Raw genomic sequence first — 336,384 nt, 5'->3', positions numbered from 1 at the left:
GGGGATATCGGGGTTACTTGGGATCGGGTTTCGCCAGCAGGGTGTAGATGCACGGCAATACAAACAGGGTGAACAGCGTGCCGATCGACATCCCCGTCGCGATCACCATGCCGATATCAAATCGGCTGACCGCGCCCGCACCGGTCGCCAGGATCAACGGCACCATGCCAAACACCATCGCCGCCGTGGTCATCAGCACCGGGCGCAATCGAATCGCCGCCGCTTCCTCCACCGCCTCGCGCGCGGTCAGGCCTTTGTCCTTGCGTAACTGGTTGGCGAATTCGACGATCAAGATCCCGTGTTTACTGATCAAACCGATCAACGTCACCAGCCCGACCTGGGTGTAGATGTTCATGCTCGACCAGCCAAGAAACAGCGGAATCAGCGCCCCGCAGATCGACAATGGCACCGTCACCAGAATCACCAGCGGATCACGGAAGCTCTCGAACTGCGCCGCGAGCACCAGAAAAATGATCGCCAGTGCCAAGGCAAACGTCACCCACAACGCGCTGCCTTCCTGCACGAACTGCCGCGAAGCGCCGCCATAGTCAAAGGCAAACCCGGCCGGCGCTTCTTCGCGGGCGATCTGCAGCACCGTGTCGATGGCTTCGCCCATGCTGACCAGCGGGAAACCGGAAATCTTCGCTGCGTTGAGTTGCTGGAACTGGTTGAGTTGTCGCGGTCGCGCGCGGTCGGTGACTTTGATCAGCGTCGACAGCGGCAGCAGCTCGCCCTGAGTGTTCTTCACGTAATAGTTGTTCAGCCAGTCCGGGTTATCGCGATACGGCCGTTCCACCTGAGCGATGACCTTGTAGCTGCGCCCCTCAATGGTGAAGCGATTGATTTCCGCCTCGCCCAGCAGCGTCGCCAGCGTGCTGCCCAAATCGAGCATCGACACGCCCATCTGCGCGGCTTTGGCGCGGTCGATGTCGACCACCACTTCCGGTTTGTCGAACGCCAGATCAAGGTCGACGAAGGCGAACTTGCCCGACTCCATCGCGCGTTTCTTGATCCGGTCAGCCACCTGCAGCAGTAACTCGTAATCGTTGGCCGTATTGATCACGAATTCAAACGGCAAGCCTTCGCCAGTGCCGGGCAAGGAGGGCAGGTTGAAGCCGAAAATCTGCAGGCCCGGAATGCCTTCGAGTTTGCCCTGCACTTCGGGAAGAATTTCCATCTGCGTGCGGCTGCGCTCGTTCCACGGCTTCAGCAGGAAACCGCCGATGCCCGCCTGCACGCCGTTGTAGCCGTTGATCTGGAACGAAGAGTAGTACTCCGGAAATTCCTTGAAGATCTTGATGAATTCGTCGGTGTAAGTGCTCAGGTAATCGAGGTTGGTCGGTTGCGGCGCGTTGGCCATCATGAAAATGATGCCTTGGTCTTCGTCCGGCGCCAGTTCCGATTTGGTGAACTTGAGGAACACCGGAATCAGGCACAGCACGATCACCGCAAACACCAGCACCACCGGCCGCGTGTTCAGCGTGCCGTGCAGCGTGCGCTGGTAGCGGCGCTTGAGGCCGTCGAAGATGCGGTCGAGACGATGGGCGAGGCCGCTGGGGTTTTGTTCGTGGCGCAGCAGATAGGCGCACATCATCGGCGACAGGGTCAGGGCGACGACCCCCGAAATCACCACCGCCCCGGCCAGCGTCAGCGCGAACTCCTTGAACAGCGCGCCAGTGAGGCCGGTGAGAAAACCGATCGGCGCATACACCGCCGCCAGGGTGATGGTCATCGACACCACCGGCATGGCGATCTCCCGGGCGCCTTCGAGGGCCGCGTCAAACGGCGTTTTGCCTTCCTCGATGTGCCGGTGGATGTTCTCCACCACGACAATCGCATCGTCGACCACCAAGCCAATCGCCAACACCATCGCCAACAGCGTCAGCAGATTGATCGAGTAACCCATCATCTGCATAAAGAACATCACGCCGATCATCGACAGCGGAATGGTCACCACCGGGATCACTACCGAGCGCAATGCGCCAAGGAACAGGAACACCACCACAATGACGATCAACACCGCTTCGAACAGGGTTTTCACCACCTCGTCGATGGAGGCCTGAATGAACAGCGTGGCGTCGTAGGCGATCTCGCTTTTCAGGTTCGGCGGCAGCTGCGCTTCCAGTTCCGGCATCAGCTTGCGCACTTCCTTGATCACGTCCAGCGGGTTGGCCCCCGGCGTGGCTTTGATGCCGATATACACCGACGGCGTGCCGCCGAACGAGCTGATCGAGTCGTAGTTTTCCGCGCCCATTTCCACCCGCGCGACATCGCTGAGCAGCACGCGGCTGTCGCCACTGACCTTGAGCGGAATGGCGGCGAACGCTTCGGCGGATTTCAGTTCGGTGTTGGCGTTGATGCTGGTGACGACGTACTCGCCTTTCACTTCGCCGGCGGCGGAGAGGAAGTTGTACTGGCGCACGGCGTTGGTCACGTCGGCGGCGCTGAGGCCGAACCCGGCGAGCTTCACCGGGTCGAGCCACAGGCGCATGGCGAACACCTGATTGCCGAGAATCTCCGCTTCGGCCATGCCCGGCAGCGTCGCCAGTTTCGGCTGGATCACCCGCGACAGGTAGTCGGTGATCTGCGGGTTGCTCAAGTCCTTGCTGAAGAAGCTGATGTACATCAGCGCCGAAGCGTCGGCAGATTCCTTGCTCAGCACCGGGTCTTCGGCGTCTTGCGGCAGCTTGTTTTTCACCTCGTTGGCCTTGGCCAGCAACTCGGTGAACAAGCGGTCGGTGTTCGAGCCGATACGCGCGTAGATCGAGATCACCGAGAAGTTCTGCCGACTGACCGAGGTCATGTAATCGATGCCCTCGGCGCTGGCCAGGCTCTGTTGCATCGGCTGGGTGATGTAGCCCTGAATGGTTTCGGCGTTGGCTCCGGGGTAGGCGGTGGTCACCGTGATCAGGGCGTTTTCCATTTGCGGGTATTGGCGCAGCGGCAACTTGCTCCAGGCCTGAAAGCCCAGCAACACAATCAACAGGCTGACCACGGTGGCGAGCACCGGGCGGCGGATGAACGGATCGGTAAAAGCCATGGGGATTCCTTGATCAGTCGGCGCGAGGCGGACTGTTCTGCTCGCCGAGGGTCTTGTCGTCGCTGATGGCGATGCGTGCACCGTTGTCCAGTTTGATCTGGCCAGCCGTCACTACTTCTTCGCCGCTCTGCACGCCCTTGTTGATCATCACCAGGCCATCACGGCGCTCACCGGTTTCGATGAAACGCCGCTCGGCGATCAGTACTGGTTGGCCCTTGTCATCCTTTTCGACGGTGCCGTCCTCGGCTTTCTTCTGCCCGACCACATAGATCGAGTTGCCGTAGAGGGTGTAGGTGATCGCGCTTTCCGGCACGACGATGTGTTTTTGCGGATCGGGTAGCAACACTTCAAGGCTGGTGAACATGCCCGGCAATAATTTGCCGTCCGGGTTGGCCAGGGTGGCGCGGATCAGAATGTTGCGCGTGGTGCTTTCAACAATCGGGTTGATCGCGCTGATCTTGCCGGCGAAGTTTTGCCCCGGATATGCCGAGACCGAGATTTGTACCGGTTGGCCGATGGCCAGTTTCGGCACCGATTGTTCGGGCAGGTAGAAGTCGGCGTAGAGGCTGCTCAAGTCCTGCAACGTGGCGATCTTGGTGCCGCTGGCGAGGTAGTCGCCGATGTCGACCTGACGGATGCCGATGGTGCCGCTGAACGGCGCGAGGATGCGTTTTTTCGCCAGCGAGGCGTTGAGCTGATTAACCGTGGCTTTGTTCTTTTGCAGCACGGCGGAGAGGCGGTCGTACTCGCCTTTGGAGATGGCGCGGCTGTCGACCAGTTGCGCGCCACGGCCGAAGTCCAGTTGCGCGAGGCCCAGATCAGCCTTGGCGGTTTCCAGCAGGGCGGTTTCGACGGCGCTGTCGAGTTGCAGCAACGGTTGCCCGGCTTTGACCTTTTGCCCGGATTCGAATTTGAGTTCAGTGACGGTGCCGGCGACTTCCAGGCTCAGCTCGACGCCTTGCAGTGCCTTGAGCGTGCCGACGGTGGGCAAGCGCATCTGCCACGGGCGCTCGGCGGCGGTGGCCACGGCAACGCTGATCGGCGGTTTCGGTTTGGAGAAGCCCTGGATCATTGTGTAGATCGAAAAGGCTTTGTAGCCGCCCAAGACCAGGACGATCAACAAGACAACACCCAACATGATCAGCATGCGGCGACGCAGCATATTTCCATTTCCTTGGATAAATCAGGTGAGACAGGCCCGAACATTACTCCGAGAGCGGCAGGGAATCCAACTGCCGACACAGCAAAAGATCGCAGCCTTCGGCAGCTCCTACAGGGGAATGCATTCCAAGGTAGGAGCTGCCGAAGGCTGCGATCTTTTGCGGTGGGTTCAGGCCATCAGGTGCAAATGGTTGTCCCAGAGCCCCGCCGGCAGTTCCAGCGGCTTGGCCAGCAGTTCATCCTGACGGCAATCGTAGTAGCGGCAGCGGCCCTGACCGGAGGTCACAACGAATCCATCCTGCACCGCACCGACACCCGCGCAATCCGGCAACGGCGCATCGAGGCGCACTTCGCCGCTGTCCAGATCCCAGATAAAGAAACGATTGCCACGCGGTGCCGTCAGTGCGACCAGACGCAAATCACTGTGCACGGCAACGCTGGCGGTGTAATGCCCCATCGACTGCAACTGATGCTCAGGCACCGGGAACGCCACAAATGGCTGCCCCGGACGCTTGATCGCCAGCAGCTCCGAGCGCTCATGCGACGCGCCCATGAATTGCTGACCGGCAACGATGGTGCCGTCGCTGGCGATACCCAAATGGCGCACGCTGTTCATCTGCTGGGCGAGGGTTTCCTTGCTCAGCAGCGTACCGTCGCGCTGCATCAGCACCAGGCTCGGCTCCATGGCGCTGAGGTTCATGTCGACGCGGCTTTCCGCCTCGGTACGAATCCCGCCGTTGGCCACCACCAGCGTCTCGCCATCGGGCATCCATGACACCTGATGCGGGCCGAGGCCGTGGGTGGAAATCTCGCCGCTGTGCACCAGCCGCTCGCCTTCGAACTTGTACACACCGAGCAAACCACGGCCAGGATCGGTCGTGTCGTTTTCGGTGGCGTACAGGTACTCGCCGTCTTTGTGCACCACGGCGTGGCCGTAGAAGTGCCGGTTCGGCTGCGAGGTCACTGTCTGCAGCAACGTGCCGTCGCGCAGGTCGATCAGGTAACTCTCGGTACCCGGACGCCGCGCGACGAACAGCGCAATCGGCTGCGTCGGATGATTAATGATGTCGTGGCAACGCTGGCCGACTTCAGTGGCGAACACCCGCGTGCCGTCCAGCCGATAGCCGACGGCGTAGTGCTTGCCGTCGGTGTCATCGCGCGCCGACAGCAGCAGCGGGCTCTGATCCTTGCGTTTGAACAGCGTCCAGCCGCCCAGTGTCACTGCTCCCAGCAGCGTACTAGCTAAAGTCAGAGCCTGGCGTCGCAGCATGGCACTTGCCCTCATCAGTCACCGTCGTTGGCGTTAAAGCCCAGTTGGATGCCCAGCGCCTTGGCCAGTTCGCCTTCGTGCAGGCGATGGACGACGTTGAGGCTGTCGTAGATGTCGTTGAGTTGCTGACGACCGGCGTCGTCTTCAAGCATTTCGCCGAGCGAGCGCTGAGTGCTGTCGAACAGTTTCAGCGAGGCAGCGTAAGCAGCGTCGATCTTGTCCGCCAATGGCTTTTGCTCAGCAGGCAACAGACCACGCAGGCCTTTGTTGTCGACGCCTTCCCACACGGTTTTCGCGGCGGTGAGGCTGGCTTCCAGCGCGGTCAACGAAGACTGGCTGCGCCATGCATCGGCCTGGAACGGCTGTGGCACGCCTTTGCTCTGGCGGCCCATTGGCGTGCCGAGTTTTTTCTTCAGGGTATCCAGCGCGGTGACTTGTACGCGCAGCAGATCGGCGATCGCTTCGTGGGAGTCGGCGTAGCGCTGGTTGGGGAACTTGGACATCTGCGCGAGCATGCCGTCGGTGTTGTTCCAGCTCTGCAAAATCTCTTCGGCCAGTTGCTTCTGACGCTCGCCGATGGCGATCAGCAGTGGGCAATATTTGGCTTTCTGCTCGTCGTTGGCCACATCAGGCTTGGCGTCGAACAGGATGTATTCGTAAGCCGACAGACCCTGAACAACCACACTTGATTTGGCCAAAGCGGCAGCATCGATTTGTGGCTGAGCGACGACCAGTTGCTCGACCTGACGACCGACCAGATTCTTCTTGTCCGGCCAGAACTGGACTTGCCAGGCGCGGTTGCCTTCAGCCAGCGGCCCGATCAGCAGCGGTTGCAACTCGGCCCAGGCTTTCTGCGCGTGCAGGAAGTCGGCGCGAGCGGTCTCCAGGGTTTCTTTGCCCTGGCAGTAGGCGAGGGCGCTGACCGCCAGTTGCTTGTCGGCTTCGACCCAGCGAGTGTAAGTCGGCAGGATCACCGATTTGGCGATGGCCGCCGAGGTGACCGCTTGCGGATCCTGCGGCGAGCAGGCGCCGAGGGCGAGCGCGGCAAGGCTGGTGAACAGTAGCTTGGGACGGAACATGTCGGGCTCCCGATTCTTTTTCAGTGTTTAAAGTGAGTTCAGAAACGCCAGCAGCGCAGCGCGCTGCTCGGCATTGAAAGATAAAACCTGTTGCTGCGCCGCCGTCGCTTCGCCGCCGTGCCAGAGCACCGCTTCGAGCAGATTGCGCGCGCGACCGTCATGCAAAAACTGTGTGTGACCGCTGACCGCTTGCGTCAGGCCAATCCCCCACAACGGCGGCGTGCGCCAGTCGCGGCCGGAGGCCTGGAATTCCGTACGGTTGTCGGCCAGACCGTCGCCCATGTCATGCAGCAGCAGATCGCTGTACGGGCGAATAATTTGATTGGCCAGTTCAGGTTCGGCGGCGTTGGCGGCGGTGGTGTATTTCGGCGTGTGGCACGAGTCGCAACCGGCCTGGAAAAACAGGTTCTTGCCGGCGATGACCTCTGCATCGTTAACGCCACGGCGTGCGGGTACTGCGAGGTTGCGGCTGTAGAACAGCACCAGACGCAGGATGTTGTCGCTGACTTCCGGTTCGCCGTCCGGGCCATTGCCGCTCGGCGCCTGCTTGCAGGCGGTTTGCGCGTCGGTGCAATCATCGAACGGTCTCAGGCTGGTCGTCAGGCCCATATCACCTGAAAACGCGTGAACATTCTGTTGATTGAGATTCGGCTGCCCGGCTTTCCAGCCAAATCGGCCCATGACGGTTTTTTGCAGTTCGTCATCCCAGACCTGGTTTGGCCGGCCATTGATGCCGTTTTTCGCTTTGGCCTGTGCGGCGGCGTTGGCGAGGATGGCTTCTTCGGGGATCGCTTCGAGCAGGCCGAGGCCGATCATCGGTGGGGCGACGCGTGCGGAAAAACGCGTGTCCGGGTGCATCGGGCCGTAGCCGAGTTGAGTGATCTGCAACAGCGGTTTGCGCAATTCGACTTCGGTGCCGTCCTTGAAACGTACCGGCACTGGCGTGTAATCGACGCGCACCTTGCCTTCCGGGGTGACGCCGGGGATCGCCATGTCCTGAAACTGCCCGCCATACACCGGCTCCGGCACGATGCCGACCTGCTCGATGAGTTTGGCGTAGGCCGGCGTGTCAGGAATCGACAGGCGCACCAGCATCGACACGGCATTCGACGCACCGGGCGTCGGCGGATGTCCGCGACCGTCCTTGATGTGGCAGTTGTGGCAGGCGTTGGTGTTGAACAGCGGGCCGAGGCCATCGCGGGCGGTGGTGGTCGCCGGGGCGATCACCCACGGATTGCGGAAAAAGCTGTTGCCGACGCTGAAATCGACCCGGCGCGACGGCGGCAGATTGGCCGACGGCAGGGAAAACGCGTTCTGATCAGTCTTGCGCACAGTCGCCGCCCCGCCGGATCGCGCTTCACCGGGCTCAGCCTTGGTGAAACGCGGGGCGTCATCGCAGGCACTCAGGCCCAGGGCCATGAACAGTGCGAACAAGCGAAGAGGCAGCGAGGGCATCAGACATCCTGCGGACGAGCGAAAATAAAGGCGCAAAGTCTAACAGGGCGAGGGGGTTTGAATAAGAGGAATTATCGTTTGCTTGATACAGCGCAAATGCAAAACCCCTGTAGGAGCTGCCGAAGGCTGCGATCTTTTGACCTTGCTTTTAAAAAGACAGATCAAAAGATCGCAGCCTTCGGCAGCTCCTACATGGGACTGTGAACATCAGGGATGAAAAAGGCGACCCGAAGGTCGCCTTTTTTTGATGCGGACGTTGTGATCAGAACTCGTGATCAGCGTTGTCCGGGTTCAGGTCGCTGATGCCCAGTTTGCCGGCAGCGGCTTCGATCGAACCGGTCTGCTTGACCAAGGAGGCGATGGCGTCGCGGACGATCTGGTTGCCAGCGGTGTTACCGGCCGCGATCAACTGGTCGTAGTGCTCACCCTTGTTGGCGTGATCAACGATGACCTGCATCTTCGCTTCGGTGGCAGCCAGGTCGGCTTTCAGCGCGGTGTCGGCAGCCGGGTCGGCTTTGACCACCAGCGACGACAGGCTGGCGCCGGTCATCTTGGTGCCGTCAACGCGGGTGTATTCGCCCAGGTAGACGTTACGAATGCCCTTGGCATCGTAGAACTGCGAGTTGTGCGTGTTATCGCTGAAGCAGTCGTGTTCGTCTTCCGGCGAGTTGGCTTCCAGGGAAACCTTCATGCGCTCGCCCGCCAGTTCACCCAGCGACAGGCTGCCCATGCCGAACAACATTTTGCGCAGGCCGCTTTCGCCTGGCTCGGCTTCCAGCGTGGCGCGGTAGTTGTCAGCCACGTTCGGCTTCCAGTTACCAACCATTTCTTCCAGATCGCTGACCAGCAGTTGGGTCACGGCTTTCAGGTAAGCGCGACGACGATCGTTGTGACCGCCAGTGGCGCCGGCGCCTTCGAGGTAATCGGAAGCCGGACGGTTACCAGCGCCAGGGCCGGTGCCGTTCAAGTCCTGGCCCCACAGCAGGAATTCGATGGCGTGGTAGCCGGTGGCAACGTTGGCTTCGGAACCGCCCAGCTCATTGAGGCTGGCGAGTTTTTCCGGGGTGATGTCTTTGACATCGACCTTGTCTTCGCCGACCTGGATTTCAGTGTTGGCGATGATGTTGGCGGTCGCGCCCGGGTTACCCAGTGCGTGCTCGTAGGATTTGTCGACGTAGTCGATCAGACCCTCGTCCAGTGGCCAGGCGTTAACCTGACCTTCCCAATCGTCAATGATGGTGTTGCCGAAGCGGAACACTTCGCTCTGCAGGTAAGGAACGCGAGCAGCGATCCAGGCTTCGCGAGCGGCTTTCAGCGTGTCGGCGTTCGGCTTGGCGAGGAAAGCGTCGACGGCGGTTTGCAGGGTTTTCGCGGTAGATTCGGCATCGCTGTAAACGGCGAAGACCATGTCGGCGTAGTGCGCGACCACAGCCTTGGCGGCGGCTTCGTCGACTTTACCGGCAGCGGCAGGAGCAGCCGCAGGTGCGGTGGTGCTGGCGGCTGGAGTCGGCGTGGCCGGTGCGGCGGCCTTGTCTTTACCTTCGCCGCAACCGGCGAGGGAAATAGCGATGGCCAGCAGACTGGCGGTAGCCAGAGGCATACGAATCATGGCGAACATCCTGCTTCGGTGGTTTATGGGACAGGCGCGGGGGTGCGCAAAACTGCGACATAATGCAAATCTTTCGCATTATGTGTAAAGGGTTGTGGCTGGAAATATTTCTTATTTACGCAGGGATTGGCTTAGATCAAAAGATCGCAGCCTGCGGCAGCGCCTACAGGGGAACGCATTGCAAATGTAGGAGCTGCCGCAGGCTGCGATCTTTTGCTTTATAAAATAGCTGCGTTACTGCGCTGCGCCTGTTTGAGATAAACGCTCAACTCACGCGCCGGCAGCGGCTTGCTGTAGAAGTAACCCTGACCTTCGTGGCAACCTTCGGAAATGATGTAGCTTTCCTGTTCGGCGGTTTCCACGCCCTCGGCAATCACCTGCATGCCAAGGCTTTTGCCCAATTGAATGATCGCGCGAACGATGGTCGCATCGTCGTCGTCATCGAGCAGATCCTGGACGAAGCTCTTGTCGATCTTGATCTTGTCCAGCGGCAGACTTTTCAGATAACTCAGCGATGAATAACCGGTACCGAAGTCGTCGATGGCGATCAGCGCACCGGAACGGCGCAGGCTCAGCAAGTGTTGCGCAGCAGTGCTGATGTCTTCCATCAGGCCGGTTTCGGTGACTTCCAGTTCCAGACTGCGCGGCGGCAAGCGGTACATCTGCAGCAGGTTGTTGACCACGCGCGGCAACTCGGCGTGGTGCAATTGCACGGTGGACAGGTTCACCGCCATGCGCAGGTCGGCGAAACCCTGATCGTGCCAGTCGCGCAATTGCTTGCAGGCTTGATCCAGTACCCACTCGCCAATCGCGATGATCGTGCCGTTCTGTTCCGCCAGTGGAATAAACAGATCCGGCGGCACCAGACCGTGTTCTGGATGCTGCCAGCGAATCAGCGCTTCGACGCCGACCACGCGGTGATCGCGGTAGCTGATCTGCGGCTGATAGACGAGGTAGAACTGATCGCGCAGCAAGGCATCGCGCAGATCTTTCTCCAGCTCGCGGCGACGGCGCATCTCGCTGTCGACGCTGGCGATGTAGAACTGATAACGGTTGCGCGAGCGGGTTTTGGCCAGGGTCATGGTCTGCTCGGCTTTCTGCAACAGCTTCTCGGTGCTGTCGCCATCCTCCGGGAACAGAGTGATGCCGATGGTCGCGCGCAGACGGATTTCCTGATGGTCGAGGGCGAACGCCGCTTCCAGATCATCCAGAATGCTTTGCGCCAGTTCCGCCGCTTCGTAAGGCTGCTCGATGTCGGCCTGCACCAGCGCAAACTGGTCGCCACCCAGACGGGCGAGGGCGCCGAGGCGGCCGCTGTGGGCGCGCAAGCGATCGGCCAGAGCCAGCAGCAGTTGGTCGCCGGTCTGGTAGCTGAATTGTTCGTTGATGCCTTTGAAATCGTCCAGTCCTACACACAGCACCGCAACGCGGCGTTGCAGCTTACCGGCGTCGACCAGGATTTTGTCCAGTTGCTGCTGCAATTGCTGACGGTTCGGCAAACCCGTGAGGAAGTCGTATTGGGCCATGCGCAGCAGGCTGTTTTCCGCTTCGTGGCGCAGGTGAGTATTACGTTCGATCGATTCAAGTAACTGGTTAGCGGTGTTGATCCAGAGGCCCAGCTCGTTTTTCTCGTGGCCCTTGAGTTGCGGAATCTTGTGTTCGCTGGGGCGATCGGGGTTGATCTCGGTGAGGTGCTCGATGATCCGCGACAGCGGTTTGGTCAGTAGCCAGTGATAAACCAGATACAGCACCAGACCCATGGCCAGTGCACGCAATACGCCGGAGATGAAAATGATCACCGAGCTGACGATAAAACCTTCGCCATAAGTGGCGGTATCGAGGGTGATGCTCAAGTCGCCGTAATACTCGCTATAGGGCCCGCGCCCCACCAGTTGCGTGGTGAAGGTACGTTCCTGACCGAGGATCAGGTCGGTCAGCCAACGGCTGTTGGAATGCTGCAAGTCGCGGGATTTCTGCGCGAGCATGGCTTCGTTGGGATGACCGATGGAGGCCTGGCGCACGGCGTCGTCCTGGAACAGGCCCTCGATCACCTGCATGCCCATCTCCCGATCGAGGCTGTAAACCGCCTGGGTCGAGGGGTCGCGGAACATGTCGAGGATGCGTTCGGCGTCGCCGGCAACCGCTTGACGTGTTTTATAGGCATCGAACACGATCTGCGCGCAGCTCAAGACCACGCCGACGATCAATGCCGACAGGAGCACGACCCGGAGCAACTTCACCGACAAGCTGTTCTTGAGTTCCAGCTTCAAAGGGTTATTCCTTAATCCGTGCGGGTAGCGTCAAGTTGCCATGAGTATTGGCAATCCCGTGTTGGCAGTCAAAGGGACAATCAGGCCCCGAATGAATTACCCGTGGCGTTGGCCGAAATGCTGCTCTGTGGCGTCTTCGCCCGATTAGTACTGTGTCGGTTGTATTGGCCCTCAACTTGAGTGCTGTCTGACAATTTTTCCTTTGATTGATGTTAGCCCTCTGCGCCACGGCAGCAAGCGGCGTGAGGCTGCATTTTCTGTGGGAGAAACGCCATTTTCACGTAGGAGCTGCCGAAGGCTGCGATCGATCGTTCCCACGCTCTGCGTGGGAATGCCTCTAGGGACGCTCCGCGTCCAGTGACGCGGAGCGTCCCGGGCTGCATTCCCACGCAGGAGCGTGGGAACGATGGCATAAAAAAACCCGGCCGAAGCCGGGTTTTTTGACTGGCGCGCAGCTTAAGCGGTGAAGGTTTTGCCTTCGAACTGCTCAGCAACGAACTTCCAGTTGACCAGGTTCCAGAACGCTTCGACGTACTTAGGACGAACGTTGCGGTAGTCGATGTAGTAAGCGTGTTCCCAGACGTCGCAGGTCAGCAGCGGGGTGTCGCCGCTGGTCAGCGGGTTGCCGGCGCCGATGGTGCTGGCCAGAGCCAGGGAACCGTCAGCCTTTTTCACCAGCCAGCCCCAGCCGGAACCGAAGGTGCCGATCGAGGTTTTGCTGAACTCTTCCTTGAACTTGTCGAACGAACCGAAGGCTGCGTTGATGGCTTCAGCCAGCGCGCCGGTTGGTTGACCGCCGGCGTTTGGCGCCAGGCAGTTCCAGTAGAAAGTGTGGTTCCAGACCTGAGCGGCGTTGTTGAAGATACCGCCCGAGGAAGTCTTGACGATTTCTTCCAGGGTCTTGCCTTCGAACTCGGTGCCTGGCACCAGGTTGTTCAGGTTCACGACGTAGGTGTTGTGGTGCTTGTCGTGGTGGTATTCCAGGGTTTCCTTGGAAATGTGCGGCTGCAGGGCATCGTGTGCGTAAGGCAGCGGCGGCAATTCGAAAGCCATGATGATTCTCCTAATCAGGTCTGTTGCGGTGAGCGCAAGGCCGATCACGGGCGGCCAGAAATGCACCGGCGAGTTTTTACTCTTTGCGGCGCAGGGGTTGGATCATAGCACCGGGGTTGCGCCATAACCACGCAACAACTGTGTGGGATAGAGGTTCCAGAGCCTTTTGGAATAAATCAGTTGGCGATAATTAATTGCCCGGCCACGGTGAACATCATCAACGCCACCACCAGATCGAGAATTCGCCACGTGCTCGGCCGTGCCAACCACGGTGCCAGCCACGCCGCGCCGAGTGCCAAGGTGAAAAACCACAACAGCGAAGCACTCGCAGCACCGACCACATAAGCGCCTGGCACCGATTGCTGCGCCCCCAGCGAACCGATCAGTAAAACCGTATCCAGATAAACGTGCGGGTTGAGCAACGTCACCGCCAACGCGCTGAGCATCACCGCGCGCAGCGAACGCACGGTCTGATTCTCGCCCTGATTCAGGCTCTGTTTCGAGCACGCCCGGCGCAGCGCCTGGCTGCCGTACCAGATCAGAAACGTCGCGCCGCCCCAGCGAGCGATCGCCAGCAGCGTCGGGTTCTGCGCCAGAATCGTCGCCAGCCCGAACACGCCGGCGGCGACCAGCAGCGCATCGCAAACCACGCACAATGCGGCCACTGGCAAGTGATGCTCGCGCCGCAGGCTCTGCGCCAATACAAACGCGTTTTGCGTGCCGATCGCCATGATCAGCCCGAACGCCACCAGCAGGCCGTTCACATAGCTTTGCCACATAACAATTACTCCGCGTTGGCTGCCAAGTCGCGCAGGACCTGCATCGCGCGTTCGGCGTCGGACTGACCGACAAACAAATGATCGTGGTAGTAGCCGGCGATCACGTTGCAACTGATCCCGGCCTTGCCCAATGCCGTGGCAAACGCGGCGGTGAGGCCGACGGCTTCCAGCGCTGAATGCACGTTGAGGGTGATCCACGCGGCGACGTAGTCGAAGCTGAAACCAGCCTGTTCAGCGTGGGAACGTTCGAGAATCACCGTCAGACCTTCCTGCTCGCGGAAGCTGCCGATGGTCTCCAGACCTTCCGGCAATTGGCTGTCGCGCAGGGTGCAGAACACGTATTCGCCGGCGTTGAGTTGCGGGCTCATGCTGCGCAACAAGGTTGTGAGAGAGGTTTCGCCAGCCATTGCAGTGTTCCTTGATAAAGAGTGCTTGCTGGCTATTCTCCGGGCGAAACCTGTATAAGAAAAACCAATAGTGCTGATCGCTCATTAGGAAAACTGATGTTCGACTACAAATTGCTGTCTGCTCTGGCCGCTGTGGTTGAGCAAGCCGGATTCGAGCGCGCCGCGCAGATTCTCGGGTTGTCGCAATCGGCGATCTCGCAACGAATCAAGCTGCTGGAGGCGCGGGTCGGCCAGCCGGTGCTGGTGCGCGGCACGCCGCCGTCGCCCACGGAAATCGGCCGGCGTTTGCTCAACCATGTGCAGCAGGTGCGCTTGCTTGAGCGCGACCTGCAAACCCTCGTCCCAGCCTTGGACGAAGAGGGCTTGCCGGAGCGCCTGCGCATTGCGCTGAACGCCGACAGCCTCGCGACGTGGTGGGCGCAGGCAGTCGGCGATTTCTGCGCCGAGCAACATTTATTGCTGGATCTGATCGTCGAAGACCAGACCGTCGGCCTCAAACGCATGCGTGCCGGTGAAGTGGCCGCGTGCTTGTGCGCCAGCGAACGACCGGTGGCGGGTGCGCGTAGCGTGTTGCTCGGCGCGATGCGTTATCGCGCGCTGGCCAGCCCGGCGTTTATCGAGCGGCATTTCCCCGATGGCGTGCGCGCCGAGCAACTGCCGCGCACCCCGGCGCTGGTGTTCGGCCCGGATGATTTTCTTCAGCATCGCTATTTGGCGTCGCTGGGTGTCGACGGCGGATTCGAGCACCATTTGTGTCCGTCTTCGGAAGGTTTTATCCGTCTGACCGAAGCCGGATTGGGTTGGGGACTGGTGCCGGAACTGCAAGTGCGCGAGCAACTGCAACGCGGCGAATTGCGCGAACTGTTGCCAGATAAACCGATCGACGTGCCGCTGTACTGGCATCATTGGCGCAATGGCGGTCAGTTGCTCGGCTTGCTGACCGAGCAATTGGTGCGCGCTTCAGCACAATGGCTAGTGCCTTGGAAACAGCTGTAAGCGTCAAGCTGCAAGCGGCAAGTTGTGGGCTTGCGCACCGTTTTTACTTGTAGCTCGAAGCTTGACGCTCGCAGCTGCTTTTCTGTTGGAGTTGTGCATGAAAATTCTGGTCACCGGCGCAAGCGGCTTCATTGGTGGACGCTTTGCGCGTTTCGCTCTGGAGCAGGGCCTGGACGTGCGGGTCAACGGGCGCCGGGCCGAAAGCGTCGAGCATCTGGTACGCCGTGGCGCCGAGTTTGTGCCCGGCGATCTGAGCGATGCCGAGCTGGCGCGCGAACTCTGCCGCGATGTCGAAGCCGTGGTGCACTGCGCCGGGGCCGTCGGGCTGTGGGGGCGCTATCAGGACTTTCATCAGGGCAACGTGCAGGTCACAGAAAACATCGTCGAAGCCTGCCTGAAGCAGCGCGTCCGGCGCCTGGTGCACCTGTCGTCGCCGTCGATCTATTTCGACGGCCGCGACCACCTCAACCTGACCGAAGAGCAAGTGCCCAAGCGCTTCAAACATCACTACGCGGCGACTAAATATCTGGCCGAACAAAAGGTTTTCGGCGCCCAAGAATTCGGTCTGGAAACCATCGCCCTGCGCCCGCGTTTCGTTACCGGCGCCGGCGACATGAGCATCTTCCCGCGCCTGCTGAATATGCAGCGCAAGGGCCGTCTGGCGATCATCGGCAACGGCCTGAATAAAGTCGATTTCACCAGTGTGCAGAACCTCAACGAAGCGATGCTCAGCAGTCTGCTCGCCGCCGGTTCGGCGCTGGGCAAGGCCTACAACATCAGCAACGGTGCGCCGGTGCCGTTGTGGGATGTGGTCAATTACGTGATGCGCAAGATGGAAGTCCCACAGGTCACCAAGTACCGTTCCTATGGCCTGGCTTACAGCGTCGCGGCGCTGAATGAAGGCGCGTGCAAACTCTGGCCCGGGCGTCCGGAGCCGACGCTGTCGCGGTTGGGCATGCAGGTGATGAAGAAAAATTTCACCCTCGACATCAGCCGCGCGCGGCATTATCTGGACTACGATCCGCAAGTCAGCCTGTGGACGGCGCTCGATGAGTTCTGCGGCTGGTGGAAAGCCCAGGACATTCGTTGAGCTCACTTGGTCGGGGAGCACTGAACCGCGCCCTCGGTTGAGGGTCAATGCCTGCGGCTGAGCGGGTTATACTTCGCAGCATTTAGCCATCACCGCGTTTTACAAAGGTTGCCTCAATGTCCATGCGTAATGATGCCCACGACGATTTCGATGATGTGCCGAGCCTGCGTGCCGACACCTTCGACGACGATGACATTCCGACCACCGCCCGCACCACCGTGCATTCGCGCACAGCGCCAGTGGTCAAGGTCAAAGCCGCCAGCACCGGGCCGCTCTGGGCTCTGGTCGGCGCGTTGTTTTTTGCTTTCATCGGCCTGGCCTGGTGGAGCTTTCAGCAGATTTCATTGATGGAGCAGCAACTGGTCGCGACTCAGGAAAGCTTCGCGCGGATCAGTGAAGAAGCGGCGGGGCGCTTGCAGGATATTTCCGGCAAAGTCGTCGCCAGCCAGAGCAACGTCACCAGCGACAGCGAAGCCTTGAAGTTGCAGATCAAGCAGTTGGAAGAAAAACTGCTCGATCAGAACAAACAGCAGCAAGGCGTCGCGGGGCAGGCCAGTGATCTGGACAAGCGTCTGGCGCAGATGACCGCGCAGACCACCGAGCAGCAGACCGCCAATACCCAGTTGCAGGCGCAGGTCAAAGCCTTGAGCGCAGAACTGGCGACGCTGAAAAGCACTCCAGCGGACACCAGCAAGGTCGATACGCAGTTGAAGGCTTTCGATGCGCAGTTCAAGAGCCTCGGCGCTGATATTGCGGCGTTGAAGAAGCAAGGCAATCCGAGCGCGGCCATCGAACGTCTGGAGCAGGACATCGTTGTGCTTAAAAGCGAGCAGGACAATCGCCCGACAGCGCCACAGGGCGGCGGCAACACCGCCGAGTTCGACGCATTCCGTGGGCAGATGACCCGCACCATCAACACCTTGCAGGCGCAGATCCAGAACTTGCAGCAGCAGATCAATTCCCGGCCATAAACACCGATCCGTTGCCGAGTGGGCTTTTGTGGTGAGGGGATTTATCCCCGATGGGTTGCGAAGCAGCCCCAAAGCCTGAGAACTCGGTGTCACTTTAGAAATGCAGGGGAGCGCTTCGCACTCCAACGGGGATAAATCCCCTCGCCACAGGGACGCGTTTAGCCACAGGGCTTTGCAATCCCCTGCATCATTCTGAATATCCATACATCCGCGCAACCCGTCTACGCTCTTGAAACACCAACAAGAACGAGGGATGCGTCATGGGGTTTGTGCAAAAATTCGCCTGGCTCTGTTTGCTGGTATTGGCCGGGTTCGGTCAGGCCAGCGCCGCGACCGCCGCAAAAGATGACAGCCAGGCGGCCATCGCCCTGCTGGAAAAAGCGCTGGCTTACTACCACGACAACGGCGACAAGGCCTTCGCGGCCTTCAGTCGTCAGGGCGAGTTTGTCGACAAGGATCGCTACGTGTTTGTGGTCGACACCAAAGGCGTGATGCTCGCCAGCGGTGGGCCGTCGTCAGCGCTGATTGGCCGCGATGTCAGCGAAGTGCTCGGGCCGGATTTGCAGAAAGCCTTCAAGCAGGCGTTGTTGGTGCCGGAAGGCAATGGCATTCAGCAAGCCGAATACCGCTGGCAGAATTGGTCTGACGGCAAGGTCGAGCGCAAGCACGTGTTCTATCAGCGCATCGGTCAGCGGATTCTCGCGGTCGGTTATTACCTGCCGCGCGCCTCCGCTGAACAAGCCAAAGCCCTGCTGGATAAAGCCGCGGCGGATCTGAGCAAAGACGAGAAGGGCACGCTGACGGCGATCAACTCGCTCAAGGGCGGGTATTTGCAGGATGACTTGTATGTGTTTGTGGTTGACCTGAATACCCAGCGCTACGTTGCCCACGGCACCAATCTGCGACTGATCAATACCGACTTTGGCAAGGTCAAGGATCCGGAGGGCAAACCGGTGGGCGAGCCGATTCTGGCGCTGATCGGCAAGCAGGATGAAGGCGAGTATGAGTATCGCTGGAAAAACCCGGTGACCGGCAAGATCGAAGACAAACATGCCTACCTGAAAAAGGTCGGGCATTTCCTCGTCGCGGTCGGTTACTACAGCCCCTAAGTGAACGCTGCTTCACCTGTGGGAGCGGGCTTGCTCGCGAAGGCGTCGTGTCAGACAACATCATCGTTGAATGACATACCGCTTTCGCGAGCAAGCTCGCTCCCACAAGGGGACAGTGTTACGGCGGTTATTTTGCGCCGTGCTCACGCCCGCGCAGCAGGTTGTTCGGCATGGCAATCGCCGCCGCCAATCCAAGCAGCGACACCGCCGCACTCACCCACAACAAATGCCGGAACGTCACCAGCAACTCCGCGCGCAAGGCATTCTGCGCATCCCCCGGTGCCGCGTTGAGGCCGTCCAGCAAGACATTCCCGGAATGCCCCTCACTCATCAGCGAACTGCTCGCCAAATGAGCGAAACTGGAATCCTGCAACAACGCCAACAGCAGCGCCGACATCAACGCCACTCCTACCGCGCCGCCCAGCGAGCGGAACAGGTTGGTGGTGCTGGTGGCCACGCCGATGTCGCGTTGTTCCACCGAGTTCTGCGTGCCGACCAGCGAGGTCGGGAACTGCATGCCGCTGGCGATCCCGCAGAGCAACATGAACAATCCACTGATCAACGTCGCCTCCGGTGGACTGAAGGCCATGCCCAACACGGCAATCGGCATCAGAATCGCGCCGGTCAAAATCTGCGGTTTGTAGCGCCCGGTCACTGACGTGCGGCGACCGGCGAAATACGCACCAATCGGCAGGCCCATCGCCAATGGCAACAAGTGCAACGCCGCACTGTCCGCGCCGGCGCCGGTGACGCTTTGAAAGCGCAACGGCATCAGCACGATCAAGGAAATCGCCTGGAAACTGGTGAAGAAAATCGTGCACCAGCACAGCAGCGCATTGCGATTGGCGAACAGATGCATCGGCAGCAACGGCTCCCGCGCCCGACGTTCGTGCCAGACGAAAATCGCCAGCACCACCACCGCGCAGGCAAACAACCCGAGCACTTCAGCGCTGCGCCACGCATGACCCTGACCCACCTGAGTGATGCCCAACAGCAGCGCGGTCAGGCCAATGATCATCAGCACGGTGCCGACATAATCGATGATCGGTTTGCGTTGCGGAATCGGCAGCCCGCGCAAGTTGCGGTGCGCGACCCAGTAAGCGCCAAGTCCCAGCGGCAGGTTGATCAGAAACACCCAACGCCACGACAGGTATTCGGTCATGTAGCCGCCAAGCACCGGCCCGGCAACGCTGGCCACCGCGTACATGCTGCTGAAATACCCCTGATAACGCCCGCGCTCACGCGGCGGCACGATGTCGCCGATGATCGCCTGACTCACCGAAATCATCCCGCCGGCGCCGATGCCCTGAAGGATCCGCGCCAGCACCAGTTGTTCCATGCTTTGCGCCATGCCGCAGAACAGCGAGGCCAGGGTGAACAGGCCCATACCGAACAGCATCAGTTTGCGTCGCCCGTACAGATCGCCGAGCTTGCCGTAGATCGGCACCGCCACGGTCATCGCCACCATGTACCCGGAAATCACCCAGGCCAGCAGGCTGACGTCTTTGAATTGGGCGGAGATGGCCGGCATCGACACGGCGACGATGGTCTGATCCAGCGCACCGAGAAAGATCGCCATCATCAGCGCCACCAGCACGCTGCGAATGGCCGGGTTGGGCGTTTCGGGGTGATTGAGATTGGTCACGGGCAAAACCTGCGGGCAGTGAGAGTCCCGCAGTTCGTCAGGCGAGCGGGGATGCTCGCCAGTGTAAGTCGGTAGCAGGCTATTCGATAGCCTCATAAGGAAGTCCGACGTAATTTTCTGCAATGGTTTTTCGGCCCGCTTCTGAACTGACAAAGTAGTCCAGTTCCGAGGCACTGATGCGCTGACTGAACGCATCGTGATCATCAAAACGGTGCAACATCGAAGTCATCCACCAGGAAAATCGCTCGGCTTTCCACACGCGGCGCAGGCAGATCTCCGAGTATTTCTCCAGCAAGTCGATACGCCCCTCGCGGTAAACCTTCAGCAGAATATTGAACAGCGTGCTGACATCGCTTGCCGCCAGATTCAGACCTTTGGCGCCGGTGGGCGGGACGATGTGCGCGGCGTCGCCGACCAGAAACATCCGCCCGTATTGCATTGGTTCAACGACAAAACTGCGCAGCGGCGCGATGCTTTTTTCGATCGAAGGGCCGGTGACCAGTTTTTCGGCCAGTGCAACTGGCAGGCGGTTTTTCAGTTCATCCCAGAAGCGCTGATCGCTCCAGTCCGCGACGTTTTCTTCTGCCGGCACCTGCAAGTAGTAACGCGTGCGCGTCGCCGAACGCATGCTGCACAAGGCAAAACCGCGTTCGTGGCGGGCGTAGACCAACTCGTCATGCACCGGCGGCGTGTCGGCCAGAATGCCCAGCCAGCCGAACGGATAAACCCGCTCGAACACTTTCAGGCAATCCTCAGGAATCGACTGCCGCGCCACGCCATGGAAGCCATCGCAGCCGGCGATGTAATCGCAATCGACGCGCCAGGTTTCACCGTCCTTTTCGAAGGTGACAAAAGCCTCGTCGCTTTTCATGCCGTGGGGAACGACATTGCTCGCGGAATAAATCGTCTGCGCGCCAGCGTCCCGACGAGCGGCCATCAGGTCGCGAGTGACTTCGGTCTGGCCGTAGATCATCACGGTCTTGCCGCCGGTCAACGCGTGCAGATCGATGTGCACCTGACGCCCGTCGAGCGCCAGTTCGAAGCCGCCGTGAATCAGTCCTTCAGCGTCCATGCGCTGACTCACCCCAGCCTGACGCAACAGCTCTACCATGCCTTGTTCAAGCACGCCGGCGCGGATGCGGCCGAGCACATAATCGGGTGTCTGGCGTTCGAGGATGAGGGTGTCGATGCCGGCGTTGTGCAACAACTGGCCGAGGAGCAAACCGGACGGGCCGGCGCCGATGATGGCAACTTGGGTTTTCAGCGTTTTCATTGTTTTTATGACTCGCAAGCTTCGCGCGACAATCGCCGCTGATTTATTTTTATGGATCGAGTGCTTGCATTTTTCCCTTGCGGGTCTGTCAATTGAAGGTGAAAACTGAGCCGATACCTGTACATTCTGCCAATCGGTGCGATTATCGCCCGCAAACCTCGAGGCCTGGATTGAAGTGATGAACAAGCCTGACCTGCCTTCGATTCCAGTGTTCAAGCTCTACGGTGAAAGCCTGGATTGGCCGACCCCTGACTTGCTGCACTGTGAAACCATTTCCTCCCGCAGTCGCGAACATCAATGGGAAATCAAACCCCACCGCCACGCCGATTTGTGCCAGTTGCTCTTCGTCTTCAAAGGTCAGGCAGAGCTTGAAATCGAAGGCCATCGCACGCAGTTGCAGACCCCTGCGATCCAGGTTCTGCCGCCGTTATCGGTGCATGGCTTTCGTTTTTCCGAGGACGTTGAAGGCTTTATCGTCACCCTCGCCACACCGCTGATCAACCATTTGCAGGCGCAACTGGGCGACTCGGTGCACGCATTGGCGCAGACCGAGAATTATCCGGCGGGCAAGGACGGCGATTACCTCAACAGTTTATTCACCGCGTTGCAGGCCGAGTACAACGGCCATCAACCGGCGCGGGAAATGCTCATGCATTCGCTGGTCAGCGTGATCATGGTCTGGGTCAGTCGCCAGGCAATCGTGCGGCATAACGCGAGTCAACGGCCGCAGCGTCAACGCGAATACCTGAACGGGTTTATTCAGTTGGTGGAAGAGACTTACCGTCAGCATGTGAAGGTCGAGGATCTGGCGCATCGGCTGGGGATCTCGGTGTCGCACCTTAATGGCACGTGCCGTGAACTGGCGGGGCAACCGGCGTTGCAGATCATGCACGAACGTCAGTTACTGGAAGCCAAGCGTTTGCTGACGTACACCAGCATGACCATTTACGAGATGTCGGAGTTATTGGGGTTCTCTGATCCGACCAACTTCACGCGCCTGTTCCGGCGCCGGGTGGGGATATCGCCAAAGGCCTTCCGCGATCGCTTGAAGACCGAACAGTAACCCGAAATCACCACAACCCCCTGTAGGAGTGAGCCTGCTCGCGATAGCGGTGTTTCAGTCAAAATTTATCTGAATGACACACCGCTATCGCGAGCAGGCTCACTCCTACAAAGTCAGCGCAGTGCGTTCAGCGACGCATTGTGCGGAATGCAGCGCTCGAAATTGCAGCTCGCGTATTCACGCGGCAGCTGTCGCAACTGCTCGACCCGCCAGGCCGCGGTGCCGTACAGCGCAAGCGTGGCAGCGCAGGTGATGAAAATCGCGGCGTACCTTCTTGTTTTGATGTTCATGGCGTTCACCTCTGAACGAAATACCCTGCGGTATTACTTTCAGCATAGAACAAGATCAAAAGATCGCAGCCTGCGGCAGCTCCTACATGGATCCGTGTAGGAGCTGCCGCAGGCTGCGATCTTTTGACTTTTAAAATCCCACGTCCCAAGCAGGGTTCTCGGGGAATCGCTGCACCAGAAAATCCAGCATGCTGCGCAGCGCCGCCGGCATGTGTTTGCGTGAGGCGTACACCGCGTAGATGTTCATCTGGCGTGGTTCGGCGTGGGGCAGCAGGCGTACCAGTTCGCCGCTGTGAACATGCATACCGGCCTGATACGTCGGCAGCATCGCCACCCCGGCGCCGGCCAGCGTTGCGCGCAATAATGTGCTGGCCTCGTTGGCGCTGATATTGCCCTGCACCGGCACCGACACCGGTTCGCCATCCTCTTCGAAATGCCACAGGCTCTTGCCGAAATACGAGTGCGTCAGGCAGTTGTGGCGGCTCAGGTCTTCCACCCGTAAAGGCATCGGCTGTTCTTGCAGATAAGCCGGCGCCGCGCACACCACCGAACGGCACACAGTCAGGCGTCGAGCGATCAGGTTGGGATCGAGATCGTTGCTGGTGCGAATCGCCAGGTCGATGCGTTCGTCCACCAGGTTCACCGTGCGATCAAGCATCTGCAAATCGATGCTCACCCCCGGATAGCGTTTGACGTACGCGGCCATCGCATCGGCCAGTTGCGCCTGACCGAACGAGGTGCTGACGCTGATCCGCAGCAATCCGCGCGGCGCGTCATGGGGTTCGCTGACGGCGGCCTGCATGTCGCTCGACAACTCAATCATCTGTCGACAACGCGGGAGGATTTCACTGCCGGCCGCGGTCAGACTCAACTTGCGCGTGGTGCGGTGCATCAGGCGCGCGCCGACCCAATCTTCGAGCTCCGCCAGGTAGCGTGAAACCACTGGCCGCGAAAGATCCAGATGATCAGCCGCCGCCGACTGGCTACCGAGATCCACCACCGTGACGAACACCCGCATTGCCTGGAGACGATCCATGATTTGCCCGCTTTCAGAAACAAACTATGTCCCAGCATCGCATTTTTTGTACTGAGTCTGGCAACTAAGCTCTGTTCCATCGCCAAGCAAGACATTCGAACACCGGAGCAACAGATGATCGGCTTCACCACCCTCAAACGCGTTCTACTCGCCACCGCCTCGCTGGGTTTCGCTGCGCATGCCGCGGCCGCCAACCTGACGCTGGATGTTTACAACCCCGGCGCCAATGCGATTTTCCCGGTGACCTCGGTGCTGGTCAGCGGCGAGAAAGATGCGATCCTCGTCGACGCACAGTTCGGCAAATCCCAGGCCGAACAAGTGGTAGAAAAGATTCGCGCCAGCGGCAAACAACTGACCACCATCTACATCAGCCACGGGGACCCGGATTACTACTTCGGCCTCGACACCCTGACCAAGGCGTTCCCGAATGCCAAGGTGCTGGCCTCGCAACCGACCGTCGACCACATCAACCAAACCGTCGCCGGCAAACTCGCGTTCTGGGGGCCGAAAATGGGCGCCGATGTGCCAGCGAAAACCATCGTGCCGAGCGTGCTAATGGGCGATAGCCTGATGCTTGAAGGGCAGAAATTGCAGGTGGTCGGGCTTGACGGCAAACAGCCGGATCGCAGTTTCGTGTGGATTCCGTCGCTCAAGGCAGTGGTCGGTGGCGTCGTGGTGGCCGAGAACATTCATGTGTGGATGGCTGATACGCAGACCGCGCAATCTCATGCGGATTGGCTGGAAACGCTGCATTCGATTGAAACGCTGAAGCCGACAACCGTGGTGCCGGGTCACTATCTGGGGGAAAGCAGCCGCTCGCTGGCCAGCGTGAAATTTACCGCCGACTACATTAAAGCTTTCGATGAAGAAACCGCGAAGGCCAAGGATTCTGCTGCGCTGATCGCCGCGATGAAAAAACGCTACCCGACGCTGGGCGAAGAGAGCTCGCTGGAGCTGAGCGCGAAAGTCGCGAAGGGCGAGATGAAGTGGTAACCCGCTCCATCTGAATACTGAGGTCTCAAGGATTTAGCACTGCTTTTTGTGGCGAGGGGATTTAGCGAAACGTCGCACCGCCCCGTTGGAGTGCGAAGCGCTCCCCAGCATTTTTTCAGTTACACCGAGTTCTGAGGATTTACGACTGCTGCGCAGCCGAGCGGGGATAAATCCCCTCGCCACAGAAGCCCTTCAGCCACGGGGGGAGTGGTGCCACAAGTATCTGAAGTCAGAATTTTCGATGCACATACACTCAAGCCAACTGGAGAACGTCATGAGCAAGATCGCAATCATTGGTGCCACCGGCCGTGCCGGTAGCCAACTGCTGGAAGAAGCCCTGCGTCGCGGTCATAGCGTCACCGCCATCGCCCGCGATACGTCGAAGATCGGCGCGCGCGCCGGTGTGGTCAGCAAGAATGTCGATGTGCTGGATTCGGCGGCGCTGCAAGACGCGGTGGCCGGCAACGATGTGGTGATCACCGCCGCACATTTCGCCACGGTGCCGGCATCGGCGATTGTCGGGCCGGTGAAGCAGGCGGGGGTGAAGCGGCTGTTGGTGGTCGGCGGTGCCGGTTCGCTGTTGCTGCCGGACGATACACGCGTGATCGACAGCGCGGGTTTCCCGGCCGAGTACAAAACCGAGGCCAGTGCGGGGGCGGCGTTTTTGGATGCGCTGCGTCAGGAGAAGGAACTGGACTGGACGTTTCTGTCGCCATCGGCGGAGTTTGTGGAAGGTGAGCGCAGTGGCAAATTTCGTGTTGGCCAGGATCACTTGCTGGTGAGCGCCGAGGGCCGTAGCTGGATCACCTTTACCGACTATGCGATTGCACTGATCGACGAAGTAGAAACACCGAAGCATTCACGTAAGCGCTTTACTGTTGGTTATTGATATACGGCTTTACCCTCACCCCAGCCCTCTCCCGGAGGGAGAGGGGGCCGACCGAGGTGTCTGGCGTTGTACATCGACCTGAAAAATCCAGTCGATTATGGATTCAAAGCCAATCGTTCAGATCGCTGAACCTCTTCAATATCCCCCGGTCAGTCCCCTCTCCCTCTGGGAGAGGGCTAGGGTGAGGGAAAACAGCCTCACCGCAAATGCGCCTGCTCAACTAACCAGATCATCAGTTCTTCGAGCGGCGGCGACGGTTCGGTTCCTGGCGGCAACACCACGTAATACGCCAACCCCGTTTTCACCTTCAACTCAAACGGCATCACCAGCCGTCCCGCGCGCAAGTCATCGCCGATCAACGACCAATCCCCGATCGCCACCCCCGTCCCGTGCGACGCCATCGACATCGCCTGATCCAGCGTTTCGAAATGCTGGCCGCTGCTGACGTTGTTCAAATTCAGCTGCGCGGCGTTCAACCAGACCGACCAATCCTGAATATCGTGCGTCGGGTGCAGCAGCAGATGCTGTTGCAAATCCGCCGGAGTATTCAGTGCCGGTGAACCCTTGAGCAGCAGCGGCGAACACACCGGCGTCAGTTGCTCATCGAACAGGTGCAGAGCGCCCGGCGAGTTATCCGGTGGCGGCCCGTAGATCACCGCCGCATCAAATTGCTCACGCTGAAAGTCCACACCGTGCTGCAACGATGCCGTGAGTTTCACCGGCACATCCGGGCGTTCTTTCTGCCATTGCAGCAAACGCGGCAGCAGCCAGCGCATCACGCAACTCGGCGCCTTGAGTTGCAGGGTTTCACGCTGCAGACCGATCTGCTCGGTGGCTTCGCTGATCAGGCCGAAGACTTTTTCCACGCGCGGTAGCCATTCGCGTCCCTCGGCGGTCAGCGCCAGGCCTCGGGCCAGACGGATGAACAGCGGATAACCGAGATGCTCTTCCAGCCCGGCGATCTGCCGGCTCACCGCGCCTTGGGTGATGTGCAACTGCTCGGCGGCGCGGGTGAAATTGCAGCACTGCGCGGTGATCAGAAACGTGTGCAGGGCGGGCAGGGGAGGCATGCGTTTCATGTGGATCCAAGGTATGACGTGAGGACATGGCTAGTATGACTTTTAATCGATTGTTGCGGCTACCTGCCGACCGTTCAATGAAGCCATTCCACGGATCATTGTGGGAGCGGGCTTGCTCGCGAAGGCGTCCTGTCAGCCGACATCAGCGTTGAATGACACACCTCTTTCGCGAGCAAGCCCGCTCCCACATGGGTTCGGTGTTTCAATCGAACAAGAAGGGCAATCGACATGGCGACGTGTGGCGAAGTACTGGTCAAGTTACTCGAAGGTTATGGGGTCGAGCAGGTGTTCGGCATTCCCGGGGTGCACACCGTGGAGCTGTATCGCGGGCTGGCGCGTTCGAGTATTCGTCACGTCACCCCTCGCCATGAGCAGGGCGCCGGTTTCATGGCTGACGGCTACGCGCGCACCGCTGGCAAACCCGGTGTGTGCTTTATCATCACCGGCCCGGGTATGACTAACATCACCACCGCCATGGGCCAGGCCTACGCCGATTCGATCCCGATGCTGGTGATTTCCAGCGTGCAATCGCGCAGCCAGTTAGGCGGCGGGCGCGGCAAGCTGCATGAGTTGCCGAACCAGAGCGCACTGGTTTCCGGTGTTGCGGCGTTCTCGCACACTTTGATGTCCGCCGCTGAATTGCCGGTGGTGCTGGCGCGTGCGTTTGCCTTGTTCCAGGCCGGTCGTCCACGTCCGGTACACATCGAAATTCCGTTGGACGTGCTGGTCGAAAACGCCGATGACTTGCTCGCCAGTGTGCCGGTCAATATCGACCGCGCCGGTGCTGCGCCAAGTGCGGTCAAGCGCATGAGCGAATTGCTCGCCGGTGCCAAACGTCCGCTGATTCTCGCCGGTGGTGGGGCCATCGACGCCGCGCCGGAACTGACCAAGCTTGCCGAGTTGCTCGACGCTCCAGTGGCGCTGACCATCAACGCCAAAGGCATGCTGCCGGGCAACCATCCGCTGCTGATCGGTTCGACCCAGACGCTGGTCGCCACCCGCGCGCTGGTCGCTGATGCCGACGTGGTTCTAGCCATCGGCACTGAATTGGCCGAGACCGATTACGACGTGACCTTCGCCGGCGGTTTCGAGATTCCCGGCAAACTGCTGCGCATCGATATCGACGCCGACCAGACCGTGCGCAACTACTCGCCGCACCTGGCGCTGGTGGCCGACGCACGCAACGCTGCACAAGCGTTGTTGAACAATCTGTCGCAAGAAAAACTCGCCGAGCGCAGCAGCGATTGGGGTCAGGCCCGCGCCGGCAAACTGCGCGCTGAACTGGCCGCGAGCTGGGACGCACCGACCCTCGCGCAAACCCGCTTCCTCGACACTGTGCTCGATGAGTTGCCGAACGCGGTGTTCGTCGGCGACTCGACGCAACCCGTGTACACCGGCAATCTCACGTTCAACCCGGATCACCCACGTCGCTGGTTCAACGCCTCGACCGGTTACGGCACTCTTGGCTACGCCTTGCCGGCCGCGATTGGTGCGTGGCTCGGCGGCCAACTCGACAAAGGTGCGCGCCCTCCGGTGGTGTGCCTGATCGGTGACGGCGGGCTGCAATTCACCCTGCCGGAACTAGCCAGCGCCGTCGAAGCGCGGGTGCCGGTGATCGTCCTGTTGTGGAATAACCAGGGCTACGAAGAGATCAAGAAATACATGGTCAACCGCGCCATCGAGCCGGTCGGCGTGGACATCTACACCCCGGATTTTGTCGCGGTGGCCAAGGGCCTCGGCTGCGCGGCTGAAGCCATCAGCAGCATCGAACAACTGCGTAGCGCGTTGCGCAGTGCAAGCGATCGTCAGGGCCCGACCCTGATTGAAATCGACCAGACCCAATGGATGCAGGCGGTGGCGCAATGATCAGTTTCCCAACCACACTCGATGGCCTCTACATCAACGGCCAATGGTCGGCGGGTGGCGAGCATCTGCGCGTGATCAACCCGGCCACCGAAGCGCTGCTGACCACGGTCAATGGCGGTGACGAGCACGCGGTCGATCAAGCCGTCGCCGCTGCCAGCGAAGCGTTCAAGAGCTGGTCGCAAACCACTGGCGTCGAGCGCGGTGCGATCCTGCGCAACATCGCCAACGGCGTGCGCAATGGTCGCGAGCATTTGATGAAGTTGCAATCGAGCAACAACGGCAAACCGCAATTCGAAGCGGCCATCGACGTCGATGACGTGATCGCCACCTTCGAGTATTACGCCGAACTCGCTGAAGGCCTCGACGCGAAACAGGACAGCAATGTGCCGCTGCCGAGCGATGATTTCAGTGCACGTCTGCGCCGCGAACCGTGCGGTGTGGTCGGGCTGATCGTGCCGTGGAATTTTCCGATGGTCACCACTGCATGGAAGCTTGCTCCGGCGTTGGCGGCGGGTTGCTGCGTGGTGCTGAAGCCGTCGGAAGTAACACCGCTGCCGGAGCTGGAACTGGCGGCGATCATTGCTGAATCGGGACTGCCGAACGGCGTGTTCAACCTGGTTTGCGGGACTGGATTGGCGGTCGGTGCGCCGTTGTCGGCAGATCCGCGTATCGCCAAGATTTCCTTTACCGGCAGCAACGCGGTCGGCGTGCAGGTCATGCAGCGCGCGGCGGAAACGGTGAAGGGCGTCAGCCTGGAATTGGGCGGCAAATCTTCGCTGCTGGTGTTGGCGGATGCTGATCTCGATCTGGCGGTTGAGCTGGCCTGTGGCGGCGCGTTTTTCAATGCCGGGCAAATGTGTTCGGCCACCAGTCGGGTGTTGGTGGCTGAGGAACTGGAAGAGGAATTTCTCGCTCGTTTGCAGAAGCGTGCGCAGGCGATTCGTGTGGCGGATCCTTTCGACCCTGAGGTGGAAATGGGCGCGCTGGTCAATCAGGCGCAGTACCAGCGCGTGCTCGGGCACATCGATCGTGGTCTGAGCGCGGGTGCGCGATTGGTCTGCGGCGGCAATCGCCCGGTGGATCTGCCGCGTGGCTATTTCTTGCAACCGACGGTGTTTACCGACGTGCCGCTGGACAGCGCATTGTGGTGTGAAGAGATTTTCGGGCCGGTGCTGTGTGTGCGCAGTTTCAGCAGCGAAGCCGAAGCGATTGCGCTGGCCAATGACACGCCGTTTGGCTTGGTGGCGAGTGTGGTGACGGCGGATGCTGTAGCGGCGGATCGTGTGGCCAATGCGTTGCAGGCGGGGATGGTGTGGATCAATGCACCGCAGGTAATTTTTCCGCAGGCGGCGTGGGGTGGGTACAAACAGAGCAGCATTGGCCGCGAGTTAGGGCCTTGGGGATTGGCGGCGTTTCAAGAGATCAAACATGTGATTCGGGCGGTTTAAAAGCCTACCCTCACCCCAGCCCTCTCCCGGAGGGAGAGGGGGCCGACCGCGGTGTCTGGCGATGTACGCCGACCTGAAAAATCGGGTCGATTATGGATTCGGTGAAGCATTTTCAGGTCGGTGTATTTCCTCAATATCCCCCAATCAGTCCCCTCTCCCTCTGGGAGAGGGCTAGGGTGAGGGGCTTCCAACGGTCACACCGAAAGCCGCAACCGCGCCAAATCCCGCAACGGCGGCGCCCCAAACAACCGACTGTACTCGCGGCTAAATTGCGACGGACTCTCATACCCCACCCGATACCCCGCCGCCGAAGCTTCCAGCCCCTCCGCCAGCATCAACCGCCGCGCCTCCTGCAAGCGTAACTGCTTCTGATACTGCAGCGGACTCATCGCCGTCATCGCCTTAAACCGGTGATGCAGCGTCGACACGCTCAGGTTCACTTCTTTGGCCAGATCATCAATGCGCAGCGGCTGTTCAAAATTACCGTTAAGCCATTTGATCGCCTGGCTGATGCGATGGCTCTGGCTGTTGGCAATCGCGATCTCATACAACCGATGGCCCTGCGGACTGCGCAGCAGGCGATACAAAATCTCCCGGCGAATCAGCGGCGCGAGCATGGCGATGTCTTTTGGTGCGTCGAGCAAACGCGCCAGACGCAGCACCGCGTCGAGCATCGAACTGTCGATTTTTTCCACGTACAAGCCACGTCCGGTCGGTCGAGTCGGTACGCCCATCGGCCCGGCGTCGGCGATCAGTGCGGTGATTTCCGCCGGGTCGATATCCAGGCGCACAGCGAGGATCGGTTCCTCCGGCGACACGTTAACCACGCGCCCACTCAGCGGCATCGAAACCGACACCACCAGATAATTCAACGGGTCGTAATTGAAGTACTCGTCGGCCAGCCGCACCTCTTTGCGACCCTGCGCCATGATGCACAGCGCCGGTTGCGCGAGCACCGGGGCAAAGTCGTGGGATTTGGTGTGGCGTGACATAAATAGCGAACCGATGGCGGTCTCGTAGCTGCCATCGTCCGTGGTGTTGCGGCGGATGATCGCCGCCAGTTCCGCACGCTGTTTTTCCATGTCAGCGCTGGGTTCGGCTTGAAAACGATCGAATGACGTCATGCACGGCATCCTCGGCAAGGGAGGTGGAATGGAGCAGAGCATATGTTTGTGCAAGCGCGAGCGGTAGACACATCCTGCGAAATGCTTGCCTGATTCTGCACTGCGTTATTCCTCAATCATGACGCGACGCCGGACTGTAGGAGCTGGCGAAGGCTGCGATCTTTTGATTGTTGTCTTTAAGGTCAAAAGATCGCAGCCTGCGGCAGCTCCTGCAGGGGAGCGGGTATCTGCGATGCTTTGGGCAAGTCTCGCAGGATTGTGCAACGCGGCGGCAGGAATCGACTAACGGCACTCAGCGTCTGGCCCTTAACCTTTGATCCTGTCGCAGCCCGTCCCCCGGCTGCCACGCGACTCCCTGGGAGGGTTGAACATGTCCAAGCAGATTCCCGTCAGTCATATGGCCTTCGTCCGGGCGCGCGCCGGGCGTTCGGCGGAACTCGGTGTACGCCTGAGCGCGTTGATCGAACCGTCCCGCGCCGCCCCCGGTTGCCTGAGCTTTGCCTTGCAGCATTCGCAGTGTGATCCCGAGTTGTGGCTGGTCTCCGGGTTCTGGAGTAATCAGCAAATGATGACCGCATATTTCAACAGCCCGTCGATGGGTATCTTCGCCGAGCTGGTGCAGGAACTGGTGGTCAACAGTCTGGATTTCCACACCTTCAAAGACGTCTCGGCGGCACAAGCGCTCGGCCAATCTCCGGCAGCGGTACACAAACTCGTCGGTTGAGGGTTTAATGTCCGGCTTAATTGACTGAGCCAGGACTTGCGACATGGCACGTAAAGAGTTCGAACACTTCGAAGCAGTATCCGCAGTCGTCCCCGTCGAACTGGGTGGCAACAAGGGCTATTACGCGGCAATCGCGGTCAAGGCCCTGGTCGATGGCGGTGCACCACGCTTTCACAAATTGCTGAATGACCAGGTCTTCCCCGGCGCCATCGCCGCCGATGAGGCTGCCATCAATGAGCTGGATAACCTCAAAGGCGTCACCGAAGAAGCCGAGTTGATCTGGTAACGCCTTACTTGTTTGCGCCCGGACGCCACATCTTGAACAGGGCCTCAGGCCCCAACTGGAAGTAATCCGCCGGCCCGCCGCCGCGCAGAATCGGTTCTGCCGCGGCGGTGTCGTAGATGCCGTCCTTCAACAGCCACTTGGCGATATGCACGGCGACCACTTCGCCGAGGATCAGCCAGCTCGGCACCGTTTCGCCATCAGCACGCTGCAACTGAATGATCTGCGTGACCTTGCACTCGAAGGACACTGGGCTTTCGGCTACGCGCGGCACCGAAATCACCTTCGACGCAACAGTCGTCAGTCCCGCCAATTCAAACTCGTTGACCTCAGGCGCGACCATCGCGCAGCTCTGGTTCATCTGCTCGGCCAATGGGCGGGTGGCAAGGTTCCAGACGAATTCGCCGGTCTGCTCGATGTTGTTCAGGCTGTCTTTGCGCCCGACGCTGGAGAAGCCAATGATCGGCGGAATGTAGTTGAACGCGTTGAAAAAACTATACGGCGCCAGATTGAGTTGGCCGTTGGCATCCTGCGAGGAAATCCAGCCAATCGGGCGCGGGCCGACGATGGCGTTGAATGGATCGTGCGGCAGGCCGTGGCCGTTGGCGGGTTCGTAGAAATGGATGTCATCGGGCATGGCGGGGGATCCTGAGGGGACTTTGTTGAGGGTTCAATAGTGCAAGCCTGACGCGGCAATTTCCAGTCGAACGATCATTTTCCAAACCCTGAAATCCCCTGTGGGAGCGGGCTTGCTCGCGAAGGCGGCGTGTCAGTCGATATCACTGTTGAATGACACGCCGCCTTCGCGAGCAAGCCCGCTCCCACAGGGGATTCCGGTGCATTCGGAATTTATGTTTTCCCACAAATAACTAAGCCCGGCCGAAGCCGGGCTGTGCGCTGTGCAGCAGCGGTTAGCTGATGGACGCGGATTGGGTGCGGTCATAACCGTCGGCGGCGAAAGTCGCGGAGCCGGTGCGGTCGTAGCCATCTTCAGCGAAAGTCGCGGAGCCGGTGCGGTCGTAGCCATCTTCAGCGAAAGTCGCGGAGCCGGTGCGGTCATAGCCATCTTCAGCAACAGTCGCCGAACCCGTGCGGTCATAACCATCAGCAGCCACAGCAGAACCGGTGCGGTCGTAACCGTCGGCGGCGAAGGTGTTGGCAGCCAGTACGGACAGGGCGAAAGCGAGGATCAGTTTGGTTTTCATGGTCGTGTACTCCGAATGCGTTGGGGGTGTGTGTCTTGCTTGGGTTTAATGCTACGCCGATCAATTCGATTAAAAAGCGCAAAATAATGCTAAAAACTATCGATTAACCTGATGTTAAGGGCGGCGCATTTAAATCGCTTACGTCGTCGAAGCGAACGTCGCGCAGGTCATCGATCAGGTAGGGGCAGGATGCCGCGCCAGTATTAATTAGCGATTAATGGCGGGTGGGGGCGGGTGACAGATTTTTCATGCAGGGCTTAAGAATGTGGCGACCCCTTCGCGAGCCTGCTCGCGAAGAAGCCATCACAGCCACCATTGCAGTGGCTGTGAAAACCCAATCAGTCAGTCACGATCCGCGAATGCTTTTGGGTGTCTTTCATGGTCACATACACCAGCAGCGACACGGCAATGCACGCCGTCACGTACCAGTAGTAACCGGTTTCCATACCAATGCTCTTGAACCACAGCGCGATGTATTCAGCGGTGCCGCCGAAGATCGACACGGTCAGTGCGTACGGCAGGCCAACGCCCAGCGCGCGGATTTCAGTCGGGAACAGTTCGGCCTTCACCACCGCGTTGATCGAGGTGTAGCCGCTGACGATGATCAGCGCCGCCATGATCAGGAAGAATGCGCCCCACCAGGTTTGAATGGTGTGCAGGGTCATCAGGATCGGCACGGTGAAGATCGTGCCCAGCACGCCGAAAGCGATCAGGATCGGACGACGACCGATCTTGTCCGAGAGGCCACCGATGATCGGTTGCAGGCACATGAACAGGAACAGCGTGGCTGCCGAAATAGTGGTCGAGTCGGAGATGCTCATGCCGACGGTGTTCACCAGGTATTTTTGCATGTAGGTGGTGTAGGTGTAGAACGCCAGCGTACCGCCCATGGTCAGGCCGACCACGGTCATCAATTCCTTTGGATGACGCATCAAGGTGCGCATCGCGCTTTCCTTGGACTTCTCTTTTTTGGTGAACGACTCGGTTTCTTCCATGCCGCGACGCAGGTACAGCGCAACGACTGCGCACAGCGCGCCGATGGCAAACGGGATACGCCAGCCCCACGCGTACAGCTGTTCAGTGGTCAGCACGTTTTGCAGCACGATCAGCACGCCCAACGCGATGAGCTGACCGGAGATCAGGGTCACGTACTGGAAGCTGGAGAAAAAGCCGCGACGTTGCTTGGTCGCCATCTCGGACAGGTAAGTCGCCGAGGTGCCGTACTCGCCACCCACCGACAGGCCTTGCAGCAGACGGGCGAAGATCAGCAGGATCGGCGCGCCGATGCCGATGGTTTCGTAGTTCGGGCTCAGCGCGATCAACAGCGAGCCGAAGCACATCAGATAGACCGAGGCCATCAGCGCTTTCTTGCGCCCGACCTTGTCAGCGTAGAGGCCCATCAGCCAGCCACCGATCGGACGCATGAGGAAGCCCACGGCGAAGATCGCAGCGGTGTTCATCAGTTGTGCGGTGGAGGAGCCGGCAGGGAAGAAGGATTTGGCGAAGTACAGCGAGAAGGCGGCATACACATACCAGTCGTACCACTCGACCATGTTGCCGACGGAACCGCTGAAGATCGATTTGATCCGGCTGGCGGTGGTTCTTTCTTTGGCGGGCACGGCAGCCGACCCAAGTGGCAGGGCGTTGGAGTTATCCATTGAAGGATCCTTCGTTTAATTGTTTTTGTGGAGCGCGTTAAAACGCAGCCTGCGTGGGCTATAGCAGGAGGTGTGCCAACGGGGGGAGGGGCGGTTTAGAGGGGTTGACGTGATCGGGTGAGCGAAAATCCGCTCATCGCAGAGGATCTATGAGCGGAATATCGCTCACTCCGATCATTCCCACGCTCTGCGTGGGAATGCCTCAACGGACGCTCTGCATTCGGCTCTGGTGGGGACGCAGAGCGTCCCGGGCTGCATTCCCACGCGGAGCGTGGGAACGATCAAGTACGCTACAGAAACATCTCCCGACTCAACCCATGCCGCTGCATCTTTTCATTAAACGTGCGCCGAGGCAGTTGCAGCTCTTCAAGCACCGCTTTCACATCACCCTTGTGCCGTGTCAGCGCCGCGCGCAAACACTGCGCTTCAAACGCTTCCTGCTGCGCCGCCAGCGATTGCCCCGGATCAATCCCCGGCGCCGGTTCATCCAGCCCCAGCACTTGTCGCTCGGCGACGTTCGCCAACTCACGCACATTGCCCGGCCAGTCGTGGCTGAGCAGATGACTCAACTGCGCGCCGCTCAATGGCGGAAAAGTCCGCCCCAAGCGTTCAGCCGCACTCTGCGCGAAGGTTTCAAACAGCAAAGGAATGTCTTCACGACGATCACGCAGCGGCGGCAAGCGCAACTCCGCAACGTTCAAGCGATAGGCCAGATCCTCACGAAAACGCCCGGCGCGAGCCTCGTCGAGCAGATCCGGTTTGGTCGCCGCAACAATGCGCAGATCTACGCGAATACTCTGATTCGAACCCAAGCGCTCGAGCTTCTGCTCCTGCAACACCCGCAGCAATTTCACTTGCTGGGCCAACGGCATGCTTTCGATTTCATCGAGAAACAGCGTGCCGCCCGATGCATATTCCAGCTTGCCGATACGCTTGCCCGAGGCACCGGTAAACGCGCCGCTCTCATGCCCAAACAACTCCGCTTCAAACAACTGCTCGGGGATTGCCGCACAGTTCAGCGCCACAAACGGTTTTTCCGCGCGCGGGCCGAAATCATGCAGGCAGCGCGCAACCAGTTCCTTGCCACTGCCGGTTTCACCGCGGATCAACACGTTGACCGGCAGCGCCGCCAGATCGAGCACTTGCCGACGCAGTGTCTGCAAACCACGCGACACCCCGAGCAACGTCGAATCGAGTTTGGCGCGGTTGTCGGCTTGCTCGTGCAGCGCGCGGTTTTCCAGTACCAGGCGGCGTTTATCCAGCGCCCGGCGCAGGCTGCCCAACAGCGTTTCCGGGCTGAACGGTTTCTCCAGAAAGTCGTACGCACCATCGCGCATCGCTTCCACCGCCATCGGCACATCGCCATGGCCGGTGAGCAAAATCACCGGCAGATCAGCATCGCGTTTTTGCACTTCCGCCAACAGCGCCAAGCCACCGATGCCGGGCATGCGCACGTCGCTGAGGATCACCCCGGGGAAATGCGCGGGCAGGGCGGCGAGGCATTCTTCGGCGCGGCTGAACAACTGCACCTCGAACCCCGACAGGCTCAGCCACTGCTCGACCGCGTTGCGAATACTGCTTTCGTCATCGACCACCATCACCGAATTGAGCATCAGATACGCGCCTCCAGATCGATCGGCAGCGTCAGGCTGAACACCGCGCCGCTCTCGCCATTGTCGGCGCTCAGGCGACCGCCGGATTCATGCACGATGGCGAAGGAAACCGCCAGCCCCAGACCCAAACCGTCGCCTACCGGTTTGGTGGTGAAGAACGGATCGAACACCTGACTCAGATGCTCTTCGGCAATGCCGCCGCCATTGTCGATGACGCTCAGGCGCCACAATTGTTCGTCGACTTCCAGACGAATCTCCAGACGCTTGCAGGTTTTGCCTTGCATCGCATCAAGGGCGTTGCGCAGCAGATTGATCAGCACTTGTTCGAGACGGATCGCATCGCCGCGCACCCACGCCGGACGCGTCAGGTGCAGCACCAGACTGACCTGTTCGTCACGCAGACGCGCGTCGAGCAATTGCAGCGCCTGATCGACCACCGTGGCCAGATCCAGCCGCTCGCGCAAACCACTCGGGCTCTTGCGTGCAAACGTCTTCAGATGGCCCGTTAGCGCCGCCATGCGCGTGAGCATCTCGTCCACCGGTTTCAACGCTTTGTACGCGTCGTCGACGCGGCCATGGTCGAGCAGCAGCCGCAGAGTCGCCAGTTGCATGCGCTGAGCGGTCAGCGGTTGATTGATTTCGTGGGCCAGCGCCGCCGACATCTGCCCCAGCGCCGCGAGTTTGGCCGATTGCACCAGACCGTCCTGCGCCGTGCGCAAATCGCGGGTGCGTTCTTCGACCAATTGTTCGAGTTCTTCGCGGCTGCGCTGACGCATTTTCGCCAGACGCCAGCGCTGATTGAGGAACAGCAGCAAAAACACCAGCGCCAGCCACACCCCGGCAGCGGCGAGCCCGGCGTTGCGCAAATCTTCGAAGGCCACTTGCGGGTGACGCAGCAGATGCAACGTCCAGCCTTCGGCGGCCAGCGGCAACGATTCCCACAGATAATCCGCCGTGCCTTGCGGGCCTTCAACCCGGCGTAGATCGCTGTTGTCGTCAAAACTGCGCAGCGCCAGATGCGTCAGCGGCACCAGCGCTTGCTTGTCGTATTGACGGGTGGCTTTGATCTCGGCCATGTCGCTGGAACTCAGCGGTCGCAGCGCGCGATAGCGCCAGCCCGGCTGATTGGCGATGAAGATGATCCCGCGCGCATCGCTGACCAGCAGCGTGTCGCTGCCCTGGCTCCATTCCCGTTCCAGCTCGGGGAATTCCAGCTTGACCACCATTGCCCCGAGAAACTCATCCTTGTCGCCCAGCACCGCGCTGGACAGGAAGTAACCGGGAATGCCGCTGGTCACGCCCACCGCATAAAAACGCCCGGTGCCCTGCGTGCGGGTCTGACTGAAATAGGGGCGGAAGCCGTAGTTGTGGCCGACGTAACTGCTCGGCAACCGCCAGTTGCTCGCGGCCACGGCGAGCCCCGTGCGATCGAGCAATTCAAGGGTCGAGGACTGCGCCGCACCGTTGATTTTTTCCAGCTTCAGATTCAGTGCTGCCTGCTCTTCGGCATCCACTGAACCTGCCAGCGCCGAGCGCAATTGCGGATCCAGCGCCAGCACGGCGGGCAAGGCGCGATAACGGTCGATCAGGGTGTGCAACGAGTTGGCGTACAACGCCAGTTGCTGATTGGCACGCGCCGCATCTTCCTCCAGCGCCTGACGTTCGGCGTGGCGGATGGCAAGGGTCGCGGCAACGGCCGCCCCGGCGACGATCAGCAGGGAATACAACGACAGACGCAAGGTACGGGAAGTCGGCAGCATGCTGGGCAGATGGGTGGCAGGTCGGGCGGGAAAGATAGCATGGGCAGGGGGGAATCGATGTTCTGGTTGAAGATTGAAATCACACCTGAGATTCGGCCAAAGCATGGGATCTGGCAGGGAATACCCAATTTATGATTCTGTTGGGAAGCCTTTGCGATTGTGCCTTTTCCACTACAGCGCTGATTGCATCGAACGGGGCAACACCTTCATTGACCAGTGATGCAACTGCTCGTTGTTGGTCGTCAGGTAGTTTGTCACGCTGTGCAAAGTAGGTCGCCCGATCTTCTGGCGTCAGGGAATCGAGGATGACAGTCGATACATGGAGTTGGGCGAGCGTTTCGAGCTGTCGTTCGCTACTGGCAATTTCGCTGCTTGACTGAACAGCATCATGAAATACCTCAAGCTCTGTCTCAGTTTCTTGATCGCGCAGCGCTTTTACTTTTTCCAGACCGGTTCTTAAATTGACATAGCGCGAAACCAGGGTGGTGGCAGCACCTAACAAACCACCACTCAAGACCGTACCCGCAAGGCCGATCGCGCTGCTGGCAGCCATCGCCGCTGCATCATAGTTTCCATTGGCGATTTCATAGATGACTCCCCCCACGCCTCCTGCCGGGACGGATGCGAGCATTGCTGCTCTGAACCCGTTGAATGCTGTCCTTAATCCATATTGGGAGCCGGCGAACTTCAAAAAACTGGTGTTGGTCACCAGCTCATCGACATCGATCCCATCGGGAATGTGTCCCTCGAATTTTTCCTTCAGTGCGCTCAGCAGAGTTGTCGCACTGGTAGCGCCGTCGAAGTCTATATTGCCAATCAATCCCCTGAATCCATTACCAAATACCGCTTTTGCATTACCCATTTTGTCGACATAAAGCAGCGGATTATTCGCCACCATCACATACAGATTCAGCCCATCCACATCCCCCGCCGGATCCGCGCTCACCCAGCGCTGCAACCAGGGTGCGTAATACCGCGCACCGTAGTAATACAGGCCGCTGACATCCATCTCCTTGCCTGAATAACGAATGGTTTTGTAATCCCCCGCGCTTTTGGAATGGGGTAGCCAAATCGCGGTGCCGCCGAACGGATAGTAGGTTTCCTGACTGAGCACTCGCGCCTGTTCATCAAGTTCGGTCGCGCTGGAACCCAAGTGATCGCCGAGGCTGTAACGCAGTTGATTGTTCGCGACGTCCGGCGGTGGCGCGCTACGCCAATGCAGGCAACGCACGTTGTCGGGCAGGATGATGACGTGCAGCTCTTCGCCGCTGTCGCGGGTGCGGATTTCCAGCCCCGGCAAGTAACGCACCTGTTGAAAATGTGATGCGCCGACGCTGTGGCTTTCATGGCGTTTGGAAACGCGTTCGCCCAGGCTGTAGAAGTACGTTTCCTGATCATCTGCTAAAGCATTATTGCGCTTGAGCAGGGTGATCTGGCGCAGTTGGTCCAGCGCGTTCCAGGCCAGTTGCGGGCCGTGGCGCAAGTTGAGCAGGTTGCCATGGGCATCGAAAGCAGTGGCGAAATCCGGTGGCGGATCGTCGGCTTGCCAAGGCAGCGCACGGTTGCTCGATGGCGCGACTTGCATCTGTCGCGTGTAGCCGCCCGTGGCGCGTTCGTGCACCTGTTTGATCAGGTTGCCGGCCACATCGTATTCAAAGCGCTGCGTGTAATTGCGCAGGTTGTTCGGATCACTGGGCGAGGGTCTGCCCGGAATCTCAGAGGCCGGGGCGGCGTCATGGCCGCTGGCCGTGAGCAACCGATCAAGCGAGTCATAGCTGAACGCTCGGTGGCCATCAATGTACTGGTTGGCGAAATACACCGGTGTAAATGTGGAGTCGTCGATACGCAGTACATTGCCGACGGCATCGTAGGCGTATGTAAAGTTTTGCAGCAGCGGTTGCCCGGCAACGCCGGCTTGAGCGCTTAGCAGCCAATCATTGGCAGGATCGTAAAGCCATTGGCTGATGACGTGATTGGCCGCCAGCCGCTTGATGATCTGGCCGTGAGCGTTGTATTGCGCACCTTGCAAGATACTTTGAGGTTCACTGCCCTGACGCTGTAAAGAAATCTGCGCGACCTGGCCGGCCACATCGTAAGAAAAAGTCTGTCGATGACCACCCGCGTCGGTTTGCGTCAGCAGCTGATTTAGCGAGCCGAACGATTGCCGGCTGGTGTGAGATTGCGAATCTGCAAAGGTACGGGTTTGTTCAAGCGGCTGACCGAGCAAGGCAAAGCTCTGGAAGGTCAGCGAGCCTGAGGTGTCTTTCAATGTGGTCATCTGGCCGCACAGATTGTGGCCACTGTCGGCGGAGGCATCGGCGTAGGTGCGCGTTTCCAGGTGGCCAGAGTCGGCGGTTGCCTCACTCAATACGCGCAGTTGCTCATCAAAGCAGGATTGCCAGTGGTTACCGCGCCCGTCCCAACGCTCCAGCGCTTGTCCGGCCATGCCCGGCAGGTTCAGTCGCCAACCGGCGTCAACGCTGTCGATCATCAGCGGGTGAGCGGACAGCGAGTAAACGGTCGCGACATTGGCAGGCGTGCTGGCGTCGAACAGGCGCGGATCTCGTTGTTCCACCCGATGACCGGCAGGATTATATTGCTGGCGAGTCACCAGCGGCTGCGCTTCAACCGACTCTGCGCTGCGCAAATAGCGCACCTCGCGCACCGTCAACTGACGGCTGTCCCGCACCTTCAGAGCAGGTGTCTGCCAATGGATCGAGCTACATTTTGTTCTCATGCGTCCACCAGTTGTACAGGCGCGAGTGAACCTTGTTTTGCGGGTGGGCTTGCGCTCTTAAATAGCGGTTGTCGGTAGTGTTCATTTGCCTGTAGGCAGCAATGCCCGCCAGGCCCTGGCTGATATTTGCCTGCACGGTTTGAGTTTGCTGGCGTAAGGACGCCAGGCTGATAGCGCTTTTGCCTATCCCCGAGGAGGCGATGACATCGGTGCCGAGCATCTTGAACGCGGCTTCGTAAGAGGCCGCGTGCTCACTGACGGCGGCTTGCCAATCGGTGTACATCGATTCGATCTTGCCGACCTTCACGGGATCCAGACCGTTCTTGATGTCTTCGACTTCAATGGCACGCGAGAACAGGCTGAGCGAAGTGGGAACAACCGACAGAAAAGAGCCGATGATCCGGTTCATCACAAATTCCGGGTTGAGCACCGCATCGAGTGCCGGGTTGACCACTTGATCCATAAAATCACTGGCGCTTGTGATGTCTTTGGTATCTTCCTTGATGCCCAGTTTGCTGTTGATTTTGGTCACTGACATGGTTGAGGTCTGCGGTATCAGTGGACCGTATACCAGTCCCGTTTTGCTCGCAGCCATGTTTGCCAGCGGGTTGACGATAGCGTCGACCGCATCCCCGACGAGATTGCCGGCGGTCAATCCACCGATTGTCAGAAAAGGGACTTCCTCCACCAGGCCAACCATCCCATCGACGAATGCTGCCGGAGCCTCGCCGAGCAGACTGCCCGCGATGCCTTTGCCTACGTCCACTGCTGAGTTGACCAGCAAGTTTCGGACAAGGTGCTTTTGGTTGATAACGTTATGCATCACGCGATTGGTGTGATCGGCAAACTCGCCTACAGCAGTGATGAAATCCGAAGAAAGCCTGATATCCGCTTCCGCTTTACTGCCCCCGCCTGCATCCACATAGCGCAACGGATTGTTGCCCACGAACGCATACAGATTCAGCCCGTCCACTGCGCCCAACGGGTCGGCGCTGACCCAACGCTGTACCCACGGCGCGTAGTAGCGCGCACCGTAGTAATACAGACCGCTGACATCCATTTCCTTGCCCGAGTAACGAATGAATTTGTAGGCGACTTCGATCAGTGAGCGTGCCGTCATCCAGGCCGTGGCACCGAACGGGTAATAGCCTTCGTGGCTGATGGTCTGGCCCAGTTGATCCAGCTCCAACAGGCACGAGCCCAAGTGATCTTCGAGGGTGTAGCGCAGTTGATTCTGAGGAATCCCGGAGGGCGGCGAAGCTGCCCAATGCAGGCACCGTGCGTTGCCGACGCTGATCACGTGCAACTCTTCGCCATTGTCTTTGCGGCGGATTTCCAGCCCTGGCAGGTAACGCACTTCGTGGAAGTGTTTATTCGAATCGAAGTCGTGACGCTTGTAGACGCGCCCCCCTTGGCTATAGCGATAGTGCTCTTGATCATCGGGATCGTTATCGCGCTTCACCAGCGTGACGTCGGTCAGTTGATCGCGTGCGCTCCATGTCATTGGGTGACCAGGTTGCAGCGTCAGCAGGTTGCCGTGGCGGTCGAACAGTGTGTCAAAGTCAGGCTGCGGATCGAGTTCATTGCTACGTACGGCGCGATTGCTGTTCGGGTCGATCAACATCCGTTGCGTCAGGTTGGCGTCAGCGCGCACATGGCGCAGTTCGATCAGGTTGCCGCCGCTGTCGTACGCATAGGTCTGCAAATAATTGCGCCGGTCAGCAGGGTTGCCCGGTTCGGGTCGGCCCGGATGGTCAGTGGGCGCGGCATCGTCGTAACCACTGGCACTGCTCAACCGGTACAGCGAGTCGTAACTGAACTCGCGGTGGCCATCAACCCGCTGGTTGGCGAAGTAACTGGGCGTAAAGACGTGGTCGAGGATTCGGGTGAGGTTGCCGACGCGATCGTATGCATACTCAAAGTCTTGCAGCGTTGCCGACTGCTGCGATGTCGCCGATTGCCGATGCAGGCGTCCGTTGGCCGGGTCGTAGTGCCAACGGCTGGTTACACCGTTGCCCGTTTGCTGCAGGATGATTTGCCCGGCAGCGTTGTATTGCGCTTCGAGCAGCACTGGCTGCCAATCGGTTGCAGCATCGATTTTTAACGCTACGTGGCTGAGCTGGCCGGCCAGATCGTAATGCGATTGTTGCCGGTGGCCACCGGCATCGGTTTGCTCCAGCACAGGCCCTAAAGGGCCGAACGTGCGAGCGCTGGAAAACGCCTGAGCATCGTGAAAGGTGCGCGTATCGTGCAGCGTCGAGCCCGCCAGTCCGTAGCTGTGCATCGCCAGACCGCCGGACTGATCCATGTGGCTGAGAAGACGGCCCCGCAAGTTCTGACCGGCATCGGCCAAGCCATCGGCATAACTAAAGGTTTCAACATTCGGCTGGGCGTTTTCTTCTACAGCGACAACGCGTAACTGCTCATCGTATGTCGTGCGCCAAAGACTGCCGCGTTCATCGCGGCGTTCAAGGATTTCCCCGGCCAGCCCCGGCAGGTTCAAGCGCCAGCCAGCGTCGACGCTATCGACTTTCAGTGGCGCACCGGCTAACCCGTAAACACTAGTGAGATTGGGGTGCGGCAGGCGCGCATCCCATTGCTCGATGATCCGTCCGGCAACGTCGTGTTGCTGACGGCTGACCAGGGCGACAGGCGTTTCCTCGGCAATCGTGCGCAGGTAGGCGATCTGCCGAACCGGCCAGCCACAGCCATTGTTCACCGTCAGTGACGGTGTGCGCAGGTGGACATCGCTGTTCATCAGTGCAGCGTCCGCGAAGGTTTTGCAGGCGCCGGTTCTGCGGTGTCATTGGCGTCTTCGCTGGTTTTATACCAAGGGTGATAAGTCTCGCGAGAGAAGTCACCGGTGGCATTGATCACTTTGATCAGCCGCCCAAGCTCGTCATAAAACAGTTGATCGTAAAAGCCGTATTCGCGCAGGGAGTGGTCGTTGACGTAACCGTGGACGTTGGCAAAAAACGCGCGGTATTGGCGGATCGGCAGCCCTTTGTTGGCGTAGTCGATGCGTTCGCTGATGCGCCAGCGCGGATCAGCCAACGCTTCAAGCAGTTGACCGTTTTCGATGACCAGCGAGCCGTCAGCCGCCACGACATACGCCAGACCGGGATCGACCCGTTGTTGAGTCTGCAAGAGCCGCCCGAAGCCGTCGACACAGGCTTTGACGATATGGATCTGCGCCGCCGTTGCATCATCGGGGTAACGGTCGGCGCTGAGCATCACGCTGTGCACCGGATCGCGCGCGGCCGCAGCAACGGCGGCACTCAGCAGTTGTTGTGCGGGTGTCAGAACCTGCGAGCGAGCAAGCTGCAGACGCGCACTGGCACGTATATGGCCGCTGGGCAAAACATGGCGCTGGCCAATCCATTCGAGCAGTTGTTCGGTGCTGACATCAGGCAAGACATTGCCCATCCAGCTGAACAGATTCTTGCGCAATGTACTGGCGGCTTTTTGCACCGCTTCGGCCGGGTGTTCGATGGCCGCTGCCGGGTCTGGATCCGTCGGCAGCTGATACTCGCTTAGCGGCTGGAATCCCGCCGGCACACTGTTTTCAGTGCCGTAGAAACTCACCGCCAGCGGTTGACCCGAGGGCAGGTAAATCACTTCTTCGATGTTGTCGTTGGCATCGGTAATCTGCTCAGGGAGCTGATGCAGATAATCGTATCGAGCGTGGGTCGTGCAGCCATCAGGCAACACCACCCGAGTGACCGCCAAACGGTAAGCGTCGTATTCGACCGTGGTCACGCCGTGGCTGGGCGTTTCGTTGAACGCCTGGACTTTGTAAAAACCTTCCGGCCCGGCATAACGGGCGAAGTTGTAGCGCGACGACCAGAGATTGCGAGCGCTGTCGTCCTCGGGCGTTTGCTTGAACAAAAACGGCATCGGGGTGTAACCGATGCGGGTCAGTTGCGCGCGAATATCGAAGTTCGCCAATTCGCTGTAAGCGTCCAGCGCGGTCCTGTCCATTTGCGCCAGTTCGAGAGGCCCCGGCAACGCTGCAAATTCGGCTTCACCGTCCGGCAGGGGAGACTGGTCGAGGGTCTTGAGATAACGCTGCACCGATTGTGTGGTCAGCACGCGTTCGGTCTGCCAATGCAGTGAGCCCTGATGTTCGATCAGGTGTTCGTACGACACTTGAGCGGGCGATAGGCCTTCGGGCAGAGAACCTTTAGGCAGTACCAAGGCATTGCCGCGCTGCTGAAAAGTCAGGCCCAGCCGCCATTGTTGTGGATTCTGATTCAGGTCGATAAACCGCGCCCGGCTCTCTTTCAGGTAGTAAGACTGTTGCGCGGGATCATGAGCGTCGCGCCACCATTGCTGATGATCCGGATCGGTAAAGGGCGGCGGCGAGGCTTCAGTCAGGCGCCGGGCGTAGCTGACTGTCACGTCATGGGTTGGCAATCCGTACGCATTCCGGCACAGCGTAATGTCGTGAGTGCACAGTGGGTCGTCGATAAACCGGTCGTAGGCGTAGTTGATCTGTTCCAGCGCCATCGGCAGCAATACCCGCGCCGCATCGTGTGCGCCTTTGGGGCGAACTTCGCGAATCAGATAGCGGGTTTCCTGCACCGCGAAGGGCGCAGCGACAGCGGGATCAGCGTCGGCAGCGTAGGTCTCGATGCGGGCAATGGAACCGGCCAGTGCTCTGGCTATTTCGTCGTGAGCATCTTCGGGTGGCGTCACCACGACATCGCATTCATCGCTGAGGTGATACTGGCTGAACACGGTGCGGCCCAGCGCAACGGCATCGGCGTCGCGCTTGAAATAGCCCTCGCGTGAGCGATCCATTGATTGTCCGGTATGAAACCAGCTGCACACCCGCACTGGCGCAGTGAAGCTGGCGTCATCAGCCGGACTGGCGCTTTCACTGTCGGTTTGTTGTACGAAGCCGAAGCCGCGAAACATGCGTTCCTTGCCATCGTAAAAACCTTCGGCGTACCGGAACAACTGGGTGGTGCAATTGCCGGTGATTTCATCCAGTTGGCTTTGCCGGCTGACCACCTGAATCGGGAACGGCAGGTAACAAGCCGGCGGCTGTGTCGGCTGCTCGGCAAGCCGTCGGGTTTTCTCATCAAGCCATTCCTGCGCGCTGCTGCGGTAACTTACGCTCGCGCTACAGCCCATATTGTTATTGCTGGCTGTCAGCAGATAAGGTTTGGCCGAAACAAAGTCATAGCGCCAGTGCTGCGGTTGGCTGTGCGCTACGGTGAGGATCAGGCTCTCGCAGCCCAGACCTTGCAGATCGGCGACGGTGACCTGGCACAAGGGGTCATAACGCACATCCTGCGGCCACGGCACGTGGATCGGCGTTTGCTCGAAACCGTTGCCGGCGCGGTTCAGGTAAATGTCGAAGCCTTCACTGTTCAGATAGAGCAGGGCGGGGGCGCCGGAACCGTCCAGATCGGCGATGCGCACCCGATCGCTATCGAACTGCCCGTAGGTGAAGGGCAGACTGGAGATGACGCGGCCATGGGCAAATGTGCCGTGCCCGAGATTGGGCCAGCACTTGATTTGATCGTGACTGATGCTGAACAACTCCGGCATGTCGGTGCCGCGCAAGTTGCCCAGCATCACCAGTTGGCTGCGCGAAGGACCGAACAACGGTAACCGGTCGGGCGTGTGATCCACTTCCTCGGCTTTGGCGAAACCTTCCTCGCGGCGATTGGCATACAGGCGCACCGAGTGCGGCCCGATCAAGGCAATCGAGCTGAGGCCATCGCCGGACAGATCACCGAGTTGTGCGAGGGTGTGCAAATACTCCGCCGGGAAGGTGCGGAACGCGGTGAACGCCGTCCAGCGCCGATCGGCATTCAACGTGTTGTAACCGCTGATGCCTTGTTCAACCGTGATCCAGTCGAGCCGGCCGTCTCCGGTCTGATCGGTGAGGATCTGCCGCGCGTTCGGCTGGCTGTTGGCGACGGGGATTTTTTCCAGCAGTGTCCACGGTGTGTAGCCAATCGCATCCGGGCCGCTGCTTTCTCGGACAGGCTCACGGTAGTACCAGGCATTGTTGTAGGAGCAGAGAAAGCCGACAGCGCCTTCACCGTACAAATCCACGCAGCGATACGTCCCGGTATCGATCCCCGGCATGGCCTCGGATTCAAACAGGCGCGAAGGGCTTTTGTTGATGACGAACGGTGAGTAGTCAAACTCCACCGGAGGTGTGTTTTCCACGTAAGCGCTGCTGTCATACGCTTGGTAGTGCGCGGCCGACAGCAGGCTGTAGCCGCCGGTTTGCGGGTTGTTGGAGTACTCCAGCAGCAGCCGCCGAACCAGCACCGGGTCGGGCCCCGTTTCCAGCGGAAAATGATGGAACATCAACACCTGCTGACACAGCCGCTGAGTGCCGACCTCAAAGCCTTGGCCGTAAGTGGAAAACGTGTCCTTGCGCAGCAGCCAGGGCTTGTCGCCGACGTAGGCAGGTTTTTCCGAGTACGCGGTGCTGCGCTCGCCATAGTCGAACAGCAGATGAAAGTGCCAATTCATGTCCGCAGGGTTGGCGTTGCTCCAGGCGTACAAGTCCGCGCTGGCTTCGGCATTGCCGTACCAGACACGTTGCAGGTATCGCTGGGCGCTGGGGTCATCGTCGCTGCCGGGGACCTTTTCATCGGCCTTATATTCGTAGCAGATGTGTTCGCCACGTGAATTCAGGCTTTCGCAGATTAGCCACGCGCTCACGCGCTGTGGATCATCCGGATCTGCAATGCGTGAAGACGGGGTCTTGCCGTACACCTGCAGCGAGCCATCGGCGCCATGAATCAGCCAGAAAGGCGTTTGGTCTGCTACAGGCTTCCAGTATTCGCGGAGAGTAAAATCGCTTTCGACCTCAGGCCAATAGCGCACCACCTCATGCAGGCCGATGTCCACACCGTTGTACTGACTTTCCTGGCGCGATTTGATCGATCCATCGCTCTCAAACTCAGGTCTGCACACCTCGCCGTCATGGCCGACGATTTCGTCGAGATCGGTGTAGCGCGGCACGCCTTTGTGGGTACGGCGACTGATCTGCGCCAGGCCCACTCCCCAGCCAATCCCGAATGAACCATTGCCGGTCTGGCTGCTGTAAGACAGTGACAGTTGCGGATCCCAGCCACGTCCGGCAGAAGAGGGGATCGGCAACACAAAAGAAGCTGCGCCCGTCGGGCCGACCACGCCCCAGTCCTTGCCAATGGTGGCAATCGACGCGCTTCTGGAGATTGACGGGGTGACGATGCTGAGGTCTTGATCGGCCATGGTTCCATCCACTGCGCGAATGCGGGGCAGGTGGAGTGACGCTATCAAGAAGTGCAGGCGGCGTAACCTGTCAGATCTGACAGGTGCGCAAGATCATTTTGTATGCTTGTCCGGGGTTTTTATCGCGATGGTCACGCCCACAAAAAAGGCCGGTTCATCCTCGCAGATGAATCGGCCTTTTTCAGTGCTGCAAAAACTTACTGCACTTCTACCGCCAGGCTTTCGCTGATCTTCTGTTGCCAGATCGCCGGGCCGGTGATGTGTACCGACTCACCTTTGCTGTCTACCGCAACGGTGACCGGCATGTCTTTGACTTCGAACTCGTAGATCGCTTCCATGCCCAGTTCGGCGAATGCCAGCACTTTCGACTTCTTGATCGCCTGAGCAACCAGATAAGCAGCGCCGCCAACGGCCATCAAGTACACCGCCTTGTTGTCCTTGATCGCTTCGATGGCGGTCGGGCCGCGCTCGGATTTGCCGATCATGCCCAACAGGCCGGTTTGCTCCAGGATCTGCCGGGTGAACTTGTCCATCCGCGTCGCGGTGGTCGGGCCAGCCGGGCCAACCACTTCGTCACCGACCGGATCAACCGGGCCAACGTAGTAGATGAAGCGACCTTTGAGGTCGACCGGCAGGGTTTCACCCTTGTTGAGCATCTCGACCATGCGCTTGTGCGCGGCGTCGCGACCGGTGAGCATTTTGCCGTTGAGCAGGACGGTTTCGCCCGGCTTCCAGCTCTGCACGTCTTCCGGGGTCAGGGTGTCGAGATTGACGCGACGGGCCGATGGGCCGGCTTCCCAGACGATTTCCGGGTAGGCGTCCAGCGGTGGCGCTTCCAGCGAGGCTGGACCGGAACCGTCGAGCACGAAGTGCGCGTGACGGGTGGCGGCGCAGTTCGGGATCATGCACACCGGCAGCGAGGCTGCGTGGGTCGGGTAGTCCATGATTTTCACGTCGAGCACGGTGGTCAGGCCACCGAGGCCCTGGGCGCCGATGCCCAACTGGTTGACCTTCTCGAACAGCTCCAGACGCATTTCTTCGATGCGGTTCTGTGGGCCACGGGCTTTCAGCTCGTGGATGTCGATGGACTCCATCAACACTTCCTTGGCCATCACCGCAGCTTTCTCGGCGGTGCCGCCGATGCCAATACCGAGCATGCCCGGTGGGCACCAGCCGGCGCCCATGGTCGGAACGGTCTTGAGCACCCAGTCAACGATCGAGTCGGACGGGTTGAGCATGGCCATTTTCGACTTGTTCTCGGAACCGCCGCCCTTGGCCGCCACGTCCACTTCCACCGTGTTGCCCGGGACGATGGAGTAGTGAATTACGGCCGGGGTGTTGTCCTTGGTGTTTTTACGAGCGCCCGCCGGGTCGGCGAGGATCGAGGCACGCAGGACGTTTTCCGGGAGGTTGTAGGCGCGACGTACGCCTTCGTTGATCATGTCGTCCAGGCCCATGGTGGCGCCATCCCAACGCACGTCCATGCCGACGCGCACGAACACGGTGACGATGCCGGTGTCCTGGCAGATCGGGCGGTGGCCGGTGGCGCACATGCGCGAGTTGATCAGGATCTGCGCCATCGAGTCACGGGCCGCTGGCGATTCTTCGCGCAGGTAGGCTTCGTGCATCGCCTGGATGAAATCCACGGGGTGGTAATAGGAAATGAATTGCAGGGCGTCGGCAACGCTCTGAATCAGGTCGTCTTGCTTGATCACGGTCATGAGTCGCGCTCCTCTAAAAGACGGGAACATTCTATGGGGCAGCTACAAGCTTCAAGCTATCAGCGGCAAGTTGGAGCAGTACGCGGACTGCTTGAGCTTGCGGCTTGAAGCTTGCAACTTGAAGCTGGCCCTTGGGGCCGGGCACGCCGGGGCTGCTGGCGCGACGCTAAAAAGGCGCGGCAGTATACCGCGCATCAAAGGGGCATACACGCGTCGGCAGTCATTCGTTGGTCGCATACCGCACACTGACTGCCACCACCATACCCCTGTGGCGAGGGGATTTATCCCCGCTCGACTGCGCAGCAGTCGCTAAACCTGAACACTTGATTTAACTGGAACACCGCAGGGGGCCGCTTCGCAGCCCAACGGGGATAAATCCCCTCGCCACAGGGGGGCTCGCCGTGACGTAGATGCGAGGCAGGCAGGTCAGCCATTTGACGTCAATTTTCGGGCCCGAAAATCGGTGGTCATTTATCGACTACGCCTCTAAAGTGGCAGCCGGTCTGTAGAGTAGGACACTCAGTCAGCCTCCTATCGCACGGTGAGTCAACGATTGACCCATAACGCCATACAACGTCTTTTGCTCAAACGTTTTGCCCTTGCTGCAGCCACCTATGGATTGGCTCTGCTGCTACTGTGGCTGGCGTTTTTTACCGGGCATTACCAACAATCCCTCAATACTGTGGCCGTCGGCAGCGCCCTCGTGGTGATCAGTCAGGCAACCCTGTTCGTCTTGTTCTGGACCGGGCGCAATCAGCGCTTCGACGATCCGAGCATGACCGAAGTGCAGGTGCTGCTCGGGCTCGGCTGGCAAACCTGGCTGATCGCCCATCTGGATGAGGCGCGTGGCGCCTTTCTGGTTTTTTACGTGCTGATCCTGCTGTTCGGGCTGTTCCATCTCAGTCGACGCGCGTTCATTCGAACGGCGCTGCTGGTGTTCTTCAGTTTCTGCGCCATCACCTTGTGGGACGGTTACAACTTCCGCTTGGCCGAGCCCGCACTGGCCGCGTTGCAAGTGTGCATTCTGGCGATGGTGCTGGCGTGGCTGGTGCTTTACGCACGCTTCGTTCAGGTTTCGCGACAACGCCAGCGTCAGCGCCGGTTTGCCTTGCAGGCGCATCAGGACACCCTGCGCGGGATGATGCGGCAGCTGGAAGATCTGGTCGCCACCGATGAGCTGACGGGGTTGTTCAACCGTCGTCATTTCCTGCGTCTGGCCTCGCGCGAACTGAATGAAATGGACGAAGACGTGGCGCACGGCCTGGCGCTGATCGACCTCGATCACTTCAAACGCATCAACGACATGCACGGCCATGCCGCCGGCGATCAAGTGTTGCAGGCGTTCGCCGGCGTTGCTCAAACGTGCTTGCGCGACGGTGATGTGCTGGCGCGCTACGGGGGTGAAGAGTTCGTGGTGTTGCTGCCCAACTGCGATGCCGAACAGTTGACCTCGTGCTGCGAACGTCTGCGCGTTGCGTTCGCCGATGTCGAACTGGTGGGCTTGAATGTGCGCAACCTGAGTCTTTCGGTCGGTATGACTTTGTTGGAAATGGGCGATGATCTGGACGACGCGTTACATCGCGCCGATCAGGCGCTCTATCGGGCCAAGCGCGACGGGCGTAATCGCTGTGCGGCGGCGTGGGAGAACGTCGATGCCTGAACTTCGCGTCGGTGAACGGCAGTGGTCGGTGGCGTCGGGCACCAATCTGCTCGACGCTCTCAACCAGAATGGCGTTGCCGTGCCTTACAGCTGCCGCGCCGGCAGCTGCCATGCGTGTCTGGTGCAATGCGTGCAAGGTTTGCCTGCCGACAGCCGCCCGGATGCCTTGAGTGCCGAACAACGGCAAGAAGGCTGGAGACTGGCCTGCCAATGTCAGGTGACTGAAGATTTGCAGGTGCACACCTTTGACCCGATTGCCGACGGTCGCCCGGCGGTGGTCGAAGCGCTGGACTGGCTCAGCGACAGCGTGCTGCGTCTGCGCCTGACTCCGCAACGTCCATTGCGCTACAGCGCCGGGCAGCATCTGGTGCTGTGGATCAATCACATCGCCCGGCCGTATTCGTTGGCAAGCCTGCCGGAGGAAGATCGTTTTCTCGAGTTCCACCTTGATTGCCGCCAGCCCGGCGAATTCAGCGACGCCGCCCGGCGTTTGCAGATTGGCGATGCGATCCGCCTCGGCGAACTGCGCGGCGGCGCTTTGCATTACGACGCCGACTGGCATGACCGGCCGCTTTGGCTGCTCGCGGCAGGCACTGGTTTAGGCCCGCTGTTCGGCGTGCTGCGTGAAGCGTTGCGCCAGGATCACCAAGGCGCAATCCGTGTCATTCACCTGGCCCATGACGATCGCGAACACTATCTGGCCAAACCCCTTGCGGCGCTTGCTGCCCAGCGTGAAAACCTCAGTGTCGAACTGTGGACGGCGGCCGAGTCAGCCGCCGCTTTGGCGCAACTGCGCCTTGTCTCCAGACAAACCCTGGCTTTAGTCTGCGGCTCGACGGCCAGTGTCGACGCCTTCGCCCGGCGCCTGTACCTGGCCGGACTGCCGCGCAATCAACTGCTGGCCGATGTGTTCCTGTCCCGCGGTTGAGCGCTAATGCTTATCGGGTTTCATAGGTTCTTTGTGGCCAAGTCTTTATGGTCAGAGGATTTTTTGTGACAAGGGGATTTTGTGGCGAGGGGATTTATCCCCGTTTGAGTGCGCAGCGCTCACAAGATTTTGGGGCCGCTGCGCAGCCCAGCGGGGATAAATCCCCTCGCCACAAAAATCCCCTCACCACAAAAGCCCCCTGGCCACAGAAAGTCCCCTAGCCACAGAAAGCACTATCCCCACTTGAACTTCGTGAGCCCGACTATCGCCGAGACCCTCCATGACCGAAGCCATCCTGCTGGAACGTGAACGCGGTTTGCTCACCCTGCGCCTCAACCGCCCGGACAAAAAAAACGCCCTCACTCGCGCCATGTACAGCCGCCTCGCCGAGGCCCTGAAGCGTGCCGACAGCGACCCCGAAATCAACGCCGTGCTGATCACCGGCAGCGCCGAGTGCTTCACCGCCGGCAACGACATCGCCGACTTCATCCAGCAACCGCCCTCCGACCTCGACAGCCCGGTGTTTCACTTCATGCTCAACCTGCTCGAATGCCACAAACCGGTCATCGCCGCAGTGGCCGGCGCGGCGGTGGGCATCGGCACCACGTTATTGCTGCATTGCGATCTGGTTTACGTGGCCCGCGATGCACGGTTGCGCATGCCGTTCGTTAACCTCGGTTTGTGCCCAGAATTCGGCTCCAGCCTGATCCTCCCGCGCTTGCTCGGCCAAGCCAAAGCGTCGGAGTTGCTGTTGCTGGGCGAAGGCTTTACCGGTGAACAAGCGGCGCAATGGGGCATTGCCACTGAAGCTTTGGACAATGGCGATGCTGCGTTGAGCAAGGCGCGGGAAATGGCGCTACGTTTCGATGATTTGCCGGCAGATGCGGTACGCATCAGCAAGCAACTGATGAAGGCGCCGGACCGTGAGTTGATCCGCAAAGTGATCGAAGAGGAGGGCGTGTTGTTCACCCAGCGCCTGAAGTCGCCAGAGGCATTGGCGGCGTTGACAGGGTTTATCAAACGGCATTGAAATTGTCGGTGACCTGGCTTGCCAGCGATGAGGACCGAATAGGCACCACATCTTCAGGAGCAGAAAACAAAAAGCTCCGCCATTCACATGGCGGAGCTTTCGCTTTTCAACAACCGATCAATCAGACCTGTGGGTCGCCCACGTGCAGGATCTTCATGCCGTTGGTGCCGCCGGTGGTGTGGTAGCTGTCGCCCTTGGTCAGGATGACCCAGTCGCCTTTTTCCACAACGCCGCGTTTAACCAGCTCGTCGATCGCCTTCTGGCTGACTTCGTGCGGTTCCAGCGAAGCCGGATCGAACGGTACGGTGTACACGCCACGGAACATGGCTGCACGCGCCTGAGTTTCACGGTGCGGCGAGAACGCGTAGATCGGCACCGAGGAACGGATGCGCGACATGATCAGCGGGGTGTAGCCACTTTCGGTCAGCGCGATGATCGCTTTAACGCCCGGGAAGTGGTTGGCGGTGTACATGGTCGCCAGTGCGATGCTTTCGTCGCAACGGGTGAATTCCTTGCCGATACGGTGGCTGGAAGTCTTGCCGGTCGGGTGCTTTTCAGCGCCGACGCAGATGCGCGCCATCGCTTGAACCGCTTCCAGCGGATACAGACCTGCAGCGGATTCAGCAGACAACATCACGGCGTCGGTGTAGTCGAGCACGGCGTTGGCCACGTCGGACACTTCGGCGCGAGTCGGCATCGGGTTCTGGATCATCGACTCCATCATCTGGGTCGCGACGATCACAGCCTTGTTGTGGCGGCGTGCGTGCAGAATGATTTTCTTCTGAATGCCCACCAGCTCGGCGTCGCCGATTTCCACACCGAGGTCACCGCGGGCAACCATCACCGCATCGGAAGCCTTGATCAGGCCGTCGAGGGTTTCGTCGTCTGCGACGGCTTCAGCACGTTCGATCTTCGCCACCAGCCAAGCGGTGCCGCCGGCTTCGTCGCGCAGTTGACGGGCGTATTCCATGTCGGCAGCGTCACGCGGGAAGGATACCGCGAGGTAGTCGACTTCCATTTCAGCGGCGAGCTTGATGTCGGCCTTGTCTTTTTCAGTCAGGGCCGGAGCGGTCAGGCCGCCACCGCGACGGTTGATGCCTTTGTGGTCGGACAGCGGGCCGCCGATGGTCACGGTGCAATGCAATGCGTCGTCAGTTTGGGTATCAACGCGCATGACCACACGACCGTCGTCGAGCAGCAGCTCGTCGCCTACGCCGCAGTCTTTAACCAGATCCGGGTAGTCGATGCCGACCACTTGCTGGTTGCCTTCGGTCAGAGGATGGCTGGTGGAGAAGGTGAACTTGTCACCGATCTTCAGCTCGATCTTCTTGTTGGCGAATTTGGCGATACGGATTTTCGGGCCTTGCAGGTCACCCAGCAGGGCGACGAAGCGGCCGTGCTTGGCGGCAATGTCACGCACCAGTTTCGCGCGAGCCTTGTGCTCGTCGGGGGTGCCGTGGGAGAAGTTCAGACGGGCAACGTCCAGGCCAGCCAGAATCAGCTGTTCGAGAACTTCCGGCGAGTTACTGGCCGGGCCAAGGGTAGCGACGATTTTGGTACGACGGACGGACATGCAAAGACTCCTGAGTTCAAGCGCAAGCGAAGGCTACTATGCTCTTGGGGTGTAGTCATTGTTCGAATGCACTACTTTTTGTGAAGGGCTTTGTTAATAGTTTCTTTATTGAACGCCATGAACGCGACAATCGGCACAAACCGTTCTGAAGATTTTCGACGCAAGGTCGATACAGAGCACAAGACAGGAGAACCCCCATGCGATTGTTGCCCATTGCCGCCCTTGCCCTCAGCGTCCTCGCCGTCACGGGCTGCACCCGTTGGTCGATGAACCACCATTTAAACAACGCCTACAGCGCCTACGATCGTGGCAATTGCGAGCAGGTCATGCTCGAACTGTCCAAGGTCGAACGCGCCAGCCGTGCCCGCCCGTACGTGTGGCCGGAAGTGTCGATGATGCGCGGTCAGTGCCTGGAACGGCAAAGTATGTTTGTCGATGCCGCGCAGACCTATCAGTTCATCATCGCCTCGTACCCCAACAGCGAATACGCCTACCGTGCCCGCGCCCGTTTGGAGACCCTACAAAGCCTGGGTCATTACCCAACGCGCAGCGCCGCAGCCGTGGTACGTCCAACGCGTTTCTGATGACAGTTGTCATACAAAATCTGGCCGTGCGCACAGGCTGAGCTATAGTCGAATGATCCGGATTTAGAGCGCTGTCTCTGATCCGGGGCAACACCTGCGACTGGCAAGTGGTCAAGTGACGGCGACGTAGCGACCGTCACACCGGAAGCGGGGAGAGCGGGCCTGCCGAACAGGTTCGTTCCGAAGCAAAGGTGCGGCTCTGTGACGGAGCCCTGCATGGCGAACTGCGCATGTTTACCGACCGCCGGATTGAACGGCACCAACTGCCGTACTTCTTGAGAGTGTTCAACAGCGTCACCGACAAACCGATTGGCTTTCTCGGCAACGTTTCAGAAGACGGGCTGATGCTTATCAGCCAGTTACCGATGATGATCGGAGTTGATTTCGCGCTACGTCTGAAAATCCCCATGGGTGATGGTTGCCACCAGGTCATCGACTTTTCGGCGTGCTGTTTGTGGTGTCACGAGGATGCAACCCCGCAACATTACGATGCTGGTTTCAGTTTGCACCGACCGCCTGCCGAGTATGGGCAACTGGTGCGAGCGTTGAAGCAGTACTTCAGTTTTCAGCCGTTGCCGGCGTCTGCCTGATAATGGGGAAATTCAGCCTGCGGTAGCTCAGGGCAGTGCGCATAAATGTGGCTGCCGCAGACTGCAAATTCTAAGTTTTATTAGCAATCGCTCGTTCACTATCCAATGTTTTTTCAGCTAGCAACAATCCCATCTCGCTCAATTGATATATTGCCATTGCCAAATGGCGGGGCTTATCTTCCAAGCTGTCCGCTAGATCCAGCAAAAGAATACTCACAGACGAAAACGTTTCATAGGTCTGGATAGCGATAGCTTCGGAATTGATTTCTGGAGAAACCATAAACATTTGCATACCTCGGTCTACGGAGTTACGGGAAGGTATATCAGGTTTTAAATAGTGGTCTAAAGCGCGTTCAGCTGCTTCGTGGAGTTTTCTTGAGTCTTGTGAAGCATACGGGGAAGTATCAGTAGGATCTATTTCAGGTGGATTTGGTGTAATTTTAAACATTGCCTTGTTTCCTTGTTTGATGACACCACACGCTTCGCGACTAAGGGAAGGGTGGCGGCTATGCGCAGGTTAGTCGACCGGTGGAAACAAGGCTTTTCCGGCGCGCCCTAGGGCGCCCTGCACATAGCCACCATCAAGTGCGGGTATGAAAACCCTACGAGATGATGTGATGCACCTTGTTAATCCACCGGGCGACTAAACCCGATCGCTGGTCGTCAGCGACATGCATCAATTTAATGGGCGGCACCTAGCGTGTAAGTCAGTCAGTTCTGATGGGAGTGTAGGGAACGGCGCCAAGCGTTGTAGTCCGAATCCCCCGGCAAGACATGCTCCGAATCATGGAGAGCTATGCTTTTTTAAATCAGTTCGGAAGTTTTAGGGAGGGTGCCAAGTAGCTGTGTAGCTACTTGGTATTAAATTATTAGTGGCAGGTCTTGTTTGGGTGTGACTTGAGTGATTTTAAAAACCTTTCATGCTTCTGTTGCAATAAGCGTTGTCATTTTTTTACTCTGAGTTTGGCGAAGCCCTGTTTAATGTAGCCGGCATTTTCACCAATTATACTCAGTGCACCTCGGATGTTTTCACCAACCTCATTTAAACCCTCCTTCTCTGCGTGCAGCGTCAATTCCATGATGGCGGCCTCTAGACCCAATTGATTCTGATACATCCTTTCCAATAAATCAGACAGCGAATATTCATCTGGCATTGGTTCGACTCCGTTCGAGAAAAGACAAGCATAGCAACGGTTTTCGGGTGCAGCGCTTTGAAAATTGTTTACGTCTTTCTATTGAACAGGCTGTAGATCGGATCAGTAGTCCGTTGAAAATGCTGCGTGGGAATAAACCACCTTCAAAACGTACCAGCCTTCTTCCAGCTCAAGTAACGCGTCACCAACTCAGTCCCTAACGACTGTGGCCGCACATCCAGCGTATGAACGCCATGTGCGGTCAACCTTTCATGGCATTCATTGCGCGCATTCAGATAGTCCACGGTGCCGCAATAGGTCAACGCTTCATCCAGTGTCTGAACGGTGCTCTGCGGCACTTGATCAAGTACGCCTTCACGCAGGCTCGCCACCAACACTCGATGCTGCTGGCTCAAGCGTTTGACGGCGGTGAGCAGTTCCTCGTCGTCGTCATCGCGCAGGTTGGTGACCAGTATCACCAGCGCCCGACGCTTTTGCCGCGACAGCAGTTGGCTGACGGCCGCTTGATAGTCCGCCGTGCGCTGAGTGCTTTGCAGGTCGTAGACACTGTTGAGAACGATATTGAGCTGACCCGCACCTTTAACCGGTGCGAGGTAATGCGGCTGGGCATTGGCCAGGGTACACAAACCCACCGCATCGCCCTGACGCAGGGCCACGTAGCTGAGCAGTAAACAAGCATTCAGCGCATGGTCGAAGTGCGAGAGTTCGTCGTCCTGGCTACGCATGCGGCGGCCACAATCGAGCATGAAGATGATCTGCTGATCGCGTTCGTCCTGATATTCACGGGCAATCGGTGTGCGCTGGCGGGCGGTGGCTTTCCAGTCGATCTGGCGCAGGCTGTCGCCTTCGCGAAATTCGCGCAGTTGATGAAATTCCAGACCCTGACCACGGCGCTGCTTTTGCCGCACGCCGAGCTGACTGAGCCAGTTGTCCACGGCCAGCAGTTCACCGCCGTAGAGGCGGGCGAAGTCCGGGTAGACGCGGGTGTGATCGGTGACGTCGAGCAGGCGTTTGCCTGTCCATAAACCCAGCGGGCTGGGCAGGTTGATTTCGCAGCGTTCAAAGCTGAAATGACCGCGCTGGAGGGGGCGCAGGCGGTAGCCGACTTGGCTGATTTTGCCGGGCTGCAGTTCGACGCTGAGCGGCAGGTTTTCGAAGCTCAAGCCTTCCGGGACATGATCGAAGATGTGCAGGTGCAGTGGCTCGCTGAAGGGGTGTTCAACGTCCAGGCGGATTTCGCTCCAGCGACCAAGTGCGAGGCTGCCGGGCATGTGCCGTTTGACGCGGATGGCGGGCAGGCGTTTGAGGCGCAGGGCATCGATGGCGGCCAGGGCCAGCAGGGCGAGGAGCAAGCCCCAGGTGATCGCCGGCAGGCTTGGCGGGAGGGCGATTTGCAGTGCCTGCAAGGTGCCCAGGGCGATGCCGATGGCCATGAGCAGTGTTAGCCAGATTAGTAAGAGTTTTGATGGTTTCATGGCTTGGCACCGGGCTGTCTGTTGAAAAGATCGCAGCCTTCGGCAGCTCCTGCATGAGTGATGTGTAGGAGCTGCCGGAGGCTGCGATCTTTTCTGCCCAAAACGGATTTCACAGGCGCGGCGCCGGGATCTGGTCGAGCAGTTGCTGCAATACCTGATCGACTTGCAGGCCTTCGATGTCCAGTTCCGGGGCGATGCGTACCCGGTGGCGCAGCACGGCCAGCGCGCAGCCTTTGATGTCGTCGGGGATGACGAATTCGCCGCCGCGCAACAGGGCGCGGGCGCGGGCGCAGCGCACCAGGGCAATCGAGGCGCGAGGCCCGGCGCCGAGGGTCAGCCCCGGCCAACTGCGCGTGCTGCGCGCCAGTCGTACGGCGTAATCGAGGACTTGATCGTCCAGCGGCAAATCACTGGCAATGCGTTGCAGCGCTTGCACGTCCTTGGCTTGCAGCACGGTGCGCAACGGTTGCACATCAAGCATGTCGGCGCGGGTCGAGCGACTGACCTGACGCACCATGTTCAACTCCTGATCGGCGTCGGGGTAATCCATGCGCACCTTGAGCATGAAGCGGTCGAGTTCGGCTTCGGGCAGCGGGTAAGTGCCTTCCTGTTCAATCGGGTTTTGCGTGGCCAGCACCATGAACGGCTGAGCGATGGGCAGGGCGCGGCCTTCGAGGGTGACTTGCCTTTCTTGCATCGCTTCGAGCAGCGCCGCCTGGGTTTTCGCCGGGGCGCGGTTGATCTCGTCGGCCAGCAGCAAATTGGTGAACAGCGGGCCTTTGCGCAATTTGAACTGCTCGGTTTGCAGGTCATAGACGGCATGACCGGTGACGTCGCTGGGCATCAGATCCGGGGTGAACTGGATACGCGCGAACTCGCCACCGAAGCAGCGCGCCAATGCGCGCACCAGCAAGGTTTTACCCAGCCCCGGCACACCTTCGAGCAGCACGTGACCACCGGCGATCAGCGCGGTCAGCACGTCGTCGATTACCTGATTCTGGCCAATCAAAGCTTTCTGCAATTCGCTGCGAACCGCTTGCGCCAGTTGGCTGGCGCGCTGGCGTTGCTGGGCGGCGTGGCTGGCGCTGCCGGGCTCGGTCTGTTCACTCATAGCGTGTTCCTCAAGGTTTGCAGGTGGGCGACCTGACGGCAGAACTCGGCGCTGGACAAACGCTGGTTCGGAACCGGGCTCAGGGCCTGGCTGATGGCGCGGGTGGGCTGGCGGGTCAGGCGTGACAGTGCCAGCCATTGTTCGGCAACGTTCAATCGATCAAAACCGGGATGGCGACGGCGCGCGCGGCGCAACACGTCTTGTTGCAATGCTTGCAGCAGCGCTTGCTGACCGTTGTGGCGCAGCAGGAAATCAGCGCTGGCACGCAGGTGTTCCTGCAACTGTCGACGGCCACTGGGCGCCGGCGCCTGAAGCGGGCCGTGGCGCACACCGATATGCCACAACCACAGGCCGATCAAGGCGAGCAGGGCGACGATGGCCTGCGGGAAGTAGCGCCAGAGCAAGGTCAGCAAACCGTCGTGTTCGCTGTTGTAAATCAGCGTGACGTCGGTGTCGGCGCTCAGGTACCAGAGCAGCCAGGCATTGTCGTATTGAGCGATGGTCTGGCTTTTCCACAGCTCGGCGTCAGTGACCACGGTGATCGAGCCGAGGCTGTAAGGCAGTTGCATCATGTGCGTGGCTTTGCCGCTGTTGGCCCAGGCTTGCGCGAGGTTTTTCGGGTCGTCGAGGTGGAAGTCCGTGTCGAACCCGGCATAGGCCGGCGCGTCTTCATCCTCCACATACAGCTTGGTCAATTTCGGGAAGGGGTCTTGCTCAAGGTCTTTGGGCGGATCCTTGAGATCCTTGCTCAGCGATTGATGCAGTTGCACGCGATCGAGCAGCAGGTCGTTGCTCTGTTTGGTCTGTTCGTCCCATAACGATTCAGCGACAAACACCAGTCGCCCGCCGGCCCGCGTCCAGTTCAACACTTGCTCGACCTGGCGTGGGGTCATGCGTGAGCGGTCGTTGAACAGCAGCAGCGTGTGTCGGCGTGGGTCAATATCCGGCAGCACGGAAAGGCTTTCGGCATGACTGACCTTGAGGCCGCGCTCACGCAAAAACATTTCCGCCGCCAGATACGGATTGGCTTGGGCAGCAGGGGACGGGCCGTGATCGACTTCTTCCTGATACGGCTTGGCCTTGAGAACCAGAAACACGCTCAATGCGATCAGCAGTGCGACGAGCACTGCGCCGACCCAGCACAGGGTACGGCGATTCAACGGGCAGCTCCGTGGCCAAACAAGGCGCGCCAGCCGTCGCACAATTCCTGTTGCAGATGCGCCGCCGGGATTCGATGCCCGTAGGCCATGTTCTGCCAGTGCACAGTGAGGTTGCGACTGAAGGCGAGCAACTCCGGTCGCTGCAATTGTTCTACGCGCGCCAGCACCTGATTTTCGGTGTCGGCAGGTTTCAGCGTCAGATCGAAGTCATGCAGCAGATGGCTGAGCAGACCGCGATAGAGCAAGCTCAACGCCGCTCGCGGTTGGCTGAGCCAGAGTTGTTCGGCGCTGGCGGCGATGTCGTCGGGCAAGGTGTCGCGGTTCAAATCCAGACCGAACGCTTGCTGCGGCACCGCTCGTTTTGGCAGTGCTGGCAGTTTCGGCCGGCGACTGACGAAGGCCCGCAGGAACTCGCGATAGCGCCAGATCAGCCAACCGATCAAGGCAATCAGCACACCCCACAACAGCACCTCGATCAGCTTGGCCAACACGTTGAAGTGTCGACCGTCTAGCCAGCCCAGCAGGGTTTTCAACCATTGCGGTGCGTCGCCGGGTTTTGCGTCTTTGGCCGGCGCTGCCGGGTCTTCGCCAAAACGGTAGCGGGTGACCGATTCCTTGTTCTTGAACGGCGGTTGTTCGAGCAAGGCCTTGATGCTGTCGTGGGAGGCCTGACTGGTCAGCGGCTGATTTAACAAGCGCGGTGCATCCGGACGGGGGGCGGGTTCAGCCGCCCAGACCGAGGGCACATTCGGCAGCACCAGACAGATCGCCAGCAGCAGACCAAGCACGCCGTTGTTCAGGCGCTGGCGCAAACGCCGGAACACCAGTTCGATGTCCCACGCTTCCAGTTGCGTGCGGCGGTTCAGATACAGGCTGAATCCGCAGGCGACGTAGATCGGTTCCCACACCACCAGCACCAGCGCATAAAAAGCGTTGGTCAGGTGTTCTAGCCAGCGCCATTCGTGATCGGCCGAGAGAATCAGCGACTGCCAGTCCCAATCGGTTTCCACTTGCTGCGGCAGCAACAGATAGAACAGCACCATCAAGCCGATCCACAGCGCAGTCTCCAGATGCACGCCAATGATGGTCAACCATTGCGCCGCGCCGGCGTTGCGCTGCAACAGCACTTGCAGGCGTTGTTGGCGAGCGGTGCCGTCGAGGCCTTCGAGTTGCACCACCGGCAGCAGAAAGCTGCGGCTGAAGCTCAAGCGGCGCCAAGTCAGGCTGGCCAGCAGTTGCGGTTTGAGCAGGCGCGGCCATCCGCGCAGCGCTTGTTTGAGGGTGGGCGTTTCGCCGAACAGCGCTTTGGACAGGATGTACAACGGCAGGCGTTCGTACGCCGGTTTCAGCCACCAGAATATAAACACGGCCAGCGTCGGCGAATCCCAAAACACCAGGCTGAGCAGGGCGAACAGCGGCAAGGTGACGATCGCCCAACTGGTCATCAGCAAGCGTCGATGTTGCTGACACATGAGCACGCCCAGATCCATGGCTTCCCAAGTCGTGCGCGGGCGGATCACCACGGTGGCGTCACTCAGGCGCATGGCGTGTCCTTCCGGCGAACAGCAGGTAGCACGCGACCAACGTCCAGAGTCCGGCGCCGACCAGGTATTTGGTCAGCGGCGCGACACTGGTTTTCGATGACCAATAGGCCTCGATAAACGCTGCGATCAGCAGGAACAACATCACCCCGCAGACCAGTAACACGCTTTTGCGCGCCGCGCGTTTCAGGGCCTCGGCGCGGGTCAGGCGCCCGGGCGCGATCAACGCCCAGCCGAGTTCCAGACCGGCCGCGCCGGCGAGAGCAATCGCCGTCAGTTCGAAAGCGCCATGGGCGATGACGAACGACCAGAAGGTCTGGCCGAAACCGATCTCGGTCAGATGCCCGGCCACCGCGCCGATGACCAGCCCGTTGTAGAACAGAAAGAATGCGCTGCCCACGCCCATCAACAATCCACTGGCGAAGGTCTGAAAGGCGATGCCGATGTTGTGCATCACGTAGTAGCCGAACATCACCCAGTCTTCACTGGCCGCGCGTTCGGCGGGGCGCCCTAGGTGGCCGGCGACCGGGTCGTACATGCCTTGCATCTCGCGCACTTGATCGGCGGGAATCAGGTTGTAAACGAGGTCGGGAAACACATACACCAACACCCCGACGCCGATCAGGCTGCCGAAAAACAGCAGCGCGGCGACCAGCACAAACGGCCATTCGGCGCGCACCAGTCGCGGGAAATCGGCAAGGATAAAACTGAGCAGGTTGGCGCCAAGGCGACTGCGATGGCGGTACAGCTGTTGATGGCCGCGCAGCACGTGTTGCTGCAACGAGTCGATGAGAAAACTGCTGTAGCCGCGTTCCTGCGCCAACGCCAGATGTTGGCAAAGTCGGCGATAGGTTCTCGGGAAACCGGCGATTTGCGAGGTGTCTTTGCCGCGTTCAAGGCGTTCGAGGGCCAGCGCAAAACGCTCCCATTCGGCCTTGTGGCGACTTTCGAAAAGGCTCTGCTTCATGTCGGGCCCAACAAACCGCGCGCGATGCCGTTGAGTTCGGCAACGGCTTTGGGCGCGGAGATATGCAGCGGCTGGGCGAGCAGGGCGGCCAGTTCATTGACCCGCGCCGGTGACAGTTCGCCTTGACGTTCGGCAAAACCGAGCACTGCACGTTGTTCGCTGAGCGTCAGCGGCACGGGCGAGCGCCGGGGTTCGGCGTCAGGCAATTGCGGACGCGTCAGCGGGCGTTCGCTGTAAACCACCAGCGTGCCGGCAGCGATGTCGCCGAGGCGTTTGAAGGTCGGGTGTTGCAGGCAACTGAGGCTGCCGAGGAAGTAGCCGAACGGCAGCAAATCAACGAAGCGCAGCAGATTGCGCAACAACGAGGCCGACCAGCCAACCGGCGTGCCGTCATCGTGTACCACGCGCAGGCCCATCCACTGTTTGCCCGGCGAGCGTCCCTGACGCAGCACCTCGAACAGCACCATGTACCACCAACTGATCGCAAACAGCAGCAGCGAACCGAGGCCCATGCCGAGCTTGCCGAGGAACGCCAACGCGATAAACAGCACGCCCATGATCACACCGCGAATGCCCAGATCGATGGCGAACGCCACGGCCCGCACCATCAACCCGGCAGGGCGCAGGGGCAGGTCGATGCCTTCCGGCGTTTCGACCTGATGCCGCGTATCCAGCGGCGGGGCCAGCGGTGCTTTCCTTGGCGGTGCTGTGGGCTCGAGCATGGGCTACCTGATGTCGCCTGTTCTGAGTGCAAGTGCGACCGATGCTAGCAGCCTCTCGGGGGGAAACGACATAACTATGTATGGCACAGCATGTGTCGCCAGGTGTTTGAATGTTTCAAGACTGGCCGCGACGGCGGTTGAGCGCCTAGACTTTGCCGATCTTCAGTTCAGGATCCGCCCGTGACTTCAATCTTCTGGTACGACTACGAAACCACTGGCATCAATCCGCGTAACGACCGCCCGCTGCAGGTCGCCGGGATTCGCACCGACCACGAGCTCAACGAAATCGACGAGCCGGTCAACCTTTACTGCCAGCCCAGCGAAGACATCCTGCCGCACCCGGCGGCGTGCGCAATCACCGGCATCACCCCCAGTCAGCTCGCCGAAAAAGGTTTGAGCGAAGCCGATTTCATGACCCGGGTTCACGCGCAATTGGCCGCGCCCGGTACGTGCGGCGCGGGTTACAACTCCTTGCGTTTCGACGACGAGATGACCCGTTACAGCCTGTATCGCAATTTCTTCGATCCCTACGCCCGCGAATGGCAGGGCGGCAACAGTCGCTGGGATTTGATCGATGTAGTGCGCGCTGCTTACGCCTTGCGCCCGGACGGGCTGGTGTGGCCGACCGATGACGAGGGTCGCGTGACCCTCAAACTCGAACGCCTGACCGCCGCCAATAACATCGATCACGGCCATGCCCACGAAGCGTTGTCGGACGTACGCGCGACCATTGCGCTGGCGAAACTGATCCGCGAGAAGCAGCCAAAACTCTATGACTGGCTGTTTCAGTTGCGCAGCAAACAGAAGGTGATGGATCAGATTCGCCTGTTGCAGCCGCTGGTGCACATCTCCGGACGCTTCTCGGCAGCGCGCAGTTATGTCGGTGTGGTCATGCCGCTGGCCTGGCACCCGAAAAACCGCAACGCGCTGATTGTTTGCGACCTGCACCTCGATCCACAGGGCTTGCTCGATCTCGACGCACAAACCCTGCGCCAGCGTCTGTACACGCGCCGTGACGATTTGCTTGAGGGCGAATTGCCGGTGCCGCTGAAGATTATTCACATCAATCGCTGCCCGGTCGTCGCGCCGTTATCGGTGTTACGCGCCGACGATCAGCAACGATTGGGTCTGGACATGGCGCTTTATCAGGAACGCGCGCTGCGGCTAACTGACGCACAACAAGTTTGGAAAGATAAAATCGCCGCTATTTATGCCAGCGAAGATTTCACCCCGAGTGAAGATCCGGAACAACAGTTGTACGACGGATTTATCGGTGATCGTGATCGGCGTCTGTGTGAGCAAGTGAGAAACGCTGACCCGGCACATTTGGCACAAGAGCAATGGCCGTTCGATGATGAACGTTTGCCTGAATTACTCTTTCGATATCGCGCACGTAACTTTGCCGATACGTTGAATTCTGAAGAACAGGCACGCTGGAAATTATTTTGTCAGCAACGTTTGTCGGCCCCGGAATTCGGCGCGCCGAATACCTTGAAATCTTTTAGCGAGGCGGCCGAGCAATGGTTGCTTAGTGCTACGCCAGAGCAGAGCGCAGTGCTCAATGAATGGCAGAGTTATGTCCAGGCATTGCGCAAACGTTTGGGTCTTTGAAATCGAACATGTTTTTTACTAAACGTCAGGCATAAAAAAACGCCAGCATTCGCTGGCGTTTTTTTTTTCGCGGATCGCTCTGCGAAGGCGTTGCGGCTTAGCCCAGCAGGGTAGCCCAGCCTTCAACCACGTCGCCGCCCCACTTGGCTTTCCACTCTTTCAGAGTTTTGTGGTTGCCACCTTTGGTTTCGATGACTTCGCCGTTGTGCGGGTTTTTGTATTGTTTAACTTTGCGAGCACGCTTGGTGCCGGTAGTTTTTACTGCGCCGCCGCGTGGTGCTTTGGTTTTCGACTCTGGGTCCAGCAGCGCGATGATGTCACGCAGCGACTTGGAGTATTCGCCCATCAGGGTGCGCAGTTTGCCTTCGAATTCCAGCTCGGTTTGCAGTTTGTCGTCTTGCGACAGGTTCTTCAAACGGGCTTGCAGCTCTTTGATAGCTTCTTCGGTGGCGCGATATTCGTTGATCAAGGACATGATTACTACCTTAGTAGAATGCTGAATGACAGGGGACAGTGGCGCAATAATAGTCAGGCTGTTTCATCAAGTAAACATTTAACCGGGGTTTTTATTTAAATTAGTTACGAGAAATAGCCGCAAATTGATTGTTCAGTTAAATAGTGTGAAGCCGTCAGCACAGATATTCACAAATGTCTGTTTAACAATGCCAGCAAAGCGCCATCCCTCTGGCGTTTGTTTCCGTCAAAAAAGTGTGGGTATCCGCCGCCGGCCACGCCAGCGCTCATCAATACTGCAGTTTTCCCGCGCAGTCGCTAGAATGGCGGCCTTTGCGAAGTTCTGGAGTCTTCCCCTCATGCGCACTTTTCGTCTGGTGATTTCTTGCCCGGACCGCGTTGGCATCGTTGCCAAAGTCAGTAATTTTCTGGCAGCCCACAATGGCTGGATCACCGAAGCGAGCCACCACTCGGATAATCAGGTGGGTTGGTTCTTCATGCGTCACGAAATTCGTGCCGATTCGCTGCCATTCGGTATTGAAGTATTGCGCGAGAAGTTTGCGCCGATCGCCGAAGAGTTCTCGATGGACTGGCGCATCACCGACACTGAGCAGAAGAAGCGCGTAGTGCTGATGGCCAGCCGCGAATCGCACTGCCTGGCGGACTTGTTGCACCGCTGGCACAGCGATGAGCTGGATTGCGAAATCTCCTGCGTGATTTCCAACCACGACGACCTGCGCAGCATGGTCGAGTGGCACGGCATCCCGTATTACCACGTCCCGGTCAATCCGCAGGACAAGCAACCGGCGTTCGACGAAGTGTCGCGTCTGGTCAAACAGCACGACGCTGAAGTAGTGGTGCTGGCGCGTTACATGCAAATCCTGCCGCCGGACATGTGCCGCGAATACGCGCACAAGGTGATCAACATTCACCACAGCTTCCTGCCGTCGTTCGTCGGTGCCAAGCCGTACCACCAGGCGTCGCTGCGCGGCGTGAAACTGATTGGCGCGACTTGCCACTACGTGACCGAAGAGCTGGACGCCGGCCCGATCATCGAGCAGGACGTGGTGCGTGTCAGCCACAGCGACAGCATCGAGGACATGGTGCGTTTCGGCCGTGACGTCGAGAAGATGGTGCTGGCTCGCGGCCTGCGTTATCACCTCGAAGATCGCGTGCTGGTGCACGGCAACAAGACTGTGGTGTTCTGATCGAACACACGCAGGCTTGAAAAACCAAGGGTCTGGGCGTTCAATCGCTCAGACCCTTTGTCGTTTAAGCCCCGAGGAAACTTACATGAGTGATCCACTGGACAAAGCCACGTCCAAAGCACCGGCGACGTTGGGCGAAGGTTGTTTGAGTCGCTACGACCCCGAGGACATGACCCCGGAGGATGGCACCGAGTTTCCCGGTGCGGCCGAGTTGTGGGAACAGTTGCAAGAGTCCGACGATAAACAAAACGATGCCTGAAACGCGATCCCTGTAGGAGCTGCCGCAGGCTCGGGCCGCGATCGGACGATCTTTTTACGTCTGCGGCACTTTCATCAATTTGCGCAACAACGGCCGCCCCAGCATCATCAAAAACACCGGCCCCCCCACCAGCAGATAAAAGTAATACGTCACCACCCGCCAAATCAGAATCGCCGCCGCTGCGGTGGATTTCCCCACCATCGGCGCCAACAGTGCCGCTGAAGTCAATTCCGCCGCCCCCGCGCCCCCCGGCAATAAACTGAATTGCCCGGCCCCCAGCGAAAGCATCTGCACCAGAAAGCTCCAGGCCCACTGCAAGTCCGCGCCCAACCCGCGCAACGCCAGATACAACACGCTGTAACGCAATAACCAATGCACACACGTCAGCGCGAACACCTTGATCAGGGTTTGCCAGGGCAACTTCAACGTATCGGTAAACGCCGCGAGAAAGTGCAGCAACTTGCGCGCCCAGCGACGGCGAGTGCCCGGTTTAACGTTCATCCTTACCAATAAGCGGCCACTCAAGCGAATCAACGCGCGGTGATAACGCGCAATCAACACGCAACTGAACAACCCGCCAAACAACGAAATCGCGCTGACTGTCAGCAACCACTCCAGGCGATCACTCAGATGTTGAAACAACGCATAAATCAGAATTCCACTGAGGGCGCAGAGAAAGAACAGCAAATCGCTGAGTTGATCCATGGCAAACACCGCGCTGCCACGGGCCGGACGCACACCGCAGCGGGCGAGCAACGCCATGATGGTCAACGGCCCACCGCTACCACCGGGCGTGGCGCAATAAGCGAACTCGGCGGCCATCACCACGCCGAGGCTTTTCAGCGGCGTGACGCGGTCGCGCTGATCGCCGAGCAACAAGCGCAGGCGCAGGGTATTGATGCCCCAGCAGAGCAGGATCATGCCGAACATGATCAACAGCCATAACAGCGGAAAACTTTGCAGGCGCGCCCAGGTTTCGCCGCCACCGAGCACCACCGGAATCAGCACCGCCGCGAGCAGGCCGATCAACAACAGAATGCCGCGACTCATGCAGCGGATCCCAATTGACCGCGCTGTTGGGCGAGCCAGTGGATTTTGGTCATCGGTACGCGTCCTTCATTCAGTAGTTGCTGCAAGGTGTGCAGCCAGTAATCGCGGGAAAAACCGTGGCGCATGTCCACTGGGTGCAAGCCTAGCCGAATCACCGGCGCCTGGCGCCAACGCTGTTGCCGCTGCTCACTGACAATTTTCGATAAACCGCGACGCCAGGCGCTGCGGGCACTCCAGACCAGACCCGGCGCGTCGATGGCGGTGAAATCCGGCAATCGATAAAGATGCTGTGGATCACTGGTGTAGCTCAGCGGTAATTCACGCAGGGCTTGGCGGGTGCCGTCGCTCATCAACCACGCCGGGGCGACGAACCCGTGCAACGGCCAGTCGTGGCGCTGGAAGACTTCGATGCCATCGCGCAGACGGGCGAGGGCGGTTTCGCGGGACAAACGATAAAACTCGCCTTCGTGGGTGTAAACGCGGCGCATGAACCAGTCGCGCGGACTGGTTGGGCCGGGTTCCTGATCGTCATGGAAAAAACCGTGCAAGGCCAACTCATCGCCGCGGGCAACACGCTCATCAAGCAGTCGGCAAAACGCCGGATGCTCGTCGAGGGCGTTGTGCCGATGGAAATCGGGGACGACCAGCCAGGTCATCGGCACGCTGCCCAGCGCGTCGACGGCTTCGACAAACGGTTGGTAATCCGCCCACGTCGACGGTGCCACGTCATGCAGCACCAACAACACGGCGGGGCGATTCAGCGCCTCAGCCATTGGCCACCTTGGGCAGCGCATGGCCGAGGACGGCGTGATAGTGGCCGAGCAAACTGTCGACCACCGTGTCCCACGCGTAATGCTGTTCAACGTGCTGTCGCGCTTGCTCGCCCAGTTTCACAGTGCCGCGACTGAACACTTCGCGCACGGCATTGGCCATCGCCTGTGGATTATTCGGTGTGCAGAGCAAACCGCAGGATTCGTTGACGATCTCTTCAAATGCCCCGGCCGCCACCGCCACCACCGGAATGCCGCAGGCCATGGCTTCGAGAATCACCAGGCCGAAGGTTTCCTGATCGCCGGCATGGATCAGCGCATCGGCGCTGGCCATCAATTGCGCGACGCGCGGTGCCGGACAGAATTCATCTATCACGCTGACATTGTCCGGCACCACGGCGGGCATCGACGAGCCGACCAGCAGCAAGTGATAGCGCGGGCCGAGGCGTTGCATGCATTTGAGCAGCACTGGCAGGTTTTTCTCTTTTGAACCGCGCCCGGCGTAGATCAGTAGGCGGGTGTCGTCGGCGATGCCCAGTTCTGCGCGCAGATTCGGGTCGCGGGCCTCGGGGTGAAAGGTTTGCAGATCGACGCCCAGCGGCTGCACGAAGACATTGCGCACCCCGAGGCCGGTGAGCTTGTCGGCCATCACCTGACTTGGCGCGAGCACTCGGTCGAAGTTGCCGTAAAGCTTGGTGACATACGCTTCGACATTCGGCGTAACCCAATGGCCCATGCGATTGCCGACCAGCAGCGGCAGATCCGAGTGATAAAAGCCGATCACCGGCACATCCAGTTGCCGTCGGGCATCCAGTGCGGCCCACGCGGTGAGGTAGGGATCGCCGACTTCGATCAGATCGGGCTGCAAATTCTGCAGGACGTTTCGCCACGGCGCGAGGCGCAGCGGGAAGCGATAGCCTTTGCCGAAGGGCAGGGCGGGGGCGGGAACCGTGTAAACGCCGTCGTGTTCGCCGAAGCGGGCGCCGGGGATCAGCAGGCTGTGGCGAATGCCGGGTTTGAAGCCCAAACGACGATGTTTGGCATCCAGATACGTGCGCACGCCACCGCTGGCCGGGGCGTAAAACATGGTGATGTCGGCGATGTGCACGGTGATCAACCCTCCGCTGCGTGGTACTCCCTTGGTTGACCTATGTGCGCAATGGATGGTTCGGTCGGAATCCGCGCTGAAGCGGCCCCTCACCCTAGCCCTCTCCCGAGGGAGAGGGGACTGACCGAGGTGGATGCTGGAGGTACGCCGACTTGAGAGACCTGAGGTGAACTCAGGTTTTGAAGAGCCCCCCACCCTCTCCCGCAGGGAGAGGGGACTGATTGGGGGGGATGTTGGAGGTACGCCGACTTGAGAGACCTGAGGTGAACTCAGGTTTTGAAAGGCTTGAAGATCTGCTCCCTTTCCCCCTCGCCCCCTTGGGGGAGAGGGCTGGGGTGAGGGGGTAAAGCTTTTGATCTTAAATCCTGAAACTACCCACCAACTGCTTCAACCGCGAAGCCTGCTGTTCCAGATCTGAACACGCCCGCAACGTCGCCTGCAGGTTTTCCACCCCTTCCTGGTTCAGCGTATTGATCTCGGTGATATCAACATTGATCGACTCCACCACCGCCGTCTGCTCTTCCGTCGCCGTCGCAACTGACTGGTTCATCCCGTCAATCTCGCCAATCCGCAAGGTCACGCTGTTCAAACGCTCGCCGGCAAGGTTGGCAATCTCGACGCTGTCCTGACTGTGACGCTGACTTTCACTCATGGTGCTGACCGACTCCCGGGCGCCGACTTGCAGCTCCTCGATCATCGTCTGCACCTGCTGCGCCGATTCCTGCGTGCGGTGCGCGAGGTTGCGCACTTCATCCGCCACCACCGCAAAGCCACGCCCGGCCTCACCGGCACGCGCCGCTTCGATCGCGGCGTTGAGCGCCAGCAGGTTGGTTTGCTGGGAGATGCTGGTGATCACTTCAAGAATCTGGCCGATGTTCACGGTTTTGCTGTTCAGCGACTCGATGTTGCTGCTCGACGCACTGAGCATGCTCGACAGCTGATTCATCGCCTTGATGCTGCGATCCACCACTTGCTGGCCGTCTTCGGCGAGGCCACGCGCATCGCTGGCCTGGTTCGAAGCCTGCGCGGCATTGCGGGCGATTTCCTGAGCGGCGGCGCCAAGTTGATTGATCGCTGCGGCGACGCTGCTGGTGCGCGAGGCTTGCTGATCGGAGTTGTACATCGACGAGTTCGACGCGGCGACCACGCGCAGCGCAACTTCGTTGACTTGCCCGGTGGCCGACGACACTTCGCGGATCGAGCCATGAATGCGCTCGACGAAACGGTTGAACGCGGTGCCCAACACACCAAATTCATCGTTATTGACGATGGTCAGGCGTTTGGTCAGGTCGCCTTCGCCGTCGGCGATGTCTTCCATGGCGCGGGTCATTACGTGCAGCGGCTGGATCAGAATGCGGATCAGCATGCCGAGCAGCGCGAGGATGATTGCCACCGCGATCACCGTCGCAATCACCGCCGAGGTGCGGAATTCGCTGAGCATGGCGAACGCCTGATCTTTATCTACGGACAGGCCGATGTACCAGTTCACCGACGGCAAGCCTTTGATCGGCGCGAAAGTGACGATGCGGGTTTTGCCATCGACGGTGACTTCGCTGAAGTCGCCGCTGATGCGCGGGGTGTCCTGCGGGAAGGCGTCTTTCAGTGATTTCATCACCAAGGCCTTGTCCGGGTGCACGAGGATCTTGCCGTCGGCGCTGACCAAAAACACATAACCCATGCCGTCAAAATCTCGGGCGGCGAGGGTGTCGATGAGCGATTGCAGGCTCAGATCGCCGCCGACCACGCCGACGCTTTGGCCGGCCTTTTTCGAGGCGGTGGCGATGGAGATGATCAACTGGCCTGTGGCCGCATCGATGTACGGTTCGGTCAGGGTCGAGGTGCTGCTGCCTTCGGCACCTTTATACCAAGGGCGCACCCGTGGATCGAAACCCTCTGGCATCTTCGTGTCCGGGCGGATGGTGAAGTGGCCGGTGGCGTCGCCGAGGTAGGTGGCCATGAACGTCGAGGTCAGGGTTTTCTGTTCCAGCAGGCTGGCGACGTTGGCGGGCTCGGGGTTGATCGAGATGTTCTGGGCGGCGTTTTCGATCAGCAGGATGCGACCGTTGAGCCAGGTTTGAATGTTTCCGGCAGTGACTTCGCCCATCTCGTTGAGATAGTTGTTCAGGTCATCGCGGATCGCGTTGCGCTGCAACCAGTCGTTGTACAGCGTAAACGAGGCGAAAGCGGCGATGACGATGAGGGCGGCGGCAAGCAAAATTTTATGGCTGAAGCGCAGATTTTTGTTCATGGCTTGGGGTTCCGCTAAGGTCTTAATGTCCTGGGCGTGCTTTTATAAAGGCGCGCACTATGGGCAAGGGTGAGTACACGTGAATATTTCCGTCTCTCCTTAGGGAAATGTCCTACCGACTTTTCAGCCAGGTTCACGTTTTATCTATCGGCCAAAGCGAATCAAAGATTAACCATGGGTGACAAAATGCCTGACTCATCGCAACTCGTAATCGGCGCCGATCTCACGGGGCAACCGATTGGCCAGGCCATGCGCCTGGCGAACCGTCACGGGCTGATCGCCGGCGCGACCGGTACCGGTAAAACCGTGACCTTGCAGCGTCTGGCTGAAGCGTTCAGTGATGCCGGCGTGGCGGTGTTCGCCGCTGACATCAAGGGCGATTTGTGCGGCCTCGGTGCCGCCGCCAACCCGCAGGGCAAGATCGCCGAGCGCATCGCCGGTATGCCGTGGCTCAATTACACGCCGCAGGCTTATCCGGTGACCTTGTGGGATATCCACGGTGAATCCGGTCATCCACTGCGCACCACGCTGAGTGAAATGGGCCCGCTGCTGATCGGCAGCCTGCTGGAACTCACCGACAGTCAGCAGTCGGCGCTGTACGCGGCGTTCAAGGTCGCTGACCGCGAAGGGTTGTTGTTGCTGGATCTGAAAGATCTGAAAGCGCTGCTCAATCACCTCAAGGAAAATCCGCAGCTGTTGGGCGAAGACGCCGCGCTGATGACCACCGGTTCCAGTCAGGCGCTGTTGCGCCGTTTGGCGACCCTCGAGCAGCAGGGCGCGGAAGCTTTGTTCGGCGAGCCGGCGCTGCAACTTGAAGACATCCTGCAACCGGCCGCTGATGGCCGTGGGCGTATTCATTTGCTCGACGCCAGTCGTCTGGTGCATGAAGCGCCGAAGGTTTACGCGACGTTCCTGCTGTGGCTGCTGGCCGAACTGTTCGAGCAGTTGCCAGAGCGCGGCGACGCCGACAAACCGCTGCTGGCGCTGTTTTTCGATGAGGCGCATTTGTTGTTTGGCGATACGCCGAAGGCTTTGCAGGAGCGGCTGGAGCAGGTGGTGCGCTTGATCCGTTCGAAAGGCGTTGGCGTGTATTTCGTCACGCAGTCGCCGGCGGATTTGCCCGATGACGTGTTGGCGCAGCTCGGTTTGCGCATCCAGCACGGTCTGCGCGCGTTCACCGCCAAGGAACAGAAATCCCTGCGCGCGGTGGCGGACGGCTTCCGGCCGAATCCGGCGTTCGATACGTTGTCGGTGCTGACGGAGCTGGGGATCGGCGAGGCGCTGGTCGGCACGCTGGCAGAGAAGGGCACGCCAGAGATGGTGCAGCGTGTGCTGGTGGCGCCGCCGCAATCGCGGATTGGGCCGTTGACTGAGACCGAACGCACCACGCTGATCGCCGGCTCGCCGTTCAAGGGACGGTATGACAAGCCAATTGATCGCGAGTCGGCGTATGAAATCCTCATGGGGCGCAAAGGCCTGGCGCCGGAGGCTGAGACACCTGCCGGTAAACCTGCGGCTGAAGAGCCAAGTCTCGCTGACAGAGCCGGAGAATTCCTCGGCACCGCCGCTGGGCAGGCACTGAAATCCGCGATGCGCCAAGCCGCGAACAACCTCGGCAAACAACTGGTGCGCGGCCTGATGGGCTCTTTACTAGGCGGCAGCAAACGCCGCTGATCCTGCTTTTGTAGGAGCAGAGCTTGCTCGCGAAGGCGTCATGTCAGACACAACATAGGTTGAATGACACACCGCTTTCGCGAGCAAGCTCAGCTCCTACAAAGGGCGGTGTCAGGACTTGTCTTTAGCGTGCGCCGCCAGCCGTTCCAGCGCCGCGCGCAACCCCGGATCACTGATCCCGTCCGCCGTCGCCTGAATCGTCGCCGCAGCATCCGTCGACAAATCCATCGTATTGCCCACCACCGCCCGCTGAATCGTCGGCGGCTGCACCTTGAACAGAATCCGCGTCAAACTGGCGAACTCATCGAACATCTGCAACTGGCGCTGCAAACGCTTTTGCTGGTAACGCAGACGCGTGGCCCAATGACCATCGGTGACAATCAGCAACAGACTGCCCTCACGCCACGAGGCCACATGGCAATGCTCGCGGGCGGCGGGTTGCAGTTGGCTTTCGAGCAGGCGTTGCAAATGCCCCAGTCGTTGGGCATGGCCGAGGATGGCCTTGAGCGGTTTGGCTTCGCGAAGCAGAACGGCGGGTGCTCTGGCCGTAAGAGGGCGAAATGCCATGATCGAACACCTGAAGTGACAGAAACGCCATGGTAGCAGAAAGCGGACTTTTCACTCGCCCATTGCAATTGCCCCTGCTTTACCCATTAAATCAACGACTAACTTCTTTTCCGTACGACTTGAAGTTGAGCAAAACGCCCCTATTTTAAGTGAGCCCCGTCAAAGCGCAGTGCCAGCATCGTGGAACATCGCCACTTTCCTCACCACCGTTTCCGGGTAGAATGCTCGTTCGCATGCGGCCATGAGGGCTGCTCGGGCGACTCACGGGGCCGCCCTCCATCCCTTTAGTGTGGAAGATCCTGCCGATATGTTTGCGCCTTTGTTAAAGAAACTTTTTGGAAGCAAGAACGAGCGTGAAGTCAAACGCATGCTCAAGACGGTGCAGCTCGTCAATGCCTTCGAAGAGCAAATGGTGGCCCTTTCGGACGATCAATTGCGCGCCAAGACCGACGAGTTCAAGGCCCGCATCGCCAAAGGGGAAACCCTCGACAAACTGCTACCAGAAGCCTTTGCGGTCGCCCGCGAAGCCGGTAAGCGTGTCATGGGTATGCGTCACTTCGACGTTCAGCTGATCGGCGGCATGACCTTGCATGAAGGTCAGATCGCGGAAATGCGTACCGGTGAAGGCAAGACCCTGGTGGCAACACTGGGCGTTTACCTCAACGCACTGTCCGGCAAGGGCGTGCACGTTGTGACGGTGAACGACTACCTGGCCCGCCGTGACGCCAACTGGATGCGTCCGCTGTATGAATTCCTCGGCCTGACCGTCGGCGTCGTGACGCCGTTCCAGCCGCCGGAAGAGAAGCGCATCGCCTACGCTGCCGACATCACCTACGGCACCAACAACGAATTCGGTTTCGACTACCTGCGCGACAACATGGCGTTCAGCATGGAAGAAAAATTCCAGCGCGAACTCAATTTTGCCGTGATCGACGAAGTCGACTCCATCCTCATCGACGAAGCGCGTACCCCGCTGATCATTTCCGGTCAGGCCGAGGATAGCTCCAAGCTGTACATGGAGATCAATAAACTGATCCCGCAGCTGGAACTGCACGTTGAAGAAGTTGAAGGCGAAGTCACCAAGGCTGGTCACTACACCGTTGACGAGAAGACCCGTCAGGTCGAACTCAACGAAGCCGGTCACCAGTACATCGAAGACATGCTCACCGGCGTCGGCCTGCTGGCTGAAGGCGAGAGCCTGTACTCGGCGCATAACCTGGGCCTGCTGACCCACGTCTATGCTGGTCTGCGTGCGCACAAACTGTTCAACCGCAACATCGAATACATCGTGCAGGACGGCCAGGTCGTACTGGTCGACGAACACACCGGTCGTACCATGCCGGGTCGCCGTCTGTCCGAAGGTCTGCACCAGGCCATCGAAGCCAAAGAAGGTCTGAACATTCAGGCCGAGAGCCAGACCCTGGCCTCGACCACGTTCCAGAACTACTTCCGTCTGTACACCAAGCTGTCCGGTATGACCGGTACTGCTGACACCGAAGCGTTCGAATTCCATCAGATCTACGGTCTGTCGGTCATGGTCATTCCGCCGAACAAGCCATTGGCGCGCAAGGACTACAACGACCTGGTGTTCCTGACTGCCGAAGAGAAGTACACGGCAATCGTTGCAGACATCAAAGAAAGCATGGCTGCCGGTCGTCCGGTGCTGGTGGGTACTGCCACAATCGAAACCTCCGAGCACATGTCTGCATTGCTCGAGAAGGAAGGCATCGAACACAAGGTTCTCAACGCCAAGTTCCACGAAAAAGAAGCTGAAATCATTGCGCAGGCCGGTCGTCCGGGCGCGCTGACCATCGCCACCAACATGGCCGGTCGTGGTACCGACATTCTGTTGGGCGGCAACTGGGAAGTGGAAGTCGCTTCGCTGGAAGACCCGACCCCTGAGCAAATTGCCCAGATCAAGGCCGACTGGCAGAAGCGTCACCAGCAAGTGCTGGAATCCGGTGGTCTGCAGGTGATTGCTTCCGAGCGTCACGAATCGCGCCGTATTGACAACCAGTTGCGTGGTCGTGCCGGTCGTCAGGGTGATGCCGGTTCCAGCCGCTTCTACCTGTCGCTGGAAGACAGCCTGATGCGTATCTTCGCCTCTGACCGGGTGAAGAACTTCATGAAAGCCCTGGGCATGCAGCCGGGCGAAGCGATCGAGCACCGTATGGTGACCAACGCGATCGAGAAGGCGCAGCGCAAGGTTGAAGGTCGTAACTTCGACATTCGTAAGCAACTGCTCGAGTTCGACGACGTCAACAACGAACAGCGTAAAGTGATTTATCACATGCGTAACACGTTGCTGGCCGCTGACAACATCGGTGAAACCATCGCCGACTTCCGTCAGGACGTGCTCAACGCCACCGTCAGCGCACACATTCCGCCGCAATCGCTGCCGGAACAGTGGGACGTTGCCGGTCTGGAAGCGTCGATTGCCAGCGATTTCGGCGTGACACTGCCGATTCAGCAGTGGCTCGACGAAGACGATCACCTGTACGAAGAAACCCTGCGCGAGAAGCTCATGACCGAGCTGATGGCGGCGTACAACGAGAAAGAAGATCAGGCCGGTGCCGATGCACTGCGCTCCTTCGAGAAGCAAATCGTTCTGCGCGTGCTGGATGACCTGTGGAAAGACCACCTGTCGACCATGGATCACCTTCGTCACGGTATCCACCTGCGTGGCTACGCCCAGAAGAACCCGAAGCAAGAGTACAAGCGCGAGTCGTTCACGCTGTTCTCCGAGCTGCTCGATTCGATCAAGCGCGACTCGATCCGTGTGCTCTCGCACGTTCAGGTTCGCCGCGAAGATCCGGAAGCCGAAGAGCAACGTCTGCGTCAGGAAGCCGAAGCACTGGCCGCCCGCATGCAGTTCGAACACGCTGAAGCGCCAGGTCTTGAGCAACCGGAACTGCTCGGTGAAGAGGTCGATGTGGCCCTCGCCGCCGCCCCGGTTCGCAACGAACAGAAGCTGGGCCGCAACGAACTGTGCTACTGCGGTTCGGGCAAGAAATTCAAGCATTGCCACGGGCAGATCCAGTAAAACCCGTTATCACTGCTGAAATACCCGCGCCGCGACCGGCTTATGCCGTCGCGGCGTTTTGCCATTTAAACCACCGTCGCTGCGCGTGGCGGTGCTGACATCATTGAGTAAGGAGCGCATTCATGGCTGTTGGTCTTGGTCCTTTGCCAACGTTGCACCCGGTTGCCGGTTTTGAACTCGGTATCGCCTCGGCCGGCATCAAGCGCCCTGGGCGCAAAGATGTCGTTGTGATGCGCTGCGCCGAAGGTTCGACCGTGGCCGGCGTGTTCACGTTGAACGCCTTTTGTGCCGCGCCGGTGATTCTGGCGAAGCAACGCGTACAGAACGCCGTGCGTTATCTGCTGACCAACACCGGCAACGCCAACGCGGGCACCGGCGAGCCGGGCCTGGCCGCTGCCGAGCGCACCACCGCCAGACTGGCTGAGCTGACCGGCGTCGATGCCAGCCAGATTCTGCCGTACTCCACCGGTGTGATCGGCGAGCCGCTGCCGGTCGAGAAAATCGAAGGCGCGCTGCAAGCTGCGCTGGACGATCTCTCGGAAAACAACTGGGAAGCCGCTGCCACCGGCATCATGACCACTGACACCTTGCCAAAAGGTGCCAGCCGCCAGTTCCAGCATGACGGCGTGACCATCACCGTCACCGGCATCAGCAAAGGCGCGGGCATGATCCGTCCGAACATGGCGACCATGCTCGGTTACATCGCCACTGACGCCAAAGTCTCCCGCGACGTGCTGCACAATTTGATGCTCGACGGCGCCAACAAGTCGTTCAACCGCATCACCATCGACGGCGACACCTCGACCAACGACTGCTGCATGCTGATCGCTACCGGCAAGGCTGCACTGCCGGAAATCACCCGCGCTGAGGGCGAACTGTTCGCCAAATTGAAGCAAGCGGTGTTCGAAGTGTGCATGGACGTGGCTCAGGCCATTGTGCGTGACGGCGAAGGCGCGACCAAGTTTGTCACCGTTGAAGTGAATGGCGGCGGCAACCATCAGGAGTGCCTGGACGTTGGCTACACTGTGGCGCACTCGCCGCTGATCAAGACCGCACTGTTCGCCTCCGACCCGAACTGGGGCCGTATTCTGGCGGCCGTCGGTCGTGCCGGCGTGCCCGATCTGGACGTGAGCAAAATCGACGTGTTCCTCGGCGACGTGTGCATCGCCAGCCGTGGCGCGCGCGCGGCGACCTACACTGAGGCGCAAGGCTCGGCAGTGATGCAACAGGAAGAAATCACCATCCGCATCGAACTGGGTCGCGGCGAATGCAGCGAAACCATCTGGACCACCGACCTGTCGCATGAGTATGTGAAGATCAACGCTGAATACCGCACTTGATCTAACCTGAGACCGAGTCGCCTGCATCGCCAGCAGGCTGGCTCCCACAGTAGTTTTGTGAACGCCACAGATCCCCTGTAGGAGTGAGCCTGTTCGCGATGGCGACCTGTCAGGCAACATCAATGTTGAATGGGCCGACCTCTTCGCGAGCAAGCCCGCTCCCACAGGTTTTGGGGTGTACACAACGTTTGTGAACGACCTCAATCACTGTGGGAGCGGGCTTGCCCGCGAAAGCGATGGTTCAGACACAGCAAGTTTTGAAGCTTTCCTCTGACGAAAAGGCGCCACACCATGTCCTTGCACCTGATCATCGGCGACAAACTGCTTTCCTCCTGGTCTCTGCGCGCTGCCTTGGCGCTTGAACTGACCGGCGCTCCTTACACCGAAGAACTGATCAAGCTCGGCAAGCCCGACACCCGCGAGCGGCTGCTCAAGCATTCGCCGACCGCCAAGGTGCCGCTGCTGCAAACCTCGCGCGGCACGGTTGCCGATTCGCTGGCGATTGCCGAATACCTGGCCGAACAGTTCCCGTCCGAGCAACTCTGGCCGAGCGACATTTTCGCCCGCGCTCAGGCCCGATCCGCTTGCGCACAAATGCACAGCGGCTTCTTCGCCATGCGCAATCATATGCCGTTCAACCTCAGTCATGACGCGCCGCTCAATCCGGTGCCGCCAGAAGTGAAGGTCGATATCGAACGCATGCTCGCGCTGTGGGCCGAATGCCGTGACGCCGCCACCGAGAGCGGGCCGTACCTGTTCGGTCGCGTCAGTCTGGCCGATGCTTTTTTCGCACCGATCGCCGTGCGCCTGCGTACCTATCAGGTGAAGCTGCCGGCCGCCGACGAAGCCTATGTTGAAACCGTCTACCAATGGCCCGCCTTCAAAGCGTGGCAACAGGCTGGACTGGAGGAGTTGAATCCGTGAAACGTGTACACGTCGCCGCCGCCGTCATCCGTGACGACAGCGGCAAAATCCTCATTGCCCGCCGCGCCGACTCCCAGCATCAGGGTGGTCTGTGGGAGTTTCCCGGCGGCAAGGTCGAGGCGGACGAAACCGTCGAAAGCGCACTGGCCCGTGAGCTGAAAGAAGAACTGGGCATCGTCGTTGGCGCCGCCCGACCGCTGATCAAAGTGCGTCACGATTACCCGGACAAGCAGGTGTTGCTGGATGTCTGGGAAGTCTCGGCGTTCACCGGCGAACCGCACGGTGCCGAAGGCCAGCCATTGGCCTGGGTGACCGCGAAAGATTTGCCGAACTACGAGTTCCCGGCCGCCAACCAGCCTATCGTCGCAGCCGCGCGTTTGCCGGGCGAATACCTGATCACCCCGGAAGATCTGGAAACCCCGGCTTTGCTGCGCGGGATTCAGAAGGCGGTTGCTGGCGGGATCAAGCTCATCCAGCTGCGCGCACCGAACGGTTACGACCCGAAGTACCGCGATCTGGCGGTGGACGCGGCCGGTCTCTGTGCGGGTAAGGCGCAACTGATGATCAAAGGGCCATTTGAATGGCTCGGTGATTTCCCGTCGGCGGGTTGGCACATCACTTCAGCGCAATTGCGTAAATACGCAGCGGCGGGGCGGCCGTTGCCGGCTGAGCGCTGGCTGGCGGCGTCGTGCCACAACGCTGAGGAATTGGCGTTGGCGGAGCAGATGGGCGTGGATTTTGTGACGCTGTCGCCGGTGCAGCCGACGCTGACGCATCCGGATGCGCAGCCGTTGGGTTGGGAGCAGGCTTCGGCGTTGATCGAAGGCTTCAGTAAACCGGTTTTTCTGTTGGGTGGGGTTGGCCCGGCGGAGCGCGAGAAGGCTTGGGGTGTTGGGGCGCAGGGTGTGGCGGGGATTCGCGCGTTCTGGCCTGACCCTTTGTAAAGGCTACTGGCCTCTTCGCGGGCAAGCCTTGCTCCTACAAGGAGCAAGGCTTGCCAGCGATGGCGTCGGCTGAGACGCTACACCTCTGCAGGTTTGGCGGCTGGCTGCCAAAGAATCTCCGCAATCCCCTGCCGCCGCGCAATCAGCCGCGCTGCCACAAACAACAAATCCGACAACCGATTGATATACGCCAGGCCAACCCCGGCCAAAGGCTCGATCGCATTCAGATGCTGACAGCGCCGCTCGGCACTCCGCGCCAGGCTGCGGCACACATGCGCCTGCGCAATCAGCATCGAACCACCCGGCAGAATGAAATTCTCCAGCGGCCCCAACTCCTCATTCCAGACGTCGATCGCCGCTTCCAGACGCTCGATTTCCGCCGCGTTCAGCGCCTGATATTGCGGCATCGCCAACTCGCCGCCCAAATCAAACAAGCGATGCTGACAAGGCGCCAACACCTCGATCAATTCATTCAGCCCCGGAGTGGCCTCGCGCTCGGCAAGCAACCCGGCCAGCAACACGCCGACCTGACTGTTCAGCGTATCGACCTCACCAATCGCTTCGATGCGCGGATGATCCTTCGGTACGCGGCGGCCGTCGCCCAGGCCGGTTTCGCCTTTGTCGCCGGTGCGCGTGTAAATCTTCGACAAGCGAAAGCCCATGGGTTACCTCGGAAGTTGATTAATTTCAGCCGCGATGGCCGGTGGTGGCGCCAGCGGCAGGCGCAGGGTGAAGCATGTGCCCTGACCGGGCGCCGACTGCACTTCCATCTGGCCTTTGTGATTGTTGGTGATGATGAAGTACGACACCGACAAGCCAAGCCCGGTGCCCTGACCGATTTCCTTGGTGGTGAAGAACGGCTCGAAGGTGCGTTTGCGCACACTCTCGCTCATGCCGATGCCGTTGTCCTCGACCTGAATCTCGGCCCACGGCGGATTGAGTTTGGTGCGCAGAATAATGCGCCCCGGCTCGCTGTCATCTTCACGCTGGTGAATCGCTTGTGCGGCGTTTTTCAGCAGGTTGAGCAGTACTTGTTCCAGCTCGTTGGCAGTGCCGGGCACCGGGCCGAGCGCCGGGTCGAACTGGCGCACAATGGCTTGACCCTTGAAGTCGAAACCGATCGCCAGATCGAAGTCGTTGCCGGCGATTTCCACCGCTTGATCGATCAGCGCCGGCAGGTCGCACGGTGCCATTTCCCGAGTGCTGCGACGGCTGAAGCTGAGCATGTGCGTGACGATTTTCGCCGCGCGCGCACCGGCCTGTTGAATGCCGTCGAGGAGTTTCGGCACTTCGCGGCCTTGCAGGTAACGGTTGACGGTATCGAGTTCGATGCCCAGTTGTTCGGCGGTTTCGATGTTCTTCGGCAGATCTGCTGAAAGGCGTCGACGGATGTTTTGCACGTTGTGCAGGATCGCGCCCAGCGGGTTATTGATCTCGTGGGCCATGCCCGCCGCGAGTCCACCGACCGAAAGCATCTTCTCCGACTGCACCATCATTTCTTCCAGCGACAAACGCTGGGTGATGTCATCGATGCGGATCACCACGCCACGTCCGGCGCCACCCATCAGCGGATAAAACGTCAGTGCGTAATGCTTCGGCTCGTCGTCCTTGAACCACGTCACCCGTTCGATTTTCGCCACCGTGTGTTGTTCGACGGTTTGCTTGAGCTGCGGCAGAAACGGTTTCAATGGTTCGAAGGCGAGGAAGATCGGCTGGTTCAGCGCTTCGTCCAGACGTGTGCCGGAAAGGGCGCTGGCCTCCTGATTCCATTGGGTGACGTAGAGCTGTTCGTCGAGGGCGATCAGTGCCGAGGGCATCGAGTCGATGATGCTGTTGAGGTAGTTCTGGAAACCGGTGAGCTTCTTCTCGATTTTGCTGCGTACCTGAACTTCCAGTTCCAGTTTGCGGTTGGTGTGGCGGGTTTCCTCGGCCAGACCTTGAGCCTGATCGTAGGCGGCTTGCGAGTCGTCGCGGGCGCGTTTGAGCTGCTGCTCGCGGGCTTCGATGCGCGAAAGCATGGTGTTGAACGCTTCGGCGAGGCTGCCGATTTCGTCGTGGTTGCCGCGTGAGGCACGCAGCGCGTAGTTCTCTTCGCGGGTGACCTGACGCGAGAGTTCTTCCAGTTGATGGATCGGCCGGGTGATCAGGCGTTTGATCTGGCGGGCAATCACCAGCCACAACAGCACGCTGAAAATCAGAATCCCAAGACTCGCGGTCAGGGTGCCGGTGTAGAACGCCATCGGCAGTTCGCTGCTCGCCACCAGCAACAGATGGCCGGGCGCGGTGCCGGGGCGGGGCAGGGTGATCAACTGGTTGCTGCGAAATTCGGTGAGTTGCCAGGCTTCGATGTGCCGGTAGCGTTCCGGCAATTTCAGTTTGTCGCCGCGCTGCACCTGCGCGAGGCGTTCGCCTTTGCCGTCATAGATGGCAGCGGCGCGTAATGGCGAATAGCTGTCGAGCTCCTTGAGCAGGCGCTCGGCGCTCTCCGGTGATTGCAAGGACTCGCTGACCAGACTCGGGTTGGCGATCAGTCGGCCGATGGTCTGCAACGCCTGCGGCGCCATGCTTTCCTGGGAAATGTAGTAGGCGGCGCTGATAAAGGTCAGGTTGGCGACCAGCAACACAGTGGTCAACAGTACCAGCAGAGCGGCCAGCAGTTTCTGGCCGACCGGCAGGTTTTCGAGGCGCTGGCGCAATGGCATCAGGTTTATCGCAGCAGAGGAACAAGTGGCCAGCGTAGCCGCTGCTCAGTCGCTGGGCAATCCAAGGCTGTGCAGATGCGCGACGAGGCGCTGCTGCAATTGGTTGAGGTGCGGCAGATTCAATTGATGGCGCGTGGCGACTTTGCAGGCGTGGCCCAATAGATAGCTGATTTCGGTGCGGCGCTGGTTGGCGACGTCCTGATACATCGACGAGTAATTGGCCGCCGTCGCCTGAATCACCCGTTCGACTTCTTGCTGCAGGTTCTCAGCGGCAGCGGGTTGGCCGCAGTGCTGCAACAACTCGGCGAGTTCGGCACACAGCGTGGCGACTTCGCAGTGATGATCCTGCAAACCACCGTTGCGGCAGTGGTGCAGCACGGTCAGTGGATTGATCGCGCAGTTGAGCGCCAGTTTGCGCCACAGCCGCGTGAGGATGTCGGTGCTCCATTCGTGGGGAATGTTCGCGGTTTGCAGATCGTCCAGCCAGATCGGCGCAACCGGTTGAGTGACATCGCCCAGCCAGGTGAAGCCGTGACCGGCGAACACCACGCGCCAGTCGCCGTCGCGAAACGCGCCTTCGGTGCTGGACGCGCTAATGCAGCGCGCTTGCGGAACGCGCGTGGCGACGGCGTCCTGACTGCCGAGGCCGTTCTGCAACAGGATCAGTTCGGCATCCGCTGTCAGGCGCGGAGCGAGGCGGGCGATGGCACTTTCGGCGTCGTAGGCTTTGCAGGCGACCAGCAGTCGGCGAATTGGCTCAGGGCTGTCGGCGGTTTCGCCCGGCACCGCATACGTGCTGGCCTGGCCGTGTTCGACGAGCGTTAGCCCGCCGGCCGCTTCATAACTGCGCAGGCGTTCGGCATCGCGCACGATCAATTTCACCGGCAAACCAGCCCGGGCCAGACGCGTGGCCCACAGTGCGCCGAGGCTGCCGGCGCCGAGGACGTGCCAGGCGGTCGACATCAGTTTTTTGCTCGATTGCGTACAGGCATGTGCGGCTCGCCGTGTTCGTAGGAAAAGACCCGTTATAATGAGCCCGATTTTAACCGCAAGCCAAGCGCGCTCCATCCTCATCGAGCGCGCCTTTTTATTGGAGAGATTACATGCCGTCGTTCGACGTGGTATCCGAACTGGACAAACACGAACTCACCAACGCGGTCGAGAACGCCGTGAAGGAACTCGATCGTCGTTATGACCTGAAAGGCAAAGGCAGCTTCGAGTTCAAGGAAAAAGACCTGACCGTGAGCCTGACCGCTGAAGCCGGGTTCCAGCTCGAAGCGATGATCGAAATCCTCAAGCTGGCGCTGGTCAAGCGCAAGATCGATGTGCAGTGCCTTGAGGTCAAGGACGCTTACGCATCGGGCAAGCTGATGAAGCAGGACGCCGTCCTCAAGGAAGGCATCGACAAAGAACTGGCGAAGAAAATCGTCGGCCACATCAAGGATGCCAAGCTGAAAGTGCAGGCCGCCATTCAGGGCGAGCAAGTGCGCGTGACCGGCAAGAAGCGTGATGACCTGCAAGAAGCCATCGCTGCACTGCGTGCCAAGGAATTCGGCATGCCGCTGCAGTTCAACAACTTCCGCGACTAAGCCCGGTCAGATGACCTGTGGGAGCGAGCTTGCTCGCGAAAGCTCTATGTCATTCAGCATTGAGTTGACTGACACACCGCCTTCGCGAGCAAGCTCGCTCCCACATTGATTTTGTATACCCCCGGCGGTTTCTGCCGCTTATCTTTCGCGTGCCGAATGGCCGGAAATCAGGAGATAGAAGATGGATTTGAATGCTGAGGTAGACCAGTTGGTCAAGGCATCCCAGGCGTGGATCCCGATGATCATGGAATACGGCAGCCGCGTGCTGCTGGCAGTGATTACCCTGGCCATCGGCTGGTGGCTGATCAACAAGGTCACGCAAAAACTCGGCGGTCTGCTGGCTCTGCGCAATGCTGACCTGGCATTGCAAGGTTTTATCAGCAGCCTGGCCAACATCATTCTCAAAGTGCTGCTGATCGTCAGCGTCGCGTCGATGATCGGCGTGGAAACCACCTCGTTCGTTGCGGCGATCGGTGCTGCCGGTCTGGCCATCGGTCTGGCGTTGCAGGGCAGCCTGGCGAACTTCGCCGGTGGCGTGCTGATTCTGCTGTTCCGTCCGTTCCGTATCGGTGACTGGATCGAAGCGCAGGGCGTGGCGGGTACTGTCGACAGCATCCAGATCTTCCACACCGTGCTGCGTACCGGCGACAACAAGACCATCATCATGCCTAACGGCAACCTGTCGAACGGCATCATCACCAACACCAATCGTCAGCCGACCCGTAAGGTTGTGTTCGATGTGGGCGTTGATTACGAAGCCGATCTGCAAAAGGCCCGTCAGGTGCTGCTGGATCTGGCCAACGACGAACGCATTCTGCAAGACCCGGCGCCGCAGGCGGTAATTTCGACGCTGGGTGACAGCGCGATCACCGTTTCCCTGCGTGTGTGGGTTAAAACTGCAGACTACTGGGACGTGATGTTCATGTTTAACGAGCAGTCGCGTGATCGTTTAAAAACCGCTGGTATTGATATTCCTTTTCCGCAGCGAACCATTCGCGTAGTTCAGGAAACAGCGGCGCAGTAACAACCTTGATACCTGGCTTTGCAGTCAGTTAATCAATAAAGACCCAAGAGCTGTTCGCACTCTTGGGTTTTTTATGGCCGCCATTAAAGTTCGCCAGCTAATAGATAGCTGACTAATCTTTGTCATTCGAATGCAGTTAAGCCAGGCATAAAAAAACCGCCCACCTGAATCAGGTGAGCGGTTCTTGTTTAGAGCAGAGCTCTACAGTACTTCAGCTGTGCATCCCTATTAGAGGATGTTCAGTGGGTACTCAACGATCAGACGCACGTCGTTGTTGTCAGACGAGTAGCCGCTGTAAGCACCGTTCGAACGGTACATGGCATAACGCAGACGGAACGACAGGTCTTTGGCTGGACCTTCTTGCAGAACGTACTTGGACTCGGCGTTCCACTCGTTCTCTTTACCTTCACCCAGACCGTTGGTCTCGATGTTGTCACCCATCACGTAACGGGTCATGAAGCTCAGGCCAGGAACGCCGTAGTCTTTCATGTTGATGTCGTAGCGAGCCTGCCAGGATTTCTCTTCGCGACCCACGAAGTCGGAGATCTGGATGGAGTTGGCTACGAAGATTGTGCTGTTACCGTCAACGCCATAGTAGTAAGCGTTGTCGCCGCTCGACTGCTGGTAGGCAACGGTGAACTTGTGCGCGCCCAGGCTGTAAGCAGCGGCCAGGGACCACAGGTTGTTGTCCACACCCAGAGTGCCGTCACCGATGGCGTCGACCAGGTCACCACGGCTGTCGCCCTTGGTTTTGTAACCGTTCAGGTCGAAGTTCAACGACTGAGTGTCGTCGATCGGCAAGGTGTAGTTCAGGTTGATGTAGTACTTCTTGAAGTAGTCATCAGCGTCGGAAGCAGCCAGTGCACCGGTGAAGTTGTCGGTGAAGGCGTAGCTGGCACCAAAGATATTGATGTTGGTCAGGCCTTTGCCGCCGTTACCGTTCTCATCAGGCAGACCGCCGATGCTGTCACGGCCCATACCGGTTTGCTTGCTCAGGGAAGTGAAGCGACCTGCGCTCAGTTCCAGACCTTTGATCTCTTTGGAAGTGATCAGGGTACCGGTCGCGACTTCTGGCAGCAGACGGCTGTCATCGGTAGCGAACACTGGGCTGGCAACAAATTGCTGGCCGTATTTCAGGGTGGTGTCGGAGAGACGGAATTTAACAGCGCCGCCGATTTTGCCCTGGGATTTTTCCGGGTTGCCGTCGCTGTCGCTGGCGAACAGGCCGTTACCGCGGTGGCCCGAGCCGCCGTCCAGTTTGACCGAACCCATTGCCATGGCGTCGAGACCGAAGCCGATGGTGCCTTGAGTGAAGCCCGACTCGTAAGTCAGCAGTTGGCTGACACCGGTGTCCTGGCGATAGCCAGCAGTACCGGAAGAGCCGTTGCCTGCACCGTTTTTAAAGTCACGGTTCATGTATTCCATACGAGTCTTCAGTTTCAGACTCTGGTCGCCGAAGAAACCTTTGGAATCATCCTGAGAAGACGCCACTGCGAACTGCGAGGTGCCTGCTGCAACAGCCAGTGCGATCATGCTCCACTTCATCACGCGCATCGTGATTTGCTCCTTTGGTTTTTAGAAGAGTACTGCCGTCCCACCTGTTTTATTATCTGGGCGGCTCTTTCTTTTTGTGTCGGCGCAAACTTATATCACGCCGACAATGTTGGCGATACTTGCGAATCTAACGTTTCACCTTCTTTACGACGCTGTCGCAGATGGCTTTGTAGAGGTCGCAAATTCACAGTACCGATGCAATCGGGTCTACAACTTTCTCGCTGTTTTTCTAGCCTTTTGCATCGCTAAAAAAGAGTCCCTGGCAAAACACTTGAATCTCCATCGGGCAACCCTGCCACTGTTTTTGTTGGGCTTGAGGCATCCACATCGTGTGGTGCGCTTATAGTCCATATGTGTACGAATGCAACAAGCGTGCACAAACCGCAATGTCGGTGCGGTTATTTTTCTGAACAGCGCGTGTTACCTGTAAAAACCTTATAAATACGGGGCGCCAAGCCCCTTTCTACAAGGGCTTGACGCCATTCCGGCTATCGTGTTGCCAAGGCATCGGCCGCGTGCGACAGCCAAAAACGTTACCGGTTCACCCCGCCAGTGAGTATTCGGCGGATGCTTCGACGCCTGAGCGTAGACGCACTGTGCGGTTTTGGTGCAAAAAAAATTACACCCTGTCCTGTAATCACACAGTCCGGCATGTGGGTAATCTAGAACGCCTCAATGGTTTTCAGTCATTTACGCGTATTCGTTATCCCTCTCGGTTCCGTGCTGGTGCAGGGCGCCAATAAATGTCACATGTCGGGGCGTTCGGCGAAAGCGCCGTAGGGCACAGCTGTCGTGAAGACTGGCGTATTCGCGGTATGCTTCCGGTCTGTCGCTTGGTGCGCTGCCCATCGGGCTGGCCGCTAAGCTGAATATGTCGATCAGCCGGGAGTGCGCGCAGTGTTTGCTTTAGATTCACGACTTCAACAGGACACGCTGACCATCGGTGACTTCCCGCTCTGCCGCCTGTTGCTGTCCAACGACAGCAACTATCCATGGTTCATCCTGGTGCCTCGTCGCGACGATATCAGCGAGTTGTTTCAATTGGATGTCGCCGATCAGCAGCAGTTGTGGCTGGAAACTACCGCACTGGCCGAGTTGCTCAAGGACTTGCTGGATGCGGACAAAATGAACGTGGCAACACTGGGTAATGTTGTCAGCCAGTTGCACATGCATGTGATTGTGCGCAAACGCGATGACGCCGCCTGGCCGGCGCCGGTCTGGGGCAAACACCCGGCCAAGCCATACAGTGCCGAGCAGGTTGCCGCGATTCGCGAGCGCTTGCGTCTGGTGTTGACCGAAGACTTCACGTTTCTGGAGGGCTGAAGCATGAGCCTGGAACAACGCGTTACCGATCTGGAAAGCCGTCTGGCGTTTCAGGACGACACCATTCAGGCGTTGAACGACGTGCTGGTCGCGCAGCAGCGCGTAGTCGATCGTCTGCAACTGCAGATGGCGGCGCTGCTCAAGCGTCAGGAAGAAATGGTCGGGCAGTTCGAGTCTTTTGAAGAAGAGGCGCCACCGCCGCACTATTAAGGCTTTTCTGAAGGCATAAAAAAACCGCGAACAGCCAGGCTGCTCGCGGTTTTTTATTGCCTTGGATCAGCGACGCGGCAGAGCAGCAATCACGTCCTCGGCTTGCAGGCCTTTGTCCCGGTTCATCACCGAGAACTCGACGCGCTGGCCTTCGACCAGAACGCGGTGGCCTTCGCCACGGATTGCACGGAAGTGCACGAAAATATCATCGCCGGAATCCCGGGAGATAAAGCCGAAGCCTTTGGAAGTGTTGAACCACTTGACGGTACCGGTATCACGATTGGTCATGTCATAGCTGGTTGGCGCGGCAGCAGGTGAAGAACGATAGAAGCTGACGGCCAGGTGCAGAACCACGGCAACCAGAGCGATCACCAGGGTGAACAGCACGGCTGGCTGGCCGGCGATGACAGGCATCGGCGCGATCAGGGTCAGGGTTTGCAGGACAACGGTCAGTACCAGAAGCGCGCTGACGAGGTTTTGCAGATGCTGACGCGGGCCTTTGTTCCAGTAAGGAATCACCGGGGCAATGATCAGGTTCAGCAGGCCGAAAAAGGCCAGGTAAAGTGCATCGGGTTGTTGCAGGTAGGGAACGGCTTCGGATTTCAAGCTAGGTATGAACGACAGCAGCAAAGCCGCTGCGCCCATTAGCAGGTGGACGATTTTCAACATTTTAATTGGCTCACGTTTATGACGGCTCACAAGGAAGAGCTGAAGGCGCACGGTTCGCTTCGGAACAAAAATAAGAGGCGTTGGACACGTACACGGCATCAGCCTATGCGCAACACCCCGAAAAATGGGGCATGGCGACACACTGCCTATTTAACAGCAAAGCCTGCGGCTACTCAAATCAGCCCGGCCAGCGGCACAGCGTCGGTCGATTTGTCGCAGCGTCTGTGGCCAATCAAGGCTGCGAGGTGTGGTCAGCCTTGCTAGAGTGGGTCTGCACCTGTTGGATGAATTCAATCGCCGTTAGGGGGTAAACATGGCAATCGATATCGGTATCAGTGAAGAAGACCGCAAATCCATCGTTGAAGGACTGTCGCGACTGCTGTCCGACACCTACGTGCTGTATCTCAAGACCCACAACTTCCACTGGAACGTCACCGGCCCGATGTTCCGTACGCTGCACCTGATGTTCGAAGAGCAATACAACGAACTGGCGCTGGCCGTGGATTCGATCGCCGAGCGCATTCGCGCGCTGGGCTTTCCGGCTCCGGGCGCCTACGCGACGTACGCGCGTCTTTCTTCTATTAAGGAAGAAGAGGGCGTGCCGAGCGCCGAAGACATGATCAAGCAACTCGTCGCTGGCCAGGAAGCGGTGACCCGCACCGCACGCGGCATCTTCCCGTTGCTCGATAAAGTCAGCGATGAGCCGACCGCCGACCTGCTGACTCAGCGCATGCAGGTGCACGAAAAAACCGCGTGGATGCTCCGCGCGCTGCTCGAAGGCTGATCGAAGCGCGCCTGTAATCGTTGGGTTGCAGGCGCGCTGTCCAGACTCTTACTTGTTGCGTTGGCTTATCCTACGTGGCGGGTCAACAAGTCGTCTGGCTATAACTTTGCGTCTGCGTTTTTATGGAGGTCACAGGAAGTGGCTTTGAAAATCCGCAGAGATGGCAAAGGAGTGTCAACGATATGGAAGATGCAGACAGGCGCAACGACAGGGTTGTCGTGCCGCCCCATGAACTGATCGTCGATCCGTTCGTCAATGAGTTCGACATGGCATTGATCCGGCCGCTGTCGCGATCCGTGCGTTTGAATGGTTACGCCACCTGCCTGCGACTGGAGCAGGTGTACTGGAACATCCTCGCCAATATGGCGGCCAATAATTGCTGTTCGATCAGTTCGCTGTTGTCCCACGTCGACCGCGAGGTGCAGTTGCGTCACGGCGGAGTGAAAAATTTCAGTGCGCTGGTGCGGGTGGTCTGTGTGATGAACAGCGGCCGGGAGGTGGCGCCGGCCATCGCGGTCTGAACAGTGACGGTTGCAAGCGAGGTCGCGGCCCGTGCAGTCTTACGGCTGCACAGGCCGCATTTAATGGATATAATCCCGCTCTTTCGCCGCAAAGCCCTGCGCGCGGTAGCAATCTGATCGCCGAGACACCTCCATGCCGATGTACGATTACCAATGTGCTTCCTGTGGTCATCAGTTGGAAGCCATTCAAAAGATCAGCGCTGCACCGCTGGTCGACTGCCCTGCCTGCCAGGCGCCAGAGCTCAAGAAACAAATGTCCATGCCAGGCTTTCGCCTCAGCGGCAGCGGCTGGTACGAAACCGATTTCAAGACCGGCGCCAAGAAGAACCTGGCCGGTGGCGACAAATCTGACTAGGGTTCAGGCCCAGGTCGAACGACACGCGTGAGTGTCCCGATGGCGCACACAGTTTGAGTGCGGCGGGATCTCCACCGAATTTCGAATTACGAGAAGCGAAACCACTACCATGATGCGCAGCCATTATTGCGGCCAACTGAACGAAAGCCTGGAAGGTCAGGAAATTACCCTTTGCGGATGGGTTCACCGTCGTCGCGACCACGGCGGGGTGATTTTCCTCGATATCCGTGATCGTGATGGTCTGGCCCAAGTGGTATTCGATCCGGATCGCGCCGAGAGCTTCGCCGCCGCCGATCGCGTGCGCAGCGAATACGTCGTGAAGATCACCGGTAAGGTGCGTCTGCGTCCGGCCGGTGCCACTAACGCCAACATGGCGTCGGGCATGATCGAAGTGCTGGGTTATGAGCTGGAAGTGCTGAACGAGTCGGAAACCCCGCCGTTCCCGCTGAACGAGTTCTCCGACGTCGGCGAAGAAACCCGTCTGCGCTATCGCTTCCTCGACCTGCGTCGTCCGGAAATGGCCGAGAAGCTGCGTCTGCGTTCGCGCATGACCACCAGCATCCGTCGCTTCCTCGACGAAAACGGCTTCCTTGACGTTGAAACACCGATCCTGACCCGTGCCACCCCTGAAGGTGCGCGTGACTATCTGGTGCCGAGCCGTACTCACGCCGGTTCGTTCTTCGCTCTGCCGCAATCGCCGCAACTGTTCAAACAACTGCTGATGGTTGCCGGTTTCGACCGTTACTACCAGATCGCCAAGTGCTTCCGCGACGAAGACCTGCGCGCTGACCGTCAGCCAGAATTCACCCAGATCGACATCGAAACCAGCTTCCTCGATGAAAAAGAGATCATGGGCCTGACCGAACAAATGATCCGCAACCTGTTCAAGGAAGTGCTGGATCTGGAATTCGGCGAATTCCCGCACATGACCTTCGAAGAAGCCATGCGCCGCTACGGTTCCGACAAGCCAGACCTGCGTATTCCGCTGGAACTGGTCGACGTCGCCGATCAACTGAAAGAAGTTGATTTCAAAGTGTTCAGCGGCCCGGCCAACGATCCGAAATGCCGTATCGCTGCGCTGCGCGTACCAGGCGGCGCAAGCATGCCACGCAAGCAGATCGACGATTACACCAAGTTCGTCGGCATCTACGGTGCCAAGGGCCTGGCGTACATCAAGGTCAACGAGCGCGCTGCCGGTGTTGAAGGTCTGCAATCGCCGATCGTGAAAAACATCCCGCTGGAAAACCTCAACGCCATCCTCGATCGCGTTGGCGCCGTTGACGGCGACATCGTGTTCTTCGGTGCCGACAAGGCCAAGATCGTCAGCGAAGCTTTGGGCGCACTGCGTATCAAGCTCGGTCACGACCTCAACCTGCTGACCTGCAAGTGGGCACCGATGTGGGTTGTCGACTTCCCGATGTTCGAAGAAAACGACGACGGCAGCTTCTCCGCGCTGCACCACCCGTTCACCGCGCCGAAGTGCTCCCCGGAAGAACTGGAAGCCAACCCGGCCGGCGCGCTGTCCCGCGCGTACGACATGGTGCTGAACGGTACTGAACTGGGTGGCGGTTCGATCCGTATTCACCGCAAGGAAATGCAGCAAGCGGTATTCCGCCTGTTGGGTATCAACGAAGCGGAACAGGAAGAGAAATTCGGCTTCCTGCTCGACGCCCTGAAATACGGTGCGCCGCCGCACGGTGGTCTGGCCTTCGGTCTCGACCGTCTGGTGATGCTGATGACCGGCGCCCAGTCGATCCGTGAAGTGATCGCCTTCCCGAAAACCCAGAGTGCTGCTGACGTGATGACGCAAGCGCCGGGTGTCGTGGATGCCAAGGCACTGCGCGAGCTGCACATTCGTTTGCGCGAAACGCCAAAGGCTGAGTAACACGGGCCTGAAGGCGCATCTTCGGATGCGCCTTTTTTCTATCTATAGAAAGCAGGTCGAGATTTTTTGTGTGCTGGCCGCTGCATGAGCAGGGCGGGCAACGTTTCAAAGAGAATTCGGAGCGAGTTATGGCTGGTCATTCCAAGTGGGCGAACATCAAGCACCGCAAAGAACGTCAGGATGCCAAAAGGGGCAAGATCTTCACCAAGTGGATCCGCGAACTGACCGTTGCGGCCCGTCAGGGCGGCGGTGATCCGGGCTCCAACCCGCGTCTGCGTCTGGCGCTGGATAAAGCGCTGAGCGCAAACATGAGCCGCGACATCATCGACCGTGCCGTTGCACGTGGCGCCGGTGCGACCGAAGCGGACAACGTTGAAGAGCTGACCTACGAAGGCTACGGCCCGGGCGGCGTAGCGGTGTTGGTCGAGTGCATGACCGACAACCGCAACCGTACCGCCGCAGCCGTGCGCCATGCGTTCAGCAAGTGCGGTGGCAACCTTGGCACCGACGGCTCGGTGGCCTATCTGTTCGAACGTAAAGGCCAGATCAGCTTTGCGCCGGGCGTCGATGAAGACGCACTGACCGAAGCGGCGCTGGAAGCCGATGCCGATGACGTGGTTGCACACGAAGACGGTTCGATCGACGTGTTCACCTCGTTCACCAGTTTCTACGCGGTGCGTAACGCGCTGGAAGCGGCCGGCTTCAAGGGTGATGACGCAGAAATCGTCATGCAGCCGACCACCAGCGCCGAGCTGGATCTGGAAGGCGCGGAGAAGGTGCTCAAGCTGATCGACATGCTTGAGGATCTGGACGACGTGCAGAACGTCTACTCCAACGCGGACATTCCGGAAGACGTGGCTGCTCAGCTCGGATAAGAGCGACTAGTCTTCAATGTGGGAGCGGGCTTGCTCGCGAAGGCGGCGTATCAGCAAACATCAATGCTGAATGACACACCGCTTTCGCGAGCAAGCCCGCTCCCACAGTTGTTTTTTGTTGTTATGTAAATCGTGTTTTTTCAAAACCGCAGGCGTTATGACTTTAATTCTTGGTATCGACCCCGGTTCGCGCATCACCGGTTACGGGATTGTTCGTGATACCGGGCGTGGCGGCTGTATCTATGTGGCTTCCGGCTGCATCCGCACCGGTGCGGGCGAGCTACACGAACGGCTGCAAATCGTTTATCGCGGCGTGCGTGAAATCATTCAGACCTACGGCCCGGTCACCATGGGCATCGAAAAAGTCTTCATGGCGAAAAACGCCGATTCTGCACTGAAACTCGGTCAGGCCCGTGGCGCGGCGATTGTCGCTGGCGCCGAAGAAAGCCTGGAGATCGCCGAGTACACTGCGACTCAGGTCAAGCAGGCCGTGGTGGGCACCGGCGCCGCCAATAAAGAACAAGTGCAGATGATGGTCATGCACATGCTCAAGCTGACCGCCAAACCGCAAATCGATGCATCCGACGCCCTGGCCATTGCCATTTGCCACGCGCACACCCGCTCCAGTCTGCTGCCGCACGGCTTGGGCACTGCACGCAGTCGTGGCGGGCGCCTGCGTCTCTGATAGCATCAGCATCAAATTTCCCGAAAGCGGATGCTTGCGCCTGTGTCGTCGGCCCGAAATCCGCGTTTCGACAGTCGCCAGCCCACGGTTGGCCAACGCTCAAGGATCTGAAACGTGATTGGACGCTTGCGCGGCACCCTGGCTGAGAAACAGCCGCCGCACCTGATTCTGGATGTAAACGGCCTCGGGTATGAGCTGGAAGTACCGATGACCACGCTTTATCGTCTGCCGTCGGTCGGTGAACCACTGACCTTGCACACCCATTTGGTCGTACGCGAAGACGCGCAACTGCTCTATGGTTTTTCCGGTAAACGTGAGCGAGACTTTTTTCGCGAGTTGATCCGTCTCAATGGTGTCGGGCCAAAACTGGCCCTGGCGTTGATGTCGAGTCTGGAAGTCGACGAGTTGATCCGCTGCGTGCAATCCCAGGACACCTCGGCGCTGACCAAGGTGCCGGGCGTTGGTAAGAAGACGGCCGAGCGCTTGCTGGTCGAGCTGAAAGATCGCTTCAAAGCGTGGGAAACTTCGCCGGCGATGTTTGCGCTGGTGCCGAATCAGCCGGATGGCCCGGCGCCGGTCAATACCGCCGAGAACGATGCCGTCAGCGCGTTGATTTCCCTCGGTTACAAACCGCAGGAAGCGAGCAAGGCGATTTCCGCGATCAAGGACAAGAATTTGAGCAGTGAAGACATGATCCGCCGCGCCCTGAAGGGAATGATTTAAGTGATTGAAGCTGATCGTCTGATCGCCGCCGCGCACAGCCCGCGTGAGCGCGAAGAAGTCCAGGATCGGGCCATTCGCCCGGTCAGCCTGGCCGACTATATTGGCCAGCCGACCGTGCGCGAGCAGATGGAATTGTTCATCCAGGCCGCGCGTGGCCGCAGTGAATCCCTCGACCACACGCTCATCTTCGGCCCGCCGGGCTTGGGCAAAACCACGCTGGCCAACATCATTGCCCAGGAAATGGGCGTGTCGATCAAGAGTACCTCGGGCCCGGTGCTTGAACGTCCGGGTGATCTCGCGGCATTGCTGACCAACCTTGAACCGCACGACGTGTTGTTCATCGATGAAATCCATCGCCTGTCGCCGATCGTGGAAGAAGTGCTGTACCCGGCGATGGAAGATTTCCAGCTCGACATCATGATCGGCGAAGGGCCTGCGGCGCGTTCGATCAAACTTGATCTGCCACCGTTTACCCTGGTTGGCGCCACGACGCGTGCCGGCATGCTGACCAATCCGCTGCGTGACCGCTTCGGTATCGTCCAGCGTCTTGAGTTCTACAGCACTGCCGATCTGTCGACGATTGTCAGTCGTTCGGCGGCTATTCTCGGTTTGCCACTGGATCCGGAAGGAGCCTTTGAAATTGCTCGCCGTGCCCGTGGTACGCCGCGTATCGCCAACCGTTTGTTGCGGCGCGTGCGTGATTTTGCTGAAGTCCGCGCCAAAGGGCACATCACCAAATCGGTTGCCGATCTGGCGTTGAACCTGCTGGACGTTGATGAACATGGCTTCGACCATCAGGATCGACGTCTACTGTTGACCATGATCGAGAAGTTCGACGGCGGGCCGGTCGGTATCGACAGTCTGGCGGCGGCGATCAGCGAGGAGCGGCACACCATTGAAGACGTGCTGGAGCCGTACCTGATTCAACAGGGCTACATCATGCGTACACCACGGGGCAGGGTGGTGACCCGGCATGCGTACCTGCATTTCGGTTTAAACATCCCGTCACGAATGGGCGAAATGCCCGTGGCAGACGAGTTTCTCGATGCCGTGGACGATTAATACACATTTGTTGTCGATTTATTCAGGGTTTGTACTGTCAGACGACGGTACTTTTGCGTTAAAGCTTTGAAACCATGAAAAACAGTTGCCTGGCCGGATTGGCAACCTGAGGAGTAAGCACTAGAGTATGCGCGCGCAAAACGGGCTTGGGCCGTTCGCACATCGTTGTCGCGTTTATTACGAGGACACCGATGCGGGCGGCATCGTGTATTACGTTAATTACCTCAAGTTTATGGAACGGGCTCGAACCGAGCGGCTGCGTGAACTGGGCTTTGCCCAATCGCAGTTGGCAGGGGAGGATCTGTTGTTTGTCGTGCATTCCAGCGAAGCGCGTTACCACGCGCCGGCGCGACTGGATGACGAACTGCTGGTAAGCGCTGAAGTAATCGAATTGAACCGTGCCAGCCTGCGCTTTAAACAGCAGGCCAGGCGGGCTACGGATAATGTGCTGCTCTGTGAAGGGCAGTTTTTGGTGGCCTGTGTGCGCACTAACAGTTTGAAACCCCGGGCCCTTCCCGAAGACTTGCGTGCGGCCTTTGCCGACGCGGTCGGCCCGGGTACACACTCAAAGCAGGAGATAAAGCGTGGAAGCTAACGTCGTCGACCATTCCTCCATGTGGAGCCTGGTCAGCAATGCCAGCATCGTGGTGCAGTTGGTAATGTTGACCCTGGTGGCCGCATCGGTGACCTCATGGATCATGATCTTTCAGCGCAGCAATCTGCTGCGTGCCGGTCGACGCGCCCTGGAGAGCTTCGAAGAGCGCTTCTGGTCGGGTATCGATCTGTCCAAACTGTACCGTCAGGCGGGCAGCAACCCGGATCCGGATTCGGGCGTCGAGCAAATCTTCCGCGCCGGTTTCAAAGAGTTCTCGCGTCTGCGTCAGCAGCCAGGTGTCGACCCTGAAGCGGTGATGGAAGGTGTGGCCCGTGCCATGCGCGTTGCCATCTCCCGTGAAGAAGAGAAACTCGAGCAGAGCCTGCCGTTCCTCGCCACCGTTGGTTCGGTCAGCCCGTACATCGGTCTGTTTGGTACTGTGTGGGGCATCATGAACTCCTTCCGCGGTCTGGCCAGCGCCCAGCAAGCAACCCTGGCCACTGTGGCCCCGGGTATCGCCGAAGCCCTGATCGCCACCGCGATCGGTCTGTTCGCCGCGATCCCTGCGGTTATCGCTTACAACCGTTTCGCCGCTCGCAGCGAAACCTTGCTGGGCCGCTACTACACCTTCGCCGATGAATTCCAGGCGATCCTGCACCGCAAAGTGCACACCAGCGAAGAATAAGCAGGTAATTTCCAATGGCTTTAATCGCTCGAGCTCGCAAAAAGCGCAAGCCGGTCGCCGAGATGAACGTGGTGCCTTACATCGACGTGATGTTGGTGCTGCTGGTCATCTTCATGGTGACCGCGCCGATGCTCAATCAGGGCGTGAAAGTTGATCTGCCCAAGGTTTCCAGCGAAGCCTTGCCGCAGGACAACAACACGCAAGTCCTGACCATTTCGATCAAGGCTGACAAGACCTACTACTGGAACCTTGGCAGCGAAGTCGATACCGAGAAGCAACAGGACAGGGCCATGACCCTGCCGCAAATGACCGACGCGGTGACCAAGATCATTCGTGCCGGCACCGAAGGCGGCAAGCGTACCCAGGTCTTCATCCGCGGTGACAAGACCGTCGATTATGGTTCCGTCATGGGCGCCATGGGCGGGTTGCAGAAAGCCGGGGTCGGTAATGTTGGTTTGATTACCGAGGCCCCCTGATGCAGCAACAGCGAGAGCCGTCCGCCTCGGAAAGCTACTTCTGGCCTAGTGTTCTGGCAATTGTCCTGCACGTGCTGGTGTTCGGCATGCTGTTCGTCAGTTTCGCCTTTACACCAGAGCTGCCGCCGGCCAAACCGATTGTCCAGGCGACCCTGTACCAGCTGAAATCGAAAAGTCAGGCAACCACCCAGACCAATCAGAAGATTGCGGGTGAGGCGAAGAAATCCGCCGCGCGTCAGACCGAAGTCGAGCAGATGGAGCAGAAAAAGGTCGAGCAGGAAGAGATCAAGGCTGCGGCGGAACAAAAGAAAGAAGAAGCGGCTCAAAAAGCCGAGGAAGCCAAGAAGGCCGACGAGTCGAAAAAAGCGGACGAAGCGAAAAAGGCTGATGAAGCCAAAAAAGCCGACGACGCGAAAAAGGCTGAGGCGAAAAAGGCAGAAGAGAAACAATTGGCTGATATAGCCAAGAAGAAAGCCGAAGACGAAGCCAAAAAGGCTGCTGAAGAAGAGGCCAAGAAAGCGGCCGCTGAAGAAGCCAAGAAGAAGATTGTCGAAGACGCGAAGAAGAAAGCCGCCGACGACGCCAAGAAGAAAGCTGAAGCTGACGAGGCGAAGAAGAAAGTCGCCGACGAAGCGAAGAAGAAAGCTGCTGCCGATGCTGCGAAGAAGAAAGCGCAGGATGCGGCACGTAAATCGACCGAAGACAAAAAGGCTCAGGCCTTGGCCGATTTGCTTTCCGACACGCCGCAGCGCCAGCAGGCTTTGGCGGATGAGCAGGGTGACGAAGTCGCGGGCAGTTTCGATGACCTGATTCGTGCGCGAGCAGCAGAAGGTTGGGCTCGACCACCTTCGGCACGTAAAGGCATGACGGTCGTGTTGCAAATCGGCATGTTGCCGGACGGTACGGTGACTTCGGTCAGCGTGTCCAAGTCCAGCGGCGACGGTCCGTTTGATGCTTCGGCAGTGGCGGCAGTGAAGAATATTGGACGTTTGACAGAAATGCAGGGAATGAAGCCGAGCGATTTCGCTCCGTATCGTTCATTCAAGATGACATTCACACCTGAGGATCTAGCCTTGTGAGAAACCTTCTTCGAGGAATGCTGGTCGTGATCTGCTGCATGGCAGGGATCGCGATGGCTGATGAAAAGAACATTCTGGTTACCAGCGGCAGTGATCGGGCTACTCCGATCGCGGTTGTACCGTTTGGTATGCAGGGCGGTGCCGTCCTGCCGGACGACATGGCTGAAATCATTGGTAACGATTTGCGTAACTCGGGCTACTACTCGCCGATTCCAAAGCAAAACATGATCAGCCAGCCAAGCCAGCCGAGCGAAATCATCTTCCGTGACTGGAAGGCGGTGGGAGCTCAATACATGATGGTCGGCAGCATTGCTCCAGCCGGCGGTCGCTTGCAGGTGCAATGGGCGCTGTTCAACGTTGCCACCGAGCAGAAAGTGGCTGACGGCAGCGTCTCCGGTACCACGGATCAAATCCGCGACATGGCGCACTTCATTGCTGACCAGTCGTTCGAAAAACTCACCGGTATCCCGGGTGCGTTCTCGACTCGCCTGCTGTACGTGACGGCCGAGCGTTTCTCCGAGAAGAACACTCGCTACACCCTGCAACGTTCGGACTACGACGGTGCTCGCGCCGTGACTCTGCTGCAATCGCGTGAGCCGATCCTGTCGCCGCGTTTCGCACCGGATGGCAAGCGCATCGCTTATGTTTCGTTTGAACAGCGCCGTCCGCGCATCTTCATGCAGAACATCGACACTGGTCGCCGTGAGCAGATTACCAACTTCGAAGGTTTGAACGGTGCACCGGCCTGGTCGCCGAATGGTGATCGTCTGGCGTTCGTCCTGTCGAAAGACGGTAACCCGGACATTTACGTGATGAACCTGGCTTCGCGTCAGATCACTCGCGTGACCGCAGGTCCAGGCATCAACACCGAACCGTACTGGGGCAAGGATGGTTCGACCATCTACTTCACCTCGGATCGCGGCGGCAAGCCACAGATCTACAAGACCAGCGCCAGTGGCGGCGGTGCGGAGCGAGTGACCTTCATCGGTAACTACAACGCCAACCCTAAATTGTCGGCGGATGAAAAGACCCTGGTGATGATCCATCGTCAGGACGGTTTCACTAATTTCAAGGTGGCAGCCCAGGATTTGCAGCGAGGTAGTGTAAAGATCCTCACTGATAGCACTCTGGACGAGTCGCCTACTGTTGCGCCCAACGGCACCATGGTAATCTACGCCACCCGCCAACAGGGCCGGGGAGTCTTGATGCTCGTGTCCATTAATGGACGCGTTAGGCTCCCGCTTCCTACCGCTCAAGGCGAAGTCAGAGAACCGTCCTGGTCCCCTTACCTGAAGTGAGCGGGCGCTACACGTTTTACTTAACACACTGGGGTTCATTAGGAGTTTCACGATGGAAATGCTGAAGTTTGGTAAATTTGCTGCGCTGGCTCTGGCCATGGCTGTAGCTGTAGGTTGCTCGTCCAAAGGCGGCGACAACGCCGGTGAAGGCGCTGTTGATCCAAACGCTGGTTACGGCGCAAACACTGGTGCCGTTGACGGTTCCCTGAGCGAAGAAGCTGCTCTGCGCGCAATCACCACCTTCTACTTCGAATACGACAGCTCGGACCTGAAGCCAGAAGCCATGCGCGCTCTGGACGTTCACGCCAAAGACCTGAAAGCAAACGGCGCTCGCGTTGTTCTGGAAGGCAACACCGACGAACGTGGTACTCGTGAGTACAACATGGCACTGGGCGAGCGTCGTGCGAAAGCCGTTCAACGCTACCTGGTACTGCAAGGTGTTTCCCCAGCTCAGCTGGAACTGGTTTCCTACGGCGAAGAGCGTCCAGTTGCTACCGGCAACGACGAGCAGTCCTGGGCTCAAAACCGTCGCGTCGAACTGCGTAAGTAATTCGATATGCGAACGTGCCGTCGTGCTGTAACTGTTCTGGCTCTCAGCCTCGCGCCGCTTGCGGCGTGGGCTGCGGTTCCTGTGGTCGATGACAACTCCGGTTATAACAATAGCGGGAGCAGTTATCCGCCTGCAGGTTACGGTACGAACGGCGCCTATGCCGGGGGAGCGGCTTCGGCCCCTGCCTCGGCACAAGGCATGCTGTTCAACCAATTGCAACAGATGCAGGATCAGATCTCGCGCCAGCAAGGCGTGATTGAAGAACTGCAAAATCAGGTTGCGCGCATGAAGCAGGAATCCCTGGAGCGATACCAGGATCTTGATCGGCGCATAGGATCCGGTGCTGCACCTGCCGCGACTCCCGAGAATTCTTCTGCCGGTGGCGACGCAAGCGCTGCTGCCGGTGCTGCCGCTGGTGCAGGGGCTGCTGCTGCAGCAACCCAGGCCCCGGCTGCGGGTAGCGAACCGGCTGATCCGGCCAAAGAAAAGCTGTATTACGATGCCGCTTTCGACCTGATCAAAGCCAAGGATTTCGACAAGGCCAGCCAGGCTTTTGCCGCTTTCCTGCGCAAATACCCGAACAGCCAATACGCGGGCAACGCCCAGTACTGGTTGGGCGAAGTGAACCTGGCCAAAGGCGATCTGCAAGGTGCGGGTCAGGCTTTCGCCAAGGTTTCGCAGCTGTATCCCAAGCACGCCAAAGTGCCGGATTCGCTGTACAAGCTGGCTGATGTAGAGCGCCGCCTTGGTCACACCGACAAGGTCAAAGGCATTCTGCAGCAGGTGGTGGCCCAATATCCGGGTACCTCCGCCGCTCAGTTGGCCCAACGCGATCTGCAACGCATGTAAGGCCGTTTGACCTTTCAAGAAGAAACCCGCGCTTGTCGCGGGTTTTTTCGTTAGAATTCACGCCCTTTTTCTGAAACACGCTTCTTGCGGTCTACGCGTTGGCGGGATTGCCTGAGGTGCCTGACGGAGGCGGACAGCCTGTTTAGCTGTTACGCCCGTGGCGACTATGCAAGACACATTGAGAATCACCGAAGTTTTCTACTCTTTGCAGGGGGAAACGCGGACTGCCGGGCTGCCCACTGTTTTTGTGCGCCTGACCGGTTGCCCTTTGCGTTGCCAATACTGCGACAGCGCCTATGCGTTCAGTGGCGGCACCGTGCGCAGCCTCGACGACATCCTCGAGCAAGTGGCCGGATTTCGTCCTCGCTACGTTTGTGTCACCGGCGGTGAGCCGCTGGCACAACCCAATGCCATTCCTCTGCTTAAACAGTTGTGTGATGCCGGTTACGAGGTCTCGCTGGAAACCAGCGGCGCCCTCGACGTCTCGGCGGTCGATCCGCGCGTCAGTCGCGTGGTTGACCTGAAAACGCCGGGTTCGAAAGAAGCCCATCGCAACCGTTACGAAAATATCGAATTGCTGACCCCCAACGATCAGGTGAAGTTTGTCATCTGCTCGCGGGAAGACTATGACTGGGCGGTATCGAAACTGATTCAGTACGGGCTTGATCGACGTGCGGGCGAAGTGCTGTTTTCGCCAAGTCATCATGACCTCAATGCCAGGGATCTGGCGGACTGGGTGGTGGCAGACAACCTGCCAGTGCGGTTGCAACTGCAGCTGCATAAATATCTATGGAATGATGAGCCGGGGCGCTGATATGACTGAACAACTGAACACTAACGAAAAACGTGCGGTAATCCTGCTGTCCGGTGGTCTCGACTCGGCAACGGTCGTGGCCATGGCCCGCGCTGAAGGTTACGCCTGCTACACCATGAGCTTCGACTACGGTCAGCGCTCCCACGCCGAATTGCACGCCGCTGCACGCGTCGCCCGCGATTTGGGGGTGGTCGAGCACAAAGTGATTGGCCTGAACCTGAACGGCATGGGCGGCTCGGCCCTGACCGACACCAGCATCGACATTCCGGAAGAACTCGGCGAAGGCATTCCGGTGACCTACGTGCCGGCACGTAACACCGTGTTCCTGTCGTTGGCATTGGGTTGGGCAGAAGTGCTCGGCGCGCGCGACATCTTTATCGGTGTGAACGCGGTGGACTATTCCGGTTACCCGGATTGCCGTCCCGAGTTCATCGAGTCGTTCGAGCGCATGGCCAACCTGGCAACCAAGGCTGGCGTGGAAGGCAATGGCTTCCGCATCCAGGCGCCGTTGCAGAACCTGAGCAAGGCGCAGATCGTCCAGGCCGGCGTGAAGCTGGGCGTTGATTATGGTCTCACCGTTTCCTGCTATCAGGCCGACGATGAAGGCCGCGCGTGCGCCAAATGCGACAGCTGCCGCCTGCGTGCAGAAGGCTTCGCGGCCGCTGGTGTGGACGACCCAACACCTTATTTTTGATTATTTTCAAAAAGGTGTTGAATAGTCCTTAAAAATCAGTATTATACGCGCCACCACACAGCGGGTCGTTAGCTCAGTTGGTAGAGCAGTTGGCTTTTAACCAATTGGTCGTAGGTTCGAATCCCACACGACCCACCATTTTTGGCGGTTTAGAAAATCCGGAAGGCCCACGCAAGTGAGGATTTCCGGGTTTTTTTTTGCCTGCAATTCGGCCCCGCGTCGCTTCAGTGGCAGCAGCGCTGACGCAGGTCAGAATGATCTTTTGTATCAACGGGATATTCTGTAGCCTTGCGCAGCTTCAATGCTGTCCGTGCCTGATAATACTCACTCTCCCGGCGGTACCCTCAAGCGGTCCGGAGCCGGGTGTATACTCGACTTTCGCGCGAACGCGCCTGCAGGTCTTGCGAACATGACGCAGATTTCCGAACGCCTTCTGGTTCAAGCCCACCTCGATGCCAAACAGCCCAAACCGCTGACGGCTGAGGAAGAGGCTTATTACCGTGCCGCCATCGCCGCCGAGCTCAAGGCTCAGGACGCGGTGCTGGTTGCCCACTTTTATTGCGACCCGGTGATTCAGGCTCTGGCCGAAGAAACCGGCGGTTGCGTGTCCGACTCCCTGGAAATGGCGCGCTTCGGCAACGCCCACCCGGCCAAGACCGTGGTGGTCGCCGGCGTGAAGTTCATGGGCGAGACCGCGAAGATTCTCAACCCGGAAAAACGCGTGCTGATGCCAACGCTTGAGGCAACCTGCTCGCTGGATCTGGGTTGCCCGGTCGATGAGTTCTCGGCGTTCTGCGATCAGCACCCGGAGCGTACGGTGGTGGTCTACGCCAACACCTCCGCTGCTGTTAAAGCGCGAGCCGACTGGGTGGTGACATCGAGTTGCGCGCTGGAGATCGTCGAAAGCCTGATGGACAACGGCGAGACGATTATCTGGGGCCCTGACAAGCACCTGGGGACTTACATCCAGCGCAAGACTGGCGCCGACATGCTGTTGTGGGACGGTGCCTGTATCGTCCACGAGGAGTTCAAGTCCAAGCAGCTCGAAGACATGAAAGCGCTGTACCCGGACGCCGCGATTCTGGTGCACCCGGAGTCACCGACCTCGGTGATCGAGCTGGCAGACGCCGTGGGCTCGACCAGTCAGCTGATTGCCGCTGCACAGTCGTTGCCAAACAAGACGCTGATCGTCGCGACCGACCGTGGCATCTTCTACAAGATGCAGCAGCTGTGCCCGGACAAGGTCTTCATCGAGGCGCCAACCGCCGGTAACGGCGCAGCGTGCCGCAGTTGCGCACATTGCCCGTGGATGGCCATGAACACCCTTGAGCGCACGCTGAAGAGCTTGAAGGAAGGCACAAACGAGATCTTTGTCGATCCGGCGCTGATTCCGCAGGCGATTCGTCCGTTGAAGCGCATGCTCGACTTCACCCAGGCTGCACGGATGAAGCTCGCCGGTAACGCCTAAAAGCCAAAGATCGCAGCCTTCGGCAGCTCCTACATCGATCCCTGTAGGAGCTGCCGAAGGCTGCGATCTTTTTTTGTGGGCGCTTACTTTTGTTTCTTCGGGATTCGCACCACGCGCGTATCCGAATAGATGTCATGCCAAGTGCGTTTCTGCTTGTCGTACAGCGACCAGAAGAAACCCAGCCCCACGCACAGCCACGACGCAATCGACACCATAAACCGCAACAGCGCCTGCCACAGGCTGATCGCACTGCCATCCGCGTTCTGCACGCGAATCCCCCACACCTGCATGCCCAGGGTCTGCCCGCCATGTGTCCAGAACTTGGCAAAGAATCCAAACAGCACCAACAACAGTACCGTCGAATACAGCGGATCGCCGTCCATTTTTCCGGCATCGGTCAGCACGCGCAGGCGTTCTTCGCCGATGATCGCGGCCTGGATCAGTTTGTAAATGAAACCGGTGACGATCAACAGTGCCGTGCACAGCAAAAAGTCATAGAACATCGCGGCCAGACGACGGCCCAGGCCAACGGCAGGAAAATCGCCCTGGGGAGTGAGCAGGTTTTTCGACATGGCAGCCTCTGGACGCGAAAGGAAGCGCCATTTTACGGGTTCGCGCGCACAAAAAAGCCCCTGATATCAATATCAGGGGCTTTTTCGTTACAGAAGATTAGGCTTCTGCTTGTACTTCGTCAGCCTGCATGCCTTTCTGGCCTTGCACAGCAACGAAAGTCACTTTCTGGCCTTCTTTCAGGCTCTTGAAGCCGTTGCCCTGAATGGCGCGGAAATGCACGAACAGATCCGGACCGCTTTCTGGAGTGATAAAACCAAAACCTTTCTCGTCGTTAAACCACTTGACGGTACCGCTCTGACGTGTGGACATTTCTTATTTCCTTTGACGCAAAAATTAATGACAGTCTCTTTCACATGAAAGAGTACTGGGGCTGGTTGCAGGAGAGTAAGAAGACGTCGAACGGGATGTAGCTAACTTGTAGGCTACTGCCCAGGTCACGATTCAAAGCTGACCCATGCAAACACAGTGAACAAACTCTACGCCAACTACGGGAGAAAAAACAAGCCCCCGTGAAGGCCCGGTTTGCCTACGCTTGATGGCAATTAGTCAGTTCACTAGTGCGGCTTAGGCGATTCGCTTGTTCAATTGTTTTCGATCGTTATAAGCAAAGTTCATATTCGAATAGAAGGGTGGGAGATGCACTGTTTTATGGCGGTTGCGTTACACATTAGTGCACGTTTAACGCAACCGCGTTACTTATAGAAACAGTCAATCAACCACGGTAGTAGCGTTGCGGAACAAATGGCATTTTGCTTACAAGCATTGGCACCTTTTTCCCACGCACGATGGCCCATACGACGGTATCGATCGCGTTATAAGCCTTGTCGAGGTAACCCATCGCCAAAGGCCCGCCAAGAGTCGGGCCGAAACCACCGCTGCACACGTTGCCGATGATCTCGCCGGCTTCGTTGACGATTTCTGCGCCTTCGCGCACCGGGGTACGTTCTTGCGGCAGCAGGCCGACGCGTTTGCGTGCGACGCCATTCTGTTGCTGTGCGAATACCTGCTCTGCACCCGGGAAACCACCGGCCCGCGCGCCGTCTGCACGACGGGGCTTGGAGATCGCCCACAACAGGCTGGCTTCGATCGGTGTGGTTTCGGTGTTCATGTCGTGGCCGTACAGGCACAGGCCGGCTTCGAGGCGCAGCGAATCGCGGGCGCCGAGGCCGATGGCCTGGACTTCCGGTTCGGCGAGCAGGGCACGGGCGAGTTTTGCTGCATCGGCGGCAGGAACGGAGATTTCGAAACCGTCTTCACCGGTGTAGCCCGACCGGCTGACGAAGCAATCCACGCCCAGCAACGACACGCGGTTGAATTGCATGAAGGTCATCTTCGCGACTTCAGGTGCAAGGCGCGCCAGCACCGTAACGGCTGCCGGGCCTTGCAGCGCCAGCAGGGCGCGCTCTTCGAACAGCTCTGTAATGGTGCACTGGTCGCCGATGTGTTTTTGCAGATGGGCGAGATCCTGATCCTTGCACGCGGCGTTGACCACCAGGAACAGTTCGTCGTTGCCGAGGTTGGCGACCATCAGGTCATCGAGGATGCCGCCGGTCTCGTTGGTGAACATGGCGTAACGCTGCATGCCCACCGGCAGGTCGATGATGTCCACCGGCACCAGGGTTTCCAGGGCTTTGGCGGCGTTGGCGCCGGTCAGGCGGATCTGGCCCATGTGCGAGACGTCGAACAGCCCGGCGTGTTCACGGGTGTGCTGGTGTTCTTTCATCACGCCGAGCGGGTATTGCACCGGCATGTCGTAGCCGGCGAACGGCACCATGCGGGCGCCGAGTTCGATGTGCAGCGCGTGAAGTGGAGTTTTCGACAGTTGTTCGGTGGACATGCGTGGCTCCTTGAAAATTTGGGGTTGGGGTAAGGGCAAGATCAAGAGCCCCTCACCCCAGCCCTCTCCCGGAGGGAGAGGGAGTTAGTTACGTTTCTCCCGGAGGGAGAGGGGGCTAAGTGCGATCGTCTCCCTGAGGGAGGCGACGTTAAATAAGGTTCAGCATTCAATGATGTTGACCGCCAGACCGCCGCGGGCGGTCTCTTTGTATTTGCTTTTCATGTCGGCGCCGGTCTGGCGCATGGTGCGGATGACTTTGTCGAGGGAGACGAAATGCTGGCCGTCGCCGCGCATGGCCATGCGCACTGCGTTGATGGCTTTCACCGAGCCCATCGCATTGCGCTCGATGCACGGCACCTGCACCAGTCCGCCAATCGGGTCGCAGGTGAGGCCGAGGTTGTGCTCCATGCCGATTTCTGCGGCGTTCTCGACTTGCTGAACAGTGCCACCGAGCACTTCACACAACGCGCCGGCCGCCATCGAACAGGCCACGCCGACTTCACCCTGACAACCGACTTCGGCGCCGGAGATCGACGCGTTTTCCTTGTAGAGAATGCCGATGGCCGCAGCGGTCAACAGAAAGCGCACCACGCCGTCGTCATTCGCGCCGGGGATAAAACGCATGTAGTAATGCAGCACCGCCGGAATAATCCCCGCCGCACCGTTGGTGGGTGCAGTGACCACACGCCCGCCGTTGGCGTTTTCTTCATTGACCGCCAAGGCGTAGAGGTTGACCCAGTCGAGCACCGACAACGGGTCGCGCAGCGCCGATTCCGGGTTCTTGCACAGTTGCCGGTGCAACGCTGCCGCTCGGCGTTTGACCTTCAACCCACCCGGCAAAATACCTTCGTTACGGCAACCGGCAGCGACGCAGTCCTGCATCACTTGCCAGATGTTCAGCAGGCCGGCGCGGGTTTCCGCTTCCGGGCGCCAGGCGCTTTCGTTGGTCAGCATCACCTGACTGATCGACAGACCGTAGGTGGTGCAATGACCGAGCAAGTCCTTGGCACTTTTGAACGGGAAAGTCAGCGGCGTGGCGTCTTCGACGATGCGGTCGGCACCGGCCGCGTCCTCATCGACGACAAAACCACCACCGACCGAGTAGTACTCGCGGCTGCGGATCTGCAGGCCCGCCGCATCGAAGGCGCGGAAGATCATGCCGTTGGGGTGATAGGCCAGCGGCTTGCGGATCATCGCCAGATGTTCTTTCTCGTTGAACGCGATGCTGTGTTCACCGAGCAGGTTCAAGCGAGCGTTGCCGCGAATTTCTTGCAGGCGCGCGGCGACGGTTTCGGTATCAACGGTGTCGGGGTGTTCGCCTTCGAGGCCGAGCAGCACGGCTTTGTCGCTGCCGTGACCTTTGCCGGTAGCGCCGAGGGAACCGTACAACTCGACACGAACGCTGGCGGTGGCCGTCAGCAGGTTTTCACGGCGTAAACCTTCGGCGAAGCGCGCAGCAGCACGCATCGGGCCAACGGTGTGGGAACTGGAGGGGCCGATGCCAATCTTGAACAGGTCGAACACGCTTAACGACATGAGTGGTTCTCCGGTTTCTTGTTATAGGAATTGGCGGATTTCACGGTTCGCCGCACTCCCTTGTAGGAGCTGAGCTTGCTCGCGAAAGCGGTGTGTCAGTCAACTTATTAGCTATCTGATACACCGCTTTCGCGAGCAAGCTCGGCTCCTACAGGGGTTTGCGGTGTGTGGGGGATCGATGGAACTGATCCCCCAACACGTTTAAGCGTAGCTTTCGATCGACGGGCAGGCGCAGACCAGGTTGCGGTCGCCGAAGACGTTGTCGACACGACCGACCGGTGGCCAGTATTTGCCTTCAACCAACGATGCAACCGGGTAAACGGCTTGCTCGCGGCTGTACGGGTGCGTCCACTCGCCAACCAGTTCCGCTGCGGTGTGCGGAGCGTTTTTCAGTGGGTTGTCGTCCTTGTCCAGTGTGCCGTTTTCCACCGCGCGGATTTCTTCGCGGATGCGGATCATGGCGTCGCAGAAGCGGTCCAGTTCTTCCTTGGATTCGCTTTCGGTCGGCTCGATCATCAGCGTGCCGGCGACCGGGAAGGACATGGTCGGCGCGTGGAAGCCGAAGTCGATCAGGCGCTTGGCGACGTCATCAACGCTGATGCCGCTGCTGTCTTTCAACGGACGCAGATCCAGAATGCACTCATGCGCCACCAGACCGTTGCTGCCGGTGTACAGCACTGGGTAGTGCTCTTCGAGGCGACGTGAAATGTAGTTGGCATTGAGGATCGCCAACTGCGAAGCGCGCTTCAAACCGGCGCCGCCCATCATGCGAATGTACATCCAAGTGATCGGCAAAATGCTTGCGCTGCCAAACGGTGCTGCGCAGACCGCGCCTTCTTTGCGTTCCATCTGGCCGTGGCCGGGCAGGAACGGCGTCAGGTGCGACTTGACGCCAATCGGGCCGACGCCCGGGCCGCCACCGCCGTGGGGGATGCAGAAGGTTTTGTGCAGGTTCAGGTGCGAGACGTCGCCGCCGAACTTGCCCGGTGCGCAGAGGCCGACCATCGCGTTCATGTTGGCGCCGTCGATGTACACCTGGCCGCCGTTGTCATGAATGATCCCGCAGATTTCGCGGATGCCTTCTTCGAACACGCCGTGGGTCGACGGGTACGTGATCATCAGCGCGGCGAGGTGTTCGCGGTGCTCGATGGCTTTGGCGCGCAGGTCTTCGATATCGACGTTGCCGCGCGCATCGCATGCAGTCACGACCACGCGCATGCCAGCCATGTTGGCGGTGGCCGGGTTGGTGCCGTGGGCGGACGACGGGATCAGGCAGATGTCGCGACGCTCATCGCCACGGCTCTGGTGATAAGCACGAATCGCCAACAGGCCAGCGTATTCACCTTGCGAACCGGCGTTCGGTTGCAGCGAGATCGCGTCGTAACCGGTGGCGGCGCAGAGCATCGCCTCCAGTTCGTCAGTCAATTGCTGGTAACCGGCACTTTGCGCGGCCGGGGCGAACGGGTGCAGGGCACCGAATTCAGCCCAGGTCACCGGGATCATTTCGCTGGCGGCGTTGAGTTTCATGGTGCACGAGCCCAGCGGGATCATGGTGCGATCCAGTGCCAGATCCTTGTCTGCCAGTTTGCGCAGGTAGCGCATCAGCTCGGTTTCCGAGTGATAACGGTTGAACACCGGGTGGCTGAGGATTGGCGACTGACGCACCAACGAAGCAGGAATGGTGCTCTGTACCGAAGCGGCCAGCGCAGCGAAGTCCGGCAGGGTCTTGCCGTCGGCAAACAGGCCCCACAGGGTTTCGATATCCGCCTGGGTGGTGGTTTCATCGACCGACAGGCCCAGACGCTGAGCGTCGACCACGCGCAGGTTGATCTGCGCAGCGTGCGCCTTGTCGTGCAGTGCGGCGGTTTGTGCGCCGGTGGCTACGGTCAGGGTGTCGAAGAAGCTGGCTTGTTCAACTGTCGCGCCCAGCGCGGTCAGGCCCTTGGCCAGAATCGCGGTCAGGTGATGCACGCGGTTGGCGATCTGCGTCAGGCCTTTCGGGCCGTGGTAGACGGCGTACATGCTGGCGATGTTGGCCAACAGAACCTGTGCGGTGCAAATGTTTGACGTGGCCTTCTCGCGACGGATGTGTTGCTCGCGGGTTTGCATCGCCAGACGCAGGGCCGGCTTGCCGAAACGGTCAACCGACACGCCGACCAGACGGCCCGGCATGTCGCGCTTGAACGCATCTTTGGTGGAGAAGTAAGCGGCGTGCGGGCCACCGAAGCCCAGCGGCACGCCGAAGCGTTGTGCCGAACCGATGGCGACGTCAGCGCCGAATTCACCCGGGGCGGTCAGCAGCGTCAGGGCCAGCAGGTCAGCGGCCACGGCCACCAACGCGTTGGCGGCGTGGAAGCGTTCGGTCAGTTCGCGGTAGTCGAACACGTCACCGTTGGCGGCCGGGTATTGCAGCAGCGCGCCGAAGAACGGCGTCACGTCAGTCAGTTCACGCTCATCGCCCACTACAACTTCAATACCCAGCGGCTCGGCACGGGTGCGCAGCACGTCGAGGGTTTGCGGGTGGCTGTGGATCGAGGCGAAGAATTGGTGGCTGCCCTTGTTCTTGCTCAGGCGTTTGCAGAAGGTCATGGCTTCGGCAGCGGCGGTGGCTTCGTCGAGCAGCGAGGCGTTGGCGATCGGCAGACCGGTGAGGTCGCTGATCATGGTCTGGAAGTTCAGCAACGCTTCGAGACGGCCTTGGGAAATTTCCGGCTGGTACGGGGTGTAAGCGGTGTACCAGGCCGGATTTTCCAGCAGGTTACGCAGGATCGGCGACGGCGTGTGGCAGTTGTAATAGCCTTGGCCGATGTAAGTCTTGAACAGCTGATTCTTGCCGGCGATGCCTTTGATCATCGCCAGAGCATCGGCTTCGCTGAGGCCGTCGTCCATGCCGAGCACGCTGGTGCCCTTGATGCTTTCCGGGATAACGCTGGCGCTCAACGCTTCGAGCGAATCGAAGCCGAGGCTGTTGAGCATGGCTTGCTCGTCACCGGCGCGCGGGCCGATGTGACGGGCGATGAATTCGTTGGCGGTGCCAAGGTTTACTTGAGTCATGTCGGTGTTCCTCAGGCTTCGGCTTGGGCTTTGATCAGACGGTCGTACGCGTCCTGATCGAGCAGTTTGCCGACAGCGGCGGCGTCGCTTGGCTTGAAGCGGAAGAACCAGCCTTCGCCCAGCGGATCTTCGTTGACCAGTTCCGGGCTGTCTTCCAGCGCCGGGTTGGTTGCCAGCACTTCGCCGTCGAGGGGCATGTACACGCCGCTGGCGGCTTTCACCGATTCCACGGTGGCGGCTTCGGCGCCTTTGTCGTACGCCTGCAATTCAGGCAGTTGCACGAACACCACGTCGCCCAAGGCGTTCTGCGCGAAAGCGGTGATGCCGACAGTAACGCTGCCGTCAGCTTCGGTGCGCAGCCATTCGTGATCTTCAGTAAAACGCAACTCGCTCATGGAAACTCCTCAGGGGCCAGACTCGTCTGGTGGACGCGGTGGAAGGCTTGGGCAGGGAAGCCCTTTATTTATGAAGGGTTGATTAGCAAGAACGCGGCCAAGGTTGATTTATGTTTATAAATCAATGACTTGAGTGATTTGGACGGATGTGACTCAGTGGTGTGTGTAGCGAAATCGCTACAGCACAGGGCGAGGAGAAAAGCTGAACCGGATCAAAGCCTTGCACAGCGGTGATCAGAGGAGGGTGTAACGACATCATTCCGCTGTAGCGCTTTCAGTACAGATAAAGGTCGCTTTTAAGCAGGAAATACAATTGTTGAATTGGAAACCCGAACTGTAGGAGCTGCCGAAGGCTGCGATCTTGTCCCGGCCAATACACATTCAAAGTCAACAGATCGCAGCCTCCGGCAACTCCTACAGAAAACAATCTGGAACACAGTTCAAAATGTAGGAGCAGAGCTTGCTCGCGAAAGCGGTCTGTCAGTCACCATTAATTGCAACTGAAAGGCCGCTTTCGCGAGCAAGCTCTGCTCCTACAAGGGCGCGGCGTCGGATTTGATAAGTGTGCAAAAGGAGTTACGGTTTGTTGGGGATGCCGTATTTGCGCAGGCGATGGGCGATAGCGGTATGCGAGGTCTGCAGGCGGCTCGCCAGTTGCCGGGTCGAGGGGTAGCTGACGTAGAGTTTTTCCAGCAGCGCTTTCTCGAACGACTCGACCGCTTGTTCGAGGCTGTCGACATCGCTGTCAGTCTGCCGCGCCACCGAGGTGCCGGCGATGTCGAGGTCGCCGATGTCCACCAGGCTGCTTTCGCAAATCGCCGCCGCGCGGAAGATCACGTTCTGCAATTGCCGCACATTGCCCGGCCAGCGATTGCCGAGCAGCGCCGGGTAAGTGCCCGGGGCGAGGCGGCAGACCGGGCGCTGAATCTGCGCGCAAGCCTGCTGCATGAAGTAGCGCGCCAGCAGCAGAATATCCTGACCGCGTTCACGCAGCGGCGGCACTTCCACGTTGAGCACGTTGAGGCGATAGAACAGATCCTCACGGAACGACCCTTCGCTGACCATTTTTTCCAGATCGCGGTGGGTCGCGCTAAGGATGCGCACGTTGACCTTCACCTCACGATCACCGCCCACGCGACGGAAGCTGCCGTCATTCAAGAAGCGCAGCAATTTCGCCTGCAAGTACGGCGACATCTCGCCGATCTCATCGAGAAACACCGTGCCCTGGTTGGCCAGCTCCATCAGCCCCGGTTTGCCGCCACGCGCCGCACCGGTGAAGGCGCCGGGGGCGTAGCCGAACAGCTCGCTCTCGGCGAGGTTCTCCGGCAGCGCTGCGCAGTTGAGGGCGAGAAACGGCGCGTTGTGCCGCGCACTGATCGCGTGACAGGCGCGGGCGACCAGTTCTTTGCCGGTACCGGTTTCGCCTTGAATCAACAGCGGCGCATCGAGGGCTGCCACACGTTGAGCGCGGGCCTTGAGGGTGCGGATCGCCGGGGATTCGCCGAGCAGCGCATCGAAACCTTCGGCGTGATCGTGGTGCAGCGCCGAGAGTTGCTCTCCGATGCGGTTGGGTTGATACAACGTGAGCAGGGCGCCGGCGTCGGTGATTGGCGTGGCGTCGAGCAGCAGAGTCTGACCATTGACGGTGATTTCGCGCAGCGGCAGGCGGAAGCCGTGTTCGAGCAGCGTGTCGAGCAGGCCGGGGTCGTTGAACAATTCGGAGACGCTTTCGCCGGCCGGTTCGCGACCGTAGAGGGCGATCAATGCCGGGTTGCCAAGCAAGACTTTGCCGGCGCTGTCGAGGGCTAGAACTGGATCGGTCATCGCCGCGAGCAAGGCATCGAGTTGCAAGTGCCGACGCTGGCCGGGGAGGATATCGACCACGGTCACCGCTTCCACGCCGAGCACGCGGAACAACGCATCTTTCAGCTCTTCGAGCACTGTCGGACTCAGGGTCGGCGCGTCGATGTAGACGTTCGGCGGGATCATCTCCACCGCATCCAGATTGAGGTTGCGCCCACCGAGGATAGCCAGGACTTCCTGGGTGATGCCGACGCGGTCGATGAAACTGACGTGGATACGCATGGGGCGGTTCAGTGATCTGCAGAGCGGAGGGTGGCAAGTATGCCTTGGGGCGGGCTAATGGTGAAATCTGTGTCTTGCGCTGATCGTTCCCATGCTCCGTGTGGGAATGCATCCCGTGACGCTCTGCGTCACAGCGGACGCGGAGCGTCCGTGGCGGCATTCCCACGCAGAGCGTGGGAACGATCAATCGATGTAGGAGCTGCCGAAGGCTGCGATCTTTTGATCTTGACGGTTACTCGAAATGCTCAGGATTAACCGGATCCCCGGACTGCATATTCAGCTGCTTGCGGATGTCCTCAAACATCAGATCGTAATGTTTGTGCACCGAGCCGATCTGGCTGTGCGTCTTGGGAATCCCGTATTTTTCGGCAATCCGGGTCACGTCGCGGGCGAAGTTGTAGGCCTCTTCCTTGGGCAGGAAAAACGTTTCCTTCATGTCCTTGCCCTGCATATTGCCGTGCAGGGTGAACTGTATCCCTTTGCCTTTTTGCGGATCGGTGAACACTTCATAGTCGAGGCAGACGTTGTAATTGACGTCATCGTCGGTCAACGCATGCCGCTCGATGTGCAAATGACCGGGTTCAAACTGGGCCATGAGGAACTCCTTTCAAGGCATGGAAAGAGGGCAGACCCTGGGCCTGCCCCCGCCGTTTCTAATTATCGGTAAGTGATGCCAGGCTTCGCTGTGGTCACGCGTGTACCGGCGGTGCCCTGAACGATGGCTTCGATGTCCGCCAGCGAACCGATCACCGCGACCTTGCCAGTATGGCGCGCAAATTCGCAGGCTGCCTGCACCTTCGGCCCCATCGAACCGGCGGCGAAACCGAGGCGCTCGAGTTCATCCGGATGCGCTTCGGCGATGCCTTTCTGCGTTGGTTTGCCGTAATCAATGAACGCCGCGTTGACGTCGGTGGCGATTACCAGCAGATCCGCTTCCAGTTGCTCGGCGAGCAGCGAAGAGCACAGATCTTTGTCGATCACCGCTTCGATACCCTTGAGGTTGCGGTTCTCGTCATACATGGTCGGAATCCCGCCACCACCGGCGCAAATCACGATGCTGCCCTTGTCCAGCAACCACTTGATCGGGCGGATTTCGAAAATGCGTTTTGGGCGTGGGCTGGCCACCACACGACGGTACTTATCGCCGTCCGGCGCAATCGCCCAGCCTTTTTCAGCAGCGAGTTTTTCCGCTTCGGCTTTGTCGTAAACCGGGCCGATCGGTTTGGTTGGATTCTTGAACGCCGGGTCGTTGGCGTCGACTTCAACCTGGGTCAGCAGCGTGGCGAACGGCACTTCGAAATCGAGCAGGTTGCCCAGTTCCTGTTCGATGATGTAGCCGATCATGCCTTCGGTTTCGGCACCGAGCACGTCCAGCGGGTAAGGAGTGACGGAGGTGTAGGCCGCCGCTTGCAGCGACAGCAGACCGACTTGCGGGCCATTGCCGTGGGCGATGACCAGTTGGTTGCCGGCATGGATTTTGGCGATTTGCTCGGTGGCGATGCGGATGTTGGCGCGCTGATTGTCAGCGGTCATCGGCTCACCACGGCGAAGCAGGGCGTTACCGCCCAGAGCTACGACGATACGCATGGTGCATGTCCTTTTCGTAGTGATCGTTCCCACGCTCTGCGTGGGAATGCCGCCACGGACGCTCCGCGTCCGCTGTGACGCAGAGCGTCACGGGATGCATTCCCACGCGGGAGCGTGGGAACGATCATGGATAAGCAGTGGTTACAGATCAGCGAGGGTCGAGACCAGAATCGCCTTGATTGTGTGCATGCGGTTTTCCGCTTGCTCGAAGGCGATGCAGGCTGGGGACTCGAACACGTCGTCGGTCACTTCGATGCCGTTTTTCAGGTGCGGATACTGTTCGGCGATTTGCTTGCCGACTTTGGTATCACTGTTGTGGAATGCCGGCAGGCAGTGCATGAACTTCGTGCGCGGGTTGCCGGAAGCTTTCATCAACTCGGCGTTGACCTGATACGGCAGCAGTTGCTGGATACGCTCGGCCCACGCTTCAACCGGCTCGCCCATCGACACCCAGACGTCGGTGTGGATGAAGTCGACGCCTTTGACCGCGGCTTTCGGGTCTTCGGTCAGGGTGATGCGCGCGCCACTTTCTTCGGCATATTTGTGGCAACGCTCAACCAGATCATCCAGTGGCCACAGGGCTTTTGGCGCGCAGATGCGCACGTCCATGCCGAGCTTGGCGCCGATCAGCAGCAGCGAGTTACCCATGTTGTTACGCGCATCGCCAAGGTAGGCGTAGCTGATTTCGTGAATCGGCTTGTCGGCGTGTTCACGCATGGTCAGCACGTCGGCGATCATTTGCGTTGGGTGATATTCATCGGTCAGGCCGTTGAACACCGGTACGCCAGCGAACTTGGCCAGCTCTTCGACGATTTCCTGTTTGAAGCCACGGTACTCGATGGCGTCGTACATGCGACCCAGCACGCGGGCTGTGTCTTTCATGCTTTCTTTGTGACCGATCTGCGAAGAGTTCGGGTCGATGTAGGTGACGTTGGCGCCTTGGTCATACGCCGCCACTTCGAACGCGCAACGGGTACGGGTCGAGGTTTTTTCGAAGATCAGGGCGATGTTGTTGCCCTTCAGGTGCTGCTGCTCGGTGCCGGTGTACTTGGCGCGTTTGAGGTCGCGGGACAGGTCGAGCAGGTAACGCAGCTCACGTGGAGTGTGGTGTTCCAGGCTGAGCAGGTTACGGTTGTGAATGTTAAAAGCCATGATGGATCTCCTTCGGTGTCGGTTATCCCCCTGGCCGCACGTTGTAAGTGACGGCCAAGGCTCAGAGGTTTAGTAGTCGATTGCGTCGCGCACGATTGGGCAGGTCATGCAGTGGCCACCGCCACGGCCTCGGCCCAGTTCACCGGCGCTGATGGTGATGACTTCCACGCCGGCCTTGCGCAGCAGGGTGTTGGTGTAAGTGTTGCGGTCGTAGCCGATGACCACGCCCGGTTCCACGGCCACCACGTTGTTGCCGTCGTCCCATTGCTCGCGTTCAGCGGCGAAGCTGTTGCCGCCGGTTTCCACCACGCGCAACGCTTTCAGATTGAGGGCCTTGGCCACGGTGTCGAGGAAAGTGCCTTCTTCGCGGCGGATGTCGATGCCGCCCTGTTTGCCTTCGTCAGGTCGTAGGGTGAAGGCGACGATCTGATTGACCACTTCCGGGAAAATCGTCACGAGGTCGCGGTCGCAGAAGCTGAACACGGTGTCGAGGTGCATCGCCGCGCGGGATTTCGGCAGGCCGGCAACGATGACTTTTTCCACGGCTTTGTTCTTGAACAGGTTCAGCGCCAGTTGGCCGATGGCCTGACGGGACGAGCGCTCGCCCATACCGATCAACACCACGCCGTTGCCGATTGGCATGACGTCGCCACCTTCAAGGGTGGAGCTGCCGTGATCCTTGTCCGGGTCGCCGTACCAGATTTCGAATTCGGCGTTGGTGAACTGTGGATGGAATTTGTAGATGGCGGTGGTCAGCAGGGTTTCCTGACGGCGCGCTGGCCAGTACATCGGGTTCAGCGTCACGCCTCCGTAGATCCAGCAGGTGGTGTCGCGGGTGAACTGGGTGTTCGGCAGCGGCGGCAGAATGAAGCTGGAGTGGCCGAGGAAATCGCGGAACATCTGGATGGTCTTGCCGCCGAAACTGTCCGGCAGATCATCAGCGGACACGCCGCCAATCAGGAACTCGGCGATGTGCCGTGGCTCGAGGCTTTTCAGCCAGGATTTGACTTCGTTGATCAGGCCCAGGCCCACCGAATCGGCGGTGACCTTGCGCTCGAGAATCCAGTCCAGCGCCTCAGGGATGGCGACGATGTCGGTCAGCAGGTTGTGCATTTCCAGCACATCGATGCCGCGCTCGCGCATCTTGGTGACGAAGTCGAAGTGGTCGCGCTTGGCCTGGGCAACCCAGAGCACGTCGTCGAACAGCAGCTCATCGCAGTTGTTCGGGGTCAGCCGCTGGTGGGCCAGACCTGGGGAGCAAACCATGACTTTGCGCAGTTTGCCGGCTTCGGAATGTACGCCGTACTTAACTTTTTCCGTGGTCATTTCAGTGATCCTCCAGATGACAAATTAGTCGGGTATTACAGCGTCAGGAAGCCGTCGTAGAGACCGTAGGCTGCCACCAGGGCACCCACGATCACCGCGGCGAAAAGCAGCTTCTCGACATTAGTGAAAATCGGTTGTTTCAGTTCCAGCTTGGCTTTGGCGAACAGGATCGCGCCAGGTGCGTAGAGCAGGGCCGAGAGCAGCAAGTACTTGACCCCGCCGGCATACAGCAGCCACACCGCATAGATCAGCGCGATGCCGCCGATAATCAGATCCTTGCGCCGTTCGGCGGCAAAGCCTTCGTAAGTTTCGCCGCGCACCGCCAGCAGCAGCGCATACGCCGCCGACCACAGATACGGCACCAGAATCATCGAAGTGGCGAGGTAGATCAGCGACAGGTAAGTACTCGCCGAGAACAGGGTGATGATCAGGAAAATCTGCACCATCGCGTTGGTCAGCCACAGGGCGTTGACCGGTACGTGGTTCTCGTTTTCCTTGCGCAGGAACTCCGGCATGGTGTGGTCTTTGGCGGCGGCGAACATGATCTCCGCACACAGCAGCACCCACGACAGCAGCGCACCCAGCAGCGAAATGATCAGACCGACGCTGATCAGCACCGCGCCCCAGTGACCGACCACATGCTCAAGCACGGCGGCCATCGACGGGTTCTGCAGTTTCGCCAGTTCCGGCTGAGTCATGATGCCCAGCGACAGCACGTTCACCAGCACCAGAAACAGCAGCACGGTGATGAAGCCGATCACGGTGGCTTTACCGACGTCCGAGCGTTTTTCCGCGCGGGCCGAGAAGATGCTCGCGCCCTCGATGCCGATGAACACCCACACGGTGACCAGCATCATGTTGCGCACCTGGTTCATCACGCTGCCCAGATCCGGGTTTTTAATGCCCCAGATGTCGGCGGTGAAGATGTCCAGTTTGAAGGCGAAAATCGCGATCAAGACGAACAGCACCAGCGGCACAACCTTGGCGACCGTGGTCACAAGGTTAATGAACGCCGCTTCCTTGATCCCGCGCAGGACGAGGAAGTGCACGGCCCACAACAGCACCGAGGCGCCGATCACGGCTGCGACAGTGTTGCCTTCACCGAAAATCGGGAAGAAGTAGCCGAGGGTACTGAACAGCAGAACGAAGTAACCGACGTTGCCCAGCCAGGCACTGATCCAGTAACCCCAGGCGGACGAGAAACCCATGTAGTCGCCGAAACCGGCCTTGGCGTAGGCGTAGACACCGCCGTCCAGGTCAGGCTTTCGATTGGCGAGGGTTTGAAAGACAAAAGCGAGGGTGAGCATGCCGACAGCGGTGATGGCCCAACCGATCAGCACGGCGCCAACGTCGGCGCTGGCGGCCATGTTTTGTGGCAAAGAGAATATCCCGCCACCGATCATTGAACCGACTACCAACGCAACCAGTGCACCGAGTCGTAGTTTTCCGGGAGCTTCAGACATTGCATGACTCCATTGCAGGAGAAGAGAGATCACAGCGTAGTTCTGTTGTCTGTTCAGTTAGCTGACTTAGATCAGTGCATGGTCACATTCCATTGTTAATGAATGACTTATGAATCGGCTGAAGGCATAAAGCTATCGTCTGCGAAGCCCGATTTAGACGCTTTGTGGCTACATGCTTGGGAATGGCTATTATTACTTTCGAATTATGACGCTAGTTCGTTTTGGCGGATTGGCAAATTTTCCGCGTCTGTTTTCAGTACAGAATTGATTTATTAGGATCAGCGCACAAAATTGTCTGAGCGTGCTAGGCGTTAGCGTGATCGGCTATATATAAATGGGCATTTGTTGGCGTTATCTAATAAACGTACTTACTCTTTACCCATTTAGTTAGTTAAGTCATAAACCTGTGGTGAGGGGTTCGGTGCATCTGGGGTTTGGGTGGATCCTGAGGTTTGGCTGGAAATTGAGAATTCGTTGATCAGGAAGGGAGATTTGAATGTCGCAACCGACGCAAAAGCTGCGCCTAGGCGCGTTGATCGCTCTGGTGGTGGGGTCGATGATTGGTGGGGGGATTTTCTCGCTGCCGCAGAACATGGCGGCGCGGGCCGATGCCGGGGCGATATTGATCGGTTGGGGCATCACCGCGATCGGCATGCTCACGCTGGCGTTCGTCTTTCAGACTCTGGCCAACCGCAAGCCTGAACTGGATTCCGGTGTCTACGCCTATGCCAAGGCCGGGTTCGGCGACTACATGGGATTTTCATCGGCGTGGGGTTACTGGATCAGCGCCTGGCTGGGTAACGTCGGTTATTTCGTCCTTTTATTCAGCACCCTCGGCTACTTCTTTCCGGTGTTCGGTCAGGGCAATACGCCGATCGCCATCGGCTGCGCTTCGGTGCTGTTGTGGTGCGTGCATTTTCTGGTGATGCGCGGGATCAAAGAGGCAGCGTTCATCAATCAGGTGACCACGGTGGCGAAGATCGTGCCACTGATCATGTTCATCGTCATCGCCGCCGTCGCCTTCAAGGCCGACATTTTTACCCGCGACATCTGGGGCACCAGCAACCCTAATTTCGGCAATGTCATGGATCAAGTGCGCAACATGATGTTGGTCACGGTGTTCGTGTTTATCGGCATCGAAGGCGCTAGTGTCTATTCAGCGCGCGCGGAGAAACGCAGCGACGTCGGCCGCGCCACCGTGATCGGTTTTATCGGTGTGCTGGCGCTGCTGGTGCTGGTCAACGTGCTGTCGCTGGGGATCATGAGCCAGCCGGAACTGGCCAACCTGCAAAACCCTTCGCTGGCCGCGGTGCTGGAACACATCGTCGGGCCGTGGGGCGCGCTGCTGATCAGCATCGGCCTGGCAATCTCGCTGCTCGGTGCGCTGCTGTCGTGGGCGCTGCTCTGCGCGGAAATCCTTTTCGCCACGGCCAAAGACAAAACCATGCCGGCGTTCCTTAAAAAGGAAAACAAAAACCACGTGCCGGTGAACGCGTTGTGGCTGACCAACGCGATGATCCAGATTTTCCTGCTGATCACCCTGTTTTCGGCGGGCACCTACACCAGCCTGATTTATCTGGCGTCGTCGATGATTCTGGTGCCGTATCTGTGGTCGGCGGCGTATGCCGTGCTGCTGAGCGGGCGTGGCGAAACCTACGAACACGCCTCGGCCGAACGCACCAAGGATTTGCTGATCGGCGGCATCGCCCTGGGTTATGCGGTGTGGTTGCTGTACGCCGGCGGGGTGAAATATTTGCTGCTGTCGGCGCTGCTGTATGCGCCGGGGGTGATCCTGTTTGCCAAGGCCAAACATGAGCAGGGCGAGCCGATTTTCACGTCTATTGAGAAGGGCATCTTTACCGTCGTCATTATCGGTGCGGGTCTGGCGGCGTATGGCTTGTACAGCGGCATGCTGTCGTTGTGAGGTTGGCGCTGGCCTATCAACCGCCGTATGACTGGGAGGCGATGCTGGGTTTTCTCACGGCGCGGGCGGTGGTCGGGATGGAGGCCGTGGTCGATGGCGTGTACTCGCGCAGCATCGGGTTGAACGGGGTGCATGGCACGGTTTCAGTGTGGCCCGGTGCTGGTGATTCGCTGGCGGTTGAAGTGGATTTTCCTGATTCGCAGGCGCTGCCGGAGATTGTTCGGCGGTTGCGGCGGATGTTCGATCTGGATGCGGATGTGGCAGTGATGCAAGGGCATCTTGCGCGGGATCCGCTGCTGGCGCGGTTGATGGCCAGGCGTCCCGGGTTACGCATTCCGGGGGCGTGGGATGGTTTGGAACTGGCGTTTCGTGCAGTGCTCGGGCAGCAGATTACCGTGGTGGCGGCAATTCGCTTGGCGGGGAAATTGGTGGCTCAGTATGGCGCGCCGTTGCAATCGACGGTGCCGGGTTTGAGTTATGTGTTTCCTGAGGCCTGTGTGTTGGCTGAGGCGGATTTGGCAGCGTTGGGGATGCCCAAGAGTCGAGGGCGGACACTGTCGGGCGTGGCGCAGGCGTTGCTTGATGATCCTGCATTATTTGAGCCTTATCGCGAAGGCGGGGTGGCGCGGTTGCTGGCGTTGCACGGGATTGGCGAGTGGACGGCGCAGTACATTGCGCTGCGGCAATTGCGCGATCTGGATGGGTTTCCCCATGGCGATGTCGGGTTGTTGCGGGCGTTGGAAGTGTTGGAAGGACAGCGGCCGACGGCGCGGGAATTGGCTGTGCGGGCGGAGGGTTGGCGGCCTTATCGCGGGTATGCGGCGCAGGTTTTGTGGGCGTCTTTGAGTCACCCTCACCCCAGCCCTCTCCCAGAGGGAGAGGGGGCCGACCGAGGTGTCTGGCGCTATACATCGACCTGAGTAACCGAGGCGATTATGGATTCAAGGCCAATTTTCCATGCTGATGTTGGATTCAACACCAATCTTTCAAGTCGGTGAATCTCGCCAATATCCCCCAATCAGTCCCCTCTCCCCCTGGGAGAGGGCTAGGGTGAGGGGCTCTTCAAACCCACTGCGGCCGGTGGGCGGCCAAATCCGTCGCCGGCAACGCCCACTGCAACGGTGTGCCGCTGATCTTCACCGGCGCCAGCAACCGATGTGCTGGCCCCCATTGGGTTTGTTCCAAGGGCAACCCTTGGTCTTGTTCATCCTCGGCACGCAACGCTTCGGCTATTCCAGCCCCGTGTTCGATCAACAACCCCGCCGTCCGCGCCAATGACAACCGTGCCGAACCACCATGCCCATTCCGCAACCGCTCAGTCAGTAATCTGATCGCACTCGCCGCCATCAAATAGCCGGTCGCATGATCCAACGCCTGCACCGGCAACGGCGTCGGTTTGTCCGCGTGCTTCCAGCGCTGCCCGGCCTCAGCGATGCCGCTGCTCATTTGCACCAGGCTGTCGAAACCCCGGCGGTTTTGCCACGGGCCGCTCCAGCCGTAAGCGTTGAGGCAGACGTCGATCAATCCCGGTGCCAATTGGCGACGACGTTCAACACCGAAACCAAGATTCTCCAACGCATCAGCGCGATAACCGTGCAGCAGAATGTCGGCGTCTTTCAGCAGACTCTCGAACACCGCGCGATCCGCCGGAACCTGCAAATCCAGCCGTGCGCAGCGTTTGCCCAAGGTCATCTCCGGGACGACGCCGGGCTCGTTCCAGGTCGGCGGATCGATGCGCAAAACCTCAGCACCGAGCCCCGCGAGGAAACGACTGGCGGTAGGGCCGGCGAGTACTCGCGTCAGATCCAACACCTTGATCCCGGCCAACGGTCGCTCAACCGAGCCTTGCCACGATTTCGCATGTTCATCCTGATCTGCGAAGAAGTGAACAAGCGGCTCGGCATTCACCGCCAACCCCTGCGGATGCTGTTGCCACTGCGCCCAACTGCGCATTTCGGCGGCGCAACCCTTGGCGTCGACCACCGCTTGCTCCAGTTCCGTGCTCGCCCATTGCGCGACTTTCGCCGCCATCGCCGCGCGGTCGGCGCAGGCACCGAGCACGCGTTCAGCGGCGGCGCGGTGATGCGGGGCGTTGGTGTGCAGGCGAATCCAGCCGTCGCGCGTTGCGTAGTCGCCGGCGACCGGATCCCACAGCGGTGGCACTTGCCAGCCGATCGGGCGCAGTGATGAGGAGAACCAGAACGAGGCCAGGCGACGATCGACTTCTACGGCGGGCAGGTGGCCGGTTTGTTGCTGCAAGAGTTCGCTGATGGCTTGCCCGGCAGCGGCGATGCTGGCGCAGGCAAGATCGGTGACGGCGAAGGCCGAGGGCAGGGCGCCACTGGCGGTGAACGCAATCGGCGTGTGCGGCAAGCCGAGTGCGGCTTGAATGGACGTGAGTAAATCAGTCATCGAAGGCCCTCCGGAGCGAGAGGGCGATGATAGTGCAAAAGAATCTTGAGGCAGATGAAATCCGGGAATGTGAACTCGCTTCCCTTGTGGGAGCGGGCTTGCTCGCGAAAGCGATGTTTCAGTCACTGCGATGTTGCAGGAACTTACGCCTTCGCGAGCAAGCCCGCTCCCACAGGGAATGTGTGATGAGGGTCTAGACGCGGAACTGATCCATCAATTTCATCTGCTGGCTCGCCAGTGCATTGAGCTGGCTGCTGATCGCGGCCGACTCGGTGGCTTGTCCGGTCAAGGTCTCGGTCACGGTGCGAATCGCCGAAACGTTGCGATTAACCTCTTCGGCCACCGCGCTCTGCTGTTCCGCCGCGCTGGCAATCTGCAGATTCATGTCGCTGATCACCGTCACCGCGTCGCTGATCTTGCCCAGCGCATCCACGGCCTGACGAATCTGCCCGGCGTTGTTGTGTGCCTGAGTCTGGCTCGAATGCATGGTCGCGACCACGCCGCGCGTGCCGGTCTGAATACGCTCGATCACCACGCGAATCTCTTCCACCGAATCCTGCGTGCGTTTGGCGAGGTTACGCACCTCGTCGGCGACCACGGCGAAACCACGCCCGCTTTCACCGGCACGGGCCGCTTCAATCGCCGCGTTGAGCGCGAGCAGGTTGGTTTGTTCGGCGATGCTGCGGATCACTTCCAGTACCGAACCGATCTGCTCGCTGTTGACCGCCAGCGCTTCAACTTCGGTCACCGCTTTGCTGACTTCATCGGCCAGTTGATTGATGTCGCGGGTGCTGCGTTCGATGATCGACATGCCGTCCTTCGCCGACTGATCGGCACCTTTCGCGGCGTTGGCTGCATTCGACGCGCTGTTGGCGACGTCGTGGGCGGTGGCGCTCATTTCGTTGGACGCGGTGGCGACCTGATCGATTTCGCGGAACTGCACCTGCATGCCTTCGCTGGTCTGACGGGCGATTTCCGAAGACTGGTCGGCGGTGCCGCGCGCTTCGGTGATGCTCTGTTTGATCTGCGCGATGGTCGGTTGCAGCTTGTCGAGGAAGCGGTTGAACCAGTTCACCAGTTCGCCCAGTTCATCTTTTTTGCTGTAGTTCAGACGCTGGGTCAGATCACCTTCGCCGCTGGCGATGTTCTTCAGCATCTCGGCGACGCTGTTGATCGGACGCGTCACGCCAGACGCGGTCAGCCAGATCAGCAGGAGACCAACCACGCCAGCCACCACAGCCACCAGCAGCGCGGTGAGCACGCCGGTTTTCTGGGCATCATCGAGCACCGCTTGCAGCTTGACCGAGTCGGCGAGCAGCACTTGTTTCGGCAGGTCGATGACCACGCCCCAAGCGCGCGAGTTGCCAATCGGGTCGACCGGGTACACCGCACGGATCAGGTCGCCCTGTTCGAGGATTTTCGGTGTGCCGGAGGCGAGCAGTTGCAGTACGTCCTGGCCATTGGCGCCGAGGGTGTCGTTGATCTTTTTGCCGACCTTGGCCGCGTCCGAACTGTCGGCGCCGAGCACGCCGCTGCCGGAGACGATGAGCATGTGCCCGGCGTTGTTGAAGAGGTTGCGTTGCGACTCGACGGCGGCTGCTTGCAGCGCGTCGAGGGCGATGTCGACACCGACCACGCCGATCGCTTTGCCGTCGACAATCAACGGCACGGAAATGGTCGTCATGAGCATTTCCTTATTGCCCACGGTGTCTGCGTACGGGTCGAGCAAACAGGTGCGTTTGTTGTCGCGAGGGCAGGTGTACCAGCTGTTGTACGGTGTGCCGCTGACGCTGAGGGTAGTTTTGGTCAGGTCTTCTTCGACCATGATCGTGTTCAGCGAGGCGCCGGCTGCACGACTCCAATAGGTCGCGAACCGTCCGGCTTCGTTGGACTGGCGCGCGGCGTCGTTGGCGAACTCGCTGTCCTTGCCGTCGAGGCCGTTGGGTTCGAAGGCGAGCCAGATGCCGAGCACTTTATCGTTGCGCTCGAAGGCGGTTTTCAGGCTCTGGTTCAACTCTTCGCGCAGGGCGCCGGCGTCCAGCGAACGCTTGGCGGCCATCACGCGCAGGTCTTTGATCTGATCCGCCAGCGCGGTAATCACCAACAAGCTTTCGCCAAAGGTTTTCTGCACCCGCACCGCTTGTTCGGCGGCTTTGGCTTGCAGCAGGTTTTGCACACTGGCGGTGAGCAGCTGGTTGCTGGAGTTGCTGACCAGTTCATCGTTCTGGTTGGTCTGGTAGATGTTCATGCCAACAATCAGCGCGACCACACCGAGCAGGCACAGACCGGAGAGCAGGACGATTTTCAGGCGGATGGACAGAGAGTCGAACATGGGGCGATCTCGCGAATGGATTAAACGGGTGGCTTGCGGGTATGGACTACCCGGTTCGCCAAATCCATTCAGCGCCATGAATGCTCATCGGCGCGAGGCGAAAAGGCATGAGGCGCGCGCCGACGAACGGACAGCGCTAAACGTTTGCGCAGGGGAAAGTGCTGGAAATCAGAGCAATTTCAGGGAAGTGTTTGCGTGAATTGGAGGGCACTTGTGGCGAGGGGATTTATCCCCGTTCGGCTGCGAAGCAGTCGTTAGACAAGATAATGCGGTCTGTCAGTGGAACGGGGGGGCCGGGTTTGGGGCTGCTTCGCAGCCCAGCGGGGATAAATCCCCTCGCCACAGGGTTTATGTATGCCGCAGATTTGGAGTGATCTTTGAAATATCAGGCGGGTTTAGTGATGGTTTCCGGGCGCGACCAGATCCACAGATTCCCCAACCCCATCCCGGCAATCGCCAGATAGATCGGCCAGCCGTGATCGAGCATCACCAGCATCAACGTCGCGCACAGCAACATGCTCACCGTCGCGCTGACTTTGGCTTTGCGCGCGATGATTTTGCCGTTGCGCCAGTTGCTCAGAATCGGCCCGAACAGGCGATGGTTTTCCAGCCAGGCACTCAGGCGCGGCGAACTGCGGGTGGCGGCCCAGGCGGCGAGGAGGATGAACTCGGTGGTTGGCAGGCCGGGCACGACAATGGCGATCAGGCCGATGCCGAGGCTGACGTAGGCCAGGAGGCCGAACAGCACGCGGGCGAGTTTGGAGGAGGCTGGTTGCGGCATGGGCTCGGCGGGATGCTTCTGAAGCGGGATCGGGATCTTACAGGTTGTTGCAGTTCCCATGTGGGAGCGGGCTTGCTCGCGAAGGCGGTATGTCAGCCAACATCTCTGTCGAATGTGAGGCCGCATTCGCGAGCAAGCCCGCTCCCACAATGGGTTTTGTGCTGTGTCGGGAATCAGGCCGGTTCGGCCTCGGTGGCGTAAGCCTGTTCCAGCAACACGGTGAAGCGGTTGAACGCATCGATCGCGCCTTGCTCCACTTCGGCTTCTTCCTCAGCGCTGAATTCCAGCGAATCCAGGGTGCGCACGAAGCTCTTCCAGCCTTCGGCACGGCCACCTTCTGGCTCACCGAGGTGACGGGCGCCGAAGGTTTCGCTCAGCTCCAGCGCCACGGCGCGTTTGATCAGGAACGCAGCGCCGAGCTTCGAACCTTCGGACACAAAGATCCAGCCCAGTGCCCGTGCCTTGCTCGGGTTTTTCACCGCGCCAGCGACCGGGGCCGGGACTTCGGTGTCGAGATCGGCGAGGTCAGCCTTGGCCGCTTCGGCGCGGCAGCGGGCCGGCAGGTCAGGGACGATGGCGGTCAGTTCGGCGCTGTTGTAGAGGTCGACCAGTTCCGACTGGAACAGGTACTGCGCGACCACGAAACGAGCGAAGTTGGCGCGGGTCTCGAACGGTGCGTGAGCCTTCACCAGTGCATCGAGCTTGGTGTGCGGTTCGTTGGTGATCTGGTTCAAGCGTTGCGAACGCAGGGCAGGGCGTTGTTCGGTGTCTTGAGCTGTCATGGGAAATCCTTGAGAAAGAGAGGCGCTTGCTAACGAGACGAACAAGAAGACGCCTGAGCGTAAAAAAACCTCACTGCGCGGTGATTGAACACGCGCAGTGAGGTCGGCCGGATCAGATGTCCCAAACCAGATTGATCGCGAAGTTGCGGCCCGGCTGGGTCAGGCGATCGAGGTTGGCCGGTTGCGTGACCGAGGCTTCACCGACGCTGTCGTAACCGCGCACGTCATCCCACTGCCAGTACTTCTTGTCGGTCAGGTTGTAGAGACCGGCGTTGACGGTCACGTCGTCGGTGACTTTGTAGAAGCCCGCCAGATCGAGCACGCCATAACCCGGGGTCTTGAACTGGGTGCTGGTGCCGTCCGGTGTTTTGAACATGGTGCTGTCGACACGATCCTTGCGCTTGACCAGCGTCCAGCTCAGCAGCGCGCCGTATTTGTCCTGGTCATAACCGAGGCCGAACACGCCGGTCAGCGGGTTGATGCTGTTCAGCGGCTCACCGCTGTCGTCGTTGCGGCCATACAGGTACGCCATCGAGCCTTGGGTGTAGAGGCCGGTCGGTGCGCCGAAGGTATCGAGGTTCAGGCGACCTTTAAGCTCCACGCCTTTGATGGTGGCGTGTTTGATGTTGTTGCTCTGGAACGTGGTCTCGGTGTAACCGGGAGTGATGGCGTTCTCGTCGATGAAATCACGGTACTTGTTGTAGAACACCGCAACGTCGAAGGTGCCTGCTTCAAACTGGCCACGCAGACCGGTTTCATAGCTTTTGCTTTTTTCCGGTTCAAGATCCGGGTTCGGCGCGACCTGGTAGCCGCCTGCGAGGTTTTCAAAGCGACCATACAAAGCCTTGGCGGTCGGTGTGCGGAAGCCTTCGGCGTACTGACCGTACCAGGTGTAGTTGTCGTTGAAGCTGTAAGTGGTGCCGAACTTCGGCGACAGACGATGCCAGGTTTTCTTCTCGTCGCTGACCTGACCGTTGCCGCTCTGGTCGGCAGTGGCGAGGAACTCATCGGTGATGTGCGGTTTGAGTTCGGTGTAGTCGTAACGTGCGCCCGGCAGGAACGTCCAGTTGCCCCAGCTGATCTGATCCTGGGCAAACAGGCTGTAGCTGTTGATGGTCGGATCCGGGAAGTCGCTGGCCGGTGTCAAGGTGTCGGCCGCGCTTGGCGCCCCGATCACGCGGCAGGCGCCGGCGACGGTCAGGCAAGTGCCGGAGCCGGTGCGCAGACCGGTGACCTTGTCCTGCTTGATGGTCGTGCCGTAGGTGATGGTGTGATCGGTGTCGGCGATGGCAAACGACTTGTCAGCCTGCGCATCGAATACCCACTGGCGATCTTTGTAATTGGTGTCACGGTTACGCAGCACAGTGCGCGACGGCGCGTAGATTTCCTGGGTGCTCTGATCGGTCTTGGCGATCTGATAGTTGAGCGACCACTTGATGTTGTCGGCCAGCACAGTGTCCAGCGCGAAGCGGTGTTCCAGACCAAAACGCTCGCGGGTAACGGTGTCGTTGCCGGTGCGCGCCTTGTAGAAACCGAAACCGCGTCCAGCGTTGAACGGGCCGCCGACGGCGCTCAACTGGTTGGTGTCGCGATCATCTTTATAGTGTTCGTAGGTCAGGCCGAAGCGCGCGTCGTCAGCGTAGTTCCAGCCGAGTTTGGCCAGCACGTTGGTGGTGCGCACGTCTTCCGGGTTGGCCTCGGTGCGGTTCAGGCCGGTGCCACCGGTTTCGCCGTAGGATTCGGTTTCGTGACCGTTGCGCTGGCTCAGGTGCAGCAAACCGTCGAAGTCGCCGGTGCGGCCAGCAACGGTGCCGGAGGTCAGCCAGCTGTCATCGGCCGAGCTGTAACCGGTTTTCAGCCGTGCGCCGACGTCCTGGCCAGGCTTGATGATGTCGTCCGGATCAAGGGTGTAGTAGCTGACGGCGCCGCCAATCGCATTGCTGCCGTACAGCACCGAGGCCGGGCCACGGAGAATTTCGACGCGTTTGACGATCTCCGGGTCGACGTAATTGCGGTTGGTCTGTGCGTACGGGCCGTTGAAGAAACTGTCCGGCACTTGCACGCCGTCGACCTGAGTCAGCACGCGGTCGCCATCGATACCACGGATGTTGTAGCCGGTGATGCCGGCACGTTGACCGGCACCGCCCACCGAAACGCCCGGCTCGTACCGCACCAGATCCTTGATCGAGTTGACGTTGTTGCGATCGAGATCTTGGCGGGTCTGCACGCTGACGGTGGCCGGCACGCTGTTGACCGACTGTTCCTGACGCGTGGCGCTGATGGTCACCTGATCAAGGTTAAGGGTGCCGCTGCTGTTGCGCTTTTCCAGCACCACATTGTTGTTGCTCAGCTTGCGGAAGCTCAGATTGGTCCCCACCAATAGCCGCTCAAGCGCTTTCTCCGGCGGCAGCGAACCGCGCACGCCCGGCGACGATACGCCCTGACCCAGTTCCGCCGGCAAGCCGACCTGCCAACCGGTCACAGAGGTGAAGGCATTGAGCGCCGACACCAGCGGTTGCTGGTTGATGGAGAACGCGTAATCACCCATGTTGCGCGCCGGTTGCTCGGTGGCAGCCATCAGCGGTGCGGTGCCGGCCATGAGAATGGCAGCGGTCAGCAGCGACAATACGCGGGAAGGGGAAGTCTGACGGGTAAGGCGTGAGGACATCGATAGCGCTCCGTGTCGCACGAATCTTTATAGGTGCTGATTGGCATCGTGATGCGAATCAATTGCATTGGCTATAACGAGACGAACGGGCTTCAGCTATCGAGTAAAAATAATTCTCATTTAGTTCAAGATCACCAGCGCCGGGAATTCCTGCAAGCGCGCGGAGGTGATGTGGGCGAGGGAACGCACCACGTCGAGTGGCTGATCGAGGCGATAATTGCCGGTCACGGCGACGTCGGCCAACTGCTCGTTGGTATTGATGATCCAGCCCGGATAGTAGCGGCGCAGCTCGGCCAGCACTTGGTTGAGCGGACAGTTCTCGAACACCAGTCGGCCCTGCACCCAGGCCAGATCGGTCGCAGCGTCGAGTTTGGACGGGCGGTCGAAACCATTCGGGCCGATACGGATACTTTCCCCGGCCGACAGGCGCACGCGGGCATCGTTGTGGGTCGCGCGCAAGTCGACATCGCCACGCTGGACGTTGACCTGCGCGACGCCATCGAGATAACGCACGGCGAATTCGGTGTCGCGCACACTGGCTTTGACCGGGCCGGCATCGATTTCCAAGGGCTGAGTGCGGCTGCCGGCGATCTCGAAATACGCCTCGCCTTGATACAACCGCGCCACGCGTTGCTGATCATTGATGGTGCTGGAGAACGCGGAATTGGTGTTGAGCAGGACTTTCGAACCGTCCTCCAGTTGCAGACGCTGACGCTCACCGACCACCGTCAAGTGATCGGCCTGAATGCGCATCGGCAGGTTACTGAAACTGAACAGACCAAGAATCAGCACCGCTGCAGTGGCCAGCGGTTTCCAGTGCGGGCGCAAACGCTTGAGAAAGGTGACCTTGGCAGGTTTTGCCGCGAGGCTTTGCGCGCACTGAATGACTTGCGGGCCATCCCAGATCGCCTGCGCCTTGGCGAACGCTTCGGCGTTCAACGGATCAGCCGCCAGCCAGGCATGGAACTGCCGGGTCTGCTCCTCGTCCGGGCTGCCGAGCACGATGAGCCAGTCCAGCGCCTGGTCCATTGCGTCTGCAGCGTCCCGCGCCGAGTCAGGCGAAGGCGAGCGGTGGGTGTCCGTCACGGTGTTTCCTCGGGCTTTTTCAAAGCAAGTTTCGAGTTTCAAGCGACAAGCTGCAAGCTAAAGCTCATTCGGTGTGAACTTTGAGTTTTCAGCTTGCCGCTTGAAGCTTATAACTCGCCGCTGCTGTTATGCCGTTCGGCGACGCCGATGCAAATGGACATGATCAGTTTCAATTCTTTCTGCACGGTACTCAGGGAGACGTTCAGTTCGTCTGCGATTTCCTGGTAGCTGTTGCCGTGCAAACGGCTGAGTATGAAAATCTGCTGCTGACGCGAGCTGAGTTCGCTGAGACTCACATTCAATCGCTCCAGCATTTGTTCGGCGTGGGCGGCGTCTTCGGCACTGCTGGCGGGGGCGGCGATGCTGTGCACGACGTCTTGCGGCACGTCATCGACCATCGTCCGTGAGTGCAGCTTGCGCGCACGCAAATGATCCAGCGCCAGATTGCGCGCGGTCTGGAAGACAAAGGGCTCGAGGTGATCGATGGCCCGCTCGCTCAACGCCCGCGTCACGCGCAGGTAGGTTTCCTGCAGCAGGTCTTCAGCGGTGCTGTGATTGTTGACCATCCGTTCCAGCGTCCGCAGCAGGGACATACGCTGGGTGAGGAAGACGTGGTTGAAGCGCGATTGACTCACGGGGGAACCTGATCCATTTCGAGCGAATGATAATGCTTATCATCTATGCGAATGGTCAAGTATTGTTTTGTGATCGACACGGATAAATGTAGGAGCTGCCGAAGGCTGCGATCTTTTGATGTTGATCTTAAAAAACAAGATCAAAAGATCGCAGCCTTCGGCAGCTCCTACGGGGAGAGCGAGGCACCCTTACTCGGCGTTACACAGCGCCAGGCAGTTATCCAGCATGCGGTTGGAGAAGCCCCACTCGTTGTCGTACCAGGCCAGCACTTTCAGCAGTTTGCCGCTGGATTTGGTGTGGTTGGCGTCGAAGATCGACGACAGCGGGTTGTGGTTGAAGTCGCTCGAAACCAGCGGCAACGTGTTGTAACCCAAAATCTTCGAATGCTGGCTCGCAGCCTTGAGCAGCGCATTGACCTCATCCGCCGAGGCTTCGCGCTTCAATTGCACGGTCAAATCCACCAGCGACACATTGATCACCGGCACCCGCACGGCCATGCCGGTCAGTTTGCCGGCCAGTTCCGGCAGCACCAGGCCGACCGCTTCAGCAGCGCCGGTCTTGCTCGGGATCATGTTCTGCGTAGCCGAACGCGCACGGTACGGGTCGGTGTGATAGACGTCGGTGAGGTTCTGATCGTTGGTGTAAGCATGAATGGTGGTCATCAGACCGCTTTCGATGCCCAGCTCACGGTGCAGCACTTGCGCTACTGGCGCCAGGCAGTTGGTGGTGCATGAAGCGTTGGAGATGATCTGGTGCGACTGGCGCAGAATGTCGTGGTTCACACCATAAACGACGGTGGCGTCGGCGCCTTTGGCCGGGGCCGAGATAATCACTTTGCGCGCGCCGGCAGTAATATGCGCGGCCGCTTTGGCGCGGTCGGTAAAGAGACCGGTGCATTCAAACACCACATCAATCTTTTCCGCGGCCCAGGGCAGGTCGGCCGGGTTGCGAATCGCGCTGACCGCAATGCGGTCGCCGTTGACGGTCAGACTCTCGTTGTCATGCTCGACTTGCGCGTCGAACGTGCCGTGAACGGTGTCGTATTTGAGCAGATGGGCGTTGATCGAGCTGTCGCCCAGATCGTTGATGGCGACGATCTGCAAATCCTGTCGATAGCCTTGGGTATACAGTGCGCGCAGGACATTACGGCCGATGCGGCCAAAACCATTGATTGCGATTCGTAGAGTCATGGAACAGCGCCGCCGTCGTTTTGTTGTTGGAATTACAAGATTATTCGCATAAAAATAGAAAACAAGCCTTTTTAATGGCAATATTTTGTTTTATCTACAACGAGTGACCTGAATCAACTGGTCCGAATGATCAAAAAAACCGTCTGAACGGCGTTTGATCAGCATAGACAATCAGGTCGCCACATCCGTTAGCCTGGAGTTCTACACATGCATCCCCGCGTTCTTGAGGTCACCGAACGGCTTATCGCCCGCAGCCGCGCCACGCGTCAGGCTTACCTTGCACTGATTCGCGGCGCCGCCACTGACGGGCCGATGCGCGGCAAGCTGCAATGCGCCAACTTCGCCCATGGCGTGGCCGGTTGCGGCAGCGAAGACAAGCACAGCCTGCGGATGATGAACTCGGCGAACATCGCCATTGTTTCGTCTTATAACGACATGCTCTCGGCGCACCAGCCGTACGAAGTGTTCCCGGAACAGATCAAAAACGCCCTGCGCGAAATCGGCTCGGTCGGCCAGTTCGCCGGTGGTACTCCGGCGATGTGCGACGGCGTGACCCAAGGCGAGCCGGGCATGGAACTGAGCCTGCCGAGCCGCGAAGTGATCGCCATGTCTACAGCGGTAGCGCTGTCGCACAACATGTTCGACGGCGCGCTGATGCTCGGCATCTGCGACAAGATCGTGCCGGGTCTGATGATGGGCTCGCTGCGTTTCGGCCACTTGCCGACGATTTTCGTGCCGGGCGGGCCGATGGTTTCGGGGATTTCCAACAAGGAAAAAGCCGACGTGCGCCAGAAGTACGCCGAAGGCAAAGCGACCCGCGAAGAGCTGCTGGAATCGGAGATGAAGTCCTACCACAGCCCGGGCACCTGCACCTTTTACGGCACCGCCAACACCAACCAGTTGCTGATGGAAGTCATGGGTCTGCACTTGCCGGGCGCCTCTTTCGTCAACCCGAACACGCCGCTGCGTGACGCGCTGACCCGCGAAGCCGCGCACCAGGTGACGCGCCTGACCAAACAAAACGGCAACTTCATGCCGATCGGCGAAATCGTCGACGAGAAGTCGCTGGTCAACTCGATTGTGGCGCTGCATGCCACCGGCGGTTCGACCAACCACACCCTGCACATGCCGGCCATCGCCATGGCGGCGGGCATTCAACTGACCTGGCAGGACATGGCCGACCTCTCCGAAGTCGTGCCGACCCTGAGCCACGTCTACCCGAACGGCAAAGCCGACATCAACCACTTCCAAGCGGCGGGCGGCATGTCGTTCCTGATCCGCGAACTGCTCGGCGCCGGTCTGTTGCACGAAGACGTCAACACGGTGCTCGGCCACGGCTTGAGCAAGTACACCAAAGAACCCTTCCTCGATAACGGTGAACTGGTCTGGCGTGAAGGCCCGGTCGACAGCCTCGACGAAAACATCCTGCGCCCGGTCGCTCGTGCGTTCTCGCAGGAAGGCGGTTTGCGTGTGATGGAAGGTAACCTCGGGCGCGGTGTGATGAAGGTGTCTGCGGTGGCGCTGGAAAACCAGATCGTCGAAGCACCGGCGATGGTGTTCCAGGATCAACAGGATCTGGCTGACGCGTTCAAGGCCGGTCTGCTGGAAAAAGATTTTGTCGCCGTGATGCGCTTCCAGGGCCCGCGCTCCAACGGCATGCCCGAGTTGCACAAGATGACGCCGTTCCTCGGTGTGCTGCAGGATCGCGGCTTCAAAGTCGCGCTGGTAACTGACGGGCGCATGTCCGGCGCCTCGGGGAAAATCCCGGCGGCGATTCACGTCAGCCCCGAAGCTTATGTCGGCGGCGCTTTGGCACGCGTGCAAGAGGGCGATATCATCCGCGTCGATGGCGTCAAAGGCACTTTAGAACTTAAAGTCGACGCCGCAGAATTTGCAGCGCGCGAACCCGCCAAAGGCCTGTTGGGCAACAACATCGGCAGCGGTCGCGAACTGTTCGGCTTTATGCGCATGGCCTTCAGCTCGGCAGAGCAGGGCGCCAGCGCCTTCACTTCTGCCCTGGAGACGCTTAATTGAAACTGGCTTTGGTCGGTGACATCGGAGGCACCAACGCACGGTTTGCGTTGTGGAAAGATCAGCAACTGGAATCGGTTCAGGTCTTGGCCACCGCCGACCACGCCAGCCCGGAAGAGGCGATCAGCCTCTACCTGAGCGGGCTCGGTCTGGCGCCGGGTTCGATCGGTTCGGTGTGCCTGTCGGTGGCCGGTCCGGTCAGTGGTGATGAATTTAAATTCACCAATAACCACTGGCGGCTGAGCCGCACGGCGTTCTGCAAAACCTTGCAGGTCGAGCAATTGTTGCTGGTCAACGATTTCTCGGCGATGGCGCTGGGCATGACCCGTTTGCAGCCCGGCGAATTCCGCGTGGTCTGCGAAGGCACGCCGGAGCCGTTGCGCCCGGCGGTGGTGATCGGCCCGGGCACTGGCCTTGGCGTCGGCACTTTGCTCGATTTGGGCGAAGGCCGTTTTGCCGCATTGCCGGGTGAGGGCGGTCACGTCGATCTGCCGCTGAGCAGCCCGCGTGAAACCCAATTGTGGCAGCACATCCATAACGAGATCGGCCATGTCAGCGCCGAGACGGCGTTGAGCGGCGGCGGTTTGCCGCGTGTTTACCGGGCTATTTGCGCGGTCGATGGGCATGAGCCGACACTCGATACGCCGGAAGCGATTACCGCGGCCGGTCTGGCGGGTGATCCGATTGCGCTGGAAGTGCTCGAGCAGTTCTGCTGCTGGCTCGGCCGTGTGGCCGGCAATAACGTGCTGACCACGGGTGGGCGTGGCGGGGTGTTTATCGTCGGTGGTGTGATTCCACGCTTTGCCGATTTCTTCCTCGAAAGCGGTTTTGCCCGCAGCTTCGCGGATAAGGGCTGCATGAGTGATTATTTCAAAGGCATACCGGTGTGGCTGGTGACAGCGCCGTATTCCGGCCTGATGGGCGCGGGTGTGGCTCTGGAACAGGCAGGCTGAAGCGTGAGATCGTTCCCATGCTCCGCGTGGGAATGCAGCCCGTGACGCTCCGCGTCACTGGACGCGGAGCGTCCCCAGAGGCATTCCCACGCAGAGCGTGGGAACGATCAGCGTGGGAACGATCGGTTCATCAGGCATAATCCGCCCCAATTCCAACAACAAGGATGCCTTCGAAGTGAGCTCAGTCAACAAGTCGATATTGTTGGTCGATGACGACCAGGAAATACGCGAGTTGCTGGAAACCTACCTGACCCGCGCCGGGTTTCAGGTACGTGCCACCGCCGATGGCGCCAGTTTCCGCCAGGCACTCAACGAGTCGCCGAGCGATCTGGTAATCCTCGATGTCATGCTCCCCGACGAGGACGGCTTCAGCCTGTGCCGCTGGGTGCGTCAGCATCCGCGTCAGGCGCAGGTGCCGATCATCATGCTCACCGCCAGCTCCGACGAAGCCGACCGCGTGATCGGTCTGGAACTCGGCGCCGACGACTACCTCGGCAAACCCTTCAGCCCCCGCGAACTGCAAGCGCGCATCAAGGCGTTGCTGCGCCGTGCGCAATTCGGTCAGGAACGCAGCGGCAGCGAAGTGCTGGCATTTGATGAATGGCGGCTGGACATGGTCAGTCATCGTCTCTTTCACACCGACGGCGAAGAAGTGATTCTCTCCGGCGCCGATTTCGCCCTGCTGAAACTGTTCCTCGATCATCCGCAGGAAATCCTCGACCGCGACACCATCGGCAACGCCACCCGTGGCCGCGACCTGATGCCGCTCGATCGCATCGTCGACATGGCCGTCAGCCGCTTGCGCCAACGCCTGCGCGATACGGAAAAACCGCCGCGACTGATCCGCACCGTGCGCGGCAGCGGTTACCAATTGGCAGCCAATGTGGTTGCCGGCAATGGTCACTGAGTCGCTGCGTAAAATCGCCGCCCAGGTGCCGGTACCGCGCTCGCTGCTCGGGCGGATGTTGCTGCTGACCTTGCTGGCGGTGCTGTTTGCGCAGACGTTGTCCAGTGTGATTTGGGTCTCGCAACTGCGCGCCACCCAGCTTGAAGGCCTGGTCACCAGCGCCCGCAGCCTCGCCCATTCGATGACCGCCAGCGTCAGTTATTTCCGCTCGTTGCCGGTGGCTTATCGACCACTGGTGCTCGACCAATTGCGCAGCATGGGCGGCACCCGATTTGTCGTGACGCTCAATGACAAACCGCTGGGCATGGACGTTTTGCCGGTAACACCGCGTAAAGCGGCGGTGATGAAAGCGGTCGATGAAGTGCTGCGCCAGACCCTCGGCCATGACACCGATATTTCGGTGACCTTCGTCAGTCCCGAGGATCTGCGGATCTTCAACGCCGGGCTGAAACTCGATGAATTGCCACGCTCGTGGGCGCATTACGCGTTGACCCTCGAGCCGGTCAATCCGCCGGTTCTGGTCACGCAAATCCAGATGGCGCCGGGCGAATGGCTGTACATCGCCTCGTTGCTGCCCGAGCCGTACACCAGTCTTGAAGAACAAGGCCTGCCGTCGCAGCAGGTGTGGTTCATCGTCCTCACCAGTGGCTTTCTGTTGTTGTTCATCGGCGTGCTGGTGCACTGGCAGAGCCGTCCGCTCAAGCGTCTGGCACGTGCGGCGCGGGACATGTCGCTGGGTGCCGACGTTGAGCCGGTGGCGGAGGGCGGCGGCAGTGAAGTGGTGGAAGTAGGGCGCGCGTTCAACAGCATGCGCGAACGCATCAGCCGCTACCTGACCGAACGCAGCCAGTTGTTCAGTGCTATTTCCCATGACCTGCGCACGCCGATCACCCGATTGCGATTGCGCGTGGAGTTGCTCGAAGACGAGCAACTGCAAGCCAAGTTCGGCCGCGATCTCGACGAGTTGGAGTTGCTGGTCAAAGGCGCGCTGCAATGCGTGAAAGACACCGACATCCACGAGAACATTGAACCGGTCGACCTTAACCACGTACTCGATTGTCTGGTCGAGCCGTATCTGGCGCCAAACGGCAATGGCCGCGTGACCCAACAGGGCCGGGCGCTGGCGGCGTATTCGGGCAAGCCGTTGGCGTTGAAACGCTGCATTGGCAACTTGATCGACAACGCGTTGAAGTACGGGCAGAACGCGCATTTGCACATCGATGACGATGACAGCGCGTTTGTCTTGCACGTTGATGATGAAGGCCCTGGCGTGCCGGAGCAGCGGCTGGAGCAGGTGTTTGAGCCGCACTTCCGATTGGCGGGGCAGCAGCAGGGATATGGCTTGGGATTGGGCATTGCGCGCAACATCGCCCACAGTCATGGCGGCGAAGTGACGTTGCAGAATTTGCGTGAGGGTGGGTTGCGGGTGACCCTGCAATTGCCGCGTTCCGCGGACTGAAAATCAAAAGATCGCAGCCTTCGGCAGCTCCTACACTGATCCCTGTAGGAGCTGCCGAAGGCTGCGATCTTTTGACTTTGCTCTTTCCAATGTCACTGGCTGGTGACAAAACCCGCCCCCTTCGTTACAAGCCCGCCCCGGCCCGTTGTTTAGACTCCCCGCAGTCATAACAACAAAAAAGGCCACCCATGGATCGCTTCCAACCCGGCTTCAGCAGTTGGCTGAACGCCCCTGCCCACCAGCAATGGCTTGCCGCTGAAGGCCTGCGTCTGCTGGATTTCGCCAAGGCTGCAAAACTCCCGCAAGGTTTCGGCAACCTCGACGAACGCGGCCGCCTGCCAGCGAACGCGCAAGCCGAAACCATGAACACCGCGCGCATGACCCACAGCTTCGCCATGGCCCATATTCAGGGCTTGCCGGGTTTCGCTGAACTGGTCGATCACGGCATCGCCGCACTGCGCGGGCCGTTGCGTGATGCGTTGCACGGTGGCTGGTTTGCGGTCGCCGAACACCGCGACGACAACACCGGCAAAAACGCCTATCTGCATGCTTTCGTCGCACTGGCCGCCAGCTCTGCTGTGGCCGCAAAACGCCCCGGCGCGCAAGCGTTGCTGGATGATGCGATCGACATCATCGACACGTATTTCTGGAGCGAAGAAGAGGGCGCCATGCGCGAATTCTTCAATCGCGACTGGAGCGAAGAAGAAGCCTATCGCGGCGCCAACAGCAACATGCACGCCACCGAGGCGTTCCTCGCACTGGCCGATGTCACCGAAGACCCGCGCTGGCTGGTGCGCGCGCAACGCATCGTTGAGCGGGTGATCCACGCTCACGCGGCCGGCAACGGTTACATGGTCATCGAACACTTCGATCGCGACTGGCAACCGCTGCGCGAATACAACCACGACAATCCTGCTGACGGTTTTCGCCCTTACGGCACCACGCCGGGCCACGGTTTCGAGTGGGCGCGGCTGTTGCTGCACCTCGAAGCGGCGCGGGTGCAGGCCGGCATGCTCACGCCCGGTTGGCTCGCCACCGATGCGCAGAAACTCTTCGAAAACAATTGCCGCAACGGCTGGAACGTCGATGGTTTGCCGGGCATCGTTTACACCCTCGACTGGAACAACAAAGCCGTCGTCCGTCATCGCTTGCACTGGACGCACGCCGAAGCCAGCGCCGCCGCCAGTGCCTTGCTCAAGCGCACCGGCGATGAGCAATACGAAACCTGGTATCGGCTGTTCTGGGAATTCTGCGAAACGCATTTCATCGATCGTTGTGACGGTAGTTGGCATCACGAACTCAACCCGCAAAACGTCCCAAGTGCCGATATCTGGGCGGGCAAACCCGATCTGTATCACGCCTGGCAAGCCGTGCTGATCCCTCGTCTACCCTTGTCACCGAGCATGGCGACTGCTTTGGCGCAGTTGTCTCAAGAGATTCCTGTGTAACCATGCGGTGACATTCGCACGTCCCTTCGTTACCTGCGAAGGGAAACGTCCTGTTTAAACTCCTGTGCAGCGCAAGCACCAGACTTGCATGCATAACAACAAGAAAGGTACATCTCAGATGAATGCGATTTCTCGCCTCGCTACTGTCATTTCTGTCGCCTCCCTGTTCCCGCTCGCAATTCTGCCTCTCAGTGTTTCTGCTGCCGAATCCAAAGGTTCGGTCGAAGTCGTGCACTGGTGGACGTCCGGTGGCGAAAAAGCCGCTGTTGATGTGCTCAAGGCTCAAGTCGAAAAAGACGGTTTCACCTGGAAAGACGGCGCTGTCGCCGGTGGTGGCGGTGCCACTGCCATGACCGTGCTGAAAAGCCGTGCAGTCGCCGGCAACCCGCCTGGCGTTGCTCAGATCAAAGGCCCGGACATCCAGGAATGGGCATCGACCGGCCTGCTCGACACCGACGTGTTGAAAGACGTCGCCAAGTCGGAAAAGTGGGACAGCCTGCTCGACAAGAAAGTCTCCGATACCGTGAAGTACGACGGTGATTACGTGGCCGTGCCGGTGAACATTCACCGTGTGAACTGGCTGTGGATCAACCCGGAAGTCTTCAAGAAAGCCGGCATCACCAAGAACCCGACCACCCTCGAAGAATTCTACGCTGCGGGCGATAAGCTGAAGGCTGCGGGCTTCATTCCGCTGGCTCACGGCGGTCAGCCTTGGCAGGACAGCACCGTGTTCGAAGCCGTGGTGCTGTCGGTCATGGGTGTCGATGGTTACAAGAAAGCCCTGGTTGATCTGGACAACGGCGCGCTGACCGGTCCGGAAATGGTCAAGGCACTGACCGAGCTGAAGAAAGTCGCGACCTACATGGACGTCGACGGCAAAGGTCAGGACTGGAACCTGGAAGCGGCCAAAGTCATCAACGGCAAGGCCGGCATGCAGATCATGGGTGACTGGGCCAAGTCCGAATGGACTGCCGCCAAGAAAATCGCCGGCAAGGATTACGAGTGCGTAGCCTTCCCGGGCACCGACAAAGCGTTCACCTACAACATCGACTCGCTGGCTGTGTTCAAGCAGAAAGACGCAGGCACTGCGGCCGGTCAGAAAGACATCGCCAAAGTCGTGTTGGGTGAAAACTTCCAGAAAGTCTTCAGCATCAACAAAGGCTCGATCCCGGTTCGCAACGACATGTTGAACAACATGGAAGCGCTGGGCTTCGATTCCTGCGCACAGACCGCTGCCAAAGACTTCCTGGCTGACGCCAAATCCGGCGGCCTGCAACCAAGCATGGCGCACAACATGGCGACCACGCTGGCCGTGCAAGGCGCGTTCTTTGATGTCGTGACCAACTACATCAACGACCCGAAAGCCGACCCGGCCGACACCGCCAAGAAACTCGGCGCAGCGATCAAGTCCGCCAAGTAATGCTTGGCCCCTGTAGGAGTGAGCCTGCTCGCGATAGCAGTTTGTCAGGTAACAGATTCATCAACTGACACACCGCAATCGCGAGCAGGCTCACTCCTACAAGGGGGCGAGTTGCCCATGTAGTCCTTTTCTCTCGTACTGGATTTCCCCATGAGTTCTGTTGCTGTGTTCAGCAAGGCCTCGCCGTTCGATGCATTGCAGCGCTGGCTACCAAAACTGGTGCTGGCGCCGAGCATGTTCATCGTTCTGGTGGGCTTCTATGGCTACATCCTGTGGACGTTCGTGCTGTCGTTCACCACCTCGACCTTCCTGCCCAACTACAAGTGGGCCGGTCTGGCGCAATACGCGCGGTTGTTCGATAACGATCGCTGGTGGGTCGCGAGCAAAAACCTCGCGGTGTTCGGCGGCATGTTTATCGGTATCACTCTGGTGATCGGCGTGTTGCTGGCGGTGTTCCTCGACCAGCGCATCCGTCGCGAAGGCTTTATCCGCACCATTTACCTGTACCCGATGGCGCTCTCGATGATCGTCACCGGTACCGCGTGGAAATGGCTGCTCAACCCGGGCATGGGCCTGGACAAATTGTTGCGTGACTGGGGCTGGGAAGGCTTCCGTCTCGACTGGCTGATCGACCCTGATCGCGTGGTGTATTGCCTGGTGATCGCTGCTGTCTGGCAAGCCTCGGGCTTCATCATGGCGATGTTCCTCGCCGGCCTGCGTGGCGTTGATCAATCGATCATCCGTGCCGCCCAGATCGATGGCGCAAGCATGCCGATGATCTACTGGAAAGTCGTACTGCCAAGTCTGCGTCCGGTGTTCTTCAGTGCCGTGATGATTCTGGCGCACATCGCGATCAAGAGCTTCGACCTGGTCGCGGCAATGACCGCTGGTGGTCCGGGTTACTCCTCCGACCTGCCCGCGATGTTCATGTATTCCTTCACCTTCAGTCGCGGCCAGATGGGCATGGGCTCGGCCAGTGCGATTCTGATGCTCGGTGCGATCCTCGCGATCATCGTGCCTTACCTGTATTCCGAGCTGAGGACCAAGCGCAATGACTAGTCTCGCTGCCAAACCTGCTATCAGCCTGAGTCGCATCGCGATCTACGCGGTGCTGATCCTCGCTGTCCTGCTTTATCTGGTGCCGCTGGTGGTCATGTTGCTGACCAGCTTCAAGACCCCGGAAGACATCAGCACCGGCAACCTGCTGAGCTGGCCGACCGTGGTCAGCGGCATCGGCTGGGTCAAGGCCTGGGCCACGGTTGACGGTTACTTCTGGAACTCGATCAAGATCACCGTTCCGGCCGTGATCATCTCCACCGCCATCGGTGCGTTGAACGGTTATGTGCTGTCGTTCTGGCGCTTCCGTGGTTCGCAGTTGTTCTTCGGTCTGCTGTTGTTCGGTTGCTTCCTGCCGTTCCAGACCGTGCTGCTGCCGGCCTCGTTCACCCTCGGCAAAATGGGCCTGGCGAGCACCACTACCGGCCTGGTGTTTATCCACGTGGTTTACGGTCTGGCGTTTACTACGCTGTTCTTCCGTAACTACTACGTGAGCATTCCGGATGCGCTGGTGAAAGCCGCACGTCTGGATGGCGCGGGTTTCTTCACGATTTTCCGCCGCATCATTCTGCCGATGTCGACGCCGATCATCATGGTCTGCCTGATCTGGCAATTCACCCAGATCTGGAACGACTTCCTGTTCGGTGTGGTGTTCTCCAGCGGTGATTCGCAACCGATCACGGTAGCGCTGAACAACCTGGTCAACACCAGCACCGGCGCCAAGGAATACAACGTTGATATGGCAGCGGCGATGATCGCCGGCCTGCCGACCCTGCTGGTCTATGTGGTCGCAGGCAAGTATTTCGTGCGCGGGCTGACGGCCGGCGCAGTCAAGGGGTAATCATGGCAACGCTCGAACTTCGCAACGTAAACAAGACCTACGGTGCCGGCCTGCCGGACACCCTGAAGAACATCGAACTGTCGATCAAGGAAGGCGAATTCCTGATCCTCGTCGGCCCGTCGGGCTGCGGTAAATCGACGTTGATGAACTGCATCGCCGGTCTGGAAACCATCACCGGCGGCGCGATCATGATCGGTGATCAAGACGTCAGCGGCATGAGCCCGAAGGATCGCGACATCGCCATGGTGTTCCAGTCCTACGCGCTGTACCCGACCATGAGCGTGCGCGAGAACATCGAATTCGGCCTGAAGATTCGCAAGATGCCGCAGGCTGCAATCGACGAAGAAGTCGCGCGCGTCGCCAAACTGCTGCAGATCGAACATTTGCTGAACCGTAAACCGGGTCAGCTCTCCGGTGGTCAGCAACAGCGTGTGGCGATGGGCCGCGCATTGGCGCGTCGGCCGAAGATTTATCTGTTCGACGAACCGTTGTCCAACCTCGACGCGAAACTGCGTGTCGAGATGCGCACCGAAATGAAACTGATGCACCAGCGCCTGAAAACCACCACGGTCTACGTGACCCACGACCAGATCGAAGCAATGACCCTGGGCGACAAAGTGGCGGTGATGATGGACGGCATCATTCAGCAGTTCGGTACGCCGAAAGAGATCTACAACGACCCGGCCAACCTGTTCGTGGCGAGCTTTATCGGTTCGCCGCCAATGAACTTCATTCCGCTGCGTCTGCAACGCAAGGACGGTCGTCTGCTGGCGCTGCTCGACAGCGGTCAGGCCCGTTGCGAATTGCCGATGAGCATGCAGGACGCCGGTCTTGAAGATCGCGAAGTGATCCTCGGCCTGCGCCCGGAGCAGATCGTTCTGTCGAACGGCGAGGGCAATGGCCTGCCCAGCATTCGTGCCGAAGTGCAGGTAACCGAGCCGACCGGTCCGGACACGTTGGTGTTCGTCAATTTGAATGAAACCAAAGTCTGCTGCCGTCTGGCGCCGGACGTGGCACCGCAGGTGGGCGAAAGCCTGACGCTGCAATTCGATCCGTCGAAAGTGTTGTTGTTCGATGCCAAGACCGGCGAGCGCCTCGGCACTGCCGGCCAACCACAGACCGATGCGCGGTCTGCAAACGTGGCCCAATTCAAAGGCCGCTGAAATTTGATGTAGGAGAGGGCTTTTGTGGCGAGGGGATTTATCCCCGTTGGGTCGCGCAGCGGCCCCATAAAAGCGGGGTCTGCTACGCAGCCCAACGGGGATAAATCCCCTCGCCACAGGGCTCACTCCTACAAGGAGCACGCGGCGGATTGCCTGTAATCCATCGCAATTTAAGTAAACCGCGTTAGATAAAAACAGTTAATAACAATAAAGACGAGGATGTAGGGATGAAAAAGAAACACGTCAATGCCCGGTTGATCTGCCAAGTATCAGCTGCGGCGGCATTGGTGCTGGCCGGTAACGCCATGGCGGCGGATGCCTTCAGCTCCGATTCGAAATGGATGACGGGCGACTGGGGTGGCGAGCGTACCAAGCTGATCGAGCAGGGTATCGACATCAAGGCCGATTACGTTGGGGAAGTCGGTGGCAACCTGAACGGTGGCTACAACGACGACAAGACTGCGCGTTACGCTGACCAGTTCGGTCTGGGCGTGGCACTCGATCTGCAAAAGCTGTGGGGCTGGGACAACACTCAGGCCAAGATCCAGCTGACCAACCGTAACGGTTACAACATCTCCAACGACCGCGTTGGCGATCCGCGTGCCGGCACCCTGAGCTCCTCGCAGGAAGTTTACGGTCGTGGCCACATGGTGCGTCTGACCCAGTTGTGGATTCAGCACCAGTTCTTCGACAACAAGCTCGACGTCAAGGCCGGTTACTTCGGTGAAGGCGAAGACTTCAATACCTTCCCGTGCGACTTCCAGAACCTGGCGTTCTGCGGTTCCCAAGTGGGTAACTGGGCCACCAACATCTGGTACAACTGGCCCGTCAGCCAGGCCGCGATCCGCGTGAAGTACAACATCAACGACGAGCTCTACGCGCAAATCGGTGCTTACAACCAGAACCCGTCGCAGCTGGAACACGGCAACGGCTTCAAACTCAGCGGCAGTGGTACCAAAGGGACTGTGTTGCCGGTTGAATTGGTCTGGTCGCCGAAGGTCAACAGCCTGCCGGGCGAATACCGCGTCGGTTACTACAAGAGCACGGCCGATGCCGACGACGTTCGTGAAGACGTCAACGGTTTCGACGCGGCTACCACGGGCGACGCTTACAAAACCCACAGCAGCAAAAGCGGCTACTGGTTTGTGGCGCAACAGCAACTCACCAGCCACAACGGTGATGCTTCTCGCGGTCTGAACATCGCGGCCAACGCCACGTTCCACGACAAAGACACCAACTTCATCGACAACTACCAGTCGGTGATGTTTGTCTACAAAGGCCCGTTCGACGCACGTCCGAAGGATGACGTCGGTATCGGCGCGGCACGTATCCACGTCAACGATGACGTGAAGAAAAACGCCGAGCTGCTGAACGTGTCCAACGGTGTGTCGGATTACGACAATCCGGTGTTCTCGCCGATTCGTGAAACCGAATACAACTACGAAATCAACTACGGCTTCCACGTAACAAACTGGCTGACCGTACGTCCTAACCTGCAGTACATCACTCACCCGGGCGGTGTGGATGATGTGGACAACGCATTGGTCGCTGGCCTGAAAATTCAGTCTACGTTCTAACGCGTCTGCGATAAGCTCCTCTCTATGTGCGCATATTTGCGGACAGCCAAGACTGTCCGCTTTTTTTTGTGACATAGGTCGATGCAATCATAGGTAATGCCTCTGTGGCGAGGGAGCTTGCTCCCGCTCGGCTGCGCAGCAGTCGTAAACGCTGCTGATGAGATTTGACTGACACACCGCAGTGAATGATTCAGGGGCCGCTTCGCAGCCCAGCGGGAGCAAGCTCCCTCGCCACAACAGCAATGTGGAATTTGAATACCCCCATGATTTTCAGGACCGTGGCCCATGCATGAGCATCCGCTACAACGCTTCTTCAAATCCCTGCGCGAACAGCCGATATTCGCCTGGGAGCGCTATCAGATGCGCGACGTGTTGGTGATCGATCACCCGCTGTGTCAGGCGGTGTTCAGTCGTCAGGGCGCGCAGTTGCTGCACTTTCAGCCGCGCGGGCAGAAACCGTGGTTGTGGTGTGCGGCAAAGTGGCCGCATGTCGGGGCGATCCGTGGCGGTGTGCCGGTTTGCTGGCCGTGGTATGGCCGTCATCCGAGTGAGAACGCATGGCCGTCCCATGGCTGGGCGCGTTTGCTCGACTGGAAATTGATCGACAGCAGCACCGCCGACGACGGCGTGCGTCTGCACTGGCAATTGCAACTGTGCGACTGGCAGGTTGACCTGCACGCGCACCTTGGCGAACGCATGGATCTGCGCCTGAGCACCGAGCATCAGGATGATATGCCGTGCCAGTTGAGCCAGGCTTTGCACGCTTACTGGCGTATTGGCGATGTCGGTGAGATAGCGCTGTCTGGACTCGAAGGCGCGCAGGGTTACGATCAGCTAAGCCGTCAGTCTTGCCAGCAGGAAGGCGAGTTGCGCGTGGATGGCGGTTGTCAGCGCGTGTTCCAGCATGACGGCGAATTGCAGCTGAAAGATCACGCCTGGCAGCGCGAGTTGTGCATTGATACCGGCGACAGTGCCGACACGGTGGTCTGGCATCCCGGGGCGCGGCCGTTGTTGGGCGTGACGTGGGATGAGATTTCGGAGTTTGTCTGTGTTGAAGCGGCGGCGGGCGGGACGGACAGCCTGCACCTGGCGCCGGGGGAGAAGGCGCATTTGAGTTTGCAGGCGTGGGCGGCGGCTTGATGATCGTGATGATCGTTCCCACGCTCTGCGTGGTAATTCCTCAAGGGACGCTCCGCGTCCAGTGACGCGGAGCGTCACGGGCTGCATTCCCACGCAGAGCGTGGGAACGATCAACCTCTGTAGGAGCTGCCGAAGGCTGCGATCTTTTACGCGAAGCGTCCTAATTGAACTCATCCCCAACCGGATACCGGCTGGCATTCAAGCTCTCTTTGATCTTGCGCAGATGCGGCTGGAAATCCACCCCGCGCCGCAAGGTCATCCCGGTCGCCAACACATCCAGCACGGTCAATTGAATGATCCGCGAAGTCATCGGCATATAGATGTCGGTGTCTTCCGGCAGCGGAATGTTCAGGCTCAAGGTACTCGCCTTGGCCAGCGGCGAATTCTCCGCCGTCAAACCCAACACCGAAGCCCCGTTCTCGCGAGCAATGCGCGCCACTTCCACCAGTTCACGGGTGCGCCCGGTGTAGGAAATGATCACGAACAGCTCACCGGTGTGCGCCACCGAAGCAATCATCCGCTGCATCAACACATCGGCGTGCGCGGTAACCGCCAGGTTGAAACGGAAAAACTTGTGCTGCGCATCCAGCGCCACCGGTGCTGAGGCGCCGAGACCAAAGAAGTGGATCTGCCGTGCCTGAATCAACAGGTCAACGGCGCGGCTGATCAGGTTCGGATCCAGCGCCTGACAAGCGCTGTCCAGCGAAGCGATGGCGCTGCCGAAAATCTTTTGCGTGTAGGCCTCGGGATTGTCATCCGCCTCGACCGCGCGGCTGACGTACGCCGCGCCACTGGCCAGGCTCTGCGCCAATTGCAGCTTGAGTTCCGGGTAGCCGCTGACGCCGAACGAACGGCAGAAACGGTTGACCGTCGGTTCGCTCACCGACGCGGCCTGGGCGAGGGCGGCGATGCTGAAGCGGGTGGCCTGCTGCGGGTTGAGCAGGATCACCTCGGCGACTTTGCGTTCGGCCTTGTTCAGGTCTTCAAGGCGACTCTGGATCTGTTCCAGTAAATTTCGCACGCGGTCCATATGGAATTCCTAATTCACCAGCGCAAAGGTGCGCTGATCTATGCAAATTGGGCCTTTGATGTGGCCCGTCACGGTGGCCTATCCTACTGATGGCTCCGACCGACCACCACTCGGAATCTGTATTTTGCGAAAATGTTGTGGTTATTACTACATTTTCCCTTGAGTGATGCCTTGAAAAAAGGTATTTGTAGCTTAACTTGATAAAAGAACAAACATCATGCCTTCGATTACGGTTGAACCGTGCACCTTTGCCTTGTTCGGCGCTCTCGGCGATCTGGCCCTGCGCAAGCTGTTTCCTGCCCTGTATCACCTCGATGGCGCCGATCTGTTGCACGAGGACACGCGCATCATCGCGTTGGCCCGTGAAGACGGCACCGAGCAGCAGCATCTGGCGTTCATCGCCGCCGAACTGCGCCGCTATGTCGGCAAAGAGCTGGACGAAGCCGTGGCCGAGCGCTTTCTTGCGCGCCTGAGCTACCTGCACGTCGACTTCCTCAAGGCTGAAGACTATGTCGCGCTGGCCGAACAGGCTGGCAGCACACAACGCATGATTGCCTACTTCGCCACACCGGCAGCGGTGTACGGCGCGATCTGCGAGAACCTGGCGAATGTCGGTCTGGCGGAAAACACCCGCGTGGTGCTGGAAAAACCAATCGGCTCCGACCTCGAATCGTCGCGCAAGGTTAACGATGCCGTGGCGCAGTTCTTCCCGGAGAACCGCACCTACCGCATCGACCACTATCTGGGCAAAGAAACCGTTCAGAACCTGATCGCCCTGCGTTTCGCCAACAGCCTGTTCGAAACCCAGTGGAACCAGAACTACATCTCCCACGTGGAAATCACCGTGGCCGAGAAGGTTGGCATCGAAGGCCGTTGGGGCTACTTCGACAAGGCCGGCCAGCTGCGCGACATGATCCAGAATCACCTGTTGCAGCTGCTCTGCCTGATCGCCATGGATCCACCGGCTGACCTGTCTGCCGACAGCATCCGTGACGAAAAAGTAAAAGTGCTCAAGGCGCTGGCGCCGATCAGTCCGGAAGGCCTGACCACGCAAGTGGTGCGCGGCCAGTACATCGCCGGCCACAGCGAAGGCAAATCCGTCCCGGGTTACCTCGAAGAACCAAATTCCAACACCCAGAGCGACACCGAAACCTTCGTCGCTTTGCGTGCCGACATCCGCAACTGGCGCTGGGCCGGCGTGCCGTTCTACCTGCGCACCGGCAAGCGTATGCCGCAGAAGTTGTCGCAGATCGTCATCCACTTCAAGGAACCGTCGCACTACATTTTCGCCCCCGAGCAGCGCTTGCAGATCAGCAACAAACTGATCATCCGCCTGCAACCGGACGAAGGCATTTCCTTGCGCGTGATGACCAAAGAGCAGGGCCTGGACAAAGGCATGCAACTGCGCAGCGGGCCGCTGCAATTGAATTTCTCCGACACCTGGCGTAGCGCGCGGATCCCCGATGCCTATGAGCGGTTGTTGCTGGAAGTGATGAACGGCAATCAGAACCTGTTTGTCCGTAAAGATGAAATCGAAGCCGCGTGGAAATGGTGTGACCAGTTGATCGCCGGGTGGAAAAAATCCGGTGACGCGCCCAAGCCGTACGCGGCCGGGTCGTGGGGGCCGATGAGCTCGATTGCATTGATCACGCGGGACGGGAGGTCGTGGTATGGCGATATCTAATGTGCAACTGCCTGCGGGCGTAAACGCTCACGAATTCAAGAGCCCGGTGCTGTTGGCCGAAGGTCTGGCGCTGAATGTCGCCAAGCAATTGAGCGAGGCCATTGCGGCACGCGGCAACGCGGTGCTGGTGGTGTCGGGCGGTCGCAGCCCGGTGGCGTTTTTCCAGCACTTGGCCAAGCAGGAGCTGGACTGGTCGAAGGTCGTCGTGACCCTCGCCGACGAGCGCTGGGTACCGGTTGAACATGCCGACAGCAATGCCGGTCTGCTCAAGCAGTACCTGCTCAAAGGCCCAGCGGCGAAAGCGCAGTTCCTCAGCCTTTATAGCGCTGCGGCGAACGTCGAGCAGGCTGCTGAACAGGCTGATCGCTTGCTCGCTGAGCTGCCGCCGATTGACGTGCTGGTGTTGGGCATGGGCGATGACGGTCACACCGCGTCGCTGTTCCCTAACAGTCCGAACCTGGCCGAAGCGCTGCAAGCCGATGGCACTCGCCGTTGCTGGCCGATGCTGGCGCCGAGCGTGCCGCGTCAGCGCCTGACCATGAGCCGTGCGCTGCTGGCGTCGGCGAAACACAAGATTCTGTCGATTTCCGGTCAGTCGAAACTGACCACCCTGAATGCCGCGCTGGCATCCGATGACGTCGCCGCCATGCCGGTGCGCGCGTTTCTGCAACCTACGTTAGAGATTTACTGGTGCCCATGAGCCAAGGAACAGCCGCTATGACAACCCCATCCCCGACCGTTTCCATGGCGGACAAAGTTGCCCTGATCGACAGCCTCTGCGCCAAGGCGCGGATCCTGCCGGTGATCACCATCGCCCGCGAACAGGACGTGCTGCCACTGGCCGACGCCCTTGCCGCCGGTGGTCTGACCGCGCTGGAAGTGACCCTGCGTTCGCAGTTCGGCCTCAAGGCCATTCAGATCCTGCGCGACCAGCGTCCGGAACTGATGACCGGTGCCGGCACCGTGCTCGATCGCAACATGCTCGCGGCGGCCGAAGCTGCCGGCTCGCAATTCATCGTCACCCCAGGCATTACCCGTGACCTGCTGGAAGCCAGCGTCGACAGCCCGATTCCGCTGTTGCCGGGCATCAGCAACGCCTCCGGCATCATGGAAGGCTACGGTCTGGGTTATCGCCGCTTCAAGCTGTTCCCGGCGGAAGTCAGCGGTGGCGTCGCGGCAATCAAAGCCCTCGGCGGCCCGTTCGGCGAAGTGAAATTCTGCCCGACTGGCGGCGTCGGCCCGGCCAACATCAAAAGCTACATGGCGCTGAAAAACGTCATGTGCGTGGGCGGTAGCTGGATGCTTGATCCGGAGTGGATCAAGAACGGCGACTGGGCCCGCATTCAGGAATGCACCGCTGAGGCTTTGGCGCTGCTGGACTGATTGTTACCAAACACTTCGTTGTGTGTTCTACGGCTTTACGGTGCGCTCGGTCGGCGCACCGTTTTTTTTTGCCCCCAGAAAAGCCAACATCAAAAGATCGCGGCCTTCGGCAGCTCCTACAGGGCGTTGATACGGGATGCGATGTAGGAGCTGTCGAGTGCAACGAGGCCGCGATCTTTTGATCTTGCTTTCAAATGGCTAGGCCAAAAGATCGCAGCCTGGAGTTACGACGCGATACATAGTTACCGCACACAGGCGATTGCGTGGCGCTAATCTGCGTTCTCTTATGGAAGAGAGAACGCATCATGGATCGAGACGCTGCAACACCCTCACCGAACCCGGTGTATCAACTGGCCCCCGAGCAAATCGCCGGGCCGTATTTTCGCAACCCGCAATTGCTGCGCCGCAACATCAGCGAAGGTGCGGAAGGCTTGCCGCTGCTGCTACGCCTGACCATCGTTGATGCGATGACCGGTGAACCGGTGAGCGGCGCGCTGGTGGACATCTGGCATTGCAACGCTCGCGGTGCGTATTCGGGCTGGAGCCGGATCAACCCGGATCTCGAAGTCGACGCCGAAGCCATCGGTTCGATCCCGCGCACCGACGATGACACCTACCTGCGCGGCAGTCAGTTCTGTGATCACAAGGGCAGGGCGCGCTTCACCACGATCTATCCGGGGTTCTACGCCGGTCGTGCGTTGCACATCCATGTGGCGGTGCGCATGGTCACAGGTACCGAGTACCTCGAAGAGCGCAACGTGGCGTGGGTCGGTCAGTTGTATTTCCCCGAAGTAGTGTCGCGCTCGGTGCTCAACGCCAAAGCCTATCGCGGCCGCGCCTCAACAGCTTTGAACAATACTCAGGACAGTTTCTTTGCCGACATGGGCGGCGAGGCTTCGACCCTGACCGTTTGGCCGATCGGCCGCGACTCCCACGAGGACGGTTTCTTCGGCCACCTGACCATCGGCATCGACACCTTTGCGGTGTCGTCGCAGATCAAACCCGAGGACTTCGACAAATACACCGTCTGAGCGATTCAGCGCAGCTCGTTCAGCGCGCGGGTGAGCAATTGCATCTCGGCGGCGGTGGTGGTCAGCCCCGGCGTGATGCGAATGCACGGCCCGCACGCGGCGCCAGTGCGCACCACGGTGAACAGGTTGTATTCGTTGAGCAGACGCTCGGCCATCGCCTGCTGATTGTCATGGCGAGTGAAACGCAGCGCCGTGATCCCGCAATACAAGCGTGGGTCGTCTGGCGTCATCACTTCGATGCCCGGCAACTGGCGCACGGCGCTGACCCACAGGTTGCGCAGGTAATTGATTCGCGCCCCTTTGGCCGCTGCGCCGCCGAGCGAGCGATGCTCTTCGAACACCAGCGGCAAGGTCATCAGCGCCGGAATGTTCGGTGTGCTGTACGAGGTGCGCGAGCGGATATCGTTGACCGGGTAGTGCATCTCGCCCATGTCCGGGTCGATATCGGCCAGCCGCTGTGGAGCGATATAAAGGAAACCGAGAGTCAGCGGTGCGCCGATCCATTTGTGCAGGTTGTACGCGGCGAAGGCGATGCCGAGGGCTTCGAAGTCGAACTCGATCTGGCCGAGGGCGTGGGCGCCATCAAGGATGATGTCGATCCCATGCTCTTTGGCCAGCGCGGCGATGGCCTGCACCGGCATCACCAGACCGCTGCGATGGGTGACGTGCGTCAGCGCCATCAGTTTCAGTTTCGGGTGACGAATAAAGGTTTCGCGGTAGGTGGCCAGCAGGCTCTCGAAAGTCGCCGGATGCGCGTGGTCAATCTCGATGACTTCGACCCCGCGATGCTTGCCTAGCCAGCGCATGGCGCCTTTGACCGTATCGTATTCGAGGTCGCAGATCAGCACCTGATCGCCGGGTTGCAGGCGGTTGTAGTTGCGGATCAGCGATTGCAGGCCTTCAGTGGCATTGCGGGTAAAAGCCACGCTCTGCGCGCGCACGCCGATCAGCTCGGCCAATTGTGCGCGGATGTCGAGGTTGTCGAATTGCTCGTAGCGCTGGCGCACATACACCGAATTGCTGGTGTTGATCAGCTCGATGTTGCGCTGGTACTCCTCGATCACCGTGCGCGACATGCGTCCGAAGTAACCGTTCTCCAGATTGATCGGGCCGGGTTGGACGTCATAGCGGCCGACAAACATTTGCCAGAAAGCTTCATCACGGGCGCGCAGGGTGTTATCGGGCATGGCGGCTGGCTCTATAGAGGAGGGCGCTTCAATGGCGCGGGGCGGGTTTGCCATGTTGGGCACGCAGCGGTTCGAGCAGATCGGACAAACCGTTATGGTCGATCTCCTGCATCAGTGCAAGCAATCCGCCGAGTTCGCCGTGCGGGAAACCTTCACGGGCGAACCAGTTCAAGTAAGGGCCTGGCAGGTCGGCGATGATCCGGCCCTTGTACTTGCCGAAGGGCATTTCTCGGGTGATCAGCAGTTCGAGTTTTTCGGGATTCATCAAAAGGATCGTCTGGCTTCAAATCAGATTGGAAAATACAGGCATTCTGCATGCAGGCCAAATGACAGATCATGCAAATAACCGCAATACAGATAGTTCATTTATCTTTAAGTTGTTGATTTATATGTGTTTTATTTCTGAGTAAAAACTGGCACGCACACTGCAATATCCCTTGCATCTTCCACCGATCGCAAGGAATTGAAAAATGACCGACATGAATAAAGAAGCCATCTCTGTACTCAATGACCTGATTGAAACCAGCAAGGACGGTCAGGAAGGGTTCAAGACTTGCGCTGAAGACATCAAGCACCCAGAACTGAAAACCTTGTTCGTGACCCGCTCTGCCGATTGCGCTACCGCTGCAGCTGAGCTGCAAGCTGAAGTTCGCAAACTGGGCGGCGATCCGGAAACTTCCACCAGCGTCAGCGGTGATCTGCACCGTCGCTGGGTCGACGTTAAGGCGATGTTCACCGGCAAAGACGAAGAGGCTGTGCTGAACGAAGCCGAACGTGGTGAAGACCATGCGCTGAAGGCTTACAAAGAAGCACTGGAAAAAATCAACAAGCACAACCTGGTGGGTATTCGTGACCTGGTTGAACGTCAGTACCACGGCGTACAACGCAACCACGACCAGGTGAAAGCCCTGCGTAACCAGGCTCGCGCACGCTCGTAAGCGTACGCCAGTAACAAAAAACGCCAGCTAGTCTGGCGTTTTTTTATGTTTGTTTTAAAAGCAAAAGATCGCAGCCTGCGGCAGCTCCTACAGGGACGCATTCCAATGTAGGAGCTGCCGAAGGCTGCGATCTTTTAAATCAGCCGATGCTGATGGCCGGCAATGTCGGCAACGTCACCGTCTGCTGTTTACGCGGTGCCAGAATCTCTGCCTCACCATCCACCACCAACTCATCACGCTGGTTAAACACACGAGTGGCAATGCGCACACGAAACTTCGGCAGTTTCTCAAGAATTTCCAGACGCACCGTCAGCGTGTCGCCGATCTTCACCGGCTTCTGAAAGCTCATCTGCTGACCGATATAAATAGTGCCCGGCCCAGGCATTTCGCACGCCACGGCAGCGCTGATCAACGCGCCACTGAACATGCCGTGAGCGATGCGCTCCTTGAACATGCTGGCGGCGGCGAACTCGGCGTCCAGGTGCACCGGGTTGTGGTCGCCGGACATCGCGGCGAACAGTTGAATGTCGCGCTCTTCGACGGTCTTGCTGTAGCTGGCGGTCTGGCCGACTTCGAGGGCTTCGTAAGGGATGTTGGTAACCTGGGTCATCGGTCTTGATTCCTGTGACGGATTAAATAAATCCACAAAAAATTATTCGCTGCGTTGCGGGCGCGGATGGCTGAGCACCTGATCAATCCAGGCCAGCACATCGGCAATCACCTCATCGCGATTGGTTTCGTTGAACAATTCGTGCCGCGCCTGCGGGTAGATCTGCAGTTGCAGGTTCTGGCTGCCGGCCGAGCGCAAAGCGTTGGCCAGATCAGTCAGACGCTTGCCTTCACTCACCGGATCACATTCGCCGCCAATCACCAGCAACGGCAGGCCCGGGTTGATCTGGGCGAGATTGGACGCTTTGCTGATTTGCTGCAAGCCGCCGAGCAAGTCGATCCATAGCTGATTGGTGCAGCGAAAGCCACACAATGGGTCGTTGGCGTATAGATCGACTTCGACCGGATCGCGGCTGAGCCAGTCGAACGGCGTGCGCACCGGTTTGAATTTTTTGTTGAATGAGCCGAACGACAACCACTCGATCAGCGCACTGCGCCCCTTGCCGCCCTGACGCAGTTTTTCCAGTCGGGCGATCTGCTGTGCCGCGCCATAAAGCGCCACCGGCTGGAAGTTCGAACCGCTGAGAATCGCCCCCTGCAAACTGGCGCTGTGGTGCAGCAGATAGGCCTGTGCGAGGTAGCTGCCCATGCTGTGGCCGAGCAGGATGATCGGCACGCCGGGGTGCTGCTGGCCGATGTGTTGATTGAGGCTCGCCAAATCACCCAGCACCTTGCACCAGCCATCGTCGTCGGCGAAATGTCCGAGCGTACCGTGTTCGGCAGTTTTGCCATGTCCGCGCAAATCCGGCGCGTAAACGCCATAACCTTTGTCGCAAAACGTGTCGGCCAAACGGGCATAGCGGCCGCTGTGTTCGGCCATGCCGTGGGCCAGCAGGATCACCGCTTTCAACGGCGCGGCGGGCAGCCATTGGTTGACGAACAGGCGGCTGCGGTCACTCGCGTCCAGCCATAGGGGGTGGTGGATCATGGCGATTCCTTTGCTCAGAGTCGGAACATTGTATAGCGCGTCTGATCAGCCCACGCCACGGCAGGAAGATTCACACGATCAATGACGGCTTTGCCCGTATTTGCCTCAATGGCCATAACTGCTAGTGTCCGTGAAGCTCCGCTTTTTCAGAAATGACAGAAAGCGGCCCGGATCGGCTCAGGTAAAGAGGACAAGAACAATGCAACCTGATTTCTGGAACGACAAACGCCCGGCCGGCGTACCGCTGGACATCGACATGGGTGAGTTCAAGTCGGTGATCGAGGTGTTTGAGCGCTCCTGCAAGAAGTTCGCGGATCGCCCGGCATTCAGCAACATGGGCGTGACCCTGACCTACGCCGAGCTCGAACGTCAGAGCGCCGCTTTCGCCGGTTACCTGCAAGCGCACACCGATCTGGTACCGGGCGATCGCATCGCCGTGCAGATGCCCAATGTCCTGCATTACCCGATTGCCGTGTTCGGTGCCTTGCGCGCCGGGCTGATCGTGGTCAACACCAACCCGCTGTACACCGCGCGGGAAATGCGTCACCAGTTCAAGGATTCCGGCGCACGTGCGTTGGTGTACCTGAACATGTTCGACCAGAAAGTCCAGGAAGTGCTGCCCGACACTGACATTCAATACCTGATCGAAGCGAAGATGGGCGACTTGATGCCTACCGCCAAAGGCTGGCTGATCAACACCGTGGTCAGCAAAGTGAAAAAAATGGTGCCGGCGTATTCGCTGCCGCAGGCGATCTCCTTCAAGAGTGCGCTGCGCATGGGTCGGGGCTTGGGCATCAAGCCGTTGAAGGTCAGCCTCGACGATATTGCCGTGCTGCAATACACCGGCGGCACCACCGGTCTGGCCAAGGGCGCGATGCTCACCCACGGCAATCTGGTGGCGAACATGCAGCAAGTGCGCGCGTGTCTGGCGCAGCTCGGGCCGGACGGTCAGCCACTGCTGCGCGAAGGTCAGGAGGTGATGATCGCGCCGCTGCCGCTGTACCACATCTATGCGTTCACCGCGAATTGCATGTGCATGATGGTCTCGGGCAACCACAACGTATTGATCAGCAATCCGCGCGACATTGCCGGGTTCATCAAAGAGCTGAAGAACTGGCGTTTCTCGGCGTTGCTGGGGCTGAACACACTGTTCGTTGCGCTGATGGATCACCCGGATTTCAAGACCCTGGATTTCTCCAGCCTGAAACTCACCAACTCCGGCGGCACCGCACTGGTCAAAGCCACCGCCGAGCGTTGGGAGCAGATGACCGGTTGCCGCATCACCGAAGGCTACGGCCTGACCGAAACCTCGCCGGTGGCCTGCACCAACCCGTACGGCGATCAATCGCGCCTGGGCACGGTCGGTTTGCCGGTGCCGGGCACGTTGTTGAAAGTGATCAACGATGATGGCGTCGAGCAGCCAATGGGCGAGCGCGGCGAACTGTGCATCAAAGGCCCGCAGATCATGAAAGGTTACTGGAACAAACCTGAGGCCACCGCCGAAGTGCTGGATGCTGAAGGCTGGTTCAAATCCGGCGACATCGCGGTAATCGATCCGGACGGTTTCGTGCGTATCGTCGATCGCAAGAAGGACATGATCATCGTCTCCGGTTTCAACGTGTACCCGAACGAGATCGAAGACGTGGTGATGGCCCACCCGAAAGTTGCCAACTGCGCGGTGATCGGTGTGCCGGACGAGCGTTCGGGCGAGGCGGTGAAGCTGTTTGTGGTGGCGCGGGAAACCGGCGTCAGCCTGGAAGAGCTGAAGGCGTACTGCAAAGAGAATTTCACCGCGTACAAAGTGCCGAAGCACATTGTGCTGCGCGAGTCGTTGCCGATGACGCCGGTCGGGAAAATTCTGCGCCGTGAGTTGCGCGATATCGCTTAACGCCTGAAAACAAAAAGATCGCAGCCTTCGGCAGCTCCTACTGGAAACGCATTCCATGTAGGAGCTGCCGAAGGCTGCGATCTTTTGCTTTGAATCCCCCGTTTTACGGGACTTTTAAGGTGTTCTAGGATTTTTGCTCTAAAATGACTGTTAGCAAGTCTTGAGTCATAAATATGACTGTATGGGCCGCTTTTGGCTCTAGTCGACCCTCGGCAAAGCTGCTACTCTCGGCGCGCTTTGTGACTTCTCGGCCTATCAAAAAGCCAGATTCACCAATACAAAACACACACCAATAATAATCGCATCAAATGCGGTGAAGAATTCGCGTTGCTGAGGAGTGGGCTTCCATGAACGAAGACTTTTGGAAGGATAAGTACCCCGCTGGAATTGCTGCCGACATCAATCCAGATGAGTACCCGAATATTCAGGCAGTGTTGAAGCAGTCCTGCCAACGCTTCGCCAACAAACCGGCTTTCAGCAACCTGGGCAAGACAATCACCTACGGTGAACTGTACGAATTGTCCGGTGCGTTTGCCGCGTATCTGCAACAGCATACCGACTTGCAGCCCGGTGATCGAATCGCCGTGCAACTGCCCAACGTTCTGCAGTACCCGGTGGCCGTCTTCGGTGCCATCCGTGCCGGGCTGATCGTGGTCAACACCAACCCGCTGTACACAGCGCGGGAAATGGAACACCAATTCAACGACTCCGGTGCCAAAGCCCTTGTTTGCCTGGCGAACATGGCGCACCTGGCCGAAACCGTGGTGCCGAAAACCGGCGTCAAACACGTTTTCGTTACCGAAGTCGCCGACCTGTTGCCGCCGGTCAAACGCCTGCTGATCAACAGCGTCATCAAGTACGTGAAGAAAATGGTGCCGGCTTATCACCTGCCGAAAGCCATCAAGTTCAACGACGCATTGAGCAAAGGCCAAGGCCAGCCTGTGGCCGAAGCCAACCCGCACAGCGGCGATGTCGCGGTGCTGCAATACACCGGCGGCACCACCGGCGTGGCCAAGGGCGCGATGCTCACCCACCGCAACCTCGTCGCCAACATGCTGCAATGCAAGGCGCTGATGGGCTCGAACCTCAATGAAGGTTGCGAGATTCTGATCACGCCGCTGCCGCTGTACCACATCTATGCGTTCACCTTTCATTGCATGGCGATGATGCTGATCGGCAACCACAACATCCTGATCAGCAACCCGCGCGACCTGCCGGCAATGGTCAAGGAACTGTCGAAGTGGAAGTTCAGCGGTTTCGTTGGCCTCAACACGCTGTTCGTGGCGCTGTGCAACAACGAAGGTTTCCGCAAACTGGACTTCTCGGCACTGAAAGTGACTTTGTCGGGCGGCATGGCCCTGCAACTGGCCGCGGCTGAGCGCTGGAAAGCGGTGACCGGTTGCTCGATTTGCGAAGGTTACGGCATGACCGAAACCAGCCCGGTCGCCACGGTGAATCCGATCCAGCACATCCAGATCGGCACCATCGGCATCCCAGTGCCATCGACCCTGTGCAAAGTCATCGACGATGCCGGTGTCGAGCAGCCAATGGGCGAAATCGGCGAACTGTGCGTCAAGGGCCCGCAAGTGATGAAGGGCTACTGGCAGCGTCAGGAAGCTACCGATGAGATGCTCGACAGCGACGGTTGGCTGAAAACCGGCGACATCGCGCTGATCCAGCCGGACGGCTACATGCGCATTGTCGATCGCAAGAAAGACATGATTCTGGTCTCTGGTTTCAACGTTTATCCGAACGAACTGGAAGACGTGCTGGCGACCCTGCCGGGCGTGTTGCAGTGCGCGGCCATTGGCATCCCGGACGAGAAGTCGGGCGAAGCGATCAAGATTTTCATCGTCGCCAAACCGGGCGTGACGCTGACCAAGGAAACGGTGATGGAACACATGCGCGCCAACGTCACCGGTTACAAGGTGCCGCGTTCGGTCGAGTTCCGCGATGCACTGCCGACCACCAACGTCGGCAAGATCCTGCGCCGCGAACTGCGCGATGAAGAGCTGAAGAAGATCAAGGCCAAGTCTGCCGCCTAAAACACAAAGCCCCGCAGATGCGGGGCTTTTTGTTGGTGCGGAGCATGGCTTGGGTTATGCGTTGAACCTGCCCCTCACCCCAGCCCTCTCCCGAAGGAGAGGGGGCCGATCGCGTGCAGTTCAAAACCTGAGTTCGACTCGATATCCCATGTCGGCGTACCTCGCCCAAACACCTCGGTCAGTTCCCTCTCCCTTGGGAGAGGGCTAGGGTGAGGGGAAGGGAGCGGCACTGATCCTACTGACGGAACGGCGCGAAATTCACATTAGTCCCCGCCGGACGCATGTCCTGCAGATACGAATCCTTGTCTGCACTCAATTCCAGGCTCAGCGCCGCTTTGCGCTTGCCTTCGTTGCGAATCACCAGCCCTTCGAGCTTTTCACGCAGAAACACCGTCGGCACTTTCAGGTGCAGCAGTTCGTCGGTGGCCGGCGTGTGCATCAGCAGGTGAATCCACTCGTACTGACCAATCGCCAGGCGCGACACTGGCAGGTCGAACCACCAGATGTTGCGGTTGCGGTTCAGTTCGGCGAAGTGGCAATTGTTGGTGCCGAGCACGGCGCCGCCCAGTTCCTTGTTTCTACGGGCGATGGCGAGCGTTTTATCGAGTTTCATAACATTCCTGCAGGATCGGTTCCTGGCGCGTGGCGCCCTTATGTTGCGCATTCTCGGGGCATTGCACGCAAACATAAAGCCCAACCTGTTCGTCGCGACGAAATGATCCGGCGAAAAATAAATGAAACTTGGCGCAAAGCCGGCCAGTCAATCATTACGTACTGACTTTTCCCCCTAATTGCACCAAGGAGAAACACCATGAGTAGCACAGGCGATAAAGTAAAAGGCATGGCCAACGAAGCGGTCGGCAACGTCAAGCAAGGCGTCGGTAAAGCCACTGACAACACCAAGCTGCAGGCCGAAGGCAAAGTCCAAGAGAAAAAAGGCGAAGCCCAGCAAGCGGTCGGCAAAGCCAAGGACGCTGTCAAAAAAGGCGTCGACAAGGCGTAATCCAGCCTTGAACGAAAGACACGAGCGGCCATCCAAGGATGGCCGTTTTTGTGTCGAAATCCTGCTGACACCCACCAAGGTTCGCCAAACAAGCTACCTTGATGTAAAAAACGGCCCCTGAGTCGCCACGACTTCAAACCTGTATTGCGGCGAAAGGAGACGCGAATGATATTTCCAGACATGAAAGGTCTGCCCCTGCACCGAGTGATGGTGCGCACGGTCACTGAATTCGTCGATGACGAAATGTCGACCTACGCCTCGGCACTGGCCTACCAGATGCTGTTCTCGCTGTTCCCGTTCATCCTGTTTCTGATCGCCCTGATCGGTTTCCTGCACCTGCCGGACTTCTTCTCCTGGCTGCGCCTGCAATCGGAACTTGTGCTGCCGCCGCAGGCGCTGGAATCCGTCAACCCGGTGATCGACCAGTTGCAGCAGTCCAAGGGCGGCTTGCTCTCGGTCGGTATCGTCATCGCCCTTTACACCGCGTCTGCCGGCGTGCGCCTGATGATGAGCGCGATGAACGCGGCGTATGACGTGGTCGAAGGCCGACCAATCTGGAAGCGCTTTCCACTGTCGGTGGTCTACACCGTCGGCATCGCCGGCATGCTGCTGATGGCCGCCGCGCTGATGGTGCTCGGCCCGCAAGTCATGGGCTGGATCGCCGCGCAAGTCGGGCTGGAAGAGGTCATCGTGACCATCTGGACGATCGCGCGCTGGCCGGTGATCGTGATTTTGATGATGGTTGCCGTGGCCCTCATCTACTACGTGATGCCGGACGTCAAACAGGAATTCCGTTTCATCACTCCGGGCTCGGTATTGGCCGTGGTGGTGTGGATCATCGCCTCGTTGGGTTTCGCGTTCTACGTGAAAACCTTCGCCAACTACAACGCGATGTATGGCAGCATCGGGGCGATCATCGTGCTCTTGCTGTACTTCTACATTTCCGCTGCGGTGCTGCTGCTCGGCGCGGAGATGAATGCGGTGATCGAGCACATGTCCAGCGAGGGCAAAGACGAGGGCGAGAAAGTCCCCGGCGAACTCGATGAACAACCCAAACAACACGTCTCGGGCCTGGGCCGCGATCACTCGCTCAAGCCGGACACTGACGAAGCCACATCATGATCCGTGAAATCCTCAAAATGGGCGACGAGCGCTTGCTGCGCATCGCCCCGCCAGTGCCGCTGGAAATGTTCAACAGCCCTGAGCTGTGGCAACTGATCGACGACATGTTCCAGACCATGGAAAGTGTCGGCGGCGTCGGTCTGGCCGCGCCGCAGATCGGCGTCGATCTGCAATTGGTGATCTTTGGTTTCGAGCACAGCGAACGTTATCCGGACGCTGAAGCCGTGCCGCAGACCATCCTGATCAACCCGCTGATCACGCCGTTGAATCCGTTGATGGAGGAGGGGTTTGAAGGGTGTTTGTCGGTGCCGGGTTTGCGCGGCGCGGTGGATCGTTATCAGCAGATTCGCTACGAGGGTTTTGATCCGAAGGGCGAGCCGATCATGCGTGTGGCTTCAGGTTTTCATGCGCGGGTGGTGCAGCATGAGTGCGATCACCTGATCGGCCGGTTGTACCCTTCGCGGATTACCGATTTCAGCAAGTTTGGTTTTACCGAAGTGATGTTCCCGGATCTCGATCCCACAGCTGACGATTAACCAGAATCAAAAGATCGCAGCCTTCGGCAGCTCCTACACCTATCCCTGTAGGAGCTGCCGAAGGCTGCGATCTTTTGATCTTCACCCCAGGCCCATCGCAATCATCGGCTTGCTCCGCGCATACCGGCTCAATCGCTCCGCCATCGCCTGCGGCAATTCAGGATCAAACCGGAACCCGCGCCGCTCGTAAAACCCGCGTAAATCCGGATGACAGAACAGCCACACCGGCTCCGTCACATCCTGAACCGCCGCCGCGATCAACTGCCCCGCAATCCCCTGATCCCGACACCCCGGATCAACAAACAACCCGGTCAACCAATGCCCACCCGCCACCGGTCGCAAGCACAACGCCGCAACAATTTCCCCACGTCGCGCCACCCACAATTGCGCATCACGCACGGCTTTCATCGAGGATTGGTGGCTGCGGTAAAACTTGTTCATCAACGGCCAGAGAGACGCGTCGAGCAGGCTGTATTGGGTATCGGGCATGGGTTCTGACTGTCGGTAGATTTCGCGGCGATTATAAAAGAACGCGCGCGTCTGGATAGGTGTATACCTGAGCTCACATCCCCTGTGAGTGGAGTACGCATCATGTCCAAAGGTATGGATTCAAAGAAAGCCGCGAAGAAGAAACCGGCCAAGACCGCGATTGAAAAACGCGCGGAGAAGAAGGCCAAGAAAACCGATATTTTCGGTCATTGATCACGCCTTTCGGAAGCCCGGTTCTCGGGCTTCCCTGTTGATCCAAAATAATCTGCAAGATTCTCGGTGGTCGTTGCACAGAAAGGGAAGGAACCCGCTGCGAGCAACGCCATGTCTCATTATTTCGACGCCGCCCACCGTCAACACATCGAAACCCTGCGCCAACGTTTTACCGCTCGCAGCGACTGGCCTACCTGGCTGTTGTTGATCGGCGTGTATGGCGGCTGGTTTGCAATCATGTTGAACAGCCACTGGCTGGGACGGGGTTTAAGTACCGTGCTGCTGATTCCGCTGCTGGTGCTGTGGCTGTCGGTGCAACACGAATTGCTCCACGGCCATCCGACGCCCTGGATTCGCTTCAATAAAATCCTCGGCTATGCGCCGTTTGCCGTGTGGTATCCGTACACGCTGTATCGCGACAGCCATCTACTGCATCACCGCGATGAAGATCTGACGGTGCCCGGTGTTGACCCGGAAAGCCGTTACCTGACGCGGGGGCGCTGGCAGGGCAGTTCGCTGTTTGAACGCAGCCTGCACTGGCTGAATAAAACCGTGCTCGGGCGTTTCGCCATCGGTGCGCCGCTGGGCTTGCTGGCGTTGGCGAGTGAAGAATTGCAGCGGCTGAAAAACCGTGAGCGCCAGGCCTGGCTGATGTGGCTGACCCATGGCGCGTTCACGCTGTTGATGTTGTGGTTTATCGCGCGCTACAGCGTGTTGCCGGTGTGGCACTACCTGTTGTTGATCAGTGTGCCGGCGCTGTCGATTGCGATGATCCGCTCCTACTACGAACATCGACCGCACGCGCAACCGGAGCAGCGCACGGTGCTGAACGAAGCCGGATGGCCGTGGCGCTGGCTGTTTCTTAATTTGAATTTTCATCTGGTGCATCATGATTTGCCGGGGCTGGCGTGGTACGACTTGCCCAAGGTCTATCGCGCGAATCGCGAGCAATGGGTGGCGAGGAGTGGCGGGTTTCTGGTGCAGGGGTATGGGCAGTTGTGGCGGGAGCATGGCGTCAGCCCGATCGACAGCCCCGAGCATCCTTATCACTAGTCTCAAGATCACCATACCCCCTGTAGGAGTGAGCCTGCTCGCGATCGCGGTGTGTCAGAGCCGAAGATGTCACTGAAAAACCGCTATCGCGAGCAGGCTCACTCCTACAGTTGGAAATTTGTTGTCAGGAAATATGCGCATGACTCAACACCACGCCGAACTCCTCATGTACACCGCCCCCGAGCCCATCCGTGTGGCCAACGAGCGCTGGCTCGCGCGCATCCTTGACCACCTCGGTCACACGCGCCTGAGCGCTGAAACCCTGTCACTGCCCGAACTCTGGTTATCCCCCAATCTCCTGCTTACACAAACCTGCGGCTACCCATTGATGACGGCATTAAAAGGCCAGGTTCGAGTGATCGGCCGCCCACGCTACGAACTCCCGGACGCCAGTGCCGGCAACCATTGCAGCCTGATCCTCAGCCGCGCCGATGACCCACGCAAAACCTTGCCAGCCTTTCGCGACAGTCGCGGCGTGATCAACAGCGACGACTCCAACAGCGGCATGAACCTGTTGCGCCAACGCCTCGCCCCGTTGCATCGCGATGGGCAATTCTTCTCCACGGTCGGTATCAGCGGCGGTCACCGTGAAAGCCTGCGCTGGTTGCGTGAGAAGCGCGCAGATCTGGCCGCCATCGACAGCGTCACCTACGCCTACCTCGCGCAGCATGCGCCTGAGGAAGTCAGGGGGTTACGTGTTGTTGCGCGCAGTGCGTTCAGTCCGACGTTGCCTTTTATCACCAGCGCCAGTGCTACGAATGAACAGATCGAGCGGCTGCGGCAGGTGATGAATCAGTCGTTGCACGAACTTCCGGATGTTATGCAAACGTTGGGATTGCCTGAGGTGTTGGCGGCGGGAGAGGGTGATTATCAGGTGGTGCTCGACTATCAGCGTGAGGCTGAGGAGTTGGGGTATGGCTGCTTGCGTTGAAAGATCGCAGCCTTCGGCAGCTCCTACAGGGATCGCGTTCCGGGCTGCGATCTTTTGACCTTTTATTCCATAATTGAATATAAAGATGAAATTTAAATATTATTAATGCATAAGGCGCCTTGCTACGATCGCGCCACCGGAACACCGGACATTCAGCGACCCCTAACCCAGGAGCCCCTATGTCCGGCGCCGACCTTTCCCATCGCCAACACTTGGCCGGCCTGTTCCGCGCCCATTACCTATGGCTTTGCACCTACCTGTGTCGGCATCTGCACGACGCCGCGAGTGTTGAAGACATCGCCGCCGAAACCTTCGCGCAACTGCTCGAATCATCATCCCTGACCGCGATCCGCGAACCCCGCGCCTTGCTCACCACTGTTGCGCAACGCCTGCTTTATCAGCACTGGCGCCGTGCGGATTTACAGCGTCGGCATCTGCAAACAATTGATGAGGATGGTGCTGCGTCGCCCGAACATCTCGCGCAACTGTCGCAAACCCTGAAACGCCTCGACCACAGCCTGCAACGCCTGCCCGGCAAAGTCCGTTCGACCTTCCTGCTCGCCCGCGTCGATGGCCTGACCTACCCGCAAATCGCTGCCGAACTGGGCATCTCCCAGCGTTCGGTGAGCGTGTACATGACCCGTTCCCAAGCCTTGTGCGATCGCCACAGCGCCAACCAATTCCTACAAGACAAGAGGTCTGCATGAGATCGATCAAAACCCTGCTCGGCGGTTCGCTGCTGGCGCTGAGCCTGAGCGTCGGCGTTGTTTCTGCAACGGAGAAAACCGCGCTGATCCACTTCGGCGACATCACTTGGGAGAGCGGCAGTTTTATCACCGAAGTGCTGCGCCTGATCGTCGAAAAAGGCTACGGCTACCCGACCGATACGCTGCCGGGCAGCACCGTCAGCCTCGAAGCGGCGTTGGCAAAAAACGATATTCAAGTGATCGGCGAAGAGTGGGCCGGGCGCAGTCCGGCGTGGATCAAAGCGGCGGCTGAGGGCAAAGTATTCGGTCTCGGCGATACAGTAAAAGGCGCGACCGAAGGCTGGTGGGTGCCGGAGTACGTGATCAAGGGCGACCCCGAGCGCGGCATCAAACCCTTGGCGCCGGAACTGAAATCGGTGGCGGATCTGCCGCGCTACAAAGACGTGTTCCGTGACCCCGAAGACCCGAGCCGTGGGCGTTTCCTCAACAGCCCGACGGGTTGGACATCGGAGATCGTCAACACTCAGAAGCTCAAGGCCTATGCGCTCAACGACAGCTTCGTCAACTTCCGCACCGGCTCCGGCGCGGCGCTGGATGCCGAGGTGGCGTCGTCGATCAAACGTGGCAAACCGGTGCTGTTCTATTACTGGTCGCCAACGCCGCTGCTCGGCCGATTCAAACTGGTGAAACTCGACGAACCGCCGTTTGATGCCGAAGCCTGGAAGACCTTGGCCGATGCCAATAATCCGAATCCCAAAGGCACGCGGTCGATGCCGGCGAGTCTGGCGATTGGCGTGTCGGCGCCGTTCAAGGCGCAGTATCCGGAGCTGGTGACGTTTTTTGAGAAGGTCGACTTGCCGATTGATCTGTTGAACCAGACGCTGGCGGGTATGAGTGAAAAACGTTTGCAACCGAGGGTGGTGGCGCAGGCGTTTTTGCGCGATCAGCCGCAGGTGTGGAAATCGTGGGTGCCAGCAGAAGTGGCTACCAAAGTCAGCAACAGCCTCTAATTCCCAATGCCGCCCCCTGTAGGAGCTGCCGAAGGCTGCGATCTTTTGATCTTGAAAAAATCAAAGTCCAAAGATCGCAGCCTTCGGCAGCTCCTACAGGGGGCTGTTCATTTTCCGCTGAACCGATTCTTGTGCAAAAAGTCCTCACTACTGGCCGACTAGTGGCCTTGCGCAAGGTTTTGCGCTAGCTATGCTGCTCTGTAACTAACTATGTCGACCGTGCACGGTTAGTCTGCAAACTCATGCTGCCAGAGTGCGCAACCCAAGGCACCGACACTGAACCAACAAGGAGCATTTTTTAAATGGAAGTTCTTCAACGCGTTAGGGCTGGCCCGCGAGCGGGCTATCAAGAGAAGGATGTCTTGATTAGAGCGTCGCTGCATGGACTCTCCGATTGACCATCATTTATCACCTGACAACTTCCTCCCGTGGAGGAATGCGTGTGCCTGTTCTTTGGAACGTAGTGGTGGATCGTGAAAGACCTGAACTTTCATCAAATCAAAAGTCCGCGCGGAAGGTGATACAACCATGTTTAACCTACATCACAAGGCTGACCTGCTGGAAATCGAACGATTCAGCTGTGCCTTGACCGAGGCCAATGCCAAGTTGGCCGCGATCAGCCGTTCGATGGCGATGATCGAATTCACCCCCGACGGCATCGTTCTGGATGCCAACGAAAATTTCTGTAAAACCATGGGCTATGGCGCCGATGAAGTGCGCGGCAAACATCACCGGATCTTCTGTGAAGAAGCGTTTTATCGCAGCGAGGAATATGCCAAGTTGTGGCGCGACCTGGCCCGTGGTGAACCGATCAGCGGGACGTTTCTGCGTTTGAACAAAAGTGGCAAGGAAGTCTGGCTCGAAGCCAGTTACATGCCGGTGTATGGCCCGGACAAGCAAGTTAAAAGTGTCATCAAAGTGGCGTCCGACATTACCGCGCGGATCAACAAGGAGCATGAAGAAGAAGCCATGCTCGCGGCGATCGGTCGCTCGATGGCCGTCATCGAGTTCACCCCGGAAGGCAATGTTATCACCGCCAACGACAACTTTCTCAAGACCATGCAGTACTCGCACAACGAAGTCGTTGGGCATCACCACAGCATGTTCTGCCACCGCAGCGAATCCGAGTCGTCGCAATACAAAGCCTTCTGGGCTTCGCTCAATCGCGGCGAATATCACTCGCACCGTTTCGAGCGCAAGAACAAATCCGGGCACATGGTTTACCTCGAAGCCTCGTACAACCCGCTGTTTGATGCCAAGGGCCGCTTGTACAAAGTGGTCAAGTTCGCCAGCGACATCACCCAACAAATGACCACGCTGCAGAACGCTGCGGAATCGGCCCACAGCACCTCGGTACAAAACGACGCCTGCGCGCAAAAAGGCTCACAAGTCGTGCAGCAAACGGTGCAGATCATTCAGGACATTTCCCGCGACCTCAACGAAGCGGCAGTCAGCATCGATGCGGTGAGCAAACAGTCAGACATCATCGGCACCATCGTCCAGACCATTCGCGGGATTGCCGATCAGACTAATTTGCTGGCGCTCAACGCCGCGATCGAAGCGGCGCGTGCCGGCGAGCACGGGCGCGGGTTTGCCGTGGTGGCGGATGAGGTGCGAAGTCTGGCGGCAAGAACGAGTCAGGCGACGCTGGAGATCGTCGACGTTGTGCGCCGCAACCACGATTTGTCGCTGAGCGCGGTGTCGAGCATGCAATCGAGTTTGAGCCGTACCGGGCTTGGCGTGGAGCTGGCGAACGAGGCGGGGGCAGTGATTCAGGAGATTCAGCAAGGCTCACGTCACGTCGTCGATGCCATCAGCCAGTTCAACGAAACCCTGCAACTGAACTGACACCACACCGCCCCCTGTAGGAGCTGCGGCACGCTGCGATCTTTTGATCCTGATCTTTTAAATTCAGATCAAAAGATGAGGATCAAAAGATCGCAGCGTGCCGCAGCTCCTACAGGGATTGGTGTTCGATAAAGAATCGTCAAAGGGCCGCGAGAAACTTGTCCGCCGTTTTATCGCTGTCCTTCACGTCGTTGTTTTTCTCCGATTCCGCCAACTTCATCTTGTCCTGCAAGCGCTCGGCGATCTCTTTGCCGATCGCCTGTTGTTGGGCCGGCGGCATGGCTTTGATGTCGTCCTCGGTCAGGCCCATTGACTGCAAGATGCTGTCACGCAGGCGCTGTTCCGGCGACTTGCTCATGTAATCCTTGAACGCGTCGGTGGCGGAAGTGCCGCTGGTTTGGCTCGCATCGGAAGTGTCGGTGGTTTGCAGGCCTACACGGGTCTTGGCGAATGCCTCGTCAACGTTGTCGCTGATACGTGATGCTTCGCTGACTTGTTGCGTGGCAATCTGCGTGGCCGAGGCCTGCACCGTCGAAGCGGTCTGGCTCGATTGCAGTTGGGTCTGATTCTGCAGGTTTTGCAGCATGGCGCCGTGCAGGCCACTCTGCAAACCGGCGGCCGCGGTGGCCGTTGCGTCGTCATTCACTTGTTTGGGCAGGTGGATGATCAGCGGTTGTTTGGCACTGACGAACATGATGGATAAACCTGTGGTAATGACTGACCCCGGTAACGGAGCAATTACCGTGCCTTTCAGATAAGTCTTTTCATTTCAATGAATTGAGATTTGTCGCGGTTGAGCAAGCGGTCATCCCTTGCCGGTGAGCGGCAGCGGATGACCGTTATGCCGGTCAGCGATGGGCAATGTTTTCCAGCGCAAGATTACGCGTGCGCGGGCCGAAGTAGCCGATGGTCAGCATCACGATCAACATGCTGCTGGCAATGAACGCCAACACGCCCGGCGTGCCAAAACTGTCGAGAAAAAAGCCGATCAGCAGGCTGCTGAACACCGTCGACAAACGACTGAAGGAATAGCAGAACCCTACCGCGCGGGCGCGAATATTGGTCGGGAACAATTCGCTCTGGTACGAGTGATAACTGAAGCTCAGCCAGGCGTTGCAGAAGGTGATCATCACCCCGCAAAAGATCAGCCCGAAGGCACTGGTCTGCAGCGCGAATAACGTACCGAAGGTCATCGCACCGAGGGCGGAGCCGACGATCTGCCATTTGTTCTCGAAACGGTTGGCGAACTTGACGAACAGCAGCGGCCCGAGCGGGTAGGCGAGGGTGATGATGAACGCGTACATCAAACTGTGGGTGACGCTCACGCCCTGGCCGGACAGCAGCGCCGGCAACCAATTGCCAAAACCGAAAAAACCGATCGCTTGAAAGACGTGGAATACGATCAGCATCAAGGCGCGACGGCGATACGGTGGTTGCCAGATATCGGCGAAGCGACCCTTGCCTTCAACGTCGACCGGCACGGTTTCCGGCGTGTCCAAGGGCTGGCCGTGATCCTTCTCGCAGCGTGCCTCGATGTTATCGAGAATCCGGTTGGCTTCGTCGAATCGACCGTGCTGCGCCAACCACCGCGGCGACTCCGGCAGACGCTTGCGCAACCACCAGATAAACAGCGCAAACACCGCGCTGGCCAACACCACCCAACGCCAGCCCGACACACCGAACGGCGCTTGCGGCACCAGCCACCACGACATCAACGCCACCGCCGGCACCGAGAGAAATTGCACGAAAAACGCAAAAGCGAACGCTGAACTGCGCATGCGTTTGGGCACCAGTTCCGAGAGGTAAGCGTCGATGGTCACCAACTCGATGCCCAAACCGATGCCGACCAGAAAGCGCATGCAGATGATGCCCAGCGCCGAACTCTGAATACCCATCAACACCGTCGCCACGGTGTACCAGACCAGTGCGAAGGTGAAGATCGCGCGGCGACCGAAGCGATCCGCCAGCGGACTGAGCAGACTGGCGCCGAGGAACAGGCCGAGAAACGTCGCCGAAGCGAACGCCGCTTGATCGGAGAAACCGAACACCCCCTGATTGCCGGTGGCGAAGATGCCGTCGCGGATCAGTCCGGGGCTGATGTAGGCGGTCTGGAATAAATCGTAGAGTTCGAAGAAACCACCGATCGACAGCAGCGCCACCAATCGCCAGATCGTCGCGACGGCGGGGAGGCGGTCGATGCGGGCGGAAACTTCGGCAGCGCGGATCGGGTCGATGCCGTCGCTTTGCGCGGCGGCGGGGGCGTGTGCAGTCATGGGCAGATCCATTTTTTATTGATGGAAAAGCTTAGCCTGCTATCGGAAACCACGGATTGTGAAGATCAGCGATTTGCTCCGGGAAACCGCTGATTTCTTGCAATATCTGCTTACGAATTAACGATTTATGCCGCAGCCGCCGAATCCGGCAGTGCCGAGGCCGGCAAACCGAAAATCCGGTCGAACAGCCAGTTGAACGCGAACGTGTAGCACGGGATGAAAATGATCAGCGCCAGATCCAGCAGAAAGGCCTGCACCAGGCTGATGTTCATCCACCAGGCAATCAACGGAATCAGGAACACGATCAAGGTCAACTGAAAACCGATGGCGTGGGCGATGCGGCGTTTCACCGTGCGCGTGCGCGACACCTGACGGCTTTCCCAGCGCTCGAACAATGAGGTGTAAATGAAGTTCCAGGTCACGGCGATGGTGGTGATGATCACCGCCAGCGGCCCGGTGCTGCCCGGGGATGTGCCGGACAACAGCGCCAGACCGAGGGCGGAGAAGGTCATGCCGATCACTTCGTAGAGCGACACGTAGACCAGTTTGCGTTTGACGCCTTGCATGGGAATTGCCTCTTTCTTGCCGTTTGTTGGCCAGCGGGACTGGCGAAGGCGACGAAAGATAGCTTCAATAGGGCTGACAGAAAAAGTCAGTAGCTTTCAGTTTTGGTGATAGGTAGATGAAGTGAATTTCAACAGCGACAGCATCGAGTTGTTTCTTGCGGTGATTGAGCGCGGCTCGTTTTCGGCGGCGGCTCGGGCATTGGGTCGGGTGCCATCGGCGGTGAGCATGAGTATTGGCAACCTTGAGGCCGAACTCGGTTATCTGCTGTTTGACCGCAGTCATCGCGAGCCACAACCCACGGCGATGGCGCTGTCACTGGTGCCGCACGCGCGACTGATCGCCGAACAACTCAAACAACTGCAAGTGCACGCGGTGGAGTTGTCGTTGGGGTTGGAGAGCAAGTTGTCGATTGGCGTGGTTGCGGACATTGATCGGCGGCGTTTGCTGGCGGCGATCAAGGTGATCGCCGAGCGTCATCCGTTGCTCGATATCGAAGTGCTGACCGCGCCGCAGGATGACGTGCTGGCGATGCTGCACAGTGGTCGGGTCAGTGTGTGCCTGGCGTTCGCCGGGTTGAGCATGAACGTGCTGGAGCGTTTCCAGTTTGTCGGCAGCGAACGGATGATCGCCACGCTGGCGGCGGACAGCCCGTTGTTGCGGGGGCAGGATTTGTTTCTCGAAGATCTGGTGCATGTGCGGCAGATCATCGTCGCCAGTCGCGACTTGCCGATCAGCGAGACGCGGCCCTTGGTGGCGGAATCGTACTGGCGCACCGACAGTCTTGAGACGGCGATGGAAATGGTTGAGGCGGGATTGGGCTGGGGCAATTTTCCGTTGTCGGTGGTGCAATCGCGACTGGACAGGGGCCGGCTGAAACGCCTGAATTTCCGCAACATCGAGAATGGTTTGGTGATGCCGGTGCACGCGGTGTGGCTCAAAAGCCAGCCGCTCCAGAAAGGCGCACTGGCCCTCGTTGACCTGCTCAGTCACTGAACCCCACACATATTCCCACAGGGGGTTGTGTTTCAATTCAGGATTTTTGAGCACCACCTAAAACTGTAGGAGCTGCCGAAGGCTGCGATCTTTTGATGTCGATTTTAAAAGATCAGATCAAAAGATCGCAGCCTGCGGCAGCTCCTACGGGAATCGTTTTTCACCCCGGCATTTGTGCCAGGGATTTCAGGCGTCAGGTACTTTCGCGAATCTTCAGTTCGAAGCCCATGTCTTCCACCGGGCGCGCGACCGAGTTGCCGGCCATCAACGTCAACATCTGCTCCGCCGCGCGCCGGCCGATCGCCTCACGCGGGGTGTTGATGCTGCTCAAACGCGGCACCATGTGTTCGGACATCGGCAAGTCGTTGAAACCGAGAATCGCCACCTGTTCAGGAATCTTGATGCCATTGCGCAACGCTTCCAGCAAAGCACCCTGCGCCAAATCGTCGTTACCAAAAAAGATCGCATCAACGTCCGGATGCGCCGCGAGCAACTGCAAAAACAATTCCCCACCCAAGCCCACCGACGAAGCACGCGGCGTCAGCACTTCCAGATCCGGGTCGTAACGCCCGGCCTTCTGCAGTGCTTTGCGGAAACCCTCACCGCGCAACAACGTACGTTGATCGAGTTGCGCGCCAATGTAAGCAAGACGCTTGCGCCCACGAGAGAGCAAATGCTCCGCCGCCGTTTCCCCGGCACTCAGCTGCGAAAACCCGACGCAATTCACCCCGGCAGCGCTGTCCAGTTCCATCATGTACACGCAAGGAATGTTGCTCGCCTCGATCATCCGCCGCGAACTTTCCGTGCGATCAAACCCGGTCAGCAGAAACCCGCGCGGCTGATACGCCATGTAATTGCGCAGGAGGTTTTCTTCTTCATCGCGGGAATAGTGGAAGTTGCCGATCAGTACTTCGAAGCCCTTGGGCGTGAGCACCCGATGAATGGCTTCCAGCGTGTCGATAAACAAAAGGTTGGATAACGATGGCACCAAAACCACCACCGAATGGCTCTGCGCCGAGGCCAGAGCGCGGGCGGCAGGGTTGACCACGTAGTTGAGTTCGAGGGCGGCTTTGCGGACTTTTTCTACCAGTTCGGTGGCCACGGTGCTGACCCCACGCAAGGCGCGGGAGGCGGTAATCGGACTGACACCGGCCAGGCGGGCAACTTCATTCAGGGTGGGACGGCCGGTGGTGCGGGTATTTTTATCGTTTTTAGGGGTGGTCATCGACGGCTTGCCAAACAAAAATCAAGGCACTAAGGTAGCGCTGTCCTGATGCAGCTGTAAATGCGTAAGCGAGGTCCTGCCTGATCTTCGCTTTTTGGCGTTGGGCGCAAACCTGCTGCAACCCAAAAAAACGACAAGAAGGCGTCGGCAACTTCTGCCTGTGCACTAGAGTCATAGCTAGCAAAGGTAGCGCTGTCTGCGCGCTGAGGTGTTATATGAGTCATCCCATCACCGCCCTGGTCATCATGGGCGTTGCCGGTTGCGGCAAGACGTGCGTCAGCGAGGCCCTGTGCCAATTGAGCGGCGCCACTGCCATTGAAGGCGATACTTTCCATCCGGCCGCGAACATCGAAAAGATGAGCGCGGGGATCCCCCTGAACGACGACGACCGCGCCGGCTGGCTCGACAGCCTGTGCGTCGAACTGCGTCGCGTCGATGCATCGGGCAAACGCCCGGTGCTGACCTGCTCGGCCCTCAAACACAGTTATCGCGAAGTGTTGCGCAGTGCCTTGCCGGGCCTGGGCTTCGTGTTTCTTGAATTGACCCCTGAAGTCGCCGCTGAACGTGTGTCCCACCGTCCGGGCCACTTCATGCCGGCCACGTTGATCGAAAGCCAGTTCGCCACCCTCGAATCACCGAAGGGCGAGCCGTTGACCCTGGCGCTGAACGCTTCGATCCACAGCGTTGAAGAACTGGCTTCGCAGGCTCACGTCTGGTGGCAGGCCCACGGTCTGAAACAGGCGGTATGAGTGTGTTGAAAGAGATAGCGCTGCCCTCACGATTTCTGTTTAACCCGCTTTAATAACAACAACAATCCAGGAGACACCCCCAATGTTTGGCATGTCCCACGACGCGTTTCTGCTGCTTGATGCAGTGGTCACCGTGATCGGACTGATTGTCCTGATCACCAAGTTCAAGCTGCACCCGTTTATTTCCCTGACCATCGCTGCCGCGTTCCTCGGTCTGACTTCCGGTATGCCGATCGGCACCATCATCAAAGCGTTCCAGGACGGCTTCGGTGGCGTGCTCGGTTTCGTCGGCATCATCCTCGCGCTGGGCACCATGCTCGGCAAAATGATGGCTGAATCGGGCGGGGCGGATCAGATTGCCCAAACCCTGATTCGTGCGTTCGGCAAGGACAAAGTCCAGTGGGCGATGATGTTCGCCGCGTTTCTGGTCGGCATCCCGCTGTTCTTCGAAATCGGCTTTGTTCTGCTGATTCCACTGGTGTTCATCGTGGCGCGCCGCACTGGCGTATCGATTATCAAGATCGGTATCCCGCTGCTCGCCGGTCTGTCCGCCGTGCACGGTCTGGTGCCACCGCACCCGGGCCCGTTGCTGGCCATCGGCGTGTTCGGCGCGGACATCGGCAAGACCATTCTTTATGGTCTGATCGTGGCGCTGCCAACCGCGATCATTGCCGGTCCGATCTTCGGTACCTTCATCGCCAAGCACATTCCGGGTCATCCGAATCAGGAACTGGTCGATCAACTGGCCCGTGAAAACGATGACTCGGCGAGCCTGCCGAGCTTCGGTATCACCCTGGTTACCGTGCTGCTGCCGGTGTTCCTGATGCTGCTGAAAACCTTCGCCGACGTCGCGCTGCCGGACGGTCACTTCTTCCGCACCTGGATGGACATGATCGGTCACCCGATCTCCGCACTGCTGCTGGCGTTGCTGCTGTCGCTGTACACCTTCGGTCACAAACAAGGCATCGGCTCGCAACAGATGCTCAAGTGGCTGGACGCGAGCCTGGCGCCAACCGCCGCGATCATTCTGATCATCGGTGCGGGCGGTGGCTTCAAGCAGATGCTGGTGACCAGCGGCGTGGGCGACGTGATCGGCCACATGGCGGTCAGCGCACAGATCTCGCCGATCCTGCTGGCATGGCTGGTGGCGGCGGTGATCCGTATCGCGACTGGTTCGGCAACGGTTGCAACCATCACTGGCGCGGGCATTGTGGTGCCGGTGGTGGGGATGATTCCGGGCGTTAACCGTGAGCTGCTGGTACTCGCGACCGGCGCCGGTTCGTTGATCCTGTCGCACGTGAACGACGCCGGTTTCTGGCTGGTGAAGCAGTACTTCAACATGACCGTGGCCGAAACGTTCAAGACCTGGACAGCGATGGAAACCATCCTGTCGGTGGTTGCGTTGGGCTTCATTCTGCTGCTGTCGCTGTTCGTTTAAGCGCTTCTTGCAGACACAAAAAAACCGCAGCGATGCGGTTTTTTTGTGGGTGATCGTTCCCACGCTCTGCGTGGGAATGCCTCAATGGACGCTCTGCGTCCGCTTTGGGACGCGGAGCGCCCCGGGCTGCATTCCCACGCGGAGCGTGGGAACGATCACTGCGTCAGGCGGAGGTTTTCGGGGCCAGGCCATCGGCCCGGAACATCCCGCGAATGCCGCGCACAGCCTGACGAATCCGATCTTGATTTTCGATCAGCGCAAAGCGCACGTGATCGTCGCCATACTCACCAAATCCCACCCCCGGCGAGACGCAAACCTTCGCTTCAGCCAGCAGTTTCTTGGCGAATTCCAGCGAACCCAGATGCGCATACGCCTCAGGAATTTTCGCCCAGACATACATCGATGCCTTCGGATTCTCAACCATCCAGCCCAATTCATGCAGGCCTTTCACCAACACGTTACGACGCTGCCGATACTGCTCGGCGATGTCGCGCACGCACTGCTGATCACCTTCCAGCGCCGCGATCGCCGCGACTTGCAGCGGGGTGAAGGTGCCGTAGTCGTGGTAGCTCTTGATCCGCGCCAAGGCGTTAACCAGTTCCGGATTGCCGACCATGAAACCAATGCGCCAGCCCGCCATGTTGTAGCTCTTGGACAGGGTGAAAAACTCCACCGCGATGTCCTTGGCGCCCGGCACTTGCATGATCGACGGGGCTTTCCAGCCGTCGTAGACGATGTCGGCGTAGGCCAGATCGTGAATCACCAGCACGTCGTATTGCTTGGCGAGGGCGATCACCCGTTCGAAGAAATCCAGCTCCACGCACTGCGCGGTCGGGTTCGACGGGAAGCCGAGGATCATCATTTTCGGCTTCGGAATCGAGCCGCGAATCGCCCGTTCCAGCTCATCGAAGAAGTCCACACCCGGCACCAGCGGCACCGAACGCACTTGGGCACCGGCAATCACTGCACCGTAAATATGAATCGGGTAGCTCGGGTTCGGCACCAGTACGGTGTCGCCCTGATCGAGGGTCGCCAGCATCAAATGCGCGAGGCCTTCCTTGGAACCGATGGTGACAATGGCTTCGCTTTCCGGGTCGATATCGACTTCGTAGCGTTGCTTGTACCAGTTGGAAATCGCCCGGCGCAGGCGCGGAATGCCCTTGGACGTCGAGTAACCGTGGGTGTCTTCGCGTTGGGCCACTTGTACGAGTTTTTCGACAATGTGCGGCGGCGTGGCCCCGTCGGGGTTGCCCATGCTCAAGTCGATGATGTCTTCACCACGACGACGCGCGGCCATCTTCAGCTCGGCGGTGATGTTGAAAACGTAAGGGGGGAGTCGATCTATGCGCGCAAAGCGGCGCGGCGAACCTTGTTCGGCCATTGTTGCCTCGGATAACGTAAGCGCCCGGAACCGTCCGAGCGACGCTGGTCACTGCGGTGACCTGTGGCGGAAGATAAGGTCAGTGATGGCATACTGTCCAGCCCGTTTGTTAACAAATTTTTCCAAGGAAAATGGTTGATGGAATTCACCAGCGGCTTCTTGCTGAGCCTTTCGCTGTGCCTGGATATCGGCGTGGCCAACATCGCAATGATCACATTGGCGATGCAGCGCGGTTACTTTCAAGGCTTCGCGCTGGGCCTTGGCACCTGCGTCGGCGACTTGATTTATGCGGTGCTGGCGCTGGCCGGGATGACAGTTCTGCTGCAATACGAAAGCGTGCGCTGGGTGCTGTGGATCGGCGGTTCGGCGCTGCTGATCTACTTTGCGGCGAAGATGATTTACTCGGCGATCCATCACGAAGCGCTGCTGGCCGAGACGGCGGAGGTGGGGCAGAACTCCCATCGCAAGGAATTCTTTCGTGGGATTTTTCTCGCCATGTCTTCGCCGAGCGCGATTCTTTGGTTCGCTGCGGTGGGCGGCACGCTGATCGCCCGCTCCGGTGGCGGTGGCCCGGTGAGTTCGGCGCTGTTCCTCGGTGGTTTTCTCTGCGCCGGGCTGCTGTGGTCGGCCGGTTTGTGCTTTGCTGCCAGCCACGGTGGCAAGCTGTTGGGCGACAAGCTGTTGCGCTATTCCTACATGGCATCTGCAGCGATCTTCTGCTATTTCGCAGTCTACGTGATCGTATCCGGCTACAACGAATTCGTCGGTTCCGGTGCCGTCGAGCAGTTGCATTCGCTGTAACCGTGCGAAACGGGTTTGGCTTTCTATACTCCCAGCCGAACCCCTTTTTTGTGCCAGGAGTCGAGTCATGGATGAGCAAACACGCGTCGAAGTGGCTGAACCTCGCTTCGAACATGGACACTTCCTGCTGATTGCAGGATTTGGCGATCGATTTACCCAAGACACCGCCAAGGACATCCCGGCGCTGTGGGAGAAATTCCTGCCGCATCTGGGGCGAATTCCCGGGCAAAAAGGCGAAGTGACCTACGGCGTCTGCTGCAATTTCGACGGCAAGGGCGGCTTCGATTACATCGCCGGCGTGGAAATCACCAAGCTCGACGAACTGCCGCAGGACGTCTATCGCTGGGTCGAAGTGCTGCCCCGTCAATACGCGGTGTTCGAACACAAAGGCCCGCTCGATCAGTTGCCGCAAACCCTGCAATACATCTACAAAACCTGGTTGCCGACCTCTCACTACGTCGAGCTGAACGCCCCGGAACTGGAGCGTTACAGCGCCGATTTCAACCCGCGCCTGCACACTGGCAAACTGGAAATCTGTGTGCCGGTCGATACCAAGGCTTGAGCCACAGCCGATGAGGCGGATCACTGATCCGCCTCAGGCGTTTGCGCCGTGTGCGGATCGATATGCCCCCGCGATTCCTTTATGCTTTCGGCACTTTCTTCTGCTGATTTCCGAGCCGCCATGAACACCGTCATCCGCAACGTCACCGCCGCCGACCTGGATCGCTGCTACGCCATCGAAACCGTTGCCTACGAAGGCGACGAAGCCGCCACCCGCGAGAAAATCGCCACGCGTATCGCCACCTGGCCGGAAGGCTTTGTCGTGGCGGAAGTGGATGGCGTGGTGGCGGGGTTCGTCAATTCGGGCGCGGCGTTTGATGTGCAGATGTCGGATGAGGCGTTCAAAGAGTTGATCGGCCATGACCCGAAAGGGCCGAACGTGGTGATCATGTCGGTGGTGGTGCACCCGGATTATCAGGGGCAAGGGTTGGCGAAGCGCTTGATGGCTGAGTTTATCGAGCGTATGCGCGGGATGGACAAGGCGACGATTCATTTGATGTGCAAGGAAAAGCATATTCCGCTGTACGCCGGGTTTGGCTTTGCCTACATCAAACCGTCGGAGTCGGATCACGGCGGGATGGCGTGGCACGAGATGATCCTTACCCTCTAAAGCCAACCCGATCTCCACTGTAGGAGCTGCCGAAGGCTGCGATCTTTTGATCTTGCTGTTAAGAAGATCAAGATCAAAAGATCGCAGCCTTCGGCAGCTCCTACAATGGTTTGAGTTGTGTCAGTAAGGGGGTCGGTTATCCGTTTTGATGCATCAAGGTCGTAGGTTTCGGCATCATGCATCCCTCGGTGTCTCAGAAAACCAGCCCCATGCGCCGTTCGTAACCGATCCGACCCTTGTACGCTTCGCCGCTGTCGACATAGCCGTGCTTGGCGTACAGCGCAATCGCCGCGTCGTTATCCGCGTCCACCGACAACTCCAGCCCTTTGATCTCCGGCCAAGCCTGACGCGCGACCTCGGGCAGCGCTCTCAGACACGCCTTGCCATAACCCTTGCCCTGCGCGCGGCGATCTACCTGCAACGCATGCAACGTGGCGCTGTGTTCATCAGCCCAGGCCGGCAACACGGGCGGGCGCTTGAGCAGCAGAAACGCCACCGGCACTTCATTCGCCAGCAAAGCAAAACCCTTTACGCCGGGGCCGGGTTTCGACAACAAGGTGTGCAACGCACCGTGAATATCGCCGGAGAACTTGATCTGCTCGGCATGGATTTCAATCGCCTCGACTTGCTGACGCTGCAAAGCATTCAGGCTGTCGTACGGCACGAGTTGGGCTGACACGGGAATTTCCTTTTTCCTACAAAGATAAGCCTCGGATTCTAGCGATTTTGGCCTCAGTGGAAATTTTTTGTTTCGCCTGTCGATCTGCCGATCCACCAAGCGACTAAGGGTGTCTTCACAACAAAAACCACGGAGAACACCATGAGCGCACAAAGTGATATCCAGACCCTGATCAACACCTACCGCGACGCCGTGATGAAAAAGGACGTAGAGAAAGTCATGGCGCTGTACGCCGACGACATCGTCTCGTTCGACGCGATCAAGGCCCTGCAATTCAAGGGCAAACCGGCGTACCGCGAACACTGGGTCGCGTGCATGGAAATGTGCCCCGGCCCGCACATTTTCGAATTCCATGAAATCGCCATCGAAAGCGCCGACAACATCGCCTTCGCGCACTGGGTGGCCAATTGCGGCGGCACCAATGAAAAAGGCGAAACCCAGAGCTGCTGGATGCGCGTCACCGCCTGCTATCGGCAGGTCGGCGGGGCGTGGAAAATCGCTCACGAACACTGGTCGGCGCCGTTCGATCCGATGAGCGGCGCGACCCTGTTCGATGTGCAACCCTGATCTTCAGCCATAGTTGATCCGTCCGCTTCAGGAGAACGCCATGAATTATTTATGCCTGGTCTACAGCGACGAGCGCTTGCTGCATTCATCGCCCGACAGCCCGGAAGACGCCGAATGCTGGGCCTACGCCGAGTCGATTCAGGGCAGCGGGCGAATGGTTGCCGCCGAGGCTTTGGAGTCAGTGCAGACCGCCACCACGGTGCGTATGCGCAACGGCAAACTGTCGATCACCGATGGCCCGTTCGCGGAAACCAAGGAGCAACTGGCCGGTTTCTATTTGATCGACGCCAAGGATCTCAACGAAGCGATTCAGGTCGCCGGCAACATTCCGGCGGCGCGGGTCGGCAGCGTTGAAGTGCGCCCGGTGCGGCAGTTGAATGTCTGAGGTTCGGACGCGGGTCGAGCAGGTCTATCGCGAAGACTCGCGGCGGATTCTGGCGACGCTGATTCGCCTGCTGGGTGATTTCGACCTCGCCGAAGAAGCCTTGCACGAGGCGTTCTTCGTCGCCGTCGAACGCTGGCAACGCGACGGCGTGCCGGACAATCCGCGCACCTGGCTGGTCTCGACCGGGCGCTTCAAGGCGATTGACGTATTGCGCCGCCGCGCCCGGTTCAAGGCCTCGCAGCCGATGTTGCTCGCGCAACTGGAAGAACTCGAACAGGCCGACTGGAGTGGCGAAGACGTGGAAGATGATCGTCTGCGACTGATCTTCACCTGTTGTCACCCGGCGCTGGCGGCGGATGCGCAAGTGCCGCTGACCTTGCGCGAAGTCTGCGACCTGACCACCGAAGAAATCGCCCGCGCCTTTATCTCGGCACCGGCGGCGATTGCCCAACGCATCGTGCGGGCGAAAGCCAAGATCCGTGACGCGAAAATCCCTTATCAAGTACCGAGCCTGAGCGAATTGCCCGAGCGCCTCGACAGCGTGTTGCGGGTGATTTATCTGGTGTTCAACGAAGGCTATTCGGCGTCGGTCGGCGCTGAACTGACCCGCGAAGATCTGACGCGTGAGGCGATCAGGTTGGGGCGGTTGTTGATGGAATTGCTGCCGGAGCCGGAAGTAATGGGGCTGCTGGCGATGATGCTGTTGCACGAATCACGACGCTCGGCGCGCACCTCGCCGAGTGGTGAACTGGTGCTGCTGGATGATCAGGATCGCGCGTTGTGGGATGCCGGGTTGATTGCTGAAGGTTGCGCGCTGGTCGAGCGCGCGCTGACCACGCGACGGTTTGGGCCGTATTGTTTGCAGGCAGCGATTGCGGCGGTGCATGCCGAAGCGCCGACGGCGGCGCAGACGGATTGGGAGCAGATCGTTGGTTTGTATGACGTGCTGTTGCGGGCGGTGCCTTCGCCGGTGATCGAGTTGAATCGAGCGGTGGCGGTGGCCAAGCGCGATGGGGCGTTGGCGGGGTTGCAGTTGATTGAAGGGATTTTGGCGCGGGGCGAGTTGCAGGATTATCACTTGGCGCATTCGGCGCGGGCGGAGTTTTGTCGGCAGTTGGGGCGGGTGGCGGAGGCGCGGGAGGCGTATTTGCGGGCGCTTGAATTGACGCGGCAGGAGCCGGAGCGGCGGTTTATTGAGGGGCGGCTTGGTGAACTGGGTTGAGCTGAAATCTTCACTGGTACTGCCGGCCTCTTCGCGAGCAAGCCCGCTCCCACAGTTGATCGCGTTCCAAATGTGGGAGCGGGCTTGCTCGCGAAGGGGCCATTAAGGCCAACCAATAAATCAGGCCTGCTGCCGGGTTGCAGCCATCACTATCTCGCGAATACAAACCCCCTGCGGCTGCCCATACGCATATTCAATCGCCGTCGCCACATCTTCAGCACTCAACACCGTGCCGCCCATGTCCTGCTTCCACGCCTGATACCCGGTCTTGATCGCCTCATCCGTGGTGTGGCTCAGCAACTCAGTTTCAACCGCCCCCGGCGCAATCGTCGTCACACGCACATTGTGCGGCGCCAGCTCCTCGCGCAGATTCTCCGACAACCCATGCACCGCAAACTTGGTGCCGACATACGCGACATGGTTCGGGAACGTCTTGCGCCCGGCCACCGAACTGACGTTGATAATCGTCCCGTGCTTACGCTCGATCATCCCGGCCACCACTGCGTGTACACCGTTGAGCAGACCCTTCACATTGACGTCGAGCATCTGATCCCACTGCGCCGGATCCTGCTCGCTCATTGCGCCCAGCAACATGACGCCAGCGTTGTTGATCAACGCATCTGCCGGGCCGAATTGCGCTTCGGCTTCAACCACCGCCGCGAGCAGTGCGCTGCGATCGGTGATGTCGACTTTGCGGCTCAGGCTGTGCGGCAGCGCCAACGCTTCAAGGCGTTCAACGCGACGCGCGAGCAACAGCAGCGGATGGCCGGCCGCGCTCAAACGACGGGCGGTGGCTTCGCCGATGCCCGAACTGGCACCGGTGATGATGATCAATGGCTTGCTCATGGGTGAACTCCTGAAATAAGTATTTCAAATGACTGAACGATGGGCGCAGTATATTTAGCGCCGTTGTGGCTGAAAAATGCCTTATTCCTCTGTCTGCTATCGGAATCACCTATGGATGTCCGTCATCTCAAAGCCTTCCTCGCCGTGTTCGAGGAACGCAACATCACCGCCGCCGCGCAGCGCCTGTTCATCAGCCAGCCGACGCTGTCGGTGACGATCAAACAGTTGGAGGAAGAGCTCGGCGCGACGTTATTCGTGCGCCAGCCGCGCGGTGTCGAAGTCAGTGATGAAGCGCGGTTGCTGTATCCGCAAGCGCGGCGAATGGTCGCCGACGCCGAGGCGCTGAGCCGAATGTTTCGCGGCCGCGAAAACCGTGCGCCGCTGACCCTCGGCATCGAGGGCGACATCGCTGCCAGCCACATCGAAGCCTTTGTACGCATGGCGCATCTGGCATTGCCGAATCTGTTGCTGACGATGGAGGAGGGCTGTCAGGGTGATGGACGCTTGGCGGTCGAAGAGATGTGTTGCGAGGACGAATTGTTCCTGCCGCTGTGGGAAGAATCCTATGTGATGGCGCTGCCGTTGAATCATCCAATGGCGGCGGTGCAAGCGAATTGGGTGCCGATTGAGGATTGGATTACCTGTCCGCAGCATCCGTCGCATCAGCGCTTGATGGCGTTGTACGGGCGTTCGCCGGAAGCGGTGGCGGGGCATGCCGGCTCGTTGCAACAGGCGTTGCACATGGTGGCGGCGGGAGTTGGCGTGGCGATGTTGCCGCAGTCATTGGTGACCGGACATGCGCGGGTGGTGGTGCGCCCGTTGCACCTGCCGGCACCGACGCGAAGGGTGGGGTTGTGTTATGCGGCGCAGGCGCTGGAAATGCCGGCGATGCGTGGGTTGCATGAGTATTTTTTGTTGAATCGACCGGTGGTGATTGAGGCTGCTTGAGGATCAAAAGATCGCAGCCTTCGGCAGCTCCTACAGAGGTACGCATTCCCATGTAGGAGCTGCCGAAGGCTGCGATCTTTTGATCTACTCCAACATCTTGTTAAGCAACCAGCTCCCCGCCGGCCCCGGCGGATACAGCCGCGACCACAGTGCATCGACAAACACCGGTTTCGGCCAGCCACGCACTTTCAACTCCACCAGCAAATCATTGCCAAACCGCTGCGCCAGCCAACGCGGCAACGGCGCCCAGCCGAAGCCCTTTTCGGCCATTTCCAGCAACATCAAATAACTCGGCGCCGACCACACCCGGCCTTTGCCACGACTGTCGTACGGATTAACGATGGTCGCCAAGCGCAGCTCGCGATGCAGCTCCAAGGTGTGCTGATCAATGTGCTCAAGCGTCGCCAACGGATGATCGCGATTGACGAACAGAGCTATTTCCGTGCGTTCGGCCACGGTCGAGGTCACCAGATCTGGCGGATAATTCTCCTGCATCTCCGCAAAGGCCAGATGCGCACGACCGCGTTGCACCAGTTCAATCAAGTCATCGCATTCAGCGATCAAACATTCCAGCTCCAGATCCGGATAACGCTGCTCAAACCCAGCCAGCGCCGCTTCAAAACGATACGACTGATAGGTGTCGGAAATCGCCACGGTCAGTTTCGGCTCGACACCCTGGGACAACTGCCGCGCGGTCATCTCCAGACGACTGGTCGCCGCCAGAATCGCCTCCGCTCGTTGCAACATCACATGGCCCGCGGGGGTGAGCGTAGGTTTGCGGCTGCTGCGATCGAACAGCACCAGATCCAGATCGATCTCAAGGCTGGCCACCGCCGCGCTGATGGTCGACTGACTGCGCCCGAGTTTGCGCGCCGCCGCCGAAAACGAACCTTGGGTCGCCGCTTGCACAAACGCCAACAGCACTTCTTGCGAGGCCATGAACTATCGCCTTGATCGATGGTTATTGGTTATGAAGTATCGGTGTGAGGGTGGATCATGGCAACCATCTTCACTCAAGGAGTCAGGCAATGACTGCCCCTAAATCCATCACTGAACGTATTTTCCAGGCCGTTGGTTTCGAACTGCTGGCCATTCTGATCTGCACGCCGCTGCTGGCGTGGCTGATGAAAAAACCGATGCTTGAAATGGGCGCGGTGACGGTGTTGATCGCGATGCTGGCGCTGGGCTGGAACGTGGTGTTCAACCGCTACTTCGACCGGGTGCTGGCGCGGATGAATGTTGCGCATAACGCCTGGGTGCGTGTGGTGCATGCGCTGCTGTTCGAGGGTGGCTTGATCGTGATGGGCGTGCCGCTGATTGCGTGGTGGTTGTCGGTCAGTTTGTGGCAGGCGTTTTTGCTGGATATCGGCGTGCTGCTGTTCTTCCTGCCGTACACCTATGTGTATCACTGGGCGTACGACGTGCTGCGCGAACGCTTCATGACCCGTGGTGTTTGTGAGGGTTAACCAAAACCTGTGGCGAGGGGATTATCCCCGTTGGCCTGCGCAGCAGGCCCATCTTTTCTGGATCAAAAGAGGGGGCGCTGCGCACCCCAACGGGGATAAATCCCCTCGCCACAATGGATGGGAGTCAGGTTTAGAGGAACATCCCGCCGGAGGCTTCAACCCGCTGCCCATTGATCCATTGCGCACCCGGCGACAGTAACAACGCCAGCGCTCCGCCAATATCATCCGGCTGACCGGCGCGTCCCAGCGCGGTGTTGTCCGCGACCATCGCATTCACCGCCGCATTATCGCGAACAGTCCCGCCACCAAAATCAGTTTCAATCGCGCCCGGCGCCAAAGTGTTAACGGCAATCTGCCGCGCGCCCAGCTCTTTCGCCTGATAACGAGTCAGCACTTCAATCGCGCCTTTCATCGCCGCATAAGCACTGGCGCCCGGGATGGTGAAACGCGCGAGGCCGCTGGAGATATTGATGATGCGTCCGCCGTCGTTAATCAGCGGCAAGAGTTGCTGCGTCAGGAAGAACGGCCCTTTGAAATGCACGTTCATCAGCATGTCGAATTGCTCAACCGTGGTCTCGGCGAAGCTCACGTGCAAACCGACCCCGGCGTTGTTGATCAAGAAATCGAAACGCTCGCGTTCAAATTGTTCGCGCAGCGCTTGCTCAACCTGACCGCCGAACCCGGCAAAGCTGTCGCTGCGACCGACGTCCAGTTGCAGCATCACCGCTTTGGCGCCGAGTTTTTCCAGCTCCACGACCAGCGCCTGCGCTTCATCCGCGCGGCTGTGATAAGTGCCGATGATGTCGACACCTTGGGCGGCGAGGTGCAGGGCGGCGTTTTTGCCGAGGCCACGACTGGCGCCGGTGATCAATGCGATTTTGCGGTTCATGGGACTTCCTCGATGCTGGTGAGTGGTGATGGGACTCAGTTTATTTGTCCGCCGATAGGTGATAAACAGACTGAAATCGGAATCACTGATCGGCTCAGCCGAACAATCGTCAGGTGCTCACATGAACAAACTGGAACTGCTGCGCACCTTCGTCCGGGTCAGCGAACTGTCGAGTTTCACCCACGCCGGCGAGAGCCTTGGCCTGCCGCGCTCCACCGTTTCCGAACATGTGCAGGCACTCGAAACACTGGTCGGCACGCGCCTGTTGCAGCGCACCACGCGCAAAGTGCAGGCGACGCAAGACGGACTGGTGTTGTACGAACGCAGCAAGGATCTGCTTTCGCACATGGACGAGATTGAAGGGTTGTTCCGCCAGGACGAGGCCGCGTTGACCGGACGCATTCGGGTCGACATGCCGAACATTCTGTCGCGACGTCTGGTCATGCCGCTGTTGCCTGAGTTCATGGATCGCCACCCAAATCTGGAACTGGAAATCAGTAGCACTGACCGCCGCGTCGATCTGCTCAGTGAGGGTTTTGATTGCGTAGTGCGCATTGGCGCGCAGCCGGATCAATCGGTGGTGGCGCGGCATTTGGGCGATTTTTCGATGATCAACTGCGCGAGCCCGGCGTACCTTGAACGCTATGGTGTGCCGCAGACGCTGGAGGATCTGGCGCAGCATCGGCTGGTGCATTACGTCGGCGTATTGGGTTCGCGTTCGGAAGGGTTTGTGTACGAGGAGGGAGGTGAGGTTAAGCGTTTGCCGATGGCGGGCAGTGTGACGGTTAACAGCACGGATGCTTATGAGTCGGCGTGTCTGGGCGGATTCGGTTTGACCCAAGTGCCGCGCTCGGGCATGAAAGCACATTTGGATAACGGCGAACTGGTGACGGTGTTGCCGCAGTTTACGGCGCCGTCGATGGCGATTTCGTTGTTGTATGCCCGGCAGCGGCATTTGCCGTTGCGCGTGCGGGTGTTTATGGATTGGCTCGGCGATGTGATCCGCTCAACCCTCTAACCCACACCTTGCACTCAAACCTCACTGGATCTCTATCTGAAACGGCTACCTGTAGGAGCTGCCGCAGGCTGCGATCTTTTGATCTTTAAAACAGGATCAAAAGATCGCAGCCTTCGGCAGCTCCTACAGGGAATTGTTGTGGGTCAGAAGATTTGGGTGAACAGCCAGTAGAGGCTGCCCGACAGCAGGATCGCCGCCGGCAACGTCAGCACCCACGCCATCAGCAAATTGCGGATGGTCTTCATCTGCAACCCGCCACCGTTGGCAACCATCGTCCCCGCCACACCCGACGACAACACATGCGTCGTCGACACCGGCAAACCAAACATATCCGCCGCACCAATGGTCAGCATCGCCACGGTTTCCGCCGACGCACCCTGGGCATACGTCAGGTGCGTCTTGCCGATTTTTTCACCCACCGTCACCACAATCCGCTTCCAGCCAACCATGGTGCCAAGCCCCAGTGCGATGGCCACGGCGATCTTCACCCACAGCGGAATAAACCGCGTGGCGTTGTCGATCTGTTGCTTGAACAGTTGCAGTTTGCTGCTGGTGTCGGCGTCGAAATTGCCGACCTTGTTCTTGTCCATCAGGCGAATGCTTTCGCTGGCCAGGTACATGTCGTTACGCACGTTGCCCATGGCTTCGGCCGGGACTTTCGCCAGCGAACCGTAGCCCCGGACTTCTTCGCCGATGTGCCCGGTGAGGGCGGCGAGGGCGGGGATCAGTTGCGGCGTGGCTTCCTTGCTGCGCACGTAATCGGAAAGGATCGGACGCGGATCAGCCGGCGCCGGCTGCGGCGCACTTTTTACCAACGCTTGTTGGGTGACTTGCGCTACAGCGGCGAATTGCAGCGATTGTTCCTCGGGCATGGTGCGGTTCAAGGCGTACGCCATCGGCAGCGTGCCGACCAGAATCAACATGATCAGGCCCATGCCTTTCTGGCCGTCGTTGGAGCCGTGAGCGAAGGACACGCCGGTGCACGTGGCGATCAGCAAACCGCGAATCCACCAGGGCGGCGGCGCGTTGCCTTCCGGTGCCTTGTACAGCGAACGATTTTTCACGAACGCGCGCAGCGCCAGCAGCAACAGCGCGGCACAACCGAAACCCACCAGCGGTGAGAGCAGCAGCGCGTAACCGATCTTGGTCGCCTGCGCCCAGTCGACACCGCTGGTGCCGTCGCGGCCGTGCATCAAGGCATTGGCCACGCCGACGCCGATGATCGAACCGATCAGCGTGTGCGACGAAGACGCCGGCAAACCCAGCCACCAAGTGCCGAGGTTCCACAGGATCGCGGCGATCAACAGGGCGAAGATCATCGCGAAACCGGCCGACGAACCGACCTGCAGAATCAACTCAACCGGCAGCAGAGCGATGATGCCGAACGCCACCGCGCCGCTCGAAAGCAGCACACCGAGAAAGTTGAAAAAACCCGACCAGACCACCGCGACATTCGGCGGCAGCGAGTGGGTATAGATCACCGTGGCGACGGCGTTGGCGGTGTCATGGAAACCGTTGACGAACTCGAAGCCCAGCGCAATCAGCAGCGCGACGCCGAGCAGCAGAAACGGCGTCCACGTCGTGACGACCGTGCCGAGCTCGTGCATGTCGTGCATCAGGCTATAGGCGGTGAACAGCATGCCCATCGCCAGCACGGCAAAAAAAATCACGTAGGTGAACGGGCTGGTTTTCTTGTCGAGGGCGGGCCTGCCGCTGGGGGCGGATGTGTGGCTGGCGGTCAGGGAGGGAGTAGCCATGAGCGGACAATCCTCAGCGAGGGAAGGAATGTCGCCCATGATCATTGCAGAATGTTACAGAGAGACTGCGGCAGATCAGTGTTTGGATGAATAGCCTGACCATTGATCTGTTGAGTCCATTCCTGAACTCTGGGGAATTAAGGTGAGCTTTTGTGGCGAGGGGATTTATCCCCGTTGGGTTGCGAAGCAGCCCCAAAACCATTCACCTCGGTCAATCAGCTCAACCGCGATCACCGGATTTACGACTGCTGCGCAGCCGAACGGGGATAAATCCCCTCGCCACAGGATCTTTGTCATCTCGATAGATCTCTGCAGCGACAATAGACCTGTGGTACGCAAGGGTCAGTAATCACCTCTTTTACGAAACGCCCACCTTCCGGCAATCACGGTAAACGTCGCCACCAGCGCCACCAATATCCAGAACCCTTCCGGATCCTGCGACAGTGGCACCCCGCCCACATTCATCCCGAAAAAACCGGCAATGATGTTGATCGGCAGCGCCAGCACCGTCACCACGGTCAGGGTAAACAGCGTGCGGTTGCTCTGTTCGTTGAGGTTGGCGGCGATCTCTTCCTGTAGCAATTTGATCCGCTCACCCAGCGCCGTGAGGTCGTTGATGATCAGCGCAAACTCTTCAGTGGATTTGCGCAGCTCCTTGACGTCCTCCTTCTGTAACCACGGCGGCGGCCGGTTGAGCAGACGCAGCAACGAACCCGGCTCCAGTGCCAACAGCCGTTGCAGCCGCACCAGCACCCGTCGATTGGCACCCAGTTCAGCGCGGTTGGTCGACAGCTTTGAGGAGAGCAATTCATCCTCTACCTGATCCACACTCATACTGGTCTTGCGCACGATTTGCGTCAGCACCTCGCCCTGATCCCGCAGCAAATGCACGAGCAATTCCGACGGTGAACGAAAGCGCTCACCAGCCTTCACCGACGAACGCAATTTATCCACCGAGTGCAGCGGTTGCAGGCGCGCGCTGACGATCAATTTGCTGCGCACGCAGACCCACAATGTCGACACGTCCGACGACACCATGCTGCTGAGGTTGAACACCACATCGTTGACCACCGCCAGCAACGCCGAATCGACATGCTCGATGCGCGTCGAGCGCGAGCCTTCATGCAACGCCTCGAAAAATTCTTCAGGCAATTGCAGATGACTCTTCATCCAGCGCTCGCACGCGGCGTGGGCGAGATTGAGGTGCAGCCAGAGAAATTCGCCGCTGTCGCTGTCGTCCTGCAAACAGCGTAAGGCCGTCGCCGAATCCACTTCGCGGCCACGTTCGCCGGGCAGAAAACGAAAACCGTAGAGCAGGCCAAACAGATCGGGATCGCGATGACTGATGTCGAGGCTGTGGTTCATGGAGGCTCGCTGCGAGGAGGGCGTCTGGCGTGGGGTTTACAGATTCACCTGCTCGGCATCTTCGCAATCGTGCGTGACGGTTTTGTGACCGCTCGATGACGGGGTGACATGTACCGATTTCGATACCGTGTGGGTACACAGTCGATCTCAATTCATCGCGACCCTGGTCGATGACCGCTTATCTATCACCGGTATTGGAGTATTTCCATGGTCAGCATCAGCTCTGTTTCGATCAATCAGACTGTCACTACGTCCACCAGTAAAACCACGATCAACGACGTTGGCGACGACACCACCACCGCCGCGACGGCAACTGCGAGTGCATCCGGCGATGCGCCGAAAGCGGCGGGCGGCGCGGCACCGGCGGGGGATAGCAGTTCCAGCAGCAGTGAAGAATCGGATTCGGTGAAGGAGCTGCGCAAGCAGATTGCCGAGCTGCAAAAGCAATTGCAGCAACAGCAGCAGGCGCTGCAGGCGGCGCAGGCGAAGCAGGAAAGCGCGGATGCCAAAGCGGCGGACGTGGCGGCAGCGCAGGCGCAGATCACCACGACGTCGGCTTCTTTGCAGACCGCTACGGCGTCGTTGTTGCAGGCATTGCAGGATTCGGGGTCGAGTACGTCGGGGGCGCTGGTCAGTACTTCGGCGTGATGGCTTTTCCCCTCACCCTAACCCTCTCCCGGGGGGAGAGGGGACTGACCGAGGTGTTCTTTTAAGGTTCACCGACCTGAGATTTCGAGCCGTACTTTGACTTTGAAAAGCTCACGATTTGCTCCCTTTCCCCCTCGCCCCCTTGGGGGAGAGGGCTGGGGTGAGGGGGTAAAATCCCACCGTCGACAAATCTCTCAGACCAAACAAAAAAAGCCGCACGATCTTTCAATCGTGCGGCTTTCGCTAGTGCGCTGTATCAGTGGTCTTGCTTGTTGCTCAGCACTTTACCGGTAGTGGCGTCGAAGTCGACATCCCACTCAGTGCCATCGGCCAGGCGCAGTTCAACTTCATACTCATAACCATTGAAGTGGTTATCCAGATCGGTGTCAGTGATGGTCGCACCCGGGTGCAGTTTCAACGCTTCAGCGTTCATCGATTCCAGCGACTTGATCTTGCCTTCCTTCACCAACTGAGGGATCTGGTCGACGCGAACATCAGCTTGGGCCAGGCCAGCAGTCAGGGTCAGAGCAGCGGCAGTAAACAGGGCAGTCAAAGTTTTCATCGGTTCAATCCTTTAGTGGTGTGTCTAATTGGGTGAGCTGTTTAAGTGAGTTCAGGTTAACCAGCGCAACTTAACTCACCCTTAAAAACTTGCACCGCCAACAAACAGCTCTTACAGGAGCGCGCCTGCTCGCGATGCAGACAACTCGATCGCCAATCAATAACCGTTGTTCTTCAACACCTGATCAACACTGCCGGCCGCCGGACGCTTATAGAACTTCAACAGTTCGCTGGCGCGGTTGGTGAAGATGCCGTCGACACCCGCCGCCATCACTTTCTCGAAATCCACCGGCTCATCGACGGTGTAAACGTGAACGAGCATGCCTTGATCGTGGGTGTACTTATTCATCCACGGTTGCACCAGATCCGAATAGCTTTGATCGCCGCTGTTGGTCAACTTCGCGGAAGGGCCGGTGCCGATTGCACCCTGAGCCTTGGCGTAGTCGACCCACTGCTTGAACTCGGCTTCAGACTTCGGCTCCTGTTTGCCGTAGAAAACGTTTTTGTCCTTCTCGCCCGACTCGGCAAAGGTCACTTTCGACTTCGGTTCGATGCTGCCTTCGCCGACCCACAACAGAAGAATTTTCGGCACTTGCGGCATTTCTTTTTCCAGCAGTTCGAGGCTGTTTTTCTCGAACGTCTGCAGGATTACCTTGCCTTTACCCTGACCCACGCCCAACGGGCTTTTCGCCAGTTTCGAACCGGCCGGGCTCAGCCAGCCGCGATCCTGGAGTTTTTCCTTGAGGTCATGCTCGATGCCCGGGAACAGCTGCGGCTCTTTGGTTTCGATGTACAGGCCTGGCTTGTGGTGCGGGTTGGCCTGGGCGATGTTGATGATTTCGTCCAAGGTCAGAATTTTCAGCCCGGCATAAGAAGGACGCGCGCGCTCCGGGTACTTGGCGTTGAACCAGCTGCCGGCGTCGAGGGTTTTCAGTTCGGCCATGGTGAAGGCGTTGGCCGGGCTGTCCTTGCGATCCGGGAACTTGCTCGCGACGTCGGTGGTGCGCTGCAGATTGTCATCGTGCAGGGCGAACAGCACGCCATCCTTGCTGCGCTGCAAATCCATTTCCAGATAATCAGCGCCGAGGTCGCGGGCCAGTGTGTAGGAGGCGGCAGTGGATTCCGGAGCATCGAAGGACGCGCCACGGTGAGCGATCACCGCCGGGTGCGGGATGCCATGCGCCCCGGCCACGGCGTCGGGATTGCTCTGGCTGGCGGCGTGCGCCTGACCGAATCCGAGCAACAGGCTCAGCATGAGGGCGCTTTTGGTGAAAGTGGCGGGCATGTTCGAGATCCTTTCGCGGGTCTGTTTCAAAGACGTACCTTTTAACAACTGAATCGATTGCGTGCTATCGCCAGACCGACATAAATGTATTAAAACCGAATTTTCCTACAATTCTGCTCGCCAACTGCAGTACGCTTGCCCTCGGCAGACGCCCCGGCAGAGGGCGCGCCACTCGATCACCTTGCGTGTAAACCATCGATCACTTTTCGTGAGGTTTACCATGCGCATCACCTCCCAACTCATCTGCCAGGCTGCCGACGACCTCAAGGGTTTTGTCGGCCTCAATCGTAAAACCGGTCAATACATCGTGCGTTTCAGCGAAGATTCGTTCGGCATGGACGTGGCCGATGACGGCATTATTCCGACCAGCGAATTCGTCTGGGCGCCGGCGACCGAGCAGACCATGACGCTTAAACGTGAGTTGATTCAGTTGCTGCTGGATCAGCATATCGATGAGCGGATCAACATTACCGAGCCGTTGCGGGTGTATATGCAGAAGGTTGAAGTGCCGGAGATTGTGGCGGTGCGCAGCTTGGTGCGTGGTTGAGATTTTGCTGTGACTGAGAGCGCCTCTTCGCGAGCAAGCTCGGCTCCTACAAGGATTGGTGGCGCTCGCAAATCTTTTGTAGGAGCCGAGCTTGCTCGCGAAGGCGGCCTAGACTGCGCCGCCATCCTCACTGCCCAAACCGATACTCCCGCTCAACCCTGCAAACCCGCGTATGAAACTTCGAATACCAAATCGATCGCCCACGCTCCTGAATCACCCGATGCTCAGGATTCTGCCGCCACGCAAGAATCGCCGCCTCACTCTCCCAATACGACACAGTAATGCCGACACCATCCGCCCCACGAACCGACTCCACACCGAGATACCCCGGTTGCATATTCACCAGTTCTTCCATGCGCTCGGCGGCTGCGGCATAACCGTTATCACCCTCGGTGCGCGTCGAGGTGAAGATCACCGCAAAACACGAGGTCATTGCTGTGCCTCCACGCAAGCTTCGACAAACGCCCGCACCAGCGGCGGGATTTTCCCTTTGAGCGCCGCGCGTTCCGGCTGGAACAACGTTGCGACAAAGAACCGATGATCCTTGAGCTCGATCGCGCGTAAATCCCCCACCGAATCATGCCCTGTGGCGTGTAGGCCATTGCTCAGAAGATCACCCTCGAACCGCGGATTCACACCGTAACGGCAGCGATAGCCTTCCTGAATTTCCGACGTTTCGTACGCCTTGGCGATCAGTGAACCGGATACCAGATGAATGCTGTCCACCGCTTCGACCAGTGAACAGGTCAACGGCGTGAGCAAAGCACGTTCGGAATCGGGCGACGTTTCGCCGTGCTCTGCGTCGGCCCAGCCCAGCACGTTGCGGGAAAATTCCAGCACGGCATGTTGAAAACCACCGCAGGTGCCGAGGAAAGGTCGCTGCTGCTCGCGGGCAAAACGGATGGCCCGCAGAGCGCCGGCTTCGTTTTTGTAAGGGCTGGCAGGGACGCACCAGATGCCGTCGAAACGATGCAGCGCGGTATCGACGTGGTTCTGGTCGGTGGCCAGCCATTCGAAATGCACGGGGCGGGCGAGGTGTTCAGCGATCAGCCCAAGGGCGACGGGGATGGCCTGGTGGGCCGTCACCTGCGGGTCGTAATCGCCGATGAGGGCGATGGAAACAGCGTCCATGTAAATTCCTTTTTGAATAGATCGATGAACCCCTGTGGCGAGGGGATTTATCCCCGTTGGGCAGCGAAGCGGCCCCAAGATTTCAAGAGCGACGACTGCTTCGCAGCCGAACGGGGATAAATCCCCTCACCACAGAGTTTTGCGTTTGCTTTGAAGAAGGTGTGATTGCCCGCTAACGCCACTCACTATAGATTGGCGCTCACGCACTCAATATTGGCGTTTCCCCAAGTGATCAATGCAGCGGCGCACTATCAGCTCGACTACCCCGATCTCGCCCTGATCCTCGCTTTAGTGCGCGGCGGCTCTCTGGCCCGTGCATCTCAGCTGCTAAAAGTAGACGTCTCCACCGTGTTCCGCGCCGTGCGCCGTCTCGAGTCGGCACTCGGTCAGCAACTCTTCGAAAAAAGCCGCGCCGGTTACCTGCCGACCACCCTCGCACAGAACCTCGCCGAGCAGGCCGAACGCGCCGAGCAGGCCCTCGAAGCGGCACGCATTGGCGTGGAGCAGGGCGGTGAAGTGATCAGCGGCACGGTGCGTCTGACCTGCACCGACTCGGTACTGCAAGGCCTGCTGCTGCCGGCGCTGGCGCAGTTCATGCCCAACTACCCGGCGCTGACCATCGAACTGAGCACCTCCAACGACTTCGCCAACCTCAGCCGCCGTGATGCCGACATTGCCCTGCGTCTGACACGCACACCGCCGGAGCACTTGGTCGGACGGCAACTGGCGAAGATTTCCTACAGGGTCTGTGCCAGTCCGCGCTATCTGCAGAACGTCGATCCAACCGATCTGGCCGCGCTGACCTGGATCGCCCCGGACGACTTTCTGCCCGATCACCCGACCATCGCCTGGCGCCGTCAGCACTTGCCCGGCGTTGTGCCGGGTTATCGCTGCAACAGCATGTTGTCGGTGACTGAACTGGTACGCGCCGGGCTCGGTGTGGCGGCATTGCCGGATTTTCTGATGGGCGATGACCTGCAAGCCTTGAGCGAACCGTTGCACGGTTACGACACCGCGCTGTGGCTGCTGACCCGTCCGGATTGCCGGGCGTTGCGCTCGGTGGTCACGCTGTTCGATGAACTTGGGCGGGCGCTGCGTCTGCCGTGATCAGCGCTGCGCAGACTGGCGCATGTGATCGTGCATCTCGCTGGTGAGACTTTCGATGCGCTCGGTCAGGCTCTTGGTCATTTCAGTGAGGCGGGTGTTTTGCTCCAGCAACTCCAGTAACTGCGCTGTGTTCTGTGCGGCCTGAGCCTGACGCTCAGTATTAGCTCGCGCGAGGTCTTCACGGTGCTGGGCGTCGGCGTCGGATTGCGCCTTGTCGCGCGCGGCTTGGCGGGTTTGCGCGAGCAGAATCAGCGGCGCGGCGTAGGCCGATTGCAGGCTGAACGCGAGGTTGAGCAGGATGAACGGGTAAACGTCGAACGTGGTCACGCCGAAAACGTTGAGGCAGACCCACAGCAACACGATCAGGGTTTGCGCGCCGAGAAATGTCGGCGTGCCGAAGAACCGCGCAAAGGCCTCGGCGCGCAGGGCGAAGGTGTCGTTGCCGAACGTGGTGGCGAGGTGGGCGTGAGGGCGGTGGAAGCGCAGGTGATCGGTGGGATCGGTGGTGGGTTTTTCGGATGGGTCAGGGGTCATGATGGGCTCGGCGGGGTTGGGTGGCTGTGCATCACTATAGTCTTGCGTTGTGGCTGCCGGCCTCTTCGCGAGCAAGCCCGCTCCCACAGTTTGACCGAGTTTCGTCAGTAGGAATGCGGTTCAAATGTGGGAGCGGGCTTGCTCGCGAAGGCGGCGCCACGCTCACTCAAACTCTCGCGTCATGCGCCAATGCGACACTGACCGTATTACGCCCCGTATGTTTCGCCGTATACAACGCCTTGTCCGCATCCTCCAGCCAATCCACCGCGTCCTTATACCCGGCCTGATAGCGCGCCAGGCCAATACTTAAACTCACCCGCAAATCCGGCACATCCGGATGGCGATACTGCTCCAGTGCCTCGCGCAATTGCTCCATCAGCACCTCGGCTTTGGCCAATGGCAACGTCGGCAGAATCACGCAAAACTCATCACCGCCATAACGCCCGGCCAACTCATATTCGTCGAGCACACGCTTGAGCTCCTGACTCAATTGACGCAGCGCCGCATCGCCAACGATGTGCCCATAACTGTCGTTGATCACTTTGAAATGATCGATATCGATCAACGCCAATGTGGCTTGCGTGTTGTGCTGACGGCACTGCTGAAACTTCAGATGCAGCAGGTCTTTCCAGGCGCCGTGATTGAGCAGGCCGGTCAGGCTGTCGGTTCGGCTGAGCGCACTCAACGCACGTTTATGCTGGGACAGTTTGATCGCCAGTCGATAGCAAACCATGCCCAACGCCAGCGGATACAGCGTGAGCATCGGCAGGCAGGCCCAGACTTGCGCCTGTGTCATCGTCAGACTGAATTTGAAACCGAACATCGACCAACCCAGCAACACGCCGACCAGTTGGGCGAGGGCGCCAAACACGAACAATCGCTGGCCACCGGCCGCCACGTTGTTCATGGTCATCATCGACAGAATGGTCACGGTCGCCAGCGGATTGAACTGAAAACTCGCCGCCCAGAACCCGCCGCACAGCGAGTCATAAAGCATGTTGCGGCGCTCGGCCTGATAGGGAAACGGAGAGCGCTTGGAGATCTGATACGCCAGATGCGGCCAGGCAAAGCCGTTAAACAGCAACAGTGCCCAAATCCAGCCCGGCATGTTCAGCGGATACAGCGCGGCGCCGACACAGAAAAACCCGACGCCCAGACCGATGATCCGGGGCAGGTAAATACGTCTGGCGAATGACAAGCCTTTGTCGCGATTGTTTTCCATGGTGTCCTGCGAGAGATTCGTCCTGAAATACTTTGCAGTATATTTCCTCAGGTCGACCGTCTGTCGGTCGATTGTCGGACATTGTCATTTATTCCAACGGGAATGATCAGTGTCCTTCCGAGCCATTAATCGATGGCTCACGCAGGAGAGCGGCGACTTAGAGCTGATAACAGCCGAGAAACATGTCCAGAGCCGATTCAACGACGGTGTTCTGCATCTCGGCATCCAGCGGCGGTTGGCCCATGGAAATCTGTGGCCAGAAGCCAAACGACTTCAGTAGGCCTTGCACCTGATGCGCGGCGAATTCCGGATCGACAGGCTTCAATCGACCGTCGGCCACCGCTGCACGAATCCACACCGTCAGGCCTTCTTCGCGTTCGCCCATGCGCGCCACCATGTTCTGCGCACGCTCCGGGGAATGGATGGTGGCGGCAATCGCCACCCGCGCCAGGCCGAGGAAATTGTCGTCGGCCATCATCTGCAATTTGGCCAACAGCATCTGCCGCAGCTGCTCGCGCAAAGGCTTGTCGGCGCAATACGGTTCGCGCATTTCTGCGCTGATCCGCGCCCACAACTGATTCAGAATCTCGGCGAACAACTCTTCCTTGCTCGGGAAATGGTTGTACACCGTGCGCTTCGACACACCCGCCGTCGCGGCGATCTTATCCATGCTGGTGACCTCGAACCCGTTGGCACGAAATTCGGCAATCGCCGCCTGAATAATGGCTTCGCGTTTACGGTCGGTGAGGCGCTGTGGAGCTGTCATAAGTAAGCTTCGGCAGGAAATGAATGAAATTACACTCGGTAGTTTACTTGTCATCGTGTTTGATGCAACCTAGAAACTACACCGCTCAGTGTAATGTTGCGTTAATCCTTGCAACCTAAAAAACAGACAGTTCGGCCTGTGCGTGCAGCCTTGGCCATTTATCGTCCCACCGTGAAACGCCGTGAATTCCCCGGTTTTTCAGGAGTCATTCAGTCATGGCCAACCCAAATTCCGCTTCAACACCCGAAGCCTCACGTCAGGCTCAAGGGCTGTTCCGCAACCACGCGCCAGTGCAGCGTGAAGGCCTGCGCAAAATGTTGCGGATCATGTGGAACATGATCTTCCACAAACCCCGCGACACCCGGCCCGCCGCGCCGATCCCGGTGCAACCGCTGACCCGCGAAGACCTGCTGGCCGCGCCGAACCACAGCGTCTATCGCCTCGGCCACTCGACCCTGCTGTTGAAACTGCGCGACAAATTCTGGATCACCGACCCGGTCTTTGCCGAGCGTGCTTCGCCCGTGCAATGGGCCGGCCCGAAACGTTTTCACCAGCCACCCATCAGCATCGACCAATTGCCGCCGATCGAAGCGGTGATCCTGTCGCACAACCACTACGACCACCTCGACTACCAAGCCGTACTCAAACTCGCTGAAAAAACCAACTACTTCCTGACCCCGCTCGGCGTCGGCGACACCCTGATCAAATGGGGCATCGACGCCAGCAAAGTGCGCCAATACGACTGGTGGCAGGGCACCGAAATCGCCGGTATCCGCTTCATCGCCACCCCGTCGCAACACTTCTCCGGTCGAGGCCTGTTCGACGGCAACAGCACACTGTGGGCGTCGTGGGTAATGATCGACGGCGACACGCGCATCTTCTTCAGCGGCGACAGCGGCTACTTCGACGGCTTCAAACGCATCGGCGAAGAATACGGCCCGTTCGACCTGACCCTGATGGAAACCGGCGCCTACAACGTCGAATGGCCACACGTGCACATGCAACCGGAACAAACCCTGCAAGCGCACATCGACCTCAAAGGCCGCTGGCTATTTCCAATCCACAACGGCACGTTCGACTTGGCCATGCATGCCTGGCACGAACCGTTTGACCGGATCCTCGCGCTGGCGTGGGAGCGCAGTGTGACGATCACGACGCCGCAGATGGGCGAGGCGTTTAATCTGGCGCAACCGCAGCGGGGGAGTGCGTGGTGGTTGAATCTGGAAGAAATCACGTCAGAAAAAGCCTCCACCCAATGTAGCGGCTACAAGTCAGGCTGACTTTTCCTACTGCTGATTGTCCTTGTTGCTGACAGCGCTTTCTGACGGTGTCGGTAGGCTGTATCGCGAGTGAATGACTCACTCGCGTTTTTTCATACAAGGATGATCCACGTGAAACACCCCTTCAAACGCCGCATATACACGCTGGCGCAAGCAATCCTGATTTCGCTGACAGCCACGACCATTGCCAACGCTGCCACCGCGAATACCCCGCTCGAATACGCCAGCATTACTGAACTCGGAACCCTGATGGCGAGCAATGAACTGACCGCCGTCGCCCTGGTTGAGCACCTCACGCAGCGAATTGCTGACCTGGACAAACAAGGCCCGGCCCTTCACGCCGTTATCGAGCTCAACCCGCAAGTCCTTGATATCGCCAAGGCACTGGATGAAGAGCGCGCGGCAGGTCAGACGCGGGGCGCGCTGCATGGCATTCCCGTGCTGCTCAAAGACAACTTCGATACCGCTGACAGCCTGCAAACCAGCGCGGGTTCTTTAGCGATGGTCGGTCAGCCGGCTGCCGCTGATGCTTTCGTGGTTAAACAGTTGAGGGATGCTGGGGCGATTGTGTTGGGCAAAACCAACATGAGTGAGTGGGCTTACGTGCGGGACATGGATCTGCCGCATGGCTGGAGCGGTCGCGGTGGCCAAGGGAAAAACCCACATCTGGCGAGTGAAAGCACCTGCGGCTCCAGCTCCGGTTCCGCCTCTGCTGTGGCAGCAGGTTACGCCCCAATTTCCCTGGGCACTGAAACCAACGGTTCGATCACTTGCCCGGCCTCGGCTAACGGCGTGGTTGGCGTCAAACCGACATTAGGTCTGTTAAGCCGATCCGGGATCGTGCCGATCACTCGACTGCAAGACACTCCTGGAACCTTAAGCCGAACCGTTCGCGATGCGGCGCTGACCTTAAACCTCATGCAAGGCATCGATGCAGCGGACTCGGCCACCTCGGGCGCACCGACAGGAATCGATTACACCGCGCTGCTGAGCAACGATGCCCTGCAAGGCAAACGCATCGGTTATCCCGTTGCATACGTCGGCGCCAACGGTAAGCCTCTGACGCCTGGCGTCGAATTTCTGATGGCCATGGCAGCGATGCAGGAGCAAGGCGCCACGATCGTACCTGTGACTATCCGTTTTCCCTATTCCGCTGATTACATACCAAGTCTGATGGGCGGAATGAAACACGAATTGCCCGAATACTTCGCCAGCCGTCCCGACCTGCCAATTCAGTCGCTGCAAGCGCTGATCGACTTCAACAAAACCAATCCCGGCACTGAAGGTCACGGACAAAGCATGCTCGAAGCGATCAACGATATGGACATGACCCATGATCAGGCACGTGCTTCGCTCGCAACCATCAGCGAAAAATTCAAGGGCGCCATCGACGAACAATTGCAAGAACACAACCTCGACGCAATGGTTGCCGAGGCCGACGGCTACTCGCAGTTCGCCGCCGCCGTCGCCGGTTATCCAGCGATCACTGTGCCATCGGGCATGGACGATGACGGACTGCCGACCTCGGTATTCTTTTTCGGCAAAGCCTGGAGCGAACCGCAACTGTTCGCCATGGCCTACAGCTATGAACAAGCCTCGGCCGAACTGCGCCATCCTGCCTTCAAGTAATCATCCGACCTGAGCAAAATCCCCACGCTCGACAGCGTTCTGCTGCATAGCCTGGGGATTCAATTTACGGCCCGGCGCGAACCCGGGAAAGAACACCAACCCCTGCGCTTCCAAGCGATACGCCAATGCCAGACGCGCCGCATCGGCCACATCCTGCTGCGCCTCAAACCGCTGAATGTCTTCGACAGACACCTGGGCCTCACGCGACAACTGCTCAGCGCTCCAGCCCAGCATGGCTCGGGCCTGTACGCAATGCGTCGGGGTAAACTGGAAAAGCGCGATATGTTCGAGAATGAGGTTCATCGCAGAAGTGGCCATGGTGTGCTCCGGGCTCAAGAGTGCTGATTGAAAATATACTGTGTTTTTGTACAGTTGTTTTCGGCCGGGATCAAACGCATTTTTTGATTTTCCCTAATTCGCCGCCTCCAACCAGACGGACGGTGCCTGACCGAGTTGTCGCTGCTCTCTGAAACTCGTCCCGGTCTGCGGACGCAAGAACGATCGAAGGTAGGCAAGCTTACGGGTAACTGCTCTGTCGGCTGTGGGAGTGTTTGACGTGTGTTGGGACGTTGCAGAAAACTCCGACACCGTGTGGGTAGCTTTCCTTCAGGCGACACTGGGAAGGGCACGAGATCAGTGAAGTGGATACCGGTTGATCTAAGATGGCCTCAGTATTCAAAAGAGAAAACGCATGTTGATCTTCAATTGCACCGAAGCCGCCAGCAAGTTTTTCAGCCGGGTTCACAAAGGCAAAAAAATCACGCCGGTGGACAACAACCCCCCGTCGAAGGCCATTGAAGATGACGAGGCCAGCAATTCCGTAGAGCAATGGCTAGTCCATGCGATCACGGTGCAACGTAAGCACGTATTGTTGGTTATCCATGTGAAAACCCGTTACTGCATGGTCTTCGCCGAGGCGAAAAAAGCCGACGCAGAAGGTTTCGTTGCCTGGTTTGCTGATCGTTGGCGTGAAGGATTGATCCGCGATGCGATCAATCACGGCGTCATGGATTGGGTCGATGCCGGTGTCATGCCGGAGCGCATGGATCAAGGCTGTCACGATTACAGGTTTTATCGGCGTAGCCATCGCAGTGCGCAAAAACACATTGATGAAATTGCCTGGTATTTCCAAGGCAGTGCATCTGAGTCCGGCTGTTTACCACCGGGTGAACGGGCAGCCATTGGTTTCGATGCCGCGATGAATGACACGCCCAGAAGCAGCAAAGGTCAGAAAGATATGTACTGGCCGAATGTCGAAATGGTCGCTCACTGGTTGCGTGAATATTGCGCTGTTGATGAGGCGGGTATCGAACGTGCCTTGAAGCGACGTCTGGAGGCGTGGCGAGAGATCAATGCTTGTCATAGGCGCTAGGGTGCAGCCCATGCTTGAGCAACTCGGGCGCGAAGTCATCAGTAACCACGCTCGTATGTTGCAGGGGGGGGAATGCTGAGCAGTATGAGCGTCGCTCCAGCAGTTCTGTATCCCGACATAGTCAGCCTGCTGGTGCCGTCAACCTGCAACTACCCCAAGGCTAACCGTCACTCCAGCCCCGGCGCCTCACGAATAATGAAGTGATCCAGGTTCTCGATATTGGCATTGAAGACCTCGAAAGGCTTTTCGGGGTTCTTCTTGCCGGGCACCTGCTTCAACTCCGGCGTCACCCCATAGAAGAAACAGAACAACGCCTTGTCGCTATCCACCGCGTGCTTGATCTCCTCCAGAAACGCCTTGCGCTTGCGGTAGGTGTCAATCAGCTTCTTGTTCAGATAAACGCTGACCGGATACGGCTTCTTCTTGCTGTCCTCGGGCTTCTTGAACCAGACCTTGTCCTCGAAATCGATACGAAAACTGGCACTGTGGAAGTCCTCAATCTTCTTGATCCGCCCCCAGTAAATCAGCCCCTTGTTGTCCGTCAGATACTCAATCTTCTTGAACAACGAACTGTACGGCGCCGAATGCTCGCCGACCTTCAACGGCATCCGCTTAAGCAACTCCTTGTCGGCGAAGTTGGAAACAAAACACTCCACCGGATGCGCAAACACACTGGTCTTGTCCGGCGCCGATTCACGCCCCGCCGACTCTTTACCACCGTCCGCCGCCGCCCGCACCGGATCATCCCGCAACACATCCGCCGCCCCAGCTGGCGCGACAGGCTTGCGCACATACTCGCGCCGGGTCAGCAACAACTCTGATGGGAAATGTTCCTCACGCCCGTCATCCACCTCGCCATCCGCCGTCTCAACGCCAGACGCCAAAGCCTTCAAACTCACATACGGACAGCCCGCGACGTGCTGCGTAGTGGGCAGATTCTTGAAGTGCGGCGTGCGCACGTAATTCACGTTCTTGGCGTTGAACGTACCCAACTCGTTGGAAGCCTCGAACGCCGAACGACAGGCATCGTTGGGGCACTGGAAGTGTTCCTTCGCCGAGTCGAACGCCACCGTCTCATCGAAATTGAGATCGCGAACATCATAGATCGACAACTTGTCGTCGAGGCTGAGGCAGTAGGCGAGATCGAATTTCATGGTGGGGCTCGGATCCTTGAGTGGGGGAGGGGTATTAATAGCGGGAGGGGGGGCGGGTTGCACTGATTGTTTTCAGGATGATGCGGGATTTGTGGGAGCCAGCTTGCTGGGGATTGGTGGTATCAAATAAATATCGAATCCAGACACCCGCCCGGCAGCAAAACTCCCGCTAGTCACAGAGCTTTATTCCTCTGGAATCAGCCTTTTCACCCTTTTATAAAGCGAAGCTGTAAACGCCACGCGATCATTCGAATGGTGACAACGACGATGGCAATTCGGACAAAGTGCTACAGCGTTCGAGACTTGATCCGAACCCTTATCTGCAAGTGGTTTGACATGGTGGACTTCTAGAAACGGCAGATCATGCATTTGAAAGGGAGCCGGTTCGCCACAGCCTTCGCAATGCCCCTCAGCTTCATTTCGAACCCAGGCTCTAACCTCGGGATCGCGAACGTAAACCGTGCGAGTACTCGACGCTTTCTTTGGTTTCTTTATGCCTTTCGGCGGCTCTTTTATGTGCTTCTTCTGAATTGCGGCAGCGCGACGCTCTAGTGTTTCTTCGTCAGCTGTCGGAATAGCAGGGTCGCCCGGCTGGAAGCCGCGATTTGTGAGAGCTGTTCGAATTAACTGCTCAACATTCGAACCAACGTTTTTCGCCGGTTTGTAACCCTTAATGGGTTTCCGATCCATCGTCATCAGGACTTTGGAAATGTTCTGCATTCGGAATTCGACAGAGCCTTTTGTGCGAGTCGACAAGGATGATGCGCGTAGTTCGCGATTCTCATGTGCCTTGTTGAATTTGTGACCCGCGAGCTCTAAATCAAGCATTCCGAGATAGGCGTCAACCGCTGCCTCAATCTCAGCAACAGTCCAGTCAGTGTCTTTTTTCTTGTCGCTCATAAAATCGCCGAGGGTTGAAAACCCTCGGACGATACTGAGTGGCCATCACGGCTGTCTAGGAAAATTCCTACAGAGATTTGCGACAGTTCTCGCAAGTGATCTCACAAGTAGCACCTAACTCATCAGATGCTTCGACGACTGAAATACCTCTGCCGCCTTCCGCCACCAAGACTTCGGGGCAGTCGCTCGCTGCTGTGTCTGACCCTGCAACAGATACGGCATATCTCGTAGTCGAATCCAGCTTTCATCCTGCCAATGCAACAGGCTCACAGACATCTCAGGCCATTTCAAAAAACTCAGCATAGGTAGATCTGAATTTTCTGAGGACGCAGCATCGCGTAAGGCCGGAACCACCTGATGGGTCAGCCATTCGCGCAACAGCCGATTCCCTGGGACGTAGTGATACACCAACAGCGCATACACGCCTGACTCACTGAGCATCAGCTGCTTTTCAGGTTGTCGGTGATACTCAATCCACAGAAAACGATGCTGATCTTTGTCCAGTTTGCTGACCATCCGATCACTGAGATGGACACCCATCAAGCGACCAATATCGCGTGCGCAAAACCATGGCTGGCCTTCAAGGAGGAGGGCATGGAGAGAGAGTTTGTGCAGAGTGAAGACAGTCGAACTGTGAGGTTCAGACATGGCAGGCCTCCAGTGCTGGATGCATGCAGATGATGTTGAGGTTGAAGCAGATTTCCTTCGTATCGAAGGAGATATTTTTAGGCATATCCATTTACCTCTGTGTGATGTCAGCTTTCTTAAGGCTGGGTGCCGGGAGCTAAGAAACCCCACACAGAGGGCCGGACATATTCCCCTTTCGGGTCTTGTATTCGCCCACTCCCGGCATAACAGAGTTTTTTGATGCGCACGGGGAAACCGTAGGCACAAAAAAGCCGCTACTTTCGGGGGCGGACGTTCCGCTGTGTGTAGGTGTTTCTTAGGCACCGTTCAGGAGGGTAGAGACCGAAGGCTTTCTGGTCAAGGCAGCAGATGAGTCTGAAAACTACAACGTCGTGCTAGACAACGTGATGGCGAATTAGTAGCTTTACACCTCAGGATGAATGCACTCAGACACGATCTGATCGCGATTTGGAAGTTTTGCACTAATGGATGAGAATCAAAAAAAAGCACTATTCAGTGTTGCTTATGTTAAAGCGCTTGCAGCTCAAGTTGGGTTTACAACATCTATCCCTGATGTGGATCATGATAGTGTTGATATTATCTTGAAAGCGAGAGGTTTTCAGTCGAAAATCAGAAATCCCCAACTTGAAGTTCAGTTGAAGTGTACTGCTGACGCCGGAAAAGATGAAAAATTTCTAAAGTTCCAACTTTCATTGAAGAACTATAATGATTTGCGAGGGGATAATCTCCTGTGTCCTCGGTATGTATTCGTATTGGTGGTACCTGAAGCATGTAATGATTGGGTAGCGCATGATGTTGATCATGCGAAAATTAAGCATTTTTGCTATTGGATGTCTCTATCCGAGTTGCCTGAGGTTGGAAATAGTACAAGTGTAACGATAAGTATACCAAAAATTCAAATTCTGACTGCTGAGAGTATGCGAAGTTTGATGAGTTCTGCAGGTTCAGGAGGTGTTTGTTGAATATCTCCAAAATGCGGAGGCAACTCGATCAAATTAATTGCGATATATTTGAGAGCTATCTGAAGGGCGCAGGATGGGTTGATGATGGTGATATAGAGGGTTTGGCGTCTATTTGGCATCGTCCAGAAAAAGAAAATTATATTTTTGAAGTTGTGCTACCTAGGGTCAAGAGTGTTAAGGGTTATCTGCAACGGCTTTATGAGGCGCTGAAATCGCTGGCCGCTTTCGAAGAGCGTGACATAGCAGCGGTAATTGAAAGTGTGCAGAATTTTTATTCTGATATGGTGAAGGTTAGAGTTGTCCATTTAGACGTGGAGGGGGGGAGTATTCCACTAGATGATGGCGTGCTTTTAGTGGAAAAAGCAAGGGATCTACTTGCCGCCACTACGATGTCTGCGTTTAAAAAACAAAAATATTTTTCTGGTAATCGCAGTCAAGAGGTTCAAGCTTATTTAGATAAGCTTCGATTGGGGCAGACTGAAGTCGGAAGCTTTATTGTCAACGTTTTGGCTCCGATTTCTAATGAGGTTGTTGTTCAGGAAGATAGTGAACGGATATCTCTGGGGCGTGCTGTCACAATGAACCTTGCTCGAAGTCTTTCTGCAGTGCAGCGCTCAATGGAGTCTTTCAAGGAATCGGAAGATTTTATTCATTTTGAAGAGGCCGTGTCTAAAGGGGTTAGTGCTAACTTGTGTGATGCCCTCATCGGCTTAAGTGGTACGGAGCACACAAGGGATTTAACTATTAGTATTCAGCCTGGCGGCGGTGAGGCTGAATGGCAGAATATTCCTTTGGTTCATAGTTTTGATGCGGTAATGATCCCCTATCTGAAAAGTGCGTCTAATTTTTATAAGGGTAATTATATTATAAAGAATTATCAGGCGTATGGTGTAGTTACAGGTATGAAGCATTTGCAGAGTGAGGACTTTGGAGTAATTTCAGTGAAGTCCCTGGTAAATGGTGTGGAACGAATTATATCAATTCAGTTGGATATGAGTGAGTATTGGGAAGCTCTTGTTGCTCATGCACAAGGAAGAATGGTTTCCTGTATGGGGGATTTGAATGTTAATCCTAGGTCTGCGCAGTTGCTAGAGCCAACTAAATTTTCTGTTAGTGGCGCAGGAGGGCTTTTTGATGATTAATAAGCTTGGGTTGTAGTTGGCGAATTGGAGGGTATTAAGGTTGTAGCGTGAAGCATGAAATGTATCGTGTGTAATTATTAAATCATAAGTAAGGTTGAGAGAGGTCTATGGGTTTTTTAGATGTGATTGCGAAGCGTATACCTGCGAAGGTTTTATCAGCTGTGCTGATTTTGTTGGCAGTTTATGTCGGGGTTTTGGGGGCTGTTGCTGTTTGGACTGAGAGGGATGTTGAGTTTTGGCCGCCAAAAATTGGGCCTGGGCCAAAATCTAGAATGGTAGATGAGTTTAAAGAGGCTAGGCTAGATTTAAAGCAAATGAAGTTTGGGGCTGAATCAGAGATAGCTGTGCTGAGCCAAAAATTGAATGATGCGAGAACTAAGCAGGCGGAATCGTACGCAAAGAATTTTTCTGATTCGCTTGCGTGGGAGAAAGTTGCTAAATCACTAGAGGGTGATATTAAGCGCAAGGAATCGATTCTGTTGTCAAGATTTGATGGTTTTGATAGCTATATAAAATCGCTAGAGACGCTGGTGCATAATTTGTAGTGGGATATCGATTAATGATTCTGCTTTTCTACTAAATTAAAAGTGGTGAAATAAAAAAAGCCCTGTATGCAGGGCTTTTTTTTGATAGGTGATTTTGCGTGAAATACTATCGATTAGTTAATCAATCCCAGCTCAACGCACCACCAGTCTGATACTCAATAACCCGCGTCTCAAAGAAATTCTTCTCTTTCTTCAAGTCCATAATCTCGCTCATCCAAGGGAACGGGTTAGTCGTCCCTGGGTACTCTTCTTTCAAACCAATCTGCGACAAACGACGGTTAGCGATGAACTTCAGATAATCCTCCATCATCGCCGCGTTCATACCCAACACCCCGCGAGGCATGGTATCCCGTGCGTATTCAATCTCCAGCTGCGTACCCTGCAGAATCATCTGGGTCGCTTCTTCCTTCATCTCAGCATCCCACAAATGCGGGTTTTCGATTTTGATCTGGTTGATCACGTCGATGCCGAAGTTCAGGTGCATGGATTCGTCGCGCAGGATGTATTGGAACTGCTCGGCGACGCCGGTCATTTTGTTACGGCGGCCCATGGAGAGGATTTGGGTGAAGCCGCAGTAGAAGAAGATGCCTTCCAGAACGCAGTAGTAGGCGATCAGGTTGCGCAGCAGTTCTTTGTCGGTGTCCGGGGTGCCGGTTTCGAACTTCGGATCGGAGATCGAACGGGTGTATTTCAGGCCCCAGGCGGCTTTTTTCGCGACCGATGGGATCTCGTGGTACATGTTGAAGATTTCGCCTTCATCCATGGCCAGCGATTCGATGCAGTACTGGTAGGCGTGGGTGTGGATCGCCTCTTCGAACGCCTGGCGCAGGATGTACTGGCGGCATTCCGGGTTGGTGATCAGGCGGTACACGGCCAGTACCAGGTTGTTGGCAACCAGGGAGTCGGCGGTGGAGAAGAAGCCGAGGTTGCGCATGACGATGCGGCGCTCGTCGTCGGTCAGGCCTTCCGGGTCTTTCCAGAGGGCGATGTCGGCGGTCATGTTGACTTCTTGCGGCATCCAGTGGTTTGCGCAACCGTCCAGATACTTCTGCCAGGCCCAGTCGTACTTGAATGGCACGAGTTGGTTGAGGTCGGCGCGGCAGTTGATCATGCGCTTTTCGTCAACGGCGACACGGGCGGAGGCGCCTTCGAGTTCGGCGAGGCCTTCGGCAACGTCGAGGGAGTTCAGTGCAGCCTTGGCGCGGGCCACGGCGGCCGAGTCGTCGGCGGTCACGGCGCGGGCTTCGATCGCGGCGGCACCGCCAGCGTTGTCGAGGCGATCCATGTTGGCTTCAGTAGCGTGGCCGGCGTTGGCGCCTTTCACTGCTGCTACTTCACTGTCTTCTTTGTCGAATTCGTCCCAGCTCAGCATGACGTGTCGTCTCCTGCGTGAGGGCCTGTCGCCCGTGTGAAACCTGATTGGTTGGTTTTTCACACGGTCGTACAGACCGCGTTGGATCTTAAGGAATCGTTTTTTGCAGCTATACGCAGGCAATAAAACAGAATTTTTTCCGGGTTTCCGAGAGCCTCTGACGGGCGCAATCAGCGTTGAACACTGCTGCGGGGCTTCAGAATGGCTTTTGATCCCTGTAAGGGAATATTGCTAACCCGATTAGGGCGGCATTATAGGGAAAAAAATGAGGTCGTGGGGGAGGGCGAAAGCGCGCAGGGCAGTCGATCAGGAAGGGGATTTCAGTCGGAGCGAGGGTTTACAGGGCTTTCGCTGGGATTGGCCCCTGAGAATTTTTTTTGATTAATTTTTTCGTCGGGCTTTGGTTGCTCAAGAAATGAGCAAAAAACCGCGTTTTTCACTATATCTTGTGTTTTGCAACCCTTTTGACCGACTCCAGACACAACTGAGCCCGACCGAAGCCGGGCTGGAATCGACCCTCAATGAAGCGCTGAGAGATCCAATTCGGTGCAGTCTGAAATCATCAATTGGTGCAGCCGTTGCCCATCACGCTGTAACGCAGGATGTGGCGCTGGCCGGTGGAGTCGTCGTATTCCATTTTCATTGGCACAACTTCGCAGACATTCGGAACTTCGCTCATCGATACAACGTTGGCGATGTCCAGGTGGGTCGAGTAAGTGTATTCCTCGATGGCCGGTTTTTGCTGGGCGACATCAGTCGGGACCTCGTTTGCCATGGCGGTTGCGCACAGACTGCTGAGGGCCAGAACCAATAAAGCTTTCATTTCAAATTTACCTTTTTGAGGTCGAGTGGGGTCACGCAACCTTTTTAGGGTTGCGTGTGGAACTTCATCGTTTGCGGTTGTTACTTGAGAGCTGGATTAACGGCCTTCGTGGGGGCTGTAACGTTGTTAATCGCGGTTGCCTTGTCGGCGAGGTGAATTCTAGGGAGGTGGAGTGGGGGTAAACAGACCGGGTTTTGATAAACACTTTTCACATATTTGGTAACAATCCCCCCAAAAACACCTCAATCCCCCTGTAGGAGCTGCCGCAGGCTGCGATCTTTTGATCTGGATGTTTAGGGGCAAGATCAAAAGATCGCAGCCTTCGGTAGCTCCTACACGGGCCACCGTGGGTGGGCGAGGGGTTGTTACTACCATCGTCGAATGGTTCTATGGGCCCGGCCCCGTTACAACAGGGTCATACAAAAACAACTATTACACCGAGGTAAGAAAGATGAGTGCGGCTTCTCTGTATCCCGTTCGTCCCGAGGTTTTGGCTAACACGCTGACTGACGAGGCGACCTACAAAGCCATGTACCAGCAGTCGGTCGTCAACCCTGACGGCTTCTGGCGTGAGCAAGCCAAGCGCCTCGACTGGATCAAGCCTTTCACCACGGTGAAACAGACTTCTTTCGACGATCACCACGTCGACATCAAATGGTTTGCCGACGGCACCCTGAACGTTTCCTACAACTGCCTCGACCGTCACCTGGCCGAGCGCGGCGATCAAGTGGCGATCATCTGGGAAGGCGACGATCCTTCCGAGAGCCGCAACATCACCTACCGCGAACTGCACGAACAAGTGTGCAAACTCGCCAACGCCCTGCGTGGTCAGGACGTGCACCGCGGCGACGTGGTGACCATTTATATGCCGATGATTCCCGAAGCCGTGGTCGCCATGCTGGCCTGCACCCGGATCGGCGCGATTCACTCGGTGGTGTTCGGTGGTTTCTCGCCGGAAGCCCTGGCCGGTCGCATCATCGACTGCAAATCGAAAGTGGTGATCACCGCTGACGAAGGCATCCGTGCCGGCAAGAAAATCTCCCTCAAGGCCAACGTCGACGACGCCCTGACCAACCCGGAAACCAGCAGCATTCAGAAAGTCATCGTCTGCAAGCGCACCGGTGGCGACATCAAGTGGAACCAGCATCGCGACATCTGGTACGAAGACCTGATGAAAGTGGCGGGCACCGTTTGCGCACCGAAAGAAATGGGCGCTGAAGAAGCGCTGTTCATCCTTTATACCTCCGGCTCGACCGGCAAGCCGAAAGGCGTGCAACACACCACCGGCGGTTATCTGCTGTACGCGGCGATGACCCACGAGCGCGTGTTCGACTACCGTCCGGGCGAAGTTTATTGGTGCACCGCCGACGTCGGCTGGGTCACCGGCCACAGCTACATCGTCTACGGCCCGCTGGCGAATGGCGCGACCACGCTGCTGTTCGAAGGCGTGCCGAACTATCCGGACATCACCCGGGTGGCGAAGATCATCGACAAGCACAAGGTCAACATCCTCTACACCGCGCCGACCGCCATCCGCGCGATGATGGCCTCGGGTCAGGCCGCTGTTGAAGGCGCGGATGGCAGCAGCCTGCGTCTGCTCGGTTCGGTCGGCGAGCCGATCAACCCGGAAGCCTGGGATTGGTACTACAAGAATGTCGGCAAGTCGCGTTGCCCGATCGTTGATACCTGGTGGCAGACCGAGACTGGCGGCAACATGATGAGCCCGCTGCCGGGGGCGCATGCGCTGAAGCCGGGTTCGGCGGCGCGTCCGTTCTTCGGTGTGGTGCCGGCGCTGGTCGACAACCTCGGTAACATTATTGAGGGCGAGGCTGAAGGCAATCTGGTGATTCTCGATTCGTGGCCAGGTCAGGCGCGCACGCTGTATGGCGATCACGATCGTTTCGTCGATACCTACTTCAAGACGTTCCGTGGCATGTACTTCACCGGTGACGGCGCGCGTCGTGATGCTGATGGTTATTACTGGATCACCGGGCGTGTCGATGACGTGCTCAACGTGTCCGGTCACCGTATGGGCACGGCCGAGATCGAGAGCGCGATGGTTGCGCATCCGAAAGTCGCTGAGGCGGCGGTGGTTGGGGTTCCGCATGACATCAAGGGGCAGGGCATTTATGTCTATGTCACGTTGAAGAATGGCGAGGAACCGACCGAGCAATTGCGTCTGGAACTGAAGAACTGGGTGCGCAAGGAGATCGGGCCGATCGCTTCGCCGGATGTGATCCAGTGGGCGCCGGGGCTGCCGAAGACGCGTTCGGGCAAGATCATGCGCCGCATTCTGCGCAAGATTGCCACGGCGGAATATGACGGGTTGGGGGATATCTCGACGCTGGCGGATCCGGGTGTGGTGCAGCATTTGATTGATACGCATAAGACGATGAATGTGGCTTAAGCGTTAGATGCATAGGAGCCCTGTTCGGTGAATGCCGGGCGGGGCTTTTTTGTGCGGCAAGATCAAGGGATCGCAGCCTTCGGCAGCTCCTACAGGTTAACTGTTAATCCTCGAAATACGCGGTAGACACAATCAATGTAGGAGCTGCCGAAGGCTGCGATCCTTTGATCGTTCCCACGCTCTGCGTGGGAATGCCTCCCTCGACGCTCTGCGTCGGCTCCGGGGGACGCGGAGCGTCCTTTGCTGCATTCCCACGCGGAGCGTGGGAACGATCGTCGGTCAATAATTATCGACCAGCGCCGTCAGTCCTTTCCTACTGTTACCCGCCGCCATCCACGTAACCGAATGTGTAACCGCCCGCCCCGGAGCGGGGCATTGGGAAACGCATCGCCCCGTTTTAGAGCCTCCAAACCCCCGGTGAAAAATAAGACACAACGCTGCGCTTGCCGGATTAGAAGGGTTTGCGAATAATAGGTCCGCAATTTGCAGCATAGATCGGTTAACTGTCTTTCGCTCTTGCATGAATTTGCAAGGCTGTCAACGTGCTCAAGCGGGTTTCTCTGTGCATCTGTAATTAGTTGTCGCATTGAAGAAATATCGACTTCGGGCCTGTCGTTAGAATGCCGATCACTCGCTCATCGTGGCTGATGTTGAAATCTCTCCAGGTTTCAACAGGAAATTTCCCACCGATGCAGCAACCGATTTCCCGATTCACCCATTCGCATATTGGGCTGTCGCTCACTCTGCCGTTTTTGCCCTTTACCGATGGAGTCCCAAGATGAAGAAACTTGTGCTGCTTGGCGCCCTGGCACTGTCCGTGCTGTCGCTGAATTCCTTCGCTGACGAAAAACCTCTGAAAATCGGTATCGAAGCGGCTTACCCTCCGTTCGCTTCGAAAGCACCGGACGGCAGCATCGTTGGTTTCGACTACGACATCGGCAATGCTCTGTGCGAGCAGATGCAGGTCAAGTGTGTGTGGGTCGAGCAAGAGTTCGACGGTCTGATCCCGGCACTGAAAGTGCGCAAGATCGACGCGATTCTGTCGTCCATGTCGATCACCGAAGATCGCAAGAAGTCGGTCGACTTCACCAACAAGTACTACAACACCCCGGCACGTCTGGTCATGAAGGCCGGTACTCAGGTCAGCGAAGGTCTGGCTGAGCTGAAGGGCAAAAACATCGGCGTACAGCGTGGTTCGATCCACGAACGTTTCGCCCGCGAAGTGCTGGCTCCACTGGGTGCCGAGATCAAGCCGTACGGCTCGCAGAACGAAATCTACCTCGACGTGGCTGCCGGTCGTCTCGACGGTACCGTGGCTGACGCAACCCTGCTGGACGACGGTTTCCTGAAAACCGACGCCGGTAAAGGCTTCGCGTTCGTCGGTCCTGCGTTCACCGACGTCAAATACTTCGGCGACGGCGTAGGCATCGCTGTTCGTAAGGGCGACGCCCTGAAAGACAAGATCAACGCTGCCATCGCGGCCATCCGCGAAAACGGCAAATACAAAGCAATCCAGGACAAGTACTTCGCCTTCGATATCTACGGCAAGTAACACGTCTCTGCGACAAGTCCGAAATGGCGCAAGCAACAGGATCTCTGAGGTTTGCGCCATTTTTTCATCCCAACTTTCGAGGACCTGAATCATGTTGAAAGGCTACGGGGCTGTCATCCTCGATGGCGCATGGCTGACGCTTCAGCTCGCCTTGTCGTCCATGGCTCTGGCCATCGTTCTCGGGCTGATCGGTGTCGCGTTGCGCCTGTCGCCAGTGCGCTGGCTGGCCTGGCTGGGCGATCTGTATTCCACGGTTATTCGCGGGATTCCCGATCTGGTGCTGATCCTGCTGATCTTTTACGGCGGTCAGGACTTGCTCAACCGCGTTGCGCCGCTGCTCGGCTTCAACGATTACATCGACCTGAATCCGCTGGCCGCCGGTATCGGCACCCTCGGTTTCATCTTCGGTGCGTACTTGTCGGAAACCTTCCGTGGCGCGTTCATGGCGATCCCCAAGGGCCAGGCCGAAGCCGGCATGGCGTACGGCATGAGCAGTTTTCAGGTGTTCTTCCGGGTGATGGTGCCGCAGATGATTCGTCTGGCGATTCCGGGTTTCACCAACAACTGGCTGGTACTGACCAAGGCCACCGCGCTGATTTCCGTGGTCGGTCTGCAGGACATGATGTTCAAGGCCAAGCAGGCGGCAGATGCCACCCGCGAGCCTTTCACCTTCTTCCTCGCAGTGGCGGCGATGTACCTGGTGATCACCAGCGTCTCGTTGCTGGCATTGCGTCAACTTGAGAAGCGCTACTCGGTAGGCGTAAGGGCGGCTGATCTATGATCTTCGACTACAACGTCATTTGGGAGGCGATGCCGCTGTACCTCGGCGGGCTGTTGACCACCCTCAAATTGCTCGCGCTCTCGCTGTTTTTCGGTCTGCTGGCGGCACTGCCGCTGGGGCTGATGCGCGTCTCGAAAAATCCGGTGGTCAACGGTGCGGCGTGGCTTTACACCTACGTGATCCGTGGCACGCCGATGCTGGTTCAGCTGTTCCTGATCTACTACGGTCTGGCGCAGTTCGAAGCGGTACGCGAAAGTATTTTCTGGCCATGGCTGTCCAGCGCAACGTTTTGCGCGTGCCTGGCCTTCGCGGTCAACACCAGCGCCTACACCGCTGAAATCATCGCCGGCAGCCTCAAGGCCACGCCGAACGGTGAGATCGAAGCGGCGAAAGCCATGGGCATGTCGCGCTTCAAACTGTACAAACGCATTCTGCTGCCATCGGCCCTGCGCCGGGCACTGCCGCAGTACAGCAACGAAGTGATCATGATGCTGCAGACCACCAGTCTGGCGTCCATCGTGACCTTGATCGACATTACCGGCGCGGCCCGTACCGTCAACGCGCAGTACTATCTGCCGTTCGAGGCGTACATCACCGCTGGCGTTTTCTACCTCTGCCTGACGTTCATTCTGGTCAAGCTGTTCAAGCTGGCCGAGCGTCGCTGGTTGAGCTACCTCGCGCCGCGGAAGCATTGATATGGAACGCATCGACCACGTTTTGCCGTGGAGCCATCTGGGCAGTGAGCGCAAGATTTCCGTGTTCCGCTTTGGTCACGGCGAGCGCAAGGCTTACATTCAGGCCAGCCTGCACGCTGATGAATTGCCGGGTATGCGCACCGCTTGGGAGCTGAAAAAGCGCCTCGGCGAACTCGAAGCCAAAGGCTTGCTCAACGGTGTCATCGAACTGGTGCCGGTCGCCAACCCGTTGGGCCTTGGGCAATTGCTGCAAGGCAATCATCAGGGCCGTTTCGAGGCAGGCAGCGGCAAGAATTTCAACCGTGATTTCGTTGAGCTGAGCGCGCCGGTTGCGGCCGCTTTGGCTGACAGTCTCGGTGATGATCCGCACGCCAATGTGCGTCTGATTCGTCAGGCGATGGCCGATCATCTCGCCGCATTACCGGAGGCGAGCAGCCAGTTGCAAGGCATGCAGCGTGTGTTGCTCAGCCATGCCTGCACCGCCGATGTGGTGCTCGATCTGCATTGCGATGCCGAAGCCGCGCTGCACATGTATGCGTTGCCGCAGCACTGGCCACAGTGGCGTTCGCTGGCCGCGCACCTGAATGTGCGCGTGGGTTTGCTGGCGGAAGATTCCGGTGGCAGCTCGTTCGATGAGGCTTGCTCGTTGCCGTGGTTGCGTCTGTCGCGGCAGTTCCCCGATGCGCAGATTCCGCTGGCGTGTCTGGCCACGACAATCGAATTGGGCGGCCAGGCCGATACCGGTCGCGCCGAAGCCGAGGCATATGCTGAGGGCATTCTGGCGTTCCTCGCCGAGCAAGGTTTGATCACCGGCGAGTGGCCGAATCCTGCGCACGAAGCGTGCGAAGGCATGCCGTTCGAAGGCACCGAATTGCTCCTCGCACCCCATCCCGGCGTCGTAAGTTTTCTGCGCAAGCCCGGCGAGTGGGTCGAGGCGGGCGACGAGATTTTTGAAGTGATTGATCCTGTGTCCGATCGGGTCAGCACGGTGTGTGCTGGTACCTCCGGGGTGCTGTTTGCCATTGAACGGCTGCGCTATGCCCAACCCGGTTTCTGGCTGGCCAAGGTGGCGGGGCGCGAAGCGCTGCGTCACGGGCGCTTGCTCAACGACTGACTGACTGTTTTTGTGAGAACCGACCGCATGTACAAACTTGAAGTCCAAGACCTGCATAAACGCTATGGCAGTCACGAAGTGCTCAAGGGCGTGTCCCTGAAAGCGGCAGCTGGCGATGTGATCAGCATCATCGGCTCCAGTGGCTCCGGCAAAAGTACTTTCCTGCGCTGCATCAACCTGCTCGAGCAGCCGCACGCGGGCAAGATTCTGCTCAACAACGAAGAGCTGAAACTGGTGGCGAACAAGGACGGCGCGCTGAAAGCCGCTGATCCGAAGCAGCTGCAACGCATGCGTTCGCGCCTGTCGATGGTGTTCCAGCATTTCAACCTGTGGTCGCACATGACCGCGATTGAAAACATCATGGAAGCACCGGTTCACGTGCTCGGCGTACCCAAGTACGAAGCGCGCGAAAAAGCCGAGTACTACCTGAACAAGGTCGGCGTGGCCCATCGTAAAGATGCGTTCCCGGGCCACATGTCCGGTGGCGAGCAACAGCGTGTGGCGATCGCCCGTGCGCTGGCGATGGAACCTGAGGTGATGCTGTTCGACGAACCGACCTCGGCCCTCGACCCTGAATTGGTTGGCGACGTGCTGAAGGTGATGCAAGCGCTGGCTCAGGAAGGTCGCACCATGGTCGTGGTAACACACGAAATGGGCTTCGCCCGTGAAGTGTCGAACCAGTTGGTGTTCCTGCACAAAGGCGTGGTTGAAGAAAGCGGCAACCCGCGTGAAGTGCTGGTGAATCCGCAATCAGAACGTTTGCAACAATTCCTCTCGGGCAGCCTCAAGTAATCGCTGCCGTTATGCACCAAATTAGGTCATGCTTCGCGACCTGAAGGCTGGCTCCCATCCACTGTAGGAGCTGCCGAAGGCTGCGATCTTTTGATCTGTTTTTGAAGATCAAAAGATCGCAGCCTCGTTTCACTCGACAGCTCCTACATCGGAAAGGCATTCCAGTCCCGATGGTGGATCTGCGTCAGGCTCAAGATTTGTGTTCATTTACGGGCTAGCATTGGCCCATGCCTTCATCACTGTTCTTCGCTTCGGATTGCCCGCCCATGACTGCCCATCGAATTGGTTTCCTGATTTGGCCCAGCACTAAAGCGTTGACGCTGGCGCTGGCGGAGGAAGCCTTGCGTGTTGCTCAGCGGGTACACCCGGACGTGGTTTACGAGCTGTCGTTCCTGCAAGCCGAACTTCCGGCGGAAGGCGCCTGGCAACTGCCCGGTGAGGCGTGGGCCGGCAAGCTCGAAAACTTCCAGAAACTGTTCCTGCTCGCCGATGAGCCGCCGACCACGTTGGCCCCGGCACTCAGCAGTGCGCTCAAGCAATTGGTACGTGCCGGTACGGTCATCGGCGGTTTGTCTGCCGGTGTTTATCCGTTGGCGCAACTCGGTTTGCTCGACGGTTATCGCGCTGCCGTGCACTGGCGCTGGCAGGATGATTTCGCTGAACGCTTCCCGAAAGTCATCGCCACCAGTCATCTGTTCGACTGGGATCGTGATCGACTGACTGCCTGCGGCGGCATGTCGGTTCTCGATTTGCTGTTGGCGGTACTGGCCCGCGATCACGGTGCGGAACTGGCCGGCGCCGTTTCCGAAGAACTGGTGGTCGAGCGCATCCGCGAGGGCGGCGAGCGTCAGCGCATCCCGTTGCAGAACCGTCTCGGCTCCAGCCATCCGAAGCTCACCCAAGCGGTGTTGCTGATGGAAGCCAACATCGAAGAACCGCTGACCACCGACGAAATCGCCCAGCACGTGTGCGTGTCGCGTCGTCAGTTGGAGCGCATCTTCAAGCAATACCTCAACCGTGTGCCGAGCCAGTACTATCTGGAGTTGCGCCTGAACAAGGCCCGGCAGATGTTGATGCAAACCAGCAAGTCGATCATCCAGATCGGCCTGTCGTGTGGCTTCTCCTCGGGGCCGCATTTCTCCAGCGCCTACCGCAATTTCTTCGGCGCCACGCCGCGGGAAGATCGCAACCAGCGGCGCAGCAGCAGCCCGTTTGAATTGTCATCGGTGCCGCCAGAGCGCGGTTGATCGCCGCGCTTCAGTCGACGAACACTATTCGTCGATTTCCGAGCCCTCGGACGTTGAAACTTCCATCTCTGCCTCGTCGATCGTGCTTTCGATGCCAAAGTCCATGCCATGCTTTTTGAAGTAGGCGCTGAGGATTATCTGGCTCTGCGCGTCGAACGGGTTGTCGCGAAAGTTAATTGCTTCAGCAACCTCTCCGGGAAGTTCGAGGATATCGCTGGGCATCTCGGTGATCGCATTACCGCTTAAATCAGCCTTCATCAGGCGCTTGAGCTGGAACAGGCCATCCGGGATTTGCTGGATGCCGGTGTTGTTGAGTATCAGGTCTGTCAGCGAATTCAGTTGCCGCAGATCCGGTGCCAGTGCCAAGGGATTGAAGCTCAGGTCGAGAATCTCAAGGTTCACCATCTCCCCGAGGGCCGCTCTACTGTGCGCGCTCAGAGTGATGTTGCATTCCGTCAGATACAGCACGGTCAGATCACCCATTCTGAAAATCGCTTGAGGAATGTCGTCGAGTGAGAACTCGCGAATGTTTAGCGTCCTGAGTTTGGGAAAGCAATTCAGGAACTGGTTGGCACCCGACGTGGCGCCTTCTTCGCTAAACAAGGTCAAGGTCGACACATGACTGAAGTCTGCGTTCAGCGCCGGTAATTCCCCGATGATCGTGGTAGGCAGGTTTAGCTCGTACAGCGTCTCACCGTGCTCGCCGAGTTCGTCGAACTCGCTTTCTTTGCGCCAGCATTCTTCGACCAGGGCCTTGAACTCATCGCGTGCAGATTGCTCCTCCGCCAGTTCGACCAAGGTGAACGGGTTGTTGGTGAATGGGTTGATGGCCGGAATATCACCGGTCCAGGCGTCCAGATCCTCTCTGAGGCTCAAGTACTCGTTCTCCAGTCGAGTCAGTTCAATTCGAGCGTCATGCGTGAGCCCGGCCAGACGATAAAAAAACTGGCTGGCTTCCTGGACGTTAAACAACGAATAGAGATGTTTTACTCGCGTGATGTCGACCTCTTCACAGAGCACCCCCAGCGTTTGCCCAAACTGGTGAAAGTGCGCTCTGATCCTGTCGCGTGTCACGCTCGACCAAGGGTTGCGGGCAAAATCGAAACCTGAAGTGACTTCCGGCGGGTAATGGAAAAAACCCAAAGGTATGTCACTGATCTGGTTGTTGTTGAAAATACCGGTCGTCAGTTTCGGATGATTCACCAGGCCGTTGGGAAGATCAGCGATTCCGGTGTCGGCAAGGTCGATGTAGGTCAGCGCGGGCATGTTTGTGATGTCCGGCGCGCGTCCCAATGGATTGCCATACAGATCCAGCGCGCTCAGTGAGGTCAGCCCGTTCAACGTTGTCATTGCTGCGTCATCAAGGGTGATGCCGCACTCCGCCAGTATCAATTGAGTGAGGTGGGGCATGACTCTAACGGCTTGGGGCACATTCCCAAGATTGAAACTGCGAATCTCCAGATGTTGCAATCGCGGGAAATAACCCAGAAAACGCTCGGCGCCCAGTACGCCGCGACTGCCTTCCAGTGATAAGTGCGTGACGTGGCTGAAATCTGCTGTGAGCTGCGGAAGCTCTCCAACGATCGGAAGAGCGAATTGCAGCAGTGATTGTGCCTCGGGACTTTCGCTGTCGAGCGTTGTGCGTTCTAGCCAGCAACGCTGCAGAGCTTCCTTGAAGGCCAGTCGATTGTTTTTGGCTTCGGAGAACGTCGCAACATCCAGCCGGGTGCCGGTCACTGGATGCAGCCTGGGTGTTTGCGCTGTCCAGTCGTTCAGATCCTGTCGCAATTTAGCCAGTTCGGCAGTCAGCCGAGACAACTCCACGCGAGGGCCCGCCGGGTAGGTCATCAGTCTTTGCATGAATGCTTGAAATTGCTCAGGCGTAAATGACGGGTTGAGCGCCATCGCCTCTTGTTCAAGCACCGGAAGATAGGGGTTGAAGTGTCTATAGCCTTCGCTGCCTCCCGGTAAACGCATGGTGTGCGGATCGTAGGTTGGCTTGAGTTCGCGGTGCAGGGCGAGGATTTTTTGCAGATCGTCGCGGGCTAATGCGTGCTTGCGGATAGTCTGTTTGAGCTTCGCGCCAGCACCGATGTCGATGCCCAGCGCGTCACGTGCATTGTCGGGCAAGGCTTGCAACACGGCGTTGTAGAAATCGAGCGCCGCCGACAATGGCTGGCTCTCATCGTCGAAAGCCTGGTAACGGCCGTCTTCAAGCAGCACCAGGGTTTTGTGCAGGGTGGCATCGCCGGGGTCAATACTGTCGCGCAATGTGCCGCGAGTACCGTATTCACGGACGTCGATTCGCAGGTTTTTTGGCCATCCCGTGACACGTTCGAGTGAATGCAATGCCAGCCGATGAGTGTCCAGCGGGTTGATCGAATCCAGGTACAAACCTTCAAAGGCGCGACTGCTGCGAACGTCCTCCAGGGCCCAGCGCGACAGTTGCATGAGCCGTTTCGGGACGAGTGATTGCTTGAGTTGTTGGCGTTCTTCGCCCGTGGCAGTGCGCAGGATTTCCCGGACGACGCTGGTAGGGAGACCGGGCGTTGCGTCGATGAGTGCGCGCGAAGCCGCGTCGGTGCTGTATTCGAGTGCGCGGTAGCGTGCATTGAACAGGATGTTGCGACGCTCGGTGGCGATGTCCGCCAAGGTTTTGCGCAGTGCGCGCGCTCGTGCGGTAAAGGCTTGGGGAGGTCGGCCAGGTTCTTCTTTCAATAGTGTCTTGAGATCACTTTCATCTAGCTTCGCCAACAGGTTCGTGAGCAGATCACCTGACCCCGGCGGCGGTTCGTACAGCTCAATCATCGGCAAATCCTGGCGGTTGCTTTGCCAAACGGTCTCGCCTTTAGCGTTGAGTAAACGCAGGCTTTTGTCCTCGGGCCAAGGGCAATGTTCGGTCAGCAGTTGCAATTGGGTGGTCGGCTCGGCGTGGGAAAATTCTGCGAGGTGAGGGCTGTTCATTTGATCGATGAACGTGCGAATGCCTTTGTCGATGCTGAAGCGTTTTAGGGTGTCCTCCAGCAAGGGTGGAAGTGGCTCGCGCTCAGCGTGAAATTTGCGCAACACATCTTCGTGATAACCGCTGCTGCTGAGGGCGTGTTCCAGTTCGGTGGGTGACAGGCTGTCGACCGTGTGGCCGATCCGTCGCAGCAGTTTGTCGGTTGGCCAGGTGAGCGGGCGATCAAGTTCCGTTTGCCAGGTGCCCGTGTGGAAGTGTTGAAGCGCTGGAGGATAGGCATCCGCACGGGTCGGGTGATCAATTCGAAAGCCGCTGGTGCCTGGCTCAGGTCTGACGGCGAAGACTTTGCCGTCCAGCGGCAGCAGTAGTTTTCCATCGCCATGATGCAAGCCGTGCTGATTCGGCAGGGAGTCTTTCGCCAACGAAACATCTTGCTCGTAGGGCGCAAGGTCAGCTTTCCAGTAGAGGGTTTTTCCGTTCGGTGCGATGACGGGTTTGAACCGGTCGATAAAGCGTACGACATGCTCCGGCAGCACATTTCGAAACTCGCCTGCGACCAGCATGCCGCCAGCGGCGAACGTTCCCAACTGCACAACCGATTCCACCGCGTCCAGCAGGTGCAGAAATGCTTCGGTGCGTTGCCCCTGCGCCCATTCGATGATGCCTTCAAAAGTCTCGTCCAGAAACTGATAGGCCATATAACCCAGCATCAGTTCGCCCAGAAACGGCACGAACGGCATGGCCACGAAAGCAGCGACGTTGAGCAGTGATGAAGCGATGTTCACCAGTGAATCCCAAAACGCCCAACGCGCCTGCTGATCAACCGATGCTGTTGGTACTGCAAGGCTTGGCCCGTCGTTGAGGATTTTGTTTAGTGCGTCCTCGAATTGCTGCTGCCATAACGATGCCTGGATGATCTGGGCGCGAAACTGCAGGTCGGGTTTTTCAACCGCTACTTCACGCCAGGCAGGTTTTGGATCGCCTCGTTCGTGCGGGTAAAACTGAATCTGGGTCAAGCGTGCCTTGAGTGTTGAAAAGAAGCGGCCGCGTTCGCTGTGCGCAATAAACCGACTGAAAAAATCCTGGTAGTCGCTTTCGCGCAACTGACGCGTCAGTTCGGCGGAGAAGGCGGCGCTGGAGGCGTATTCCTTGATCGGGTGCACTGGGTCGTTCGGCACATAGACCACCACGCGACTGGCGTGTTCGCTGCTGTTCAGGTCGGGCGCAAAAACAATGATGCCGTGCAGTTCAGACGACAGCAGTGACAGGCTCTGGCTGCGCAGGGGTTCGCCGTCGAGCCGCATGCCTTGCAGACCGTCGATCAAACCGCTGATCAGGCGGAACAGATCCTCCTGAATGTCGTTGTTCATCCGCGCGTACAACAGCGCCGATTTCAGTGCAGCCTTCTGACTGGTTTCAACGTGCAAACGTAAGGTCGCCGCGACGTCGGGTCGGGTGACACCCAGTTGATGTTGCAGATGCTGCTGGTATTGCGCGCCGATATCGAGCGTTCGGCACAGTTTGATGAAGTCGGGTATCGATAGCGTCCGGGTGATGTCCGGGAGCGTTTCGAATTGCGCGTGCTCGTCTGGCCGGGTGATGAAGCAGGAGTCGGGGTCGAACTCATCCGCTTCGGTTTCGTGGCGCTCGAAGTTATGCAGCGCCGCATCCAGCAATGACACGCTCCAGATCCGCTGGGCGCCCGTGGAGAATCCGAACCAGGGATTTGTCACCGGAATGTACAGGCGCACGAAGGTGTTTTTGACGTCGAGTGTCAGGCCGACCTGATCCTTGATGGCCGCTGTCAGCAACGGCGCGGCAAAGGCGTCGACATCCTTGAGATCGGCGAGCAGGCGATCCACCTGGTTTTGCGCTGTCCAGTACTGAGCATTCAGAGTACGCAGATGAGCCTGATGGCGACGAGGAGAACTTGCCAGCCCAGGTTCAGGGTGTGGCGTGCCGCGCCGCAAAGCATGTCTTCGAAGTGCCGAAGCGTTCGCCAGCCAATCAGGTGTGGCGTGATGCAAATGCAGAAAATGTGTGTCGTCGTGCTCGGCCACGAAAGCGTCGAGACGGACGGTAGGTTGAAGCGGTTGTGACAGGTTCATACGCTCATCCATTAGCGTGTGGAGAGCGCCCAGCAAATCAGAAAAAAAATCATCATGTGCGGTACATAGTTACCGCACATGGAATTCTTCGATCAAATACAGTGAAGCCACCGCAGATCCGCCCGGGCAGTTTAAACTGCGCCTTTGCGACGCTATATGTCGCATTGCCGTAAACCCGGGAAAATCCGGGGTTTGCGCTATAAGAAGTTGTCGCTTGGCGGCAAGGCCGGGCTGAAAACTGTCCTTACAATCCCCCCATCGCTCGCCAGTTTCAGGCGGGTGTTCCTCTTCAGGAGACTCCGATGTCCGTTGAGCACGCTGCGGTACAACGCGCCGATTTCGACCAGGTAATGGTTCCCAACTACGCGCCTGCCGCTTTCATTCCGGTGCGTGGCGCCGGTTCCCGCGTCTGGGATCAGGCCGGCCGCGAGCTGATCGACTTCGCCGGCGGGATTGCCGTTAACGTATTGGGCCACGCGCACCCGGCGCTGGTCGGTGCATTGACCGAACAGGCGAACAAGCTGTGGCACGTGTCCAACGTGTTCACCAACGAGCCAGCCCTGCGTCTTGCGCACAAGCTGATCGACGCCACGTTCGCCGAGCGCGTGTTCTTCTGCAACTCCGGCGCTGAAGCCAACGAGGCCGCTTTCAAGCTGGCCCGTCGTGTTGCGTTCGACCGTTTCGGCACTGAGAAATACGAAATCATCGCTGCGCTGAACAGCTTCCACGGCCGTACGTTGTTCACCGTTAACGTCGGTGGCCAGTCGAAGTACTCCGACGGTTTCGGCCCGAAAATCACCGGCATCACCCACGTTCCTTATAACGACCTGGCCGCGCTGAAAGCGGCGGTTTCCGACAAGACCTGTGCGGTCGTGCTGGAACCGATCCAGGGCGAGGGCGGCGTGCTGCCAGCCGAATTGGCGTACCTGCAAGGTGCCCGCGAACTCTGCGACGCGAACAACGCGCTGCTGGTATTCGACGAAGTGCAAACCGGCATGGGCCGCAGCGGCAAGCTGTTCGCCTACCAGCATTACGGCGTGACTCCGGACATCCTCACCAGCGCCAAGAGCCTGGGCGGCGGTTTCCCGATCGCGGCGATGCTGACCACCGAAGCGCTGGCCAAACATCTGGTTGTCGGCACTCACGGCACCACCTACGGCGGCAACCCGCTGGCGTGCGCGGTCGCTGAAGCGGTGATCGACGTGATCAATACCCCGGAAGTGCTGAACGGCGTGAACGCCAAGCACGACAAGTTCAAGGCACGCCTTGAGCAGGTCGGCGAGAAATACGGCTTGTTCACTCAGGTGCGTGGCCTCGGTCTGCTGATCGGTTGCGTGCTCAGCGATGCGTGGAAAGGCAAGGCTAAAGACATCTTCAACGCCGCTGAAAAAGAAGGCCTGATGATTCTGCAAGCCGGCCCGGACGTGATCCGTTTCGCCCCGAGCCTGGTGGTGGAAGACGCTGATATCGATGCCGGTCTGGATCGTTTCGAGCGCGCTGCTGCAGCACTGACGCAAGCCTGATAGACCTTTCGGCGCCTGGAGCTTTTCAGGCGTCGATCAAAATTTTGATGCCGGACCAGATCAACTGTAGGAGTGAGCCTGCTCGCGATTGCGTTATGTCAGTCAACTCATTGGTTTCTGACAGACCGCAATCGCGAGCAGGCTCACTCCTACATTGATCTCCATGTAGGCCCGGTTATTTTTTCTGTGAATTGATAAGAGAAAAGGAGTGACACCATGCTGGTGATGCGCCCCGCGCAAATGGCTGATCTGGGCGAGGTACAGCGTCTGGCTGCGGACAGCCCGATTGGTGTCACTTCCTTGCCGGATGACGTGGAACGTCTGAGCGACAAGATCGCCGCGAGCGAAGCGTCGTTTTCCGCCGAAGTGAGCTTCAACGGTGAAGAGAGTTACTTCTTCGTTCTCGAAGAATCCACCACCGGCAAACTGGTCGGTTGCTCGGCGATTGTCGCGTCCGCCGGTTACTCGGAGCCGTTCTACAGCTTCCGTAACGAGACCTTCGTCCACGCCTCCCGCGAGTTGAAGATCCACAACAAGATTCACGTGCTCTCGCAGTGCCACGACTTGACCGGCAACAGCTTGCTGACCAGTTTCTACGTGCAGCGTGAGCTGGTCGGGTCGCCGTGGTCGGAGCTGAATTCCCGTGGCCGTCTGCTGTTCGTCGCCAGCCATCCCGAACGTTTCGCTGATTCGGTGGTGACCGAGATCGTTGGTTACAGCGATGAGAATGGCGACTCGCCGTTCTGGGACGCGATTGGTCGTAACTTCTTCGACCTCAATTACGCCGAAGCCGAACGCCTGTGCGGGCTGAAAAGCCGCACGTTCCTCGCCGAATTGATGCCGCATTACCCGATCTACGTGCCGTTGCTGCCGGATTCCGCCCAAGAGGCGATGGGCCAAGTGCACCCGCGTGCGCAGATCACCTTCGACATCCTGATGCGCGAAGGCTTCGAGACCGATCACTACATCGACATTTTCGACGGTGGCCCGACCCTGCATGCGCGTGTTTCGGGGATCCGTTCGATCGCCCAAAGCCGTGTGGTGCCAGTGAAGATCGGCGAGCCGGTGAAAGGCGCCGGGCGCCAGTATCTGGTGGCGAACGCGCAGTTGCAGGATTACCGCGCGGTGCTGCTGGAACTGGATTACGCGCCGGGTAAACCGGTGACTCTGGATCTGGAAGCGGCCGAAGCCCTGGGCGTCGGTGAAGGTGCCAGCGTGCGCCTGGTGGCGGTTTAACGCCTTAGCGAGTTTCACGGGTGGCGAAGGCGGCCCGTTTGAGGAGATAGCATGATTGTTCGTCCCGTACGCAGCAGCGATTTATCCGCGCTGATCGACCTGGCCCGTAGCACCGGCACCGGCCTGACCACTTTGCCGGCCAACGAAGAACGTCTGGCCCATCGGGTCGGCTGGGCCGAGAAGACCTTTCGCGGCGAAGCCGGCCGTGGTGATGCGGACTACCTGTTCGTGCTCGAAGACGATGACGGCCGCGTGGTGGGGATTTCCGCCATTGCCGGCGCGGTCGGCATGCGTGAGCCTTGGTACAACTTCCGTGTCGGCCTCACCGTCAGCGCCTCGCAAGAACTGAATATCTATCGCGAGATTCCGACGCTGTTTCTGGCCAACGACCTGACCGGTAATTCCGAGCTGTGCTCGTTGTTCCTGCACGCCGATTACCGCAGCGGTCTGAACGGTCGCATGCTGTCGAAGGCGCGGATGCTGTTCATCGCGGAATTCCCTGAATTGTTCGGCAACAAGATCATCGCCGAAATGCGCGGTGTCTCCGATGACGCCGGCCGTTCGCCGTTCTGGGAAAGCCTCGGTCGGCACTTCTTCAAGATGGAATTCAGCCAGGCCGACTACCTCACCGGTGTCGGCAACAAGGCGTTCATCGCTGAACTGATGCCGAAATTCCCGCTGTACACCTGCTTTCTGTCCGAAGGCGCGCGTCAGGTCATCGGCCAGGTTCACCCGGACACCGAGCCAGCCTTGGCGATGCTCAAGGGCGAAGGTTTCAGCTATCAGGGTTACGTCGACATCTTCGACGCCGGCCCGGCCATCGAATGCGAAACCGGCAAGATCCGCGCGGTGCGTGACAGCGAAGCGCTGGTGCTCGCCGTGGGTACGCCGGGCGACGACGCCACGCCGTTCATCATCCATAACCGCAAGCGCGAAGACTGCCGCATCACCGCTGCGCCGGCGCGTCTCGCTGCCGGTACTTTGGTGGTCGATCCGCAGACCGCCAAACGTCTTCAACTCAACGCTGGCGATCAAGTGCGCGCCGTGGCGTTGTCCGCTGCACGGGAGTCGAAATAATGAATTCGCTATACATCGCAGGTGAGTGGCTGGCCGGTCAGGGCGAGGCCTTTCAATCGCTGAACCCGGTGACCCAGCAAGTGCTGTGGTCGGGGGAGGGCGCCACGGCGGCTCAGGTTGAATCGGCTGTGCAAGCTGCGCGTCAGGCGTTTCCAGGCTGGGCGCGTCGCACGCTGGACGAGCGCATCACGGTGCTTGAAGCTTTCGCCGCGTCGCTGAAAAACCACGCTGACGAACTGGCTCGCACCATTGGTGAAGAGACCGGCAAACCGCTGTGGGAATCGGCGACCGAAGTGACCAGCATGGTCAACAAGATCGCGATTTCGGTGCAGAGCTACCGCGAGCGTACCGGCGAGAAGAGCGGCCCGTTGGGCGACGCCACTGCTGTGCTGCGCCACAAACCGCACGGCGTGGTCGCAGTATTCGGCCCTTACAACTTCCCTGGCCACTTGCCAAACGGCCACATCGTGCCGGCGCTGCTGGCGGGTAACAGCGTGCTGTTCAAGCCGAGCGAACTGACCCCGAAAGTGGCCGAGCTGACGGTCAAGTGCTGGATCGAAGCCGGTCTGCCAGCGGGTGTTCTGAACCTGCTGCAAGGCGCCCGGGAAACCGGTATCGCGCTGGCCGCGATCCCGGGCATCGACGGTCTGTTCTTCACCGGTTCTAGCCGCACGGGCAATCATCTGCACCAGCAATTCGCCGGTCGTCCGGACAAGATTCTGGCGCTGGAGATGGGCGGTAACAACCCGCTGGTGGTTGATCAGGTCGCGGATCGGGATGCAGCGGTTTACACGATTATTCAGTCGGCGTTCATCTCTGCCGGTCAGCGTTGCACCTGCGCACGTCGCTTGCTGGTGCCGCAAGGCGCGTGGGGCGACAGCCTGCTCAAGCGTCTGGTTGAAGTCAGCGCGACCATTGAAGTCGGCGCATTCGATCAGCAACCGGCACCGTTCATGGGCTCGGTGATTTCCCTCGGCGCGGCGAAAGCGCTGATGGACGCTCAAGAACATCTGCTGGCCAACGGCGCGGTGTCGCTGCTGGAAATGACTCAGCCGCAAGCACAAGCCGCGTTGCTGACGCCGGGCATCGTTGATGTGACGGCGGTTGCCGAGCGTCCGGACGAAGAACTGTTCGGCCCGTTGCTGCAAGTGATCCGCTACGTTGATTTTGAAGCAGCGATCGTTGAAGCCAACAACACCGCTTATGGGCTTGCTGCGGGTTTGCTGTCGGATTCCGAAGCGCGTTATCAGCAGTTCTGGCTGGAAAGCCGCGCCGGCATCGTCAACTGGAACAAACAACTGACCGGCGCTGCGAGCAGCGCGCCGTTTGGTGGGGTGGGTGCTTCCGGCAATCATCGCGCCAGCGCCTATTACGCGGCGGATTACTGCGCGTACCCGGTGGCGTCGCTGGAAACACCGAGCCTGGTATTGCCTGCCTCTCTGACACCCGGCGTGAAGATGGCGTGATGCCCATTCGCGAGCAAGCTCGCTCCCACAAGTGCGATGAAGATCCCTGTGGGAGCGAGCTTGCTCGCGAAGGCCGCGCTGCGGTCTAAAAGAATAGTTACTGAAGCCTATAACAACAGATTCTCGTGGAGCCTCGCTGATGAAATCCTATGAAGTCAATTTTGACGGTCTAGTGGGGCCGACCCATAACTACGGTGGTCTGTCCTACGGCAACGTTGCGTCCCAGAGCAACAGCCAGCAATCCTCGAACCCGAAGGAAGCGGCGCTGCAAGGTCTGGCGAAGATGAAAGCGCTGATGGAAATGGGCTTTCAGCAAGGCGTACTGGCACCGCAGGAACGTCCGGACGTGGCCGCTCTGCGCCGTCTGGGTTTCAGCGGTACCGACGCGCAAGTGATCGAGCGCGCCGCCAAAGAAGCCATGCCGCTGTTGGTTGCCAGTTGCTCGGCGTCGAGCATGTGGGTGGCCAACGCCGCCACGGTCAGCCCGAGTGCCGACACTGCTGACGGTCGCGTGCATTTCACCGCCGCCAACCTCAATTGCAAATACCACCGCAGCATCGAGCACCCGACCACCAGCCGTGTGCTCGGCGCAATGTTCGCCAATCAGCAGCACTTCGCCCATCACGCCGCGTTGCCGGCGGTGGCGCAGTTCGGCGACGAAGGCGCGGCCAACCACACGCGTTTCTGCCGTGAGTACGGCGAGGCGGGCGTTGAGTTCTTCGTGTTCGGTCGCAGCGCATTCGATAACCGTTTCCCGGCGCCGCAAAAGTACCCGGCGCGGCAAACCCTCGAAGCCTCGCAAGCCGTTGCGCGCCTGCACGGTCTGCGTGACGAAGGCGTGGTTTACGCCCAGCAGAACCCGAACGTGATCGATCAGGGCGTGTTCCACAACGACGTGATTGCTGTGGGTAATGGCGAGGTCTTGTTCTATCACGAGGACGCGTTCCTCGACACCGAGTCGATGCTGGCCGAGCTGCAAAGCAAACTGGCCAAAGTCGGTGGCAACTTCCAGTCGGTGTGTGTGCCGCGTTCGGCAGTCACCGTGGATGACGCGGTGCGCTCGTACCTGTTCAACAGCCAATTGCTCTCGCGTCCTGACGGTTCGATGCTGTTGATCGTGCCGCAAGAGTGCCAGGCCAACGAACGCGTCTGGGCTTACCTGCAAAGCCTGACCAGCTCCGGCGGTCTGATCCGCGAAGTGAAAGTTTTCGATCTCAAGCAAAGCATGCAGAACGGCGGTGGCCCGGCGTGCCTGCGACTGCGCGTCGCGCTCAACGAAACCGAACTGGCAGCCGTCAACCCAGGGGTTATCATGACCGCACCTTTGTACGGTTCGTTGACCGCATGGGTCGAGAAGCACTACCGCGACCGCCTGAGCGAAACTGATCTGGCGGATCCGCAGTTGCTACTTGAATGCCGGACGGCACTGGATGAACTGACGCAAATCCTTAAACTGGGCGCGGTTTATCCATTCCAGATCAATTGATGGCCGGCGCGCCGCCTGAACGCGGCGCGCGGCTTGTCTCACCAAGAGAGTAAAAACATGAGCGATTCCCTGCAGCTGATCCTTGAAGACACCGACGGCACGCAACTGGAGACCTCCTGCACCCGCGTTGCGGTCATGTGGCAAGGCAAAGAGCTGTGGATTCAGCAGGACGGCCGTGGCCAGTTGCTGATCGGCGTGGACGTTGAAGAAGGTGACGCCGAATACGCCAACCTGCTGCTGCGCCCATTGGCGACTAATCTGGTAAGTCTGCAACTGGAAATGGAACCGGCTGACGCTGGCGACGACGAAGACCACGTGCACGGCCCGGATTGCAACCACGACCACTAAGGAAACCGCTCTATGCTCGCCCTCGGCAAACTGCTTGAACTGACCCTCGCCGGCCGCGAACCGGCGGAGAAGACTCAACTGACTGTCGAAGGCGTGCGCATGCGCTGGTTGAGCGAGGGGGCGCTGGAAGTCCGGCCACCCGAAGCGCGCGACAATGGCCTGGATCTACTGCTGTCGGCAGGGATCCATGGCAACGAAACAGCGCCGATCGAGTTGCTTGATCGGCTGCTGCACGACATCGCACGCGGCGATCTGAAGCCGCGCGCACGCATTCTGTTCCTGTTCGGCAACCCCGAGGCGATTCGCAAAGGCGAGCGCTTTGTCGAGCAGGACGTCAATCGGCTGTTCAATGGCCGTCACGAACAAAGCAGTGGCACAGAAGCACTGCGAGCCTGTGAGCTGGAACGTTTGGCGGCGAGTTTCTTCAGCCTGCCGGATCGCCAGCGCCTGCACTACGACCTGCACACAGCGATTCGCGGTTCGAAGATCGAGCAGTTCGCGCTGTATCCGTGGAAAGAAGGTCGCCAGCATTCACGCCTTGAACTGGCGCGCCTGCGCGCTGCCGGGATGGAAGCGGTGCTGCTGCAGAACAAACCTTCGATCGTGTTCAGCTCTTACACCTACGACAAGCTCGGCGCCGAGGCTTTCACGCTGGAACTGGGCAAGGCGCGGCCGTTCGGGCAGAACGACGGGGTTAACGTCTCGCTGCTGGAAACTCGCTTAAAGCAGATCATTGAAGGCACTGAACCAGAGATGGCTGAAGCGCAGCTGGATGGTTTGCAGTTGTTCAGTGTCGCGCGGGAAATCATCAAGCACAGCGATGCGTTCCGCCTGAACCTGCCGCAGGACGTCGAAAACTTTTCCGAGTTGGAGATGGGCTATGTGTTGGCCGAGGATCTGGCCAATACCCGCTGGATCATTGAGGAAGAGGGCGCACGAATCATCTTCCCTAATCCCAAGGTCAAGAACGGCCTGCGCGCGGGCATCCTGATCGTCCCGACCAGCGACGAAAACCTCGCCTGACCCGATGATCGTTCCCACGCTCCGCGTGGGAATGCAGCCCGGGACGCTCCGCGTCTCAAAGCGGACGCTGAGCGTCCATTGAGGCATTCCCACGCAGAGCGTGGGAACGATCTTTAGAGACTTAGACGGCTACTGCATGCGGCTCGGTACGGCGCAGTGCGCGAACCTTGCGTAGCGTATCCGCGCAAGTCCGCGCCGCTTCCTGACCCTTGTGTACAAAGTGCTCAAAGAAGAATTTCTGATGTTCGTCACCCGCATGGAAGTGATGCGGCGTCAGCGACACCGAGAACACCGGCACTTCGGTTTCCAGTTGCACTTGCATCAGGCCGCTGACCACCGATTGGGCGACGAACTCGTGACGGTAGATGCCGCCATCCACCACCAGGGCTGCGGCAACGATGCCGGCGTAACGACCGGTTTTGGCCAGCAATTTGGCGTGCAGAGGCATTTCAAAAGCGCCGCCGACTTCGAAGATGTCGATGTCCGATTCCTGATAACCCAGGGCAATCATTTCGGCGACGAAGCCTTTACGGCTCTGGTCGACGATTTCTTTGTGCCAGCAGGCCTGGATGAACGCAACGCGCTCGCCGTGTGGGTGTTTGCTTTTGCTGTCGATAGCGGTGGGTTGCATGTTCTGACTCCTGTTTGTGTGAAAAACAGGGCGTTATGAATCGAAAGGGATTCAAGGGTGCGCACACGCACAACATCGCGCGGACGGCCCTTTGGCGTTAATCCCGTTCTCTCTTCATCCGGACTATGACCGTCGGCCCCGGGATCACACCGGGTCTGCTGACCTTGCCGCCGATCTCAACCGAAGTCGTATTCGTCGCCAAGCGCTCGCGGGCTATGCGCATTGCGCGCAATTACCGCCGGTGGGGAATTGCACCCCGCCCTGAGAACGTTTTTGCCGCCCTTTCGCGGGCGGCGCAGCGTTTTTAACACATATTTTCAGGGCTTGCATACTCAATACCGGCCGACCGAAATACACAACCTGTGGGAGCGGGCTTGCTCGCGAAAGCGATTTAACCTTCAACGCAAATGTTGTCCGGCAGTCCGCCTTCGCGAGCAAGCCCGCTCCCACATGGATTGCGCTTTCCTGAGGAGTTACGTGGCCTTTTCTCATTAAAGGCTTGAATAATCTGCCTCATGACCGCAGTAATTGACCTTCGTAAAGGGATTTCCCCTGCTGAATTGAGGCCAGGTTCATGAGCGTTATCGATCTTCGCAGCGACACCGTCACCCAACCGACACCCGCCATGCTCGACGCGATGACCGCGGCCGACACCGGTGACGATGTGTACGGCGAAGACCCGACGGTCAATCGTCTGGAAGCCGAACTGGCTCAACGCTTGGGCTTTGCCGCAGCGCTGTTCGTGCCGACCGGCACCATGAGCAATCTGTTGGGATTGATGGCGCACTGCGAGCGCGGCGACGAATACGTCGTGGGTCAGCAGGCGCACACCTACAGGTACGAGGGCGGCGGCGCGGCGGTGCTCGGTTCGATTCAACCGCAGCCGCTGGAAGTGCAGGCCGACGGTTCGCTGGATCTGGATCAAGTCGCGGCGGCGATCAAACCGGACGACTTCCATTTCGCTCGCACCCGTTTGCTGGCGCTGGAAAACACCATGCAAGGCAAAGTGCTGCCGCTGGAATATCTGGCGCGGGCGCGTAAATTCACCCAAGACCACGGCTTGCAGTTGCACCTCGACGGCGCGCGACTTTACAACGCGGCGGTCAAGCTCGGGGTTGATGCGCGGGAGATCACCCAGTATTTCGATTCGGTATCGGTGTGCCTGTCCAAAGGCCTCGGTGCGCCAGTGGGATCGGTGCTGTGCGGTTCCGGGCAACTGATCGGCAAGGCCCGGCGTTTGCGCAAAATGGTCGGCGGCGGCATGCGTCAGGCCGGGTTGCTGGCGGCGGCGGGGCTGTATGCGCTGGATCACAACGTCGAACGCCTGGCGGATGACCACGCCAACGCGCAGTTTTTGGCCGATGGTCTGCGTGAAGCAGGTTTCAGCGTTGAACCGGTGCAAACCAACATGGTTTATGTGCAAATGGGCGACAAAGCCGAAGCGATCAAGGCGTTTGCCGGCGAACGCGGGATCAAGTTGAGCGCCGCCGCGCGTCTGCGTATGGTCACGCACATGGACGTCAGTCGCGCGCAAATCGAGCAAGTGATCGCGACATTCGTCGACTTTTCGCGCAAGTGACAGCGTTAGCCGTCCAATTGACCGTTTCTATCGTATAAACACGCTGTACCCCGCGCGCAGGGCCGATATAATGCGGCCCTTTGCCGTCGCTTCGTCTGTTGACGTTTCGAACAGGCCTTTGGCCGCAGCCTCCGTGGAAGAACCTAATGAAAAGCGCAGAAATCCGTGAAGCCTTCCTTCGCTTCTTCGAAGAGCAAGGCCACACCCGTGTAGCCTCCAGCTCTTTGATTCCGGGCAACGACCCAACCCTGCTGTTCACTAACGCGGGGATGAACCAGTTCAAGGACTGCTTCCTGGGCCAGGAAAAACGTGCGTACACCCGTGCGACCAGCAGCCAGAAATGCGTGCGTGCCGGTGGCAAGAACAGTGACCTGGAAAACGTCGGTTATACCGCTCGTCACCACACGTTCTTCGAAATGCTCGGTAACTTCAGCTTCGGTGACTATTTCAAGAAAGACGCGATTACCTACGCGTGGACCTTCCTGACCGGCGTTCTGCAACTGCCGAAGGAAAAACTCTGGGTCACCGTCTACGCCTCCGACGACGAAGCGTATGACATCTGGACCAAAGAAATCGGTGTGCCGGTCGAGCGCATGATCCGTATCGGCGACAACAAAGGCGCGCCGTACGCCTCCGACAACTTCTGGACCATGGGCGATACCGGCCCGTGCGGCCCATGCACCGAGATTTTCTACGATCACGGCGACCACATCTGGGGCGGCCCGCCGGGCTCGCCGGAAGAAGACGGCGACCGTTACATCGAGATCTGGAACAACGTGTTCATGCAGTTCAACCGCACCGCCGATGGCGTCTTGCATCCGTTGCCTGCACCGTCGGTCGACACCGGCATGGGCCTGGAGCGGATCAGTGCGGTGATGCAGCACGTCAATTCCAACTACGACATCGACCTGTTCAAAAACCTGCTGAAGGCCTCGGCTGAAGCGATCGGCTGCGAAAACGGCGATCAGTCTTCGTTGAAAGTCGTGTCCGACCACATTCGTTCGTGCGGTTTCCTGATCGCCGACGGTGTGCTGCCGTCCAACGAAGGTCGCGGTTATGTACTGCGCCGGATCATCCGTCGCGCCTGCCGTCACGGTAATAAGCTGGGCGCTACCGGCAGCTTCTTCTACAAGATCGTTGCCGCACTGGTTGCCGAGATGGGCGAAGCCTTCCCGGAACTGAAGAAGCAGCAAAGCAACATCGAGCGCGTGCTCAAGGCTGAAGAAGAGCAGTTCTCCAAGACTCTGGAGCACGGCCTGAAAATTCTCGAGCAGGATTTGCTGGAACTCAAAGGCACCGTGGTGCCGGGCGACGTAGTGTTCAAACTCTACGACACCTATGGTTTCCCGATGGACCTGACCGCCGACATCGCCCGCGAGCGCAGCCTGACTGTCGATGAAGTCGGCTTCGAACGTGAGATGGAAGCCCAGCGTGTTCGCGCGCGTTCGGCCAGCTCGTTCGGTCTGGACTACAACACCTTGGTCAAGGTTGACGTGGCCACCGAGTTCACCGGGTACAAAGACACCAGCGGTTCGGCAAAAATCGTTGCTATCTATAAAGATGGCCAGTCGGTCGACGTCTTGAATGAAGGCGAAGAGGCGGTGATCGTTCTGAATCAGACGCCGTTCTACGCTGAGTCCGGCGGCCAGATCGGCGACTGCGGTTATCTGCAGGCCGGCAGCAGCCGTTTCGACGTGCGCGACACCACCAAAACCGGCGGCGCTTTCCTGCACCACGGTGTGCTGGATTCGGGCAGCCTGACCATCGGCGCGCCAGTGGAAACCCACGTCGACGCCGAAGTGCGTCACGCCACTTCGTTGAACCACTCGGCCACGCACTTGCTGCACGCTGCACTGCGCCAGGTTCTGGGCGAGCACGTTCAGCAGAAAGGTTCGTTGGTCGACAGTCAGCGCCTGCGTTTCGACTTCAGCCACTTTGAAGCGATCAAACCTGAGCAGATCAAAGCGCTGGAAGACATCGTCAACGCCGAGATTCGCAAGAACTCCGCGGTTGAAACCGAAGAAACCGACATCGAAACCGCGAAGAACAAAGGCGCGATGGCGCTGTTCGGCGAGAAGTACGGCGACAACGTACGCGTGCTGAGCATGGGCGGTGATTTCTCCGTCGAACTGTGCGGCGGTATCCACGCCAACCGTACCGGCGACATCGGTCTGCTGAAAATCATCAGCGAAGGCGGTGTGGCTTCGGGTGTGCGTCGTATCGAAGCGGTCACCGGTGCTGCGGCACTGGCTTACTTGAATGCTGCAGAAGAACAACTCAAGGAAGCGGCCAGCCTGGTCAAGGGCAGCCGCGACAACCTGATCGACAAGCTGTCGGCTGTGCTCGAGCGCAATCGCCAACTGGAGAAGCAACTCGAGCAGTTGCAAGCCAAGGCGGCGAGTGCGGCGGGCGATGATCTGTCGTCCTCGGCACTGGACGTCAAAGGCGTGAAGGTTTTGGCCGCACGTCTGGATGGTCAGGACGCCAAGGCGCTGCTGGCGCTGGTTGATCAGTTGAAGAACAAACTCGGCCGCGCAGTGATCCTGCTCGGCAGTGTCCATGAGGAAAAGGTCGTTCTGGTTGCAGGCGTAACCAAAGACCTGACTGGCCAACTCAAAGCCGGTGATTTGATGAAGCAAGCTGCTGCGGCAGTGGGCGGGAAGGGCGGTGGTCGTCCGGACATGGCGCAGGGCGGTGGCGTTGATGCCGGCGCGCTGGATGGTGCACTGGCGCTGACCGTTCCATTCGTCGAGCAGGGTTTATAAGACGGTCCGTCGTGCTCGCAGTCTAGTGGCGGGCGCGGCGGCTGTTCGAGTGATTATTGGGCGCCCTTCATGGGCAGAGGCGGCTTTGAAATGGCTTTGATCGTACAGAAATTTGGAGGCACCTCGGTCGGTACTGTCGAGAGAATCGAGCAGGTCGCCGACAAGGTTAAGAAATTCCGCGATGCCGGCGATGACCTGGTGGTTGTGCTGTCTGCAATGAGCGGCGAAACCAACCGTCTGATCGATCTGGCCAAGCAAATCAGTGGCGACGGTCAACCGGTTCCGCGTGAGCTGGACGTGATTGTTTCCACCGGTGAGCAGGTGACGATTGCCCTGTTGGCCATGGCGCTGATCAAGCGCGGTGTGCCGGCGGTGTCGTACACCGGTAATCAGGTGCGGATCCTGACCGACAGTGCGCACAATAAAGCGCGTATCTTGCAGATTGATGACCAGAAGATTCGTGGTGATCTGAAAGCAGGTCGCGTGGTAGTTGTCGCCGGTTTCCAGGGCGTCGACGAGCACGGCAACATTACCACCCTCGGTCGTGGCGGTTCCGACACCACCGGCGTGGCACTGGCTGCGGCGTTGAAGGCTGACGAGTGCCAGATCTACACCGACGTTGATGGTGTTTACACCACTGACCCGCGTGTGGTGCCGGTCGCTCAGCGTCTGGACAAGATCACCTTCGAAGAGATGCTGGAAATGGCCAGCCTCGGTTCCAAGGTGTTGCAGATCCGTGCCGTGGAATTCGCCGGCAAGTACAACGTACCGCTGCGCGTACTGCACAGCTTCAAGGAGGGTCCGGGCACCCTCATTACTATTGATGAAGAGGAAACCATGGAACAGCCGATCATTTCCGGCATCGCTTTCAATCGCGATGAAGCCAAGCTGACCATCCGTGGCGTGCCAGACACCCCGGGCGTGGCGTTCAAGATTCTCGGCCCGATCAGTGCCGCGAACATCGAAGTCGACATGATCGTGCAGAACGTCGCGCACGATAACACCACCGACTTCACCTTCACCGTACACCGCAACGACTTCCAGGCCGCACAGAACGTGCTGGAAAACACCGCTCGCGAGATCGGTGCCCGTGAAGTGGTTGGCGACATCAAGATTGCCAAGGTCTCGATCGTCGGCGTCGGCATGCGTTCCCACGCAGGCGTGGCCAGCCGCATGTTCGAATCGCTGGCAAAAGAAAGCATCAACATCCAGATGATCTCGACTTCGGAAATCAAGGTTTCCGTGGTGATTGAAGAGAAGTACCTGGAACTGGCCGTGCGCGCTCTGCACACGGCTTTCGAACTGGATGCGCCGGCCCGTCAAGGCGAGTAATTCCGTTCAACCAAAGGGCGCGGTCTGACCGCGCCCTTTATTTTTTTGAATGGCGTGAGCCCTGACTGTTCTTTTGCTCGCGCTGGTCAATACTCAGGCATGTAGGGCTACGATCGCTCCGGTTGTAGGTCGGGTGCCTTTTTTTTGCAGACTGTTGTCCCTGAACTGAATTGCGTAAGGAGAAAGGTATGCTGATTCTGACCCGTCGGTGCGCAGAAAGCCTGATTATCGGTGACGGCGAAATCACCGTGACCGTGCTCGGCGTTAAAGGAAACCAAGTGCGCATCGGTGTGAACGCGCCGAAAGAGGTTGCCGTGCACCGTGAGGAAATTTACCTGCGTATAAAGAAAGAGAAGGACGAAGAACCAAGCCATTAATTTTTATCGATTTTTATGTTTGCAAACGGGGAAAAGGTTGGTTAAGATACGCCCCGTGTTGCGGAGAGCTGGCCGAGTGGCCGAAGGCGCTCCCCTGCTAAGGGAGTACACCTCAAAAGGGTGTCGGGGGTTCGAATCCCCCGTTCTCCGCCATTATTTGCTTAGTACGTCGTAATCTGGCTTTTTCTGTAAGTTGTTGAAATTAATAGAAAAAGTGGTTGGAATAGAGATTAGACGGGCTATAATGCGGCGCAACAAATGCACTCGTAGCTCAGCTGGATAGAGTACTCGGCTACGAACCGAGCGGTCACAGGTTCGAATCCTGTCGAGTGCACCATTTAAGAGTCAGTTACAGCAATGTAAATGACTTGGCTTCAACCAGATGTGATCTGGTCTAAAAACACAAATGCACTCGTAGCTCAGCTGGATAGAGTACTCGGCTACGAACCGAGCGGTCACAGGTTCGAATCCTGTCGAGTGCACCATTTAAGAGTTACTTGCAGCAATGCAGATAACTTGGCTTCATCCAGTTGTGGTCTGGGCTAAAAACACAAAATGCACTCGTAGCTCAGCTGGATAGAGTACTCGGCTACGAACCGAGCGGTCACAGGTTCGAATCCTGTCGAGTGCACCATATACCGAAAAGCCCGCGTTTATCGCGGGCTTTTTGCTGTCCGGGATTTGGCTTTTTCCTTCACGCATCCCCGTTGATCAAAATCGATTTGTGCTGTTCGGCCTCGCTTGAGGTCGTAACGATACGTGGTCGTCGATGTCCGAATGTTGATCTTGTCCGGCTTGCCTAAAGCGCTTTCGACATCTTGCGCGCTCATCCCTGTGATAACGCGCCGATTGATGATCGCCTGGCGGCGTTGTCTCGCGTCGATCACGTTGCCGCAGATGTGCTCCGCGCCGCCGACAATGCCCGGTGCTCGGCCTCTGGTATTCATACCGGATGTTTCTTCGTGATTGGCTTCAGGCATCACCGCCACCACAGATCCGGGCGAGTAGGGGTGTACTTCCTGCACGGAGAGGTGTTCGCCGTGCGCGCAACTCATCGTGGTGAAGGTGATGCTGCCGTCAGGTGCTTCGCAGCGATGCAGGGTGGTCGTGGCCCCGGCGTGCGGTAGGCAGAGCAAAAAAGTCAGTACGAAAAAAGATGATTTGAGTGGCATTCGACGTCCTCCATGACGATCTACGCTCAAGGGTAGTCGCTACATTTTGCGCTGCCGGTGTGTTTTCTTTTCAAGATGAGTCGTCGCATTTGCATGGATCAGGATGGCGCTCAGGTTTGTCTCGCAAGCGCTTGTTTCAGCCGTGATTTTTTAACGTATTAAACCGTCAGGCGTGTATCATTGCGCCCGTCAGCCCCGCCGGGGCTTATGGAAAACCTCCATGGACTTACCCAGTAGTTGTTCAGTAACCCGTTTCACCAATCATGAATTGACTGATTGATTCTTCCGGCGTGCCCCGCTGCTGGGAGTGGAGTTCGCCTATGTCCGAAATCGAAGTAAAGAAAACACAGGAAAGCCTGCAGGATCGCCTGGCCCAAGTGGTCGAGCTTTTGCAGCGCCAACGAGTCGTCGAAGACCTGACTCATCGCCAGGAAGGCGCGCACAACGACCGGGTGGAAAACCTGGTTCACCGGCAGAATCTGGTCGAGTTGCAACGCAAACTCGACGATCTGCACTCCGCCGACGTTGCCTACATTCTTGAAGCCTTGCCGCTGGACGATCGTCTGACGCTCTGGCAACTGGTCAAGGCTGATCGCGACGGCGATATTCTTCTCGAAGTATCCGATTCCGTTCGTGAAACGCTGATCGCCGACATGGACGATCACGAGCTCCTGGCTGCGGCCAAGGACATGGACGCCGACGAACTTGCTGACCTGGCTTCCGAGCTGCCGCGAGACGTCGTCCATGGACTGATGGAGAGCCTCGATAACCAGCAACGTGAGCGCGTGCGTTCGGCCCTGTCTTATGACGAGGAGCAGGTCGGTGCGCTGATGGACTTCGAGATGGTGACGATCCGTGAGGATGTCAGTCTCGAAGTGGTGCTGCGTTATCTGCGCCGTCTCAAAGAGCTGCCGGGCCATACCGACAAACTGTTTGTGGTCGATTACGACGGCGTGCTCAAGGGCGTGCTGCCGATCAAGCGTTTGCTGGTCAACGATCCGGACAAGCAAGTGGCCGAGGTGATGGCCAGCGACCCGGTGAGTTTCCATCCGGACGAAGACGCCTACGATGCCGCTCAGGCGTTCGAGCGTTATGACTTGATCTCGGCCCCGGTGGTCGACAAGAACGGCAAGCTGATCGGTCGTCTGACCATCGACGAAATGGTCGACCTGATTCGTGAAGAGAGCGAAAACGAAGTCCTCAACATGGCGGGTCTGCGTGAAGAGGAAGACATCTTCGCCTCCGTGTGGAAATCGCTGCGTAACCGTTGGGCGTGGCTGGCAGTCAACCTGATCACCGCGTTTGTTGCGTCCCGTGTGATTGGTCTGTTTGAAGGCTCGATCGAGAAGCTGGTAGCGCTGGCGGCGTTGATGCCGATCGTGGCGGGTATTGGTGGCAACTCCGGTAACCAGACGATCACCATGATCGTCCGGGCGATGGCGCTCGATCAGGTCAGCACCGGCAATACCTCGCGTCTGATGCGCAAGGAACTGGCCGTAGGTTTGATCAACGGCCTGGTCTGGGGCGGGGTGATCGGTGTGGTCGCTTATCTGCTCTACGGCAGCTGGTCGTTGGGTGTGGTGATGACGGCGGCAATGACGCTCAACCTGCTGCTGGCAGCGCTGATGGGTGTACTGATCCCGATGACGCTGGCCAAGATGGGCCGCGACCCGGCCATGGGCGCCAGCGTGATGATCACCGCGATGACCGACAGCGGTGGCTTCTTCATCTTCCTCGGGTTGGCGACAATCTTCCTGCTCTGACCCGCTGCAAACAAAGAGCCCGCCAAATTGGCGGGCTTTTTTGTGCCTGATGTCTAAACAGCGGGCAATACAAAACCATTGTGGCGAGGGGATTTATCCCCGTTGGGCTGCGCAGCGGCCCCAAAAACATTGGGACTGCTGCGCAGCCCAGCGGGGATAAATCCCCTCGCCACAGGTACCGTGTTTGATCAGCCAAATCGAAGGCAAAAAAAAGCCAGCAATCATGCTGGCTTGAGATATTCGGTGTAGCTCAGGACGCGTCTGCGGCCATCTCGGCGTCGTGTGCGATCAACGACACCAATGCGTTCTGTTGGCGGTGCGACAGCTGGCGGAAGCGTTGCAGCAACTCACGTTCGTGAAGCGACAGCTCAGGGCTGTCAAGGCGCATGCTCAGCTCTTCGCCCAGTGCACCTTCTTGAATAAGGCTCTGTTCAAGGCGCGCGATGATTTCGGAGTTCATGCTGCGATGATGATTGCGAGCCACCTCGGCAATGCGTTCACGCATTCCGTCTGGCAGACGTACGACGAACTTGTCAGCCGTACGGCTGGAATAAATTGCCTGTTTCAATGGGCGCATATATTTAACCGGTTAGTTCAGGGGAGCGGTTCTCGGGAATGGCCGCAGGATGTGTGATAGGACAAGCATCCGGACCAAATGGTTCAACCTGAATTGTTAAGAGGCGCGCATCATGCCTCAAAATTGCCAGTTCATTGGCGTCAATTCTGTGACAAATATTGGGCCGGGTAAAGGCGTAATGCCAGCACCAATTGTCAGAAATGCGGACTGGTTTGAAATCTTTGCCTTCGTCCGAATCACTGGCCGCTTCCTGTTGCACATCAATGGGTGTCCAAAGACCTCAGAACGTGCATGCTATGCGGCTTTCTATCCTTGTTCCTTACCTGTACAGGATAGTGGCAATTTGCCGATTTACTAGGGGCAGACCCGTGCCAGAGGGCATTTTCAGGATGGATGGCAAGCTTATTTATCTGATGGGGCCGTCCGGTTCAGGCAAGGACAGCCTGATTGAGGCGGCACGCGAACCTTTGCGTGCGATGAATTGCGAAATCATTCGCCGGGTGATAACCCGATCAGCGGAGTCTGTGGGTGAGGACGCGGTCGGCGTTACGCCAGGAGAGTTTGAGCGCCGCCAGCAAGCCGGTGACTTCGCGCTGGCCTGGCACGCTAATGGCCTCGCTTACGGCATTCCAGTAGAAATGGATCAGTGGCTTAAAGACGGGCGAAACGTCTTGGTGAATGGCTCGCGCGCCAATCTGCGACAAGCGCAGGAGTTGTATCCAACGCTAGTGCCAGTGCTGTTGACGGTGAGGGATGAAGTGCTGCGTGAACGCTTGCTCAAACGAGGCCGTGAGACCCTTGAGCAAATCGATGCGAGGCTGGCGCGCAATGCGCTGTTCAAAGACAGACGAGCCAGCGACACGCCCGTGAATCTAATCGACAACTCCGGCGATCTGGCGACCGCCGTCAATCAATTGCTGGATGTGCTCAATCTCAACGCAGCACCGGGTCAAACTTGATCCTGCGCCCGGCCACCAGCGCCAGCACAAACAACACCGCAAACACGCCGCAGCCGATCAGGGGCAGGGTGACCTGGGTGTCCTCGAACAGCGAAAAATGCAAAACGCCACTCAATAAGGCGAGGATCAGAAATCCTGCAGCTGATTTGGACATGCTGTACTCCTGAAGATATTTCAAAAAACCAGACGTTCGGAAACCTGCGCCGGCAAAGCCTGATCAGCCTCGCTTACAGCTCTTGGGCCGTAGCTGCCCTGATCGCTCAGCACCGCCAGTTGCGGCTGCTTCTGCACTTGCAGGTAATGTGGCATGCGCTGGGCGACCGTCTCATGACTGTCCGGGGCGAAGTGAAAGCCCACCAAGACCGCCAATGCGATTGCGTTTGCAAGCAAGAGGGTGCTGTTCATGAGGCGGACTCCGATTGTTCTTCTATGGAACAGACATAGCAGCCGCCGTGCCAACAGTCTAACCGCTGTTAAGTCCTTTAAAAACAAGCATTTGAGAGGGTTTTTCACAGCGCCTAGGTTGCAATCTGCAATGATGGCATTTTGTGGTAGTGCAAATTGCACGGTAAAACATCCCGCAGCCTTGCAGGGCGCCTGCCTACACTTAAAAAGCCCTACGGATGACATGACAAATCAGGGCCTGGCCGTTACCATGCACGCCGTCCGTCGCGCCGCGTCTGCCCGCGACAACTTAGTGTCTCAGTAGCTCAATTGGATAGAGCATCCCCCTCCTAAGGGGAAGGTTGCAGGTTCGAACCCCGCCTGGGACACCACCTTTCAAAAGCCCCATTCAGGACAATCCTGGTGGGGCTTTTTTGTGCCTTTCGTATGAGAGTTCCAGCAATGTGGAAGTGATCTGGCTGAGTTGGTTTCTTTTTCAGCATCGCGCTCCGACAAACACATCAGGAATCTTCAGGCACCCACCCTCAGGGAACGCCACCCGTTGCCGATAACGTACTCGGTGACTTCAAAGTCGCGTGAAATTCCTTGATAGCATTTTGCCGCCAGCTATCATCGTCGCGCCCGAAATTGCCCTCACTTCAATTGCCTGGAAATCTTCGATGCTGTCGTATCACCAAAAGCGTTTTCTGATCGTCGATGATTTCTCGGATTTTCGCAGTTCGGTTCGCTCGATGCTGCGTGAGCTTGGGGTCAAGGACGTCGACACCGCGGACACCGGTGAGCAAGCGCTGAAGATGTGTGCGCAGAAGTCCTACGATTTTATCCTGCAGGATTTCCATCTCGGCGACGGCAAGAAGAACGGCCAGCAGGTGCTTGAAGACCTGATGCTGGAAAAGCTCATCAGCCATGAAGCGGTGTTTGTCATGGTCACCGCCGAGACCAGTCAGGCGATGGTGCTAAGTGCGTTGGAGCATGAGCCGGATGCGTATCTGACCAAGCCGTTCAACCGTTCGGGTCTGGCGCAGCGACTGGAGCGTCTGGAGCAGCGCAAGACTTTGCTCAAACCGATTCTGCAGGCCCTCGACCGTGGCAAACCGGTTGAGGTGCTCAACGCCTGCATCGCGTTGTGCAAGCAGGACATTCGCTACTCGCCGTTGTGCCTGCGTTACCGCGCCGATGCGTTGCGTGATCTCAATCAGAACGAAGCGCTGGAGCGCCTCTACGACGGCATCATTGCTGACCGGCCGTTGCCGTGGGCGTTTGCCGGGTTGGGCAAACTGTTGTTCAAGCGCGGGCAGATTGCGCAGGCCAAAGGCGTTTACGAAAAAGCCCTGAAGGTGTTTCCGATGATGCCGTCGCTGTATGACGGCATGGCCGATGTGCTGGTGGCTGAGGGTGATACCAAAGGCGCGCAACGGGTGCTTGAAGAGGCGATTCGCTTGTCGCCGCTGGCGGTGCGCCGGCAGGCCTTGCTCGGCAAACTGGCGATGACCAACGAAGATTTTGACACAGCCTCGCGGGCTTATCGGCAGGCCGTGGCGCAGGGCGCGCAGTCGCGTTTCAAGGATGCGGAAAGCAACCTCGGTCTGGCCCACGCGTTGATCAGCAAGGGCAGCGAGCGCGGTCTCGATACGCGCACGCGGCTGGAGATCAACACTACGCTCAGCGCCGTGGCCAAGGAAAACCCGAGCGACCCGGGCCTGCAAATTCGTGCGCGGTTGATGAAGGCCACCAGCCTGTTGCTCAACGATGCCGAAACCGCTGATAAACTCACCGAACAAGCGATGTTGCGTCTCGACGGCATGGAGCAATTCATGAGTCCTGAGGCCGCGTTGTTGGTGGCCAAGCAATTGCAAATGCTCGGTCAGGCCGAGGCGGGCACTTCGATGCTCAAGAGTTGCGCGGAGATCTACGGCGATGATCCGGCGGTGATGAAAGACATCGCCAAGCTCACCGATGACCCGACTATCCTCAGTTCGAGCAACGCCGCTGCCGACCTCAACCGTCAGGGCGTGCGCGTGTACAAGACCGGCAATCTGGTGGAGGCCCGCGAGGTGTTCCGCAAGGCGCTGAAGTTGCAGCCGAAGAACATCAGTATTGCGCTGAACTTGGCCCAGTCGCTGCTGCACGGTACCGACACGTCGGTGCCGTCGGCGGAGCTGGAAGAATGTCGGGCCTGCCTGAAAATGGTCGGCCTGATGCCCGACACCGACGCGCGTCATGCGCGTTACCAGAAGCTGAAAAGCAAGGCGTTTGGCGAATGAACCACGACGAGCAAACACTGGATTTTTCCACGGTGATCGCCTCCACCGTTCACGACATGAAGAACTCGCTGGCGATGCTCATGCAGGCGCACAGCCAATGGCTGGCGCGGTTGCCGCCAGCGCAGCGCGAGGGTTCTGAGCTGGGCGTGATCGACTTCGAGTTCGCTCACCTCAACGGCATGCTCGTGCAGTTGCTCGGGCTGTATAAGCTCGGTGTAAATCAGATGCCGTTGCAGCCGGCGTATCACGAGCTCGACGACTTCATCGAGGCGCAACTGGCGGCGCATCAGGAAGTGTTCGCCAGTCGCGGGATCATCGCCACCTATGAAATTGATCCGCTGTGTCCGCTGGGTTTCTTCGACCGTGAACTGATTGCTTCGGTGCTCGGCAACTGCATCAACAATGCGATTCGTTATGCCCGCGAGTCGTTGCTGATTACTGTCAGCGACGAGGCGGGGCAGTTGGTGCTGACCATCAATGATGATGGCGCCGGTTACCCGACCGAGATGCTTGAGCGTCAGGCCGATTACGTGCAGGGCATCAATCACAGCAGCGGCAGCACGGGATTGGGTCTGTATTTCGCCAACCGTATTGCCGCATTGCATCAGCGCAACGGCGTCGAAGGACGCACCGAAATCAGCAACGGCGGCCCACTCGGTGGCGGCCTCTTCAGCCTCTTTCTCCCCTGAGACGTTCGACTGATCCTGACGGCAACGTTCTCCCCGTGTAGGAGCTGCCGAAGGCTGCGATCTTTTGATCTTGTTTCTAACGGCAACATCAAAAGATCGCAGCCTTCGGCAGCTCCTACAGAAGATCGGATATTTATTTGACGCTGCTTGATATTCCGAACAGCCGCAGCCTATTTTGTCCGGGTCGCCGTTCGCGGCTCGCACAACAACAAGGATTGCGTCATGACAACCGATGGCCAGCGCTCACTCGCACAGCGATTGACGGGCATTGATGAGATTGAATGTGTCACGCCGGATTTGAACGGCGTGCCGCGAGGCAAGGTGATGACCGCCGAGGGGTTCCTCGAAGGGCGGCGTTTGCAGATGGCGCGGGGTGTGCTGCTGCAATGCATCATGGGCGGTTACCCGGCGGCGAAGTTTTACGGCAGCGATGACGGTGACCTGGCGCTGGTGGCCGAACCGAGCATGATTCATCCGTTGCCGTGGAGCGACGAGCCGCGCGCATGGGCGATCTGCGATGCCGATGAGCTGACAGGCGAAAGCTCCAACCTGTCGACCCGTGGCCAGTTGAAGAAAGTCATCGCCCGTTATGCGGCGTTGGGCCTGGCGCCGGTGGTGGCGACCGAGCTGGAATTCTTTGTCTTCGCGCCCAATACCGATCCGAATCAACCGTTCCGCCCACCCGTTGGTCTCGACGGTCGCCGCGAGGATGGGCAGTCGGCGTTCAGCGTCAGTTCCAACAACGGTCTGCGGCCGTTCTTCAACGAAGTCTATAAATGCATGGCGGCCCTCGGTTTGCCGCGCGACACCTTTATGCATGAAATGGGCGTCAGCCAGTTTGAGATCAACTTGCTGCACGGTGATCCGCTGTTGCTGGCCGACCAGACCTTCCTGTTCAAACACTTGCTCAAAGAAGTCGCGCTCAAGCACGGGCTGACCGTGGTGTGCATGGCCAAACCGCTGGCGCACACGCCGGGCAGTTCGATGCACATTCACCAGAGCATCGTCGAGATCGGCAGCGGCAAAAATGTATTCAGTGACGAGAAGGGCCAGCCGACCGCAATGTTCCGCCACTTCATCGGCGGACAGCAGGCGGGCATGGCTGAATTCACCGCGCTGTTTGCGCCCAACGTGAACTCCTATCAGCGTCTGTGCCATCCATTCGCGTCACCGAACAATGCCTGCTGGTCACATGACAATCGCGCCGCCGGCTTACGGATTCCCGCCAGTTCACCAGTAGCCCGTCGGGTCGAAAACCGTTTGCCGGGCGCCGACGCCAACCCGTATCTGGCAATCGCCGCCAGCCTGGCCGCGGGCTTGCATGGCATCGAGCATGAGCTGGAACCGACCGAAGCAATTCAGGGTGAATTCGAAGTCCCGGACAATCTGTCGCTGCCGTGTACCTTGCATGCCGCACTCGAACGTCTGAAACGTAGCCAATTGGCCATGGAACTGTTCGGCAAGGAGTTCATCGAAGGCTACATCGCTTCGAAGACCATGGAGTTGACGAGTTTCTTTGATGAAATTACCCCCTGGGAACGACGTGTTCTAGCAGCCCAGGCCTGACGAACTGTCGCCACCGGGCTATCGTTTGATAGCCCGGACTCACTGCAAGGAGCCGCTCGGAACGCCGATGCGCCAAATCTGGAAATCCTTTCGAGCGCTGTATTTCGCCTCGCTGATGATGTTGATCGGCTCGGGCCTTTTGTCTACTTATCTGGCTTTGCGCCTGGCCGCCGACAATGTCGACGGGCTGTGGGTCGGTGCGCTGATGGCCTGCAACTATTTTGGTCTGGTGCTGGGCGGCAAGATCGGTCACCGCTTGATCGCCCGTGTTGGGCATATCCGGGCGTATTCGGCGTGCGCCGGGATCGTCGGTGCGGCGGTGCTCGGGCATGGTCTGGTGGACTGGCTGCCGGCGTGGCTGGTGCTGCGGACGATTGTCGGTCTGGGCATGATGTGTCAATACATGGTGATCGAGAGCTGGCTCAACGAGCAGGCCGATGCCAATCAGCGTGGGATGGTGTTCAGCGGATACATGATCGCTTCGTATCTGGGGCTGGTGTTGGGTCAACTGATTCTGGTCATGCACCCGGGGCTGGGGCCGGAGCTGTTGATGTTGGTCGCGCTGTGTTTCGCCCTGTGCCTGGTGCCGGTGACGCTGACCCGACGGATTCACCCGGCGCCGCTGCATCCTGCGCCGATGGAGCCGCGCTTCTTCATTAAACGTGTGCCGCAGTCGCTGAGTACGGTGCTCGGCGCCGGTTTGATCATCGGTGCGTTTTACGGTCTGGCGCCGTTGTATGCCTCGCAGCAAGGGCTCTCGACCGAGCAGGTCGGTCTGTTCATGGGTAGCTGCATTTTTGCCGGGCTGCTGGTGCAGTGGCCGCTGGGCTGGTTGTCCGACCGCTATGATCGTGCGCTGCTGATTCGCTGCTTTGCCGGGTTCCTCGCGGTGGCGGCGCTGCCGTTGGCGATCATGCCGGAGGTGCCGCTGGAGGTGCTGTTTGTGGTCGGCTTCTTCTGCTCGCTGGTGCAGTTCTGTCTGTATCCGCTGGCGGTGGCGTTTTCCAATGACCACGTTGAGGGCGATCGCCGGGTTTCGCTGACGGCGATGCTGCTGGTGACGTATGGCGTCGGCGCGAGCATCGGGCCGTTGCTGGCGGGTGTGTTGATGAAGTTTCTCGGCAGCCAGAGTCTGTATGCGTTTTTCAGCTTCTTTGCGTTGGTGCTGGTGTGGCGAATCCGTCCGAAAGCCGTGACCAATCTGCACCAGGTTGATGACGCGCCGCTGCATCACGTGGCGATGCCGGACAGCATGTCGAGCTCACCGCTGGTGGCAGCGCTGGATCCACGGGTGGATGAACAGGTGGTGCAGGATCAGATGCAGACACCGGCCGAGCCTGAGCCTGAACCGGAAGTGGAGCCTGAATCTGAGACTCCGCCGGAGCCAGTGGTGGAGCCAGAGCCGGATGATGGCAGCGATAAACCGACGCCAGACATCAGTGGCGCCAGACCCTGACTCTGACTGCAATATTCACCTGTGGTGAAAACAGATTTAATGATGAATGGATAACCCTGTGGTGAGTGAATTCTTGTGGCGAGGGGATTTATCCCCGTTCGGCTGCGCAGCAGTCGTAAAACCATCCAGCTCGGTTCAACAGGAACATTGTGCAGTCAGGATTTGGGGCCGCTTCGCAGCCCAGCGGGGATAAATCCCCTCGCCACAAGTAATTCATAAACCACAGATTCTTGATTGAATTCTCTCGGGCACAAAAAAGGGCAGTCCCGCCAAGGACTGCCCCTTTTATTCGCCGCTATAAATCACATAGCTGCAAGACCCTAAAGGTAAACACTTAACCTGTGGCGAGGGGATTCATCCCCGCTGGGCTGCGAAGCAGCCCCAACCCCTGAATCCACATTCTTCCTGACACACCACATTGCATGGTTTTACGACTGCTGCGCAGCCGGGCGGGGATAAATCCCCTCACCACAAGAACTCACTCACCACAGATTCTTGGTTGAATTCTCACAGGCGAATAATTCACATAGGTGCAAAACCCTAAAGGGAAACACTTAACCTGTGGCGAGGGGATTCATCCCCGATGGGCTGCGAAGCAGCCCCAAACCCTGAATCCACATTCTTCCTGACACACCACATTGCATGGTTTTGCGACTGCTGCGCAGCCGGTCGGGGATAAATCCCCTCACCACAAGAACTCACTCACCACAGATTCTTGGCTGAATTCTCACAGGCGAATAATTCACATAGGTGCAAAACCCTAAAGAGAAACACTTAACCTGTGGCGAGGGGATTTATCCCCGCTGGGCTGCGAAGCAGCCCCAACCCCTGAATGTACATTCTTCCTGACACACCACATTGCATGGTTTTACGACTGCTGCGCAGCCGGTCGGGGATAAATCCCCTCACCACAAGAACTCACTCACCACAGATTCTTGGTTGAATTCTCTCAGGCACAAAAAAGGGCAGTCCCGCCAAGGACTGCCCTTTTTTTATTTGCCGCTACGAATCACATATCGTCTTTATCGAAACGCCGTGCTTCACGCTGCAGCTGATACACGAAGCGCTCAACGTTACGCGCCGCCTGGCCACTGATGTTGTGGAAGCGCAGACCCGCAAAGGTGATGTTGAGTTTTTCTTCGAAATGCAGATAACGCAGTTCAACCGAAGTCGGCTGATTGCCGAACAGCGGCGGGGCGATCAGGCGGTCGTAGACCTGGCCCAGTTGCAGGCGGTCAGTGATGTCGCCTTCAAAGCGCAGCTTGCAACCGGTGGCGGAGATGTCCAGCAGCTTGCCGTTGATCGGCGCCTTGAGTTTCTCGCCGCCGAGTTCGACGTTGACCAGATCGGTCAGTTTCAGCGCGGCGCGGAAAGCGTTGCGGCGCTGGTGATAAACCACTTCGGTCGGCAGTTCGCCGGTGTAGAAGCGGTCGCCGTCGCGATCGACGATGTCCAGCGTGCCATTGCATTCCCAGGCGATGCGCACGCCTTCATGGAAACCCTCAACCTTGAACGGCTCGCCCGCCAGCAGAAAGCGTTCACCGTCACGTGGCACCATTTCATCGAGGTTAATCGAAGCGGTATCGCGGTCAACCTTGATCAAATAGCTCTGGAAACGCTGGCTACGCTCGTGAAAGGTGATGATCAGCGGATCATGGCTGTCTTGCAGCTGACGCAGGTTGCTGGAGATTTCCAGAGGTGTGGTAAGCACCTTTGGAGGCTGCGGAGCATCATCCGCGCTGAGGGCGTTGGACACGGTTTATCAATCTCCAGACAAAATATGACGACTAGCCAGCATTTTGCCAGCATGTTTCGCGAGTTGATAGAGCTGGCGCATCAACGACTCATGCCTGGCTGAGCGGACGCGGCATCGCGGGTTTGGCAAACGTGCCGCTGGCGTCATACAACGCTGGCGCTTCGCCCCCGGTGAGGATCTTCAGTTGGTTGGTGGTCGCGGCCTGTTGCATGAGGATCGACTGGCCGTTTTTGACGTTGGCCGCCTGACATTGGGCGATGAGATCGGTCAGGGCATCGCCCTGGGTCAGCAGCTGCTGGCCAACGCTCGATTGCGCGGCCAGTTGCTCAAGACCTTGACGGTCTGGCGTCAGGTTGAGGCTGACGAGGATTTCGCTGCGCTTGCGGCCATGCTGTTCAAGCAGAATGATCAGTGCCTGTTTGGTTGCCAGAATCTCTTCGAGCAGGGGCATGTCGCGACCGTGCAAAGCGAGAGACTCGGTTTGCAATAACTCCAGCAATTGTTGAGCTGGAGCAAAGTCGTCGTTGATCAGTTGCAATAAATTAGTGTCGTGCATGGCTGGCCTTGGGTTTTAAGCGTCCAAAAGCCTCGCGCTGGCAAAAGCCTAGCGCTGGGCTTCGAAGTTGAGCAGTTTGCTGGCTACACGGTTGCTGTCGACTTTATAGCTGCCATCGGCAATCGCGGCTTTCAACTCGGCCACACGGGCTTTGTCGACAGCAGGCTGATCGCGCAGCTTGTCAGTGACCTTCTGCAACTGTTGAGCCTCATTGCTGAGGTGTACCGATTCCCCGCTTTTAGCGGTACTGGCCGTTTCGGCCTGGGTATTCAGCGGCGCGGAAGTGCCGTTTTCGGCGGTTTCCTTGGGCGCGCTGGTACGTGTACTGCCTGTCAGTGACGAGGAGCTGTTCAAACGGCTGAAATCGATGACCATGATAAAAACCTCTGGGAATTTGGACGCTTGCCATGTTTTCGGCCATCTCCTGGAAAACTTTAGGCACATTTAGCAATGAAAGCTGCATGCACCCGCGCGCGTCCTGCTGCGGCACAGTTTAGGGAACAGCCATGGCCAGCGCCAGTTTTCTCCTCGGTGTTTACATGGAAACTTCCACCTGTCCCGGCGCGATGATTTGCGCCTTGATCACCCGTTGCGAATTGAGGTTTTTCACTCGGATCTGTTCTTTCAGTCCGCCGTTGGACAGGGCTTCGCCGGGCATGCGCACGGCGAGTGTGCCGCTGCGCGCGGTGATGACCACTTGATCACCTTTGCGCACGACTTCGGCCTGTTCCAGGTGGACTTGGGTAATCACCTGATCGGCGACCGTTGGTCGGGTTAATTTCTGCCCGATCGCTTCGTCTACCGAGGTCAGAAAACCTTGATTGATCTGACTGACATCGCGTTCGCGCAAGGTCACGTCCTGAGGTTCGATAATCCCGGCGCGCCTGAGTGCTCGGGTGGTGGTGACAATCTCGCGAAACAGGCGGACTTGAGCGGGCACGAACACCGTCCAGGGCGAACTGCCTTCACAGCGAACCTTGACCGTCACCCGGCCCAAAGGACGGGGGGTATTCTCCAGCGACGCTGTCAATTCCTTGTCGCACATCGGCATGCGCATACGCGGATCGAGCTGCTTGACTTCGATCTCGTAGCGGCCTTCGGTTTGACTGGTTGCCAAATAGTCTTCTACGGTGAACTCAAGAAAGCCCTGAGTGACGCCGATAAGCATGTCAGGCAAGGTAACCGAATCCGCAATGGCAGGGCTGCCAGCGAGCAAACAGCAGGCGGCAGACACCGCGCAAAGCCCTTTGCGAAGGGGAGAGGTCAGGTGTCGGAAAAATGTCGTTTGAGCGTTCATACGAGTTAAAAAGCAAGCGCCGTGCCGTTTAGCAATGAATGTGCGTCGCAACAACACTTGGCGTTGAGGTAGGAGTCTGGGCATGGCTGGTGTAATGGATTCGGTAAACCAGCGCACGCAACTGGTGGGGCAGAATCGCCTGGAGCTGTTGTTGTTCCGTCTCGACGGTCAGCAGCTCTACGGAATCAACGTGTTCAAGGTGCGGGAAGTGCTGCAATGCCCGTCGCTGACGTTGATGCCCAAGTCCAGTCCTGTCGTGTGCGGGGTGGCAAATATCCGGGGGGCGACCATTCCGATCCTTGATCTGGCGATGGCGACCGGCTCCGGCGCGTTGAAAGACAAGAACAACCCGTTCGTGATCATCACGGAGTACAACACCAAGACCCAGGGTTTCCTGGTGCGCTCGGTGGAGCGCATCGTCAACATGAACTGGGAAGAGATTCATCCGCCGCCCAAGGGCACGGGTCGCGATCATTACCTGACCGCTGTGACTCGGGTGGACAATCAGTTAGTCGAAATCATCGACGTCGAGAAAGTGCTGGCGGAAGTTGCGCCGACGCCGGAAGCGATTTCGGTGGGCGTGGTCGATGTCGAGACCCAGACCAAAGCGTTGTCGCTGCGGGTGCTGACGGTCGATGACTCGTCGGTGGCGCGCAAGCAGGTGTCGCGTTGTCTGCAAACGGTCGGCGTCGAAGTGGTGGCGCTGAACGACGGCAAACAGGCGCTGGATTACCTGCGCAAACTGGTCGATGAGGGCAAGAAGCCGGAAGAAGAGTTCCTGATGATGATCTCCGACATCGAGATGCCGGAGATGGACGGATACACTTTGACGGCCGAGATCCGCAGCGACCCACGCATGCAAAAGCTTCATATCATCCTGCATACTTCGTTGTCCGGGGTATTCAATCAGGCGATGGTCAAGAAAGTCGGCGCCGATGACTTTCTGGCCAAATTCCGCCCTGATGACCTGGCATCCCGGGTAGTCGACCGGATCAAAGCAGCAGATATCAGTTAGGAGCGCTTTGCTCCTGGCGGTCAACACGATTTAAGAGGCGGCATCATTGTCTACGGGTAATTTGGATTTCGAACAGTTCCGGGTCTTCCTGGAAAAAGCCTGTGGCATTTTGCTCGGTGAAAACAAGCAATACCTGGTCTCGAGCCGTCTCAACAAACTGATGGAACAGCAAGGCATCAAATCCCTGGGTGAGCTGGTGCAGCGCATCCAGACCCAGCCGCGCAGCGGTTTGCGCGAGCAGGTGGTTGATGCCATGACGACCAACGAAACCCTGTGGTTTCGTGACACCTATCCGTTTGAAGTCTTGAAGAAAAAAGTCCTGCCCGAAGCGATCAAGGCCAGCCCTAACCAGCGTCTGCGGATCTGGTCGGCGGCGTGCTCGTCGGGTCAGGAACCGTATTCGCTGTCGATGTCGATCGATGAGTTTGAGCGCACTAACCTCGGTCAGCTGAAGATGGGCGTGCAGATTGTTGCCACCGATCTGTCCGGCCTGATGCTCAACAACTGCAAGACCGGCGAGTACGACAGCCTGGCCATTGGTCGTGGTTTGTCGCCGGAACGTCTGCAGCGTTACTTCGACCCGAAAGGCCCGGGGCGCTGGGTGATCAAGGCGCCGATCAAAAGCCGCGTCGAGTTCCGCTCGTTCAACCTGCTCGACAGCTACGCCGCGCTGGGCAAGTTCGACATCGTGTTCTGCCGCAACGTGTTGATCTACTTCTCTGCCGAAGTGAAGAAAGACATCCTGTTGCGCATTCACAGCACGTTGAAGCCGGGCGGTTATCTGTTCCTTGGCGCGTCGGAAGCGCTGAACGGTTTGCCGGATCATTACCAGATGGTGCAGTGCAGCCCGGGGATTATTTACCAGGCGAAATGAAGCATGTGCAGAAGAAGGGAGCCCTCAGGGGCTCCTTTTTTTTGCCGCATGCTTCACGTAGGAGCTGCCGAAGGCTGCGATCTTTTGATTTTGTTTTTTAAGATCAAGATCTAAAGATCGCAGCCTTCGGCAGCTCCTACAGGTGGAGGTGCTCGCAGGGCGAAGCGGCAGAAAAGCGGCATCTGGCGGAAACCGCTTGCCGCTTTTCTGGCATTGCCGCGTTGCCGGCTGCCCGCAAAGCCCCGGTTTACGGGGATTCTTCTGTTTGGCACGCGGCTTGCTAAAGCTCATGTACGAAAAACCGGTCACCTGAAGGTTCCCGACATGAGCATCAGCTTCGATAAAGCGCTCGGCATTCACGAAAAAGCATTGGGCTTCCGCGCCCAGCGTGCCGAAGTGCTGGCCAACAACATCGCCAACGCCGATACCCCGAACTACAAGGCGCGGGATCTGGACTTCTCGAAAGTGCTAGAAGCACAGACCCAGAAGAACGCCAACGGCACCATCGCCCTGAACATGACCAACAGCCGTCACATCGAAGCTGAAGGCCTGGGCAATGGCGACGAATCGCTGCTGTATCGCACGCCGATGCAACCTTCGATCGACCAGAACACCGTGGATGCGCAACTGGAACAGTCCAACTACGCGGAAAACGCCGTGGGCTTCCAGGCCAGCTTCACGCTGCTCAACAGCAAATTCAAAGGGCTGGTCTCAGCCCTGCGCGGAGAGTAATCCATGTCCCTGTCCAGCGTTTTCAACATTGCCGGCAGCGGCATGAGCGCACAAACCACGCGTCTGAACACCGTGGCGTCGAACATCGCCAACGCCGAAACCGTTTCCTCGAGCATCGACCAGACCTACCGCGCCCGTCACCCGGTGTTCGCCACCATGTTCCAGGGCGGCCAAAACGCTGGCAGCAACTCGCTGTTCCAGAGTCAGGACGCAGCGGGGCAGGGCGTGCAGGTACTCGGTGTGGTCGAAGACCAGAGCAACCTCGAAGCGCGTTACGAGCCGAACCATCCGGCGGCCGACGCCAAAGGCTACGTCTACTACCCGAACGTCAACGTGGTGGAAGAAATGGCTGACATGATTTCCGCGAGCCGTTCGTTCCAGACCAACGCCGAAATGATGAACACCGCCAAAACCATGATGCAGAAGGTACTGACCCTCGGTCAGTAATAAGGGGCGACTGCCATGAGCGTTACCGATACCACCAGCTCCCTGAGCATGAACGACATTCTGGCCAACTCGTCGAAGACGGCCAGCAGCAGCACCTCCGGCGGCATCGCTTCGGCGACCAACAGCGCCACCGGTGGCCAGGCGCTGGGCAAAGATGCGTTCCTGCAATTGCTGGTGACCCAGCTGAAAAACCAGAACCCGCTCGATCCGCAGGACAACAGTGCGTTCGTTGCACAGTTGGCGCAGTTCAGCAGTCTGGAAGGCATCACCACACTGAACAGCACCGTCAGCTCGCTGGCCGGTAACTACAACTCCTCGCAAGCCTTGCAGGCGTCGTCGCTGGTCGGTCGCAACGTGATCGTGCAGACCAACACCGCGCAGCTCGACGACCCAACCAAAGGCCTGACCGGTTCGGTCACCGTGCCTTCGTCGATCGCCGGCGGCACCGTCACCATCACCGATAAAGACGGCAAGGCTGTTCGCACTATCGACCTGGGCAGCCGCGCGGCCGGTGATGCCAGCTTCACTTGGGACGGCAAGGATTCTTCCGGCACCGTGGTGCCGGTCGGTACTTACACCTTCAAGGCCAGCGCACCGATCGATGGCGCCGCAACGGATCTGGCCACTTACCTGCCGGCCACGGTCAACAGCGTGACCATCAGCCAGACCGGCGGCGAGCTGATGCTCAACCTGGCCGGCAAGGGCACCGTTGCTCTGTCCAAAGTACAAACCATTGGTATATAGAGCCGATTAACCCGGCACAAAGGAGTGGAATATGTCTTTCAATATCGGCCTTAGCGGTCTCTATGCAGCCAACAAACAACTGGACGTGACCGGCAACAACATCGCCAACGTTGCCACCGCCGGTTTCAAATCCTCGCGCGCAGAATTCGAAGACGTCTACTCGGCGACTCGTCTGGGCAGCGGCAGCAAAGTCATTGGTAACGGCGTGCGCCTGGCCAACGTTTCGCAGCAGTTCACCCAGGGTGACATCAGCAACACCGGTAACGTGCTCGACATGGGCATCAACGGTTCGGGCTTCTTCACCATGAGCAACAACGGTTCGGTGTCGTATACCCGTGCCGGTACGTTCAAGGTCGACAACGCCGGTTACATCACCAACACCGATTACACCTCGCGTCTGCAGGGTTACGGTGTGGATGCCAACGGCAAGATTCTCAACGGTGTGTTGACTGACCTGAAAATCGACACGTCGAACCTGGCACCGAAATCGACTTCGTCGGTGACCTCGACCATCAACCTGAACTCGTCGGCACCGGTGATCGTTGATACCGGCGCCAATGCGGTCAAGTTCGATCCGTCGAAAGCCGAGACGTACACCAAGTCGTTCAGCACACCGATTTATGACACTCAGGGTAACTCCCACGTCATGGATCAGTATGTGGTGAAGACCAGCGATAACACCTGGAAGGTTTACACCCTGGTTGACGGCCGTAACCCGGACGCGACCGGCAGTGATCCAACCCTGACGGCGCCGACGGCTTCGACGTTGTCGTTCGACAGCTCGGGCAAGTTGACTCAGGTGAGCACACCGAATCCGGCGGATCCTGCAAATCCGATTATCAGCAGCGACTTGACGCTGAGTAACTGGAAGCCAGGCACTGTGACCAATGGTGTGTTTACGCCTAACGGTGCGGCAGCGAACCCGGCGGGTGTGACCATTTCGATGGCCAAGACTACTCAGTACAACGCGGATACTGCGCGTTCGATTCCGACTCAGGATGGTTATGCCACCGGGCAGATCACTAACCTGACGATTGATGGCACCGGTACGTTGTTCGCCAACTTCAGTAACAATCAGAGCAAGGCGATTGGGCAGGTGGCGTTGGCCAGTTTCACCAACGAGCAGGGTTTGCAGGCGGTTGGTGGTACTAGCTGGAAGGAGACGTTTGCTTCGGGTATTCCGGGGTACGATGCGCCGGAGACCGGGACTTTGGGTTCGATCGCGTCGAACTCGCTGGAGGAGTCGAACGTTAACCTGACGAATGAGTTGGTTGATTTGATCAAGGGTCAGAGTAACTATCAGGCGAATGCGAAGACGATTTCTACGCAGAGCACGATTATGCAGACCATTATTCAGATGACCTGATTTTTGGTTTTGCTGTTTGAGAAGAGCCCCTCTTTTTGAGGGGCTTTTTTTTGGGTATATATCCGTTGCTGCGGGTGTCGCTGATTATGGTTTCGCCCTTACGGCGAGTCACTTTTGGCAAACGCCCCAAAAGTAACCAAAAGGTCTGTGCCCTGACGTCCGGCCCTCGCTAAGGCTCGGGTTCCTTCGCTCCGGGTTCATCCGGGGGCATCGCCTACGGTTTGCTTCGCTGCACCTCCTCTCGATGCTTTCCCCGTATGAATCCCTCCACTCAGCCTCCCGACGGGCTCTAAGATCAAAAGCTGCACCCGAGCTTGCGCTCATCGTGTTGAGTGGTGAACAGCACAGCGTGGTCGGCTTTTGATTTTCGTTGGATTCGCCCCTCACCCCAGCCCTCTCCCGAGGGAGAGGGAGAGGGAGAGGGAGCCGATTTTTGGGCTTCTCAGGATTTGTGTTCGGCTCGGTATTTCATGTCGGCGTACCTCTCCCAATCCACGCGGTCAGTTCCCTCTCCCACCGGGAGAGGGCTAGGGTGATGGGCTCTTGATTTGGATTTGAAGCTCAAATTCAACTCGGTATTTCATGTCGGTGCATCTTGCCCAAACACCCCGGTCAGTTCCCTCTCCCTCTGGGAGAGGGCTAGGGTGAGGGGCTCTTGATTTGGATTTGAAGCTCAAATTCAACTCGGTATTTCATGTCGGTGCATCTTGCCCAAACACCCCGGTCAGTTCCCTCTCCCTCTGGGAGAGGGCTAGGGTGAGGGTTTGCTTTTGATTTGATTGGGGGAGTGAGCCTGCTGGCGATAGCTGTTCATATTCAATCCATTTCAACCAGCCAAAAAAAAGCCCCCAACAAACCAGAGGTCTGTCAGGGGCTTTTTCAATCAGGTGTTTTTCAACACCTGATTTCGCTCAGCTTATTGGCAAGCTTCGCAATCCGGCTCGTCGATCGCGCAGGCTTTTGGCACTGGCGCTGGGCCGGCTGGAGCAGCCAGAACCGAATCATCACCGTGGTTGCCGCCGCTGGATACAGCGTTCAGCTTGCTGGTGCTGATGGTCGACTTCTCGGTGCTGGTTGCGGCCAGGGCACGGAGGTAGTAGGTGGTTTTCAGGCCACGGTACCAAGCCATGCGGTAGGTCACGTCGAGTTTCTTGCCCGATGCGCCAGCGATGTACAGGTTCAGCGATTGGGCCTGGTCGATCCACTTCTGACGACGGCTGGCCGCGTCAACGATCCACTTGGTGTCCACTTCGAAGGCAGTCGCGTAGAGCTCTTTGAGTTCTTGCGGGATGCGCTCGATTTGCTGAACCGAACCGTCGTAGTACTTCAGGTCGTTGATCATGACCGAGTCCCACAGACCGCGAGCCTTGAGGTCGCGAACCAGGTACGGGTTGATCACGGTGAATTCGCCCGACAGGTTCGATTTCACATACAGGTTCTGATAAGTCGGTTCGATCGACTGCGATACGCCAGTGATGTTGGCGATGGTCGCGGTCGGTGCGATGGCCATGATGTTGGAGTTACGAATGCCTTTCTGTACACGGGCGCGAACCGGTGCCCAGTCCAGGGATTCGTTCAGGTCAACGTCGATGTACTTCTGGCCACGTTGCTCGATCAGGATCTGTTGCGAATCCAGTGGCAGGATGCCTTTGGACCACAGCGAACCCTGGAACGTCTCGTACGCACCGCGCTCGTCGGCCAGGTCGCAAGAAGCCTGGATTGCGTAGTAGCTGACCGCTTCCATCGACTTGTCGGCGAACTCGACGGCAGCGTCGGAACCGTAAGGGATGTGCTGCAGGTACAGCGCGTCCTGGAAGCCCATGATGCCCAGACCGACCGGACGGTGCTTGAAGTTGGAGTTCTTCGCTTGTGGCACCGAGTAGTAGTTGATGTCGATAACGTTATCGAGCATGCGCACGGCGGTGTTCACGGTGCGTTCCAGCTTGGCGGTGTCCAGCTTGCCGTTGACGATGTGGTTCGGCAGGTTGATCGAGCCCAGGTTGCAAACGGCGATTTCGTCCTTGTTGGTGTTCAAGGTGATTTCGGTGCACAGGTTCGAGCTGTGAACCACGCCGACGTGCTGCTGCGGGCTGCGCAGGTTGCACGGGTCTTTGAAGGTCAGCCATGGGTGGCCGGTTTCAAACAGCATGGACAGCATTTTGCGCCACAGGTCTTTGGCCTGGATGGTCTTGAACAGACGAACCTTGCCTGGGTATTCGGTCAGGGCTTCGTAGTACTCGTAACGCTCTTCGAAGGCTTTACCGGTCAGGTCGTGCAGGTCCGGTACTTCGGATGGCGAGAACAGGGTCCACTTGCCATCGTCGAAGACGCGCTTCATGAACAGGTCAGGGATCCAGTTGGCAGTGTTCATGTCGTGGGTGCGACGACGATCATCACCGGTGTTCTTGCGGAGTTCGATGAACTCCTCGATGTCCATGTGCCAGGTTTCCAGGTAAGCGCAGACAGCGCCTTTGCGCTTGCCACCCTGGTTAACGGCGACGGCGGTGTCGTTCACGACTTTCAGGAACGGAACCACGCCTTGCGACTTGCCGTTGGTGCCCTTGATGTACGAACCCAGTGCACGCACCGGCGTCCAGTCGTTGCCCAGGCCGCCAGCGAATTTCGACAACATGGCGTTGTCGTGGATCGCGTGGTAGATACCCGACAGGTCATCCGGCACGGTGGTCAGGTAGCAGCTCGACAGCTGTGGACGCAGGGTACCGGCGTTGAACAGGGTCGGCGTCGACGACATGTAGTCGAAGGACGACAGCAGGTTGTAGAACTCGATCGCACGGTCTTCTTTCTGCTTCTCTTCGATCGCCAGGCCCATGGCCACGCGCATGAAGAAGATCTGCGGCAGTTCGAAGCGGATACCGTCCTTGTGGATGAAGTAACGGTCGTACAGGGTTTGCAGGCCCAGGTAGGTGAATTGCTGATCGCGCTCGTGGTTGATCGCCTTGCCCAGTTTTTCCAGGTCGAAGGTGGCCAGCACAGGGTTCAGCAGTTCGAACTCGATACCTTTGGCGATGTAAGCCGGCAGCGCCTTGGCGTACAGGTCAACCATCTCGTGGTGAGTAGCGCTTTCGGCCACACCGAGGAAGCCCAGGCCTTCGGCACGCAGGGTGTCCATCAGCAGGCGGGCGGTGACGAACGAGTAGTTCGGCTCGCGCTCAACCAGAGTACGGGCGGTCATCACCAGGGCGGTGTTGACGTCGGTCAGGGCCACGCCGTCGTACAGGTTTTTCAGGGTTTCACGCTGGATCAGGTCGCCGTCGACTTCTTCCAGACCTTCGCACGCTTCGGTGACGATGGTGTTCAGGCGGCCCATGTCCAGCGGCGCCAGGCTGCCGTCAGCGCGGGTGATGCGGATCGACGGGTGAGCGTTGACCGCTTCTTCGGTCGGGGCGTGGGCAGCGCGTTCTTTCGAACGACCGTCACGGTAGATCACGTAGTCGCGCGCCACTTTCTGCTCGCCGGCACGCATCAGGGCCAGTTCAACCTGGTCCTGGATTTCTTCGATGTGGATGGTGCCGCCCGAAGGCATGCGACGCTTGAAGGTCGCGGTGACTTGTTCGGTCAGGCGGGCAACAGTGTCGTGGATTCGCGACGAGGCGGCAGCGGTGCCGCCCTCAACTGCGAGGAACGCTTTGGTGATAGCGACGGTGATCTTGTCATCGGTGTAAGGAACGACAGTGCCATTACGCTTGATCACGCGCAGTTGACCAGGCGCGGTGGCTGCCAGATCCGAATTCGAATCAGCGGCCTGCGGCAAGGTGCCCTGCGGGTTCTCGCGAGTTGTGTCGGTTTGCATGGGGGGTGATCTCCACATTCTCTAGTTTGTTTGGGCACCATCATGGTGCCCACCGTTCTGGCCAGAAGCACTACAACCGACGGGCGTCGGGCATAACAACTTCGGACCAGTAGGAAAAAGGCTAATGACGCCGCGTCCCTGCCGAAGTTTTTGGCTGCGAGCCAAGGCTCGAGCCGGGTTCCATCCCGGGTGACAGTAATGACTGCAACACCCGTACCGTTTCGGTCGTTTCCGACCTGAAAAACGGTGCCATCCGCAAGTGCGGTTTGGTCTTCAGAAAACTTGCTTGGTTCAACCGGAAACCGGCAATAAATCGCTTGAGTTTCAGGTCTGAAATGTGGTTGGGCTTTTCAGTCAAAAACCCTATATGTAGGGTTTTTTTAGCGCCGTGCTACAAGATAATGCGTTTCGAGGGGTGTTGCAACGTACTACCTGTGGATAAACCTGTGCGTAAATTGTGTAAGAAAGGTGGAATTCTCGTGTAGGCCGCGAACCTGCTGAGCTAGACCGTTTGTCACCGTTTTCTCACCGGGAAAAACGCTTCAGCGGATTTTTAAGGGCGCGAACCCTACCACAAAAAATCGCCTTGTCCGAACGCATTTACCGACTTGTGTTCTGGCTGTACGCCGTTTATACAATCGGGCCATGTGAACGCGATTTTATCCTCCAGAAACATGACAAAAACACGGGAGCATTGAAAACTGTGGGAGCGGGCTTGCTCGCGAATGCGGTGTGTCAGATGACTAAGAGGTTGGCTGACACGACGCCTTCGCGAGCAAGCCCGCTCCCACAGGGAATTGTGTTGAGTCAGACGTTCCTTCTTATTAATAACAATAGAAAGCAGAGGTCACCGGTGGAGCAACAAGCCTGGCAGGTATTGATCGTCGAGGATGACCAGCGACTGGCCGAACTCACGCGCGACTACCTGCAAGCCAATGGACTGCGCGTGGAAATTGAAGGCAACGGTGCGCTCGCCGCAGCGCGGATCATCAATGAGCAACCGGATCTGGTGATCCTCGACCTGATGCTGCCCGGCGAAGATGGCCTGAGCATCTGCCGCAAAGTCCGCGACCGTTACGACGGGCCGATCCTGATGCTCACCGCGCGCACCGATGATGCTGACCAGATCCAGGGCCTCGACCTTGGCGCCGACGATTACGTGTGCAAACCGGTGCGCCCGCGTTTGTTATTGGCGCGGATTCAGGCGTTGCTGCGACGCAGTGACTCACCCGAGCCGACCAGCGAAAAAAGCCGTCGCCTGCAATTCGGCCCGCTGGTGGTCGACAACGCATTGCGCGAAGCCTGGCTCAGCGATAACGGCATCGAACTGACCAGCGCCGAATTCGATCTGCTCTGGCTGCTGGTCTCCAACGCCGGGCGCATTCTCTCGCGGGAAGAAATCTTCACAGCCCTGCGCGGCATCGGTTACGACGGCCAGGATCGCTCGATCGATGTGCGCATCTCGCGCATTCGCCCGAAAATCGGCGACGACCCCGACCATCCACGCCTGATCAAAACCGTGCGCAGCAAAGGCTACCTGTTCGTCCCTGAAGCCTGCGTAGACCTGCCGCTGTGAACTCGATCTTCCTGCGCATTTATGGCGGCATGTGCGCAGCGATCATTCTGGTGGCAGTGCTCGGCGTGCTGGCGCTTAACCTGCTCAACCAAGTGCGCAGCGAGCAGTACCGCGAGCGTCTGGCCCACGGCACGTTCTCGCTGATGGCCAGCAACCTGCAACCGATGAACGAAACCGAACGCCATCGCGCACTGTTGGTGTGGGAGCGGTTGCTGGGTATTCCGCTGGCGCTGAAAAAGTTTACCGACACTGATCTCGACCTGACCCAACGCACCCGCGTGCAGCGCGGCCAGGCTTTGGTCGAACAGACCGGCCCGCACGCGGCGAAGGTCTATCGACTGGTCAGCGACAAAGAGCAGCTTGTGCTCGTAGGCGAGGTGCAGCAGATCAGCGAGCAACTGGCGCGCGCGACTATTTACCTGCTCGCCGATGAGCTGGTGCGCGTGCAGGTCGCCGACCAACCGAAACGGCTGGCGCAGATAAAGGAAGAGAAGGGCTTCGGATTCGATTTGCGTTTGGTCACGGTGGATGACGCCGACATGGACGAAGACCAGAGCCGCCGCGTGGCCGAAGGCGACACGGTGATGGCGCTGGGTAAGGGCGGCGATTCGATCCGTGTGTTCGCCGGTATGGTCGGCACGCCGTGGGTGCTGGAGATCGGCCCGCTGTACCAGATGAATCCCTATCCGCCGGAGTGGCTGGTGCTGATCGCCGCGCTCGGGCTGAGCCTGATCGGCTTGATCGTTTACTTGCTGGTGCGCCAACTCGAACGGCGTTTACGCGGTCTCGAAGCAGCGGCCACGCGCATCGCCAAGGGCAGTCTGGAAACCCGTGTGCCGGCGCGCGGTGCCGACTCGGTGGGGCGGCTGGCGGCGGCGTTCAATGGCATGGCCGAGCACTTGCAACAACTGCTGGCGATTCAGCGTGAACTGGTGCGCGCGGTGTCCCATGAGTTGCGCACGCCGGTGGCGCGTCTGCGTTTCGGTCTGGAAATGATCGGCTCGGCGACCACCCCGCAAGCGCTGGAAAAATACCGCGAGGGCATGGATCACGACATCGAGGATCTCGATAAGCTGGTCGATGAAATGCTCACCTACGCGCGACTGGAGCAGGGCTCACCGGCGCTGACCTTCCAGCGGATTGATCTGGATGCGCTGGTCAATCAGGTGATCGAAGAGTTGGCGCCGTTGCGCGCCGAGGTCACGGTGCAGCGCGGTCTGTGTCTGTCGGCTGCGGACAATGACGATGCTTGGGTCGAGGCTGAGCCGCGTTATCTGCACCGCGCGTTGCAGAATCTGGTGAGCAACGCCATGCGTCATGCCCGTTCGAACGTGACGGTGAGTTATCAGGTCGGGCAGTTGCGTTGCCGGGTCGACGTTGAGGATGACGGGCCGGGTGTGCCGGAAGTTGCCTGGGAGAAAATCTTCACGCCGTTTCTGCGCCTGGATGACAGCCGCACGCGCGCGTCGGGCGGGCACGGGTTGGGGTTGTCGATTGTGCGGCGGATTATTCACTGGCACGACGGCCGGGCGTTGATTGGCAAGAGCAAGAGTTTGGGCGGGGCGTGTTTTAGTTTGAGTTGGCCGAGGAACCAGGAACGACGTTGAGGTTTGTGGTGGCTGGGATGGCCCCTTCGCGAGCAAGCCCGCTCCCACAGGGGCACGCATTGCAAAATGTGGGAGCGAGCTTGCTCGCGAAGACGGCCGAACAGGCGCTGAAAATCCTCAGGCCTTAATGCTGACCAAACTCAACAACTGCCCATCCCGCACCCCAAACTGCGCATCCAGCTCCGTCCCGCTACACCACTCAGCCGACAAATCCGTCAGCAGCCGCAAGCGCACCTCACCGGCCTCAGTCCACTCCAGCACTTCCGCATGCTCGAAATAAAAGCGCTTCTGCACAATCGGATACAGCGCTTTGAACAAACTCTCCTTCACCGAAAACGTCAGCGTCACCCACAACGCCAACTGATCCCGCGAGCCTGCCGCCATGCGCTGCATTTCCGCCGGCGTGAGAATTTCTCCGGCGAGGCGTTCGGCGCGTTCGGCGTTGAGCAGGTTTTCCAGATCCATGCCCAAACCGCGCCAATGCTGTTTATTGGCAACAATCGCCGCCGCGCGCCCGGTGCTGTGGGTGATCGAGCCGCAGATATGCGCCGGCCAAACGGGGGCGCGATCTTCGCCAATCGGCGGAACCACGCTGGAGCCTTCCAGTTGCTGCAACGCTGCCCGTGCGCAGATCCGCCCCGCGAGAAACTCAGCCTGACGTTTGGCCACCGAACGCTGAATGCTCGGCGGCGGCTCGATGGCGCTGCGACGAAAGTCATCGCCGAGCAGTTGCGCCGGATCGAAGTGAGTACTGAGCAGCACGGTATCGGCCAGCACCGAGGGCAACGGCCAATCGGCATCGAGCGGGGTGCAGCAGGCGGGGAGGGTGAGGTTCATGGCAGGCATTTTGCCGGTTCGTCGAGACAAGGTCGAGATCGGCGGTGAAGCTTTCGCGAGCAAGCTCGCTCCCACACTGGATCTCTGCCGCCTAGTAGATCCCCTGTGGGAGCGAGCTTGCTCGCGAATGCCGCGCAGCGGTGTCTCTTGATCGTTCCCACGCTCCGCGTGGGAATGCCTCAATAGACGCTCTGCGTCCGCGTTGGGACGCAGAGCGTCCCGGGCTGCATTCCCACGCAGAGCGTGGGAACGATCAGGGTCGGGGACGGTTAGCTGAAGATTTTCTGGAAGAACGCTTTCATGTCCGCCCAGGATTTCTCATCCGCTGCCTTGTTGTAACCAATATCCGGCCCGCCATGTTCGCCATGGCTCAAACGATCCGCATCCGGATTGGTAAAACCATGCTTGGCGCCCTCAAGCGTGACGAACTTGTAGTTGGCCCCGGCCTTGTCCATTTCCGACTTGAAGGCGATGACGTTGTTCGGCGTGACCATGCTGTCCAGCGCGCCATGCTCCACCAGAATTTTCGCCTTCACACTGCCAGGCGTCGCCGGCGTATTGGTCGCCAACGCGCCGTGGAAACTCACCACGCCCAACAACGGCTCACCCTGACGCGCCGCGTTCAGCACCACGCCCCCGCCGAAGCAATAACCAATGGCCGCGAGTTTGTTCACGTCGGTCTGTGGCTGTTTCTTCAGCAAATCCAGACCGGCTTCGAAGCGTTTGCTCGATGCCGCCGCATCCTTGGTCGCCGTCTGCATGAACGCCATTGCATCCTTCGGGTGCTCGGTGTTCTTGCCCTCGCCGTACATATCAATCGCCAGCGCGCTGTAGCCAAGCTCGGCGAGATCGCGCGCTCGGCGTTTGGCGTAATCGTTCAGGCCCCACCATTCATGCACCACGACCACACCGGGGCGTGCGCCTTTTATAGCGTCGTCATAAGCGTAATAGCCGATCAGTTTGGTGCCATCGGCACTCTGGTAAGGGATTTCTTCGGTCTTGATCGCTGCCTGAGTCAGGCTGCTGACCGCCAGCAAAGTGAGGGCGAGGAACAGGCGCATGGTCGGGGTCTCTTTATCGAAAGTGGTCAAAACAGCCTAGACGATTTGGTTCAGGTCAGGTTCAGAGACGGTTCAGGGGCGGTACAGGGGCTGGTCAGTAACCTTGCGCCATACCCAAACAGCACTGTGAAAGAGGAAATACCCATGACTCGTATAAACAAACTGCTGCTGGCATTTACCCTGTTGGGCTCCAGCCTCGCGGCCAATGCCGACGACACCACCAATTTCGCCGGCCTGTCCTTCGGCCAGACCAGTGACAAGATCGACAAGTCCAACGCGCTGAACGACAACCTCGGTCACCCGAACGCCACCGGCGCCATCGACGGCAACAACACCTACGGCGTGCGCCTCGGTCAGCAAAACAGCCAGGGTCGCTACTACGCCACCTACGACAACGTGTCGGGCTCGCACAATGGCATTAAACTGCGGCAGGAAAATCTGCTCGGCAGCTACGATCTGTTCTACCCGGTGGGCGGCAGCACCAAGTTGTTCGGCGGTGCCACGGCGGGTCTGACTAAACTCACTCAGGATTCGCCAGGCTACAGCCGCGACAGTGACATCGGTTATGCGGTCGGCGGCCAGTTGGGTGTGTTGCAGCAAGTGACCCAGAACACTTCGGTGGAACTCGGTTATCGTTACCTGATGAGCAACGCCAGCACCGAAATGAAAGAAAGCGGCGGCAGCAAACAAGGCTCGCTGGATCTGAACAGCAGCGCGCAGACTTACCTGTCGGCCAACTACAACTTCTAAGGACGACAGCGAAATCATTGTGGGAGCGGGCTTGCTCGCGAAAGCGGAGGATCAGTCAATGTAGATGTTGACTGATCCGGCGCCTTCGCGAGCAAGCCCGCTCCCACAGGAGGTTGTGGAGATTTCAAGTGATTAGGAGAAGGTCATGAAACTGTTGGTCGTCGAAGATGAGGCGCTGTTGCGCCATCACCTGCAAACCCGTCTCACGGAGAGCGGTCACGTGGTCGCGTCCGTGGCCAATGCCGAAGAGGCGCTGTACCAGACCGGGCAGTTCAACTTTGATCTGGCGGTGATCGATCTCGGCTTGCCGGGCATGAACGGCCTCGACCTGATCCGCCAGTTGCGATCGGGCGGCAAGACCTTTCCGATCCTGATCCTCACCGCGCGCGGCAACTGGCAGGACAAGGTCGAAGGCCTCGCCGCCGGTGCCGACGATTACGTGGTCAAGCCGTTCCAGTTCGAAGAACTCGACGCGCGCCTGAATGCCTTGCTGCGCCGCTCCAGCGGTTTCACCCAGTCGACCATCGTCGCCGGGCCGCTGCTGCTCGACCTTAATCGCAAACAGGCGACCCTCGACGAACAACCGCTGGCGCTGACCGCCTACGAATACCGCATCCTCGAATACCTCATGCGCCATCACCAGCAAGTGGTGCCCAAGGATCGCTTGATGGAACAGCTCTACCCGGACGACGACGAGCGCGATCCGAACGTTATCGAAGTGCTGGTCGGCCGCCTGCGCCGCAAACTCGAAGGCCCGGCCGGGTTCAAACCGATCGACACCGTGCGCGGCCTCGGCTACCTGTTCAATGAGCGCTGCACTTGATTCGTTCGCTTCGCGTCCGGCTGATGCTCGCCGCCACCACGTTGGCGGTGTTGTTCATGCTCGCCTTGCTCCCGGCGATGCAGGGCGCGTTCAGCCTCGCGTTGCAGGACTCGATCGAACAACGGCTGGCCTCGGACGTCACCACGCTGATTTCAGCTGCACGCATTGAAAACGGTCGGCTGGTGATGCCGAATCAGTTGCCGGACGAGCGTTTCAACCTCACCGATTTCCGTCTGCTCGGTTACATCTACGACCGCGAAGGGCACTTGGTCTGGCGCTCGAAAGCCACCCAGGAAGAACAGATCAACTACAAACCGCGCTACGACGGCCTCGGCAACGAGTTCGCGCGGATTCGTGAGGCCAACGGTCAGGAATTCTTCGTCTATGACGTCGAAGTCAAACTGCTCGGCGGCAAAAGCGCGGCGTTCAGCATCGTCGCGCTGCAACCGGTGCGCGAATACGAAGTCACCCTCGAAGGCCTGCGCGAAAACCTCTACCTCGGTTTCGGCGCAGCTTTGCTGGTGTTGCTGGCGCTGTTGTGGATCGGCCTGACCTGGGGCTTAAAAGCTTTGCGCCGACTCAGTCAGGAACTCGACGAAATCGAAGGCGGCACCCGCGAAAGCCTCACCGAACAACACCCGCGCGAACTGCTGCGCCTGACCGGCTCGCTCAACCGCTTGCTGCACAGCGAACGCCAGCAGCGCAGCCGCTATCGTGACTCCCTCGATGACCTCGCGCACAGCCTGAAAACCCCGTTGACAGTGTTGCAAGGCGTCAGCGAAGACATGGCCCAGCGCCCCGAAGATCGCGATCAGGCCTGGGTGCTGCAATCGCAGATCGAACGCATGAGCCAACAGATCGGCTACCAACTGCAACGCGCGAGCCTGCGCAAAAGCGGCCTGGTGCGCCATCAGGTGCGTCTGCAACCGGTGCTGAAAAGCCTTTGCGACACGCTGGACAAGGTCTATCGCGACAAACATGTACGCGTGGCGTTTGACCTGCCGGAGCATTGTTACGTGCCGATCGAGCAGGGCGCCTTGCTGGAAATGATGGGTAACCTGCTGGAAAACGCCTATCGCCTGTGTCTGGGCGAAGTGCGCATCAGCGTGCGTGAAAATCACGCCGGGGTTGAACTGTGTATCGAAGACGACGGCCCGGGCGTACCGCCGGATCAGCGTGCGCGGATTCTCGAGCGCGGCGAACGGTTGGATGCCCAGCATCCGGGGCAGGGGATCGGGTTGGCGGTGGTCAAGGACATCATCGAGAGTTACAGCGCCAAGCTCACGCTGGGGGATTCGCCGATGGGTGGGGCGGCGTTCAGGATTCATTTTCCGGCGGTGTGATTGGGAGCTGCCCTCACCCTAACCCTCTCCCAGAGGTAGAGGGGACTGACCGAGGTGTCTGGCGTTATCCATCGACCTGAAATAGCCAGTCGATTATGGATTCAACAGCGAAGTATCAGGTCGGCGGAGATTTCGAGCATCCCCCAATCAGTCCCCTCTCCCTCCGGGAGAGGGTTAGGGTGAGGGGCTTTTGATGTAATGCCTCACTGTTCCTGCGCCCGATAAGCCCCCGGCGTCAGCCCCGTCCATTTCTTGAACGCCCGGTGAAACGCCGACGGCTCAGAAAACCCCAACTGCTCGGCAATCTGCTGCAACGACAAATCCGCGCGCCCTAAATGGTAGATGGCGATATCCCGCCGCAGCTGATCCTTCAACTCCTGAAAACTCGTGCCTTCCTCACGCAAATGCCGGCGCAGCGTCTGCGGGCTGATGTGCATCTGCGCGGCCACCGCTTCCAGATCCGGCCAATTCGCGCTGTCACGGCTGAGCAAGCGGCGCAACCGACTGCTCAGGCTGTCACCATCATCCGGGCGTGAGAGCAAGTCAGCGGGGGAACGTTCGAGGAAATGTTTGAGCGTGCGTTCGTCCTGCAACAGCGGCATGTGCAGGTAGCGGCTGTGAAACAGCAGGCTGCTCTGATCGCTGGCAAACGTCATCGGGCAGGGAAACAGCAAATCGTATTCCGCGCCGTGGTCGGGGCGCGGATAGCTGAATGTCACCTGTTCCAGCCGGATGCGCTGGCCAATCAGCCAACTGCCGAGGCGATGCCAGATCACCAGCAGGCTCTCGGTGAGAAAGTGATCCGGATCCCACAATTGCGCATCGGCGAGGCTCAAACGCACCCATTCGTCTTCGCGGCTCAGGGTCAGGCGCGGGCCTTGCGGGAATAGGCTATAAAACAATAAGCCGCGTTGCAGAGCCTTCTCCAGATTGCGGCAATGAATAGAGGCGTGGCACATCATCGCGAAGCTGCCGGGCTTGCTCGGCGCGTTGCCGAAACCGAGGTATTCGTCGTCCAGCGCCAGCCACAGGCCCTGGATCAATTGAGTGAACTGTTCCGGCGCGAGACGCGCGCGAGGTTCGTCGAGCAATTCCGGGCTGATGCCCAGTTGCAGCAACAGGCTCGAATAGTCGAAACCCAGGCGGCGTGCGCCACCGAGGGCGGCACGGGCGAAATGACTGGCGATGGTGCGTTCGCGCATAAGCGACAAATCCTTCCTCAGGCGCCGGATGGTAGCCGGGGGTGATGCGAGCAACAAGGCGGATTTCCGCCAAATTGTAGGACGACAAGCGGCGAGTTGGCGGAAATCCGCCACACTCAAGTCACCGGACGTTGACACTAAAAAGACCTGCAGCCCTTGATGTCAAAAGGCTTGCCGGGAAATGCACCAAAGTGGCACGGCGTTTGCGATAAGAGCGACAGAAGCGTGCGTTTATCCCGCCCGGAAAACGCCGCTCCAACAACAAATCCCTCCAGTGCAGGAGGGTTCGCAATTCAGGTTTCGCGGTGTAACAGATGGATGTTGCACGCGGGGCTCTTGAGGAAACTTGCAATGACGACTCGTCAGCCACTGTACAAATCCCTGTATTTTCAGGTGATCATCGCGATCATCATCGGTATCGCGCTTGGTCATTACTACCCGCAGTTCGGCGTGGCGGTAAAGCCGCTGGGTGACGGGTTCATCAAACTGATCAAAATGATCATCGCTCCGATCATCTTCTGCACCGTGGTCAGCGGCATCGCTGGCATGCAAAGCATGAAATCGGTCGGCAAGACCGGTGGTTACGCACTTCTGTACTTCGAAATCGTTTCGACCATCGCTCTGCTGGTTGGTCTGGTTGTGGTCAACATCGTGCAGCCGGGCAACGGCATGCACATCGACGTTGCCACCCTCGACGCTTCGAAAGTCGCTTCCTATGTAGCGGCGGGCGCTGACCAAAGCGTTGTCGGCTTCCTGCTCAACGTGATCCCGACCACCATCGTCGGCGCGTTCGCCACCGGTGACATCCTGCAAGTGCTGATGTTCTCGGTGATCTTCGGCTTCGCCCTGCATCGCCTGGGTGACTACGGCCGTCCGATCCTCGACTTCATCGATCGCTTCGCCCACGTGATGTTCAACATCATCAACATGATCATGAAGCTCGCGCCAATCGGTGCCTTCGGTGCCATGGCCTTCACCATCGGCGCTTACGGCGTGGGTTCGCTGGTGCAGCTGGGTCAACTGATGATCTGCTTCTACATCACTTGCCTGCTGTTCGTGTTGATCGTGCTTGGCGGTATCGCCCGCATGCACGGTTTCAGCGTGCTGAAGATGATCCGTTACATCCGTGAAGAGCTGCTGATCGTACTCGGCACTTCGTCGTCGGAATCGGTACTGCCACGCATGCTGATCAAGATGGAGCGTCTGGGCGCGAAGAAATCGGTAGTGGGTCTGGTGATCCCGACCGGTTACTCGTTCAACCTCGACGGCACCGCGATCTACCTGACCATGGCTGCGGTGTTCATTGCTCAGGCAACTGATACGCACATGGACATCACGCACCAGATCACGCTGCTGGTGGTGCTGCTGCTGTCCTCCAAAGGCGCAGCCGGTGTGACCGGTTCGGGCTTCATCGTGCTGGCCGCGACCCTTTCGGCGGTAGGTCACCTGCCGGTGGCCGGTCTGGCGCTGATCCTCGGTATCGACCGCTTCATGTCCGAAGCACGCGCACTGACCAACCTGGTGGGCAACGCCGTTGCGACCATCGTGGTTGCCAAGTGGGTGAAAGAACTGGACACCGACGTGCTGCAATCCGAGCTGGCCTCGGGCGGTCGCGGTATCGCTGATACCCGCCCTGAAGATGATCTGGGTGTGGCTGAAGGCCCAACCCCGAGCAGCGTCAAGTAACACCTTGTAGTAAGGGGCTTAACTGTGGCGAGGGAGCTTGCTCCCGCTGGACTGCGCAGCAGGCCCCGGCTTTTGTATTTAGAACGGGGGGCCGCTACGCGACCCAGCGGGAGCAAGCTCCCTCGCCACAGATGGACTGAAAAACCTGCTTTGGCAGGTTTTTTATTGCCTGCGATTTGAGCGTAACGGTCACACCCGCTGACATATCCGGTGATTGCTGCATCGGCAATGGCTGCCTAGGCTGAGTGCATCGCCCAAGGAGTTCGCCCATGTCTGCACCGCTGGCCTCACTGAAAATCCTCGATTTCTCCACGTTGTTGCCGGGGCCGTTCGCGTCGCTGTTGCTGGCGGACATGGGCGCCGAGGTGCTGCGTATCGAATCGCCGACGCGCATGGATCTGCTGCGCGTATTACCGCCGCACGATGGCGGGATGTCCGCCAGTCACGCCTATCTCAATCGCAATAAGCGCAGCCTGGCGCTGGATCTCAAGCAGCCCGAAGCGCTCGAGGTGATCAAGCAGTTGCTGGCGGATCACGACATCGTTTTGGAACAGTTTCGTCCCGGCGTGATGGAGCGATTGGGCCTGGGTTATGAAGCGTTGAAGGCGATCAATCCAAAACTGATCTACGTGTCGATCACCGGTTACGGCCAGACCGGCCCGTACAAGGATCGCGCCGGGCATGACATCAACTATCTCGCCCTCGCCGGGCTCTCCAGTTACACGGGACGCGCCGACAGCGGGCCGTTGCCGTTGGGTATGCAGGTGGCGGATGTCGCCGGTGGTTCGTTGCACGGGGTGATCGGTTTACTCGCAGCGGTGATTGCGCGTCAGCAAACGGGGCAGGGCACCCATCTGGACGTGAGCATGACCGATTGCGCATTCAGCCTGAATGCCATGGCCAGCGCCGGTTATCTCGCTTGCGGCGAAGAGCCGGGCTGGGAAGACCAGATGCTCAATGGCGGCAGCTTTTACGACTATTACCGTTCGCGGGATGGGCGCTGGATGTCGGTCGGCAGTCTGGAGCCGGCGTTCATGCAGCAACTGTGTGCAGCGCTGGGCCGGCCGGAGTTGGCGGCGCAAGGCTTGTCGCCGAAACCTGAGCAGCAGCGGGCGCTGAAGGAGGCGTTGAAGATCGAGTTCGAACGGCATGACTTTGCTGAACTGTGCGAGCTGTTTGCCGGGATCGATGCGTGTGTCGAGCCGGTGTTGAATTTGAGTGAGGCCGTGCGGCATCCGCAGTTGCAGGCGCGCGAACTAGTGACGCAGGTGCCGCGCGGGGATGGCACGACGCAGGCGCAGATGGCGTGTCCGTTGAAGTTTTCCGAGGATTTACCGGCACCACGGCATGTGGGGGCGGTGTTGGGGCAGCATACGGATGAAGTGTTGGGGGAGTTGGGGTTTAGTCCTGCGAAAATTGCAGAGCTGCGGCGGGCCAAGGTCATTCTTTAGCTCGTTCCCACGCTCTGCGTGGGAATGAATCCCGTGACGCTTTGCGTCACAGTGGACGCGGAGCGTCCATGGCGGCGTTCCCACGCCGAGCATGGGAACGATCGGGGGGTCATTCCACCCGCATCTCACCACTAAACACCAACGTATTCCGGCAGCTACGACACAAATACCGCCGCCCCTGCCGCACCAGGCTATGCCGCTGCGCCGAGAACGGAAAATCACTGTCCACGCACGGGCATTTGTAGATATAGCGGGTAACGCTGCGACGTTTAATGGCGTAGGTATGGCAGCGATCCGGCGGCAGTTCGTAAACCCCGCGCATGATCAATTGCCATTCCTCGCCGTGCGGCTGAATGCGGTCGCCAAACAACTGATGGGCGATCAGGTGCGCAACTTCGTGGGCCACAGTTTGTTTGAGGAAATGTTCAGTGTTTTCCCGGTACAGCTGCGGATTGAAGCGCAGCAGGTTCTCGTGCAAATGCGCGACACCGGCTTTTTGCCCGCGCAGCTTGAGACTGACGACAGGGCGTTGGAAGTGACGTTTGAAAAAGGATTCAGCGAGTTGGTAACAGTCTTCGACGCGGGTATTGAGTTGCTCGGGCATGCTTGATGGATCTCCAGAGACGTCGAGTATGCCGCAACCCTGGGGACTTGCGAATCGTCGAGCTGCCGAATGGTCATCCGGCAAACGACAAGGCCGCCTCGCGGCGGCCTTTATGAACAAGACGTTTGCTAGTTGGTGTAGACAGGCCCTACGCCCAGCCCCCAGACGATCACGGTAAACGCCATGATGGCGACCAGCACCACCAGACCCACCGCCAGCACTGAGCTTGAGAACAGGAAACCTTCATCCGACGGAATATTCATGAACGTCGGCAGCCCCACGTACAACAGATAAACCGTGTAACAGATGGCCGCCGTGCCGACGATCATCCCCAGCCACATATGCGGATACAGCGCCGCCAAACCTCCGACAAACAACGGCGTTGCGGTGTAAGTGGCGAATGCGACACAACGGGCCAGACTCGGGTTGGCGTCGTACGTACGCGCCATCCAGTGCACGAAAGCGCCCATGACCGCGACGCCGCCAAGCATCGCCAGGTACGACATGACGGTCATCCAGATCGCGCTTTCGACGGTGAGCATTACTGGCGCGCGGTTACCGATCACCCAGCCGACCTGGGTAGTGCCGATAAACGCCGAAATGGCGGGGATCGCCGCCAGAATCAGCGTGTGTGTCAGGTACATGTGGCTGATGCTTTCCTCTTGGTCGCCACGGATTTCCTTCCATTCCTGATCGGGGTGGGTAAAAAGTCCCACTACGTGATGGATCATGCCAGTCACTCCTCTTGTTATTGCCATCGCCCCCCAACGGAGCGCCTACGGGCCAATGAGGCCGAGCAAAGTCAGGTCATGGATGTGTGCGACCTTATGTCGCAGTATAGAAAGGACTTAACCGCACAGGTATTAGGGGCTTAGAGCAAATCGCGCTGTAAACACGTGGCTTAATCGCCGTACAGTCTTGAGTTATCGAACTTCCTATCCTGTAGGAGCTGCCGAAGGCTGCGATCTTTTGATCTTGTTTTAAAAATCCAAATCAAAAGATCGCAGCCTTCGGCAGCTCCTACATGATTATGCATTTCAGAATGCGGCCGGTCGGTAAGCTTCGCCCACGCGGGGTTTTTGCGTAAAATGCCGGCCTTTCGTCACACCTCACGGATTTCGCGTCATGGGCACTCTTACGGTCAACCAGAACAAACTGCAAAAGCGCCTGCGCCGCTTGGCCGGCGAAGCGGTTGCTGACTTCAACATGATTGAAGACGGCGACAAGGTCATGGTCTGCCTGTCCGGGGGCAAGGACAGCTACACCATGCTCGACGTGCTGCTGCACCTGCAGAAGGTTGCACCGATCAAGTTCGAGATCGTCGCGGTGAACATGGATCAGAAGCAGCCAGGCTTCCCCGAGCACGTGCTGCCGGCCTATCTGAAAGAACTGGGCGTCGAATACCACATCGTCGAGAAAGACACCTACTCGGTGGTTAAGGAACTGATCCCGGAAGGCAAGACCACCTGCTCGCTGTGCTCACGCCTGCGTCGCGGCACGCTGTACACCTTTGCCGACGAAATCGGCGCGACGAAAATGGCCCTCGGTCATCACCGTGACGACATCGTCGAGACGTTCTTCCTCAACATGTTCTTCAACGGTTCGCTGAAAGCCATGCCGCCGAAGCTGCGCGCCGACGACGGCCGCAACGTGGTGATCCGTCCGCTGGCGTACTGCAACGAAAAAGACATTCAGGCCTATTCGGACCTCAAAGAATTCCCGATCATCCCGTGCAACCTCTGCGGTTCGCAGGAAAACCTGCAGCGTCAGGTGGTCAAGGAAATGCTCCTGGACTGGGAACGCAAGACACCCGGTCGAACGGAAAGCATCTTCCGCAGTCTGCAGAATGTCATCCCGTCGCAACTGGCCGACCGCAACCTGTTCGACTTCACCAGCCTGAAGATCGACGAAACCGCGGCTTCGCGCTTCGTGAACGTCGTCAATCTGTAAACCCCATTTTTATGTGGCCGCGCCTTTTGTGGCGAGGGGATTTATCCCCGTTGGAGCGCGAAGCGCTCCCAGAATAGTCTGGGGCTGCTCCGCTCCCCATCGGGGATAAATCCCCTCACCACAGGGCCCCGCATTAGTTTCTTTATTCAATTCACCAGGAGAGGGCATGCGCGATTACAAGTGGCTGCACGAATACTGTCTGAACCGCTTCGGTTCGGCGGCTGAACTGGAAGCCCATCTGCCCGTTCCCAAGACTCCCGCACAACTGCGCAAAATCAGCGACGACCGCTACCTTTCGACCATGGCCCTGCGCGTGTTCCGTGCCGGCCTCAAGCACAGTCTGGTCGACGCCAAGTGGCCATCCTTCGAAGAAGTGTTCTTCAAGTTCGATCCGGAAAAAGTCGTGCTGATGAGCGCCGAACACCTCGAACGCCTGATGCAGGATGCGCGGATCATTCGCCACCTCGGCAAGCTGAAAAGCGTACCGCGCAATGCGCAGTTCATTCTCGATGTGGAAAAGGACAAGGGCAGTTTCGGCGCACTGATCGCCGACTGGCCGGTGACCGATATTGTCGGATTGTGGACGTACCTGAAAAAGCACGGCCATCAACTCGGCGGGCTGTCAGCGCCACGGTTTTTGCGCATGGTCGGCAAGGATACTTTTGTGCCGAGCTACGACGTGGTTGCGGCGCTGAATGCGCAGAAGATCGTCGACAAGGTGCCGACCAGCCAGCGCGATCTGGCGATTGTGCAGAATGTCTTCAATCAGTGGCATGAAGAGAGCGGCGGACGGCCGATGAGCCAGATTTCGATGATGCTTGCTTATACCGTTAACCATTAAGACCGCGTCGCCCCATTCGCGAGCAAGCCCGCTCCCACATTTTGGAATGCGTTTCCCTGTGGGAGCGGGCTTGCTCGCGAAGGCGTCAGCTCAGGCGACGCTGATCTCGCCTTCACCCGCCAACTTGCGATTCAACTGATACCGCCACCGCACATACAACAGCGCCGAGCAAAACACCGCCAGGCTCGCGACCATCTCCAGCACACCAAACAACTGTCGGTTCGGGTCATACGCCGCCAGTGCGCCTTTGATGAAATACAGATTCACCACAAAACACATCCACGAATGACCACGGGCGCTGCCCATGATCATCGCCGGGGCGAGAACCAGCCACGGGATCAGCTCGACCAGCAGAATCACCCACGGCCGCGCGCCGTGCAGATCGGCGAAGATCAGATAGTACGCAGCGAGCAACCCGGCCAAGGCAAAAAAGCTCAGCAGACTGACCACCCGCATCGCTTTCACGCGCGGCTCAAGCCACTCGACCGAGGGCAGGACTTTCGGCTTCTTCGCCACCGTCAGCCCTCCAGTTTCTGCGCAGTCTTGGCCAGACGATGGCCGAGCGCACGGCACAGCGCGACTTCGTGCTGATCCAGACCTTTTTTGCCGTCCGCCCCAGCGTGATGGCTGGCGCCGTAAGGCGTGCCGCCGCCCTGAGTTTCCAGCAGCGCCGATTCGCTGTACGGCAGACCGGTGATGAGCATGCCGTGGTGCAGCAGTGGCAGCATCATCGACAGCAACGTGGTTTCCTGACCGCCGTGCAAACTGGCGGTGGAGGTGAACACGCCGGCCGGTTTGCCAACCAGCGCGCCGGTCAGCCACAGGTTGCTGGTGCCATCGAGGAAGTATTTCAGCGGCGCGGCCATGTTGCCGAAACGCGTCGGGCTACCGAGGGCCAGGCCGGCGCAGTTTTTCAGATCATCCAGCGAGGCGTAGAGCGCGCCTTCGTCCGGAATGCTTGGCGCAACGGCTTCGCACTCGGTGGAGATCGCCGGCACGGTACGCAGACGCGCTTCGAGGCCAGCCTGCTCGACACCGCGAGCAATCTGCCGCGCCATCTCGTTGGTCGAGCCATTGCGGCTGTAATACAACACCAGAATGTACGGCGCGCTCACGGCAGCAACTCCAGCACATTTTCCGGCGGACGACCGATCACGGCTTTGTCGCCGACTTCAAGAATCGGTCGCTCCATCAGTTTTGGATGCTGGGCGATGGCGTCGATCAATTGCGCTTCGCTGAGGCTTTCATCCGCCAGTTGAAGCATTTTGTATTCATCTTCCCCGGTACGCAGCAACTGGCGTGCGCTGATCCCGAGCTTGCCGAGCAGGGCCTTGATTTGCGCCGCATTCAGCGGGGTTTCGAGGTAACGCACGACGTTTGGCGTCAGGCCGCGGGCTTCAATTAGTTCCAGCGCGCCGCGGGATTTCGAGCAGCGCGGATTGTGATAAAGCGTCAGATCGGTCATGGCGGGTCGCTTCTGGCGTAAAGTGGCGGCTATTCTAACTGTGCAGCGCGCAATCCAGAACCGTCAGAGGCGATGGGTCGCAGGCGCGTTTAAATTTTCACAAGGAACATGACATGACACGGCGATTGGCAGCGGCATTGACGATTATCGGGGCGTTGATGCTGGGGGGCTGCGGTAACGACTACGGCATCGACCAGAACGGGCAGAAAGTCGCGTCCGAGCGTCTGGACAAACAATGGGTAGTGCTCAACTACTGGGCCGAATGGTGCGGGCCGTGCCGAACGGAGATTCCGGAACTCAATCATCTGGCGGACGAACTCAAGGGCAAGAACGTCGGCGTGTTCGGGGTTAACTTCGACAACGTGCAGGGCGCGGAGCTGAAAGAGGCCAGTGAAAAACTCGGTATCAAGTTCACCGTGCTGGCGCAGGATCCGGCGGAGTTGTTCGACGTGCCGCGCAGTGAAGCGCTGCCGGTGACGTACATCATCGACAACAAGGGCAAGGTGCGTGAACAGCTGATGGGCGAGCAGACGGCGGCGGGGGTGATGGCGAAGCTGGAGGCGTTGCAGGCTACTAAATAGATTGTTGCCAGTCAGGCTCGTTCCCACGCCGGAGCGTGGGAACGATCAAAAGATCGCAGCCTTCGGCAGCTCCTACAGGGGGTACGTGGACTCATGTAGGAGCTGCCGAAGGCTGCGATCTTTTTTGCGGCTGAACAATCAACCCTCTTCCAGCCACCAACGCAAAGGCTTGCCTTCAGCCGGCCAGAAGCGCATCTGCTCGATCGGCGAGATGTCCCAGCGCTCGACATGTTCCAGCGCCTCGAGGAAGCGTTGCTCCTGCTCCATCAACGCCGGCGCGCACAGTTTGCGGGTCTTGCCGATTTTGCCGAAGCTCAGCTTGTCGCCTTCCAGCGTGTACGGCGCGAACCAATGGTTGCAGCCGCCGTTGCCGTAAGCGCGACCATCCTCGCCGAGGGTCACGGTCAGATGGCTGTAATCCATCAATGGCCGTTCACCGATCCATTCCAGGATGTAGCTGCGGTTTTGTTGCAGTTGCACAGGCTCAGCCGCACAACCCACTAGACCAACACCGACCAACGCGGTCAGGGCAAAGCGTTTCATCACGCAGGCTCCTGGCATTTCGGGCACAGGTGCTTGTCGCCAACGGCTTTCCAGCCCAGCTCGGCAATCCGCGCGGTGGCGGCCGGTTTCTCTGCGGTTTTGCCCAGCTTGGCGTCCACGGCGAATTCAAAGCTCAGCTCTTTGGCGCAGCTGTCGCAGTTGACTTGCCAGGTGTGGATCGCCAGTTCGCCGAACACCGGGCCGGTGGTCATCGCAGTCCATTGGCCCGGTGGATTGATCAGGTGGCGGACGGTTTCGACGGTCAGGCGCATGGACAAATCCTTGCTGCCTTTGAGGGTGACCAACAGCGCGTCACCGATGCGGATCGAACCACCGTTGCCGGTGACCTGATAGCGGCCCGGAACGAGGGCGCGGCATTCGGTGAGGGTGTGTTGCGGGTTCATCAGCGTGTAGCGGAAATCGTGTTCGACCATGGATCCTCCAAATATGCGCGACATGCTAGCACGGGCTCGATTGCAGGATGATGCGCGCGTGCGACCTTCGATCCGGTTCAAATCGACCCGCACCCATGGCAAACTGCCGCCCTCGACTCTGAAGGAACGGAACATGGCGCTGATCGAATGTTATGAATGCAAGCGGAACATCAGTTCCGAAGCCTTGGTGTGCATTCATTGCGGGGCCCCGATGGCCGAGCAAGCGGCGCATGTGCAAGCGCAGGCCGCCGCTGCCCCCACGAAGGCCTCGACGATTTCTTTCGGCAGCCTGCCGCGCAACAAGGCTGTGCCGGAGGCCGTTGTCCCGCCCGCCGCTGAACCGCTACCGAAAGTGATGCCCGCCGCAGCAGGACGCCGTCGTCGTCAGCAAGCGGCGCAACCGGTTTCACCGCAGATCAATGCCGATGGCAGCCGCCCGGTCGAAGGTTGGCTGAAGATCATGATCTTCCTGCTGCCGATGGTGTTTGTCTGGTTCCTGCTGCGCAACGGGCATTCGGCGAAACAACGGCTGTTCGGCTTCGGCTGGCTGGCCTTGCTGATTCTGGCGTCGTCGCTGTCGCCGAAATAACGGTCAGCCCTCGACCTGATTCTGCGGCGCACCCGCCGCCCAGGTCGCGATGTTGTGCAGCGTGGTTGCCGCGATCGCGCCCAGTGCCTCGCGCGTGAGAAACGCCTGATGCGCGGTGATGATCACGTTAGGAAAGGTCAGCAACCGCGCCAGCACATCGTCCTGCAACGGCAAGTCCGAACGATCCTCGAAAAACAGCTGCGCCTCTTCTTCGTAAACATCCAGTCCCAGATAACCGAGTTGCCCATCCTTCAGTGCGTCGATCAGCGCTGGCGTGTCGACCAGTCCGCCGCGCCCGGTGTTGATCAGCATCGCGCCAGCCTGCATGTGCGCCAGTGAATCGCGGTTGATCAGGTGTTTGCTCTGCTCATTGAGCGGGCAGTGCAGGCTGATGATTCGCGACTGCGCGAGCAACTCCGGCAGGCTCAAATAACGCGCGCCCAAAGCGACAACGTCCGGGTTTGGATACGGGTCGTAAGCGAGCAACTTGCAGCCGAAACCGTGCATGATTTTCGCGAAGGTCGCGCCGATCTGCCCGGTGCCGACGATGCCCACCGTTTTGCCAACCAGATCGAAACCAGTCAGACCGTGCAGGGTGAAGTCGCCTTCGCGGGTGCGGTTGTAGGCGCGGTGCAGACGACGGTTGAGGGCGAGAATCAGCGCCACCGCATGTTCAGCGACAGCATGCGGCGAATACGCGGGAACACGCACGACCGCCAGTCCTAAACGCTTGGCGGCAGGCAGATCGACATGGTTGTAACCCGCCGAACGCAAGGCAATCAGCCGTGTGCCGCCAGCGGCGAGGCGTTCCAGCACCGGCGCGCTGAGGTCGTCATTGATAAACGCGCAGACTACTTCGTGCTGATTGGCGAGGGCCGCTGTGTCGAGGCTGAGCCGGGCCGGTTGAAAATGCAGTTCGAGATCCGCCGGGCAGTCGGCGGCGAGGAAGCTGTCGCGGTCGTAGGTCTGACTGCTGAAAACGATCGTGCGCATGAAATCCTCCTGGAGCATCGACGCGGGTTGAAACACCCGCGAGCACTTTAGCGGCAACAGCGGTAGGCGGTGTTGCACTGGGTCAGGCGCTGATCTTCGCTTGCGTGGCCAGGCGATTGATCGAGCGTTCCAGTTCATCCAGCGCTGCCGAGGCCTTGGGGTCATCCTGCTTGAGCAGGGTTTCGCTGCGCTGGCAGGCCGCGCGCAATTGCGGCACGCCGCAGTAACGGGTGGCGCCATGCAGGCGATGCACGCGCTCGAGCAAAGCGTTTTGATCGTGGCTGTCGCGGGCCGTGCGAATCGCTTCGCGGTCGGCTTCAAGCGAGGCCAGCAGCATCGCCAGCATGTCCGCCGCCAGATCGGCTTTGCCGGCGGCCAGGCGCAAACCTTCGTCGTGATCGAGCACCGGCAATTCATGGTTGAGTGCAGCGCTGTCGCTGAGTCGATCCGGCGCCTGATTGCGTAACGCCAGACCGGTCCACTTCAGTACCACCTGCGCCAGTTGCCGCTCGCTGATCGGTTTGGTCAGGTAATCGTCCATGCCGCTTTGCAGCAGCGCGCGTTTTTCGTTGGCCATCGCGTGGGCGGTGAGGGCGACGATTGGCAGCGGCGTGCAATGCCGCTCGCTTTCCCACTGGCGAATGGTTTCGGTACTCTGGCGCCCGTCCATGCCGGGCATCTGCACGTCCATCAGCACCAGATCGAAGGATTCCGTTTGCACGGCTTTGACGGCGGCGTAACCGCTCTCGACCGCGAGCACTTTGGCGCCCATGTCTTCGAGCAAGGTCTGCACCAGCAACAGGTTTGCCGGGTTGTCATCGACGCACAGCACACGCGGCGCGCGACTCGACAACGGTTCGCCCGGTTCGCTGCGCATCTGGCGCGGATTGACCAGATCGGACAGGGCCCGGCGCAACTTGCGCGTGCAGGCCGGTTTCGCCTGCAACTGGCTGTGCGGGTTGGGCACCGACAGATGGAACAGTGTCTGTTCGGTGGTCGGGCACAGCACCAGCACCTTGCAGCCGAGGTGTTCGAGATCCCAGATGTGCTGGTTCAAGCGCTCCGGCAACATGTCGTTGCTGGTGATGCCGATGACCGCCAGATCAATCGCCTGATCCGTCTGGTGCGCGCCGGTGACGCCATTGGTCAAGGTTTCGAGGGTATTGAACGGCGTGACGTCGAGGCCGCAATCTTCCAGTTGATGCTGCAAGGCCTGACGCGCCAGTTCGTGATTTTCCAGCACCGCCACGCGGCGCCCGAGCAGCGGCGCGGCGGGCAGGTCTTCGGCGTCGTCGCGGGTTTTCGGCAGGCTCAGGCTGATCCAGAATTCCGAGCCTTCGCCCGGCGTGCTGTCGACACCGATCTCGCCGCCCATCTGCTCGATCAAACGTTTGGAAATCACCAGCCCCAACCCGGTGCCGCCGGGCTGGCGCGACAACGAATTGTCGGCCTGACTGAACGCTTGAAACAGTGCGCGCACGTCCTGATTCGACAGGCCGATGCCGGTGTCCTGGATGCTGATGCGCAGTTGCACGCTGTCTTCGTGCTCTTCTTCGAGCATGGCGCGGGCGACGATGGTGCCTTCGCGGGTGAACTTGATCGCGTTGCTGACCAGATTGGTGAGGATCTGCTTGAGGCGCAGCGGATCGCCGACCAGCGACAGCGGCGTGTCGCGATACACCAGACTGACCAGCTCCAATTGCTTGGCGTGCGCGGCCGGGGCGAGGATGGTCAGAGTGTCCTGCAACAGGTCGCGCAGGTTGAATGGAATATGGTCGAGCACCAGTTTACCGGCCTCGATTTTCGAGAAGTCGAGGATCTCGTTGATGATCCCCAGCAGGCTGTCGGCGGATTTTTCGATGGTGCCCAGATAATCGAGCTGACGCGGGGTCAGTTCGCTTTTCTGCAACAGATGCGTGAAGCCGAGAATGCCGTTGAGTGGCGTGCGGATCTCGTGGCTCATGTTGGCGAGGAATTCGGATTTGATCCGGCTCGCCTCCAGCGCTTCTTTGCGCGCCAGATCCAGTTCGATGTTCTGGATCTCGATGGTTTCCAGATTCTGACGCACGTCTTCGGTGGCCTGATCGACGCTGTGCTGCAACTCTTCGCGGGCATTCTGCAGGGTGCCGGCCATGCGATTGATGCCGGAAGCGAGTTCGTCCAGTTCCTGACTGCCGAGCGGTGGCAGGCGGGTTTCCAGATGACCGTCCTTGAGTTGCGCGACGGCCTGTTTGATCTGGCCCAGCGGACGGTTGATGGTGCGGCCCATGCGCAACGCGAGCAGCGCGGCACCGGCCAGACCGGCGACTATTAATAGAAGGCTGGCAAACAGGCTGCGATAACCGCGCAGCAGCATGCCGTTGTGCGAGAGTTCCAGTTCAACCCAGCCCAATAAGCGATCGGACTCTGCCGGGATCAATTCGCCGGCGAGGTTGCGATGCTTGCCGAACACCGGCATCAGGTAACGCGTCGCGTCATTGCCGCTGCGTCGTTGCAGTTGCGCGCTGTCACCGCTCGGCGCTTGATTGAGCATGGTCGGGCCGGCGTGGGCCAGCGGCGAGCGATCCGGCGCTAGGAACGTCACCGCGCGTACGTCGGGTTGTTCAAGGGATTGCGTGGCGATGCGCTCCAGCAACTCATTGTTGCCGTGACCCATGGCGGGTGCGACCAGCGGGGCCAGTTGTTCGGCGATCATTTCGCCGCGCTGCATCAATTGGCTCTGCAAGTCGGACTGCTGCATCCAGGTGAAATAGCCACCCAGCACCAGCGCCATCAGGCTGGTCGGCAACAAGGTCAGCAACAACACGCGACCTTTGATTCCCAGTTTCTTGAGCACGCCTATCTCCTGCATCCCGCTGATCTGTTGACTCATGCGTGCATCCGGCACGCGACATTGGCGCAGTGTAGCGATTTGCTCGCGGGCAATCTCCGGAAAAATGGTGTCGCCATCGGTCAGCGCGTAGGTGCTCGTTTGTCCGAAGGGCTAACCATCAGTTGCCCGATGCCCGGCAATCTTGAATAATCGCCCTCAACTGAGAATGACTTGCAGATACTCATGACTCCTGTTTCCGTTGGCCAGCCACGCATACTTTCCATCGAGGACGATCCGGTGCTCGGCGCCTATGTTCACGAACATCTGGGCCGCAGCGGCTTTCAGGTGACCTGGTGCCAGAACGGTCAGGAGGGCTTGAACATTGCCAAGCGCCAGCCGTTCGACGTGGTGCTGATGGATATTCTGCTGCCGGGCATGGACGGTTTGAACGTGCTGACGCAATTGCGCCAGAGCCATTCGACGCCGGTGCTGCTGATGTCGGCCCTGGGTGCCGAGGCGGATCGCATCAGCGGTTTCCGACTGGGCGCGGATGATTATCTGCCCAAGCCGTTCAGCATGGCCGAGCTGCATGTGCGCATCGAAGCGATCCTGCGCCGGGTCGCGCTGGATCGACGTCCGGCGGCGAGTGCGCCTGCCGCGACGATCAGCGCGCTGCATTTTGACGATGAACAGTGCGACGTGTTTTTCCGCGATCAACCTGCCGGGCTGACCCGCAGCGAATTCCGTCTGCTGGAAACCCTCAACCGCAACGATGAAGAAGTGCTGAGCAAAGCCTTCCTTTATCAGCACGTTTTGCAACGCGGCTACGCGGCCCACGATCGCAGCCTCGATATGCACATCAGCCAGATCCGCCGCAAACTCAAAGCCATCGGTTACACCGAGCGGGAAGTGCGCACGGTGTGGGGCAAGGGTTATGTACTGAGCGGTGCCGATGAAACTGTCTGAACTGCCGGGCCGCCATTCGCTGTTCTGGAAACTCGCCTGTCTGCTGGTCGCGTTCTGCCTGCTGATGATCTGGCTGAGCTGGTCGTGGGGCCGCTATATGGAGGAGCGCAATCAGTTTCTCTCAGATGAGGCGCGCGGCACGCTGGCGCGGTATGCCGGGGAGGCCGAACGTGCCTGGCAGCGCGGCGGTCGCAGCGGTATTGATGATTGGTTACAGAGCATGGAATTGCGCGAGGCCAGTTGGGTCGGCGTGATCGGCGGCAATTTGCAGTCGCTGAGCAACGACCCGCTGAACGATCAGGAAACCCAGCACCTGACCTTTTTGCGCGGCCTCGACTGGCCGATTCACAAACAGGGGCGGCCGTGGCTGCGCATTCCATTTCCCAAAGACCCGGCCGCTGGCAGTCTGGTGATCGAATTGCCCGAGCGTTTTCTGCCGGGCAAATATCGGGTGTTCTGGCGGGTGATCACCAACGGCGTGATTCCGGGACTGTTCACGTTGCTGTTGTGTGTCGGGCTGTATCGCTTGCTGGTGGTGCCGCTGAATAATTTGCGCGAACAGGCCAACGCCTGGCGTGCCGATCAATTGAATGTGCGGTTGTCGAGCGGGATTACCCAGCGCCCGGATGAACTCGGTGAACTGGCAAGGGCGTTTGACTCGATGTCCGAACGCCTGCAATCCACCGTCGCCCTGCAACAGCAATTACTCCGCGACCTGTCCCATGAATTGCGCACGCCGCTGAGCCGCCTGCGCGTGGCCAGCGAAAGTGAACAAGGTCTGCCGCAATTGCGCGAGCGCATCGGGCGTGAAGTCGACGGCATGCAACGGCTGGTCGAAGACACCTTGCAACTGGCTTGGCTCGACACCGACCGCACGCCACTGCCGGACGAGGCGATCCAGATTCAGGCGCTGTGGGAAATGCTTACCGACAACGCTTGTTACGAAAGCGGCTGGCCGAGCCTGCAATTGCAGTGTTCGATCGAGGCATCGTGCTGGGTGCGCGGCAATCTCAACACGCTGGCGCAGGCGCTGGAGAACATTTTGCGCAACGCCATTCGGCATTCGCCGGAAGGCGGGATCGTCCGGCTCGATGGACGGCGTGATGGCGATTATTGGCATTTGTGGCTGGAGGATCAGGGCGGTGGCGTCGCTGACGCGGATCTGCAGCGGATCTTTCTGCCGTTTACCCGACTGGATGGCTCGCGGCCCGGCGACGGAGGGTTTGGTTTGGGGCTGAGCATTGCGCGCAATGCGGTGCAGCGTCAGGGCGGGTTTATTTGGGCGGAGAATAGCGGGGCGGGGTTGCGGCTGAATTTGCGGTTATTGGCGGATGATTGCAGTGCTGCGACAGACGCTTTCGCGAGCAAGCCCGCTCCCACATTGGACTTGCGTTCACCGCAAATCGTCTGAACAGCATCGATCCCCCGGTGGGAGCGGGCTTGCTCGCGAAGAGGCCCTCTGCATCACACAGAAATTCAAAGGTACACATCAAAAGTCGCACCACTAGCGCGACTTTTGTTCGCTTATTCCCATAAACCATAAGCACCGCACTTTGCGTGATATGGCCTGCGCGGGTTTGCCGGTATGATAGGCGCCCCCGCACGTCTGGATTGCGAATACGCCATGACCTTGCAGTACCCAACCATCGCCGATTGCGTCGGCAACACTCCGCTGGTGCGTTTGCAGCGCCTGCCCGGTGCCACCAGCAACACCCTATTGCTCAAGCTCGAAGGGAATAACCCGGCGGGTTCGGTCAAGGACCGTCCGGCGTTGTCGATGATCACTCGCGCCGAGTTGCGTGGGCAGATCCACGCCGGCGATACGCTGATTGAAGCGACTTCGGGTAATACCGGCATTGCGCTGGCCATGGCCGCCGCGATCAAGGGTTACAAGATGATCCTGATCATGCCGGACAATTCCAGCGCCGAGCGCAAAGCGGCGATGACCGCTTACGGTGCCGAGCTGATTCTGGTCAGTCAGGAAGAAGGCATGGAAGGCGCGCGCGACCTCGCGCAGCGTATGGAAGCCGAAGGCCGTGGCAAGGTGCTCGATCAGTTCGCCAATGGCGACAATCCTGAGGCGCACTACACCACCACCGGCCCGGAAATCTGGCGTCAGACCCAGGGCACCATCACCCACTTCGTCAGTTCGATGGGCACCACCGGCACCATCATGGGCGTTTCGCGCTACTTGAAAGAGCAGAGCGACAACGTGCAGATCGTCGGTTTGCAGCCGATGGAAGGCTCGGCCATTCCCGGTATCCGCCGCTGGCCGCAGGAATACCTGCCGAAGATATATCAGGCTGACCGTGTTGATCGCATCGTCGACATGGCGCAAAGCGAAGCCGAGGACGTCACCCGTCGTCTGGCCCGTGAAGAAGGCATCTTCTGCGGCGTGTCCTCGGGCGGTGCGGTGGCAGCGATGCTGCGACTGTCCAAAGAAGTTGAAAACGCGGTGATCGTCGCGATCATCTGCGACCGTGGCGACCGTTACCTGTCGACCGGCATTTTCGACGCGCCCAACTGATGGCCAAGCACGAGAGAGGCCTGCGCTTTCAGCCCACTGGCGGAAGCAAGGCCCCGCAAATTCCGACCGGCAAGAAGCAGCGCTTGAGCATTGAGCGCCTGGCCAATGACGGTCGCGGTATCGCGTTTTTCGAAGGCAAAACCTGGTTCGTCCTCGGCGCCCTTGCCGGTGAAGAGGTCGAAGCGCGGGTGCTCGGCGCCCACGGCAAAGTGGTCGAGGCGCGCACCGAACGCGTGTTCACCGCCAGCGAACTGCGTCGCCCGGCGCCGTGTCAGCATGCCGGTCGTTGTGGCGGTTGCAGCGTTCAGCATTTGCCCCACAGCGAACAGCTTGCCCTGAAACAGCGCATGCTCGCCGAGCAATTGTCGCGCGTTGCCGGTGTCGAACCTGAAGAGTGGGCAGCGCCGCTGACCGGCCCGGAATTCGGCTATCGCCGTCGCGCCCGGATCGCGGTGCGCTGGGACATGAAAGCGAAAAAACTCGAGGTCGGTTTCCGCGCGGCTGGCAGTCAGGACATTGTCGCGATCAGCGAATGCCCGGTGCTGGTACAGCCCTTGCAACCGATCATGACCCGTTTGCCGGAGATGCTCCGTCGCTTGAGCAAGCCGCAAGCGTTGGGTCACGTCGAGTTGTTCAGCGGTTCGTCGCTGGCGGTATTGCTGCGGCACATGGCGCCGTTGTCCGAAGCGGATCTGAGCATCCTCAAGGACTTCTGCCAATTCCATGAAGCGCAACTGTGGCTGCATGGCGAAGGCGAACCACAGCCGGTCGATGCCACGCAGTCGCTGGGCTATCGCCTGGAGCAGTGGGATTTGAACCTGGCGTACCGGCCGGGCGACTTTATTCAGGTCAACGCTGGCGTCAACGAAGCGATGGTCGCGCAGGCGCTGGACTGGTTGAAGCCAGGCAGCGATGAGCGCGTGCTGGATCTGTTCTGCGGCCTCGGCAACTTTGCCTTGCCGCTGGCCAAATCCGTGCGTGAAGTGGTGGCGGTCGAAGGCGTGCAGACCATGGTTGATCGCGCCGCAGCCAACGCTGCTAGTAACAATTTGCATAACACAAAGTTTTTTCAAGCCGATTTATCCCAGCCTTTGAGCCATGCTCAGTGGATCGGAAACGGTTTTTCTGCGGTACTCTTGGATCCACCGCGTGACGGTGCTTTCGAGGTGGTACGCAAGCTTGCGACCCTGGGCGCGAAGCGGTTGGTGTATGTGTCGTGCAACCCGGCAACGCTGGCGCGCGACACGGTCGAATTGATCAAGCAGGGCTACCGGTTAAAACGTGCCGGGATTCTCGATATGTTTCCTCAGACGGCACATGTCGAGGCCATGGCGTTATTTGAAGCGAGCCAGGACGGCTCGTCTGAATCCGCCTGACCTGTCCGCGCAGCGCTCGCATCAGCCCCGCGAGCGCAAACGGGCAGTAGAGGTCAGCGATTTGACGCATTGAATCTGCGTCGTAGGGAAGGTAAAGCAAGATGGTACAGGTGAGAGCACACCAGCCGATCAACACTGACGGCAGTATCAATCTCGAGGCTTGGCTCGATCACGCGGTCAGTGTCGATCTGGCACTGGATCGCGAAGCCTTGAAAGAAGCCTGCGAGTTCGCTCGCGAGGCCGAACAACAGTCCAATGCCAAGAAGAATCTGTGGGCCGAAGGCTCCGGCAGTTTCAGCACGGGACTTGAGATCGCCGAGATTCTCGCCGACCTCAAACTCGATCAGGATTCGCTGGTCGCTGCGGTGCTGTATCGCGGCGTGCGCGAAGGCCAGATCGAACTCGCGGCCATCAGCCAGCGCTTCGGCCCGGTGGTGGCCAAGCTGATCGACGGCGTGCAGCGCATGGCTGCGATCAGCGCCAGCCTCAGTCCGCGTCAGTCGATGGTGATGGGCACGCAAGGGCAGGTGGAAAACCTGCGCAAAATGCTCGTGGCGATGGTCGACGACGTGCGCGTCGCGCTGATCAAACTCGCCGAACGTACCTGCGCGATTCGTGCGGTGAAAACCGCCGACGATGAAAAGCGTAACCGTGTCGCCCGCGAAGTGTTCGACATCTATGCGCCGCTCGCGCACCGCCTCGGCATCGGTCATATCAAATGGGAACTGGAGGACTTGTCCTTCCGTTACCTCGAGCCGGATCAATACAAGCAGATCGCCAAGTTGCTCCACGAGCGACGGCTTGATCGCGAGCGTTTCATCGCCGACGTGATGACCCAGCTCAAGGACGAATTGCAGGCCACCGGCGTTGACGCCGACATCAGCGGCCGGGCCAAACACATCTATTCGATCTGGCGCAAAATGCAGCGCAAGGGTCTGGAATTCAGCCAGATCTACGACGTGCGTGCGGTGCGTGTGCTGGTGCCGGAAATGCGCGACTGCTACACCGCGCTCGGTATCGTCCACACCTTGTGGCGGCACATCCCGAAAGAATTCGACGACTACATCGCCAACCCGAAAGAGAACGGCTACCGCTCGCTGCACACGGCGGTGATCGGCCCTGAGGGTAAAGTGCTTGAGGTGCAGATCCGGACGCACTCGATGCACGAAGAAGCCGAACTCGGCGTCTGCGCGCACTGGCGCTACAAAGGCACCGACGTCAAATCCGGCTCGAACCACTACGAAGAGAAAATCTCCTGGCTGCGTCAGGTGCTCGAGTGGCACGAAGAGCTGGGCGATATCGGTGGTCTGGCCGAACAGTTGCGCGTCGATATCGAACCGGATCGGGTGTACATCTTCACCCCCGACGGTCACGCCATCGACTTGCCGAAAGGCGCGACGCCGCTGGACTTCGCTTACCGCGTGCACACCGAGATCGGTCACAACTGCCGTGGCGCGAAGATCAACGGGCGCATCGTCCCGCTCAACTACAGCCTGCAGACCGGTGAACAGGTCGAGATCATCACCAGCAAGCACGGCACGCCGAGCCGCGACTGGCTGAACTCGAACCTTGGCTACGTCACCACCTCGCGGGCGCGGGCGAAGATTGTTCACTGGTTTAAATTGCAGGCGCGTGATCAGAACGTCGCCGCCGGTAAAACCCTGATCGAACGCGAACTGGCGCGCCTCGGTCTGCCGGCGGTGGACTTCGACAAGCTGGCCGACAAGGCCAACATGAAAACCGCTGAAGACATGTTCGCCGCCCTTGGTGCCGGCGACTTGCGTCTGGCGCAACTGGTCAACCTCGCGCAACAACTGGTCGAGCCGGAACGCGGTAATGAACAGCTGGAACTGATACCGCGCAAAGCCACCGGTTACAAACCGGGCAAGCGCGGCGACATTCAGATTCAGGGCGTCGGTAACTTGATGACGCAGATGGCCGGCTGCTGCCAGCCGCTGCCGGGCGATGCGATCGTCGGTTACATCACACAGGGCCGTGGTGTGAGCATTCACCGTCAGGACTGCGCCTCGGTGCTGCAACTGTCGGGGCGCGAGCCAGAGCGGATCATTCAGGTCAGCTGGGGCCCGGTGCCGGTGCTCACCTATCCGGTGGACATCATCATCCGTGCTTACGACCGTTCCGGTCTGCTGCGTGACGTTTCGCAGGTGCTGCTCAACGAGCGCATCAACGTGCTGGCGGTCAACACCCGCTCGAACAAAGAGGACAACACCGCGTTGATGTCCCTGACCATCGAGATCCCGGGTCTGGATGCGCTGGGGCGGTTGCTGGGGCGTATATCGCAGTTGCCGAACATCATCGAAACGCGGCGTAACCGTACCCCGTGAAGATGGCTTCGATTGATCGTTCCCACGCTCCGCGTGGGAATGCCTCAAGGGACGCTCTGCGTCCAGTGACGCGGAGCGTCACGGGCTGCATTCCCACGCAGAGCGTGGGAACGATCAAGATCGCAGAAAGGGTTGAGTGAGATTTTTATGTACAGCCTTGAAGACCTGCTCCATCTGATGAACCGTCTGCGCGATCCGCAGTTCGGTTGCCCGTGGGACATCAAGCAAACCTATGCGACCATCGTTCCGCACACCCTTGAAGAAGCCTACGAAGTGGCCGACGCCATTGAGCGTGGCGACTTCGATCATCTGCAGGGTGAGCTCGGCGATCTGTTGTTCCAGGTCGTCTATTACAGCCAGTTGGCCAAGGAAGAAGGGCGCTTCGAATTTGCCGGGGTGATCGACAGCATCACTCGCAAACTCATCCGTCGTCATCCTCACGTCTTTCCGACCGGTGATCTGTACGCTCCGCTGGACGTGCCGCGCTTGAGCGAAGAACAGGTCAAGCAGCGCTGGGAAGAGATCAAGGCCGAAGAACGTGCCGAGAAGTCCGCTGCGCCCGAGCAACTGTCGCTGCTCGACGACGTGCCGGCCACGCTGCCAGCCTTGTCGCGTTCAGCCAAGTTGCAAAAGCGAGCAGGGCAGGTCGGTTTCGACTGGCCGGAGGCTTTGCCGGTATTCGACAAGGTGCGCGAAGAGCTCGATGAAGTTCTTGAAGCCATGTCACAAAACGATCCTGTCGCCATGGCGGACGAGATCGGCGACTTGCTGTTTTCCGTGGTCAATCTGGCCCGGCATCTGAAGGTCGATCCGGAAACTTCGCTGCGTGGCGCCAACAGCAAATTCGAAAGACGCTTCCGTTTTATCGAACAGGCATTGCGCGACACCCACCGTCCCATAGAAGATTGCACCCTCGAAGAGTTGGACGCCCTGTGGGGCGAAGCCAAACGTCAGGAAAAGAATGCGCCCAGCTGCGGCTGAGCAACTGCCCAAGTGAGTAAGCATTAATGAGTATTTCCCTTCGCGACCAGTTGCTCAAAGCAGGCCTGGTCAACCAAAAGCAGGCCAAGCAGGTCGGCAAAGACAAGCAGAAGCAGCAGCGTCTGGCGCACAAAGGCCAGATCGAACTGGATGACTCGCAACAGCGCGCCGCTCAGGAAGCCAAGGCCGAGAAGGTCAAGCGCGACCAGGAGCTGAACCGCCAACAGCAGGAGAAAGTAGAAGCCAAGGCGCGTGCTGCTCAGGTCAAGCAACTGATTGAAGTCTCGCGTCTGCCGAAGCTGACCACCGAGGACTACTACAACTTCGTCGACGACAAGAAGGTCAAGCGGATCTCGGTCAACACGCTGATGCGCAACAAGCTCAGCAGCGGTTCGCTGGCGATCGTCCACCATGCCGGCGGCTACGAAGTGATTCCGCGTGAAGCGGCCCTGAAGATTCAGGAGCGCGATCCGCAGCGCATCGTGCAACTCAACGTGCAGACCGAAGAAGTCAGCACCGAAGATGATCCGTATGCGGCGTATCAGATTCCTGATGATCTGATGTGGTAATGGTTTTAATGTTCTAGCGACTTACATCTTTGCTAGTACTTTGAAAGTGTTTATAGATTGAACCCGCCGATTCGTATCGATACGATCGGCGGGTTTTCTTTTGGCAGAAATTAACGTGTTTGAAGTGTGAGGATTTTGCGCGGCTCATAAACAGCGCGCTGCACTTTTATATAGGTGTTTTTGTAGGGGGAGAATAAATGGAATTAATTTAAATAAATAAGGATGTTGCTAATGTTATTAAGCATTGCTTCGTTGCGCCAACCGACTTTTAATCCGCAGTTTTCTCAGTTGCGGGCGCCTGGCCAATCAATTACCGATTACGTGGTCAGCGAACTGGATGCCCGGGTCGAGTTTGTGCGCCGCAAAATCAGGATCGCTGCCAAGGCCGCTGCAGCAGACCATGACGGCTCGGAGTGCCTGTTCTTCACCTTGCCTGAATTCTTCTGGAACATCCCTTGGCGTGAGGTCGACAGCGAGGACGAGCTGCATGAATTGACCACCGCTTACCTGGAAAAAGTACCTGCGTATATTTCGTCGTTGATGAAAGATCTGCCAGTTGAACGGTACGGCAAGATTGTCCTGTTGGCGGGCAGTTGTGCGACCTTGGTAAAAGTGGGGGAGGGTGATGCGAGTTATTACGAAGTCATTAATTACTTGCTGACAATTACCAATAAAGAATATGAAGCAGATATCCCGTTGATGTCGATGTGGCCAAAGCGACATGTTTCCGGTATCGACTTTGGTCGGAATGTCGGTAATCAAGATGGCTTCTGGTTCTTCAGGCTGTTTGACGAGTTTGTCATCAAGATCAAGGATTGCAGCGACGTCAGCGCCGAGCACAGTTACTTCGGCGGTTACCAGGGGCTGTTTATCAATAGTCTTGTGCCGGGCTGCCCGTTCGGTATTAACGTGTGCCTTGATTATGCCGTGCTGAAGGAAGGTGAGCGGGATAAGGAAGTTGAAATCCCTGAAGTGAAAATCGACTTCCTGATTGCCTGCGGCATGTCCTTGGACTACGACAAGCAGCACCCGACTGCCGTGCAATACTCGATCAGGAATGACGGCATGGGCAGTGGTGCATGTGAGGTGGTCAGACTCGAGGAGGGGCTGATCGTCGATGAAATAGCTTCGGAGGAGATCGACGACAACCTTTATTTGAGTGTGATTCGCGTGGTGTGAAGGTTCTGATGTTGTTGCAGCCTGCCACCCCGAAAGGGGCAGGCTGCAACCCTGAAGAGTGGTGAGTCAGGCGGATCGTAGATCCCGTTGCTGTTCTTGCACTTCCAGTTCGGCCTTATAGTTGTGGGCATCGATCTCGTTGTGGAACATGCCGACCAGCAAGTCTTGTTGATGCACATCCCAGATCCGTATACCCGCGGCTACGCCTTCATGGGACATGTGTGAATCGTCGCGTTCAGTTACTTTTACAGTCATCTGCTAGCTCCAATCTCTGGTTTATCTGCAGCAAGGCGTGTGCAGGACTCTTTTATATGTTTTGTTAGCTTGCTAAGTAAACGGCTGATTTGTGCAATGTGTTGTTGCGGTTTTTGCAACAGTGCTGCAGCCCCCGTAAACCGCGACATTCGGTCGCAGGGGGTAAAGTTTCATGACAGAAGTTTCATTTCCAGACGCATGTAACCCTGTGTAGGAGCTGCCGAAGGCTGCGATCTTGATCGTTCCCACGCTCCGCATCGTTGATCGTTCCCACGCTCTGCGTGGGAATGCCTCTTGGGACGCTCCGCGTCCAGTGACGCGGAGCGTCACGGGCAGCATTCCCACGCAGAGCGTGGGAACGATCAGATCAAAAGATCGCAGCCTTCGGCAGCTCCTACATGGGGGGATTTGTGTTGGGCCAGGAGTTTTCTTCAGACGAAAAAAAACGCCCCGAACCAGTCGGGGCGTTTTCAGGTGTGGCTCAAGCTCGGGGAATTACTTGCCTTCCCAGCGCTTCAGTACCAGCGTGGCGTTAGTGCCGCCGAAGCCGAAGCTGTTGCTCATCACGGTGTTGATGGTGGCGTTCTCGCGGGTCTTGGTCAGCACCGGCAGATCGGCCACTTCAGGGTCCAGCTCGTCGATGTTGGCGGAGCCGGCAATGAAGTTGCCTTCCATCATCAGCATGCAGTAGATCGCTTCGTGAACGCCGGCAGCGCCCAGGGAGTGACCGGACAGGCTCTTGGTCGAGCTGATCGCAGGTGCCTTGTCGCCGAACACTTCACGCACACCTTTCATTTCCGCGACGTCGCCGACCGGAGTCGAAGTGCCGTGGGTGTTCAGGTAGTCGATCGGGGTATCAACGGTGGACATCGCCATCTGCATGCAGCGGATTGCGCCTTCGCCGCTCGGGGCAACCATGTCGTAGCCGTCGGACGTCGCGCCGTAGCCAACGATTTCGGCGTAGATTTTCGCGCCACGGGCCAGAGCGTGTTCCAGCTCTTCAACCACGACCATGCCGCCACCGCCCGCGATGACGAAACCGTCACGGTCTTTGTCGTAGGCACGGGAAGCCAGTTCCGGAGTGTCGTTACGCTTGCTGGACAGAGCGCCCATGGCGTCGAACAGGAACGACTGGCTCCAGTGCTCTTCTTCACCGCCACCGGCGAAGACGATGTCCTGCTTGCCCATCTGAATCTGTTCCATGGCGGTACCGATGCAGTGAGCACTGGTGGCGCAGGCAGAAGCGATGGAGTAGTTCAGGCCTTTGATCTTGAACGGTGTGGCCAGGCAAGCGGAAACGGTGCTGCTCATGGTCCGCGTTACACGGTATGGGCCAACGCGCTTCACGCCTTTCTCGCGCAGGATGTCCAGCGCTTCCATCTGGTTCAGCGTGGAAGCACCACCGGAGCCAGCAACGAGGCCGGTACGCGGGTTGGACACTTGCTCTTCGGTCAGGCCGGAGTCAGCAATGGCGTCTTTCATGGCCAGGTAGGCGTAAGCCGCTGCGTGGCCGACGAAGCGATAGATCTTGCGATCGATCAGCTCTTCAAGGTTGAGGTCGATGGAGCCGGAAACCTGGCTACGCAGACCCATTTCGGCATATTCCGGGTTGAACCGGATGCCAGGGCGGCTTGCACGCAGGTTAGCGGAGACGGTCTCTTTGTCATTGCCCAGGCACGAAACAATGCCCAGACCAGTGATAACGACGCGGCGCATGCGAATAACCCTTAGAAGTTGTCAGTGGAGGTAAACACGCCGACGCGAAGGCCTTCGGCGGTGTAGATTTCGCGACCGTCAACAGACACCGAACCGTCGGCAATGGCCAGGTTCAGCTTGCCCTTGAGGACGCGCTTGATTTGAATGTTGTAAGTGACTTTCTTGGCGGTCGGCAGTACCTGACCGAAGAATTTCACTTCGCCCGAACCCAGCGCACGGCCACGGCCCGGCAGGCCTTGCCAGCCCAGGAAGAAGCCGACCAGTTGCCACATGGCGTCCAGACCCAGGCAGCCCGGCATCACCGGATCGCCTTCGAAGTGGCACGCGAAGAACCACAGGTCAGGGTTGATATCCAGTTCGGCGACCAATTCACCTTTGCCGTACTTGCCACCCTCTTCACTGATATGGGTGATGCGATCCACCATCAGCATGTTCGGGGCGGGCAGTTGCGCGTTACCTGGGCCGAACAGCTCACCGCGACTGCAGCGCAGCAGATCTTCCCGAGTAAAGGCATTTTGTTTGGTCATGCGAGCTCCTCAATAATCCCATGCGGCAGGTGGGGCAAATCTTCCCGACCGTTCGAAGCGTTCATGCCTCGAACCGGCAGCCTACTCATAGACTATTGCGTTGTGGTGAAAGTCACAGCACCAAGGACATGAATGTACACTTGTGCACTGAAATTTTTAATCAAGCCCCTTTTGAGGCTCGTTCGGGTGCCTAAGACTGCCGCACTTTCGCTTTTCACGCCAGTCGCAGATGGTCGAAAGGCCCACTCTACGACACCCAGCGCTGCAGAATCTGCTGCAGATCATTACGTTTGAACGGCTTCGCCAGATAATCGTTCATACCCGCCTGCAGGCAGGTTTCGCGATCGCCCTGCAAAGCGTTGGCAGTCAGCGCGATGATCGGCACGTCGGTGCGCCCGGGCAAACAGCGAATCTGCCGAGTCGCCTCGTAGCCGTCGATAATCGGCAAGCGGCAATCCATCAGAATCACTTCGAAATCATTTTCCTCGGCACTGCGCACCGCTTGCGCGCCATCGGTGGCCACGCTGACAGTAAAGCCCAGACTGCGCAGCATCGCTTCAATCACCGTTTGATTGACCGGGTTGTCCTCGACCAGCAGCACATTGCGCCCTTCACCGTGGCCGTCGCCATTCAGCGTGCGCGGCGCGGTTAATTGCGGCAACGCCTGCTTCGACAGCGCCAGCGGAATCTCCAGGGTAAACACCGAGCCGCGACCTTCCTCGCTTTGCGCGCGCAACGTGCCGCCCATGCGCTCGGCCAGCGTTCGGGCAATCGGCAAACCGAGGCCGGTACCGCCGTAACGCCGTGAAATCGAACTGTCCGCCTGCTGGAACGCGTTGAACATCAGCTCCAGACTCTCCGACGAAATACCGATGCCGCTGTCGCGCACCGAGCAGGTGAACCACAGCAGTTCGTGATCCAGCGACTGCCACTGCGCCTCGATGCTGACCCGGCCCTGTTCGGTGAACTTCAGCGCATTGCCGACCAGGTTGACCAGAATCTGCCGGATCCGCGTCGGATCGCCCTGTACCTGCAAGCCGCGCATGTCCTCGGGAACCCGCAGATTCAACGCCAGACCCCGTTGCACGGCGCTGTGCTGGAACGACTGCGCGCAGGCACTGATCAACTCGGCGAGGTTGAACGGAATATGTTCCAGCTCCAGCTCTGAGCGTTCGATCCGCGAGAAATCGAGAATATCGTTAATGACTTTCAGCAAGTGTTCGGTGGACTCGGAGGCGAGGGCGGCGTACTCGACCTGCTCTTCGGTCATCTCAGTGGTTTCCAGCAGTTGCAGCATGCCGAGTACGCCGTTCATGGGCGTGCGCAGTTCATGGCTCATCATCGCCAGAAAGTCGGATTTGGCGTTGTTGGCCTTCTCCGCTTCCTCGCGGGTCTGGATCAATTGCGCCATCGCCTGATGCTGTTCGCGGCTGGCCTGTTCCAGTGCTTGGGCAAGGTTATTGATGTGCTGCGACAGCGCGCCGAGTTCGGTGTCATCGACAATCGGCAGCGGAGTTTTGTACTCGCCTTCCTGAATCGCCTTGACCGCATTGCCGATGTCGCGGATCGGCTGCGACAGACTGCCGGCCAGACGCCGCGCCAATACGAAGGTGAAGAGCAGGGCAAACAGCGCGAGAATTCCGGCCTTGAGCAGAATTTCCTGCTGACGCTGATTAAAGGCATCGTTGGACAGACCGACGATCACTCGCCCCAGATAATCCTCGCCCGCCGCCGCGTTATTGGCTTTGGTGTCCTGGAAAAAATCATTGTGCAGAGCGATGCGTTGCAATCGCACCGGCGCCTGAAACACCTCGACCTGATGCGGTTGGCTGTGGGACGCCGCCGGTTGCTCGACGTACACCAGAATCCGGTTGGCGCTGTCCTGCACCTCAAGGAAACGCACATTCGGCGTGGCCAGCGTGGCCCTGAGCAGACTTTCCAACACTTCATTGTTGCCGGAAATCACCCCGTATTCGGTGGCGGGCGCCAGTTGGTTGGCGATCAATTGCCCGGTGTGAGTCAGCTCCTGACGCAAATCCTGAATGCGCACAAAGGTGAAGAAGCTGATCAGCAACAAGGTCAGCAACAGCGCCGGGCCCAGACTGATCAGCTGAGTGCGGGTGTTGATGTCCCAACGGCGACGGAAACTCATCAGTGGCGTTCTCCTTCAGCCAGCGTTCTGGCGACAGACGCTTCATTCAACGGTTCGATCCCTAAGGAACGCGCTACCTGCGCATTACTTGAGACTTTAAAACGTTCGGGATAGAGGGTTCGCGGCCAGCGCGTGGTGGGCTGGTCGAGCAAATCATCCAGAATCGCCAGCCAGTCGCTCTGGTCGCTGTAACTGCTGGCGAGGCTGCCGGCGCGCACAAAAGCGGCATTGGGGCCGATTAGCGCAACGTGCCGCGCGTAGCTGCTGAGCAGCAGGTTCTTCGCGGTTTTCGGGTTGTACAGGTCGGGGTCGTCGAGGCCGAGCAGCACGTCGCTGTTTTTCAGGACTATTTGTAACGGGCGACTGTCGTTGGTGTTGTCCCAGCGCTGGCTGAAGATCTGCAGATTCAGCGGCTCGGCAATCAGATTCAGTTCTTTGAGGAGGAATTCGCTGTGCTCATCGAACAGCACGCCGACCCGCTTGGCCTGCGGCAGAATCCGTCGGATCAATTGCAACTGGCGAGCCAGCGGCGGATCGCTCCACAACAGGCTCAGGTGCGGTGGTTGCGCTGTGCCAAAACGTTGCCGTGCTTGCAGACGGCTGATGCGCAGCACCAGCGTTGCCGGGCCTTGGGCATCTTGCAGGCGCCAATCCAGCGCCGGCAGGTCAAGCAGGATAAGCCGCAGGCTGGACGGTAATTTACCCGGCGCCGGCAGGCTTGCCAGTGGCTGAAAACGCACGTTATCAGTCGGGCGCAATTCGCTCAGCGCTTCGACGAACGCCTGCACACCGGGGCTTTCTTCGGTGCCGGTCAACAGAATGTCGGCGGCCTGCACCCCGACGCCGTGCAGCCACGCGGTCAAAAACAGGCAGAGCCCGGCCAGCCAGTGGCCCAGGGTTGGCGTCTTCCGTGACGTGCCCAATCGCATCCTAGAACTCCAACTCGGCGCTGAAGTACATGACCCGGCGCTCGTCGTAATTGTTGTCGACGAAGGTGGTCGGCTCATGGTCGAGGCGCTGTTGCAGCACGCCGGCCAGTTGCAACTGAGCCTTGCCCAGCGCGATGCGTTTGGCGATGCGCGTGTCGACCCGTTCGAAGCGGTAGCCGTTGAGGGCGTTGTCGCCGTAATAGAAGAGGGCGCTGTTCCAGCCGTGGCCCCAGTCGCGCAGCCAACCGGCGGAACCGCTGTTGCGCGAAGTGAATTGCTGATCCAGTGGATTACTCGCCTCGGCTTCGACGAAGGCATACGTGAAGCGCAGGCGATCGGCCCGGCTCACGCGCCAGTCAAGCTGGGTTTCGGTGCCGCGAAAACGTGAGCTGTTGGCGTTGCTGGCGATGTATTGGTTGTTGCGCAACGGCTCGCTGATCATCCCGGTGATTTCGTCGTAGAACAGTTTCACGTCGACGGCCAGACCGAGCTCGGCGAAATAGCCGTTGTAGCCCAACTCGCGCGAGCGCATGTGTTCCTGATCGAGATCGCCCGGGCCACGGGTCTTGACGAAATAGCGCGCCGAAGACTGGCCGTAGGCCGAGGGCCGCAGGTTGCTCACCTGATAGCTCCAGTTGACGTTGTTTTCGAACATGTCCGGCGAGCGGATCGCTTCCGAGTACACCGCGCGCAGGCTGTGGCGCGGATTGATCAAGTAGTTGATCGCGAAACGCGGGGTTAGCGAACTGCCGATCAGTTGCGTGTCCTCGAACATCGCGCCGCCCTGCAACAACCAGTGTTCTGTCGCGCGCCATTCCAGTTGGCCGAACGCGCGCCAGGTGGTGTCGTCCAGTGTGCCGTTGAAATAGGTTTCGGAGTCGGCGCGGTCGTAACGATAGTTCATGCCGCTGACCAGACGCAGGCTGTCGGACAGGCTGAGGGTGTCCTGCAATTCGAGGTCGTAGCGCGATTCGCGGGCGCTCTGGTCGATGTCACCGCACAGGGTTCGGCTGGCACCGTTGCGCCATTGATCGAGCACTTGGTTGGCCAGGGCCATTTCCTGCGGCGAACCGGGCGCGGCGCCGGGGCCGGTGAACTGGGTGATGTTGCGCGCCAGGCGTTCGGTGTAATTCGGGTTGAGCTGCCACAGTTGCGTCAACTCAGGGCTGAACGACACTTCGGCATCACAGGCGCGCCACGTTTGCTGACGATCCCAGTGTTGCGCCGAAGCTTGTACATAGAGGCTGTGCTCGGGATTGATGTCGAGATTCCAGCGCACCGAACCAGCGTAATCCTTCGCCACCACGTCGGAATTGTTCCCGGCGGCGGTAATCCCTGAGAACACCGGGTGGTAGGTGTAGGGCCGCTGGTTGGTACCGTCCTTGGCGTTGACCTGCCAGTCGAGGCTCTGGTTGTCGCTGAGGGTGTGGCTGACCGCGAGACTGAAGCGGTTCAAGCGGCGGCTGTCGCGATAGTCGTCGCCACGGCGATCGCTGTCGAAACCGTCATCTTCCTGACCGGACAACGACAGGCGCAGATCGCCGCCATTCCAACCGGTGCCCTGACTGGCATAGAAATCATTGATGCCGCGCTGGCCACGGGTGATTTTCAGTCGCGTGCCATGGCTGTCCGCCGGGTGACGGGTGATGATGTTGACCACCGCCATCAGCGCGTTGGCGCCGTAGCTGACGGTGTTCGGGCCGCGAAAGACTTCGATGCGCTCGATGTCTTCCATGGCCACCGGAATATCGCTCCAGTCCACCGTGGCCAAACCGGCGCGGTACACCGAACGGCCGTCGATCAGCACTTGCATGCGCCGCGCTTCGGTGGCGTTGGTGCCGTGGTAATTGACCGCCGCCTGATTGCCGCTGATGTTGCCGACCATCATTCCCGGCACCAGCCGCAGCAGTTCGCTGATGTCGCGGGCGCCGCTGGCGTTGATCAATTCACTGTCGAGTACGGTCATGCTTCCCGGCACCTCCGCCGGCGTCTGCTTCAAACGCGTGGCGGTCAGCACCTGCGGCAGCGCTTCGCTGTCGATAAACAGGTCGTCTGCCAGCACCACCGGGCTGAATAACAGCGCCAGCAACAGTGACAAACGCGGAGGAGGGGAACCGACGGACACGACACAGCCTTGAAAGCAAAGAATTGGCGCGCATGTTAACCGAGGACAGCGACTTTTCCAGTCACGTTGCGGGCATTTTCCTAGGTTTTATTGGTCTTCTTCCTACAAGTGTCGGTAATTGTTGCGGGGGCTGGCCGCGACCGGGTCGCCCCGTATAATGCCGCCATCGCCACTGGTATGGATTAACGGATTGCATATGACTGAACAGCGCCCGATTGCGGTCCTGGGAGGCGGAAGTTTTGGTACCGCCGTGGCCAATTTACTGGCCGAGAACGGCCATCAAGTCCTGCAATGGATGCGTGACCCCGAACAGGCTGAAGCCATCCGGGTCAATCGCGAAAACCCGCGTTACCTCAAAGGCATCAAGATTCTGCCGGGCGTGACTGCGGTCACCGACCTGCAAGCCACGCTCGACGCCTGTGATTTGTGCTTTGTCGCGCTGCCGTCCAGCGCGCTGCGCACGGTGCTCGCTGCCCACGCCGAGCGCCTCAGCGGCAAGATGCTGGTCAGCCTGACCAAAGGCATCGAAGCGCAGACCTTCAAACTGATGAGCCAGATTCTCGAAGAGATCGCCCCGCAAGCGCGCATCGGCGTGCTGTCCGGGCCGAACCTGGCGCGCGAGATTGCCGAGCACGCGCTGACCGCCACGGTGGTCGCCAGTGAAGACGAAGATCTGTGCAAAGCCGTGCAAGCCGCGCTGCACGGCCGCACCTTCCGCGTTTATGCGAGCGCCGACCGTTTTGGCGTCGAGTTGGGCGGGGCGTTGAAAAACGTCTACGCAATCATCGCCGGTATGGCGGTGGCGCTGGAGATGGGTGAGAACACCAAAAGCATGCTGATCACCCGTGCCCTCGCGGAGATGACCCGGTTTGCGGTGAATCAGGGCGCGAATCCGATGACCTTCCTCGGCCTGGCCGGTGTTGGCGATTTGATCGTCACCTGTTCGTCGCCGAAGAGCCGCAACTATCAGGTCGGTTTCGCCCTCGGTCAGGGTCTGAGCCTTGATGAAGCGGTGTCGCGCCTCGGTGAAGTCGCCGAAGGGGTGAATACGCTGAAAGTGCTCAAGGCCAAGTCGCAGGAAGTCGGCGTGTACATGCCGCTGGTCGCCGGGCTGCACGCGATCCTGTTCGAAGGACGCACGCTGGAGCAGGTCATCGGTCTACTGATGCGCGCCGAGCCGAAAACCGACGTCGACTTTATTTCCACCAGCGGTTTCAACTGAGTGAGCCGGGAGTAGCAAGCCATGAACGATCCGAAAACCGAAGCCAAGTACGAATCCATCCTCCTGCGTGTGCTGTGGATGATCGTTTACGTACTGGTCTGGCAAGTGGCGCAGTTCATCCTCGGCGCGGTGGTGCTGGTGCAACTGATCTATCGTTTGATCTATGGCGCGCCGAGCGCCAGCCTGATGAATTTCGGCGACAGCCTGAGCCAGTTTCTGGCGCAGATCGGCCGTTTCGGCAGTTTCCACAGCGACCAGAAACCGTGGCCGTTCGCCGACTGGCCAACGCCGCGTACCCCGGAAGGTGAAGCGCCGCACGCCGTCGCGCCGGCACCGCATCCGGTTCGAGATGAGGAACCCAAACTATGAAACTCTGGGTATTGCGTCACGGTGAAGCGGTGCCTTACGGCTCGTGCCCCGACTCCGAACGGGAGCTGACCGACCACGGTCGCAAAGAAGCCTTGAGCAGCGCTGCCCATTTGATCGGCCAGCCGCTCACGGCGATCTACGCCAGCCCGTATTTGCGTGCGCAACAGACCGCGCAGATTGTGCGCGAGGCGCTGGGTTTTGAGCCGGAGATTCGCACGGTTGAATGGCTGACGCCGGAGGTTGATCCGGACAAGGTCACCGATCAATTGGTGTCGGTGAGCAATGTGCTGCTGGTCAGCCACAACCCGTTGGTGGGCAACTTGCTCAGCTATTTGCAGCATGGCGCCGGTTATCCGCCGGAGAAGGTCAGCACTGCCGGGTTGGCCGAGCTGGAAAGCCCTGAGTTGTTGATTGGCTCGATGACCCTTAACAGCCTCAAACACCCGTAACGCTGATCCCCTGTGGGAGCGGGCTTGCTCGCGAATGCGGTGTGTCATTCACAATTGATGTGTCTGATACACCGCATTCGCGAGCAAGCCCGCTCCCACATTTGATCTCCGCAAACTCAATGAAATTATTTGTTTGAATTTTCCAACCAAGCACTTGCTTGGTTGACTACGCTTGCTCCAGACCTAAAAAACAGGAGCGAGTCGCATGTCTGCCGCCTTCCGTTTGCCGCTGGACGTGTTCTACGAACGAGAAGCCCGGCACCCGCGCCAGCGCTTTCTCGTGCAGCCCATCGGTGGCGGGCGAGTCGAGACTTTGAGCTGGGCCGACGTCGGCCATCAGGCCCGTTGCGCCGCGCATTGGCTGCGTGCTCGCGAGTTGCCGCAAGGGAGCCACATCGCCCTGATCTCGAAAAATTGCGCGCACTGGATCATCGCCGACCTCGCGATCTGGATGGCCGGGCATGTTTCGGTGCCGCTCTATCCCAATCTCACCGCCGATTCCGTCGCGCAGGTGCTCAATCACTCGGAAAGCGTGCTGGCGTTTATCGGCAAGCTCGATGACTGGCCGAGCATGTCCAAAGGCGTGCCTGATGATTTGCCGACCATCAGCCTGCCGCTGCACCCGCCTGGCGACTTTGATTTCAGCTGGGCTGACTTGCAGCGCAGTTCACCGATTCAGGACGATCCGCGTCCCGCCGCCGAGCAACTGGCGACGATCATCTACACCTCCGGCACCACCGGCCTGCCCAAAGGCGTGATGCACAGTTTTGCCAATCTCGGTTTCGCCACGACGCGCGGTACGCAGCTGTTCGGGCTCAACGAGAACGATCGGCTGCTGTCGTACCTGCCGCTGTGTCATGTTGCCGAACGGATGTTTGTGGAACTGGCCTCAATCTACACCGGGCAAACCGTGTTCTTCGCCGAAAGCCTCGACACCTTCATTACCGACCTGCAGCGCGCACGGCCCACCGCGATGTTCGGCGTGCCGCGTATCTGGACGAAGTTCCAGATGGGCGTGTACAGCAAGATCCCGGCGAAGCGTCTGGATTTCCTCCTCAGTCTGCCGTTCATTGGCAAACGCGTCGGCCACAAAGTGCTCGCGGGGCTGGGGCTGGATGCCTTGCGCGTGGCGTTGTCCGGCGCGGCGCCGGTGCCGCAGACCTTGCTCACCTGGTATCAGAAACTCGGCCTCGATGTACTCGAGGTTTATGGCATGACCGAGAGTTGCGGTTATTCGCACATTTGTCTGCCGGGGCAATACAAACAGGGCTGGATCGGCAAACCGTGCCCGGATGTCGAGGTGCGCATCGATGAAACCGGCGAAGTGCTGGTGCGCAGTCAGGCGACCATGCTCGGCTACTTCAAGGATCCACAGAAAACCGCTGAAACACTCACCGAGGATGGCTTCCTGCGCACCGGCGACAAGGGCGAACAGGATGCCGAAGGGCGCTTGCGCCTGACCGGGCGGCTGAAGGAAATCTTCAAAACCAGCAAGGGCAAATACGTCGCCCCGGCGCCAATCGAAAATCGCCTGGCAGTGCATTCGCGGATCGAACAGGTCTGTGTGGTCGGCGATGGTTTGAGTGCGCCGCTGGGCTTGTGTGTGCTGTCGACGGTCAATCAGGAGGAGGGCCGGGCGAGTCTGCATTCCAGCCTGGAAAAACTCCTCGAAGAGGTCAACGCCGTGCTCGACAAGCACGAACGCCTGCGCCGGCTGGTGGTGGTCAAGGACAGTTGGGCGGTGGAAAACGGTTTTCTCACGCCGACCTTGAAGATCAAACGCAACGTCATCGAAGACACTTACGGTGCGCGCTTTGAAGAATGGAGCGAGCGTAGCGAGGCGGTGCTGTGGCAGGATTGAGCGACGACTAAAACAACAAAGGAAGTCTGCGATGAGCTTGTGGCGTACCACTCCGAACATCGAGCAGTTGAACGCGATCCAGAAAAACACCATCGGCGAAGTGCTGGACATTCGCTTTGAATCTGTCGACGAAGAGTCGCTGACCGCGAGCATGGTCATCGACCATCGCACCCATCAACCATACGGTCTGCTGCACGGCGGCGCGTCGGTGGTGCTGGCGGAAAGCGTCGGTTCGATGGCCAGTTATCTGTGCATCGATGCCAGCAAATTCTATTGCGTAGGGCTGGAGATCAACGCCAACCATTTGCGCGGTTTGCGCAGCGGTCGGGTGACGGCAGTGGCCAAGCCGATCCACATCGGCCGCACTACGCATGTCTGGGATATCCGTCTGACCAGCGATGAGGGTAAAGCCAGTTGTGTGTCGCGATTGACCATGGCGGTGGTGCCGTTGGGGCAGATGCCGCCTGCGCAGTAAGTCAATGGCTGCGCCGAAAGGTGAAGGATTGCATGGGCAGATCAGCCGCATGCGGTGTCTCCGGGTGGTAGTCAGCGGGTGCGGCGTTTCTCCACATTCTGTTCGGTGGCGTAAAACGATCCAGCGTGAAGTCCGCATCGTCGGCCCTGACCAGTTCGAAGGCACCGCGCTCCACATATTGCCCAACGTAAGTGCGCGCCTCGGTCGGGGTTCCGAGGGCAGAGATCACAGTCGAGTTTGATCGGGAGTCTGCAATGCCGCTGGTCAGTGGCGTGGCAAGCAATGTCAACGAAGCTGTCAGGGTTGAGCCGGCGGTGCGCGTTGATACGCCGTAAACCCATTCCACCGGCCTGGGCAGCGTGAGCGTATTGTGTTCGGGGCTGACGTATGCCCCTCCTCGCAAGGAGTTAATGGTTGTGATGGACACCCCGTCCAGGCCTTCGACGGCGGCGCTGACGACCACCCCGACACCGGTCGCAAGGTCGGCACGCGCTGCGCCGCTGGCCGAAAGCAACCCACCATAAGCGGCCATACGCAGTGCCGTTGTGATACCGGAGGGGGCGATTGTCACGCTGGGGCCAACGTTGGCGAGCGCGCGTTGCGCGGTTTCACGCGTCATGTTTCCGGACGTGCTGGCGAGAATACTGATTGCTGTGAGGTTTACTGCCTGCGAGTCGGCGAAGTATGCATAAGCTGGCGCCGCAGCACCGATCGTGGCACCGGCAAGGCCAAAAAAACCGGCCATGGCAATTTGTATGGTGCGGCCGAGGTTGTAGTGGCTGGCAACGCGACTGCCCAACCCGATACCCATGGATCCACCGGCTGCCGCGCCGACCAGACTACCGGCGATGGTCAGTCCCACGTTGGCGCCGAAATCAGGGTGCGATTCCGGGTCGCCAGAGGCCCATTGCGCTAATCCTGCGGCGGCAAAATATCTCACCGAGCTTCCGGCCAGTGCACTCACGCCATCTCGGGCAAACGTGGCCAGCGCCGCCGCGGTACCTTCTGTCACCGTGACCAGCCCCTGAAAATCGACATTGCCGACCGGATTGCCATGCACCATGGCAAACAGATTCAGGCCGTCCGCAGTGCCCAGCGGATCAGCATTGAGCCAGCGCTGCAGCCATGGCGCGTAGTAACGAAAACCGTAGTAATACAAACCCGTGGCGTCACGCTCTTTGCCCGAATAGCGCAGGGTTTTGTAACTGGCTTGGACCAGACTGCGCCCGGCCCACCAACAGGTTTCTCCGTAGGGGTAATAGTCCTCCCGCGAAATCAGTTGTGCCTGTGCGTCCAGCTCCACGGTGCTGGAATTCAGGTGATCGCTGAAGCTGTAGCGTTGCTGATCCTGCACCATGCCCGCCGGCAGGCCTTTCGCCCAATGCAACACATGGAGGGTGGCGCGTGCGGCCTTGATCGAGATGACGTGGACAATCTGGTCTGGCTCAGTGCGAATCTCCAGACCGGGCAAGTAACGGGTTTCACTATCGCGCGTCAGCGTGCCGGTGAAACGCTGAGTGATTTTGCGCTGACGCTGGCCACCACCGTCATACACATAGAACTCGATGTCATCTGGCTCATCGGCACGGACGATCTGGCTAACCTGCCGTAATTCATTACGCCGATCCCAATGCAATTCTTTTCCGTGCTGCAGAAACAGGCGATTGCCGCTGGCGTCGTACCTCGCAGCAATTTCGCCTTCATCCGGCAACTGGCCGTCAGGTTTTTCCCCCAGGCTACGATTGCTGGAGTGAGCGACGGCCGTGCGTTCGGTGCGGTTGCCGCTGGCGGCGCGGTGTTCCATGCGCAGTAAATTACCGGCGCGATCGTAGGTGTAGGTGCGCGTGTAGTTTTCCAGTTGTGCCGGATCGGCAGGCGAGGAAAACTCCGGTAACTGTGGGCCGCCAGTGGCGTTACGGATCTGCCGGCCACTGGCCTCAATCAAGCGCGAGAGACTGTCGTAGCGATAGCGACAGGTCGCTTCGGTGCGCTGGTTGCGGTGAAAGTGAGCGGGCGCTGCGTGATCGGCGATGCGGGTGATGTTACCGCTCGCGTCATATTCGTACGTCAGATCCTGCACCGTCTGGCCATCATTTGTCTGACTGAGCAGATGCTGCAGGCGACCGTCATCAGCGCCGAACCGTGCTCGAGACACCACACCGTTCCCTGCACGTTGATGTTCCAGATGGCCTTCGGCGTTGTACTGAATATCGCTGGCTATCGTCTGGCTCTGCGGGTTGGCTGCCAGCGTCAGATGGATTTCGCGTAACTGACCGACGCGATCCTGCAACAGTGTTTGCCGATTGCCCAGCGCATCGGTCTGGCTGATCAGTTCCCCCATGGCGTTGTAGATGCAGAACGTCGTTGCGGGGTCTCCTTCCAGAAAGTGATCGCGCTCGGCGCGCGTTTCCGGCCAGTTCACCGCCCAGACGGGGTCAGCGCAGAAGGCACGACCGCATTGCAATGGCAGGCCAGTCAGACTGAATTGCGCAAAAAGCAGGGTGCCTGCCGTATCGTCGTGCCGAATCAATCGGCCGCGACGGTTATGGACGATTTCCGTCGATTCATCGCCATAGGTGAAACGCTCCGTGCAGTGTTCAGGCTCGCTCTCTGCGTGCTCGAATATCGCGCTCGGGCGGCGCAGCGAATCGAGGCCCGTGCGTCGGTGGTTGCGTTTCTGATCCCAGCCTTCAAGGCTGAAACCGTCCGCTGCGATCAGGCTCAAGCGCCAGCCGGCGTCAGTGTTTTCACTTAACAGCGGCGATCCCGAGAGGCTGAACACGTTGCTCTGATTCGCCGGGGCCGAAGGATCGAGCTGATGTCGGAGGAACAGTCTCGGATCGCGGCTCTGGAGCGCGCGTCCTGATGCATCGTAAATCTGTTGAGTGACGTAGCTTTCAATTGCCGCACTCGCGTCGCGGTGATGATAGGCCACGCTGCGCACGGGCAACCCCCTCGGATCGCGCGCTTGAATGGCCGGCGTGTTCGCGTGAGTCATGAGCAGCCAGCGCCAGACAAAGGGGGGAGGTTTTTATCGGCCTCAGCAGGGCGCCTGTCAACTGACAGAACTGACAGTTGACAAGTGCCACAACGGGGCCTGCCATAGCCTTGGCGCGACTGTCATCATTCCTGGCAGTTACGGTCATTGCTGTCGCGCGCCGTCTTGCGGACAATCAACGCCACGTTTCCCGCTCATGGATGTACCGGTATGTCGCAACCCATCTTTTTCGCCCACGCCAACGGCTTCCCTTCGGGTACCTATGGCAAGTTGTTCGCGGCGCTGGCGCCCGAATACCGGGTCGCGCATCTCGAGCAGCATGCCCATGACCCGCGTTTTCCGGCGGATGATAACTGGTACAACCTGGTTGATGAGCTGATCCATCATTTGCAGCAGCAGGATCAACCGGTGTGGGGCGTTGGCCATTCATTTGGGGGCGTGCTGCACCTGCACGCGGCGCTGCGTTGCCCGGAGTTGTATCGCGGCGTGGTGATGCTCGATTCGCCGGTGCTTACGCGCACCGATCAATGGGTGATTCGTGCGGCCAAGCGTTTTGGCTTCATCGACAAACTGACCCCCGCCGGTCGCACCTTGGGCCGCCGCGAAGAGTTTGCCGACCTCGACAGTGCGCGCAGTTATTTCGCCGGCAAAAGCCTGTTTCGCGGCTTTGATCCGGAATGCTTCGACGCTTACCTGCAACACGGCTTGCACAAGGTCGGCGACAAGCTGCGCTTGCGCTTCGACCCCGCCACTGAGATCAGTATCTACCGCGGCGTGCCGCATACCAGCCCCGGTCGCACCGGGCAATTGCAGGTGCCGCTGGCGGTGGTGCGCGGGCACAAGAGTCGCGTGGTCATGCGTCATCACACGCGGTTCGTTTCGCGACTGGCGCAGGGCGAAGCGCTGAGCATGCCCGGCGGCCACATGTTTCCCCTTGAGCGCCCGCAGGACACCGCGCGGCTGCTGAAGACTCTGTTCACGCGCTGGGAAAACCGTCAGGACAAGGATTGCGCATGAGCCCGACTTTCGAAGAAGTGCGCCTGAGCCTGCCGCATATCGAACTGGCGGCGCATTTATTCGGCCCCGAAGACGGTCTGCCGGTGATCGCCTTGCATGGCTGGCTCGATAACGCCAATAGCTTCGCGCGGCTGGCACCGAAGCTTAGAGGCTTGCGCATCATCGCACTGGACATGGCCGGGCACGGCCATTCCGGGCATCGTCCGAACGGCGCCGGTTACGCCCTGTGGGACTACGCCCATGACGTGCTGCAAGTCGCCGAGCAACTGGGCTGGAAGCGTTTTGGCCTGCTCGGGCATTCGATGGGCGCGATTGTTTCGCTGGTGCTGGCGGGTTCGTTGCCGGAGCGCATCACGCATCTGGCGCTGATCGACGGCGTGATTCCTCCTACAGACAAAGGCGAAAATGCCGCCGAGCGCATGGGCATGGCCCTGCAAGCGCAACTGGATCTGCGTGAGAAGCGCAAACCGGTCTACAACACCCTCGACCGTGCGATCGAGGCACGGATGAAAGGGTTGGTCGCGGTCAGTCGAGAGGCGGCCGAACTCTTGGCCCAGCGTGGTTTGATGCCGGTGCCGGGCGGTTACACCTGGCGCACCGATAATCGCCTGACCTTGCCGTCGCCGTTGCGTCTGACCCAGGAACAGGCGATGGCTTTCGTCGCGCGCATCAGTTGCCCGGCGCAACTGGTCGTCGCGGCCGACGGCATGCTGGCGAAACATCCGGAGCTGCTGGAACGTCTACCCTTTAGCCGGGAACAGCTGCCGGGTGGCCACCATTTGCACCTGAACGATGAGGCCGGTGCCGACCTTGTCGCAGACTGTTTCAATCGGTTCTTCGCCATTCCTTGACTTGCTGCGGGCAACTGTCGAGGCTGGGCGGGTTGAAATGGGAGACAACCACGATGGATTTCTATACCGCTGCGACCTCGAATCACACAGTCATGCCGATCCGATGAGCCTGACTATGCGGTCACTCAGTCTGTTGGCGCTGTGCTGTTTCAGTTCCTTTTCGTTCGCCGCCGATGTGCCCGGCAGTCAGGATCTGCAGATCGTGCCGCGTCTGGCCGATGCGCAGATTGTCGACTATCGCCCTCCGGTGGAGCTGGAGCGCATCTATCCGATGGGCTCGATCCGCAAGATCAGCGGCCAGTTGCGCTTTGACGGCCAGGTCACCGCCCGAGGCCAAACCACGGCGGTGACCTATGAGTTGCCACCCGAACATTCCGCCACGGAAGCCTTCACCGCTGCTCGCGAAGCCCTGCAAAAGCAGGACGCCGAGTTGCTGTTCTGGTGTCAGGCGCGTGATTGTGGCGAAAGCAGCCTGTGGGCCAACGAGGTGTTCGGCAACTCCAAACTGTACGGCGCTGATGAACAGCAGGCGTACTTGCTGTTGAGGCTGGCAGCTCCGCGCGACAACACGCTGGTGGCGCTGTACAGCATCACTCGCGGCAATCGCAAAGCCTATCTGCACGTTGAACAGTTCGAAGCAGCGGCGCCGCTGGGCGAGCTGCTGCCGACCTCGGCGACCTTGTTGCGTCAATTGAAAAGCACCGGTGAGCTGGATTTCCCGAACCGCGTGGATGCTCCGGATGACGCTTGGCTGCGGCTGATTTCCCGTGGCTTGAATCTCGACACGACGTTACGCGTGACGGTGTCCGGGCCCAAGGCCGAGGCGTGGCGTCAGGCGTTGATCAATCAGGGCGTACGTGCGGCGCGCATGGAGACCGGCAGCGTCGACGGCGTTGGCCTGCGCATCGATCTGTTGCGATAAGCTGTATCGGGCGAGCGCGCGCGGCGTGTTCGCCTACTCTTGGCCTGACTGACTTTTTCGGAATCTTACATGCTCAATAACGATCGCCTGCTGGTGCAGATCCTCCTGCTGGTGTTGTTTGGCGCCAGCCTGTGGGTGATGGCGCCATTCTGGTCGGCGCTGTTCTGGGGCGCAGTGCTGGCATTCGCCAGTTGGCCGTTGATGCGCCTGCTGACCCGCTGGCTCAATGGCCGGGAATCGCTGGCGGCAGCCATTTTGACGCTGGGCTGGATGTTGCTGGTGGCGGCGCCGCTGGTTTGGCTTGGGTTCAATCTGGCGGATCATGTGCGCGATGCCACGGGTTTCATCAAGGACGTGCAGGTCGACGGTTTGCCGGAAGCGCCGGTGTGGCTGGGGACTGTGCCGTTGGTGGGCGAGCGTCTGGTCGGCATCTGGGACAGTATCGATCAGCAGGGCGCGGCGCTGATGGTGTCGATCAAGCCTTATCTGGGGCAGGTCGGTAACTGGTTGCTGGCGCGCAGTGCGCAGATCGGGGGCGGCATTCTTGAGCTGACGCTGAGTATTGTGTTTGTGTTCTTTTTCTACCGTGACGGGCCGCGACTGGCGGCGTTTGTTCATGGTTTGCTGGAGCGGTTGATTGGTGATCGCGCCGGGTATTACATCGAGCTGGTGGCCGGTACGGTGCAGCGGGTGGTCAACGGTGTGATCGGCACGGCAGCGGCGCAGGCGGTTCTGGCGTTGATCGGGTTTTTGATTGCCGGGGTACCGGGGGCGCTGGTGCTGGGGATTGTGACGTTCCTGCTCAGTCTGATTCCGATGGGGCCGCCGTTGGTGTGGGTGCCGGCGACGGCCTGGCTGGCGTGGAAGGGTGAGTATGGGATGGCGGTGTTTCTCGGGATTTGGGGGACGTTTGTCATCAGTGGCGTGGATAACGTGCTCAAGCCGTATTTGATCAGCCGCGGGGGGAATTTGCCGTTGGTGATTGTGTTGCTTGGGGTGTTTGGCGGGTTGATTGCGTTTGGGTTTATCGGGTTGTTTATTGGGCCTACGTTGTTGGCGGTGGCTTACAGTTTGTTGACGGATTGGAGTAAGAGTCAGGGGCGGGTTGAGGATCGGCGCTGAGTTGTTTGGGCATATCCGTTGCTGCGGGTGTGGCTGATTATGGTTTCGCCCTTACGGCGAGTCACCTTTTCCAAACGCCGAAAAGGTAACCGAAAAGGCTTTGCCCTGACGTTCGGCCCTCGCTGGGGCTCGGGTTCCTTCGCTCCGGGATTGATCCGGGATTCATCGCCTACGGTTTGCTTCGCTGCACCTCCTCTCGATGTGTTTGGCTGCGCCAAACGGTCGCTGCGCTCCCACCCCGGATCAATCCCTCCACTCAGCCTGCCGACGGGCTCCGAGATCAAAATCAAAAGCTTTGTCGAGCTTGCGCTCATCCTGTGTAGGAGCTGCCGAAGGCTGCGATCTTTTGATCTTCGTTGGATTCGCCCCTCACCCCAGCCCTCTCCCGAGGGAGAGGGGGCCGATTGGTGGGCTTTTCAAAACTTGAGTTCAACTCGATATCCCACGTCGGCGTACTTCTACCAAACCACTCGATCAGTCCCCTCTCCCTCCGGGAGAGGGCTAGGGTGAGGGGCTCTTGATTCAGCTCTTCAAACTCGAGTTCAACTCGGTATCGTCGGCGTATCTCTCCGAATCCACGCGGTCAGTCCCCTCTCCCTCCGGGAGAGGGCTAGGGTGAGGGGCTTTTGATTTTACGCTGTAGATTACGTCGCAGGCTCAAGTCGCCACGTTCAAATACTTGCCCACCGGCGCCGCGTTATCGAGCGAGTATTGCTTGCTCAAATTGGCAATCATGCGATTCAGTGCTTCTGTCGTGCTTTGAGTCGAAGCCGTCTGTTCTTCATCCGGGCGTTCGCGTCCAGCCTGTAAAGCGGCTTTCAGTTCATCACTGCTTACGCCGCCACTGCTGTCGCTATCGAGTACTTGGAGCAGGGCGGCGCTGGTGTCGGTGTTGCTCGTTGAGGTGCTGTCGCTGGTTTGCAACGCGCTGCTCAGTTCGGTGGCGGTGACACTGCCGTCGCCATCGGCATCGAGTTGGCTGAACAGTTCGTCGCTGTTCATTTGTGGCGGTGGCGGTGGCGGGGGTGGCGTCAGGCTGGCGGTGAGTTCGTCCTGGCTGACGGTGCCGTCCTTGTTTTTGTCCAGGGCGGAGAAGATTTCGCTGCTGTCGGCGGTGCTGCCGGCGCTGGTCAGGCCGCTGCTCAGTTCGTCGCTGTTGATGGTGCCGTCGCCGTTGCTGTCGAGTTTGGCGAACAGTTCTTTTTGCAGTTCCTGACTGCGGGCGTTCCGCGTGGTGGTGTTGCTGGTGCTGGTGCTGGTATAGCTCGTGTAGTTGCTGACGCTACCGATCATTGGACTCACTCCCTGGAATGAAAACCGGTGGGTGTACCGGCTTATGCAGCGTCGGGGCGCAAGTTGTCGGGGGTATGTGGGGTTTGTACCGGGTGGTACACAGATCAAAAGAACATCACTAAACCCTGTGGGAGCGGGCTTGCTCGCGAATGCGGCGTGTCAGTCAGCAATGATTTGACTGACCCACCGCATTCGCGAGCAAGCCCGCTCCCACAAGGGGAGGGTGGTGTTTTCAGGGGCGGGGCAGGCGGATGATGGCGGTGAGGCCACCGCCCGGGGTTTCTTCCAGATTCAGCTGTCCGCCCAGACGCTGCGCGGCTTCGCGGGCGATGGTCATGCCGAGGCCGACGCCGCCGGAGTTGCGGTTGCGTGAGCCTTCCAGTCGGTAGAACGGTTCAAACACCGCTTCACGTTTGTCGGCGGCGATGCCCGGGCCGTGGTCGATCACGCGAATCAGCAGTTGTTCACGCTGATCCTGCAGTTCGATCCGCGCCTGCCCCGCATAGCGCAGCGCGTTGTCCATCAGGTTGTTGAGGCACGAGCGCAGCGCCATCGGTTGCACCGGCAGCGGTGCGCAATGGCCGCTGACTTGCACATCGGCGCCCTGATCCTCGGCGTTTTCGCACAAAGATTCGACCAGCGCCTGCACGTCCATCAGTTGCAAGGCTTCGCTGGTGCGCTGTTCGTGCAGGTAGGTGAGGGTGGCGTCGAGCATGCCGATCATGTCGTCGAGATCCTGACGCATCTGGCCTTGCAGCTTTTCATCGCTGATGTTTTCCAGACGCAGTTTCAGGCGTGACAGCGGCGTGCGCAGGTCGTGGGAAACGGCGCCGAGCATGCGCGCGCGTTGCTGCACCTGTTCGCGGATGCGCTGTTGCATCAGGTTGAAGGTGTGCGCCGCTTGCCGGGCTTCTTTCGGGCCGGATTCGTCGAGCGGCGGGCTGTCGAGGTTTTCGCTGAGGCGTTCGGCGGCGTCGCTCAGGCGCTGGATCGGTCGGGTCAGCAGTTTGGCGCCGTACCATGCGGCGATCATCAGCGAGATGAATTGAAACGTCAGTGGCACCAACGGCCCGCCAAACCATGGGCGCGGTGGACGCGGTTCGAAGCGCGGATCCATCGGCGGACGCTGGCCGTCGACGCCCTCGGAAAATTCCGGCGGTGGCGGCGGTGGAGGCGGGCCGTAGTGGTGGAACCAGGCAAACGCCAGCAAGTGCGCCAGGACAATCGCCACGAACAGCATGCCAAACAGGCGGCCGAACAGCGTGTCGAAGCGCGCTCGCATCAGCCGATGTCCCGCGCGTCGAACAGGTAACCCTCACCGCGCACGGTTTTGATCAACTGCGGGGCTTTCGGATCGTCGCCGAGTTTCTGTCGCAAGCGTGACACCAGCAAATCGATGCTGCGGTCGAACGCTTCGATCGAGCGACCGCGCGCGGCGTCGAGCAATTGTTCGCGGCTGAGCACTCTGCGCGGGCGTTCGATAAACACCCAGAGCAAGCGGAATTCGGCGTTGGACAGCGGCACCACGAGGCCGTCATCGGCGATCAATTGGCGCAGGACGCTGTTCAGGCGCCAGTTGTCGAAGCGAATATTCGCACGCTGCTCGGTACGGTCGTCGCGCACGCGGCGCAGAATCGTCTGAATGCGCGCCACCAGTTCGCGCGGTTCGAACGGCTTGGCCATGTAGTCATCGGCGCCGAGTTCGAGGCCGATGATGCGATCGGTCGGTTCGCAACGGGCGGTGAGCATCAGGATCGGGATGTCCGATTCGCTGCGCAGCCAGCGGCACAGAGACAAACCGTCTTCGCCGGGCAGCATCAGGTCGAGCACCACCACGTCGAAATGTTCGGCCTGCATCGCCAAACGCATCGCCGCGCCATCGGTCACACCGCTGGCGTGGATGTTGAAACGCGCAAGGTAGTCGATCATCAGCTCGCGGATCGGCACATCGTCGTCGACGATCAGCGCGCGAATGCTCCAGCGTTTGTCGTCTTTGGGCTCATCAGTCGCGGTCATTTGGGTGTTGTGCATGAGGCTGTTCGTCTGCCAGGTAGGCCGCCAACCACAAAGATGGGCTGCGAGGTAGTGGTTTCAGCTTAGGCGTCCGGCCGTGAGGCGGGAAGTGCTGATGTAAGGACGTGTTGCGGCTGGCGAGGCTAGCGCAGGCGCTTGTTGCTGGCGTGTCGGCTGTGTATCGGAGTCGACACAATAGCAGCGAGCGCTATGCTGATCACGGTTGGCGCGACGATTTACCGATCATCGGGTGCCGCGCCGCCGCCGGTTCCGCTACAATGCGCGCCGATTTCGTCCTGCCTGAGAGCCCATTCATGTCCGCCTGCCAGACTCCTATCATCGTCGCCCTGGATTTTCCCACCCGTGACGCCGCACTGAAGCTGGCCGACCAGTTGGACCCGAAACTGTGCCGGGTCAAAGTGGGCAAGGAATTGTTCACCAGCTGTGCCGCAGAAATCGTCGGCACCCTGCGTGACAAGGGTTTTGAGGTATTCCTCGACCTGAAATTCCACGACATTCCCAACACCACCGCGATGGCCGTAAAAGCCGCTGCCGAGATGGGCGTGTGGATGGTCAACGTGCATTGTTCCGGCGGTATGCGCATGATGGCTGCTTGCCGTGAAGTGCTCGACAAGCGCACGGGCCCGCAACCGTTGCTGATCGGCGTGACCGTGCTGACTTCGATGGAGCGAGAAGATTTGGCCGGTATCGGTCTGGACATCGAGCCACAAGAGCAAGTGCTGCGTCTGGCTGCACTGGCCGAGAAGGCTGGCATGGACGGCCTGGTGTGCTCGGCGCTGGAAGCCACGGCGCTGAAAACTGCGCACCCGTCGCTGCAACTGGTAACCCCGGGGATTCGTCCTGCGGGCAGCGCGCAAGACGATCAGCGCCGCATTCTGACCCCGCGTCAGGCGCTGGATGCCGGTTCCGACTATCTGGTGATTGGCCGTCCGATCAGCCAGGCGGCGGATCCGGCTCAGGCGCTGGCTTCGGTTGTAGCCGAAATCGCCTAAAAGATCGCAGCCTTCGGCAGCTCCTACAGGGTTATGTGAACACCTGTAGGAGCTGCGGCACGCTGCGATCTTTTGATCTTCTGCTTTAAACCTTCAATACCAACTTGCCAAAGTTCTCACCGCTGAACAATTTCATCAGCGTCTCCGGAAAGGTCTCCAGACCTTCGACGATGTCTTCCTTGCTCTTGAGCTGCCCCTTGGCCATCCAGCCGGCCATTTCCTGCGCCGCGCTCGCGTATTGCGCCGCGTAGTCCATCACCACAAAACCTTCCATCCGCGCGCGGTTAACCAGCAGCGACAGGTAATTGGCCGGGCCTTTGACCGCCTCTTTATTGTTGTACTGGCTGATCGCGCCGCAAATCACCACCCGCGCTTTCAGGTTCAGTCGGCTCAATACCGCGTCGAGAATGTCACCGCCAACGTTATCGAAATACACGTCCACGCCTTTCGGGCATTCGCGTTTGAGCCCGGCGATCACGTCTTCGTTTTTGTAATCGATGGCGCCGTCGAAACCCAGCTCATCAATGAGGAATTTGCACTTGTCGGCGCCACCGGCGATGCCCACCACGCGGCAACCTTTGATCTTGGCGATCTGCCCGGCAATGCTGCCCACCGCGCCGGCCGCGCCGGACAACACCACGGTGTCGCCAGCCTTCGGCGCGCCGACATCCAGCAAAGCGAAATAGGCGGTCATGCCGGTCATGCCCAGCGCTGACAGATACACCGGCAGCGGGGCCAGTTTCGGGTCGACCTTGTAGAAACCTCTTGGCTCGCCAAGGAAATAATCCTGCACGCCAATGGCACCGTTAACGTAGTCGCCGACGGCAAATCCCGGATTATTCGAGGCGACAACTTTTCCCACGCCCAATGCGCGCATAACCTCACCGATGCCGACCGGCGGGATGTAGGACTTGCCCTCGTTCATCCAGCCACGCATGGCCGGGTCGAGGGACAGGTATTCGTTCTTGATCAGAATCTGGCCCGCCGCCGGCTCGCCGACCGGTACTTCCTGATAGGTGAAAGTCTCGCGGGTGGCAGCGCCCACCGGGCGTTTGGCGAGCAGGAACTGGCGATTGGTCTGGTTGGTCATGGCAGGCACTCGAACGGAATGAAGCCTTGTTGATAGACCTTCATGGCCGATGCCGCAAGGTTGGCTGATGCGGCGAATGCACGTCGATCCAGTGCAGTGATGATCACCGGGCCGGTTTTATCACTGCAACGCATGGGTGCCTAAACAGCCACTGGATAGTGCTGACGCCCGGCCAACCGCTGTGGCTATGCTGCAACGCTAAGCATTCCCCCTGCATCTATGCGTTCGAGGACATAACAATGAGCATGACGTTTTCCGGTCAGGTTGTCGTAGTCACAGGCGCGGCCAACGGCATCGGCCGTGCGACCGCCCAGGCATTCGCCGCCGAAGGCTTGAAAGTGGTGGTCGCCGATCTGGATACCGCAGGGGGCGAGGGCACCGTGGCGCTGATTCGTACAGCCGGCGGCGAAGCGACCTTCGTCCGTTGTAACGTGACCGTCGAGAGCGAAGTGAAAAATCTGATGGACGAGGTGATCAATACTTACGGCCGTCTCGACTATGCCTTCAACAATGCCGGGATCGAAATCGAGAAGGGCAAGCTGGCTGAGGGCTCGATGGACGAGTTCGACGCGATCATCGGCGTCAACGTCAAAGGCGTCTGGCTGTGCATGAAGTACCAGTTGCCATTGCTGCTGGCGCAGGGCGGCGGGGCGATCGTCAACACCGCTTCGGTCGCCGGTCTTGGCGCAGCGCCGAAGATGAGCATCTATGCGGCGTCGAAACACGCAGTGATCGGCCTGACCAAATCGGCGGCCATCGAATACGCCAAGAAGAAAATCCGCGTCAACGCCGTGTGCCCGGCGGTGATCGACACCGACATGTTCCGTCGCGCCTACGAGGCCGACCCGAAGAAAGGCGAGTTTGCCAACGCCATGCACCCGGTCGGCCGCATCGGCAAGGTCGAGGAAATCGCCAGCGCGGTGTTGTACCTGTGCAGCGACGGTGCGGCGTTTACTACCGGTCACTCGCTGGCAGTAGATGGCGGTGTGACCGCGTTCTGAACCTGCTCCCTCACCCAGCAATGTGTATCAAATAGTTAGATCGAGCGCTTTTGTCGGCTTTGTCGCACAGCCTCCTGACGGCGGCTGTGATTTACTGCGGCCAGCAAAACGGACAGGAGTTTGTGCGCTCATGGAATTGAGAATCGACCGACAGGCATTGGTGCCAGTGGTGCAGCAAATCGTTGATGGAATGACGGAGTGGGTCGCGCAGAGTGGCGTCGCGCCCGCCACTCGTTTGCCCTCGGTTCGGCAAATTGCCCGGGGCAACTTGCTCAGCCAGTCCTGTGTGACCGAGGCCTGCGAGCGGCTGGTCGCGCAGGGGATTCTGGCTTCATGCCAAGGCACGGGGTTCATGGTGGCCGCGTCACCCAAGACGCTGTGCGGACAGGGCGAGGGCGAGGCTGGTTGCAGTGGCTTCTACGGCGCTGCTGGCGGATTGAAGCTGGGCGGTGGCGGCTTGCCCGAGAGCTGGCGCGAGTCCGATGACTTGAGCTATGCGATCCGCGAAGTTGCCCGCACGGACATGGCCAGCCTGTTCAACTACAGCAGCGCGGCAGGCCTTCCGGCGCTGCGCGAGCAGATCGTCAAACGCCTGAAAATATTCAATATCGATGCGCCTGCAGAGCAATTGCTCACCACTGCGGGTGCCAGCCATGCACTGGATTTGATCGTGCGCACCCTGTTGCAAGCGGGAGATTGCGTGGTCGTGGAAACACCCGGATACGCGCCACTGTTCAATCTGCTGCGCTTGAACGGAGTGAACATGATCGAGGTGCGCCGCACGCCGACCGGGCCTGATCTCGACGCGCTTGAAAGATTGCTGGGTGAATTTCGCCCGGTGGCGATGTTCATCAACAGTCATCACCACAATCCCACGGGTACCAGCCTGACAGCGGCCGCGGCTCAGCAGGTTTTGTACTTGTGCAGGCTGCATGATGTGCGCCTGATCGAAGACGATGTCTACGCCGACCTACACAGTGGCAACGGTACCCGGCTGGCGGCGCTGGATGAACGGGTGATTTACGTCGGCAGTTTTTCGAAAACCCTGAGCAGTTCATTACGGGTCGGTTTCGTCCTCGCCGAACCTGAGGTGATTGCCCGTCTGGCGCAAGTGAAGATGATCAGCAGCATGGGCGCCTCGAGCTTCAGTGAGGCGGTTGTGGCAAGCCTCATGGCCAGCGGCGCTTATCGAAAACTGGTGCAGCGCCAGCGCCAGCGCCTGAATACCGATCGCACCGCCGCATTGCAGTTGCTGGAAGACGCCGATTGGGAGGTGTTCGGCAAGCCTACGGGCGGATTGTTCATTTGGGCGCGGGCCCCGCAGACCGATGATGTTCGGTTGTGTCGCCAGGCTCAGCGCAGTGGTGTGTTGCTGTCGGCGTCCAGTGTGTTCAGTCCGAGTGGCGAAAGCAGCGATTGGCAGCGGATCAATGTGGCGCATGCATGTGATCCGCGCGCGCGGCAGTTTTTTCGCAACACTTGTGCGGATCGACCTCGAGTGTCCTGAAAACGACGCGGACGTAGCTTTTTGCCATTATTCCGACGCCAGAGACTTGTGCTGCCTGTTGGCCGTTGCGACTCTGCGTTCACAGACTTTGGCAGGGGATTAAGCGCAATGATTTCGGCCGTGCAAGGACGTTTTGCCAACCTCGGTATGGCAAAAAAACTGGGTATCGGATTTGCACTGGTGCTGCTGTTGACCGCGTTGGTCGCGGCGATTGGCGTCTGGTCTCTGCAAACCATCAGTCAGCGTTTTGATGGGCTCAAACAGATGTCATCGCTCAATAGCGGTCTGCTCGATGTGCGGCTGCTGGAGCAGGAATATGCGTTGCGCGGCAATCCGAAAACCGCCGATGCCTTGCGTGAAGGCGTCGATGGGCTGATTGCTCAAGCCAACGCGCTCAAGGCGCAATCAGCGGCCAACCTGCCGGTGATGAACGATGTCGTGCAATCGCTGGAGGCGTATCGCAAGGCCTTCGATGAATTTGTTTCGCTGACCCAGACCAAGGATCTGGCACTGGAGATGGCCAGTTGGTCGGTGTCCAGCGTCGCCAATAACCTCGATGTGTTGCAGGCCGGGTTGGCGGACGACGGCGCCTATACCCTGAAAGAGTCCGAGGGCAAGGACGGTGCGCAATTCATCGAGCAAGCCAGTCAGGTCAGTCAGGTGTCGCGGCTGATGTTGCAGGCGATGAACGAGGCGCGGGTTCGCCTGGATCAAAGTCGCAAGGGCGATGCCGACGGTGCCGACAAAGGCAATATCGAGCAGGCCGCGCAGGCTCAGGCGCAGGCCGAGGCGCTGAAGTCGACGGTCAAGGACGAGGGTTATCTGACGGTGCTCAATGAAGTGTCGGGGCACATTGCCGGTTTCAACGAGAAGCTGGCGGAGTACACCGGGTTGTTGGCGCAGGAAAAAACCGTCTACGACCAATTGCATCAGCGGGCCGCGCAAGTGGTGGAGCGGGTCAATCAGGCGTACGTCGCTGAAGACGGCGCGATGCAGGCTGAGCTGAAGAAGAATTCGTTGCTGATTATTGCTTCGTCGGCGTTGGCGCTGTTGGTCGGGTTGATCGCGGCGTGGGTGATCACGCGGTTGATCGTTGCGCCGTTGCGCAGTGTGATTCAGGTGGCGCAGCAGATTGCGGCGGGGGATTTGAGTGCGACAGTGCCGGTGACGCGTCGTGATGAAATTGGCCAGTTGATGCTGGCGATGCAGCAGATGGGCGCGGGGTTGAGCACGATTGTCAGCGGGTTGCAGGCGGGTATCGAACAGTTGGCGAGTTCGGCGCAATCGCTGTCGGCAGTGACTGAGCAGACCAATCTTGAGGTCAGCAGTCAGAAGGAGGAAACCGAGCAGGTTGCCACCGCGATGAATCAGATGACGGCGACGGTGCATGATGTTGCGCGCAATGCCGAAGAGGCCGCGTTGGCGGCGCAAACCGCAGACAGCAAGGTTGAGAGTGGTCAGCAGGTGGTGCGGCAGAGCATGGCGCGGATCGAGCAGTTGGCGGATTCGGCGACGTCGGCGAGTTCCAGCATCGAGAGCCTGAGTGCCGAGATTCAGAATATCGGCACGGTGCTGGGGGTGATAAAGAGTGTGGCCGAGCAGACCAATCTGTTGGCGTTGAACGCGGCGATCGAGGCGGCGCGCGCCGGGGAGCAGGGCAGGGGTTTTGCGGTGGTCGCGGATGAGGTGCGTGCGTTGGCGCGGCGTACGCAGCAGTCGACCGAGGAGATTGAGCGATTGGTCAGTGCGTTGCGGGCGGCGGCGCATTCGTCGGTGCAGCAGATTCAGAGCAGTGGTGAGTTGGTGAAGCTGGCGGTGAGTGATGCGCTGCAGACGGAGAGTGCGCTGGGGAGTATTGCGGCGGCTGTTTCGTTGATTCAGCAGATGAATCAGCAGATTGCGGCGGCGGCCGAGGAGCAGAGTTCGGTGGCGGAGGAGATTAATCGCAGTGTGACGAGTATTCGTGCGAGTGCGGATCAGTCTTCGTTGGCTATGCGGGGGAATGCGGCTTCTAGTGTGGAGCTGGCGCAGTTGGGGGTTGGGTTGCGGGGGATGGTTGGGCATTTTCGGCTTTGACGCTTTTGGTGTGGCTTGGCGGCCTTTGGGCCGACCATGTTCTTGGGGTTTTGGGTGTATATCCGGTTCTTCGGGGGTTGCGGCTGGCGGTTTCGCTCTTACAGCGACTCCCTTTGGCAGACGCCCCAAAGGAAGCAAAGGTCTGGGCCCCGGCGTTCGGCCCGCTCGCTGGGGCTCGGGGTTCCTTCGTTACGGGATTCATCCGGGGGCATCGCCTCCGGTTTGCTTCGCTGCACCTCCTCTCGATGTGTTTGGCTGCGCCAAACGTCGCTGCGCTCCTACCCCCGGATAAACCCCTCCACTCAGCCTTCCGAAGGGGCCAGCACGGCAAGATCAAAAGCCGCAGCCGAGCTTGCGCTCATCCTGTGTAGGAGCTGCCGAAGGCTGCGATCTTTTGATTTTAATTTTGTAGGAGCAGAGCTTGCTCGCGAAGGCGGCCTGACAGCCGACCCATTTCTACGGTTGTACTCAATCCCTGTGTGAGTAGGCTTGCCAGCGATGACGGCCTCACAACCAACCATTATATGCCTGTCCGCACCCAATCCAACTGTAGGAGCTAGCCTGCTAGCGAAAGCGGCCTGACAGCCGACTCATTTCGGTTGTACTCAATCTCTGTGGGAGCTGGCTTGCCAGCGATGACGGCCTCACAACCAACCATTATCTGACTGTCCGCACCCAATCCAACTGTGGGAGCTAGCCTGCTGGCGAAAGCGGCCTGAAATTCCCCTCAGTCCCCATCTATCACCCACAAAAAAGCCACCTCCCGGTGGCTTCTCTCGCTACTTCTTCAATCAGTCGTAAATCACTTTCTTCTTCCAGTCCGCATCCGCCTCTACATCTTTCAAACCTGTGGTCAGTTGGTTCTCTTCACCTTCGACCGGTGCAATTTTGTCCATGACCTGGGCGTTGGCGCGGGCGAGCAGTTTTTCCAGGTATTGCAGTTGTTCGGCGTAGGCCTGCGGGTCTTGTTGTTTGCGCAGGTATTGCACGCCGCGTTCGAAGGCGAGGCGGGCTTGGCCGGGTTGGTTTTGTTGCAGGGATTGTTGGCCGAGGTTGTTGAAGAATTCGATGTGCAGCAGTACGAGGATGTGGCGGACTTCGCGGATCCACTGTTTGGCTTCGTTCGGTGGCAGGAAGCCGTCGTGGGCGGCGCGGGTGATTTGGCCGTGCAGGGCTTCGAGCAGGAAGCGCACGTCTTTGGCTTTGGCTTCGGTCAGGATCGGTGCCGGCGGGTTGTTGACCGGGATCGATTCGCCCTGGGCGACCAGTGCGCTGAGTTCGCTGATGCGCGCTTTGGTGGTGGCGCTGGTTTTTTCCAGGTTGAGCAGGCGCTGGCAGACGTTGAGTTCCAGTCGGGTCAGCAACAGTTTGAGCGCCGGGGTCATGAACTGGCCGGGAAAGGTCTCGGTCAGTTCGCCGCAGCGGCGCAGGCGGTCGTTGAGTTCGACCTTGGTGCGGGCCTTCTCCAGTTTGTTGTTTTCCACCACATGGTTCATGTAGCCAATGGCGATCAGAATTGCGATCCCGGCTACGACTAGCAGGGTGATCATGAGTGGTGTCACCGGTAAGACCTCTTTATAGGGTTCACTTGCGAGTTCAGTGGCTCGGCATTCAGCTGGCTGCCGCTGCTCGACACGTTGGATCGGTAGCTTCTGTCTATATCGGCCACGCACTGCTTAGATGAATGCTGGCGCGGTAAGCGCATATGGCCATCACTGTGCGGTGGACTATAACGCCTTGGCGAGTGGCGGAATATAGGCGTCAATCGTCGGGCGACGGAAAAGCCTGATTGACTTGGTAAAGCAGGTCGAAGTCATTGATTTAAATAAATTTATATCAAGGGGTTGACGACCCCTTAATCCATCCATAGAATGCGCGCCACTTACAGCGTAAAGCACACAGCGAAACGCGGTAGGGAGTGAAGTTGTAGCGTGTCCCCTTCGTCTAGTGGCCTAGGACACCGCCCTTTCACGGCGGTAACAGGGGTTCGAGTCCCCTAGGGGACGCCATTGCGGGAATAGCTCAGTTGGTAGAGCACGACCTTGCCAAGGTCGGGGTCGCGAGTTCGAGTCTCGTTTCCCGCTCCATTTTTAAACAGCAGTGCTTTCGGGCGGTGCTGAGTGAAACCAGAACCAAGTCTTCGGATGCGGATCTGGACACCGAAACACACACCATGTGTTCCGGGTAGCGTGTCCCCTTCGTCTAGTGGCCTAGGACACCGCCCTTTCACGGCGGTAACAGGGGTTCGAGTCCCCTAGGGGACGCCATTTGCGGGAATAGCTCAGTTGGTAGAGCACGACCTTGCCAAGGTCGGGGTCGCGAGTTCGAGTCTCGTTTCCCGCTCCAAATTCTAGAAACGCCGCTCAGTGAGCGGCGTTTTTATTAGTGAAAGTTGTAGCCTGTGTCCCCTTCGTCTAGTGGCCTAGGACACCGCCCTTTCACGGCGGTAACAGGGGTTCGAGTCCCCTAGGGGACGCCATTGCGGGAATAGCTCAGTTGGTAGAGCACGACCTTGCCAAGGTCGGGGTCGCGAGTTCGAGTCTCGTTTCCCGCTCCATATTCAACAAAAACGCCGATCAGTGATGATCGGCGTTTTTGTTTGTGCGCGATTTATCGTCGCCCATAAAAAAGGACCTTTACGGTCCTTTTTTTGTTTCCGTTACAGCTTCGGCAGTTGCCCGATGCGCCCCATCATTTCGGTGACGATCTGCAGATCCAGCAAGAACTGGTCAACAGTCTTGAATTCGCCATCGGTGTGCCCGGTGTATTTCACCTCGGGACGCGCCAGACCAAACTGCACGCCATTCGGCAATTCATGCACCGACGTCGCGCCGGCAGAGGTGCCGAACTCGTGCTTCATGCCAAGGTTTTCCGTCGACACTGCCAGCAGCGCCTTGACCCATTCGCCTTCTGGGTTGCGGTACATCGGCTCGGCGATCGAGTAATCGAACGTCACGGCGACGTGGGTTTTCTTCGTCCACGCGCTCAGCTTGTCAGCGATTTCAGCCTTGAGTTTTTCTGGCGATTTGCCCTTCGGCACGCGCAGATTGACTGCCAGTTTGAAGGCTTTGTCGTTCTCACCAACGTAGGTCAAAGAAGTGGTCAGCGGGCCCATGAAGCTGTCGGCGAAACCGACCTTCAAGGTGTTGCCCAGGTAATCCAGGCCCCAGTTGTCGGCGGCGTAGCGGGCTGCGTCGGTGAACTGGTTGTGCTTGAGGGCGACTTTGCCGTTCAGGCTATTGATGAACACCAACATGCGCGCCACCGGGTTCACGCCGGACTCTGGCTCGGAGGAGTGCGCAGAAACACCGGTCACCGTCAGTTTGACGTCTTTGCCGTCAACCTTGGCCGCCACTTCGAAGTTGCCGCCGTTGTTTTTGGCGAACTCATTGCCGGCCTTTTGCAGACTGGCCGCCAGTTCGGCAGGTTTGTCCGTCACCAACGTCACGACGGACGCCGACGGAATCTGGTTGGTCGCCAGACCGCCGGTCATCGAAGTGATTTCGGCGCCTTTGCCTTCAGCTTTGCGCTTGGCGAAGTTGGCCATCACGGTGCCATAACCTTTCTCGGCAATTACCACCGGGTAACCGCCATCCAGCGCCATGTTGTAGGCCGGCGTCGGGTTGTGTTCGAAGTAGTAAGGGATCGCATCGCCGGTGGTCTCTTCGGTGGTGTCGACCAACAGCTTGAAGTTGCGTGCCAGTGGCAGCTTTTCTTCTTTGATGACTTTCATCGCGTACATGGCGACGACGATGCCGTTCTTGTCATCCTCGGTGCCGCGACCGTACATGCGATCGCCAATCAGCGTGACCTTGAACGGATCGAGTTTGGTGCCGTCCTTGAGCACCCAGTTTTCCGGGGTAACCGGCACCACGTCGGCGTGCGCGTGAATGCCGACGACTTCATCGCCCTGGCCTTCCAGCGAAATCTCGTAAACGCGGTTATCGACGTTGCGGAAATTCAGGTTGAAAGACTCGGCCAGGCTTTTGATCTTGGCGGCGATCTTGATGAACTCAGGGTTGTCGTGCTGTGCCACACCTTCCTTCTGGAAGGTCGGAATCTCGACCAGTTCGCGCAGGGTTTCCAGCGCGGCTTTGCCGTACTTCACGCGGGTGTAAATGCCTAACAGACGATGAATCTCGTTCTGCTGCTCAGCGTTCAGGGTTTTGTTGTCGAGGAAAGCGCTGATGGCCGGGCCGAGGTTGTCGGTTTTAGCGATGTCGCTTTTGGCCAGACTGCCCAGAAACTCGCGAAAATCCGTGACGGTTTTGGCGTCGAAGGATTTCAGGATGACCGCGCTCTGCTCTGGGGTGATGTTGGCTTGAGCGGCGGTGGTGAACGAGGCGAGGCTGGCCAGCATCAGGGTAGCGGCGGCCAGTTGCTTGAGGGAAAAGTCCATTACGGAGGCATTCCTTTGCAGGCGGTTAATGAGATGTTGCCGACGGGTGTGTCAGAAACATTTCGCAAACTAACACTGCAAGCACCTGCCGTGGGAGGCTCTAAACGGGATGTGTCGCACAGAACTGCAAAAGAGGCGCACAAATGAAAAAGTCCCGGCGGGCATCGCCGGGACTTTTTTTGCATTACATGGAGAGCATCAAGCGCCCGGCGAACAGAATCAAAATCACCCCCATGCTGCGTTCGAACCAGTGGCCCATGCGCATAAACAGCACGCGTACTTTGTTGCTGGAGAAGAACAGCGCGACGATCACAAACCACAGCGCGTTTACAAAACACATCCACAAACCATAGAAGGCCTGGATTTGCAGGGGCGTGCTGGCGCTGATGATCGTGGTGAAGATCGCCAGGAAAAACAGGGTTGCTTTGGGATTGGTTGCATTGGTCAGAAAACCGGTGCTGAACGCTTTGAACAAAGACTGTTCCACCAGTGGTTCCTCGGCCGTTTTTTCCCCTTCCAGTGCTGTCTTCGGTTTGCTGCGAATCAGACTGACACCGAGGTACAAAATGTAAGCACCGCCAACCACTTTCGCCACGGTCAGCAACCACGGCGTGGTGTGCATCAACGCGCCGACCCCAAGCAACGTGTACAAAACGTGCACGGAAATCCCCGCACCAATGCCCAGCGCGGTGCAGATCCCCACCGGCCTTCCGAAGCGCACGCTCTGGCGGATGGTCACCGCGAAATCAGGGCCGGGAGCGACCACGGCAAGGAAGTGAATGGTGGCCAGCGCCAGAAACTCGCCCAGGTAATTCGAATACATCTCAGCTCCAGAAAGTCAGGGGTGAAGCATTGCCGCGATAGCCGACAAAGAAGGAAAGGCTCAAACGCGGATCGGCCACGCCCGGGGTTACCGAGTGCATGCAGCGCGAATTGAACATGATGAAATCGCCGGGTTCGGGGCGTACCTCAAGGGCCGGGCGGCCTAACAGCGCCGGGTCGATGCCGTAGCTGTCGCCGCGCATTTCGTCGAACTGATCCGGCGTGATGTCGTCGTCCCACATCTGCAATGCGCCGCCCTCGGTGGGCATGTTCAGGTACACGTTGCAGGCAAATTGCGCATCGAGGCTGCGCGCCTGAAAACTGTCCGGGGCGTCCTTGGCGAAAATGTCGTGGTGGGCGAGAAAGCACACGCCGGGCTTCACCACGCGCGACAGGCCGACGTACATTTTGCGTCCGTAGAGGTTTTCCAGATGCGCACCGGCCGGCCAGGATTCGTCGAGCATGCAGCGCAGCGTGTCGACCGGCGAGGAGTAGGGCGCGCAGCGATGGCGGAGCTCGGCAATGTTGCGGGTGGCGAGTTCGAAGTAATCCTCGATCAGCATCGGCTGATTTTCTGCCTCGTAAAACGCCATGCCGATTCGGCCGATACTCGGCGCGTTGATGTAGCCCTCATAGCCCGGGGCGAGGATCTTGTCGCCAATTTCGATCGCCAGCGGCTTGGGCAAAAAGCCTTTGACGCGGATGGCGAGGACTTCTTCGTTGGCCAGTTTTTTTATGCACGTCTCATCGAGACGCTCGACGTCTAGCATCATTTTATTTTAGGTCCATCTATCGATAGTCAACGGAACCGGCGAGTGCGGTTCCACGGCGTCGGGCGCTGCGGGGCGGCAGCGCCCGAAATGCTCAATCCACGCTGTAGTGGACGGACAGCGTGCCCTTCTTCTGCGAGAGGGACGCGATCGTGACTGTGCCCAGATCCTTCAGGCTACGTACATGGGTGCCGCCGCAACCGTAGGCTGGCAGCTCACCGAAACTGATTTCCCGTGCGCCTTCGCGCAGCGAGGTGAGGCGTGGCAGATCGTGTTCGATCCACTGGCCGACGCCGTATTGAACGGTCTCGGCATCGACTTCCTGAGCGACATCGCTCGGTTTGAATTGCACTCGGCCTTCGTCCGGCCAGTGATGCGCCTTGATCGGTGTCCAGCCCATTGCCTGGACGAAATGACCGATCAGGTGACCGGCCGAATGCATGCGTGTGTTGAAGCGACGGCGATCTTCGTCGACGCGGATACAAGTCATGCCGAGCGCTACCGGGCGATCAACGAAATGCACGATGCGCTCTGGCTCCTGCACCACGCGCAGCACCTGGCTTTCGCCGATCCAGCCGGTATCGCAAGGCTGACCACCGCCCTGCGGGTGAAACAGGGTGGCACGGAGCACCACGGCATATTCGTTTTCGTGGGGTGTGCAGTCGAGGACTTCCACGTTGGCCTTGAGGTCATCACTGTGGAAAAACAGGCGAAGCGTCATGTTTCAGGCCTTATTAAAGTTCTGTTTTTATTATATGAATCGTGCAATAACGTGATAATCCATCCAAACATCAAAGGACTTGTGCGCTGTGAGCATCAATCTGCCGCTACCGCTGCTCGGTGAAATGGCGATTTTCGTCAAGGTCGTGGAGACCGGCAGCTTTTCTGAAGCGGCTCGCCAACTGGGCTCTTCGCCGTCGGCGGTCAGTCGCAGCATCTCGCGGTTGGAGAAAGCCCTGGCCACGCGCTTGTTGCAGCGCACCACGCGCAAACTGCGCTTGAGCGATGGCGGCGAAGAGGTGTTCAAGCGTTGTCAGGAGATGGTTAGCGCGGCAAAGTCGGTGATGGAAATCAGCGGCCAGTTCACCCACGAAGCGGAAGGGCTGGTGCGCGTCAGCGTGCCGAAAGCGGTGGGGCGCTTTGTGATTCATCCGCACATGCCGGAGTTTCTGCGGCGCTATCCCAAAGTCGATGTCGAGTTATTGCTGGAGGATCGGCAGGTCGATCTGATCGATGATCATGTTGATCTGGCCATCCGCATCACCGATCGGCCGCCGGCGGGGTTGGTCGGACGTCAATTGCTGACCATCGACCATATGCTCTGCGCCACGCCGCAATACCTCGCCGAGCACGGCACACCCACGCATCCGCATGACTTGCTCAATCACAGCTGTATTTATCTGGGCGAAACCCCGAGCGATGCGCGCTGGAAATTCAAGAAGGGCAGCAAAGCGGTGACGGTTGGTGTGCGTGGTCGCTATGCCGCCAATCACACTGGCGTGCGGTTGGGTGCAGTGTTGCAGCACATCGGCATTGGCAGCCTGCCGTACTTCACTGCGCGTTATGCGTTGGAGCAGAAGTTGGTGGTGCAGGTGTTGCCGGACTGGACGTTCCTGGCTTCGTATCACGGTGGGCTGTGGCTACTGCATTCGCCGACGCGGTATTTGCCGCCGAAGCTGCGGGTGCTTATCGATTTTCTGGTGGAGTGTCTGGAGAAGGAACCGACCCTGAGCAAGCCGGGGAAGGTGGGCAATACTAGTAACGCCGCGATGGCGTATGAACTGCCTGAAAGCGAAGGGTTGTTGTAGCGCAAAAGCAAAAGATCGCAGCCTGCGGCAGCTCCTACAGGGGATTGCGTAATTCCACTGTAGGAGCTGCCGAAGGCTGCGATCTTTTGATCTTCAACCAATCTATTTGATCAGTGCTTGCTGTCCTGAGCAGACATCGCCAGCAACTGCTTTTCCTGATTCCAGTCGAACGGTTCGTCGTTCTGTTCAGCTTCGAAACGACGTTCTTCCAGCGCCTGATACAAGTCGATTTCTTCATCGGCCAAGTAATGCAGGCAGTCACCGGCGAAGAACCACAGCAGATCCCGCGGGATCAGGTGGGCAATTTGCGGATAACGGCTAATCACTTGAGTCAGGATGTCCTGGCCCAGGTATTGGCTTTCGATCGGATCGATCGGCAACGAAGCGAGCAGTTCGTCGAAACGCTCCAGAAACAAGGCATGGCTTTCTTCGGGAACCTGTTCGGCCTCACCTACGGCGACCAGGATACTGCGCAGGTGGTCGAGCAACACAAGATGATCGGCAACGACGTTGGACACGAGATAAGTCCTCAAGAGCAAAACGGGCGCGGGAGTATAAAGCTCCTGCGCCCGCTTGGACATGGGTCTCAGGATCAGCGGACTTTGCCCTCTGCCTGTTTCAGCTCCTCTTTGTCGAAATCATCGACATCGATCACCTTGCGTCGCGCCGCTTCGGCATCACGCAGGCTCTGCGCTTCCACCGCTTGCAGTACGCCGGCCTCCAGTGCCGCGTCGATCGCGTGTTCGCCGGCGACCGGTTTGACCTGGCCGTTTTTCAGCGACGCATGCAGCTTTTTATGCAGCGGTTGCGCAGCCGTCAGCAGATCGCTGGCGTGTTGCAGCGCACCGACCGCATCGTCCGGCGATTGCGGGCGGTAGCAGCCGGCAAGCAATTCTTCCAGCGCCGGATCGCCTTTCGCCCGACCAATCACGCCAGCCACTTCGGCACCAAGTTTGTCCGACGGGCCTTTGTGACGACGGCCAAACGGGAAGACGATGACGCGCAGCAGGCAACCGAAGACTTTGTTCGGGAAGTTGCGCAGCAACTCATCCATGGCCCGCTCCGCCTGGCCGAGGCTTTCTTCCATCGCCCAGCGGAACAGCGGCTCCATGTAGGCCGGCGAATCCAGATCGTGATAACGCTTGAGCGCAGCCGAAGCCAGATACAAGTTGCTCAACACATCGCCCAGTCGCGCCGACAGACGCTCGCGGCGTTTCAGCTCACCGCCGAGCAGCATCATGCTGAAGTCGGCAAGCATCGCGAAAGCCGCTGCCTGACGGTTAAGCGCGCGGAAGTAGCCTTGGCTGATCTTGTCGCCCGGCGCATGTTCGAAGTGGCCGAAACCAAGGTTCAGCACCAGTGTGCTGGCGGCGTTGCTCACGGCAAAACCGATGTGCTTGAGCAGCAGGCCGTCGAACTCTTTCAGCGCCTGATCCTTGTCCTCACGACCGGCCAAGGCCATTTCCTTGAGCACGAACGGATGGCAGCGAATCGCGCCCTGACCGAAGATCATCAGGTTGCGCGACAGGATGTTCGCGCCTTCCACGGTGATGAAGATTGGCGCGCCGTTCCAGCTGCGCCCAAGGTAGTTGTTCGGGCCCATGATGATCGCCTTGCCGCCGTGGACATCCATGGCGTGGCTGATGCATTCGCGGCCGCGTTCGGTGAGGTGGTACTTGAGGATCGCCGACAGCACCGACGGTTTCTCGCCCAGATCCACCGCGTTGGCCGTGAGCATCCGCGCCGCGTCCATCATCCACGCGTTACCGCCGATGCGCGCCATCGCTTCCTGAATGCCTTCGAACGCCGACAGCGGCACGTTGAACTGCTCACGAATCTGCGCGTACTGGCCGGTGACCAGACTGGTGAATTTCGCCGCACCGGTACCCACCGCTGGCAAAGAGATCGAACGGCCGACCGACAGGCAGTTCATCAGCATCATCCAGCCTTTGCCGAGCATCTCTTGACCGCCGATAAGGAAGTCCAGCGGGATGAACACGTTTTTGCCCGAGTTCGGGCCGTTCATGAACGCCGCGCCCAATGGCAGGTGACGACGGCCGATTTCCACGCCATCGGTGTCAGTCGGAATCAGCGCCAGGCTGATGCCGAGGTCTTCCTTGTCGCCGAGCAAGTGTTCTGGGTCATACGCTTTGAATGCGAGGCCGAGCAGCGTCGCCACCGGGCCGAGGGTGATGTAGCGTTTTTCCCAGTTCAGGCGCAGACCAATGACTTCCTGACCTTCCCACTGACCTTTGCAGATAATCCCGGTGTCGGGCATTGCACCGGCATCGGAACCGGCGAGCGGGCCGGTGAGGGCGAAGCACGGAATGTCGTCGCCACGGGCCAGGCGTGGCAGGTAATGATTGCGTTGTTCGTCGGTGCCGTAATGCAGCAACAGTTCGGCCGGGCCGAGGGAGTTGGGCACCATCACGGTGGAGGCGAGGTCGCCGCTGCGGGTCGCGAGTTTCATCGCCACTTGCGAGTGGGCGTAAGCCGAGAAGCCTTTACCGCCAAATTCTTTCGGAATGATCAGGGCAAAAAAACCGTGTTCCTTGATGTGTGTCCAGGCCTCCGGCG

Annotated in this window: 294 protein-coding genes, 12 tRNA genes, 6 pseudogenes and 1 riboswitch (1 of these 313 only partly in view); of the genes and pseudogenes, 172 read left to right on the top strand and 140 right to left on the bottom strand. The window is 58.9% G+C overall.

The genetic code is table 11. The features are described 5' to 3' along the window. Positions 1-13: 13 nt before the first annotated feature. The 10 genes from KFS80_RS03095 to KFS80_RS03050 form a co-directional block, all read right to left on the bottom strand. On the bottom strand, positions 14-3,040 hold the full coding sequence (locus tag KFS80_RS03095; protein WP_212543936.1) for a multidrug efflux RND transporter permease subunit: 3,027 nt from the start codon (positions 3,038-3,040) through the stop codon (positions 14-16). A gap of 13 nt (positions 3,041-3,053) precedes the next feature. Continuing rightward, positions 3,054-4,202, bottom strand: coding sequence for an efflux RND transporter periplasmic adaptor subunit (locus KFS80_RS03090; protein WP_212543935.1), 1,149 nt, complete (start codon positions 4,200-4,202; stop codon positions 3,054-3,056). A 168-nt stretch (positions 4,203-4,370) separates the two neighbouring features. Further along, positions 4,371-5,471 carry a DUF1513 domain-containing protein gene (locus KFS80_RS03085; protein WP_212543934.1) on the bottom strand — a complete coding sequence of 367 codons (1,101 nt, stop codon included), beginning with the start codon at positions 5,469-5,471 and terminating at the stop codon, positions 4,371-4,373. Positions 5,472-5,485: 14 nt separating this feature from the next. Then, a complete protein-coding gene (locus KFS80_RS03080) occupies positions 5,486-6,550 on the bottom strand; it encodes an imelysin family protein (RefSeq protein ID WP_053123364.1) in 1,065 nt (354 codons plus the stop codon). Positions 6,551-6,577: 27 nt separating this feature from the next. Further along, positions 6,578-8,005 (bottom strand): di-heme oxidoreductase family protein, encoded by a 1,428-nt coding sequence (locus tag KFS80_RS03075; protein ID WP_212543933.1) that lies wholly within the window; start codon positions 8,003-8,005, stop codon positions 6,578-6,580. A 262-nt stretch (positions 8,006-8,267) separates the two neighbouring features. Further along, positions 8,268-9,614, bottom strand: coding sequence for an imelysin family protein (locus KFS80_RS03070; RefSeq protein WP_053123360.1), 1,347 nt, complete (start codon positions 9,612-9,614; stop codon positions 8,268-8,270). Positions 9,615-9,832: 218 nt separating this feature from the next. Beyond that, on the bottom strand, positions 9,833-11,884 hold the full coding sequence (locus KFS80_RS03065; protein ID WP_053123358.1) for a putative bifunctional diguanylate cyclase/phosphodiesterase: 2,052 nt from the start codon (positions 11,882-11,884) through the stop codon (positions 9,833-9,835). Between the two features lie 456 nt (positions 11,885-12,340). Then, positions 12,341-12,937: a superoxide dismutase gene (locus KFS80_RS03060; protein WP_007918933.1), complete on the bottom strand. Its 597-nt coding sequence runs from the start codon at positions 12,935-12,937 to the stop codon at positions 12,341-12,343. 176 nt (positions 12,938-13,113) lie between these two features. Further along, the gene (locus KFS80_RS03055) at positions 13,114-13,716 is read right to left on the bottom strand and encodes a LysE/ArgO family amino acid transporter (RefSeq protein ID WP_212543932.1); all 603 of its coding nucleotides are present in this window, start codon (positions 13,714-13,716) and stop codon (positions 13,114-13,116) included. 5 nt (positions 13,717-13,721) lie between these two features. Beyond that, positions 13,722-14,123 carry an ACT domain-containing protein gene (locus KFS80_RS03050; RefSeq protein ID WP_212543931.1) on the bottom strand — a complete coding sequence of 134 codons (402 nt, stop codon included), beginning with the start codon at positions 14,121-14,123 and terminating at the stop codon, positions 13,722-13,724. A 96-nt stretch (positions 14,124-14,219) separates the two neighbouring features. On the opposite strand from KFS80_RS03050, the gene KFS80_RS03045 reads away from it, so the two are divergent. The 4 genes from KFS80_RS03045 to KFS80_RS03030 all read left to right on the top strand — a co-directional run bounded on the left by KFS80_RS03045 (position 14,220) and on the right by KFS80_RS03030 (position 18,289). After that, complete coding sequence (locus KFS80_RS03045) at positions 14,220-15,119, top strand: LysR family transcriptional regulator ArgP (RefSeq protein ID WP_053123347.1); 900 nt, start codon at positions 14,220-14,222, stop codon at positions 15,117-15,119. Between the two features lie 97 nt (positions 15,120-15,216). Then, positions 15,217-16,209, top strand: a complete 993-nt coding sequence (locus KFS80_RS03040) for an NAD-dependent epimerase/dehydratase family protein (protein ID WP_212543930.1) — start codon at positions 15,217-15,219, stop codon at positions 16,207-16,209. A 116-nt stretch (positions 16,210-16,325) separates the two neighbouring features. Further along, entirely contained in the window at positions 16,326-17,180 is an 855-nt protein-coding gene (locus KFS80_RS03035; RefSeq protein WP_212543929.1) for an ATPase, read from the top strand. A 260-nt stretch (positions 17,181-17,440) separates the two neighbouring features. Further along, positions 17,441-18,289, top strand: coding sequence for a cache domain-containing protein (locus KFS80_RS03030; RefSeq protein ID WP_212543928.1), 849 nt, complete (start codon positions 17,441-17,443; stop codon positions 18,287-18,289). A gap of 127 nt (positions 18,290-18,416) precedes the next feature. On the opposite strand, the gene KFS80_RS03025 is transcribed toward KFS80_RS03030, so the two are convergent. After that, positions 18,417-19,934, bottom strand: coding sequence for an MDR family MFS transporter (locus KFS80_RS03025; protein ID WP_212543927.1), 1,518 nt, complete (start codon positions 19,932-19,934; stop codon positions 18,417-18,419). Positions 19,935-20,013: 79 nt separating this feature from the next. Beyond that, positions 20,014-21,198, bottom strand: coding sequence for a 4-hydroxybenzoate 3-monooxygenase (pobA, locus tag KFS80_RS03020; protein WP_420851014.1), 1,185 nt, complete (start codon positions 21,196-21,198; stop codon positions 20,014-20,016). A gap of 187 nt (positions 21,199-21,385) precedes the next feature. Between pobA and KFS80_RS03015 the strand changes: the two genes are divergently transcribed. Next, positions 21,386-22,270: a helix-turn-helix domain-containing protein gene (locus KFS80_RS03015; RefSeq protein ID WP_053123335.1), complete on the top strand. Its 885-nt coding sequence runs from the start codon at positions 21,386-21,388 to the stop codon at positions 22,268-22,270. A gap of 113 nt (positions 22,271-22,383) precedes the next feature. Here the strand turns inward: KFS80_RS03015 and KFS80_RS03010 are convergent, their stop codons facing one another. Together KFS80_RS03010 and KFS80_RS03005 are read right to left on the bottom strand one after the other, a co-directional pair. Further along, entirely contained in the window at positions 22,384-22,560 is a 177-nt protein-coding gene (locus KFS80_RS03010) for a hypothetical protein (protein WP_212543925.1), read from the bottom strand. A 130-nt stretch (positions 22,561-22,690) separates the two neighbouring features. Then, a complete protein-coding gene (locus KFS80_RS03005) occupies positions 22,691-23,596 on the bottom strand; it encodes a LysR family transcriptional regulator (protein WP_212543924.1) in 906 nt (301 codons plus the stop codon). A 114-nt stretch (positions 23,597-23,710) separates the two neighbouring features. On the opposite strand from KFS80_RS03005, the gene KFS80_RS03000 reads away from it, so the two are divergent. Then, positions 23,711-24,589, top strand: coding sequence for an MBL fold metallo-hydrolase (locus tag KFS80_RS03000; protein WP_212543923.1), 879 nt, complete (start codon positions 23,711-23,713; stop codon positions 24,587-24,589). 274 nt (positions 24,590-24,863) lie between these two features. Next, on the top strand, positions 24,864-25,478 hold the full coding sequence (locus KFS80_RS02995; RefSeq protein ID WP_212543922.1) for an NAD(P)-dependent oxidoreductase: 615 nt from the start codon (positions 24,864-24,866) through the stop codon (positions 25,476-25,478). A gap of 197 nt (positions 25,479-25,675) precedes the next feature. Here the strand turns inward: KFS80_RS02995 and KFS80_RS02990 are convergent, their stop codons facing one another. Further along, positions 25,676-26,557 (bottom strand): LysR substrate-binding domain-containing protein, encoded by an 882-nt coding sequence (locus KFS80_RS02990; protein WP_212543921.1) that lies wholly within the window; start codon positions 26,555-26,557, stop codon positions 25,676-25,678. Positions 26,558-26,785: 228 nt separating this feature from the next. On the opposite strand from KFS80_RS02990, the gene KFS80_RS02985 reads away from it, so the two are divergent. Both KFS80_RS02985 and KFS80_RS02980 read left to right on the top strand, forming a co-directional pair. Beyond that, a complete protein-coding gene (locus KFS80_RS02985; protein WP_212543920.1) occupies positions 26,786-28,423 on the top strand; it encodes a 5-guanidino-2-oxopentanoate decarboxylase in 1,638 nt (545 codons plus the stop codon). Continuing rightward, positions 28,423-29,871, top strand: a complete 1,449-nt coding sequence (locus KFS80_RS02980; RefSeq protein WP_212543945.1) for an aldehyde dehydrogenase family protein — start codon at positions 28,423-28,425, stop codon at positions 29,869-29,871. The genes KFS80_RS02985 and KFS80_RS02980 overlap by 1 nt, the downstream gene beginning before the upstream one ends. A gap of 194 nt (positions 29,872-30,065) precedes the next feature. On the opposite strand, the gene KFS80_RS02975 is transcribed toward KFS80_RS02980, so the two are convergent. Then, positions 30,066-30,995: an AraC family transcriptional regulator gene (locus KFS80_RS02975; protein ID WP_212543919.1), complete on the bottom strand. Its 930-nt coding sequence runs from the start codon at positions 30,993-30,995 to the stop codon at positions 30,066-30,068. Between the two features lie 370 nt (positions 30,996-31,365). On the opposite strand from KFS80_RS02975, the gene KFS80_RS02970 reads away from it, so the two are divergent. Both KFS80_RS02970 and KFS80_RS02965 read left to right on the top strand, forming a co-directional pair. Then, positions 31,366-31,719: an antibiotic biosynthesis monooxygenase family protein gene (locus KFS80_RS02970; RefSeq protein ID WP_159812559.1), complete on the top strand. Its 354-nt coding sequence runs from the start codon at positions 31,366-31,368 to the stop codon at positions 31,717-31,719. 43 nt (positions 31,720-31,762) lie between these two features. Continuing rightward, on the top strand, positions 31,763-32,005 hold the full coding sequence (locus tag KFS80_RS02965) for a hypothetical protein (protein WP_053123283.1): 243 nt from the start codon (positions 31,763-31,765) through the stop codon (positions 32,003-32,005). A gap of 4 nt (positions 32,006-32,009) precedes the next feature. Here KFS80_RS02965 and KFS80_RS02960 read toward each other — a convergent pair whose 3' ends face one another. From KFS80_RS02960 to KFS80_RS02920, 9 genes are all read right to left on the bottom strand, one after another. Beyond that, a complete protein-coding gene (locus KFS80_RS02960) occupies positions 32,010-32,639 on the bottom strand; it encodes a flavin reductase family protein (protein WP_212543918.1) in 630 nt (209 codons plus the stop codon). A gap of 274 nt (positions 32,640-32,913) precedes the next feature. Further along, a complete protein-coding gene (locus KFS80_RS02955) occupies positions 32,914-33,207 on the bottom strand; it encodes a hypothetical protein (protein WP_212543917.1) in 294 nt (97 codons plus the stop codon). Positions 33,208-33,545: 338 nt separating this feature from the next. Beyond that, complete coding sequence (locus KFS80_RS02950) at positions 33,546-34,865, bottom strand: MFS transporter (RefSeq protein WP_159812555.1); 1,320 nt, start codon at positions 34,863-34,865, stop codon at positions 33,546-33,548. A gap of 290 nt (positions 34,866-35,155) precedes the next feature. After that, on the bottom strand, positions 35,156-36,478 hold the full coding sequence (locus KFS80_RS02945) for a sigma-54-dependent transcriptional regulator (protein WP_212543916.1): 1,323 nt from the start codon (positions 36,476-36,478) through the stop codon (positions 35,156-35,158). Next, positions 36,478-38,238: an ATP-binding protein gene (locus KFS80_RS02940; protein WP_212543915.1), complete on the bottom strand. Its 1,761-nt coding sequence runs from the start codon at positions 38,236-38,238 to the stop codon at positions 36,478-36,480. The genes KFS80_RS02945 and KFS80_RS02940 overlap by 1 nt, the downstream gene beginning before the upstream one ends. A gap of 79 nt (positions 38,239-38,317) precedes the next feature. Beyond that, the gene (locus tag KFS80_RS02935) at positions 38,318-40,975 is read right to left on the bottom strand and encodes an RHS repeat domain-containing protein (RefSeq protein ID WP_212543914.1); all 2,658 of its coding nucleotides are present in this window, start codon (positions 40,973-40,975) and stop codon (positions 38,318-38,320) included. Continuing rightward, positions 40,959-43,733, bottom strand: a complete 2,775-nt coding sequence (locus KFS80_RS02930) for an RHS repeat domain-containing protein (protein ID WP_212543913.1) — start codon at positions 43,731-43,733, stop codon at positions 40,959-40,961. The genes KFS80_RS02935 and KFS80_RS02930 overlap by 17 nt, the downstream gene beginning before the upstream one ends. Further along, on the bottom strand, positions 43,733-48,223 hold the full coding sequence (locus KFS80_RS02925) for a SpvB/TcaC N-terminal domain-containing protein (protein ID WP_212543912.1): 4,491 nt from the start codon (positions 48,221-48,223) through the stop codon (positions 43,733-43,735). The genes KFS80_RS02930 and KFS80_RS02925 overlap by 1 nt, the downstream gene beginning before the upstream one ends. 197 nt (positions 48,224-48,420) lie before the next feature. Continuing rightward, positions 48,421-49,944 (bottom strand): fumarate hydratase, encoded by a 1,524-nt coding sequence (locus KFS80_RS02920; protein WP_007916251.1) that lies wholly within the window; start codon positions 49,942-49,944, stop codon positions 48,421-48,423. Between the two features lie 553 nt (positions 49,945-50,497). Between KFS80_RS02920 and KFS80_RS02915 the strand changes: the two genes are divergently transcribed. The 3 genes from KFS80_RS02915 (at position 50,498) to KFS80_RS02905 (ending at position 53,562) form a co-directional block, all read left to right on the top strand. Next, on the top strand, positions 50,498-51,604 hold the full coding sequence (locus tag KFS80_RS02915) for a GGDEF domain-containing protein (protein ID WP_212543911.1): 1,107 nt from the start codon (positions 50,498-50,500) through the stop codon (positions 51,602-51,604). Beyond that, positions 51,597-52,532: an iron-sulfur-binding ferredoxin reductase gene (locus KFS80_RS02910; RefSeq protein ID WP_212543910.1), complete on the top strand. Its 936-nt coding sequence runs from the start codon at positions 51,597-51,599 to the stop codon at positions 52,530-52,532. The genes KFS80_RS02915 and KFS80_RS02910 overlap by 8 nt, the downstream gene beginning before the upstream one ends. Positions 52,533-52,812: 280 nt before the next feature. Beyond that, positions 52,813-53,562: an enoyl-CoA hydratase-related protein gene (locus KFS80_RS02905; RefSeq protein ID WP_212543909.1), complete on the top strand. Its 750-nt coding sequence runs from the start codon at positions 52,813-52,815 to the stop codon at positions 53,560-53,562. Positions 53,563-53,683: 121 nt separating this feature from the next. Here the strand turns inward: KFS80_RS02905 and pyk are convergent, their stop codons facing one another. Further along, entirely contained in the window at positions 53,684-55,135 is a 1,452-nt protein-coding gene (gene pyk, locus KFS80_RS02900; protein ID WP_008080434.1) for a pyruvate kinase, read from the bottom strand. A 197-nt stretch (positions 55,136-55,332) separates the two neighbouring features. Here pyk and KFS80_RS02895 point away from each other — a divergent pair, with 197 nt between their 5' ends. Both KFS80_RS02895 and KFS80_RS02890 read left to right on the top strand, forming a co-directional pair. Continuing rightward, positions 55,333-55,719, top strand: a complete 387-nt coding sequence (locus tag KFS80_RS02895) for a tetratricopeptide repeat protein (protein ID WP_053123257.1) — start codon at positions 55,333-55,335, stop codon at positions 55,717-55,719. A 230-nt stretch (positions 55,720-55,949) separates the two neighbouring features. Then, entirely contained in the window at positions 55,950-56,309 is a 360-nt protein-coding gene (locus KFS80_RS02890; RefSeq protein WP_053123255.1) for a PilZ domain-containing protein, read from the top strand. Between the two features lie 70 nt (positions 56,310-56,379). Here the strand turns inward: KFS80_RS02890 and KFS80_RS02885 are convergent, their stop codons facing one another. The 8 genes from KFS80_RS02885 to KFS80_RS02850 form a co-directional block, all read right to left on the bottom strand. Next, a complete protein-coding gene (locus KFS80_RS02885) occupies positions 56,380-56,757 on the bottom strand; it encodes a DUF6124 family protein (RefSeq protein WP_053123253.1) in 378 nt (125 codons plus the stop codon). 496 nt (positions 56,758-57,253) lie between these two features. Then, a complete protein-coding gene (locus KFS80_RS02880) occupies positions 57,254-57,463 on the bottom strand; it encodes a hypothetical protein (protein WP_053123251.1) in 210 nt (69 codons plus the stop codon). Between the two features lie 143 nt (positions 57,464-57,606). Then, positions 57,607-58,938 carry a DUF58 domain-containing protein gene (locus tag KFS80_RS02875; protein ID WP_212543908.1) on the bottom strand — a complete coding sequence of 444 codons (1,332 nt, stop codon included), beginning with the start codon at positions 58,936-58,938 and terminating at the stop codon, positions 57,607-57,609. A gap of 109 nt (positions 58,939-59,047) precedes the next feature. Continuing rightward, positions 59,048-60,049 carry an AAA family ATPase gene (locus KFS80_RS02870; protein WP_053123333.1) on the bottom strand — a complete coding sequence of 334 codons (1,002 nt, stop codon included), beginning with the start codon at positions 60,047-60,049 and terminating at the stop codon, positions 59,048-59,050. After that, positions 60,046-61,209 (bottom strand): DUF4350 domain-containing protein, encoded by a 1,164-nt coding sequence (locus KFS80_RS02865; protein ID WP_212543907.1) that lies wholly within the window; start codon positions 61,207-61,209, stop codon positions 60,046-60,048. Before KFS80_RS02865 ends, KFS80_RS02870 begins: the two co-directional genes overlap by 4 nt. Beyond that, a complete protein-coding gene (locus KFS80_RS02860; RefSeq protein ID WP_212543906.1) occupies positions 61,206-62,753 on the bottom strand; it encodes a DUF4129 domain-containing protein in 1,548 nt (515 codons plus the stop codon). Before KFS80_RS02860 ends, KFS80_RS02865 begins: the two co-directional genes overlap by 4 nt. After that, entirely contained in the window at positions 62,740-63,717 is a 978-nt protein-coding gene (locus tag KFS80_RS02855) for a stage II sporulation protein M (protein ID WP_212543905.1), read from the bottom strand. Before KFS80_RS02855 ends, KFS80_RS02860 begins: the two co-directional genes overlap by 14 nt. After that, positions 63,714-64,439 (bottom strand): RDD family protein, encoded by a 726-nt coding sequence (locus KFS80_RS02850; protein ID WP_212543904.1) that lies wholly within the window; start codon positions 64,437-64,439, stop codon positions 63,714-63,716. Before KFS80_RS02850 ends, KFS80_RS02855 begins: the two co-directional genes overlap by 4 nt. A 180-nt stretch (positions 64,440-64,619) precedes the next feature. Here KFS80_RS02850 and sbcB point away from each other — a divergent pair, with 180 nt between their 5' ends. Continuing rightward, positions 64,620-66,050: an exodeoxyribonuclease I gene (gene sbcB / locus KFS80_RS02845; protein WP_212543903.1), complete on the top strand. Its 1,431-nt coding sequence runs from the start codon at positions 64,620-64,622 to the stop codon at positions 66,048-66,050. 97 nt (positions 66,051-66,147) lie between these two features. Here sbcB and mvaT read toward each other — a convergent pair whose 3' ends face one another. Continuing rightward, positions 66,148-66,525 (bottom strand): histone-like nucleoid-structuring protein MvaT, encoded by a 378-nt coding sequence (gene mvaT, locus KFS80_RS02840; protein WP_007933316.1) that lies wholly within the window; start codon positions 66,523-66,525, stop codon positions 66,148-66,150. A gap of 337 nt (positions 66,526-66,862) precedes the next feature. Here mvaT and purU point away from each other — a divergent pair, with 337 nt between their 5' ends. After that, positions 66,863-67,711 (top strand): formyltetrahydrofolate deformylase, encoded by an 849-nt coding sequence (purU, locus tag KFS80_RS02835; RefSeq protein ID WP_007912774.1) that lies wholly within the window; start codon positions 66,863-66,865, stop codon positions 67,709-67,711. An 85-nt stretch (positions 67,712-67,796) separates the two neighbouring features. Beyond that, the gene (locus KFS80_RS02830) at positions 67,797-67,970 is read left to right on the top strand and encodes a hypothetical protein (protein WP_212543902.1); all 174 of its coding nucleotides are present in this window, start codon (positions 67,797-67,799) and stop codon (positions 67,968-67,970) included. Positions 67,971-68,024: 54 nt separating this feature from the next. On the opposite strand, the gene KFS80_RS02825 is transcribed toward KFS80_RS02830, so the two are convergent. The 5 genes and pseudogenes from KFS80_RS02825 to KFS80_RS27235 all read right to left on the bottom strand — a co-directional run. Next, positions 68,025-69,020 (bottom strand): glucosaminyl phosphatidylglycerol flippase, encoded by a 996-nt coding sequence (locus tag KFS80_RS02825; protein ID WP_159812543.1) that lies wholly within the window; start codon positions 69,018-69,020, stop codon positions 68,025-68,027. Then, a complete protein-coding gene (locus tag KFS80_RS02820; RefSeq protein WP_212543901.1) occupies positions 69,017-69,793 on the bottom strand; it encodes an N-acetylglucosaminyl phosphatidylglycerol deacetylase in 777 nt (258 codons plus the stop codon). Before KFS80_RS02820 ends, KFS80_RS02825 begins: the two co-directional genes overlap by 4 nt. Then, positions 69,786-70,898 (bottom strand): N-acetylglucosaminyl phosphatidylglycerol synthase, encoded by a 1,113-nt coding sequence (locus KFS80_RS02815; RefSeq protein WP_212543900.1) that lies wholly within the window; start codon positions 70,896-70,898, stop codon positions 69,786-69,788. The genes KFS80_RS02820 and KFS80_RS02815 overlap by 8 nt, the downstream gene beginning before the upstream one ends. Before the next feature lie 358 nt (positions 70,899-71,256). Further along, positions 71,257-72,021, bottom strand: a complete 765-nt coding sequence (locus KFS80_RS27240) for a methyl-accepting chemotaxis protein (protein WP_371262383.1) — start codon at positions 72,019-72,021, stop codon at positions 71,257-71,259. Between the two features lie 93 nt (positions 72,022-72,114). After that, positions 72,115-73,146: pseudogene (locus KFS80_RS27235) on the bottom strand (HAMP domain-containing protein); the annotation flags it as partial. Between the two features lie 186 nt (positions 73,147-73,332). On the opposite strand from KFS80_RS27235, the gene KFS80_RS02805 reads away from it, so the two are divergent. Continuing rightward, a complete protein-coding gene (locus KFS80_RS02805) occupies positions 73,333-74,820 on the top strand; it encodes a helicase HerA-like domain-containing protein (protein ID WP_159812540.1) in 1,488 nt (495 codons plus the stop codon). A gap of 111 nt (positions 74,821-74,931) precedes the next feature. On the opposite strand, the gene KFS80_RS02800 is transcribed toward KFS80_RS02805, so the two are convergent. Beyond that, positions 74,932-75,387 carry a DUF721 domain-containing protein gene (locus tag KFS80_RS02800; protein WP_053123114.1) on the bottom strand — a complete coding sequence of 152 codons (456 nt, stop codon included), beginning with the start codon at positions 75,385-75,387 and terminating at the stop codon, positions 74,932-74,934. 307 nt (positions 75,388-75,694) lie between these two features. On the opposite strand from KFS80_RS02800, the gene secA reads away from it, so the two are divergent. The 4 genes from secA to KFS80_RS02780 all read left to right on the top strand — a co-directional run bounded on the left by secA (position 75,695) and on the right by KFS80_RS02780 (position 81,638). Continuing rightward, positions 75,695-78,430 (top strand): preprotein translocase subunit SecA, encoded by a 2,736-nt coding sequence (secA, locus tag KFS80_RS02795; protein WP_053123112.1) that lies wholly within the window; start codon positions 75,695-75,697, stop codon positions 78,428-78,430. 122 nt (positions 78,431-78,552) lie between these two features. Then, positions 78,553-79,770: a bifunctional glutamate N-acetyltransferase/amino-acid acetyltransferase ArgJ gene (argJ, locus tag KFS80_RS02790; protein ID WP_053123110.1), complete on the top strand. Its 1,218-nt coding sequence runs from the start codon at positions 78,553-78,555 to the stop codon at positions 79,768-79,770. A gap of 291 nt (positions 79,771-80,061) precedes the next feature. Next, a complete protein-coding gene (locus tag KFS80_RS02785; RefSeq protein WP_159812539.1) occupies positions 80,062-80,694 on the top strand; it encodes a glutathione S-transferase family protein in 633 nt (210 codons plus the stop codon). Continuing rightward, positions 80,691-81,638, top strand: coding sequence for a Nudix family hydrolase (locus tag KFS80_RS02780; protein ID WP_212543899.1), 948 nt, complete (start codon positions 80,691-80,693; stop codon positions 81,636-81,638). The genes KFS80_RS02785 and KFS80_RS02780 overlap by 4 nt, the downstream gene beginning before the upstream one ends. Before the next feature lie 77 nt (positions 81,639-81,715). Here the strand turns inward: KFS80_RS02780 and KFS80_RS02775 are convergent, their stop codons facing one another. From KFS80_RS02775 to KFS80_RS02765, 3 genes are read right to left on the bottom strand one after another with little or no spacing between them, the layout of a single operon-like run. Beyond that, positions 81,716-82,300, bottom strand: a complete 585-nt coding sequence (locus KFS80_RS02775; protein WP_053123105.1) for a cob(I)yrinic acid a,c-diamide adenosyltransferase — start codon at positions 82,298-82,300, stop codon at positions 81,716-81,718. 3 nt (positions 82,301-82,303) lie between these two features. Continuing rightward, positions 82,304-84,340, bottom strand: a complete 2,037-nt coding sequence (locus tag KFS80_RS02770) for a sensor histidine kinase (RefSeq protein ID WP_159812536.1) — start codon at positions 84,338-84,340, stop codon at positions 82,304-82,306. A 45-nt stretch (positions 84,341-84,385) separates the two neighbouring features. Then, positions 84,386-85,303: a putative 2-dehydropantoate 2-reductase gene (locus KFS80_RS02765; protein ID WP_212543898.1), complete on the bottom strand. Its 918-nt coding sequence runs from the start codon at positions 85,301-85,303 to the stop codon at positions 84,386-84,388. Between the two features lie 140 nt (positions 85,304-85,443). Between KFS80_RS02765 and KFS80_RS02760 the strand changes: the two genes are divergently transcribed. Continuing rightward, positions 85,444-85,929, top strand: coding sequence for a YajQ family cyclic di-GMP-binding protein (locus KFS80_RS02760; RefSeq protein ID WP_007912755.1), 486 nt, complete (start codon positions 85,444-85,446; stop codon positions 85,927-85,929). A gap of 181 nt (positions 85,930-86,110) precedes the next feature. Then, positions 86,111-86,953 carry a mechanosensitive ion channel family protein gene (locus KFS80_RS02755; RefSeq protein ID WP_053123098.1) on the top strand — a complete coding sequence of 281 codons (843 nt, stop codon included), beginning with the start codon at positions 86,111-86,113 and terminating at the stop codon, positions 86,951-86,953. Between the two features lie 228 nt (positions 86,954-87,181). Here KFS80_RS02755 and KFS80_RS02750 read toward each other — a convergent pair whose 3' ends face one another. After that, entirely contained in the window at positions 87,182-88,507 is a 1,326-nt protein-coding gene (locus tag KFS80_RS02750) for an OprD family porin (RefSeq protein WP_053123096.1), read from the bottom strand. 897 nt (positions 88,508-89,404) lie between these two features. Here KFS80_RS02750 and KFS80_RS02745 point away from each other — a divergent pair. Next, the gene (locus tag KFS80_RS02745) at positions 89,405-89,830 is read left to right on the top strand and encodes an HIT domain-containing protein (RefSeq protein WP_053123094.1); all 426 of its coding nucleotides are present in this window, start codon (positions 89,405-89,407) and stop codon (positions 89,828-89,830) included. Positions 89,831-89,833: 3 nt separating this feature from the next. Continuing rightward, positions 89,834-90,040, top strand: coding sequence for a SlyX family protein (locus KFS80_RS02740; protein ID WP_053123092.1), 207 nt, complete (start codon positions 89,834-89,836; stop codon positions 90,038-90,040). Positions 90,041-90,106: 66 nt separating this feature from the next. On the opposite strand, the gene KFS80_RS27060 is transcribed toward KFS80_RS02740, so the two are convergent. Continuing rightward, positions 90,107-90,709, bottom strand: coding sequence for a cold-shock protein (locus KFS80_RS27060; protein WP_053123090.1), 603 nt, complete (start codon positions 90,707-90,709; stop codon positions 90,107-90,109). A 313-nt stretch (positions 90,710-91,022) separates the two neighbouring features. Between KFS80_RS27060 and KFS80_RS02730 the strand changes: the two genes are divergently transcribed. The 19 genes from KFS80_RS02730 to nadA all read left to right on the top strand — a co-directional run bounded on the left by KFS80_RS02730 (position 91,023) and on the right by nadA (position 106,107). Further along, entirely contained in the window at positions 91,023-91,493 is a 471-nt protein-coding gene (locus KFS80_RS02730) for a Dps family protein (protein ID WP_053123088.1), read from the top strand. Positions 91,494-91,675: 182 nt separating this feature from the next. Then, positions 91,676-92,014, top strand: a complete 339-nt coding sequence (locus KFS80_RS02725) for a ribbon-helix-helix domain-containing protein (protein ID WP_053123086.1) — start codon at positions 91,676-91,678, stop codon at positions 92,012-92,014. A gap of 133 nt (positions 92,015-92,147) precedes the next feature. Continuing rightward, positions 92,148-92,369, top strand: coding sequence for an FmdB family zinc ribbon protein (locus tag KFS80_RS02720; RefSeq protein WP_053123084.1), 222 nt, complete (start codon positions 92,148-92,150; stop codon positions 92,367-92,369). A 109-nt stretch (positions 92,370-92,478) separates the two neighbouring features. Then, positions 92,479-94,254 (top strand): aspartate--tRNA ligase, encoded by a 1,776-nt coding sequence (aspS, locus tag KFS80_RS02715; RefSeq protein WP_053123083.1) that lies wholly within the window; start codon positions 92,479-92,481, stop codon positions 94,252-94,254. Positions 94,255-94,382: 128 nt separating this feature from the next. After that, the gene (locus KFS80_RS02710; protein ID WP_016983823.1) at positions 94,383-95,129 is read left to right on the top strand and encodes a YebC/PmpR family DNA-binding transcriptional regulator; all 747 of its coding nucleotides are present in this window, start codon (positions 94,383-94,385) and stop codon (positions 95,127-95,129) included. Positions 95,130-95,286: 157 nt separating this feature from the next. Then, the gene (gene ruvC, locus KFS80_RS02705) at positions 95,287-95,814 is read left to right on the top strand and encodes a crossover junction endodeoxyribonuclease RuvC (RefSeq protein ID WP_008080220.1); all 528 of its coding nucleotides are present in this window, start codon (positions 95,287-95,289) and stop codon (positions 95,812-95,814) included. 114 nt (positions 95,815-95,928) lie between these two features. After that, positions 95,929-96,537 carry a Holliday junction branch migration protein RuvA gene (gene ruvA, locus KFS80_RS02700; protein WP_053123081.1) on the top strand — a complete coding sequence of 203 codons (609 nt, stop codon included), beginning with the start codon at positions 95,929-95,931 and terminating at the stop codon, positions 96,535-96,537. Further along, on the top strand, positions 96,538-97,599 hold the full coding sequence (gene ruvB, locus KFS80_RS02695) for a Holliday junction branch migration DNA helicase RuvB (protein ID WP_053123079.1): 1,062 nt from the start codon (positions 96,538-96,540) through the stop codon (positions 97,597-97,599). 127 nt (positions 97,600-97,726) lie between these two features. Beyond that, positions 97,727-98,194 carry a tol-pal system-associated acyl-CoA thioesterase gene (ybgC, locus tag KFS80_RS02690; RefSeq protein ID WP_212543897.1) on the top strand — a complete coding sequence of 156 codons (468 nt, stop codon included), beginning with the start codon at positions 97,727-97,729 and terminating at the stop codon, positions 98,192-98,194. Continuing rightward, entirely contained in the window at positions 98,184-98,879 is a 696-nt protein-coding gene (gene tolQ, locus KFS80_RS02685) for a protein TolQ (protein WP_008080223.1), read from the top strand. The genes ybgC and tolQ overlap by 11 nt, the downstream gene beginning before the upstream one ends. Positions 98,880-98,902: 23 nt before the next feature. After that, the gene (gene tolR, locus KFS80_RS02680) at positions 98,903-99,355 is read left to right on the top strand and encodes a protein TolR (RefSeq protein ID WP_161806672.1); all 453 of its coding nucleotides are present in this window, start codon (positions 98,903-98,905) and stop codon (positions 99,353-99,355) included. Then, positions 99,355-100,434 carry a cell envelope integrity protein TolA gene (gene tolA, locus KFS80_RS02675; protein ID WP_053123075.1) on the top strand — a complete coding sequence of 360 codons (1,080 nt, stop codon included), beginning with the start codon at positions 99,355-99,357 and terminating at the stop codon, positions 100,432-100,434. Before tolR ends, tolA begins: the two co-directional genes overlap by 1 nt. 17 nt (positions 100,435-100,451) lie before the next feature. After that, positions 100,452-101,732 (top strand): Tol-Pal system beta propeller repeat protein TolB, encoded by a 1,281-nt coding sequence (gene tolB / locus KFS80_RS02670; protein WP_172680149.1) that lies wholly within the window; start codon positions 100,452-100,454, stop codon positions 101,730-101,732. Positions 101,733-101,784: 52 nt separating this feature from the next. Beyond that, positions 101,785-102,282 (top strand): peptidoglycan-associated lipoprotein Pal, encoded by a 498-nt coding sequence (gene pal / locus KFS80_RS02665; protein ID WP_003178634.1) that lies wholly within the window; start codon positions 101,785-101,787, stop codon positions 102,280-102,282. A gap of 6 nt (positions 102,283-102,288) precedes the next feature. Further along, positions 102,289-103,131 (top strand): tol-pal system protein YbgF, encoded by an 843-nt coding sequence (gene ybgF / locus KFS80_RS02660; protein WP_053123074.1) that lies wholly within the window; start codon positions 102,289-102,291, stop codon positions 103,129-103,131. Positions 103,132-103,297: 166 nt separating this feature from the next. After that, positions 103,298-103,945 (top strand): 7-carboxy-7-deazaguanine synthase QueE, encoded by a 648-nt coding sequence (gene queE, locus KFS80_RS02655; RefSeq protein WP_159812532.1) that lies wholly within the window; start codon positions 103,298-103,300, stop codon positions 103,943-103,945. Between the two features lies 1 nt (position 103,946). Beyond that, complete coding sequence (queC, locus tag KFS80_RS02650) at positions 103,947-104,639, top strand: 7-cyano-7-deazaguanine synthase QueC (RefSeq protein WP_053123071.1); 693 nt, start codon at positions 103,947-103,949, stop codon at positions 104,637-104,639. Between the two features lie 62 nt (positions 104,640-104,701). Continuing rightward, positions 104,702-104,777 (top strand) — tRNA-Lys (locus tag KFS80_RS02645). A gap of 271 nt (positions 104,778-105,048) precedes the next feature. Further along, positions 105,049-106,107 carry a quinolinate synthase NadA gene (gene nadA / locus KFS80_RS02640; RefSeq protein WP_008080237.1) on the top strand — a complete coding sequence of 353 codons (1,059 nt, stop codon included), beginning with the start codon at positions 105,049-105,051 and terminating at the stop codon, positions 106,105-106,107. Positions 106,108-106,190: 83 nt separating this feature from the next. On the opposite strand, the gene KFS80_RS02635 is transcribed toward nadA, so the two are convergent. The 12 genes from KFS80_RS02635 to arcD (KFS80_RS02580) form a co-directional block, all read right to left on the bottom strand. Beyond that, the gene (locus KFS80_RS02635; protein WP_212543896.1) at positions 106,191-106,679 is read right to left on the bottom strand and encodes an RDD family protein; all 489 of its coding nucleotides are present in this window, start codon (positions 106,677-106,679) and stop codon (positions 106,191-106,193) included. 97 nt (positions 106,680-106,776) lie between these two features. Then, entirely contained in the window at positions 106,777-106,989 is a 213-nt protein-coding gene (locus tag KFS80_RS02630) for a cold-shock protein (RefSeq protein ID WP_003227496.1), read from the bottom strand. Positions 106,990-107,392: 403 nt separating this feature from the next. Further along, on the bottom strand, positions 107,393-108,517 hold the full coding sequence (gcvT, locus tag KFS80_RS02625) for a glycine cleavage system aminomethyltransferase GcvT (protein WP_212543895.1): 1,125 nt from the start codon (positions 108,515-108,517) through the stop codon (positions 107,393-107,395). Positions 108,518-108,676: 159 nt separating this feature from the next. Next, entirely contained in the window at positions 108,677-110,053 is a 1,377-nt protein-coding gene (locus tag KFS80_RS02620; RefSeq protein WP_212543894.1) for an L-serine ammonia-lyase, read from the bottom strand. A 201-nt stretch (positions 110,054-110,254) separates the two neighbouring features. Continuing rightward, entirely contained in the window at positions 110,255-113,107 is a 2,853-nt protein-coding gene (gene gcvP, locus KFS80_RS02615) for an aminomethyl-transferring glycine dehydrogenase (protein WP_212543893.1), read from the bottom strand. Between the two features lie 11 nt (positions 113,108-113,118). Then, complete coding sequence (gene gcvH, locus KFS80_RS02610) at positions 113,119-113,502, bottom strand: glycine cleavage system protein GcvH (RefSeq protein WP_159812526.1); 384 nt, start codon at positions 113,500-113,502, stop codon at positions 113,119-113,121. A 576-nt stretch (positions 113,503-114,078) separates the two neighbouring features. Beyond that, complete coding sequence (locus KFS80_RS02605; protein WP_212543892.1) at positions 114,079-115,587, bottom strand: sigma-54-dependent transcriptional regulator; 1,509 nt, start codon at positions 115,585-115,587, stop codon at positions 114,079-114,081. A 232-nt stretch (positions 115,588-115,819) separates the two neighbouring features. Further along, positions 115,820-116,182 carry a DUF5064 family protein gene (locus KFS80_RS02600; RefSeq protein WP_053123058.1) on the bottom strand — a complete coding sequence of 121 codons (363 nt, stop codon included), beginning with the start codon at positions 116,180-116,182 and terminating at the stop codon, positions 115,820-115,822. Positions 116,183-116,244: 62 nt separating this feature from the next. Beyond that, the gene (gene arcC / locus KFS80_RS02595; RefSeq protein ID WP_053123056.1) at positions 116,245-117,174 is read right to left on the bottom strand and encodes a carbamate kinase; all 930 of its coding nucleotides are present in this window, start codon (positions 117,172-117,174) and stop codon (positions 116,245-116,247) included. 141 nt (positions 117,175-117,315) lie between these two features. Beyond that, positions 117,316-118,326, bottom strand: coding sequence for an ornithine carbamoyltransferase (locus tag KFS80_RS02590; RefSeq protein ID WP_053123054.1), 1,011 nt, complete (start codon positions 118,324-118,326; stop codon positions 117,316-117,318). 69 nt (positions 118,327-118,395) lie between these two features. Beyond that, positions 118,396-119,652, bottom strand: a complete 1,257-nt coding sequence (gene arcA / locus KFS80_RS02585) for an arginine deiminase (protein WP_053123052.1) — start codon at positions 119,650-119,652, stop codon at positions 118,396-118,398. 35 nt (positions 119,653-119,687) lie between these two features. After that, positions 119,688-121,115 (bottom strand): arginine-ornithine antiporter, encoded by a 1,428-nt coding sequence (gene arcD, locus KFS80_RS02580; protein ID WP_053123050.1) that lies wholly within the window; start codon positions 121,113-121,115, stop codon positions 119,688-119,690. Positions 121,116-121,611: 496 nt separating this feature from the next. Between arcD (KFS80_RS02580) and arcD (KFS80_RS02575) the strand changes: the two genes are divergently transcribed. Together arcD (KFS80_RS02575) and KFS80_RS02570 are read left to right on the top strand one after the other, a co-directional pair. Then, a complete protein-coding gene (gene arcD, locus KFS80_RS02575) occupies positions 121,612-123,039 on the top strand; it encodes an arginine-ornithine antiporter (RefSeq protein WP_053123047.1) in 1,428 nt (475 codons plus the stop codon). After that, positions 123,036-123,887 (top strand): annotated as a pseudogene (locus tag KFS80_RS02570) (DNA-3-methyladenine glycosylase family protein); the annotation flags it as partial. The gene arcD (KFS80_RS02575) and the pseudogene KFS80_RS02570, both read left to right, overlap by 4 nt. 214 nt (positions 123,888-124,101) lie before the next feature. On the opposite strand, the gene KFS80_RS02565 reads toward KFS80_RS02570, so the two are convergent. The 9 genes and pseudogenes from KFS80_RS02565 to gap form a co-directional block, all read right to left on the bottom strand. Further along, positions 124,102-125,451: a CoA transferase gene (locus KFS80_RS02565; protein WP_212543890.1), complete on the bottom strand. Its 1,350-nt coding sequence runs from the start codon at positions 125,449-125,451 to the stop codon at positions 124,102-124,104. Positions 125,452-125,644: 193 nt separating this feature from the next. After that, positions 125,645-126,172 (bottom strand): annotated as a pseudogene (locus tag KFS80_RS27230) (methyl-accepting chemotaxis protein); the annotation flags it as partial. A gap of 330 nt (positions 126,173-126,502) precedes the next feature. Beyond that, positions 126,503-127,510, bottom strand: a pseudogene (locus KFS80_RS27225) (methyl-accepting chemotaxis protein); the annotation flags it as partial. A 658-nt stretch (positions 127,511-128,168) separates the two neighbouring features. Further along, positions 128,169-128,564: a YbaN family protein gene (locus KFS80_RS02555; RefSeq protein ID WP_212543888.1), complete on the bottom strand. Its 396-nt coding sequence runs from the start codon at positions 128,562-128,564 to the stop codon at positions 128,169-128,171. A 173-nt stretch (positions 128,565-128,737) separates the two neighbouring features. After that, the gene (locus KFS80_RS02550) at positions 128,738-129,346 is read right to left on the bottom strand and encodes a biliverdin-producing heme oxygenase (protein WP_159812518.1); all 609 of its coding nucleotides are present in this window, start codon (positions 129,344-129,346) and stop codon (positions 128,738-128,740) included. Between the two features lie 112 nt (positions 129,347-129,458). Then, positions 129,459-132,014 carry a TonB-dependent receptor gene (locus KFS80_RS02545; protein ID WP_212543887.1) on the bottom strand — a complete coding sequence of 852 codons (2,556 nt, stop codon included), beginning with the start codon at positions 132,012-132,014 and terminating at the stop codon, positions 129,459-129,461. 120 nt (positions 132,015-132,134) lie between these two features. Then, entirely contained in the window at positions 132,135-133,100 is a 966-nt protein-coding gene (locus KFS80_RS02540) for a FecR family protein (RefSeq protein WP_159812516.1), read from the bottom strand. Between the two features lie 107 nt (positions 133,101-133,207). Beyond that, complete coding sequence (locus KFS80_RS02535) at positions 133,208-133,735, bottom strand: RNA polymerase sigma factor (protein ID WP_053123030.1); 528 nt, start codon at positions 133,733-133,735, stop codon at positions 133,208-133,210. A 189-nt stretch (positions 133,736-133,924) separates the two neighbouring features. Next, entirely contained in the window at positions 133,925-134,926 is a 1,002-nt protein-coding gene (gene gap / locus KFS80_RS02530; RefSeq protein WP_053123028.1) for a type I glyceraldehyde-3-phosphate dehydrogenase, read from the bottom strand. A 207-nt stretch (positions 134,927-135,133) separates the two neighbouring features. Between gap and edd the strand changes: the two genes are divergently transcribed. From edd to KFS80_RS02475, 11 genes are all read left to right on the top strand, one after another. Continuing rightward, complete coding sequence (edd, locus tag KFS80_RS02525; protein ID WP_053123026.1) at positions 135,134-136,960, top strand: phosphogluconate dehydratase; 1,827 nt, start codon at positions 135,134-135,136, stop codon at positions 136,958-136,960. Then, positions 136,957-137,910, top strand: coding sequence for a glucokinase (locus KFS80_RS02520; RefSeq protein ID WP_159812515.1), 954 nt, complete (start codon positions 136,957-136,959; stop codon positions 137,908-137,910). The genes edd and KFS80_RS02520 overlap by 4 nt, the downstream gene beginning before the upstream one ends. A gap of 175 nt (positions 137,911-138,085) precedes the next feature. Further along, positions 138,086-138,817 (top strand): response regulator, encoded by a 732-nt coding sequence (locus KFS80_RS02515; protein ID WP_212543886.1) that lies wholly within the window; start codon positions 138,086-138,088, stop codon positions 138,815-138,817. Continuing rightward, positions 138,807-140,276: an ATP-binding protein gene (locus tag KFS80_RS02510; protein ID WP_212543885.1), complete on the top strand. Its 1,470-nt coding sequence runs from the start codon at positions 138,807-138,809 to the stop codon at positions 140,274-140,276. Before KFS80_RS02515 ends, KFS80_RS02510 begins: the two co-directional genes overlap by 11 nt. Before the next feature lie 188 nt (positions 140,277-140,464). Further along, positions 140,465-141,724, top strand: a complete 1,260-nt coding sequence (locus tag KFS80_RS02505) for a D-mannose isomerase (RefSeq protein ID WP_212543884.1) — start codon at positions 140,465-140,467, stop codon at positions 141,722-141,724. A 118-nt stretch (positions 141,725-141,842) separates the two neighbouring features. Then, a complete protein-coding gene (locus KFS80_RS02500) occupies positions 141,843-143,144 on the top strand; it encodes an ABC transporter substrate-binding protein (RefSeq protein ID WP_053123019.1) in 1,302 nt (433 codons plus the stop codon). Positions 143,145-143,294: 150 nt separating this feature from the next. Then, a complete protein-coding gene (locus KFS80_RS02495) occupies positions 143,295-144,203 on the top strand; it encodes a carbohydrate ABC transporter permease (protein WP_008082808.1) in 909 nt (302 codons plus the stop codon). Then, positions 144,196-145,041, top strand: coding sequence for a carbohydrate ABC transporter permease (locus tag KFS80_RS02490; protein ID WP_007917872.1), 846 nt, complete (start codon positions 144,196-144,198; stop codon positions 145,039-145,041). The genes KFS80_RS02495 and KFS80_RS02490 overlap by 8 nt, the downstream gene beginning before the upstream one ends. 2 nt (positions 145,042-145,043) lie before the next feature. Beyond that, positions 145,044-146,204, top strand: coding sequence for an ABC transporter ATP-binding protein (locus KFS80_RS02485; RefSeq protein WP_212543883.1), 1,161 nt, complete (start codon positions 145,044-145,046; stop codon positions 146,202-146,204). Between the two features lie 227 nt (positions 146,205-146,431). Further along, complete coding sequence (locus KFS80_RS02480; RefSeq protein ID WP_053123015.1) at positions 146,432-147,781, top strand: carbohydrate porin; 1,350 nt, start codon at positions 146,432-146,434, stop codon at positions 147,779-147,781. Positions 147,782-148,066: 285 nt separating this feature from the next. Further along, entirely contained in the window at positions 148,067-148,921 is an 855-nt protein-coding gene (locus KFS80_RS02475; RefSeq protein WP_212543882.1) for a D-hexose-6-phosphate mutarotase, read from the top strand. A gap of 160 nt (positions 148,922-149,081) precedes the next feature. On the opposite strand, the gene KFS80_RS02470 is transcribed toward KFS80_RS02475, so the two are convergent. Further along, a complete protein-coding gene (locus KFS80_RS02470; protein ID WP_171057240.1) occupies positions 149,082-149,942 on the bottom strand; it encodes a MurR/RpiR family transcriptional regulator in 861 nt (286 codons plus the stop codon). Positions 149,943-150,168: 226 nt separating this feature from the next. Between KFS80_RS02470 and zwf the strand changes: the two genes are divergently transcribed. From zwf to KFS80_RS02450, 4 genes are all read left to right on the top strand, one after another. Next, on the top strand, positions 150,169-151,635 hold the full coding sequence (gene zwf, locus KFS80_RS02465) for a glucose-6-phosphate dehydrogenase (protein WP_212543881.1): 1,467 nt from the start codon (positions 150,169-150,171) through the stop codon (positions 151,633-151,635). Beyond that, on the top strand, positions 151,622-152,335 hold the full coding sequence (gene pgl, locus KFS80_RS02460) for a 6-phosphogluconolactonase (RefSeq protein ID WP_212543880.1): 714 nt from the start codon (positions 151,622-151,624) through the stop codon (positions 152,333-152,335). The genes zwf and pgl overlap by 14 nt, the downstream gene beginning before the upstream one ends. A 17-nt stretch (positions 152,336-152,352) precedes the next feature. Continuing rightward, positions 152,353-153,018, top strand: coding sequence for a bifunctional 4-hydroxy-2-oxoglutarate aldolase/2-dehydro-3-deoxy-phosphogluconate aldolase (locus tag KFS80_RS02455; RefSeq protein WP_008082815.1), 666 nt, complete (start codon positions 152,353-152,355; stop codon positions 153,016-153,018). Positions 153,019-153,323: 305 nt separating this feature from the next. After that, positions 153,324-154,049, top strand: coding sequence for an intradiol ring-cleavage dioxygenase (locus tag KFS80_RS02450; RefSeq protein WP_159812807.1), 726 nt, complete (start codon positions 153,324-153,326; stop codon positions 154,047-154,049). A 5-nt stretch (positions 154,050-154,054) separates the two neighbouring features. Here the strand turns inward: KFS80_RS02450 and KFS80_RS02445 are convergent, their stop codons facing one another. After that, on the bottom strand, positions 154,055-155,236 hold the full coding sequence (locus KFS80_RS02445) for an aminotransferase class V-fold PLP-dependent enzyme (protein WP_212543879.1): 1,182 nt from the start codon (positions 155,234-155,236) through the stop codon (positions 154,055-154,057). Positions 155,237-155,264: 28 nt separating this feature from the next. Continuing rightward, positions 155,265-155,501, bottom strand: coding sequence for a DUF3820 family protein (locus KFS80_RS02440; protein WP_212543878.1), 237 nt, complete (start codon positions 155,499-155,501; stop codon positions 155,265-155,267). Between the two features lie 205 nt (positions 155,502-155,706). Between KFS80_RS02440 and KFS80_RS02435 the strand changes: the two genes are divergently transcribed. After that, positions 155,707-156,174 carry a ferritin-like domain-containing protein gene (locus KFS80_RS02435; RefSeq protein WP_038369175.1) on the top strand — a complete coding sequence of 156 codons (468 nt, stop codon included), beginning with the start codon at positions 155,707-155,709 and terminating at the stop codon, positions 156,172-156,174. Positions 156,175-156,313: 139 nt separating this feature from the next. Here the strand turns inward: KFS80_RS02435 and KFS80_RS02430 are convergent, their stop codons facing one another. Together KFS80_RS02430 and KFS80_RS02425 are read right to left on the bottom strand one after the other, a co-directional pair. Beyond that, on the bottom strand, positions 156,314-156,784 hold the full coding sequence (locus tag KFS80_RS02430; protein WP_053123003.1) for a MaoC family dehydratase: 471 nt from the start codon (positions 156,782-156,784) through the stop codon (positions 156,314-156,316). Positions 156,785-156,826: 42 nt separating this feature from the next. Further along, complete coding sequence (locus KFS80_RS02425) at positions 156,827-157,771, bottom strand: alpha/beta hydrolase (protein ID WP_212543877.1); 945 nt, start codon at positions 157,769-157,771, stop codon at positions 156,827-156,829. Positions 157,772-157,970: 199 nt separating this feature from the next. On the opposite strand from KFS80_RS02425, the gene fadD2 reads away from it, so the two are divergent. Together fadD2 and fadD1 are read left to right on the top strand one after the other, a co-directional pair. Further along, on the top strand, positions 157,971-159,659 hold the full coding sequence (gene fadD2 / locus KFS80_RS02420) for a long-chain-fatty-acid--CoA ligase (RefSeq protein WP_212543876.1): 1,689 nt from the start codon (positions 157,971-157,973) through the stop codon (positions 159,657-159,659). 347 nt (positions 159,660-160,006) lie between these two features. After that, complete coding sequence (fadD1, locus tag KFS80_RS02415) at positions 160,007-161,704, top strand: long-chain-fatty-acid--CoA ligase FadD1 (protein WP_053122996.1); 1,698 nt, start codon at positions 160,007-160,009, stop codon at positions 161,702-161,704. Positions 161,705-161,939: 235 nt separating this feature from the next. Here fadD1 and KFS80_RS02410 read toward each other — a convergent pair whose 3' ends face one another. Continuing rightward, positions 161,940-162,317, bottom strand: coding sequence for a hypothetical protein (locus KFS80_RS02410; protein WP_008082340.1), 378 nt, complete (start codon positions 162,315-162,317; stop codon positions 161,940-161,942). 198 nt (positions 162,318-162,515) lie between these two features. Between KFS80_RS02410 and KFS80_RS02405 the strand changes: the two genes are divergently transcribed. From KFS80_RS02405 to def, 3 genes are all read left to right on the top strand, one after another. Continuing rightward, complete coding sequence (locus KFS80_RS02405; protein WP_053122994.1) at positions 162,516-162,707, top strand: CsbD family protein; 192 nt, start codon at positions 162,516-162,518, stop codon at positions 162,705-162,707. Between the two features lie 165 nt (positions 162,708-162,872). Then, positions 162,873-163,829: a YihY/virulence factor BrkB family protein gene (locus KFS80_RS02400; protein WP_053122992.1), complete on the top strand. Its 957-nt coding sequence runs from the start codon at positions 162,873-162,875 to the stop codon at positions 163,827-163,829. Then, on the top strand, positions 163,826-164,365 hold the full coding sequence (def, locus tag KFS80_RS02395) for a peptide deformylase (RefSeq protein WP_212543875.1): 540 nt from the start codon (positions 163,826-163,828) through the stop codon (positions 164,363-164,365). Before KFS80_RS02400 ends, def begins: the two co-directional genes overlap by 4 nt. Positions 164,366-164,446: 81 nt before the next feature. On the opposite strand, the gene KFS80_RS02390 is transcribed toward def, so the two are convergent. Next, a complete protein-coding gene (locus tag KFS80_RS02390) occupies positions 164,447-164,854 on the bottom strand; it encodes a GNAT family N-acetyltransferase (protein WP_212543874.1) in 408 nt (135 codons plus the stop codon). A 324-nt stretch (positions 164,855-165,178) separates the two neighbouring features. Between KFS80_RS02390 and KFS80_RS02385 the strand changes: the two genes are divergently transcribed. From KFS80_RS02385 to KFS80_RS27215, 6 genes and pseudogenes are all read left to right on the top strand, one after another. Then, the gene (locus KFS80_RS02385; RefSeq protein ID WP_212543873.1) at positions 165,179-166,120 is read left to right on the top strand and encodes a fatty acid desaturase; all 942 of its coding nucleotides are present in this window, start codon (positions 165,179-165,181) and stop codon (positions 166,118-166,120) included. Positions 166,121-166,259: 139 nt separating this feature from the next. Continuing rightward, positions 166,260-167,051, top strand: coding sequence for a phosphate/phosphite/phosphonate ABC transporter substrate-binding protein (locus KFS80_RS02380; RefSeq protein ID WP_212543872.1), 792 nt, complete (start codon positions 166,260-166,262; stop codon positions 167,049-167,051). Between the two features lie 179 nt (positions 167,052-167,230). Continuing rightward, complete coding sequence (locus KFS80_RS02375; protein WP_212543871.1) at positions 167,231-167,758, top strand: sigma-70 family RNA polymerase sigma factor; 528 nt, start codon at positions 167,231-167,233, stop codon at positions 167,756-167,758. After that, positions 167,755-168,768: an ABC transporter substrate-binding protein gene (locus tag KFS80_RS02370; protein WP_212543870.1), complete on the top strand. Its 1,014-nt coding sequence runs from the start codon at positions 167,755-167,757 to the stop codon at positions 168,766-168,768. The genes KFS80_RS02375 and KFS80_RS02370 overlap by 4 nt, the downstream gene beginning before the upstream one ends. A 528-nt stretch (positions 168,769-169,296) precedes the next feature. Continuing rightward, positions 169,297-170,073: pseudogene (locus KFS80_RS27220) on the top strand (PAS domain-containing protein); the annotation flags it as partial. A 3-nt stretch (positions 170,074-170,076) separates the two neighbouring features. Next, on the top strand, positions 170,077-170,616 hold the full coding sequence (locus tag KFS80_RS27215; RefSeq protein WP_246541585.1) for a methyl-accepting chemotaxis protein: 540 nt from the start codon (positions 170,077-170,079) through the stop codon (positions 170,614-170,616). 139 nt (positions 170,617-170,755) lie between these two features. On the opposite strand, the gene KFS80_RS02360 is transcribed toward KFS80_RS27215, so the two are convergent. The 3 genes from KFS80_RS02360 to KFS80_RS02350 all read right to left on the bottom strand — a co-directional run bounded on the left by KFS80_RS02360 (position 170,756) and on the right by KFS80_RS02350 (position 173,455). Next, positions 170,756-171,310, bottom strand: coding sequence for a hypothetical protein (locus tag KFS80_RS02360; RefSeq protein WP_212543868.1), 555 nt, complete (start codon positions 171,308-171,310; stop codon positions 170,756-170,758). Positions 171,311-171,464: 154 nt separating this feature from the next. Further along, on the bottom strand, positions 171,465-172,889 hold the full coding sequence (locus KFS80_RS02355) for an MFS transporter (protein ID WP_212543867.1): 1,425 nt from the start codon (positions 172,887-172,889) through the stop codon (positions 171,465-171,467). Positions 172,890-173,014: 125 nt separating this feature from the next. Beyond that, complete coding sequence (locus KFS80_RS02350; RefSeq protein ID WP_053122973.1) at positions 173,015-173,455, bottom strand: PACE efflux transporter; 441 nt, start codon at positions 173,453-173,455, stop codon at positions 173,015-173,017. Between the two features lie 121 nt (positions 173,456-173,576). Between KFS80_RS02350 and KFS80_RS02345 the strand changes: the two genes are divergently transcribed. Next, positions 173,577-174,449, top strand: coding sequence for a LysR family transcriptional regulator (locus KFS80_RS02345; RefSeq protein WP_212543866.1), 873 nt, complete (start codon positions 173,577-173,579; stop codon positions 174,447-174,449). A gap of 193 nt (positions 174,450-174,642) precedes the next feature. On the opposite strand, the gene gntR is transcribed toward KFS80_RS02345, so the two are convergent. Continuing rightward, complete coding sequence (gene gntR, locus KFS80_RS02340) at positions 174,643-175,674, bottom strand: HTH-type transcriptional regulator GntR (RefSeq protein ID WP_053122969.1); 1,032 nt, start codon at positions 175,672-175,674, stop codon at positions 174,643-174,645. A 215-nt stretch (positions 175,675-175,889) separates the two neighbouring features. Here gntR and KFS80_RS02335 point away from each other — a divergent pair, with 215 nt between their 5' ends. Both KFS80_RS02335 and KFS80_RS02330 read left to right on the top strand, forming a co-directional pair. Beyond that, on the top strand, positions 175,890-176,423 hold the full coding sequence (locus KFS80_RS02335; RefSeq protein ID WP_212543865.1) for a gluconokinase: 534 nt from the start codon (positions 175,890-175,892) through the stop codon (positions 176,421-176,423). Between the two features lie 82 nt (positions 176,424-176,505). Beyond that, positions 176,506-177,861, top strand: coding sequence for a GntP family permease (locus KFS80_RS02330; RefSeq protein WP_159812783.1), 1,356 nt, complete (start codon positions 176,506-176,508; stop codon positions 177,859-177,861). Positions 177,862-178,024: 163 nt separating this feature from the next. Here KFS80_RS02330 and alaC read toward each other — a convergent pair whose 3' ends face one another. Next, complete coding sequence (gene alaC / locus KFS80_RS02325) at positions 178,025-179,242, bottom strand: alanine transaminase (RefSeq protein WP_159812781.1); 1,218 nt, start codon at positions 179,240-179,242, stop codon at positions 178,025-178,027. Positions 179,243-179,380: 138 nt separating this feature from the next. On the opposite strand from alaC, the gene KFS80_RS02320 reads away from it, so the two are divergent. The 3 genes from KFS80_RS02320 (at position 179,381) to KFS80_RS02310 (ending at position 181,214) form a co-directional block, all read left to right on the top strand. Continuing rightward, the gene (locus KFS80_RS02320; RefSeq protein WP_212543864.1) at positions 179,381-180,043 is read left to right on the top strand and encodes a LysE family translocator; all 663 of its coding nucleotides are present in this window, start codon (positions 179,381-179,383) and stop codon (positions 180,041-180,043) included. Positions 180,044-180,110: 67 nt separating this feature from the next. Beyond that, complete coding sequence (locus KFS80_RS02315; RefSeq protein ID WP_053122959.1) at positions 180,111-180,605, top strand: GyrI-like domain-containing protein; 495 nt, start codon at positions 180,111-180,113, stop codon at positions 180,603-180,605. Positions 180,606-180,725: 120 nt separating this feature from the next. Next, positions 180,726-181,214 (top strand): GNAT family N-acetyltransferase, encoded by a 489-nt coding sequence (locus KFS80_RS02310; RefSeq protein WP_053122958.1) that lies wholly within the window; start codon positions 180,726-180,728, stop codon positions 181,212-181,214. 193 nt (positions 181,215-181,407) lie between these two features. On the opposite strand, the gene KFS80_RS02305 is transcribed toward KFS80_RS02310, so the two are convergent. Continuing rightward, a complete protein-coding gene (locus KFS80_RS02305) occupies positions 181,408-181,893 on the bottom strand; it encodes a GNAT family N-acetyltransferase (RefSeq protein ID WP_212543863.1) in 486 nt (161 codons plus the stop codon). 141 nt (positions 181,894-182,034) lie between these two features. Here KFS80_RS02305 and KFS80_RS02300 point away from each other — a divergent pair, with 141 nt between their 5' ends. The 3 genes from KFS80_RS02300 to KFS80_RS02290 are packed head-to-tail and all read left to right on the top strand — an operon-like array spanning position 182,035 to position 184,067. After that, on the top strand, positions 182,035-182,460 hold the full coding sequence (locus KFS80_RS02300; RefSeq protein WP_212543862.1) for a YybH family protein: 426 nt from the start codon (positions 182,035-182,037) through the stop codon (positions 182,458-182,460). Positions 182,461-182,500: 40 nt separating this feature from the next. Continuing rightward, positions 182,501-182,845, top strand: a complete 345-nt coding sequence (locus KFS80_RS02295) for a YciI family protein (RefSeq protein ID WP_212543861.1) — start codon at positions 182,501-182,503, stop codon at positions 182,843-182,845. Then, positions 182,838-184,067 carry an RNA polymerase sigma factor gene (locus KFS80_RS02290; RefSeq protein WP_212543860.1) on the top strand — a complete coding sequence of 410 codons (1,230 nt, stop codon included), beginning with the start codon at positions 182,838-182,840 and terminating at the stop codon, positions 184,065-184,067. Before KFS80_RS02295 ends, KFS80_RS02290 begins: the two co-directional genes overlap by 8 nt. A gap of 120 nt (positions 184,068-184,187) precedes the next feature. Here the strand turns inward: KFS80_RS02290 and KFS80_RS02285 are convergent, their stop codons facing one another. Then, the gene (locus KFS80_RS02285; protein ID WP_212543859.1) at positions 184,188-184,913 is read right to left on the bottom strand and encodes an SDR family oxidoreductase; all 726 of its coding nucleotides are present in this window, start codon (positions 184,911-184,913) and stop codon (positions 184,188-184,190) included. A gap of 111 nt (positions 184,914-185,024) precedes the next feature. Between KFS80_RS02285 and KFS80_RS02280 the strand changes: the two genes are divergently transcribed. Beyond that, positions 185,025-185,861, top strand: a complete 837-nt coding sequence (locus KFS80_RS02280) for a LysR family transcriptional regulator (protein WP_212543858.1) — start codon at positions 185,025-185,027, stop codon at positions 185,859-185,861. 84 nt (positions 185,862-185,945) lie between these two features. Here the strand turns inward: KFS80_RS02280 and KFS80_RS02275 are convergent, their stop codons facing one another. Beyond that, positions 185,946-186,800, bottom strand: coding sequence for a LysR family transcriptional regulator (locus KFS80_RS02275; protein ID WP_212543857.1), 855 nt, complete (start codon positions 186,798-186,800; stop codon positions 185,946-185,948). A gap of 89 nt (positions 186,801-186,889) precedes the next feature. Here KFS80_RS02275 and KFS80_RS02270 point away from each other — a divergent pair, with 89 nt between their 5' ends. Continuing rightward, entirely contained in the window at positions 186,890-187,327 is a 438-nt protein-coding gene (locus KFS80_RS02270; protein ID WP_212543856.1) for a multidrug/biocide efflux PACE transporter, read from the top strand. A 130-nt stretch (positions 187,328-187,457) separates the two neighbouring features. Here KFS80_RS02270 and KFS80_RS02265 read toward each other — a convergent pair whose 3' ends face one another. Next, positions 187,458-188,216, bottom strand: a complete 759-nt coding sequence (locus KFS80_RS02265; RefSeq protein ID WP_212543855.1) for an SDR family NAD(P)-dependent oxidoreductase — start codon at positions 188,214-188,216, stop codon at positions 187,458-187,460. Positions 188,217-188,337: 121 nt separating this feature from the next. On the opposite strand from KFS80_RS02265, the gene KFS80_RS02260 reads away from it, so the two are divergent. Beyond that, on the top strand, positions 188,338-189,234 hold the full coding sequence (locus tag KFS80_RS02260) for a LysR family transcriptional regulator (protein WP_212543854.1): 897 nt from the start codon (positions 188,338-188,340) through the stop codon (positions 189,232-189,234). A 143-nt stretch (positions 189,235-189,377) separates the two neighbouring features. Here KFS80_RS02260 and KFS80_RS02255 read toward each other — a convergent pair whose 3' ends face one another. Further along, the gene (locus KFS80_RS02255) at positions 189,378-190,991 is read right to left on the bottom strand and encodes an inorganic phosphate transporter (protein WP_212543853.1); all 1,614 of its coding nucleotides are present in this window, start codon (positions 190,989-190,991) and stop codon (positions 189,378-189,380) included. Between the two features lie 342 nt (positions 190,992-191,333). Next, entirely contained in the window at positions 191,334-192,356 is a 1,023-nt protein-coding gene (locus KFS80_RS02250) for a transporter (RefSeq protein WP_212543852.1), read from the bottom strand. 207 nt (positions 192,357-192,563) lie between these two features. Between KFS80_RS02250 and KFS80_RS02245 the strand changes: the two genes are divergently transcribed. After that, entirely contained in the window at positions 192,564-193,004 is a 441-nt protein-coding gene (locus KFS80_RS02245; RefSeq protein ID WP_212543851.1) for a hypothetical protein, read from the top strand. A 256-nt stretch (positions 193,005-193,260) separates the two neighbouring features. On the opposite strand, the gene KFS80_RS02240 is transcribed toward KFS80_RS02245, so the two are convergent. Together KFS80_RS02240 and KFS80_RS02235 are read right to left on the bottom strand one after the other, a co-directional pair. After that, positions 193,261-193,566: a PepSY domain-containing protein gene (locus tag KFS80_RS02240; protein WP_159812753.1), complete on the bottom strand. Its 306-nt coding sequence runs from the start codon at positions 193,564-193,566 to the stop codon at positions 193,261-193,263. A gap of 156 nt (positions 193,567-193,722) precedes the next feature. Continuing rightward, positions 193,723-194,850 (bottom strand): glycerophosphodiester phosphodiesterase, encoded by a 1,128-nt coding sequence (locus KFS80_RS02235; RefSeq protein ID WP_053122929.1) that lies wholly within the window; start codon positions 194,848-194,850, stop codon positions 193,723-193,725. Positions 194,851-195,070: 220 nt separating this feature from the next. Here KFS80_RS02235 and KFS80_RS02230 point away from each other — a divergent pair, with 220 nt between their 5' ends. After that, positions 195,071-195,397 carry a DUF2025 family protein gene (locus KFS80_RS02230; RefSeq protein ID WP_159812749.1) on the top strand — a complete coding sequence of 109 codons (327 nt, stop codon included), beginning with the start codon at positions 195,071-195,073 and terminating at the stop codon, positions 195,395-195,397. Between the two features lie 127 nt (positions 195,398-195,524). Here KFS80_RS02230 and KFS80_RS02225 read toward each other — a convergent pair whose 3' ends face one another. Then, on the bottom strand, positions 195,525-195,830 hold the full coding sequence (locus tag KFS80_RS02225; protein ID WP_159812747.1) for an antibiotic biosynthesis monooxygenase family protein: 306 nt from the start codon (positions 195,828-195,830) through the stop codon (positions 195,525-195,527). After that, the gene (locus KFS80_RS02220; protein ID WP_218959136.1) at positions 195,827-196,528 is read right to left on the bottom strand and encodes a CTP synthase C-terminal region-related (seleno)protein; all 702 of its coding nucleotides are present in this window, start codon (positions 196,526-196,528) and stop codon (positions 195,827-195,829) included. Before KFS80_RS02220 ends, KFS80_RS02225 begins: the two co-directional genes overlap by 4 nt. 228 nt (positions 196,529-196,756) lie before the next feature. On the opposite strand from KFS80_RS02220, the gene KFS80_RS02215 reads away from it, so the two are divergent. Next, the gene (locus KFS80_RS02215; RefSeq protein ID WP_420851013.1) at positions 196,757-197,635 is read left to right on the top strand and encodes a LysR family transcriptional regulator; all 879 of its coding nucleotides are present in this window, start codon (positions 196,757-196,759) and stop codon (positions 197,633-197,635) included. On the opposite strand, the gene KFS80_RS02210 is transcribed toward KFS80_RS02215, so the two are convergent. From KFS80_RS02210 to KFS80_RS02200, 3 genes are all read right to left on the bottom strand, one after another. After that, positions 197,636-198,169 carry a DUF1003 domain-containing protein gene (locus KFS80_RS02210; protein ID WP_053122919.1) on the bottom strand — a complete coding sequence of 178 codons (534 nt, stop codon included), beginning with the start codon at positions 198,167-198,169 and terminating at the stop codon, positions 197,636-197,638. 166 nt (positions 198,170-198,335) lie between these two features. Next, a complete protein-coding gene (locus KFS80_RS02205; protein ID WP_212543850.1) occupies positions 198,336-199,391 on the bottom strand; it encodes a diguanylate cyclase in 1,056 nt (351 codons plus the stop codon). Positions 199,392-199,548: 157 nt separating this feature from the next. Beyond that, positions 199,549-200,157 (bottom strand): TetR/AcrR family transcriptional regulator, encoded by a 609-nt coding sequence (locus KFS80_RS02200; protein ID WP_159812741.1) that lies wholly within the window; start codon positions 200,155-200,157, stop codon positions 199,549-199,551. A gap of 215 nt (positions 200,158-200,372) precedes the next feature. On the opposite strand from KFS80_RS02200, the gene KFS80_RS02195 reads away from it, so the two are divergent. Continuing rightward, entirely contained in the window at positions 200,373-201,437 is a 1,065-nt protein-coding gene (locus KFS80_RS02195; protein WP_212543849.1) for an MBL fold metallo-hydrolase, read from the top strand. Between the two features lie 111 nt (positions 201,438-201,548). After that, a complete protein-coding gene (locus tag KFS80_RS02190) occupies positions 201,549-203,066 on the top strand; it encodes an amidase family protein (RefSeq protein WP_212543848.1) in 1,518 nt (505 codons plus the stop codon). On the opposite strand, the gene KFS80_RS02185 is transcribed toward KFS80_RS02190, so the two are convergent. Further along, positions 203,067-203,384 (bottom strand): helix-turn-helix domain-containing protein, encoded by a 318-nt coding sequence (locus tag KFS80_RS02185; RefSeq protein ID WP_212543847.1) that lies wholly within the window; start codon positions 203,382-203,384, stop codon positions 203,067-203,069. A 373-nt stretch (positions 203,385-203,757) separates the two neighbouring features. On the opposite strand from KFS80_RS02185, the gene KFS80_RS02180 reads away from it, so the two are divergent. Next, a complete protein-coding gene (locus tag KFS80_RS02180) occupies positions 203,758-204,438 on the top strand; it encodes a DUF6933 domain-containing protein (protein ID WP_212543846.1) in 681 nt (226 codons plus the stop codon). A gap of 167 nt (positions 204,439-204,605) precedes the next feature. Here KFS80_RS02180 and KFS80_RS02175 read toward each other — a convergent pair whose 3' ends face one another. The 3 genes from KFS80_RS02175 to KFS80_RS02165 form a co-directional block, all read right to left on the bottom strand. Then, positions 204,606-205,592 carry a hypothetical protein gene (locus KFS80_RS02175; RefSeq protein WP_212543845.1) on the bottom strand — a complete coding sequence of 329 codons (987 nt, stop codon included), beginning with the start codon at positions 205,590-205,592 and terminating at the stop codon, positions 204,606-204,608. Positions 205,593-205,775: 183 nt separating this feature from the next. Further along, positions 205,776-206,492: an HNH endonuclease gene (locus KFS80_RS02170; protein ID WP_212543844.1), complete on the bottom strand. Its 717-nt coding sequence runs from the start codon at positions 206,490-206,492 to the stop codon at positions 205,776-205,778. A 114-nt stretch (positions 206,493-206,606) separates the two neighbouring features. Continuing rightward, entirely contained in the window at positions 206,607-207,140 is a 534-nt protein-coding gene (locus KFS80_RS02165) for a BRO-N domain-containing protein (protein WP_116029922.1), read from the bottom strand. Positions 207,141-207,604: 464 nt separating this feature from the next. Here KFS80_RS02165 and KFS80_RS02160 point away from each other — a divergent pair, with 464 nt between their 5' ends. The 3 genes from KFS80_RS02160 to KFS80_RS02150 all read left to right on the top strand — a co-directional run bounded on the left by KFS80_RS02160 (position 207,605) and on the right by KFS80_RS02150 (position 209,789). Beyond that, positions 207,605-208,102, top strand: a complete 498-nt coding sequence (locus tag KFS80_RS02160; protein WP_212543843.1) for a DUF4365 domain-containing protein — start codon at positions 207,605-207,607, stop codon at positions 208,100-208,102. After that, a complete protein-coding gene (locus tag KFS80_RS02155) occupies positions 208,099-209,244 on the top strand; it encodes a hypothetical protein (protein WP_212543842.1) in 1,146 nt (381 codons plus the stop codon). Before KFS80_RS02160 ends, KFS80_RS02155 begins: the two co-directional genes overlap by 4 nt. Before the next feature lie 107 nt (positions 209,245-209,351). Next, the gene (locus KFS80_RS02150; protein WP_212543841.1) at positions 209,352-209,789 is read left to right on the top strand and encodes a hypothetical protein; all 438 of its coding nucleotides are present in this window, start codon (positions 209,352-209,354) and stop codon (positions 209,787-209,789) included. 121 nt (positions 209,790-209,910) lie between these two features. On the opposite strand, the gene KFS80_RS02145 is transcribed toward KFS80_RS02150, so the two are convergent. Both KFS80_RS02145 and KFS80_RS02140 read right to left on the bottom strand, forming a co-directional pair. After that, positions 209,911-211,161 carry a ribonucleotide-diphosphate reductase subunit beta gene (locus tag KFS80_RS02145; protein ID WP_064119947.1) on the bottom strand — a complete coding sequence of 417 codons (1,251 nt, stop codon included), beginning with the start codon at positions 211,159-211,161 and terminating at the stop codon, positions 209,911-209,913. A gap of 562 nt (positions 211,162-211,723) precedes the next feature. Next, positions 211,724-211,984 carry a DUF2790 domain-containing protein gene (locus KFS80_RS02140; RefSeq protein ID WP_053122884.1) on the bottom strand — a complete coding sequence of 87 codons (261 nt, stop codon included), beginning with the start codon at positions 211,982-211,984 and terminating at the stop codon, positions 211,724-211,726. Between the two features lie 451 nt (positions 211,985-212,435). On the opposite strand from KFS80_RS02140, the gene acs reads away from it, so the two are divergent. From acs to argR, 7 genes are all read left to right on the top strand, one after another. After that, complete coding sequence (acs, locus tag KFS80_RS02135; RefSeq protein WP_053122882.1) at positions 212,436-214,391, top strand: acetate--CoA ligase; 1,956 nt, start codon at positions 212,436-212,438, stop codon at positions 214,389-214,391. Between the two features lie 778 nt (positions 214,392-215,169). Next, complete coding sequence (locus KFS80_RS02130) at positions 215,170-215,943, top strand: ABC transporter substrate-binding protein (protein WP_053122880.1); 774 nt, start codon at positions 215,170-215,172, stop codon at positions 215,941-215,943. Positions 215,944-216,034: 91 nt separating this feature from the next. Further along, positions 216,035-216,724 carry an ABC transporter permease gene (locus tag KFS80_RS02125; RefSeq protein WP_053122878.1) on the top strand — a complete coding sequence of 230 codons (690 nt, stop codon included), beginning with the start codon at positions 216,035-216,037 and terminating at the stop codon, positions 216,722-216,724. After that, positions 216,721-217,419: an ABC transporter permease gene (locus KFS80_RS02120; protein WP_212543840.1), complete on the top strand. Its 699-nt coding sequence runs from the start codon at positions 216,721-216,723 to the stop codon at positions 217,417-217,419. The genes KFS80_RS02125 and KFS80_RS02120 overlap by 4 nt, the downstream gene beginning before the upstream one ends. A 1-nt stretch (position 217,420) precedes the next feature. Then, complete coding sequence (locus KFS80_RS02115; protein ID WP_053122873.1) at positions 217,421-218,533, top strand: M14 family metallopeptidase; 1,113 nt, start codon at positions 217,421-217,423, stop codon at positions 218,531-218,533. A 27-nt stretch (positions 218,534-218,560) separates the two neighbouring features. After that, on the top strand, positions 218,561-219,325 hold the full coding sequence (locus KFS80_RS02110) for an ABC transporter ATP-binding protein (protein WP_007912705.1): 765 nt from the start codon (positions 218,561-218,563) through the stop codon (positions 219,323-219,325). Between the two features lie 266 nt (positions 219,326-219,591). Then, on the top strand, positions 219,592-220,572 hold the full coding sequence (gene argR, locus KFS80_RS02105; protein WP_212543839.1) for a GlxA family transcriptional regulator: 981 nt from the start codon (positions 219,592-219,594) through the stop codon (positions 220,570-220,572). Between the two features lie 24 nt (positions 220,573-220,596). On the opposite strand, the gene KFS80_RS02100 is transcribed toward argR, so the two are convergent. After that, entirely contained in the window at positions 220,597-225,594 is a 4,998-nt protein-coding gene (locus tag KFS80_RS02100) for a dermonecrotic toxin domain-containing protein (RefSeq protein ID WP_212543942.1), read from the bottom strand. A gap of 350 nt (positions 225,595-225,944) precedes the next feature. Here KFS80_RS02100 and KFS80_RS02095 point away from each other — a divergent pair, with 350 nt between their 5' ends. The 7 genes from KFS80_RS02095 to astE all read left to right on the top strand — a co-directional run bounded on the left by KFS80_RS02095 (position 225,945) and on the right by astE (position 233,801). Then, the gene (locus KFS80_RS02095; protein ID WP_212543838.1) at positions 225,945-227,165 is read left to right on the top strand and encodes an aspartate aminotransferase family protein; all 1,221 of its coding nucleotides are present in this window, start codon (positions 225,945-225,947) and stop codon (positions 227,163-227,165) included. Positions 227,166-227,381: 216 nt separating this feature from the next. Continuing rightward, on the top strand, positions 227,382-228,401 hold the full coding sequence (gene aruF / locus KFS80_RS02090) for an arginine/ornithine succinyltransferase subunit alpha (protein WP_053122867.1): 1,020 nt from the start codon (positions 227,382-227,384) through the stop codon (positions 228,399-228,401). Positions 228,402-228,452: 51 nt separating this feature from the next. Then, positions 228,453-229,478: an arginine N-succinyltransferase gene (gene astA / locus KFS80_RS02085; RefSeq protein WP_053122864.1), complete on the top strand. Its 1,026-nt coding sequence runs from the start codon at positions 228,453-228,455 to the stop codon at positions 229,476-229,478. Then, a complete protein-coding gene (astD, locus tag KFS80_RS02080; RefSeq protein ID WP_212543941.1) occupies positions 229,475-230,944 on the top strand; it encodes a succinylglutamate-semialdehyde dehydrogenase in 1,470 nt (489 codons plus the stop codon). The genes astA and astD overlap by 4 nt, the downstream gene beginning before the upstream one ends. Positions 230,945-231,083: 139 nt before the next feature. Next, a complete protein-coding gene (gene astB, locus KFS80_RS02075) occupies positions 231,084-232,430 on the top strand; it encodes an N-succinylarginine dihydrolase (protein WP_053122860.1) in 1,347 nt (448 codons plus the stop codon). 57 nt (positions 232,431-232,487) lie between these two features. Further along, a complete protein-coding gene (locus KFS80_RS02070) occupies positions 232,488-232,778 on the top strand; it encodes a hypothetical protein (protein ID WP_008077915.1) in 291 nt (96 codons plus the stop codon). A 12-nt stretch (positions 232,779-232,790) separates the two neighbouring features. Next, positions 232,791-233,801: a succinylglutamate desuccinylase gene (gene astE / locus KFS80_RS02065; RefSeq protein ID WP_212543837.1), complete on the top strand. Its 1,011-nt coding sequence runs from the start codon at positions 232,791-232,793 to the stop codon at positions 233,799-233,801. 121 nt (positions 233,802-233,922) lie between these two features. On the opposite strand, the gene KFS80_RS02060 is transcribed toward astE, so the two are convergent. Next, entirely contained in the window at positions 233,923-234,432 is a 510-nt protein-coding gene (locus KFS80_RS02060; RefSeq protein WP_007919335.1) for a 6,7-dimethyl-8-ribityllumazine synthase, read from the bottom strand. A 101-nt stretch (positions 234,433-234,533) separates the two neighbouring features. Continuing rightward, positions 234,534-234,705: riboswitch (FMN riboswitch) on the bottom strand. Between the two features lie 301 nt (positions 234,706-235,006). Between KFS80_RS02060 and ltaE the strand changes: the two genes are divergently transcribed. The 8 genes from ltaE (at position 235,007) to KFS80_RS02020 (ending at position 241,119) form a co-directional block, all read left to right on the top strand. Continuing rightward, complete coding sequence (gene ltaE, locus KFS80_RS02055; protein ID WP_212543836.1) at positions 235,007-236,011, top strand: low-specificity L-threonine aldolase; 1,005 nt, start codon at positions 235,007-235,009, stop codon at positions 236,009-236,011. A 146-nt stretch (positions 236,012-236,157) separates the two neighbouring features. Then, positions 236,158-238,776: an alanine--tRNA ligase gene (alaS, locus tag KFS80_RS02050; protein WP_159812715.1), complete on the top strand. Its 2,619-nt coding sequence runs from the start codon at positions 236,158-236,160 to the stop codon at positions 238,774-238,776. A 90-nt stretch (positions 238,777-238,866) separates the two neighbouring features. Then, the gene (locus KFS80_RS02045) at positions 238,867-240,108 is read left to right on the top strand and encodes an aspartate kinase (RefSeq protein ID WP_053122853.1); all 1,242 of its coding nucleotides are present in this window, start codon (positions 238,867-238,869) and stop codon (positions 240,106-240,108) included. Positions 240,109-240,296: 188 nt separating this feature from the next. Next, positions 240,297-240,485, top strand: a complete 189-nt coding sequence (csrA, locus tag KFS80_RS02040) for a carbon storage regulator CsrA (RefSeq protein ID WP_002554426.1) — start codon at positions 240,297-240,299, stop codon at positions 240,483-240,485. A gap of 62 nt (positions 240,486-240,547) precedes the next feature. After that, positions 240,548-240,638: transfer RNA gene (locus KFS80_RS02035), tRNA-Ser, on the top strand. Between the two features lie 107 nt (positions 240,639-240,745). Further along, positions 240,746-240,822: transfer RNA gene (locus KFS80_RS02030), tRNA-Arg, on the top strand. A gap of 71 nt (positions 240,823-240,893) precedes the next feature. Beyond that, positions 240,894-240,970, top strand: a tRNA-Arg gene (locus KFS80_RS02025). A 72-nt stretch (positions 240,971-241,042) separates the two neighbouring features. After that, positions 241,043-241,119, top strand: a tRNA-Arg gene (locus tag KFS80_RS02020). Between the two features lie 19 nt (positions 241,120-241,138). Here the strand turns inward: KFS80_RS02020 and KFS80_RS02015 are convergent. Next, positions 241,139-241,657: a cell envelope protein SmpA gene (locus tag KFS80_RS02015; protein ID WP_212543835.1), complete on the bottom strand. Its 519-nt coding sequence runs from the start codon at positions 241,655-241,657 to the stop codon at positions 241,139-241,141. Positions 241,658-241,977: 320 nt separating this feature from the next. On the opposite strand from KFS80_RS02015, the gene mgtE reads away from it, so the two are divergent. Then, positions 241,978-243,420 carry a magnesium transporter gene (mgtE, locus tag KFS80_RS02010; RefSeq protein WP_053122849.1) on the top strand — a complete coding sequence of 481 codons (1,443 nt, stop codon included), beginning with the start codon at positions 241,978-241,980 and terminating at the stop codon, positions 243,418-243,420. Between the two features lie 250 nt (positions 243,421-243,670). On the opposite strand, the gene KFS80_RS02005 is transcribed toward mgtE, so the two are convergent. Beyond that, on the bottom strand, positions 243,671-243,997 hold the full coding sequence (locus KFS80_RS02005; RefSeq protein WP_003178899.1) for an Arc family DNA-binding protein: 327 nt from the start codon (positions 243,995-243,997) through the stop codon (positions 243,671-243,673). A gap of 389 nt (positions 243,998-244,386) precedes the next feature. On the opposite strand from KFS80_RS02005, the gene phnN reads away from it, so the two are divergent. Then, positions 244,387-244,956 carry a phosphonate metabolism protein/1,5-bisphosphokinase (PRPP-forming) PhnN gene (gene phnN, locus KFS80_RS02000; RefSeq protein WP_212543834.1) on the top strand — a complete coding sequence of 190 codons (570 nt, stop codon included), beginning with the start codon at positions 244,387-244,389 and terminating at the stop codon, positions 244,954-244,956. On the opposite strand, the gene KFS80_RS01995 is transcribed toward phnN, so the two are convergent. Beyond that, positions 244,931-245,110, bottom strand: coding sequence for a PA3371 family protein (locus KFS80_RS01995; protein ID WP_053122845.1), 180 nt, complete (start codon positions 245,108-245,110; stop codon positions 244,931-244,933). The two genes, phnN and KFS80_RS01995, sit on opposite strands and share 26 nt — an antisense overlap. A gap of 20 nt (positions 245,111-245,130) precedes the next feature. Continuing rightward, the gene (locus KFS80_RS01990) at positions 245,131-245,361 is read right to left on the bottom strand and encodes a hypothetical protein (protein WP_212543833.1); all 231 of its coding nucleotides are present in this window, start codon (positions 245,359-245,361) and stop codon (positions 245,131-245,133) included. Between the two features lie 294 nt (positions 245,362-245,655). Here KFS80_RS01990 and KFS80_RS01985 point away from each other — a divergent pair. The 5 genes from KFS80_RS01985 to KFS80_RS01965 all read left to right on the top strand — a co-directional run bounded on the left by KFS80_RS01985 (position 245,656) and on the right by KFS80_RS01965 (position 251,336). Beyond that, a tRNA-Arg gene (locus KFS80_RS01985) sits at positions 245,656-245,732 on the top strand. A 288-nt stretch (positions 245,733-246,020) separates the two neighbouring features. Next, positions 246,021-247,625 (top strand): tetratricopeptide repeat-containing response regulator, encoded by a 1,605-nt coding sequence (locus tag KFS80_RS01980; protein WP_159812709.1) that lies wholly within the window; start codon positions 246,021-246,023, stop codon positions 247,623-247,625. Further along, positions 247,622-248,314, top strand: a complete 693-nt coding sequence (locus KFS80_RS01975) for a sensor histidine kinase (protein WP_212543832.1) — start codon at positions 247,622-247,624, stop codon at positions 248,312-248,314. The genes KFS80_RS01980 and KFS80_RS01975 overlap by 4 nt, the downstream gene beginning before the upstream one ends. A 324-nt stretch (positions 248,315-248,638) precedes the next feature. Then, the gene (locus KFS80_RS01970) at positions 248,639-249,880 is read left to right on the top strand and encodes a glutamine synthetase family protein (protein WP_212543940.1); all 1,242 of its coding nucleotides are present in this window, start codon (positions 248,639-248,641) and stop codon (positions 249,878-249,880) included. 67 nt (positions 249,881-249,947) lie between these two features. Further along, positions 249,948-251,336 carry an MFS transporter gene (locus tag KFS80_RS01965; protein WP_212543831.1) on the top strand — a complete coding sequence of 463 codons (1,389 nt, stop codon included), beginning with the start codon at positions 249,948-249,950 and terminating at the stop codon, positions 251,334-251,336. A 1,009-nt stretch (positions 251,337-252,345) separates the two neighbouring features. Here the strand turns inward: KFS80_RS01965 and KFS80_RS01960 are convergent. The 4 genes from KFS80_RS01960 to flgA form a co-directional block, all read right to left on the bottom strand. Beyond that, a complete protein-coding gene (locus tag KFS80_RS01960) occupies positions 252,346-253,092 on the bottom strand; it encodes a flagellar brake protein (RefSeq protein ID WP_212543830.1) in 747 nt (248 codons plus the stop codon). An 88-nt stretch (positions 253,093-253,180) separates the two neighbouring features. Next, positions 253,181-253,648, bottom strand: coding sequence for a flagella synthesis protein FlgN (locus tag KFS80_RS01955; protein ID WP_212543829.1), 468 nt, complete (start codon positions 253,646-253,648; stop codon positions 253,181-253,183). Between the two features lie 48 nt (positions 253,649-253,696). Beyond that, positions 253,697-254,023, bottom strand: a complete 327-nt coding sequence (gene flgM / locus KFS80_RS01950) for a flagellar biosynthesis anti-sigma factor FlgM (RefSeq protein WP_053122828.1) — start codon at positions 254,021-254,023, stop codon at positions 253,697-253,699. Between the two features lie 160 nt (positions 254,024-254,183). Further along, on the bottom strand, positions 254,184-254,945 hold the full coding sequence (flgA, locus tag KFS80_RS01945) for a flagellar basal body P-ring formation chaperone FlgA (protein ID WP_082341472.1): 762 nt from the start codon (positions 254,943-254,945) through the stop codon (positions 254,184-254,186). 82 nt (positions 254,946-255,027) lie between these two features. On the opposite strand from flgA, the gene KFS80_RS01940 reads away from it, so the two are divergent. From KFS80_RS01940 to flgE, 6 genes are all read left to right on the top strand, one after another. Beyond that, a complete protein-coding gene (locus KFS80_RS01940; protein WP_159812703.1) occupies positions 255,028-255,960 on the top strand; it encodes a chemotaxis protein CheV in 933 nt (310 codons plus the stop codon). A gap of 46 nt (positions 255,961-256,006) precedes the next feature. Then, complete coding sequence (cheR, locus tag KFS80_RS01935) at positions 256,007-256,834, top strand: protein-glutamate O-methyltransferase CheR (RefSeq protein ID WP_053122821.1); 828 nt, start codon at positions 256,007-256,009, stop codon at positions 256,832-256,834. A 324-nt stretch (positions 256,835-257,158) separates the two neighbouring features. Next, positions 257,159-257,566 carry a flagellar basal body rod protein FlgB gene (flgB, locus tag KFS80_RS01930; protein ID WP_053122819.1) on the top strand — a complete coding sequence of 136 codons (408 nt, stop codon included), beginning with the start codon at positions 257,159-257,161 and terminating at the stop codon, positions 257,564-257,566. A gap of 3 nt (positions 257,567-257,569) precedes the next feature. Further along, positions 257,570-258,013, top strand: coding sequence for a flagellar basal body rod protein FlgC (gene flgC, locus KFS80_RS01925; RefSeq protein WP_053122816.1), 444 nt, complete (start codon positions 257,570-257,572; stop codon positions 258,011-258,013). A gap of 15 nt (positions 258,014-258,028) precedes the next feature. Then, positions 258,029-258,757 (top strand): flagellar hook assembly protein FlgD, encoded by a 729-nt coding sequence (flgD, locus tag KFS80_RS01920; RefSeq protein ID WP_212543828.1) that lies wholly within the window; start codon positions 258,029-258,031, stop codon positions 258,755-258,757. A gap of 31 nt (positions 258,758-258,788) precedes the next feature. Beyond that, positions 258,789-260,123 (top strand): flagellar hook protein FlgE, encoded by a 1,335-nt coding sequence (gene flgE, locus KFS80_RS01915; protein WP_159812701.1) that lies wholly within the window; start codon positions 258,789-258,791, stop codon positions 260,121-260,123. A gap of 916 nt (positions 260,124-261,039) precedes the next feature. Here flgE and KFS80_RS01910 read toward each other — a convergent pair. Continuing rightward, on the bottom strand, positions 261,040-263,934 hold the full coding sequence (locus KFS80_RS01910) for a ribonucleoside-diphosphate reductase subunit alpha (RefSeq protein ID WP_053122809.1): 2,895 nt from the start codon (positions 263,932-263,934) through the stop codon (positions 261,040-261,042). Between the two features lie 853 nt (positions 263,935-264,787). Between KFS80_RS01910 and KFS80_RS01905 the strand changes: the two genes are divergently transcribed. Together KFS80_RS01905 and KFS80_RS01900 are read left to right on the top strand one after the other, a co-directional pair. Next, positions 264,788-265,510, top strand: a complete 723-nt coding sequence (locus tag KFS80_RS01905) for a response regulator (protein WP_159812697.1) — start codon at positions 264,788-264,790, stop codon at positions 265,508-265,510. Further along, on the top strand, positions 265,507-267,117 hold the full coding sequence (locus KFS80_RS01900) for an ATP-binding protein (protein WP_212543827.1): 1,611 nt from the start codon (positions 265,507-265,509) through the stop codon (positions 267,115-267,117). The genes KFS80_RS01905 and KFS80_RS01900 overlap by 4 nt, the downstream gene beginning before the upstream one ends. Before the next feature lie 117 nt (positions 267,118-267,234). Here KFS80_RS01900 and KFS80_RS01895 read toward each other — a convergent pair whose 3' ends face one another. After that, entirely contained in the window at positions 267,235-267,954 is a 720-nt protein-coding gene (locus KFS80_RS01895) for a 4'-phosphopantetheinyl transferase family protein (protein WP_159812693.1), read from the bottom strand. A gap of 269 nt (positions 267,955-268,223) precedes the next feature. Next, on the bottom strand, positions 268,224-269,015 hold the full coding sequence (locus KFS80_RS01890; protein ID WP_212543826.1) for a dienelactone hydrolase family protein: 792 nt from the start codon (positions 269,013-269,015) through the stop codon (positions 268,224-268,226). A 144-nt stretch (positions 269,016-269,159) separates the two neighbouring features. On the opposite strand from KFS80_RS01890, the gene KFS80_RS01885 reads away from it, so the two are divergent. The 3 genes from KFS80_RS01885 (at position 269,160) to KFS80_RS01875 (ending at position 271,931) form a co-directional block, all read left to right on the top strand. Next, entirely contained in the window at positions 269,160-269,765 is a 606-nt protein-coding gene (locus KFS80_RS01885; RefSeq protein WP_053122800.1) for a hypothetical protein, read from the top strand. Positions 269,766-269,910: 145 nt separating this feature from the next. Further along, positions 269,911-270,588, top strand: a complete 678-nt coding sequence (locus tag KFS80_RS01880) for a response regulator transcription factor (protein ID WP_212543825.1) — start codon at positions 269,911-269,913, stop codon at positions 270,586-270,588. Next, positions 270,585-271,931 carry an ATP-binding protein gene (locus tag KFS80_RS01875; RefSeq protein ID WP_053122797.1) on the top strand — a complete coding sequence of 449 codons (1,347 nt, stop codon included), beginning with the start codon at positions 270,585-270,587 and terminating at the stop codon, positions 271,929-271,931. Before KFS80_RS01880 ends, KFS80_RS01875 begins: the two co-directional genes overlap by 4 nt. A gap of 203 nt (positions 271,932-272,134) precedes the next feature. Here the strand turns inward: KFS80_RS01875 and KFS80_RS01870 are convergent, their stop codons facing one another. After that, positions 272,135-273,133: an AraC family transcriptional regulator gene (locus tag KFS80_RS01870; protein WP_212543824.1), complete on the bottom strand. Its 999-nt coding sequence runs from the start codon at positions 273,131-273,133 to the stop codon at positions 272,135-272,137. Between the two features lie 351 nt (positions 273,134-273,484). On the opposite strand from KFS80_RS01870, the gene KFS80_RS01865 reads away from it, so the two are divergent. After that, a complete protein-coding gene (locus KFS80_RS01865; protein WP_053122793.1) occupies positions 273,485-274,819 on the top strand; it encodes a dicarboxylate/amino acid:cation symporter in 1,335 nt (444 codons plus the stop codon). Between the two features lie 269 nt (positions 274,820-275,088). Further along, positions 275,089-276,270 (top strand): CaiB/BaiF CoA transferase family protein, encoded by a 1,182-nt coding sequence (locus KFS80_RS01860; RefSeq protein WP_212543823.1) that lies wholly within the window; start codon positions 275,089-275,091, stop codon positions 276,268-276,270. 109 nt (positions 276,271-276,379) lie between these two features. Here the strand turns inward: KFS80_RS01860 and KFS80_RS01855 are convergent, their stop codons facing one another. Next, positions 276,380-276,874 carry a SprT family zinc-dependent metalloprotease gene (locus KFS80_RS01855; protein ID WP_053122789.1) on the bottom strand — a complete coding sequence of 165 codons (495 nt, stop codon included), beginning with the start codon at positions 276,872-276,874 and terminating at the stop codon, positions 276,380-276,382. A 128-nt stretch (positions 276,875-277,002) separates the two neighbouring features. Further along, a complete protein-coding gene (locus tag KFS80_RS01850) occupies positions 277,003-277,605 on the bottom strand; it encodes a Yip1 family protein (protein WP_053122787.1) in 603 nt (200 codons plus the stop codon). A gap of 394 nt (positions 277,606-277,999) precedes the next feature. On the opposite strand from KFS80_RS01850, the gene ttcA reads away from it, so the two are divergent. Continuing rightward, the gene (gene ttcA, locus KFS80_RS01845) at positions 278,000-278,824 is read left to right on the top strand and encodes a tRNA 2-thiocytidine(32) synthetase TtcA (protein WP_038367448.1); all 825 of its coding nucleotides are present in this window, start codon (positions 278,000-278,002) and stop codon (positions 278,822-278,824) included. A gap of 166 nt (positions 278,825-278,990) precedes the next feature. Then, positions 278,991-279,665 (top strand): DNA-3-methyladenine glycosylase I, encoded by a 675-nt coding sequence (locus KFS80_RS01840; protein WP_212543822.1) that lies wholly within the window; start codon positions 278,991-278,993, stop codon positions 279,663-279,665. A gap of 90 nt (positions 279,666-279,755) precedes the next feature. Here KFS80_RS01840 and KFS80_RS01835 read toward each other — a convergent pair whose 3' ends face one another. The 3 genes from KFS80_RS01835 to arsC are packed head-to-tail and all read right to left on the bottom strand — an operon-like array spanning position 279,756 to position 281,130. After that, positions 279,756-280,181 (bottom strand): DUF2069 domain-containing protein, encoded by a 426-nt coding sequence (locus tag KFS80_RS01835; RefSeq protein ID WP_212543821.1) that lies wholly within the window; start codon positions 280,179-280,181, stop codon positions 279,756-279,758. Positions 280,182-280,183: 2 nt separating this feature from the next. Beyond that, positions 280,184-280,780 (bottom strand): NAD(P)H:quinone oxidoreductase, encoded by a 597-nt coding sequence (gene wrbA, locus KFS80_RS01830; RefSeq protein WP_212543820.1) that lies wholly within the window; start codon positions 280,778-280,780, stop codon positions 280,184-280,186. After that, positions 280,777-281,130 carry an arsenate reductase (glutaredoxin) gene (arsC, locus tag KFS80_RS01825; RefSeq protein WP_212543819.1) on the bottom strand — a complete coding sequence of 118 codons (354 nt, stop codon included), beginning with the start codon at positions 281,128-281,130 and terminating at the stop codon, positions 280,777-280,779. Before arsC ends, wrbA begins: the two co-directional genes overlap by 4 nt. A gap of 113 nt (positions 281,131-281,243) precedes the next feature. Between arsC and KFS80_RS01820 the strand changes: the two genes are divergently transcribed. Further along, entirely contained in the window at positions 281,244-281,711 is a 468-nt protein-coding gene (locus KFS80_RS01820; protein WP_159814989.1) for a TlpA disulfide reductase family protein, read from the top strand. A 138-nt stretch (positions 281,712-281,849) separates the two neighbouring features. On the opposite strand, the gene KFS80_RS01815 is transcribed toward KFS80_RS01820, so the two are convergent. Both KFS80_RS01815 and KFS80_RS01810 read right to left on the bottom strand, forming a co-directional pair. Beyond that, a complete protein-coding gene (locus KFS80_RS01815; protein ID WP_053122774.1) occupies positions 281,850-282,254 on the bottom strand; it encodes an META domain-containing protein in 405 nt (134 codons plus the stop codon). Next, entirely contained in the window at positions 282,254-282,688 is a 435-nt protein-coding gene (locus tag KFS80_RS01810) for a hypothetical protein (RefSeq protein WP_038367468.1), read from the bottom strand. Before KFS80_RS01810 ends, KFS80_RS01815 begins: the two co-directional genes overlap by 1 nt. A gap of 133 nt (positions 282,689-282,821) precedes the next feature. Between KFS80_RS01810 and KFS80_RS01805 the strand changes: the two genes are divergently transcribed. Continuing rightward, positions 282,822-283,277: a hypothetical protein gene (locus KFS80_RS01805; protein WP_053122772.1), complete on the top strand. Its 456-nt coding sequence runs from the start codon at positions 282,822-282,824 to the stop codon at positions 283,275-283,277. A 3-nt stretch (positions 283,278-283,280) separates the two neighbouring features. Here KFS80_RS01805 and KFS80_RS01800 read toward each other — a convergent pair whose 3' ends face one another. Together KFS80_RS01800 and KFS80_RS01795 are read right to left on the bottom strand one after the other, a co-directional pair. Then, positions 283,281-284,270 (bottom strand): 2-hydroxyacid dehydrogenase, encoded by a 990-nt coding sequence (locus KFS80_RS01800; RefSeq protein ID WP_212543818.1) that lies wholly within the window; start codon positions 284,268-284,270, stop codon positions 283,281-283,283. Between the two features lie 82 nt (positions 284,271-284,352). Beyond that, on the bottom strand, positions 284,353-287,106 hold the full coding sequence (locus tag KFS80_RS01795; RefSeq protein ID WP_053123306.1) for a response regulator: 2,754 nt from the start codon (positions 287,104-287,106) through the stop codon (positions 284,353-284,355). A 219-nt stretch (positions 287,107-287,325) separates the two neighbouring features. Here KFS80_RS01795 and KFS80_RS01790 point away from each other — a divergent pair, with 219 nt between their 5' ends. The 8 genes from KFS80_RS01790 to KFS80_RS01755 all read left to right on the top strand — a co-directional run bounded on the left by KFS80_RS01790 (position 287,326) and on the right by KFS80_RS01755 (position 297,025). Continuing rightward, entirely contained in the window at positions 287,326-288,048 is a 723-nt protein-coding gene (locus KFS80_RS01790) for a response regulator transcription factor (RefSeq protein ID WP_159814985.1), read from the top strand. Further along, positions 288,035-289,459, top strand: a complete 1,425-nt coding sequence (locus tag KFS80_RS01785; protein WP_212543817.1) for a sensor histidine kinase — start codon at positions 288,035-288,037, stop codon at positions 289,457-289,459. The genes KFS80_RS01790 and KFS80_RS01785 overlap by 14 nt, the downstream gene beginning before the upstream one ends. 213 nt (positions 289,460-289,672) lie before the next feature. Beyond that, complete coding sequence (gene cysM, locus KFS80_RS01780; RefSeq protein WP_053122764.1) at positions 289,673-290,575, top strand: cysteine synthase CysM; 903 nt, start codon at positions 289,673-289,675, stop codon at positions 290,573-290,575. Then, positions 290,575-291,951 (top strand): 23S rRNA (uracil(1939)-C(5))-methyltransferase RlmD, encoded by a 1,377-nt coding sequence (gene rlmD, locus KFS80_RS01775; protein ID WP_212543816.1) that lies wholly within the window; start codon positions 290,575-290,577, stop codon positions 291,949-291,951. Before cysM ends, rlmD begins: the two co-directional genes overlap by 1 nt. A 101-nt stretch (positions 291,952-292,052) precedes the next feature. Then, positions 292,053-294,296, top strand: coding sequence for a GTP diphosphokinase (gene relA / locus KFS80_RS01770; RefSeq protein ID WP_053122760.1), 2,244 nt, complete (start codon positions 292,053-292,055; stop codon positions 294,294-294,296). Positions 294,297-294,443: 147 nt separating this feature from the next. Beyond that, a complete protein-coding gene (mazG, locus tag KFS80_RS01765; RefSeq protein WP_212543815.1) occupies positions 294,444-295,277 on the top strand; it encodes a nucleoside triphosphate pyrophosphohydrolase in 834 nt (277 codons plus the stop codon). Between the two features lie 26 nt (positions 295,278-295,303). After that, positions 295,304-295,846 (top strand): DUF2058 domain-containing protein, encoded by a 543-nt coding sequence (locus KFS80_RS01760; protein ID WP_053122756.1) that lies wholly within the window; start codon positions 295,304-295,306, stop codon positions 295,844-295,846. A gap of 231 nt (positions 295,847-296,077) precedes the next feature. Further along, positions 296,078-297,025, top strand: a complete 948-nt coding sequence (locus KFS80_RS01755; RefSeq protein ID WP_212543814.1) for a hypothetical protein — start codon at positions 296,078-296,080, stop codon at positions 297,023-297,025. A gap of 66 nt (positions 297,026-297,091) precedes the next feature. On the opposite strand, the gene KFS80_RS01750 is transcribed toward KFS80_RS01755, so the two are convergent. The 6 genes from KFS80_RS01750 to KFS80_RS01725 form a co-directional block, all read right to left on the bottom strand. Next, positions 297,092-297,280: a hypothetical protein gene (locus tag KFS80_RS01750; RefSeq protein ID WP_008079144.1), complete on the bottom strand. Its 189-nt coding sequence runs from the start codon at positions 297,278-297,280 to the stop codon at positions 297,092-297,094. Between the two features lie 495 nt (positions 297,281-297,775). Beyond that, positions 297,776-298,996 (bottom strand): beta-ketoacyl-ACP synthase I, encoded by a 1,221-nt coding sequence (gene fabB, locus KFS80_RS01745; RefSeq protein ID WP_053122750.1) that lies wholly within the window; start codon positions 298,994-298,996, stop codon positions 297,776-297,778. A gap of 11 nt (positions 298,997-299,007) precedes the next feature. Continuing rightward, positions 299,008-299,523 (bottom strand): 3-hydroxyacyl-[acyl-carrier-protein] dehydratase FabA, encoded by a 516-nt coding sequence (gene fabA, locus KFS80_RS01740; RefSeq protein WP_003172830.1) that lies wholly within the window; start codon positions 299,521-299,523, stop codon positions 299,008-299,010. A gap of 247 nt (positions 299,524-299,770) precedes the next feature. Next, entirely contained in the window at positions 299,771-301,675 is a 1,905-nt protein-coding gene (locus KFS80_RS01735; RefSeq protein WP_053122748.1) for a response regulator, read from the bottom strand. Further along, positions 301,675-302,604 carry an ABC transporter substrate-binding protein gene (locus tag KFS80_RS01730; RefSeq protein ID WP_212543813.1) on the bottom strand — a complete coding sequence of 310 codons (930 nt, stop codon included), beginning with the start codon at positions 302,602-302,604 and terminating at the stop codon, positions 301,675-301,677. The genes KFS80_RS01735 and KFS80_RS01730 overlap by 1 nt, the downstream gene beginning before the upstream one ends. 1 nt (position 302,605) lies before the next feature. Continuing rightward, positions 302,606-304,729, bottom strand: a complete 2,124-nt coding sequence (locus KFS80_RS01725) for a TonB-dependent receptor plug domain-containing protein (RefSeq protein WP_212543812.1) — start codon at positions 304,727-304,729, stop codon at positions 302,606-302,608. A 196-nt stretch (positions 304,730-304,925) separates the two neighbouring features. Between KFS80_RS01725 and KFS80_RS01720 the strand changes: the two genes are divergently transcribed. The 5 genes from KFS80_RS01720 to KFS80_RS01700 all read left to right on the top strand — a co-directional run bounded on the left by KFS80_RS01720 (position 304,926) and on the right by KFS80_RS01700 (position 309,105). Next, positions 304,926-305,951, top strand: a complete 1,026-nt coding sequence (locus tag KFS80_RS01720) for an NAD(P)H-dependent glycerol-3-phosphate dehydrogenase (protein ID WP_159814978.1) — start codon at positions 304,926-304,928, stop codon at positions 305,949-305,951. Positions 305,952-305,972: 21 nt separating this feature from the next. After that, entirely contained in the window at positions 305,973-306,320 is a 348-nt protein-coding gene (locus KFS80_RS01715; protein WP_008087808.1) for a DUF4389 domain-containing protein, read from the top strand. After that, positions 306,317-306,769 carry a phosphohistidine phosphatase SixA gene (sixA, locus tag KFS80_RS01710; protein WP_053122740.1) on the top strand — a complete coding sequence of 151 codons (453 nt, stop codon included), beginning with the start codon at positions 306,317-306,319 and terminating at the stop codon, positions 306,767-306,769. Before KFS80_RS01715 ends, sixA begins: the two co-directional genes overlap by 4 nt. 205 nt (positions 306,770-306,974) lie before the next feature. Next, the gene (locus KFS80_RS01705) at positions 306,975-308,630 is read left to right on the top strand and encodes an AMP-binding protein (protein WP_212543811.1); all 1,656 of its coding nucleotides are present in this window, start codon (positions 306,975-306,977) and stop codon (positions 308,628-308,630) included. Between the two features lie 31 nt (positions 308,631-308,661). Further along, positions 308,662-309,105, top strand: coding sequence for a hotdog fold thioesterase (locus KFS80_RS01700; RefSeq protein ID WP_212543810.1), 444 nt, complete (start codon positions 308,662-308,664; stop codon positions 309,103-309,105). Position 309,106: 1 nt separating this feature from the next. Here the strand turns inward: KFS80_RS01700 and KFS80_RS01695 are convergent, their stop codons facing one another. Next, positions 309,107-312,103 carry an RHS repeat-associated core domain-containing protein gene (locus KFS80_RS01695; protein ID WP_212543809.1) on the bottom strand — a complete coding sequence of 999 codons (2,997 nt, stop codon included), beginning with the start codon at positions 312,101-312,103 and terminating at the stop codon, positions 309,107-309,109. Positions 312,104-312,313: 210 nt separating this feature from the next. Between KFS80_RS01695 and KFS80_RS01690 the strand changes: the two genes are divergently transcribed. The 4 genes from KFS80_RS01690 to KFS80_RS01675 all read left to right on the top strand — a co-directional run bounded on the left by KFS80_RS01690 (position 312,314) and on the right by KFS80_RS01675 (position 316,015). After that, on the top strand, positions 312,314-313,120 hold the full coding sequence (locus tag KFS80_RS01690; protein ID WP_053122732.1) for an alpha/beta fold hydrolase: 807 nt from the start codon (positions 312,314-312,316) through the stop codon (positions 313,118-313,120). Next, a complete protein-coding gene (locus KFS80_RS01685) occupies positions 313,117-313,971 on the top strand; it encodes an alpha/beta hydrolase (RefSeq protein ID WP_212543808.1) in 855 nt (284 codons plus the stop codon). The genes KFS80_RS01690 and KFS80_RS01685 overlap by 4 nt, the downstream gene beginning before the upstream one ends. Positions 313,972-314,086: 115 nt before the next feature. Continuing rightward, positions 314,087-314,893 carry a DUF4892 domain-containing protein gene (locus tag KFS80_RS01680; RefSeq protein WP_212543807.1) on the top strand — a complete coding sequence of 269 codons (807 nt, stop codon included), beginning with the start codon at positions 314,087-314,089 and terminating at the stop codon, positions 314,891-314,893. Between the two features lie 69 nt (positions 314,894-314,962). Then, the gene (locus KFS80_RS01675; protein WP_053122726.1) at positions 314,963-316,015 is read left to right on the top strand and encodes an AI-2E family transporter; all 1,053 of its coding nucleotides are present in this window, start codon (positions 314,963-314,965) and stop codon (positions 316,013-316,015) included. Between the two features lie 657 nt (positions 316,016-316,672). Here the strand turns inward: KFS80_RS01675 and xopAW are convergent. The 3 genes from xopAW to KFS80_RS01660 all read right to left on the bottom strand — a co-directional run bounded on the left by xopAW (position 316,673) and on the right by KFS80_RS01660 (position 319,339). Further along, positions 316,673-317,308, bottom strand: a complete 636-nt coding sequence (gene xopAW / locus KFS80_RS01670; protein WP_212543806.1) for an EF-hand domain-containing protein — start codon at positions 317,306-317,308, stop codon at positions 316,673-316,675. A gap of 232 nt (positions 317,309-317,540) precedes the next feature. Further along, the gene (locus KFS80_RS01665) at positions 317,541-318,590 is read right to left on the bottom strand and encodes a sensor histidine kinase (protein ID WP_212543805.1); all 1,050 of its coding nucleotides are present in this window, start codon (positions 318,588-318,590) and stop codon (positions 317,541-317,543) included. Beyond that, positions 318,590-319,339: a response regulator gene (locus KFS80_RS01660; protein ID WP_053122719.1), complete on the bottom strand. Its 750-nt coding sequence runs from the start codon at positions 319,337-319,339 to the stop codon at positions 318,590-318,592. The genes KFS80_RS01665 and KFS80_RS01660 overlap by 1 nt, the downstream gene beginning before the upstream one ends. Before the next feature lie 296 nt (positions 319,340-319,635). On the opposite strand from KFS80_RS01660, the gene pyrF reads away from it, so the two are divergent. After that, a complete protein-coding gene (gene pyrF, locus KFS80_RS01655; RefSeq protein ID WP_172680142.1) occupies positions 319,636-320,334 on the top strand; it encodes an orotidine-5'-phosphate decarboxylase in 699 nt (232 codons plus the stop codon). A gap of 85 nt (positions 320,335-320,419) precedes the next feature. Here pyrF and KFS80_RS01650 read toward each other — a convergent pair whose 3' ends face one another. Continuing rightward, a complete protein-coding gene (locus KFS80_RS01650; protein ID WP_053122715.1) occupies positions 320,420-321,424 on the bottom strand; it encodes an NADP-dependent oxidoreductase in 1,005 nt (334 codons plus the stop codon). Further along, on the bottom strand, positions 321,421-321,558 hold the full coding sequence (locus tag KFS80_RS01645; RefSeq protein WP_156316174.1) for a hypothetical protein: 138 nt from the start codon (positions 321,556-321,558) through the stop codon (positions 321,421-321,423). The genes KFS80_RS01650 and KFS80_RS01645 overlap by 4 nt, the downstream gene beginning before the upstream one ends. Positions 321,559-321,663: 105 nt before the next feature. Here KFS80_RS01645 and KFS80_RS01640 point away from each other — a divergent pair, with 105 nt between their 5' ends. The 4 genes and pseudogenes from KFS80_RS01640 (at position 321,664) to KFS80_RS27205 (ending at position 326,008) form a co-directional block, all read left to right on the top strand. Next, entirely contained in the window at positions 321,664-322,425 is a 762-nt protein-coding gene (locus KFS80_RS01640; protein WP_159811474.1) for an SDR family oxidoreductase, read from the top strand. 130 nt (positions 322,426-322,555) lie between these two features. After that, the gene (locus tag KFS80_RS01635; RefSeq protein WP_212543804.1) at positions 322,556-323,932 is read left to right on the top strand and encodes an aminotransferase-like domain-containing protein; all 1,377 of its coding nucleotides are present in this window, start codon (positions 322,556-322,558) and stop codon (positions 323,930-323,932) included. A gap of 108 nt (positions 323,933-324,040) precedes the next feature. Next, a pseudogene (locus tag KFS80_RS27210) lies at positions 324,041-325,147 on the top strand (HAMP domain-containing protein); the annotation flags it as partial. Continuing rightward, a complete protein-coding gene (locus tag KFS80_RS27205) occupies positions 325,127-326,008 on the top strand; it encodes a methyl-accepting chemotaxis protein (RefSeq protein WP_420851012.1) in 882 nt (293 codons plus the stop codon). The pseudogene KFS80_RS27210 and the gene KFS80_RS27205, both read left to right, overlap by 21 nt. A gap of 791 nt (positions 326,009-326,799) precedes the next feature. Here the strand turns inward: KFS80_RS27205 and KFS80_RS01625 are convergent. Beyond that, positions 326,800-327,558, bottom strand: coding sequence for a hypothetical protein (locus KFS80_RS01625; protein ID WP_053122697.1), 759 nt, complete (start codon positions 327,556-327,558; stop codon positions 326,800-326,802). 383 nt (positions 327,559-327,941) lie between these two features. On the opposite strand from KFS80_RS01625, the gene KFS80_RS01620 reads away from it, so the two are divergent. From KFS80_RS01620 to KFS80_RS01595, 6 genes are all read left to right on the top strand, one after another. After that, positions 327,942-328,017 (top strand) — tRNA-Glu (locus tag KFS80_RS01620). 2 nt (positions 328,018-328,019) lie between these two features. Next, a tRNA-Gly gene (locus tag KFS80_RS01615) sits at positions 328,020-328,095 on the top strand. Positions 328,096-328,199: 104 nt separating this feature from the next. Further along, positions 328,200-328,275: transfer RNA gene (locus KFS80_RS01610), tRNA-Glu, on the top strand. 3 nt (positions 328,276-328,278) lie between these two features. Continuing rightward, a tRNA-Gly gene (locus KFS80_RS01605) sits at positions 328,279-328,354 on the top strand. 57 nt (positions 328,355-328,411) lie between these two features. Then, positions 328,412-328,487, top strand: a tRNA-Glu gene (locus KFS80_RS01600). Between the two features lie 2 nt (positions 328,488-328,489). After that, positions 328,490-328,565 (top strand) — tRNA-Gly (locus KFS80_RS01595). A 102-nt stretch (positions 328,566-328,667) separates the two neighbouring features. Here the strand turns inward: KFS80_RS01595 and KFS80_RS01590 are convergent. The 4 genes from KFS80_RS01590 to KFS80_RS01575 all read right to left on the bottom strand — a co-directional run bounded on the left by KFS80_RS01590 (position 328,668) and on the right by KFS80_RS01575 (position 332,720). Next, positions 328,668-330,407, bottom strand: coding sequence for a dipeptidase (locus KFS80_RS01590; protein ID WP_053122694.1), 1,740 nt, complete (start codon positions 330,405-330,407; stop codon positions 328,668-328,670). Between the two features lie 184 nt (positions 330,408-330,591). Continuing rightward, entirely contained in the window at positions 330,592-331,230 is a 639-nt protein-coding gene (locus tag KFS80_RS01585; protein WP_212543802.1) for a LysE family translocator, read from the bottom strand. Between the two features lies 1 nt (position 331,231). Next, positions 331,232-332,002: a 2OG-Fe(II) oxygenase gene (locus KFS80_RS01580; protein WP_053122688.1), complete on the bottom strand. Its 771-nt coding sequence runs from the start codon at positions 332,000-332,002 to the stop codon at positions 331,232-331,234. Positions 332,003-332,093: 91 nt separating this feature from the next. Next, the gene (locus KFS80_RS01575; RefSeq protein ID WP_212543801.1) at positions 332,094-332,720 is read right to left on the bottom strand and encodes an alanyl-tRNA editing protein; all 627 of its coding nucleotides are present in this window, start codon (positions 332,718-332,720) and stop codon (positions 332,094-332,096) included. 88 nt (positions 332,721-332,808) lie between these two features. On the opposite strand from KFS80_RS01575, the gene KFS80_RS01570 reads away from it, so the two are divergent. Next, positions 332,809-333,807 (top strand): LysR family transcriptional regulator, encoded by a 999-nt coding sequence (locus KFS80_RS01570; RefSeq protein WP_212543800.1) that lies wholly within the window; start codon positions 332,809-332,811, stop codon positions 333,805-333,807. Positions 333,808-333,917: 110 nt separating this feature from the next. On the opposite strand, the gene KFS80_RS01565 is transcribed toward KFS80_RS01570, so the two are convergent. Then, complete coding sequence (locus tag KFS80_RS01565; protein ID WP_053122680.1) at positions 333,918-334,325, bottom strand: PA2817 family protein; 408 nt, start codon at positions 334,323-334,325, stop codon at positions 333,918-333,920. A 74-nt stretch (positions 334,326-334,399) separates the two neighbouring features. After that, a protein-coding gene (locus KFS80_RS01560) for an acyl-CoA dehydrogenase (protein ID WP_212543799.1) crosses the window boundary here: on the bottom strand, positions 334,400-336,384 show its 3' portion. The gene runs 463 nt beyond the window's last position; the window shows 1,985 of its 2,448 coding nt (coding positions 464-2,448); its start codon lies off the right edge, out of view — the gene reads right to left on this strand; it ends in the stop codon at positions 334,400-334,402.

This window comes from Pseudomonas rustica (assembly GCF_018336155.1).
Lineage (GTDB): Bacteria > Pseudomonadota > Gammaproteobacteria > Pseudomonadales > Pseudomonadaceae > Aquipseudomonas > Aquipseudomonas rustica.
This window is presented reverse-complemented; position numbering and strand designations above follow the sequence as displayed.

What these genes read in the sequence shown, in the direction of transcription:
- secA (WP_053123112.1), top strand. Translation starts at nt 75,695, where the DNA reads ATGTTTGCGCCTTTGTTAAAGAAACTTTTTGGAAGCAAGAACGAGCGT.
- KFS80_RS02160 (WP_212543843.1), top strand. Translation starts at nt 207,605, where the DNA reads ATGGATGAGAATCAAAAAAAAGCACTATTCAGTGTTGCTTATGTTAAA.
- KFS80_RS02220 (WP_218959136.1), bottom strand. Translation starts at nt 196,528, where the DNA reads ATGGACGCTGTTTCCATCGCCCTCATCGGCGATTACGACCCGCAGGTG.
- KFS80_RS02070 (WP_008077915.1), top strand. Translation starts at nt 232,488, where the DNA reads ATGAGCGATTCCCTGCAGCTGATCCTTGAAGACACCGACGGCACGCAA.
- arsC (WP_212543819.1), bottom strand. Translation starts at nt 281,130, where the DNA reads ATGACCGATCTGACGCTTTATCACAATCCGCGCTGCTCGAAATCCCGC.
- gntR (WP_053122969.1), bottom strand. Translation starts at nt 175,674, where the DNA reads ATGACCACCCCTAAAAACGATAAAAATACCCGCACCACCGGCCGTCCC.
- KFS80_RS02600 (WP_053123058.1), bottom strand. Translation starts at nt 116,182, where the DNA reads ATGGCCCAGTTTGAACCCGGTCATTTGCACATCGAGCGGCATGCGTTG.
- ltaE (WP_212543836.1), top strand. Translation starts at nt 235,007, where the DNA reads ATGAGCGTTATCGATCTTCGCAGCGACACCGTCACCCAACCGACACCC.
- KFS80_RS02180 (WP_212543846.1), top strand. Translation starts at nt 203,758, where the DNA reads ATGTTGATCTTCAATTGCACCGAAGCCGCCAGCAAGTTTTTCAGCCGG.
- alaS (WP_159812715.1), top strand. Translation starts at nt 236,158, where the DNA reads ATGAAAAGCGCAGAAATCCGTGAAGCCTTCCTTCGCTTCTTCGAAGAG.
- KFS80_RS02355 (WP_212543867.1), bottom strand. Translation starts at nt 172,889, where the DNA reads ATGACTGCACACGCCCCCGCCGCCGCGCAAAGCGACGGCATCGACCCG.
- edd (WP_053123026.1), top strand. Translation starts at nt 135,134, where the DNA reads ATGCATCCCCGCGTTCTTGAGGTCACCGAACGGCTTATCGCCCGCAGC.
- queC (WP_053123071.1), top strand. Translation starts at nt 103,947, where the DNA reads ATGACTGAACAACTGAACACTAACGAAAAACGTGCGGTAATCCTGCTG.
- KFS80_RS03010 (WP_212543925.1), bottom strand. Translation starts at nt 22,560, where the DNA reads ATGAACATCAAAACAAGAAGGTACGCCGCGATTTTCATCACCTGCGCT.
- KFS80_RS02505 (WP_212543884.1), top strand. Translation starts at nt 140,465, where the DNA reads ATGGATCGCTTCCAACCCGGCTTCAGCAGTTGGCTGAACGCCCCTGCC.
- KFS80_RS02015 (WP_212543835.1), bottom strand. Translation starts at nt 241,657, where the DNA reads ATGCCACTCAAATCATCTTTTTTCGTACTGACTTTTTTGCTCTGCCTA.
- KFS80_RS02110 (WP_007912705.1), top strand. Translation starts at nt 218,561, where the DNA reads ATGTACAAACTTGAAGTCCAAGACCTGCATAAACGCTATGGCAGTCAC.
- KFS80_RS01865 (WP_053122793.1), top strand. Translation starts at nt 273,485, where the DNA reads ATGACGACTCGTCAGCCACTGTACAAATCCCTGTATTTTCAGGTGATC.
- phnN (WP_212543834.1), top strand. Translation starts at nt 244,387, where the DNA reads ATGGATGGCAAGCTTATTTATCTGATGGGGCCGTCCGGTTCAGGCAAG.
- KFS80_RS01840 (WP_212543822.1), top strand. Translation starts at nt 278,991, where the DNA reads ATGCGCGATTACAAGTGGCTGCACGAATACTGTCTGAACCGCTTCGGT.
- KFS80_RS03000 (WP_212543923.1), top strand. Translation starts at nt 23,711, where the DNA reads ATGATCGGCTTCACCACCCTCAAACGCGTTCTACTCGCCACCGCCTCG.
- KFS80_RS02060 (WP_007919335.1), bottom strand. Translation starts at nt 234,432, where the DNA reads ATGCAACCCACCGCTATCGACAGCAAAAGCAAACACCCACACGGCGAG.
- KFS80_RS02740 (WP_053123092.1), top strand. Translation starts at nt 89,834, where the DNA reads ATGAGCCTGGAACAACGCGTTACCGATCTGGAAAGCCGTCTGGCGTTT.
- KFS80_RS01660 (WP_053122719.1), bottom strand. Translation starts at nt 319,339, where the DNA reads ATGCACAACACCCAAATGACCGCGACTGATGAGCCCAAAGACGACAAA.
- KFS80_RS02880 (WP_053123251.1), bottom strand. Translation starts at nt 57,463, where the DNA reads ATGCCAGATGAATATTCGCTGTCTGATTTATTGGAAAGGATGTATCAG.
- KFS80_RS02145 (WP_064119947.1), bottom strand. Translation starts at nt 211,161, where the DNA reads ATGCTGAGCTGGGACGAATTCGACAAAGAAGACAGTGAAGTAGCAGCA.
- KFS80_RS01590 (WP_053122694.1), bottom strand. Translation starts at nt 330,407, where the DNA reads ATGGACTTTTCCCTCAAGCAACTGGCCGCCGCTACCCTGATGCTGGCC.
- KFS80_RS02630 (WP_003227496.1), bottom strand. Translation starts at nt 106,989, where the DNA reads ATGTCCACACGTCAGAGCGGTACCGTCAAGTGGTTTAACGACGAGAAA.
- KFS80_RS02935 (WP_212543914.1), bottom strand. Translation starts at nt 40,975, where the DNA reads ATGAGAACAAAATGTAGCTCGATCCATTGGCAGACACCTGCTCTGAAG.
- KFS80_RS02550 (WP_159812518.1), bottom strand. Translation starts at nt 129,346, where the DNA reads ATGACAGCTCAAGACACCGAACAACGCCCTGCCCTGCGTTCGCAACGC.
- KFS80_RS03055 (WP_212543932.1), bottom strand. Translation starts at nt 13,716, where the DNA reads ATGTGGCAAAGCTATGTGAACGGCCTGCTGGTGGCGTTCGGGCTGATC.
- KFS80_RS02230 (WP_159812749.1), top strand. Translation starts at nt 195,071, where the DNA reads ATGCGCATCACCTCCCAACTCATCTGCCAGGCTGCCGACGACCTCAAG.
- KFS80_RS03085 (WP_212543934.1), bottom strand. Translation starts at nt 5,471, where the DNA reads ATGCTGCGACGCCAGGCTCTGACTTTAGCTAGTACGCTGCTGGGAGCA.
- KFS80_RS03005 (WP_212543924.1), bottom strand. Translation starts at nt 23,596, where the DNA reads ATGGATCGTCTCCAGGCAATGCGGGTGTTCGTCACGGTGGTGGATCTC.
- KFS80_RS03035 (WP_212543929.1), top strand. Translation starts at nt 16,326, where the DNA reads ATGTCCATGCGTAATGATGCCCACGACGATTTCGATGATGTGCCGAGC.
- KFS80_RS02490 (WP_007917872.1), top strand. Translation starts at nt 144,196, where the DNA reads ATGACTAGTCTCGCTGCCAAACCTGCTATCAGCCTGAGTCGCATCGCG.
- KFS80_RS01755 (WP_212543814.1), top strand. Translation starts at nt 296,078, where the DNA reads ATGTTATTAAGCATTGCTTCGTTGCGCCAACCGACTTTTAATCCGCAG.
- alaC (WP_159812781.1), bottom strand. Translation starts at nt 179,242, where the DNA reads ATGGCCGAACAAGGTTCGCCGCGCCGCTTTGCGCGCATAGATCGACTC.
- KFS80_RS01690 (WP_053122732.1), top strand. Translation starts at nt 312,314, where the DNA reads ATGTCGCAACCCATCTTTTTCGCCCACGCCAACGGCTTCCCTTCGGGT.
- KFS80_RS02590 (WP_053123054.1), bottom strand. Translation starts at nt 118,326, where the DNA reads ATGGCTTTTAACATTCACAACCGTAACCTGCTCAGCCTGGAACACCAC.
- KFS80_RS01850 (WP_053122787.1), bottom strand. Translation starts at nt 277,605, where the DNA reads ATGATCCATCACGTAGTGGGACTTTTTACCCACCCCGATCAGGAATGG.
- KFS80_RS02445 (WP_212543879.1), bottom strand. Translation starts at nt 155,236, where the DNA reads ATGCCCGATAACACCCTGCGCGCCCGTGATGAAGCTTTCTGGCAAATG.
- KFS80_RS02925 (WP_212543912.1), bottom strand. Translation starts at nt 48,223, where the DNA reads ATGGCCGATCAAGACCTCAGCATCGTCACCCCGTCAATCTCCAGAAGC.
- arcD (WP_053123047.1), top strand. Translation starts at nt 121,612, where the DNA reads ATGTCGCAACCGACGCAAAAGCTGCGCCTAGGCGCGTTGATCGCTCTG.
- KFS80_RS02890 (WP_053123255.1), top strand. Translation starts at nt 55,950, where the DNA reads ATGTTTACCGACCGCCGGATTGAACGGCACCAACTGCCGTACTTCTTG.
- zwf (WP_212543881.1), top strand. Translation starts at nt 150,169, where the DNA reads ATGCCTTCGATTACGGTTGAACCGTGCACCTTTGCCTTGTTCGGCGCT.
- KFS80_RS02300 (WP_212543862.1), top strand. Translation starts at nt 182,035, where the DNA reads ATGAGCGCACAAAGTGATATCCAGACCCTGATCAACACCTACCGCGAC.
- KFS80_RS02485 (WP_212543883.1), top strand. Translation starts at nt 145,044, where the DNA reads ATGGCAACGCTCGAACTTCGCAACGTAAACAAGACCTACGGTGCCGGC.
- KFS80_RS01640 (WP_159811474.1), top strand. Translation starts at nt 321,664, where the DNA reads ATGAGCATGACGTTTTCCGGTCAGGTTGTCGTAGTCACAGGCGCGGCC.
- KFS80_RS02375 (WP_212543871.1), top strand. Translation starts at nt 167,231, where the DNA reads ATGTCCGGCGCCGACCTTTCCCATCGCCAACACTTGGCCGGCCTGTTC.
- KFS80_RS01965 (WP_212543831.1), top strand. Translation starts at nt 249,948, where the DNA reads ATGCGCCAAATCTGGAAATCCTTTCGAGCGCTGTATTTCGCCTCGCTG.
- KFS80_RS01990 (WP_212543833.1), bottom strand. Translation starts at nt 245,361, where the DNA reads ATGAACAGCACCCTCTTGCTTGCAAACGCAATCGCATTGGCGGTCTTG.
- KFS80_RS01680 (WP_212543807.1), top strand. Translation starts at nt 314,087, where the DNA reads ATGCGGTCACTCAGTCTGTTGGCGCTGTGCTGTTTCAGTTCCTTTTCG.
- KFS80_RS01700 (WP_212543810.1), top strand. Translation starts at nt 308,662, where the DNA reads ATGAGCTTGTGGCGTACCACTCCGAACATCGAGCAGTTGAACGCGATC.
- KFS80_RS02360 (WP_212543868.1), bottom strand. Translation starts at nt 171,310, where the DNA reads ATGTTCGTCAGTGCCAAACAACCGCTGATCATCCACCTGCCCAAACAA.
- KFS80_RS02175 (WP_212543845.1), bottom strand. Translation starts at nt 205,592, where the DNA reads ATGAAATTCGATCTCGCCTACTGCCTCAGCCTCGACGACAAGTTGTCG.
- KFS80_RS01735 (WP_053122748.1), bottom strand. Translation starts at nt 301,675, where the DNA reads ATGAGTTTCCGTCGCCGTTGGGACATCAACACCCGCACTCAGCTGATC.
- KFS80_RS02210 (WP_053122919.1), bottom strand. Translation starts at nt 198,169, where the DNA reads ATGACCCCTGACCCATCCGAAAAACCCACCACCGATCCCACCGATCAC.
- KFS80_RS02095 (WP_212543838.1), top strand. Translation starts at nt 225,945, where the DNA reads ATGTCCGTTGAGCACGCTGCGGTACAACGCGCCGATTTCGACCAGGTA.
- KFS80_RS01730 (WP_212543813.1), bottom strand. Translation starts at nt 302,604, where the DNA reads ATGCGATTGGGCACGTCACGGAAGACGCCAACCCTGGGCCACTGGCTG.
- KFS80_RS01715 (WP_008087808.1), top strand. Translation starts at nt 305,973, where the DNA reads ATGAACGATCCGAAAACCGAAGCCAAGTACGAATCCATCCTCCTGCGT.
- KFS80_RS01880 (WP_212543825.1), top strand. Translation starts at nt 269,911, where the DNA reads ATGAAACTGTTGGTCGTCGAAGATGAGGCGCTGTTGCGCCATCACCTG.
- tolA (WP_053123075.1), top strand. Translation starts at nt 99,355, where the DNA reads ATGCAGCAACAGCGAGAGCCGTCCGCCTCGGAAAGCTACTTCTGGCCT.
- KFS80_RS02315 (WP_053122959.1), top strand. Translation starts at nt 180,111, where the DNA reads ATGGATGAGCAAACACGCGTCGAAGTGGCTGAACCTCGCTTCGAACAT.
- KFS80_RS02500 (WP_053123019.1), top strand. Translation starts at nt 141,843, where the DNA reads ATGAATGCGATTTCTCGCCTCGCTACTGTCATTTCTGTCGCCTCCCTG.
- flgB (WP_053122819.1), top strand. Translation starts at nt 257,159, where the DNA reads ATGAGCATCAGCTTCGATAAAGCGCTCGGCATTCACGAAAAAGCATTG.
- def (WP_212543875.1), top strand. Translation starts at nt 163,826, where the DNA reads ATGATCCGTGAAATCCTCAAAATGGGCGACGAGCGCTTGCTGCGCATC.
- fabA (WP_003172830.1), bottom strand. Translation starts at nt 299,523, where the DNA reads ATGACCAAACAAAATGCCTTTACTCGGGAAGATCTGCTGCGCTGCAGT.
- KFS80_RS01870 (WP_212543824.1), bottom strand. Translation starts at nt 273,133, where the DNA reads ATGCGCGAACGCACCATCGCCAGTCATTTCGCCCGTGCCGCCCTCGGT.
- KFS80_RS02955 (WP_212543917.1), bottom strand. Translation starts at nt 33,207, where the DNA reads ATGAAAACCAAACTGATCCTCGCTTTCGCCCTGTCCGTACTGGCTGCC.
- KFS80_RS02405 (WP_053122994.1), top strand. Translation starts at nt 162,516, where the DNA reads ATGAGTAGCACAGGCGATAAAGTAAAAGGCATGGCCAACGAAGCGGTC.
- KFS80_RS03015 (WP_053123335.1), top strand. Translation starts at nt 21,386, where the DNA reads ATGAACAAGCCTGACCTGCCTTCGATTCCAGTGTTCAAGCTCTACGGT.
- KFS80_RS01970 (WP_212543940.1), top strand. Translation starts at nt 248,639, where the DNA reads ATGACCGCCGAGGGGTTCCTCGAAGGGCGGCGTTTGCAGATGGCGCGG.
- KFS80_RS01705 (WP_212543811.1), top strand. Translation starts at nt 306,975, where the DNA reads ATGTCTGCCGCCTTCCGTTTGCCGCTGGACGTGTTCTACGAACGAGAA.
- KFS80_RS02280 (WP_212543858.1), top strand. Translation starts at nt 185,025, where the DNA reads ATGGATGTCCGTCATCTCAAAGCCTTCCTCGCCGTGTTCGAGGAACGC.
- KFS80_RS02785 (WP_159812539.1), top strand. Translation starts at nt 80,062, where the DNA reads ATGTCCTTGCACCTGATCATCGGCGACAAACTGCTTTCCTCCTGGTCT.
- astA (WP_053122864.1), top strand. Translation starts at nt 228,453, where the DNA reads ATGATTGTTCGTCCCGTACGCAGCAGCGATTTATCCGCGCTGATCGAC.
- ruvC (WP_008080220.1), top strand. Translation starts at nt 95,287, where the DNA reads ATGACTTTAATTCTTGGTATCGACCCCGGTTCGCGCATCACCGGTTAC.
- KFS80_RS01575 (WP_212543801.1), bottom strand. Translation starts at nt 332,720, where the DNA reads ATGACGCTTCGCCTGTTTTTCCACAGTGATGACCTCAAGGCCAACGTG.
- KFS80_RS02885 (WP_053123253.1), bottom strand. Translation starts at nt 56,757, where the DNA reads ATGTTTAAAATTACACCAAATCCACCTGAAATAGATCCTACTGATACT.
- pal (WP_003178634.1), top strand. Translation starts at nt 101,785, where the DNA reads ATGGAAATGCTGAAGTTTGGTAAATTTGCTGCGCTGGCTCTGGCCATG.
- KFS80_RS01625 (WP_053122697.1), bottom strand. Translation starts at nt 327,558, where the DNA reads ATGATCACCCTGCTAGTCGTAGCCGGGATCGCAATTCTGATCGCCATT.
- mazG (WP_212543815.1), top strand. Translation starts at nt 294,444, where the DNA reads ATGTACAGCCTTGAAGACCTGCTCCATCTGATGAACCGTCTGCGCGAT.
- arcA (WP_053123052.1), bottom strand. Translation starts at nt 119,652, where the DNA reads ATGACCACGGAAAAAGTTAAGTACGGCGTACATTCCGAAGCCGGCAAA.
- flgA (WP_082341472.1), bottom strand. Translation starts at nt 254,945, where the DNA reads ATGAACGCTCAAACGACATTTTTCCGACACCTGACCTCTCCCCTTCGC.
- relA (WP_053122760.1), top strand. Translation starts at nt 292,053, where the DNA reads ATGGTACAGGTGAGAGCACACCAGCCGATCAACACTGACGGCAGTATC.
- sixA (WP_053122740.1), top strand. Translation starts at nt 306,317, where the DNA reads ATGAAACTCTGGGTATTGCGTCACGGTGAAGCGGTGCCTTACGGCTCG.
- KFS80_RS02235 (WP_053122929.1), bottom strand. Translation starts at nt 194,850, where the DNA reads ATGCCCGCCACTTTCACCAAAAGCGCCCTCATGCTGAGCCTGTTGCTC.
- KFS80_RS27215 (WP_246541585.1), top strand. Translation starts at nt 170,077, where the DNA reads ATGACCACGCTGCAGAACGCTGCGGAATCGGCCCACAGCACCTCGGTA.
- KFS80_RS02945 (WP_212543916.1), bottom strand. Translation starts at nt 36,478, where the DNA reads ATGCTCAATTCGGTGATGGTGGTCGATGACGAAAGCAGTATTCGCAAC.
- KFS80_RS02475 (WP_212543882.1), top strand. Translation starts at nt 148,067, where the DNA reads ATGCATGAGCATCCGCTACAACGCTTCTTCAAATCCCTGCGCGAACAG.
- KFS80_RS02400 (WP_053122992.1), top strand. Translation starts at nt 162,873, where the DNA reads ATGATATTTCCAGACATGAAAGGTCTGCCCCTGCACCGAGTGATGGTG.
- KFS80_RS01860 (WP_212543823.1), top strand. Translation starts at nt 275,089, where the DNA reads ATGTCTGCACCGCTGGCCTCACTGAAAATCCTCGATTTCTCCACGTTG.
- gcvH (WP_159812526.1), bottom strand. Translation starts at nt 113,502, where the DNA reads ATGAGCGAGTTGCGTTTTACTGAAGATCACGAATGGCTGCGCACCGAA.
- nadA (WP_008080237.1), top strand. Translation starts at nt 105,049, where the DNA reads ATGACGCAGATTTCCGAACGCCTTCTGGTTCAAGCCCACCTCGATGCC.
- KFS80_RS02985 (WP_212543920.1), top strand. Translation starts at nt 26,786, where the DNA reads ATGGCGACGTGTGGCGAAGTACTGGTCAAGTTACTCGAAGGTTATGGG.
- KFS80_RS01815 (WP_053122774.1), bottom strand. Translation starts at nt 282,254, where the DNA reads ATGAAACGCTTTGCCCTGACCGCGTTGGTCGGTGTTGGTCTAGTGGGT.
- KFS80_RS03080 (WP_053123364.1), bottom strand. Translation starts at nt 6,550, where the DNA reads ATGTTCCGTCCCAAGCTACTGTTCACCAGCCTTGCCGCGCTCGCCCTC.
- KFS80_RS02755 (WP_053123098.1), top strand. Translation starts at nt 86,111, where the DNA reads ATGGATTTGAATGCTGAGGTAGACCAGTTGGTCAAGGCATCCCAGGCG.
- KFS80_RS02875 (WP_212543908.1), bottom strand. Translation starts at nt 58,938, where the DNA reads ATGAAACCATCAAAACTCTTACTAATCTGGCTAACACTGCTCATGGCC.
- KFS80_RS02335 (WP_212543865.1), top strand. Translation starts at nt 175,890, where the DNA reads ATGAGTCATCCCATCACCGCCCTGGTCATCATGGGCGTTGCCGGTTGC.
- KFS80_RS02775 (WP_053123105.1), bottom strand. Translation starts at nt 82,300, where the DNA reads ATGGGCTTTCGCTTGTCGAAGATTTACACGCGCACCGGCGACAAAGGC.
- fadD1 (WP_053122996.1), top strand. Translation starts at nt 160,007, where the DNA reads ATGAACGAAGACTTTTGGAAGGATAAGTACCCCGCTGGAATTGCTGCC.
- KFS80_RS01995 (WP_053122845.1), bottom strand. Translation starts at nt 245,110, where the DNA reads ATGTCCAAATCAGCTGCAGGATTTCTGATCCTCGCCTTATTGAGTGGC.
- KFS80_RS02260 (WP_212543854.1), top strand. Translation starts at nt 188,338, where the DNA reads ATGAACAAACTGGAACTGCTGCGCACCTTCGTCCGGGTCAGCGAACTG.
- KFS80_RS02350 (WP_053122973.1), bottom strand. Translation starts at nt 173,455, where the DNA reads ATGCAAGGCGTCAAACGCAAACTGGTCTACGTGTCGCTCTACGAAGTG.
- pyrF (WP_172680142.1), top strand. Translation starts at nt 319,636, where the DNA reads ATGTCCGCCTGCCAGACTCCTATCATCGTCGCCCTGGATTTTCCCACC.
- KFS80_RS01645 (WP_156316174.1), bottom strand. Translation starts at nt 321,558, where the DNA reads ATGCGTTGCAGTGATAAAACCGGCCCGGTGATCATCACTGCACTGGAT.
- KFS80_RS02150 (WP_212543841.1), top strand. Translation starts at nt 209,352, where the DNA reads ATGGGTTTTTTAGATGTGATTGCGAAGCGTATACCTGCGAAGGTTTTA.
- xopAW (WP_212543806.1), bottom strand. Translation starts at nt 317,308, where the DNA reads ATGATCGGTAGCGTCAGCAACTACACGAGCTATACCAGCACCAGCACC.
- KFS80_RS01650 (WP_053122715.1), bottom strand. Translation starts at nt 321,424, where the DNA reads ATGACCAACCAGACCAATCGCCAGTTCCTGCTCGCCAAACGCCCGGTG.
- arcC (WP_053123056.1), bottom strand. Translation starts at nt 117,174, where the DNA reads ATGCGTATCGTCGTAGCTCTGGGCGGTAACGCCCTGCTTCGCCGTGGT.
- KFS80_RS02565 (WP_212543890.1), bottom strand. Translation starts at nt 125,451, where the DNA reads ATGACTGATTTACTCACGTCCATTCAAGCCGCACTCGGCTTGCCGCAC.
- KFS80_RS02850 (WP_212543904.1), bottom strand. Translation starts at nt 64,439, where the DNA reads ATGCTCGAGCCCACAGCACCGCCAAGGAAAGCACCGCTGGCCCCGCCG.
- KFS80_RS02970 (WP_159812559.1), top strand. Translation starts at nt 31,366, where the DNA reads ATGTCCAAGCAGATTCCCGTCAGTCATATGGCCTTCGTCCGGGCGCGC.
- ybgC (WP_212543897.1), top strand. Translation starts at nt 97,727, where the DNA reads ATGCGCGCGCAAAACGGGCTTGGGCCGTTCGCACATCGTTGTCGCGTT.
- queE (WP_159812532.1), top strand. Translation starts at nt 103,298, where the DNA reads ATGCAAGACACATTGAGAATCACCGAAGTTTTCTACTCTTTGCAGGGG.
- KFS80_RS01895 (WP_159812693.1), bottom strand. Translation starts at nt 267,954, where the DNA reads ATGAACCTCACCCTCCCCGCCTGCTGCACCCCGCTCGATGCCGATTGG.
- KFS80_RS02940 (WP_212543915.1), bottom strand. Translation starts at nt 38,238, where the DNA reads ATGCTGCCGACTTCCCGTACCTTGCGTCTGTCGTTGTATTCCCTGCTG.
- KFS80_RS02125 (WP_053122878.1), top strand. Translation starts at nt 216,035, where the DNA reads ATGTTGAAAGGCTACGGGGCTGTCATCCTCGATGGCGCATGGCTGACG.
- KFS80_RS02165 (WP_116029922.1), bottom strand. Translation starts at nt 207,140, where the DNA reads ATGTCTGAACCTCACAGTTCGACTGTCTTCACTCTGCACAAACTCTCT.
- KFS80_RS02545 (WP_212543887.1), bottom strand. Translation starts at nt 132,014, where the DNA reads ATGTCCTCACGCCTTACCCGTCAGACTTCCCCTTCCCGCGTATTGTCG.
- acs (WP_053122882.1), top strand. Translation starts at nt 212,436, where the DNA reads ATGAGTGCGGCTTCTCTGTATCCCGTTCGTCCCGAGGTTTTGGCTAAC.
- cysM (WP_053122764.1), top strand. Translation starts at nt 289,673, where the DNA reads ATGACCTTGCAGTACCCAACCATCGCCGATTGCGTCGGCAACACTCCG.
- KFS80_RS01695 (WP_212543809.1), bottom strand. Translation starts at nt 312,103, where the DNA reads ATGACTCACGCGAACACGCCGGCCATTCAAGCGCGCGATCCGAGGGGG.
- KFS80_RS01790 (WP_159814985.1), top strand. Translation starts at nt 287,326, where the DNA reads ATGACTCCTGTTTCCGTTGGCCAGCCACGCATACTTTCCATCGAGGAC.
- KFS80_RS02410 (WP_008082340.1), bottom strand. Translation starts at nt 162,317, where the DNA reads ATGAAACTCGATAAAACGCTCGCCATCGCCCGTAGAAACAAGGAACTG.
- KFS80_RS02830 (WP_212543902.1), top strand. Translation starts at nt 67,797, where the DNA reads ATGAGTGATCCACTGGACAAAGCCACGTCCAAAGCACCGGCGACGTTG.
- KFS80_RS27205 (WP_420851012.1), top strand. Translation starts at nt 325,127, where the DNA reads ATGCTGGCGATGCAGCAGATGGGCGCGGGGTTGAGCACGATTGTCAGC.
- KFS80_RS02605 (WP_212543892.1), bottom strand. Translation starts at nt 115,587, where the DNA reads ATGCGTATCCACGTCAGTTTCATCGACCGCGTCGGCATCACCCAGGAA.
- KFS80_RS01910 (WP_053122809.1), bottom strand. Translation starts at nt 263,934, where the DNA reads ATGCAAACCGACACAACTCGCGAGAACCCGCAGGGCACCTTGCCGCAG.
- KFS80_RS02620 (WP_212543894.1), bottom strand. Translation starts at nt 110,053, where the DNA reads ATGTCGTTAAGCGTGTTCGACCTGTTCAAGATTGGCATCGGCCCCTCC.
- KFS80_RS02045 (WP_053122853.1), top strand. Translation starts at nt 238,867, where the DNA reads ATGGCTTTGATCGTACAGAAATTTGGAGGCACCTCGGTCGGTACTGTC.
- KFS80_RS02730 (WP_053123088.1), top strand. Translation starts at nt 91,023, where the DNA reads ATGGCAATCGATATCGGTATCAGTGAAGAAGACCGCAAATCCATCGTT.
- KFS80_RS02330 (WP_159812783.1), top strand. Translation starts at nt 176,506, where the DNA reads ATGTTTGGCATGTCCCACGACGCGTTTCTGCTGCTTGATGCAGTGGTC.
- KFS80_RS02950 (WP_159812555.1), bottom strand. Translation starts at nt 34,865, where the DNA reads ATGGATAACTCCAACGCCCTGCCACTTGGGTCGGCTGCCGTGCCCGCC.
- ttcA (WP_038367448.1), top strand. Translation starts at nt 278,000, where the DNA reads ATGGGCACTCTTACGGTCAACCAGAACAAACTGCAAAAGCGCCTGCGC.
- KFS80_RS01675 (WP_053122726.1), top strand. Translation starts at nt 314,963, where the DNA reads ATGCTCAATAACGATCGCCTGCTGGTGCAGATCCTCCTGCTGGTGTTG.
- KFS80_RS03075 (WP_212543933.1), bottom strand. Translation starts at nt 8,005, where the DNA reads ATGCCCTCGCTGCCTCTTCGCTTGTTCGCACTGTTCATGGCCCTGGGC.
- astB (WP_053122860.1), top strand. Translation starts at nt 231,084, where the DNA reads ATGAAATCCTATGAAGTCAATTTTGACGGTCTAGTGGGGCCGACCCAT.
- ybgF (WP_053123074.1), top strand. Translation starts at nt 102,289, where the DNA reads ATGCGAACGTGCCGTCGTGCTGTAACTGTTCTGGCTCTCAGCCTCGCG.
- KFS80_RS02555 (WP_212543888.1), bottom strand. Translation starts at nt 128,564, where the DNA reads ATGCCGCAACCAGCCTCCTCCAAACTCGCCCGCGTGCTGTTCGGCCTC.
- KFS80_RS02710 (WP_016983823.1), top strand. Translation starts at nt 94,383, where the DNA reads ATGGCTGGTCATTCCAAGTGGGCGAACATCAAGCACCGCAAAGAACGT.
- KFS80_RS01635 (WP_212543804.1), top strand. Translation starts at nt 322,556, where the DNA reads ATGGAATTGAGAATCGACCGACAGGCATTGGTGCCAGTGGTGCAGCAA.
- KFS80_RS02990 (WP_212543921.1), bottom strand. Translation starts at nt 26,557, where the DNA reads ATGAAACGCATGCCTCCCCTGCCCGCCCTGCACACGTTTCTGATCACC.
- KFS80_RS03050 (WP_212543931.1), bottom strand. Translation starts at nt 14,123, where the DNA reads ATGGCTGGCGAAACCTCTCTCACAACCTTGTTGCGCAGCATGAGCCCG.
- flgD (WP_212543828.1), top strand. Translation starts at nt 258,029, where the DNA reads ATGAGCGTTACCGATACCACCAGCTCCCTGAGCATGAACGACATTCTG.
- KFS80_RS02455 (WP_008082815.1), top strand. Translation starts at nt 152,353, where the DNA reads ATGACAACCCCATCCCCGACCGTTTCCATGGCGGACAAAGTTGCCCTG.
- KFS80_RS01890 (WP_212543826.1), bottom strand. Translation starts at nt 269,015, where the DNA reads ATGCGCCTGTTCCTCGCCCTCACTTTGCTGGCGGTCAGCAGCCTGACT.
- KFS80_RS02910 (WP_212543910.1), top strand. Translation starts at nt 51,597, where the DNA reads ATGCCTGAACTTCGCGTCGGTGAACGGCAGTGGTCGGTGGCGTCGGGC.
- KFS80_RS02205 (WP_212543850.1), bottom strand. Translation starts at nt 199,391, where the DNA reads ATGGAAAACAATCGCGACAAAGGCTTGTCATTCGCCAGACGTATTTAC.
- KFS80_RS02870 (WP_053123333.1), bottom strand. Translation starts at nt 60,049, where the DNA reads ATGAGTGAACAGACCGAGCCCGGCAGCGCCAGCCACGCCGCCCAGCAA.
- KFS80_RS02930 (WP_212543913.1), bottom strand. Translation starts at nt 43,733, where the DNA reads ATGAACAGCGATGTCCACCTGCGCACACCGTCACTGACGGTGAACAAT.
- KFS80_RS02225 (WP_159812747.1), bottom strand. Translation starts at nt 195,830, where the DNA reads ATGACCTCGTGTTTTGCGGTGATCTTCACCTCGACGCGCACCGAGGGT.
- KFS80_RS02435 (WP_038369175.1), top strand. Translation starts at nt 155,707, where the DNA reads ATGACCGACATGAATAAAGAAGCCATCTCTGTACTCAATGACCTGATT.
- KFS80_RS02285 (WP_212543859.1), bottom strand. Translation starts at nt 184,913, where the DNA reads ATGAGCAAGCCATTGATCATCATCACCGGTGCCAGTTCGGGCATCGGC.
- KFS80_RS02140 (WP_053122884.1), bottom strand. Translation starts at nt 211,984, where the DNA reads ATGAAAGCTTTATTGGTTCTGGCCCTCAGCAGTCTGTGCGCAACCGCC.
- KFS80_RS02185 (WP_212543847.1), bottom strand. Translation starts at nt 203,384, where the DNA reads ATGGCCACTTCTGCGATGAACCTCATTCTCGAACATATCGCGCTTTTC.
- KFS80_RS02005 (WP_003178899.1), bottom strand. Translation starts at nt 243,997, where the DNA reads ATGCGCCCATTGAAACAGGCAATTTATTCCAGCCGTACGGCTGACAAG.
- KFS80_RS02390 (WP_212543874.1), bottom strand. Translation starts at nt 164,854, where the DNA reads ATGCCCGATACCCAATACAGCCTGCTCGACGCGTCTCTCTGGCCGTTG.
- KFS80_RS02370 (WP_212543870.1), top strand. Translation starts at nt 167,755, where the DNA reads ATGAGATCGATCAAAACCCTGCTCGGCGGTTCGCTGCTGGCGCTGAGC.
- KFS80_RS02290 (WP_212543860.1), top strand. Translation starts at nt 182,838, where the DNA reads ATGTCTGAGGTTCGGACGCGGGTCGAGCAGGTCTATCGCGAAGACTCG.
- KFS80_RS02425 (WP_212543877.1), bottom strand. Translation starts at nt 157,771, where the DNA reads ATGATCCACCACCCCCTATGGCTGGACGCGAGTGACCGCAGCCGCCTG.
- KFS80_RS02725 (WP_053123086.1), top strand. Translation starts at nt 91,676, where the DNA reads ATGGAAGATGCAGACAGGCGCAACGACAGGGTTGTCGTGCCGCCCCAT.
- tolB (WP_172680149.1), top strand. Translation starts at nt 100,452, where the DNA reads ATGCTGGTCGTGATCTGCTGCATGGCAGGGATCGCGATGGCTGATGAA.
- KFS80_RS02200 (WP_159812741.1), bottom strand. Translation starts at nt 200,157, where the DNA reads ATGACAGCTCCACAGCGCCTCACCGACCGTAAACGCGAAGCCATTATT.
- KFS80_RS01940 (WP_159812703.1), top strand. Translation starts at nt 255,028, where the DNA reads ATGGCTGGTGTAATGGATTCGGTAAACCAGCGCACGCAACTGGTGGGG.
- KFS80_RS27060 (WP_053123090.1), bottom strand. Translation starts at nt 90,709, where the DNA reads ATGTTGAAAATCGTCCACCTGCTAATGGGCGCAGCGGCTTTGCTGCTG.
- KFS80_RS02195 (WP_212543849.1), top strand. Translation starts at nt 200,373, where the DNA reads ATGGCCAACCCAAATTCCGCTTCAACACCCGAAGCCTCACGTCAGGCT.
- flgC (WP_053122816.1), top strand. Translation starts at nt 257,570, where the DNA reads ATGTCCCTGTCCAGCGTTTTCAACATTGCCGGCAGCGGCATGAGCGCA.
- KFS80_RS03070 (WP_053123360.1), bottom strand. Translation starts at nt 9,614, where the DNA reads ATGATTCGTATGCCTCTGGCTACCGCCAGTCTGCTGGCCATCGCTATT.
- gcvT (WP_212543895.1), bottom strand. Translation starts at nt 108,517, where the DNA reads ATGTCCACCGAACAACTGTCGAAAACTCCACTTCACGCGCTGCACATC.
- arcD (WP_053123050.1), bottom strand. Translation starts at nt 121,115, where the DNA reads ATGTCTGAAGCTCCCGGAAAACTACGACTCGGTGCACTGGTTGCGTTG.
- KFS80_RS03060 (WP_007918933.1), bottom strand. Translation starts at nt 12,937, where the DNA reads ATGGCTTTCGAATTGCCGCCGCTGCCTTACGCACACGATGCCCTGCAG.
- KFS80_RS02240 (WP_159812753.1), bottom strand. Translation starts at nt 193,566, where the DNA reads ATGAAAACTTTGACTGCCCTGTTTACTGCCGCTGCTCTGACCCTGACT.
- KFS80_RS02270 (WP_212543856.1), top strand. Translation starts at nt 186,890, where the DNA reads ATGACTGCCCCTAAATCCATCACTGAACGTATTTTCCAGGCCGTTGGT.
- purU (WP_007912774.1), top strand. Translation starts at nt 66,863, where the DNA reads ATGCGCACTTTTCGTCTGGTGATTTCTTGCCCGGACCGCGTTGGCATC.
- KFS80_RS02510 (WP_212543885.1), top strand. Translation starts at nt 138,807, where the DNA reads ATGGTCACTGAGTCGCTGCGTAAAATCGCCGCCCAGGTGCCGGTACCG.
- KFS80_RS01855 (WP_053122789.1), bottom strand. Translation starts at nt 276,874, where the DNA reads ATGCCCGAGCAACTCAATACCCGCGTCGAAGACTGTTACCAACTCGCT.
- KFS80_RS02320 (WP_212543864.1), top strand. Translation starts at nt 179,381, where the DNA reads ATGGAATTCACCAGCGGCTTCTTGCTGAGCCTTTCGCTGTGCCTGGAT.
- KFS80_RS02905 (WP_212543909.1), top strand. Translation starts at nt 52,813, where the DNA reads ATGACCGAAGCCATCCTGCTGGAACGTGAACGCGGTTTGCTCACCCTG.
- KFS80_RS01760 (WP_053122756.1), top strand. Translation starts at nt 295,304, where the DNA reads ATGAGTATTTCCCTTCGCGACCAGTTGCTCAAAGCAGGCCTGGTCAAC.
- KFS80_RS02245 (WP_212543851.1), top strand. Translation starts at nt 192,564, where the DNA reads ATGGTCAGCATCAGCTCTGTTTCGATCAATCAGACTGTCACTACGTCC.
- pgl (WP_212543880.1), top strand. Translation starts at nt 151,622, where the DNA reads ATGGCGATATCTAATGTGCAACTGCCTGCGGGCGTAAACGCTCACGAA.
- KFS80_RS02385 (WP_212543873.1), top strand. Translation starts at nt 165,179, where the DNA reads ATGTCTCATTATTTCGACGCCGCCCACCGTCAACACATCGAAACCCTG.
- KFS80_RS01585 (WP_212543802.1), bottom strand. Translation starts at nt 331,230, where the DNA reads ATGTATTCGAATTACCTGGGCGAGTTTCTGGCGCTGGCCACCATTCAC.
- KFS80_RS01810 (WP_038367468.1), bottom strand. Translation starts at nt 282,688, where the DNA reads ATGGTCGAACACGATTTCCGCTACACGCTGATGAACCCGCAACACACC.
- KFS80_RS03040 (WP_212543930.1), top strand. Translation starts at nt 15,217, where the DNA reads ATGAAAATTCTGGTCACCGGCGCAAGCGGCTTCATTGGTGGACGCTTT.
- argR (WP_212543839.1), top strand. Translation starts at nt 219,592, where the DNA reads ATGACTGCCCATCGAATTGGTTTCCTGATTTGGCCCAGCACTAAAGCG.
- KFS80_RS02800 (WP_053123114.1), bottom strand. Translation starts at nt 75,387, where the DNA reads ATGGCATTTCGCCCTCTTACGGCCAGAGCACCCGCCGTTCTGCTTCGC.
- mgtE (WP_053122849.1), top strand. Translation starts at nt 241,978, where the DNA reads ATGTCCGAAATCGAAGTAAAGAAAACACAGGAAAGCCTGCAGGATCGC.
- KFS80_RS02250 (WP_212543852.1), bottom strand. Translation starts at nt 192,356, where the DNA reads ATGAACCACAGCCTCGACATCAGTCATCGCGATCCCGATCTGTTTGGC.
- KFS80_RS01720 (WP_159814978.1), top strand. Translation starts at nt 304,926, where the DNA reads ATGACTGAACAGCGCCCGATTGCGGTCCTGGGAGGCGGAAGTTTTGGT.
- KFS80_RS02440 (WP_212543878.1), bottom strand. Translation starts at nt 155,501, where the DNA reads ATGAATCCCGAAAAACTCGAACTGCTGATCACCCGAGAAATGCCCTTC.
- KFS80_RS02960 (WP_212543918.1), bottom strand. Translation starts at nt 32,639, where the DNA reads ATGCCCGATGACATCCATTTCTACGAACCCGCCAACGGCCACGGCCTG.
- KFS80_RS01885 (WP_053122800.1), top strand. Translation starts at nt 269,160, where the DNA reads ATGACTCGTATAAACAAACTGCTGCTGGCATTTACCCTGTTGGGCTCC.
- KFS80_RS02760 (WP_007912755.1), top strand. Translation starts at nt 85,444, where the DNA reads ATGCCGTCGTTCGACGTGGTATCCGAACTGGACAAACACGAACTCACC.
- KFS80_RS02120 (WP_212543840.1), top strand. Translation starts at nt 216,721, where the DNA reads ATGATCTTCGACTACAACGTCATTTGGGAGGCGATGCCGCTGTACCTC.
- fadD2 (WP_212543876.1), top strand. Translation starts at nt 157,971, where the DNA reads ATGCAACCTGATTTCTGGAACGACAAACGCCCGGCCGGCGTACCGCTG.
- KFS80_RS02750 (WP_053123096.1), bottom strand. Translation starts at nt 88,507, where the DNA reads ATGCGCGTGATGAAGTGGAGCATGATCGCACTGGCTGTTGCAGCAGGC.
- KFS80_RS02480 (WP_053123015.1), top strand. Translation starts at nt 146,432, where the DNA reads ATGAAAAAGAAACACGTCAATGCCCGGTTGATCTGCCAAGTATCAGCT.
- KFS80_RS02295 (WP_212543861.1), top strand. Translation starts at nt 182,501, where the DNA reads ATGAATTATTTATGCCTGGTCTACAGCGACGAGCGCTTGCTGCATTCA.
- KFS80_RS01955 (WP_212543829.1), bottom strand. Translation starts at nt 253,648, where the DNA reads ATGCACGACACTAATTTATTGCAACTGATCAACGACGACTTTGCTCCA.
- KFS80_RS02310 (WP_053122958.1), top strand. Translation starts at nt 180,726, where the DNA reads ATGAACACCGTCATCCGCAACGTCACCGCCGCCGACCTGGATCGCTGC.
- KFS80_RS01820 (WP_159814989.1), top strand. Translation starts at nt 281,244, where the DNA reads ATGACACGGCGATTGGCAGCGGCATTGACGATTATCGGGGCGTTGATG.
- mvaT (WP_007933316.1), bottom strand. Translation starts at nt 66,525, where the DNA reads ATGTCCTTGATCAACGAATATCGCGCCACCGAAGAAGCTATCAAAGAG.
- KFS80_RS02860 (WP_212543906.1), bottom strand. Translation starts at nt 62,753, where the DNA reads ATGCGCCTGAGTGACGCCACCGTGGTGATCCGCCCGCGCACGACTTGG.
- KFS80_RS01750 (WP_008079144.1), bottom strand. Translation starts at nt 297,280, where the DNA reads ATGACTGTAAAAGTAACTGAACGCGACGATTCACACATGTCCCATGAA.
- KFS80_RS02265 (WP_212543855.1), bottom strand. Translation starts at nt 188,216, where the DNA reads ATGAACCGCAAAATCGCATTGATCACCGGCGCCAGTCGTGGCCTCGGC.
- KFS80_RS03095 (WP_212543936.1), bottom strand. Translation starts at nt 3,040, where the DNA reads ATGGCTTTTACCGATCCGTTCATCCGCCGCCCGGTGCTCGCCACCGTG.
- KFS80_RS02635 (WP_212543896.1), bottom strand. Translation starts at nt 106,679, where the DNA reads ATGTCGAAAAACCTGCTCACTCCCCAGGGCGATTTTCCTGCCGTTGGC.
- KFS80_RS01980 (WP_159812709.1), top strand. Translation starts at nt 246,021, where the DNA reads ATGCTGTCGTATCACCAAAAGCGTTTTCTGATCGTCGATGATTTCTCG.
- KFS80_RS01805 (WP_053122772.1), top strand. Translation starts at nt 282,822, where the DNA reads ATGGCGCTGATCGAATGTTATGAATGCAAGCGGAACATCAGTTCCGAA.
- KFS80_RS02825 (WP_159812543.1), bottom strand. Translation starts at nt 69,020, where the DNA reads ATGAGTCGCGGCATTCTGTTGTTGATCGGCCTGCTCGCGGCGGTGCTG.
- csrA (WP_002554426.1), top strand. Translation starts at nt 240,297, where the DNA reads ATGCTGATTCTGACCCGTCGGTGCGCAGAAAGCCTGATTATCGGTGAC.
- flgM (WP_053122828.1), bottom strand. Translation starts at nt 254,023, where the DNA reads ATGGTCATCGATTTCAGCCGTTTGAACAGCTCCTCGTCACTGACAGGC.
- KFS80_RS01800 (WP_212543818.1), bottom strand. Translation starts at nt 284,270, where the DNA reads ATGCGCACGATCGTTTTCAGCAGTCAGACCTACGACCGCGACAGCTTC.
- KFS80_RS02170 (WP_212543844.1), bottom strand. Translation starts at nt 206,492, where the DNA reads ATGAGCGACAAGAAAAAAGACACTGACTGGACTGTTGCTGAGATTGAG.
- KFS80_RS01665 (WP_212543805.1), bottom strand. Translation starts at nt 318,590, where the DNA reads ATGCGAGCGCGCTTCGACACGCTGTTCGGCCGCCTGTTTGGCATGCTG.
- KFS80_RS02115 (WP_053122873.1), top strand. Translation starts at nt 217,421, where the DNA reads ATGGAACGCATCGACCACGTTTTGCCGTGGAGCCATCTGGGCAGTGAG.
- KFS80_RS02895 (WP_053123257.1), top strand. Translation starts at nt 55,333, where the DNA reads ATGCGATTGTTGCCCATTGCCGCCCTTGCCCTCAGCGTCCTCGCCGTC.
- KFS80_RS03045 (WP_053123347.1), top strand. Translation starts at nt 14,220, where the DNA reads ATGTTCGACTACAAATTGCTGTCTGCTCTGGCCGCTGTGGTTGAGCAA.
- KFS80_RS02965 (WP_053123283.1), top strand. Translation starts at nt 31,763, where the DNA reads ATGGCACGTAAAGAGTTCGAACACTTCGAAGCAGTATCCGCAGTCGTC.
- fabB (WP_053122750.1), bottom strand. Translation starts at nt 298,996, where the DNA reads ATGCGCCGCGTCGTTATCACTGGTCTGGGCATTGTTTCGTGCCTGGGC.
- KFS80_RS02765 (WP_212543898.1), bottom strand. Translation starts at nt 85,303, where the DNA reads ATGTCGACCGCCTGGCACGTCCTCGGCGCCGGCAGCCTCGGCGCACTG.
- KFS80_RS02920 (WP_007916251.1), bottom strand. Translation starts at nt 49,944, where the DNA reads ATGACCGTGATCAAGCAAGACGACCTGATTCAGAGCGTTGCCGACGCC.
- flgE (WP_159812701.1), top strand. Translation starts at nt 258,789, where the DNA reads ATGTCTTTCAATATCGGCCTTAGCGGTCTCTATGCAGCCAACAAACAA.
- KFS80_RS01975 (WP_212543832.1), top strand. Translation starts at nt 247,622, where the DNA reads ATGAACCACGACGAGCAAACACTGGATTTTTCCACGGTGATCGCCTCC.
- KFS80_RS02820 (WP_212543901.1), bottom strand. Translation starts at nt 69,793, where the DNA reads ATGGCTGAGGCGCTGAATCGCCCCGCCGTGTTGTTGGTGCTGCATGAC.
- KFS80_RS01685 (WP_212543808.1), top strand. Translation starts at nt 313,117, where the DNA reads ATGAGCCCGACTTTCGAAGAAGTGCGCCTGAGCCTGCCGCATATCGAA.
- KFS80_RS02495 (WP_008082808.1), top strand. Translation starts at nt 143,295, where the DNA reads ATGAGTTCTGTTGCTGTGTTCAGCAAGGCCTCGCCGTTCGATGCATTG.
- KFS80_RS02380 (WP_212543872.1), top strand. Translation starts at nt 166,260, where the DNA reads ATGACTCAACACCACGCCGAACTCCTCATGTACACCGCCCCCGAGCCC.
- aruF (WP_053122867.1), top strand. Translation starts at nt 227,382, where the DNA reads ATGCTGGTGATGCGCCCCGCGCAAATGGCTGATCTGGGCGAGGTACAG.
- rlmD (WP_212543816.1), top strand. Translation starts at nt 290,575, where the DNA reads ATGGCCAAGCACGAGAGAGGCCTGCGCTTTCAGCCCACTGGCGGAAGC.
- gap (WP_053123028.1), bottom strand. Translation starts at nt 134,926, where the DNA reads ATGACTCTACGAATCGCAATCAATGGTTTTGGCCGCATCGGCCGTAAT.
- KFS80_RS03090 (WP_212543935.1), bottom strand. Translation starts at nt 4,202, where the DNA reads ATGCTGCGTCGCCGCATGCTGATCATGTTGGGTGTTGTCTTGTTGATC.
- KFS80_RS02430 (WP_053123003.1), bottom strand. Translation starts at nt 156,784, where the DNA reads ATGACCCAGGTTACCAACATCCCTTACGAAGCCCTCGAAGTCGGCCAG.
- KFS80_RS27240 (WP_371262383.1), bottom strand. Translation starts at nt 72,021, where the DNA reads ATGTACAACTCCGATCAGCAAGCCTCGCGCACCAGCAGCGTCGCCGCA.
- KFS80_RS01785 (WP_212543817.1), top strand. Translation starts at nt 288,035, where the DNA reads ATGAAACTGTCTGAACTGCCGGGCCGCCATTCGCTGTTCTGGAAACTC.
- KFS80_RS03030 (WP_212543928.1), top strand. Translation starts at nt 17,441, where the DNA reads ATGGGGTTTGTGCAAAAATTCGCCTGGCTCTGTTTGCTGGTATTGGCC.
- KFS80_RS01580 (WP_053122688.1), bottom strand. Translation starts at nt 332,002, where the DNA reads ATGATGCTAGACGTCGAGCGTCTCGATGAGACGTGCATAAAAAAACTG.
- KFS80_RS02255 (WP_212543853.1), bottom strand. Translation starts at nt 190,991, where the DNA reads ATGGCTACTCCCTCCCTGACCGCCAGCCACACATCCGCCCCCAGCGGC.
- KFS80_RS02855 (WP_212543905.1), bottom strand. Translation starts at nt 63,717, where the DNA reads ATGAAGCAGAGCCTTTTCGAAAGTCGCCACAAGGCCGAATGGGAGCGT.
- KFS80_RS02130 (WP_053122880.1), top strand. Translation starts at nt 215,170, where the DNA reads ATGAAGAAACTTGTGCTGCTTGGCGCCCTGGCACTGTCCGTGCTGTCG.
- KFS80_RS02975 (WP_212543919.1), bottom strand. Translation starts at nt 30,995, where the DNA reads ATGACGTCATTCGATCGTTTTCAAGCCGAACCCAGCGCTGACATGGAA.
- KFS80_RS02995 (WP_212543922.1), top strand. Translation starts at nt 24,864, where the DNA reads ATGAGCAAGATCGCAATCATTGGTGCCACCGGCCGTGCCGGTAGCCAA.
- gcvP (WP_212543893.1), bottom strand. Translation starts at nt 113,107, where the DNA reads ATGACTCAAGTAAACCTTGGCACCGCCAACGAATTCATCGCCCGTCAC.
- KFS80_RS02770 (WP_159812536.1), bottom strand. Translation starts at nt 84,340, where the DNA reads ATGCCATTGCGCCAGCGCCTCGAAAACCTGCCGGTCGGCCAGAAACTG.
- aspS (WP_053123083.1), top strand. Translation starts at nt 92,479, where the DNA reads ATGATGCGCAGCCATTATTGCGGCCAACTGAACGAAAGCCTGGAAGGT.
- pyk (WP_008080434.1), bottom strand. Translation starts at nt 55,135, where the DNA reads ATGTCCGTCCGTCGTACCAAAATCGTCGCTACCCTTGGCCCGGCCAGT.
- argJ (WP_053123110.1), top strand. Translation starts at nt 78,553, where the DNA reads ATGGCTGTTGGTCTTGGTCCTTTGCCAACGTTGCACCCGGTTGCCGGT.
- KFS80_RS02805 (WP_159812540.1), top strand. Translation starts at nt 73,333, where the DNA reads ATGCCTGACTCATCGCAACTCGTAATCGGCGCCGATCTCACGGGGCAA.
- KFS80_RS02720 (WP_053123084.1), top strand. Translation starts at nt 92,148, where the DNA reads ATGCCGATGTACGATTACCAATGTGCTTCCTGTGGTCATCAGTTGGAA.
- KFS80_RS02450 (WP_159812807.1), top strand. Translation starts at nt 153,324, where the DNA reads ATGGATCGAGACGCTGCAACACCCTCACCGAACCCGGTGTATCAACTG.
- KFS80_RS02275 (WP_212543857.1), bottom strand. Translation starts at nt 186,800, where the DNA reads ATGGCCTCGCAAGAAGTGCTGTTGGCGTTTGTGCAAGCGGCGACCCAA.
- astE (WP_212543837.1), top strand. Translation starts at nt 232,791, where the DNA reads ATGCTCGCCCTCGGCAAACTGCTTGAACTGACCCTCGCCGGCCGCGAA.